The sequence below is a fragment of the Staphylococcus sp. 8AQ genome (genome assembly GCF_902506595.1).
Classification (GTDB): domain Bacteria; phylum Bacillota; class Bacilli; order Staphylococcales; family Staphylococcaceae; genus Staphylococcus; species Staphylococcus pasteuri.
Window position 1 is genome coordinate 807,403 of sequence record NZ_LR733871.1, and the last position, 461,373, is coordinate 1,268,775.

Consider the following 461,373-nt stretch of genomic DNA (forward strand, 5'->3'; position numbering starts at 1 on the left):
TTATATTAAAATGGTATTTATTTGATTAGGTAAAGTGAAAATACTATTTAATGTGTATATATTTGAAAATGTCAAAAAGAGTTTATAAATATCAAAAAGAATTAGAAAAATTTTAAAAATATATAGAAAGGCGGACGTATAATAACGTTTGTATTTAGGTGGAAATTGTGAAAGTAACTGTAAATGTAAGAAAAACCACAAAAACAGAAAAATTAGATTTCTTAGTTGGATCACTTGTGGTTGTTAGTATCATTCTATTAATTAAATATCTAAACTAAAGATTTAACTAGACGTGTCATCAGATGATGCGTCTTTTTTAATTTCCAAATATTGGCTAGAACGTGCTAAAAACGTCATGGACGCTGAATCTTTAATTGATGCACAAGCAATCATTGAAATTGAACGTATCATTCTATTGATGTATGCCGAAATTACAAAAGAATTATTAGCTTTTTATGCAAAATATGCCAAAGATACTGGACTGAGTATTCAAGAAGTTAAGAAAATGGCTGATTCATTTGATGTACTAGCATTTAGTAACAAAGCGAAACAATTTGTTGAGCGTAAAGATTTCAGTGAAGAGGCGAATCAATCGCTCAAACAATACAACTTAACGATGAAAATCTCTAGAGAAAAACTGTTAAAGCAGCAGCTAGATTTGATTGTGAAAGATTCTAGTTTAAATCTTCAAAATAAAATTGAGGATAAGCTAAGTGACGCAGTTAATAGAGAAGTAAAGAGACAAGCACATATTCTAGGTGAACATGTTCAAATTGATGACACTGAAGTGAAAGCAGTCGTTAATAGTAATTTCAAAGGTGTTAAATGGTCTACTAGATTATGGAATGATATGGAACTTGTTCAAAAGGAAGTTGAGAGGGTAACAAGTCATGTCGTTATTCGAGGTCGACATCCTAATGAATTTGTTTCTGAGTTTAAAAAGCAAACCAATTCTACTTCTTATAACGCCAGTAGATTATTAGTAACCGAATCAGCACGTGTACAAACAGAATCACAAAAGATAGCTTATCTTAAAGATTTAGTTGAAGATGGCGAATATAAATATGTTGCCAAAATAGATAGTAAAACATCTAAATTATGTCATTCACTCAATGGTAAAACATTTAAAGTTAAAGATATGGTTCCAGGTGTGAATGCGCCACCTATGCATCCTTGGTGTAGAAGTACAACAGTGCCACATGTCGGCAGTTGGCGAGACAAGTTCTTTAAAGAACGTGAAGGTAAATATCAAGTAGAGAATAAAGAGTCCGAAAAAGAAAAATTACAAGAAAAAGCTAAAAAAGAAATGCTTGAAATGATTGAAAGTGGTAAAATAAAAATAGAAATAAATCCTGAAAAACAGAATAGACATAACAAAAATCATCAATTGTTTAAAAATAGTAAAAGACAAGCAATAATAAATAATTATTTATTACCAAGTTATACTACTGTATCAATTCAAAAACTTAATGAATTATTAACAGACAAAGTAGGGACAGGTGAAATTTTATTATTAAGAGATAAGTTTAATCAAAAAGAGATAATAGATTTTGAATTTGTAATTGGAAAATCATTTGTAGGAGGTAATTATATAGATACAACTTTTGGAAAAGTACATTATTCTAGAACAGGAACACATGTAGTTCCATATGTTAAAAAGGAGGTTGAATAATGAGAATAGCAAGGGCCTATGGTCATAAAGTTAAAGTAATTTTAAAAGATAATAATAATATAATTGGAAATGTCATTAATTTTGAAAACCCAATCGAAAGTGATACTGGAAATTTCGTAATGGACTTAGATACCTCAATGGGTATATATTCTATAGATGACTCTGAAATTAAGGACATACAAATAATTACAAAATAGCATCCTTTCTACACAAATATATAGAAAGTGGTGCTATTTTTATATATTATTTTAACCTTCCAATGTGAAGGTTATTTTTTATTGTCCAAAACGTGCTGATGACATTTTAGTATCCAATTAACTTTAGAAATTGTAATTGAATACCACAACTAAAAAAATAACTATTGTAGTTATTATATATATTTATAATATAATATTTTTATAAAATTTTCAGTATTCAAAGGTGTTTAAATAGTTTTTATATAACTAGATGGAAATATAATAATGAAAGAATTACGTGAAATTTTGGACAACGAAATTAAGATAGATAAAAAAGAGAAAGAAAAAGAACAATGATTTTCAAAACAAAATTCAAAATGAGCTGATTATATGAAGAAGCCTATATTAAGGTTAGATGGTGAGATGACAAAAGAAGAACTATTTGATTTTTTAAATATAGATATCGAAGAATATTCGGTCGAAAAGAAACAAGAAAACGAAATGAAAGAATTGACTGATGAAGACTCAATTAAAACTATAGATGAATGAGTAATTTTTAAAATTAATAGTAGGTTAATAGGTAATGTTATTAGTTTTGTTGATCAGAGGTGAAAGTGATTGCTAACTTTAAAAATTAAAGAAATAAATGATAAAAGTGTTACATATAAATATTATCCAAATGATGATGAAAATATTAAACCTGGTGTTATTCAAATGGATATAGATAGTCTTCAAATTCTCAATGCCAAAAAATCTGGTATTGAGAATAATACAATAGATAATTATTTCATACATGCAATTGATAGAATACACACGAATACTAATAAGCGATTATTTCCTGATTCTGAACTTGTAGCATGGGGATAAAACACTTATACAGTGATTTAGCTTATTTTTTAATTATTTAAAGGAGTAAAAATTATGGTAGAATTATACAAAGTCAAAGAAAGTGACAATCAAATTGAATATAAATATTTGCCTGAAAATAAAATAAGCAATGGATATGGCCAAGTAATAGTAAATAAAAATAATAATAGAGTTGATAGTTATACTTTGTCGAAATTAGAAATAGATAATGATATTTTGATATATAGAAATCATGTGTATCATGCTATTAAAAAATTTAATATGAATGGTTATTTTCCAGAAAAATATACTGTTGCTTGGTATTAAAATATATATGTGGGTGATATAAATGGTAATACTACAATTAGATGGTAATATACCTATAGAGGATTTAATAGAAGACTTGCAAGAGGATTTGAAAAAATTAAATGAAGAAAATGAATAGTAACAACAATCAGAATTAAGATATGATTTATATTCTTATAAAAATGTAGGTGAGAATATTGCATATAAGAGATGCTTATGGTCATAATGTAAAGGTAATTTTAACAAATGGAGATGAATTAAAAGGTAGAGTAATTGATTATGAAAACCCATTAGAAACAGACACTGGCAATTATGATATGGATCTTAAGACAGATTTGTGTACATACTCTATTGATGAATCCGATATAAAACAAATTGAAATTATAGAAAAGTAAATTTTATTAGGAAGTGGTTATTATGCATTTTGCACAGTTAGATGGTGAAATAACCAATAAATAGTCGCAAGAATTATTGGAAAAAGAATATAAGAAAGCGATAGAATTAGAAAAACAAAAAATCAAAAGATTAGTAGCATCCTTTCAGCATAGATAAAGAGAAAGTGATGCTATTTATATATTCTTTTAACTTTCCAATGTAAAGGTTATTTTTTATTACCCAAAACATACTGATGACAATAAAATACAAAATAGATATCAACTTTCTCAAACATATATACTTACTAAACTTCCTAACCATTAATTCAAATAAAAAAGCATCACTCCACAATAGAATGATGCCCTCTTTAATACCTATATGTATCTACTATATCAACGCTAACAATTGATCTACATTTTCTTCAGTTGTTGCCCAGCTTGTCGCAAATCTTACAACTCGATGTTGATCATCGTATTTTTCCCAAATTGCGAATTTCACTTTTTGCTCTAGTTCTGAAATTTTCTCATTACTTAATATAAAGAATTGTTGATTTGTAGGTGAATCAAAATATAATTGATAACCTTTTTCTAGGAATCCGGCTTTCATTTTATTTGCCATTTCAATTGCATGACGGCTAATTTTGAAATACAAATCATCATTAAATAACTCAAGAAATTGAATTCCTGTTAATCTTCCTTTAGCTAATAAAGCACCGTGATGCTTAATACGTGTTGTAAATTGTTTTGGTTCATTTTGTTTTGTAAATACTATTGCTTCTCCGCAAAGTGCACCAATTTTTGTACCACCAATATAAAATATATCGCAATACTTAGCTACGTCTTCAATAGTTAAGTCTGATTGATCGCTCATTAATCCATATCCTAATCTTGCGCCATCCATAAATAGAGGGAGATTGTGTTTTTGACATACTTTAGATAAAGATTCTAATTCTGGTTTTGTATATAAAGTACCATACTCGGTTGGATGTGAAATATAGACCATTCCTGGAAATACCATGTGATCACGTTTGAAATCACTATTGAAAGTGTCTAAATAGTCCTCAACACCTTTTGCAGTTATTTTTCCTTCAGACGAAGGTATAGCTAAAACTTTATGCCCACTATATTCGATAGCGCCACCTTCATGTACAGCAACATGTCCTGTGTCCGCTGAAATTACACCTTCATAACTTTCTAGTACTGAATTAATGACAACTTGATTTGTTTGTGTCCCACCGACAAGAAATCGAACAGTTGCTTCAGGACAATTGATTCTATTTTTAATTTGTTGGATTGCTTGTTCTGTAAAATGATCGAATCCATATCCTGCTGCTTGGACTCTATTTGTTTCTACTAAACGATTTAATACTTTTTCATGTGCACCTTCTAAATAATCATTTTCAAAAGATAGCATTTACTTTCCCTCCAATAAATCAGTGAAATACTTTTTCAAATAAGCGATATTTTTCTTATTACTTACACGAATGAATATATTATATCTTATTTTAAATTTATTTCAAATATATTCCGAACAATATAATTTTAATGCGAATCGTATTGACCTGGTTAAACTTCAATATTAATTGAATTATTAATGAAAAAGACTTATCATTTAATCATCAAAGTGAAAAGGGGAATTGAATATGGAACAAATTAAATTTAAAACTTTTATAGAAAGTAGCTTAGATAAATTAGAAAATAGTGTGAATCAATATTTACAATCAGATGAAGGTGCAAGTTATAAGTTATTAAATATTACGATTAAAGAGACTGAAGAACACAGATTTCCAAATATTGAAGAAGATTTTAATGCGGTTGTGACTTTAGTTAAAAATGATAAAAATTAAAAGATAAAATGTTGTTAGGAGATTATGTTTATGGAACTAAGGTTTTCTCATGATTTGGGTATGCTATTTACAATATTATTAGTTATAGGTTTTGTAATTAATATTATTTTAGCGTTTATAATTATATTTTTAGAAAGAAATCGTCGTAGTGCTAGTTCAACTTGGGCATGGCTATTTGTATTATTTGTATTACCATTAATTGGTTTTATTCTATATTTATTCTTCGGACGCACAGTGTCTAAAAGAAAATTAGATAAAAATAATGGTAATGAATTAGATGCATTTAATGAGCTCATAGACAAACAAATCAAAGAATTTGATGAAAAAACTTATGATACCGACAATCAATTAGTAAAGAAACATCATGATTTAGTTCGAATGTTATTAATGAACCAAGATGGTTTTATTACTGAAAATAACCATCTAGATTTATTTACTGATGGACATGAACTTTATGATCAAATGATTGAAGATATTCGCAATGCGAAAGATTACATACATTTAGAATATTTTGGATTTGAGTTAGATGGTTTAGGTCAACGTATTATCAAAGCCTTGGAAGAAAAACTTAAAGAAGGATTAGAAGTTAAGCTACTATATGATGATGTTGGATCTAAAAAAATAAGTAGAGCTAATTTTAAACATTTCAATGAGCTAGGTGGAGAAGTGGAAGCATTCTTTGCCTCTAAATTACCTATCATTAACTTTAGAATGAATAACCGTAATCACCGTAAAATTGTTGTTATCGATGGCCAAGTTGGTTATATTGGTGGGTTTAATGTAGGTGATGACTATTTAGGTTTAGGTAAATTAGGTTACTGGAGAGATACTCATTTTAGAATTAAAGGGAATGCTGTAGATGGATTGCAAACACGATTTATGATGGATTGGAATTCTCAAGCACATAGACCTCAATTTGAATATAATGATAAGTATTTTCCGAAGAAACAAGTACAAGATGGACATGTACCAATGCAAATTGTGGCAAGTAGTCCAGCGGAAGATTGGCATCAAATTGAATTTGGTTATACTAAAATGATTATGAGTGCTAAGAAATCTATTTATATTCAAACACCTTATTTTATACCAGATAATTCTTATATTAATGCCATCAAAATGGCTGCAGCTACTGGTATCGAAGTACATATGATGATTCCTAGTAAGCCTGACCATCCATTCGTATACTGGGCTACATTTGCTAATGCAGCACAGTTATTAGAAAGTGGAGTACATATCTACACTTACGAAAATGGATTCTTACATTCTAAAGTATGTTTAATTGATGATGAAGTTGTTTCTGTAGGGTCTGCTAATATGGACTATAGAAGTTTCGAACTTAACTTTGAAGTTAATGCATTTGTTTATGATGAAAAAATGGCTAAAAAGATCAAGCATGCATATAAAGAAGACATTAAAAAGTCAAATGAACTTACACTAGAAGGATATAAAAATCGTTCTCTAAAAATTAAGATTAAAGAAGATTTGGCGAAATTAATTTCACCAATATTATAACCTTAGAATCTGTCACATAAAGTGGCAGATTTTTTTATTTTACGGTATTAATATTATGTAAACTTGATGACAAATGTCATATAAAGTAGTGACATTAACCACTATTTATATAATTATTTAATTGTTAATCTTAATTTATTAATTGAGAGAGGTGAAAACAATGATTGAAGCTGAACATATTGTAAAGTACTTCCATGAGACAATGGCACTTAATGATGTCAGTTTAACAATTGAAGAAGCAAAATGTACCGCACTTATAGGTAAAAATGGAGCTGGAAAATCAACATTAATAGATATTATTATTGGTAATAAAAATTACAAGTCTGGTGAAATCATAGATCATTATAATTTAATAAATAAAAAAGACATGGCCGTATTATTTCAAAAATCTCAATTTCCTAAAATGATTAAAGTAAAAGAGTTGTTTGATTTATATTGTGCTATATATGATGATCATTTAACTAAAGAAGAATTTATGAATGTAACTAATTTTCAAGAAAATCAATTAAACCAATATGCATCTAAGCTATCAGGTGGACAGCAAAGAATATTGGATTTTGCTTTAACAGTAATAGGAAAACCTAAGTTTTTAATTTTAGATGAACCGACATCTGCCATGGATATTGAAACTAGAGAACACTTTTGGAGAATCATAACTAATTTTAAGCATAAAGGTTTAACTATTTTATATACTACACATTATATTGAAGAAGTTGAAAGAATGGCTGACAATATTGCAATTTTAGATGATGGGTCTATTAGAATGACTGGCGATTTAAATAACATTAAATCAACAGAGAAAAGTTCTAGTATATTGATACCGACAAAATATAAAAACATCGTGTCAGATTTAGATAACTGTACTAAATTAGAACATAAATTTGTGATTAAAACTGAACATGTTAATGATACCATCATGAAATTAGTAAAAAGAGGACTTGATTTAAATGAAGTTGAGATACATAAAGTATCCTTATTAGAAATTTTATTTTCAAATTCAGAAGACAATGAGGGGGTATACTAATGTTACTTACTTATTTTAAAACCGAAATCATAATTTTACTTAGAAAAAAATTATATTTAATGGTATCGATATTGTTACCTTTATTTTTTTATTTACTATTTACTTCAATTTTAGATTTACCAGAACATGCAAAAGAAGTATTTTATAAAGAATATATGTACAGTATGGTAGTATTTAGTTGTATGAATTTTTGTTTAATTTCATTTCCAATAGATATGATTGAGGAGAGAAACAATGGCTGGTTTAAACATCTCATGACGACGCCTCTAAATCCATTAAATTATTATTTAGTTAAATTAGCACGAACAATAATACAATTTTTATTATCAATTATTATTATATTTACAGTTGCACATTTTTATAATACAGTGAACATGCATTTTACAGAGTGGATTACATCTGCGTTCATATTATGGCTTGGAGCAAGTCTGTTTTTAACATTGGGGCTTGTCATAGCGCAATCTAATGATGCTCAAAAAGCTAGTAGTATTGCCAATTTAATTAATTTAGGATTAGCAATATTAGGTGGATTATGGTTTCCTACTCATACATTTCCTGATTGGTTACAAAAAATTTCTAAATTAACACCTACATATCACCTGAAAAATATAGCTTATAGTTTAAGTAAGGGGCAGGGATTGGATTATGGTTCTTTAATTATTATGGTCATTTACAGTATGATATTTTTGCTTATAGCTTTACAGATTAATAAAAAGAAAGATGTTGAATAACATGACAAATTCATCAATTTGGGTAAAAATAGGTAGTCGAATAGCACCACTTATTTATTTAGTATTTCCTATTATTAATATTTTCAATTACAATATTGATCGTCCATTTTTGGAATATATACTTGTTGTCATCATTTTTGTTATTGATTATGTATGTATTATATTTTATTACAATCGCTTAAATGAAGAAATGTTATATGCACTTTTCATTGTGCATTATATTTTGATTGATTATTTTGTGTTTTGTAACCAACCAATGAATTCTTTATTTTATTTTTTTAGTGCATTCGCAATTCCATTCATGTTAGGTAAAGGGTTTAAATCAAAATTCTTTATGACCTTTGTGGTATCTATGATGATTACAATTATCCTAACATTAGTAATAGACAGAGACGCAGTAACCCCGTTAATAATATATTTTGTAGTGATATTACTTATGTGCGTAGGTAATATTTATTCATTAGAAGAACGTAAGTTGAGAGAAAAGCTTACTGAACAAAATAAATATATTAACATATTAATTGCTGAACAAGAACGGTCACGCATCGGTCAAGATTTACATGATACTTTAGGTCATGTATTTGCAAGTTTAACATTAAAATCTGAATTAGCATTAAAACTTATAGATCAACAACCCGAGACAGCCAAAAAAGAAATTGAATCAATTAATGAATTGTCACAAGATACTTTAAAGAAAGTTAGAAATATTATTGAAAATCTTCAAACATTATCATTTCAAGAAGAAGTAAATAATGTTTCTTCAATATTAAAAGATACAGAAATACACTTCAGCTTTTCTAATATACAATTAGCAGAATCTTTAAATTTGCCTAAGCAATCTTTGCTATCTATGGTCTTAAAAGAAGCAATTAATAATGTAATTAAATATTCTAAGGCATCTGAAGTGAATATTAACTTGAGAAATCATGATGGAGGTATAATTTTATCTATTCATGACAATGGTATTGGTATTAAAGATGTTGATATCGATCAATTGCATAGTATTAAAAGTAGGGTAGCGTATTTAAATGGCAAACTAAATGTTTATAATAAAAAGGGAACTGAACTAGAAATTTATGTACCTCGAGGTGAAATTGAATGATTTCAATAATTATTGCAGAAGACCAACAAATGCTTAGAAAAGCAATGGTACAACTAATAGAATTAAATGACGATGTAAATATACTAGGTGATGTAGGTAATGGAAAAGATGCCTTAGATTTAATTAAACTATATGAACCTGATGTTGCAATTTTAGATATTGAAATGCCTGGTATGACAGGAATTGAAGTATTATCTGAAGTTAAAAATTTAAAATTTAAAACCAAAATCATTATAGTCACAACATTTAAAAGACCAGGATATTTTGAAAAAGCTGTCGCTAATGATGTTGATGCTTACGTTTTAAAAGAGCGTTCTATTGATGAATTAATGGAAACAGCACATAAAGTAGTTAATGGAGAGAAAATATATAGCTCAAGTTTAATGACGTCATTAATTACTTCTACTAATCCATTAACTCATAAAGAACAAGTGGTTTTAAGAGAAATAGGGAACGGGCTAAGTAGTAAAGATATTGCCAATAAACTCTATTTATCTAATGGAACTATTAGGAATTATACTTCTATAATTATTGATAAACTTTCTGCAGAAAATAGATTTGATGCATGGAAAATTGCTACGAGTAAAGGATGGCTTTAGATGATCCATTTTTCTTATCTACGTGTGTAGATAGCAATTTTAATATTTCAATGGCTCTGTAAGTAGGTGTTTCTATACTTAAAGTATGTTCAAAGGTGTGGTTTTGAGCAGTTTTAACGCGATAGGTTACTTGGTGGCTATCAATGATACAATCAATAATTTCCATTTTTCCTCCTTTTAAAGTCTTAAGAATTGGAATTAAGCGGTTTATTAATGTATATATACCACTAAAATTTAAAATTATTCACTAATTCTTTATTTAAATATTAAATTTGTACAGTTAAATAAATTAAAAACAGACAATTGAATTAAACATCAATTGTCTGCTTTAAAATACGTGTGTTATAAGGTTCTTTCATTACTATTAGGTTATCTTTTTCTTTTGTTCATAAAATTAGTTATTAAATAAACAATAAACCCTACAAAGATACCTAAAAAGATTGAAACTACTGCAGATACAATAGTTGGAAATTTAAATGCAACTTGCATCACAATACCTACAATCACTGCTACAATAACAGCTATAAGTGTAACTCTATTTTCACTAGACATACGGGTTATTCACTCCTAACATACAGTATTATATCACGGTAATCATTAATTAAAAATTCATAATTAATATTGACGCTATGTTTATTTTTCATTATGATTAGTCAGGATAAAAAAGTAAGAATGGGTGACATCAATGAAATCAAAAAAATCTCTATCAACACTCGCGTTGGTAATTATAGCTATCTTTGTATTATTGTTTCAATATATTAATCATTCAGGACCATTTAGTGGTAATCAATCTGAAGTTTCTAGTACGGATTTAAAAGGAAAAGAAAAAGTTCATGTAGAAAGAGTCGTTGACGGAGATACCTTTGTCGCCAAACAAGGTAATAAAAGTATTAAAGTGAGATTAATCGGTGTAGATACACCTGAAACTGTCAAACCTAATACGCCAGTTCAACCTTATGGAAAAGAAGCGTCTAATTATAGTAAGAAAACATTATCTGATAAAGATGTATATCTAGAATATGATAAAGAAAAGAATGATAGATACGGTAGAACCTTAGCATACGTATGGTTAGATAAAGACCATATGTTTAACAAGGAGTTAGTTGATAAAGGATTAGCAAGAGAGAAATACTTTGCACCGAATGGTAAGTATAGAGATATGTTTATTAAAGCTCAAAATGAAGCTAAGAAAAAGAAAGTTAATCTTTGGAGTTAAATAGATAAAATAATAAATAAAAGACCAGTTCAAAATGATTAAATGTTTTGAACTGGTCTTTTGGTATGTCCACTTTAATTGAATTGTTCGGTAATTTGATTCACTTGATCTTCGGTCAATGGATGTTTTGATAAATGAACTGCATCTTTGATTACTTTTTCTAAAGAAGATTTTGTTGATACAGTGTCTACGTATTTATCGCTTTCTCCAGAACCTTCGATAATATTTACTGATCCATCGTTAAAGTAGATGACACCAATACTTTGAATCTTAAAGTTAAATTGTCCTTCAATTTGGTCTTTAAGCGCTTTAGCGTTATTAGCAGCTTGTTGATATGGATCATAATCATAAAATTCAAAAATAACACGGTTATCTTGAAGGGTTTCGATAAATGTATATACGCCTTCACGAGTTGTATTAAATTGTTCATGATATTGTTCACTAATGTAATGACCTACTATTTTGTCTCTATCTAAAGGTTGTTGATCCTTATCGATATGTTTATCTGGAACATCGAAATGATAGAACGTTTTTTGGTTCCAATGTTTAACATCGACATTGATTAAACCAACGTCTGTTACAATAATGAAATCGAAAGATCTCACATATTCAAATAAAGGATGTTTTGTTGCCAAATTACTTGTAGTAATGATGTTATAGAATTTTAGTTGATCATCCTCGATAAATTTGTCCAAAATACCTCTTAAATCACGTTTAGCATTTTTTAAAGCGTGAGGACTAATGTCTTTGTTAGTACTAAGCATTTGATTTTTTAAAGAAAGATTTTCTTCACTTAAAGCTGAATTTTTTGCAACGATTTGATTTTTAGCGTATTCTTCTGTTTCAACTCTACTTTTTAAATACTGTTGATTCAAGAAAAATACAATAATCAAAACAATGATGATAATTATTAGAATTATCGATAATGTTGACATAATTTTCACCCGAATCTCTTTAATTTTTAAATAAAAAATACAAATGAATGATTACGATAAATATATTTAATTTTAAAGTAACGCAAACATAAATATTATCGTAATTACACACTTGATAACACAATATAAATTATAAACTTCCGGTTAATGATGTTCAATCTATAGCAGGTGAAATTAAGAATATTGTATGAACTTTTAATCTAAAACTTCCTATAATTTAATATGATGGGTGTAATATTTTACGACACTCAATTAAAACTGTGGATATAATAAAATTTTATAACATTAAATATAGATTTTACTAATTGTTCACAAATAACCAATTGAAAAATTTTAAGTATATAGGTATAATCAATCTTATGAAAGCGTTTACTAAGAAGGTGGTGTGCTTATACATGGAAGAACATTTAAACACTAAAACATTAGTTGAAGAATTAATTCAAACTTCATCTCAATCATTCAAATTTCATGGTGTAGTTGCCATGCAATTGTTTTTAAGTGATGATTTTGAACTACCTTCAAAAGTAGATATTTGTGTAGAACGTAAAAAATTAATAGAAATTGTAAAAGCAATTCCTAAGACATTCACAGTTTGTTTATATAATAAAGCAGGGGAATGTTTTAAAAATCGTAACATAGCTTTAAAGGATATTACCCATGTAAATGTATATGATGACCAACAACATATCATGGAAATTTTTGTTTATGATGTTGTAAATGATGAATGGGTATTTAGATTAGATAATAAAATTCGTTTACCAAAGGATAATATATATTTCCACTCATTAAATAATGGTGTGGATTATATTAAACCCGAAATTGTTCTAATGTATGATTTATTAGACAATCAAAATTACCATCAATTTTCAAACTATAAACGAGTGATTGATTCATTAAGTTATTACCAATTCTTTATTCTCAAACTTGTAGTAGGCGAGAAAAGGATAAAAGAGGCAATTATTAATAATAAAAAGATATTAGAATCATAAAAAGCAACTTTCTATTTGGAATCTTATCCATTCCATAATAGAAAGTTGCTTTATTTTTAGCTATTCTTTAATACACACGCCATGGTAACAGAATTCATAAGTTGATCTAACCGCTTTTTCTGCATCTTCCACTTTAATTCCAAACATCATAGATATTTCTGAAGCACCTTGGTTTATCATTTTTAAATTAATATTAGATTCAGCTAGAGCATGTGTAATCTTGCTAGCTGTACCTACAACTCTGTTCATACCCTCTCCAACAATCATAAGGATAGCTAGATCATGGTCGATACTTAATTCATCGACATCACAATGTTTTTGAATATCGTTTAATACCCGACTTTCAATATTTTTAATTTGATTGGAACGCATAACTATACTGATATTATCAATTCCAGAAGGCATATGATCGAATGAAATATTGTAATCTTCAAATACACCTAGAACCTTTCTAGTAAAACCTACTTGTCTATTCATTAAATATTTTTTGATATTGATTACTGTAAAGTCCTTATCACAACTAATACCACTAATGACATTTTTAGAATTAATTTCTCGGTCATGTAATATATATGTCCCTTTATCTTCTGGTCGATTAGTATTTTTTATAACTACAGGAATACGATCTTTATGTAATGGTTGAAGCGCTTCATCATGAAATACACTGAAACCAGCATAAGATAACTCACGCATTTCTCTATAAGTAATTTCTTCAATAATTTCAGGATCTTTGATGATATTTGGGTTAGCTTTATAAATACCAGAAACATCAGTAAAGTTCTCATAAAGTGAGGCTCTAACACCACGTGCAATAATAGCGCCGGTTATGTCTGAACCACCTCTTGGGAAAGTAACTATAAAATTATGTTTTGAAACGCCAAAGAAGCCAGGAATAATTAATTTTTCCTTATAGTCATTTAATTTATAAATCTGTTCATATGAAGAATCCAATATTTGAGCTTGTTTTGGTAAATCTGTTACCCAAATACCTGCTTCTTTAGGTGAAATATACCTTGTTGGGATACCTTGACTATTATTATATGTGGCAATGAGTTGAGCGTTAAAGTCTTCACCACATGACACAATCGCATCGTATAGTCGAGAGGGTTTATCTTTAAGTTCATGAATATAATGTTCAAGAGTATGATCGATTGTATCGAGAATATCACGATCCATATCGAGCTCATCAACGATATCAGCGTATCTTTGAATAATTTCTTGTTTTTTATGTTGATAATCAATGTTATTTATCGCTTTTTCATACAAGCGAATTAATAAATCTGTCGTTTTAATATCGTTTTTTGATCTTTTACCTGGTGCAGAAACGATAATAATTTTTCTTTCTGGATCTTCATTAACTATCTTTAATACTTTTTTAATTTGTTTGGCGTTGGAAACAGAACTGCCTCCAAATTTAGCTACTTTCATAAATAAAACAACCTTTCTAAAAAATCAGAAAATTTCATTCAGTTTTTGTCTAGAGAATGGTAATATAAAATTATATTTCTATTATTGCGAACTTTACAAAAATTAAGAATAATTCTATACTATACCATCATATAGTATTTTTCAAAGATACATTTGTTTTTCTCAAGTGAACAAGGAGGTACAGCTAAATGAAAGAATTAAATATAGCATTACTTGGTTTAGGTACGGTCGGATCAGGTGTTGTTAAAATTATCGAAGAGAATAGGCAACAAATTAAGGATACACTTAATAAAGATATTGTTATCAAACATATACTTGTTAGGGATAAGTCAAAAAAGCGACCGCTAAATATTAGCCAATATCACTTAACTGACGATGTTAATGAAATTTTAGAAGATGATTCTATTGATATTGTCGTTGAAGTAATGGGTGGTATCGAACCAACAGTTGATTGGCTTCGTACTGCATTGAAAAATAAAAGGCATGTTATTACGGCAAATAAAGATTTATTGGCTGTACATTTAAAATTGTTGGAAGATTTAGCCGAAACTAATGGCGTTGCATTAAAATTCGAAGCAAGTGTAGCAGGTGGAATTCCGATTGTGAATGCAATCAATAATGGATTAAATGCTAATAACATTTCAAAATTTATGGGTATTCTGAATGGAACATCAAATTTCATTCTTTCAAAAATGACTCAAGACCAAACATCATTTGAAGATGCTCTTGAAGAAGCAAAGCGTCTCGGTTTTGCAGAAGCGGATCCTACTGATGACGTTGATGGTATTGATGCCGCTAGAAAAGTTGTTATTACATCTTATTTATCATTTAATCAGGTAATTAAGTTAAATGAGGTTAAATTAAAAGGTATTAGAGAAACAACATTATCTGATATTAATGCAGCTAAATCTTTAGGATATAAAATCAAATTAATTGGTAAAGGTACATATAGTAATGGAAAGGTTAATGCATCAGTCGAACCGACGTTAATCGATGAAAATCATCAACTTGCTGCAGTTGAAAATGAATATAATGCAATATACGTTATCGGTGATGCTGTAGGGGACACAATGTTTTATGGTAAAGGTGCAGGAAGTTTAGCTACAGGTAGCGCAGTTGTTAGTGATTTACTAAATGTAGCATTATTCTTTGAGTCGAATTTACATACACTACCGCCTCATTTTGAATTGAAAACAGAAGAAACTAGAGAAATGATGGATAATGATAAAGCAGTGTTAAAACAAGAAAAACTTAACTTCTATGTTGTTCTTAAAGCACAACACAATTCTGAAGAAAAGTTAGAAAATGAGCTCAAAGCACATTTACCGTTCCATAAATCATTGAAAATAACTAAAAGAGACGGAGATACATTTGCAACGGTTATTATAGGGTTAGATCAATCACCAGAACAACTATTAAATGACGCAGGATTTGAAGTAAGTAAAATTTATCCTGTAGAAGGGGTTTAATTTTTATGAAAAGATGGCAAGGATTAGTTAAAGAATTCGATACGTATTTACCGGTAAATGAAAACACACCTCATTTAACATTGAACGAAGGAAACACACCTTTAATTTATTGTGAAAACATGTCTGAAATGTTAGGTATAGAATTATATGTAAAATATGAAGGTGCAAATCCTACTGGTTCTTTTAAAGATAGAGGAATGGTAATGGCTGTAACTAAAGCCAAAGAACAAGGTAAAAAAATCGTGATTTGTGCTTCAACAGGTAATACATCTGCATCTGCAGCGGCTTATGCAGCAAGAGCTGGTTTAAAAGCAATTGTTGTAATTCCAGAAGGTAAAATTGCTTTAGGGAAATTATCTCAAGCTGTTATGTATGGTGCAGAAATTGTTTCTATAGAAGGCAACTTTGATGAAGCCTTAGAAATTGTTAAAGAAATCGCTAAAAATGGAGATATTGAACTAGTTAATTCTGTGAATCCATTCAGAATTGAAGGTCAAAAAACAGGTGCCTTTGAATTAGTAGAACAATTAGACGGTCAAGCACCAGATATTTTAGCCATTCCAGTAGGTAATGCAGGAAATATTACAGCTTATTGGAAAGGTTTCAAAGAATATCATGATAAAAAGGGCAGTCAACTTCCACAATTATTTGGTTTCCAAGCTGAAGGTGCATCACCAATTGTTCAAAATAAAGTGATTAAAAATCCAGAAACAGTAGCGACTGCCATTCGTATCGGTAACCCTGCTAGTTGGGATAAAGCTACTAATGCATTACAAGAATCTCAAGGTTTAATTGACAGTGTTACAGATGAAGAGATATTAGAGGCATATCAAATGATGACTTCTAAAGAAGGTGTGTTTAGTGAACCAGCAAGTAATGCATCTATAGCAGGACTTATTAAACTTCACCGTGCTGGACGGTTGCCTAAAGGTAAAAAAGTAGTCGCTGTTCTAACTGGAAATGGATTAAAAGATCCTGATACTGCCATTTCTTTATTAGATAATCCTATTCAACCACTTCCAAACGATAAAGAAAGTATCATTAAATATATTAAAGGGGCACTTTAAAATGGAAGCAATATTAAAGTTGAAAATTCCCGCTTCAACAGCAAATTTAGGCGTTGGTTTTGACTCAATTGGTATGGCTTTAGATAAGTATCTGTATATGGATATAAAAGAGACTCAAGGTGATCAATGGGAATTTAACTACTTTAATGAAGAATTAGAGACTTTACCTAAAGATAATTCAAATTACATCTATAAAGTTGCACAATTAGTTGCTAAAAAATATCAAGTTGAATTGCCAGCTTTAAATATTGATATGAGAAGTGATATACCTTTAGCAAGAGGTTTAGGTTCTTCAGCTTCAGCATTAGTAGGTGCGCTATATATTGCTAATCATTTTGGTAATATTCAACTATCACAATATGAATTACTTCAATTAGCGACTGAAATAGAAGGTCATCCTGATAATGTTGCACCTACAATTTATGGAGGTTTAATATCTGGTTATTACAACTCAGAATCAAAAGTAACAGATGTTGCTCGAATAGATGTACCTAAGGTAGATGTTATATTAACGATTCCTCCTTATGAACTCAAAACTGAAGAATCACGTAAAGCATTACCAGAAACATTTTCTCATGCTAATGCTGTCAAAAATAGCGCGATAAGTAATACAATGATTTGTGCGTTGATACAACACAAATATGATTTAGCTGGAAAAATGATGGAACAAGATGGTTTTCATGAACCATATAGACAGCATTTAATTCCAGAATTTGAAAAGATTAGAAATATTTCTAAAGCACACCATGCATATGCAACCGTAATTAGTGGAGCTGGACCGACTGTACTAACTTTGAGCCCTATGGAACATAGTGGTGAAATAGTAAGAACGTTAAAGAATGAAATGTCGCATTGTATTTCAGAGTTAGTAACGATAAATGAGGTTGGTGTAATTGAAGAAGTAGTGTACCAATAAGCTCGTTTTGATGTAAAATATAGATAAGTCATTGAAAGGAGATTCGGAATAATATGAGCAAATATAGAGTAGTTGTTATGGATATGGATGACACACTAATGAATAGTGAGAATAAGGTATCTCCAGAAACACAATCTTATCTTATCGACATTCAAGACAAAGGTTACAAAGTTGTATTAGCATCCGGACGACCAACAGAAGGTATGATTCCCGTTGCGAGAACTTTAAAATTAAATGAACATGAAAGTTATATTATTAGTTATAATGGTGGTAAAACAATTAACATGATTTCTGAAAAGGTAGAAGTAAGTAAAACCGTTTCGAAAGAGAACTTCGATGAAATTGTCGATTACTGTAGAGAAAAAGGGTTTTTAGTATTAACTTATGATGATGGACATATTATTTATGATGGTGAACATGAATATATGAATATTGAATCTGAACTTACTGGACTGCCTATGAAACGTGTTGATGATATTAAATCATATATTACACATGGTGTACCAAAAGTAATGGGTGTTGATTATGTTGGTAATATTACTGAAGCACGTATTGATTTAAATGGTTATTTCAATGAAGAAATTGACGTTACGACTAGTAAACCATTCTTCTTAGAATTTATGGCAAGAGACGTTTCAAAAGGGAACGCAATTACTGCTTTATGTGAAAAATTAGATATACCACTTGAGGAAGTTATCGCATTTGGCGACAGTCTAAATGACCAATCTATGTTAGATGTTGTAGGATATGCTGTTGCAATGGGTAATGCAAGTGACGAGTTAAAAGAAAAAGCGGATGAAGTCACATTAAATAATGATTCGAATGGTATACCACATACTCTAAAAAAACTATTATAATGTAAATAAATAGACTTAGGTATTTTTAAGGATAATTAAATAGCATTAAATAATGAATGCTATCAACCTAATACAAGTAAAGATACCTAAGTCTATTTTTGTCTATTGAATTTATTTAGCTGTGTGAGTCCAATCTTTTTTTCCTCTATAGCGCTTAACATGTGCATAAACTTGATCTGCTGCATAGTCAAGGTTAGTATATACAGTTATAGTAAAAGCTGATTGGTTATCTTGAAATTTTTCCTCTAAATATACTTCTTTAAGATGTGTGAACAAGTTACTCATTTGGTCATGATTTAAACTTGGGTATTCTCTTAATGTATTTTTTACTAATTGACCATTCTTTTCCTCTAAAGCTTGAACAACAATTACGAAACGTTCATCACTTTTAATCACATCATCGAACAAATTTGTTTGACCAATCATTTTAACCACCTCTAAGCCTTATTTCTTAATTTTATTATACATGATTACGAGCGCTCAGAAAATAAAGATTAACTAGGAATTAATTGTAATTTATTGATTATTGTATAGAAAATTTAAATAAAAATACCTTCCAATTAAAAACCTATAAATCGGCTTGAATTGAAAGGTATAAAATATTTAAACTATAGATATATTAACTATTCATTTTTAAAGATATGAGAACTTAAATCCATATTTTCAAGTTTTACAAATTTAGTTTTCTTAATGAGTTTATGGACAATGAAAATAATTGCCAAAATAATGAGTGGTGTAAAGTTTCGAATAACACTTATCCAATCTCCTGAAACAATACTTCCAAATGAACTACCAAATAATAAAAATAGTAAAGTTGCTATAACTATAATTGGGCCAAATGGATAAAATGGAGCTTTATAAGGTAACAACTCATTAATGTTTTTACCTTGCTTTTTAATTGCACTGCGTACTCTAATTTGTGCCCAGATACTTGATCCCCAAACGACGATGACCATTGAGCCAATAATATTTAATAAATTGAATACCGCATTCGAATTAAAATTAGCATATATAACTACTGCTACAACTAAAATATAAGTAGTTAAAATGGCTCTAATTGGTAATTTCGTTGTTTTATTTAATGTTTTAAAGAATTGAGGTGCTTGTTTATCTACACTTAACGAATAAAGCATTCGACTTGTAGTATAAATACCTGAATTTGCTGCTGATAGTAGTGACGTTAGTATTACAGCATTAATAACTGAAGCTGCAAAGGCGATACCAATTTTATCAAATACAATCGTAAATGGACTTTGTGTTACAGATTGGCTTTCGTTTAATAGCAATGGATCAGTATATGGGATTATAGCGGCAATAACTGCTATAGATAATACATAGAATAATAAAATTCTCCAAAATACTTGCTTAATTGCTTTAGGCATGGATTTACTAGGATCACTAGATTCTCCAGCAGTAACTGCGACCACTTCAGTCCCACCAACAGAAAAGCCAGCAACTAATAAAACACTTAAAATACCAGAAATACCACCAACAAAAGGTGCTTGTCCTTTAGTATAATTTTCAAAGCCATATGTATGGCCGCCTAAAATACCAAAAATCATTAATAATCCCAATATAATAAATACAATAATAGTAACTACTTTGATGAGAGATAACCAAAATTCAGTTTCACCAAAAGCTTTTACTGAAAAGATATTTAAAAGTAAGAGTAGCGTTATAAAAATTAGGCTCCAAGTTAATGGGCTAAAGAAATTGAAAACATCCCAAAATTTTAAAACATTAGAAGCTACAATAACATCTACACTAGTTACGAGTGTCCACATTCCCCAGTATAACCATCCCATGGTAAAACCTAGTGACGGATCAATAAATCTAGATGAATAAGAACTAAAAGAACCAGATACCGGGTAGAAGGTAGCTAATTCTCCAATTGATGACATTAAGAAATAAAGCATAATCCCAATTAATAAGTAGGCTAGTATAGCACCACCAGGTCCTGCTTCAGAAATGACACTACCAGTAGCGACGAATAATCCTGTTCCAATGGCGCCACCGATAGCAATCATGGTTATGTGTCTGGAGGTTAAACCTCTTTTCATATTATTATCTTCCATATACTGTCTCCCATCTATTTTAAATATATCCATCATTTTAAGTCTTTTGAACCTAGTATTCAATACTAATTAGCACTTTAAAGTGAAAAAACAACAAATTTTCTGATAATTCTAAATAAAATGAGTAGTTTTAGTTTCTTTTTTTGAGGGAATACTTTATAATAGATATTAAATTATAATTATTCTAATTTATGTGGAGGGGATATACACATGTCCAAACAAGATGGAAAATTAACAGGTTTATTTGGAGCACCTGTATCAGATAGAGAAAATAGCATGACAGCTGGCCCACGTGGACCATTAATGATGCAAGATATATACTTTTTAGAACAAATGTCTCACTTTGATCGTGAAGTTATTCCAGAAAGACGTATGCATGCAAAAGGATCAGGCGCATTTGGTACTTTTACTGTAACGAATGATATTACTAAATACACAAGTGCTAAAATCTTCTCAGAAGTAGGTAAACAAACTGAAATGTTCGCAAGATTTTCTACAGTTTCAGGAGAAAGAGGCGCAGCAGATGCTGAACGTGATATTCGTGGATTTGCTTTAAAATTCTACACTGAAGAAGGTAACTGGGATCTAGTAGGGAACAATACACCTGTATTCTTCTTTAGAGATCCTAAATTATTTGTAAGTTTAAACAGAGCAGTTAAAAGAGATCCTAGAACAAATATGAGAAGTGCACAAAATAACTGGGACTTTTGGACAGGATTACCTGAATCATTACATCAAGTTACAATTTTAATGTCTGATAGAGGTATTCCAAAAGATTTACGTCATATGCATGGTTTCGGTTCTCATACTTATTCAATGTATAACGATAAAGGCGAACGTGTATGGGTTAAATATCACTTCAGAAGTCAACAAGGTATTGAAAACTTATCTGATGATGAAGCGGCTAACATAATTGCTACAGATCGTGATTCATCTCAACGTGATTTATTTAATGCCATTGAAAATGGAGACTATCCAAAATGGAAAATGTATATCCAAGTGATGACTGAAGAACAAGCTAAAAATCATAAAGATAATCCATTCGATTTAACTAAAGTTTGGTACCACGGCGATTATCCTTTAATCGAAGTTGGAGAATTTGAACTTAACCGTAATCCTAATAACTATTTCCAAGATGTAGAACAAGCTGCATTTGCGCCAACTAACATTGTACCTGGTTTAGACTTCTCGCCAGATAAAATGTTACAAGGACGTTTATTCTCTTATGGAGATGCTCAACGCTATAGATTAGGCGTAAACCATTGGCAAATTCCTGTTAACCAACCTAAAGGTGTAGGCATTGAAAACTTATGTCCATTTAGTCGTGACGGTCAGATGCGTATTTTAGACGATAACCAAGGTGGAGGACCTCACTATTATCCAAATAATCAAGGCGTATATGATTCTCAACCAGAATTCAAAAAACCAGCTTTCCCTGTAGATGGTGATGGTTACGAATATAATCAAAGACAAGATGATGATAATTACTTCGAACAACCTGGTAAATTATTTAGATTACAATCTGATGAAGCGAAAGAACGTATTTTTACAAATACAGCGAACGCTATGGATGGTGTTACTGAAGATGTAAAACGTCGTCATATCCGTCATTGTTATAAAGCTGATCCTGATTATGGTAAAGGTGTAGCGAAAGCATTAGGTATTGATATTAATACAGTTGATTTAGAAGGCGAACAAGACGAAACTTACGAAAATTTTAATAAATAAAATTGAAGATTGCGCACATAACAAATTTATGATAAAATTTTAAATCGTAAGTATTCCTAATTAGAAAGGGTGTTTAACGTGCGCGTAAATATCACATTAGCATGCACAGAGTGTGGCGATCGTAACTATATCACTACAAAAAACAAAAGAAATAATCCTGAGCGTATTGAAATGAAAAAATACTGCCCTAGATTAAATAAATATACGTTACATCGTGAAACAAAATAAATCTTATCTTTCAAATACGACAATTTGAAATGGCTTAAGGGACCTTTTTCTTTAGGAAAAGGTCTCTTTTTTTTACGAGTAAATGTCATTTTTAAACAGAAATATGTTTGCTATAGAACTTTTAGATTTGCAAATTGAGATAATCGTGTTAATATATATAAAACGTAATTATTACGATTTGTAAAAAGAGAGGTAATGGAAATGGCTAAAAAATCTAAGATTGCAAAAGAACAAAAAAGACAAGAACTAGTAGATAAATATTTTGAATTAAGAAAAGAATTGAAAGCTAAAGGTGATTATGAAGCATTAAAAAAATTACCACGTGATTCTTCACCAACACGTTTAACTCGCAGATGTAAAGTGACAGGAAGACCAAGAGGCGTATTACGAAAATTTGAAATGTCACGTATTGCTTTTAGAGAACATGCACATAAAGGTCAAATACCAGGTGTTAAAAAATCTAGTTGGTAAAACTAGTCCTAAAGTCCATTTACAAGAACAATAAAACAATGTACAGTTAATAAGGATAATGAATTTCTGGATAAAACAACTGATAAAACTATGATTATTCGGATTTTAGCTATTTATCCTAATATTATTGTTTTTAAAAAGGGGCTATTTAATTAATATGAAAATATTTGATTATGAAGACATACAACTAATACCAAACAAATGTATTGTTGAAAGTAGATCAGAATGCGATACATCGATAAAATTTGGTCCTCGTACCTTTAAACTTCCAGTAGTACCAGCTAATATGCAAACAGTAATGAATGAAGAATTAGCTCAATGGTTTGCTGAAAATGATTATTTTTATATCATGCACCGTTTTAATGAAGCAGCTAGAATTCCGTTTATCAATAAAATGCAACAAAATAATCTATTTGCATCCATATCAGTTGGCGTAAAGAAATCAGAATTTGACTTTATTGAGCAGTTATCAAATGAAAATTTAACACCCGAGTATATTACTATTGATATCGCTCATGGTCATTCAGATTCAGTAATTAATATGATTAAACAAATCAAAACGAACCTACCTAATTCTTTTGTTATAGCAGGAAACGTAGGAACACCTGAAGGCGTAAGAGAATTAGAAAATGCTGGTGCTGACGCTACAAAAGTTGGTATCGGTCCAGGACGTGTATGTATTACTAAAATAAAAACTGGGTTTGGTACAGGTGGTTGGCAATTATCTGCACTTAATTTATGTAGTAAAGCAGCTAGAAAACCCATCATAGCAGATGGCGGATTACGTACACACGGTGATATCGCTAAGTCTATTCGATTTGGTGCTTCTATGGTAATGATAGGATCACTATTTGCAGCACATGAAGAATCTCCTGGAGAAACTGTTGAATTAGAAGGTAAGCGATATAAAGAATATTTTGGTAGTGCGTCAGAATTCCAAAAAGGTGAACATAAAAATGTTGAAGGTAAAAAAATGTTTGTTGAACATAAAGGTTCATTAAAAGACACTTTAAAAGAGATGCAACAAGATTTACAAAGTTCTATTTCTTATGCAGGTGGCAAAGATTTGAAATCTCTTCGAACAGTGGATTATGTCATTGTTAGAAATTCAATTTTTAATGGGGATAGAGATTAATATCATACGGTAGGTGGCTAAAATTAAAAGATTTCTAGTATTTTTTATATTCTTCTTGTGTCTCGTTATTTTCTTACCATTAAATGAGTTCAAATTTACAGAGCATTTACAACAAGAAGTTAGAGAGCAAGTTGATCAATGGGCATATGGTAATTCAAATGAAGAAGACTTAAGCTTAGATGTTCCTGACAAACAAGAATTTGCGATTAATAATATTCAAATGAATATGACAAAAAAAGACGTTGAGGATAAATTAGGTAAAGAAAAACGCATAACTACCAATGAATACGGTACACATTGGTATACGTATTATGATAATGATTATAATCAATTCATAATGATTAGTTATATTAAAAATCGTGTCAATGGCATGTATACGAATCAAAATTTAATATCTTCACAGTCTAAAATTAAATATGCTACACCTAAAAAGGCAGTTCGAGATCGTTTAGGTAAACCTATAGAAGAAATAAGTAAAGGTAACAAACGTTTTGAAGTTAAAAATGACGAGTACGATATTTTCCATAAAAATCACATTTACACAACAGTATTTTACGATAAACATGAAAAAAATGGCGTAACAGCTTTATATCAAGTGAGTGAAGCTATGGAAAATAGATTACAAGAACAATATGGTGCACCTTCCAAATCATTAGAAAAGAGTTTTGAATTACAAAATTTTGACATCGTAAATGCTGAACGTAAACAACATCAATTACCAACTTTAAAATATTCAGCTTCAGTTTCTAATACTGCTAGAAAGCATAGTCAAGATATGGCGGACAATAACTACTTTGATCATACAGATTTAAAAGGGAAATCACCTTTTGATCGTTTGAAAGATGATCATCATGATTTTAGTTCTGCTGGTGAAAATTTAGCGTATGGACAACAAAGTAGTATATTTGCACATGAAGGATTAATGAATTCATTAGGTCATCGAAAAAATATTTTAAATGATAGCTTTTCTACTTTAGGCGTAGGTGTTGATTTTAATGATCGTCGACAACCGTATTGGACAGAAAATTATACTGGTTAATCGTTTAGAGTTAATCATCTTTGGGTAATAATTAGTTGTAAGGAAGTAGATAGAATGTCAACTAAATCAAAACAACAACCTGATATCTTAGATAAAGTAAAAGAAGTTTTAAAAAAGAATCAAAATAAAAAGGATTAGGCAATCGCCTAATCCTTTTATTATTTATAGGGGGTTATGAGCATAAAATATGATTACATTTCTCTATATAAACCGATAACTTTACCAACTACTATGACATTGTCTAAATAAATTGGATCCATTGTGCTATTTTCAGGTTGCAATCTATAACGATTTTTTTCTTTGTAGAATCGTTTAACTGTAGCCTCATCATCTTCTGTCATAGCAACAATAATATCTCCATTTTCAGCAATTGTTTGACTACGAACAATTACTTTATCTCCATCTAGAATACCTGCTTCAATCATACTATCACCTACAACATTTAATATGAAAATATCACTGTTATGTGTAGATGTTAAATGTTCGGGTAGTGGGAAATACTCTTCAATATTTTCGACTGCTGTAATTGGAATTCCGGCCGTTACTTTACCTATAACAGGAACGTGAATCGTTTCTTCCATATTAATATTGTCGCCTAATTGTTCGCTAACAATTTCAATTGCTCTTGGTTTAGTAGGGTCTCGTCTAATGTAACCTTTTTCTTCTAATCTTGATAAATGACCATGAACAGTCGAACTCGAAGCTAATCCTACAGCCTCTCCGATTTCTCGAACACTCGGTGGATACCCTTTTGATTGAACAATATGTTTAATGTAATCATATATTTCACTTTGTCTTTTCGTTAACTCTCTCATATATAGGCACTCCCTAATTTTATTTGATTATATTATAGCATCTACATAAACAAAAAACAAACGTTTGTTCGTTAAAGTGTTGACATGGAACATATGTTCTGTTAAATTAATAATACAAACAAACGTTCTAGGAGTGAGATGCAATGTTAACAAAACAAACAAAAACATTTTTAACTTATATATCAGTATTTTTAATATCTTGTCTTATTTTTCTAGTATTTTTCTTAAGCGTTAACCAAAATGAGCATTCAGAACAAACGTACGAAATGACAGACCATGAAATACATCAAAACGTTAATCATAATACTAATCAATCTTTAAATAAACAAGATGATAGCGAACAAAATTCAGGATCAGTGTTCGCATCAATTAACTAATATCATATTTAATAGTTTATGTGAGCGTAACGATTTGGTTACGCTCCTTTTTTTGTTATATTTTACAAAAGGTATATACACAGAATAAATCCATTTTACTTATTGAAATAATATGTAGTAGGTTATTTTCTAACAAATTATCAATTTAAACGATTAACAAACGAAAGTAGGAGCTAAAATGTCTAATAATTTAAATATTGATAGAATTAATGAATTAGCTAAAAAGAAAAAAGAAAAAGGTTTGACCAATGAAGAAGCAAAAGAACAATCTAAATTAAGAAAACAGTATCTTGATTCATTTAGAAAAGGGTTCAAACAACAACTTGAAAGTACTAAGGTCATTGATCCTAAGGGAAATGATGTTACTCCTGAGAAATTAAAACAAATTCAACGACAAAATAAAGAAAAATAGAATGCTAATTACTGAATTTTAAATATAGATTAATATGGAAAATTAAAAATTTTTCAGATTTTTCTTTATGAATTTATATTAAAATAAGTTATAATTGGCATTAAGTATTATTATTAGAAGGGAAGAATATATAATGTTCAATAAAGAAGATCAATTAGCAATCGATACAATTCGTGCATTAAGTATCGATACAATAGAAAAGGCCAATTCAGGTCACCCAGGTTTACCAATGGGAGCAGCACCAATGGCTTACACACTATGGACAAGACACCTAAATTTCAACCCACAATCTAAAGACTATTTCAATAGAGACAGATTTGTATTATCTGCAGGTCATGGTTCTGCTTTATTATATAGTTTATTACACGTTTCTGGTAGTTTAGAAATGGATGAACTAAAACAATTTAGACAATGGGATTCTAAAACTCCAGGTCACCCTGAATTCAGACACACTGATGGTGTAGAAGTGACAACAGGACCTCTTGGTCAAGGATTTGCAATGTCAGTCGGAATGGCTTTAGCTGAAAGTCATTTAGCTGGTAAATTTAACAAAGATAACTATAATGTTGTAGATCATTATACTTATGTTCTAGCTTCTGATGGGGATTTAATGGAAGGTATTTCTCATGAGGCTGCATCATTTGCAGGTCATAATCAATTAGATAAATTAATCGTATTATATGATTCAAATGATATTTCATTAGATGGAGATTTAGATAAAGCATTCTCTGAAAATACTAAATCTCGTTTCGAATCATATGGTTGGAACTACATTTTTGTTAAAGATGGTAATGATTTAGAAGAAATTGATAATGCAATTAATAAAGCTAAATCTCAGCAAGGTCCAACAATCATTGAAGTTAAAACTGTAATTGGTTATGGCGCGCCTAATAAATCAGGTACAAATGGCGTTCATGGTGCTCCTCTAGGCGACGAAGAACGTAAATTAACTTTAGAAGCTTATGGATTAGATCCTGAAAAGAGATTTAATGTACCACAAGAAGTTTACGACATTTTCAATTCAACAATGTTAAAACGTGCTAATGAAAATGAAGAAAATTGGAAAAATAAAGTTGAAGAGTATAGTAAAGCTTATCCTGAATTAGCGGAAGAATTTAAATTAGCTGTAAGTGGTAAATTACCTCAAGATTACAGAGAAGCTTTACCTAAATTTGATGCAGATCATAATGCAGCTTCACGTGCAGATTCTGGTGAAGTTATTCAAGCGTTAAGTAAACATGTACCTTCATTCTTTGGTGGTTCAGCTGACTTAGCTGGTTCAAATAAATCAAATGTTAAAGAAGCTAAAGATTATGATAAAAATAATCGTGACGGTAAAAATATTTGGTTTGGTGTTCGTGAATTTGGAATGGGCGCTGCTGTTAATGGTATGGCTGCACATGGAGGTTTACATCCATATGGTGCAACATTCTTCGTATTCAGTGACTACCTAAAACCAGCTTTACGTTTATCTGCAATTATGGGATTAAATTCAACATTTGTATTTACACATGATTCCATCGCAGTTGGTGAAGATGGTCCAACACACGAACCAATTGAACAATTAGCTGGATTACGTGCAATTCCAAATATGAATGTGATTCGTCCTGCTGATGGTAATGAAACTAGAGTGGCTTGGGAAGTTGCTTTAGAATCAGAAGGCACTCCAACATCATTAGTACTTACACGTCAAAATTTACCTACTTTAGATGTTTCTGAAGAAACTGTAGAAGAAGGTGTACGTAAAGGTGCATATATTGTATATGAATCTAAAGAAACTCCTGAATATCTATTATTAGCAACTGGTTCTGAAGTAAGCTTAGCAGTAGAGGCTGCAAAAGACTTAGATGCTCAAGGTAAAGGTGTTAGAGTTGTTTCTATGCCAAACTGGTTCGCATTCGAACAACAATCTGAAGAATATAAAGAATCTGTTATTCCTTCAAATATTACTAAACGTGTTGCTATTGAAATGGCTTCAACACTTGGTTGGCATAAATATGTTGGAACACAAGGTAAAGTTATTGGTATCGATGGCTTTGGTGCAAGTGCTCCTGGCGATTTAGTAGTTGAAAAATATGGATTTACTAAAGAAAATGTTTTAAACCAAATTCGTGAATTTTAGTTAATCAATAATTTAAACTCAAATAAACTGCTAGTTAAGCTTATGCGAAACTAGCAGTTTTTAAATGTTAACTTTAATATTCAAAAGTACATTTAATATATATTGAAAATTTGTTATTATTTTTGATGTGCGTTATTTTAAGATACAAATTTGTCTTGAAATAAATATTTGAATCTAGTAAAATTCATTAGGATAAAGAAAGTGGGTGAAACAATGGCAATTTGGTTAGCAATTATTTTAATTATAATAGCATTAATCGCAGGTTTAGCTGGTGGTTTCTTCTTAGCAAGAAAATATATGATGGATTATTTGAAAAAAAACCCACCTATTAATGAAGAAATGCTACGTATGATGATGATGCAAATGGGTCAAAAACCTTCTCAAAAGAAAATCAATCAAATGATGACTATGATGAACAAAAATATGGACCAAGGCATGAAAGGTCAAAAAAAATAAGATAAATATTAGTGGGGATTAAGTCAATGTTAACGTTGATTTAATCCCTTTTTTTATGGAGAATGAGAAAACAAGTTAATTTATAAAATAGCTAGAATTTATTAATTTAAAAACTATGAAAATGACTTGATTTAATGATATACTAACACGTGATTAAAAAGAGTATTAAAGTTTAGAATATATGAGAAGGTGTAAGCGTGGCATATTTAGTATTTTCTATAGTAGTTGCATTCTTTATGGGTGCAATTGTTATTGTGATTCGAATGAAGGCACAAAAATTCCCAGTTAATGAAAAGAAAATTATATTGCCTCCATTTTTTATGGCAACAGGTGCTCTAATGTATGTAGTACCATATTTTAGATTGACTAGTACCGAGATTTTAGAGTCACTTATTTTAGGTGTACTTTTCTCAACAGTGTTAATTTGGACATCTAGATTTGAAGTTAAAGGTAGCGAAATTTATATGAAACGATCAAAAGCGTTTCCGATTATCTTAATTTCTCTATTAGTTATCCGTACTGTTCTAAAAATCTTTATTAGTAACGAAATCGATCCAGGTGAGATAGCGGGTATGTTTTTCTTATTAGCATTTTGTATGATAGTACCATGGAGATTAGCAATGTATTATCAGTATAAAAAAGTAAAAAAATCAATTGTTCATTAAATATATTATAGCCACTTATCTTTAGAGATGAGTGGTTTTTTACTTGATATATAGATTAAAAAATTATAAAATAGTTACGAACAAACGTTCTATTTGGAGGTAAAAAATGAAAATAATTCATACAGCAGATTGGCATTTAGGGCGAATTTTGAATGGTAAGCAATTGTTAGAGGACCAAAGGTATGTATTAGAACAGTTTATAAAGAAAATGAAAGATGAAGAACCTGATGTCATCGTTATTGCAGGAGATTTATATGATACTACTTATCCAGGTAAAGAAACGATAAAACTATTTGAAGAAACAATTTCACAACTTAATATTGAAATGAAAATACCAGTAGTTATGATAAGTGGAAACCATGATGGAAAAGAACGTTTGAATTACGGGGCAAATTGGTTTGAACATAGTAACTTATATATTAGAACAAAATTAGAAAGTATGATTGAGCCTATAAATATTAAAGGAGTTAATTTTTATACATTACCATTTGCGACAGTAACAGAAGTGCAACACTTTTTTAAAGATGAAACAATTCAAACACATCAACAAGCACTTGATAAATGTATAATGTATATGTCAAAAACGCTAGATAAGAGTAGCATTAATGTTTTAATTGGTCATTTAACTGTCCAAGGTGGCAAAACATCAGATTCTGAAAGACCATTAACTATTGGAACTGTAGAGACAGTGGAAAAAAGATCGTTTGATATATTTGATTTTGTACTATTAGGTCACCTACATCATCCATTTAGTATTAATGAAGATAGAATTAAATACAGTGGTTCACTTTTGCAATATTCATTTTCTGAAGTTGGACAACCTAAAGGTTATCGTGTTGTTAAATTTAATAATAAAGAAAATATAAATGATTATTTCGTTCCAATAGAACCAACGAGAAAGTTAGAAATAGTAGTTGGAGATTACGAAGACGTCATTCAAGAAAAGGTAGATATTACTAATAAAAATAATTACATACATTTTAAATTGAAAAATATGTCTCATATATCAGATCCAATTATCAATTTGAAACAAATTTATCCCAATACACTGGCATTAACTAATGAGACATTTGAATATTATGATGCGATCGAACAAATTGAAATAAAACAGGAAAGTGACATTTCGATTATAAATAAATTTTATGAAAACATAACCAATGAGCAACTAAGTGATATTCAAGAAAAGAAAATTAATCAAATTATTAATAATTTGATGAGAAAGGAAGATTAATTAAATTGAAACCTGCTAAGTTAACTTTAACTAATTTTGGACCTTTCTTAAATGAAACAATAGATTTTCATAAAATAGATCAAAATCAATTATTTTTGATAAGTGGTAAGACCGGTTCTGGTAAAACAATGATATTTGATGCCATAGTATATGCGTTATATGGGGAAGCTTCAACTAAAAATAGAAAAGAAAGTGATTTAAGAAGTCATTTTGCTGATGGTAATTCAGCCATGCAAGTTACTTTTGAATTTGAACTAAATAACAAAATCTTTAAAATAGTTCGAACAGGACCTTATATTAAAGAAGGAAATACAACTAAAACACCAGCAAAGCTAAATGTTTTTGAATACAATGATAATGAATTTGATTTACGTGAAAGTATGGTGAGTGCTGGAAATCAATTTATTATTGATTTAATTGGCGTTAACGCTGAACAATTTAGACAATTATTTATATTACCACAAGGTGAATTTAAAAAATTCTTATTATCTAATAGTAAAGAAAAGCAAGGTATATTAAGAACTCTTTTTAATAGTGAAAGATTTGAACAAATTGAAAAAGCTTTGAGTGAAGATGTTAAAAATGAAAAGAAACAAATTGAAGATAGATATAAGAATATTGAAAGATTATGGAATGATATCAACACCTTTGACAGTGAAAGCCTTGAAGAATTAAAAACGATTAATGTTCAGCAAACTGAAAAATTAATAGATGCATTGCCAAAATTCAATGAATTCGGTAAAAAATTGGCTCAAAGTAAATATGAAGATAAAAATATTTTAGAGAACAAGATTTCAAAGATTGAACATAATTTGAATGAAAATAAAGAGCTGGAATCAAATTTAAAAGAATTAGAGAAAAACAAAAATCAATTTAATCAATTAAAAGAACAAGAAGAAAGCATCAATAAACAAAAGGAAAAGCTAAATAAAATCAACGAAATTAAACCTTTATCACAATTGCTTGATAGAAAAAATGAAACAAACAAAAAATTAAAACAAATAGAAAATTCTGTTGAAACATCTAAACAATCAATTAAACAGTTAAATCAAGAACAAGAGGACTATCAATACCAATTAAAAAAATTAACTGAAAGTGAAGCATCAATAAACAAAGAAAAAGCATATTTAGAAAAAACACATACTTTCTATGTTAATTTATCTAAATATGATTCAAGTTATAAAGATAAGGAAAAACTTTCATCTAAATTGGAAAAATTAAAAGAAAAGAAAGAGCAAGTTGAAAAAGAATTCTATCAATTAAAAGATTCTATTGATTCGAAAGACGTTGACTACGATGTAGTTGAACAATTATCTCAAGATATTTTCAAAATAGAAAAAAATATTCAAACAACTGAAAAGCAATTGGAAGAAGTAAAAACCAAAGAAAATCTAAATTCCAGAATTAATGAAATAAAAGATTCTAATGAGAAAACGGACAATGAAATTGAAAAATTAACCAATGCGATAGCTGATATCAATCAAAATGAAATTAATTTAAACAATAAAGAAACGTTAGTAGAACAATTACAGCAAGTTGTTTCAATAGGAGATACTTGCCCAGTTTGTGGTAATGAAATCACTTCTTTAGATCAACATATTGACTTCGAAAGCATTAATGAAAAGCAAAGGTTATTAAAGTCGTTACAAGAAGAATTAAATGAGCATAAAATAAACAAAGCTAAATTTGAAAATTCAATTAATCACCTTACTGAACAATTAAAAAATATTAATGTAGATGAAAAATCAATTCTCAATATAGATAAACTTAATACTCAACTTAGAGAAAAACAGGAAGAAAAAGTAAGACATCAAAAAGAAAATGACCGTATCTTATCAACAAATAAAAAAATTGAACAAAAAAAACAAGAAATATATGAAATAGAAAATGAAATAAAAGATACAAATGCAAAAATTGAACAATGTGAAATTAGAATTAATGATTTTGAAACGACATCTCAATTTACTAACATTAAAGAGTTTAAATTGTACTATGAACAATTAAAAAATAATGTTACTGAATATGAACAACTAACCGAGAAGTATAAACATGCCATGAGTGATACTTCTCAAAAACTAAGTATTGAAGAAAACAATGTTAAGCATCATACCACTTCATTAAATGAAAGCCAAGATGAACTTAAACGAACTCAAAAAGAAATTGAAAATGAAATGAATAGATTAAGTTTATCTTCAATAGAACAAATCCAAAGCATTATAGAAATCGTTAATGAAAAGGAATCAATCGAGAAAGAAATTAATGATTTTAATAAACAATTGCATATGTATGAAGTAGAAATAAATAGGCTAACGAAGCTAGTTTCAGATAGAAATTTGGAAGATATCGATAAAATACAAGAAAATCTATCAAAGACAAAAGAACAATTGAATCAATTAAATAATGAGATAGCAACGCTAGAGTATCAAATCAAATTAAATGAACAAAAAGGAAATGAAGTTGAATCTAATATAAATTACTTGAATAAAGAGTTAAAAGAACAACAAGATATCTTTAATCTGTCTGAAATTTTGTCAGGTAAAAATAGTCAAAAGTTAACCTTAGAAAATTACGTTCTTGTATATTATTTAGAAAAAATAATCGCTCAAGCTAATATTCGTCTTGCAACTATGAGCGGTCAAAGATATCAGTTACAAAGAAGAGCAGCTTTATCACAAGGGTTTAGTGGTCTTGAAATTGACGTATTTGATTTTTACTCAAATAAATCTAGACATATAAGTTCGTTATCAGGAGGGGAAACGTTCCAAGCGTCATTAGCTTTAGCATTAGGTTTAAGTGAGATTGTACAACAAGAATCTGGAGGAATTTCATTACAATCTATGTTTATTGATGAAGGATTCGGTACTTTAGATCAAGAAACACTTGAAACAGCACTAGATACATTAGTTAATTTGAAATTTACAGGTAGAATGGTAGGAATCATATCTCATGTAAGTGAATTGAAACAACGAATACCACTCATTTTAGAAGTGACATCTAATCAATACCAAAGCACAACACAATTTAAATGGAATTAATAATCATAAAGTTATAAAAAAACGATTTATCAACTTCTATAAATTAGGTTGATAAATCGTTTTAATTAATAATTATTAATTTTTTTCTCGTAATAAATCTCTGATTTCTGTTAAAAGAACAGTGTTTGCTTCTAATTCTTCTTCTGGTTCTTCTTTTCTCATTAATGTATTTGCGATTTTCACAAAGATAAATAATGCAAAAGCTATGATTATAAAATCAATTATTGATTGTATGAATAAACCATATTTAATTCCCCAGAAAGCCCAGTCTTCTGCGAAATTGACAGAACCAAATATTTTACCAATTAATGGCATAATAATGTATTGAACTAATGCAGTGATAATTTTATTAAATGCAGCGCCCATAACTACGGCTACAGCTAAATCTAATACATTGCCTTTTAATGCAAACTCTTTAAACTCTTTAAGCATATAAAAAAATCCTTTCATAACAATATATTCGTCATTATACATCATATAATTAATTTAGAAAATAGTAATTTTAATCAAATTTGATTCTAATATGGAGCTTTGTTATCCTATAGTAGTGTTTTAGTAAAGTTAATTGTTTTAAGATAAAAAAATAATAATTTAATTTTACTAGTTTGAAAATTTAATAATAAGAAGGGAGTAATTAATTATGAATTCTTCTTCTGAAGAAAAAAATGGTAAGAAGATTTCTCCGGTGTTTATCTACAGTGCCATTGTCGCAGCAATTGTTGTGTTAATTGGTGCCATTTTCCCATCTCAATTTGACACGGTTACTAATGAAGTCAAAATGTGGATTACTGATAAACTAGGTTGGTATTACCTAATATTAACTACAGTTATTGTTTTCTTCTGTATTTTCCTAATCTTTAGCCCTATAGGGAAACTTAAGTTAGGTAAACCAAATGATAAACCAGAATTTAATACAATTTCTTGGTTTGCAATGTTATTCAGTGCAGGAATGGGTATTGGTTTAGTTTTCTATGGTGCAGCTGAACCTATGTCACACTTTGCTTCACCACCTGATGCTGATCCAAAGACTACTGAAGCATATACAGAAGCGTTACGTTCTACATTCTTCCATTGGGGATTCCACGCATGGGCAGTATATGGTGTAGTAGCATTAGCACTTGCATATTCTCAATTCCGTAAAGGTGAACCTGGTTTACTTTCAAGAACGCTAAGACCACTTTTAGGAGATAAAGTAGAAGGACCTATTGGAACATTTATTGATGTTTTATCTGTATTTGCTACTTTAGTAGGTGTAGCTGTATCACTAGGTATGGGTGCATTACAAATTAATGGTGGTTTAAGTTACTTATTCGGAATTCCAAATACAACTTGGGTTCAAGCAATTATTATCGTTGTTGTAACGATATTATTTATCGCTAGTGCTTGGTCAGGTTTAAGTAAAGGTATTCAGTATTTAAGTAATTTAAATATTGGTTTAGGTGCCATATTAATGATTATTACATTAATCATTGGACCAACTGTATTAATCCTTAATATGATGACAAGTTCAACAGGTAGCTTGTTAAATACATTCTTATTCAATAGCTTTGACACTGCAGCATTAAATGGTCAAAAACGTGAATGGATGTCAACATGGACATTATACTATTGGGGCTGGTGGTTAAGTTGGAGCCCATTCGTTGGTGTATTTATTGCCAGAGTTTCAAAAGGACGCTCAATCAGAGAATTTATTTCAGGTGTACTATTAGTACCAGCAATTGTAAGTTTCATCTGGTTTAGTGTATTCGGTGTTCTTGGTATTGAAACAGGTAAAAAACATCCAAAATTATTTGATATGACTCCAGAAACACAATTATTTGGTGTATTCCACCACGTTCCGTTAGGTATAGTGTTATCATTCATAGCACTTATTTTAATTGCTTCATTCTTTATCACATCAGCTGACTCTGCAACATTCGTTTTAGGTATGCAGACAACATTTGGTTCATTAAATCCAAACAGTGCAGTTAAAGTAACTTGGGGAATTGCTCAAGCACTTATTGCATTCGTTCTATTATTAGCTGGTGGCGGAGATGGAACAAAAGCACTCAACGCGATTCAGAGTGCCGCCATTATTAGTGCGTTCCCATTCTCCTTTGTCGTCATACTGATGATGATAAGCTTTTACAAAGATGCCAACAAAGAACGTAAATTCTTAGGCTTAACATTAACGCCTAATAAACACAGATTAGAAGAGTACGTTAAATATCAACAAGAAGATTATGAATCTGATATTTTAGAAAAACGTGAATCAAGAAGAAACCGTGAAAGAGAAGAATAATTCAATAATTAATTCTTTTAGAAATGAGTGAAGATACTACCGGCTCTATATAGGGCTGGTAGTATTTTTTTATCTATAAAAAATGAAAACTAATACTTGCGATTGATAACCATTCTCAATTAATAAAATTTACTTATTGCACTAACGTCTTATGATAAGTTTTGCTTATACTACCTGATTAAAAATGCGAAATGAAAATCGACGTCTTTCTACTCTTATATAGTTGTTTTCGAAAACATATAATAATACAATTTAAATAAGGCATATAAAATATAAAGATTTTCAAGGGGGATATCAAATGGCTTCTAATTTTAAAGAAACAGCAAAGAAACAATTTGATTTAAATGGCCAATCATACACATACTATGATTTGAAATCATTAGAAGAACAAGGTTTAACTAAAATTTCTAAATTACCTTATTCAATTCGTGTATTATTAGAATCTGTATTACGTCAGGAAGATGATTTTGTAATCACTGACGATCACATTAAAAAGTTAGCAGAATTCGGTAAAAAAGATAATGAAGGTGAAGTACCTTTCAAACCATCTCGTGTTATTTTACAAGACTTCACTGGTGTACCAGCAGTAGTTGACTTAGCGTCTTTACGTAAAGCAATGAATGATGTTGGTGGAGATATTAACAAAATCAACCCAGAAGTACCAGTAGATTTAGTTATTGACCACTCTGTACAAGTAGATAGCTACGCTAACCCAGACGCATTAGAACGTAATATGAAATTAGAATTCGAAAGAAACTATGAACGTTATCAATTCTTAAACTGGGCAACTAAAGCATTTGACAATTATAATGCTGTACCACCTGCAACTGGTATCGTTCACCAAGTAAACTTAGAATATTTAGCAAATATTGTTCATGTCCGTGACGTTGAAGGTGAACAAACTGCTTTCCCTGATACATTAGTTGGTACTGACTCTCATACAACAATGATTAACGGTATTGGTGTATTAGGTTGGGGTGTCGGCGGTATTGAAGCCGAAGCAGGTATGTTAGGACAACCTTCTTACTTCCCAATTCCAGAAGTAATTGGTGTTAGATTAAGTAATGAATTACCTCAAGGTTCTACTGCAACTGACTTAGCTTTACGTGTAACTGAAGAGTTGCGTAAACGCGGTGTAGTAGGTAAATTCGTAGAGTTCTTCGGTCCTGGTGTAACAAACTTACCATTAGCTGACCGTGCTACAATCGCTAACATGGCGCCAGAATACGGTGCAACATGTGGTTTCTTCCCAGTTGACGAAGAATCACTTAAATATATGAAATTAACTGGCCGTAAAGCTGATCATATTGAACTTGTTAAAGAATATTTACAACAAAATAATATGTTCTTCCAAGTTGAAAATGAAGACCCAGAATATACTGAAGTAATTGACTTAGACTTATCTACAGTACAAGCTTCATTATCTGGTCCAAAACGTCCACAAGATTTAATTTTCTTAAGTGACATGAAAACTGAATTTGAAAAATCAGTTACAGCACCAGCTGGCAACCAAGGTCATGGTCTAGATGAAAGTGAATTTGATAAACAAGCTAATATCAGTTTCAACGATGGTAGAACAGCTACTATGAAAACTGGTGATATAGCAATTGCAGCTATCACTTCATGTACAAACACTTCAAACCCTTACGTTATGTTAGGTGCAGGTCTTGTAGCTAAAAAAGCTATCGAAAAAGGCTTAAAAGTACCTGAATATGTTAAAACATCATTAGCTCCAGGTTCTAAAGTTGTTACAGGTTATTTAAGAGATTCTGGATTACAAGAATATCTTGATGATTTAGGTTTCAACTTAGTTGGTTATGGTTGTACAACATGTATCGGTAACTCTGGTCCATTATTACCAGAAATCGAAAAAGCTGTTGCTGACGAAGATTTATTAGTAACATCTGTACTTTCAGGTAACCGTAACTTTGAAGGTCGTATCCATCCATTAGTTAAAGCTAACTACTTAGCTTCACCACAATTGGTTGTTGCTTATGCTTTAGCTGGAACTGTAGATATTGACTTAGAAAATGAAGCTATTGGTAAAGGTAAAGATGGCGAAGATGTTTACCTTAAAGATATCTGGCCAAGTATTAAAGAAGTTGCTGACACAGTTGATAGTGTAGTAACACCAGAATTATTCTTAGAAGAATATGCAAATGTTTATGAAAATAATGAAATGTGGAATGAAATCGATGTAACAGATGCACCACTATATGATTTCGATCCAAATTCAACATATATTCAAAATCCATCATTCTTCCAAGGATTATCTAAAGAACCAGGAACAATTGAACCATTAAAAGACTTACGTATTATGGGTAAATTTGGAGATTCAGTAACAACTGACCATATTTCTCCAGCAGGTGCAATCGGTAAAGATACACCAGCAGGTAAGTATTTAATTGACCACAATGTTCCAATTAGAGAATTCAACTCATATGGTTCTAGACGTGGTAACCACGAAGTAATGGTACGTGGTACATTCGCTAATATCCGTATTAAAAACCAATTAGCTCCAGGTACTGAAGGTGGCTTTACAACTTATTGGCCTACAGACGAAGTTATGCCTATTTATGATGCTGCTATGAAATATAAAGAAAATGGCACTGGCTTAGCTGTATTAGCTGGTAACGACTATGGTATGGGATCTTCACGTGACTGGGCTGCTAAAGGTACAAACTTATTAGGAGTTAAAACAGTTATCGCTCAAAGTTATGAACGTATTCACCGTTCAAACTTAGTTATGATGGGTGTACTTCCATTACAATTTAAACAAGGTGAATCAGCTGATTCTCTTGGTTTAGAAGGTAAAGAAGAAATTTCAGTAGATATCGATGAAAATGTAAAACCTCATGATTTAGTTACAGTTCATGCTAAAAAAGAAAACGGAGAAGTTGTTGATTTCGAAGCAATGGTTCGTTTTGATTCATTAGTTGAATTAGACTACTATCGTCATGGTGGTATCTTACAAATGGTATTAAGAAATAAATTAGCTCAATAATAAAAATCAACTGTGCTAACGTTTAGGTTAGCACAGTTTTTTTATGCTAAAATACATATGTAATGTATAAGTTAAGGAAGGATTGGAATTCAATGATTTATAGTTTGACTGAAATTGAACCAAGATATCAAGAAACAGATAAAATGGGTGTGATTTATCACGGTAATTACGCAACATGGTTTGAAGTTGCCCGTACAGATTATATTGGGAAATTAGGATTTAATTATGCTGATATGGAAAAGCAAGGAATCATTTCTCCAGTTACCGACTTAAATATTAAATATAAAAAATCTATTTTTTATCCTGAAAAAGTAACGATTAAGACATGGGTAGAAAAGTACTCAAGGTTACGTTCAATATATCGTTATGAATTATTTAACGAACAAGGTGAACTAGCTACAACAGGTTACACTGAATTGATTTGTATGAAAGCTGATACATTTAAACCTATTAGATTGGATCGTTATTTTGCTGATTGGCACGAAGTATATAGTAAAGTTGAAGCTTTAAATAAAGAAGGTATAGATGAAGAAGTAACAAATGGTATCGATCATTTGTAATTAAATTAGCATCAGAAAATGAAAATAGCCTAACATTGCTCACTTTAGTGGCATTGTTAGGCTGTTTTTAAATTACTTTTTACTGTAAGAAATTTCATCTTCATGATCAACTGCATCTACTACAATATGATCATCTTCAAAATACCATAAATCTTTCTCAGCGATGACTAAAGTGAGTCCGTCAAATTCTTCTTCATATGCCACTTCTACATCGGCTTTATTTTCAACATTAAATGCAGGGCTAAACCCTTGTTTTAATTGGAATTCTCCACCATAACGTACAAAAAAGTGTAATACTTTGTCATCTTGAGGTAAGTCAAACTCATCTTTAAACCACTGAACTGCTGGTTGGGTAAGCTCGATTTTCATAAATAGTTCCTCCATATTAATTATCCATATTTTTTAGGGGTTAAATTGTGAATTTTATTGATAGTAGAATTATAGCATAGCTTAATATCCTAATATAATTATTTTAACTTAATGAGTTATAAGCCACTATCAAAGACTAAAGGTATATCAAACTATATAAAACTCACCAATAACATCATCATAAATCAAAACATTTAACAAAATAAAAAGCACTCAGTGTGATATAAATTTCATATATCATACTAAATGCTTTGTATTAATTATTAAGTTTTAGATTTTTTATTTACATCCACGTTATCTTAGGTTCTTCACCTTTAAAGATTCTAACAATATTTGTTTTATGACGTATGATTAATATAATGGCAACGATTGCGCCTACTGCTAGTAATATATAGTCCTGAATAATGAGCGAACCAATAACACAACAAATAGCTGCTATGATGCTTGATAAGGACACATATTTAAATAATTTTAATACAGCGAAGAAAATAACTGCTAAAATTAATAAAAGAATAGGATTAACGCCTAAAACTACCCCAGCACTTGTTGCAACAGCTTTACCACCTTTGAATCCTAAATAAATTGGATATACATGACCCACAATAGCAAATAATCCTACGATCAGGCCATGGGTAAAGAATGTACTTATAGGTCCATCTGCATGTACAGGTAACCATATAGGGAAGAAAACAGTTATGAATCCTTTAAAGATATCTAAGAATGTAACTACAAAACCTGCTGGTCTTCCTAATACTCTGAAACTGTTTGTTGCTCCAGTGTTGCCACTACCAAATTGTCTTATATCCTTTTTAAAGAATAACTTTCCAATAACTAAACCACTTGGAAAAGCTCCTATAAGATAACTTAGTATTAACATGACGACAATCATCATAAAATACACATCCTTTAATAACTTAGCACTATTTTACCATATCCATCTCATATTAGAACAATAAAAATTACATTTTGAATATGAATAATCAGTAAAATAAACTGTTTTATCAAGATGACACTTGCAATTTATTCTGATTTATATAAGAATAACTATTGTATAGTTTTAAAAACGAACGTACGTTTGTAGGAGGGCGAAATCATTGGCAATGAATAAACAAAATCATTATTCAGATGATTCTATTCAAGTTTTAGAAGGTCTTGAAGCAGTTAGAAAAAGACCGGGGATGTATATAGGATCAACTGATAAACGTGGATTGCATCATCTAGTATATGAAGTTGTCGATAACTCCGTCGATGAAGTATTAAATGGTTATGGGGATGAAATAACAGTTATCCTTAACCAAGATGATAGTATTTCTATAGAAGATAACGGTCGTGGAATGCCTACTGGTATCCATGCATCAGGAAAACCAACTGTGCAAGTTATTTTTACGATTTTACATGCTGGAGGTAAGTTCGGCCAAGGTGGCTATAAAACATCTGGTGGATTACATGGTGTTGGTGCCTCAGTAGTAAATGCACTTAGTGAATGGTTAGAAGTTGAGATTCATAGAGACGGAAATATTTATAAACAAAGATTTAAAGATGGCGGTGTGCCAGCAACAGGTTTACTAAAAGAAGGAAAGACAAAGAAAACAGGTACTAAGGTTACATTTAAACCAGATCCTGAAATTTTCAAAGCAACAACATCATTTAATTTTGACGTTCTAAGTGAGCGATTACAAGAATCTGCTTTTCTATTAAAGAACTTAAAGATTAAATTAATCGATTTACGTCGTGGTAAAGAAAGAGAAGAATTTTACCACTATGAAGAAGGGATCAAAGAATTTGTAAGTTATGTCAATGAAGGTAAAGAAGTACTTCATGATGTTACGACTTTTACGGGAACATCTAACGGTATAGAAGTAGATGTTGCATTTCAATATAATGACCAATATTCAGAAAGTATATTAAGTTTTGTAAATAATGTACGTACTAAAGATGGTGGTACACATGAAGTTGGTTTTAAAACAGCGATGACACGTGTGTTCAATGATTACGCTAGACGCATTAATGAATTAAAAGAAAAAGATAAAAACTTAGACGGTAATGACATACGTGAAGGATTAACAGCTATAGTATCTGTAAGAATTCCTGAAGAGTTACTACAGTTTGAAGGTCAAACTAAATCTAAATTAGGAACGTCAGAAGCTAGAAGTGCTGTAGATTCAGTTGTATCCGAGAAATTACCATTTTACCTTGAAGAAAAAGGTCAATTATCTAAGTCACTTGTTAAAAAAGCAATTAAAGCACAACAGGCTAGAGAAGCAGCTCGTAAAGCACGAGAAGATGCACGTTCTGGTAAAAAGAATAAACGAAAAGATACACTTTTATCTGGTAAATTAACACCTGCTCAAAGTAAAAACACAGAAAAAAATGAACTTTATCTTGTTGAGGGTGATTCAGCAGGTGGTTCAGCTAAACTTGGACGTGATCGTAAGTTCCAAGCGATTCTGCCATTACGAGGTAAAGTTATTAATACTGAAAAGGCTCGTTTAGAAGACATTTTCAAAAACGAAGAAATTAATACGATTATTCATACTATAGGTGCAGGTGTCGGTAATGAATTTAAAATTGAAGACAGTAATTATAGTCGAATTATTATTATGACCGATGCTGATACAGATGGTGCACATATTCAAGTACTGTTACTAACTTTCTTCTTTAAATATATGAAACCATTAGTACAAGCAGGTCGAGTATTTATCGCATTACCACCACTTTACAAATTAGAAAAAGGTAAAGGTAAATCTAAAAAAGTGGAATATGCTTGGACAGATGATGAATTAGATAAATTACAAAAGCAACTTGGTAAAGGTTTCACATTACAAAGATATAAAGGTTTAGGTGAAATGAATCCTGAACAATTATGGGAAACAACTATGAATCCTGATACTCGTACTTTAATACGTGTTCAAGTTGAAGATGAAGTGCGTTCTTCAAAACGTGTTACAACGTTAATGGGTGATAAAGTAGCACCACGTAGAGAATGGATTGAAAGTCATGTTGAGTTTGGTATGCAGGAAGATTCAAGCATTTTAGATAATACAGAAGTTCAGATATTAGAAAGTGAAAACTATGAGGAGGATGAAACGATTTGAGTGAGATAATTCAAGATCTATCACTTGAAGATGTAATTGGAGACCGTTTTGGAAGATATAGTAAATATATTATCCAGGAACGTGCTTTGCCTGATGTTCGAGACGGACTAAAACCAGTACAGCGTCGTATTTTATATGCGATGTATTCAAGTGGTAATACATTCGATAAAAATTTCCGTAAAAGTGCCAAAACTGTCGGGGATGTCATCGGACAGTATCATCCTCATGGTGATTCTTCAGTATATGATGCCATGGTTCGTTTAAGCCAAGATTGGAAATTAAGACATGTTTTAATAGAAATGCATGGTAATAACGGTAGTATCGATAATGACCCTCCTGCAGCAATGCGTTATACAGAAGCAAAATTAAGTCAATTATCTGAAGAACTATTAAGAGATATTAATAAAGAAACAGTTTCTTTTATACCAAACTATGATGATACAACACTTGAACCTATGGTATTACCTGCAAGATTTCCTAATTTATTAATTAACGGTTCTACAGGTATTTCAGCAGGTTATGCTACTGATATTCCACCACATAATTTAGGTGAAGTGATTCAAGCAACATTAAAATATATTGATAATCCTGATATTACAGTGAGTCAATTGATGAAATACATGAAGGGTCCAGACTTCCCAACTGGTGGTATTATTCAAGGTATTGATGGTATTAAAAAAGCATACGAAACTGGTAAAGGTAAAGTTGTTGTACGTTCCAAAGTAGATGAAGAAACATTACGTAATGGACGTAAAGAACTTATCGTGACTGAAATACCATATGAGGTGAATAAAAGTAATCTCGTTAAACGTATTGATGAATTACGTGCTGATAAAAAAGTTGATGGTATTGTTGAAGTTAGAGATGAGACTGATAGAACTGGTTTACGTATTGCAATAGAACTTAAAAAAGACGTGAATAGTGAAGCAATTAAAAATTTCCTATTCAAAAATTCAGACCTTCAAATATCTTATAACTTTAATATGGTTGCAATCAGTGATGGTAGACCTAAATTAATGGGTATTAAACAAATCATTGATAGTTATATTAACCATCAAATAGAAGTCGTGGCTAACAGAACTAAGTTTGATTTAGAACATGCTGAAAAACGTATGCATATCGTTGAAGGTTTAATGAAAGCTTTATCTATTTTAGATGAAGTGATTGCCTTAATTCGTAATTCTAAAAATAAAAAAGATGCTAAAGATAATTTAGTTGCTGAATATGACTTTACTGAAGCTCAGGCAGAAGCCATCGTTATGTTACAACTTTATCGTTTAACTAACACAGATATCGTTGCTTTAGAACAAGAGCACGATGAGTTATCTAATTTAATTAAAGATTTACGTCATATTTTAGATGATCACGATGCATTATTGAACGTTATCAAAAATGAATTAACAGAAATTAGAAAGAATTTTAAAACGGATCGTTTATCAACAATTGAAGCGGAAATTTCTGAAATTAAAATTGATAAAGAAGTGATGGTGCCTAGTGAAGATGTAGTATTAAGTTTAACTAGACATGGTTATATTAAACGTACATCTACACGTAGCTTTAATGCTAGCGGCGTTTCTGAAGTCGGTTTGAAAGATGGCGATAGTTTATTAAAATACCTTGATGTAAATACACAAGATACAGCACTTGTATTTACGAATAAAGGTAGATACTTGTTTATTCCAGTTCATAAACTAGCTGATATCCGATGGAAAGAATTAGGTCAACACGTATCTCAAATTGTTTCTATTGATGAAGATGAACAAGTTATTGACGTATTTAATGAAAAAGACTTCAAAGAACAACAAGCATTCTATATTATGGCTACTCGTAACGGTATGATTAAGAAAAGTACTGTTCCGTTGTTTAAAACAACACGATATAATAAACCATTAATTGCCATGAAAGTAAAAGATCAAGATGAGGTAATTAATGTATTACGTGTTGAAGAAGATCAACTCATTACTGTTATTACACATAAAGGAATGTCATTAACTTACTCTACAAATGAATTATCTGATACAGGCTTACGTGCGGCTGGTGTGAAATCTATTAACTTAAAAGATGAAGACTACGTTATTATGACGCAAACAATCACTAATAAAGAATCTATCCTTATGGCTACACAACGTGGTGCTGTTAAACATATTGGATTTAAAGTATTACAAGAAGCGAAACGAGCGCAACGAGGTATTACCTTACTTAAAGAATTGAAAAAAGCACCACATCGTATCGTGGCAGCAGATGTTGTTCGTTCTGACAATACAACATATACTTTATATTCAGCTAAAGACCAAGAAACAGGAGATATTGCTTCAATTCATAAATCAGAACAATATACTAATGGTTCATTTATAGTAGATGTAGATGATTTCGGAGAAGTTGAAGGAATGTACTTACAATAAAAGTATATGCAACACATGCATAAGATGATAAAATAAAATATAATAATCACAATTAAATCATTCAAGAGGTTTATATTCTCAATTGAACTGTCTATTTTAGTATTTGTTATTTGATACATTGCTTAATTAGACTTTCATATGCCAATATGAATCTCTTGATATTTTTAAGATATGAATTTTATTTATAGATGAGAGGGATTTATTTGAAAGATTTTGATAGTTTAATTCCTGGTTGGTTTAAAGATTTTGTACAAGTAGGTAACGACTTAATTTGGTCTCAGTATCTAATTGGATTGTTACTTACAGCAGGATTCTTTTTCACTATCAGTTCTAAGTTTGTACAACTACGAATGTTACCAGAAATGTTTAGAGCGTTGGTCGAGAAACCAGAAACATTAGAAAGTGGTAAAAAAGGTATTTCACCGTTCCAAGCATTTGCGATTAGTGCAGGTTCAAGAGTAGGTACTGGAAATATTGCCGGTGTTGCTACAGCAATTGTACTTGGTGGTCCTGGTGCGGTATTTTGGATGTGGATTATTGCATTTATAGGTGCGGCAAGTGCTTTTATGGAAGCTACTTTAGCTCAGGTTTATAAAGTTCATGATAAAGATGGTGGTTTCCGTGGTGGACCAGCTTATTACATAACTAAAGGTTTAAACCAAAAATGGCTTGGTATTGTGTTTGCGATATTAATTACAGTTACCTTCGCATTTGTATTTAATACAGTGCAATCTAATACGATTGCGGAATCATTAAATACTCAATATCATATTAGTCCAGTGATTACAGGAATAGTATTAGCAGTTGTAACAGCCATTATTATTTTTGGTGGGGTTAGAAGTATTGCTACTTTATCATCATTAATTGTTCCAATTATGGCTATCATATATATTGGTATGGTTTTAGTTATCTTGTTATTAAACTTAGACCAAATTGTTCCAATGATTGGTACAATTATTAAAAGTGCTTTTGGTTTTGAACAAGTAACTGGTGGTGCAGTTGGTGCTGCTATTTTACAAGGGATTAAACGTGGTTTATTCTCAAACGAAGCAGGTATGGGTTCAGCACCTAACGCAGCTGCAACAGCAGCAGTCCCTCATCCAGTAAAACAAGGTTTAATTCAATCATTAGGTGTTTTCTTTGATACAATGCTAGTATGTACAGCTACAGCAATAATGATTTTATTATATTCAGGTTTAAAATTTGGAGAAAACGCTCCTCAAGGTGTTGCAGTTACTCAATCAGCTTTAAATGAACATTTAGGTTCAGCTGGTGGTATTTTCTTAACAGTGGCAATAACATTATTCGCATTTTCTTCAGTTGTAGGTAACTACTATTATGGACAATCTAACATTGAGTATTTATCTAATAACAAAACAATTATTTTCATCTTTAGATGTTTAGTAGTTGTGCTTGTATTTATTGGTGCGGTTGCTAAAACTGAAACAGTTTGGAGTACAGCCGATTTATTCATGGGCTTAATGGCCATAGTGAATATTGTCTCCATTATTGGACTTTCCAATATTGCATTTGCAGTAATGAAAGATTACCAAGTACAACGTAAAGCAGGTAAAAAGCCTGTATTCAAACCAGAGAATCTTGAAATTAATTTATTTGGTATTGAATCTTGGGGAATTAATGCAAACAAATCAAATAAAGATTTAAAATAAATGATTAGCTTGAGTGTCGTAAGGATACTCAAGCTTTTTAATTTGAAATTTATAATTATATCTATTATTTATTATAAAGAGGTAGAAAATTGTTTAATATACTAAAAATTAATTTTACTCATGAAAGTATTTAATAAGTTATTTTCTTTTCATTTATATCATTAAGCCTTATAATTTTAATAATGGAGTAAGAAAGGTGATAATGATGGGGAAGTATAAAATTAGTAAAATTCTCAATAATAACGTTATCATATGCACGAATAAAAACCAGGAAGTTGTTTTAATTGGAAAAGGTATAGGTTTTAATAAAAAGCAAGGCTATACGTTAGATGAATCAGCTTCCATTGAAAAAGTTTATAAACTTGATCTAGATAAGCATAAAGAACACTATAAGACATTAGTTGAGATGGCTGATGACCATGTTCTACAAGCAGTGATTGAAGCTGTTAATTTAATTACAAATACGACTCTAGATGTTAATGATGAAAATCTAGTTGTTGCGCTAACAGATCATATTATTTTTGCGTATAAACGTTTAAAACAAAATCAAATAATTAGCAACCCTTTTGCCATGGAAACAAAATACTTATATCGAGATGCTTATCAAATAGCTGAAAAAGTAATTGATAGACTAAATGAACAGTTAGATGTTGATTTTCCAGAAGATGAAATTGGTTTTATCGCATTACATATTGCTTCGAACTCTGAAGAATTATCTATGAGAGAAATGGCGTTAATTAATCAATTAATCAATAAAAGTATCACTATTATTGAAACGGATTTACAACATCAAGTTGATCAATCCTCAATACAATATCAACGTTTTATTAGACATGTACAATTTCTCATTCGTCGTTTAAGAAATAATGAAACATTACATGCTCAAAATGATTTTGTTGATATGGTTAAAAATCAATATCCTAGTTGCTATTCTACAGCTTTTAAAATATTAAAAATGATTCAGATGGAATTTGATATTACTGTTAATGATGTTGAAATCATTTATTTAACATTACATATCCATCATTTTGAAGCCCAAATGAAGTTGGATTAAAAGTACTTATGCGCTCTCATAAGTACTTTTAATTTTTATATAGACTAGTTTTTAATATTCCTTAGTTTTGTAAAATTATGTTATGATTAGTGTTAGAAATTTTTAGTAACTCATTTTTATGATTTTTATAAAGCGAGGTAACATGAAAGTATGGTGATGTCGAATGTCGAATGAAATGAAATCTTCCGAAAAGAAGACATCTAGAAAGTTTAAAACGATTTTCAGTATGTCTGAAACAAGATTCATGAAATTTTTAGGCGGCAATGATTTAATTTATGCTTTGTTAGCACTTGTGCTTTTAGGGATAGTTATATTTATCTTTGATAAAGTATCATACGTGTTTCAACCATTTATTATAGTATTCAATACTATTGCTGCACCAATTATAGTTTCATTGATTATATTTTATTTATTTAACCCTCTTGTTAATTTGATGGAACGTTATCGAATTCCAAGATTAGTAGGGGTTTTGATTATTTATGTTGCGATTGTAGGCATAATCGTGTTGATTGTTAATTTATTAATTCCTCTAATTAGTTCACAATTAGGAAGTTTCATTAATAACTCTCCTCAATATTTTAAAAAGTTAACTAATACAATTAATAAAGTAACAAGTAATTCAATTTTTGCTGGTTATTATGATCAAATTAATGATCAATTGAACTCATTAACTAAAAAGATACCATCTATGCTTTCAGATTATTTTGATGGCTTTGGTTCAAAATTAGCATCATTCGTTGAAGCAGTAGCTAATGTTGGAGTAGTTATTGTGACTACACCATTTGTTTTATTCTTTATGTTAAAAGATGGTCATAAGTTCAAAGATTTCACTACTAATATTATGCCACCTAAATTTAGAAAAGATTTTCATGATTTACTTGAAAAAATGAGTGTTCAAGTAGGTTCTTACATACAAGGACAAATCATTGTGTCATTCTGTATAGGTGTTTTACTATTTATTGGTTATTCTATTATTGGATTGAAATATAGTTTAATATTAGCTTGTATAGCTGCTGTAACAAGTGTGGTACCTTATTTAGGACCTACAATAGCGATTTCACCAGCTATCATTATTGCTTTAATTACGTCTCCAATAATGTTACTCAAATTAGCGATTGTATGGACTTTAGTTCAATTCTTTGAAGGACACTTCATTTCTCCAAATATCATGGGTAAAACATTACAAATTCACCCGCTAACAATTATCTTTATCTTACTAAGTGCAGGTAATTTGTTAGGTATAGTCGGGGTTATATTAGGTATTCCTGGTTATGCAGTGTTGAAAGTTTTAGTTTCTCATATGTTCTTATTATTCAAGCGTAGATATAATAGATATTATGGAGAAGATGCAGGAAATTATAAGTTAAATAAAGAACAAGAATAATCTATCTTTGTACAAGGATATCTTTAGAAATTATTTCAAGTAGCTTTTATGCCATCAATTTGTGGCATATGGATACTTAATTTCTAAGATATCCTTTTTTGTTTTTAAAGAAGTACAATCCTTTTATCTACAAAAGATTTGCACCTTACATTGAGTATGACAATAATGTTATGCATAATTGACTTTATTTATATTCTATTTATCTTATTCTTATGATATATTTTTCTAGATAGAAGAATTAAATAGAATTGAAGTGAAAAAATGACCCAGGAAAATAAAAGTAAATTATTATCTATATTAAAATTTGTGTTTGCTGCTGCACTATTTACGTTTGTAGTTTTCACGTTATATCGAGAATTATCTTCCATTAATTTCAAAAATACTTTAATGCAATTTGGTAAAATCAATCGTTTATGGATTGTATTATTGTTTATTAGCGGGGGAGCGTCTTTATTAATTTTATCTTTATATGATGTCATTCTTGTTAAATCACTTAAGTTAAAAATTCCTTTAATAAAAGTATTAAGAGTGAGTTATATTATTAATGCTTTAAATGCCATTGTAGGCTTTGGTGGGTTTATCGGAGCAGGTTTAAGAGCATTTATTTATAAAAATTATACCCAAGATAATAAGAAACTCGTTCACTATATATCTATCATACTCATTTCGATGTTAACAGGTTTGAGCTTGTTATCGATTTTAGTTGTTCTTCATGTGTTTAACGCATCTGATATGTTAGATAAAATATCATGGGTACGTTGGGTTTTATATATTGTTGCTTTATTTTTACCAGTATTTATTATTTATACGATTGTGAAACCTGCGGATACAAATAACCGATATATGGGCGTATATTGTACGTTAGTTTCTTGTGTTGAATGGTTAGCTGCTGCAGTTGTTTTATATTTTTCTGCATTAATTGTAGGTATTGATATTTCCTTTATGAATTTTATTGGTATTTTCATTATTGCAGCATTGTCTGGATTAGTTAGTTTTATTCCAGGAGGCTTTGGTGCATTTGATTTAGTAGTACTACTCGGTCTTAAATCACTTGGTATAAATGAGGAAAACATTTTATTAGCTTTATTACTATATCGTTTTGCTTATTATTTCGTACCTGTAGCCATTGCATTAGTATTATCTACATTTGAATTTGGTAATACAGCTAGAAAATATATCGAAGAATCTAAATATTTTGTTCCTGCAAAAGATGTTGCGTCATTTTTAATGTCATATCAAAAGGATATTTTATCTAAAATTCCATCTTTTTCATTAGCGATTTTAGTATTTTTAACAAGTGTTATTTTCTTTATTAATAATTTAACAATCATATATGACGGATTATATGACGATAATCATTTGGCTTACTATTTAACATTATCTATTCATACAAGTGCTTGTTTATTATTAATGTTAAATGTAAAAGGAATATTTAAGCAAAGTCGACGTGCAATTATTTTTGCGATTATTTCGATTTTATTAATTTTTGCAGCAACAGTTTATACGTATGCGTCATTCATACTTTTAACATGGCTTTTGGTTATGTTAGTACTCTTGTTTATTGCTTATCGTCAATCAAAAGTGCTTAAGAGACCATTAAGATTAAAAAATGCCTTCTTATTTATATTAATAAGTATCATCGTACTTTATATTAATCATGTTATTATCTCTAGCACGTTATATGCACTCGATGTTTATAATATTGAAGTAGATACGACAGTGCTTAGATATTATTTCTGGATAACGATAGCTCTAATTACTATTATTGTTGCACTTATTGCATGGCTATTTGATTATCGATTTATTAAATCAAGTCAAAATAAAAATTTAGCTGTTTGTGAACAAATTATTCAACAATATGGTGGTAATTATTTAACACATCTTATTTATAGTGGGGATAAAAATTATTTTATTCATGAAAACGAATCAGCCTTTTTGATGTATCGATATAAATCTAATGCTTTAGTAGTATTAGGTGATCCAGTTGGAGATACTGCAGCGTTCGAATCTTTATTAGAAGCATTTTATGAATACGCTGAATATTATGGCTATGATATTATTTTTTATCAAGTAAGTGATAGATTCATGCCACTTTATCATAATTTTGGTAATCAATTCTTTAAACTTGGGGAAGAAGCAATTATTGATTTAACTACATTTACTACTTCTGGTAAAAAGCGTCGTGGTTTTAGAGCAACTTTAAATAAATTTGAAGATTTAAATATCAAATTTGAAATAATTGAGCCGCCATTTTCACAAGATATGTTCGAAACATTAAAAAATGTGAGTGATCAATGGTTAGAAGGTAGAAGTGAAATGCATTTTTCAGTAGGTCAATTTAGTGAAGATTATTTATCTAAAGCGCCGATTGGTATTATGCGAAATGAAGAAGGAAAAATTATAGCGTTCTGTACTCTAATGCCAACATATTTTAATGATGCTATTTCGGTTGATTTAATTCGTTGGTTGCCGGAATTAGATTTACCATTAATGGATGGATTGTATTTACACATGCTATCGTGGAGTAAAGAAAAAGGATATCAATCATTTAACTTAGGTATGGCGACGCTATCTAATGTAGGACAACTACATTATTCATATCTTAGAGAACGATTAGCTGGAAGAGTATTTGAACATTTTAATGGATTATATCGTTTCCAAGGTTTAAGACGTTATAAAGAAAAGTATGGTCCACAATGGGAGCCAAGATTTTTAGTTTATAGAAAAGATGCCTCGTTATGGCAATCTATGATTAAAGTAATGAGAGTTATACGTCACAAATAATATAATAAAAGCGATTGATGAAAATAAATGATTTCATCAATCGCTATTTTTGTATGTTTATACAACTTTCTCTGAATTAACAGTTAGTCTTTTTTATAATTTTTACGATCTTGTTCTTCTTTAGCATATCTTTCAGGTTGTTTCTTATAAAAATCTTGATGATATGCTTCTGCTTCATAAAACGTCGTTGCAGGTAAAATTTTAGTAGCAATCGCTTTATCAGCGTTGATTGTATTTTGCATTGTCTTGATATAGTCTTCGGCTAATTTCTTTTGATGTTCATTGGAATAGAAAATCGCCGTTTGATATTGAGAACCTCTATCTTGAAATTGTCCTTCATCATCTAAAGGATCAATAACAGAAAAAAAGATTTCTAATAATTTATTGTATGAGAATAATGCGACATCATATTCTACTTTTACAGTTTCATAGTGTCCAGTAGTGCCACTTTTAACCTGCTCGTATGTAGGATTAGCAATGTCTCCACCCATATATCCTGATGTAACTTTTTCTATTCCATCAAATGTATCAAAAGGTTTCGTCATACACCAAAAGCACCCACCCGCAAAATATGCAGTATTTATATTCATTTATGACACCCTTTCATTGGACCTTAGTACCATTTATTAAAAAAACCCTTGCTTTTTGAATACTTTTTCTATAACGTTAATACATATTAATTATAGATGATAGTATTATAATTTTAAAGGTATAAGGTAGGTAAATATGAGAGACGAGAAGGATAACAGAGAAGAAACTGAGTATAAACGACAAGCAGGTACATCAACTACACCTTCTAGGCGACGAAAGAAAAAAAGAGTGCGCAAATTACCTTTTATTATTTTATTAATTTTAATTATCTTCATCATTATTATTGCTTATATTGTTCATGGATATAATAGTGGTGTGAAGTATGCTGAAAAGCATGCTAAAGACATTAAAGTACATCAATTTAACGGTCCAGTGAAAAACGACGGTAAAATTTCTGTATTGGTTTTAGGCGCAGATAAAGCTCAGGGTGGTAAATCACGTACAGACTCCATTATGGTTGTACAATATGATTACATTCATAAAAAAATGAAAATGATGTCAGTTATGCGTGATATATATGCAGACATACCTGGATATGATAAATATAAAATTAATGCTGCTTATTCTCTTGGTGGTCCAGAATTACTAAGAAAAACATTAAATAAAAATTTAGGAATTAATCCTGAATATTACGCAGTGGTTGATTTTACTGGTTTTGAAAAAATGATAGATGAATTAGAACCTAATGGTGTTCCTATAGATGTAGAAAAAGATATGTCTGAAAATATTGGAGTATCATTGAAAAAAGGTCATCATCGTTTAAATGGTAAAGAGTTACTTGGTTACGCAAGATTTCGTCATGATGCAGAAGGCGATTTCGGACGTGTACGTCGTCAGCAACAGGTGATGCAAACACTTAAATCTGAATTAGTGAATTTTGGTACAGTTGCTAAGCTACCTAAAGTAGCTGGTATTCTTCGAGGATATGTGAATACAGATATGCCTGATTCAGCTATGTTCCAAACTGGAATAAGCTTTGGTATTCGAGGAGACAAAAATGTTGATTCATTAACTGTTCCTATTAAAAATTCTTATCAAGATATTACTACTAATAACGATGGTAGTGCATTGCAAATTGATAAAGCAAAAAACAAAAAAGCAATTCAAGACTTTTTTGATGACAAAAATGACAAAAAATAATACGAATAAAGCCACGCACAAGTTGTTAAGTGCGTGGCTTTATTTTATTTATCAACTTATTGATCTGATTTTCTAACTCCTGCAACACCATAATGATTTTTCTTCATTTCTTCAATGACTACATGGATAGCCTCTCTATTAGCACCTGTTGTTCTTTCTACCGCTGATGTTACTTCTGTAACTAAGTCTTTAAGTTGTTCATCTGAACGACCTTCTAATAATTTAACGTTTACGATTGGCATATGTCATTCCTCCAATGATATTTATTACACTCTTAGTATAGCATGAATAGTTAATAAAAAAACATTTTCCTTTTAGAACATTTGTTCGTTATATACTTGAATAAGAACATTTGTTCGTATATAATGAAAATGTATTAGGGAGGGGTAATGATGTATGACTATCATTTATTAGAAGATAGAGATGTACTATGTATTGATCAAAAGAGCTTTTTCGCAAGTGTGTCATGTATAGAAAAGGGATTGGATCCCTTAACAACAAAATTAGCAGTAGTTGCTGATACTAAAAGACAAGGCTCAGTCGTATTAGCTGCGACACCTAAACTTAAAGAATTAGGTGTTAAAACGGGATCAAGGTTATTTGAAATACCACATCGCAACGATATATATATTATTAATCCAAGTATGCGAAAGTACCTTAATGTTTCAGTAACTATATCTAAGATTGCTTTACGTTATGTGCCACCAGAAGATTTACATCAGTATAGTATTGACGAATTTTTTATGGATGTGACTGATAGTTATCATAGATTTAATTCAACTGTTGAAGCATTTTGCGAAAGGTTACAGAAAGAAATTCATGAAGAAACAGGTATTAGATGTACTATTGGTATAGGTTCCAATATGTTACTAAGTAAGGTAGCAATGGATATTGAAGCCAAGCATACAAAAAACGGTATTGCTGAATGGCGTTATCAGCATGTACCTGAAAAGTTATGGCCAATTCAACCATTAAGAGAATTTTGGGGAATAAATAGAAAGACAGAAGCTAAATTAAATAAAAGAGGAATTTTTACTATAGGTGATTTAGCTCAATATCCGTATCAATATTTAAAAAGGGATTTTGGGATATTAGGTGTGGATATGCATCTTCATGCTAATGGTATTGATCAAAGTAAAATGAGAGAAAAATATAAAGTCAATAATCCATCAATATGTAAAAGTCAGATATTGATGAGAGATTATGAATTTGAAGAAGCCAAAGTTGTTATGCAAGAGTTAATTGAGGATGTAGCAAGTAGGGTTCGAGCAAGAAAACAATTGGCACGTACCATACACTTCTCATTTGGTTATAGTGATGAAGGTGGCGTACATAAGCAATATACCTTGGAAGAAGGAACTAATTTAGAAAAAGATATTTTCAAAGTAGTTAACTATTTTGCGAACAAATTGTGTGATAAACAAGCATTATACCGGACATTAAGTGTGTCACTAACTCAATTTATAAATGAAAATGAAAGACAAATGAACTTGTTTATTGACGAATATGAACGGAAACGAGACGAAAAATTAGCAAAAACGATTGACCATTTACATTTGAAATATGGAAAAGGTATTGTTTCCAAGGCAACATCGTATACAGAAGCTGGTACGAAACATGGACGACTAGGACTTATGGCAGGTCATAAAATGTAATAAAACGCTAATAGAAATATTATTTTTAAAACGTAATAAGCATATTTTAACCTGAGACGTATTAATTAAAGTCTCAGGTTAAAATCATTGAATCATAAATATTATTCAATATAAGTATCAAATTGACTTAGTGCTTGAATAGCACTTTCCCGATCTTCAGGAGTTTTAAAACTAATTTGTAAGGCACCATAAATATCTTCACGGACTTCTAAAATTTTAAGGTTGCTTATAGAAATATTATGTAAACTTAGAATGTGAGTAACTTTGCTAATCATACCCGGTTTATCCGGAATATCAACAAATAGATCATACGCCGTAGATAGCGCGCCTCGTTGTTTAGCGGGTAGTTGATCTCTGTAATCCTTAGCATTAGCAAAAAATTGATAAATATCTTCAGATTTTGAAGATGAAATCATTGTCATAACAGAACTAATTTGATTTTGTAAATCTTCTAAAATATCTAGAATGAAAGTTTTATTATTTAATGTGATATCTTTCCACATCTCTGCATTACTACTAGCAATTCGAGTTATGTCACGGAATCCTCCTGCAGCTAATTGTTGTACTAAATGATGTTTTTCTACGTGGTCGGCACTTAAGTGAACTAGACTGGACGCGACTATATGTGGTACGTGACTAACAATACCAGTAACAAAGTCATGCTCATTAGCGTCAGTGAATATAAATTTAGCTAACGTTGATTTTAATAATTCTTGGATTTTCTCAGCAGCTTTCTTATTTTCCTTTTGATTAAAGACAAGTAAATAATAGGCATTTTCGAAAAGATGTTTTTTTGCATTTAATACGCCAGATTTATGACTACCAGCCATTGGATGACCACCAACTAGATGGATATCATGTTCTAACAACTCATTTTCAAAAGATTGAATTGTTGATTTAGTACTACCAGTATCTGTAACAATTAAATGGGGTTTAGTATTTAATTTAGTTAAATGTTTAAGATAGTAGACAGTTTGTTCAACAGGGGTAGCATAAATGATCATATCAGCATTTTCAACAGCTTGGGTATAATGAATAGCTTTGTTATCGATAATACCAATTGATAGTGCTTTATCTAACTGTGATTCGTCTGCATCGAAAGCTGTAATAGTAATGTCTTGATGATAATATTTTAAATTACTTGCTAAACTCCCACCAATCAAACCAAGTCCTACGAATAATATGTTTTTCATGAATGACCACCTATTTCGAAATTTTCAGAATACTAATATTGTAAAAGACGAGAGCAACGGAATCAATAGAAATATATATTAGAATATATTAGTTAAATAGTCTAAACTGAAACTAAACATATTATGCAGGAAAGGGTAAATAAGATGAGTAATATTTTACAAACTATAAAGACATTAACAGAAATTAATAGTCCATCAGGCAATGCTGAAAAAGCAATAAATTTTGTAAAGGATATAGCAGAAGATTTAGGTTATCAAACCGAACTCACTAACAAAGGTGCTTTGATTATAACAGTAGATGGAGACAATCAAAGTCAACAGCGATGTATTACAGCTCATGTTGATACATTAGGTGCAATGGTTAAAGAAATAAAAGAAAATGGAAGATTAGCTATAGATTTAATTGGAGGATTTCATTTTAATGCTATAGAAGGTGAGTATTGTGAAATCCAAACAGAATCTGGTGATGTCTATACAGGAACGATATGTTTACACGAAACGAGTGTACACGTATATAAAGATAATCATGAAATACCGAGAGATTTAGAACATATGGAAATAAGAATAGATGAAAAGACAAATTCAGTTCAAGAAACTAAAGATTTAGGTATTGAAGTAGGGGACTTTGTTAGCTTTGATCCTAGAACACAAATTACAACATCTGGTTTCATTAAGTCACGCCATCTTGATGATAAAGCAAGTGTAGCAATGATTATTGAGTTATTGAAAAAAATTAAGCAAGATAATATTAATTTACCTCATACTACACAGTTTTATATTTCTAATAATGAAGAAATTGGCTATGGTGCAAATGCGTCACTTTCAAATAACATTGTGGATTTTATTGCGTTAGATATGGGCGCTTTAGGTGATGGACAATCATCTGATGAATATACAGTTTCAATATGTGCAAAAGATAGCTCAGGCCCATACCATAAAGGATTGAGATCTCAATTAGTACAATTATGCAAATTAAATGCCATACCATATAAAGTAGATATTTATCCTTATTATACTTCTGATGCTACAACAGCACTGAAAGCAGGAGCTGATATTCGCCACGGGTTATTTGGAGCTGGAATAGAATCTTCACATGCATTAGAAAGAACACATATTGAATCTATTGAAGCAACACAGAATCTTTTGTATGCGTATTGTATGTCGCAAATTTCAAAATAAATTTTGATTTTACGTTGACAAATATTAGAGTGGAATGTATTATACTAAATAATTAGAATTGTTAAACAATTCGGAAGATAAAGTAGCGAATGTGATTTGTAGCAAATAGAAAGCTAATGGTTAATGTAAATTAGCACAACATATTCAGTGAATTGGGCTTTCGAATATAAAATTAAATAGTATAAAAGTGAGCAATAATAATTTGTTAACTAAGGTGGCACCACGGTAACGCGTCCTTATTGATTTTACGCGTTTCGTGGTGCTTTTTTCATTGGTGCAAAATGTAGTAGTTTGTAGCAAGGTAGTGACAGAAAGTTAGTGTGTGATGAGAACTAACACCTCTATAAATGAAATTGGGTTTTGCAAATAAAGACAAATAATTAAATAAAGAAAATGAGTGAACGTTTAATATTCTGAATGTTAATAATATTACGTTAATTAAGGTGGTACCACGCGTCAGCGTCCTTTTATAGGAGGCTGATTTTTATTTGCATAAAAATCATTCTTCAGAAATAAGCAATCTAATAAAACAAACTAAAAGATAAACATGAGTAAGAAAGCAATATTAATCATAAAGGAGTATTCAAAAGTGGAAATATATTATGAAAAGCTACAAGCCAATATAACACCAGAAACTTTAGCTCAACTCAAAAACCGAAAAATCATTTTAGAAAGTTCGAGTCAGAATAAACTTAAGGGAAGGTATTCCATTGTTGTATTTGATAGTTATGGACAAATCACGCTAGATAACAATCAAGTTCATATTAGTACTCAACACAAAAACGAATCTATAACAGAGAAACCATATCAATATTTAAAACAATTTGTTAATCAGTACTATGAAGATATAGAAGATAAAAGTTTACAAGAATTACCTTTTATCTCAGGTTTTATTGGAACATGCAGTTTTGATTTAGTAAGACATGAATTTCCTATATTACAAAACATAAATTTAGATGATCATCCACAACATGATGTTAATTTTCACATGATAGAAGACGTTTATATATTTGATCATTACAAAGAAGAATTATATGTCATTAGTACAAATCTATTCTCTCAAGTAGCTCGAGAAAAATTAATTACACGTGTAAAGGAAAGAATCAATCAACTCAAAACGATTCAAGTATATCAACCAAGTATTCAATTTAAACCTAAGGACAAACAAATAGAAACCAACATAAGTGAACAACATTTCATGGAAATTGTCAGTGATTTTAAAAAGAAAATAACTGAAGGGGACATGTTTCAAGTGGTACCTTCAAGGATTTATCGCTATAAACATCATTTTGAAAATCAACGTCAATCATTATCATTTCAGTTATATCAAAATTTAAAAAGACAAAATCCAAGTCCATACATGTATTACATCAATATGAGTGAACCAATTATTGTAGGTAGTTCGCCTGAAAGTTTTGTAAAAGTGCATGATGGTTTAGTTGAAACTAACCCAATTGCTGGAACTATCAAAAGAGGACGCACACTAGAAGAAGATGAAGCTAATGCACATCAGCTCATTAATGACGAAAAAGAACGCAGCGAACATAGTATGTTAGTAGACTTAGGTAGAAATGATATTCACAGGATATGCCGAAATGGAACGTCTCATATTAAGAAATTGATGGAGATAGAGAAATATGAACACGTAATGCATATAGTAAGCGAAATCACAGGGCAAATTAAAAAAGATATTTCACCAATGTCTGTGATAGCAAGTTTATTACCAACCGGAACAGTTTCTGGTGCACCAAAACTAAGAGCAATACAAAGAATTTATGAAGTTATGCCCAACAAACGTGGTGTGTACAGTGGTGGCATTGGTTATATCAATTGTAATCATAACTTAGGCTTTGCACTTGCAATACGAACAATGATGATTGATGACACATATATCAATGTAGAAGCAGGTTGTGGCGTTGTTTATGATTCTGAACCACAGAAGGAATTAGAAGAAACCAAATTAAAAGCTAAAAGTTTATTGGAGGTGTCACCATGATATTAATTGTCGATAATTATGACTCATTTACTTATAACCTAGTTGACATCGTAATGCAGCATATGCCAAAAGAAGATGTCACTGTACTATATCCAGATGATGAAAAGGTAATGAATCAAGACGTAGATGGTGTCATTATTTCACCTGGACCAGGGCACCCATTGGATAATCAATTATTAATTAACATTATTGAATGTTATAAAGATAAACCCATACTTGGCGTTTGTTTAGGAGCGCAAGCACTCACGTGTTTTTACGATGGAAAAGTAATACAAGGTGAAACTGTGATGCATGGAAAAGTAGATGAAATAAAGCAAAATGGCAACTCCATACTATATAGAGACTTACCTCTAAACTTTAATGTCATGCGATACCACTCATTAGTTAGTGACGCAAAACATTTTCCTAAGTCACTAATTATAACTGGAACAACAAATGATTGTATCCAGTCATTTGAACACGAAAATCAATTGCATTTTGGAATTCAATATCATCCAGAATCTTTTGCAACAGAACACGGAGAAGATATTATTAAAAACTTTATTAATTTAGCAGTAAAGGGTGATTAGATGGAAATTTTACAACAACTAGAAAAGCAACAACACTTAAATGAAGAAGATATGAAATCATTTATAAATTTAATGATTAATCCAGAAGTTGAAAATCAAGTTAAATATAAGGCATTAAAAACATATACTGATAAAGAAATGCAGCAAACGGAGTTAACATTTTTAGCTAAAAGTTTAATTAAAACAATGTATAAAGAACAACCTTATTATGAAGGCGCAATGTGTGTATGTGGTACGGGAGGGGACAAGTCAGGAAGTTTTAATATTTCGACGACCGCTTCATTTATAGTTGCTAGTGCAGGAGCTTTAATTGTGAAGCACGGAAACAAGAGTATCACTTCTAATTCTGGAAGCACAGATTTACTCAATCAATTAAATATAAATACTACAAAAGTTAACGATGTGATTAACACATTACAACAATATAACTTAGCATTTGTCAGCGCTACAGAATCCTATCCAATTATGAAATATATTCAACCTATTAGAAAAATGATGTCAAAGCCAACTATTTTCAATCTAGTGGGACCGTTAATTAATCCATTTAAATTAACATACCAAGTAATGGGTATTTATGATCCCAATCAATTAGGTAATGTTGCACAAACAGTAAAAGACTTAGGTCGTAAGAAAGCAATCGTACTTCACGGGGCAGGAGGTATGGATGAAGCAAGTTTATCAGGAGAAAACTTAATTTATGAAGTAACCACAGGTAAAGATATAGAAACATATACTATTAATGCAAAAGACTTCGGATTACGCAATGCTTCTAACAATACTTTAAAAGGCGGCACACCTGAGGAAAATAAAGCAATTACAGTAAATATATTGAATGGACAAGATCATACAAGTAAACGAGATGTTGTTGTGTTGAATGCAGGTATAGCTTTATATGTTGCAGAAAAAGTTAATGATATCCAGACAGGTATCAATCTTGCTCAATACTTAATAGATAGTGGCTTAGCAATGAAACAATATTTAAGAATGGTGGGAAATTAAATGACAATTTTAGATGAAATTGTAAGTTATAAAAAGAAATTATTATCGTCTCATTATTATCAAGAAAAATTAATATCACTCAAATCATACAACAATGATCACACGCCACACCTAAAGAAAAAAACATTAAAAGAAAGTTTAGCTAATGATAACCAACTTTCTATCATTGCAGAAATAAAATCTAAAAGTCCTTCTGTAAATCAATTACCAGAACGAGATTTATCACAGCAAATTAAAGACTATGAAAAGTATGGGGCAAATGCAATATCAATTCTAACTGATGAACAATATTTTGGTGGAAGCTTTGAAAGGTTACAAAAGTTAGCACCACAAACAACATTACCCATTTTATGTAAGGATTTTATCATAGATGAAATTCAAATAGATGTAGCAAAAACTGCAGGAGCATCGATTATTTTACTTATTGTTAATATTTTATCTGATGAACAGCTTCAACGATTATACCAATATGCGACACAACTTAATTTAGAAGTGTTAGTAGAAGTTCATGACAAAGATGAACTTAATAGAGCATATCAAATACAGCCAGAAATAATAGGAATTAATAATAGAGACTTAAAGCAATTTGTAACTGATGTTAATCATACAAATGACATTTTAGCAGATAGGGAAGATGGATTTTATTATATTTCTGAGAGTGGCATTCATAATAAGTCTGATGTTGAACAAATTATAAACTCAGGTATCGATGGATTACTTATTGGAGAAGCTTTAATGAAATGTGATGATTTAAGTCAATTTCTACCAACACTTAAGTTAAACAAGGTGAAATCATGTATTTAAAATTTTGTGGATTCAGATATGAAGATGATGTGAAAAAGGCAATTGAGAGTGATATCGATGCGATAGGATTTATCCATTTTTCCAAAAGTCGACGTCATCTAGACATTAATCAAATTCAGCATTTGTCAGCGCTTGTTCCTAAGACTATACAACGTGTAGTTGTTGTAGTGAATCCAGATAAGAATCAAATCCAACAACTAGTTACGCTTACTAATATTGATACAATCCAATTTCATGGTAACGAAAATATTGAACTTATCAAATGGGTTAAACACCAATATCCAAATATTAAAATTTTTAAAGCGTTACCCGCTACTCAAGACCTCAATAGTCAACTTGATTTATATAAACCGTATGTTGATTTATTTATTATAGATACACCATCTATTGAATATGGTGGTACAGGTCAAACTTTTGATTGGAATTTAATAAAACATATTGAAGATACACCATTTTTAATAGCAGGTGGTCTCAATGATGAACATATTAAGACGATTCAACATATGCCTTTAAAACATTTAGGTTATGATATCGCCTCTGGTATTGAAACAAATGAACGAAAAGATAAACGCAAAATGAAAACAATCTTTAATATAGTGAAAGGGGAATGAGTTATGATTAAACAAATACAAACGGAAGCAGATGAATTAGGGTTCTTTGGAGAATATGGTGGACAATATGTACCGGAGACATTAATGCCAGCAATCATAGAACTAAAACAAGCATACCAAAAAGCTAAAAATGATCAAAAATTTCAAGATGAACTTCAATATTATTTAAAAGAATATGTGGGTAGAGAAACACCCTTAACTTATGCCAAAGCATATACAGAGCAATTAGGTGGAGCAAAAATTTATTTAAAAAGAGAAGACCTTAACCACACTGGTGCGCATAAAATTAATAATGCACTTGGACAAGCACTGTTAGCAAAACGTATGGGTAAACGTAAACTAGTAGCTGAAACAGGTGCTGGACAACATGGTGTGGCTAGTGCAACAGTTGCTGCATTATTCGATATGGAACTCATTGTCTTTATGGGAAAAGAAGATATTCAAAGACAACAATTAAATGTCTTTAGAATGGAATTGTTAGGCGCTAAAGTTGTTTCGGTTGAAGAAGGTCAAGGCACTTTATCAGATGCAGTAAACAAAGCATTGCAATATTGGGTTAGTCATGTTGAAGATACACATTATCTTTTAGGATCTGCATTAGGGCCAGATCCATTTCCAACAATAGTTAGAGATTTACAAAGCGTAATAGGAAAAGAAATTAAATCTCAAATATTGAACAAAGAAAATCGATTACCGGATGCAATCGTTGCTTGTATTGGTGGTGGCTCTAATGCTATCGGCACATTTTATCCATTTATTCAAGATGAAGTGAAACTATATGGTGTTGAAGCAGCAGGTAAAGGCAAAAATACTGATAAACATGCACTTGCAATTGGTAAAGGGAATCCTGGAGTTTTACATGGTGCCAAAATGTATTTAATTCAAGATAAGCATGGACAAGTGCAATTAGCACATTCCATTTCAGCTGGTTTAGATTATCCAGGTATTGGTCCTGAGCATTCTTATTATAACGACATTGGACGTGTAACTTATACCGAAGCTAGTGATGAACAGGCTATGGAAGCTTTAATACGTTTCACTAAAGCTGAAGGAATTATTCCAGCCATTGAAAGTGCGCATGCATTAAGTTATGTAGAAAGACTAGCACCAACTATGAATAAAGATGACATCATTGTTGTCACACTTTCTGGTCGTGGTGATAAAGATATGAATACGATACGTCAATACACACAACAAAGAGGTGACACAAATGAGTAAACTATTTATTCCATATATAATGGGTGATTCTAAAATGATAGAACATATGAAAGTGTTGAGTCAGTGTGGCGCAGATATTATTGAAGTTGGTGTACCATTTTCAGATCCAGTGGCAGATGGACCGACAATAATGGAAGCTGGTGGAAAAGCTATAGAAGAAGGTATTACAATTGAATACATTTTCGATCAACTAGAATTACATCAATTAGAAATTAAAAGTCAGTATGTGTTAATGACTTACTATAATATTATTTGTAATTATGGTGAAAAAGCATTTTTTGAAGCTTGTCAACGAGCAGGTGTTTATGGAGTGATTATACCTGATTTACCATTTGAACTTGCTCAAAAATTAAAACAACAAACACATGAAAGTAATGTGAAAATAATTCCATTAATTGCTATGACAACGACTGAAGAACGAATGAAATTAATAGCTGAAAAAGCTGAAGGTTTTATTTACACTGTTACAATGAATGCAACTACTGGAAAAAATGGTGAGTTCCATCCAGAGTTAAAATCCAAACTTAATTTAATTAAACGAACTGCTCAGGTTCCGGTCGTAGCTGGTTTTGGAATTAGAAATGTGCAACACGTTAAAGATATTTCACAAATTGCAGATGGTGTAGTCATAGGTAGTGAAATAGTAAGACGATTCGATAATGATTCGACTGAAGAAAATATTAAATATTTCAACTCGATACGACATGCACTAAATCAATAATTTAAATGTATGGATTTTAATTCATAGCATGATAAATCAGAAAAATGTAAATATAAAGGATATATGTAATTTAATACACGTATTATGATAGAACTTAATCAAATTGCATAAATTTTACAATGTTTTAAGGGAAGTCATTGGCAATAGGTTTGTAAATGCATTAAAATAATAGATGATAATACATTAATAGTATGGGTTTATATATTTAACTCATACTATTATTTATTACATTTAGTCAAAATAAGTTGAAAAGGTTATGAAAAACATCCCTAAGTAATATTAAAATTATTAATTTTTAAGGGGTATCAGTAATAACTTATATAGACAACATAGATAGCAATATTTATATTGCATATATTTAAGTATTATTAGATATTATATACATAGAAAGTAACATCATTTGAACATAGTATAATTTGAACTTAAATCGAATTCTTAACAGAGATAAAAATAGAGATAAAAACAATAGGAGTTATGATAATGAAGTTTACAAACTTAACAGCGAAGGAATTTGGCGATTTTACAGACCAAATGCCTTACACCCATTTCACACAAATGATAGGTAACTATGAATTGAAACTTGCTGAAGGTACAGAGTCGCATTTAGTTGGTATCAAGAATAACGACAATGAAGTCATTGCAGCATGTTTACTAACAGCAGTACCAGTGTTGAAATTCTTCAAGTATTTCTATACTAATAGAGGTCCAGTCATTGATTATGATAATAAAGAATTAGTTCATTACTTTTTTAATGAATTAACTAAATATGTTAAAAAGCATAACTGTCTTTATTTAAGAGTAGATCCATATGTACCGTATCAATATTTAAATCATGATGGGGAAGTCCTTGGAAATGCCGGCCATGATTGGATATTTGATAAAATGAAATCACTAGGGTTTAAACATGAAGGTTTTCATAAAGGCTTTCATCCAGTATTACAAGTTAGATATCATTCAGTATTAGACTTAAAAGACAAGACCGCTAAAGATGTTTTAGACGGAATGGATAATTTACGTAAACGTAATACTAAAAAGGTACAAAAAAATGGTGTGAAAGTTAAATTCTTATCCGAAGAAGAATTACCAATATTTAGATCATTTATGGAAGATACATCAGAAACTAAAGAATTCCAAGATAGAGACGATAATTATTATTATGATCGTTTTAAACATTTCAAAGATCAAGTTTTAGTGCCATTAGCATATATTAATTTTGATGAATATATTGAAGAGTTAAATAATGAAAAAGAGACACTAAACAAAGATTTAAATAAAGCCATCAAAGATATTGAAAAGCGCCCAGATAATAAAAAATCACATAATAAAAAGGCTAACTTAGAGCAACAAATAGCTGCTAATCAACAGAAATTAGATGAAGCACAACGACTTCAAGCAGAACATGGTAATGAATTACCAATTTCTGCAGGTTACTTCTTTATTAATCTTTTCGAAGTTGTTTACTATGCAGGCGGTACGTCAAACAAATATCGACACTTCGCAGGTAGTTATGCTGTACAATGGACAATGATTAATTATGCACTAGAACATGGCATCAATCGTTATAATTTTTATGGAATCAGTGGGGACTTCACAGAAGATGCAGAAGATGCTGGTGTAATTAAATTTAAAAAAGGCTATAATGCTGATGTCATTGAATATGTAGGAGATTTTCTTAAACCAATAAATAAACCTATGTACACTGTTTATACTACATTAAAGAAATTACTTAAAAAATAAACATAAATAATAAATTTTTATTAGGAAGGGAATTATCTAAATATGAAATTTACAGAGTTGACAGTTAAAGAATTTGAGAACTTTGTACAAAATCCATCTTTAGAAAGTCATTATTTTCAAGTAAAAGAAAATATTGCTACTCGTGAAACAGATGGTTTTCAGGTTGTATTATTAGGTATAAAAGATGAAAGTAATAAGGTCATTGCAGCAAGTCTATTTTCTAAAATTCCAACAATGGGTAGTTACGTTTATTATTCAAACCGCGGCCCTGTTATGGATTATTCTGACTTAGGACTAGTTGACTTTTATTTGAGAGAGTTAGAAAAATACTTACAACAACATCAATGTTTATATGTCAAAATGGATCCATATTGGATTTATCAAATTTATGATAAAGATATTAAACCTCTAGATAATCATGAAAAAAATGATGCACTCGTTAATTTATTTAAATCACATGGCTATGAGCATCATGGATTTACAACAACATATGATAATTTCAGTCAAGTAAGATGGATGGGTGTATTAAATTTAGAGGGGAAAACACCTGCATCATTGAAAAAAGAATTTGATAGTCAACGTAAAAGAAATATTAATAAAGCGATAAACTACGGAGTTAAAGTAAGATTTTTAAGTAGGGACGAATTTGATCTCTTCTTAGAACTTTATCGTGAAACTGAAGAAAGAACTGGTTTTGCTTCTAAAACGGATCAATACTTTTATAATTTTATAGACCATTATGGAGATAAAGTATTAGTTCCTTTAGCATATATTGATTTAGATGAATATATTGAATCATTACAGCATTCACTAAATGATAAAGAAAGCCGCCGCGATCAAATGATGGCTAACGAAAATAAAAGTGATAAGCAACTTAAGAAAATTAGTGAGTTAGACAAACAAATTGAGCATGACAAAAAAGAAATGCTTCAAGCGAGTGAAATTCGTCAAACTGATGGTTCAATATTGAATCTTGCTTCAGGTGTATACTTTGCTAATGCTTATGAAGTTAACTATTTCTCAGGTGGTTCATCAGAAAAATTCAATCAATACATGGGTCCATACATGATGCATTGGTTCATGATTAATTATTGCTTCGATAATGGCTATGATCGTTACAATTTTTATGGCTTATCTGGTGATTTTACTGAAAATAGTGAGGACTACGGTGTTTATCGCTTTAAACGAGGCTTTAATGTTCAAATTGAAGAGTTAATAGGAGATTTTTATAAGCCAATTAACAAAGTGAAATATTGGTTATTCACTACATTAGATCGTATTCGTAGAAAAGTGAAAAAGTAAGTTAAATAGAATAATTTATTGTATTTAAGAGGTTGGGGCCAGTGTCTCAATCTCTTTTAATATTTATCTACTTTATTCAAAAGTTAAAATCTACAAATAAATATTATAAAAATTCTAATTTTTATAATCATATTGTACCCTACTAAAATAATCATAGCATAATAGAATCGCTTAACAACAATAGTTATAGCGAAATTTTTAATAAATTAATTATAAGTAGAATATCACTAATATTAGCGGAAATATAACAAATTACGTACAGGAATGTTTAAAACTATTATTTAATTTACAAATATGTATAAATAGATTTGTGTTAATAATCGTGTACCGAAGTTTAGAGTTATATGATTTTATATGTTAAATTTCATTAATAATATATGTGTAAAAAGAATTCATATAGATGATTAATTGATAATATCAATAGATATGTCAGTTATGCGATATGACATAAGCTGAAGTTTGTAGCATTTATTGGTATATCACATAATAGTCTTAGTTTCTGTGAGATTATAACAGTTAGCATTTAATAGAAATTATTTGATAGTCTGTATCAAAGTAATAATTTATCTTATATTGAGATTAACAAGATAATGGATATTATTAACTACAGACTTATAAAAATCAATACAGGATAAATTAAGGTTTAATAGTTATAAGTCATACAAAAACAAAACTACTTAAAAATATAACGAATTGTAAAATATAAAATACGGTAATGAAATTTAGAATTTAAGAATAATCCAAGGAGACTAAGTTATTTTTTGATTTTAGTTTACATAATATATATTATAGGAAGTTATAGATATTCGATACAGGGGACCCTATTTTCTGTTTATTACAAATGAATTTCGTTTATTAACGCTAACTTACACCATGCTATAATAAGTTCATCATTTTAGTTTAGGAGTTTTGTTTTATGAATTTTGTTTTTGATATTGATGGTACGATTTCATTTGATGGTCTACATGTAGATCAACGTATTATCGATCGTATATTTAAACTACATGCTAACGGTCATCAAGTTATATTTGCATCAGCACGTCCAATTAGAGATTTATTACCAGTAATTCCAGAATTTGAAGATTTTACACTTATTGGTGGCAATGGCTCAATTATTTCTCAAAATGGTCGTATTGAAGTTATTAAATCAATCCCACTCGATGATTTGCAATTAATTAAAGATATTGTAAATGCATACCAACTAAAATACATATTTGATGATAAATACAACTATTCAACGAACTTAGATACTACAAATGAATTATTTCAACGAATTGACCCTAATAATACTGCAAAGGCTTTAGATATGAATGACATTTCTCAACCAATTAAAGCCATTATATTAGAAATTCGTAAAGATGATTTTGAAGAAATTGCTACGATTTTAGCTGAAAAATCTAAATCAGTTGAACTTATACATCATCTTAATGAACGATATATTGATATTACAGCTCAAGGTATTGATAAACATACTACTATCCAAAAACTCATTGGTAATGCCACTGAATATATAGCTTTTGGTAACGATCATAACGATATTCAAATGCTAGAACATGCTACACAAGGCTACTTTGTCACAAATGAACATATGGACCATACAACATTCATCAATAATACTAATATTACATTAATTGAAAATACTAATGAAGCCGTATGTGAAGTAATAGATAAATGGTTGTAAAATAAGTAAAATCCCTATTGATAATGATTCTCATTTTCAATTATAATATTGATAAGGAGGATTATTATGAAAAATACATGTAAATTATTATTTATTTTAATGATAGGATTAATTTTAGTAGCTTGTAGTCAAGGTTCTCATAAATCAAAGGAACAAAATAAAGACACAGTTACTATAAAGAATACATATGAATTTAAAGATAAAAACAATACCCACTCTAAAGGAGATAAGAAAACTGAGACAGTCAAGGTACCTAAAAATGCTAAAAATGTCGCAGTTATGGACTACGGTGCTTTAGATATTATGCAACAAATGGGTCTTCAAAGTCATATTAAAGCAATTGCTAAAGGTCAAGGTAATAGCTTTTTACCCCACTCTTTATCTGAATTTAAAGATAAAAAATACATTAATTTAGGAAATCCTGGGCGGCCTAATTATGATAACTTAGCTAAAGCAAAACCAGACTTAATACTTGCTTCTTTCAGACAAGCACATACGAAAACTGTTGATGAAATGAAGAAGGCTGCACCTAATGCTAAAATTTTATTTGTAAGCCCAGATAACGATAACTACATTTCTTCAATTGAAAATACGACAAATCAACTTGGTAAAATATTTGATAAAAAGCAAAAAGCCAAATCTTTAAATAAACAATTGAAAGATAAAGTTAAAGAAACACAACGTGTAATTACTAAAGACAAAGTATTATTATTGTTGGTTGATGATAAAGGTATGAAAGCATTTGCTAATACTGGTCGTTTTGGTGGCTTTTTAAATAAAGATCTAGGTATTCAACATGCTGATGACAATATGAAAGCAAATTCAGCGGGAAATCAAGTGAGTTATGAATACTTAAATAAAATTAATCCTGATAAAATATTCGTAATTAACCGTACTAAAGATGGTAATGACAAAACTATACCTAAAGAATTAAATAATAAAGTCATTAAGAATGTTAAAGCAATTAAAAATGATGAAGTATATCAATTTGAATCAAATGCATGGTACTTTGGTGAAGGTGGACATCAACTTACAATTGATCAACTTGACCATATACAAGATGCCTTTAAAAATAAAAAGTAACATTCAATAAAACAATAAAAAAGTGAGTGAGGTTGGCAATGTAATGCCTTCCCCACTCACTTTTTAACTTATTTATTCAAATGCTTGAACAAGTTGTTTAGTATAAGGATGTCGGTCCTCATTAAATAACAATCCAGTTTCAAAATCATCAACAATTTCGCCATTTTGTAATACAATCATACGTTGACACATCCGCTGAATGACAGACAAATCGTGTGAAATCATAATTAAAGTTTGTATATGTTTTTGATAATTTTCTTTTAAAATATCTAACATGTGTTGTTCTGCGATAACATCTAAATTGGATGTAATTTCATCGCAAATTAATATTTGTGGTTTTGCGAGTAACGTACGCATCAAGTTAAAACGTTGTAGCTGACCACCACTTAATTCATTTGGATATTTTGTTAGTAAAGATAACGGTAAATTAAATGATTGTGTTGTATCGTTGATGATTTTATCAATATCATTATCATTATACTTTTTATAGTAGATCAAAGGTTCAGACAATGACTGTTGGATAGTCATATTAGGATTAAAACTTTCTGAAGCATGTTGAAATACAGGTAGTATGTCTTGAGTATCTGACTTAATAAATCCCTCTGATGGGCTGTGTTCATTCATTAATAATGAGGCAAGTGTACTCTTCCCTGACCCACTTTCCCCAACAATACCAACGATTTCATTATCTTGTATTGTTAAATTAATATGTTTCAACACAGGTAGATTTTTATGGTAATTGAAAGAAACATTGTCTAATTTAATCATGTTCATCCCTCTTTAAATGACTTCTAGAATGTAATAATTGTTGAGAATAAGGATTGATATGGTGACTTTGAAAATAGTTAAGGTCGCCATAATCTATGATTTGTCCAAATTTCATAACATTAATATAATCTGCATATTTTAAAACATGACTCATGTTATGAGTAACAATTAAAAGGGTTTGATGATGATCTTTAACAATATGTTGTAATAAATCCATAATTTGTTGTCCATTTACAACGTCCAAAGATGCAACCGGTTCATCAGCAATAATGAGTTTCGGGTCAAGCATAAGTACGCTAGCGATATATACACGTTCTAACTGCCCTCCTGATAATTGAAAGCTATAACGTTGTAATATAAATTCACCTTCTAAGTTCACCCATCCTAATGCTTTATTTACTTTAGAAATAGCCTCTTGTTTTGTTACATCGTAATGGGTGCGATAAATAGCAACAAGTTGTTTGCCTAGTTTAGAGTGGTCATTGAAACTTTGTGTATAATTTTGAGAAATATACCCGATATCTTTACCTAATTGGTATTGAATAGTGCCATGAGAGTGATCATTAAAATGAAAATGATCACAATTAACTCGAAAATGCGACGGTAGTTGATTTAATATAAAACGCATCAATAGCGTTTTTCCTGCCCCACTTTCACCAATGATGGCATTTACTTGTTTATCATATATAGTAAAATCGACATTTGTTATTAGTTGGTTTCTATGTTCGTCTTCAATTGAGAGATTTTTAATGTCTATAGTATTCAATTATCGATTTCCCCTTTCTAATAAACGATCACGTAAAGCATCACCGGTTAAATTAAATATTAAGATTGTAATAGCAATAGTCGTTGCAGGTGCAATCATCATAATAGGATGAGAAGTTATAAAATCACGTCCTGCTTGCAACATCGCGCCCCATTCTGGTGAAGGTGGTTGAGCACCAAGACCTAAAAATGATAACGAACTAATATATAAAATAATTTTCCCAAAGTCTACAATGACTAATACTAATATTGATGGTAATACTTTAGGCAATAAATGTTTAAAAAGAATCTTCGATGTAGGTACTTTGAAAAGTTGTGCCATACGTATATAAGATTGATGCATCTCGCTGTTAACTATTCCTCTTGTGACTCTTGTATAATTCATCCATTTTATAACTGTAATAGCTATAACTAAATTCCAAATACTTGGATGAAAGAAACTTGCTAAAGCAATCATAATAACAAATTCTGGAATACTTAATCCGATATCGATTGCACGCATAATAATATTGTCTGTCCAACCTTTTTTATAACCTGCTAATAAACCAAGTGGAACGCCAATAATGACTGTAATGATAAGTGTTAATACTGTTACCAACAAAGTTGAACGTGCACCAACAACTAAACGTGTAAATAAATCTCTTCCGTAATCATCAGTTCCTAAAAAGTGTTTTCCACTCATTGGCTCAAATGTTTGAGATAAATTAACTTTTATAGCAGTTTCATCATTTACAAAAAATTGCATCAGAATAATGATTAAAATATAAATGAAAAATACATAAAATATCCAGTTTTTCTTGTTGAATTTAATTTTCATGAGGTGTCGCCTCCTTTTGTTCATATCCTTGAGACGATTTCTTTGTATTACGGTGTGAAGCCAAACGTTGTTTTGGGTCTAACATTACACTTAATAAATCAGCTAAGGTATTAATAATAATGACTAAAGTGCCGATAAATAAAACAACGCCTTGGATAACGGGATAATCTCTAGAACGAATACTATCGACTAAAAAAGCACCTAAACCAGGTATTTCAAATAGATTTTCAATAACCACCGTACCTCCGACTAAACTACCTACTGATAACCCAATCAATGGAATGGTTGGTAAAAGTGCAGGTTTTAATAAATCATGAAATAGAATATAGTGTTCAGACATACCTCGTAATCGAGAAACTTGTACGATCGGACTTTGATATAAATCTAACAAATTAGATCTAATTAATCTAATGAGGTATGCGCACATACCAATACTCATTGTTAAAATTGGAAGTATATATGAAACAAATTGACCATCACTAGCTGGTGGTAAGATGTTTAATTTCAAATCAAATATATATAATAAAAGTATACCTATAAAAAATGCAGGTAAACTGACCAATAATGAAGTACCTATTCTTATTATTTTATCAATTGGGCGATGATAATGGATTGCTGCTAAGATACCTAATGGTAATGAAATAATAATAGAAACAACAAGTGTACCTAAAGTTATAATTAAAGTTGGGGGTGCATAGTTAGTGATTTCTTGAGTAACTGGCTCATTTGTTTGATAACTAACACCTAAATCCAAATGTAAAATTTGATTGATCCAATGCCACCATTGAATAAATATGGAATCATTTAGTCCAAGTTTGTCCTCTGTTGCTTTAATTTGTGTATTTGAAACTTGTGCAGTATCTAAATGTAAAATCTTATCAACTGGATTACCCGGTGATAATTTCATCAATAAAAAAGTAATCGTTGATAAAACTAACAGCACAACAATCATTTGTATGCACTTTGCAGTGATTATTTTAAAAATATTCATTGATATCTCTCCATAAAAATGATGATATTAAATTAATAACGCCAAAGTTTATAGACGCTAATATTTATATTGTAAAAATGTTTAGTTACATCAAAATTAAAAACCCAACTCTGTTAGTTATATTCAGAATCGGGTTATGAAAATTATATTTAACGACGACGATATTTATCGAAATCATCATTATAGTCATGTTCAAATTGTTCATATCTACGCATATCTTTTTCGAGTCGTTTTTTCTTTCTTTCACGTCTCCAATTACGAGTGAAATACCATAATAAGAAACTAATAATTAAACTGATTATTGCCATAAAAGCAGCAAATCCTAATAACGGTTGATATGTAATATCTTGAAAGTTAGGGATTAAGAATGCCAACACACCTAAAACCACAAATGAAATTACTGCCGCAATAAACCATCTATGTAATACTAAAGTGCAAAACACTGTTAGTATGATGACCGCTAATATAGTAATCCATAGGAAATTGGGCATATCAAAAATTGTCATATACGAATTCTCCTTATTTAAAATAACACTATTTTATTATACTATTTTCTAAGTTATAACTAAACCTACTATAGTAGTATATATTATTAATGACGCTTTTATTATAAGTTTGTTTTTATTATCTCAATCAACTGCGTATGTAAAATAACTGATGTATAATATAGCATATATTAATAAACAGGGAGTGAAACATATTGTCTCAAGGCTTACCTAATAGAAAAGATGTATCAAGTTTAGAAACCTGGGATTTAAAAGACTTATTCCAAAATGATGATGCCTTTTACGAAACGTTAGAAGAAATAATGGCTTCAACTATAGATTTTAATAAACGATTTGCGGGTCAACTAACAAACTATCAAATTGCTGAAAAAGCATTAGATGAGTATGAGTCTCTTTTAATACAATTAGATCGTCTTGGAAACTATTCAGAATTACGTCTAAGTGTAGATACTAGTGATGAAACAGCACAACAATTAAATGCGAAATTAAATACTTCATATGGTAAAATCGCAAGTCAGCTATCATTTTTAGAATCAGAAATATTAGATTTAGATGATGATGAATTACAACAATTACTAGCTGAAACACAATATCCACACTATATTCAGCAACTCATTCAACGTAAACCATATCAACTAGATTCTAAAGTAGAGCAAACTTTAGCTAGTTTATCCCCTACTATTAATCAACCTTATGATTTATATGGTACGACAAAAATGCTAGATATCGCATTTGAATCGTTCGAGCATGAAAATGTAGATTATCCAATGGATTACGCAACATTTGAAAATGAATATGAAGATCATGCTGATGCAGAATTCAGAAAGAAAAGTTTCAAATCATTTAGTGATGCTATTAAACGATATCAACATACAACTGCAGCAACTTATAATATGCAAGTTCAACAAGAAAAAATTGAAGCAGATTTAAGAGGCTATGATTCAGTTATTGATTATCTTTTACAAGAACAAGAAGTGACACGAGACATGTTTGATAGACAAATTGATGTAATTATGAGTGATTTAGCACCAGTAATGCAAAAATATGCCAAATTATTACAACGTGTTCATGGTTTAGATAAAATGCGATTTGAAGATTTGAAAATTTCAATAGATCCTACATATGAACCAGATATTTCAATAGAAGAATCTAAAAAATATATTTATGGTGCATTAAATGTGTTGGGTGATGATTATACTTCAATGCTTGAATCTGCTTATCAGAATCGATGGATAGATTTTGCTCAAAATAAAGGAAAAGATACTGGCGCATTTTGTGCTAGTCCATATTTTACACATTCATATGTCTTTATTTCTTGGACGGGTAAAATGGCTGAAACATTTGTATTAGCACATGAATTAGGTCACGCTGGACATTTTACATTAGCACAAACACATCAAAATTTCTTGGAATCTGAAGCATCTATGTATTTTGTAGAGGCCCCGTCTACTATGAATGAAATGTTGATGGCCAATTATTTATTTAACCATAGTGATGACCCTCGTTTTAAACGTTGGGTGATTGGCTCAATTTTATCACGTACTTATTATCATAATATGGTGACACACTTACTTGAAGCGGCATATCAACGGGAAGTTTATAAAAAAGTAGATAATGGAGAATCTTTAACTGCGCCAGTACTTAATGATATTATGTTAAACGTTTACCAAACATTTTTCGGTGACGCAGTTGAAATGACTGATGGTGCCGAGTTAACTTGGATGAGACAACCACACTATTATATGGGATTATATTCATATACTTATTCTGCAGGTTTAACAATCGGTACGGTTGTTTCTCAAAAAATTAAAAATGAAGGTCAACCAGCAGTCGATGCTTGGTTAAATACGTTAAAATCAGGTGGCAGTTTATCTCCTGTTGAATTAGCTAATCAAGCAGGTGTAGATATTACAACTGAAGCGCCATTAAAAGATACTATTCGATATATTTCTGAATTAGTAGATGAAGCAATTGCATTAACTGATAAGATTGAAGGTCAATCAAAATAATTATAATAATAGCCCCTCAAATGAAATAATCATCATTCATTTGAGGGGCTATTACATGTTTATTTGTTAATTTGGATTATATAGGTAGATTAATGTGATGTTTCATAACGGTTACCAGTTAAGAAGTAATATACACTTTCAGCAATATTACTAATATGGTCCCCTACACGTTCTAAGTTTCTAGCGGCTAAATGAGCTTGTCCAGCAACGAAAGGATCATTATCAATTAAGTAAGTAGTATTAACGATATTGATATATAAGTCATCAATATCTTGATCGCGTTCGATAATTTCTTTAATCAAAGTAATATCTTCATTTTTAACGGCTGTATTTAAATCTTCAAGCATTAACATAGCAAGTTTACCCATTGTTTTTAATCTAGTTAATACATAATGGTCAGTAATTTTGACTCGAAGTCTAATATGAGCGATATTAGCTGCATTGTCTCCCATTCGCTCTAAATCTGTAGAAATTTTTAATGCTGACATCATCATTCTCAAATCTGTAGCTATTGGTTGCTGTTTTGTAATCAACATAATCACTTTTTCATTAATTTCATGATCTAGATGATTGATTTCTTTATCTTTTTGAATAGTTTCTCTGGCAAATGTTCTCTTCTCTTCACTTAACGACACTAAGGCATTCTCAATATTAAAATAAACACGAAGACCTAGTCGGCGTAAATCTTTGATTAAGCCTTCTAGTTGATCTTCGTATTTTTGTCTAATAACTGCCATCTATTATCCGAATCGTCCTGAAATATAATCTTCAGTTTGCTTATCAGCAGGATTTGAGAAAATTTTGTCAGTGTCGTCATATTCATTAATATAACCATTTAAGAAGAAAGCAGTTTTATCAGAAACACGCGCCGCTTGTTGCATGTTATGTGTAACCATAATAATTGAATAATTTTCTTTTAATTCTTGAACTAATTCTTCTATTTTTAAAGTAGAGATTGGGTCTAATGCTGATGTAGGTTCGTCCATTAAAATAACATCAGGTTCAATCGCTAAACATCTAGCTATACAAACACGTTGTTGTTGTCCACCAGATAAACCATACGCATTCATGTGTAATCTGTCTTTTAATTCATCCCAAATAGCAGCACCACGTAGTGATTTTTCAACAATTTCATCTAATACTTTTTTGTTTTTGATACCATGTGTTTTTGGACCGTAAGTAATATTGTCGTAAATTGATTTTGGAAATGGATTTGGTTGTTGGAATACCATACCTACATTAGTTCTTAATTTCTCTTTTGAATATTTAGCATCAAATATGTTTTGATCGCGGTATAAAATTTTACCAGCTGTTTTTACAGAAGGTACAAGTTCTACCATACGGTTTAATGCTTTAATATAAGTTGATTTACCACAACCTGATGGTCCAATAATAGCAGTGACGTTATTTTCAAGAATATCTAAATTGATATTTTGAAGTGCATGGTTATCGCCATACCATAAATCTAAATTTTGAGTAGAATATACTACTTTTCTTTCGCTATCTGAAATTGAATCTTTTTTATCATCTGTAGTTACAATTGTAGAAACGCTTTGCCCTGAATTGCTTTTAAGTTCATTTAATTTCTTGTTTTCTTCGACTTGTTTGTTAGCCATAGTATAAAACTCCTTCTAAATAATTAAGTTGAAATAAGTCTACTTAATAATCAATATCGCTTTCCCAATATTAAGATTTCGTTTGTTTTTAAAATTTCTTACTAAATTTGTTACGGAAGTATATTGCTAAACCGTTCATTAATAATAAGATAACTAATAATACGATAATGCCTGCTGACGCAACATTTTGGAATTCTTCTTGAGGCATTTTAGCCCAGTTATAAATTTGTATTGGCAATGCTTGGAATTGATCCATGATGCCGCTTGGTAAACGTAATAGAATTGTTGGAATACCAATCAAAATTAAAGGCGCTGTTTCGCCTAATGCACGAGATAAAGCTAAGATAAATCCAGTTAAAATACCTGGTAATGCAGCCGGTAAAACGACTTTGTAAATCGTTTGCCATTTATTTGCACCTAAACCATATGACGCTTCTCGTACTGAATTGGGTACCGCGCGAATAGCTTCTTGTGATGCTACGATAATGACAGGTAAGATTAATAAAGACATTGTTAATGCACCAGCTAAAATTGATTTGCCAAGAGATAATGACTCGATTCCCATACCACGTACGAATAATGTAAGTCCTAATAAACCGAATACTACTGAAGGTACCCCGGCTAAGTTAGAAATACAAACTTTCACAAAGTCTGTAAATGGATTTTTACGAGCATATTCTTCAAGATAAATTGCTGTACCGACACCTAAAATAATTGAAATTGGAATGATAGTAATCATTAACCATAATGTTCCCACTAAAGCACCTTTAACACCGGCCATAGATGGTGTAGATGAAGAAAAGTTAGTGAAGAATGAAGGTGTTAAATGACCAGCACCTTTGATTAATGTATCTATTAATAATGCTGCTAATACGATTAATCCTATTAATGTACAAGCTAAGAATATACCTTTAAATACTTTATTCTTCGTCATACGACTAGAAATATTTTTTTCGACTTTATTTTGATCGACTAATGTTTTGTTATGATTTGCTACGTTAGTAGTTGTTGTAGACATTTTAATACTCCTCTCTGAAACGTTTAGAAATCCATTGTGATAGTAAGTTCATAGCTAATGTGAAAATAAATAGCGTGAATCCTACCGCATAGATACTGTAGTAAACGTCTGATCCGAAAGTAGCATCTCCTGTAGCAACTTGAACAATATAACCAGTCATTGTTTGGATTGACCCAGTTAGGTTTAATGAAGCTGTAGGTGTACTACCAGCTGCTAGAGATACGATCATTGTTTCTCCAATTGCTCTTGAAATAGCTAAGACAATTGATGCTAAAATACCTGAAGCTGCTGCAGGTAAAACAACTTTTATTGCAACTTCTAATTTTGTAGCACCTAACCCTAATGCACCTTCACGAATTTTGTTTGGAACTGATGCCATTGCATCTTCACTCATACTTGTAATAAGTGGGATGATCATTACCCCTACTACTAATCCAGGACTAATTGAGTTAAAACTACCTAAGTCAGGAAATATAGATCTTAAAATCGGTGTAACAAATGTTAATGCGAAGAAACCGAACACGATAGTTGGTATACCTGCTAACACCTCAAGTACTGGTTTAATAATGCGTCTAGCTCTATCTGAAGCATATTCACTTAAATAAATAGCTGCGCCTAATCCAATTGGAACTGCGAATAAAGCTGCAATAATTGTGATTTTAAGTGTTCCAATGATTAATGCCCAAATACCATATGAAGGTTTAGCTGAGAACGGGTTCCAATCTGTAGAAAATAAAAATTCTGTGATTGATACACGTGTAAAGAAAGTGATTGTTTCAGTTAGTAATGTAAATAAAATCCCTAAAGTTACTAAAATTGAAATTGCTGAAATGATAGCTAAAATGATTGGCACTATTTTATCGCTCATGCCACCCTTTTTGGCATTGTTTTTAGCAATCATTTCTCTAATGTTTGTATTTGAAACCATATGAAAACCTCTCTTCTTAAATCTCCCAATTATAAAAAAAGAGTGGGAATATTTCAGGTTGATAAGAGTAAAGACTCATGATATTTATGTGCTAACCTGAAAAGAAAATCATACAAAGTGGCTGAATTACCCCACTTTGTATTGATTTTCGTTGTATTCCCAAACTCTATTGTTAATTATTTATCTTCTTTTTTATCAGAGTCTTTGCTGTTTTTCTTAATGTAATCTTTTAATTCTTTAAGTTCATCTTTGTAATCTTTCTTAGGAAGTGCTACATAACCAGCATCTTCTGCAGATTTACCTTCATCTTTAAGTGTGAATTTCATGAATTCCTGGAAAGCTTTGTTATCTTTTAATGATTTCTCTTTAGCGTAGATGAATAATGGTCTACTTAAAGCATAAGAGTTATCTTGGATTGTTTTCTTAGTTGGTTTAGTATCTTTGCCCTTATCATCTTTGACTTTAACTTCTTTTAATTTGTCTTTATTTTGTTGATAGAAGTTATAACCAAAGTAACCAATACCTTGTTCGTTCTTTTGAACTGATTGTACGATGACGTTAGTATCAGCATTTTTCTCAGCTTTGATATCGCCTTTATCCATTACTTCTTCAGTAAAGAAGTCGAATGTACCATGTGATTGGTCAGGAGAGAACGCTTTGATTTTTTTATCAGGCCATTTAGAGTTAACGTCTTTCCAAGTTTTAGCTTTTCCAGAATAGATCTCTTTAAGTTGGTCTTTAGATAATGATTTTACGAAGTCATTATCTTTGTTTACTGTTACTGTTACACCATCTTGAGCAATTTTATATTCTTTGTATTTAATACCTTTGTCTTCTAATTTTTTCTTTTCTTCATCTTTAATAGGTCTTGAAGCATTTGAGAAATCTGTTTCTCCAGAAATGAATTTCTCGAATCCGCCACCTGTTCCTGAAGTACCTGATGATACTGTAGCGTCTGGATAATCTTTAGCGAATTTTTCGTTTAATTTTTCAATGATAGGACCGACTGTTGAAGATCCGTCACCTTTTACTTCACCACTTACATCTTTACCTTCGCCTGAACCGCCGTTACCGCCGCCACATGCGCCTAAAAGTACTGAAGCTCCTAATACAGTCGTACCGACTAATTGCCACTTTTTCATTGAAACATCCTCCTAATATAAATAACCCAAATGTTATATGTATTTCTTACAGTTCTAATATTAACGAATCATTGTTAATTAAAAACTATGTTAATGTAAATGTTTTGTTAAGTTTAGATTTAGTTATGTTAAGTTATTAGAAATTCTTATATATATCAGTTTTTAGACTTTAATCGTATTGAGATTATTTCAAGATTTTGGGGGAATTCAGTAGAAGAGAAAATATTAAAGTAAGTATCGTTAACATAAAAATAGCGTCGATTGAAATATAAGTTTCAATCAACGCAATACATAGTTGTTATTAAATTATTTTTACCTTTTTAATAGAAGAAATAAGATTTTGTATTAATTATCTTGGTTGTTTTCAGTGCGAGACCAACCTTTTTTAGTTAAACTAATTTTACCTGTTTCAATATTGATGATTTTTTGTTTATATAAATGTCCGATAGCACGTTTAAATGAACCTTTACTCATGTTAAACACTTCTTTAATGGCTTCTGGACTTGATTTATCCCAAAATGGTAATTCACCGTCGTATTCAACTAATAAATCAAAAATGACTTGTCCATCATCGTCTAGTCGTTCATGTGCTAATGGCAAGAATGAACCATTTAGCTCACCTTGTTCATTATGGCCAATGATACGTACTTTAACTAACTCACCTAGTCTAGGTTCAGCTTTACGTTCTGATTCATGTACGAAGACTTTGTAGCCTTCCGTACTTAATAAGAAACTACCTACACGTAAGACACGATAAGGTCTAGCTTCTAACATTTCATTTTGCTTACTATCATCATGAACTGGCGTGTACATATTATCTACAATACCTTCACTTGCTAAACGAGCAAACATTTGATTTTCTCTATCGATTCTTAGAGTAACAAGTAGTTTGTCACCAGCTTCTGGCCATAGTGTTTTAACTTTTGGTAAATCTTCCCATGGTATCAATACTTCTCTTGGTAAACCTACATCAACACGTGCACCATCACGGTCTACTTTTAATACTTTTGCAAAATCGTATTTATCTTTAGTGATATCAGGCATATTTTGTGTTGCAAATAATTCTCCTGATCTATTTGGATAGATAAAGAAACTATATTCTTCACCTACTTGTAATTCATCTTCTTCATTTACTTCTGATTGATTCAGTTTAACTTGTTCTCCGTTTGGTCCTTTTAACATATAAGTCGAACCTTGTAAGCCGGTAACTTCAAGAAATTCAATTGAACCTACGATATCTTTTTCTAGTGCCATTATATTCTCCTTCGAGTCATTTATTCTTTTATAGTATAACATGAGCGGAGTAATCTATCATTACAAGTTGTAGGTGGTCGAAAGTATCTTAATAATATGATATAATTCTTCCGTTAGAATAACGATATAAAAAGGAGCAAATGCATGTTACAAGTAACTGATGTAAGTTTACGTTTTGGCGATCGTAAACTATTTGAAGATGTAAATATTAAATTTACTGATGGTAATTGCTATGGATTAATTGGAGCGAATGGTGCAGGTAAATCTACTTTCTTAAAAATATTATCTGGTGAGTTAGATTCACAAACTGGTCATGTATCACTAGGTAAAGATGAAAGATTAGCAATTTTAAAACAGGACCACTTTGCATATGAAGACGAACGTGTACTTGATGTAGTTATTAAAGGTCACGAACGTTTATATGAAGTAATGAAAGAAAAAGATGAAATTTATATGAAACCAGATTTCAGTGATGAAGATGGAATTCGTGCTGCTGAACTTGAAGGCGAATTTGCTGAGATGAATGGTTGGAACGCAGAAGCAGATGCTGCAAACTTACTATCTGGTTTAGGTATTGACGCATCTTTACAAGACAAAAAGATGTCTGAACTTGAAAATAATCAAAAAGTAAAAGTATTATTAGCGCAAAGTTTATTTGGCGATCCAGATGTACTATTACTAGATGAGCCTACCAATGGTTTAGATATTCCAGCTATTAGTTGGTTAGAAGATTTCTTAATTAATTTTGAAAATACAGTCATCGTAGTATCACATGACCGTCACTTCTTAAATAATGTATGTACACATATTGCAGATTTAGACTTTGGTAAAATTAAAGTTTATGTTGGTAACTATGATTTCTGGTATCAATCAAGTCAATTAGCTCAAAAAATGGCACAAGAACAAAATAAGAAAAAAGAAGAAAAAATTAAAGAACTTCAAGATTTCGTGGCACGTTTCTCTGCAAATGCTTCTAAATCCAAACAAGCAACAAGTCGTAAAAAACAATTAGAAAAAATTGAATTAGATGATATTCAACCATCATCTAGACGTTATCCATATGTGAAATTCACTCCAGAAAGAGAAATTGGTAATGACTTGTTAAGTGTTCAAAATCTTTCTAAAACAATTGACGGTGAAAAAGTATTAGATAATATTTCATTTACGATGAACCCTAACGATAAAGCTATTTTAATTGGAGATAGTGAAATTGCTAAAACTACCCTACTTAAAATTTTAGCTGGTGAAATGGAACCAGACGAAGGTTCATATAAATGGGGTGTTACAACTTCATTAAGTTACTTCCCTAAAGATAACTCTGAATACTTTGATGGTGTAAACATGAATCTTGTTGATTGGTTACGTCAATATGCACCAGAAGATGAACAGACTGAAACGTTCTTACGTGGTTTCTTAGGGCGTATGTTGTTTAGTGGTGAAGAAGTTAAGAAAAAAGCAAGCGTGTTATCAGGTGGAGAGAAAGTACGTTGTATGTTAAGTAAAATGATGCTTTCAAGTGCGAATGTATTATTATTAGATGAACCAACTAACCATTTAGACTTAGAAAGTATTACTGCAGTCAATGATGGATTAAAATCATTTAAAGGTTCACTTATTTTTACGTCATATGACTTTGAATTCATTAACACTATTGCTAACCGTGTGATTGATTTAAATCCACAGGGTTCTGTTTCAAAAGAAATTCCTTATGAAGAGTACTTACAAGAAATTGGAGTATTACAATAGAATAAATGATTATTTTTCCTTAAGTGAATGTTGATGTCACTTAAGGGTTTTTTATGGGATTTTAGTCCCCTATTTTATTAAGATCTTAAACAAACTTTTGCATAAAAGCCACTAATCTTTGCTAAAAGAAAGTGGCTTTAAAATTTTCTGTTTATTTGAAAAAATCGCAATTATCGGTTTACAGTCACATGTCAGATATGTATAATAAAAACATATCAATTGAATAAGATTTTGATGAGGCGCATTAAACATGAGTAAATATTAGATTACTGTCTGCTAACAGCTAATATTGAAAGGGGGCAATGCCGAAACGAATGATAATAGCAGATATCATTTGTTGGACTTTTTGGTTAAGAGCTAAGAGTTTGTCATTATTTGATAATAATGGAGTGCATCACTTGTACATAAATGTAGAACAAGTCGCATTCCAGACTTGTTCTTTTTTTATTGAATAGGTGGGCCTACCTACTAACTGAGGAGGACAAATTTTGAATAGAAGTGTTTTGAAATTTGGCGGATCTTCCGTCAGCGATTTTACAAAGATTAAAAATATAGCAAACATGTTAAAAGATCGAGTTGAACAAGATGAACAACTGATTGTTGTAGTGAGTGCTATGGGTAAAACTACAGATCAATTGATGGAAAATGTATCATCCTTAACGTCAACTCCAAAAGAGCAAGAACTTGCCCTACTTTTAACAACTGGAGAGCAACAAACAGTTTCGTATTTGTCTATGGTGCTAAACGATATTGGTGTTAGTGCTAAAGCTATGACTGGATACCAAGCTGGAATTAAAACAATTGGACATCACTTAAAAAGTAAAATTGCTGAAATTAACCCTTCAACCTTCACTGATGCATTTGAGCAACATAATGTACTTGTGATTGCTGGTTTTCAAGGAATTAATGAGAACCATGAATTAACTACATTAGGTCGAGGTGGCTCTGATACTACAGCAGTGGCATTAGCAGCTAGCAATAACATACCTTGCGAAATCTATACAGATGTAGATGGTGTATATGCCACAGATCCTCGAATTTTAAGTCATGCTAAACGTTTAGAGTATGTATCTTATGAAGAGATGATGGAAATGAGTGCACTTGGTGCTGGCGTGCTTGAGACGCGCAGTGTTGAATTGGCTAAAAATTACAATATTCCACTATATTTAGGAAGAACTTTATCAAATGTGAAAGGAACATGGATTATGTCTAGAAGTGATTTATTAGAGAAAAAAGCAGTAACTGGGGTCGCATTAGATAAACACATGATGCATGTTACAATCACATATCCCCTACCAGATAATCGTTTATTAACACAATTATTCACTGAATTAGAAGAAGGCTCAGTTAACGTGGATATGATTTCCCAAATCGTTAACCATGAAGGATTACAATTATCATTTAGTATTAAAGACACAGATGTACATCAAATCTCACAAATTTTAGAACAGTTAGCAGTTAATTTTGAAGCTCTTGATTATAAAATTAACGAAGCTTATGTCAAAATTTCTTTAATTGGTTCTGGTATGAGAGATATGTCAGGTGTTGCATCTAAAGCATTTATAACTTTAATTAATGCTAAAATCCCCTTCTACCAAACAACCACATCAGAAATTAGTATTTCTTATGTCATTGATGCTGAAAATGGTGAAAAAGCTGTCGAAGAACTATACGGTGCTTTTGATATATAATTGATTTAACTTAATTTTTCACAATATTAATAATATTGAAAACGGAGTGACTTACACATGACAAAATTAGCAGTAGTTGGCGCAACAGGATTAGTAGGAACAAAAATGTTAGAAACATTAGATAGAAAAGCAATTCCCTTTGACGAATTAGTGTTATTTTCTTCAGCACGTTCTGCTGGTCAAAATATAGATTTTCAAGGACAAACATATACAGTACAAGAATTAACTGAAGAAGCAGCAAGTGAACATTTTGACTATGTATTAATGAGTGCAGGTGGTGGTACAAGTGAACATTTCGCCCCACTGTTTGAACAAGCTGGTGCTATAGTGATTGATAATTCTAGTCAATGGCGTATGGCAGAAGATGTAGATTTAGTAGTTCCAGAAGTTAATGAACCTAAGTTCACTAGAGGAATCATTGCAAATCCAAACTGTTCTACAATTCAATCAGTTGTACCTTTAAAAGTATTACAAGAAGCATTTGGTTTAAAACGTGTTGCTTATACAACATATCAAGCGGTTTCAGGATCTGGTATTAAGGGTAAGAGAGATTTATCTGAGGGCGCCAATGGTAAAGAACCTGTAGCTTATCCTCACCCTATTTATAATAATGTGTTACCACACATTGATGTATTTTTAGAAAATGGTTATACAAAAGAAGAGCAAAAAATGATTGATGAAACACGTAAGATTTTAAATGATAAAGATTTAAAAGTAACTGCTACATGTGTTCGTGTACCTGTTCAAGATAGTCATAGCGTGGAAATGGATGTCACATTCGATCAAGATACAACTGTAGAAGAAATTCAAGCTCTATTTGACAAAGATGATCGAGTAGTTCTTGTAGATAATCCAGCTAATAATGAATATCCACTTGCAATACATTCTACTGGTAAAGACGAAGTGTTTGTAGGTCGTATTCGTAGAGACGATTCTTTAGACAATACATTCCATGTATGGTGTACATCAGATAATTTATTGAAAGGTGCAGCATTAAACGCAGTTCAAGTTTTAGAACAAGTTTTAAAATTGAAAGGAGTTCTTTAATATGACACACATGTTTAAAGGCGTAGGTGTAGCATTAACTACACCATTCGTAAATAACGAGGTAGATTATGATGCTTTAAGAAGTCACGTTTCATTTTTATTAGAAAATAATGCTCAAGCAATTATTGTAAATGGTACTACGGCTGAAAGCCCTACTTTAAATGACGATGAAAAGGAACATGTATTAGAAACTGTAGTAAATTTAGTGAATAAACAAGTACCTGTAATTGCAGGTACTGGCACAAATAATACTGAAAAATCAATTCAAGCATCTGTTCGAGCTAGACAATTAGGCGCTGATGCAGTCATGTTAATTACACCTTATTATAATAAAACGAATCAACGCGGTTTAGTACAACATTTTGAAACAATTGCAAATGCGGTTGAATTACCAGTTGTATTATATAATGTGCCTTCTCGTACAAATATGACGATTGAACCAGAGACAGTTGAAACGTTAAGTAAAAATCAATATATTGTTGCACTTAAAGATGCTACAAATGATTTTGATTACTTTGAAGAAGTTAAAAAACGAGTTAATCAAGACGAATTTGCAATTTATAGTGGTAACGATGACAATGTAGTTGATTTCTATGAACGTGGTGGTAATGGCGTTATATCAGTAATTGCTAATGTTATTCCAAAAGAATTCCAACATTTATATGATGCTAAACAAAACGGGGACGATATCACTAAAGCGTTCGAGCCAATTGGACAATTGTTAGATGTTCTATCTGTAGATGTTAATCCTATACCAATCAAAGCATTAACTGCTCATGAAGGCTTTGGAAGCTATGAACTACGCTTACCTCTTCTACCATTAGAAGAAAATGATCGTAAAAAATTAGTACAAGCTTATGAAACATTTAAAGCAGGTGAAAAATAATGAAAATTCTTTTAATTGGTTATGGGGCTATGAACCAACGAGTTGCTAGATTAGCTGAAGAAAAAGGCCATGAAATTGTAGGCGTTATCGAACACACACCGAAAGATTCAACACCTTATCAACAATACGAACACATTGCTGACGCAAAAGATGCCGATGTTGCGATAGATTTTTCTAATCCTAATTTATTATTCCCATTATTAGAAGAATCGTTCAAATTACCATTAGTTATCGCAACTACTGGTGAAAAAGAAAAATTAGTTGAAAAACTAGAAGATTTAGGGAAAAACATGCCAGTATTTTTCAGTGCGAATATGAGTTATGGCATACACGCGCTTACCAAAATTCTAGAAGCGGCTGTTCCCCTATTACAAGATTTTGATATTGAACTTACCGAGGCGCATCACAATAAAAAAGTCGATGCCCCTAGTGGTACGTTAGTTAAACTATATGATGTCATTGAAGGATTACGTGAAAAAACAACGCCTGTATATGATCGTCATGATAAATCAGAAAAACGAACACCTGATGAAATAGGTATTCATGCAGTTCGTGGAGGTACAATTGTCGGAGAACATGATGTATTATTCGCTGGTACTGATGAAACAATTACTATTTCACATAAAGCACAATCAAAAGATATCTTTGCCAATGGAGCAATTGGCGCTGCTGAAAAATTAATTCACAAAGACAAAGGTTTTTATACTTTCGATAATTTATAATTCAACTGAAGGAGCGAAATTATGGTACAACATTTATCAGCCCAAGAAATAATTCAATATATTAGTGATGCAAAAAAATCAACACCATTAAAAGTTTATGTTAACGGTAATTTTGACAATGTAACTTTCCCTGAATCGTTTAAAGTATTTGGTTCAGATAATTCTAAAGTGATTTTTGTAGAAGCAGACGAATGGAAACCATTCTATGAACAACATCAAGGTCAATTTGAAGATGTTGAGATTGAAATGGACCGTCGTAATTCTGCGATTCCCTTAAAAGATTTAACTAATACGAATGCTAGAATTGAACCCGGTGCCTTTATTCGTGAACAAGCGATTATTGAAGATGGTGCTGTCGTAATGATGGGCGCTACGATTAATATCGGTGCAGTTGTTGGCGAAGGTACTATGGTAGATATGAATGCAACTTTAGGGGGGCGTGCTACTACAGGTAAAAATGTACATGTTGGTGCAGGTGCAGTATTAGCAGGTGTTATTGAACCACCTAGCGCATCACCAGTTGTCATCGAAGATAATGTTTTAATCGGAGCAAATGCAGTTATTTTAGAAGGTGTACGTGTCGGTGAAGGTGCAATTGTTGCAGCTGGCGCTATTGTGACACAAGATGTTCCTGCAGGTGCAGTTGTTGCAGGTACACCTGCTAAAGTGATTAAACAGACTTCTGAAGTTGAAGATTCTAAACGTGAGATTGTGTCTGCATTAAGAAAATTAAACGATTAATATATCGTAAATGAAAGTAAGTTGAAACGAAGACGTGGTTGAGCAGTTTAAAGAAGTAGATTTCAAACTTCTTGAGAACAGATAGCTCCCCACCCTTTCGTTTCGACTTTTTATTATCATTAAATATGATAACGTCATTAGGGAATTTTTAGAGAAAGGAATGATTTTGATGAATGAATTAGAATTTGTAACTACTCATAGAAGACATTTACATCAACATCCTGAATTAAGTTTACATGAATACGAAACAACTGAATATATCACTCAATTTTTAAATGAACTAGGTGTAACATATGAACGCCCACTAGAAACAGGTGCTATCGCCTATTTAAAAGGTAATAGTAATCATACGATTGCATATAGAGCAGATATTGATGCTTTACCGATTTTTGAAGAAAATGATGTAGACTATCGAAGTCAAAATGATAATGTGATGCATGCTTGTGGACACGATGGACATACAACTGCCCTGATGTTGTTTGTACAACGTTGTAAAGCAATGGCTGATCAAGGTACCCTTCCTCATAATGTTGTGTTTATTTTCCAACCTGCTGAAGAAACAGGTGGCGGTGCACATCGTCTTATTAATGCCAAAGCCTTTGATCAATATCCTATTGAAGCAGTATTTGGTATCCATGTAAATCCATTCTCAGATGAAGGCACAGTAGTAATCAGAGATGAAGAAATTACTGCTAGTGCGACTGAATATCGCTTTTATTTAAAAGGTTTATCTAGCCATGTTGCAGATAAAGAACAAGGCTATTCTTGTGGTGAAGCATTACATCACGTGTTAACGCAAGTTGGTCAAATTCAACAATATCATTTAAATGGTTTAAAACGTAATATCGTACATATGGGACATTTTGAAGCTGGTGAAGCGATTAATACAGTACCAAGTCATGGTTATCTAGAAGGAACTATTCGTACATATGATGCTGATGATTTAACTATTGTTAAAAATCAAATGCAAAAAATAGCTGACAGTGTCAAATTGTTATTTAACGTAGATTGTGAAGTGAAATTTGAAGAAGGATACCCTGCTACGATTAATAATCCTAAATTACGTAAACCTGTAGAACAAGCACTTAAAGATGCTCATTTAGAAGTGATTGAAAAGCCTACTCCATTTTTATTTGGCGAAGATTTTAGTTTTTATGGTCAATTATTAGCACCAGCATATTTTGTTTTTGTAGGTACACGAAATACAGATAAAGGCTATGTAACAGGATTACATACATCTCATTTAAATTTTGATGAAAAGGTATTAATTGATGTAGCCAATTATTATGAACATTTATTACTAAATTACAAAGAGGTGTAACTATTGACAGCAATTTGGTCAGTCGATTCAGAAGCATTTTTGGATAATGCAAAGAAAGTTAAAAATCAACAACCTATTATGGCTGTTGTTAAAAATAATGCCTATCATTATGGTTTAGAATTTGCAGTAAAGCAGTTTTTAAGTGCAGGTATTGATACATTTAGTACGACTTCTTTAAAAGAAGCTGTAAGAGTACGTGAATTAGCTCCAAATGCAACGGTATTTCTTATGAATGCAGTATATGATTTTGATACAGTGCGTGATAATCAAATTCATATGACGTTACCTTCTTTGAAATATTATTATGAGCATAAAGAAGATTTGCATGATATTCATATACATTTAGAATTTGAAAATTTGCTACATCGTTCCGGTTTTAAAACATTAACTGAAATTCAAGAAGTGTTACATGATCACCAACAAAATTCAAATCAAGATAAAATGATTATTTCAGGATTATGGACTCATTTTGGTTATGCTGATGAATTCGGTGTACCTGAATATGACCGTGAACGTGCTGCATGGTTAGAAGTATTAAATACTTTATTAAATGAAGGCTATCAGTTTGATTTCATTCACGCTCAAAATAGTGCAAGTTATTATCGTGAAGGTCAAGTCGTACTTCCCCACCATACGCACGCAAGAGTTGGTATTGCATTATATGGTTCTCGCCCATATAGTGGTTTAGGTGAAGAAGTGATTCAGCAATCATTAACTGTAAAAGCAAATGTCATACAAGTGCGTGATGTTCAGCAAGGAGACTATTGTGGCTACAGTTGGGCATTTGAAACACAGAATGATAATACGAAACTTGCGGTAGTAGATGTTGGTTATGGTGATGGTATTTTAAGAACGAGAGCACAACATGAAGCACTTATTAATGGAAAGCGCTACCCTATTCGTGCTTTAATGATGAGTCATATGTTCGTGGAAGTTGATGATAACGTACATGCACAAGATCAAGTTGTATTATATAATGAAAATATGCGCATAGACGAATACACATTTAAGGGTGTGGGAGCAAATTCTGAACAACTTAGCGCAATGAATCACGATTCTCTTATAAAGGAGTATAGATAAATATGACAGTAGAATATAACGAATACGGCGAATTAACATTAGGAGGTACAAGTCTTAAAACTGTGGCTCAAAGCTTTGGTACCCCTACCATTGTTTATGATGAAGATCAAATTCGTAATCAAATGCGTCGTTATCATCAAGCATTTCAACAAAGCGGGTTAAAATATAATATTTCATATGCTTCTAAAGCATTTACATGTATACAAATGGTTAAATTGGTTCAAGAAGAAGATTTACATTTAGATGTGGTTTCTGAAGGAGAATTATATACAGCACTTGAAGCAGGCTTTGACCCAAGTCGTATTCACTTCCATGGTAATAATAAAACAAAGCATGAAATCCGATATGCTTTAGAAAATAACATTGGCTATTTTGTTATAGATTCTTTAGAAGAAATTGATTTAATTGATCGCTATGCAAATGATACAGTACAAGTCGTATTAAGAGTCAATCCTGGTGTAGAAGCACATACACATGAATTTATCCAAACAGGTCAAGAAGATAGTAAATTTGGCCTTTCAATCCGTTATGGATTAGCTAATGAAGCGGTAGATAAAATTAAACAAACAAAACATCTTCATTTAAAAGGGTTTCACTTCCATATTGGTTCACAAATTGAAGGCACTGAAGCAATGATTGAAACAGCTAAAATTGTGTTGAACTGGTTAAATGACAACAATATTGATGTTGAACTGCTTAACCTTGGTGGTGGTTTTGGTATTAAGTATGTTGAAGGCGGCGTTAGCTTCCCTATTGAAACTGGCATTGCTGAAATTACAGATGCTATTAAAGAAGAGGTTAACAAGTTAAATATGGATACACCTGAAATCGGCATTGAGCCAGGACGTTCAATCGTTGGTGAAGCTGGTATAACATTATATGAAGTAGGCACAACGAAAGTCATTCCAGGAGTTAATAAATATGTATCTATAGATGGCGGTATGAGTGATCATATTAGAACATCATTATATGATGCCGAGTATCAAGCGTTACTTGTTAATCGTCATGAAGAAGCGGATGATACTATGACAATTGCAGGTAAATTGTGCGAATCGGGAGATATTATTATTAAAAATGCTAAGCTTCCAAGTTCAGTACAACGTGGAGATTACTTAGCGATATTATCCACTGGTGCTTATCACTATTCTATGGCTTCAAATTATAACCAAATGCAAAAGCCATCAGTGTTCTTTATTAAAGATGGCAAAGCACGTGAAGTCATTAAACGTCAATCATTAAGACAACTGATTATTAATGATACAAAATAGAAAAAATTAAGGTTCAATATAAGACAACCAATTAATGATTATCTTGTATTGAACCTTTAATTTTGTATTAATACTGTAATTTTTTAAATAATGTACGAGCGATGACGTAAAAAATAATAATGTAGAGGAATGTTAGCCCTATCATCATACCTAACTGAAAATTAAAATCTTGAACATGTTCTAGTTTTATAAAAGAAACTGGTAGAACTTTAAATTTAGGTAGCATTTCTACGATTTTAGTTAATATGTATCCAATTACCATAATCATAATTGTATAAGCTGAATTAAATTTAATTGATGATAAAATTCCTAAAAATAACAAAATAATAATCGTACTGAAAATACCTACTAATGATAATATAAAGCTTTTATTCACTAATGTATCATTTAAGAATAATGAGTGTGAAGAATAGTCGTGTTTATTAACAAAGAATAGATATACGATAATGCTAGAAATGATTAATATTATTCGTGAGATAATAACTAATAATAAAATAGATAAAAATTTATAGTTAAATATCTTATCCCTATTTTGATCTTTAAATAAGATTAAGCGGCCTGATTTAATATCATCATTAAAATTTTGACCAATCATCATACCTATTAATACAATGGGTAATAAAAATTTAAGTTCTGTATCAGAAATAGCAATCAGTAATTCTGCAAACGAGACACTATTTTTTTCAGTTGATGATAATGAAACAAAATCACTATGTGTTAGTTCTGCTATAAAAATAAGTAATGGATATAAACTGATTAATAATAAGACCCAAAATGACTTTAACTTTACTGTAAATTTAAAAATTTCGTTTAACATTGTTTAATCCCCTAACTATTTAAATAATGATATATAATCTGCTTCAATATTTTTGATGTTGAGTAAAGTATTATCATTACCTATGTAATTTTGAATTAATTTCAGATTATCTTCTTGGTCAATAATTTCTATAGTATTGCCATCTATATGCGTAATAAAATCAAATTGTTGTTTGATTGATTGCATATCTTTTATTGGATTTGTATATGTAAGTAATTGTCGATTTTCAAATTGTGTAGATTTTAATTCTTTGATTTCACCATTGTTAAGGAACAAATAACGATTACATATTTGTTTTAATTCATTAATCTGATGACTAGAAATTAAAAATATAGATTGATATTTTGCAGCATATTGTTGTAAAAGTTGAATTAATTGATCAATACCTACTGGATCTAAACCAACAAACGGTTCATCTAGAACTGCTATTTTAGGTTCTGTAATTAAGCACATTGCTAAACATAGTCTTTGCTTCATACCAAATGAATAGTCTTTAACCTTCTTTTTATTGTCTTCTAAAGCAACAAAAGTTAAAATATCACTTATTTTATCGAGATATTGATTTTGATTGTTTACTTTTAAATAAAATTCTAAATTTTGACGCGCGCTATAATTAGGAAAATATACTTGATTAATCATAAAACCAAAGTCAGTAAGTATATTTTCATTTATATGTATATCTTGGTTATTGTATGAAATAGTCCCTTCAGAAGGTCGTTGCATTTTAGCAATTAATTTCATTAGAGTGGTTTTACCCGCACCATTTTTACCAATTAAACCAATAATATCGCCATTATTCATATCAAAATTAATATTATTTAAGATAGTTGTAGAACCATAAGTTTTTTTAATATTCTGTAATTTTAGCATTTAAAACCCCTCCTTTTTTTGATAAGTATTAATAAAAATAAAACGGAAGTCATAAATAAAAATATAAAAATTAATTGAGGTATAGCTATCATATTCTCATCAATAGAAATTTCAAATTGATCATTCGTTTTTTTAGAATTTAAAATATAAGAATCATAATTAGGTAAATTCATTATATAAAGACTGTATAAGATATAACATAATAAATTAAACAGACTATTTGTAATCATAAATTGATAGTGTTTGTTACAGTAAAAAATAAAAACACCCGTAATAATAGTAGGAATTAAAAGCGTTAATATTGATGCAAGGTAAACATTAATATTGAATTGAAAATAACACATTATCCCGTAAAATATTGAAATTAAAATAAAAGTAGAAAAATAATATTTCATTAATTCACCCCAAATAAGTTAATAGTAAATTATAAATCCAATGTGTAATTATACTAAAAATTAAATTTATATTATAACGAATAAAATATAATATTATACTGCTTGGAAACCTATTAATCAAATTAATTAAAAAAGGTTCATTTAGATGTAATAAAAAAGCAAATAAAATTGAACCAATTATCGATATAAGTACTATATTAAATTCCTTACTAAGTATTTTGTATATTATATGTCTAAATAAATATTCCTCTCCAATAGCTACACATAGGAAATAAAATGTTATTAAATAGTCTTTAGTAATAAATGACATAATAATAAAACATAAAAATATTAACAGACATTTGTTCACATTAATAGATAAACCTTCAACACTATTTAACTTAAAAAGTTTAATAAAAAGAATTGGTATTATTATAAAACTTATTATAAATGATAGTAGTGTACATAGTTGAAGTACAAATTCATTTTTTATTAATATAGAAAAAATGCCTATGGAAATACTTAATGAAGCAGAGGAAAATATTACTAATAAAATAGAGAATAAGATGATTTTTATCTTATTCTCTAAAGTAGGTGTATTAATTACCATTTAACACGTCTGCCTCTATAGCCAATATGAAAGCGTCCAATTGATACATGTAATAATTTGAATAAACTTTCCATTTTAATCCCTCTCTTTAGTTGTTATAATTATTGTATAATATTTATATAAAATTGTCTACATTATTATTCTTTAATATACTTCTATTCCTCAAATAAAAAACGGTTAGTGACCCTATGATCACTAACCGCTAATTTTATATAAAAACTCCAATAAAAAACACCTTACATCTTGGTAAGGTGTTAGTTAATAAAGTCAATTTTTACAATCTATTTATTATAGTTTTACAACGTTCGCAGCTTGTGGTCCGCGGTCGCCTTCAACTACTTCAAATTCAACTGATTGACCTTCTTCTAATGATTTGTAACCATCTTGGTTAATTGCTGAGAAATGTACGAATACGTCGTTTTCTCCTTCAACTTCGATGAAGCCGAATCCTTTTTCAGCGTTAAACCATTTAACTGTACCTTGTTTCATAATCTGAAACCTCCAAGACTAAAATTCATTCAATATGCGTTATTCGCATATTACAAAAAATACATGGTCTAATTAGTCATAACGATAATAGCAAATACTTTTTGCAATATGGAATAAAACTATTGCTTAATTAATATTATAGTTTAAAAATAGCAAAATTGCAATACAATTATAGGAAATTATCATTTAAACTATTTTTGGAAGATTATAATATACTTCATTATTTTTTAAAACAATAAAACTATAAAATATTTGTAAATCTTCATCACAATCTTCGCAGAAATTTAAATCACAATTATTGTAAAATGCGTACATATTATATTTTCCCATTACACAGTTATCATAATAGGCTTGGCAAGCTTTAATTAAATCTTGATATTCTTCTAACATCTCATCATATGATGAAAACTCAGATTGCTTTACGATTTTTTCTGGCCAATCTTCAAATAACCACCAACCCTCGTAGTCAGCTCTAATTTTTGCAACTGTCCACATATGTATCCCCTTCTTTGTATAATTCTATATGCTAATTTTAACTTGTTGTATAACAAAATCAAGTTTGAAGACTCATACTTTTGGCCGATACGTAGTGTAGTTATTATTAGTTTTTTTAACGTTTTATCCTTATAATGATATTAAGAGGTGATTATGGTGGAACGCAAACATATACAAGTATTCGGCACAGTTCAAGGTGTCGGTTTTAGATTTTATACACAGAAAATAGCAAATCAACATGATATTAAAGGAACAGTACAAAATGTTGATGATTATGTAGATATATATGCACAAGGAGATACAGAAAGTTTAGATCAATTTATTAATAGTGTTGTTTCAGGTGCTTCTCCTGCCTCAAATGTAACCAATTATGATATTGAAACACTTGATGTTGATGAATCATTGAAAGATTTTAAAACGATTTAAACTAATTTAAAAAGGAAGATGGCAGTTGAGATATAATATTTCAAGAATATTTGGAATGATGGTAGGTATTCCTGTAGCGATTATTGCTTGGATGATTAGTATCTTTGGATTAGATCTGTCATTTATCATAGATGCTGTTATTGGTTTGGGTGGGTTTATAGTGTCATACTTCCCTACCCAACGGCTAACATCACGGAAGTATTTAAATGAAATAGGTTTAACTAGAAGAGAATATAGATATGTTAGAGGTCAATTGAATCAAGCGCAGGCTAAAATTCGAATGATTTTAAAATCATTTATTAATATTCGATCTATTAAAGACTTCAGACAAGTAAATGATATCTATAGAATATCTCGCTCTATTTATATGAGTGTGAAACAACGTCCAGGTATGTTTTTTAAAGTAGAAGGATTTTTCTATTCGCATATAGATAATGCTTTGAATTTAGTGGATTCGTATACTAGATTAACGAAAATGCCTAAGAAATCACATGAAGAAAAGCAAAAGTTAGAACAAACGCGTATTACTCTTGATGAGGTTAAACGCACATTAGTAGCAGACTTAAAACAATTAAATGAAGAAGATTATGAACGATTAGATGTTGAAATGGAATTAAACAAATTAGAGCAACAACGTAGACAAAAATAATATAGAAAGGAGCATTAATGGCTATGTCAAATGAACTAGAACGTGAGGCCTCACATCCTCTTGATCAGTATATTAATAATCAAACTGGGCAATCAAATACTGTTGTTGAAGATTTTGAACATCAATTTACTGAGGCAGATCAACAAAAAATCAATCAAATTAGCGAGCAAATTAAACCACTAGATCATGATGGCTTATTATCATTTGGTACTAATTTACAACAAAATATGTCTCAATTCTCTCATCAAATGTTAGATGATGTTCAATCCAAAGACATGGGACCTGTCGGTGACTCATTAAATCAATTGATGAGTAAATTAAAATCAGTTAATCCAAATGATTTAGACCCAAGCAAACAATCTAAATTAAAACGTATCTTTAGAAGAACTCAAGCCTCAATTAATGAAATATTTTCCAAAATGCAATCTGTTAGTTCTCAAATTGATCGTATAACAATTCAGTTGGAAAAGCATAAAGGTAATTTAACAAAAGATATCGATTTATTAGATGGATTATATGACCAAAACAAACAATATTTTGATGAAGTAACGGTATATATTGCAGCTGCTCAACGTAAAAAACAAGAGATACGACAAACAACGATTCCCAATTTACAACATAAAGCAGAACAATCAGGTAATCAAATGGATATACAAGCAGTTGCAGATATGGAACAATTTGTAGATAGATTAGAAAAAAGAATTTATGATTTACAACTTTCAAGACAAATTGCAATACAAACTGCCCCACAAATCCGTATGATTCAAAATGTTAATCAGGCCTTAGCTGAAAAAATTCAAAGTTCGATTTTAACAAGTATTCCACTTTGGAAAAATCAAATGGCTATTGCCCTAACGCTCATGCGACAAAGAAATGCAGTATCTGCACAACGCGCAGTCACAGATACTACGAACGATCTACTAACTCAAAATGCAGCGATGTTAAAACAAAATGCTATTGAAACAGCCACAGAAAATGAACGTGGTGTTGTAGATATTGAAACATTAAAACAAACTCAAAGTGATATTATTGATACAATCGAGCAAACATTGCAAATTCAGCATGATGGTCGACAAAAACGACAAGCTGCCGAAAAAGAACTATCAGGCTTAGAAAATGATTTAAAACAACATCTATTATCAATGAGAAAAGAATAGCACAAAGCATGATAAATAAAGAAGCCAGTAAAATGAGTTTTAAAATGACTCATTTTACTGGCTATTTTTCTATGATTTATTCTTTTTGATACACGATAGGTTGTTGTTTAATAAATGCACCGATAATATATGCAATAATTGTTGTAATAACAGCAATTGGGAACCATTCTAATGAATAATCTTTTAACCAAAGATAATCCATAAAGTTAAGTTTTAACCACCCTTGTGTGTGAATTACACTTAAAATCGATACGATTGCAACTACTATAACAGTAATTTGTTGTGTAATTGGCTTTGTTGGAATAAATCTAGCTAATAATATTAATAAAACTACTGTAATCGCTACTGGATAGATAACACTAAGAACGGGTTGTGACATTGTAATCACTGCATTTAAACCTTGATTAGCAATAATGAAGCTAACAATTGTAAAGAACACAACATATGTCTTATAAGATATTTTAGGAATAATTCGATGGAAATATTCACTAACAGCTACAATTAATCCACATGCCGTTGTTAAGCAAGCTAATGCAACAATAATACCTAATAAATACTTACCAAATGTTCCGAAACCTGTTGATGCCATAGTAGTTAATAAATATGTACCTACATTTTGGTCTTTCGCGGCTAATGCTTTTAATTTTGCATCTGAGACATCGATATGATTTCCGATAAATCCAAGTGATATATAAATAAAAACTAATGCTACAGCTGCTATTAATCCAGCAATTAACGTTTGTTTGAAAATTTTATCTGCGTGATTAACACCAGTGGCTTTTATCGCATTAACTACAATCATAGAAAATGCTATTGCAGCAATAGCATCCATAGTTAAGTAACCTTGTGTAAAGCCTTGTGAAAAACTACCGATATTATTGTTAAACAGTTCTGTTTTCCCATGACTTGAAGAATGACTACTAAAATCAATAAACCCTTTAATAATCATAGCTAATATAGTAATTAATAATAAAGGTGTTAATAATGAACCTATACGATCAACCATTTTATTAGGATTGATACATAAATATAATACGATAATGAAATATATTAACGTAAAAATAAATAATGTTAGATTACCATGTGAATGTGCAATTGGAGTTATTGTCATCTCAAATGATGTTGATGCCGTACGAGGTATGGCAAACAAAGGTCCAATAGTTAAGTAAATAACAATTAAAAAAATAATTGAAAATATAGGTGAAATTTTATTAAATGCGCCAATATAACCTTGTTTATCAAGTGCACCAACCACGACGCCAAGTAAAGGCAATCCTATCCCAGTTAATGCAAAAGCGAGAATCGCCGGCCAGAAAAAGTGTCCACTATCTAAACCTAAATTCGTTGGGAAGATTAAATTACCTGCACCAAAGAACATAGCAAATAGCATGAACCCTACAATCCATGTATTCTTATTCATAATGCTGCTCCTTTATAATTAAATATGCAACATTAAATATTCTAGCATAAATATAATTTGTAAGTCTATATAATTTCAGAAAATTTAAACACTTACTTCATTTAAATTTCATAATTAGACAAATTTTTAAAAAGATTTAAGTAAGAGTTTTTTCAATAATGGAGATAATAAACTAGGAAGATGTTCTACACCTTCAACAAATATAGAATACTGACCATAGATATTATGAATCGTTTGTTCTATATCTTCTGTTATTGGCTCCTGACTTAAAAATACATTAAAGACTTCAATACCGTATTTTCTTGCATTTTCCACTGCTTCATAAGTATCTATAATACCATCTTGACTGTAATTATATGCAGAAGGTTCCCCATCTGAAAAGACAATTAAAAATCGTTGGTTATGACTGCGTCGAATCAGTCTATCGCTAGCAACGCGTATGGCTACACCATCACGATTATCATCTTGTGGTTCTAGTGCCATAATACGAGGACCATCTTTTTTCATTGTAGAATAGTCATAATGAATGATTTCATCAAAAATATTGGGTTGCTTAGAATCATCAGAGTCGAAAGCATCCTCATTAAATGCAAGTATCTCATGTTTAACATTTAATTCTCGTAATGTTTCATGGAAAAGTACAACGCCTTTTATCGTTTCATCCATTTTGTCATGCATGCTTGCAGAAGCATCAATTAATAAAGTGAACGTTGCATCAAACGATTGACTTAAGTCCTGTTTTTTATAAAATAATTTGTATTGATCATCTATAAACCAATTAATTAAGTCTTTTTGTAGTCGACCTTTAGTTAAATTATGACGTTCATCTTGATGTTCTCTTTCGATTGTCTTTTTAATAATTTTAATTAAATCTTTAATTTCAAATTGAACATCATGTTTAACGTCTTCATATAATTGAAGATATTCAGGTAAAATATCAGGGACTTTCCACTCAATTTCGACATTTTGATTGATACCTTCTAATGCGAATGCACTATTTTGTCCAATAAACCCGCCTTCTTCACGGTCTAATGTATTTTGTGATCCTTTCCCTTTTTTGGTCATCATGTCTGTCATATCATCAGACGAGTCGCCTTCTCTAGCAGTATCATTATCTGCCATAACATCACTATTTTCACCTTCATGAAGTTCCATTTCTAAATAAGCGCCACCTTCAGATTGACTGTCTGCAGATTTAGTTTCAGCTTCTGCCGTAACTGCATCAGTATCTTCTTGTGTTTGATCATGACCATCAGTATTTGCTGCATCTGTACGTTTCAAATCTTCGAATGTTTCAGCTTGAATATCTTCGTATAAATTTTTAGGAATATAATAATATTCGTTTAACATATCTTCTTTCAATAAATCGTCAACTTGATATAATATACGTTCTGCTAAATACATATTGTCTTCTGAAGATTCGTTTTGGAAAAAATTAGGTAAATATTGATACATATTTACTAATACATCATCGAATTTAGGGTGAATTGATGGAATATCAAAGAAGTTTTGATTTATAAAAGCATGTTCTAAATATAAAAATAATAAGTCTGTATATAGTGTTTTTGTTTTGTATACATTAATTTGTGATTCAGTAAATGTGAGTCTAGTTTTCAAGCGTAAATCAATATATTTTGCTGTGCTTGGTCGCATAGTTTTGATTTCATTAAAAATACGCATATCTTCCAATAATTTGAATAATTGTTGGAAAAATTTAGGATGATTAAATTCATCGTTATGAAGTACTTCATTAGTAATATCTACATCCATCATATAATATCCATAAGCAGCTAACATAACATCCGTTTTTAGACCTGCTTCTTCAACGGGTTTTGAGCGATGAGACCAAAACCAACTAGTAATTAATGTATTGTTAAATGGATTATAAAAAGGGAATTTTTGAATTTTGACTTGCGTTTGTTCATTTTTTAAAAGTAAACGTGCTAAGTCTTGCAACATCATAACTTGTTTAGCATCTAATTGTTCATCGTTAAATTTTATGAAACGGTCGCTCATAATAATCCCTCTCTAAAAGTTAAGTTCTATTGCGTTAATAATTGCTTGTTGTTCTCTTTCATCTTCAAGTTTATCGATGATTGTACGTTTGATGGCACGTTCAATTGGCATTACTGTAATTAAATCACTTAAGTCAATGAGGGCACGAATACTTGCTGCTTCTTCAGAGATTTGACCTTGTTTTGACATTGTGCGTAGATCTTCATTGAACTTAATAATTTGTTTGATGATGGCATCATCTTGTAAACGACTTTGCTCTTTAATAACGTTGCTAAGAATGTCTCCATCAATATAATCAACTTGGATAACTACGAAACGGTTTTTAAGTGCTTCGTTCATCGGTAATGTACCGACATAGCCTTCATTAATTGCTGCAATAACGTTGAATCCAGGTTTAGCTTGAATCACTTCACCTGTAAATGGATTCGTAATTCGACGACGATAGTCTAATACACCATTAAGAATTGGTAATGTTTCAGGTTTAGCCATGTTAATTTCATCAATATATAGAATACGGCCTTCTTTCATTGCTTTGATTACTGGTCCATCTATAAATACGATTTCTTGATGACCTTGTTCGTTAGTTTTAATTGTTTTAAAGCCTAATAAACTTTCAGCATCTAAATCAACTGAACAGTTAACTTGATACATCGGTGTATCTACAACTTCACTTAATGTTTCGGCAAGTTTAGTTTTACCAGAACCTGTAGGCCCTTTTAATAATATATTTTTATTTAAATCAAATAGTGCTTTCGCATCGTTAAATACGGAAACATCTGAGTTTTTATATTGTGATTGTGCCATTATTTGCATGCTCCTTTTTAATATGAAAAAGACTAAGACATGTGGGTTGTACTTTCCAATTGTCTTAGTCTTGTTGACTATTGTTTTATCTACTTTTAGTAAAGTTAATTTTAAAATATTATGAAATTAAACTTCTTTAAAGTAAGTTTTATAATAGCCACCAACTAAACCAGAATTATCGATGATTTGATAATATTCTTCTGTTTCATTTATTACATCGTACTGTTTACCAACAGTTAACATATCAGATACAGTGAATTTTTTAGCATCTGTATTTGTAACCTCAACTTTTTTAATAGGTGTGCGTTCTTTCCATGTTTCATGTAACATTTATTGTTCCCTACCTTTATGAATATTTAAGTTATTTATCTAGTGTGTATATAAATGAAATACCACTATTTTCAGTGATTCTTAATGATTCGGAATCATCTTGTTGTAATGTCTGATATGGAATGCCAATATCTTCTAAAGTTTGTTTCGCATTTTCAAAATCAGATTTACTATTTGTTGAAAATTCAACCTGTTCTATCATTTCATTTTCTTGATTAGTAATTTCGTTCTCTGCTTCATACAAATGAAGCTCGCCTCCAAGTCCACCTTCACCTATTTTAAATACTTGAATGACTTGAGTAGCTTCTTCAGAAGGAAGATATTCAGCAAATATATGTAAACCAAATACTTTATTAAGAATTGAAGCTGTAATAGATAATTCATTCACTTTAAGAATAACAGGTCCTAAACCTTGAATTTGATGTAATGGATTTACAGTACTTTCAAATGATGGCATACCTAAAGGGACACCTGTATTATGTTCGTTAGAATAGATATCAAACAATTGTTGGTTATGATCCTCAAAGTTAAAATGCATATTACCATTGAGTTCAGTAATTGAGCTAAAAGATATTTGATGTTGATTTAATATATCTTGATATTCATCCAAACCAGAATCTGACGGTGTTCTTAATCCTACACTATCTATATGTGAATTTTGATAGTCATTGTTTGGAACTTCAACAAAATGTATACGTGTTCCTGGATTTAAATCAGCATCGCCAAATCTTAATGCGTTGTCGCCTTTCTCAGATGAATTTAAACCTAATATATTTTCGAATAATTCTTTCGTTTTAGATAAGTCACTTGTACCTAACGTGACGCTTCTAATTCCGCTCATCTACTGACACCCCTAATCATTTATCTTTACTCTATTATTATAACGTATTTTAACCATGATTTATATGATGAACTCTATTAGAAAATAACTTGAAACGTATATAAAATTCAAAATATTCACCAAGTGTAAAGTTGTTTGTAATTAATTTTTCATATTTGAACAAAAATTCATTTTGGTATTATCGAGAAAGTATATTAAAATGTAAATATAGAGATTAGTGAAGGAGGCATATCATATGTCCAGTATGTGGATTATATTTGCAATTACTGTATTAATTGCTGTTTATTCAGGTATACAAGTTTTTACAAATTTACAAAATAAACAAAAACCAAGTTTTAAATATTTCCTAATTGCTTTTGTTGTGTTTCTTATTTTAGCAATTATTGAAATCTTCATGCTTTATTAAAATATAATGATAAAACGTCCTAATCTTTGAATGATGTTAATAGCGACATAGTAAGCTATGCTTTTAACAGTTAAATTCAAACAGTATTAGGACGTTCTTTTATAGATACTCGGTTTTAGAGAAAATATAATAAAGTAAGGTAGAGCTTAAAATAATATATATCACAAACCATATATTTAATAATAAAAAATCAGTTGATAAAATTTCAGTTAAGGATAGTTGATAATATTGTATAACATCACCAATTGGTGGGATTATCCATAAAATGAATTTTGATATTGGATAATGTTGAATTACTGTTTGTCTTAATATTGATAATAAAACAATCAATATTAAAAGTAACCAACTATATCTTTTTGATAATATGTTTTGAGTATTAATAACGGCTCCAATGATCATTCCTATAATTATGACAAGTATATGTAGATAAAGACCTAAAAATAATTTGGATATTGTTAGATGTTCAGAAAAACTGTGCAATATTATTGGATATATTATAGAAAACAAAATCAGTGGAATCATAATAATAAAACTGAATATCAATTTGTTAGTTAGATACTTTAATTTAGATTGATTTTGAATAAATAGTAATTGTCTTTCAGTATTTGACTCTAATTTAAAATTATTAATAGTTAACCAAGCGGCAACTGGTAACAATATGATAGTGGCTGAAGCGTATGCTGAAAGTACAGGTTGCCCACTATATACATATAACAGAATAATCCAAACGATAAATAATGCATAAGGAGGAATATAGGTATAAGATCGTATCAATTTCTTAAATTGATAATTGAACATTGTCATTAAATGTCACTCTCCTCTTTTACCTTTTTAATTGGAAAGCCAGCTTTGATTAATTCCAAAAGTATTGCATTCATTTGTTTATCTTCAATTTTAATATTGAAAATATCATCTTTATCATTTTCTAGTGTTGTTAATTTGAATTGTTGAGCGATTTCACTATAGAATTGCTTGAATTTTAATTCATCACTTGCTTGAACAGTTATAATTTTATAATGATATTGTTTGTCACTAAGCTTTGTTAATTGATTGGTCTCGATATTGTAAATATGAGTGATAATATTGTTATGAATATGCGCTTCGTGTGAAGTTAAAATAATTGTTGCAGTATGTTTTAATTTATTCAATATATGAATTAAATAGTTTAGAGAACTATCATCTAGTCCATTAAAAGGCTCATCTAAAATGTATACATCTGCTTCCGCTAATAAACATTGTAATATATTAACCTTTTGTTGAGTTCCCTTTGAACAATCTTTAATTTTTTGATTTAAAAATGGAGTTAATTGAAATTTATCTAATGCAGTATTAAGAAATGAGTCATTTTTGTTTGAGTTATATGTATGAATCAGATATTTAATATATTCAGCTATCGTTAAATTAAGATAAGGAGGAAATGCATCTGGAACATAACTCACAGTACCATTAACATTAATTGATCCAGTTGAAGGTTTTAAAAGTTGGGCAATCATTTTCAAAGTAATACTTTTGCCTGTTCCATTATGTCCTTGTATAAGCGTAATCGTATGTTGAGGGATAGACATAGATATCCCCTTTATTATTTCTTTATGATTTATCGTTTTATATATTTTATCCGCAACAATAGCATCTGTATTCATCATTTTCACCTTATCATTCATTACTTAATTTCATTATTAAAATCATATTATCATTCAACATTTAAAAGTGATATACAACTATAGTATTAATTATAAAAAAACAACGGAGAAACGAATCCCCGTTATTTTTATTTTATTCAATTTACGAATATAAAATTAAGATTCTAATAATAAATCTTCAGGATTTTCAATTAATTCTTTAATTGTTTTTAGGAATCCTACTGCTTCTTTACCATCGATGATTCTGTGGTCATAACTTAAAGCAATGTACATCATTGGACGATTTTCAATTGTATCTTTATCGATTGCAATTGGACGTGTAATGATTGAGTGCATACCTAAAATTGCAGCTTGGCTACCATTAATAATTGGTGTACTCATCATTGAACCGAAGATACCACCATTAGTAATAGTAAATGAACCGTTAACCATATCGTCTAAGCCTAATTTTTTGTCGCGTGCTTTAACAGCTAAGTTTGCGATTTCTTCTTCGATTTCAGCGAAGTTTTTCTTATCACAATCTCTTACGAATGGTACTAGTAATCCATCTTCAGTAGAAACGGCAATACCAATATCATAGTATTGTTTAGTAATCATGTCTTCGCCATCAATTTCAGCGTTAACTTCAGGATATTTTTTAAGTGCAGCTACTGCAGCTTTAGTGAAGAATGACATGAAACCTAATTTAGTACCATCGTGATCTTTAATGAATTGTTCTTTCTTACGTTTACGTAAATCCATAACGTTAGTCATATCAACTTCATTGAAAGTTGTTAACATTGCTGTGTTATTAGATACTTCTAATAATTTTTTAGCAGCTGTTTTCTTTCTACGTGACATTTTTTCACGAATAACTGGTTTAGATGGTTTGTCGCTTGATTTTTTAGCTTCATTACCAGAAGGTTTGTTATCACTTTGTGATGATTGTTGTTGGTTTTGATTGTTATTAATATCTTCTTTTCTTACAACGTCGTTTGATTTTCCAACCACTTCGTTTAAGTCAACGCCATTTGCACGTGCATGACGACGCGCTGAAGGTGTTGCTTTAACAAATTGGTTATTAGATGAATCATCTTGTGATTGATCAGATGATTGATTATTATCATTTGATTGTTGAGTTGTTTCTTTAGCTTGTTGATCGTCTTTATTAGTTTCATCATTATTTTGTGGAGTTTGATTGTCTGATGAACCACTTGAAGCATTACCACTTCCTTCACCAACAACTGCGATAGCTTGACCTACTTCAACTGTGTCGCCTTCGTTAGCAAGTTGTTCTGATAATACACCTGCTTCTTCTGATACAACTTCTACGTTAACTTTATCTGTTTCTAATTCAAGAATAGCTTCACCTTTATCTACGCTATCTCCAACAATTTTTAACCATTCTGCAATGGTACCTTCTGTAATTGATTCTGCTAATTCTGGAACTTTAACCTCTGGCATTTTATTTTTCCCCCTATTTATTTAGTAATGCTACTTTCAATAATATTATTTTGAACAAGTTTGTGGATTTCACCGTCACCTTCAGCTGGTGCTGCCCTTTGGATTCTTCCATGATAACTTAAATTATATTTATCGCCAACAAGTGATTTAAGGTATGGATAAACGAATAACCATGCACCTTGGTTTTTAGGTTCTTCTTGTACCCAAGACACTGTCTCAAGGTTTGGTAATTCATCGAAAATAGCTTTAATTTCATCTTCTGGGAATGGATATAATCTTTCGACAGCTACAAGTAATACAGACTCATCTGGATTTTTAGCTAAATATTCTTTTAAGTCTATAAATACTTTACCTGACGCTAAAATAACTTTTTTCACTTTATTTGCATCATATTCTTCAGCAAGAACTGGTTGGAAACCACCAGATGTAAACTCATTAATTGGTTTAGCCACTGTTTTATTACGTAATAAACTTTTAGGTGACATTACAATCAATGGTCTCATTTCTTCAGAATCTAAACTTGCTGCTTGTGCACGTAATAAATGGAAGTAGTTACTTGCACTAGATAAATTAACTACAGTACTGTTATTTTCAGCTGCAAGTTGTAAAAATCTTTCAAGACGTGCTGATGAATGTTCTGGACCTTGTCCTTCATAAGAATGTGGTAAGAACAATGTTAAACCTGAACGTTCGCCCCATTTTGCACGTGCGCTTGATAAGAAGTTATCAAACATCATTTGAGCCATGTTTGAGAAGTCCCCGTATTGTGCTTCCCAAATATTAAAGCTACCTTTATTTTCAACATTATAACCATATTCGAAACCTACAACTGCTGCTTCTGATAATGGTGAATTATGAATGTCGAATGTCGCTTTTTGGTCAGGTACATGATGTAACGGAGTATATGTGTCCCCATTTTCTTCATCGTGTAGTACCGCATGACGGTGACTGAATGTACCTCTTTCACTATCTTGACCAGTTAATCGAATTGACGTTCCATCTTGTAAAATTGTAGCAAAAGCAAGTTGTTCAGCTTGAGCCCAATCAACTAAGCCATCTTCTTTTTCAAATGGTTCTCTACGTTTTTCAAGAACTTTATTTAGTTTTTTCAGAACGTTGAAACCTTCAGGATAAGTTAACATTGCATCATTGATTTCTTTTAAGTGATCGAATGAGAATTCTTTATCATCACTTTGCAATGGTTGTTGTAATGCCTCAGGTTTTTCCATATCTGGATTATCCATTTTATCTGATTTGTCGATTTTGTCATGCGCTGCACGCATTTCTTTTTGAACGTTATCAATGATTTGATTCATTTCGTCTTCACTGATAATGCCTTCTTCGACTAATTTCTTACCATAAACAAGTTCTACAGAATCATGCTTGCGGATATTGTGATATGGTAATGGATTTGTGATAGATGGTTCATCCATTTCATTATGTCCATAACGTCTGTAGCCAACTAAATCAATTACGACATCTTTGTGGAATTCTTTACGGAATTCCATTGCAATATCAATCGCTTCGATTGTTGCTTCTACGTCATCAGCATTAACATGTAAAATTGGCACGTCATAGCCTTTTGCAACGTCAGTAGAATATGTTGTTGAGCGACCATCTGTTGGTTCAGTAGTGAAACCAATTCTATTATTTGTAACGATGTGCAATGAACCACCTGTAGAATAACCTTCAAGATCTCCTAAGTTCATTGTTTCAAAGTTAATACCTTGACCTGGATATGCAGCATCACCATGAATAATAATTGGCATCGCTCTATGGAAGTCAGTTTGTGGTGCACCAGCTTGTTGAGTATTATCTTGGGCAGCACGCGTACGACCTTCAACAACGGGTGCTACAATTTCCAAATGACTTGGATTATTTGCTAGAGCAATTCGTTGTTCAATACCGTATGAGTCAGTTGTTTTAATACCGCCTAAGTGATATTTAACATCGCCTGTCCAACCAGCTGTTAGTTCTAAACTACCGTCTTCTGGTAAGAACTTCATTGGATCAGTATGCATGAATTCTGAAATCATCATTTCATAAGGTTTTTCTAAAACGTGAGTCAATACATTTAATCGACCACGGTGTGCCATACCAATTTGAATATTAGTAATACCTTCTTCACCAGCACGAGTGATTGTTTGTTGTAACATTGGAACTAACGTATCAACACCTTCGATTGAAAAACGTTTAGCACCTACAAAGTTTTTGTGTAAATATTTTTCGAATCCTTCTACATGAGCTAATTTGTTAAATAATTCTGTTTTTTGTTGATTATTTAATGTAGCTTTGTAAGGTGTTTCGATACGGCGTTTTAACCATACACGCTCTTTATTATTATTAATGTGCGTGTATTCAAACGCAATTGGTCCTTTGTATCTTTTTTCCATACGAACAATGGCTTCATAAGCATTATCGTAAATATCAGTAAAATGTTCTGATACGATTCCAGCTGAAATGTTTTCCAAAGTGGCTTGGTCTAAATCGAAATCTTCTATTTCTAATTTAGGAATATGTTTACGCTCTGGAGGATTGACTGGATAAATATCTGCTTTTAAATGTCCGTATTGTCTAATATTATCGATTAATCTCATGACACGTTTAATTGTGCTGTCACCAGATTGTGAACCACCGCCATTTGCGGCTGGTTTAGCCTCGATATGAGCTTCCCCTGTTTGAATTGTACTAAATAGGACTTGTAAATCTTCGGGTACTGATGAAGGATCTTGTAGATAATCATCATATAAATCTAGCATTAACCCTAGATTTGCGCCGAAGTTTACAGGTGCCTCTGTAACTTCTCTCTTGTCCTTTGTCATATTACACCCTCCACAAAAATGTTGAAACGCTTACAACACAATAATAGCATTATTTCAAATTTTGTTAAAGTGGATTTACCTATTATTGTAAAAAAACAGAACCAAGATAATTTTGGTTCTGAATTAATTGAAATATATGAATTGATCGGGTGAACGGTAGCTTAATATACATTTTGAATTTAAATAGTTAAATATAAGGATCAATGATATAAAGTCAACGTTTAATGATTTGTTTTTTAGAAGATAATTCTAAAGGTTGTAAATTGATTGACTTCACTTTCGACTTGAATGAATCCACCATTTAATTGAACAATTTTATCAGCAATTGATAAGCCTAAGCCATTACCACCTTGACTACGTGCACGCGATTTATCAACACGGTAGAAACGGTCGAATATAAATTCTAAATCTTGTTTTGGAATACCAAGACCATGGTCAGTGATTTCAATACTCGTTTGTTTATTTTTTAATTGAGTGCGGATTTGGATATATTTATTTTCATTATCATATTTCATCGCATTATCAATAAAAATTAAAATGAGTTGTTCAAATTGATGTCGATTCATTTGAAGTTTAATCGGCTTTTCATCTAAATCGATATCGAAAGTATAATCAGGATGTAATTGTTTTAAAGATTTAACTCTAGATAATATTTCAGAATTAATATCTACAAGTTCTTCTTGAGATTGTCCGCTATTTACATTATCTTTTGTTAATAAAAGTAATTCTTCTACAAGTTTAGTAATACGATTCATTTCTTCAAGTGAAATATTAAGAGATTCTTCTAATACTGCAGGATCTTTTTTCCCCCATCTTTGAATCAAGTTTAAATGACCTTGGATAATTTGTAGTGGCGTTCTAAGTTCATGAGACGCATCTTCCACAAATTGACGTTGCTGATTAAAAGATTCTTCAATATGAAACATCATTTCATTAAATGTGCATATTAGATTATCTGTTTCTTCGTAATTGGTAGTTAGTTCTAGTTTGTTTTGGAAGCCATCACGTCGAATTTGATTCATCTTATTAGACATTGTGACAATTGGTTTTGTAATTTGAGATGAGAAAATGTAACTCACCATAGCTGTGACAAATGTCGCAATTAAACCAAATGCTATTGCAACAATATATAAAGATTGAACAAGATGTTCATAACTTTCTAATGAATGAACTAATATGCTATAACCATCGAACTTTTTGGAATGAATACGTTCAGTGATCACTAAGTAGTCAACGCCTTTATAATTAACGACTTTTACACGTTCTGGGTGTGATAGTCCTACATTTGAAGGTATTGTAGGTAAATTTTCACTAGTTGTTTGAAGTAATTTTTTACCTTTATCATCAAATATAGATACTTCTTGAAAATTCTCTAATGACGCATTTAAGTCTAATGCAGATATATCTTCTGGTGGCTTAGAGTGTAATAAATTGATAATGTCATTGGAACTTTTCTCTGCTTCATCTAACTCACTATTATGTAGTGCTTCTTTCAGAAAAAAGATGATGATTAAACAAAATAGAACAATTGTGACAAACGTAATTAAAGTTGTAATTAACATCCATTTGTATTTGAGTTTTCGTTGTTTCATCATCGTATCACGTACCCAACACCGCGAACGGTTTCAATCACTTTATCTTTACCAAAAGGTTTGAGTTTATTTCTTAAATACCTGATATAAACATCTACTACATTGGTTTCAACTTCAGAATTATAACCCCAAACATGATCTAATATTTGTTCACGTTGTAATACGTGATTTCTATTTTCTGCCAGGATATAAAATAAATCATATTCAGTTTTAGTTAAGTCGAGTTGTGTACCATCAACTGTTACTTCGAATGCTTCTTTATCTAAAACAATACCATTAATATTAATAGTATCCTTTTGAGGTTGGCGTCGCAGAATTGCTCTAATACGAGCAAGTAATTCTTCAATATCAAATGGTTTAACAATATAATCATCGGCGCCATAATCCAGTCCAGCGACTTTATCATAAGTATCACTTTTAGCTGTAATAATAATTATAGGTATGGTTTGTTCTTGACGAATTTGTCTACATATCTCAAGTCCATTAATGTTTGGTAACATCAAATCTAAGATAATAAGATCATATGTTTTATTTAGTGCTTTTTCGAGACCAGTGGCACCATCATTTTCAATATCAACTTGATAATTTTCATGTGTTAATTCAAGTTCGATAAACCGAGCTAAATTTTGTTCATCTTCTACTAGTAAAATATTTGTCATTTTTGCACCTCTTAATATGACTATATATGTTTGAAATAAATATTTTGTATGTTATAAATATGTATCATAAATTAATAAATATGTAAAAGTTAATGTGATTATTTTTGTTTATGTCAAAGTGGCCTCATTTCAATGTCTTTTGTTATTAAGTAAAATATAAAAGTATTGTTTATACATCCTACTTTAAAACGTAATAATCTTAGGTAAATTGAAAGAGTTCAACGCATTATTATGTATTGTCATAACGAGTTATGTTGTTAACTAAATTTTATCATACTTTCAATGGTGTTATTATCAGTATTGAGAACTATTTTTGTAGGGATATTTAAGCAAAAATGCTTTGGTTGAGGATTTCTTAATCCTTTTAATAATAAATCATAAAATTTTCAGGATTCTAATTGACAATGATTCTCAGTCGTGTATAATAATAATTCAAAATGATTATCAATACCAAAAAGAACTTTCCCCCCACATATATTTCGTTCTTATGTATTGGTCATTTTCATAATCCCCTTTTATATGCCCGTAAAAGACTAACGTTGGAGACGACGTTCAAATAAAGTAGTAAACCTTTAGACACTTGAGGTTTACTACTTTTTTTACTCCCTCTTACGAATTGATTCGTTAGAGGGAGTTATGCATGAGTAAGGCTCATGCGAACCTAGAAACCTTACGAATTGATTCGTTAGAGGGAGTTATGCATGAGTAAGGCTCATGCGAACCTAGAAACCTTACGAATTGATTCGTTAGAGGGAGTTATGCATGAGTAAGGCTCATGCGAACCTAGAAACCTTACGAATTGATTCGTTAGAGGGAGTTATGCATGAGTAAGGCTCATGCGAACCTAGAAACCTTACGAATTGATTCGTTAGAGGGAGTTATGCATGAGTAAGGCTCATGCGAACCTAGAAACCTTACGAATTGATTCGTTAGAGGGAGTTATGCATGAGGAAAGCTTATACGAACCGAAGAGTTATTAGAATTCAATCGTTAGAGAATTCTGTATAAGTTGATTATAATTGATAATGTATTTCAATTAATTGATACGATAAATCTATTGGAGGGATTTTTAAATGTTTATTGCACAAGTTACTTTTTCTACATCAGATGAATCTGCAAAAGAAGTTTTATTAAAAAAAGCCGAAAATGCGAAATCTGATTTTGAAGGATTCGAAGGTTTAATTGATGCTGAAGTATGGAAAAATGAAACAAAATCAAAAATAGAATATTCTATTGTATCAAAATGGGATGAGAAAAAATCATTCCAAAATTGGGTGTCCAGACCAAGTCATGTCGAGGAACATAAAAAAATGAGAAAAGAAGAAAAAGAACAACAAGACAGTCTCAAAAATAAAATAGAAAAAACTCTAAAACAGTATGAACTTTTTGATTAAAATCTATAGTGAATGATATTAAAAAAAAGAGCATTAAGATGACTTTAATTCCAATCATCTTAATGCTCTATTCTTTATGATATTAATATATTACATTGAAAAGTTAGCTAATGTAGTTATCCATTTCTGATGTCCATTAATCATAGGATAAGTGTTGTCACTAGCCATGTCTTTCGCTGGTTTACCAATTTGTGATTCTTGAGTTAAAATTCTTAGTCTATTATGGGATAATTTTTCAATAAGCCAAGCATGATAAACATCTAAGAATTCATCACCTGTTGCATTATTCCAGCCATGCCATGCGATTCTTGCAATATTATCTTCAACCATACATTCTTCAACTTCAGCTTCTATATCAAAACCGAATGTTTTAAATTTAAAACGTGTATTTTGTTTTAAAACTGGAGAATCTTGATTATACATATAAATATCGCTACTATTTGAATAGTAATTTTCCCATTTAGAAGTGTTTAATAAACTCTCTATAACATTATCAAATGATAAATCTTTAACGATGATTTCATTTGAAGCAAAATTATCTGTTGTACCTGGTAACCATTTTTCTGGCCATTTAATTTCATTTAACATTTAAGTCATTCCTTCCCAATTGATTTTAATTAATAGTAGCATTACATATTTAACTTGAGAAGAACGCACTTTAATGTAAGATAGTATCCAAAAGGTAAGTATGGATTAATAGATACTAACTATCTGTTGGCTTAACAATATAATCTCCCATAAACTCCTCTCCCCAATTACACATTTCATTTAAAATATGTTCCAATGTTTTTCCGTAGTCTGTCATATAATATTCTGTTTTAGGAGGTACTTCTGGGTAAATGACCTTTTCAATGAACCCTTCTTTTTGTAGTTCTTTAAGCTGTTGACTTAACATTTTTGGAGAAGCTTGAGGTAGTAATCGTTGGATTTCATTAAAACGTAAAGTATTATTTAGGAGGTACCACAATATAATAGGTTTATATTTTCCACCAATTAAACTAATTACTGCTTCTACTGGACAGTTATATGTTTTATGTGTCATCTTTTCGCTCCTTTCTTAGTTATATACATATATAGAAAAATGAGAGGAATATATCTAATGTTAATTTAGATATATGCCCCTCTAAGTAAAATAGTATCTCTTCAAATTTAAGTGCTTTGTAATTTATTGTTTAAGATCAATGTTGATAAAACAATACTAAAGGCTCCGCCTATAATACCAGCGATAATGTCTGTTGGATAATGTACGCCTAAGTATACACGAGATGTTGACACCATTAATATTAGTGAGGCTGCTAAGCCAATAAGTACGCCTTTAGATAAACCTGAATCAGTTCTATTAAGAATATAAATGATACTACCAAAATAAGAAGTAGATCCCATTGCATGACCGCTTGGGAAACTAAAACCAGTAATATCGATTAAACGTAATAACGTTGGTCTTTCTCTATCAAAGATGTTTTTTAATACAGGGTTTAAAATACTAGATAAACTCATCACAATTACAAAAAAGAGTGTTTCTATTCTTAAACGTTTTAACATTAAATAAGCGATTAGTATTAAAGATAAACATACCATTGCCCAAACTTCACCGAGTTTTGTTGCACCTAACATAATAGATGTAGTGATGAAGCTTTCTGAGGCATAAATGAACTCATATACTTCATTATCAATCCACTTACCTAATCGAGATTCGTGAAAGAATGCAATGATACCGAATATCAAAGTAAAAATGATAAGTAATGAAATTCGTTTTAATCGACTCATTGCAATATTCCCCCTATTGATTCAAAGCATCTTTGATAATTTTATCGTATATATCTTCTTTAGTGTAACTTTCTTTGTAAGTTTGCATTTGTTTAATGATGTCATCACGGTTAGATTCGATATGGTTAAGTTCTTGTATCAATCTTACTTGTGTAAGTTCATCTTCAGGAATAGCACGACCATAACCTTTAGATTCGAAGTTTTTCGCATTATCTATTTGATCACCACGGGATTGATCTAATCCTAAAGGAATTAATAACATTGGTATTCTTAATGTTAAAAATTCATATATTGCATTTGAACCTGCACGACTGACAACAGTATCAGTAATAGCTAATAAATCAGTTAAATCATCTTTAACAAATTCAAACTGTATATATCCCTCTTTATTTATTGAATTATCTACTAATCCTTTACCTGTAAGATGAATAACTTGATATAGTTGTAATAAAGCTTCTAAATTTTCTCTTATAGCGTCATTTAATTTTTTACTTCCTAAACTACCACCCATAACAAGTAACACTTTTTTGTCTTGTTTAAAATCAGTTAATTGGTAACCACGTTGTTTATCACCTTGTTTTAAATCTTCACGTACTGTTGCGCCAACAAAGTCTGCTTTGTCTTTAGGTAAGTAATTTAATGTATCTTCAAATGTTGTATAGATTTTTTTAGCAAATTTCAATGCAATTTTATTGGCTAAACCTGGTGTTAAATCTGACTCATGAATGATTGTAGGAATTTTTAAAGAACGAGCTGCAATCACTACTGGTACAGAAACAAACCCACCTTTAGAAAATAATAAATCTGGCTTTTGTTTTTTTAGAATTTTGCGAGCATCTAAAACACCTTTTAAAACTTTAAAGATGTCTTTAGCATTATCAAATGATAAATAGCGTCGTAATTTACCACTAGAAATTGGATAATATGGAATATTTGGTAATTGAGATTCAATCATTTCCCTTTCTATTCCAGATTTTGATCCAATATAAAAAGCTTCATCGCCTTTGTCTGTTGCAGTTGGAATCAGACTTAAGTTAACTGAAACGTGTCCAACTGTTCCTCCACCTGTAAATGCGATTTTAGTCATAAATATAACCTCTATTCTTATATGTTTTTATAATATGCGTAAAATGGTGCACCGCGATCGAAAGGATGATAATCAATTTCGGCTTCGCCCACTTTTGTAAAGCCAAATTTTTCGAATAATCCTTGAGCTGGTTTATTAAGTGCAAATGTATCAGTCAAAATGACATGAACACCGTGCTCTTCTGTCATATCTACTGCAAATTGGAATAATTCAGTAGCAGCACCTTTATAAGACTGAGAACCAGCTAAACGGTGTATCACATATGCCCCTTTACGATCAATAGGCCATTCTAGTTCATCATACCATTCTGATTGATTTTGGTCGATGACAATAAAACCATAAATTTCATTATCAACATCTAATACATAAAGTGTTTCAGATTCGATATCTTCTTCAAAATGTTCAGTGACAGGGTATTTGTCATCCCACTGATTATTGTTGAATTTCTCCATAATTTCTTTTGCTTCTTCTACTAAATTCTCAATACTTGAAAGATCATTTTTTGTTGCTAATCTAATCATAATCTAAAACACCTCTTTGTATTTATAGTTATAGGTTAAAAAGCTTTCATCATTTAATTCACATATTTTAATCTTTTTAAACTTATTTCAACTTCTTGATTAATTTATCTAAAACTGTGTCATTTTTATTAGATTTTTCGACTAATTTTAGAGTGAATTTATCATTTGTTTCTTTATCAAATTCACCTGTTACTTTTAAATTGTTGTCTTCTTGGAATTTCTTAATAGCCGATTCTAAGCTTGAATCAAATGTTTTAGATTCGTTATCAACTTTGAATCCTAATGCAGTTAACCCAATTTTCATTGTTTTAACATGCTTGCTTTCATCACCGATTTTATATGTTTTCTTATTAGGTATGACATTTAGAGATTGATATTTTGGAGTTTCTATTTTTACATCTGGTTGAATACCTTTACCATGAATATAATGGCCATCAGGTGTTAACCATTTCATTTCTGTATATTTCAATAGTGAACCATCATCAAATTCACGTGTTGTTTGAACAATACCTTTACCAAATGATTTAGAACCATAGACTTTAGCTTTGTGATAATCTTTGAGTGCGCCAGTGAATACTTCTGATGCACTTGCTGAACCTTCATTAATTAGGATTGAAACTTTCATGTCTTTAGCTTCTTTTAATGGGTCATTTTCTGTTTTAAGTTGTTGTTTGTCATCACCTTTTTGAAGTTGGACAACAGTTTTGTCTTTATCTATGAAAATATTTGCCATTTTCACAGCTTCATCTAATAATCCACCTGGATTGTTACGTAAATCTAAAACAATATCTCGTACACCTTGTTTGTGTGCTTTCTTGACAGCATTTTTAAGTTCGCCAGAAGTATTGTTTTGGAATTTATTAATTGTGATTATGCCAACATTATCTTTCTTCTCATATTCAACACTTTTAACATGAATAGTATCACGTTTAATTGAAATATCTTTTTCTACTGAGCCTCGTTTAATCGTTAAGACTACTTTTGTTCCTTTTTTACCTCTAACCATTTTGACGACTTCATCTAGTGGCTTATTCTTTATTGATTTATGATTAACTTTTGTAACAACATCTTTCGGTTTGATCCCTGCTTTTTCCGCTGGGGAGCCTTTCATAGGGCTAGTAATACTAATTTGATCGTTTTTCTTTTGCATTTCAGCGCCTATACCGACAAAATCACCGGACACACCTTCATTGAATGATTTCGTTTGTTCTTTAGTCATATATTCTGAATAAGGATCTTTTAATTCTTTAACCATACCGTCTATAGCTGCTTGTGATAGTTTGTCAGATTTTTGTTTTTTATAGTAATCTTTATTTAAAGTTTTATAAACATATTCAATCTTATGTAAATTTGCACGTTGTTCCTTATTTAAACCACTCATGTGATGACTGATTAGTATTGTTGCTGCAACGGTAATAGCCGCAGTTATAACGATAATACCTATTAGTAAAGTAATCAGTTGCCATAATTTAAGATGAATTGGTTTCTTTGGTTTATCTTTCTTCTTATCTTGTATTGAATTTTGTTGCTCATCTGGCGTTTGATCCTCTTTATAATTAGTCACATAATCACTCCTTTTAAAAATGGTGACAATTCAATTTGATGTCTTTGAGTGAAACATCTTTATGATAACTTTATCTTTATTTTAAATTCAATTTAATACATTTAATCATTTGCTTTCAAAATGATACTTACAGTATGTATGGATTATTCTTCAAAATCAACTGAAATATAACATGATAAAGTTAAAAAGAATTTAAAATAAGCCTGTAACAAAATTCTATTGTCACAGGCGATAAATACATAATTATTAAAATTTAAGCCATTCAGTATATTCTTCATATAAATCATCGAAGACTGACATAGATAGAGTAAAATCACCATGAGTTTCGATATATTCAGATAGTTCGTTGAAATCATTCTCATGACGTGGGAATGCTAAATCTTCAAATATTTGTTCAGCTAATTTCCCTTTATCATCTTTTCTACCTCTAACTGTCATAGCGAATTGATAAAATGAATAATTTTTCATTAGTTCATTGTCACATCAATGACTTTTGTTTCACCTTTAACTGCTGCTTGAACATCATCAAAATGAATTGATGCTGCTTGATCAGAATTAGTAATAATTACAGGAGAAATAACTGATTTTGCATTATTTTTAATGTATTCAACATCGAATTTGATAATTGGATCTCCAACTTTAACATTGTCACCACTATCCACTAATACTTCAAAACCTTCACCGTCTAATTGAACAGTATCTAATCCGATATGAACTAATAATTCAAGTCCATTTTCAGCTTTTAGACCAATAGCATGTTTTGTAGGGAAAACATTATCTACTGTACCTTCGATTGGTGATACCACAGTACCCTCTGTTGGGTTAATACCAAATCCTTCGCCCATCATTTTCTGAGCAAATACTGGGTCTGGAATGTCTTCGATTTTAACGTATTCACCTGATAATGGTGAATAAACTTGAATATTTTTATCTACTTCTTTACTTTTACCGAATAATTTTTTAAACATTTTGTTCCACTCCTATTTCTCAAAGTGTTGTATTAAGTCACCGTAACCTAATTCTTCTAATTTGTCATATGGTATAAATTGAATTGATGCTGAATTGATACAATATCTTAAACCGCCTTTATCTTTAGGACCATCGTTAAATACATGTCCTAAATGACTATTTGCATCTTCAGAACGTACTTCAGTTCTAACCATACCAAACGTTTTATCTACTAGCTCGATAATTTCTTCATCGTCGATTGCTTTCGAAAAGCTAGGCCAACCACAATCAGATTCGAATTTCTCTTCTGAAGTGAATAATGGTTTGCCAGACAATTTATCGACATATATACCTTTTTCAAAATGATTCCAATATTCATTTTGAAATGGAGGTTCTGTTCCATTTTCTTGTGTAACAAGATACTCCATATCATTTAATTCATCTTTATTCTTCTTAATCATGTTGAGACCCCCAATGTGATTCTATAAATGCTTTTCTGCCTGAACCTCGTTGATATTGTTCGTAATGTTCAGGATTTTTCTTATAGTAATCTTGATGATAGTCTTCTGCAGGATAGAAGTTTTTATATGGTTTAACTGGAGTAATAACAGGTTTCTTAAAAATACCTTGTTCATCAATTTGTTGTTTCTTAAGTATTGCAGCTTTACGTTGTTCTTCGTCATGGTAAAAAATGATAGGTTGATAACTTTCACCACGGTCGAAAAACTGACCCCCATCGTCTGTAGGGTCAAATGTTTTAAAGTAAACATCTAAAATATTTTCAAATGAAGTTATTTCAGGATCATAGGTAATTTGCACAGTTTCTACATGACCAGTTTGATTAGTACATACTTGCTCATAAGTAGGATTTTCTACATGCCCACCACTATATCCAGAAACAACTGATTTAATACCAGGATATGATGTGAATGGTTTTACCATACACCAAAAACAACCTCCAGCTAACGTTGCATAAGCCATTTGATTGCCTCCTTCCTATTTTGTTAATAATTTACGATATTATATTAAAGAAATAAAGATAAACGCTCAAAAGTTTATAAATATCTATATATTGGATTAGTTTTCGCGAACAACAACCAATCCAATAGCGCCTTTACCTGTATGTGTTGAAATGACAGGTGTTGTAACATTTACATCATAATTATGGAAATTAAAAGCTTCTGTAAATGTATTTTTAACTTTATCTACAAAATCCATGGCATTTGCGTGAGTAATACCTACTGATTTAAGTTTATGATTTTCAATGAATTCAGAAATTTCTTTTTTTAAATAATTGATACTAGTGTTTTGTGTTCGAGCGTTGTGAACGAGTTCCAATTTACCATCATTGAGCGTACCTATAGGTTTGATTTTCATGATATTACCTATAAGTCCTTTAGTTTTACTTATACGTCCACCTTTAATTAATTGATTTAATTGGCCAATTACTACAAATAACTTAGTGTTGTCTTGCAACTTTTTAACACTATCAACAATATCAGATGTTGACGTACCTTCTTCGATAAGTTCAACGATATGTTTAATTTGATAAGCTAGACCGTTAGAAATAGATTTGGAATCAATTACAGTGACATTAGCATCTACCATTTGACTAGCTTGGTAAGCTGTATTATACATACCGCTTAAACCAGAAGATAAATGTATGCTAATAATTTCTACATCATCTTTCCCAAGTTTTTCATAAACGTTAATTATTTCTCCGATAGAAGCCTGACTTGTTTTAACATCAGCATCTTGTTCTAAATAGTCAATATATTCCGAAGATGTAATGTCAACTTGGTCAACATAAGATTTACCATTAATTGTAAGATTTAATGGGATTACATGGATTGCGTTTTCTTTTAAATAACTTTGAGGTAAATCTGAAGTAGAATCTGTAACGATAACTTGCTTAACCATAAATAGTCCCCCTATGATTTTTTCCTTATTAAATGTAAAAATGTATGTGGAATAGTATTTTTTTCGTCTAGTTCGCCTTCAACTGAGGACTCAACTTCCCAATCTTCAAAAGTATAACGAGGAAAGAAAGTATCTCCTTGAAACTTACCATTAACCACAGTTATATACATATCGTCTACTTTATCAATCATTTCTTCAAACAAAGTTTGGCCACCGAATATAAACACATGACCTGTTAAATCTTTTATTTCTTCAAAAGAGTGAATAACGTCCACACCTTCAGGATGAAATGACTTATTATTAGTCAAAACAACGTTACGTCTATTAGGTAAAGGTTTGCCTATAGATTCATATGTTTTTCTTCCCATAACTAATGTATGACCTGTAGATAATTGTTTAACATGTTTAAGATCATTAGGAAGATGCCATGGTAATTGATTTTGATAACCTATGACTCTTTGTTGATCATGTGCGACTAAAATAGATAATGTCATTTCATTGTCCTCCTTGATATGTGGGCATTAGTGTATCGATTTCATAAATTAAATGTAACATAAATTGGATACAATTCGTTACTATTAGGTAGTAATTAAGGAAGTTTTCTAAAGATAAATTTGAAAATTTGTAAAATACTTATCAATATTAAGATTAATTTAAAAATTATACTGCAATTGGTGCCTTGATAGCTGGATGAGACTCATAGTTAATTAATTCTATGTCTTCATAGTCGATATCAAAAATAGATTTATCTGAGTTAATTTTGATTTGAGGTGGATTGAAACTATCACGAGAAAGTTGTTCTTGTACAGCATCCATATGATTTGAATAAATATGTGCATCACCAAAAGTATGGACAAATTCCCCAACCTCTAAACCGCATTCTTTAGCTATTAAATGAGTAAGTAAGGCATAGCTTGCAATATTAAATGGAACACCTAAAAAGATATCTGCACTACGTTGATATAATTGACAACTTAATTTTCCATCTTGTACATAGAATTGGAACATCGTATGACACGGAGGTAATGCCATTGTATCGATTTCAGTTGGGTTCCAAGCTGAAACGATATGACGGCGTGAATTAGGATTTTGTTTAATTTGCTCGATAACAGTTTTAAGTTGATCAAAATGGTTGCCATCTTTATCTTCCCAATCTCTCCATTGTTTACCGTATACATTTCCTAAATCACCATATTTTTGTGCGAACGTATCATCAGTTAAAATTTTCTCTTTGAATTTCTTCATTTCAACTTTATATAATTCGTTAAAATCACTATCTTGTAATGAACGATGGCCAAAATTTGTCATATCTGGACCATGATAATCATTAGAATTAACATAATTTTCAAAAGCCCATTCATTCCAAATATTATTATTGTATTTTAATAAATATTGGATATTTGTATCCCCTTTGATAAACCATAATAATTCTGTAGCTACAAGTTTAAACGAAACTTTCTTAGTCGTTAATAAAGGAAAGCCTTTGGATAAATCAAATCTTAGTTGATGACCAAATTTTGAAATTGTGCCTGTATGTGTACGATCATCTCGTTGATTTCCAATGTCTAAGATTTCTTCACAAAGACCGTGATATGCTGCGTCGAATGAATTGAACATGGTTGTATACATCCTTTCTATATTTTATGTAATGAAGTGGAATCCTATTATCTTTCAATAGTCACATTAATATTATTATACTTGTAATTAGACGCATAAAAAAGTATGAAACAAGATATTTGATAAAATTAATGAAGGGTCAATTTTTCTTATTAATAAAAAAGCGATACAGGACACTCAAATTAATATGAGCCTCCCGTATCACTCTAATCAGCATTATTTTGTTTCACAATAATCGTCGAATGCATCTTTTAAATCCATTGCGATATCGTTAATATCTCTACCTTCGATATGTTCTCTAGGCATGAAATGAACGAGATTTTGTCCTTTAAATAATGCGAATGAAGGACTTGAAGGTACTTGTTGAATATATTCACGCATTGTTTCAGTAGCTTCTTTATCTTGTCCTGCAAAGACAGTTACTTTATGAGTTGGTTTAGCTTCATTTTGTTCAGCAACTGCTACTGCTGCTGGGCGTGCTAAACCTGCTGCACAACCACAAGTAGAATTAATAACAACAAATGTTGTATCGTCTTCATTTACATTATTCATATATTGATTTACTGATTCGCTAGATTCTAAACTTTCAAACTCATGATCTGTAAGTTCAGAGCGCATTTGTTGTGCAAGTTCTTTCATATATTGATCATAGGCATTCATAATTTTATGCTCCTTTTAGTAATTATTAGGATTTATTTCTATTAGCGATTTGTTTCCAAACTGAACCTAGGGCTTCATCCCCATTTTCTATTCTAGAAATGGCCATTTCAATTTGTAATTTAACTTCATACGCTGAATCATTAGCATGTGCTTTTAAGCTATTTAGCTGTTGCTCGTTTCCTTCATCAAAAATAAACATAGCAGCTCTCCAACGAACGATTTTTTGAGGATCATCTAATGCTTTTTCCATTTCTGGAAGTGCTTCTTTATAACCTAAGTCACTTAAACAATCCCCTGCAGTTCGTCGTACGGCAGGACTCTTATCGTGTAACCCTTTATAAATATAAGGTAAAATGTCTTTATCCTCAACCATACCTAGTAAAACTACAGCCTCACGACGAAGCGGAATCTTTTCCTCATTTAATGCATAATCTAATAAAGGAATATCGTCAAAAGTCGGCGTTGGAAATGCTTTAAGCATACGTAATTTTTCTTTCCAATCAGAAGCTTGTTGAAATTCAGCTAATGTTACATGTTTATAATGACTTTCGGGGATAACAATATCTGTTTCTAGTGCTTCGTTAACTAATTGTTCTATTCTTGACGCTGGGTATAACGCTAATATTTCTTCATAAACGTCATCCATGACTTCATCTATGTCGCCATATCGTATGCCTAAATTTTCCCATTTTCTTAGAAAAACGACATTATCATTATCTTTTTGAGCTTTTAGCATATTGTCTACATAAAACTCTGGCAATTGTTTACGTTTTTCATCTTGCTGAGTTGATAATTTAATTTGATATGGTATACCCTTAAACATTAATGCTTCTGCCTTAATCTCGCCATAATGTTCATCTGGTTGATATTCTTGATTCTCATTTTCTTCATTATTTAGAGTAGATGTAATTAATGGCAAAACATTCTCCCAATCGGCTTTTGGTTGTTTATCTATAGCTAGAAAATCCATAACATGGAAAATAGACTTAACACCTTCAAGATTTAATAAATCATTAATATATTGAGGTTGTTGTTCGTTTACCTCAGTATAAGTATTTGATTTATTGTCTTGCCTCTTTTCAGATAGAACAATTTTCATAGTATTAGGACTCGGTGTAGGTTCTACACGTAAAATTTCCATAAATGTGTCCCTCCATGAAATTAAATTTGATTATTGGTTGAATTTATCTTCAATTTGAGGAATAAGTGTATTCCAATCAGCTTGATCCTCTTTATCTACAGAGATGAAATCCATAACGTAAAAAATAGATTTCACACCGTCGATATCGAATAATGCATTGATAAATTCAGGTTGTCCTTCTTGAGCTTCTGTATAAGTATTTGATTTCATATCTTCACGTGATTCATTTAAAGTGATTTTCATAGTGTTGTGGTTTGGTGTTTCTGAAATTGAAACAATTTCCATATTAACTACCTCCTATTGAAGTTCGTTTCCAATTTGTTTGATTTGTTTACCAATTGAACATTCATTGATACAAAAATGATGTGCCTGCGTCTTATTTTCAGTCTTTCTTATATGCGACTTTAATGGACATTGATGACAATACGTAGTCAATAATTGATCAATTCGATTTATAGCTTGTTGTTCGGAATAAGTAAGTATATTCTCAACTCCCTTTAGCTATAGCGTTTATTATGTCGCAAATAAAGAGATACATTTAGTTTTTAATACTACCTCAATCATTCACATGTAAACATTATAGCATTTATTATGGATGGATTAACAATAATCAATTTGCTATTAAGAACCACAAATTTAATTAACGTTACATATTGCATTAGTAACATTTTTCAAGTAAAATGGTTAAGTTATTTTAGCGGTTTCTAAACACCCGCATTAACAAAATTTAGGAGGAAAAGTTTATGTATAATGAAATTTTTGGAATAGCTACGTTTTTAGTAACGTTTATTTTAATGGTAGTGATGTATCGATTGTTTGGTAAACATGGTTTAATAGCTTGGGTAGCAATTGGAACAATTATTGCTAATATTCAAGTCATCAAAACTGTAGAAATATTTGGTATTTCAGCTACTTTAGGTAATGTCATGTTTGCGTCTATTTATTTGGCTACTGATATATTGAATGATATTTATGGAAGAAAGGTAGCTAAACGCGCAGTGTGGTTAGGATTTTCTTCAACATTAGTTATGATTATTGTCATGCAAATGTCATTACATTTCATCCCTGCTCCAGAAGACACAGCTCAAAGCGCATTTCATGCCATTTTTGATGTCGTACCACGAATTGCATTAGGTTCAATCGTTGCATATATTATCGGACAACATATAGATGTATTTATCTTCTCACTAATTAAAAAAATATTTAGTTCTGATAAAACGTTTATTATAAGAGCATATGGTAGTACTGTAATTAGTTCTATCATTGATACTGCCCTTTTCGTATCTATCGCATTTATCGGAAGTTTACCTGGTATGGCAGTATTTGAAATATTCATTACAACATATGTATTAAAACTTGTATCTACTATTTTCAATGTGCCATTTGGTTATATTGCGAAATCATTTTATCGTAAAGGTAAAATTAGTAAATTGGACGAAGGTTATTAATATATAGTGGCCACACGCTTTACTTAATTTATAATTGAGTTGAAGCGTGTTTTTTATTTATATAAATCCATAATTTGATGTTTTTAATTGAAGTATTTTTAAATTACTGTTCTTTTGATTAAAATAGATATTATGATTTAGATTGTAAGGAATTTTGATATAAGCAGGTGTGAAAATGGCAAAAATTAATTTTGACGCAGCGACAAAAGGTAATCCTGGAATGAGTACTTGTGCTATCGTCATTAAAGAAGATAATCAACATCATATTTTCACTCATGAATTAGGTGAAATGGATAATCATAGTGCTGAATGGGCAGCGTGTATTCATGCATTGGAACATGCAAGAGAACTAAAAGTAAGTAATGCCCTTCTATACACAGATTCGAAGTTGATAGCGGATAGTGTTGATGCGGGATATATTAAAAATGCAAAATTTAAACCCTATTTTGAACAATTAGAATTATTGGAAAGAGATTTTGAGTTATTGTTTGTAAAATGGGTTCCTAGAGAACAAAATAAAGAAGCTAATCAACATGCACAACAGGCTTTATTTAAATTGTTAAAGCGTAAATAGTAAAAAGAAGATGCTGGAATATAAGTCTTAAAATAATAGCACTAAGATGATTTATTTTAATCATCTTAGTGCTTTCTTTATATCCAATACTTCGTATTGCATGGCTTCGCTATGCCCAACTTGCTTTGCTTGTAGAAACTGATTTAATCAGTTTCTCTGTGTTGGGTCCCTTCCCATGGTACAGTTTCAGCCAGAAATACTACACAGATAAATCTGTGAGAATTTCTAAGGTCTTCAACTAGTACTGTTCCCTCAGGAGTCTTGCCATAAATACTACGTATTTATATGTAATTTTTCATTAAAATACTTATAGATAATGAAAAAGGCAATTTCTATATTATTTCAATAGAAATTACCTTTTTTCATTTGTCTTAGAATTTTATATTCCGTACACCTTTATTTTGAAGAATTAGGATAAATTTATTGTGTTTTATTTTTTACGTTTTGAAGATTTTTTATTATTCTTTTTCTTCTTTTTTGAGTTTGTGACTTTCTTGTTATTAGATGTTGATTTACCTTTTACTTTATTTTCATTATCTTTACGATTTTGTTTCTTTTTAGCAATTAATATAGGTGCATCTTTATCATTACCTTTAAGCTTTTTCTCTTTTGATGAATTTGAAGATTGTTTGTTAGTTTCTGTTTCATCTTTTTTCTGTTTAGCTAATAACAATGGTTCATGGTCATTATCACTCAATAAATGTTTTTTTTTCATCTTTAATAGTATCTTTATGATTCAACATTTCATCTTCTTCTTCTTTTCTACGGCGTTTTGCCATTACAAACCAGAAACTAGCTAATAATCCAGAAATACCTACAAATCCTAGTGTCTTTTTAAGTACATTAGCAATTGAATCTGTCACACTATGTGTATTTTGATGATTGTTATTTTTATCTTTGTTTTGTTTAGATTTATCGCTAGGTATGCTGCCATTTAATTTTTCTTTAGTTCCATTTCCGAAGATAGTAGTAGCATTAGTTTGATTAGCTCTAACTACTCTAGTTAAATCGAAAGGTCTATTTAAAGTATTGTTGAATTGATTTCTGTTTCTGCCAATATTTGTATTGATTTGAACAGCTAAGATACGATTAATACCATCTCTCAATGCATCATCCACTTCTTGTGGTGTGTGAGCATTTTTGATTCTTCTAATCGTGTCATTAACTATGCTATTAATTCTATTTAAAGCATCTTGTTTTTGACTTGCAGTACCAAATCTACTGTTTCTTATGTCATTAGCTTTTTGTGTAGATATTTTATTGATATTTTTAATAGCATCGTCTTTACGTTTCACTAAATCTTTAATTGGATTTACAGAAATAATCTGAGATATAAACTTATGTTGTTGTTTAGTTATATCTTCAAGTGATTTTGAATTATCAATATCTTTAAGCGCTTGATCTTTTAGACGATTCACTTCGTCTTTAGCAGCAGCTTTTTGTTCTGGCGTTAAGTCAGGATTATTATCAATTTCTTTAAGTTTGTTATTAGCTGCGTCTTCGATAGCTTGTTTGGCTTTATCTTTCGCTTGATCAATCGTAAATTGATTTGGATCAAACTGATTGATTGTATCTTGTGCTTTAGACTTAGTTTCATCAATGCCGTTTATATCTTTCGCATTATCAATATCTTTAAGCGCTTGATCTTTTAGACGATTCACTTCGTCTTTAGCAGCAGCTTTTTGTTCTGGCGTTAAGTCAGGATTATTATCAATTTCTTTAAGTTTATTGTTAGCTGCTTCTTCGATAGCTTGTTTCGCTTTGTCTTTCGCTTGATCAATCGTAAATTGATTTGGATCAAACTGATTGATAGTATCTTGAGCTTGAGATTTCGCTTCATCAATACCGTTTAAGTCTTTCGCGTTGTCAATATCTTTCAATGCTTGTTCTTTAAGGCGATTGACTTCGTCTTTAGCGGCAGTTTTTTGTTCTGGCGTTAAGTCAGGGTTATTATCAATTTCTTTAAGTTTGTTGTTAGCTGCGTCTTCGATAGCTTGTTTCGCTTTGTCTTTCGCTTGATCAATCGTAAATTGATTTGGATCAAATTGGTTGATTGTATCTTGTGCTTTAGACTTAGCTTCATCAATGCCGTTTAAATCTTTCGCATTATCGATATCTTTCAATGCCTGTTCTTTAAGGCGATTGACTTCGTCTTTAGCGGCAGCTTTTTGTTCTGGCGTTAAGTCAGGGTTATTATCAATATCTTTAAGTTTATTGTTGGCTGCATCTTCGATAGCTTGTTTCGCTTTATCTTTGGCTTGATCAATCGTAAATTGATTTGGATCAAATTGATTGATTGTATCTTGCGCATTAGATTTAGCTTCATCAATACCGTTTAAGTCTGTCGCGTTATCAATATCTTTCAATGCTTGTTCTTTAAGGCGATTGACTTCGACTTTAGCGGCAGCTTTTTGTTCTGGTGTTAAATCAGGATTATTATCAATTTCTTTGATTTTAGCTGCAGCAGCATCTTTGATTTCGTTTTTAGCATCAACTTTAGCTTTGACATAGTTAGAAATATTATTAACAGCATCTTCTAGTTTTTGCTTAATTCGATCAATATCTTCTTTAGTTGTTGCATTATCAATATCATTATTACTTTGTTGTTTTAACTGATTCAATTGATTAATTAACTGTTGTTTTTCTGTATCAGTTAAATCAGGGTTATTTGTAATCTTAGTAATAAGGTCATTGATTTTTTGTTCAATATCATTTTTAGCATCTATTTTAGCTTTAGGTATTTCATTTGCATGAATCTCATCGATTGCTTTGTTGCCTGATTGTTGAACTTTATTGACTTGATCGTTACTAGTCGAATTATTAATATCATTAATAATTTGGTTAGCAAGTTCTTTGGCTTTATTAATAGCGTCAGTCTTATCTTGCTCAGTAGCGTTTGATGCATTAATTTCTTTCAATTTATCTGCTAAAGCTTTATTAACTTCTTGGATGGCATCATTTTTCGCTTCTTGTAATCTTTCTTCACCATTTAATTGGTTAATTGCTTCTTTAATTGATTCTATCATTCCACGAACATCGTTAACATCTGTATCATTATTGTTGTTTCCATCTAGCATTTGTTGTGCATTTGATTTAACTTCATTTAAATTATCTTTTGCACTTTGATCGGCATTTTGGAAGTCGATGCTATTTTCACTGTTTGGAATAGTATTTTCAACGAGATCTCTAAGTTCAGCCATTGCATCATTTAATTCTATTTGATCATTGATAATGTCATTTATAGTATCTAAATCATTAGCTTTCTTGATTGCTTCATGTGCTGCCACTTTTTGTGGTTGGTTAAGTTGATCTAAACTATCTATAAATTTATCAGCTTTTGATTTAGCATTTGAAACTTTAAGATCACCATTTAATGCATTTTCTGCATCTATGATAGCTTGTTTTAATGCTCCCACTTCAGTATTTGTTAATGCATTTCCACTATCTTTATTTAATACATTTTGTGCATTAGAGATAGCTTTATTGAATTGGGCTTTTAAATCATCATCGGCATTAATAAAGTTTGAGCTAGATTTTATTGGTAGTTCATTATTTTGAACGTATTGTTTTAAAGCATTCATCGCTTGGTCTACTGCTGTTGCTTTATTAATAGCTCGAGTCACTTTATTTAATGTATCAGCATTATCGATTTGTAATGTAGCTAATTGCTTTTGAGCGTTATTAATGTTAGTTAATTGGTCTAATGTTTCTAACGCTTTAGTTTTCGCATCACTAAGTCTTTGATCACCATTTAAAGCATCTTTTGTAGTTGAAATAGCATCAATTAATTGTTGAATTTGCTCTTTAGGTAAGTTTAGACCATTTGCTTTATCAACTGCATCTTGAGCGTTAGTAATTGCTTGGTCGAAGTCTCGTTTCAATTGAGCTTCAGCGTTAATGTAATTACCACTATTTTTAGTTGATGCTTCATTATCATTGATAGTCTGTTGAAGTTGATTCATGACTGTATTTAATGATGTAGCTTCATCAACAATTTGTTGAATTTCATTTAAGTCATTTGATTGATTAACTCTTTCAACTAAAGATTGATGTTGTGAATCATTAATAGCATTGAGTTGATCGATAGCTTGGTTAGCTTGAGTTTTCGCTTCAGCTACTCTTTCATCACCGTTTAATGCTTGTTTAGTTTTTGTATGTCCTGATAAGCTTGTTCAACTTGTTGTTGCGATGCATTTTCTGTAAGTAATTGTTGAGCATGTGTTATTGCTTGTTGATATGCTTGTTGTTTATCGTTATCTGCTTGGTTATAATCAACCGAATTTTCAACATTAGTATGATCATTAACTGCATCTTGTAATTGTTGCATTGCTGTATTTAATTGAGTTGCTTGTTCAACTATTTGAGCAATTGGTTGAAGTTGAGTAGCGTTATCAATATTTTGTTTAATAGCAGTTTGCTGTTCGTTATTAAGATGTGTTAATTGATCGATATCTGTTTTAGCTTGTGCTTTTGCATCAGCAACACGTTGATTACCATTTAAATCATTTGCAGTTTCTTGAAGTTGTGTTAAAGCTTGTTCAACTTCAGTTTGATTAGCATTTGTACCTTGTGCTGGGTTAACGATATTTTCAGCATTACTTATTACTTGATTTAATGCATCTTGTTTATCTGTTGATGCTTCAGTGTAATTAGGCTCAGCTTTATCAGTATTAATTTGATTCAATTGATCTTTTAATGATTTCATCACTTGATCAAGTTGAGTTGCTGTTTGAACCAATTGTGCTACTTCTGTTCTTGTTGTAGCACCAGCAATTGCATCTTTAGTAGCTTGTTGTTGCGCATGATTTAAATGATCTAAACTATCAATAGTAGTTGTTGCTTGCTGTTGGTCTTGTTCAAGTTTTTGATCACCATGAAGATTATCTTTAGCATTGATAACGTCTTGGATTTTTTGTTCAATTTGGCTTGTATCCATTGTTGGATTTGAAGTTTGATTGATTAAATCTTTGGCATTAGTTACTGCTTCAGTATAAGCATCTTTTTGTTCAGGATCTTCATTAATAAATTTACTACTTGCTTCAACTTGTGCTTGGTCATTAATGCTTGCTTTTAAATTGCCCATTGCTGTATTAAGGTCAGCAGCATTCACTAAGATTTGATTAATATCATCTCTAGTTGTTGCTTGATTGATTTGTGTTTCAAGCGTTTGACGTTGTGGATGATTTAGGTCAGTTGAGTTATTTAAGCTCTCTAAAGCTCTTTGTTTCGCTTGCTCAAGTTTTTGGTCACCATGTAAATTATCTTTGGCATTATTCACTGCTTGAGTTAGTTGGTCGACTTTAGTGATATCTAATGTAGGATTAGACGTTTGGTCAATCAATTCTTGAGCATGTTGTACTGCTTGTGTATATGCATCTTTTTGTGCAGGATCTTCATTAATAAATTTGCTACTCGCTTCAGTTTGAGCTTGGTCTTTAATACTTTCTTTTAGATTTTCCATTGCTAAATCAAGTGCTTGAGCATGATTGATAATTTGTGCAACTTCATCTCTAGTTGATGCGCCATTAATTTGATTTTGTAGCGTATCACGTTGAGCAGTATTAAGATTATTTAATTGATTTAGAGTTTCATTAGCATGTTGTTTATCATCAGCTAATTTTTGATCACCATGTAAATTATCTTTAGCATTATTTACTGCTTGAGTTGCTTGTTCAATCGCAGACTTATCTAGTGTTGGATTTGAATCATTATTGATAATGTCTAAAGCATTGTTAACTGCATCAGTGTAAGCACCTTTTTGAGTAGGATCTTCGTTAATAAATTTACTGCTAGCTTCAACTTGTGCATGATCTTGAATACTATCTTTTAAAGCTTGCATTGCATTATTAAGTGCTTGCGCTTCTGCAAGTTTTTGTGCAACTTCATCACGAGTGGAAGCGTTGTTGATAGCATTTTCTAAAGCTTGCTGCTGAGCAGGTGTTAAATGATCAAATTGATTTAATGATGTACCTGCATTTTGTTTATCTTCTTCTAATCTTTGAACTCCGTCTAATGCTTGTTTCGCATTATCGACAGCTTGAGTTGCTTGAGACACATCACCCTTATTAATTGTTGGGTTATTAGTTCCAGCAATGATATTTTCAGCGTTTTGTAAAGCAGTGTCAAAATCTTGTTGTTTGTTAGGTTCAGCATTAATATATTGACTGTTTGCATGAATTTCATCTTTGTCAGCAATGCTTTGACGTAATATATCCATTAATTGATCAAGGGCTTGTGCTTCGTTTAAGTCATTATTAACAGCTGTTCTTGTAGACTCACTATCTATTAATGCATCTTCCATATGTTTTTGAGCATCATTTAAATGAGATAACTGACTAACTATTTGTTTAGCATGGTCTTTGTCGTTTTGTAATTTCAAATCACCATGTAATGATTGCTTAGCATTGTTAACTGCTTCAGTAGCTTGATTAATAGTATTTTCATCTAACGTAGCAGTTTGTTCATTGATGATATCTTGTGCATGTTGAACTGCTTGATCATAGTTTTGTTGTTCTGTTGGATCTTCATTAATGTAAATACTATTCGTTTTGACTGTTGCGTTATCTTGTATGCTTTCTCGTAAACCATGCATTGCTTGATTTAGTGTATTAGCATTTTGTTCAATTTGGTGAACATCAGTCACTAATGGTGCACCATTCACTTGTTGTATTAAAGCTTGTTTTTGTGGGTCGTTTAAATTAACTAGTGCATTAATTGCTTGTTCAGCATTGACTTTTGCATCTTGTAAGTTTTGATCACCATTTAATGCTTGTAACGCATCTTGAACACGAGTAATTGCTTGTTCAACTTCTGTTTGTGATGCATTTTGACCCGTTTGTGGATTAATGATACTTTCTGCATTCGCAATTGCATCAGTGTATGCTGTCTGTTTATCATTATCCGCATTTGTATAGTTGCCTTGTTGTTCAATGTCATTATGGTTAGCAATAGCCTGAATTAAATTACCCATTGCACTGTTTAAATCTTGTGCAGTTTGTAAGTGTTGATTCACTGTAGCAATGTCTGACGATTGAGTAATTTGAGCTTCTAAAGCTTGGACTTGAGCTTGATTTAAATGGCTCAATTGTCTAATTGTTTCAGTAGCTTGTTGTTTAGTGTTTGCAAGATTTTCGTCACCATCTAAAGCTACTTTAGTTGTGTTCACTTGAGATGTAGCTGAATTGATATCATTTGGATTCATGATTGGTGAAGTAGCTTCGTTAATGATATTATTTGCTGCATTTACTGCATTGTTATAGTCATTTTGACGTTCATTTGTTGCATCATGATAGTCTTCAGAAGCTAATGTGTCTTGGTTATCTGCAATACTATTTCTCAATTGTTCCATCGCTTGGTCAAGCGCTTGAGCGTTTTGTTTTATTGTTGAAACATCTGTAACTAATGGTGCTTGGTTAATTTGAGTATTGTAATTTTGCTTTTGAGCATCGTTAAGATGTTGTAATTGATTAACAAACTGAGTAGCTTCTTGTTGAGCTTGAGCTAAGTTTGTATTACCATTCAACGCTTGTTTCGCATTATTAACTGTATTTGTTAAACGTTCAACTGCATCTTGAAGTTCATTTGTGCCAGCATGTTGGTTTAATACATTTTCAGCATTAGCAACTGCTTGGCTATACGCTTCTTGATTTTGTTGATCAGCATTTAAATAATTACCATCAGTTAATGTTTGTGCATTGTCATTAATTGATTGAGCTAATTGATTCATTGCTTGATCAAGATTTTGAGCAGTTTGCTTAACTTGATTTACTGTTGCAATATCTGGTGCTTGTTCAATTTGAGTTGTGAGTGCTTGTTTTTGAGCATCGTTTAAATGAGACATTGCATTAATTTCTGTATTGTCATTTTGCTTTTCAGTAGCAAGTTTTGCATCACCGTTTAACTCGTTATGTGTGTTATTAACTTGGTTCATCGTGTTCTCGATGTCACTAGCATTTAACGTCGGATTAGATGATTGATTAATAATAGCTTCTGCTTGGTTCACTGCATTCGTGTATGCTGTTTGTTTGTCTGCATCAGCATCGTGATAATTTTCACTACCTAATACTTGATCTTTATTAGCAATGCTTTGTTTTAATTGATTCATTGCATTGTTAACTTCTTGTGCAGTTTGTTTAATTTGGTTAACAGCATCAATTGATTGTGCTTGGTTAATTTGTTCAGCAAGAGCATCATGTTGTGGTTGATTTAAATCTTGTAAAGTACCAAGTTGAGTTGTTGCTTCTTGCTTAGCTTGAGCTAAGTTTTCATTACCGTTAAGGTCATCTTTAGTTTGATTAACACTTGTTAGTGCTTGATTAACTTCTTCAACGTTTAATACAGCTGTTGATGTGCCATCTACGATTTGTTGAGCTAGATTTGTAGCGTTGTCATAAGCAACTTGCTTGCTGTTATCTGCTTGAGTGTAATCGATTGATTGCGGCACTTGACTGTTAGCTTGAAGTTTTTGTTTCAAATTACCCATTGCAGTATTTAAATCATTAGCAGTTTGTTTTACACGATTAACATCTGGAACTAAACCTGCTTGAGTTACTTGTTGTTTAAGCGCCTCTTTTTGAGGTGTGTTTAAATTAGATAATTGATCAATCATTGTTGTCGCATTTTGTTGTGCGGTTTGAAGATTTTGATCACCATTTAATTCGCCTTTAGTTTGAGTCACTTGTTGTAATGCTTGAGTTACTTCTTGTGGATTAACTATAGCATTTGGAGTTCCATTGATAATTTGTTGAGCATGATTTACTGCATCAGAATATGCTAATTGTTTATCTTGATCTGCATTTAAGTAATTACCATTTGTAATCACTTGGTCATGATTTGCAATACCTTGTTTTAAATCAGTCATTGCTTGATTTAAATCTTGCGTTGTTTGTTTAATACCATTGACTTTATCAACTGTAGTAGCTAAATCTACTTGTTGTTTTAACGCTTCTTTTTGAGCTTGGTTTAACTCACTTGCATTTTCAATAGCTTGAATTGCTTCATTTTTGGCATTATGAACATTGTTATTACCATTTAATGCTTGTTTCGCATCAGTTAATTGTTGTAATGCTTGTTCAACTTCAGTTTGAGGTACATTGCCACCATTAGCTTTATCTAAGATATTTTCAGCATGTGCAATAGCAGCATTATATGCATCTTTCTTATCTTGATCAGCATCTGTGTAATTGATGTTGCCTAATGTTTCTGTCTTATCTTGTAATCCATTAGATAAGGCTGTCATAGCATTATTTAAGTTTTCCGCTACTTGTTTGATTTGGTTAACATGTTCGATATCTGGTGCTTGATCAATTTGATCAGTAAGAGCATGTTGTTGTGCACTATTTAAATGATCAAGTGTAGTTATCGTTGCTTTTGCATTTTGCTTTTCAGTTTCAAGTTTTTCATTACCATTTAAGGCTTGAGTTGTTTCTTGAACTTTCGTTAAAGCATTAGTCACTTGAGTTGGATCCATTGTTGGACTAGCTGTTTGATTTAATAAATCTTGTGCAGCAGAGATAGCATCGTTAAATGCTGCTTGTTTATCTTGATCTGCATCGTGATAGTCTTCGTCTGCTAAAATATCGTCTTTGTTAGCGATACCTTGTTTCAAGTTTGTCATAGCTTCGTTAAGCTTTTCAGCAGCTGTTTGAATCGCATTTACATCTGGAACTGCTGTAGCTTGTGTGATTTGTTTATTATATTCATCACGTTGAGCTTGATTTAAGTTTGGTAATTGATCAATTGCATTTGTAACTGTTTGTTTAGCATTAGCTAAGTTTGTATTACCGTTTAATTCGTCTTTAGTTTGATTAACATGGTTAAGCGCATCAGTAATTTCACTTGGTGTTACAACTACATTTGGAGCTCCGTCAATTAACTGTTGAGCTTGAGTGACAGCATTGTTGTATGCAGTTTGTTTATTAGTATCAGCATTTGTAAAGTTACCATCAGCTTTAGTTTGATCTTTATCTGCAATACTTTGTTTCAATTGTGTCATTGCATTATTTAAGTCTTGAGCAGTTTGTTTAATACCATTTGTTTCAGTAACAGTTGTAGCATTATTCACTTGACCTTTTAAAGCATCTTTTTGAGCTTGGTTTAAGTCACTCGCATTATTGATGAATTCAGTTGCTTCGTCTTTAGCTTGTTGAACGTTTGCATCACCGTTTAATGCTTGTTTAGCATTGTTGACTTGTTGAATGGCTTGTTCAACTTCAGTTTGAGATACGTTACCGCCACTAGCTTTATCTAATATATTTTCAGCATGCGCGATAGCTTCATTATAGGCAGTTTGTTTCTCTGGGTCAGCATCAGTGAAGTTAACTTTTGATGTTGTTAAATCTTTGTCGGCAATTGCTTGTTTTAAACCTGCCATAGCGTTGTTTAAGTTTTGAGCATTGTTTTTAATTTGATTTACTTCATCAACTGATGTTGCATGACTAATTTGCTCATTTAAAGCATGTTGTTGTGCATTATTTAAGTTATCAAGTCCACCTACTGTTTGATTAGCCTCTTGTTTTGCTTGGTTCAGATTTTCATTACCATTCAATTCATTTTTAGCGTTTGTCACGTTAGTTGCGGCTTGATTAATAACAGTCGGATCTAATGAAGGATTAGATGTGTTATCTATAATACCTTTTGCACTATTAACTGCATTGTTATATGTCTCTTGTTTATTTGGTGACGCATCTAAGTAGTTTTGATCATTCTTAGTTGCTGTATTATCTGCAATACTTTGTTTTAAATGATTCATCGCTTGGTCAACGTCTTGTGCTTTTTGTAAATTAGCTTGAACTTCTGCTACATTCGATGAATTTCCAACTAATTGTTTAAGTGCTTCTTTTTGAGCATCAGTAACATTAGTTAATCCATCGATATTTGTTGTAGCTTGTTGTTTAGCGTTATTTAAGTTTTGATTACCATTTAAATCATTCTTAGCTGAATTAACTTGGTTAGTTGCAGCTTCAACTTGCTCTTTAGTTAGATTTGTACCTTGTGTAGGGTTTAAAATATTTTCAGCATTTGTCACTGCATTTGTATAATCAGTTTTCTTATTATTATCAGCATCTAAATAATTTTGACTATCTAACGTATTGTCTTTGTCAGCCAAGCTTTCTTTTAATTTAGTCATAGCTGTGTTTAAATCTTGAGCATCTTGTTTAATTTTTTCTACTTCAGCAACTGTTTGAGCTTGATTAATTTTTTGAGCTACATTTTCTCTTTGAGCATTATTTAAATTATCTAAACCATTTAATTCTTGCGATGCATTATTTTTAGCTTCGTTGACTTTTTGCGTACCATTTAAAGCTTGTTTAGCAGTATTAATTGCTGACAAAGCTGTTTCAACTTGTGCTTGGTTTGCATTTGAACCAGTAGTTGGGTTTGTAATACTTTCAGCACTTGTTATTGCGTTATTATAATCCTGTTGTTTAGATGGTTCTGCATCAGTGTAATTGACGCTTTGTTTAACATCTGTTTGGTCATTAACAGCATCAATCAATTGTCCCATTGCTTGATTAAGTGATGATGCAATAGAAGTAACTTGATTTACTGTTGCAATATTTTGAGCATCATTAATTTGGTTAGTAAAGTCTGTACGTTGTGCTTGATTTAAATGAGTAAGTTGATTTAAATCTTGTAATGCATTTTCTTTAGCACGTGTTAAGTTAGCGGCACCATTTAAACCAGTTTCTGCTGTTTTAATTTGTTGCATTGCTTGTGAAACGTTTGAAGGATTAAGTTCTGGTTGAGTAGTTTCACTAACAATACTTTCAGCATGGTTAATCGCATCGTTGTAAGCAGTTTGTCTATCGTTATCAGCATCGGCAAATGGTTGACTTGATTTAACTGCTTGTTGATGACTTATTTCTTGTCTTAAATCAGTCATCGCATTGTTAAGTGCATTTGCATTTGACTTGATATTAGCAACTTCATCAAGTTGTGTAGCACCGTTAATTTGGTTTGTAATACTTTGACGTTGTGCATCAGTGAGATCTGTTAGATGATTTAATGCTTCTGTTGCTTCTTGTTTCGCATTTGAAAGATTAGTATTACCATTTAATTCATTTTCAGCGCTGTTTACATTTTGTGTAGCAGTATTGATGTCTGCTGGATTTGTAACAACATCTGGCGAACCGTTAATTAAGTTTTGTGCGTGTTGGTAAGCATCAGTATAGTTACCTTGTTTCTCAGCACTTGCATTAGTGTAATTACCATCAGTAATTATTGCATTGTGGTCAGCTACAGTTTGTTGTAATTGATCCATTGCAGTGTCTAATGCATTAGCATTATTTTGAAGGTCAGTAACAGCTGCTACATTTTGAGCTTGGTTAACTTGCTCTTTTAGTGCATTTTTCTGTGGTGTATTCAAATGTGCTAAGTTTTCAATTGCTTGTGTTGCATCATTTTTAGCTGTTTGTAAGTTTTGAATACCATTTAATTCACTAGCAGTTTGAGTAACGTTTTGAATTGCTTGTTCAATTGCGTTTTGATCAGCATTTGTGCCACTCGTTTTGTCTAAAATACTTTCGGCATTTGCTACTGCTCCAGTATATGCATTTTTCTTATCTGTATTAGCATCTAAGTAGTTTTGATTGTTTAAAGTTTCATCTTTATTCGCGATAGCTTGTTGTAATTGTTGCATAGCTGAATTTAAGTTTTGTGCAGTTGTTTTAACTTGGTTAACGCCATCAACTGTAGAGGCACTATTAATTTCTTTAGTTAAATGTGCCTTTTGTGCATCGTTTAATTGATTTAGTGTACCTAAGTTATTCAGTGCATCAGCTTTCGCTTCACGAACTTTAGCATCACCATTTAAATTGTCTTTAGCTGTAGACACTTTATTAGTTACCGCTTCAACTTGTTCTTTATTTAAGTTACCACCGTGTGCATTATCTAAAATACTTTGCGCTTCAGTAACTGCATTTGTATAAGCATCTTGCTTAGTTTGATCAGCATCAGTAAAGTTAACACTATTTTTCACTGTAGTTTGATCATTAATACTATTTTGTAATTCGCCCATCGCAGTATTTAATTCATGAGCTGTATTTTGTGCTTGAGCGACTTGTGCAAGTGTAGTTGCATTAGTAATTTGTTCAGTTGCTACATTTGTTTGTGCAGTGTTCAAGTGATTATATGTTGCTAATGCTTGTTTAGCAGCTTCTTTAGCTTGAGCAACTTTTTCTTCACCGTTTAATGCATTTTTAGCAGTTGTAACTTGATTTAATGCTGCTTGAACTTGAGTAATATCTGCATTTGTACCTTGATCTTTACTTAAAATTGCATTAGCTTGAGTAACTGCATTTGTATACGCTTGTTGGTTAGTTGGGTCAGCATCAGTATAATCAACGCTTTGTAATACATCATTATTATCGTTAATACCTTGCTGTAACTCAGCCATAGCTTGGTTTAAATGTGTTGCAGTATTAGATACTTGCTCGACGTTAGCAACTGTTGGTGCATTGTCGATTTGAGTCGTTAACGCTGCTTTTTGAGCATTGTTAAGTGATGTAAGTTGTTCTAATGCATTTTTAGCATTTGTCTTAGCTATTTCAACATTTCGGTCACCATTTAATGCTTGTTTAGTACTTTGAACATTTTGAATTGCTGTTTGAACATCAGCATGTGATGTATTCGCGCCATGTTCTTTATCTAAAATACGTTCTGCTTCAGCTACTGCATTATTGTATGCTTCTTGATTAGCTTGGTCAGCATTAGTGTAGTTAACCTGTTGTTTAGTAGATTCTTGATCTTGAATCGATTGAGCTAATTCATTCATAGCATTATTCAGTTGAGTCGCATCATTTTGAATAGTAGTTACATCATTCACATGAGTTGCACTATTAATTTGATTAGTAATACTTTCTTTTTGCTCATTTGTTAAATGAGATAATGTATTTAAGTTTGCTTTCGCATTGTTTTGGGCATTAACAAGATTTTGAGCACCATTTAATGCACCTTCTGCAGTTGTCACTTGTGTTGTTGCTTGAGTAATTGTATTTGGATTCATTGTTGGCGTGCCAGTTTCATTAATAATGTTATTCGCATTATTAACTTGAGCATCGTATGCCTGTTGCAAGTCTTGGTTTGCATCAGTATAGTTTTGACTTGATTTTACTGTTTGTTCATTAGCAACACTATCTCTTAATGTTCTCATTGCATCATTCAGTGTTTGTGTATTAGTTTTAACTGTTTGAACGTCAGGTAATGTTTGAGCATTTTGAACTTGTTCTTTTAGATTTGCTTTTTGAACGTTATTCAATTGTGCTAATCCGTCAATCGTGTTGTTAGCATTTTCTTTTGCAACACGTAAATTATTATCACCATTTAACGCATTATAAGCACTTGTTACTGAAGTTGTAGCATTATCGATATCTGTTGGTACAAGAACAACATTATTTGTACCATTGATAATAGATTCTGCATTAGCAACTTGAATGTCATATGCATTACGTTTATCGTTATCTGCATTGATATAATTTCCGTTTGTTAAAGTTTCTGCTTTGTTAGCAATCGATTGTCTTAAGTTACCCATTGATGTATTAAGTGTTGTTGCTAATTGCTTAACGCCATTTACATCAGCAACACGATTACCACTAGTAACTTGAGCTTTTAAAGCGTCTTTTTGAGCAGTATTTAAGTTAGTGCTTTGATCAATTGTATTGATTGCACTTTGTTTAGCTTGATCTAAGTTTTGTTGACCATTTAATGCTTGTTGTGCTTGGTTAATTTGGTTAACTAAAGTATCTACATCTGATTTAGAAGTATTAGGTCCAGTCGCTTTGTTTACAGTTGATTCAGCAGTTACAAGATACATATCATAATTTGATTGATTTTGTGAATCTGCATCTAAATAGTTTTGACTATTTTGAACATTATTTTTATCATCAACTAATGTTTGTAATTGTCCCATTGATGTATTTAATGCATCAGCATTTTGTTTTACTTGTTCAACGCCAGCAAGATTAGTTGCTTGGTTGATATCATTTTCTAATGCGTTATGTTGAGCAGTAGTTAAATGATTTAATGTACCTAAATGTTGAATAGCTGCTGTTTTAGCATCATTAATTTTATGATCACCATTCAATTCATTTTGTGCATTAGTAATTCTTTGTAATGCTGTTTCTACATCATTTTGTGGTGTGTTAGGACCTGCATCTTTATTTAAAATCGCTTTGGCAGCTGCAATCGCTTCATCGTATGCTGTTTGTTTATTAGTATCTGCATCAGTGTAATTTTCTGTTGCTTTTACTTGATTTTCATTATTAACAGCATCTTGTAAGTTATTCATTGTAGTGTCTAAACTTTGAGCAACTTGTTTTGCTTGTTCAACTTGGCTAATATTTTGAGCATTAGTGATTTGAGTATTTAAGTTATCTTTTTGTTGGTTAGTAATATGAGATAACGTATCTAAATACTGTTGTGCATTTTGTTTAGCAGCTGATAAGTTTTCGTCACCGTTTAAATCGCCTTTAGCATGAAGCACTTGTTGAGCTTTCGCATTAATTGTATCAGCACTCATCTCTGGATTAGTTGAAGCATTGATGATGTCTTCAGCTGAAGTTACTGCGTTATTATATGAATTTTGATTATCAGGTGATGCATCGTTATAATCTTCACTATTTCTTACAGTATTTTGGTCAGCAATGCTTTGTCTTAATGTATCCATCGCGTGGTCTAACGTATTCGCATTACCTTGGATACTTTGAACATCTGCCACTGTTGTACTGTTATTAATTTGAGTTGTTAAATGATCTTTTTGAGCATCAGTTAAATGCGTTAATTGTGATAATGCTTGTTTAGCAGTTTGTTGTGCTTGTTCTAAATTACGGTTACCGTTTAATTCGCTCTTAGCTGTATTCACTTTAGCAATAGCTGCGTTAACTTGGTCTTGAGTTTTATTAGGACCGTTTTGAGCTAGGATTGCTTTAGCTTCATTAACTGCTGTTGTGTAGTTAGTTTGTTTATCAGATGATGCATCTTGATAATTTTGACTATTTAACGTGTCATTTTCGCTGTTAATTGCATCTTGTAAGTTACTCATTGCAGTATTTAAATCATTGGCAGATTGTTTCACTGAATTAACGTTAGCAATATTAGTTGCATCATTAATTTTAGAAGTGATGTCTGCTTTTTGAGCATTATTTAAATGAGATAGTGTATTCAACTCATTGTTAGCTTGTTGTTTTGCTTGTTCAAGCTTTTCTTCACCATTTAATGCATCTTTTGTTGAAGTAACTTGATTTATCGCTTGGTTAATTGCATCAACAGTCATTGTTGGTTGCGTAGTTTCACTAATGATTTGTTTAGCATTTGAAACTGCTTGATTGTAGTTATTTTGCTTTTCATTATCTGCATCTAAGTAATCTTCGCCACGTTTTACTGCTTCGTTATTAGCAATAGCATTTTGTAAGTTATTCATTGCCGTGTCTAAGTTAGATGCGAGTTCTTTCGCTGCGTTAACAGTATCAACTTGATGTGCGTCGTTGATTTGTGACTGTAACTGTTGACGTTGAGCGTCATTTAAATGCGTTAATTGACCAAGTGCTGTTTGAGCTTCTTGTTTAGCATTGTTAAGGTTATCAGAACCGTTTAATGCAGTTTCAGCCTGAGACACTTGTTGTAATGCGTTAGTTACATCATTAGGTATTAACGTTGGATTTTGAGCGTTGCCATTAATGATTGTATTTGCTTGATTATAAGCAGTGTCATAAGCATTTTTCTTATTAGTATCTGCATTGACATAGTTGTCACTTTGAACTAATTGATCGTGGTTAGCGACACCTTGTTTTAAATTGGCCATAGCTGTATCTAGAGCAGTCGCATTTTGTTTAATATCATTTGCTGCTTGTACATTTTGAGCTTGCGTTACTTGTTGTGTTAAAGCGTTCTTTTGCGCTTGATTTAAATCATTAGCATTAGTAATAGTATCAATTGCTTCTTGTTTAGCACGTTGTAAGTTTTGCTCTCCGTCTAAGGCAGCTTTAGTTGAATTAACGGTATTAGCTTTTTGATTAACTGCGTCAGGAGACATTGTTGGACTATTTTGTTCTCCAATAATGTCTTTAGCTGCATTTACTGCATTATCATAATTTGTTCTGTTAGATGATGTTGCATCAGTATAGTTAATACCAGTTTTAATTGAATCATTATCATTAATGCTGTCTCGTAATGATGTCATAGCAGTATTTAATGCATTAATACTATTTTGAATTGTTTCAAGACTAGCATGATTTGATGCAGCATTAATTTGCTCTCTAAAGTTATCTTTTTGAGCTTGGTTAAGACTTGTTACATTTTGTAATGCTTCCAAAGTTGGTTGACGATCTAATGTTAAACCAGCTCTTGCTTGATCTAACTCAGCTTGAGCGTTAGTTGCTAGAGTCACTTTATCATTGATAGTTTGAACTGATGGTTGGCCAGCAAGTTCTTGATTCACTGCATTTAAAGTTTGACGTGCTGCTTCTAATTTTTCGTTATATGCATTTAGTGAAGCGGTTGTCATACCAACAGTATCTGTTGGTTGATTAATACTTTGCTCTAACGCTTGTTTAGCCGCTTCTAGTGGTGCTTTATCTGGCGTTAGATTTGTTCTAGCTTGATCTAATTCAGATTTAACACTGTTAGTTTGGGTTGTATTTGTATTGATGTCGTCAACTGAAGGATTGCCATCTAATACTTGAGTAATAGCATTTAGTTTTTCTTTCGCTGCAGAAAGATTTGTATTAAATGCACTCACCGAATCTTGAGTCATACCTGTTGTACTAGTATTTTCAGCTTGAGTGATGCTTTGTTGTAACTCATTTTTCGCATTTTCTAATGGTGCTCTGTCTACAGTTAAATTATCGCGTGCAGTATCAAGAGCAGATTTAGCGTTATTAGCTTTAGTAATGTTGTCTCTAATTGTAGCGACATCTGGATTACCTTGAAGTACTTGAGTAATAGCTTCTAAAGCTTGTTGTGCAGCATTTCGTTTTTCATTAAAGTTAGCGACAGAATCTGCAGTCATACCAGTTGTGCTTGGCGAACGGTTAATATCATTTTCTAAATCATTTTTCGCTGCTTCTAACGGTGCTTGGTCTGGCGTTAAGTTAGTAATAGCTTGTTTTAAGTTATTGTATTGAGTTTCAACTTTAGCTTTTTCAGCTGCGATGTCTTGGTCAGTTGCATCTCCATTATCAATGACTTGTTGTGCGTTATTTGATTCAGCTTGAGCCGTTTGTTTAGCTGTTTGGTAAGCATTGATTGATTCTTGAGTCATACCATCTGTTGATACAGATTTATTTATTTCCTCATCAAGTTTAGCTTTCGCTGCTTTTAATTCACTGTTATCTGCTAAAGGTTGTAATTGATCGATAGCTTGAGTGATTTGTTCATTGACTCTATTTACTGCAGTCATCGCATCTTGTACTTCTTGTACAGTGCGAATTGGTTTATTAATGACGGCATTCGCATTGTTACGAGCACTAATTAAATCACTATTAAGTGCTTGCATTGCTTGGTTGTAAGCTGAAATACTAGCTGGTTTCTTATCAGTAGTTGAACCAGTTCTATCAAGTTGTTGTACTGCTTGTTGTAATGCAGTAGTATCAGCAGTTAAATTAGCTTTTGCTTCGTTAAGTTCAGTTAATGCAAGTTCTACGCTTGCTTTTTCATCAGCAATTTCTTGTTCAGTCGCATCACCATTATCAATCACTTGTTGTGCATTAGTAATAGTTACTTGAGCCACTTGTTGTTTCGTATTGTAATTATCAATACTTTGTTGAGTCATACCGTCTGTTGAAGGTACTTGATCAATAGCTGCTTGTAAGTTGTTTTTCGCTGTTACTAGTTCACTATTATCAGCTTTATCTTGTAATAATGCTTTTGCTTGATCAATTTTCGTTTGAGCTACTTGTACTTTTGTTAAAGCAGCACTAACTTGTTGAGGTGACGCAAATTGATCTTGAATGACTTGATTTGCCTCAGCTTTAGCAGCATTGATTTGTTGCTCGGCAGCTGTCATTGCTTGGTTATATTGATTAATACTGGATGGTGTTTTACCGTCAGTACTAATTGCATCATCTAAATGAGTATTAGCAGCAATTAATTCACGTTTGTCAGATTTAGTAAAGATTGTTTCTGTAACTTCTTCAGTACTACCATCGTTATAAGTAATGATGACAGGAATTGTTGTTGTGCTACCGCCAGCTAAATTTGTAGGCATATTTGTACCTTGTTTGATAGCAGCATTTTGTTTGTTATTAACATGTACAGCATTGTTAATTTCGTCAGCAGTAACATTGTCGCCGAATTCTTTAATAATTTGATCCGTTGTTACTGTGTGCTCTGCTGGTGATGTTAATGTTCTAGAATTAGAACTTGCTGCATTACCAGAACCTGCTTTAGCAACTGCTGTTACTTCTGAATTTGGCTTAATTGTATTAGCATTAAACGTTACTTTACCAGTTGTACTGTCTAATGTAATGTAACTTGGTTGATCAGCTATAGACCACTTGCCGTTTGCCCCTTTAACAACATGTAATGTTTTATTTTGTTCAGTACCATTAGCAAGTTTTTCAGTGTAAGTAATATCAACAGCATTTGTTGGGTTAACTAAATTGCCTGTTGGGTTATTAGGTGTAATGTCTAATTGACCATTGTCCCATGCAGTAGATAAAACTTGATTCGGTTGTGGTGCTATAACTGTGAATTCATCACTTGGTTGTTCAGCACTTGTTAATTCTCCACTACCTTGAGTTGCGATAACTTGAATTGTATCAGCTGGGTTAAATGTTCCTGCTGCAACGGTAATTCCATTACCAGTACCTACGAGTCCTGCTACAGTATGAGCAGATTGCTCCTTAGTCCAAGGGCTTCTATTATTATTTCTATTAAATGAAGTAATTACATTTCCATTACGTTTAATTACTAATCTATCGGCATAAGTTGTAACATTTCCAGAACTTGTATTAATACGTTGATCATTACCTGGTGCAATTGTAATTTCACCTTGAGCCGTTTCACTGATAGTTGGTTTAGTTGGTTGAACATTTTTAACAATAAATTTAGCTGGTTGAGATGTCGCAAATGTTCGACCATTGTATAAAACATCATATGTAGCATTTACTACTTTAGCTGCATTTGGTTTGTTCATAGCTGACCAGCTTGCATTATTAGTACCAGTTGCAGTTTTGTTCCAACGATATGTGAATCCGTCAGTAGGTAGGCCATCACCATTTTCATTATGAGCATATTGAGAAGCATCAATGCCTGACGCAAATGTTGTACCTATTGTTGTTGTATATTCACTTTGAGGGAAATCAAATTGATATACATACACTTTTACAGGTACTTGCACTGGTGTAGGTATACCAGGATAATTTACGTTAATTGTTAAGTTTTGTACGCCTGCAGTATTAGAAGTTGGTGCAGAATTATTAGCCCATTCAGCAGTAATTCCTGTTGTATTTTGATTTGGTTCAAAAGTTATATAATTAATAGCTTGAGTGCCGTGAGTAAGATTTGTACCCTTTTTATCACGAGCAGGACTAATTGCGACTGCTGATGGATAAATTTTGACTGGTATATCAACAGTTCTAGTGCCTTGATCGTTTGGTAATGTGACTGTAACTGTTTTAGTAAATGAGCCTACAGTATTTTTCCAATTATCAGGATTATCTTGCCATGTAGCTGTTGCGCCACTTGGTACATTCTTAATAAAACGTTCTGCATGATCAAAATCAAAGTTATTTCCACCTTTAACTAATACTGCTCCTTCATCAATAGCTTGTAATTGTGGTGTTACTCGAACACTATCACTATCTAAAGAATCTACAGTTTCAGAGTGTCTTTCATTTGTAACTTGGCCACGATCATTTATAGATGTGTAAGAAAGATTACCTTCTGACAACGTTGCAGTAGCTTTAATTTCACCATCAGGTAATGCATCAGTGACAGTAACAACTAGTGTACGATTGTCACCAATTTGTGGGTTTGTAATTGTTAATGGTGTGCCATCTGCTTTAAATAATTGGACTGTTGAATTTGGTAATACATTAGATAACTTAACCTCTTGATTTGTTAATCCAGCTTTGTAACTTACAGAATTTGCATCAATAATTGGTGGGTCTGGACGTACTTTAGATAAGAATCTAACGTTTTCAGTTTGACCATTAGCATAAGTTACACGTACTAGTCTAGTTTGGAATCCTATTTGACGTGTATTTGGTCCTAAGCCATTATTGCCAATAAACTCAAATCTCATATTTTCAGGTTGGTTAGACCATGAGTTATTAATAGGTTTTAAAAATTCTTTAGGGTTGTTGACGTCAGTAATACCAGGGAATGTTCCCAATTTAGGTGCAACAAATACTTGTTTAGGCACAGTCTTTACAACCATATACGATGATTCTTTTTCAATTGGTGAAGTTTCACCATCAAATAAAATATTAGCTCTAACTGTGATGCTTTCACCTATTTGAGCATTATTTTTATTAGGTGTATTATTTGGTAACCATGTGATTGTCGCATCAGGTACAGGGTCTCCATTATCTAATGTGAAGAAATCACTTGGAGCTGATCCATTACCACTAACAAAATTTTGACCTTGTATTGTAAATTTTGGTGAAGCAATCACATTATAAAGAATGTGCTTAACTGGTACAGTTACAGTTGATGAAGTTCCATCTGTATAAGTTACTGTAACAGTTACATCAGCATTATTACCGCGTCTACGAACATTACTTACAGTTTTACTTTGAACTTCATTTGTTGATGCTGTGGCATAACTTCTATTAGGTACTATTTCTGTCAAAGTAACTGAGTTTGTAATAGCTTCTTGGTCCTCTTGTGAAATGCTCGCATTATTGCTAATGTTAGCGATTCTGACAGGATTTTGAGCTGTAGAAGTTGTTGAAACACGATATTTATCTTTTAATGGTTTGATTGCTATATTGAATGAATGTTCAGTACTATTTCCGCTTGTGTCTGTTGCAATTAAGTTAATTGCTTTAGATGTTGAACTAGTTACATTCGGTATTGTAAATGACACTTGTTGATTATTATTAGATACATTACCCGTTAATTGCGAAGTAGGTGCTACTGTAACATCTTGCAATGCATAATTATCATTAGCAGTAATATGATTTGTATATGTTTCCCCAGAATAAACTTGCTGATTAGTTGAATTTTCAACTGAAATTGTTGGATTAACTTTATCACTTGGAACAAAGTACACATTGATTGTGTCAGTTGTACGATCCATGTTTGAACGTAAATATTCAATATAAGGTTTTGGACCTGTAGGTGATAAATATAATTGAGCTCGATAAATCGAATGATGTGCATTGCTAATTGTATTGTTTTTAATAACTTTATCAATAGTAAATGCACCTGCACCATTAATAGCTGGCTTGTCTACATTCACTAATGTTGAGTTTTGACTATTGTTACTCAAATTAGAATAAGTAATTGTTTGACCACCTATGCCGGTATTAGTTGTTACAATATCAAGTACTTGAATAACTTGACCATCGAGTGTATATAAACTTTGACCGTCTGTCTTTGGTGAAGATAAAGAATATCCTGTTGTATTAGATGCTCTTCTACCAGCTTCTGCAGCTTCTTTTTCAGTACCGACGATGTTAGTTCTTAAACCTGGAATATTAGTATTAGCAACTAATAAGTTTAATACTTCATTTGTATTAAAATCTTGGCCTAAAGTAGCGTCATATCTATAAATTAAAGATTTATGATCAGGTGTCCATTCAAGTCCCCCATCAGTTGGTCTATTTGCTATCTTAGGATTAGTCCAACTGACTTGGTAATCATTTGGAAAGTCAACCCAACGAAGGAATGACATATTATTCAAATTAGATGTAAATGTCTTAACTAATCTATCTTTAGATACTGTCACAGTTACAGTACTTACCCCTTGTCTAGCATCAGGGTTATTTACAGTGATGTCATTTTCTGTTAGTGGAAGTTCTTGACTATTAGCATTAATAAACGCTTGTTTAACGCGAGTAACTTCTTCATCAGTTAATTGATAATTTGATACTCTATATACCCTTTGATCATCTGTTGGTTGTTGAACATCTATAACTTTTAAAGTTAAAGTTAACGGTGCTTGAGTTTGATGATACGCATTAGCAGCTAGAACTTGATAGTCATATGTTCCTGCATCAAGACGTGAAATTTGTGATGCAGTAGGTAATGTATTATCCCCTGAAATATTGTAAAATGAATCATTTGGTAACGCAGATCCATCTTCTAGCGCAAAATATTGTTTTAAATCACCAATATTATATGATTGCCCTTTAGCGATAACAATTGTAGCTTGTTTTAAATTATCTCCACTAGCAAATGCTGTATTTCTAATAGGATTGTAAGTGATTATATCTGAAGCAGGCATGTTATCTGTAGACCCATCTAAATAAGTAAATCTAGCAGAACCATTTGAATTAACAACAATCTGATTTCTTTGAGCTAATTTATCTATTATAGTTGCATTTTTGCTTCGAAGCGCTTGTAATATTTTAAGTATATTTTCAAGATCTGTTACCGATCTTGGATCTGATACTTTTATCTTTTCAGCATTATCTAGACCTATAGGTTGAAAATCTTGACTCATTTCTCCAACATCTATTGATATTTGCTTACCTTGGCTTATGTTGTTTGCGTTATCAGTTGCTGTAATCGTAAAAGTGATGTGACTATTAAAAGCCTGATTATTAGGTATAGTACCTGATATACTTAAAACTCCTGTTCGTCCATCTGAATTTTTAACAAAGTTAGATGTCCATCCACTAGGTAAATTTGTAATATTAGTACTTTTAAGACCAGAACCATATTGTTCATCTGACACATTCACAGTAAAACTAACATTATCTCCTCTATAATATTTATTTTCCTTATTTATTGGGTTACTAATTGTTGGTGATGTAACATCTGGTAATATTTCTACTTCATTGCCCCAATTAGATTGAACATTTTTATTATAAAAGACTATTGCTTTAATATTACCGCTTTTTGGTAAAGGTAGTATATTGTAACTATCTTTGGAAATAGTTATAGTACTATGTTCTCCGTCAGCATTACCTGTTGCCAAAATATTATAATTAATAGGAACAGTATTTGGATCATTTGTACCATTACGTCCTAACGGTCCAGTATTGATTAAATATACAATTGCTTTAGGATCTAGTGGTACGTTTGAGACTACTATATCTTGTTTTGTGCCACCTTTACCACGCAATTCCTCAGCTGTTGTATCGATATGAGGTGGCTCTGGTTTTACTCTTATTTCAAAAGTTTGTTCTTTTTTACCAAATCTAACTGTTCCAAAATAATCACCAGGTGCAAGCGTTCCAACTAATTCAATATTCTTTTCATAATTTGTATTCACACGATCTACAGAATTTTCAATTCTAAGTGTACTTGGGAAACCGCTTATAGTCCAATCATTATCAGTAAAAGGTTCATTACTAACCAAATTAATTCGTAATGGTTGATTATGTACAGTTTTATTTCCTACTTGTGAAGTACTATTTTGCATTTCACCAGGATTTACTGCAAATACTGGGTGATTAGCTGCTTTAGATATAGGTTGTTCTCCTCTGTCTAAAGTTTCATCATTTGTAAAGAAATTGATAATATTACGAACAGCGGGTTTGACAGTTAATTGGGCAGGTACAATTGTTTCTTCATTTCCTGCTCCGTCTTGAATATCAAAACCAATCATAAATTTAATAGGTCTACCAGTTCTTGCAGCTTCTTCTAGTGTACTATCGTTAAACATTTGATGTACTTGGAACGAATTTAATGGTGATATAGAGCCTGGTGTTCTTTTATGACTATAATCGACACCTGCTGGGAAAAACCCTAAAACACGATTGTTCGGTGAAGCTACATAACTAAGTGGATCAGTAACAAAATCATTACTATTTTTTGTACCATCTAAAACGTATCTCGTTACATCCATTCTTCTATCTGGATCATATGCAGTTACTGTGTTGCCTAAATGATAAGTACGATTGATAGTTTGGTATAGGGATTCTGTACGTTTTGTTAATTCAGATCTTGGTTCAACATATAATTGGTTGTACATAAACAGTTGGTTGTATTCATATGCACGTCCCCCTGCTGCATAATAAAGTCTGTCTGCTGTTGGACCTGTTGTTTTAAATTGGATAGTATAACTATTTTCACCATGTCCAATAAAAGCGTATATTTTATTTAGTCCTGGTATTTCACTTGGCTTTTCTTTATTTAATAACTTAAAGTTTTCTAACCCAAAGCTTTTAGCGGTTTCGCTTGCCCCATTCTGATTAAAGTAATCACCTGCTCTAGAAAAATCAGTAAAACTTCTTATTTGAAAAGTTGGTTCATCATAAAATGTATGATTTTGAATTGGGCCTTGAACAAAACTGTCGGCTGCTCCATTGTCAAGAGATCTGGTATTTTTCCAAAATTCTGGGAGAGACTTATCTTCAAAACTACTGAAAGAATGTGTGCCTTCTTTGTTTAAAATACTAAAAATTGTTCTCCCGACTGGAGTTTGTCCTTCAGGTAAACCAAACCAAAATACCATATGTTCGTGATTCCAATGACTTTTATTGAACTTAATAGTCCATTCATAGCCGTCTTTTACTTGTTTTGTATAAACTAATGCAATTTCTTTTGTATCAGCTGCACGTAAGGTATTCCATCTTGGATTAGGTAGATGGATAGGTGGTACACGATTTGATGCACTTATGTATGTACCTACAGAATACCCTGAGCCATCGTTGTTATTAGTTACATAATATGCAGAATTAGCATTTTGATAATCTGAGCCAGATTTTGTTTCTACTGCACGTTCTTCAATACGGTGATTACGTCGTACTTGGGCCTGTCTTTTAGGTAGTGTTTTAATAGTTGCAACAGCTTGTTCCAATTCTTTATATGCTAATTGCAATGTTTTATTGTCTAATTCATCATTACTTCCTAATAATAAATTAATTTTATCGAATGCTGCTTTTACTTGATTGAAAGCCGTTTTATCAGCTTTCTCTCTATCAACAAAGCGATAATCATGGTAATTTGCATCAAAAAATGCTTGTAAAGCATTTTTATCAATTTGTGAAGGTTGAGCATTGTCATTGTTATTATTTAGGTCAATTTGACGTGAGCTATCTTCAACATGTGCAGTTAATTTATTCTCAGCATGATTAAGTTGTTCATTTTGTAATGTGTTACCCTGCTCTAAATCAGATGAATTTGTAACTTCTTGATTCTTATTTACAGTATTTTCTGAATTTTGAAGCGGTGCTTTAGAACTATTTTGTTCTGATTGATTAGATTTCTTTGAATTTGCTACTTTTGTAGACTCTTGACTTGAGTTATCGATAGAAGTTTCTACATTAGTATTTGCTTTATCGGTTGTCTGTGAAATTGTATTTGTTTCTTGTTTAGCTAAATCAGATGTGTTTGACTGTTGTCCATCTTGATGCTGATAAGTTTGATTTTTAGGTTGCACATTAGAACTTGTTTCTTCAGCTTGTGCATTAGATGCGTTAAATCCTAAAAATACTAATGTTGCGATTACAGTTGAAAATGTACCAACTGTGTATTTACGAATACTAAACTTCTGTAATTTCTCACGATTGTTCACTTTTATTGTTCACTCCTTGTCTTGATGTTGTTTCGTAGATGTAATGTTATGTATATATAAATAATTACAATAACGCTATTTATCAAACAATGAATTCTAAATATTCCTCGAAATCGCTTGTAAAATTATATACATACACAATATGGTATTGAACAATTTATTTATGCTCAAAATTATAATAGCATAAAACATTATGATTTTGTATTAAAATTTATTTATTATTCTAAATATAATGATTCTAAGTCACAAAATTTTAAAAAAGACCCCATATGGATATTCTTATCAATAAGATTATCCATATGGAGTTTAGATTGCTTTGTCTTATAAATGACTTGAAATATATTTTCCTGAAACGTATAGTTCGTGTTCATTACAAATAGATAGAATATGATTTAATGTTGTGGCAAAAGCCATATCCATAAATAATTGTTCGCTATCTAAAGGAACTTCTGTATGAATTTCAGCTAATCGTTTAGATAAATGTAATTCATTCATATTGTCATTAATTTTCTTTCTTTGTCCTGGTGTTAAAGCTTCAATTTGATTTATGACTTCTTCTACACTGCCATATTGTTGAATTAATTTAATAGCCGTTTTCTCGCCTATCCCTTTTACTCCAGCATAACCATCTGCAGTATCACCCATAAACGCTTTAATATCAATTAATTGTTGAGGTTCTAATTGATATTCTTCGTTGAATCGATTTAATGTGTAACGATTATAAATATTAAATCCTTTTTTAATTAGCCATACTTCCACATTTTCATTAATACATTGAAGTAAATCTCTGTCGCCAGTAATAATATAAACATCATTATCTGTTGAATATGATTTTGCTAATGTTCCTATCACATCATCTGCTTCGTAATTAGTAACACCAATATTAACGAAGCCAAATTGTTCAGAGATTTCTTTTACATAATCAAATTGAGGTATCAATTCCTCTGGAGGTGCTGATCGATTTTGTTTGTAACCATCAAACATATCATTCCTAAATGTTGATTGTCCCATATCCCAACAAACAGCCACGTGAGTTGGTTGAATTTCTTTGATAGCAGAGAAGATATGGCGAACGAATCCTTGAATGCCATTAGTAGGCACGCCTTTTGAATTATACATGAATTGACTGTGTAGACTAGTTGCAAAAAAGTGTCTAAACAATAATGCCATGCCATCAACGAGTAAAACTTTGTTAGGCATTTTGGTAATCCTTCTTTCTTAATAAATGATTGCTTCTAATTGTTGGTGTTTATCTTTGAGTTGTGTAATTAATGATTCATCCAAGTTAAATGATAACAGTTCGTTAATCTGACTTTGAATGTTTTCTTCGATACTGTTAAATTGTTCTTCTGCTTCTGAAGACATTTGATTAACATATGATTCCAATTGTTGTCTTAACTGATTGAAATTTGATTGAAGCAATTCTAATGTACTTTGACAAATATATTCGTGAATTTCTTTCTGTGAATTTGGATTAAGGATTTTACGTTTTGTTAATTGTTTAGGTAATTCACTCATCATATCGTTAAGTTCAATATGAAGTAACGGTTTATCAATGACATCTGGTTGTAAATTGAAACGTGGATTAACTATGATATGCAATTGACTTAATTGTTGTAACACAGGTGCCACTTGTTCATCTAATTGTTGATTAAAGTATCTTTTAATTCTTTCAGTAATTAATGATTGTTCTAAGAACAGTCTTTGATGAATTTGATCTAAATAAATTTTAGTCGAATTTTTCTTTTCTTCATTAAAATCACTATTTTGAGTCATTTGACTGTTATATACAGATTTAATATCGTCCATTAATTGAAGTTTTAGTCGTGAATTTAAATGATAAACTTGTTCTTCAACTTCATTATTCGTATATTGTGATGTTGTATCTATCAGTTGATGACCGAGTCTTTGTTGGTCTTTATATGTTTCTAATTTTTGTTGACGCTTAGCAATGTCGTCTTTATTAGATTCAAATTCTTCTATCATTTCAACATATGACTTGTCGATTTGTTGTAGTTGATGAATCATTTGTTGTTCTAGAATTGTCTTAGATTCAATGTCGACAAAGTGTTGAATGCTTTCTTTCAATTGATTGATACCTTCATCGTTAGATTTTAATGCTTCTCGACTAGATACACCAAAAACGTCTGATTGTAACTGTACTTGATTAAGTGCATCAGCAACATAATCTTTAACAGCATCTAAATCTTGTTCACTCTCAGCTAAATCAACCGCGTTGATAATCATTTTGAAAGCTTGATTTTCGTTTAGCTGATTCATATCTTTCATATGTTCAATGAAGGCTTTGTCATTGTCAGTAAATGAATGATTGAAGTAACTAACATATAAAATTAAATCTGAAGAAGTAAGTATTTGTTCTGTTTCATTTGTATGTCGTTGGTTATTTGAATGTAAACCAAGTGAATCGACAATAATTTTTCCTTTAAGCCATTCAACAGGTACTTGTAAATGAACTGTTTTAACAAATGTTGCATATTCATCTTCTGCAGACCATTTTTTAACATCATCTTGGTCGATTTGATGTACTTCTCCATCATTTAACATATTGATATACATGTCATAATGTTTTTCTACAGCAGAAATAAACGCAAGTTGATTTTTTTCTAATTTTGATTTTAATTGCGTTATATCACTATTAATAAATTCATCAAGTGAATCGAATGACTGATTGAAGTATTCAAGCATTTGGTTAATTTCTTGAAGTAATTGCTTTGATGATTTTAAAGTAATACTGCTATTTTCACCGTAAGTCAATTCGGTTGTCGCCGCTGTTGTTGGGTTTGGTGAACTTACTAAATATTGACCACCTAATAAGGCATTAATTAAGCTACTCTTTCCTGCGCTGAATGTACCAAATACGCCAATTTTTGTGATTTTTTGATCTAGACGAGTTAATGTTTGCTTTATGTCCATTTGAGTTCGCTCAAATAACGGTATATCTTCGATTACATTTAATGCCTTTTCAATATCAATTTGTGAACTTGAGACATCATCGCTTTCTGATTGAATTGAATCTCTATTTTGATGATGTGTTGTATCATTTTGTTGTTTAATCGTGAAGTTAGCTTCAGTACGTCCTGTTAATTTATCTAAAGAATCTTCTAAATGTATATAGTAATGTTGATAATTGCGTGTTGTTAGAGATTCTTTCAAATTATTTAATTTCATATATCGTTGATATTCTTCTGATGCTTCACTATCTTCAGTTTCTATTTCGTTAGCTTGAACATGTTGAATGGCCTTTTCAAATAATGGATTTGATTGGCGTTCAACAAATTGATTAATTGCTTTAACCACTTCATCAGAAAATGTTAATACATACGTATTACTTATAGTTGTTTGTGGTTGATATAAAGAAGAAACTAAATCGTTTGGTATATCATAAGACTGATTTAAAATATGTTCATTAATATTTTTCTGATTAATAAATCGTGTTAAAAATGACATATCTTCTCTCATAGGTTGGCGAATTTGGGTGTTTATCTTTTCTTGAAGCATATCAACTGCTTTGTTTAAACGTTCTGTTTGTGCTTCTTCCTTCTTCTTAGATTTATTGAAAAATCCACCTACTTTAAAATCTGTAGCCTTACTTTCTAAATACGATCTTAATTGTTCTCGCATATCATGAGTCATAATATAAGCATTTTCTAAAATGTCTTTACGTTTTTGTTTGAGATAAGACTTTAGTTTATCTTTATCATTTAGTAATTGTGCTTCTTCTGATACAGATTGTGTTTGTTGGAAATTTAAATATGCTTGTTCAAATTCTTCTTCAATATTTAAGTATTCTAAAATACTTTGCATTTCATTTTGGATATATGATAATTGTGCATCAGTAATAAATGATACTGTGCGTTCAATATAATCTTCCATTGATTCTCTATTTTCGTCTAAATATAAGAGATAATCAGATAATTGCTTGATTTGATTTTCAGGATGGTCAAATTTAGATACATAATAAATATGTTCTAATTTAATTTCCCATTCGTTAATTGATTTTTCAACTCTAGATTTAAACGTATCAAATGAAAGTTCGTCTTCATTATGTTTGTCTATTTGATTAATGATGAACACAACAGGGATACCTACTTCATTAATTCGTTTCATAAATTGAAAATTGAGCGCTGATTGAACATGGTTATAGTCGACAGTATAAAATAACACGTTACTCGTATACATAAATTGTTCAGTTGTAGTTTGGTGAGTGGCTACGTTAGAGTCAACGCCGGGTGTATCCTGAAATGTAAAGCCATTATCAAATTTATCAGACTTAAAGTTGATTTCTACAGACTCTACGTCTATATTTTGGCGATTCATCTGTTTTACTTCGTCGTAGGTTTTTAATTTTGTATATTGTTGATCCGGTAAATTCGCAATAATGTCTTCTGAATCAGAAACTGAGACGATTGCTGTATTACTTGTTGTCGGTACTGGAGAGCTAGGTAAAATATCTTGTTCTAATAACAAATTAATTAGTGTTGATTTACCTGCTGAAAAGTGACCAACAAATGAAGTAGTAAATTGATTTTTGTATACCTTTTTAATAACTTGATTAATTGTGTTTAATAAAGCAGTGTTGTTTGATTTTTCGACTTCTTTTTTTAGTTTATATAAAATGTCTAATTGTTCAGTGTGTGTCATACGTTTTAATCCCCTTTAGTTCTTTCGATAAAAAAAGAAGAGGTCAAGACAAAACGACTTAAAATCCAAAACGCAATTTTAATGTAAGATACTTTGTCATAACCTCTTTTGAGTAAGCCAATAATCATAGATTATGATATTACTTAAAATATTATCATATATATTACTCAAAACCTATGAATTTAGGGAAGGATTATTCAAACCAAGCTGGTTTGTCGCCTTCAGTGCCTGGCTTGAATACACCAATATTCTCTTTTGAATGTAAATCAGGGTGTTTTGCTATTTGTACTGCTAAGTTTGCGACACTTTTTCTAGATACTTCAGTACCTTCGAATTGGCCATCTTTTGTAGTGATTTCATAAATGTTTTCATTTTTATCAGTTAACCAACCTGGTCTAATAATTGTATAATCTAAATCTGATTGTTCAATTGTATCTGCAGCTTGACGATATAAATTAAGTTTCTCGCCAAATTGTTGTTTGTTCCATTCATTAAATGGTTCAGGTAATTCATCATAGATTCCTGGGGCAGCAATTAAAATTAAACGTTTAATTCCTTTTGCATCCATGGCTTTTACAATCGTTTCAGCATGACGATTAAGTGAACCAGATGTTCCAGTGAATACGATATCGATATTATCTAATGCTTTCTCTAAATCGCTTTGATTTTTAGCGTCACCTTCAAATACAGTTACTCTGTTTGAACCATAATCTGGAATACGGTGTGCATTTCTTAAAAATAGATTTACATTAAAATTTGAGTTTTCTAAGAAAATTTTGGTTGCTTCAATGGCCACTCTACCATTAGCTCCAATAATTAAAACATTCTTCATATATATTACTCCTCTCATCTATTGATTATATTATTTATTAATTTCATCAGTAATTTAAATTTAAACACTCTCAAAACAACTTTACTATAGTTGCAATGAGAGTGCTAATGAACTGTTTGATTAATTTAATCTTTCGTTTGAGGTTTCTTACCCCAATATTGATAATAAGTACATTCAATATAACCGTTAAATAACTTACGACGTTTTGTTGCTTTTTTATTTACTAAAAACTCATATTCTTTATTACTTGTTAAGATATAAGTAGATAGATATGGGTGTTGTTTCATCAATGTACCCATATAACGATACATTTCTTCTACTTCTTCTCTATCGCCGATACGTTCACCATATGGTGGGTTACCAATTAAAGCGATAGGTTCTTCACTATCAATCGTTAATGTATTGACGTCTTTAACGTTGAATTGAATGATATCTGATAAGCCAACTTCTTCAGCGTTACGTTTAGCGATTTCAACCATTTCTGGATCAATATCAGAAGCGTAAACTTGAATCTCTCTATCGTAATCAGCTTGCTTATCAGCTTCATCTCGCATCTCATCATAAATATTTGGTGGCATGATATTCCATTCTTCAGATACAAAGTCTCTATTAAACCCAGGTGCAATGTTTTGTGCAATTAGACATGCTTCGATAGCAATAGTCCCTGAACCGCAGAACGGATCAATTAATGGTGTATCGCCAGTCCAATTGGCTAATTTAATTAAACTTGCAGCTAGCGTTTCTTTAATTGGCGCTTCACCTTGAGCTAAACGATAACCTCTTCTGTTTAATCCAGAGCCAGATGTATCAATTGTAAGTAATACATTATCTTTTAAAATAGAAACTTCTACTGGGTACTTAGCCCCTGTTTCATTTAACCAGCCTTTTTCATTATATGCATGTTTTAGACATTCAACGATGGCTTTTTTAGTGATAGCTTGGCAATCTGGCACACTATAAAGTGTTGATTTTACACTGCGTCCTTGCACTGGAAAACTCCCTTGTTGGTCAATAATTGTTTCCCATGGTAATGATTTAGTTTTTTCAAAAAGTTCATCAAATGTTGTGGCTTTAAATTGCCCCATAACGATTTTGACACGGTCTGCTGTACGTAACCATAAGTTACATTTAACAATAGCACTTTCGTCACCTTCAAAAAAGATACGACCGTTTTCTACTTGTGTTTCATAGCCTAATTCTTGTATTTCTTTAGCTACTACTGATTCCAATCCCATTGGACATACTGCTAATAATTGAAACATGCATTGTTCTCCTTTAGATTCATTTGATTTATGTTTATTTTAACAAAGATACTTTTAAAGTTTAATCATACATAGTCATTTATTTTTATAAAGTGAATTAAAATATTTTTGGTAAAATTGATTTAAGTAAATATATCATTAAAAAAAGCTCTCCGTTTGATGGGAGAGCTAAACTAGTTGTGATATTTCTGTAAGCCATGTTCTGTTCCATTGTACTCTAAACGTGCACTAGCCACACTGGTACGTTGGTGGTAACCATCTGTCTACCATAACATTTAAAATGTTAGTGTCTCGTTTATACGTTGAATTCCGCTAAACAAGTGCTCCTACCTAATTTGGATTGCTCACTCGAGGGGTTTACCGCGTTCCACCTTTTATATTTCTATAAAAGCTACGTCACTGTGGCACTTTCAAACTATTCTAACCCTATTCAAAGAACGTAGGTTATTTCGTTGCCGTCAAATTAATGCCTTGATTTATTGTTTCATCAAGCACGAACACTACAATCATCTCAGACTGTGTGAGCATGGACTTTCCTCTATATCACTATAGCGATTACCCAAAATATCACCTTTGAGAGTATAACATAAAAAAGGGTCTAGACAAAGCCTTTTAAAATTTAAGTCCCCATCTAAATGGAAACAAAGTGTTACGCTCACACTAATAGAAAGCTTTGTCTAAACCAATTCAAATATTATTTACCAAATACTGCTTTTTCTAAGTTAGAGATACGTTTTAAAATATCTACATTGTTTGATGATGCGTTGTTGTTAGAACCATTTGAAGAAAAGTTTTTATTCTCTTGTGGTCTAGTTGTCGCAACACGTAATCTTAATTCTTCAAGTTCTTTTTTTAATTTGTGGTTTTCTTCTGAAAGTTTTACAACTTCATTATTCATGTCTGCCATTTTTTGATAATCTGTAATGATATCATCTAAAAAAGCATCTACTTCTTCTCTTCTATAGCCACGAGCCATAGTTTTTTCAAAATCTTTCTCATAAATATCTTTTGCTGATAATTTTAATGAAACATCTGACATTTTTTCCACCTCATTCGAAACTTTGATCTTGAGACCACTGCAAGTCGTTGATGAAGTCAGTGAGTTCATCAAACGTCACAATATCACAAGTATAGTTTGTTTTTTCCATAAAATCAACTAACATAGATTTAAAAAATTTAGGACTTGCTTCTTGTTCTTCATCGTATATTAATAAAGTTTGATCAGTATGGTCTAGCATAAATTGGTCGGTTTGTTTAAATTGAAACGGCCCCTGATACTCAGAATGAAAAACACTTTCAGTAAAATCAGCGTTATTAATAATATTCATGTACTTAGCTTGATTTTGTTCATTCCATTTAGATGTATGTCCCTCGAAAGGCGTTATCACACCTAGTTTAAGTTCGGGGTATATTTCTTTTAATTCAATAACAACATCTGCAGTCCATAATTCAATGCCCATCTGACCTTGTATTAATACCCATTCCAAACCTTCATCTAATAACTGTTCAATTTTATGTTTAATAAATTGCTTTAGATAGTAAACTTCTGGAGCATCATCTTTAAATATATTTAATTCATAAGATTTATATCCAGTGATATAAACAGTTTTAACCATAATTTCCCTCTTTAAACATTATATTTTAAAATATTATTCAAATCATATTGTACAGCTTTAATTTTTTCTGTAAAAAGCTTTCGACTTGTTCGTTTAAAATGGCATTCTACGGAAAGTTCTTCAATATTTTTAAATAATAAATCAACTTTCTTCTTGTTCATATATGTAGTATTAACGAGTGATTGTTCATAGTTTCTCAGTTGATTGAGCTGTGTATCTATATTTCGAACATATGGTTCTACAACTTTATGAAAATCTTCGTCTTCCTCTTTTTCTCTAACTCGTTCATATTTTTGGCCCATATGATTGACTTCTAATATTAAATTTTTAATGATATCTAACATCTAGTAGCCTCCTACATTATTAATCTATCATATTGTTTATCCCCCGTCATACGTGACGTATTGTTTTTATAGTTATAAATTGCACGTTAAATAAAAAAACTACCTGTTTACTATGCTTTATATAAAAATAAACGTGTTAAATAAGCATACAAAGGAAATAAATGTGTCTATTTTTATTGTTTATTTAATGAAAGCACGTTAAAATAAGGTTTGATGTATTTTAGGTTAGTGAAAAATGCATTAATTTTATAAAAGTTTGGTTAATTGTAAAATCTTGTGTATAATAATCGCAGTTTACTACCAGACTTGTGTGGTGAAATATATGAATTATCCTAATGGTCAACCATACAAAGAAAATAAGACTTTGGACGGACGCAAATCGTCATCATACTCAAGTAATATTGAATATGGTGGACGAGGTATGTCACTGGAAAAAGATATTGAGCATTCTAATGCTTACTATTTAAAAAGTGGCATCGCAGTCATTCACAAGAAACCTACTCCTGTACAGATAGTCAATGTTCACTATCCAAAACGGAGTAAAGCTGTGATAAATGAAGCTTATTTTCGTACGCCTTCAACAACAGATTATAATGGTGTCTATAATGGCTATTATATCGATTTTGAAGCAAAGGAAACGAAGAATAAAACTTCTTTCCCCTTGAATAATATCCATGATCATCAAGTTGATCATATGAAGAACACATACCAACAACGAGGTATTGTTTTTTTAATGATAAGATTTAAATCACTTGATGAAGTTTATCTATTACCCTATTCTAAATTTGAATTCTTTTGGGATAGATACAAAAAAGATATTAAAAAATCGATAACAGTTGAAGAAATACGAAAAAATGGTTACCATATTCCTTATCAGTATCAACCTAGATTGAATTACCTCAAAGCAGTTGATAAGTTGATATTAGATGAAAGTGAGGACCGCGTATGACGGAAAACAAAGGGTCTTCTCAGCCTAAAAATAAAGGCAATAATGGGAAGTCCGACGAAAAAAAGAATAGAAATGTGAAGAGAACGATTATTAAGATTATTGGCTTTATGTTTATTGCCTTTATTGTTCTATTGTTACTCGGTATCTTACTATTTGCATATTACGCATGGAAAGCACCTGCATTCACTGAATCTAAGTTAGAGGATCCTATCCCTGCTAAGATTTATGATAAAAACGGTGACTTAGTTAAGACGTTAGATTATGGTCAACGTCATGAACATGTGAATATCAAAGATGTACCACAAAGTATGAAAGATGCCGTCTTAGCTACAGAAGATAATCGCTTCTATGATCACGGTGCTTTGGACTATAAACGTCTATTCGGTGCAATAGGTAAAAACTTAACTGGTGGATTTGGGGCTCAAGGTGCTTCTACCTTAACTCAACAAGTTGTTAAAGATTCATTCTTATCACAACAAAAATCTATCGGTCGTAAAGCTCAAGAAGCTTACCTTTCATACCGATTAGAACAAGAGTACAGTAAAGATGAAATATTCCAAGTTTACTTGAATAAAATTTACTACTCTGATGGTGTAACTGGTGTTAAAGCTGCTGCTAAGTATTACTTTAATAAAGACCTTAAAGATTTAAACTTAGCTGAAGAAGCTTACCTAGCCGGCTTACCTCAAGTACCAAATAATTACAATATTTACGATCATCCTAAACAAGCTGAAGATCGTAAAGACACTGTATTATACTTAATGCATTATCATCATAGAATAAGCGATAAAGAATATGAGAAAGCTAAGAAAATCGATGTTAAAGCTAACTTAGTTCAAAGAAGTGATAAAGAACGTCAAAATACTACAGAAGATAAAAACCCAGAGTTAGCATCTTATGTGAATTTTGTTAAATCAGAATTAATGAATAACAAACACTTCAAGAAAGAAAACTTAGGTAACGTTCTTCAAAGTGGTATTAAGATCTATACAAATATGGATAAAGATGTTCAACAAACGCTTCAAGATAAGATTAACAATGGTAGCTTCTACAAAAACGATGACCAACAAGTTGGTGCTACTATCTTAGATAGTAAAACTGGTGGTTTAGTAGCCATTTCTGGTGGACGTAATTATAAAGACGTCGTTGACAGAAACCAAGCTACAGATCCACATCCTACTGGTTCATCATTAAAACCATTCTTAGCTTATGGTCCAGCTATTGAAAACATGAATTGGGCAACTAATCATGCTATTCAAGACGAATCTTCATATCAAGTAGACGGTTCAACATTCCGAAACTATGATACGAAGAGTCACGGAACTGTCTCTGCATATGATGCATTAAGACAAAGTTTCAACATCCCTGCCCTTAAAACTTGGCAACAAACTAAATCTAGCGCAGGTAACGATGCACCTAAGAAATTCGCATCTAAAGTTGGTTTAGATTACGATGGTAAAATTGGACCATCTGAAGTACTTGGTGGTTCTTCATCAGAATTCTCACCAACTCAATTAGCATCTGCATTTGCTTCATTAGCAAATGGTGGTACTTATAACAATGCTCATTCAATTCAAAAAGTTGTTACTCACGATGGTGACACTATTGAATATGATCATACTAGCCATAAAGCAATGAAAGATTCTACAGCCTATATGTTAGCTGAAATGCTTAAAGGTACATTTAAAGCCTATGGTTCAGCTTATGGTCACGGCGTATCTGGTGTTAATATGGGTGCTAAAACAGGTACTGGTACTTACGGTGCTGAAGTTTATAGTCAATATAACTTACCTGATAATGCAGCCAAAGATGTTTGGATCAACGGATTCTCACCTCAATACACTATGTCAGTGTGGATGGGCTTCAACAAAGTTAAAGAATACGGAACTAACTCTTTCGTAGGACATTCTGAACAAGAATATCCACAATATCTATTTGAAGAAGTCATGTCAGACATTTCTTCAAGAGATGGTAAAGACTTTAAAAAACCAAGCTCAGTTGAAGGTAGTGACCCTGATTCATTATCAGTAAAAGGACATTCAGATAGTAATACAATTAATAAGAGCACACATGGTGATAGTGATTCATCAACATCTTCTAATAGCGGTAACAGCAATGGAAGTAATGGATCATCATCAAATGGTTCATCAAGCTCTAACAGCTCAAATAGTTCAAATAGCAGTTCCCAACAAAGCGGAAATGCCCTAACTAGTCTATTCAGCTTTAATTCAATATTTAATAATAAAGCTTCATAATATAGACGAAACGCCCAAATCCTAAAATAGGATTTGGGCGTTTTTTTGTTTTTATATAAATTAAAAAGTACCTACTAGATTTAACCAGTGGGTACTTCAACTTTATTATAAGTATGAAATGATTAGTGAATCACAATACATTTATTGGTTTCTTTTTTTACGAATTTGGTACGAAGCATTCATTTTTATTAACTCGGATTTTAATGTTTTCATTTGTCTATAACCCATAAAATGATATTTTCTTGCTAACATGTATTGATAGCGCTCACCAAAATTCATAGGAACAACTGGATAGTTATCAAGCTCATTTAGATTTAACTCATTGATTTCATTTATTTGTTTAAAATAACTTATAATCATTTCGAAATAAGCATCTATAACTGGTTTTGCTTCTGCTGATTTTAATTGTTTTTGGCTTGCGAATTGATCGAGTTGTTGTTCTAACTCTTCAAAGTCTTGTTTAGTTATCAAATGTTTCACGCTTCTTTCAAACTTGCTTTGTATCTTTTCTGACCTTCTCTACAATCTTTAAACAATGGACAAATATCACATTTTGGCTTACGAGCGAGACAATGATATCGACCAAAGAAAATAAGTTGATGATGGCTTTTATTCCAACGGTCTTTTGGTATGACAGAACAAAGTCTATCTTCAACTTGTCTTACATTATCTTTCCAGCGATTAATACCTAAACGTTTAGAAACACGTTCTACATGTGTGTCTACAGCGAGTGAAGGTTCGTTAAAAGCGACACTCATTACGACATTTGCAGTTTTACGTCCAACACCAGCTAAACTTTCTAGTTCTTGATGTGTTTGAGGAATCTTTCCATCAAATTGATCAAGTAAAGATTGGCAAAGTTTTTTGATATTTTTAGCTTTATTTCTATATAATCCAATAGAACGAATATCCTGTTGTAATTCTTCATCACTTACATTTAAATAATCTTCTGGTGTTTTATATTTGGCAAATAATGAACGAGTAACTTTATTAACTAATATATCGGTACATTGCGCTGATAAAAGTACTGCAATTGTTAATTCGAATGCGTTATCATGTTTTAGTTCACATTCTGCATCTGGAAACATATCGGCAATTACATCAATCATTTCAAGTGCTTTTTTCTTACTAATCATCTGATTTCTCTCCATTTAACCAATCAAATTTTGGTACTTTCTTAACAGTGTGTTTCATTTTTGGTTTATTAAATTGCTTTCTAATTTCTTTTGAGTCATCAATTGTTTTGACATTATTTTTCTTCCAATTTAACAATATTCTATCCATATATTTAAAACTTAATTTATTTTGGCTATTTGCTTCATCAAGAGCAGCTTGAATAATTGATATATCATGTTTATCAACATCAATCCATTGGTTCAACGTTTCAATTTCATAAGGTGACAATGGTCTAGCAAATGTTTGTTCTATCATTTGGAATAATGTTTTAAACTTTTCTTTATCACTTTGTTCATTGGTATCAATTGTTTGCTTTTTAAGCAATTGACTTAGTTTTTCATAAAAAGGATCTAAATTCATATATTCTGTAAAGCGACCTTCTTCATCTTTATTAACGTTTAATTCTAATAATTCTCGTTGAATTAAATTTTGAATGACTGCAGTAACTTCACGTGGTTGCATCGTAGATCCCTGTTGAAGTGATTCAATGGATGGTTGTTTATTTGATGTTTCTGATGCATAAATTAGTTTGATTAAAATGATTAAATCTTGTTCATCTATACCTAGTTCACTGTAATGGTCTAACAATTCACGACGAATCACAACTGGTCGTGTTTTTAATTGAAACTTGTCCATTGTACCCCCTCCTATCATTAAAATTTAGACCTTCATTATATTTGATTAAATAGAAGGATTTTTATGGATGCCCTTAATAAAATGCAATGCTTTATTATAAGTTAGTATAAGATAAAAATGAACGCCCAGTCTATTTAAATGACTGGACGACATGTAATATAATAACTTAAATTTAACTGAATGATACTTATGGGTATAAACGATTTAATAAACGTGGGAATGGTGCAGTTTCACGTACATGTTCTACGCCTGAAATCCAAGCAACTGTACGTTCTAATCCTAAACCGAAGCCACTGTGAGGTACACTACCATAGCGACGTAAATCTAAGTAATAGCTATAAGCTTCTGAATCTAATTCATGTTCATTAATACGTTGTTCAAGTAACTCTAAATCATTGATACGTTCTGATCCACCGATAATTTCACCATAACCTTCTGGAGCAATTAAATCAGCACACAATACAGTGTCTTCGTTTTCAGGGTTAGGTTCCATATAGAATGGTTTAATTTTTGTAGGATAATTAGTGATAAATACTGGTAAATCGTAATGATTAGCGATAGCAGTTTCGTGTGGTGCACCGAAATCTTCGCCCCATTCAATATCATCAAATCCTTCTTCTTTTAAGAATTTAATTGCATCGTCATAAGAAATTCTAGGGAATGGCGTAGCAACCTTTTCAAGTTTTGATGTGTCTCTATCTAATGTTTTTAATTCTAATTTACAGTTTTTAAGTACTGATTGTACGACGTGTGCAACAAATTGTTCTTGAATTTCTAAACTTCTTGCATGTTCAGTAAATGCCATTTCTGCTTCAATCATCCAAAACTCAATTAAATGACGTCTTGTTTTTGATTTTTCTGCACGGAAAGTTGGTCCGAAAGAAAATACATATCCGTGAGCCATAGCTGCAGCTTCTAGGTATAGTTGCCCACTTTGTGATAAGAATGCATCTTCATCAAAGTATTTAGTATGGAATAATTCACTTGTGCCTTCTGGAGCACTTGCAGTTAAAATTGGTGAATCAATTTTTGTATAACCATTGTCATTAAAGAATTCATAAGTTGCTCTAATAATTTCATTTCTAATTTTCATAACAGCATGTTGTTTCTTAGAACGTAACCATAAATGACGGTGATCCATAAGGAATTCAGTACCGTGATTTTTTGGTGTAATTGGGTAATCATGAGCCTCATGGGTAACCTCGATAGATTTAACTTGCATTTCGTAGCCTAAATCTGAGCGGTTATCTTCAGTGATTGTACCAGTTACATATAAAGAAGACTCTTGTGTAATTTCTTTAGATAAATTAAAAACATCTTCGTCTACTTCTGATTTCACTACTACACCTTGCATAAATCCAGTGCCATCACGTAATTGTAAGAACGCAATTTTACCACTAGAACGTTTGTTAGTTAACCAAGCGCCAATTGTCACTTCTTGGTTAAGATGTTGTTTTGCTTGTTTAATCGTTGTATTCATAACCAGTCTCCTATTATTTTATCTTTTTTCAATACTTATTTATTTTAACAAAATATATTACCAACTTCTACAAGTTGAATTAAAAGTATGTGTATCCTATCACACAACTTTTATTTATCCACTGATTTTTGGATTTGTGATAATAATTTACTAAATTGATTAATGTCACCTTTTTTCTGGCGGTAATGTTCTAATGTTTGTTCAAAGAAACTTTTGTAATTACTATTGATGAGACGATCATCGAATGACACAATTAATCCTTTATCATTTTCATGTCGTATTAAGCGCCCTAAACCTTGTCTGAAACGTGTCACAGCATCAGGTAATACATAATCTTTAAAAGTTGATGTAAATTCAGAATTCATTAACCAATATTTAGCATTGTTTTTATTCATAAACGGTAATTTCGCAATCATGACGCATTTAATACCATTAGCTTGAAAATCAAAACCTTCAAAGAATGTTGAAGTACCTAAAAGAATAGACTTATCAAAGTGGTTAAACTGTTGAACAATTTTATAATTTTGATTTTGTTGTTGCGTTAATATAACATAATCCTCAAATTCAGGCAGTTCATTAAGCATATCTTGAACCATATGCATCATTTTATAACTTGTAAAAAGGATTAAACATTTAGATTCTGTTGTCGTTGTATATTCAATAACATAATTAACAATTGATGCTACATAATCGTCGACATTCTTATAGTTGTATGGTGCGACATCCGACGGAATAAATACATTAGTGTTTTTAGTATTTTGTAATGCTGATGCCACTTCGTACGTATTAAATTTAACATCTTTGTTAAACCAATTTTTAAAGGAGTCAAACGACTGATTAAACGTTAATGTTCCTGAAATAAATGTTAAGGATTTGAATTTATCTAAGACTTGTTGTGTCAAAATATCTTTAACAGCATAATCTTTTACAAGTAAACGAATCGTTGATTTTTGGCTTAAATTTTTAATTGAAATAAAGCTTGTATGATTATCTTTCAAACTTTGTTCTGTTTGTCTAAAACGCTCTTTTAGGTATAATAATTGCTTTCTCATAGTCTTTATAGTTTTGTGACTCATGCCATTAAACACTTCTAATGTTTTGTTTAATTTGTGTATTAAACGATGTAAATCTTTGATAATCTGATCATTGTCAAATTCGTAAACATAATGATATTTGTGTATGTCATCGTCATATACGTCTGCGTTTTGTACAATATCGTAAATATTATTGAACAACTGTTCATTAAGTTCATGAATATCGTTAATATTTGATTTCAGACCAAACACATCTATTGGAGCTATATCTAATTTCTCTAAAATACGTTGTTGTTCTAAATGATCTATGGCTTTTAATAATTTTTCATTTTCATTTTTACCGATAAGCCCTAACTGATATTTAATATCTGCATAGTTTAATTCATTTGTAACTTGATTAAGTGCATAATCAGGTAAGCGATGTGCTTCATCAATAATACAATCGTCAAATAGCTGGTAAATTGAATTTTCAGCATCAGAATGAATTAAATGAGCGTGGTTCGTAACGCCAATTTGGATATTTTGAGCATTGCGTTTGAGGTAATTATAGTAATGAATATCATGACGAACTGGAACATAAGTTTCAATCTTCTGATCGAAATACATTTTTTGTCCGCCTTTTAAGTTCAATTCTTGAATATCACCTGTATCCGTTTCTGTAATCCAAATCAATAATTGCATTTTAAGTATACTAACTTCGTAATTGTTAGTTTCTTCTTTTAAAATTTGGCTTATAAGTCCAAGTGAAATATAGTCATTTTTACTTTTAATAAGTGTTGCGTTGACTTTGAAATTGAGTGCGTTATTTAAAGCCGGTATATCTTTTTCTAATAATTGACTTTGTAATAACTTTGTATTTGTTGAAATCATAACATGTCGACCAGTTTCGATATTATACATTAACGCAGCTAAAAGGTATGCTAGAGACTTGCCACTTCCAAGTGGTGCTTCTATCATGGCTTTTTCACCATGCATAAGTTGTTCTAAAATAATTTCTGATAAATAAAGTTGTTGTGGTCGATATGTTAGATCTAATTGTTTAGTTGCTTTTTTATATAGCGTCTTTAATGTGCCATTAAATTCAGTCACAGGTCCTTTTAAATCTACTTGCTTTTTATAAATAATTTGCTCAAATTGACCAAATTGTTGATCTAATGTTGCGGATTTATGTTGTCTTACCATTTCGAATAAAATGTGATATAAATCATATTTTAAGTCTTTACTTAAATAATATAATTGTTTCAATGTATCAAGCGGTAATTGTTCAAACTTTTCAAAGGCTTTAATCATTAAGTGAGCTGTGGTTGTAGCATCTTCATCCGCTCTATGTGCGTTTGTTAGAGGAATATTATGTGCTTCGGCTAGTTCACTTAATTGATAGCTTTTATCTGTTGGGAAGGCAACTTTAAATAATTCTAACGTATCCATAACACGTTTAGGTCGGTATTTGATATTGCAATTTTTAAATGCTTTTTTAATGAAGTTTAAATCAAACGCGACATTATGAGCAACGAATACACAGTCTTTAAGTTGTTGATAAATATCATTAGCAATATCTTTGAAATACGGTGCTTGTTCAAGCATTGTCTCTTCAATTGAAGTAAGTGCTTGAATAAACGGAGGTATTTCTAAATCAGTTCGAATCATTGAATGATATGTGCCTATTATTTTGTTTTGTCGAACGAAAGTAATGCCGATTTGAATAATATCATCGTAATCAAGTTGATTACCTGTAGTTTCTAAATCAACAACTGCATATGTTGCTATTCCCATAGCTATCTCTCCTAGTTTACATTGTTATAATTCTATATCTGCACTAATTAACCTTCTAAGTTGTCCTTGATTGTCCTTAACCATTAAGAAACCATCATGATCAATATCAATGGCTTCACCGATAAATTGTTCATTATTTTCTGTGAAACGTAATGGTCTTTGCCACATGTTTGTAGCTGCAATATATTCCTCACGAATCTCTTCAAATGGTACTTTTAAGAATTGATTATATCGCTTTTCAATTTCTTTAATTAATATATCTAAAAATTCATAACGATTAAAATCGTATTCTGAATGTATACGCATACTTGTTGCTCTATGCCTTATCTCTTCATCAAAATCAGTTTCTTGATGATTCATATTAATACCGATACCACAAATAATTGCTTCAATCGCATCGTAATTGGCAACCATTTCTGTTAGGAAACCACACACTTTTTTGCCATCTATGTATATATCATTAGGCCATTTAATCGTAACATCATCAGTTGAAAATTGTTGAATCGCATCTTTAATTCCTAATGCCATAAATAAATTGAATTTCGGAATCATTGCGTACGGTACATCAGGACGAAGTACTAGTGACATCCAAAGACCTTTGCCTTTACTAGAAGCCCAATTTCGATTAAAGCGACCTCGCCCTTTTGTTTGTTCATCACTCAATATTAAAAAGGTATCATGATTACCTACTAGTGCTTGTTTCGCTTTTAATTGTGTTGAATCTACTGTACTCATCACTTCTATTTGATCAAATAAATCACGTTGCTCGATAATCGGATTAACAATACCACTATACCAATGATCTGGGAGTGTTTTTAGTAAATGCCCTTTATGATTAATAGATTCAATATCACAACCGTCTAGTTTTAATTGATCAATGACTTTTTTAACAGCTGCTCTTGAAATATTAAGTTGATCTGCTATGTATTGACCTGAAATATATTCAGGTTGATGTTCATATAGCATTCTTACAACATCTTGACTATATTTTGACATGACTATCCACCCATTTCATTATTTCATTATACGTATTGCTTACTTTATTAGTTACGACGGCAATTTCTACTTTTCTTAAGACATCTTTGACCCAAGGACCACCTTGTTGATTTAAATGTTGCATCAAATCATTCCCGTTTATAGCTAGTTGTTGTCGTTGATTAATAGGTAATTGTTGATATGAATCTTTAATTGTCTGTTGATTTATAATCAGTGGACTTGCAGTTTTAATGTGATTTTTAGAAAGAGTTGGCGTATGCTCAATAATAGTTAAAATATCATTAATATCATAATCATACACCATCATTGTTAAATCTGATTTTGAATTGACTTCCGGTAATTGATTGATGATTGAAACCAGATGCTTAATATGTGATTGTTCTTTATTACTTATTTTAAGTTTTGATAATGGTTCTTCATTATTCATTTTCGCATTAAGTATAGCAATCCATACATCAAACTGCATAGGTTCATCAATTATTAAACGTTGCATGTCTAATTTTTCAAAATATGGAATATATTTAAAAGCATCTAATTGAATTAAATGATGATAGCTAGTAGCAACATTTTGACCACTGATTAATTTCTTGAGTTCAACGATAATACGTTCAATGGATAAATATTTGATATCTTCAATTTGATTTACCATAGCTTGGAACGTGTTATCTTCTATTGAAAAGTTAAGCTGAGATTGAAAACGTAAACCTCTTAATATACGAAGTGCATCTTCGGCAAATCTTTCAGAAGGATTACCCACTGTTCTTATAATGGCTTGATGAATATCACTTTCACCATTAAAATAGTCAAATGTCTTATACTCAGTGTCCATTGCAATTGCATTTATTGTAAAATCACGTCTTTGAACATCTTCGTATAAATCTCTTACGAAATGAACATCACTTGGGCGACGGTGATCAATATATTCCTCTTCAGCACGAAATGTTGTTACTTCATAATTTTCATGATTGAATACTACATTAATCGTACCATGTTCTTTTCCTACTGGGATAGTATGGCTGAAAATGGATTCAATCTCATCTGGTGTTGCGCTTGTAGTAATATCTATATCGTGAATTTCTCTATGCATGAGATAATCTCTTACAGAGCCACCTACAAAATAAGCTTGAAATCCTTGTTGTTGTATTTGAGTTAATATGGGTTTGGCTTTTTCAAATAGTTCATTACTCATGCAAGTTCTCACCTTTATTTAACATTTGACGGTAATAATGTTCATATTGATCTGTAATCAATTCTGAGCCAAATCGTTGTTCTATATCTAATAACATTTGTGATTGTAATTGTTGATAAAGCTCATTGTCTTGTAATAGTTTAAGTGCATAGTCAGCCGCTTGGTCGCTGTCACCTACATCGACAATATATCCAGTTTCACCGTGTTTAATGACTTCTTTAATTCCCCCTGCATTTGAACCAATAGGAACGACACCTGTTTTCATAGCTTCTAAAAGCGTTAATCCAAAGCTCTCTTTTTCACTTAATAATAAAACTAAGTCTGACAGTTGATAGAATGCACTAACGTTATCTTGCTTGCCTAAAAAGAGAACATTCTCTTCTACACCAAGGTCTCGTGTTTTTTGACGCATATCAATGAGTTCTGGGCCATCGCCTAGTAAAATTAATTTACTTGGGATTTGTTGATGTACTTTAGCAAATGTTTCAATGACTGTATCAATTCGTTTTACTGATCTAAAGTTAGAAACATGAATCAATACCTTTTCATGTGGTTCAATACCGTAATCAGATTTGAAGCTTTCATCATGACGAGTTGGAAACTCATTTTCTCTAACGAAGTTATATATAGGTATGATTTCTTTTTCAGTATGAATAATTTCTTTAGTTTGTTCTGCTAATGAATGACTGACACTTGTAACGATATCACTCTCTTCAATACCGAATTTAATAGCACCTTTAAGTGAATGGTCATAGCCAAGAACTGTTATATCAGTACCATGAAGTGTCGTCATAATTTTAATATCTTTACCTGACATTTGTTTTGCTAAAATACCACAATTCGCATGTGGCACAGCATAATGCATATGTAAAATATCTAAGTCATACTCTTTTATCACTTCTGAAATTTTAGTACTTAACGTAATATCATATGGTGGATATTGGAAAACGGCATATTGGTTTACTTCAACTTGATGGAAAATGATATTAGGTAATGGTTTGCGGATTCTAAATGGTATGTTTGATGTAATAAAATGAACTTCATGACCTCGCTCAGCCATTTTAATACCTAATTCTGTGGCAATGATACCTGAGCCACCCATGGACGGGTAACACGTTATTCCTATCTTCATTTATGTCCCATCCTTTCTATTATCAATTTATAAAATAGTTACTTTCTCTCGAATCGATTATAATCACGTGTATTGAATTTTTGCATAGTTTCATCAAAACTTTCAGTCATATCGATTCCTAATGAATTGGCAATACATAGTAATACAAATAAGTTATCGCCTAACTCTGCTTTAATCGTATTATCTTCTTCAGTATCTTTCTTTTTCTTCTCACCGTAATGATGATTAATTTCTCGAGAAAGTTCTCCAACTTCTTCTGTTAGTCTAGCGAGATTAGCTAAGGGAGAAAAATAACCTGCTTTAAATTGACTAATATAATCATCTACTTCTTTTTGCATTTGAGTCATTGATTTCAATTAAATTCTCTCCTTTGAATGCATTTCTAATATAGTATATATCAAAATAAAGTGATATGCATTCTTAGTGCAATTTAAGGTTGGTAATTTATTTTTATTACTGATTGGGATGGTGAATAATGATGATTAATATGAAAAAGCATAAAAAAACTGGTTAATAATGTCTGTATGACAATATCAACCAGTGGATGTGTCTAAATTTAAATCATATAGTTATTAATCACTTGATCTAGCGATTAAAATAATACGTGCTAATTCAGCTAATGCAACTGCTGTTGATGCAACGTAAGTCATTGCTGCAGCTGATAATACTTTTTTAGCGTGTTTGTACTCTTTCTCATTTACGATATTCAATGCTGTAATTTGTTTCATTGCACGTGAACTGGCATCAAATTCAACGGGTAATGTCACGATTGAGAATAAAACTGCTAGTGACATTAATCCAGCACCAATCCATAATGCAGTAGATCCGAAAGCACTACCTAATGCAGTTAACACAATACCTAACATAATAACAATGTAACTTAATGAACTACCTAAGTTAGCTACAGGTACTAATGCTGATCTGAATCTCAAGAATACATAACCTTGTTGGTGTTGAATTGCGTGACCAACTTCGTGGGCTGCAATGGCTGTACCAGCAACAGAAGGTCTATCGTAGTTTGCAGGAGATAAACAAACAACTTTTTTATTTGGGTCATAGTGGTCTGTTAAGAAACCATCACCTTTAACTACATCGACATCATAAATGCCGTTTGCATGTAGGATTTCTTCAGCTACTTCACGACCAGTCTTACCACTTGTGGATCTAACTTGTGAGTATTTTTCATAGTTAGATTTAACTTTATGTTGAGCCCACATTGGAATGACCATTAATATTACAAAATAAATAATCATTGATATTAAAGACAATAAACTCACTCTCCTTTAATCATATTTTACTGTCAAAATGCACTTTAATCAAATGATTTAACTTTCAATACTTGTTTAAGAAATAAATATAAAAATAGCGAAATGATACTTAGACAAATAGATAATACCCCAATTTCAATAACATGGGAAGCAATAAACTTATAATAAGGAAATTGCATTTTAACATAGTCCATATAATCGTTTAAAAACACCCAAATTAATGAAATTACAAAACCCAAAATAGTTATTTTAAAGCGAGGATAAAAGTAAAATGCTTGTAATGCCATAATGCCATGTGATATCAAAAGCATTAATCCATTAATAGTTACCTCTCCATCTATTACAAACATAATCAAGTTCATAATCACTGCCCAAACACCATATTTTATTAAAGTTACAAATGCTAGAGCTTCAATTATGGATGATGATTTATTTAATAACAATAATGCAATGGCTATAGTTAAAAATAAGGAAGCGGTTGGGCTATCTGGAACAAAAGGAACAAAATAAGATGGTGTTATATACAACTGACCACTATACCAGTCATAGCCATATATTGTACCTATCGCATTACATACAAGTAAAAATATTAAAAACGGTCGATAATATAATGAAACTTCCCAGTATTGTTTAATAGTCATTATTGTTATCTCCGATATCATGTTTAGTTTTCTTAGCTTTTAAAATATTAAGTATTTGTGTAAGTTGGTAAAATCTTTCTTGTTCTTTCATCTGTAGACTTAAATCTATATTATCTTGAAGTGTTTCAATTAAGGTTGTTTGTTTACGATCACTCATAGAGATTGAATACAAATCTTGAACATACGATGTATAATGTGGCGAATGGATTAATTGCGCTAAAATTAAATCGTCTAATCGACTTTCACGTTGATGTTCAGAAGAAAAATGCAATTGGATATCAAAAGTCATATCGTTATTTGCAATGACTTCGAAAATTTCATTTGTGTTAACGAGTGCTTGTTGATGGTCGTTAAATTGAATTGCAGAAGCAACTGAATCTACTTCTGCAATTTGTAATGTCATATGTTGTTGTATTTTTTCCTCGACGAAATGTATACGTTGTAGTTTTTTTGGACTAGCTTTTAAATAATTTAATACCCATACTGAAATACGAGATTTAAATTCATAATGGAATAGCAAATATTCGATAAAACTTTGTTTCATTTTTGTAAGGGAGCTATTCATTTCGTACCATTCCTTTTAAGATTGTAAACGCATTGCTTCATCATGCCATGTTTCATTGCTTGGATCCATTTCAAGTAGTTGATCAAGAATAGATTTAGCTTGTTCTTTTTGCCCTATTTCTAAGAGATAGAAATAGTAGTCGCTTAAGAATTCAGATTGTGTTTTTAAAGTTGGATAAGCTAATTCAAAGAAATGTTGTGCTTCTTTGTCACGTTCTTCTTGTCCGTAGGCATATGCTAAATGCCACATAAACACTGGGTCTAAATCTTCTTCATCTACATATGTGAGCAAGTCGATAAGTGCTTCATAATCTTCTTCACTTCTATATAAATCACTTAAAATCAATAATGGCTCATGATATGCATTATCTACTTCTAGTGCTTGTTTTAATAAAGTGACACCTTCATTTGCATCGCCATGTTCAATTTCTATACTACCTGTTGAAACCATTAATTCTTTATAAAATTGACTTAAACGTAATCCTTCTTTACCAATTTCAATAGCATCCGGATAATTTTTTTCGTTTTCGTATAATGATTGTAAATAGAAATAACCTTGTAAGAAATCAGGGTCTTTCGTTAATAACGTTTTCATTATTTTAATGGCTTCTTGTGTTATGTCATTTTTTTCATAAGCAATTGCTTTTTTGAAATAATCTTCAGAATTCATCTCAGTTTCATTAATTTCATCATATAGGCGAATAGCATCACTATAATTTCCGCTTTGTAAGCTACAATCTGCTTGTCTAGAGAATAAGTTAATACCATTGACTTCATATTCACCAGTTTCAAGTACTGTTTCATATTCAGTGCTAGCACGTAAATATTGCCCATCGAAATATAGTAATTCTGCTAAAGCGAAATGTAGAATTGGATCATTAGGTTCTAATTGAATCGCGGCTTGAATTTTATCGATAGCGACTTCAAGCATATTAATTTGTTGATATAAATCTGCTTCGAGCATTAATTTTTCTGTAGATTCTTCAACTTGACTTAAATACTCTAACGCTTCGTCAGTTTGGTTCTCTGACATTAGCCCTTCAATAAAGTAAATAAGTAATTCACTTTCGTCTGGATATCTGTGATAAAGCGTTCGGAATACTTCTAAACCTTGTGGTGTTAAACCAAAGTTGTAAAGTGTTTCACCTAAAATGAATAATGCATCATCGTTATTTGAACTCAGCACTTCATTTACACGAGTATCTAAATTTGTTAATTTTTGTAAATTGATATCGTCTATTAATTTGTAGATATCTTCCATTACTATTTTCCCTCATTTTCTAAAAGCTTGAATTTTGGTAAGAAACCTGGAAATGAAACATTAACTGCATCAAATTGTTCTATGGATAAAGGTTCTGAGCTGAGTAGTGATGCAACAGCTAACATCATTCCTATACGGTGATCGGTTTGACTATCAACTGTGACACTAGTTTTAAATTCAGAAGGATGGATTATAAGACCATCATTTGTTGGTTGCAATTCAAAACCTAATTGAGTTAGCATATCTGCTGTTGTATCAATTCTGTTTGTTTCTTTAACCTTTAATTCTTCTGCATCTTTAATCACACTCGTACCTGAAGCTTGTGTACAAAGTAATGCAATGACGGGTAATTCATCAATTGCTCTCGGTACAAGTTCTCCATGTATTTGAATGGGTTTTAAATTTGGTGTATAACGCACACGTATAGATGCAGTCGGTTCCGATTCTTCTGTAATGTCACTAAGTTCAATATGACCACCCATTTGTTTAACGATGTCTATGATACCTGAACGAGTTGGGTTAATGCCAACATTATGAATTGTAACATCACTGCCAGGTGTGATTAAGGCTGCAACGATGAAAAATGCAGCAGAAGAAATATCGCCTGGAACATGAAAATCACGTGGTTGTATATGTTGTACTGCTAATGGTTTGGTAGTAATCGTTTTATCATTAACTGAAATAGGAATATTAAAATGTTCAAACATAGTCTCTGTATGGTTACGGCTAACATCTATTTCTGTGATGCTAGAAGATTCTTTAGAAAAGATACTAGCAAATAATATAGCGCTTTTTACTTGGGCACTAGCTACTTCCATAGTATATTGCATGCCTTTAATATTTGAAGGCTTAATAATTAAGGGTGTGTAATTACCATCCACGCCACTAATTTGTGCGTTCATTTTTAGTAATGGTTTTAATACTCTATCCATTGGACGTTTACCGATTGAAACATCTCCCGATAATACACTTTCCAGACCAACACCACTTAACAATCCGGCTAATAAACGTGTTGTTGTGCCTGAATTACCTGTATACAGAACTTGATGTGGCGTTTTAAAATTTTGATAACCAGGTGAATCAACAATAATACGATCTTCTTCTTCGGTGATTGTTACACCTAAAAGTTCAAAGATGGCCATCGTTCTTTTACAATCTTCACCTAATAATGGTTTATATATTGTTGTTTGTCCTGTTGCTAATGATGCGAGCATAATTGCTCTGTGTGTGATGGATTTGTCACCAGGCACCTCTATGCTCCCTATTAAAGGACCATTAATATCAATTGTTTGTGTAGTCGACATCATTTATTCACCTACTTTATTTTTGATTGAAGTTCGTTAAATGCAGCTAAGTGTGTAGATTTGTCTACATGTTCTACAACTGCATGACCTAATGATTTCATTAGTACCATTTGAATGCCATCTTGATTATTCTTTTTATCTAAAAGCATATATTGATAAATATCATCGAATTCCAATTCTTTTATAATATTAATTGGATATCCTAGTGATTCTAAATAATTAAGATAATGATCAATATCAAATGTGGTTTGTAATATTTGATTAGACACGATAAATTGATAAACAATACCTATCATCACAGCATGACCATGTGGAATTTTATATTTATATTCAATAGCATGGCCAAATGTATGCCCTAAATTTAAAAACTTACGCATACCTTGCTCTTTTTCATCATTCACAACGATATTTAACTTTGTTTCGATACCTTTATAAATATACGTTTCAATATCATCTAATGACGCTAATACTTCTTTATTAGGAAAATGTTGTTCGATATTGCTAGTGTCTTCTTGACCATTCAGTAATGCGTGTTTATAGACTTCTGCATAACCACTAAGTACTTCACTATATGGTAATGTTGTTAAGAAATCTAAATCATAAATAACAGCTTTAGGTCGATAAAATGCACCGATTAAGTTTTTACCATGTTGAGAATTAATTCCAACTTTACCACCAATACTTGAATCATGGGCTAAGATAGTTGTTGGGACTTGTATAAATGACACGCCTCTTAATACACTTGCAGCTATAAATCCTGCAAAGTCACCTGTTGCGCCTCCACCAATAGCGATAATTGCTGTATTTCTCGTAATTTGAAAGCTTAAAATATGTTCGACAATTTCATGGAAGTAATTAAAAGATTTCGTTTGTTCACCCGATGGAATGATTATTTTATGAGCGTGATTCACACTAATAAAGTGATCTATTTTATCTTTGAAATGTTGATACACTGTTTCATCAATGATAAAAAATGACTGATCATAAGATTGAGTGAAATCTTGTAGTTGATTAATAGCACCATGCTCAACAATAATTGGATAATTATTATCTTGATAAGTTGTATTTAATTTCATATTTATTCACCTGATTTATGAGGATTAGAATTCGATATTTAACTGTCGACGTTCTGCGATTTGTGCTTTTAGTTGATCAATGTGATTAGCTTGGAATTCTTCTAATAATGCTTTAGCTAATTCGAAAGCGACTGCATGTTCGCAAACAACGCTTGCTGCTGGAACAGCACAACTATCAGAGCGTTCAATCGTTGCTTTGAAATCTTCTTTTGTGTTGATATCTACTGAGTTTAATGGTTTGTATAATGTAGGAATAGGTTTCATTACACCATTAACAATGATAGGCATTCCGTTTGACATACCACCTTCAAATCCACCTAAGTGGTTTGAAGCTCTATAGTATCCTTGAGTTTCGTTATACATAATTTCGTCTTGAATTTCGCTACCAGGCTTTTCAGCGGCTTTAAATCCTTCGCCAAAGCTAACTCCTTTAAAGGCATTAATACTTACTACACCTTGAGCTATACGACCATCTAATTTTCGATCATAATGAACATAGCTTCCGATTCCTACAGGCATATTTTCTGCCATTACTTGAACCACGCCACCAATTGAGTCGCCTTCTTTTTTAGCTGCATCAATTTTATCTCTCATTTGTTGAGCAATATCTTCATTAATAACTCGAACGTCATTTTTATCGATATTAGATTTAAATGTCTCAGCATCGTATAGACCTTCATCTTTTATGCCGCCGATTTCTACAACACGACTATATATATGAATATCTAATTGAGCTAATAATATTTTAGAAACAGCACCCACTGCTACACGAGCAGCTGTTTCTCTAGCTGAAGAACGTTCTAAGACGTTTCGTAAATCTCTGTGGTTATATTTCATTCCGCCAACAAGATCAGCATGTCCTGGTCTTGGTTTAGAAATAGTACGTTTCATATTTTTTCGTTCTTCTTCACTAATTGGTTCAATACCCATGATATTTCTCCAATGAGTAAAATCATCGTTTGTTACGACTAGTGTAATCGGGCTTCCTAGTGTATAGCCATTTCTTACACCTGAAACAATCTCGATAGCGTCTTTTTCAATTTGCATACGACGGCCTCTACCATATCCGCCTTGTCGTTTAAACATTTCTTTATTAATATCTTCAGCTTTAATTTCTAAATTAGCTGGAACACCTTCAATTATTACTGTTAGTTGTGGGCCATGTGATTCTCCTGAAGTTAAATATCTCACTAAAGCACACTCCTTTCCTTTTAGTTCTTTTATGAATTATTATATGTGTTTAATAATATCACAATCAATAAATCAATATAAGTTTATCGAGCTAACGTCATTTTTATTACAAATCAAAAATATGAGTTTAAGATTTATTTCTAAATGAAATTAATTGATTGATAACAGATGATATTATTTTGTACAAGTTTTGATTGAATTATAATTACTTGCATATTATTTTGTTAAAGAACCAAATAAAAAAATGATAAAGACCACTTCCTAAATTGGGTTAGTGATATTTACGCATTAGTTTTAGCTAAGGTGCTAAATAAGTTATAACTAATGCAACAACTGCCAATATATAATTGAAGCCTGAGACATTGATTTATGTCTCAGGCTCTAAGGATAAAATGAATTACTTATTTAAATTTTATTTTTTTATTCGTATAACCAAGCATCTCTAGGAGATTCATAAGTATTTACTTCTTCATCATTAAACCATAAACTAATTTCTCTTTGAGCAGATTCCACTGAATCAGAACCATGAATGATATTTCTACCAACTGTTAAACCTAAATCTCCTCTAATAGATCCAGGAGTAGCATCAGATGGGTTTGTGCTTCCGATGATATGACGAGAAACCGCTACAGCATCTTCACCTTCAACAACCATTGCAAAAACTGGTGCAGAAGTAATGAAAGAAATTAAATTGTTGTAGAAAGGTTTACCTTCATGTTCGCTATAATGCTTTTCAGCTAATTCTTGTGGTACTTGCATTAATTTGCCACCTACAAGTTTTAATCCTTTGTTCTCAATACGAGAAATTATTTCTCCGATAAGATTTCTTTGTACTGCATCTGGTTTAATCATTAAAAATGTACGTTCCACTTTGTGTTGTCCCCCTGTAATTTAAAATAACAAGCTTCTGAAGTATGTATAAATTAACTTGTCCGCTAATTATAAAGTAGCTAACTTATATACTACCAATTAATTAAAGCGCTTTCAAGCTGATTTACATGATTTACACATTTCTAGAACCCATTTTTTTAATTAACTTTTTAAATAAGTTTCGGGCTTGATTATCATCTAATTCATCAATTAGATTGAGCGCTTTATTCAAGTATTTTTCACTTATATCTTTTGAAACTTGAATATTATTTGAATTGCGTATAATATCTATACATTTTTCAAATTCTTCTTTATTACTGTCTCTATCTAAGTGAGCAATCATATCTTTGAAAGATGCATTATCTCTCATTTCAAGCAAAACTGGCAATGTGATGTGACCATTCATCAAATCGCTACCTACAGGCTTACCTAATTTCTTTTCAGTGCTAGTAAAATCGAGTATATCGTCGACAATTTGAAAACTCATTCCGATGTAATGACCAATCATTTTTAACTTTCTAATTGTTTCTTTGTCAGATTGAGACGTAATAGCACCTACTTCTGTAGCTAACTGAATTAGTAAAGCAGTTTTACGGTTAATTCTTCTTAAATAGTTAGTAATCGTTTGTTCGCTATTGAATTGATCTTGGAATTGGAATAATTCACCACGACATACGTCCACGATAGATTCAGATAAAATTTCATGAACACGTTGGTCTTTAATTTCTGATAAATGTTGTAAACCTAACGCAAGTAAGAAGTTCCCTGTGATAATCGCTGTTGTTTGGTCCCATTTCTTAGAAATTGTAAGTCTTCCACGTCGTTTATCACTTTTATCGATAACATCATCATGGACTAATGTTGCCATATGAATGAGTTCTAATGCTACAGCCACTTTATACGTATCTTCTGAAACGCCTTCTTCTTTACCGAACTGGCTACTAAGAATGACGAAAGCTGGTCTAACACGTTTTCCACCTGAAGAAAGTAAATGAAAAGCGGCTTCTTCAAGTACTTTATCATTACTATGAATTGATTGTTCTAGACGCTTTTCAACTTTTTTTATTTCATTGTTCATGTTTAACTTTGCCACGTTAATCACCTTTGGTCGTATCATTTTTGTTTATAGCCAAGGTGCATTGCAGCAACGCCACCTGTGAAGCTACGTACTTTTATGTTATTAAATCCTGCTTGTTGAAATAATCGTTTTAATTTTTCTTTACCTGGAAAATCAAAAGTAGATTGTTGTAACCATTCATATTCTTCTTTTGATTTAGCGAATAATTTACCAAAGATTGGCATCACAAATTTAAAATATAAACGATATACTTGTTTGAATACAGGTAATGTTGGTTGACTCGTTTCTAAGCATACAACCATACCGCCTGGTTTAAGTACACGATTCATTTCTTTTAATGCGCCTAAATAGTCTGGCACATTTCGTAAGCCAAATCCAATTGTGACATAATCAAATGAATTATCATCAAATGGTAAGTTCATGGCATCTCCATGGACTAAATTAATATTATCCATATTTGATGTTTTTTCTTTGCCTACTTCTAACATGTTTTCACTGAAATCAATACCAGTTACTTCTCCTTCAGGACCTACAGCTTTACTTAAAGCGATTGTCCAATCAGCAGTACCACAACATACATCAAGGGCTTTGCTCCCTTTTTTAACTGACATTTCTTTCATAACATGTTTTCTCCACACTTTGTGTTGCTCGAAACTAATAATGTTATTAAGTCTATCGTATTTTTTTGAAATATTTTGGAATACCGTATGAACTTGTTCTTTTTTTGCGTTATTTTCAGCCATCTTTAATTACCTCTTCTTTTATCTAGCGTTTGTTTGATGTCTTTCATAATTAGATTAACACGTTCTTTATTATAATTTTTTAAATATGATGGATAGTAGTCATGTACTTCGTCATATAAAAAGTCATATATCTGAGTTGCATTTCCTTCATTATTAAAATGAGTTAACGTAATATATGGGAATAATGTTTCAATTTTAAAAATTGCGTCACTCGCTTCTTCATCAGTTAATACATGTTGATGTAGTGAAGATTTAAGCTCGCTCACTTCAACAATAGCTTTACTCATTGCTAGTTGATATTCAGGATCATTTATTTCAGCTAGTATAGTATAGAAATGTGCACTTAATAAATCTCCAACTAAAATAGAATGCTTTGATAAACGATTGTTAGATATGTCATCTAGATGTTTCATCGAAGTGTCGATTGTGAGGCAAGCTAACTTTGCTTTTTCAGGTAGTGAGCATGTGTCTAAAAATTGACCCAACTTTTCATTGATTTGTATGGTTTCATAATCAACTATACCCTTAAGCCTTTGCTTAATATCTATATTTAATTTGCTTACAGTATTTTCCATGTTCACACCTCACGATATTATCACTATTTATATTAACATTATATATCAAAAAATTAAATATTAGAGTCCCTTCTCATCTTTATTAGATTACAGAATTTATACTTATGTAAAAAGTAACGCTTTTTATGTATTATATGATTATGTATTTGGAGTTATGTTAAATAGTTAATTAATTTTTCTCTTTTTGATAGAGAACTAAATTTTTATTTTATACAAAAAGAAAAAAGCCCTCGAAGGGCTTTTTTAAGTAAAATTATTTTACTGCATCTTTTAATGCTTTACCAGCTTTGAATGCTGGAACTTTACTTGCAGGAATGTCGATTTCTTTACCTGTTTGAGGGTTACGGCCTTTACGAGCAGCACGCTCACGTACTTCAAAATTACCGAAACCGATTAATTGTACCTTTTCACCTTTAGCAAGTGAGTTTTGGATAGATTCAAAAACAGCGTCTACTGCTGAACCAGCTTCTTTTTTAGTTAAATCAGCTTGTTCTGCAACTGCATTGATTAAATCAGTTTTATTCATTATGAATTCACCTCCTGAGGTTTGATAATGATATCATTATATCATTATGGTTAGACTTTAACACACTGATTACTGTCACCGCAACGATTTATATATTAAAAACCTTAAAATAATACGATTAGAATTAATTTTTTTGGAAAACACATCAATAAAGTGTAAAATGACACTTTATTATTCTGATTTTTTGTCTCTACCCATTAATTCTTTAATACTTTCTTTAACAGGAACATCCTCGAATAACACTTTGTATAATGCTGTAGTGATTGGCATATCAACATTAACTTCTTGTGCTAAATAATAAACAGATTTAGTTGTATAAATTCCTTCAACTACCATTTTCATTTCTTCAAGTGCTTCATCTGTTGTTTTACCTTGGCCTAATTTATAACCTAATGTAAAGTTACGAGAATGAGTTGATGTACAAGTTACAATTAAGTCACCTATGCCACCTAAACCTAAGAATGTCATAGGATCGGCACCTAATTTTTCTCCTAAGCGACTAATTTCAGCTAAACCACGTGTCATAAGAGCTGCTTTTGCATTATCACCAAATCCCATTCCAGCTACGATACCACTTGCTACTGCAATGATGTTTTTCAATGCGCCACCTAGCTCAACACCGACTAAATCATTATTTGTATATACTCTTAAATAATCATTCATAAATAAATCTTGAATCAATTGGCTTACTGCTTCGTCTTTTGATGATGCCGCCACAGTTGTAGGTTGTTTGATAACAACTTCTTCAGCGTGACTTGGTCCTGATAATACACCAATACCTGCATTGTGTTCAGGAGAGATTGAATCTTCCAACATTTCAGATACACATTTGAATGTACCATTTTCAATACCTTTTGCAACATGAATAAAAGTCTTTTTAGTAGTTAGTAATCCATCGATTTTACTAGCAACTTCTCTCATTGCTTTAGTAGGTAAAGCCATTAAATATATATCTGCAAAATCTACAACTTTGCTTAAATCTGTACTGGCTTTAATAGATGGATCTAGTTTTGCTTCTTTTAAATAATTTTTATTCATATGATGTGTATTTAATTCTTCGACGTTTTCGTCATTTTTACCCCACATTAGTACATCATGGCCATTTTGTGCTAATACATTGGCTAATGCTGTACCAAAACTTCCCATACCAAAAACTGATATTTTAGTCATATTAATATTCCCCTCCGTTTTAATTTCTTTTTCTTGGAATGATATGAACAGGTGTACCTTCAAATCCAAAGGCATGTCTAATTTGATTTTCAAGATAACGTTTATAAGAAAAATGCATTAATTCAACGTCATTAACAAATACAACAAATGTTGGCGGTTCAATCGCAACTTGTGTTGTATAAAAGACATTTAGTCTTCTACCTTTATCTGTTGGAGTAGGATTCATTGAAATTGCATCAGTCACTACTTCGTTTAATGTTGAACTTTGTACACGTTTTTTATGATTTTCACTTGCCTCTTTAATATAAGGGAATAACGTTTTCAATCTTAATTGTTCTTTAGCTGAGACAAAGGCAATTTGTGCGTAGTCTAAGAATTGGAATTCTTTTCTAACGTCTTCTGTAAATTTCTTCATCGTTTTACTGTCTTTTTCTACTGTATCCCATTTATTAACAACAATGACGATTGCTTTACCTTCTTCATGTGCATATCCAGCGACACGTTTATCTTGTTCAATAATACCTTGTTCTGCATCGATAACAACTAAGACGACATTTGAACGTTCAATTGCTTTTAATGCTCTTAAGACTGAATATTTTTCAGTAGATTCATATACTTTACCTTTTTTACGCATTCCAGCTGTATCTATTAACACATAATCTTGACCGTCGAATGAATATTCTGTATCGACAGCATCTCTTGTAGTACCAGCAACATTAGAAACAATGACACGTTCTTCACCTAAAATGGCATTGACTAAACTAGATTTCCCTACATTTGGGCGACCAATAATTGATAAACGAATTGTATCATCATCGTATGGGTCTTCTTGTTCTTCACCAAAGTTTTCAACGACGGCATCTAATAGATCACCTAAACCTAAACCGTGCGAACCTGAAATTGGATAAGGTTCTCCAAATCCTAAAGAATAAAAATCATAGATGTCGTTACGCATTTCTAAGTTATCTACTTTGTTTACTGCGAGAACGACAGGTTTCTTACTTTTATAGAGCATTTGTGCTACCATTTCATCGCTTTGTGTTAATCCTTCTCTAACATTAACCATAAATACGATAACGTCCGCTTCGTCGATGGCTATTTCTGCTTGTGCTCTAATTTGTGTTTGGAATGGTGCATCTCCTATTTCAATACCACCTGTATCTATAATATTGAATTCATGAGTTAACCATTCACCTGATGAATAGATTCGGTCTCTGGTTACACCAGGCGTGTCTTCAACGATAGAAACACGTTCGCCGACTACTCTATTAAAAATTGTAGATTTCCCTACATTAGGCTTGCCTACAATTGCTACTATAGGTTTAGTCATTTGTTAACTTCCTCTCTTTCTTAATCTCTATAATTTTATCACATGCAAGCACTGATTCAAAATACGTTTGTAACAAACGACTAAATATATTAAATAATACTTGAGAAGATGTAAAAAAACACTCCAATTAAAGAGATAACTCTAATTGGAGTGTAAATATAATTTATTGTTTATTAAAATTTAAGGTCTTTAAATTTATCACCAAAGACATCACCTAAAGTAGGGTTATCTTCCTCAGTATCTTTATTTAAATAAGATTGTGTTGTAGAAGCATCGCTTTCAACTACATCTTCGTTTGGTAAAGTAGCTTTGATAGATAATGATACACGTTCATTGTCTTCATCAATACCTAAGATTTTAACACTAACTTGTTGACCTGGTTCTAATACTTCACCTGGTGTACCAATGTGCTTATGATCAATTTCTGAGATATGAACTAAGCCTTGTACTCCAGGAGCAATTTCAACGAATGCACCGAAGTTAGCTAATCTTACAACTGTACCTTCGATAACGTCATTTTCGTGGAATTGACCTTTAATTTGTTCGAATGGTGTTGGTAAAGTATCTTTGATTGATAATGAAATACGTTCAGTATCTTTATCAACTGATTTTACTTTTACTTTCACTTTTTCGCCAACTGAAACAACCTCTTCTGGAGATTGAACATGTTGATGTGATAATTCAGAAACGTGAACTAATCCATCTACACCACCAATATCAACAAAAGCACCAAAGTTTGTTAAGCGAGCAACTGTACCTTCAATCACGTCTCCATCATTAAGTGATTCTAATAATGATGCTTTTTTAACGTCATTTTCAGCTTGTTCAACAGCTTTACGGCTTAAGATTACACGGTTATTTTCAGGATCTAATTCTTCAACTTTAATTTTGATTGTTTGTCCTTCAAAGTCAGAGAAATCTTCGATAAAGTCTGTTGAAATTAATGAAGCAGGTACGAAACCACGTTGTCCTACATCGACAACTAATCCACCTTTCACAACTTCTGTTACTTTAGCTTCAATTATTTCATTGTTATCAAGTTTTTCTTGTAAATAGTCATATGATTTTTCAGTTTCAAGTTGTCTTTTAGATAAAATATATGCACCTGAATCATTTTCTTCATCAAATTCAATTTTCGTTACATAGGCTTCTATTTCATCGCCTTCTTTAACTACTTCATTAGGTTTTTCAATATGATGTGTGGATAATTGGCTAATAGGGATTATACCATTGTATTTTCCACCATTAATATGCACAACTACTTGTTTATCTTCAACCTGTTGTACTTCTCCAGTGACTTTGTCACCTTCTTTAATATCTTTAATCATTGATTCGTTGAATTCTTCAGTCATCTTGTCTGCCTCCTTATACACTACATAAGTATAACATCTTACAAACTGACTGAATTGTCAAGAAATTCCCCTTTTACACTTTAAGAAACTTTATGTTGATTTCATAGATGCAATTAAAAAGTGAATTTTTTAAATAAATTTCAATTTAAAGTTGAAGATGTATATTTATAGTGTTTATTAATATTAAGATTCAATCTAATTCTATTATAAGGGATAATAAAAGCTATATAAACGTTTCTGCTTATAACGTTTACATAGCTTTCAGTTAATTATTTAATTTGATCAACCATTTTTAAAATTTCGTTAGTTACTGTTTCAATAGATTTACCTGTTGTATCTAATGTAACGGCATCATCAGCTTTTCTTAGTGGTGAAATCTCTCTATTCATGTCATAGTTATCTCGTTGTTCAATTTCAGTTTTTAATTGTTCCAAGTTTGACTCGATGCCACGTAATTCATTTTCTTTTTGACGACGTTCAGCGCGTTCCTCAACAGAAGCAATCATATATACTTTTAGTTCGGCATTTGGAAGTACAACTGTACCGATATCTCTTCCATCCATAACTATACCTTTTTTAGCAGCTAAGTCTTTTTGCTTTTTAACTGCAAATGATCTAACTGGTTCTTTTGAAGCGACATATGAAACGTTGTTAGTAACATCATTTTCTCTTAAATAATCTGTTACATCTTCATTATCAAGCATCACACGTTGGCCTTTTGTTTCGTCATAAGTTAATTCTAATGTTGTATTTTTAATCAGTGCTTCAAAATCTTCTGTTTGGTTAGTACGTATATATTTGTATGTAATTGCTCTATACATAGCACCAGTATCTACATAAATCATAGAAAGCTTACTAGCAACTTGTTTAGCAATTGTACTTTTACCTGCAGCTGCAGGACCATCTAAAGCAATATTAATTAAACTCATTATCGAAATACCTACCTTGTTGTTTGATGAATAATATTTTATCATAAATATGTATTTTATTAATAGGAGGAAAAGTATGAAACGTCTACTTGTTATTCATACCGGTGGCACAATCAGCATGTCACAGGATAGTTCTAATAGAGTTATTACAAATAAAGAAAATCCAATTTCACAAAATCAAGATATCATTAAACAATATGCACAAGTAGATGAGATTCATCCTATGAATGTACCATCTCCACATATGTCTATACAACATGTGAAGCAATTAAGAGATATCATTGTAGAAGCTCATCATGATAAAGACAATTCATATGACGGATTTGTCATTACTCATGGAACAGATACTCTTGAAGAAACTGCATACCTTTTAGATTTATTATTAGATATAGAGGAACCAGTTGTCATTACAGGTGCTATGAGATCTTCCAATGAAATAGGTTCTGATGGTCTATACAATTTTATTTCAGCGATTAGAGTGGCCTCTTCTGCAAAATCTCGTCGTATGAGTGTTATGGTCGTATTTAACGATGAAATACATACAGCACGCAATGTGACTAAGACACATACATCTAATACAAATACATTCCAAAGCCCTAACCATGGCCCATTAGGTGTACTAACAAAAGATAATGTACAATATCACCATCATCCTTTAAGTCATACAAGTTATCATAATATAAATCCTGGCTTAAATGTCCCACTCGTTAAATCATACATGGATATGCCAAGTGATATATTTAAATTTTATGCATCACAAGAAATCGATGGTTTAGTAATCGAAGCTATGGGACAAGGTAATCTTCCACCTACTTGTTTAGATGGACTAAATTCCTGCATAGATAAGAATATTCCTATCGTCATGGTATCTCGCTCATTTAATGGCATTGTAAGTCCAGTTTATGCCTATGAAGGTGGCGGGTATCAACTTGCTGACAAAGGGTTAATATTTTCTAATGGGTTGAATGGACCTAAAGCACGGTTGAAATTATTAGTGAGTTTAAGTAATGAACTTGAACGACACGATATTAGACAATATTTTGAAGAGTAAAATAAAAAATAATGGCGTAGAATTGATTTGATACTATCAATCTACGCCATTTATTTATGATTCTAAAGGTGTTTGCTTTTTAGCAAGAATACTTTGTGTTATTAAACCACCATGATATTTACCATTTTCTATAAAGATAGTATTGGCATCGTTGCCTGCTGCAATTACTCCGGCAATATAACAGTTTTCAACATTTGTTTCGTATGTTTCGCGGTTATATACGGGTGCAGTGCCGAATTCATTCGTATTAATATCTATTCCGATAGATTTTAAGAATTCATAGTCAGGGTGATAACCTATCATAGCAAATACATAATCATTAGGTATTTCAATAGTGTTACCATCTTTTTCGTAAACTACTTTATCCTCTGTAATTTGAGTTACATTGGCATTAAATTCCATTGTAATTTTTTCATGATTGACTAGTGATTCAAAATTAGGAAGAATCCACGGTTTAATTGCTTTAGGATAACGATCTCCTCGATATATTACAGTGACATTTGCGCCAGCTTTTTCCAATTCTAAGGCTGCATCTACAGCAGAATTTTTACCGCCTATAATGACTACATTTTGGTCGAAATAAGGGTGTGCTTCTTTAAAATAATGACTTACTTTTGGTAAATTAGCACCTTCAACTTCTAATGTATTATGCTGACCATAATATCCTGTCGCTACAGTTAAAAATTTACATTCGTACACATCTTTAGTAGTTGTAATTGTAAATCGGTTATTCATCTTTTTAACAGTTAATACTTCTTCAAATGGATTAATATTTAATTGATGATGTTTAACTACTTCACGATAGTATACTAATGCTTGGTTTCTATGTGGTTTACTTTGTTCAACGATGAATGGTACATCGCCAATTGATAATTTATCGCTTGAAGAAAAGAATGTTTGATGTGTTGGATAATTGTAAATAGCTTCAACAACATTACCTTTTTCAATAACTAATGTTTCAATACCTTTTTTCTTTTGTTCAATGGCTGCACTTAAGCCACAAGGTCCACCACCAATGATGATACTTTCTATTTTTTGCATGTCATACGGCCTCCTTTAATCACCAAACTATTATATCAGTTATGATCTATTTACGCGAAGTCCTTGATTAAGAAAAATTTATAATTTTAGTGACGTTTTAAGAAATGGAAAATAAATGATTTTGGATAAATAAAAAAACTGTGAGCAATGATTTAACATTACTCACAGTCTATAAATGGTTATAAATAAAACCTATGGTATTACTAATGTTTGACCATCATGGATATCATTACCACTTATACCATTTGCTTGTCTAATTTTTTGAACATTGGCTGGTGAACCACTGCCATAATATTGAATTGCAATTCTGTATAAGTTTTCTTTACCATTAACAGTATGTGTTTGTTTACCTTGTTGGCTATTACTGCTTTGACTATTATTTGATTGTTGACCGTTTTGTTGAGAATTTTGACTTTGGCCATTTTGGTTATTGCTGCTATTTTGACTATTTGTAGCTTGAGAATTAGCACTATTACTATCATCATTTGAGCTATTACTACTTGAGCCATTGTCGTCTGAATCTGAATCAGATGCTGAATTACTATTTGAAGAATCATTTGATGTTGCTTTATCTTTATCAGAATCACTTGATTTATCTTTGTCTTTAGAGCTATCTTTATCTTTTTTGCTATCTTTGTCTTTGCTTGTATCATTATTTTTCATGCCGTCTTTGCTGTCTTCATTAGCTACTTTATTATCATTATTTCCACTATTGTTGTGGTTATTTAAAGCCATACCAGCAAAAATAGCTATAGCACCTAAAATTAATACAGCAGCGATAATTGGTAAGATGATCTTCATGAAGCCGCCCTTTTTCTTACCATGATTATTATCATCATGGTCATGATCATCATTATGATTGTTATCATGGTCATGATCTTTTGCTTCATTTTTATCATGATGATGTTTAGCTAACCCAGCGGCACCTGCAGCCCCAGCAGCACCTGCTCCTACTGCAGCCGCTTTTTTACCTTTGCCTGATTTTTCGTTATCTTTTTTAGGTTCGTTGTTATCATCTTTATGATCGTGTTTGTCATCATGCTTATCATCGTGTTTTGAATCATGTTTGTCAGCATGCTTATCATTTTTATCGTGATGATGTTTAGCTAATCCGGCTGCACCTGCAGCTCCAGCAACTCCTGAGCCTGTAGCGGCAGCTTTTTTACCTTTGTTATCTTTCTTATCTTGACGGTCAGCATCTTCATGACGAGTATCTTCATCTTTGTGACCACGTTGATCATTGTCATGATCTTTTAAGTTATCGTCATGTTGTTTATCATTTGTTGTATCATGGCTATCACTATTTAGATGCTTATCATCGTGTTTTGAATCGTGTTTGTCAGTATGCTTATCATTTTTATCGTGATGATGTTTAGCTAGTCCGGCAGCACCTGCAGCGCCAGCAACCCCAGCGCCTGTTGCAGCAGCTTTTTTACCTTTATTATCTTTTTTATCTTGATGGTCAACATCTTCATGACGAGTGTCTTCATCTTTATGACTACGTTTTAATGTTTCGTCTTGTCGAGAGTCTTTGTCAGATTCGTGGTTTGAAGTATTGTCATGTGTTGTTTCTTGTCTGTGATCATTATTTACTGTTTGATGCTCTTGTGATTTGCTTGAAACATCCTTAGATGAAGCATCATAGTTTTTGTTGTCTCCGTTATGTAATGATGTATCATCGAATCTATCATCTAATGAGCCATCTTGGTTAGAACTAGTTTGTGATTCAGATTGACGATTATTATTTGTAGCGACATCTCTACAACGTTTACGTCTCTGCGCATTTCTTGGTGGGAATTGTTGATTCGCTTTTTCTTCTACTTTGTCTGTAGGTTTGTCTTCATGATGTTCGTTTGAAGATGTCTGTTCTTTATGATCTTCTGAGTCTATAGATTGACGATTCTTTTCAAAATCATCTTTGAAGTTATTATTAGACACATTCATCATCCTCTCTATTTTAATTTTGTTTTGATACATAAACTATACCCACAAAATAAATGATTATGTATGTTAATCAAGAATTTTTAAAGGTATTAAAGAATTGTTCATAGATTAATTATAGCTTGAATATTTCGTTAAGCAAAATGAAATCTATAGCTCTAATAAATTTTGAAGCTTTTCTTTATAATTTAGCTTACGTTTTACCTTTTTACGGTTAATGACTTTAATTTCAGATAGTTCTGTATCATTATCACAACATTGATTTGGGATTTCTGGTTGTTCATTAAAAAATTCTAATAAATATTTACGACGACATTGATCTAATTGTTTATAACCTAACATTCTACTATATCCTAATTTCTTTCGTTTATAAGATTGATCAAAAATATAATGAAGTTTAGCAATAGTATATTGATTGTACAATATGGACAAAATAGTTTCTTTCTCCGGAGGTATAAATTGACCTAGTTCAAATTGATTAATATCTTCGGGCGTAATTCTATCTGCAAATAAAATAGTTTCTAATATATATGCATCGTCAGGTTGATATAGACTTATAGCTTGGCTTTGACGACCATCTCGACCCGCTCGTCCAATTTCTTGTAGATAATTAGATGGACTTGAAGATAAATGGAAATGTATCACTGTTCTTATGTCTTTTTTATTTATACCCATGCCAAATGCGCTTGTTGCGACAATAACGGGTATATCATTATTTAAAAATTGTTGTTGAACAGTATGTCTCTCTTGATAACTTAAATCTCCATGATAAATACCAGTTAAAAAACCAGAATCATATATTAGATTAGCTAAAGTTAAGCACATTTTTTTAGATGACACATATATGATTGTGGGTCCGGTAGACGTAAGTTGTGGTAAAAGCCAATTTATTTTTTCTTCGTCAGATGCAAAATTCATATGTCTTAAAGAGATGTTTAGACGATTCATACTTGTTTTAACTGTATGAAGATTAACATGTAATATTTCTTTTAAATCATTTTCTAAATGTGGTGGTGCTGTGGCTGTTAAAGCTAGAATTGTTGATGATTTAAAATGAGAAGTGATTTTTCCAATTAGAGCATAATGTGGTCTGAAATCATAGCCCCATTCTGATAAACAATGGGCTTCATCGAGAACGATTAAACCAAAATCAATATTTGCAATCAGTTTGAAGTTTTGAGGTTGTAAAATAAATTCCGGACTAAGGTATATAAATTTACTTTGATTAATCTTTTTAAAATTTTGTCGTTTTTCATTTTCATCCATACCTGAGTGTATACAACTAACGGCATGTTCTCCATTTAATTTCATTTGCATAACTTGATCATCCATTAATGAAATTAGAGGTGAAATAACAAGTGTAGGTTTTTCTAAAATATATGTAGGTAGTTGATAACATAAGCTTTTACCGCTGCCTGTTGGCAATATGCCAAGTGTATGTTGTTGATTTAAAACACTAGTTATTATTTCTTCTTGTCCGGGTTTAAATGAATCAAATCCAAACCATTGTTTAAGCTTCTCTTGTAGCAACTATGTCACCTCTTTCTATACCAACAATCATCAATTTAATTTGAAAGTACGATAGTTTAGAGAATTGTTGTTTATATTCTCGAAGTTTCAATCCTATATTTGAGCTATAGTAATTTATAAAAATGTCTTTTTCGGATAAATCAATAAATGTTTCATAATCGTGCATATATCCTTTTATAAATAATTCTAATAAGTGGTCTTCTATAGTGTTAATTTTAACGTTTTGAATAGTTGCAATTTCTTGGGGTGATTGACCTTGTTGTATTTGTCTGTATGTCATTTTTGTTTTGTTTAGTAATGTAGGTAAAATAATTGTCTGATGTAGTGTGGGATAATCGTTATTATTTTCTAGTTCATACATCAGGTCTACTAATTGATTCATTTCCAATTCAAATAATTCTTCTTGGCTTATGGATTCTATTAAACTTACTTGTTGTCTAGTATACATAGGCTCTTCATAGCCTTGTAAATAATAATGCAAATAAATATGGTCATTTTTACTTGCTAATTTATCAAATAGTTGATGAATTTCGTTATAAACTTGTGTTTCTAGCTGCTGTTCTCTGATTAGTTTGTATATATCTTTAACACGTTGTTGTATGTATGTTTGTTGAGCAACAGGGACAAATTTATATGCTTGATGTTGACTTTGGGAAACTGTTTGAATCAGTAACTGTATACAATTAAATGTCTTAATAAGACTGTCATAAGTAAATCTAGGATGCATTTTAATTTCGTATAAAGCATCATAATTATCTAGTTCATTTAAATATCGCTCAAAAGACGGATATTTTAATCGGGGTAAACTATGATATAATGACAAAAGTTGTTGACTACAAGCGTCGAAAAATGTTTGATGAGATTTCTTTCCCATCAAAATATTATATATACTTTTATTTGTTTTGTAGTTGAATGCATGTTGATAAGCATGTTTGATAATTTGATACAAAATGAACCCTCACTCTATAAAACGAATATATTGAAAATTAGACTATCGATGTCTACAATAGTAGTATTGTAATTACTAGTGTAGCATTTTTTTCAAAGGAGGCGAATGAAATTGGCTAAATATACAATCGTTGATATGGATACTTGTATTGCATGTGGTGCATGTGGTGCAGCAGCTCCAGATATCTATGATTATGATGACGAAGGTATAGCATACGTAATCCTTGATGATAACCAAGGTACTGCAGAAGTGCCTGAAGAGTTATATGAAGATATGGAAGATGCACTAGAAGGTTGTCCTACTGACTCTATTAAAATTGAAGAAGAGCCGTTCGATGGTGACGCGCTTAAATTTGAATAATAAATATTTAAATCTCCCTATCACATTTTGTGAAGGGAGATTTTTTAGATCGTCGACAAAGTTATTGACTTTGCAGGCAGCTTTATATGTATATATTTTCCCAAGGTACAGTTTCGGCCTAAAATTCTATACAGATAAATCTGTAAGAATTTATTTAGTCTTCAACTAGTACTGTTCCTTTGGGATTCAGCACATAAATACTGACCTATATTTTTATATTATAAATGTATATTATTTTTAACTCTGTTATATATGAAGAAGAATATCAGTGAAATAACAATTCCTTTAATAATATTGAAAGGAATAACACCAGATACGATAATTACTTTTAGGTTATGGACAATGTCTGTTAAGTTAAATATCATACCGTAAAGTGGTAGTAAAACGAAATAATTTAAGATACTTAACACGATTGTCATAACAATTGTACCGACAATAAGTCCCATTGTTAAAGATTGATTACTACGTTTATTTTTATAAATATAGTAAGCAGTTAATAGGAAACTTGTAATTGCAAGGAAGTTGGCAACTGGCCCAACTGGATCTCCCATGTTAAAGAAAAAGTTAAGTAAGTTCTTAATAAAAGCGACAATTATACCAGCTACTGGCCCTAATAAAAATGTAGCTAGCAATGTAGGTACATCACTAAAATCTAAAGTTAAGTATGGTGGTAAAAATGGCAATGGAAATTTAATGAAAGTTAGTACAAATGCCACAGCACTTAACATACTTATTGTAATTAAACGTTTGTTTTGGTTTTGTTGCATATTAAATTTTCTCCTTTCATTCATCTTGCTAGAAAAGGAGGAAATTTGCACAACAAAAAACCTCCATCTTCTCCCATCCAGACTATACTGTCGGCTTCAGAATCTCACTGAATCAAGCAAGAAAAACGCATATATTTATACATAGTGTTCTTCTAGCGTCGCAGGCTTTATTTACTGCCGGTTGGGAATTACACCCGACCCCGAAGATGAATTGAATATTATTTTTTTATTTAAATATATCATACATGATAACTCTGTAATGCACAATGCGTTTGCTTGTTAGAGTGTTGATATCATTCCTAATAGTGACACTAAATAAATTGATATGGATTTCTAATAGTTTGTATTAGTAATTTAAGTTTGAAATCCAAGTTATACATTTTTAATATCGCACTCAAAAAAGCACTAAGATGATTTCATGTTAATCACCTTAGTGCTTTTAGCTTGTTAATTATATTTTGGACTGATCAATTTTAGGTAATTTAATAATAAATGTAGTACCTTCTCCTAGTTGGCTTTCTACTTCAATAGAACCACCATGCTCCTCAATGATCATTTTACATATAAATAGTCCTAAACCAGTACCTTGTTTACCTCTTTTTCTTGAGGCGTCTACTTTATAAAAGCGGTCAAATACTTGTTGTAAATGTTCTGGAGCTATACCAGTACCTGTATCTTGAATGCGTAAAATATCTTGATTGTCATTTACATCTGTAGTAACTGATATAGTGTCGCCAGGTTGAGTATATCTTGACGCATTATCTATCAAGTTAGTTAATACTTGATCCATTCTATCCATATCATAGCTCCATAAATTATCATTGTTCACATCGAAATACATGTTTAATTCTAAATCAGTAGCTTGTTGGCGGTATTTCATATTCATCTTATTTAATAAATCTGAAATAGGTTGTATTTCTTTTTCTACTGATAAGCCTTCTGCATCCATACGTGCAACATTTAATAATTCATTAACTAATCGATTTAATCGTTTAGATTCATCTAGAACAATAGCTAAGGATTCATGAATCTCGTCAGGTTCTGTCACTATACCGTCTACAATAGATTCAGTATATCCTTGTAATAGCGCTATTGGAGTACGTAACTCGTGAGATACATTAGCTATGAAATCTTTTTTCATTTGATCTAAATTATGTTCATTTGTCATATCACGAATAATCGCTACAATACCGCTTCTTCCATCATTTTGGATTCTATCAATATAGCTCATAATAACGACGTAGTATCTTGTATTAGCTTCCAATTCTTGGAATTGTGTTTCTTTTGTATTAAAGGTTTGTTCAATTTGTTGTTCTATTGATTCAACAGCACATTCATCTAAGTTATGGAAGACTTGGTCTGCCATTTTATTAGATATAATGATTTCTTTTTGCTCATTAATACCTATTACACCTTCAACCATTGAATTAATTAAACTATCACGTATATTCTTAGATGTTGATAATGCTTCAACATGCTCTTGAATTTCAAAACTCATGTTATTAAATGCACGAGACAATTCACCAATTTCGTCTTTTGTAGTAACAGATGTAATTTGTGAATAATCACCTTGCGATACTTTTTGAGCTTGATTTCTAAGTTGACGTAAAGGTTTTGTGATTCGTGATGATAAGAAAAATGCAAAAACAGTACTAACAGCTAAGAATATAATTGCTGTTATTAATATAATGATAGTAATCGCATTATTTGTATCCTCAATAGATTTTAAATCTTTAAAAATGAATACACCACTATAGTTTGAATCACTATCATCTTGAGCTTTCATTGGATAACCAACAAGTATATAAGGATGAGATTTCCCATTTTCATTAATAGTGACATTACGTGTTAATGGTTCACCATGTTCAAATACATTATTAAATTCTTTATTATTTTTAATTTCTTTAAGCATGGATTGCTTTGATGATGACGTTGTTTGTTGATAGGCAGTGTTATTATTTTTCATAATAATTAAACCACCTGGATTATCTATTAGCGTTTGACTATTTTTAATGGCTATATTTTGATTTTGAGAGCTTTCTACTAAATGACTAATTCGTTTGGCGTCTTCTTTAATTGAGTCTTCAGCTTCTTGAGTATAATAATATTGAATAAACGTAATGAGCGCGGCACTTAATAAAATTAAAACTGTCGTTACTATAAAGATTATAGTTAACCACAGTTTTATTACTACACTATTTAGCCGGTTCATCGTTAGCATTAACCTCAAATTTGTAGCCGACTCCCCAAACCGTTTGTATCATATGAGCTGCGTCACTTGATACTTTGTTAAGTTTTTCTCTCAATCTTTTAACATGCGTATCTACTGTACGCAAATCGCCATAGAATTCATAATGCCAAACTTCTTTTAATAATTGTTCTCTTTCAAAAACTTTGTTAGGTGTTTTTGCTAAATAAATTAAAAGTTCGTATTCTTTTGGCGTTAAATTTACCTGTTCATTATCAGCTAATACTCTATGTGCATCGTTATCTATAATTAAATGATTAAATTCAATTACATCTCTTGCATGAGGTTCACTTTTCTCAGGTGTTGTTGATTGTGTTCTTCTTAATAACGCTTTGACTCTTAATACCACTTCTCTTGGTGAGAATGGTTTTACAATATAGTCGTCGGCACCTGACTCAAATCCTTCAACACGATTTGTTTCTTCACCTTTAGCAGTAAGCATTATGATAGGAGTATCTTTATGCTCACGTAATTGAGTGGCTACTTCGATACCGTCCAATTCCGGTAACATTAAATCTAGAAGAATGCACGCATAATCATTTTCCATTGCAAGTTGTAAAGCTTCTTTACCATTACTTGCTTCATGTGTTTCAAAAGATTCTCTTTCTAAATAAAGCTTTAGTAATCTTCTGATTCTGTCTTCGTCGTCAACGATAAGTATTTCATTCGTCATAATACTAATTTACCTCCCACACATGCTGTTCATTTCATTTGTTATTATAGCATATGAAATAATATTTAAGTTAGTATTTAAAATAACTTTGTGAAAAAAATCTCAAACATTACTCTCTACTATCTTATACATTACCATTTTCAGCTAAATGTCTAATAGTTTTAACTTCATGTGGTGTAAGTACTCGCCCTTCACCAGCATTTAACCCTTTTAAATCTAACGGTCCAAACTGGATACGAGTTAATTTACTAACTTGATGGCCGAAATGTTCAAACATACGACGTACTTGTCTATTTCTACCTTCACTTATTGTTATTTCCACTAATGTAGTATTCTTGTCTTTATCTTGATTTTTAACTTTAACTTGAGCTGGTTGTGTAAACCCATCTTCAAGTTCAATACCTTTTTCTAAAGCTTTCACTTCTTCACGCATCAAATAACCTTTAAGTTTAGCTACATATTTCTTTTTAATATGGTATCTAGGGTGTGTCATTAAATTAGTAAATTCACCATCATTAGTTAACAATAATACACCTGATGTATCGTAATCTAATCTACCAACTGGGTATATACGTGTTTCGATATCTTTAAAGTAATCAGTAACAACTTTACGACCACGATCGTCAGATACACTCGTAATAACTTGAGCTGGTTTATTAAATAAAATATAAAGTTTATCTTCTTGTTCTAATTTAATTCCTTCAACTTCTACAGTGTCAGAACTTGAGACTTTAGTTCCTAATTCAGTAACTACTTGACCGTTTACTTTAACCTTGCCATCTGTAATTAGTGTTTCTGCTTTACGGCGTGACGTATAACCACTACTTGCAATTCTTTTTTGTAATCTTTCTAATTCTTTACTCATTTGTATCTCCTTTTTGATTTATCAAGTTACTAAAGAATGCGTCCATTTCTTCGTCATCTTCTTGAGTGGTTGGTAAATCTTCTAATTTTTCTATACCAAATACATTTAAAAATAGATTTGTTGTAATTAATTGTTGACTACGTGAATTTTGGACTTCTTTTGCTTCAACTAGACCTCTTGCAATAAGTGTTTTAACAGCGCCGTCAGAATTGATACCTCTAATCATTTCAATATCGCTTCTAGTTAGTGGTTGATTATAAGCAATGATAGATAAAGTTTCCATCGCTGCTTGAGATAATTTCATTTTAGACTTCTGCTCTATGAGGGCTTCGATATAATTTGCCGCTTCTTTCTTAGTAGTAAGAACACAAGTTGTTCCAAATTGTTGAATGATGAGACCATTTGACTCATAAGTTTCGATTAACTTTTTTAATTCATCTTCATTTACTTGTAATATTTCGAGCAACTGTTTAACTTCTAGTCCTTCATCACCAGAGGTATATAACAAAGCTTCTAATATGCCGTGCTTATTCAACGCTGTAATTCACTCCTCTTAAAATGTTAATATCATCAAAATTATGGTGTTGTTCAATATTAATGATACCTGATTTAGACATTTCTAAAATTGCTAAAAAGTGTGTGACCACTTGTTCGATTGGTTCTGTAAATGTAAATAGACTAAAGAAATTAAATGATGCATTGTTCTTTAATCTATCAGTTACTTGATGTGTAGCTTGTTGAATTGTAAATGTTTCTTTTCTGATTTCTACTGAATGAGGTTTATTAATTTCAACACGATTTTTAACACGTTGATAAGCGACTATTAATTCGGTTAAGTCAATTGTATTAGATGGATCCCATGATTCATCTGTTTCCAAATGTGATAAATCAGTTGGATGTTTTGTATAATAATAATCACGTTCTGCTTTCATGTCATTTAGAATTTCAGTGTATTCTTTATAATTTTGGTATTCAATTAACCTACCTACTAAATCTTCACGAGGGTCTTCATCTAAGTCTAAATTTTCTTCTGATTGTGGTAATAATAATTTACTTTTTATCATTAATAATTCAGAAGCCATAACCAAGTATTCGCTAGCAACGTTAATTTCTAATTGATTCATAGCGTGAACATACTGCATGTATTGTTCTGTTAAAGATTTCATAGGTATATCATAAATATCTATTTCAAATTTTTGAATTAAATGTAATAACAAATCTAGAGGACCATTAAATGCGTCCAGTTTTACTTCATACATAGTATCTACCTCATATTGCAACTTATGTGCATATTTCACTAAAATATTATAGCATGAATTTATATAACTTTTAAAATTAAGGTGAAAATCAGATGGAACAAGCATTAATTCAGTTTTACTATCAGTTTCATAAAAATCAACATTATTTTTTATGCCATGATATTTTGGAAGAAGCGTGGAAAGAAAATAATGATTACAGTAAACAAGATGCTGTTGTAAGTTTAATCTTATGTGCAACAGCATGCTATCACTATAGAAGACGTAATTTCAAAGGCGCAATAAAATCTTTTAATAAAGCAAAGCAAGTGATTACTCATGCTTCACGAAAAGATCAAATGACACTTCATTTAGACATTGCCATGTATATTCAATTGCTTGAAATGCAAATAGATAGAGTTGAACATCAATTACCATTTATACCTATCCAGTTACCAATAAATATTCAAATGTTAAATCAATTAGAATTAACATTTCCAGATTATTACTTTATGTCCACACCTGTAAAAAATGAAAACATTGTTCATCATCATTTGTTGAGAGACCGTAGCGAAGTAGAATTAGCTAGACAAGCGGCATTAGAAGAAAGACATTATAAAATAAAAGATATTGATAATAAGAAAGACCAGTAATATAGGTGTATTTACCCTATTATTACTGGCCTTTTATAATATAATAACTATGCTCTAGGATGATATTGATTATATATTTTTCTGACTTGAGATTTTGATACATGTGTATATAACTGAGTTGTTGAAATATCTGAATGTCCTAGCATCTCTTGTACTGCACGTAAATCAGCACCATTTTCAAGTAAATGAGTAGCAAATGAATGTCTTAGTGTATGTGGTGTTAATGTTTTGTTGATATTAGCTTTAAGACCATTTTGTTTAATCATTTTCCAAATACCTTGTCTTGATAATGGTTTCCCATGCATATTTAAAAATAAAACATTCGTTACAGTTTGTTTTAATAATTGAGGTCTAACTGTTTCGATATAAGTCGTTAAATAATCTATAACTGTATCACCTAAAGGAACAATACGCTCTTTATCCCCTTTACCAAATACTCTTACAAAGCCCATCATTAAATTAACGTCTTCAATTTCAATTTGTATCACTTCAGATACCCGCATACCAGTTGCATAAAGTAGTTCTAACATTGTGCGATCACGGTAGCCATTATTTTTATTTAAATCTGGTGCATTTAATAATTGAATAACTTCGTCGACTTCTAATACGTCTGGTAATTTTTTCTCATATTTGGGCGTTTCGATTAATACTGTAGGATCTTTTGCAGCATATTTTTCGCGTAATGCAAATTGGTGAAAACTGCGTATTGTTGAGATGAAACGTGCAATAGATTTTGAAGATTGACCTTGATCTATTAAATAACCTAAGCATTCTTGAATTATTTGTCGGTCTACAAAGTCAATATTCGCTATTTTTTGTAGTTCTAAAAACTCTTTGTATTTATTTAAATCTCTTCGATAAGCACCAATTGTATTTACGCTTAATCCTTTTTCAATTTGTATAAATTTTAAATACTCTTCTATGATTGTATCTATCATAAAGCACCTCTTTTGAAGCGGTGGCTTCTTAATTAAATTACTTCACCATTAGAGATATAAAGACTTTCTCAGTTAATAATGCAATATGATTGTATTATTGGCTGTGTAATTATCTATAGTGAGAATAATCTTTATTATTTCTGTTCGGATTGCTTTTTAGCTTGGCAATCTGAACATACACCGTGGAAAGTTAAGCGGTGATCTAAAATTTTGAAGTTAAATTCTTTTTCAACACGATTTTCAACTTCTGGTAATAGGTCTTCTTCAATTTCTTCTACTTTACCGCATTCCATACAAACTAAATGGTGATGGAAATGTTTAGCGCCCTCTTTACGTAGATCAAAACGTGCAACCCCATCACCAAAATTGATTTTATCTAAAACTTTTAATTCTGCTAATAATTCTAAGGTACGATATACAGTTGCTAAACCTATTTCTGGAGATTTATCTTTAACTTTTAAATATACATCTTCGGCACTTAAATGGTCTTTCTCATTTTCTATTAGAACTCTTACAGTAGCCTCACGTTGTGGAGTTAATTTATATGAAGACTGTTGTAATTGTTGCTTCACGCGATTTAATCGTTCTTCCACGGAAGCCTCACTCCTCTACTAAGAATTATAATCATTTTAATCTAAAGTATGATTCACAATATAAATTACCAGTATTCTCAATAAAACGCAAGGATATTCCTTTATTATTTAGAATGATTATAATTTAATAATAGATGCTGAAGTGCGATAATTGTTTTCGCATCTTCAATTTCAGCGTTTTGCAAGGCTTTTCTCACTTCTTCAATTGAGAATTTATGAACTTCAACGAATTCATCGTCATCTAGATTCATTTCGCCTACTTCTAAATTATCAGCAAAATAAATCGTTAATTTCTCATTTGAAAAGCCAGGAGAACCATACATATCAGTAACATACTGTAAATCTTTAGCAATGTATCCTGTTTCTTCTTCAAGTTCTCTTTTTGCTGCTTCTTCACGTTCTTCATCTTTTTCTAATTTACCCGCAGGTATTTCAAGTAGTGGTTTTTCTACTGGTTTTCTAAATTGTTTTACAAGTAATACTTCATTTTCAGGAGTAACTGCACATATTGCAACTGCGCCGTTATGATAAATCAATTCACGTTTAGATGTTTGTCCATCGGGTAATTCAACATCGTGGATTTCTAAATCTATAATTTTACCATTATAAATCACAGTTCTATCTATCGTTTTTTCGTTAAATTCCATTTATAATCACGGTCCTTTTAAATGTTTTAATAAATTGATAAACTTAATGCGTTAGTTAAAGTGTATCGAAAGGAGAAACTACATGCAAAAGAATATTTTGAAAAGTGGTTTAGAAATTTCTGAGTTAGGTTTAGGTTGTATGAGTTTAGGTACTGATTTTAAAAATGCCCAACCTATTATTGAAAGTGCAATCGAAAACGGTATTACTTATTTTGATACTGCAGATATGTATGATCAAGGTATAAATGAGGAAATCGTTGGCAAAGCATTGAAACAATATCAAAATCGAGATGATATTGTCATCGGTACAAAAGTTGGAAATCGACTCACTGAGGATGGTAATATCACTTGGGACCCATCTAAAAAGCATATTAAAGAAGGCGTAAAAGGTTCATTACAACGTCTTGGATTAGATCATTTAGATTTATATCAATTACATGGTGGTACTATAGACGATCCATTAGATGAGACAATCAGTGCATTTGATGAATTAAAACAAGAAGGTGTCATTCGAGCATATGGTATATCTTCTATTCGCCCTAACGTTATAGACTACTACTTAAAACATAGTCAAATTGAAACATTGATGTCTCAATTTAATCTAATCGATAATCGTCCCGAAAGTCTATTAGATGATGTTCACGAAAAGCAAGTTAAAGTATTAGCTAGAGGTCCTGTATTTAAAGGATTACTAACATCTAATAGTAATAATGCATTGGATAAAAAGTTTGCTGATGGTATTTTCGATTATACAAATGATGAGTTAGGAGAAACAATTGCATCTATTAAAGAAATTGAAAGTAACCTTACTGCCCTTTCATTTAATTACTTAACTTCTCATGATGCATTAGGTTCAATCATTGTTGGTGCAAGTAGTGTTGAACAATTAGAAGAAAATGTTAAGAACTACTATAAAGATGTTAGCTTAGATCAAATTAAAGCTGCAAGAGAACGTGTGAAAGACTTACAGTATACACAACATTTAAAATAAATTAATTATAGTTTGAGCCATTAATTGATGTCATATAACATTGATTAATGGCTCTTTTTCTTTTATGAATTATATTCTATTTACTTAGTGATTCGTTTTATTCTTAAACAATGAAGAAAAATGTTTCTCTAAAAATCTTGGAGCTAATTGATATAGTTTTAACATATTGTGCATCCATGATGGTTGGTTAATTTCTTCTTTCTCTAAAATGATACCTTCTACTATTCTAGAAGCTAGTTGTTTCGAATTAATCATGATTGAGCGATATTGATTAAAATAAGATAATGACGGATCAGCTTTTTGATGAAAAGGTGTATCGATTGGACCTGGGTTAACAGTCATCACATGGAGATGTGGTTCTTCTAATCGTAAAGCATTAAGAATTTGGTTAAAAGCAGCCTTAGATGCACCGTAATGTGCTGCATGCGCTTGTGTGACAAAAGCAGCTTGGCTTGAAATGCCTATAATATGTGCGTGTTCTACTAGATGAGGTTTTAGTATTTTAAAAAGTAAATTGAAGCTAATGATATTTATATTATACGTTTCTATGATTTCATCGGTTGTATGAGCCGATAAAGATTTAAAATATCCTAAACCAGAACTATACACTAGTCCATGAATTGGAGATTTAATTTTATTCGATAAAGCCCTAATATCATTTTGATTTTGTAAATCACATTTTAAGACATCAACCAAATAGGATTGAGAACCAAAATTGATTTGCTGAAATTTTTCAATATTACGTGCAAGAATTGTTACTTTAGCACCTCTTTTAATAAGTTGATGTACAATTTCTAATCCCAGTCCACTTGTTCCTCCTGTAACTATATAATGTTGTCCTATCATGTTTAATCCCTCCTTCGTATATACCGTTTACAATTTATGTTACTATATATTTATATTCTTAAAGTATCATTATTTTATAATTAAAATGAAGGTGATGTGAAGTATATGAAACTTGTATTTTATGGTGCTGGTAATATGGCACAAGCGATTTTTACAGGTATAATAAACTCTAGTAATTTAGATCCTAATGACATTTATTTAACTAATAAGTCTAACGAGAAAGCTTTAAAAGATTTTGCTGAAAAATTAGGTGTCAATTATAGTTATGATGATGAAGCATTACTTAAAGATGCAGATTACGTATTTTTAGGCACTAAACCCCATGATTTTGAAGCTTTAGCTGAGAGAATTAAAGATTCAATTACAGAAAATAACCGTTTTATTTCTATTATGGCTGGATTATCAATTGATTATATTAGAGAACAATTGAATACTAATAATCCTTTAGCACGTATTATGCCTAATACTAATGCCCAAGTAGGTCATTCTGTAACAGGTATAAGTTACTCTAACAATTTCGGTCCTAAATCTAAAGATGAAGTTAATGAATTAGTTAACGCATTTGGTTCAGTTATTGAAGTTTCAGAAAACCATTTACATCAGGTAACAGCTATAACTGGAAGCGGACCTGCATTTTTATATCATGTATTTGAACAATATGTTAAAGCAGGTACTGAATTAGGTTTGGAAAAAGATCAAGTTGAAGAGTCTATACGTAATTTAATTATAGGTACGAGTAAGATGATTGAACGTTCAGATTTAAGTATGGAACAATTAAGAAAGAATATTACTTCTAAAGGTGGTACAACACAAGCTGGTTTAGATGCCTTATCTCAATATGACTTAGTAGCTATTTTCGAGGATTGTTTAAGTGCAGCTGTTGATCGCAGTGTTGAATTATCTAAAACTGAAGATTAATTTATTATATACTAAAACGCCGCAGAATTTGTCTCTGTGGCGTTTTAAATTTAAATTTTGAATGAGTCAAAATCATTAACGAATGTAAAGTTAGGTGTGTCTGTGGTATTTTTCAACTCATTATAAACTTCATCAATATATTCTTTTGTATATCTATTGCTCATATGTGTTATCAAACTTTGTTTAACATTTGCTTGGCGCATCAGTTCAAAGACATCATCTATATGACTATGATGATAGCTATTTGCGAGCGTCTTTTCCCCTTCAATATATGTTGCCTCATGTACCATAACATCTGCATCTTTCGCTATAATATGTTCGTTATGACATGGCTTGGTATCCCCAAAAATAGCAACGATTGGTCCAGATTTAGCATTTCCTTTAAACTGATCAGATTGGTATATCTTCCCATTAAATTCAAAAGTATCATTCATTTTAACTTCTTGATATTTAGGGCCAGGCTCGAGACCAATTGATTTAAGTGATTCTACGTCTATAGTTCCAGGTGTTGTAGGTGTTTCTAATCGATAACCGTATGACGTTATCCCATGATTTAAAATTTCAGCATGTACTGTAAAACCGTCATGATGATAATCTAAACGTTCATCGATTTCTATGTATGTAATTGGATAATTGAGATGTGATTCTGACAACGATAATGTTGTTTCTACATACTGTTGTATTCCTTTAGGTCCAATTAATGTAAGAGGTTTATTTTCTCCACCTTGAAAGGACCTACTCGTTAGTAATCCTGGAAGCCCAAAAATGTGATCTCCATGCATATGAGTAATAAAAATATGATCAACTTTACCTAATTTTATTGAATGATGAAGAATTTGATGTTGGGTACCTTCTCCTACATCAAACAACCAAATTGAATTGGAATAGGGTTCTAGATTTAAAGCAATTGCTTGCGTATTTCTCTCTTTAGTTGGTAGTCCGGCACTAGTACCGAAAAATGTGACTTCCATGCTCACACCTCCCTCTCTTCGATTCATTCTATCATATATAATGACAATTTTTATAATAAGAAATAAAATATAATTATCAATATTCCATTTGAGTACAACGTATTAGTTTTAATTTCATATCATAGTTTTACACATGTTTGTGAGTCGTATAATTTGGTAAATATGTATGATATCGATTATCATTTATTTAAATGATAAATTGCTTATGAACTTTAATAAAGCATATTATATGACCATAAGTTTTCTTTATCATATAATATAATAATCATATATCTTTTATAGAATTGAGGTTTTATTCTTGAGTACAAAACAAAAACACATACCTTGTTTAATTACAATTTTCGGAGCAACTGGTGATTTAAGTCATAGAAAGTTATTCCCTTCCATTTTCCATCTTTTCCAACAAGACAACTTAGATGAACATATAGCTATTATAGGGATTGGACGTCGTGATATTAGTAACGATACATTCCGTGAACAAGTTAAAGCGTCAATCCAAAATCACGTTAAAGAAACACAACGAATTGATGAATTCATGGAACATGTGTTTTATCATAAACATGATGTGAGTGATGAAGAAAGTTATCAATCATTACTAGAGTTTAGTAATCAATTAGATACTCAATTCAGTTTAAAAGGTAATCGTCTGTTTTATCTTGCTATGGCGCCACAGTTTTTCGGAGTCATTTCAGATTATTTAAAATCATCTGGATTAACTAATACTAGTGGTTTCAAACGTTTAGTTATTGAAAAACCATTCGGTAGTGATTTAAAATCAGCAGAATCACTAAACAATCAAATTCGTCGTTCATTTAAAGAAGAAGAAATTTATCGTATAGACCATTACTTAGGTAAAGATATGGTTCAAAATATTGAGGTATTACGCTTTGCTAATGCAATGTTTGAGCCTCTTTGGAATAATAAATATATTTCTAATATTCAAGTAACATCTTCAGAAATTTTAGGTGTAGAAGATCGTGGCGGCTATTATGAATCTAGTGGCGCTTTAAAAGATATGGTTCAAAACCATATGTTACAAATGGTTGCTTTATTAGCTATGGAAGCCCCTATTAGTTTGAATAGTGAGGATATACGAGCTGAAAAAGTTAAAGTATTAAAATCATTGCGTCAATTACGTCCACAAGATGTTAGAAAGAATTTCGTTCGTGGACAATATGGCGAAGGAGTAATTGATGGTAAACAAGTTAAAGCTTATCGCGATGAAGATCGTGTTGCAGAAGACTCTATTACACCTACATTTGTATCTGGTAAATTAACTATCGACAACTTTAGATGGGCAGGCGTACCGTTCTATATTAGAACTGGTAAACGCATGAAATCTAAAACGATTCAAGTCGTTGTAGAATTTAAAGAAGTTCCAATGAACTTATATTATCAAACTGACAAATTATTAGATTCAAACTTATTAGTTATTAATATTCAACCAAATGAAGGTGTATCACTACATTTAAATGCTAAGAAAAACATTCAAGGCATTGATACAGAACCTGTACAACTTTCTTATGCTATGGGTGCACAAGATAAAATGAATACAGTTGATGCATATGAAAATTTACTTTTCGATTGTCTTAAAGGCGATCCAACTAACTTTACTCATTGGGAAGAACTTAAATCAACTTGGAAATTTGTTGATGCTATTCAAGAACAATGGTCAATGGTGGAACCAGAATTCCCTAACTATGAATCTGGTACGAACGGTCCATTAGAAAGTGACTTACTACTAAGTAGAGATGGTAATCATTGGTGGGACGATATTCAATAAAAAGTTTAAATTGAAAATGTGACTAAATAAATCAAATAGTGAATGATTATAGTATAACTGTGATGTTTGATATCTTATCTCCAAACAAGTGAGTTGAGTTCATCAACATTTCAGTTTCTATAGTCGTTCACTTTTTTATTAATTTGATTTATTGATAGGCTTTCAGGTGTATATTTAGTCAAAATAATGTAGAATAAAAGTTAATGATTGAAAATAATTGGAGTGAATATATTGGACGTTATCAAGCAAATACAACAGGCAATTGTTTATATCGAAGACCGTCTACTTGAGCCGTTTAATTTGCAAGAATTAAGTGATTACGTTGGTCTCTCCCCCTTTCACCTTGAACAATCTTTTAAAATGATTGTAGGGTTATCACCAGAGGCGTATGCACGGGCAAGAAAACTCACATTAGCTGCTATAGATGTTAAACATAGTGCGAGTCGCTTGGTAGATGTTGCTAAAAAGTATAGATATGCAAATTCAAATGATTTTGCAAATGACTTTAGTGATTTTCATGGCGTTTCACCAATTCAAGCATCAACTAAAAAAGATGAACTCAAAATGCAAGAACGAATTTATATAAAATTGACAACTACAGAAAGAGCACCTTATCCATATAGACATGAAAAGACTGATGATATTTCGTTAGTTGGATATGCACGTTATATTGACGCTAAGGATTTATCAAATCCTTTTAATGTTCCTGATTTTTTAGAAGATTTGTTGTTAGATGGTCAATTAAAAGAGTTACAGCGTTATAATGATGTAAGTCCATTTGAATTATTCGTCATAAGTTGCCCTCTTGATTCTGGTTTAGAAATTTTTGTAGGTGTACCAAGTGAACGATACCCTGCTCATTTAGAAAGTAGATTCCTACCTGGTAGGCATTATGCTAAGTTTAATTTACAAGGTGAAATTGATTATACGGTGAATGAAGCTTGGTATTATATTGAAACAAGTTTGCAATTAACTTTACCTTATCAAAGAGATAGTTTATATGTGGAGGTATACCCATTAGATATATCATTTGATGATCCTTTTACAAAAATACAACTGTGGTTACCTGTAGAACAAGAAAATTATGATTATGACAATTGAAAATGTATAAAAAAGCATGCCCTTAATAATGACTATATGTCAGTATTAAAGGCATGTTTTTCATTAAATATAATTAAATTTTAAGCACAAAAGCTTCATAAGGTTGAATCTTATCAAAATTAACATCAGTATCATAATTGTGAAGTAATATATCGAATACTTTGATGTCGTCATCTAAATTAAGTTTACTTTCTTTATCAGTTAAGTTACCAACAATTAATACTTTTTCGTTATCAAGCGTTCTAGTATAAGCAAATATATTTGGATTATCAGCATCAATTAAATCAAATTGACCGTATGTGTAAATATCAGCTGATTTTTTTAATTGAATTAATGATTTATAAAAATTTAGAACAGAATTTTCATCTTCTAATTGGTCAGCAACGTTGATTTCTTTATAATTTGGATTGACTGGAAACCATGGTTCTACATTGGTAAATCCGGCATAATTATTGCTATTCCATTGCATAGGCGTACGTGAATTATCTCTGTTTTCCATTTTATACTTATCTAATAATTGATTAACATCTCCACCATTTTCTTTAACGATTTGGTATTCGTTTTTAACTGCAACATCATTAAAGGTTTCTATACTTTCGAATGGATAATTTGTCATACCAATTTCTTGACCTTGATAAATAAACGGCGTGCCTTGTTGAAGGAAATAGACAACAGCATGGCTAGTGGCAGATTCGTACCAATATTGACTATCATTACCCCATGTGGACACACGACGAGGTTGGTCATGATTTTCAATAAAGAGCGCGTTCCAACCTTTACCTTCTAGTTGCTTTTGCCAACGATTTAATACATTTTTATAAGCAGTAACATCAAATTGTGAATCTCCTGTACTCCATAAACCTAGATGTTCAAATTGGAAAATCATATTAAATTTACCATTAGTTTCGCCAACCCATTCATCGGCATTATCTGGTGTTACACCATTTGCTTCTCCAACAGTCATAATATCGTATTGAGATAATGATTCATCTTTCATTTCTTGTAACCAATCTTGAATACCAGGTTGGTTCATATCTACATCAAATGCCGGCGCATATGTTTTACCTTCTGGTACTGGTAAATCACCTGCTTCAAAAGTTTTCTTAATATGCGTAATAGCATCAACTCTAAAGCCGTCGATACCTTTTTCAAACCACCAATTCATCATATCGAATACAGCTTGTCTTACTTCTTTATTATTCCAATTTAAATCTGGTTGTTTTTTACTAAATAGATGGAAATAGTATTGCCCAGTATGCTCATCATATTCCCAAGTTGACCCGTTAAAAATGCTTTCCCAGTTATTTGGTTCGGAGCCATCTTCTTTCGGGTCCTCCCAAATGTACCAATCACGTTTAGGATTGTCCTTACTTGATTTAGATTCGATAAACCATGGATGCTCATCAGAAGTATGATTAACAACTAAATCAAGTATTAATTTCATACCTCTTTGATGAACGCCTTCCAATAAACGATTAAAATCATCCATTGTACCAAATTCATCCATTATATCTTGATAGTTACTAATATCGTACCCATTATCATCATTAGGAGATTTATACATTGGGCTTAACCAAATGACATCAATGCCTAGGTCTTTTAAGTAATCTAATTTCTCAATAACACCTGGTAAATCCCCGATACCATCATTATTACTATCTTTGAAACTTCTTGGATATACTTGATATGCTACTGCCTCTTTCCACCAATTTTTTGTCATTTGAAAACACACCTCTATTAATATTTTGTAATGAAACCGGTTTCTTTAGTAATTATTTTATCTTTAAAATGAAACGTCGTCAAAATATTTATTTTATATAGTAAATCAGTTACTTATATCTTTGGGAGTAATAAAAAGATTATAAAAAACGCCTTACATATGTATGTAAGACGTTAAAATAATTTATTTATTCTTCTTCAACCCATTGTGTATGGAATACACCTTGACGATCTTTACGTTCATAAGTGTGAGCACCGAAGTAGTCACGTTGTGCTTGGATAAGGTTAGCAGGTAAATCTTCTGAACGATAACTATCGTAATAGTTTACACTTGCAGAGAAACCTGGTGTTGGAACACCATTTTTAACTCCTGTTGCAACAACGTCTCTTAAAGCGTCTTGATAATCTGTTACGATATTTTTGAAGTAAGGATCTAATAATAAGTTTTCAAGGTTTGGATTGTTATCATAGGCATCTTTAATTTTTTGTAAGAATTGAGCACGAATAATGCAACCTTCTCTCCAAATCATTGCAAGCTCGCCTAATTTTAAATTCCATTCATGATCTTCACTTGCTTTTCTCATTTGAGCAAAACCTTGTGCGTATGAACAAATCTTACTCATGTATAAAGCTTTTCTAATTTTTTCTAAGAATTCTTGTTTATCGCCATCAAATGAAGCAGTTGGTCCATTTAGTGATTTTGATGCATTTACACGTTCTTCTTTGATAGATGAAATGAAACGAGCAAATACTGATTCAGTAATAATTGTTAAAGGAATTCCTAATTCTAATGCGTTAATAGAAGTCCATTTACCAGTACCTTTTTGACCAGCTGTGTCTAGAATCTTTTCAACTAAAGGTTCGTTATCTTCATCTAATTTAGTGAAAATATCACCAGTAATTTCAATTAAGTAACTTTCAAGTTCTCCTGCATTCCAATCTTTGAAAGTTTGAGAAATTTCTGTATGACTCATACCTAATAAGTCTTTCATCATTGCATAACTTTCAGCAATTAATTGCATATCTGCATATTCAATACCATTATGAACCATTTTTACATAGTGTCCAGCACCATTTGGTCCAATATAAGTTACGCAAGAAGCACCATCTTGAGCTTTCGCTGCAATAGCATCAAGGATATCACTAACTTTATTATATGCATCTTCTTGTCCACCTGGCATTAATGAAGGACCAGTTAAGGCACCAACTTCTCCACCAGATACACCCATACCAATAAAGTTAACACCACTTTCAGCTAAAGCTTTATTACGACGGATTGTATCTTGATAATTAGTATTACCGCCATCAATAAGAATATCATCGTCATCTAATAAAGGTAATAAACCATCTATTGTTGCATCAGTAGCAGGTCCGGCTTTAACCATTAATAAAATTTTACGGGGTTTTTCTAAAGAATTAACAAATTCTTCTAATGAATATGTTGGGTGGATACTTTTTCCTTTTGATTCTTCTACCATTTCATCTGTTTTTTGTCTTGAACGGTTATAAACAGATACACTGTAACCACGTGATTCGATGTTCCATGCAAGGTTTTTACCCATTACGGCTAAACCTACTACACCTATTTGTTGTGTCATATTACTTACCTCTCTTATTCGAATATTTCAATAGTATTGTATCACAAATTAAGTATTTACTTCACTAAATTGACCGTGCTATTCTGCTACGAGTTCAATTATTTTTAGAACTTGATTTGTTAATAAATTAAGGTCTTTTACTGCTATTCTTTCACTAGTAGTATGGATATTTTCATAACCAACACCTAAAATGACAGACGGTATTCCATAAGTATTGATAATACTACCATCTGATCCACCACCAGAAATAACAGTATCACCTTTAAGACCTAAACTAATTGCACTTGCTTTAGCAAATTTGGTTACTTCGGCATCATCACTAATTTTGAAACCAGGATAACTTTTCTCGATTTCTACTTGAGCTTGACCTCCAAGTTCACTTGCAGTTTGTTCAAAAGTATCTTTCATGTGTTGAGCTTGTTGTTCAATACTTTGTTCATTATGTGAACGTGCTTCTGCCTCTATAACAACTTCATCAGCCACTATATTAGTAGCAGAACCACCATGAAACTTACCTATATTAGCAGTTGTTAAGTCATCAATTTGACCAAGTTTCATTTTACTAATCGCTTTAGCTGCAATATTTATAGCGCTTATACCTTCTGTTGGCGTACTAGCATGTGCGGTTTTCCCTTTTATCGTTGTGTTGATTTTCATTTGTGTTGGCGCACCAACAACTGTAGTTCCAACGTCAACACTCGCATCAATTGCATAGCCAAAATCAGCATCTAATAAAGAAGTATCTAGTGCTTGGGCACCAAGTAATCCTGATTCTTCACCTACAGTAATAACGAATTGGATTTGTCCATGTGATAAATTTTGTTCGTTAATTGTAGTGATTGCCTCTATGATAGCGGCTAAACCTGCTTTATCATCAGCCCCCAAAACTGTTGTTCCATCTGAGTATACATAGCCATCATCCGCTACATTAGGTTGAACTTTAATTCCTGGCACAACTGTGTCCATATGGCTTGTAAAATACAACTTCGGAACATCTTTATCTGATAAATTGCTTCTTAATGTACAAACAAGATTGTTAGAACCTAATCCTTCTGTTTCACTTGCTTGATCTTCCTTAACTTCTAAACCAAGTGATTCAAATTTCTCTTTTAAAATGGGTTGGATGACTTGTTCATGTCCAGTTTCTGAGTCAATTTTTACTAATTCTAAAAATGTATTTAAGAGACGTTCTTTATTCATCTTTAATATTCCCCCTTAATCATATAACTATAGTTTAACTGAATTCTGAATATATCAAAAATAAATTGATTGCATTCTCGATTTAAATCATATAATGTTATCTTATAATTAGATTTCGTATTAAATTAAGACGCAATTTAATATGTATTAGGCAATTGGAGGAACACCTTATGATGAATAAAGTTTTACGTATTATTATTATTGTTATGTTGGTTGCTGTAGTTTTAGCACTACTACTTACAAGTTTAGTTCCTATGATGAATTAATCTGATATTAAAAGATGTTCTTAATAGAAGTAGCCAGTGGCATATATGCCACTGGCTATTTTTTAATATACTTATTAGTTTTTTATGCGAAGTTCTTAATTTCACTATGCATTTTTAATGAACCAAAGTGAGATTTAATATTCAAATATTCTTCTAATTCATTTAACAACTGAATGATATTAGCACGTGAATTGAGTGCTTGATGTGATGTTGGTAAAGGTAATTCATCTAATGATAGTCGTATTTCATATAAGGAATGTAATCTTAAAGCAGTATAATCATTACTATTGACGTTATGACCAATTTCACAAAGCAATTGTGAAATATGCTCTAAAATAGGATCTTTAGTTTGAATATTTTCTATTAAAAATTTCATTCGTTTTAATAATTCAACTTGTTCTTCTCGCATATCAAAATAATGATAATATGAGTTTTCATTTCTCACGAAGTGGTTTTTAACATCTCTAAAAGCTAAAGATTTTGCTTTTTTAATATTTAAAACCAGTGGTTCGAACGTTATATTTAGGTCATGGTTTTGTTGTTTGCAAGCTTTGTCAAATGCAATAAATACATCAGTAATTTGGTGTTCAATGTCATTTTTATAGCGTTTTAATGTTTTATCTAAACTTGGCATCATTAAGTTCATAATAAATGCTATACCTAGCCCAACAATGAGTAATAGTATTTCATTTATTATAAGATGTCCATCGATTGTTTTAGCATTAAAAACGTGTAATAAAATAACACAACTTGTAATGACACCTTCTTGTGCATTCAATACAACTGTTAACGGTATAAATAGCAATACTATTAAACCTAACACAATTGCGTGTTGTCCAAGTATGGAAAATATTGCAGAACCTAAAAATAATATTAATAAACAAGATACTAAACGTGAAATAATAGCAGTTAAAGAATGCATTTTTGTATGTTTTATACAAAGAACTACTAGGATCGCACTTGAAGCATAATTATCAAGGCCTAGTAGTTTACAAATAATAACGCCTAGAGTCATACCAACAGCTGTCTTGAGTGTTCTAAATCCAATCTTATAAGGATTTAACTTGAGCATCTAATTATGACCTCTTATCTTTCTTCACAATATTGATCAAATAATCCTTGTAATTGACTAATGACATTCATTACATCATGTCCTTCGATTTGATGACGTTCAATCATTTCAGTGATTTTACCATCTTTAATAAGTGCGAAAGAAGGACTTGATGGTGCATAACCTTCAAAATAATCTCTTGCTTGTTGTGTTGCTTCTTTATCTTGACCAGCAAACACTGTTACGAGTCTATCAGGTAATTTATCATAATGAAGTGCATGTGTAGCCGCAGGACGAGCAATACCACCCGCACAACCACATACAGAATTAACCATAACTAATGTTGTGCCATCTTGTTTTAAAACTTTATCTACTTCGTCTGCTGTAGTTAATTGTTCATAACCAGCTTCTTCAATTTCATTTCTAGCTTGATCTACGACTCCATTCATATATAAATCAAAATTTAAATCCATAAATTAGAATCACCTTTCATTTTTTTAATTTACTGTCTTTATTTTACTAATTATAGTTACATACTTCAACATGCTTGATTAACCTATATGATAATAGGCATAAATACTTCCTAACATATGAAAGCATTTATGCCTAATCTTATAGTTGAATTTACTCTTGCTTTATAAATCTAAATATCTTTTAATCATTCTGACCTTATGAACGGTAATGTTATTGTATAGAGTTAACTATATAGTAAGTTTAATAAATATTTGTATTTTCTACAGTATATTGTTCAACACGTTGCTTAATATGATTCATAAATTGACCAGTTTGTAAGCCATCTAAAATTCTATGATCAATAGAAATACATAAATTAACCATGCTTCTAATTGCAATCATATCATCGATAACAACAGGTTTCTTAACGATTGATTCAACTTGTAATATAGCAGCTTGAGGATGATTAATAATACCCATAGAAGATACTGAGCCGAATGAGCCAGTATTATTCACTGTAAATGTTCCACCTTGCATATCTTCTTGAGTTAATTTGTTATTTCTAGCTTTTTGAGCAAGTTCATTAATTTCTCTTGCTATACCTTTAATTGATTTTTCGTCAGCATGTTTAATGACTGGAACGAATAATTTATTTTCATGAGCTACTGCTATAGAAATATTAATATCTTTATGAATTTTAATTTCGTTACCATTCCAACTACTGTTTAACATTGGATAAGCTTTTAATGCATCCGCTACTGCTTTTACAAAGAAAGCAAAGAATGTAAGATTATAACCTTCATTTTTCTTAAAGCTATTTTTAAAGTGATTTCTAGTTTTCACTAGGTTAGTTGCATCAGCTTCAATCATCATCCAACCGTGTGGAATTTCAGTAGCACTTGTAACCATATTTTGAGCAATCGCTTTACGCACACCATTCACTGGCATTGCATTTTGAGTAGATTCGATTTGATCTTGTGAATGATTAGGTATAGTAGTTGATTTTGGTTCATTTTGTGGTTGTGCATGATTGTTATTAGTTTGATTTTCAGTTGGATTATTAATATAAGCTAATACATCTTTTTTTGTAACTCTACCTTCAAAACCTGTACCCGTAACCTGTGATAAATCGATTTGATTTTCAGAAGCTAATTTAAATACTACTGGTGAAAATCGTCCATTATTTTTAGGTTTGTCTGAGTTTTCTTTTGATGTCGAGTTTTGTTGGACACTAGATTGTGTATCTTGATGATTTACTTGAGTGTTTTCAGTTTTCTCTTGTTGTTTATTATCATTAGAAGTATTTTCTACATTATTTTCATTAGGTGAATCGATTTTACAAATAACAGTATTAATTTCTACTGTTTCACCTTCGCTAATAACTATTTCAGTAATTGTACCTGCAACAGTAGAAGGCACTTCAGCAGTTACTTTGTCAGTAATTACTTCACATAACGGTTCATATTCTTCAACATAATCGCCAACAGATACTAGCCATTGTTCTATAGTACCTTCATGTACACTCTCGCCTAGTTTTGGCATTTTGATATCCATTATTAAGCCTCCTTAAAATTCTGCGAGTTCTCGCATTTTCGCTTGTATTTTTTCTGGATTCATCATTAACTCGTTTTCTAATACTGGAGAGAATGGCATTGATGGTACATCAGAACCTGCTAAACGCATGATTGGTGCATCTAATTCGAATAAGCAATTTTCAGCAATAATAGCTGAAACCTCTGACATTACGCTACCTTCCAAGTTATCTTCAGTTACTAGTAGTACTTTTCCTGTTTTCTTAGCACGATCAATGATTGTTTCTTTATCTAATGGATAAACAGTTCTTAAATCAACAACTTCTACATTGATACCATCTTCTGCAAGAATATCGGCAACTTGTAAGCAATAATTAACCATTAAACCATAACAAAATACAGTGATATCATCACCTTCACGTTTTACATCAGCTTTACCTAAAGGAACTGTATAATATTCTTCTGGTACTTCTTCTTTTAAGAAACGATATGCTTTTTTATGTTCAAAGAAAAGTACTGGATCATTTGATTCAATTGAAGACAATAATAATCCTTTAGCATCATATGGAGATGAAGGGATAACGATTGTTAAACCTGGTGTTGATGCAAAAATACTTTCAATACTTTGTGAATGGTATAAACCACCATGCACGCCACCACCAAAAGGCGCTCTTATAGTAATTGGACATTGCCAATCATTATTTGAACGATAACGCATTTTTGCAGCTTCACTAATAATTTGGTTTGTTGCAGGTAAAATAAAGTCGGCAAATTGAATCTCTGCAATAGGACGTTTACCTAACATTGCAGCACCAATAGCTGTACCAACTATATTAGATTCTGCTAAAGGTGTATCAATGACGCGTTCTTTACCATATTTACTTTGTAGACCAAGAGTAGCACCGAATACGCCACCTTTTTTACCAACATCTTCTCCAAGAATAAAAGTATTTTGGTCTTTTTCCATAGCTACATCTTGAGCTTGGCGAATCGCGTCTAAATAAGTCATCTTAGTCATGATTGATACTCCCTTCTTCTTCATAAACATAGGCATAAGCTTCTTCTACAGAAGGATATGGTGCTTCTTCAGCAGCTTTAGTAGCATGATTAATGATTTGTTTATGCTCCTCTTCAATTTCTGCTAACCAAGCGTCATCAATAATTCCTAAATCTAATAAATGGTTTTTAAAATGAATATTACAATCTGCTTCTTTTAATCCATCACGTTCTTCTTGTGTTCTATATTTATCATCATCATCAGATGAATGAGCAGTCATTCGAGAAGTTACGGCTTCGATTAGTGTAGCACCTTCTCCGTTAAGTGCGCGATCACGCGATTCTTTCATCGCTTTATATACAGCTATTGGATCATTACCATCAACTTGTTCTCCATGCATACCATAACCTATTGCTCTATCTGATAGATTTTTAGCAGCATATTGTAAAGAATCTGGAACAGAAATAGCATATTTGTTATTAATAATGACACAAACAAAAGGTAATTTATGTACACCTGCAAAATTTAAACCTTCATGAAAATCACCTTGGTTTGAACTACCTTCACCAACTGTTGCAGTTGCTATGTTTTGTTTGTTGTCCATTTTTAAAGCTAAAGCTGCACCAACTGAATGTGGTATTTGAGTAGCCACGGGTGAACTTTGTGATAAAATCCCCTTTTCTCTGTGACTATAGTGGGATGGCATTTGTTTACCACCTGAATTAACATCATCTCTTTTACCGAAAGAAGCTAACATCGTATCTAAAGGTGTAATACCCATATATGTTACGAAAGCTAAATCTCTATAATAAGGAGAAGATATATCACCTTGTTTCATAGCGTAAGCCATTCCTATTTGAGTTGCTTCTTGTCCTTGACCACTAACAACGAAAGGAATTTTCCCAGCTCTATTGAGTAACCAAAGTCTTTCGTCCAGTTTTCTGCCAAGATCCATCCATTTATACATATTTTTTAGGTCTTCTTCTGTAAGGCCTGCTGACTTATAGTCAATCATGTCATTTCCTCCCTAATTATACGTGAATTGCTCTGTCTTCAACTTTTAGTCCAAGTTCCATCAATACTTCAGAAAGTGATGGATGGGCATGTGTAGTTAATCCGAGTTCTAATGAAGACCCATTCATAAATTGTAGTAATGATACTTCATTAATTAACTCAGTTACATGTGGACCTATCATATTTAGTCCAATAATTTCATCTTGTTCTTGATCAATAATGATTTCACAAAAACCATTTTGATTATCAATTGAATCAATCATGGCTTTCCCAATTGCTTTAAAAGATACTTTAAAATTCTTGGCTTTAATATTATCATTTTTAGCTTGTTCTAAATTTTTACCAATTGATGCAATTTCAGGATAAGTGTAAATGCATTTTGGCATTAAATCATAATTAACTGGAAGTGGAGCATTATCAAACATATGTTCAACTGCCACTATACCTTCTTTAGAACCAACATGAGCAAGCTGAAGTTTACCAATACAATCACCTGCTGCATATATATGTTTATCTTCAGTTTGTTGATATTGGTTCGTAATAATGTGACCAGATTCTGTTGATTTAATTTTAGTATTATTAAGTCCAATATCAGTTGTATTAGGCTTTCTACCAACTGATAATAGGATACGTTCAACAGTGATTTGTTCATCATTAATTTTAATTGTTGCTTCATTAGTTTCATCATTAATAGAAACACTTTGATTATCTAAGGCAACATTTTCAAAAAACTTAGTTCCTCGATTTTCGAGCTCATTCTTAATTGTTTTAGCAATTTGTTTACTTTCATTCGGTAAAATACGCTCATTAGCCTCAATTACGGTAACTGAAACACCTAAATCAGTTAAATATGAGGCAAATTCTAATCCAATTACGCCCCCACCTATAATAGCTATACTATTAGGTAATTGATCCATTTTTAAGATATCATCGCTAGATAAAATAACTTGATGATCAAATTGTAAAAATGGCAATTCTGAAGGAGTTGAACCGGTAGCTATTAATACAAATTGATTAGGAATCATTTCATTTTCGCCATCTTCAAATTCTACTGAGATAGTTCCACTTTGTGGTGAAAAGATAGACTCACCTAATATGCGTCCAGTTCCATTATAAATGTCGATATGGTTTTGTTTCATCAAATGTTGTACACCTTGATACATTTGATTGACAATTTCGTCTTTTCTTTCTAATATTCGTTCATAGTTAAGGCTATATTCAGGAACTTCGATCCCAAATTGCTTAGCGTGTTTCACTGTATGGAAGACTTCTGCAGATTTTAGTAATGATTTTGTAGGGATACAACCTTTATGTAAGCATGTACCACCTAAAAGAGACTTTTCTACAATTGCAACTTTCTTACCAAGTTGTGATGCACGAATTGCTGCCACATAACCAGCAGTTCCTCCACCGAGTACTACTAAATCATATTGTTTTTCAGACATTTGCTTACTCCTAACTCTATGTATAGAGAAATTCAATATACATGTGTTATTGAATATTCTCATATAAATTGTTATTAACTATCTAACGTTCTCTCAAATAAAACAATACTTTAATATTTTACATCAGTTAAAACATTTTAGAAATTCTAAAATGTTCATTTTTTTGAATAAAAAGTGACTAAACACATTATTTGTTTAAAAGAAATTTCAAAGTTTATGATTTTCTTTGATTTTGAGCAATCATTTCTTTTGCATTTTCTCGGGTAAGATCAGTTACGCTAGCTCCCGAAATCATACGTGCAACTTCATCAATTCTATCATCATCTTCTAATTCTTTTACTTGAGTCGTCGTACGATCTTCTGTTGTCTGTTTAGAAATAAGTAAATGATGATCACTCATTGTTGCAACTTGTGGTAAGTGAGAAATACATATAACTTGAATATATTCAGCAATATCACGCATTTTTTCTGCCATTTTTTGGGCTGCCTGACCAGATACTCCAGAATCAACTTCATCAAATAAAATAGCAGTTTGTCCTCTAGATTGAACAAATATACTTTTTAACGCTAACATAATTCTAGATAATTCGCCTCCTGAAGCTATTTTATTTAAGCTTTTTAGAGGTTCGCCTTTGTTAGGACTGATTAAAAATTCTACAAATTCTATACCTTCGATATTAGGTTCATCTAAGGGCTTGAATGATATTTCAAGATTAGCGTCTTTCATTTGGAGATTTTGAATTTCAGCGACGATGTGGTCTCTTAATTCTCTTGCAACTTTTCGTCTTTCTCCTGATAATGATTTACCTATTTTAATCACTTGTTTATATAAATCGTTAATTTCCTCGCGTAATTGTGAAGTACTTTCTTCATAATTTTCAATTTTACTTATTTCATTTTCTAACTTACCTTGGTATGCGATGAGTTCAGAAATATCTTTACCATATTTTCTTTTTAGATTATTAAGTAAATTCATACGTGATTCTAGTTCATTTAACATTTGCTCATCAAATTCTGTATTTGTCATTTCATCGTATAGTTCATGTTTTGCATCTTCTAAAGTATAGTAAAATTGATCCACTTCTTCTTTTAATTTTACATATTTATCTGGAACAATATCATTAATTTCATTTAGAAAATTACTTAATTCGTATAATCGATCAGTGATAGCATTTTCATCAGTTAGTGTTAAATGTGCATTATTTAAAGCAAGACTTAATTTTTCTGAGTTTTGAATTCTTTTTATATCTGTTTCTAACTGCTCAACTTCACCTTCTTTTAATGAAGCTTCAGTTATCTCTTCTAATTGGAATTTCATTAAATCTAATCTTTGTAATAATGCTTGGTCGGCTGATTCTAATTCCTCAAGCTCTTTACGTTTTGCTTTATATTGATTAAATACATTATGATATTCTGAAAGTAACTGACTATATTGGTCGCCAGCATAATCATCGAGTAACTGTAAGTGATACTTCTGCTTTAATAAAGATTGTGTTTCATGTTGACCATGAATATCTAATAATTCTTGCATCACTTTTCTTAAATCTTGTAAAGTGATTGTCTGATTATTAATTCTACAAATACTTTTACCTGAGCTAAAAATTTCTCTCTTTACTAATAAAAAATCTTCATCAATATCAATATTTAGATTTTGTAAGACATGAATTGCATCTTTACTGTTATCGATATCAAAGATACCTTCAATTATAGCTTTCTTTTCACCGTGTCTAACATAATCTGATGAAGCTCGCATACCAATGAGTTGACCAATTGCATCGATAATGATTGATTTACCTGCACCAGTTTCACCACTTAAAACAGTTAAACCATCTGAAAATTGAATTTCTAATTCATCGATGATTGCAAATTGTTTTATTGATAAGGTTTGTAACATAAATTCATCGCATCCTTATAATAAATTGAAAATTCTAGTTTTAATTTCTTCACTTGCTTCTTCATTACGACAAATAATAAGGCAAGTATCATCACCACAAATTGTTCCTAATACTTCTTCCCAATCGATTTGATCTAAAATTGCGCCTATAGATTGGGCGTTACCTGGTAATGTTTTGAGAACAAGAAGATTTCCAGTTCCTTCTATATTTACAAATGAATCCATTAAATATCTTCCTAATTTTTCTAAAGGATGATATTTACGATCATTTGGTAAACTATATACGTATTGACCTGAAGCAGCAGGAACTTTGATCAATTGTAGTTCTTTAATATCTCGTGAAACAGTTGCTTGTGTTACATTAAGTTCGTATTCATTTAAACGTTTTACTAATTCATCTTGTGTTTCAATTTGTTCATTCGAAATAATTTCTCTAATCTTTATATGTCTTACAGATTTCTTTGGCAAAATTAACACCTCTAGTTACGAATATTTATACAATTATTTTAACATATGCATTTCATATCTACTACTCATCACCATTCGAAATACTACTATAAATTAAGTTCAATAGGCATGATGATAATGATGTAATAACAACTGAAGATAAATTAATTAATAGTTAATTATATGCATTTTAGAAATATAGTGAATATTTATTGTATAACGACAGTGAGATTCTAATTAAAACATAAAATAAGGTTAACAAAAATTGAATGTAATTTCTGTTAACCTCTTATTGAAAAATTATTATAAGTACTAAATGGTTTAGTGATCTCGATTGTAAAATAATTCTACGATTTGTTTTAAGTTAGAAGTATCATATTTATCATTAATATTTTCTAAAGATTTAAGTGCTTCATTTTTATGATAATTTAACTTTTCTTCTGCACCGTCTTTATTTAATAGTGATACATACGTACTTTTATCATTTTCTAAATCACTACCAACTTTTTTACCTAATTTTTGTTCGTCACCATAGATATCTAATAAATCATCTTTAATTTGGAACATTAATCCTAAATGATCACTAAATTCGTTTAACATTTCTGAAGTTTGTTCGTCAGTATGAGCAATATCTACTGCACTCATAATTGCAAAAGTTAATAGTGCGCCTGTTTTTGTTCGGTGAATTGCTTCTAAAGTTGATAAATCTATTGCTTTGTCTTCACTTTGCATATCAAGAGTTTGTCCACCGACCATGCCTAAATGTCCGCTAGCATATGCTAAACGTTGGATGACTTTGATTTTAGTTGTATCGTTTATATTTGTGTCATTCGATACTAGATCAAAAGCTTTTGTTAAAAGTGCGTCACCTGCTAAAATTGCTTTCCATTCGCCATATACTTTATGATTTGTTAGTTTACCTCTACGGTAATCATCATTATCCATCGCTGGAAGATCATCATGAATAAGCGAATATGTATGAATCATTTCTAATGCTAAAGCAGTTTGCATTCCTTTTTGGTAATCTACCTCTAACATATCTAATGTAAGAAGTAAGAGAACTGGACGGAGTCTTTTGCCGCCTGCATTAAGTGAATAAAGCATACTTTCCTCTAAATCAGTATTTAAATTCGACTGTGGAATAGTTTCTTTTAGAGCGATATTAATCTCATTAATTAAATCATTCATTTGTAGATTCTTCATTATCTTGCTCCTCGTTTTCCTCTTGCATTAATTTGTTTACCTTTTTCTCGGCATCTTTTAATGTTGAGTCACACGCTGTAGATAGTTTCATTCCTCTTTGATATAAATCTAAAGATTCCTCTAATGAGACGGTTTCATTATCTAATTTTTGTACGATACTTTCTAATTCTTGCATCATTTCTTCAAAGCTTTGTTTTTCTTTACTCATCATTACACCTTACTTTCTTAACAATGGCGTCGACTTGACCATCTTTCATAGTTAATACTATGTCATCATTTTCAGACATATCTTTAGTACTAGTTATAACATTGTCATCTTTATTAACAATAGCGTAACCACGTAACATCGTATTTGTTGGACTTAACTGATTAAGTTGTTCTAGCTTAGATTTAAGTTCTTTTTTATATTGAGTTAAATCATAATTCATCTTTTGTGACAGACGAGATTTGAATTGATCATTTTGTTGCTGATTTCTAATAATAGATGTTTGTAAGTGTTTAGGATTAAATCGTTGCTTTAATAAATTGAGTTGATGTTGTTGTTGTTCTAATTTAATCGTTAATTTTTGTTTTAATTGCTTTTCTAAATCGTCTCTTTTTTGAATTTGTTGATCATATAATAAAGATGGTTGTTTGAATTTATAATATGATGACAAATGCTCAAGATGTTTCTTTTGCTGTTCGACATATTGTTTAATGTGTCTAGTTAATGTGAATTGATATTGTTTGATTTGTTGCAATAATTCATACTGGTCTGGCGTTGCCATGACAGCAGCTTGAGTTGGCGTTGCAGCGCGTACATCCGCTACAAAATCACTTAATGTAAAATCTGTTTCGTGTCCAACTGCAGAAATAATAGGTGTTTCACATTCGAAGATTGCTTTAACAACTTCTTCTTCATTGAAGTTCCATAAATCTTCAATGGAACCACCGCCACGACCAACTATAATTGTATCAACATCAAGACTATCAGCATATTTAATTTTCTCTATAATGTCTTCTTTTGCTTGTTGTCCCTGTACGAGTGTACTTATTTGTACTTGTTCAACTAAAGGATATCTACTATTAATTGTTGAATGTATATCTCTAATAGCTGCTCCTGTACTTGCTGTTAATACCGCAATTTTCTTAGGGAATTTAGGAATAGCTTTTTTATTATTATTATCAAAATAACCTTCTTTTGAAAGTTTCTTTTTGAGTTCTTCTAATTTTTGATATAAATTGCCTATTCCATCCAACTGCATCTTATTAACATAAATTTGATAGTTACCTCTACGCTCATAAACAGAGACTCGTGCTTCTAATAAAACTTCGTCGCCTTCTTTAGGTTCGAAGTTAAGTTTTGACGCACTACCTTTAAACATCATTGCACTTATGACACTTTCTTTATCTTTCACATTAAAATATAAGTGGCCGCTAGAATGTTTTTTGAAATTGGATAACTCGCCTTTGATTAGAACTGATTGTAAATGTGGATCTTGATCAAATTTGTATTTAATATATTTGGTTAATGTTGAAACTGTTAAGTAATCAGTCATAATTATCACTCAATTTTATTAGTTTATATTACTTAATACACCATTGATAAATTTATAATGGTCGTCATCACTAAATTGCTTAGCTAGTTCTACGGCTTCGTTAATGACTACTTTTGCTGGAGTTTCACTATGCAAAATTTCAAATGTTGCCATACGTAAGATGATACGATCTGTTTTTAGTAATCTTTCAAGTGACCAATCTTTAAGGTATGGTTTTATTTTTTCATCTAAAACAGGTTCATGATCCTTAACTCCAGTTACAAGCCAATGAATAAAATCGAAATCTAAATCTGGATAATCATCTTTGATAAAGTTTATAGCTTCATTAATTGTTAAATCTGTATCTTTTATCTCTAATTGAAATAAAGTTTGGAAAGCTTGGACTCTTGATTCTTTACGACTCATAAATTACTCCTTCAAACGTATTTATAAAAGACAAGGTACTGTTGAGAAATATTATTTTAATTTTAAAATCTCTGAACAAGTACCTATCTTAAGTTAATATTTATTTTTCTATTACTATTTGAGTAATATGAACATTAATTTGTTGTGGTTCAATGGCTGCCATTGTTGATATTTGATTAAAAATAGCAGTTTGAATTTGATTTGCGGTTTTGGAGATATTGATACCATGCTTAAGTGCACAATAAACATCAATATAAATACCGTCTTCTCTTGCATCTATTTTTAAATCTCTATTTAAATTTTTACGACTAATTTTTTCTAAGTTAGTATTTTTAAGTTCTGCAAAATGTCCTGTAATGCCATCTACTTCTGATGTGGCAATACTTGCAATAACAGATAAAACTTCTGGAGCAATTTCGATTTTGCCTAAATTTGTATGAGAATAATCTGCAACATTGACCATTGTTTTAACCTCCTATTGTTTGTCATCAGCCATAATATTATATTTTTCAAGGAATTTCGTATTAAATTCACCACTTCTGAATACATCATTATTCAATAATCTTAGGTGGAAAGGTATTGTCGTATCTATTCCTAAAACTAAATACTCACTTAAAGCTCTAATACCTGTCATGATAGCTTCATCGCGCGTTGATTCATGAACGATTAATTTCGCTACCATAGAATCATAATAAGGTGGAATTGTATAATTAGTATAACATGCAGACTCTATTCTTACTCCGAATCCACCCGGTGCTAAATACTGAGTAATTTTACCTGGAGAAGGCATAAAATCTTTATATGGATTTTCAGCATTTATTCTAAATTCAATAGCATGACCATTAATTTTGATGTCTTTTTGTTTGAATGGTAATGCTTCACCCATTGCAACTTTTAATTGTAATTTAACTAAATCAACACCTGTTACCATTTCAGTTACTGGGTGTTCAACTTGGATACGTGTATTCATTTCCATAAAGTAGAATTTATCATCATTTAAGTCATATATAAATTCGATTGTACCTGCGTTTTCATAGTTTACAGCTTTAGCTGCTCTAATAGCTGCATTACCCATTTCTTGGCGTGTTTCTTCAGATAATATAGGTGATGGTGCTTCTTCAACTAATTTTTGCATACGACGTTGAATTGTACAGTCTCTTTCACCTAAATGGATAACATTTCCGAAACTATCACCAATAATTTGGATTTCAATATGACGGAAGTTTTCGATGAACTTTTCTAAGTATAAACCGCCATTACCAAATGCAGTTTCCGCTTCTTGTTGTGTCATTCTATATCCAGTTTCAAGTTCTTTCTCATCACGAGCAACACGGATACCTTTACCGCCGCCACCTGCAGTAGCTTTAATAATGACTGGGTAACCAATTTTCTTAGCGACTTTCTTTGCATCATCGATATTATGAACTAAGCCTTCACTACCAGGTACAACAGGTACATTAGCTTTTATCATTTCTGCTTTCGCAACGTCTTTGATACCCATTTTTTGGATTGATTCATAGCTAGGTCCGATAAATTTTAGCTGACATGCTTCACATAATTCTGCAAAGTCAGCATTTTCAGCTAAAAATCCATAGCCAGGATGTACGCCATCACAACCAGTTGATGTTGCAATTGATAGGATATTGGGAATGTTTAAATATGAGTCTTTAGACAGGGTTGGACCGACGCAGTATGCTTCATCAGCAATTTGAGTATGTAAAGCGTCTTTGTCTCCTTCTGAATAGACTGCAACTGTTTGAATACCTAACTCATGGCATGCTCTTATAATTCTTACAGCAATTTCACCACGATTAGCGATGAGTATTTTCTTCATTATTTCACCTTGAATAACGGTTGGCCATACTCTACCATTTGTCCGTCTTCTACTAATATTTCTACTATTTCTCCTGAAATTTCAGCTTGAATTTCATTGAATAACTTCATTGCTTCTAAGATACAAACAGTTGTATCGTTGGAAACTTTATCTCCAACTTGTACATATGCACCCTCTTCTGGTGAAGGTGATTTATAAAACGTTCCAACCATTGGTGCGTTAATTGTTTCGTAATTGTCTGAAGCTGTTTCTTGAGTTTGATTATCTTCACTAGGTTGTTGCACAGGTTGAGTAGCATGTTGAGGTTGTGCTATTGATTGCGCTGGCGCTTGTGCTACTTGTGGCGTTATAATTTCAGTTTCTTTTTGTTTTTTTAAGTTAACTACGCTACCTTTGTTATCTTCAATGTTAATTTCAGTTAAGTTTGATTGATCAAGAATCTCAATTAATTCTTTTATTTCTTTAAAGTTCATAATTATTACTGACTCCTTCAGTTTGTTTTCATCTACCCGTCTATTTTACTTGAGTAAACCGCTCAATTCAAGCATGAGAAGATATCCTCTAATTTCATTTTAAATTGAGAGCGATATATCAACGATTAAATTGATAAGTAATATAAATAGATTAATCGTATATAGTCATTTGTAAAACATAAAAAACGTGAAAGATCGTATGTTGATTGCTTTCACGTTATTGTGTTAGTTTAATATTTTTTATTGAAAATTTGATTTAAAATGCTTATTGCTTTATCAATTTGTTGTGAAGTAATAGTAAGTGGAGGTAGTAATCGAATAACATTTTGGCCTGTTGGTAAAACAATTAATCCTCGGCGACGAGCTTCGTTAAATAATTGTTCTATATTTAATGTTGTTTCAATACCAATCATTAACCCTTTACCACGGATGTCTATAATATTTGGATTATCATTTAATTGTTTTTTTAATTTAGCAAGTAAAGTTTTACCTTTTAAACTAATTTGATTTAAAAATTCTTTATCTTTTACTATTGAGAGGGTTTCTTTAGCCACTGTCATTGCTAATTTATTTCCGCCAAATGTAGATCCATGACTACCATAATCAAAGGCATGGCTCAAACGACGATGTCCTATCATAGCACCACACGGTATACCATTTGCTAGCCCTTTAGCAGATGTAATAATATCAGGTTGAATACCATACTGTTCATATGCAAATAACGTTCCAGTGCGACCTATTCCAGTTTGAATTTCATCTATTATCAATAATATGTTGTTGTCTTTGCATAACTGATTTAATTGATTAATAAATGTTGATTGCGCCAGATGTATACCTGATTCACCTTGAATTAATTCGAGCATAATTGCTGCAGTATCACTAGAAATTAATGATTTAACACTTTCAATATCATTGAATTTGGCAAACGAAAAATGTGGAACACCATCACCAAATCCATATTTAATTTTAGATTGTCCTGTCGCTGACATTGCACCATAAGTCCTACCGTGAAATGATTGTTCAAAGCAAATTATAGATTGTTTACTAGTGAATTTTCGTGCTAATTTAATGGCTGCTTCATTTGCTTCGGCACCACTATTACAAAAGTAAACACAATAGTCTTGATCATCTACTAACGATTTTGCAACTTCTTCTTGTAATGTATTTATGTATAAATTAGGCGTGTGCCAAATAAGGTTAATTTGCTGTTGTAATGCATCAATAAGTTGTGGATGAAATCCTAAGTTTGTAACACCAATTCCTGATGAAAAATCGAGATATTTATTACCATTTTCATCGATTAGTTCATTGCCCTGTGCTTTTACGAATTCAATATTTGATCGTTTATAATTTTGAAATAAATAACTCATTAGATGTTCCCCTCTATGACTGTCCCTGTTAACAAGTTGTCACCTATGATAACTTTCTTGACCCCTGATTTTACTGTATCAACAGCACTTTCAATCTTAGGTATCATTCCACCAGTAATAATGTTTTCTTTTATTTTAGTTTGTACCTCACTTATATGTAATCGATTGATAAGTTTTCCGTTTTCTAAGACACCTTTTACATCTGTCATTAGAATCAATTTTTGTGCTTTTAGTGAAATAGCTATGGCAGTTGCTAAATGGTCCGCATTAATGTTGATTAATTCACCATTTATATGAGTACCTAATGATGCTAATACTGGGATATTATTTTTATTTAAAAGAGCATTAATATAATTTGGATTAATTTGTATAGATGTACCTACAGAACCATATATTTTATAATTCAAATACTCTGCTTTTATAAATGAGAGTTGCTTATCTTTTAAGTGATTGACTGTTATGTTTTGCTTCTTTAAATATGCAGTTAATTGTGCACCTACATGATTGAAAAGTGCTTCTTTTATTATAGGAAGATCTGATTTTGATGTTATTCTAAGACCATCCTTTTTTATTGTAGTATGGCCTGCATTGATTAATAATTCTTCGATCACTTTTCCTCCACCATGTATGATAATAATTTGATATCGTTGTTTAATCCAAATTTTTAACTGTTGTATTGTTTCAGGTGTAATGTTTTTTGTTGCAATACCGCCCATTTTTATTACTATAATTTTATTCATATTATTACCTCTAAGTTGTATATAATGCGTTTATTTTTACATAGTCATAAGTTAGATCGCATCCCCAGGCAGTTCCATTTTGATTTCCTTGATGCATATTGATAGAAATTTTAATATGATCTTTTTTTAATAGATGCTGCATTTGTTGTTTATCAAAAGGTTCAGGAGTTGAATGAGTCATAACAAGTATATCTTCAATAGCAATGTCTATATTTGTTACATCAAAGTTTGTCTCTGTATAGCCTATAGCGGCGAGAATACGTCCCCAATTCGGGTCTTCTCCAAAAATTGCTGATTTAACCAAACTAGACCCCACTACTGTTTTAGCAATCATTCTAGCAGATGTTTCTGTAGGCATTCCCATTACTTTGACTTCTATTAGTTTGGTTGCACCTTCTCCATCTTTAGCGATTTTCATAGCAAGGTTTCGCATGACGTGCTCTAACATATTGCAAAACGTTATGTATTCCTCCGTGTTCGGTAAAATTTCTTGATTACGTGCTAAGCCATTTGATAATACAAGTACTAAATCATTAGTTGATGTATCTCCATCTATTGTGATTTGATTGAACGTTTTATTAACATTAGTTTGTAATGCTAGCTGTAATGTTTCAGTTGATATATTTGCATCACAAGTGATAAACGCTAACATCGTAGCCATATTTGGATGTATCATACCTGATCCTTTTGCGACACCTGCCATAGTTATTTTTTGTTGATAAATTGTTTCAGTGATTACACAGGTTTTAGTAGTTAAATCAGTAGTTAATATAGCTTTTGCAAAGTGATGAGCGTTACCATTTTTATTTAACCGTCTAATCCCATTGTCGATGATATCCATTGGCAAGTGTTTACCAATGACACCTGTAGATGCGACAGTTACTAGATTTTGATTAATGTTCAGTGCATTAGCAGTGAGTTGTTGCATTGAGACAGCATCTTCCATACCTTGAGAGCCAGTACATGCATTTGCAATACCAGAATTAACAATAATAGCTTGTACTTTACCATTTTCCTGAATAATTTCATTATTTAAAATTAAGGGAGCGGCTTTAACTTTATTAGTTGTTTGTACATATGCAACACTTGCGGGTATTTCAGACACAATCCATCCTAAATCTAAGTTTTTCTTTTTTATGCCTGAATGAATACCATCTGCGGTATAACCAATAGGACTTGCTATGTTTCCTATGATTTCTATCATGTTGTTACTCCTTACTATACTATTGATGGTAAAGTGCGAAGGCCTTCTGTTTCATCAAAACCATACATAAGATTAATATTTTGAAGGGCTTGTCCAGAAGCGCCTTTGATTAAATTATCTAACGCTACCATAATTGTTAAAATATTCATAGATTTATTATATTTAAAACCAATATTTACAAAATTTGAACCAATCACATCTGTCAATTGAGGCATGTTATTCACTATACGTATAAAATACTTATCTTTATATGCTGAGTCATAACTAAGTTTAATTTTACTTGGATGAATGTCACTATTTAACTTGCAATATATAGTAGAAATAATTCCTCTATTAACAGGTATTAATGATGTAGAAAATTGAATATTCTGTAAATTTTTATCGTACTTTTTTAGCATTTGTAGAATTTCTGGTATATGCTGATGTTCATTCAATTTATATGTAATATAATTATTGTTTATATTTACAAAATGACTAGTAGTGGTTGGGTTTTTACCTGCACCAGATAACCCACTCTTTGCGTCAATGATGATTGAATCTAACTGAATTAATTTATCTTTTACTAGAGGTATAAGTGCAAGTTCTACTGCTGTTGCGTAACAACCTGGGTTTGAAATGAATTTTTGGTTTTTTATATTAGAAAATTCAGGAAGACTATATGTAAATTGTTCTTGTATATCTAATGAAACTGCTTCTTTCTTGTACCATAATTGGTAATCATCAGGAGGCAGTCTATGATCTCCGGATATATCAACGACTGGAAATTGATAATTAATAAAGTATGAAGATAATTGACTTGCTATTCCGCTAGGTGTGGCAAATACTACTAAATCTGCATGTTTCATTATGTAACGAGCATCAAATGGTTTAATTACTAAGTCACAGATACCTTTTAAATGTGGATAGATTTCAGATAGTTTAGTGCCAGTAGATTGAGTCGCATGTATAGAAACAACTTCTAAGTGGTTATGCGAATGGATAAGTCGCACTAATTCTAATCCAGAATAACCAGTAATCCCCACAATACTAATACGCATACTTAAACCTCTTTTCGTATTTTTATACAATTATATTGTATACTTATAAAATTATCAAGCCTACAATATAATATTTTAGTTAATTAAAATGCAAAAAAACACTCACAACTATCATTTCTGACAGTTATGAGTGTTGAAGAACATCAATTTGATGACTATCCTCTTGAAATGTAACTTCCGTCTCCAGTATTAATTACTAGAATGTCACCTTCGTTAACGAATAAAGGTACGTTCAATGTATAACCAGTTTCAACTGTAGCTGATTTTGTAGCACCAGTTGCAGTATCACCTTTAATACCTGGTTCAGTTTCAGTAACTTCTAATTCAACAGTTTTTGGTAATTCAAGTCCAATTACTTCTCCATCATAAGATTGAATTTGAACTTCCATATTAGCTTTTAAATAATTTAATTCATCTTTTAGATAATCGCCTGGTAATTCTGTTTGATCGAATGTTTCATTATCCATGAATACATGATTATCACCATCTGCATATAGGTATTGCATACGACGATTTTCAATCATAGCTTGTTCAACTTTTTCGCCTGCTCTAAATGTTTTTTCTTGAATAGCACCAGTTCTTAAATTACGTAATTTAGAACGAACGAATGCAGATCCTTTTCCTGGTTTTACATGTTGGAAATCAATTACTTTCCAAATACCATTATCTACTGATATTGTTAAACCTGTTTTAAAATCATTTACTGAAATCATTCAGTTTCCTCCTCAATATACACGCTTATTCTAAAATAATAAGGTCTTTTGTGCATTTAGTAAAGACTTCACAACCATTTTCTGTAATTAAAATATCATCTTCAATTCTAACGCCACCTAATCCATCAACATAAATACCTGGTTCAATCGTAACGCAATTATTAACTTGAAGATGTCCAGATGCTTTTTGTGAAAGCAATGGTCCTTCGTGTATGTCTAAACCAATACCGTGACCTAATGAATGGCCAAAATGCTCACCATATCCTTTTGCTTCAATGTAATTACGGGATAATGCATCTGCTTCTTTAACAGTTAAGCCCGGTTTAATTTCATCGATAGCTTTTATTTGTGCTTTTAATACTATATCATAAATTTCTTTCATTTTTGGATCTGGTTCACCTATCGCAAATGTTCTTGTTATATCAGAACAATAACCTTTGTAATATGCGCCAAAATCCAATGTGATCATATCGCCTTGCTCAATAATTTTATCACTTGCCACACCATGAGGTAAAGCGCCTCGATAACCTGATGCTACAATCGTATCAAAAGAAGGACCATCTGCTCCTAATTGTAACATTTTACTTTCTAAGGCAGCTTTGACTTCACGTTCTGACATACCAGCTTTTACAACTGTTAATATATAGTCATATGTTTCGTCAACGATTTGTGCAGCTTTTTTAATTATATCAATTTCTTCTTCTGATTTTACTTCTCTAATTTTTTCAATTGCATCAGAAATACTGATTAATGTAATCATACCTTTATTTAATTCGAGGTACGTATCATAACTCACCTCATGACCTTCAAAACCTACATTTTCTAATTTTTCTTTTTCAAGAATAGATTTGATTTCGGAAATCATATCATTTTTTCTATTTACAATTTCAAACTCAGTAGCTTGTTTTTTAGCTTGTTCTGTATATCTAAAATCTGTAACTAAATATTTGTGGTTTGATGAAATAATCAATGCCCCACTTGTACCAGTAAATTCTGATAAATATCTTCTGTTGTAATCTGAAAGGATGACAATTGCATCTAGTTTTTTAGATTTTAATAATTGTTGAACTTGCTCTAATTTATTCATATAATACCTCCATAATTAGTATAACGTTTGTACATTTTATTTGAATACATTAAAATGATAGCATAATCAATAAATAATATAATAGTTTTTAGTTTAGGGAGATAATCATGAAGAAATATATAATCGTGATTGGCGCATCTTGCTTATTAGCTGGTTGTGGTAGTCAAAATCTTGCACCACTAGAAGATAAAACTACAAAACTTAGAGATGACAATCATCAATTAAAATTAGATATTCAGCAATTAAATCAAGATATTAGCGATCAAAAATCTAAAATTGCAGGATTACAAAAAGATAAAGAAAATAGTAAGCAAACAGCTACTAATAAGAAAAAAGAAAAGAATTTAAATGCAAGCTCTTCTTATTATAATAAAGTTGCAAAATCTATAGAGAAGTATAATGACATAGATGCGGATGTGACTAAAAATAAAGGAAGTAACTCTATCCAAAAGAAATTATCAACAATTACATCTGATTTAAACGATGCTTATAGTACATATAAATCTGATATAGATGAAGACTCAATGACAAGTGAAGATAAATCAACGAAAAAAAGTATTAATAAGATAAATAAAAATATAACTTCAGCCTTTAGTGACATCGAACAAGGTTATCAAGAAAAAAATAAAAAGAAAATTAATAAAGGACAGAAAAAATTAGCTAGTGTACAAAGTGAAGTTAATTAGAATTAGGTGGATTTAAATGAAAAATATAATGTTTTATATCGTTATAGCGATTGCAGCATTTGGTTTGATAATGAATTTAGACGTATTTTTGTTTTCAATCGTTAAAATGTTAATTAGTTTCGCAGTTTTAGTGTTAATTATTTATCTAATATACTACTTTTTCTTTTTAACAGAAGATCAAAGAAAGTATAAACGAGCTGCAAGAAAATATCGTAAAAGAAATAAATAGTAATAAAAATAAGCAGTAGTCATTGATATCATTAATTTGATGATGACTACTGCTTTATTATTGATTATATTACTTTCTATATGTCCATTCATCTGAACGGAATTTTTCTTCTAGTTCTTTAACTTCGTTCATTTGTTCATCTGTAAGTGTTAATGGTTTAAATTCAATTTGTAAACCTTCTTTAAAACCTTCTTTAAATGCATCTTCCATTTCATTTAGGGTTATGTGCTTTTCTGAGATGTCGTTAATCGCTACCGCTTTATCTACAAATGCTTCTTTCATTTTGTTTTTTAATCGATCATGTTTAAAAATAAATAAGTCAAAAAGTTCGTCTACATCAATGTCTTGTAAAATAGATCCATGTTGTAGAATCACGCCTTTTTGTCGTGTTTGTGCACTTCCAGCAATTTTACGACCTTCAACAACGAGTTCATACCAACTAGGTGCATCGAAGCAAACTGAACTACGTGGTTGTTTTAATTTTTCTCTTTCTTCTTTGGAACGAGGAACAGCAAAATAAGTTTCAAAACCTAAATTTTTAAATCCTTCTAATAATCCTTGAGAAATAACTCTATAGGCTTCAGTTACAGTTGTAGGCATTTTAGGATGTGATTCAGGAACAATAACACTGTAAGTTAGTTCTTTGTCGTGTAACACACCTCTTCCTCCAGTTTGTCGTCTCACTAGTCCATAGCCTTTTTCTTTTACCTTTTCAATATCTATTTCTTTTTTTAATCGTTGGAAGTAACCTATTGATAGTGTCGCAGGATTCCATGTATAAAACCGTATGACCGGATCAATTTCCCCCCTAGAAACGAAATTAAGTAGTGCTTCATCCATTGCCATATTGTAATATGGATCTTTACTACCAGTGTTAATAAAATTCCATGTTTCTGTCATGATTAAATCCCCCATTAATAATTGCTTTAGTAACAAATTTGATTATAGCCCTATAATTACGAATAAATTATTAAAACATCTGTAAATGTATAAAAATATTTTGATAATTTGTTCTAACAGTCTTATAATTATAATATCGGTAAATTAGGGAGGATGCAACATGAGTATCTCTTTGTATATTGCAATTATTATTTTAATAATAATAATTGGTTATATGGTCGTTCAACAAATTCTTAATAAACGAGCTGTTAAAGAATTAGACCAAAATGAATTTCATAAAGGTTTACGTAAAGCACAAGTAGTTGATGTGAGAGAAAAAGTTGATTATGATTATGGTCACATTAACGGTGCTCGAAATATTCCAATTACTATGTTTAAACAAAGATTCCAAGGTTTAAGAAAAGATCAACCTATATATCTTTGTGATGCGAACGGTATAGCAAGCTATCGTGCTGCTCGTATGTTAAGAAAAAATGGCTATAATGATATTTATATGCTTAAAGGCGGCTATAAAAAATGGACTGGTAAAATTAAGTCCAAAAAATAGTCATTTGATATTTTTATGAAAATATTAAATGATTTCGGAGTAAAGATAATGTGACTTATATAAAGTCGCATTATCTTTACTCTTTTTTATGTAAAAAGAGCCCGTTAGTGTACTGGAATGATACACTAACGGGCTCTATAAAAATTATTATTTTTCAGCATGTAGATTTTCAAATTTAAGAATTGGTTTTCTTGCAGCTGTTGTTTCATCTAATCTGTCTATTATTGTAGTATGAGGGGCTTCAAGAACTTTATCTGGATCGTCTTTAGCTTCATTAGCAATTTGGATTAAAGTATCTGCAAAATGATCTAATGTCTCTTTAGATTCAGTTTCTGTAGGTTCAATCATCATACCTTCTTCCACATTTAATGGGAAGTAAATTGTTGGCGGATGTACACCGAAGTCTAATAATCTTTTAGCCATATCTAATGTTCTAACACCATATTGTTTTTGTTTAATACCACTTAACACAAATTCGTGTTTACAATATTGTTGATATGGAATCTCAAAATGATCATTTAAGCGTGCTTTTAAGTAGTTAGCATTTAATACCGCAGCTTCTGAAACTTCTTTAAGGCCTTTTGCACCCATTGTTCTAATATAAGTATAAGCTCTTAGATAAATACCAAAGTTACCGTAGAATGGTTTAACTCGTCCAATAGAGTTTTTGATATCATTATCATATTTATAATAGTCATTTTCTTTAATTACCATTGGTTTTGGTAAATAACTTGCTAATTCTTTTACAACTCCCACAGGTCCAGAACCAGGGCCACCGCCACCATGTGGACCAGTAAATGTTTTATGAAGATTTAAATGAACTGCATCAAATCCCATGTCTCCTGGGCGAACTTTATCCATAATAGCATTTAAGTTAGCGCCATCATAGTATAATAAACCACCAGCTTCATGGACAATTTCTCTAATTTCCATAATATTTTTTTCAAAAATACCTAATGTATTAGGATTCGTTAACATGATCGCTGCTGTATTTTCATTTACAACACGTTTTAAGTCTTCAATATCGACTTCTCCACGTTCGTTTGATTTTACGGTAACTGATTTGAACCCAGCAAATGATGCTGACGCAGGGTTTGTTCCGTGAGCTGAGTCAGGAACGATAACTTCATCACGATGACCTTCACCATTATTTTGGTGGTAAGCTTTGAAAATCATTAATGCAGTCCACTCACCATGTGCCCCTGCAGCTGGTTGAAGCGTAACTTCATCCATACCTGTAATTTCTTTAAGTTCTTCTTGTAAACTATAAATAATTTCAAGAGATCCTTGGATTTGGTTTTCATCTTGAAGTGGGTGTGCTTCACTGAAACCAGGAATTCTTGCTACCTTTTCATTAATTTTAGGATTGTATTTCATTGTACATGAGCCTAACGGATAAAAACCAGTGTCGACACCGAAGTTTTTGTTAGATAACTCTGTATAGTGACGTACTAAATCTAATTCAGCTACTTCAGGGAATTCAGCTTTATCTTTTCTAATAAATTTATCATCTAAAATCGATTCAAATGAATTGTTGTTAATTTCGCTTTGCGGTAAAGAATAGGCATATCTACCCTCTTTAGATCTTTCAAAAATAAGTGGACTTGATTTACTTACCATTAATTTCACCAGCTTTCTTAACAAATGTATCGATTTCTTCTTTAGTTCTTAATTCAGTAACTGCAATAAGCATATGGTTATTGAATTCACTTGAAACTACACTCAAGTCAAAGCCACCAATAATATCTTCCTCAGCTAAAGCTTTATTAACTTCAATAATTGGTTTATTAAATTCTACTACGAATTCATTGAACGAAGTACCTTCTAAAACATTAAATCCAGCGTCTTTAAATGATTGTTTAGCATAGTTAGCATGTTCAAAGTTTTGTACAGCTATATCATATATACCTTGTTTACCTAAAGCTGACATTGCAATAGATGAAGCTAGAGCATTTAACGCTTGGTTAGAACAAATATTTGAAGTTGCTTTATCACGACGAATATGTTGTTCACGTGCTTGTAAAGTTAATACAAAACCTCTGTTTCCTTCATCATCTTGGGTTTGACCAACTAATCTACCTGGTACTTTACGCATTAGCTTTTTAGTAGTAGCGAAGTAACCACAATGTGGTCCACCGAATTGAGATGGAATACCAAATGGTTGTGTATCTCCAACTACTATATCAGCACCGAATGATCCAGGAGGTGTTAATAAACCTAATGCTAAAGGATTAGCATAAACAATGAATAATGCTTTTTTATCTTCTATAAAGCTTTGAATTTTCTCTAAGTCTTCTATTGAACCAAAGAAATTTGGATATTGTACAGCTACTGCTGCAGTATCATCGTCAACTGCTTGTTCTAGTTTTTCTAAATCAGTTATAGTACCATCTAAATCTACTTCTACGACTTCAAATTCTTGACGTGTTTTAGCATACGTATTTAATACTTGTAATGCTTGATAATGTAATCCTTTTGATACAACAATTTTATTCTTTTTAGTGTGACTATAAGCTAAAATACATGCTTCAGCAAAACTAGTCATACCATCATACATAGAAGAGTTTGCTACATCCATATTAGTTAATTCACAAATTAATGTTTGGAATTCGAAAATAGCTTGTAGTTCGCCTTGTGAAATTTCTGGTTGATATGGTGTGTAAGCAGTAAAGAATTCTGATCTAGAAATCATTGCATCTACAACAGAAGGTGCATAGTGGTCGTACACGCCAGCACCAAGATAAGATGTGTGAGTTTCTTTTGTAACGTTTTTACTAGCAACTTTATTTAAACGTTTTAATAAAGTTGTTTCAGATTCACTCTCTCCAATGCCTAAATCTCTATTTAATAAAATATCTGAAGGAACGTCTCCAAATAATTCATCAATTGATTTTGCACCTATAGTGTCTAACATTTCTTGCTTATCTTGATCAGTTAATGGTATATAACGATGACTCAATTCGTCCACCCCTTTGTTCTATTTTTCAATTTGGTTCTTCTTAACAATTTTTGCTTTTACTTGTCTTTTTCTAATTTGAACAAGTACTTCTTTACCCATTTCAAACTCATCTCTATTGATAATAGCTAATGCGATTGATTTATCAGAAGAAGGAGATTTTGTTCCTGAAGTTACTTCTCCAATTTGATTACCATCTAAATCTAATACTTCGTATCCAGTTCTAGCAATACCTTTATCTAAAATTTCTAATCCAACAGTACGTCTTGTTGAACCATTTTCTTTTTGGTCTTTTAATACAGATTTACCGATAAAATCTTCTTCAATTAAAGGTTTAGCAGCAAATGCAATTCCACCTTCATATGGAGTAATTGATTCAGTTAAATCTTGACCATGTAATGGTAAACCAGCTTCTAATCTTAAAGTATCTCTAGCTCCTAAACCACAAGGAACTACGTCGTATTCTAATAAACCATTCCAGATATCTACAGTATCTTTAGCATCACAATAAATTTCAAAACCGTCTTCACCTGTATAACCTGATTGAGAAAGAATAACGTTTTTATTTAAAAGTTGAACATCTTTTTTAAATTCAAACATACCCATTTCAGAAATATCTATGTCTACTAATTTTTGAATTAAGTCTCTAGCTTTTGGTCCTTGCAATGCTAATTGACCATAATCTTTAGAAACATTTTTTACTTCAACATCAAATTTTTTAGATTGTTTTTCAATCCATTGGAAGTCTTTATCGGTATTTCCGGCATTAACAACTAATAAATAGTCATTATCTGCTAATTTATATGTAACCAAGTCGTCAATAATGCCGCCTTCTTCATTACATAAAGCAGTGTATAGTGCTTTTGAATCAGTTAGATTGTTAGTATCATTCGATAAAATATATTGTACAAATGCTTTTGCCTCTGCACCTTGGATTTGAACTTCTCCCATATGACTTACATCGAATAAACCAGTTTCATAACGAACTGCATTGTGCTCTTCTTTAATACTTGAAAATTGAACAGGCATTGCCCATCCACCAAATTCTACTATCTTAGCACCACTGTCTACATAATTTTGATATAATGGCGTCTTTTTTAACTCGCTTGTCATGTCAAAACCCCCTATATTTATTTAAAAACAGAGTAGCAAAACAATTGCTACCCTGTTTAAAGTTATTCTCCAGGAACGCGTAACAGTATTATCCTTTTGCCTGAGAGTTTCGTAGTATTGCTACTTGCACCTTCGGCGATAAAAGCTATCTTTTATTCTCTCTAATACTGATCAATCGCTATTTAATGAAGTTGTAATTTCTTGATAAATATCTGATACATTTTGATTACTATTCACTTTCATGAATGCGATTTCATTATATCTTGAAATCCTTGATGAATACAAGTTTTTTAGTTGATTTAGTGACTTATTATTAGCATTTGGTCTATGAGGATCATTAACAATCCTTTCAAATACAATTTCAATGTCACAATCTAACCAAATTACATTTTTTTGTAATTTTAATAAATCAAGAGAAGCTTGATTTTCAATTATTCCACCACCTGTAGAAATAATATCAAACTTATTTAAAGTGTCTTTTAAATATTTATACTCTAAATCTCTAAAGTGTGTTTCACCTTTTTCATCAAAGATTTGAGGTATTGTCATATGTTCTTTTAGTTCAATATATTGATCTAAATCCACATAACTTAGTTTTAATTGATTTCTCATGTAACTTCCTACTGTAGTTTTACCAGTACCCATGAAGCCTATTAATATAATTGGTGTTTTATTTAATTGCAACAACATCTACCTCTTTAAGCTTATTAACTATAACTTCTTGATATGTTTTTTCTAAGTTATGTGTTGTCTTTAATTTTAAACTATATTGGCTTACATAAAAAGATATAATGGTTAAATAAATGAAAAAAATAATCATTAAAAAAGGACTTATAAATGCTTTTTGCTTATAAATAGAGGGTTTTGATTTGTTTATAATTCGGATTTCCTACCTTCAGTATAATTTTGATTATGTTATCATTCGACTTTATTATTTTTTCTACAATAACTTGATTTAATAAAGTAACATTCCCCTTGCCGTTAATTTGTTTGTACACTTTATTGTTTTTAAATGTATATTCTACGCCACTTTCATTATTCCTTAAAATGAATGTATGATTGTTTTTTACAAATAATTTAAGATTATTTTGATTTATGTCTCTTATTAAATCTCTATGAAAGAATTCAAATTCTATCGAGCTGTTTTCGTTAGCTAACGCTTTATAATGACTCACTAGTTTTATAGTTAAGGGTAGTGAAGTAAGAATTACTATGGTAATAAGTAGAGCAAAAATCATTTCAATAAAAGTAAACCCTTGTATCCTATTTCTTAATACAATAGTTTTTCTTTTTTGGCCAATTTGAAACACAAATTGTTTGTTTAGACATTTTAACTTGAAATTGATCAATAAATACTCCTTGCTTTATTTGTTTTATATCGAATTTATTTAAGGCTACTATAATGACTTTTTGCATTTCTAATAAATCTAATTGATTTTGATACGTTTTAATAAGATGATTAATTGAACTCATGAACACAAGAGTAATCATACTCATGATTAAAAAGGCCAATAAACTATCTAATAGAACACTCCCCTTAATTTTATATTTTAATATACCTTATGCGCCCCTTTTCTATGTGAAATATTAATTTATAATTCCCATGTTTCATTTTTAAGTTTATTGAACCAAAATTATTAATATGTCCATCTTTATTAAATGTTAATAATTGTATCTTAGCTATATTGACTATTTTTCCGCCTTTAATTTTCAACTGATATTTTGAACCATGTTCTTCTTTTACTTTTATAGAATTTGTTTGGTTAGTAAATATTAATGAAATTGATTGTTTCTCATTGATAGCTTTAGATTTTAAATAATTCATTTGAGTTATCAGATGATTAATGTTTAATTCTTCGTTAGAAGCTGATACTGATAATAGTGTTTTACCAATAAGTGTACATGCAGTTAGTATAGCTAGAATAAACATAACCATTAACATCTCTAGATAAGTAAATGATGGTAAATATTTAATTTGCAACCGCTTCGCCATTATTAATACTAATAGTTTCTCCTGATTTGCAATTTTTTTGGTTTTCTTTAATAAATCCTTCAGAAATTAAATCTTGGATGGTATTAGGATTTCTATTGTGTTTTAAAGTATATGCTTCAATTTGACTATTAACCATTTTCACTTGAGCGTCACAACCAGTAGTTTGTATATGAGCGGTTTGTTTAGCTATATTGGGAATAATTAGAATAAGCAATAAGCTAATTATTAATAAAACTAGTAACATTTCAATTAATGTAAATGCCTTTTTGTTAAACAGTGTTTTGAATATCTTCAATTTATAAGTCCTCCTTACTATTTAATTGACTGCAACATGTCAAATATAGGTAGCATAATAGTTAAATAAAGTGCAACGATAAATAATCCTAATATTAAAAAGATAACTGGTTGAATGAATTTAATGTGTCTTTTAGCCATAGCTTCGAATTGTTGTATAAGTATCTGACTATATAGCGTTAATTCGATATCAAGTTTTCCACTTTTTTCTCCTTGTTCTATAAATTTAATCAAGTCATTTTCATAGCAATTTAATTTTTTTAATATATCAGGTAGATTTTCTCCTTGATAAGATTGGTTGAGTAACCTGTCTCCTAAAAATTGATGAAATTGATTATTCTCTGATTGTTTATAAATTCTAACGATTATCTGTAAATTAACTCCATTTCTATAAAAATGGGCAAACTCATTTGATAATTGATACGTTTTTAAAATTTTATAATAATGTTTAATAATTGGAATGTGACACATTAATTGAATTTGATTTTCTATAGTCATCTTATTAAAACGATATTTAAATATGATAGATAATATACATATTACACTGGATAAAATTATGATGAATAAAGGGAAAGTTGTAATAAAATAAGAAAGAATAGATTGTAATGGAGAAAGTTCTATATTCATAGATTGGTATAATTCTTTAAATTGAGGTATAACTGTAAAATTGAGTAACGTTAATATTAATATAAAAGTAATTATTAATACAATAGGATACTGTATCGTCTTTAAAACATTTTGAGTAACTTGTATTTGCTTTTTTAAATATCTTGTAGCTTCTAATAGAGAAAGTTCTAAATTTCCAAATCTTTCAGCTAAATATGTTTGTGTAACAATGTCACTTGAATAATCTAAGTATTTAAATACTTCCCAGCAAGTTGCACCTTGTTCTATTTTATTTAACACTTCATCATGTGATTTATCTCCTCTATATTTAAAATGTAGATTTAAAAATTTAAATGATTCGTAAAGAGTAAATCCATGTTTAAGTAATTGATGTAATCTATACACTAAATCTAATTGTTCAGATTTAGTTAGGCATTTGGCTTGTCTGAATTTAAATATATTTATCAGCAATAGTTTCACATATAATACCTTCTTTTGTCATATCATCTAATTTTGATGCTAATCGTTTAAAAGATTTTGGCATCGTTTGGTTATGTTCAAAAAAGTAATTAATTTGATTTTTAAACATTAGTTCACACACTAATTGTCTATGATTATGTGATGTTGTAATTAATCGTTGATTGGAAATTAAATTTATAGCTTGAGATAATTCTTGAACTGTTACTCCCATTTCTAATAATCTAAGTAAAGCCCCTCTACAATCATTGGCGTGTAATGTACTTAATACCAAATGACCACTTAGACTAGCTTGAAAGACATATTTAGCGATTTCGGCATCACGAATTTCTCCGATTAAAATAACGTCTGGATCACATCTTAAAATTGCTTTAAATGAACTAGCGTAAGTAATACCTGCTTTGTTATTAACAGAAATTTGAGTAATACCTTTTAAAATTTGTTCAACTGGATCTTCAATAGAAATAACATTTAGGTTTAACTCTTTTTGTGCATACATAACCATTTGATACATTAATGTACTCTTACCCGAACCTGTAGGACCAGTAAAAAGCAATAAACCTTGCTTCTTATTCATAAAATGTTTAAAATCTTTAAACTCGTATGTTTCCTTTTTACTTTGAAAATATTGAGGCACAATTCTTATAACACAACTTTCACATCCAATTGATAAAGGAAGGGTTGAAATACGTAAGTAATAAACTGACCTTAATTTATATGTATAGCGGCCACTTTGAGCGATTTGTTGTGTAGAAACATCTAAACCAGCTTGGAATTTCATAAACACCAATAACTTACGATATATATTAATATCAAGTGTTTCATAAGGTGTTAATGTATCATTTACTCTAAATTTAATATGAACATAATGCTCCATAGGAATAAAGTGTATATCACTCGCTTTATATGCAATTCCTTTATTAATTATTTCTTGAAATAGAATCTTCATAAAAACACCTCCTACATATATTAACGTAGGAGGTGTTAGTTTTACTTTAACCATTTAAAAATGGATTTAATTGTTCATCATCAACAGTTGTATAAGTACCGTGGCCTGGGAATAATGGTAAATCTCCATCTAATTCGAATAATTTATCTTTAATAGAATCTACTAAAGTTTCATAATCGCCTTTGTATAAATCTGTTCTACCAATACCATTATTAAATAATGTGTCACCGACTACTGCGAATTCTTTGAAAACAAAAGATAAACTTCCTGGTGAGTGTCCAGGTGTATGCAATACATCAAATGTAAAATCACCAATTTGAGCTGGTCCCTCATCAAGTGATTTTGGTTTGGCCTGACTTATAACTTGAGGCATACCATATTGTTTGAATTTTGATGCACCATTTTTTTCTGGATCATTTAAGAAGTCGAATTCTTCTTTATGCATATAAACTGGTACATTATATTTTTCTATAATATCGTCTAATGCCCCAATATGATCGTAATGGGCATGTGTCAATATAATAGCTTCTAAAGGTTTATTAATTTGATTTAATTTTTTTATAATTTTATCAGATTCACTAGATGGATCTACGAGTAATACTTTGTTTTCATTTTCAATAAAATAGGTATTAGTATCTACTAAACCTAAAGTTAAACTAGAAATTCTCATGATTTATTCCCCACTATTATCTAAATGTTTTTGTACAGATTTTAATTTATCATTCATCTTTCTAGATTTATCTCTGCGATCATCAATTCTTATATTTGTACAAACTCTATCTAATCCTTTATCAAATGGTAATTCATGTATTGCTTGTACAACTTCGAATAAATCCTTTAAATCACCTTCAATAAGTGTATTCATAGGTGTTAATTGATAATCGATTTTACCTTGATCTTTAAATTCTTTTAACTTTGTTTGAATTTCAGCGATGTATTTACTAACGCTTGGCCCTTCAGTACCTACTGGAATAACTACTACGTCAACAATTGCCATTATTTTACACCTTCCTTATCTAAAATATATGTTTTGATAAGTCCTGCTGCACCTGTAATACCTGCATCATTACCTAATTCTGCTTGTACAATTTCTGTTTCATGTTGAGCTGGATTAAACGTTAAATTACGATATTCAGTTTTAATATTTTCAACTAAAATTAAACCAGCTGTAGACATTCCACCACCTAGTACAATGTATTTAGGATTACTAGTAACACTAATAATACTACATAAATAAGCGATATAATTTGCTACTTTTTCAGTGATAAAGATACAGAATTGGTCACCTTCTTTAGCTGCATCAAACACAGCTTTAGCTGTAACTTCATTATCTTTTATAAGTTGTAAAATTGAAGATTTAAACGTTAATTTTGGATAATAAAAGTTAACTAAATTGACAACACCTGTAGCAGAGGCAACCGTTTCAATACAGCCTGATTTGCCACAGTTACATTTGAAACGTTGGTCGAAATCAGCTCTAAAATGGCCAATTTCAGCACCTGAACCATTATGACCATGTACTAACTCACCATTTGAGATAATACCTCCACCAAGGCCAGTACCTAATGTGATAGTTACAACATCGTCAGCACCATTACCAGCACCTTTATGTTTCTCGCCTAATGCAGCAACATTGGCATCATTATCAACATACACTGGACAATCGATGAAATTTTGATAGATTTCAGTGACATTAACATTGTTGTCCCAATGTAAGTTAACAGCTCCGTTAACGATGCCTGTTTCAAAATCTACAGGTCCAGGAACTCCAATACCAACACCGATTACATCAGACATGTTGTAATTTAATTCTGCAATTTTTGCTTCAAATGATTCATGTATATTTTTTAAAAGTAGTTTTCCTGTATGATCAGTAGTGTCTGTATGAATTGACCATTTTTCAATTCTATCTAGATTAGTATTAAAAATACCTAATTTACAAGTAGTCCCACCAATATCAGCAGCTAAAATAATTTTTGTCATTTATGTTCATTCCTTCTTTGGTTTATTATCAATATACATTTAAGATATTCATCTTTAGTTAATAATTCATAACTGTATAAAGATTTGATTTCTTGTAACATCATTTCATACATATCTTCTGGATCTTTGAAATAGATGATATATCCATATTTTTTTAATAATTGCAAAACATCATAGAAATTATTAATTTTACGAGTCACTTTTCTCACTCAACTCTTTTTCTAAATTTTTATATTGAGCATTTTGAGGATTAGCTTTTCTAGCTTTTTTAATATATTTTAAAGCTTTACTTTTATCTTTTAGTGAACGATTAGCAATTGCCATTTCATAATTCAATGCACCGGAATTAGGAAACAGCCTTAATCCACGTTCCCATTCCGCCATTGCTTCAGCTTTAGAACTTTTAGCAGCTGTAATTAAACCGCTTAGGTAATATGTTTGATCATCAGCGTAATCTTTTTTAATAGATTTATTTACAATTTTTCTAGCTTCATCATAATTACCGGATAACATTTGATCCCGAATTAATTTATCATAAATATTATCTTCTTTAATACTAAAAATTCTTATCTGCATTGCCACAAACAATACTAATAAAATAATCAGTAGTATCCAGAAAATATTACGGTTAACAGTAAAATAATAACCAATTAAGGTAATTAAGAGACCACCAATAAATCCGCCTAAATGTGCCATAACATTAATATTAGACATGAATATTGATAATCCGATTAAAATAACTAAAGCTATTAATAATTGGCCAATTACTTTTTTATCAAAGCTTTTACTTAAATATAAAATTGCAAAAATTGAACCAATAAGCCCAAAAATAGCACCACTGGCACCGACAGAAATCGTTGTGGTATTAAATGATAAAGAAACAAAATTTCCAAATATGCCTGCAAATAAATAGATGGCTAACATCCGCCATGAACCTAATACTGATTCAACTATTTTACCAAAAATAAATAGTGAAAGCATATTCATGAGTATATGTTCAAAATTAAAATGTAAAAACATTGAGGTAACTAAACGATACCATTCACCATGTACAACATTGAAATGTACTAATCCACCTACATCAAGTAATTTTACATCAGAAAATCGATTAAAATAAAGTATCATGCATAGCCATAAGACTATATTAATTATTATTAAGGAATATGTAACTGGTGAAAAGCGTTGCATATGTTTATCTAAGAGATTAGATGAAAGAACTTTGTTTCTATAAAAGATAGATGTCTTTTTAGAATCCTCTCGATTTATCATTTTAGATAAAATAACATTGGGCATTGCAAGTTCTAATTCCCTCTCATCACTAATCCTTCTAAATTTTATCTTCTGAGGATAGGTTTCATCTAATGATTCTGACGATAATGATTTATCAGTAAAATAATAAAATAGAATTGTTTGAGGTTGAAAACCAGCTAGTTGTTCTATATTTTCCTTATTTTCAATGACTCTGCTTTTATCAAACCGAATTTCCTGAGTCGTAGTGATATGATTCGAAAAAATTACAATTGTTTTCTTTCTTTTGTTACTTAACCAAATTTCTTGGTCATCTTTTTCTCTATTAATTACATCGTAGTTTAAATACCTAATCCAGTAATAAATGGTTTTCCAAAATTGCTTTTTAATGTTCATGTATGCCTCCATTGGTGGCTATTATAAATAATTAATTGATCGACCGGTTGATCGTGTGTATCGGGTTGAAAATCAGTTAATTGAAAATCATATAGCAAACTTATTGTATTGGTCTTGAAATTTGATAGAAAGCGATCATAGTAACCCCCTCCATATCCTATTCGATAGCCATCTTTTCTAAAGCCAACACCAGGTACGACGATTAAATCTAAATGATTGGAAGTATTTGATTCAGAAACTGAATGATTAATACCTTTTTCATCTTTTTCTATGTCATTAATATTTAATAATTGTTTAAAAGTCATAACTTTAGTCTGATAATTAACTTCAGGTACATATACTTCTTTATTAACGTTTAAAGCTTGTTGAATCATTTGATATGTATTTACTTCATGTGACAATGACAACACAAATCCTATAGAAGATGCATTTTGATATGCTTGAGAATTAATAAGTTCTGTGGCTAACCAATTGTCTGCCTCATTTTTCTGCATGCTATTATGCTGTTTCATTTTAGTTAAAATATTAGCTCTTATATTTTTTTTGCTCAAATTTTCACCTACTTTTACTACCCCATATTATAACGTTTATCTAATTTTATGTCATTATGTTGACTAAGATATTAACTTTTTAATGATATTAAAATAAGCGATTGTACAAATTTTGTTAAAAGCTTTGAATAAAATGAGGTTTTGTAAACATAAAATATTTGACTATAAAATTTAAAAAGACGAAATTCCGTCTGAGGAATTTCGTCTTTTGGTATTGAATATTTGTTAAATAAATTAATTATTTAGTTTCACGGTGTAAAGTTTGTTTATTATCACGTGCACAGTATTTTTTCATTTCAATACGTTCAGGGTTAGTTCTTTTGTTTTTTGTAGTGATGTAGTTTCTTTCACCACATTCAGTACAAGCTAATGTAACGTTAACGCGCATGATTATTCCTCCTTACCTTTTCTAAATACGACCTTTACATTATACCAATTACTTTATTAATTGCAAAGTAAATTTTAAGAATCTGTATCAATAGTTTGTAATTTATTTAAATTTTAATTATTTATCACTACTATTTTCAGTGCTATCTCCATTTTTATCTTTATCTTTGAAATAATAATTGATAACATCTCTTCCTAAGTCTCCACCGTTTAACCAAGGTGGTGGAACTGGTTGATTGGTATAGACAATAGAAAATGCTAGTTTTGGATCTTTAATTGGTGCATAACCAATATAAGTTGAGTTTACTCTAGATTCCCCATCTTGGAATACTTCTGCTGTTCCTGTTTTACCTGCTGAAGGTACAACTGTGTTTTTAAAGCTAGCATAACCGGTACCATCTTTTTCATTAAATGCCATTTTGAATCCGTCTTGAACTTCATTTATTTCTCTTTGAGAATTATTTACTTTATTCAATACATTACCTTTAATTTTTCGTTTTACCGGTCCTAGTTCATCTTTATTAGTTGAATCGTGTATAGACAGTCCAATATGCGGTTGAATTCTATAACCATCATTTGCGATTGTTGATACATATTGAGAAAGTTGCAATGGTGTATAAGTATCGTATTGACCAATAGATAAGTCTAAGTAATTACCTGGATTATTAGTTAATGGTTCAATTTGACCATTTGTTTCATTTGGTAAATCTATACCTGTTTTAACACCAAGACCAACTTGATTTAAACCTTTTCGAAGCTTTTGACCAGCTAATGTAATATCGTTTGGTAATGGCATACCAGAATAATATGGATCTCCAGCTAATTTTAAGGCTGTTTTAAACATATAAACGTTTGATGAATGCATAAGTGCTTCTTTATCATTTATTGTCACTCGACCATCTTTATTAAAGTATGAACGTTTAGTTAAACCGCCCTGGAATTTTAATGGTTCATCGACCATTTTTTCTCCTACTTTAATGGCATGATTTTGATAACCGGCAAGTAAAGTTCCGCCTTTTACCGATGAACCTACTGCAAATTGAGCAGTAAAGTTACCAATATCATAATCTGTTAATTTACCGCTTTTACTTATTTGTTTACCAGCCATAGCTAAAATGTCACCATTTTTCGGATCTTGAACAACTATCATGGCATTGTCCATATCTTTAGCACCTTGACTACGTAATTTTTCAATTTGTTTATCTAATAATGATTCCACTTTTTTCTGTAAATCAATGTCTATTGTTAATTGTAAATCATGTCCTCTAGAACCTGGATTAATAACTTCAGATTTTATTACTTTACCAGATTTATCTGTCGTATATTTCATTTGTTTCTTCTTACCACGAAGTACATCTTCATATTGATATTCTAAATATGATTTACCGACACGATCATTGCGTGAATAACCTTTAGATAAATATTGTTCAGTTAGTTCTTTAGGCAAACCTTCTGTAGATGTTGAAACTTCGCCAAATATACCTCTAAGCGTATCTTTATATGGATACTTTCTATCCCAATCCATAGATGTATTTACACCAGGTAACTTAGATAATTGTTGAGATACTGCAGCGTATTCTTTTTCTGTTACATCCTCATTTTTAATAGTTTGCGGATCTAGTGTACTACCTGCATTCATCTCACGGTATATAGCTAAAATTTGTAAATCTTTGTCAGATAAGTCATCTAATTGTTTTTTACCAATTTTCTTTCTTTGTTGTTCATCATATTGTTCTTGTGTAATGCTACCGTTTTCTAATAGAGATTGTTCTTTTTTCATTAAAACTTTAGCTTTTTCAGGGTGTAAAGTGACCCAGAAGTCTTTCTCGTCTCTATCAGTAATTTTGTCAGTATCCATTTTGATTAATGATGATAATTTTTTAGCTGTATCTAACATTTCTTTTTGTGAGGTTTTACGACCTCTAGTATATGTAATCGCCATTTTAGAGGCATTATCAACTAATACTTTACCATTACGGTCTACGATACGACCTCTAGGCACAGATTCGTTCACAGTGATATTCTCATCGCTTTTGATTAATTGCTTATAATGAGAACCCTGGGCAATCTGTAGGTAACCGAGTCTGAGTACTATAATTGCAAATATAAACACAACCAAACCAAAAATGAAATTAATTCTCCGGTTCATCGTGTTTCTTACTTTTTCATCATTTGATTTTTCCTTTAATCTTTTAAGCAAAACAACCTACCTCTATTCAAAGTATCTCTTTAAAATGATATATGAAAAACAAAAATTTTTCTATCATTTTGATAAAAAAGTGAACAGACATTAATTAAAACACTATCGTTTTTTATTTATGACGACCTTTTTGTAATCCTTATTTATAATTAATTTTACATTCAAATCATTTTCATTAATAGACATAATATCATATTAATCATAGAAAAAAGAGCCTAGAACATTATAACAATGTTCTAGACTCTAACATCAAAATATAAATTATTTTGCAGCGTTATATAATTCGTCAACTTTATTCCAGTTAACTACATTCCAGAAAGCGCTGATATAATCTGGACGTTTGTTTTGATATTTAAGGTAATAAGCGTGTTCCCAAACATCTAAACCTAAGATAGGTGTTTTACCTTCAGTTAATGGATTATCTTGGTTTGGAGTTGTAACGATTTCTAATTGCCCGTTATTTACTACTAACCAAGCCCAACCTGAACCAAAACGAGCTGCTGCTTTGTCAGCAAATTCTTTTTTGAATTCATCTAAAGAACCCCATTGTTCTTTAATTTTATCTACTACTTCACCTTTTTCTTCTGAGTTAGGTGTTAGTAATTCCCAGAATAATGAGTGGTTTAAGTGTCCGCCACCATTATTTCTAACAGCAGTTTGGATATCAGAAGGTACACTGTCTAAATTAGCTACAATTTCTTCGATTGATTTAGCTTCTAAATCAGTACCTTCAACTGCAGCGTTTAATTTTGTTACATAAGTGTTATGGTGTTTATCATGGTGAATCTCCATAGTTTCTTTATCGATGTGTGGTTCTAATGCGTCAAATGCATATGGTAATTTTGGTAATTCAAATGCCATAAATAATCATCCTCCTAAAATGTCTGTATCTTAATCATAACAAGCAGTCACAATTTCGACAATAAATGTGCTTAATATATAACTGCTAATTATTGTTACATGTATTATATATCTCAAAACGATGATATTTAAACATTTATTTACTATAATTAGTGAATTCGTACTAATGGAGTATGTTTTTTTAGTATTTATGTGTATTTTCGCTTTCTAATATAAAAACTAGCCATAGTCTTCTTGTCGATAGACTATGGCTAGTAAGATTAATGATTTACTTTTTGACATTTTTCACAAGTACCGTAAACTTCGAGTTTGTGAGTATGAATATCAACATTTGGTAAATATTGTTTAACTTGGTCAATTGGACAAAAATCAATAACTTTAGTATCACCACAATTTTCACATATAAAATGATGGTGATGATGATTAGTACAAGCGATTCTAAATTTCATTTCTCCATCTAGTTCAGTACTTTCAATAATTGCTAAGTCTTTAAATAAATGAAGGTTTCTATAGATGGTATCAAAAGATATACCTGGATAATCTTTATCCATAACTTGTTGAATATGTTTAGCATTAATGTATTTATCTTCTTTAACAAATATATTAAGCATATCGTTACGTTTATCTGTATATTTTAAACCATTATCTTTTAATATTTTAATAGCATCACTAGTGTTCATATTTACGATCCCCTTTTTGTGACTTTAATTTTAACTTTTGATAAGTCATTGTAATCATTAGCATAATGACTAATAGTACTACAATCACGCCACCAGGTGAAATATTAATGTAAAATGCGAGAACTAATCCAAGTATCACTGATAATTCACCTATGATGATACTAAGGATAATTAATTGTTTGAATCCTTTTGTCCAACGCATCGCTATTGCTACAGGTAAAGTGATTAACGCACTAACTAACAATATACCTACTACTCTCATAGAAGCAGAAATAACCATTGCAACAACTACAATAAATAAAAACTGAATCCATTTTGGTATTCCTATAACTTTACTATACTCTTCGTCAAAAGATAAAATAAATAACTCTTTATAAAATAAAGTTATGAATAATAAAACTAGTATTGTAATGAAGATAATTGTAGTTAAATCACTGAAATTAACTGCACTAATTGAACCAAATAATAGACCAACTATCTCTTGATTAAAACCATCTGCTAATGAAATAAATATAGCACTTAAGGCAATACCTGCACTCATAATAATTGGAATGGCAATTTCTTGATAATTAGTATATGAGGTACGCAATTTTTCAATTAATAATGCACCAATAATGGCGAATAATATTCCAAACCACATAGGATTAATGAAAGTTAGTGCTGGCAATACTGTTATAATAAACATGCCAAATGATATACCGCCCAATGTTACATGGCTTAGTGCATCAGCAATAAGTGACAACCTTCGTACTACTATAAAAGCTCCAATTAATGGTGCTATAAATCCTATTAAGATACCACTGATCAAGGAGTATCTCATAAAATCAAAGTTTAATAATGCATCTATCACGAGTTACACTCCTCAAATTTATTTCTATGAATCGATTCTAATTTAGGTACAACATTCTCTATCATGTTGATGATCAACGAATTGAACTGGGTGTCCATATATTTTGGAAATTTCAACCTCATCAAGAGATTTAAAATCTTCAGTCGTACCATGAAAATGAAGATGTTTATTTAAGCATGCAACTTCTGTTGCTGTATCTGCTACTACACCAATATCATGTGTAACTAATATAATGGTTATGCCTTCCTTTTTTAATCGATCAAGCGTTTCATAAAATTCATTTACATGTTTAGCATCAATACCATTAGTAGGTTCATCTAATACAAGCACGCTAGGATTAGAAATCAAAGCACGTGCAATAAGCACACGTTGTTGTTGGCCACCTGATAATTCTGCAATGTTTTTATCAATTAAATGTTCTATATTTAATCTTTCTAAAACATGTTCTACTTTCTTGATGTCTTTATTATTAAAACGTTGAAAAAGTTTTTTTGTTTTAGTTAAACCACTTAAAACTACTTCTTTAACACTTGCTGGAAAACCAGCTGTAAACGAAGAGGCCTTTTGTGAAACATAACTTATTTTTAGAGCTGATTTATTATTTTTAATAGGATGACCATCTATAAAAATGTCGCCGGATTGTAATGGCAGCAAACCAAGTATGATTTTTAAAAGTGTTGATTTGCCGGCTCCATTAGGACCAACAATTGCTAAAAATTCACCTTTGTTAATTTTAATATTTATATTTTCTAAGACTTGTTTATGATCAAAATAGTAATCTATATTTTTAAGTTCAAATACTGGTGTAGTCATTTTTTCACCTCATTGTATACTATACATGTTGATGAACTTAATGTAAATAGTAATGCTTACGACTAATAAAAGACGATACAGAAATATCTGTAACGCCTACTTTTAATATTATTAGTTTAAAATTTTATCTTTTAAATCTGGATCAAATGTCTGAGATTTTAACATTTCAATTTCATGTTTATAAGGTGGTTTCTTATTCTTTTTATCTTCACCAACATAAGGTGTTTCCAAAATTTTTGGAATGTCTTTGAAAGTATCGTGATGAACAACGTAATTTAATGCATCAAAGCCTATATGACCAAATCCAATATTTTCGTGTCTATCTTTATGTGCACCTTGTTCATTTTTACTGTCATTTACGTGTACGACTTTAATTCTGTCTACACCTATAATTTTATCAAATTCATTTAAAACACCATCAAAATCTTCTTTGATATTGTATCCAGCATCATGCGTATGACATGTATCAAAACAAATGGATAAGCGTTCATTATGTTTCACGCCATCAATGATACGAGCAATTTCTTCAAAGTTACGACCTATTTCAGAACCTTTACCTGCCATTGTTTCTAAAGCGATACGAACATTGTTATCATTTGTTAATACTTCATTCAGACCATCGATGATCTTTTGTATACCTACATCTGCACCAGCGCCAACATGAGAACCGGGATGTAATACAATATCTTTAGCCCCAATTGCTTGTGTACGCTCAATTTCGTTCTGTAAGAAATTGACACCTAATTCAAATACTTCTGGTTTAGTTGTGTTAGCAATATTAATGATATATGGAGCATGTACTACAATATTAGATAGACCATATTGTTCCATCACTTCATGACCTTTTGTAATATTTAAATCTTCAATACTTTTACGACGTGTATTTTGTGGCGCTCCTGTGTATATCATAAATGTTGATTCGCCAAATTTATGTGCTTCTTCAGCAGACCCTTCTAACATTTTTTTACCACTCATAGATATATGTGAACCTAATAACATCTTTTTCACCTATCCTTTTCTATTCTTTCTATCTTGACGATTTTGACGTTTACTGTATTGTTTACGCTCTTGTCGTTTCATTTTCTCAACTTCCTGCTTAAATTTCTTTTTATAACCAGGTTTAACTTTACGTTTGGTTTTACTACGTACTTTATTTTTAACTTCATTTGTTAAATGATCATCTTTACGTTGTCTAGTACGTCGAGTGTTATGCGCCTTGATAGGAGTAAGTTCATCATTTTTGATATCAACATTTTCGAAAACGTATCCTCTATCTTCGATTGCTGAAATATTTTCTTCTTCATCAGGACTATATAACGTAATAGCAACACCGTGATAATTACCACGACCAGTACGTCCAACACGATGAGTAAAGAAATCTATATCATTTGGTACATCGAAATTAATAACATGACTAACACCTTCAATATCAATACCTCTTGAAGCTAAATCACTCGCAATTACAAATTGGAAATCAAGATTACGTATGCGTTTCATTTGTTGTTTACGTTCACGAGGTGTTAATCCACCATGAATCATACCAACTTTGATACCTGCTTCATTTAATGAACGTGCTAATTCATCGGCATTGTCTCTACTATTACAGAATATAATACATAGGTATGGATTTAGAATATCTATTAATTTAAGTGTTTTTTCAACTTTGGCTGCACCTTTTGTAGGAATTAAATAAAATTCTATATTTTTCTTATTTTGAGACTGACTATCAACTTCTACAAAATCTGGTTGTTCTAAATATTTATTTAAAAATGGTTGTAGAGATTTAGGAATTGTTGCACTAAATACTGCAATATTTGAACTATCTTCTAGGCGAGATGCTATAAGGTCTACATCTTCAATTAAACCTAAATCAATCATTAAATCAGCTTCATCAATAATTAAATAAGAAGCTAAATGTGTGTGTAAATGACCACTTTTAGCTAAGTCATTAATTCTAGTTGGTGTACCAATAACTAATTGTGGTTGTTGATTACATCTTTGCTTGTCCTTTTCAATATCAGTACCACCAATAAATAGTTTTACGCTTACGCCTTCTTTAAAACTACTTAAATGATTAGCGGCTTGATATAGTTGTTGTGCAAGTTCTCTAGTTGGTGCTACAACAATAGCTTGTGGTTCTTGAATATTTATATCTATTAAACTAATTAAAGGTAATAAAAAGGCATGTGATTTTCCTGTACCTGTTTGTGACTGTCCAATAATATTAGTTTTCTTTAAAATTCTTGGAATAATTCGATTTTGAATTCCTGTCGGTTTTTCAAAATTTAAATCTTTAACTGCTTCAATCATACTATCTTCAAGACCGAAGTATTCGAATGGATGTTTTGCCATGTTATGACCTCCTTATAAGTTCAACTTTACTATTATAATGTAATTGATGAAGATTTTAAATATATGTGAAAGGATCTGTATTAATATTAGAAGCAACAACTTTGATATCATTTGAATTTTCTTCTAATAACCATTCCTGTAGTAAAAGTTTTAATCCTTCTTTCATCACATATTCACTATAGTGGTTGATATCTAATAAATTTATTCCTTCTATTTTCGCATCTAATGCATCATGGTGTTTGATGTCACCGGTAATAAATATATCGGCACCTAATTGAGCAGCTTTATATTCAAAACCTATTCCAGAACCACCAATCATAGCAACTTTACTAATCATAGCATTTGAATTACCTACGTATCGAACACTTGGAATTTGAAGTTGTCTTTTCACTTGTTCTACAAAGTCCTCAATTTTCATTGGTTCTTTTAATTCTCCCATTATTCCTAAACCGTAATTACCTTCTTTATTCAATTCAATAAAGTCATAAACTGGTGTTTCATAAGGGTGATAGTGATGGATAGCTCGCTCAGTTAACTGACGTTGTTGATAAGATATCATAAATTCTAATTTCACTTCATCAACGTATTCTATTTCATCAATTGAACCAATATACGGATCTGCATCACCAACAGGTTTAAATTGACCTCTCCCTTTACTTTCGAAGAAACAATATTCATAATCGCCTTCTTTAGCAAGACCAATATCATTGAGCTGTTGTTTAAATGTTTCTAGATGATCTTCAGGTATAAATGTTTGAACTTTATAGTATTGAATTGGTTCTTTATTAATTAACTGTGTATGTTGTAAACCAATTTTGGAAGCTAACATTGCATTTACACCATTAGGATTAACATCTAAATTCGTATGCATAGCTATTAAATTAATATTATTTTGAATAAGTAATCTGATTATTTCGCCATATCCTTGATTAGTAATTGATTGAATGCCTTTAAAAATAAGTGGATGATGACTAATAATGGTATTAACATTTTCATTAATTGCTTGTTGAACAACATCAATAGTACAATCTAATGCTGTTAATATTCCATTCACTTCTTGAGATTCATCGCCTATTAATAAACCTACATTATCCCATGATTCAGCAGTATTAAACGGAACATGCTCATCTAACATAGCCATTAATTCATTAACTTTCACTATTTAACACCTCTTTAATCAATTTTATTTCTGATTCTATTTCATTATATCGATGTAAGTGTAATTCTGGATTGAGTTGTTGCTTAATCTTTTCTAATGCCTTCAATTCTCTTTCCCATTTATTATAAAAATGTTTATTTTTATTTTCTAGTAAAATAGGACCGAATTTGAGTTCATATTCATTATATTCAAAAGGTGAAGTTTGGTATTCGGCTATAACTATTTCATAGATATGGCCTTTTTCTTCTAAAATGATTTCATCTAAAATTTTGTATTGAATACTTTGTAATAATGTTCTTACATTCTGAGTTTGAATATTACTTTGTAGTATTAATCTAGGATGAGAATGTAATTTATGTTGGCCTTCTTCTAATATTTTAGCTATTAAAGGCCCTCCCATGCCACATATCGTTATGTTATCTATTTGTTCGTTGTCACGAATTACGCTAAGACCATCACCTAGTCGCACTTCAATTTCATTATCCAGTTCATTGGCGTTAACATTTTTTTGGGCAGCTTCAAAAGGTCCTTCGATAACTTCACCAGCAATTGCTTTAGTACTTAGATTAGACTGAATAGCAAAAATAGGTAGATATGCATGATCGGACCCAATATCGGCAAGTGTACCTTGTTTAATAAATTCTGACACTTTTAATAATCTTTGGTTTAATGTGATCACTAAGGTATTCTCCTTTATTTTATTAAAATCATAAATGCCTCTATATGTATTAAAATAATAAATCATCGGTTTATAAAAAATAAAGACTGGGATAAGCTTTATGCCCCAGTCCAAAACTATTTAATCCATAAAGTCTTTAAGACGTTTACTTCTACTTGGATGTCTTAACTTTCTTAATGCTTTAGCTTCAATTTGACGGATACGTTCTCTAGTTACGCCAAACACTTTACCAACTTCTTCAAGTGTTCTAGTTCTTCCATCATCAAGACCAAATCTTAAACGTAAGACATTTTCTTCTCGGTCTGTTAAAGTATCTAAAACATCTTCAAGCTGTTCTTTAAGTAACTCGTATGCAGCATGGTCTGAAGGACTTTGTGCTTCTTGGTCTTCAATGAAATCACCTAAATGACTATCATCTTCTTCACCAATAGGTGTTTCTAATGATACAGGTTCTTGAGCAATCTTAAGGATTTCTCTAACTTTTTCAGGTGGTAAATCCATTTCTTCACCAATTTCTTCAGGTGCAGGGTCACGTCCTAAATCTTGTAATAATTGACGTTGAACACGAATTAATTTGTTAATTGTTTCAACCATATGCACTGGTATACGAATAGTACGTGCTTGGTCAGCAATAGCACGAGTAATTGCTTGACGAATCCACCAAGTTGCATAAGTAGAGAATTTAAATCCTTTATTGAAGTCGAATTTTTCAACTGCTTTAATTAGACCCATATTACCTTCTTGAATTAAATCAAGGAATAACATACCTCTACCTACATATCTTTTAGCAATACTTACTACTAAACGTAAGTTTGCTTCAGCTAATCTAGATTTAGCTATTTCGTCACCTTGTTCAATTCTTTTAGCAAGCTCAATTTCCTCTTGTGCACTTAATAAGTTAACACGTCCGATTTCTTTTAAATACATACGTACTGGATCGTTAATCTTAACGCCTGGAGGTGCACTTAAATCATTAGGATTTAATTTAGCATCTGTATCTGAATTGTCTTTTTCATTTACTAATGTGATATCATTGTCATTTAATTGATCAAAGAAATCATCCATCATATCAGAATCCATTTCGAAATTCTGTAATTTTTCAGCAATTTCTTCGTGACTTAAATGACCTTCTTTTTTACCTTTTTCAATTAATTGTTTTTTAACATCTTCCATTGTTAAAGTCGGATCAATTGTTTGTTTTTTAATTTTAACTTTATCAGACATGAAACGGCCTCCCGGTATTAATATAAACTTTCAATTTATTCATTTTTATTATTAGTAATTTGATTATAATGATGGTAATGCTAATAAAATATAGACTAAATTTCATATTTTCGTTTAGTTAAAAGCAATGTATTTTCAATGTTGCGTTAAATAAGCCAGTAGATTAATCATCTTCTGAAAAATATTACTTTCTTATGAAATATCAGTCAAAATAACTCCCTTTAAAATACATATAATTATTCTGAATAGTCATTTTTAGATATTATTTGTTTACCCAATGTAAATACATGGTAACCATTCATAAATCTCTAAAATACAACGATATCATAAATTTTTGTAAGATTACATTCTACTTTTGTTTTTATTAACAATTAATTGAAGATAATATTTTTGTAGTTCTGTATCTCCTATACGAGTTGCTTCTCGCAATTTATGATTTAAAACTTCTAAAGATTCGCCATCTTTATTCTCGTTCATGATATTAATATAATCTTCTAATTCTTGTTCAAATGGTTCTTCATTTAAGTTATATGAATCAAGTGATATCAACGCTTCTCTTAAGTCATTATTTTCTATATATTGAATCATTGTACTTAATTGGTAAACATCATTATTAGAAAAATAATCATGCAAAGTATTAAATATACGCTTGAAATACTCATTTGTAAAGTCGTCAGAATTGACTTTTTGATAGTAATTTAAAAATGTATCTTTATCTTGCATAAAGTGTTTTAACAAGGAACGTTCTGCCTTTTCATGACGATTCAATTGATTGAATTGTATCGTTTGTTGCGGTGGCTCGTTATAAAAATAAGATTGATCTGGGTAAGAAGACTGAACATTTTGTGTTTGCTGTTGATGAGCCACTTCATAGTCCAAAGTCTCAAAACTAACTTTAAACAATTCTGAAACGTCTTGCAATACCTTTTTCTGAAGTATGGATGAACGCATTAAAGCTATATCCTGAGTTACTTCTTTTAAATATCTTTCATAAGCCAAATCATTATTTTGAATTTCATCTTTATGTGTTTGAACTTTAAACAAGACGAAAGATTTTTTATCTTTTTGAACAAATTCTAGAAATGCTTCATTTCCATACTTTCTAATATATTCATCTGGGTCCATATCAGAAGGCAATTGAACGACAAATACATTTAAACCTTGCTCTAAAAGCGCTTGTCCAGTTTTTAATGTTGCTTCTTTACCTGCAAAATCTCCATCAAACATTAAAGTAATATTGGATGTTAATTTTTTTATGAATGTGATATGTTCATTTGAAAGTTGAGTCCCCATACTTGCTACAACAGATTTTAAACCAGCATGGTCTGACTTAATAACATCCATAAAGCCTTCAAGTAATATAATTTCATCATTTTTTCTTATATTTTTTCTAGCTTTATCGAGATTATATAATAACTTTCTTTTCTGGAAAATAGGTGTTTCTGGACTGTTTAAATATTTAGGCTCTTGATTAGTATAGGTTCTTGCTGAATATCCAACAATTCTTCCTTGAGCATTTTTAAGAGGAAAAATAATTCTATCTCTAAATCGATCATAATAGCTAAAGTTTTCCTCATTTCGAGATAAAAGTCCCGCTTCATACGCTAATTCGATATCATAACCTTTTTTCTCTAAAAAATCATGACAAAAATGAGACGAATTAGGCGCATAACCAATGCCTCTTTCTTTAATTAGTTGTTCTGGAAAATCACGTTCTTTCAAATAATTAAGCGCCTGTTCACCTTCAACTGTTTTCATAAGTGCATAATGGTAATATTCTTGCATGAGTTCATGCATTTCTATCATTTGTAAATCATCAGTTGCGATTTGTGTGTTTGTATTTTGATATTGGCTATTACCCACATCAACTGATATATTGACACGTTCGCCTAACTCTTTTACAGCTTCTGTAAAGGAAATATCTTTTATTTCTTGTGTGAATTGAAAAACATTGCCACCCTTTTTACAACCGAAACAATGACAGATTTGTTTATCTTCTGACACAGTAAAAGAAGGGGTCTTTTCATCATGAAAAGGACACAAACCGATATAATTGCGTCCTCTTTTTTCAAGTTTTACATATTCACTTACTAAATCAAGTATATCTGTCTTATCTTTGATTTCATTAATGACCGATTGTTCTATACGCAAAATAAATCACCTATTAAATATTAGTCTTAATATTATACCTTTTTTATGCATTAAATGAAATTATTTTGTTTTATTATTTTCAATATAATAGATGATGTCATTAGCTGTCTCTTCAATTGCTTTATCTGTTACATCTATAACTGGACAACCAACTTTCTCCACTAGTTCTTCAAAATAATTTAATTCTTCTTTTATTCGTGCTTCAGTAGCATATCTTGCTGTGTCACCAAGACCAAGTTGTTTTAATCTTTCTTTTCGTATTCTATTTAATTTTTCTTCACTAATTTTTAAAGCAATACATTTTGATGAATCAATATTAAATAGTGCATCAGGAGGTGTAACTTCTGGCACAATTGGTATGTTCATGACTTTATAACTTTTATGAGCTAAATATTGTGATAGTGGTGTCTTTGATGTTCGAGAGATACCTAAAAGGACGATATCTGCTTTTGGTAAACCTTTAGGATCTTTCCCGTCATCATATTTAACAGCAAACTCAATTGCATCAATCTTTTTAAAATAGGCATCGTCTAATCTATGGACAATACCTGGTTCATAGTAAGGTGTTTCTTCAATTGAACCAGATAATAAATCCATTAAAGGTCCCATAATATCAACTGATTTTAAATTATGTTCTTTTACTTTAGCTACCATATATTTTTTGATTTCTGGTTTAACCAAAGTATATACGATGATAGCATCTGTATCTTCGGCTACTTGAACCACTTCATCTACGTTTTCAAATGATTCTATGTATGGGTAACGTAAAAATTCATGTTTACATTGCTTAGGATTAAATTGTGAAACACCTGCACGAGCAACTAACTCTGCAGTTTCTCCAATTGAATCTGAAGCAACAATTATGTTTATATTATCCATCTATTAACCACCTATTCTTTAAATAATGATACAAATAATTTTGTAATTGTCGTTTTAGATACTCTTCCAACGACTTCATATTTTTGATTATCTTTTAATCTTACAATGGGAATAGCATCTATTTCTTTATCTATCATTTGATTAGCAGCATAGATAATTAGTTCACTTTCTTCTAAATAAGTAAGATTAGGCATACGAGTCATATTAACGCTAATCGGCATTGTATGAATATCATTTCCAATCATTGAAGCTCTCAATAAATCTTTTCGTGAACAAACTCCAATAAAATCATTATCCTTATTTGTGATAAACAAAGTACCAGCATCTTCTAAAAATATAGTACAAATGGCATCGTAAACCGACATATCTTCTTTTACCACTACCGGTTGTGACATATAATCCTTTACAACATACTGGCGTAGTTGTTCATGGATGATTTTATTTTTAGATTTGCCTGAATAATAATAACCTACTCTAGGTCTTGCTTCTAAAAATCCTGACATCGTAAGAATAGCTAAATCTGGTCTTAATGTTGCGCGTGTTAAATTTAATTGATCGGCGATATGCTCACCTGTTATTGGTCCATGTTGCTTGACGATTTCAACTATTTGTTCTTGTCTTTGATTCAGTTCTATAGGTCTTCACCCCTCTTATATACATTATATATTATAACCGTTATTTTTATTTGCCACAAATACATATAAACGCTTGCTATTAAATATTTAATCAATTAGAATAATTATAAAGCGAGCTAAGGATGGTGTAAGCTTAGCATATAAATATTGGCATAAAATTAAATTTATTTTAAAGCGAGTGGCTACACTAATTTGGGTGGAACCGCGGGTTAAATGATATTTTAATGTATATGAATTATACTAAATAAAAATTAACTCGTCCCAAGATGATTAAGCATATTTAATTGTGTTTTATTGTCTTGGGGCGTTTTTATGTGTAAGGAGAGAATTATTAATGGCAAATGATATGGAACAAATCGTACAACTTGCAAAGCACAGAGGATTCGTATTCCCTGGTAGTGACATCTATGGTGGCTTATCTAATACTTGGGATTACGGTCCACTAGGTGTTGAATTAAAAAATAATGTTAAAAAAGCATGGTGGCAAAAATTCATTACACAATCACCATATAATGTTGGTTTAGATGCAGCTATTTTAATGAACCCTAAAACATGGGAAGCATCAGGACATTTAGGTAACTTTAATGACCCTATGATTGATAACAAAGATAGTAAAATTCGTTATCGTGCAGACAAACTAATTGAAGATTACATGCAACAAGAAAAAGGCGATGAATACTTTATTGCTGATGGCTTAAGCTTTGATGAAATGAAAAAAATCATTGATGATGAAGGTATTGTGTGTCCAGTAAGTGGTACTGCTAATTGGACTGATATCCGTCAATTCAATTTAATGTTTAAAACATTCCAAGGTGTAACTGAAGATTCAACTAACGAATTATTCTTACGCCCAGAAACAGCACAAGGTATTTTCGTAAATTATAAAAACGTTCAACGTTCTATGCGTAAAAAATTACCATTTGGTATTGGACAAATTGGTAAATCTTTCCGTAATGAAATTACTCCAGGTAACTTCATTTTCAGAACACGTGAATTTGAACAAATGGAACTTGAATTCTTCTGTAAACCTGGTGAAGAAATTGAATGGCAAAATTATTGGAAAACATTTGCTAGTCAATGGTTAAAAGATCTAAATATTAATGAAGACAATATAAAATTACGTGATCATGATGCTGATGAATTATCTCACTATTCAAATGCTACAACTGATATCGAATACAAATTCCCATTTGGTTGGGGAGAACTATGGGGTATCGCAAGTCGTACTGACTTTGACTTGAAAAAGCATAGTGAACATTCAGGTGAAGATTTCAAATATCATGATCCAGAAACAAATGAAAAATATATCCCATATTGTATTGAACCTTCTTTAGGTGCTGATCGTGTAACATTAGCATTCTTATGTGATGCTTACGCTCAAGAAGGAGTAGAAGGAAGTAAAGATGAACGTACAGTCTTAAAATTCCACCCTGCTTTAGCACCTTATAAAGCTGCAATCTTACCATTGAGTAAAAAATTATCAAGTGAAGCAATTAAAATCTTTGAACAATTAAGTCAAACATTCTCAATAGATTTTGATGAATCACAATCTATTGGTAAACGTTACCGTCGTCAAGATGAGATTGGTACACCATATTGTATTACATTTGACTTTGATTCATTAGAAGATAATCAAGTTACAGTACGTGACAGAGATTCTATGGAACAAGTTCGTATGCCTATTTCAGAACTAGAGACATTCTTAGCAGAAAAAATTAAATTTTAATTATGTTGAGATAATTTCTCATTGATTAATACTAAAGACCGCAATCACAAGAGCTTTGTGATTGCGGTCTTTTATCTAGATTTTAAACTAATTATTTATCTAAATCATTTAATTCTAATCTTTTCAATTGATTGATTAACTTTTGACTTTTAAAAAACATGCCTGCATATTCTCTATAAAGCATTATCATTAATTCTGACATTTCATCTAAAATGTCTTGATGTATTTTTAGTTCATTCATCTTATCAATTGGTAATTTTAATAATATATCTAATAGATACAATGTTCTATTTGATAATTGTAATGCATGAGGGTCTTGATATGCTTCACTTTTTGAAATGGCACCATCAAATTTAAAACTATACCCTATTAATTGAGATTGGTCTGTATTGCCGCTAACAGCACATATATTAAACGAGGCAGAAAAACCATATTTATTCATACATTTGAGTAAGACTATGATAGACATTAATTGTGCAGATTGTCCTGAAGAAATTTTATTTAAAACAAACTGTAATAAGTCAAAATTAAATTTTGATATTTCTTCTTCTTCCATTGAACGGTCAATTGTTTCAGCACACAATGTCGCAAAGCTACTTTCATACAAATCAAGTTGTAATTCATAATGTTGATCAATGACATCTACAGAATTAAGTGTCCCCATACCTCGCCACTTATTATAAATAAATAAGCCATACACAAACATTTGTGTATGTGCTTGTAAACCTGTTTTAACTTTTTTAGCTCTTCTAGCCATCAGCGGTACTTTAGCGCCATGTTCGTTTAAAATCGTAATGATTTTATCTGATTCGCCGTATTCTACAGATTTTAAAATAATCCCTTTTTGTTTCATTAACATACTAACTCACCATCTTTTGAGTTAATCTTGATCTTCTATATATCCAATTTGGCGAATAAAATTAACTTTATTTCTCCAATCTTTCTGAACCTTAACCCATAGTTCTAAATAAACTTTAGAACCTAAAAGCATTTCTATATCATGTCTTGCACGTTTACCTACTTCTTTAAGTTTTTTGCCACCTTTACCGATAACAATCCCTTTTTGAGAATCACGTTCTACATAGATAGTAGCTTCAATACGTACACGATCTTCATCTTCTTTAATCATACGGTCAACATTTACACCAATAGCATGCGGAATTTCTTCGCTTGTTAAATGTAAAATTTTCTCACGAATGATTTCACCTACTACAAATTGTTCTGGGTGATCGGAAATTTGATCATCAGGATAATATTTTGGTCCCTCTGGTAAATAAGATTTTAAAACATCAATAAAATGATCAACATTTAAACCTTCTAACGCAGAAATTGGAATAATTTCAGTAAAGTCCATATATTTTTGATACTTTTCAATTTGTGGCATTAGCGCATCTGGATGAACTAAATCAATTTTGTTTAATACTAAAAATACAGGTGTCTTTAAATCTTTTAGCATATTCATGATATATTCATCGCCACGACCGATATCTTCATTAACGTTGACCATAAACATAATTGCGTCTATTTCAGAAAGCGTATTTGTTGCCACTTTCATCATATAATCACCTAATTTATGTTTAGGTTTATGAATCCCAGGTGTATCAATAAAAATAATTTGAGCATCATCTCTAGTCATTACACCCTGAATTTTATTACGTGTAGTTTGAGCTTTGTCAGACATAATTGCAATTTTATGACCTATAACTCTATTTACAAATGTAGATTTACCTACATTAGGTCTTCCTATAATTGAAACAAATCCTGATTTATGTTCTGTCATTTATTTAAATCCTTTCCAGAAAATCCGTATGGTAATAATTCTTTAACTGATGATTCTATCATATCACCTTTGTGATTAGTCATATATACTGGCATATCATCGTCGCATAATTCTTTCAATACTTGACGACATTCCCCACAAGGTGAAGATGGTTGATCAGCGTCTACAGTGACAGTAATTGATTCAAAATCACCGGGCTGATAACCAGCAGATATCGCAGAAACTAAACTAGCTCTTTCAGCACAAATTGACATTGAATATGCTGCATTTTCAACATTCGTTCCGTAAAATGTACGTCCATCCTTAGCTTTTAAATAGGCGCCTACTTTAAAATGACTATATGGTGAATAAGATCTTTGTTGTGCTTCTCTGACTTCTTTAAAATAATGAGATTGATAGCTCATGTTGCCCTCCTATAATAAGTTAATAAAATATGGAATAAAAACAATTAAACCAATTAATAAAGCTAAAATTGACACAATCATTACACTAAATGCGGCAATGTCTTTTGCATATTTGGCATAATCATGATATTCAGATGTAACAAGGTCTACGACGTATTCTACTGCAGTATTAATCGCTTCAAAAGCTAGGACTAAACTTATTGCTAATAGAATAAATAACCACTCTAAGCGATTGATATGAAAAATGAAGCCAAAAACAATTGCAATAATACTAGCATAAATGTGAAGAGAAAATTTTTGGTCTTTAATTAATAGTGTTTTCAAGCCATTGAGTGCATAGCTAAATCTTTTCACGATTAATCTCTCGTCAATCCATAAGCATTTAATATAGCATCTTGACGACCAAACATTTCTTTTTCATCTTCTTCATTCATATGATCATATCCTAATAAGTGAAGAAAACCATGTAACGCTAAAAACCCTAATTCACGTTCAAAAGAGTGACCATAAGACTCTGCTTGTTCTTGTGCAACATCCGTACATATTATAATGTCTCCCAATACTCTTGGAATATCAAATTCGCTTGTATCAATTTCTGGCTCATCTTCTTCTAAAGCAAATGATATTACATCTGTCACTTTATCTTTATCTCTGTACATTTTATTAATTTCTTGAATTTCAGTTTTATCAACGAAGGTTATGGATAATTCAGCATTTTCATTAATTTGCTCTTCTTGTTTAGCGAAGTTCAATAAATTTTCTATTTGTTCATACCAATCATCATTCACTAATTCTGTGTGATCACTAAAATCTATTGTAAACATTTAGTCCTCTCCTTCGTATCTATCTATGATTTTACTTACAAGTGGATGTCTTACTACATCGTCTTGCTCTAGTTTCATGATACTAATTCCTTTAACGCCATGTAGTTTTTTTACTGCTTCTTTCAAACCACTATTAACACCTTTTGGTAAATCTATTTGTGTTTGGTCACCAGTTACTACCATTTTTGAACCAAAACCTAAGCGCGTTAAGAACATTTTCATTTGTGCATGTGTTGTATTCTGTGCTTCGTCTAATATTACGAATGCATCATCTAATGTTCGACCACGCATATATGCTAAAGGCGCGATTTCAATAATACCTCTTTCAATGAATCGAGCTGTTTGTTCTCTACCTAATACAGTATTCAATCCATCATAAAGTGGTCTTAAATATGGATCAACTTTTTCTTTTAAATCACCTGGTAAGAAACCTAGTGATTCACCTGCTTCAACAGCTGGACGTGTTAACACAATACGTTTAACATTCCCTTTACGCAATTGTTTAGCAGCATATACAACAGCTAAAAATGTTTTACCTGTACCAGCAGGTCCAATACCAAATACTAAGTCATTTCTATTCATAGCATTGACATACATACGTTGTCCCATTGTTTTAGCGCGGATAGTTTTGCCGAACGCATCTTTTGTTATTTCTTCTTCATATAAATCTAAAAGTTGTTGAATGGTTCCATTTTCTGCCATCTTAATAGCAGCTTCAACATCTTTAAGCGTAATATTATTTCCCAATTCAATCACTTTTAATAAATTGGTTAGAACTAATTCGGCTTTTTCTACATGCTCAATTTTTTCACCTTTAACAGCGATTTCTTGTCCACGAGCATGAATTACGACATCAAAACTATCTTCAATAGCTTTTAAATGTTCATCATTATTTCCAATTAAAGCTTGGGATTGATTAATGTCGTCGATTTGAATTATTCCAGGCATAAACGCGCTCCTTTTCAAATTACAGTTTTATAATTCAATACACCCATTTTAAGGGCTAACATACTTATATTATACCATTCTTGAACATATATTAATTAAGATTCGTTTCAATTTAAATAACAATTTACTATAAAACTAGCTTTTTCAATAACGAAGTGAGCTATCATAGACTTAACCTTTTAAAACAAGAAGTGGTAATACAACTAAATTTTACTAAATTCTAAATATCTACTCAAATTTTATTAATATAAGTAATAAAAAAGATACTTCTAAATAGTATATTTAAACGTAGTATTTAATGTCTAAAAAAGCCCGAGACATTTCTGTCCCGAGCTATTACAAATTAAAGTTGTTTAGGTTTATTTAAAATTTCATTCCAAATAATACCATTCACTATTTCATCATTATCAAATTGAAAAGCTGACTTACTCATATTACGTTCTACATTTTGTGAATTGAGTAATTGTTTTAATCTGACTCTTTTCGTACGTTCTGAAAGATATTTATCATTAATAATATCTTGCGCCTTTTTCTCAATTAAAGCGAGCTGTTTTTCTTTTTCCCTATCTATCTCACTTCTTACATTCTTTAAATCTTGATGTAAATTTGATTCAAGATCTTTACGTAAATTTTCAGCGCTTTCATCTCTAGATGTTGATTGTTTTACAGGTTCACGCACTTCTTTTTCATTATGATAAGGTGTTGGGTCTGGTTTAGGAATGGAATCATCATAGTCAGTAGGTCTACGATGTAATTCTTCAGATGTAGGTTTACTGTTCTCTATTTCTTGATTCAATGGAGGAAGATTATCGTCAAATGTTCTTTTCTTTTCACTTGATGTTTCTCCATTAATTTCATCACTAAGTTCTTTAAATGTCTTTTCAAATTCTTCGAAAAAACCACCTTTTTTTGGTTGTTGGTTTTCTTTAGGTGTGGACGGTGGTTTTTGATTTTGTCTTTCTTCATGACTCTTATCACGTATGGTACTAATTATTGTTGCTATGATCGATATGACAAAAATAATTATCCCAATATTCATTTAATCACCCCACAATTATTGTTCTGGTGATTCGTCATCATTTTGATCAGTACGTTTATTAATGGCATTTCTCATGCCTGTGTCAGCTTCAATATTTTTTAGATTATAATAATCTTTTACACCAATGTTTCCAGAACGTAAAGCCTCAGCCATTGCTAATGGAACTTCTGATTCTGCTTCTACAACTTTAGCACGCATTTCTTGAACTCTTGCTTTCATTTCTTGTTCTGATGCTACTGCCATTGCACGACGTTCTTCAGCTTTCGCTTGTGCAATATTTTTATCTGCAAGTGCTTGCTCAGTTTGTAGATCGGCACCGATGTTTTTACTAATATCTACATCGGCAATATCAATTGATAAAATTTCAAATGCAGTTCCTGAATCTAAACCTTTACTTAGCACTGTTTTTGAAATATTATCCGGATTTTCAAGAACCTCAGTGTGGTGTTGACTTGAACCAATAGTAGAAACAATACCTTCACCTACACGTGCTATAATTGTTTCTTCACCAGCACCACCGACTAAACGGGCAATATTCGCGCGTACAGTGATACGTGCTTTAGCTTTAACTTCAATACCATTCATAGCTACACCAGCGATAAAAGGTGTTTCAATTACTTTAGGATTTACAGACATTTGAACTGCTTCTAAAACATCTCTACCTGCTAAGTCAATCGCTGCACCACGTTCAAATGGTAAATCTATGTCTGCACGTTGAGCAGCAATGTTTGCATCAACGACTCTATCTACATTACCGCCTGCTAAATAATGAGATTCAAGTTGATTTGTTTTTAAATTTAAACCAGCTTTATGTGCTTTAATTAAAGGACCAATTACTTTTCTTGGTGATACTCTTCTTAAACGCATACCTACTAAAGTACCGATACCAACATGAACACCAGCTGCTAAAGCTGAAATCCATAGGCCTACCGGTACAAATGAAAATAGTATTAATAAAGCTACAACAATAATGACTGCAATTATTATAAATCCAATACTAATCATTTTAACTCTCCTTTATAACTATTCTATTTCTCTTACTACGACACGTGTGCCTTCAACTTCAAGTATCTTTACTTGTCTGTTTCTTAATATGAATGTGCCATCAGAAACTGCATCAATACGTTCATCATCTAACTTAATGATACCAGCAGGTCTAAGGTCCGTGACGGTTTGAGCCGTTTTACCGACTAAATGAGAGCGATCATCGTGAGAAGTGAACCCTGATTCAGCATTAGTTGAATCTTTCAAAATAACTTTATCTAAAAATGGAATATTTTTCTTAAATATTTTCACTAATACCACCCATTCAATTATTGATAATATTAGAGCTACAATCACATTACCTAACATAAGTAGCAGGTTATTGCCTAACATCACAATACTAATTGATATGAGTATTATGCCAATAATACCTATGACTGCACCAACAATAAATAATTCGATAATAACGAATAAAACGCCAATAGCAAAAAGTATTACAGATAATATGTTGACATCACCTTTAATAAGAAAACCTAGAAACAAAATTAATAACGATAATGATGCTAAGATACCAATCATATTTATTTTTTTAGAATATAATTGATATAAAAACCCTAGAAAAATAATACATGTTAGAACAAGTGATACCAACGGATGGACAATAACGTTAGTTATATCTTTAACCCAACTATTTTCAGTTGAAAATTGAGTTAACAGTAAAGTATGTATTACATTTGAATATGTCACTATTTCACCTCACTCTCACCATAATTATACATGAAAACGCAGACATATTATAGTGATTTAGTAATATATAAAAATATTTATTAAATTAAATTTAAACTCAATTTATAAAAGTTAGTTTTCTATAGATAACAAAAAACACCTCAGTTATTACAACTAAGGTGTTTCATATTTATAATTAACATTCTTGTTGAGGGAGTCAACAGTGTTATTAATTATTTGAATTTACGTTTACGTGCAGCTTCTGATTTCTTTTTACGTTTAACACTAGGTTTTTCGTAAAATTCACGTTTACGTACTTCTTGGATAGTACCACTTTTTGAAACTGAACGCTTAAATCGACGTAAAGCATCTTCAAGTGATTCATTTTTACGTACTACTGTTTTAGACATCTGTATTTCCCTCCCTCCAAATATCAACGGAACTTTATATTCAATCGCATAGTAAAACTATGCTTTTATTAGTATAATATATCTGTAATATCCGGTCAATTACTAATATTTATATTTTTAAAATAATTAAACAAGTACTTCTTGTTCAGATTTGTTTGTAGCATGATCAACAATACGAATAGCTTTACCTTTATTTATAGGATAATTGGCTTTTTGAATTTTAACTTTCACAATTTGACCTATTAAATCTTCATTGCCTTCAAATTCAACTTTCATGTAATTATCAGCATATCCAACTAAAGTGTTTGGTGTTTCTCCACTTTCCTCAGGAATGACTTCAAGTACTTCATCTTCAAATTTAGATGCATATTCTTTAGCTAATTGATTACTTAATTCAATTAATTTATGCACACGTTCATTTTTGATTTCTTCATCGATTTGGTCGTCCATTCTTGCAGCTGGAGTACCAATACGAGATGAATATGGGAAAACATGTAATTCTGAGAATTTATGCTTCACAATAAAGTCGTATGTTTCTTGGAATTCTTCTTCTGTTTCGCCAGGGAAACCAACTATAACGTCACTAGTAATAGCTACATCTGGTAAAGCTTGATGTAATTTAGTAATTCTTTCTGAGAAGTGTTCCATTGTATATTTACGTCTCATACGTTTTAACACTGTATCTGATCCAGATTGTAAAGGTACATGTAAATGTCTTACAATCTTATTTGAGCTTTCAAGAACACTGATTACTTCATCAGTTAATTGACTTGCTTCAATTGATGAAATACGAATACGCTCTAAACCATCAACTTGATCTAAATCTCTTAATAATTGAGCTAAATTATAATTTTTTAAATCTTGTCCATATCCGCCTGTGTGAATACCAGTTAATACGATTTCTTTATAACCAGAGTTAACTAAAGTAGTCGCTTGTTCCACTACTTTTTCAGGATCTCTAGATCTCATTAATCCACGAGCCCATGGAATAATACAGAATGTACAGAAATTATTACATCCCTCTTGAATTTTTAATGATGCTCTTGTTCTATCTGTAAAGTATGGCACATCTAACTCTTCATATTTACGATTTTTCATAATATTACCAACACCATTAATTGGTTGACGTTCTTTTTGGAATTCATCAATGTAATCAAGTAATTTATGACGGTCTTGTGTACCTACGACTACATCTACACCTGGAATTTCCATAATTTCAGCAGAAGATGTTTGTGCATAACAACCAGTTACACATACTACAGCATCAGGATTTTTTCTGATTGCTCTTCTTATAATTTGTCTACTTTTTTTATCTCCGGTATTCGTTACAGTACAAGTATTAATAACAAATACATCTGCATTTGTTTCAAAATCTACTCTTTCGTAATCTGCTTCTTTAAATAATTGCCAAATTGCTTCAGTTTCATAGTGGTTAACTTTACAACCTAAAGTGTGAAACGCAACTGTTGACATATTGTTCACCCCATTAATTCTTTTTCATAACTTAACGCGCTCAATGCATATAGTGGCGCTGTTTCTGCCCGTAAAATTCTTGGTCCTAAACCAACTAACTGTGAATTTGATTTTAACATTGACACTTCTTCATCAGAAAGTCCGCCTTCTGGACCAAATATAAGTAATACACGATCTTGTGGCTTAAATTGTTTTAACATGTGTTTGAAATGACTATTTTCGTTATGTTTGGCTTGTTCTTCATAAGCAACAAGAACATAATCATACTGAATTATGATATCACAAATTGCCTTTGAATTCGATAGATAATTAATTTGAGGAATTGTTAATCTATAGCTTTGTTCTGCAGCTTCCTTGATTATTTTTTGCCATCGTTCTAGTTTTTTAGAGATTTTTGCATTGTTTAATTTAACAATAGATCGGTCCATTTCTACTGCCAAAAATTCACTGGCACCTAGTTCAGTTGCTTTTTGAATCATCCATTCATATTTATCAGCCTTAATCAAACCACTGCAAATAGTAATATGTTGCGGTAACTCAGTATTAATTTCTTGCTTTTCGATTAATTCTAACTCTATATTTTGATCAGATATATTAGTTATTTTACACGTATAAACATTTTTATCATTAAATGTGATTACTATTTTATGTCCTTCAGAATGGCGCATTACATTTTTAATATGATGCATATCTTCTTTATCTGTAATAAAAAAACGCTGACTTTCATCAGCGTTTTGATTAATAAAATATCTTTGCAAATTAGTCACTCACTTTCTGACCAACGATACATACCCAACCGTTGTCATGTTGAACTGAAATAATTTTAAAACCTACACGCTTCATATGTTCTTCAATTTCTTCATATTTTTCTTCAATTATACCTGAAGTTATAAAGTAACCTTCTTCATTGACTGTATTATAAGCGTCTTCAATCATTTCATCAATAATATGAGCTAAAATATTTGCAATGACAATATCAAATTTTTCATTTTCATCTTTTAATAAATTACCAGGAACAGCTTCAATCTCATTTAGACAATGGTTTTTTTCAAAGTTTTCTTTGGCTACATTAACAGCCATTTGATCAATATCTAATGCCTTTATCCTTTTAACACCTATCAAATGACTAGCTATACTTAATATTCCAGAACCTGTACCAACATCGATGACACTGTGTTGTGGAGTCACATATGTTTCAATAGCTTTTAAACACATACTCGTCGTTGGATGGTCTCCCGTTCCGAAAGCCATACCTGGATCTAATTCTATAAGTAACTCTTCATCTGATTCTTTATTGTAAGTTTCCCAACTAGGAACGATAGTAAATTTATTAGATGCTCGGAAAGGATGAAAATAATTTTTCCATTCATTTTCCCAATCTTCTTCTGCAATTGTAGTTTCACTTATATTAAAAATAGATTTATCTATATCTTTTAATGCTAGAATTTCTTCTTCAATACTAGTACGTAAATTCTCATTAAAATTCACTTCATTGAAATAAGCTTTTAAACGTACTCCCTTTTCTGGATAGTCCTCAGGTTTAAGTTCATAAATTTCACCGAACTTATCTTCTGGGGGATTGATTAAATCATTTGAGTCTTCTACTACTACTCCGTTAGACCCGTAGTTCTCAAGTATATCAGTAACCAAGAATTCAACCTCATGATTAACTACGATCGAAAGTTCCGTCCAATTCATTTTTGTTATTCTCCTTTGAAGAATCTTCTAGCTTTATCTTTAAAATTTGAATGCTGTTCATTTAGTTCTTCACCATTAATATCAGCAAATTCTTTCATAATTTCTTTTTGTCGTTCAGTCATTTTAGTTGGTGTAAGCACTTTAATGTTTACAAATAAATCACCGTGTCCATAACCATGAACATTTTTAATACCTTTATCTTTAAGGCGGAATTGTTTACCTGTTTGAGTTCCAGAAGGAATAGTTAATACAACGTTACTATTTAAAGTTGGTATTTTCACTTCGTCACCTAGTGCTGCTTGAGGGAAACTAATATTTAAATCATAGTAAATGTCGTCTCCATCACGTTTAAACACTTCAGAAGGTTTAACTCTGAATACAACATATAAGTCTCCACTTGGTCCTCCGTTTACACCTGGTGAACCTTCGCCAGCTAAACGAATTTGTTGTTCATTATCGACACCTTCTGGAATAGTAACTTCTAATTTAACTGTTTTATTTTCAGTACCTTTACCGTGACAAGTTGGACATGGCTCTTCAAATTCTTGTCCACTACCTTCACATTTAGGGCAAACTTGTTCAGTTCTAACTCTTCCTAAGATCGTATTTTGTTCAACTGAAACAGAACCTGCTCCGTTACAATAGCTACATGTTTTTTTCTTAGTACCAGGTTTAGCACCCTCACCATCACATGTATGACAAGTTACATCTTTACGAATTGAAATCTCTTTCTTACCACCGAAAACTGCTTCATCAAATGTGATCGTCATAGTATATTGCAAGTCGTCACCTTTGCGTGGTGCATTTGGATCTCTTTGTCTAGAGGCACCTCCGAAGAATGAACTAAATATATCTTCGAAACCGCCGCCACTGAATCCACCAAAGTCACCGCCGCCAAATCCTTGGCTGCCGAAACCACCTTGTGGACCATCATGTCCAAATTGATCGTAATTTGCTCGTTTGTTATCATCACTTAAAACTTCGTAGGCTTCAGATATTTCTTTGAATTTTTCATCTGCGCCTTCTTCTTTATTTATATCAGGGTGATATTTTTTTGATAATTTTCTGTAAGCTTTTTTAATTTCGTCTTTAGAAGCACTTTTACTTACCCCTAAGACTTCATAATAATCTCTTTTGGCCACAGTAACCTCTCCTTTTTTACTAACAAGATAAGTTTAACTAATTCATAACAACTATCCAAATAAAAAGCCAAAGCCAATGTACAATTGACTTTGACTTTTTTAAAATAGCTTTAATTGAAGTTGATTAGTTCGACTTAAATATTATTTTTTATCTTCGTCGTCTTTAACTTCTTTAAATTCAGCATCTTCTACAGTGCTATCTTGATTTTGTTCACCAGATTCACCTTGAGCTTGTTGTTGTGCTTGTTGAGCTTGTTGGTAAACTTTTGCTGATAAGTCTTGAACAACTTTTTCAAGTTCTTCTTTTTTAGCTTTAATGTCTTCAACATCTTCGCCTTCAAGAGCAGATTTTAATGCTTCTTTTTTGTCTTCAGCATTTTTCTTATCTTCTTCACCGATATTTTCACCTAAGTCGTTAATAGTTTTTTCAACTTGGAATACTAGGCTATCTGCTTCGTTTCTTAAGTCTACTTCTTCACGACGTTTTTTATCAGCTTCAGCATTTTCTTCAGCGTCTTTTACCATACGATCGATTTCATCGTCTGATAATGAAGAGCTTGATTGGATAGTAATATTTTGTTCTTTATTAGTACCAAGGTCTTTTGCAGTAACATTTACAATACCATTTTTATCAATATCGAATGTTACTTCAATTTGAGGTACACCACGTGGAGCTGGTGGAATGTCTGTTAATTGGAAACGACCTAATGTTTTGTTATCTGAAGCCATAGGACGTTCACCTTGTAATACATGAATATCTACTGCTGGTTGATTATCAGCTGCTGTAGAGTATACTTGTGATTTTGAAGTTGGGATAGTAGTATTACGTTCGATTAACGTATTCATACGTCCACCCATGATTTCAATACCTAATGATAATGGTGTTACGTCTAATAGTACAACGTCTTTAACATCACCAGTGATTACGCCACCTTGAATTGCTGCACCCATTGCTACTACTTCGTCTGGGTTTACACCTTTATGTGGATCTTTACCGATTTCTTTTTTAACAGCATCTTGAACTGCTGGAATACGTGTTGAACCACCAACTAAGATGACTTCATCAATATCTGAGTTTGATAATCCAGCATCTTTCATTGCTTGACGAGTTGGTTCCATTGTACGTTTGATTAATGAATCTGCTAACTCTTCAAATTTAGAACGAGTTAAGTTGATTTCTAAGTGTAATGGACCACTTTCACCAGCAGAGATGAATGGTAATGAGATTTGAGTTTGAGATACACCAGATAAGTCTTTTTTAGCTTTTTCAGCAGCGTCTTTAAGACGTTGTAAAGCCATTTTATCTTGTGATAAATCTACACCGTTTTCTTTTTTGAATTCTGATACTAAGTGGTCAATGATTACTTGGTCAAAGTCATCCCCACCTAATTTGTTGTCACCTGCAGTTGAAAGTACTTCAAATACGCCGTCACCTAATTCTAAGATTGAAACGTCGAAAGTACCGCCACCTAAGTCGAATACTAATACTTTTTGATCTTGTTCAGTTTTATCTAAACCATAAGCTAATGCAGCAGCTGTTGGTTCATTGATAATACGTTCTACTTCTAAACCAGCAATTTTACCAGCATCTTTAGTTGCTTGACGTTCAGCGTCATTGAAGTATGCAGGTACTGTGATAACAGCTTTATCTACTTTATCACCTAAATAGCTTTCAGCAGTGTTTTTTAAGTTTTGTAATACCATTGCTGAAATTTCTTGTGGTGTGTATGATTTACCTTCTATATCTACTTTGTAATCTGTACCCATATGACGTTTGATAGATTGTACAGTATTTGGATTAGTAATAGCTTGTCGTTTAGCTACTTCGCCGACTTGTGTTTCACCATTTTTAAAAGCCACAACAGATGGTGTTGTACGAGCACCTTCAGGGTTTTGAATAACTTTTGGTTCGTCACCTTCTAATACTGCTACACAAGAGTTTGTTGTTCCTAAGTCAATACCGATTACTTTACTCATAATAAAATTCCTCCAATTGTTATATTTATGTTTTCAATGTTTTTTCGCCAATATTATTGGTTTACTTTAACCATTGATGGTCTTAATACTCTATCTTTTAATTTGTACCCTTTTTGTAGTTCTTGAGTGATAATACCTGAACCATATTCAGGATTGTCATCTTGAACTACTGCCTGGTGTACATTAGGGTCAAATTCTTGCCCTTCAGATTCAATTTCTTCAAGACCATTGTCTTTTAAGGCTCTTAACAGACTTTCATGAACCATTTGAACGCCTTTTTGAAGTGATTTAAATGATTCATCTTCACCTTCAATTTGTAGTGCACGTTCAATATTGTCGATAGTTGGTAAAATATCTGTTAGTACACCTTGAGATTGATACATTTTATTGATTTTATTTTCGTTCTGAATTCTACGTTTATAGTTTTCAAATTCAGCATATAATCTTAAATATTTCTCTTCGTTGTCATTTGCTAACTTTTGTAAGTCATTAATTTCTTGATCTTTTGGATCAATGCTTTCATTATCAGTTTCTTCAGAAGAAACTGTTTCATTGTTTGATTCTTCTTGCGTTTCTACATCTTGCGTATTATTAGATTCAGTGTTATCAACTGAAGTCGCTGTTTCTTCAGATTGTGTATCTGTTGTTTGGTTGTCTGTTTCTGTTTCAGTATTTTGTTTCACTGATTCATCTTTTTCTGTCATTTTGTGCCCTCCAATACAATTCTAATTACGTTACCAAATTCGGTTAAGTAATTGAATTACATTTTGATAATGCATCGCAGTTGGTCCAATAACCGCAATTTGACCTTTGAGTTTCTCATCAAAGTGATACTGTGTTGATACTATTGATATATCACTTAAATTTTCATCTATTTCTTTACCAATTTTTACATTGATTTGAGAATTGGATATATCATCTAATAATTCAATAATTCTATTTGATTCGATATACTGCAAAATTGGTTGAATAGAAGATACATTAGATTCATTCAATGCATCAATCAGTTTAACCTTTCCACCCATGTAAATGCTATTACTTTGATTGGAAATGTGTAAATTCATCATTTTAACTAATTCTTTAATGAATTGTGCTTCATTTTGAGTTTGTGCGAATCTTTCTATTTCATCAATTTGACCTTTAATTAACTTATTATATTGATTTGATAGGAAATTGGATATCTTATTCAATTCATCATTAGTTAAAGGTAATTCAGATGTAAGATGCACATTTTCAACATAGCCTGATGAAAATACTAAAATCATTATTATTAAATGATTATTTGCTCGAATCAAATGAATATTATTAATAATGTCTTGATTATGGTTGGGACGAACAACCAACGTTGCATATTGAGACATCATAGATAGTTCATTTGCAAAATACGTTAATGCAGAAGAAGTATCATAATGATTCTCAATCATTAACTGATTTAAACGTTGAATTTTGTTTGAGTTTTGATGAGATGTTTGTTCTAATAATTGATTTACATAGTATCTAAAACCTAATTCGGATGGTGACCTTCCTGAAGATGTATGAACCTTTTCAATGAAATCCATATCTTCCAGTTGTTTCATTTCATTCCGAATTGTCGCTGGACTTACATTTAAGTCGTGACGATCAATTAAAGTTTTAGAACCAATGGGTTGTCCATAATCAACATAATCTTCAACAATTGCATTAAGAATGCTTAATTGTCTATCTGTTATCATGTTTTCACCTCATTAGCACTCTTTTCTCTTAAGTGCTAATTATAATTTATCAAATTGGTCAAAGTAAGTCAACGTTAAAGCATTAGAAATTTAAATTTATTTTAGATATTTAATAAAAATGCTTCAAAAACCTCGTTACCAATGACTTTACCTCTCTCCGTAAGATAAATATAATCTGATTTTTCCTCAATCAACTTTCTATTTTTTAAATCATTAATAGTTTGACCAAATACATTTTCAATTGATGTATTAAACTTCTCATTGAATTTAGTCATACTAACGCCTTGATTTAATCTTAGTCCTAAAAACATCTCTTCTTCCATTTGCTCATTTATAGTTGGTTCAGTTTGAGTAAGAAGAGGTACTTCTTCATTTTTAATAGCTTTAATATAATGATTAACAGGGTTAACATTTGTATAACGTACTCCATTTGTATATCCACTTGCGCCCGCACCGAAACCATAATATTCCTCATTTAACCAATAAACTTTATTGTGTTCAGATTCGTGTCCTTCAATAGCAAAATTTGAAATCTCATATTGATGGAATCTTGAATTTTCAATTTTATGCATTAATAATTGATACATTTCTGCACCTAAATCTTCGTTAGGTAGTTTGAGATGACCTTTCCTATACATATTATAAAATTGGGTTTTGGGTTCTAGTATGAGTCCATAACTAGATATATGATCAATATCCATTTGCATTGCTAAATCTAAACTATTTTCAAAATCTTGAAGAGTTTGTTGTGGTAAATGATACATTAAATCTAAACTAATAGATTCTATACCAGCATCTCTAGCATTTTTAACTGCATTATAAATATCTTCGGTTTTATGTGTTCTTCCTAAAATATTTAGTAGTTCTGGTTTGAACGTTTGTACACCCATTGATATGCGATTTACACCATAAGATTTTAGTAATTTCACTTTCTCAAATGTAAGTTCATCTGGATTTGCCTCAAAGCTGAATTCGCCTTCAATATTAAATAGATTATTGATTCCTGATAATAATTTTGTAAGTTGATCTATATTCAATGCAGTTGGCGTACCTCCACCAACATACATCGTTTTTAAATTGGTATTTGAATGTTTAGTACGTCTTTCCATTTCTAATAGTAATGAATCCAAATAGTCATCAACTGGTTGCTTATCAATAAAATATTTATTGAAATCACAATAAGTACATATTCTGACACAAAACGGTATATGAATATAAGCACTTTGTATGGTCAATTTAATTCCTCCACAAGATATGACTTTATTTTTATTAAAAAATTAGAGGCGGGATAGAATTAAGTTAAAAATCAATTCTGGTCCCACCTCGTATCAAATGTAAATATTTAAATCTTAATTAAAAAGTGTTTTTAAATACAAAATCACACTTAATAACGTCATTATTATTCTTCATCCATTTTAAGTACTGCTAAGAATGCATCTTGAGGAATCTCTACATTACCAACAGCTTTCATTTTAGCTTTACCAGCTTTTTGTTTTTCTAAAAGTTTACGTTTACGACTAATGTCCCCACCATAACATTTAGATAATACGTTTTTACCCATAGATTTAATGTTTGTACGTGCTACTATTTTTTGACCAATTGCAGCTTGTACAGGTACTTCGAATTGTTGTCTAGGGATTAATGTTTTTAATTTTTCAACTAGTGATTTACCACGTTCATATGCAAATTCTTTGTGGACTATAAAGCTAAGCGCATCTACTTTTTCACCATTAAGTAGGATGTCCATTTTAACTAAATCACTTTCTTTATTTTCAATAAATTCGTAATCAAATGATGCATAACCTTTAGTATTAGATTTAAGTTGATCAAAGAAATCAAATACAACTTCTGATAAAGGAATTTCATAAACGATGTTAACTCGAATGTCATCTAAGTAATCCATATTAACAAATTGGCCACGCTTACGTTGACATAGTTCCATGACTGCACCCACATAATCATTAGGTACCATCATTGTTGCTCTAACATATGGTTCATAAATTTTTTCTATACGATCACGTTCAGGCATTTGTGCTGGGTTATCAACTGTGACTTCAGATCCATCTTTTAGTATACATTGATAAATTACTGATGGAGCAGTTGCAATCAATTCAATTCCAAATTCACGTTCGATTCTTTCTTGAATGATTTCCATGTGTAACATACCTAAGAATCCAGTTCTATAACCAAAACCTAAGGCTTGTGATGATTCTGGTTCGAATTCTAATGAAGCATCGTTTAATTGTAGTTTTTCAAGCGCTTCACGTAAATCATTATAATTTTTATTATCAATTGGGAATAAACCACAATAAACCATTGGATTCATTTTTTTATAACCTTGTAATGGTTTCTCAGCAGGTCTATTCGCTAAAGTAATAGTATCACCGACACGTGAATCATCAACATTTTTAATACTTGCAATGATATAACCAACATCACCGACAGTTAATTCGTCCACAGGTAGTTGTTTGGGAGTATTAATACCTACTTCAGTCACTTCAAATTCTTTACCTGTTGCCATCATTTTAATCTTATCTCCAGCTTTTACTACGCCATCAATAATTCTAATTGATGAAATAACACCGCGGTACGGATCATATTCTGAATCAAAAATTAATGCTTTTAATGGAGCTTCTGGGTCTCCTTCAGGTGGTGGGACAACTTCTACAATTTTTTCAAGAATTTCTTCAATACCAATATTAGATTTTGCACTTGCAAGAACTACATCATCTTGGTCAAGACCAATAACATCTTCAAGTTCTTGCTTAACTCTTTCAGGTTCAGCTGCTGGAAGATCAATTTTATTAACTACTGGTAATAGTTCTAAGTTATTATCTAAAGCTAGGTATACATTAGCTAGTGTTTGTGCTTCTATACCTTGTGCAGCGTCGACTACTAAAATAGCACCTTCACATGCAGCCAATGATCTTGAAACTTCATATGTAAAATCGACATGTCCAGGTGTATCGATTAAATGGAATGTATATGTTTCTCCATCTTTAGCTTCGTATTTTAATCTAACAGCATTTAATTTAATTGTGATACCACGTTCTCTTTCTAAATCCATTGAATCTAACAATTGATCTTGCATATCTCTAGTTTCTACTGATTTCGTATTTTCAAGAATTCTATCAGCTAAGGTAGATTTACCGTGGTCTATATGAGCTATAATAGAGAAATTTCTAATCTTATCTCGTCTATTGTATCGTTCTTGCTTATCCATTATATCCTTCTCACTTTCATATTTATAACCCGTATTTGTACATCTTTGATATGATAACGTTTTTAAATTGTAAATGCAAACATCTAATTAATCGTTTAAATAAACCATTTACTTTGATAAACTAATACTTATATTGGTTTAAGTTTAACATTGCATACTTTATTATAAAGTGTAATGAACTTAATTCCAATACTATAATGTGATATTCATTTATTAGCATAGCCATTAAATAAATGATTGCACAAAGATAGTACATTTGATAAAATATTTCTTGTTGTAATCAAATATAATTTAATTTGATAAGTTAGTTCACTTTTAGGAGGTGACAGTAATGCCAAACATTAAATCTGCAGTTAAACGTGTTAAAACAACTCAAACTGCTGAAGAACGTAATATTTCTAAGAAAAATACTATGCGTACAGCAGTTAAACGTGCGAAATCAGCTATTGAGACAAATGCCGATAACAAAAATGAATTAGTAAGCTTTGCTATTAAGCAATTAGATAAAGCTGCTCAAAGCAACTTAATCCACTCAAACAAAGCTGACCGCGTAAAATCACAATTGATGAGCGCTAACAAATAATTATAAATAAAAGCTAGTTCACCTATTAGGTCGAACTAGCTTTTATTTTTTTATGTAACAACAAATCAATCTTATAATGATAAAATAAACAATTCTAAAATCAATTGTTTATCCATGTAAGACGATTTCAATTTATAATCAGTTTCTGCACAAGAATTTATAATATTTAAAAGATCTTCTAACTGATAATGTCTTACCTGCCCCAATGCTAATTTCACTCTATATGGATGGACATTGACTGTTTTAGCTATTTGTTGCCCACTATATCCTTTTTGACTTAAAATCTTACATTGGTAATATAACCTATAATTACTAGTTATCAATGCTAATAATTTAATTGGTTCTTCCTTCATATTAATTAAATCTTTGACCAATTGTATCGCTTTATTTTTTTGACGTTTTTGAATATATTCCGTTAGTAGAAACACATTTTGTTCTAAACTACGATTAATGATTAGATTCACATCATCTTTATTTATAGTTGGTCTATCACCTAAAAATAGCATTAATTTATCTAATTCTTGTGAGATAATATTAAAATTAATACCAGTTAACTCAATCATATTATTAAGTGCGTCTTGTTTTATATCCTTAAAATTGTCATTTAATTTTGATTGAATCCATTTTTTTATTTCTTCTTCAGACATTTGTTCAACTTTTTTTAATTGTCCATTTTTCTTGAGTGTTTTGGTTAATTTTTTTCGTTCATCTAATTTATTTTGAAATACTTCAAAAACTATAAGGTTTGCACCATCATATTTTTCAATAAATTCAAGTAATTGATCGGTATTTTGATTCAATTCTTTGGTAACCTTTTCACCCGTAAAGACATATGCATTCTGAACTAAAATTGCTTTTTTATCTGAAAAAAATGGCATTGTTAATGCTTCTTCAATGATTGGTGTAATTTCAGTTTCATATAAATTATATTTCACATAGTTGAAGTCATCTTTTTCTGCTTGTAAATATTTATTTATCATTTCTGAACTCTTTTTCTCAACTAAGTCTGGTACCTCTCCATATACCATAATGATATTGTCAGACATGCATTACACCCTTTCCATATAGTTCACATTAAGAAATTATATCACGTAATAAACTCTAACCTCTACCAATTTATTTTTGTTGCTTAGTTGATATTGATAAATCTGTATCTAGTTTAACAGTTATCTCCCCGTTTATTTGGGTATCTAAAACTTTACTTCCAGATTGACGTAAACGTGTAATTACTTCTTGATTTGGCAAATGATATTTATTACCTTTACCGCTTGATATAAGACTTATTTTTGGAGTTATGTGTTGTATTAAATTTGCAGAATTACTTGTTTTACTGCCATGATGCGCAACTTTCAAAATATCTATTTTAGGTAATTGATATCGATTTAACAGTAGTTCCTCATTATTAATAGTCATATCACCAGTAAGTAAAATAGTTTTATTTTTATATTTTAATAATGTAACAATTGAGTGTTCATTTTTATCGTCGCTTTCTTGAATATAAGTATCTAAAAATTCAAGTTTCCCATCTTTAATAGATAAAGAGTTGAGTAAGTTAATATCCATGAAATTGATACCATTTAACTGACAAATACTTTTAATATTTTTTAGGACATTTTTAGGATAACTTGATGGCTCTATAATAATATTTTTGATGTTTATATGATTACTTAAATATGATAATTCACCCATGTGGTCTAAATGAGGATGTGTAATAATTAAATAATCAATTGTAGATATCCCCTTGGCTTTTAAACTTGGTAAAATCTTATATTTGGTTATATTATTATTAGATTTAGTGTGACTGTCAGTTAGTTTTCCACCAGTGTTAATCATAATATTTAGATTGTACTCAGTATGAAATAAAATGCTGTCTCCCTGACCAACATCTAACATTGTTAACTCTGTTTCTGAAGGCCTCGATGTATATATAATTATTATAATGCTAAGAAAAATTATCGAAACAGACGTTAAAATATTTCTTTTAACGAATAAAAATAATGAAATGAACACAGAAATTATTAAAAACACTATTGCGAAAGTGTTTAACTCAGGAACAAAAATTCTAATGTACTTTAATGAAAGAAATAAAGAAAGAAATAGATCATGTATACGGTAACTATAATTTATTACTGTATTTAAAATTAATAAGTGGGTTGTGAAGTGGCTAAGAAAGAAAAATATAATCGCTAGCGGAAAGATAATAAGGCTATATAAAGGAACGAAAATTAAATTTGAAACTAATCCTATCCATTGAATTTGATTAAAATAGTAGACAGTAATTACTGACGCTCCTAATTGAGCTATAATTGTCACTGACATTAATAATTTTAGTCCAGTAAGTTCCTTTAATAATGGTGTAGAAATTATAAGGAAGAATGAAATAAAAAAGCTAAACTGAAAACCAATATCAAAAACTATTAGTGGATTGATAAAATACATTAATATAAAAATAAAAGAGATTATATTTAATGGTTTGCTTTTAAACTGTCTAGGAAGAATGAGTATAATAATGCCGACTAATATAGATCTAACTGCGCTAGGAGCAAAATCAGTATAAAAAGCATATAGAGGTAATATAAGTAGAAGTAAAAGCTTAATTAATAAATATGGTGTGTTCAATCTCACAAAAGCGGAATGTACTAAATAAATAATTGCAGCAACATGTGAACCACTTACTGCAAGTAAATGATAAATTCCTATTTCTTTAACATCGTCAATAAATGATTGATTTAATGTTGATGTGTCACCAGTAATCAAAGCTAGTAACCTATCGTGATAAACATTTTTTGTTTTACTCATTTGATTCTGAATATAACTTTGATGTTTGGCTATAGGATTAATTTTCTTGTTTTGTGTACAACTATTTAAATCTATCTGTTTAATAAATATTATAGACTGATTCGAATTTAATAACTGTAAATCTCCATTTATAGCACATCTATAATTATCAATATTCAATCGATTATAATCACCTTGATGTCTGTAATAAAACTTTACATTGTGGTCATGCCATTCAAGGAGTCCTTTATAGATATTACTTTCTTTGTTTAATTTAATAAAAGTTACTGCTTCATTAATATGTTTACTATTCTTAATATTTAGCATTTCTTGTTTATGTTTAGCAAGTGCTAAATTTAACATTAAAACACTAAGTAATACTGAGATACATACCAAGAATAGATATTGCTTAATTACTTTTTTCCTTATTAATAGAAACATTAGCAGACAAAGTATAAAAGTAGAGAGCACTTTGTTAAATAACCAAAGTATCCCTACTAGAAATGATATTGCAATATAAAACAATAAACTTAACCTTGAGTTAAATACTTTGCAACATAATCTGGTGAAAATGGAATTTTTTTGTATTCTATTCCAGATTGATCCAGTAACTTCATTGCATATTCGTGATTATGGTAATCTTCTGCGTAATAAATTGTCTTTATTCCTGCTTGAATGATTGATTTTGTACAATTAAGACATGGGAAATGTGTGACATAAATTGTTGCACCTTCAGTCGATACACCTTGCTTTGCACATTGTAATAACGCATTCATCTCAGCATGAATAGTTCTTATACAATGGCCATCTTCAATCAAACAACCCTCATCAATACAATGTACTTCACCAGCTACGGATCCATTATAACCGCCTGCAATAATACGGTTGTCTTTAACTATCGTCGCGCCAACCGATAATCTTTGACAAGTTGATCTTAATGCTAATAAGTGGCTTTGTGCCATAAAATATTCTTCCCATTTTATTCTTTCCATGATGATCTATGCCTCCATCGTACTTAATTAAAATAATAATTATAGCTTACTCATTTTAAAATCATAATGCAAATGCAACTCTTATTACACAGTAAAATAAGCCTTTAATTTTTCAAATGTTTTTGGTCCAAATCCTTTTATGTTTTTTAAATCTTCTATACTATTAAAAGCACCATTTTTATTTTTATAATCTATAATTTCTTTGGCTTTAGAAGGACCTATACCAGGAACTTTCAATAATTGCTCTTCTGTCGCTACATTCAAATTAATAGTTGATTGTGTACTATCAACCGTATTACTTGTAATTTGTTCTTGTATATTTTGAGAAGTCTTTTCTCCCTTTTCAGGTATGTAAATTAACTTTTGGTCTATTAATTTTTCTGATAAATTAATTTGTTTAGTATCAGCATTATTACTTAATTGGGCTTTCTTTAACAAGTCAATGATTCTATCAGAAATGTTCATTTTATATACATTGGGATGCTTTACTGCCCCCTTTATATCAACGTATATAACTTTATTTTCCTTTTTTGCATCAGAATCTTTAGTTTCGCCTTGATGACGTTTAGATAAAGTTTCTTTTTTATCTGTTTTATTACTATAACTATCTGTATTTGATTCAACATATGTTTGTTGACTTTTGTCTTCATTATGATTCATAGAATAAGATAAAACTGCTATAAAAATAATTGCTATTCCAATTCCAATATATAGTTGATACGGTGTCAAAATCTTTATTAATTGTTTTAATTTAGAAAGCAAAAAATCACCCCTTCATACTAATTAACGTATGTCAGCGTGATTTTACTTTATATTTAATGTTTTTGAGCTACAAAAAATAATCGATCTGCCTGTTCATCATCTTGATTCATATTGAAATCTGTAAACGTTTTGACTAAAGTTAATCCACATTTTTCCAATAATTGAGTATATACATCTTTTTCAAATGTACGTTGATAATGTTCTTCGTCAAATCTTTGATATAAACCATTTTCTCTTTCAATAAAAAATGACATTTGATGAATAACGCTTAATGGTTCCGCGCCTTTTAGAGCATCCCATCCTAAAAATAAATGTTCTGCTTCATCTATATAACTTTGGTCACTAAATAATGTAGTCATTTTAGCAACGGTATGTACATCAAATATTAACAAACCGTTATCTTTCAAATGGTTATAAACACATTTAAAAGTATCTTCAACATTGTCTAATGTAGGTAAATAGTTTAATGAATCACAAAAAATAGTAACAATATCAAATTGATGATCTAATTGAAAATTCGTCATGTCTCCTTCTAACCAATTGATTTGATTAGATTTTTGAGAGGCAATGGAAAGCATATCCGGACTAATATCCATGCCACTAACATTTCCTAAATCATTTAACATACATGTTAATGTACCTGTACCACATCCAATATCAAGGATATCGGCATGATGATTAGCATAAAATTGAACTATATCAAACCATGATTCATAAGGTTGATCTTGTGTGAGTTGATCATAAACCAAACTCATTTCTTCATATTGAGACATACTTAGTAAACAACCTGTCCGTATGATTCGATTGGAGCATCTTGATATAATTTCTCAATATTATAATAAGATCGTTCATCTTTATGGAAGATATGAACAACTACATTGGCAAGGTCAATTAGAACCCATCTTGCATCTTGATAACCTTCCATTCGTTTAACATCGATATCATGTTCATGAACTGCTTCTTTTACAGCTCTAGCAATTGACTGAACTTGACGATTATTATTACCATGACATAGAACAAAATAATCTGTCATATCACTGATACCTTGCATATTAAGAGAAATAATATCTTCTGCTTTTTTGTTCTCTGCTGCATCAACAGCAATGTTTAACAATTTGTCTGAATTCATTTAATCATCCTTTATTCTTTCATCACTATAGTTATAATAATTTAGACAAGCAATCGTAGCACCGTAAACTGTAATATCTTTTTGAATTAAAAATAGTACTGTACGCTTAGAAATTTCATAAATTGTTTTATCTAAGCTACCTTGATTGTATGCCATATCTCTGATTTCTTCAACTCCTGGAGTCTTACGACCAGGCTCTATATAGTCAGCTATAAATACTAGTTTTTCTGTTTTTGTCATTTGTTGACGACCAGTTGTATGATATTTAATAGCTAACAAAACTTCTTCATCTTTGACATCAAAGTCATTTTCCATTATTGCTGAACAAACCGGTCCATGCAAAATTTCTCCACCGTAACTCAATAAATCAGATTCTAAATCATACTGTCTCACTGTTTGATACATAGTACTTAAATCATCATATTTACAATAATCATGAAGTACACCAGCTAGTTCAGCTTTATCTTTATCGCCATCATAGATTTCTGCTAATTTTACAGCTGTCTCTGCTACTCTAAGTGAATGTTTAAATCGCTTTTCTGGCAATTTCTCTTTGACTAACTCTATAGCATTTTCAATTTTCATATAATCCTTCCTCTCGAATATAATGTTCAACGCTTTGAGGAACTAATATTTGAATAGACTGTTTCGCTTTAACACGTTCACGTATCATTGAAGAACTAATATCCATTCTAGGAATAGTGATAGATATCATACCTTCTTCAACAGACTGTACATCTTTCTCTCTATTAACCACTATAAATGTAATCAATTTCTTTAATTCATCAATATTGTACCATTTATCTAATTGATCGTATTGATCAGTGCCTATAATGAAGTAGAATTCACTATTAGGATGTGACTTTATTAATGATGATAACGTATCATAAGTATAGCTTTGCCCTTTTCTTTCTATTTCTTCTTCACTAATTTTACCAAAACCTAAAGTAGCAATTGCTAACTCTATCATTTTAATGCGTTGTGGTGCTTCTAGGAAATCAGAATGTTCTTTTAAAGGAGACATATAACTTGGTAAAAAATAAAATTCATCTGGCTTGATGACATGATACACTTCACTAGCTACCATCATATGAGCGATATGAATCGGGTTAAATTGTCCACCATATAAAATAATTTTCTTTTTCATTATGGTAACGTAATTTCTTTATTATCCTTTGATTCTCTGTATAAAACAATCATAGACCCTATGATTTGAACAACTTCACTATTCGTAGCATCACTTAATGCAGTAGCAAGTTCTGATTTATCATCAAAATTATTTTGTAATACGTGTATCTTAATTAATTCGCGATTCTCTAAAGTATCGTCAATTTGGTTAATCATATTTTCATTTATACCACCCTTACCAATTTGGAAGGTTGGATCAGTATTATGTGCTAAACTACGTAAATATCTTTTTTGTTTTCCAGTTAACATAATTAAACTCCTTTTAATTTATCTATTACTGATTGTTTCATCATTTTAATATCGGCTTGGTATCCAGTCCATATTTTGAAACTTTCAGCGCCTTGATATACAAACATGTCTAATCCATTATAAATCGGATTACCTTTATTTTCCGCTTCTAGTAAAATTGGTGTTTTATACGGAATATATACGATATCACTTACTAAGGTGTCTGTGTTTAAATTCTTGAGACTGATGGGTAATTCTTGATTATTATCCATACCAGCAGGTGTTGTATTAATAATAATATCGAACTCATCTAAGTGAGATTCAGCCTGTTCTAGAGTTATCTGATTAACATTTAAATGCCATGACTCAAATCGTTTCTTCGAACGGTTAGCAATCGTTAATTTCGGTTGAACAAATTTAGTTAATTCATTTGCTATACCCTTACTAGCTCCACCAGCGCCTAAAATTAATATATATGCATTTTCTAAATCATTATAAACTTGACGTAACCCAGTAACATAACCTATCCCATCTGTATTGTATCCAATCCATTTACCGTCACGTATCATTACAGTATTAACAGCACCAACAGTTGTAGATTGTGAATCTATTTCATCTAAATATGGAATAATACGTTCTTTATGTGGGATCGTAACATTAAATCCATCTAATTTTCTTTCTTTAATTATTTCTTTAATGTTATGAAATTGATCTTCAGGTATATCAATTGCTTCATAAGTATAATCCAAACCCAAAGATGCAAAATTATCAGTATGCATAAGTGGTGATAAAGAGTGTGAAATTGGATGACCAATTACTGCAAATTTCACGTTTATCCCTCCTTATAATATCGAATTTCTTAAAATGACATCTACATTTTTAGGTACTCTAACTATAACTTTTGCACCAGCATCAATTGTAATAAATCCTAGTCCAGAAATCATTACGTCTCGTTTATCTTTGCCTGTTTCTAATCGAACAGCTTTCATTTCACTCATATTAAATCGATTTGGATCATGAGGTGGTGTTAACAAATCTCCAATATGATTTTTCCATAAATCATTGGCTTTTTCTGTTTTAGTTCTATGAATATTTAATTCATTTGAAAAGAAACATATCAATGGTCTTTTTCCACCTGAAACATAATCAATTCGAGCTAAACCACCAAAGAATAACGTTTGTCCTTCATTTAGTTGATATACTCTTTGTTTGATTTCCTTTTTAGGTATAATTAATTTTAATTCTTTTTCTGTGACAAAGTGAGTCATTTGATGTGATTGAATAATACCAGGTGTATCAAACATAAATGATTTTTCATCTAATGGAATATCTATCATATCTAATGTAGTTCCTGGGAATCTAGACGTTGTGACAACATCTTTTTCACCTACACTAAGCTCTATCAATTTATTAATTAATGTTGATTTACCTACGTTAGTTGTACCTACAATATAGACATCTTCCTGTTGACGATGTTTATTGATTGAATATAATAGCTCTTCAATACCCTGTCCTTTTTCAGCTGAAATGAGTACAACGTCTTCAGACTCAAGACCGTATTTCTTAGCAGAACGTTTCAACCATTCTTTTACACGACGTTTGTTAATTTGTTTTGGAAGTAAGTCCATCTTGTTAGCTACTAAAATAACTTTTTTATTACCAACAATGCGTTTAACTGCATTGATAAATGAACCTTCAAAATCAAATACATCTACGACATTAACAACGATACCGCTTTTATCTGATAATCCAGAAAGTAAATTTAAAAAATCTTCGCTATCAAGTCCTACATCTTGTACTTCATTATAATTTTTTAATCGAAAACATCTTCTACAAATGACATCTTCTCTAAACATATTATGCTCCGGTACATAACCTGGTGCGTTTTTATCTTCTGATTGCAATGGTGCACCGCAACCTATACATTTCAATTCATCACTCAATCAATTTTCCTCCCATTTAATATAACCTTTTTTCCTGAAGTGATTTAATAATCTTCTTTCAATTAAGCGATTAAACTTGGTAATAAACCCGTCAGTACGTTTAACAGGTACAACCATAATCGTATATAAACCATTACGATTACCACCAAAAACATCTGTTAACATTTGGTCACCGACTACCACTGTTTCACTAGGTTTGATGTTCATTTGTTTAATCGCTTTTTTAAATGCTTTACCCATCGGTTTTCGAGCTTTACAAATAAAATCTACATTCAAATCTTTTGAAAATTCACCTACACGTTGTTCATTGTTGTTTGACACAATTGTGATTTGTATGCCTTTTTCTCTTGCTTCTTTAAACCATTGTTTAATTTGTTCAGTTGGCGCGACAACATCCCAACCTACTAGTGTGTTATCTAAATCTGTGATAATACCTTTTACACCAGTTTCAGCCAATTTATCAACATTGATTTCGAATACTGACTTTACATATGCATTAGGCATAAAATAATGTTTAATAATACCCATTGAATTGTCACCTTTACTCTTTAATTATAATTTTCCGACTAATAATTCTACCATTTCACTAGATGAAACAGCTGCTTTTCCTAAAAATTCCTCGAATGTCATATCTGCTTCGCCATTAGCTAAATCAGAGACAGCTCTCGTAATGATGAATGGAACTTTAAATTGATAACATGTTTGAGCGATAGCAGTTGCTTCCATTTCAACAGCCATTGCGTCGCTAAATTGAGTTTTTATCGTTTTTCTTTGTTCTGCACTTCCTATGAAACTATCACCACTTACAATAAGCCCAACTTTAGCATTTAAATTTTGTTGTTTTACAACTTCACTTGTTTCATTTATTAAATTTTGATTTGCTTCATATTTTTCTGGCATTTGTGGGATTTGACCCAATGCATAGCCAAATGCTGTAGCATCTGCATCATGGTAAGCTACATTATCACTGATTAATACGTCTCCTATAGATAAGTTTTCATCTAGTGCTCCGGCTGAACCTGTATTTAGGATGTATTTTGGATTGAATTTTTCGATTAGTAATGTTGTAGAAATAGCTGCATTAACTTTACCAATACCACTTTGAGTAATGACTACTTCTTTTTGATTAAGTTCACCTTTATAGAATTTAACATGCGCTACATTAATTTCGCTTAAATTCACTAATTTATCTTTTAAAATGGCAACTTCTTCTTCCATTGCACCAATAATACCTATCATTATTGTCCCACCTTATCTTATTATACTAGCATTTGTTATTCTATCACATTTTATAGCTTTCAACGACAATAGGTTAGTATTTAACTAATATATAATCGTATGTTTTAAGTTATAAAAAAAAGCGTTAATACTACACATTTATTAACTAAATGAATAATATTAACGCATATTTATTATCTTAATTTAATATTACAATCTTAGCCTTTCCACAAACTAGCTAAATCTTGCAATGAGAAGATGCCAGTTAAGATAGTTACTAATACTGCAATAATTCCGAACACTAACATCCAAGTAGGGTGTTTATAATCACCAACAATCGATTTCTTTCTACTCGCTATTAAAATTACACTTAATGTAATCGGTAAAATCCAACCGTTTATAACGCCTGCTATGATTAATAAGCTAACTGGTTTACCAATAAACAAGAAGATTAAAGTTGAAATAACGATAAATGAAATAACGATTAAATTATTTTTATTGAACAAAGATTTATGCATTGTCTTTAAGAACGTTGCGCTTGTATAAGCTGATCCAATAACAGAGGACATTGCTGCTGCAAAAATAACGAGTCCAAAAATGTTCTTACCAATTGGTCCAATCGCATGTTCGAACACTGAAGCTGGTGGATTCTCAGAACTTAATGTAACACCAGTTACAACAACACCTAAAACTGCCAAGAATAGTAAGGTACGCATCACACCAGTAGTTAAAATACCTGCAATAGCTGAATGATTCACAAACGGCAAAAAGTCTTTACCTTTTATGCCAGAATCTAAAATTCTATGGGCACCAGCAAAAGTTATGTAACCACCAACAGTACCACCTACAAGTGTGATAATTGGTAAAATCAACTTAATTGGATGTTCAGGAGCAAATGTATGTACTAGTGCATCACCATAAGGTGGATTGGACACTACCATGACATAGGCTACAACAAGAATCATAACAACTCCTAAAATCATAGACACAACATCCATAATTTTTTGACCACTTTTACTAACAAATATTAAGATAGCAAAAATAGCCGTTATCGCAGCACCCCATTTTACATCTAAACCAAACATCGCATTTAGTCCAAGACCTGCTCCGGCTATATTACCTATATTAAATGCTAAGCCCCCAAATGCAATTAAAATCGAGACAACTGTTCCAAGACCAGGCAGTATTTTATTAGATACTTCTTGGCCTCTTAAACCAGTTACAACAAGTACACGCCAAATATTTATTTGAGCTCCAATATCAATAATTATAGAAATGAGAATAGCAAATGCAAAACTAGCATAAAATTGTGCAGTAAATACTGCTGTTTGTGTTAAAAATGCTGGACCGATAGCTGATGTAGCCATCAAAAATACAGACCCTAATAACAACCTTTTATGATTTCTAGTAAATTGAGCTTTCCCATTATGATTTGATGATAGTTTTTCTCCCATCTAAAAACCCCCTATAAAGTTTGGATATCAATGCCTTCTTTCGTTAATTTTTCTCTTATTTTTGTTACGAATTCAAGCGCATGTGCGCCATCTCCATGAACACATATTGTGTCTGCTTGAAGAGTGATTTCCTTATTATTTTTTGAAATGACTTTATTCTCAGTTACCATTTTTACAACTTGTTCCAATGCTTCTTCAGAATCAGTAATCACTGCATCCGCTTCTTTACGACTTACAAGTTGACCATCATCTTCGTATCGACGATCAGCAAATACTTCTGAAGCTGTCTTTAATCCAACTTTTTCTGCTTCTGAAATAAGTAATGTATTAGCTAAACCAACAAATACAAGACTTGAGTCAAAATCATAAACTGCTTTAGCAATAGCATTTGCTATAGCTTCATCTTTAGCACCCATTTGGTACAATGCTCCATGAGGCTTAACATGATTCATTTTAACGTCGTGTATTTGACAAAAGCCATTTAATGCGCCTAATTGGTATACTACAATGTTATATATTTCATCAGGTGTCATATCTAATTTACGTCTACCAAAACCTTGTAAATCAGGTAAACCAGGATGTGCACCTATACCAATGTTATTTTTTTTAGCTAATTGAATTGTTTCATTCATTACATTCGCATCACCAGCATGAAAACCACAAGCAATGTTTGCTGATGTAATTAGAGGAAGAATATCTTTATCTCCACCAAAAGAATAATTACCAAATGCTTCGCCTAAATCGCAATTTAAATCAATTTGCATTATAATTCCACTCCTTTACTTATTTGATGTTTTTCAAGGAATTTAATATCAACATCTTTTGCGTCTCCATCTGAATATGCAGGATAGTTTAATACTGCATAAAGGAAATCTGCTGTTGTTGTAAAACCATCGATAACCATTTCATCTAAAGTTACTTTTAACTTTTGAATTGCGCTAGCTCTATCTGCACCTTTTACAATTACTTTTGCTACTAAAGAATCATAATAAGGAGATACTTTATATCCTGGATATAGAAGCGAATCTACTCTAACGTTAAAACCTTGTGGTAAGTGTAATGCATTTACTTTACCTGGTGTTGGTTGGAAATGCTTTTCAGGATTTTCAGCATTGATTCTTGCCTCAATTACATGACCATTAAACTTAATGTCTTCTTGTTTAAAAGGAAGCTCATCATGTTGTAGTAGATAAAGTTGTGCAAGTAATAAATCTCTGTCAGCACGCATTTCTGTAACAGTATGTTCTACTTGAATTCTTGCATTCATTTCAATGAAATAATGTGCATCTTCAGTAACTAAAAACTCAATCGTACCTGCACTTCTGTAATTTGAAGCTTGAGCAACTTTAACTGCATCATCACAAATACGTTGGCGTCTTTCCTCAGTTAGTGCAGCACATGGAGATTCTTCAATTAATTTTTGATTTTTTCTTTGTACTGAACAATCACGTTCTCCTAAATGAACAAAATTATCTTTTCCATCTCCAATAATTTGAACCTCAACATGTTTAGCAACAGGAATAAAGGCTTCTACATATACTCGGTCATCATTAAAGTATTTTTGTCCTTCACTTTTAGCTTCTTTTAACGCTTTTTCAAGATGGTCAGGTTCTTTAACAATACGTATTCCTTTACCACCGCCACCACTTGCAGCTTTTAAAACAACAGGATAACCAATGTCTTCTGCCAGTGTTTTTATTTCTTCTACAGTTTTAACTTCATCTGTTGAACCAGGTATAACAGGAACTCCAGCACCATCAACAGTTTGTCTAGCTGTAATTTTATCTCCCATCATTTCCATAGTTGTTTTATTAGGTCCGATAAAATTGATATTATTATCTTCTACAGCTTTAGCGAATGTTGTTGACTCAGATAAAAATCCATATCCCGGATGAATAGCATTCGCACCAGTTACCTCTGCAGCACCTATGATTCTAGGAATATTTAAATAACTATCTAGTGGATTTGCTTCACCAATACAAACTGCTTGATCAGCTAATCCTACATGTAAGCTATCTTCATCTCCTTTAGCATATACTGCTACAGTTTCAATGCCCATCTCTCTACAGGCACGAATAATTCTAACAGCAATTTCCCCTCTGTTTGCAATTAAACATCGATACATTTACTTGTACCCCCTTACTTCAACGTTACTAAAACTTGGTCATATTCAACATTAGTTCCATGATCGACAACAATTTCAGCTACTTCACCAGCAATATCACTAGTAACTTCATTCATTACTTTCATAGCTTCAATGTAACCAATAACATCGCCTTTTTCTACTTTATCGCCGACTTTAATTTGAGGTTCTGTTAATTCTTTACTATCTTGTAAAAAGAATGTTCCGACCATTGGTGATTTGATCGCATTTTCTTCAGATTGAACATCAGTTTTTTGAGAATCTTGTTGATTTACACCATTTGATGTCGCACCATTTTGAGCTTGAGGTACATTGGTAGGCTGTGCTAATACTTGTCCTTCTGTAAAATCTAATTCAATTTCACTTTCAAAATCTTTATATTTAAATTTTTTCACATCATTAGCTTTGACTAGTTTAATGATTTCTTCTATTTTTTTAGTATTCATTGATTAAATATCTCCTTTAAGTAGATTCGCTAATTTTTTTGATGTTTGTCTTAACATAGATAGTTCGTATAGCGGTTGTTTTTGTATATTTGATAATTCGTCTTCAAATTGCTCGTTAAATGTTGCAGATTCATTTATAGCATCTTCAATTGATATCCATTTAAATTGCACAGCTTCTCCTGGTTGTAATTGAACTAATTTATTTAATCCTAGTTGTGTTACTGTTGCAATTTTTGTATAGCCCCCAACAGTTTGTTTATCATTTAATAATACAATAGGGTTTCCATCATTTGGAACTTGGATACTGCCTAAGGCTACTGGTTCAGAAATAATATCTGCAGATTCTTCGGGTGGGATACTTTCACCTTTTAAGCGAAATCCCATTCTATCTGACATATCTGAGATAATAAATTCATTTTCAACTAATTTTGCTTTAGCCTCTTCTGAAAAAGCTTCAATTTGTGGCCCTTTGACAATATGAATCACATTGTCTTCATAGTTTAAATTTATTTCTGCAGCTTGACCTACATATTTCTTATATTTAGGTAATGATACTGTATCTATGACATCATCTTTCTTTAATGCACGACCTTTAAAGCCACCCATTTTACTTCTAGTATGCGTTGCATAACTATTTGCAACTTTTGGTATATCCAATGGTTGACCAAATGTAATGTAACCTCGAGCGCCTTTAATAGCATTACCGATTTCCAAAATATCACCTTGATGAACTTCATAGATGACTTGTGTCTGTATAGGGTTCCCGTTTAATTTTGCATTAAACTGTCCACCAGTAATGGTAAATGAATTATCACTTAAAAATTGTATAGATGGGCCTACAATTGTATATTCAAGTGAAGGGCCTTCATTACCGATTAGATGCTTAGCAATCAAATAGCTAAATTTATCAAGTGCGCCAGCTTCCGAAAAACCTAAATTCATATAGCCTTTTCTTCCTTCATCTTGAACGGTTGTGAACAAGCCTGGCTTTATAATTTTAATACTCATTGTCGTAAGTCACCCACTTATCTAATTCAAAATTTCCAGCATTAATATCTGCTTGAATTTGTTCAAATTCATCTTGTGTAATCGCTTTAAATTGAATATAGTCACCAGCTTCATAGATTGTCATTGGCTCTCTATCTAAATCAAATACTTTTAGCGGCGTACGTCCAATAATTTGCCAACCACCTGGTGAATCTAAAGGATATAAACCAGTTTGGTTATTCGCAATACCAACTGATCCTGCTTCAATTTTTACTCTTGGCTCTGAACGACGAGGTGTATGTATACGTTCGTCTAGACCACCTAAGTATGGAAATCCTGGCATAAAACCTAACATATATATTAAGTAGGGTTGTTGTGTATGTATCTGGATTACTTCGTCAGTTGTTAATTGATTACTAGAGGCAACTTCTTCCAAATCAGGTCCAAATTCTTCACCATAAACTACGGGTATTGTTACTACTTTTCGTTGTTGTAATTGATTTGATTCTGAGTCATTAAATTGATTAAGTTCTAAATTTTCAATTAATTTAGTGCCATCAATACTTGTGTTATCAAACGAAATCAAAATAGCTCTATATGAAGGTACTATATCTATGATTTCTTTATGATTTTGTTCCTTAATATATTGAACTAATTTATTTACTTTATTATATGTATCTTTAGTAATTTCATTATCAAAATAAATCATTAAAGATTGTTCATTTATCAATCTAGTTTCCAACTTACCAATTCCTCCCCTTTTATAGGACTAGTTTGTTGTGCTATATTATTGTATCATTTTATTTGCGTGATTGTTTAATAAATTATTCTAATTATTAGTAATAACCAATTTCTCAATTCATTCTAAGATTTACATTTACTAATAATAATTACTAACTATTCAAAAAATTCTTTATTATATTTAATCATAATAATTTTAATTTGTCACTGTAATCGTTATCACCAAATAAGTTTTCCTTATTAAAATGATTGCATTAAATTAAAAGATTTTTCAAATGTCTCACTTAAATATTAAACATTCCAAAAAATCGCAAGGGAGTGGGACAGAAATATAAAGCACTACTCCTAATTTTATTAGGTTAGTAGTACTTACACATTAGCTTTAGCTAAGGTGTACATTAATGGAACACATGAGTTGAACTCATGCGTAAGAAATACTAATTTCTAAAGAAAAAGTATTTCTTTATCGTTGTCCCACCCCGGCAAGGTTGACTAGATTTGAAAAATAAAGTGTCACTACTATTTTAATAGTTTAGTGATACTTACACACTAGCTTTAGCTAATGTGTTCCACTAAGGATTACATGAGTTAACACTCATGCATAAGTAATTCTAATTTCTAAAGAAAAAAGAATTACTTTATCAGTCAACTACTGCCTATATATAATTGTAGCCTGAGACACTGATTTTTGTCCCAGGCTGTTGCGACTATTTTTAGAATAGTTAATTATTTTATATCTACAATTTTAACGTTGATTTCTCCACCGTTTGGTAGTGGTACACGAACTTCATCGTCTAATTCTTTACCAATTAATGCTGACGCCATTGGTGATTCGTTTGAGATTTTACCTTTAAATGCATCCGCTTCAGCTGAACCTACGATTTGGTAACTTTCTTCTTCGTCTCCTGGTAGTTCGATAAACGTAACAGTTTTACCAATTTGTACTGTATTATTATCGCCTGTATCTTCAATGATTAAAGCGTTTCTAATCATATGTTCAATACGTTGGATATCTTGTTCAATAAAACCTTGTTCATCTTTAGCTGCATCATACTCTGAGTTCTCAGATAAATCGCCGAAAGAACGTGCAACTTTAATTTTTTCAACTACTTCAGGTCTTTTAACTGTTTTTAATTCTTCTAATTCTTGCTCTAATTTTTCGTACCCTTCTTGAGTCATTGGATATTGTTTTTGATTTTCCATTATGTCATCTTCCTTTACTTTTAAATACTATTGTTTACTAACTAAAGATTGAATCTTAGTAGTCATAATATCTATGGCTACTTTGTTACTACCACCTTCTGGGATGATGATGTCAGCATGTTTCTTAGTTGGTTCAATAAATTGCACGTGCATAGGTCGCACCACATTTAAGTATTGATTGATAACCGAATCCATAGAACGTCCTCGCTCATGAGTGTCTCTTTTAAGACGACGTAAAATTCTTAAGTCTGCATCAGTGTCGACATATATTTTAACATCCATCATATCACGTAACGTTTTATTCTCTAAAGCGAAGATACCTTCTACGATGATAACATCTTTCGGTTCAAATGCAATCGTTTGATCGCTTCTTGTATGATTAGCATAATCGTATGTTGGTACTTTAACTGCTTTGCCATTTCGTAAATCTCTTAGATTTTGAATTAACAAATCGTTATCAAATGCAAATGGATGATCATAGTTTGTCTCCAAACGTTCTTCAAAAGTTAAATGTGATTGGTCTTTATAATAATAGTCTTGCGCTAATAATGCAATACTATGACCTTCAAGATTTTTCATAATTTCATTTGTGACTGTCGTTTTACCAGAGCCAGAGCCTCCAGCAATTCCTATAATCGTCGTTTGTGTCATTAACCGATTTCCTTTCTCATCAAGTTGTTTGCATAGATTGGACGATCAACTTTAATTTGTACAATTTGTAATGGATGGCGCGCAGCATCAAGCTCATTACCTTCTTCATCATAAATGGTATCAACAACTTGTTTAAAACTTTCAATTTCCGGACCAAAAAATTCAATTTCTTGTCCAGGTTTAAAGTGATTTCTTTGTTGAATTGTAGCAATTTTTGTATCCTGATCATAATCTAAAACTAAGCCACAAAAATCATAAGGAGACTTTTTCGATTGTTGTTCTCCAAACATTTGTTCCTCATATCCTGGAGTACCTTCAAAGAATGCTGGTGCTGTATCTCTATTAGCACATTTATCTAATTCCATTAACCATTCAGGTTGAATTTTAAAATTGTCTGGGTCTTCAGCATATGCATCAATTACTTTACGATATACTGACACAACAGTAGCTATATAATGAATTGATTTCATTCTGCCTTCTATTTTTAACGAATCAATACCTAAATCCATCATTTGTGGGATTGATTCGATTAATTTTAAGTCTTTCGGACTCATTGCAAATGGGACGATTTGTCCATCTTCATAAAATAAATCAAGTTCACCATCTTCATCTACTTGTAGTAAATCATAATCCCAACGACAACTTTGACAACAGCCACCTCTATTGGAATCACGTGCTGTCATGTGGTTACTTAATGTACATCTACCAGAGTAAGCAATACACATAGCACCATGAATGAAGGCTTCTATTTCAATATCAACTTTTTCTTTCATTTCTTTCATTTCCATAGCTCCTGTTTCTCGAGCTAGAACTACACGATCTAATCCTTCTTCTTTCCAAAATTCAACTGCTTTATAATTAGATAAAGATTGTTGTGTGGATAAATGAATTTCTAATTTTGGTGCTACCTTTTTGCAAGTTTCAATAATAAGGGGGTCAGCAACAATAATACCTGTTGCACCTGTCGCTTCAAGATTAATAAGATAATCGTCTAACCCTTCCATATTATCGTCATGCGCAATAATATTAGTCGTAACATAAATTTTTGCACCATAACGGTTTGCAAACTCAACACCTTCAGCAATTTCTTCCATTGTGAAGTTATCAGCATTTGATCTTAAACCATATTCTTGTCCGCCTAAAAAAACTGCATCTGCGCCATAATGTACAGCAATTTTTAACTTTTCTAAGTTACCAGCTGGAGCAAGTAATTCTGGCTTCTTCATTTTAGTATTTGAAGTTTGTTTAACTTCTTCTAATGTCTTCATGATTCAGCCTCCTAATATACCGTATGCTTAAATAAGAAACCTTCATCAAATGGTCGATGTTCTGGTTGAATGTCTTCGATAGGATCTACAAGCATAAATTTTTCATCTTCATAAGTTTCAGGATCTTCATTATATAAATCTATTGCTTCTCTGTATTGTTGTGTAACAACATTGATATATTCTTCTGTCTGTAATATGCCGTCAATTTTAAATGAATCAATACCTGCTTCAAAAAACGGTTCTAATTCTTCTATAAGGCACATATCATTTGGTGACATAATATGTGTACCATTATAATCTTCAAAAACAGGATATTTATTTTCGCGTTCTTCATCATATAATAATAAATCATTTTGATTTTCATTACGTTGAATTTTCATTTGTCTATCTTGGAATGTATAATAGTTGCCTAATAACATTCTTTTAGATTGAAACATACATGTCATGCCATGAACTTGAACTTCTATTTCCACGTCAGCATATTCTTTTATATTTATAATTTCTTCCAGACTTAATTCTCTCGCTAATACTGCTCTTGTAGCACCTTTTTGTCCCCAATAGTTACACTGAAAATAGTTAGTAACAAGTGTTTCTGCATCCCAATGTAATGGAATAGGATTATTTTGTTGTTTAACATACATCACAACAGCTGGGTCACCAAAAATAATTCTATCCACACCAATTTGATGTAAAAATTGAATATAATCTTCTACTGCTGCTAAATGATAATTATGAAACAAACCATTAACTGCAGCATACACTTTCTTATCATTCTCATGGGCTAATGTTACTGCTTTTTCCATGTCTTCTCGATTAAATTCTCCTGGAAGTCGTAAACCAAATTTTTGCTCACCAATAACAAATGCATCTGCACCTATTTCTATTAGTGTTTCCATATGTGTTATTGACTTAGGAGTAACTAGTAATTCTGTCATAGTCATTCTCCTTTAATAGATATTGCTAAACCATCGTCCATATTTAAAAAGTTAGTTGTATATTGTTCATTTTGCATTAACCATTCATTAAATTGTTGTACTTTTTTAACCATTTGACGTACGTTACGTGAACGAACTATATCGATATTTGAGACAAAACCATGATATAAAACGTTATCTGTCACAACAATGCCACCCTTTTTAAGTAAAGGCGTATATAGTTCAAAAAATTTCTTCGATTGTGCTTTCGCAGCATCAATAAATAACATGTCAAACGTTTGAGATTTAACTTTATCAAATTGTTCTAATGCATCACCTTCAATTAACTCAATTTGATTAGTAAATTGATTAGAAGTGATATTATGTTTCGCTTGGTCTATCATTTCTGGGTCTCTTTCTATTGTAGTTACATGTATATCTTTAGACACTGAAGCAAATTGCATTGAACTGTATCCTATAGCCGTACCAATTTCTATAATCCGTTTAGTTTGATGAATACGTATAATTTGTTTGATTATTTCTAGTGTATTACGATCCACGATCGGCACTTGATTTGTATTTGCATATTCTCTTAAAAGTTCAATGTCATTATCATTAGTTTTATGTAAATTGAGAATATAACTTTCATTATTATCCATTATACAACGACTTCCTTTGTGTAAAATAACTACAATTTAAAAAGGCAATAAAATAAATCAGTCACAATATTGATTAGTAAAGTAACCAATGGCTTTGACTGATTGTAACTACGTACAAGTATTTTAAACGTTATGTTACATAACGATATATAAAATATTTAACTCCAAATATTTTACCATAAATTCTTTGTGAATATAAGTATAAATCTAAATGATAAGCATGTATGTAAACAAACTTTGAACAAATCATATATAGAAAAACTCCTTATGTCAGATATTCAATAGATATCGTTACATAAGGAGTAAAATTTAAATATTTATTCTAAGATTATTCATCAATTTCAGTATTAACTACTTCTTCAATCATATCCCATTCTTCATCTGTTTCGATTGGGACTAATTTACCACCGTCACCTGATTCATCAGGTTCATTTATCATTGGTACTAATTCAATCATGTCGTCTTCATCAGATTGTGCGCCTTCTTCAGCAAGTACTACATATTCTTTTTTGAATTCAGGATGATAGAATTCAAGCATTTTACGATAAAGAACTTCATTTCCATCTTCATCATATAATGTCAATAATTCTTCTTCATTGTTAATTTTTAATTCTGCATCGTGATTATGTTCAGTCATTTTATTTCTCCTTTTATTAAATAGAGTCTAGGTAGCCTTGTAATATAAATACGGCTGCCATTTTATCTATTACTTTTTTTCTTTTTTGTCTTGAAACATCTGCTTCTAGTAATGACTTTTCAGCTGCCATCGTGCTAAGTCTTTCATCCCACATGACAATCTCAATAGATGGTAATGCTTCTTGAAGTTTCTCTTTGTATTGTAACGAAGCCTCTCCACGAAATCCAATAGAATTGTTCATGTTTTTGGGCAAACCGATTACAACTGTACCGACATCATTTTTCTTGATGATTTCAACTAATTGTTCGATGCCTAATTCATTATTTTGTTCATCGATATGGAGTGTGTCTAAACCTTGAGCAGTCCAACCCATTAAATCACTAATCGCTATTCCTACTGTTTTACTACCTACGTCTAAACCAAGTATTTTATGCTTTAACATTGATACTATTCTTTAGACTCAGCTAAATAATTAGATACGAGTTCTTCCATAATCACATCTCTATCAATGTGACGAATTTGATTTCTAGCTTCATTTTGACGTGGAATGTAAGCAGGATCACCTGATAATAAATATCCTACGATTTGATTTACTGCATTGTATCCGCGTTCTTCTAGTGTTCGGTGGACATTCTCTAATACTGATTTGACATCTTCTTCTGGAATATCTTCATATTTAAATTTCATTGTTTTATCAAAGTTTTCCATTTCGTCACTCCTTCAATTCATAAATTGATTCCATTTTATTCTACACGAACTGTAACTAAAATTACATATTTTTAATGTAATCTTTAATAAAGCGTAATGATTCTGTGATATTTTCAGGTTGAGTACCGCCACCTTGAGCCATATCTGGACGGCCACCACCTTTACCACCAACGATTGGTGCCATATTTTTAATGATGTCACCTGCTTTAATTTGATCTGTATGAGTTTTAGGAACTGTAGCTATAATAGAAACTTTACCATCTACATTACTTGCTAAGACGATAATAGTGTCTTGTAATTTTGATTTAAAGTCGTCCATAGTTGAGCGAATTGCTTTAGCATTAGGTACTTCAACTTCTGTTGCCAATACTTTAAAACCATTTATTGTTTCTACTTGATCTTCGATATTACCCATTTTAAGATTTGTAATTTCTTTATCACGTTGTTCTAAACGTTTTAATAAGTTCTTTTCTTCTTCTTGTAATTGAGTAATTTTGTCTACAACTTGATCATCTGTTTTCACTTTAACTTGATCTTTAATAATATTGAATTGAGTTTGGATATGTTCTAAATATAAGAACGCTGATTTTCCTGTTAATGCTTCGATACGTCTAACACCTGCACCAGTACCAGATTCACTAACAATTTTGAATAAACCAATTTCAGCAGTATTGTCTACGTGAATACCACCACATAATTCTATTGAAAATGGTGCCATATTAACGACTCTTACAATATCACCATATTTTTCACCAAACAGTGCCATTGCACCCATTTCTTTAGCTTCATTAATTCCCATTTCTTGAATATGAACAGAAATACCTCTCCAGATTTCTTCATTGACACGTCTTTCAACCTGATCAATTTCATCTTGAGTCATTTGTCCAAAATGAGAGAAGTCGAATCTTAAACGGTCTGGTGCTACTAATGAACCTGCTTGGTTAACATGGTCACCTAAAACTTCTTTTAAAGCAGCGTGCAATAAGTGTGTGGCACTATGGTTTTTTTGGATAGAACGACGTTCATCTTTGTTCACACTAGCATCAACTTGTGCACCTTTTGTTACTTGACCAAATTGAATTTCACCTTTGTGTAAATTTTGACCATTAGGTGCCTTAGTAACTTCAGTCACTAAAATTTCAAAATGCTCATTACTAACAGTACCATTATCAGCTACTTGTCCACCACTCACTGCATAAAATGGTGTGTCTTTTAACATGAAGTAAATTGTTTCACCAGCATCTGCTTTTTCAACTTCTTCTCCATTTTCAATAAGGTGAATCAATTCTGTTTGATAATCTGTAGTATCATAACCAACAAAGTGACTTTCAGTAGTAATATTTTTTAATACTTCACTTTGAACTTGCATAGATTGTGAATTTTGGCGAGCTTGACGTGCTCTATCACGTTGTTGTTGCATTTCTGCTTCAAATGTAGCCATATCAACAGTTAAACCTTCTTGAATTGCTAACTCTTCAGTAAGTTCAATTGGGAAGCCATACGTATCATATAATTTAAAAGCATCTTTACCATTAATTTCATTATTAGTTTCTTTGGCTTTACTAATAAATCCATTTAAAATTGAAAGACCTTCTTCAAGTGTTTCATGGAATCTTTCTTCTTCTGATTTGATAACGCGTTTAATAAAATCACTTTTATCTTTGACATTTGGATAATAAGGTTCCATGATATCCGCAACAATATCAACTAATTTATACATAAATGGCTCATTGATATCTAATGTTTGGCTAAATCTTACTGCTCTACGCAATAATCTACGTAATACATAGCCACGTCCTTCATTTGCTGGTAAAGCACCATCAGCAATTGCAAATGAAATAGTTCTAATATGGTCAGCTATAACTTTAAACGCTACATCTTGCTCATCTTTTTGAAGGTATTTTTTACCTGACACTTCTTCGACTTCATTAATTATTGGCATAAATAAATCTGTTTCATAATTTGTACGTACATTTTGTGAGATAGAAGTCATACGTTCTAATCCCATGCCGGTATCAATATTTTTATTTGGAAGTGGTGTATAAGTATGATCTTTATTATGATTAAATTCACTAAACACTAAATTCCACACTTCTAAATAGCGTTCGTTTTCTCCACCTGGATACATTTCCTCTTCTGGATCATCTTGGCCAAAATCATTACCGCGATCATAGAAAATTTCAGTATTAGGTCCAGAAGGTCCTTCACCAATATCCCAAAAGTTACCTTCTATACGAATAATTCGACTTTCTTCTAAGCCAATTTGTTCGTTCCAAATTTTATAAGCTTCTGTATCTTCTGGATGTATTGTGACGTATAATTTTTCTGGCTCCATACCCATCCATTTATCGCTTGTTAAAAATTCCCATGCAAATTCTATAGCTTCTTTCTTAAAATAGTCACCAATTGAGAAATTACCTAGCATTTCAAAGAAAGTATGGTGTCTTGCTGTGAAACCTACATTTTCAATATCATTCGTACGAATAGCCTTTTGTGAGTTAACAATTCTTGGTTTCTTAGGTGTTTCTCGACCATCGAAATATTTTTTTAAAGTTGCAACTCCAGAGTTAATCCAAAGTAAACTATCATCATCGATAGGTACTAATGGTGCAGATGGTTCAACCATATGACCTTTTTCAACAAAGAAGTCTAAATATTTTTGTCTAATTTCGCTTGCTTTTAAATTTTTCATCCACGTACACTCCCTATATTTAGTTCATACACATTTTTATTAAGTTTATATTGGACACTAGTGTTATAAGGTAAACAAAAAACGTTCATCCACAAAAGGGACGAACGTTGTCGCGGTACCACCCTAGTTATAAGTTATTACGGTTAGGATTAATACTGCATTTATTAGAATATGAATTTTAATCAATTATTCCATGCTAACCTTTACTTATCACTTTAGTCACATATTTAAATTGACACAAAGTAGCGTTCAACAATTTTAATTGTGCTTTCCACCAACCAGCACATCTCTTAAAATTCAAAATTGTTTACTCGTCTTTATGCGAACTTAAGTTTATTTTAATTTTATTGTTTTCAAATGTCAACGATTAGCGAAATCATACGGTGAAGTTTCTCCCATATTAATCATAGGATCAATTTGATATATTGTTTCTTCAGTTAATTCTATAGTCATAGCCTTGTCTGAATCATTTTCATCATTTTCATCTGAAACATCATCTTCATAATGTATACCTTGTGAATCATTTGACTCATTATTCTCTTCAGTTAAAGATAAATCATAGGATTTTTCTTCAGTAAAGTATTGTTTTAATAAAGTAAATAATTGCGTTAATCTTTTCTGACCGTTTGTGTTAAGACCGATATCAAACGCTTGGGGATCACCTAATAATACTAATGATTGTTTCGCTCTTGTTAAACCAGTATATAAAATAGGTCTTTGTAGCATTCTAAAATATTGTTTAACTATAGGCATAATCACGATTGGAAATTCTGAACCTTGAGATTTATGGATAGATGTACAGTATGCATGGGTTAATTCGAGCATATCCTGTCTTGTAAAAGTAATTTCATTTCCTTCAAAGTCTACGACTAGTACATCCTTGTTTAAAGCATTTTCTTTTGCCCAGAAAATACCAACAATTACGCCAATGTCCCCGTTAAAGATATTATCATTAGGACGATTAACTAATTGTAGAACTTTATCTCCTTTTCTAAAGACAACATCGCCAAATTCGATTTCTCTAGTATCTTTTTCTTTTGGATTTAGAATAGATTGTAATATTTGATTTAACCTTTTAATACCTGCATTACCTTTATACATTGGTGCTAGTACTTGAATATCACTCATGTCATATCCTTTATTTACCGCACTGTTTACGACTTTCTCAACTACATTAGGTATTTGTTCTGTACCACAATTAATAAAACTTCTGTCATGGAATCGTTGTGTAATATCAATTGGTTGTCCTAACTTCATGCGATGTGCCAATTCTATAATACTAGATCCATCTTGTTGTCTATATACCTCAGTTAAATTAACCCTTGGAATCGTATTTGAGTCTATTAAATCTTTAAAGACTTGTCCAGGTCCAACAGAAGGAAGTTGGTCTTCATCTCCTACAAGAATAATTTGAGCATCTAATGGCACTGCACTTAAGAATTGATGGAATAGCCAAGTATCAACCATTGACATTTCATCAATTATAATCAAACGCGCATTAATTTCATTATCCAAAATATCTTCAGGTTGGGTATCTTGATTCCATCCAATCAATCTATGAATCGTCATGGCTTCTAATCCAGTAGATTCTTGTAATCTTTTTGAAGCTCTACCTGTTGGTGCTGCTAGTACAACTGGATAATCATCTTCTTGATAGTCATCGTAGTCTAAAGATATTCCGTGCACCTCTGCATATAATTCCACTATTCCTTTTATAACTGTTGTCTTCCCTGTTCCCGGTCCACCAGTTAGTAACATAATTTTAGAATTTATAGCCGTTTGTAATGCATCTTTTTGTGAAGCAGCATAGCTCACTTCATTATTTGTTTCGATATCACCTATATGTAATTGTAAATCAGATTGTTCTATTTCTTTTAATTTTGTAGTATGAGTTTTAATTCTATATAAGTTTTGAACACTTTTTAATTCTGAATAGTAAAGACTTGGAATCGATATTTTTTCTTTATCTACAATTAATCTTTTTTCTTCATTCAGTTGTAATAACATTGTTTGTAAATGTTCATGATTAATTTGGTTATCATCATTATTATTATTTTGTGTTAAAACATTAAAAGTTGCTGCAATAATTTGATCATTAGGTATATAAGTATGTCCTTGTTTAATACATTCTTCCTCTAACGTAAATAATAAACCTGCTTTTAAACGTTCAGGGTCATCAAATTTAATTCCTATTTTTTGTGCTAATTGATCAGCTTTACTAAAACCAATGCCTTTAATATCATAGACAAGTTGATATGGATTTTTGTCTAATACACTTAACGTTTCTGCACCGTAATATTGATAAATAGAACTAGCTAATTTTGGACCAAAACCTAAATCATGTAATCTAATCATGACTTTTTCAGATTCTTGATTAGAAGCAATTTGTTCAGCAATTTGCTTTTGCTTTTTCTTAGGCAAGCTAGGTACTTTTTCAAGAACACTAGCGTCGTTTAAAATGTCATTAATCGCATTTTCACCTAAAGTATTTACGATGTTTTGTGCTGTTTTTTTACCTATTCCTTTAAATAAATCACTTGATAAGTAACTGATGATTGCATCTTTAGTTTGTGGTAATTCTTTTTCGAATGTTTCGGCTTTTAATTGTTTACCATATCTTGGATGCTCAACCGTTTGTCCTTTAAATGTATATACATCACCTTCAACAACATTAGGAAGAAACCCTACCACTGTTGGCATTGTATCAAATGATTCGTTTGTCTCAATGGCATCCACCTTCAAAACTGTATAGTAATTATCACTATTTTGAAACAAAATCGCTTCTACAGTGCCTTTTATCATTGAATAATCAAATAGTGTAGGGTCAGTCATATTACTCCTCCTCTTCTTGCATAGTTGAAAATGTTTTTAAAGCATGTTGACTTAGTAAATGTTCTGGATCAATCTCAACTGCTTGCTTAAAATATGCTATCGCTTCATTTATAACTTCATTCTTCATGTAAGTAGCCAGTCCTAGATTGTAAATCGCATCTACATGTGATGAATCCAATGACAACACATAGTTTAATTGTGTTATTGCAGCATCAAACATTTCTAGCTGACACAATACTAATCCATACTGAAACTGTACTTCTGTATCGTGTTGTTGATCTTTTTCGGCTGCTGTCATTAAAAATGGTAGTGCCTCTTTATGAGCATTTAATTGATTAAAAGCCATTCCAATCATATAGTTACAATCTACAGGTTCCACATCATATTTCATAGCTTGTTGGTATAACTTAATCGCTTCATTATATCTACCTTGATTGTAATATACGTTACCTAAATTATAATATATTGCTCCATTTTCTGAATCAATCGTTATTGCTTTTTGAAAAAATCGCTCAGATTTCTCAATTTCACCAACATCTGCCAATACAATACCAGCATTAATATAATTTTCAGTAATTGATGGATCTTCTTCTATATTATCAAACAAAGCTTTTAATGCTTCTTCTAATTGGCCTTCTTTGATAAATTGATATATCGTTTTTTGATCTATCATATTTAAAATTACATCTCCTTAATTCTTAAATAATGATATAGGTATTATAAGATTTCATTTCAAGTTCAAACTTTTATTTTAATCATATTTTACCACTTTATGTATTTTTATATAAATGAATAGTCATGTTCTCAAATGGTCGAACACTACCATAATCATTCATATTAAAAAGCCACTAATTCAAAGAAACATTTCTATGAATTAATGGCTGATTTTTACACAACATAACTTAATTGACCTGATGTTTTATATACATCATCAATTGTTGCACCACCAAGACAAACTTCTTCATTATAAAATACAACTGCTTGACCAGGTGTGATAGCTCTAACTGGTTCATTGAAAGTTACTCTAATGGCTTCGTCATTTTCACGTTGTACAAATACTTTTGTATCTTTTTGACGGTATCTAAATTTAGCAGTACAGTAAAATCCTTGCTCTAAATCAATTTCATTTTCATTAACAAATGAAACATCTGAAGCAATTAAATAGTCACTGTATAATGCCTCATGATGGAATCCTTGTTCTACATAAAGGACATTATCTTCTAAATTTTTACCTACTACAAACCAAGGATCACCGTCTCCACCGATACCTAAACCATGTCGTTGACCGATAGTGTAGTACATTAATCCACTATGTGTACCCATTTTTTTACCATCTAATGTCACCATATCACCTGATTGAGCTGGTAAATATTGTGATAAGAATGTTTTGAAGTTTCTTTCACCTATAAAACAAATTCCTGTAGAATCTTTCTTTTTAGCTGTAGCTAAGTTTTGTTCTTCAGCAATTTCACGCACGCGTTTTTTCTCAATATCACCTATTGGGAACATCACTTTTGAAAGCTGTTGCTGTGAAAGTTGATTTAAGAAATAAGTTTGATCTTTATTATTATCAACGCCTCTTAACATTTCAACATGTCCATCGCCATGTCTTCTTATTCTTGCATAATGACCTGTTGCTACATAATCTGCACCTAATTTCAGTGCATGTTCTAGAAAGGCTTTGAATTTAATTTCTTTATTACACATAACGTCAGGATTTGGTGTACGCCCTTTTTTATATTCATCTAAAAAGTAGGTGAACACTTTATCCCAATACTCTTGTTCAAAGTTAACTGCATAATATGGAATGCCAATTTGGTTACAAACTTCAATGACATCATTATAATCTTCTGTTGCAGTACATACACCATTTTCATCGGTATCGTCCCAATTTTTCATGAAAATACCTATAACATCATAGCCTTGTTCTTTTAACAGATATGCTGTTACTGAACTATCTACGCCACCAGACATACCAACGACTACGCGAGTATCTTTATTTGTCACTACTATTCCTCCTTAAATTTATGGTATATTTTATGAATTTCTGCAACTATATATTTGACTTCTTGTTCGGTAGTCATTTCGTTAAAGCTAAATCTTACAGAATGTTTAGCACGTTCTTCATCTTCGTACATTGCAGCTAATACATGTGACGGAGTAGTTGAACCTGCTGTACAAGCTGAGCCAGATGATACATAAATCTGACTTAAGTCTAATAAAGTTAACATTGTTTCAACATCAATAAATGGAAAATATAAATTTATAATATGACCCGTTGTATCTACCATTGAACCATTAAGTTCAAATGGAATAGCACGTTCTTGTAAGCTAACTAAAAATAATTCTTTTAAATTCATTAAATGAATATTATTTTCATCTCTATGTTGTTCAGCAAGTTCAATTGCTTTTGCAAAGCCGACAATTTGCGCTAAGTTTTCTGTACCAGCACGACGTTTAGTTTCTTGTTCTCCTCCAAGTTGACTATACTGTATCGGAGTATTCTCTCTAACTAATAGCGCACCAACACCTTTAGGTCCACCAAATTTATGACCCGTGACACTCATTGTATCAAATTTAAAATCGTCAAAATTAATATCTAAATGACCGATTGCTTGAACTGCATCTACATGGAATAATGCATTTGTAGCTGTAACAATATCTTCTATATCATACATTTGTTGAACAGTACCTACTTCGTTGTTAACAAACATGATAGACACTAGAATTGTCTTATCTGTAATCACTTCTTCTAATTGATCTAAATCTATTGCACCAGTATCATCAACGTCTAAATATGTTACGTCATATCCTTCTCGTTCTAATTGTTCAAATACATTTAGTACGGAGTGATGCTCAATTTTTGTTGTAATTAAATGATTACCAATGTGCTCATTAGCTTTTACTAGCCCTTTTATTGCAGTATTATTAGATTCCGTTGCACCACTAGTAAAAATCACTTCGTTAGCTTTTGCACCTAAACATTGTGCTACTGTTCGGCGAGACTCATCTAAATATTTACGGGCATCTCTACCAATTGAATGAATAGAAGATGGATTCCCATAATGAGTTTGATATATGTTCATCATAGAATCTACTACTTCAGGTTTAACTGGGGTTGTTGCAGCATAATCTGCATATACTTCCATGTTTTGACACTCCTCACAAAATTATCAATGTTCCTATAATAGCACCTAGAAAACTATTTTTCTACCTATCTGTTTGATTAATAGTTACTTTAATTTTAACATTATCCATAATTAGTTGAAATTATTATTACGTATACTACCCATGATATTTATGAATCATTAATATTCTATTTTTCAATCAAAATCAAGAGACTAAAATACATATGAGCAGTTTATTATTTTAATCAAATAAACATTGTTATACTTCATATACTATTTTTACTATGGAGGCATGATCAATTTGAATAACTTAAAGGTTTCCGCATTAAACCTTGTCCCTATCAGAGAAGGACAAGAAGATAGAGAAGCTTTAAATGATATGATTTCATTGGCACAACAATTGGAAGATTTTGGTTATGAACGCTATTGGATAGCAGAACATCATAACGCACCAAATTTAGTAAGTTCTGCCACAGCATTATTAATCCAACATACTTTAGAGCATACTCAATCTATAAAAGTTGGTTCTGGTGGCATTATGTTACCTAACCATGCACCACTCATAGTCGCAGAACAATTTGGTACGATGGCTACTTTATTTCCAAATCGAGTTGATTTAGGTTTAGGTAGAGCGCCGGGTACTGATATGATGACAGCAAGCGCGCTACGTCGAGACCAACATAATGGCGTATATCAATTTCCAGAAGAAGTAGATCAATTACAAACATATTTTGGTCCAGCAAATCAACAAGCATATGTACGTGCTTATCCAGCAGTTAATAAAAATGTCCCTCTTTATATACTTGGATCATCTACTGATTCTGCACATGTTGCAGCTAGAAGAGGATTACCTTATGTATTTGCAGGTCATTTTGCACCACAACAGATGAAAGAAGCTATTGAAATTTATAAAGAATTGTTTGAACCATCTGATGTATTAAGTGAACCTTATGTCATTATAGGATTAAACGTAATTATAGGTGATACTGATGAAGAAGCTGAGTATCTAGCTACTTCAATGGCTCAGGTTATGGTTAGTATTACGAGAGGTAAAATGCAACCTGTTCAACCACCAACAAATGAATTAGATCAAATTTTAACACCAAGAGAATTAGAAATGGCCAAACAAAGAATTAAATCCTCTTTAATTGGGTCTGAAAGCACAGTTAAACAAAAACTTAAAGATTTCATTGATTACTATGGAGATATTGATGAAATTATGGGTGTAAGTTATATTTACGATCAACAAAAACAATATGATTCATATCAAAAATTCAAACATATTATTGATGCAATGTAATATAAATTCATAAGGAGTAAGGCATTTTAGATTTGCCTTACTCCTTTTTTCTATAAAAAAAGAGATAGCATTGAATGCTATCTCTAAAAAATATTTTAAACGATTATTTATCGTCTTTGTCTTCTTTTTTATCTTTGTCACCTTTACCAGTATCAGTATACTCGTTAATAGTGTCTTTCGCTTTGTTTACTTGCTCATTATCACTGTTTTTGAATTTTTCTGCTGCGTCTTTTGCTTTATCCATGAATCCCATAAATAAAAGCTCCTTTCGATTTTGAACAAATTTGTATTTTGTTAAAAGTTTAATTTTAACTTAAATACATCTTATATGTTGTTAATTTAATTAATTCAACAACTTATGTGATGTATATTCCATAAATACCACTTGTCTATAGAACTAAACATATAAAACCAAAAAATTTATATTTTTTTAGATTTTGGTTCGAAAGATAAGACTTATTATATAAGAAACTCAGATTATACATTTTGTTTCTTATAAGTAACATTCGGATTATAGAGTATAGGTAATCACTGTTTCATGTATGTTTTTGAAAAATTCTTTGGTGGGTCCCTTGCCCTTCTTGCTTTGCTCGTTGAAATTGGTTTTACCAATTTCTTTGTGAAGGGTCCCTTGCCCAGCTGGCTTTGCTTGTTGAAACTGACACGTCAGTTTCTCTCTGCTGGGTCCCTATATATAAAACATATAACCGTCGAGGTTTTGGTCGGTTTCTTTGTATTCCGCTAGGTATTGAAGTGTTGTATTATCTAATACGTCACGAACTGCATCTCTCATTCTGATCCATAATTGTTTTTGTGCTGGTGGTTCTGATTCAATACTTTCCACAAAAGTAATAGGCCCTTCTAGCAATCTGATTATATCACCAGCTGTAATTTCTTCTGATGGTAGTCTTAATTGATAACCACCTTTAGCACCACGAACGCTTCGAATTAATCCAGCATTTCTTAAGGGTCCCACAAGTTGTTCTAAATATAAATCACTTAAATTATTTTCTTCCGCAATGGTTTTTAATGATACACACCCTTGTCCTTCTCTTTTAGCAAGAGAAATCATTAAAGTTAAACCATATCTCCCTTTTGTTGATATTTTCATTGTATAACCTCACTTAATTCGAATTATTTATTCCCATTTTACCATTTTTTACGTTAAGATTATATTAGAAAGGTGTGACAAATGTGAATACTGAACCTTTAGCGTCTAGGATGAGACCTACTAATATAGATGAAATTATATCACAACAACATTTAGTTGGACCAACAGGTATCATAAGAAGGATGGTTGATACTAAACGACTTTCTTCAATGATTTTTTATGGTCCTCCTGGAATAGGAAAAACAAGTATTGCTAAAGCTATTGCCGGTAGTACTCAATATAAATTTAGACAATTAAATGCTGTAACAAACACTAAAAAAGATATGCAAATGGTTGTTGATGAAGCAAAAATGTCTGGACAAGTGATTTTGTTATTAGATGAAATCCATCGTTTAGATAAAGCAAAACAAGATTTTCTATTACCTCATTTAGAAAATGGGAAAATTGTCTTGATTGGTGCTACAACTTCAAATCCATATCATGCCATCAATCCAGCAATACGTTCTAGAGCTCAAATTTTTGAACTTTATCCATTGAACGATGATGATGTTCATATCGCTTTGAATAGAGCGTTAGAAGATAAAGAGAGAGGCCTTAAGTCTTATTCTCCTATTGTAGATGAGGATGCAATGACATACTTTTCAACTCAGAGTCAAGGCGATGTTAGAAGTGCATTAAATGCATTAGAATTAGCGGTTTTAAGTGCTTCTGAAAAAGACGGATCACGTCATATAACTTTGCAAGATGCTAAAGATTGTTTACAAAAAGGTGCATTTGTAAGTGATAAAGATGGCGATATGCACTATGATGTTATGAGTGCATTTCAAAAATCTATTCGGGGTAGTGATGTCAATGCGGCATTACATTATCTAGCACGTCTTATTGAAGCTGGTGATTTACCAACAATTGTAAGACGACTTTTAGTTATAAGTTATGAAGATGTAGGACTTGCTTCACCTAATGCGGGTCACCGAACATTAGCTGCAATTCAATCAGCTGAACGTTTAGGTTTTCCTGAAGCAAGAATACCATTAAGCCAAGCTGTGATTGAATTATGTTTATCACCTAAATCTAACTCAGGTATATCTGCAATTGATAAAGCATTAAGTGATATTAGACAAGGTAAAGTAGGTCAAATCCCCGATTACTTAAAAGATGGTCATTATGCTGGTGCAAAAGAATTAGGACGTGCAACTGGATACAAATATCCGCACAATTATGAAAACGGTCATGTTGTACAACAGTATTTACCTGATATACTTAAAAATCGAATTTATTATGAACCTAAAACTACCTCTAAAAGCGAACAACAATTTAAAGCCATTTATGAAAATTTATTGAATCAGTCAAAATAAACAAAAAAGATAGCTCTTCTTCAACGTATTAATTACGTATGAATGAGCTATCTTTTTATTTTATACCTAATACGATTATTAGTATTGTCCTTTATCTTTAATACGTCTCAATGGAATATCTTTTAAAATATCGTTAATAACGTAGCTTGAACATATTAACCCAACGACACTAGGTACATATGCATTTGATGATGGTGGCATTTGCCCTTTTCTATTAATTGCATTTTTATCGCCAACTGTTTCTTTTACATCTTCACGTATAACTATCGGACTTTCATCTGAAAAGACGACTTTAATTCCACTACGAATCCCAAGTCGTTTTAATCTATTTCTAATTACCTTTGCCATTGGATCAGTATGTGTCTTAGAAATATCTGCTATTTGGAAACGAGTTGGATCAATTTTATTAGCCGCACCCATGCTGGAAATCATGTCGATACCTCTTTCAAGGCACTCTTTCATTAAATGTACTTTATAAATAATTGTATCACTCGCATCAATAAAGTAATCTATATCATAATTATTAAAAATCTCTTCATAAGTTTCTTCAGTGTAGAACATATGTAGTGAAGTTACCTTACAGTCTGGATTAATTTGCTTAATTCGTTCTTCCATAAGTGTTACTTTACTTTGTCCAATTGTAGATGTAAGTGCATGAATTTGACGATTGACATTTGTAATATCAACATCATCTTTATCAATTAAAATGATATGACCAATATTTGTTCTGGCTAATGCTTCAGCAGCGAAAGACCCTACTCCACCAACGCCTAATACGGCTACTGTTTTACTTTTTAATAATTCAAGTCCTTCTTGTCCTACAGCTAATTCATTTCTAGAAAATTGATGTTTCATTTTAATCTCCTTTAACTAAACAATCTACTTTTATGTTATGTATATATTATTTTAATTTAAAAATAAAAATACGCAAGACCTAAGTCTTGCGTACCGATAGAGTCCGTAGATGTCGTAGTTATAAATAGCTTGATCATTCGGCCTGTTTTATACAGGTGGGTGCCCTGTTTCATGTTTTGCAAGTCCTCCAAATGAGGCGTGTGCGCTGCATGAAAACCTATTGGGCTCCCTGATCAAAGAGTGTTAGGCCCAAATAAAAAGCAAACTTACGAACATCACAGATGACTATCTTATGTCATTATATTACCACAAATCTCATGATAAAGGAATTAATCAACTTCGTATTTTTTTAATCATTTTTGTTAAGTCAATAATTAGACATAAACGATAAATGATAAATCTTAATAGTTTATCAATTAATGTCTAATACGTAGTGATAATTCTTCTAATTGTTTATCTGACACTTCTCCCGGAGCATCTGTTAATAAACAAGTAGCTGACGCTGTTTTAGGGAAAGCAATTGTATCTCTAAGATTAGTTCTATTAGTTAATAGCATAACTAATCTATCTAAACCTAACGCAATACCGCCATGTGGTGGTGCACCATATTTGAATGCATCAAGTAAGAAACCAAATTGTTCTTGCGCTTGTTCTTTGGTAAATCCTAATACTTCAAACATTTTTTCTTGTAATTCACCGTTGTGAATTCTAATAGAACCTCCGCCTAATTCATATCCATTTAATACAATATCATATGCATTAGCTTGGGCATTTTCAGGTTCAGAATCTAATTTATCAATATCTTCTTTCTTAGGTGATGTGAATGGATGATGCGCTGCTACATAACGTTTGCTTTCATCATCATATTCTAATAATGGCCAATCAGTTACCCATAAGAAGTTTAATTTCGTTTCATCAATCAAGCCTAATTCTTTTGCAAGTTTAATACGTAATGCACCTAAACTTTGTGCTACCACTTCAGGTTTGTCAGCTACAAACATAACTAGGTCTCCAGCTTCTGCATCAGTAAGTGATTTTAATAATTCAGCATCTTTGTCTTCAAAGAAACGTGCAATAGGTCCTGTTAAACCTTCTTCCGTTACTTTAACCCAAGCTAATCCTTTAGCACCGTATATGTTAACAAACTCTGTTAATGCATCCATATCTTTACGAGTATATTGTTCTGCAGCACCTTTAGCTACAATAGATTTTATTTCTCCATTGTTTTCAACTGTATCTTTAAATACTTTAAAGTCCATTTCATGACCTAATTGTGAAACATTAATTAATTCCATATCAAAACGTGTATCAGGTTTATCTGATCCATAACGATTCATCGCTTCTTCATAAGTCATGCGTGGGAATGGGCCTTCAACATCAATACCTTTAACATCTTTTACGACTTTACGTAACATTTCTTCACCCATAGCCATAACATCTTCTTGATCAACAAAACTCATTTCTATATCGACTTGAGTGAACTCAGGTTGACGGTCAGCACGTAAATCTTCATCACGGAAACATTTTACGATTTGATAATATTTGTCAAAACCACTAATCATTAATAATTGTTTAAATAGCTGTGGTGATTGTGGTAATGCATAAAATTCACCATCATGTACACGAGAAGGTACTAAATAGTCTCTTGCACCTTCTGGCGTTGATTTTGTTAAAACTGGTGTTTCAATATCATAGAATCCACTTTCATCTAGGTATTGACGAATTGAACGTGTTGTTTGATGTCTCATTTTAAAAGTTTGTGCTAGTTCTTGTCGACGTAAATCTAAATATCTATATTTTAATCTTATATTTTCATCTACATTTGTATTTTCTTCATTAATTGAAAATGGTGGTGTTTCAGATTTATTGATAATTTCAATATTTTCAACCTGCACTTCCACTTGACCTGTTTTTATTTTAGGGTTTACTGTTTCAGCATCACGTTTAGTAACTACACCTTGTACTTCTACGATATATTCTGATCTAACAGTTTCTGCAATATTTAATGCTTCTTGAGAAAAGTCTGGATTAAACACAATTTGTACTATACCTTCTCTATCTCTTAAATCAATAAAAATTAATCCACCTAAGTCACGTCTGTTATGAACCCATCCCTTTAAAGTTACTTTTTCGTTTAATAAGTTCTCTGTAACTAATCCACAATATGTTGTTCGCTTACTCATTTTAAAACTCCCTTTCTATTTATGAAAATAATCAACAATTTGATCTAATTGTATTGATTCAGATTCACCGGTTTCCATATTTTTAATATCAATTTGATTGTTTTCTAATTCTTGATCACCAATTACAATAGTATATTTCGCATTTAATCGGTCAGCTTGTTTCATTTGTCCTTTAATTTTTCTGTTCATATAATCTTTATCTGCTTTAACACCATTTTTACGTAGCTGATTAAGTAACTTAACTGCATATCGATCTGCAGCTTCTCCCATAGTTACTACAAATAAATCAAATTCATTTTCAACATCTAGTTCAATGCATTCTTCTTCCAATGCTAGAAGTAATCTTTCAATACTTAATGCAAAGCCAATACCTGTTTGACTTGGTCCACCTAATAATTCAAGAAGACCATTATAACGTCCGCCACCACAAAGCGTTGTAATTGCACCGTCATAATTAGGGTTATCCATCATCAATTCAAATGCTGTATGAGTATAATAATCTAATCCACGTACTAAATTAGGATCTTCTACGTAAGGAATACCTAAATCATCTAAATGTTTTTTTACTTGCTCATAATATGCTTTAGAATCCTCGTTTAAAAAATCAGTAATACGTGGAGCATTTTTAACTGCCTCTTTGTCTCTATCAACTTTACAATCCAATATTCTCATTGGATTAGAGTGTAATCGTGATTGACAATCTTGACAAAAGTCACCGATAACTGGTTCGAAATGTTTTACTAACGCTTCGTTATATTCTTTACGAGAATCACTATCACCAATACTATTAATCGCTAACTTCAAATGTTTTAAACCAAAAGATTCATATATATGCATAACCATCGCTAATACTTCAGCATCAATACTTGGATTTTCTGAACCAATTGCCTCAACACCAAATTGGTTAAATTGACGATAACGACCTTTTTGTTTACGTTCATATCGGAACATTGGACCATTATAATATAACTTCACAGGTTGATTTGGGTTACCTTGCATTTTATGTTCAATATAAGAACGAACTACACCAGCTGTCCCTTCAGGTCTTAATGTAATGCTACGGTCACCTTTATCTTTAAATGTGTACATTTCTTTTTGAACGACGTCAGTAGAATCTCCCACACCTCTAGCAAAAAGTTCAGTGCTTTCAAAAATAGGCGTTCTAATTTCTTGATAGTTGTATAGTTCCATTAATTGATCAAGTTTGTTCTCAATATAACGCCATTTGATTGAATCTTCAGGTAATATATCTTGTGTTCCTCTTGGAATTTTAATCATATTTTATCTCCTTTACTAATACTGAGCACGTTTATTTCGTTATAAATTTAAAAAATTAAATAAAAAAGCCCTTGCATAGTATTTAATACTACACAAGGGACGAATATCCGTGTTGCCACCCTAATTGATTTAGACATAATTGTCTCAAATCCACTCAAAACGTTTAACGTACGTTACCCGGCTTTACTTTGGAATAAAGCACCTCTTCTTGTGTTCAAAGTCATAAACTACTCAGTGTAACCTTTCAGCCTTATGGGTTACATTTCTACGTATATATTTATATACTACCTCTTTTGTTTATTCTTTCAAGAATACAATCGGTTTATTATTTATAATTCAATTATTATGATAACGAGTTTTCTAATGATTTGCAAGTTCTATGATGAGAAATATTGTTTTAGACCGTCAACAACTGCTTCTTCAACAATTTGTCTATGTAACTTATCTCTAACCATAACTTCATCTGTTGGATTGCTAATATAACCTAATTCTAACAATACTGCAGGAATATTCGTTTGTCTTAATACTTGATAGTTTTGTTGCCTTGCTTCTTTATTTGTAAGGAGGGATTTCTTTTGGATGCTACTACTAAGTGTTTGGGCTAGTGATTCTTGGTTATCTTGTAACCAATATACAGTTACACCGTTAGCGTTTGGGGAATCTAGCGAGTCATTATGTATGCTTATAAAAGCGTCTCCTTTGATATTCCTATCATCCAAAGACACATATGTATCATCAGAACGTGTCATTTTTACATGAGCACCTTCTTTTTCAAGTAATGCTTTTAACTCTTTTGCAGTTTTTAATGTATATACTTTTTCTAAACTTTTTGAGGAAGTATTACTTGAAGCTCCCTGATCACGTCCACCGTGACCAGGGTCAAGTACAATCGTTTTCCCTTTTAATGGATTAGATTTTTTAGAATTATCGGCATGGATATTTAAGTTAGTATGCCAACCAGCAACCCAACCTTTTTTGTCTCCAGCTTTATTCTTCACTTCAATCCATTTCCCAGATTTACCTATCTTTTCAAAGGTATCGCCTTTTTCAATTTTATAGATAACAGGATAAGCAGCATTTGGTCCTGTTCTCAACTCTGCGCTTTCAGTAATAGATATTGTGCCATTATCTTCATCATTATAATTTAAGAACATAAATAATAATATTAGAAACAACACAAAACAAATGACAACAATAAATGTAAGGCGATTATTTTGCCAACTTTTAGTTAACCATTTACTCAAGTTGTTCATATTACTTTGCCATCCTGACTCTCATAAATGATTGTAACAGGACCATCATTATGAATTTCTACATTCATATGTGTTCCAAATTCACCTGTTTTCACATTTAATCCATATGATCTTAATGCCTCATTGAACGATTCATATAATTCATTTGCTTCATCAGGTGATTTAGAATTTGAAAAGCCAGGACGATTACCTTTTTTCACATCAGCATATAAAGTGAATTGTGAAATAGATAATATTTCTCCTTCAATTTGTTGAATATTAAAATTCAGTTTGTCATTTTCATCTTCAAATAATCTAGCATTCGCAATCTTCTTGGCAACTGCTTGCACATCAGCTTCTGTTGATGATTTACCAACACCTACTAATAAGCAATAACCCTTTTTAATAGAATTGTGAATGTTGTCATTTGATACAGAAGCTTCTGAAACTCTTTGTACAACTACTCTCATTTTTCTTTGCACCTCTTAAGTTCTAGTTCCATACTCTTGTAACAGTATATACATCACCTAACTGTTTAATCTTTTCAACTACACGGTAAACATCATTTACATTTTTAACCATGACACTAATATTAATAACTGCATTTTTATCAATATCGGAACGGCCAGAAACCTTTATTAAACTACCTGCAGTTGAATTGACTGCTTGTAACACTTCATTTAATAGACCATTACGATCATATGCAGTAACTTCAAGATCAACTTGATAACGTTGGGTCGAATCTTTTGATTTAACCCATTCAACCGAAATTAATCTTTCTGTTTCATTTTTTATATTAGGACAATCTGTTCTATGCACTTTAATACCGTGACCTTTGGTGATATAACCTACAATATCATCACCTGGTATAGGATTACAACATTTTGATAGTTTAATTAGAACATTTTCTAGTCCTTCAACATAAACACCACTATCAGTGATAATATCTTCTTTTATTGGTACAGATTTAGTTACCTCTTGTGCTTCGTTTAGTGCTTTTTGTTTATCTAATATTCTTTGACGTTCAGTCAATTTATTAACAATTTGAACTGCAGTTACACCACCAAAACCAACTGCAGCATACAAGTCATCTTCATTTGCAAAATGATATTTTTCATTTACTACTTCTATATTTTTTTCAGTAAGAATATCATCAACTCTAAATCCTTGTTCTTTAATTTCCGCTTCAACCATGAATTTGCCCTTTTCAATATTTGAAGAACGGTCTTGCTTTTTAAAGAAACTTTTAATTTTACTCTTAGCGCTTGATGATTTAACAATTTTTAGCCAGTCTCTACTTGGTCCATAAGAATGTTTACTGGTTCTAATTTCAATGATATCACCAGTTTGAAGAATATAATCAATTGGTACGATTTTTCCATTTACTTTAGCACCAATCATTTTATTTCCTACTTCACTATGAATCGCATATGCAAAATCAATTGGTACCGCACCATATGGCAATTCTATAACATCACTTGCAGGTGTAAATGCATAGACTTTATCACTTTGTAAATCGTATTTTAAAGATTCCATAAATTCTTGTGCGTCAGATGACGTATGGTCTGTTTCAGCTAAGTCTTTTAACCAATTTAATTTATTTTGGAAATCCTGTGTTTTCTCATTTACAGTTTTACCTTCTTTGTATGCCCAATGTGCTGCTACACCATGTTCAGCAATTTCATGCATTTCGTAAGTACGAATTTGTATTTCTAGCGGATCGCCATTAGGACCAACTACAGTTGTATGTAATGATTGGTACATATTTTGTTTAGGCATTGCTATATAATCTTTAAAACGTCCTGGCATAGGTTTCCATAACGTATGTACAAGACCTAAAATTGCATAACAATCATTAATAGTATTAACAATGATTCGTACAGCAAGTAAATCAAATATTTGATCGAATTGCTTTTTCTGTTTCATCATTTTTCTATAAATACTATATATATGCTTTGGTCGACCATTGATTTCACCAACAATACTCATTTTATCCATTTCACCTTGAATTTGACCAATAGCATTTTCAATATATGCTTCACGTTCACTACGTTTTTTCTTCATTAAATTAACGATGCGGAAATATTGCACGCTATCAATGTATCTTAAGGCAGTATCTTCTAATTCCCATTTAATTGTATTAATACCTAGTCTATGAGCTAATGGGGCATAAATTTCTAGGGTTTCTTTAGAAATTCTAATTTGTTTTTCTCTAGGCATTGCTTTAAGCGTTCTCATATTATGTAATCTATCTGCTAATTTAACTAGAATAACACGCACATCTTTGGCAATGGCTATAAACAATTTACGGTGATTTTCTGCTTGTTGTTCTTCCTTAGAACGATATTTTACTTTTTTTAATTTTGTAACACCGTCTACAATTCTTGCAACTTCTTCATTAAACATATTTTTGACGTCATCAAATGTATACGGCGTATCTTCAATGACATCATGTAAGAAACCTGCAACTATCGTGGGTCCGTCTAATCTCATTTCAGTAAGAATTCCCGCTACTTGTATAGGATGCATGATATATGGCAGGCCATTTTTTCTGAATTGCCCTTGATGTGCTTCATAAGCAATATGATAACTTTTTAAAACATATTGATATTCACTTTCACTTAAATAGGACTTTGCCTTGTAAAGCACTTCGTCAGCACTATAAGGATACTCGTTATTCAATATAGACACCCCACTTATTGATTATATTTCTATCTCTGAACTTTATTATCGATTGTTATGTATTATGCCCTAAAATTAAAAATGATGATAAGAATTTATGCAAATTAAATTTAACTAACTCATTTAGTAAAGGCTTATCTAAAAAACATTTAAATGACTTTAAATAATAAATAATCATTAAATGTGACTAATGACTCAAATTTAAAAAGAAACAAAATAGCCATGTGACTCAACAATTTTGAATTGCTTTTATTTTATCAAAATTTATAGGTACTGATAAGCTATCTATCATGAATTAAAATATAATATTAGCTATATGATACTACAATTTTTTGAATAAATAAATGAATCTCAATTATATTGTAAAGCAACCCTACATTAATTTTATCTTCACTGTTTATATAAATACATTTGACTGGTCCGTTAATTCCTTAAATGCAAAAAACTAGTTCTCATATATCATATTATTAACGATAATATGTTAATAAGTGTGAGAACTAGCTTATATTCTTTAGTTTACAAGTTTTAAATTAATACTATTCATCGTAAGAAATTAAACTCATTACATCATAATCTTTAATTTTTTCAATACCGTTTAAATATTTTAATTCTATAATAAATGCAATGCCGACTACTATGCCGCCTAATTTTTCAACAAGTTTAATAGCAGCTTCGATAGTACCACCAGTGGCTAATAAATCGTCAGTGATTAATACTCTTTGGCCTGGTCTAATAGCATCTTTATGCATTGTTAAGACATTTGTTCCATATTCTAAGTTATACTCATATTTGATAACTTCGCGAGGTAACTTTCCTTCTTTACGAACTGGTGCAAATCCAATATCCATAGAATATGCTACAGGACAACCAATAATAAATCCGCGAGCCTCTGGTCCAACTACTACGTCCACGTCTTTTTCTCTTGCATACTCTACAATTTGGTCTGTGGCATAACCATAAGCTTTACCATTATCCATAATTGTTGTAATATCTTTAAAACTAACTCCCGGTTTCGGCCAATCTGGAACTTCAGATACATATTGTTTTAAATCCATTTTAAAATTTCCTCCTAATAATTATCTCCCAAATGTGATTTTATCCATTGATTTAAATGCGTAAAATCATCGTATAATAATAATTTTTCAACTTCTATTCTAGACAACCTACTTTGATACATCTGACTTGATTCTATGTCCTGTTTACTAGGTTGAGTCGCAATCGTTATTATACCATCATCTTCGTTAATAAATCCTAATTCTAAAAATACTTTTAACATAAATTTTAGTATATTTGCTTTAATATTGAGAAATTCGCATAACATCATACCTTCATTTGCTAAATTCATTTCTTTTTTATTAATTAAAGCTTTATAACATTTTTTAAATAATTCTTTGCTAGGCATACCTTCAAAATAAATTGAAGCTTTATGTTGGAATACGATATAAACTTGAGAGATTTGCGTTTGTTGTAAAGTAAGTTTTAGCTCATCAAGCGTCATTGGTAAATCTCTTAATACCATTTTCTCAAAATGATCAGGTACAGTTTCACCATAATAAAATTCATTTTCATTTAATTTTTGTGCTTTAGATTGAATCATAAAAGCAGTGGTTTCATCATTATTTAAGAAATCTGTATTTTTACTTTTACTTCGGTAGTCCAATATTTGCAATGTATCCATAGCAATATCTTGAACCATAAATTGAGGTGTTTGATTACCGTTCCACTCATTAATTTGAAGATTACCAATTAAATTTACAGGTTGATCAATTTCTAATTGAGATGCATATGCACCATTTTGCCAAAACAATGAAACTAAATTTGATTCACCTAATGTCATTTTTAAATGATTCTGTTCTTTTCCTATTGCTTTAAGAGATTTAATAGCAATATCTCTTATTTCAAATAACGGAGAAGTGAAATCCGTACCAAAAGGTCTTAATTTTTGAATATCTCTAATATTTTTAATTGTAATATCAGATTCATCTAGTAATACATCAACATTCTTACTTGGCTCTAGCGATGTTGTTTCACTTAAACGCGCCATCCAATCATTTAAGCCAGTGCGTAACTCATCTATATTATTAATGTCCATCGTCATTCCTGCAGCCATATGATGGCCACCAAACTTGCTAATTAAATCTTGGTGCGCACTTAATATTTCGAACATTGATACTTGTTCAATTGATCTTGCTGACCCTTTAGCATGATTCTGTTCATAATCAATATTTAATATTAACGTTGGCAAACTATATGTTTCTACAATTTTAGAAGCAACGATACCTAATACACCTTCGTGCCAATCTTCTTTAGCTAACAATAGAAATTGGTGACCTTGCTTAACATAGTCTTCTGCCATTGCAAGTGCTTCTTCTGTTATAGAAGCGACAATATCTTTACGTTCTTGATTAAAATGCTCTACTTGTTCTGCCAAGAATTCCGCTTCTTCTGGACTATCTGACATCAATAGCTCAGCAGCTAAAGATGCATCTTCCAATCTTCCTACTGCGTTTAATCTTGGACCAATAATAAATCCTATTGTTTCTTCTGAAATTTCATCATTGAAACTTGCTTGATTCAATAACGCTTTTATTGCTATAGGACAACTTTCATTCATTACTCGCAACCCATTTTGAACAATCGAACGATTCTCATCTGTTAAAGATACTAAATCCGCAATTGTTCCAATCGCAGCGTACGCTTTAAAATAATTTGGTACATTATCTAACAATGTTTGTGCTAGTTTGTATGCTACTCCTGCACCACATAAATATTTAAATGGATAATCAAATTCTGGATGCATTGGGTGTACGATAGCATATGCTTCAGGTAAGGTACGACCTATTTCATGATGATCGGTCACAATCAAATCTACACCTAAATCTTGTACCATTTTAATTTCATTATGACCTTGTATACCATTATCCACTGTAATAATTAGTGATACGCCTTCATCATAGGCATTTTGGAAGGCCATTTCATTAGGTCCATATCCTTCTGTAAAACGGTTTGGAATATACCATCCTACTTGAGCTCCTAACTTTTGAAGTGTATGTACTAATATTGTTGTAGAAGTAACGCCATCAGCATCATAATCTCCATACACAAGAATGCGTTCATTTTTATCGATGGCTTGATTAATTCGTTCAACTGTTTTGTCGATATCACTTAAAAGAGAGGTGTCATGATCTATTTCCACACCATTTAGTGTTTGTTGAATGCCTTCTTCGTCAACAATATGTTTACTTTCTAAAATTTTCTTAATAATAGGTGATAGTTTTAATCGTTTAACAATATCAGCAGTTATATATTCAGTTGGGTTATTTAAATTCCAATTATATTTAGATTTAATCATAAGTAACCTTCCTCATTTCCAAATGTCATTATATCTAAAATTGAAGAAAATAAAAAGGTTGAGCCTTTGTTGGGAAAATCTATTGCAGATTATATCCAACATTTATGCTCAACCTTTAGTTAATTATACTACTATTTTTTCATCATTTGATTTTTTCTCTTTATAAACAACTAGTTTATGATTAGATGATTTTTTCAATTGACGTTTTTTCATAATTCCCCATAGAGGAACAGCAATGAATACAGATGAGAATACACCTGAAATTAATCCAATTAATAATGCTAATGAGAAATTAAATATTGTTGGTGCTCCTAATAAAAGGATTGCCACAACAACAACGACTACTGTTAATACGGTATTAATTGAACGTGTCATTGTTTGTCTAATTGATCTATTAACAATATCATCGATTTGTTCTGATGTAGTGATGACCTTAATTTTATGAAGGTTTTCACGTACACGGTCAAACGTAACAATTGTATCGTTAATTGAATAACCAACTATCGTTAAAATTGCTGCGATAAACGTTAAGTCAACTTCTAAACGTAATAAACTAAATACAGCAACTATGATAAATACGTCATGTAATAATGCTAAAACAGAAGATAATCCCATTCTCCATTCAAATCGCAGTGACACATAGATAATAATACCTAATGCAGCATAAACTAATGCAAGCATTGCATTTTTGGCTAATTCTTGTCCAATCAGTGGTGAAACTGTATTGATTTGTGGTGTATCACCAAATTCAGATTTCATCTTGTCACTTAACTGATTATCTTTTGCTTGAGATAAATCTTGTTTGAACTGAATTGTCGCATTTTTACTACCAGATCCATTAATTTGAATTTGGTCTGCTTCTAATCCAACTTCTTTCACTACTTTTTCAACTTTCGATTGTGTTAGCGGTTCTTTTGATTGTAAATCAACACGCGTACCTGCAGAGAAATCAATTCCTAAATTCAATTTGAAAATGTACAGAATAACCAAACCTACAACAACGATTAAAATACTTAAACTAATGAGTGGTTTAGCTAATTTAACAAAATTCCATTTTTCAAATGAAGTTTTTAAATCATGCACATCTTTACCTTCACTAATATCATGTCTATCTTGCTTCTTAACACCGAATAACCAGAATTTTTTCTTAAATAGATTTGAATAAACAAGTAATGATAATAGTAATCTAGATAAGAATACTGCAGTTACGAAGATCATCAATATACCAAGTAACAGCATTGTCGCGAAACCTTTAACTGAGCTTTCACCGAAGAAGAATAATACTGCTGCGGCAATTACAGTTGTTAAGTTTGAATCGAAGATAGTTAAGAATGAACTTTTATTTGCTTTGGAATATGCTTGTTTAAGCGTCCTACCTATTCTCAACTCATCTTTAATCCGCTCGTACATGATGATATTAGCATCTACTGCCATTCCGACACCTAATACTAACGCTGCTAGACCAGGTAATGTAAGGACACCTGATATAAAGTTAAATGCTACTAGAGTTAGATAAATATATGTTGTTAATGCAATAATTGCCACTAAACCTGGTAATCTATAGAAACCTAACATAAATAGGTAAATTAGTGCTACCCCAACTACTGAAGCAAAGATTGTTTTATCTAAAGCGTCTTGACCAAATTCCGCACCTACTGAGTTAGAATAAATTTCTTTAAGATCAACTGGTAAAGAACCGGCATTTAATAGCTCTGAAATTTGCTTAGCTTTTTTAACGCCTTCTTGACCATGGAATCCACCAGAAATTTCTACACTGTCGTAATTAATTGGTTGATCAACATTTGCAGCTGATACGAATTTAGGATCTTTTTTGTTAGCTTCTTTTTTATAGCTATCGCCTTTTTTGAAGTCTAACCAAACAACCATCACATTATTTTGCTTTTTAGATATTTCTTCAGTTACTTTCTTAAATTTGTTTTTATCTTTGACTTTAAAAGTAACTGTTGGGTCATTTGTATTTTGTTTAAATTCTTGCTTAGCAGACCCTTGTTTAATATCTGCACCGCTTAATTTAACTTTATCATCTGCATCACGAATCGTTAAATTAGCTTGAGATGATAAAATCTTTCTTGCTTCTTTCTGATCTTTAACCCCTGCAAGTTGTACTCTTATCCTATTAGGATCTTCAACTTGGATTTTAGGTTCAGAAACACCTAATACGTTAACACGGTTTTCTAGGGTTTGCGCTGTTGATTGCAACGCATTTTTATCAATTTTATCACCCTTATGTAATGGATCAACTTGATAAAGTACCTCGAAGCCACCTTGTAAATCAAGGCCTAAGTTAACATTCTTAATTACATTCTTGTATGTAAGACCCATACCTGCGAACAGAAGGACTACCAGTAGTAAGAATGCAATCAGTCTACTACTTTTCTTCACATGAACACCTCATTATTTACTTATGATACTAGAATACTCGAAAAATCCTAATATTTGCAAGTCGGAATCAAAAGATTAACTTTTTACGACCTATTCATATTAACATACTACACTTTAGAGCGAAATTATTGGATACTTTCTTATTAGGAATTGATTTGTAAATCTAAAGAAAGTAAGCTATTTAGTTCACTATAAAATTCGCTTAATGAATTAAAATATATATAATTTTGGATAAAAATAAAAATACTGATACTACCTAAATTGATAGCACCAGTATTTATAATTAATAACAATTAAACTAACAAATTTTTTTACTTTATGAAGGATCAACTTGTTTAATAGCTGGTTTTTCAAAAGTCATTTCAGTACCGTGTCCATTTACTGTTACGACTACTGTTGTTTCGTCAACTGCTTTAACTGTACCTTTAATTCCACCGATTGTAGTAATTCTTTGGCCAGCTTCAACACGACTGATCATTTCACGATGCTCTTTAGCACGTTTTTGTTGTGGTCTAATTAAGAAGAAATACATTAGAGCCAATAATAAGATCGGTAATATCAATGATGTAAATTGCATGTTACATTCTCCTCTTTAAAAGTTTTTAGGGTTATCTACATTTAATCCATACTGTTCGAAGAATTCTGCTTTAAAATCTAAAAGTCTATCTTCTCGAATGGCTTGTCTAATATCTTCCATTAATTTTAGCAGAAAATGTAAATTATGAATAGTAGTAAGACGTATACCAAAAGTTTCTTCTGCTTTGATTAAGTGTCTTATATATGCTCTAGAATAATTTTTACATGTATAACAATCACAATTTTCATCTAATGGTCTTAAATCATCTGCAAATTTAGCATTCTTAATAACTAAACGTCCATTTGAAGTCATACATGTACCATTTCTAGCTATACGAGTTGGTAGTACGCAGTCAAACATATCCATTCCACGAATACTACATTCAATCAATGCGTCTGGTGATCCCACACCCATTAAATATCTAGGTTTATCTTTAGGCATGAATTGTTCTGTATGTTCAACCATCTCGTACATAACTGGCTTAGGTTCTCCTACTGAAAGGCCACCAATTGCATATCCAGGAAAATCTAATTCGACAAGCTCTTTAGCGCTTTGTTCACGTAAATCCTTATATTCACCACCTTGGATAATTCCAAAAAGTGATTGTTCTTCAGGACGAGCATGTGCTTTTAAACATCTTTCTGCCCAACGTGTAGTTCTTTCAATAGAATTTTTTACATATTCATATTCAGAAGGCATAGGTGGACATTCATCAAACGCCATCATGATGTCTGAACCTAAATCATTTTGAATTTGCATTGATTTTTCAGGACTTAAAAATAATTTAGAACCATTTGTATGATGTCTAAATTCAACGCCTTCTTCTGAAATTTTACGTAAATTACTTAAACTAAAAACTTGGAATCCTCCAGAATCAGTTAAAATAGGACCATTCCAATTCATGAATTTATGGAGTCCCCCAGCGTGTTTGATGATATCATTTCCAGGTTGCAACCACAAATGATACGTATTTCCTAAAATAATCTGAGCCTCTATTTGACGCAATTCTTCTGGACTCATAGTTTTAACGGTAGCTTTAGTACCAACTGGCATAAACATAGGTGTTTCAAATGAGCCATGTGGCGTATGTACAATACCTAATCTTGCACCTGATTGTTTACAAGTTTTTATATGTTCATATGTTACTGCAGGCATAAAATATATCCTCACATTCTTTTATATAATTAACATTGCATCTCCAAAACTAAAGAATCTATATTCCATTTCTACTGCTTTTTTGTATGCATTCAAAATGTACTGTCTACTACTAAACGCTGACACTAACATGACTAGCGTTGATTTTGGTAAATGGAAGTTAGTGATCAGACCATCTATAGCTTTGTATTCAAATCCAGGATAGATAAAGATATCTGTCCAACCACTTTTTTCTACAAATTCAGAGTGATCTCTACGTATTGTTTCTAGTGTTCTGGTTGAAGTCGTTCCAACAGAAATGATTCGATGACCTTTTGCTTTTGTCTCATTTAATAAATCTGCAGTTTGCTGTGTCATTTGATAATATTCACTATGCATTTCGTGATCATCGATATTATCTACACTAACTGGTCTAAATGTTCCAAGTCCAACATGCAAAGTGATAAATGCTATATTCACACCTTTTTCTTTGATAGCTTCTAATAAACTATCAGTAAAGTGTAACCCGGCAGTTGGCGCTGCAGCAGAACCGCTTTCTTTAGCATAAACAGTTTGATATCTGTTTGGATCATCTAAGCGTTCCTTAATATAAGGTGGTAAAGGCATCTCACCTAGTTCATCCAATCGTTCTTGTAAAATGCCATCATAATGCAAGCGCATAATTCTGCCACCTTGTTCTAACTCTTCAATACACTCAGCTATAATTTTGCCTTCTCCAAAGTTAAGTTTATTACCAACTTTGATACGCTTAGCTGGTTTTAATAGAACTTCCCAATCATTATCTTCAATTTGCGTTAACATAAGCATTTCAACTTTGGCACCAGTTTCTTCTTTCAAACCAAAAAGTCTGGCTGGCATTACTCTAGTATCGTTTAATACTAACGTATCTCCTGGTTCAAAATAATTGATTACATCTCTGAAGTGAAGATGTTCCATGTCACCGGTATTTCTATCTAAAACTAATAATCTACTTTGGTCTCTATTTTTTAAAGGTGTTTGCGCAATTAGAGATTCAGGTAAATCATAGTCGAAATCTTCAATATTCAACTTACTCCCTCATTTCATTATTATGACTAAAATGTTCATGCGCTAAAGGTGTTGCTTTTCTACCGCGTGGTGTACGTTCTAAAAATCCTTTTTGAATTAAGAAAGGTTCATATACATCTTCTATAGTAATACGTTCTTCTCCAATTGAGACAGCAATCGTATCTAAGCCCACTGGTCCACCTTTATATTGATTTAAAATACAGTTCATCATCTTATGATCAATATAATCTAAGCCATAATCATCTACTTGTAATAATTTTAATGCGCGTTTTGTAGTTTCAATATATATTTGATCATCTTCATTAACTTGTTGGAAATCTCTTACTCTTTTTAATAAACGGTTTGCTACACGAGGTGTACCTCTAGAACGCTTAGCTAATTCAATGGCACTTTCATTATCAATGTCTGTTCCTAGTACCTCAGCTGTTCTTATAATGATTTCCTTCAAATCTGCTTCATTATAGTATTCTAATCTTAAATGTACTCCAAATCGATCTCTTAGCGGACCTGTTAAACTACCTGCTCTTGTAGTCGCACCTACGAGTGTAAACGGCGGTAAATCGATACGTATACTACGTGCTTCATCACCTTTTCCTATAATAATATCTAGGAAAAAATCTTCCATGGCCGGATACAATACTTCTTCAACTACACTACTTAAACGATGTATTTCGTCTATAAAAAGTACATCTCCTGGTTGTAAACCAGAAAGAATAGCAGCCAGATCCCCTGGACGTTCTAAAGAAGGTCCAGAAACCGTTCTAATATTAACTTCCATTTCATTAGCAATAATATTAGATAACGTAGTTTTACCTAATCCTGGGGGACCATATAATAGAACATGATCTAAAGGTTCTTCTCTTAATTTAGCTGCTTTTATAAATACCTCTAAATTACTTTTGATAGAAGATTGACCAATATATTGTTTTAATTTCGTAGGTCGTAAAGATAATTCGAAGTCAGATTCTTCACTATGTACAGATTGATCGACCATTCTTTCATCCATATCATTTCCCCCTTTCATTTATTATATTAGGTAATTAAGATACCAACGTTTGTAAACCAATTTTAACTGCTTCATCAACAGAATTGATATTAGATTGTTTTAAAACCTTTTCTACTTTAGACAATTCACGTTTTGAGTAACCTAATGCTTCTAAAGCCAACATTGCTTCCTTAATCATAGGTTCATTATCTGTAGAATTAGAAGTAATATTCAATAATGTTTCACTATTTTCTTCAGTGATTTGAACTTTACCTTTTAAATCTAACACGATTTGTCGAGCAGTTTTTTTACCAATGCCTGGAAACTTAGTTAAATACGTATCATTTTCGTTTTCAATTGCTTGTTTTACTTCATTAGGCGTACTAGTAGCAAGTATAGCTAATGCTGACTTAGGACCAATACCAGTCACCTTAATTAAACTTAAGAACATATCTTTCTCTTCTTCATTAATGAAACCATAAAGTAATTGAGCGTCTTCTCTAACAATTAATGACGTATATATTTGAACTTCATTATCTAAATATTTTTGAAAACGGTATGAATTAGGTGTCTGAATCTCATAACCTACTCCGTTTACATCAACAACAACATGTGTTGGGAACAACTGTGTTAACTGCCCTTTAATATACGCGTACATTTTAGCACTTCCTTATTTACATACTCATGCTTATCAATTCAACTTTGGAAACATGTTCGATTTCTCTTAATGCTTTTATTACATCATCAATCATAAGTTCAGATGAAGACGCATTTAATGATAGAGTAATCGTCGCTTTATCTTCCATAGGTACACTTTGGTGAATTGTAAGTACTGATAATTCTAATTGAGAAATTGTATTTAATACTTGAGCCAACATTCCAACAATATCATTAACATATAAAATTAATGTAAATTCTCGATGATCTAATAATTTTTCATCAACTGGAAATATAGTTTCTCTATACTTATAGAAAGCACTTCTTGATAAACCGTATTGTTTTACAGCATCATAGATGGACAACTCAGAATTATTTTTCAAAGCATCTTTAATTTTCAGCGTTTTGATTACTGATTCTGGTAAAACGTCTTCGCGAATAAGATAAAATTTCTTATATTCTTTATTGTCCATCTTTCGCACTCCTATTCTATAAATTCAAATTCTCCACCAAGAATTCTTACAATATCTCCATTACTACAACCTCTTGCTCTAAGTGCATCATCAATACCCATAGAACGCATTTGTCTAGCAAATCTACGTACGGCTGGATCACTATTAAAGTCTGTCATCTTGAATGTTCTTTCAATAGCATTGCCACTAACAACATAAGCACCATCATCATCTCTAGTAATAGTGAATGTATCTTGAGAAGGAGTATGTTTATATACAACTCTGTTAACACCGACATTGTCATCTTCTTCAACTGAGAAATCAATATCTTTCACTTTATCTAATTGATCAGCAATTGTATAAAGTAATTGATCGATGTTATTTCTAGAAACAGCTGAAAGTGGGATAATCGTGTGTTCAGTACCTACTTCTTCTTTAAATAACTCTAAATTATCTTCAGCATCTGGCATATCCATTTTATTAGCAACAATAATTTGTGGTCTATCTTCTAAACGCTGTTTATATGCAACTAATTCTTTGTTTATCACATGGTAGTCTTCAACAGGATCTCTGCCTTCCGAACCACTCATATCAATCATATGAACGATAACTTTAGTTCGTTCAACATGACGTAAAAATTGATGACCTAATCCAACTCCGTCTGACGCACCTTCTATTAAACCAGGTAAATCTGCCATAACGAAACTTCTGTTATCTGGTGTTGATACAACACCTAAGTTAGGTTTAATTGTTGTAAAATGATACGCGCCAATTTTAGGTTTAGCTTTAGATACAATTGATAGCAATGTTGATTTTCCTACACTAGGAAAACCGACTAGACCAACGTCTGCTAGTAACTTCAGTTCTAAAGTTACATCAATTTCTTCACCGGGTTCACCTTTTTCACTGAAGTCTGGTGCTGGGTTTCTAGGTGTAGCAAATCGCGAATTCCCACGTCCACCACGACCACCTTTAGCTACAATTGCTCTTTGACCATCTTCTACAAGGTCTGCAAGTACTTCTTCAGTTTCTACGCTTTTAACAATAGTGCCAGGTGGTACTTTTAAAACCAAATCTTCAGCATTTCTACCGTGCATATTACTGCTTTGACCATTTTCACCTTTTTTTGCTTTAAAGTGTGTTTGATATCTAAAGTCTAATAAAGTTCTTAAACCTTCATCTACTTCAAATATTACTGAAGCACCTTTGCCGCCGTCTCCACCTGCTGGTCCACCAAATGGTACGTATTTTTCTCTTCTATATGCAGTAATACCATTACCGCCATCTCCTGCTTTAAGAGATATTTTGACCTGATCGACAAACATATATCTCACCTCTTTTACTTAAATTAGTTTTCATTATCTTTTTAATTATATCATTAAGTGTATTTGTAGAAAAATTTTAGTTCTACCAAAAATTGACTTTTTAAACAAAATAAAACACCAGAAGTATTCACTTCTGGTGTTATCTAGACAAAATTATTCAGCTACTGTATATACAGAAACTTGTTTTTTGTCGCGACCTTTGCGTTCAAATTTAACAACGCCGTCGATTTTAGCGAATAATGTATCATCGCCACCACGACCTACATTTTCACCAGGGTAAATTTTAGTACCACGTTGGCGATAAAGAATTGAACCACCTGTAACGTATTGACCGTCAGCACGTTTAGCACCTAAACGTTTTGATTCAGAGTCACGTCCGTTTTTTGTAGAACTTACCCCTTTTTTAGATGCGAAGAACTGTAAGTTTAATTTTAACATCGGGATACACCTCACTTATAATTTAATCTGATATTTTCATTATATTCTTCTTCAATTGTTTGTAAAGATACAAGCATTGCTTTAAGAATTAATTGTGTTTCATCGTTATCTGTATCAACACTTCTTATATGAAAATGACCACCATCATCGTCATAATCGATATCTGGCTTTTCAGTAGTCAATCCCATAATAGCATTAACACTACCAAATAATACTGCTGAAGCTCCAGCACAGACGATGTCATGACCATATTCACCATGATCAGCATGGCCATCCATAACGACATCTGTTACTTTGCCTTCATCATTAACTGTAATATCAACAGTAATCATAATTACGCGTTAATTTTATCGATAGTTAATTTAGTATATGGTTGACGATGGCCTTTTTTACGTTTAGAGTCTTTACGACGTTTGTAAGTGAATACAGTGATTTTTTTACCGCGACCGTTTTTATTAACAGTAGCTGTAACAGTAGCACCTTCAACAGTTGGCGCACCAACTTCAACTGAATCTCCACCTACAAATAATACTTTATCAAATGTGAAAGAATCACCTTCGTTTACGTCTAATTTTTCAACGTAAATTTCTTGTCCTTCTTCTACTTTGATTTGTTTTCCACCTGTTTCAATAATAGCAAACATACTTTGCACCTCCTATATTATAAGTCACGCCATATATAGGTGACATTGTCATTAAGTAAAGCGTTCGCACTCTTCGTTGTTTCATTCGTGATTCGAATCATTTATCTAAATAAACTCATCTCTCGCTTATTTCAACGCCTCGATTGTCAATCGCTTTCTTTCTAATGACTTTTAACTTGAGTAAAGCGTTCACTTCACTTCAAATCAATTTGTACTTAAACCTATATTTGAGCGGTTGTATGTAGCTTGAAACTACTCAACTACTGCATCTTACCATTAGTTATATTCTACTGTCAATCTTGTTTTGAATTTTTCTCATAAACTTTAACATAATAGGATACAAAATAATTAACAATATTAAATTAAGAATGAATGTTGGTAGTAATCTTAATAATAAGAACTCCAATAGGTTAAATTGGATAAACCCTATTACACCATAAATAATGGCAACATAAATTTCTAAAAATATAGTACTTAATAGAATTACAATGAACAACATCACTGTGTCTCTGTAAAATATTTTAAAGAGTCTATCCATAATTACTACTGCTAAAATGTAACCAAACATATACAATCCGTAAATGCTTCCTAAATACAAGTCAGTAATAAGTCCGAAGAATATCGCAAGTATAACAGCTACACCAAAACCTCGGTATATCGTTAAAATTAATAAATACATTAAAGTTAAGTGTGGCACAAATATCACGTCAATTTTACCGAAATGTATTGGGATTACTATTCCTATCACTGTATCTATATAGAATAAAATAATCCCAATTAAGAAATAATAAATTCCCCGCATTAGTTATCCCCGCTTTCGTCATCGGGAATTGTTGAAACATCACGTTTTGCAACATATACATGATTTAAATCAGATAAATCTGCACCTGTTTTCACTCTTACTTCTTTTGCTAAACCATATTGGTCATTTTCAACACTTGTAACTTCTCCTATGTATAAACTGCTTGGAAGTTGATCGGCTAAACCACTAGTGACTACTTTATCTCCCTTAGAGATACTATCTTTATTATTGATATCACTAATAACTAGCTCTTCGTTTTTTGCATCATAGTGATCGATTAATCCAAATACATTTTTAGATTTATGTTGAATATTCACAGATAGTTTACCAGCACGTGTATTTGTTGATATTAAATCTACTTGTGAAGAAAATTGGTTAACTTTAGTTGTTCTACCAACAAGTCCTTCTGAAGTCATAACTGCCATGTTATTTTTAATTCCAGCTTTTGATCCTTTATCAATTACAATCGTATTCATCCATTGATCCGGATTTCTAGAAATAACTGTTGTAGATATCGGATCATATTTAGATATATCTTTCATATCTAGTTCTTTTTTAAACTTCTTATTTTCAGCCTCTAATTGTTGATTTTTGGCTTCTAATTGTTTAATTTTATTCTTCGTTTCCTTTGATTCACCCTGATTAAAAAAATTACCAATAGCTCCAGTAACAAAATTCACAGGATAACTTATCAGTCGTTGCCCGAAAGATACAGAATCCCCTACATATTGCTCGGGAGGTGATTGAGATTGAGAGCGAATAGACAAACCAATTAATGCAATAAAAACAATTATTGCACATAAAACAACAATGAGTTTGTTATTTTTGAAAAATTTAAGCACCCATAACACCTCTTATAATACTTTAAAAATTTATTCTTCTTTACTATTCTATATTACTGCTGAAATGAAATAAAGCACTAACTCTCATTAAAAAGTAATTTTATTAATGCGTAAGATTAAAAAAATAAAATAAATCTCTCAAGATGCGTTTTGCTCTAGCTTTAGTCTTTTTAATGTTTGTTAACATTGATTAGTTTGTATATAAAACGGTATGTAACTCATTTTTCTTCTATACATAATATTTCAAGCCAATTATTAGTTAAAAATAATAAAAAAGCTACTAACTTAATTAAAGTCAGCAGCTTAAAAGCAAATTATTTCTAATTAATTACTCATTATTTTTTTGTTGTTTTGCTTGTTTTTCTTGTTCTTTACGTTCTTTTTTCTCATCTTCACTATATAATGTTTCTTCTTTTCTCCAACGAGCAAATAGATTTTGAGCTTTAGTTTGTTCGTTGGCACGTTGTTCTTTAGATTTTTCGACCATTGTCCACACCAACCTTTTTATTACTCTATATATAAAGGCTAACTCATTTGGAGCATGATTTCAAACATACACTACAATTAATGTTAATAAGCTTGATTATTTTTCAATTCAATATTTTGACCTAATTCATGTAAATCTTGTTGCATTTCAAATTCATTATTATAAACTCTGATAGAATCAGATCCAAATTTATATATAATAAATTCGTCTCCTCTTTGGCCTGCTAAATATTCATCATTGTAGCCCATTCTACCTATACCTGATACTGACATAAATTCTTTTTTATCTATCATATTAAATACATTCTTTATTTGACTTGTCGGTACGTTTTTAATAATATCATTATCTTCGAGTGAATAACGCTTACCATGTTGTGGTTGTTTAGAATTATTAACAGGGTTATCCATATTTCTTTCTGTTTGATTTGGAGGATTACTTATAGGGTTCCATTCTTGATCTCTTAAAAATGGCGCATACTTTAATGCGATATAAATAATGATTAAAATGGCAATGACTGCTATAATGTTTTTTATTATGCTAAATATGAATCTCATTATATATCCTCCCTTTCCATTTAAACTATTATATATAATCACAACGTAAAAATATATAGGGCTAGGGTTGTATCATAGATATATCTATAGACTGATGTCTTATTTATTAAAATTTATTATGATATAAATATGAGTTTCATGCTGTTAGGAGGTTTCCTTTATGAGTTTATTATCAATCATACTGATTGTATTACTTGTTATCTTACTCTTTAGAGTAGGTGTATCAATATTAAGATTTTTAATATCAGCTGGTATTATCATTTTATGTTTGTATCTTGTTTATCAAGGTATTGTATGGCTTATGGATAATTATGATAATTTAATCGCTTATATTCAATAATATAAAAGCTATGAAAATGAACAGTTTTATTGTGATGTTCAATCTTCATAGCTTATTTTTTTAAGTTATTTTTTAAACGTATTTGATAAAAAATTAAAGAAAATATAACTTAATGCAAGTAATACTCCCCAAATTACACCAACTATAATAGATCCAATAATGACAAGTAAAATGGAATTGTGGGATTTCGTTACCATTGTTCCGATAGTTGTTGTAATTACTATTCCGACTACAGAATAACCAATTGTGTGTAAAAATAATTTCAAATTCATAGCTTGGTTTTTAGCATTTAATCGCATAATAAATATAATTGGAATCAATACACCAATTATAAGAAATATAGTCATTTAAATGACCTCCTGGCTTATCTTTTCTCTTATTATACTATTCATTAAAAATTAATTCTAGAAACAGTTTATTCTTCTTCAAAATACCCTAACTCTACTAAACTTGTGAACTGGTTATCACCAATAATAATATGGTCTAATAAATGTATTCCTAAAATCACACCACATTCCCTTAATCTAAACGTAGTATTAATATCTTCTTCTGAAGGTGTCACATCACCTGACGGATGATTATGAACAACTATCATAGCATTGCACGATTCTTTAATTGCAACATTAAATATTTCTCTAGGATGTATGATAGAACTGTTCAAAGTTCCTATAAAAACACATTTTTGCTTAATAACCACGTTTTTTGAATTTAACAATAAAACATAAAAATGTTCCTGTTCTAAATCCTTTAATTTAGACATCATTAAATCTGCTACATCACTTGGACAAGTTATTTTTACGGATTCATGATGAGATAAACGATTCATTCTTTCACCTAATTCAAATGCTGCTTTCAAAGTAATCGCTTTATAATAACCTATCCCCTTCACTTTAATTAAGTCTTTAATAGAAAGTTTTTTTAAATCTTTAAGTGACGATGTATGACTTAATAATTCATTTGCTATATCAATACTTGAAAATCCTTTTCTACCAGTATTAATTAATATAGCTAACAATTCAGAATTTGATAGAGTGTCAGTACCATAAGTAAGTAAACGTTCTCTAGGTTTCTCTGATGTTGCCATTTCTTTGATTTTCATATAAATATTCCTCCTAAAAAATCATTCAATAGTGGAAAGTAACTAGATACAAAAATAAATTATAAAAATATAAATGGAATAAGCGGAATGCGAGTGATATTGGGATTCAAGAAGATTTTAATGAAGATTGAAATGAATCCTCCAATTATGAAAGTGAAAAGTACAATGTAAAATATATATTCAATAGGTAAAAATAAAGAGAGTATATTAAAGAGAAGAATGTCACCATATCCAATATATTGATGGATAATTAAATAGCAAATATGACTAATGATAAAAGTTAAAAAGAATGAATGTGGAAAAGTGTGATTTGTGAAGAACAATATAAGTAAGAACGTAATCAAAAAATGAATATTAATAGAGAAATAATCTATATCATTGAGAGACATAATTAATAAAAATAGATAGATTGTTAAATATATTTGGGGATTAGTATGGATTACATTGTAATAAATCAATGGTATGGGAAGCAGTGCTAGGATCTCACCAATTATATAATTATATTTCAAACGTTTATGGCAGCACCTTGAAGTACCTCTAAGTATGAGGAAACTAAAAATTGGAATTAAATCAATATATTTAATAGTTGTTTTGCAATAATCACATGTTGATCTTGATATTAAATATTGTAATTTTACTTTATCTATCGTCGAGAACTGATATAAAAAACTAAATAGTATCGAAGAGAAAAAAGCATAAACTAACATTAAGCACCCCTTTCAAATACATTATATCACAACAATAAAATAAGTAAATATTATTTAATTGTTATATAATACATAACCAACCTATATGAAACTAATATACAAAAAACTGCCGATACAATTTTTAATTTGTATCGACAGTTTAATAAAGCCTCTTAAAATATAAGGATAATACTGCAACTTACTTATTTATTCAAAATTTAATCTAGCTTTAACTTCACTTATAAAATATAAACTACCAGTAATGACGAGACCATGTCCATTATAATTTTCAATAAACTTCGTATAATCATCAACTAATTCAACATTTTCAATGTTTTTATTCTCGATGATTTCTTCTTTTGCTAAAGCTTTAGGAAAATTAAAATCAGTCACGTAAAATTTAGAAGCAATTTCTTCCAATTTATCTAACATGTCACTAATAGGTTTACCTTTAATTGCTGAAAATAATATATCAATTTGATCTCTGCCATAATAATATTTAATAGTATCAATTAATGCTTCTACACTTTCATTATTATGGGCACCATCAATAATCATTAAAGGTTGATCTTTAACTTGTTCAATTCTGCCTACCCAGTTTACATTTTCGATGCCATCTATCATTTTGTTAAAGTCTAATTCAATAATGTCTGCTTCATTTAATTCAATTAGTGCAGTTATTGCTAATGCAGCATTTTCTTTCTGATGATCACCTAGCATATTTAAAATGATAGTTTCTAATTCATAATCTTTATATCTATAAGTAAATTCATCGTCTTGAGAAACTACAACAATTTCTCTATCCAGTTCAATAGGTGTTGCATTTTGTTCAACTGCATAGTCACGAATATATTTCAAAGCATCTTCGTTTTTCACAGAATATATTATCGGTGTATTAGGTTTAATGATATCACCTTTATCTTTAGCTATATCTAAATAACTATTTCCTAAAATATCAGTATGATCTAAACCTATACTCGTTAAAATAGAAATAATTGGATTAAATACATTCGTTGAATCATTTTTTATACCTAAGCCCGCTTCGATAATAACAAAATCAACAGGGTGTATTTCTCCAAAATATAAAAACATCATTGTTGTAATAATTTCAAATTCTGTTGCATTACCAAGCTCAGTTTCTAGTTCTAAAGTTTCACTTACAGGTTTTACACGAGAGACAAGTTCAACAATCTCGTCATTTGTAATTGGTTGGCCATTTAAACTTATACGCTCATTAAATGTTTCGATATAAGGAGAAGTAAAAGTCCCTACTTCATAATTATTCTCAACCAATGCTGATCTTAAATAAGCCACAGTTGAACCTTTGCCATTCGTACCACCAACATGTATTCCTTTTATATTATCTTGAGGATTATTTAGTTTTTCTAACATCCATTCCATACGTTTCACGCCTGGTTTGATGCCAAACTTCGTTCTTTCATGTATCCAATAAAGGCTTTCAAGGTAATTCATGACACATACTCCTATGATTTTAATTGTTCAATTCTTGCTTTAACACCATCATATTTTTCTTTATAATGCTTTTGCTTTTCTTTTTCTTCATTAATAATTTTTTCGGGTGCTTTATTTACAAAGTTTTCGTTGGCTAATTTCTTATCTACTCGGTCAAGTTCACTTTGCAATTTATCTAATTCTTTTTCTAAACGAGCAATTTCTTTATCCATATCAATTAATCCTTCTAAAGGTAAAATGACTTTGCCTGCTAATACTACAGAAGTCATAGCTTTTTCAGGAATTTCGATATTCACATCTATATTTAATTCACTAGGATGACAGAATCGTTCAATGTAATCAGCATTTTCAGTAAGTGTTGATTTAATATTTTCATCTTTAGCTTGAATCATAATTGGTATCGCTTTAGATAAAGGTGTATTAACTTCAACTCGTGATTGTCTTACTGATTTAATAATCTCAACTAGTTGTTGCATCGTTTGTTTACTATCATCAAACATTAATTCTTGGTTTACTGTAGGCCATGCTGCATTAACAATTGTTTCTCCTTCATGAGGCAAGCTTTGCCAAATTTTTTCAGTAACAAATGGCATAAATGGATGCAACATTCTCATAATACGATCTAATACATAACTTAGTACAGAACGTGTTGTTTGTTTTTGTTCTTCATCTTCACCATTCATTGGTATTTTACTCATTTCAATATACCAATCACAGAACTCATCCCAAATGAAGTTATATAACGCACGACCTACTTCACCGAATTCATATTTATCACTTAAATCAGTCACTGTCGCAATCGTTTCATTTAATCTAGTTAAAATCCATTTATCTGCTAAAGATAAGTTACCAGATAAATCGATATCTTCAACATTAAATTCTTCCCCAATATTCATTAAACTAAATCGTGCTGCATTCCAAATTTTATTAATAAAATTCCATACAGATTCAACTTTTTCTGTTGAATAACGCAAATCTTGTCCTGGTGCTGAACCAGTAGCTAGGAAGTATCTTAAACTGTCTGCCCCATATTCATCGATAACATCCATTGGGTCTACACCATTACCAAGAGACTTACTCATTTTGCGTCCATCTTCTGCTCTAACTAAACCATGTAATAGAACATCATTAAAAGGTCTACGATCTGTGAATTCAAGACCTTGGAAAATCATACGAGCTACCCAGAAGAAAATAATATCATAACCAGTTACAAGCGCATTGGTAGGGAAATAACGTTTAAAATCATCAGCATCAGTATCTGGCCAACCTAAAGTTGAAAACGGCCATAGCGCACTTGAGAACCATGTATCTAAAACATCTTCATCTTGAGTCCAGTTCTCAATATCTTCTGGCGCACTTTCACCTACAAAAATTTCACCTGTTTCTTTATGATACCAAGCAGGAATTTGGTGGCCCCACCATAATTGTCTTGAAATAGTCCAATCACGAATTTCTTCCATCCAACGATTAAAAGTATTTTCAAATCTAGGAGGATAAAAATCGATACGATCATCAGTTTTTTGATTATCTAACGCACGTTGTGCTAATGGCTTCATTTTTACAAACCATTGTGTTGATAAATATGGTTCGACTACAGCACCAGATCTTTCAGAATGTCCTACTGAATGTTCGTGCTCTTCAATTTTAATAACTAAATCTTGCTCTTTTAAATCTTCAACTAGTTGTTTACGACATTCGAATCTTTCAAGTCCTTCATATTTTCCAGCTTTATCATTCATATGACCTTTTTCATCCATAACGATGATGTTTTCTAAATCATGACGTTGACCAATTTCGAAGTCATTAGGATCATGTGCAGGTGTTACTTTCATTGCACCAGAACCAAATTCAATATCGACATATTCATCTGCTAAAATAGGTAGTTCTCTTCCCACAATTGGTAATATAACTTTTTTCCCTATAACATCTTTATATCTTTCATCATTAGGGTTAACAACAATCGCTGTATCACCTAACATTGTTTCTGGTCGAGTCGTTGCAATTTCAATATATCCATCGCCGTCTGCATACGGATATTTAAAATGATAAAACGCACCTTGAACATCTTCATGAATAACTTCAATATCAGATAATGCAGTACGCGCTTGAGGATCCCAGTTAATAATACGTTCTCCTCTATAGATAATACCTTTATTATAAAGATCTACGAATACTTTTTTAACAGCTTTACTTAAGCCATCATCTAAAGTAAAACGTTCTCTACTATAATCAAGTCCAAGTCCTAATTTAGACCATTGTTGGCGAATAAATGAAGCGTATTCTTCTTTCCAATCCCAAGCTTGTTCTAAAAATTTCTCACGACCGATATCATGACGAGAAATACCTTGTTCATTAAGTTTAGCTTCAACTTTAGCTTGAGTAGCAATTCCGGCATGGTCCATACCTGGTAAATATAACGTGTCATATCCTTGCATACGTTTCATACGTGTAATAATATCTTGTAATGTAGTATCCCAAGCATGACCTAAATGTAATTTACCTGTCACATTAGGTGGTGGAATTACTATTGTGTAAGTTTCTTTATTTGTATCTTCTGATGGTTTAAAGTAACCATTTTTCACCCATTCATCATATCTTCCCGCTTCTACTTCGCGTGGATTATATTTTGGTTTCATTTCCATATTGTTGTTTCCTCCTCAAAAAATAAAAAAGAACACCCTTCCTATTATCATAGGACGGATGTTCCGTGGTACCACCTATATTCAAGAAAGTATTTTAGATTAAGATTTTATCTTATCCTATACTTTCGAGCACTCTAGAATTGATTAACGCTCAAACACGCTTTTGCCTACTATCGATACATCTATTCAGCAAAAGAACTTAGTGGGCTACCTTCAGTAACAATTATCTATGTATTTTCACCAACCATACACTCTCTAATAAATAATTAAAACCTACTCTTCCCAAACATTATATTCATTTACTTAATTATAGTATAATGGAAATTCACATAAGTCAATCTATTAGGAGGAATTTTATGAACCCTTGTGCCTTTGGTACTAAAGATCCTATTTATATTGAATATCATGATCAAGTATGGGGACAACCCATGTATGATAGCAAAGATTTATTTAAATTATTAGCCTTAGAATCTCAACATGCTGGACTGTCCTGGCTTACTATATTAAAAAAGAAAGCGTCGTATGAGGAAGCTTTTTATCAATTTGAACCTAAAAAAGTTGCATCAATGACTGAAGATGATGTCGATAGATTAATGGATTTTCCTAATATTATTCATAACCGTAAAAAAATAGAAGCTATTATTGGCCAAGCTAAAGGTTATTTAAAAATTGAACAAGATTATGGTAGCTTTAGTGACTATTTATGGTCATATGTTGATGGTAAACCTATAGATTTGGGATATGAAGTACCTGAAGATCGAATTACCGTTGATGAACGTGCAACTCAACTTTCTAAAGATTTAAAGAAATACGGATTTAAATTTCTAGGTCCAGTCACAGTATTTTCATTTTTAGAAGCTGCAGGTCTATATGATGCACATTTAAAAGACTGCCCTCAAAAACCTAAGCATTAACTGGCTATAATATAAGCGCATATAATTGGTATACAATCACACCATTTATATGCGCTTATTATAATTTATTGCTGTCTAGCTCTATATTTTAGGAAATAATTGATTAAAGGCGCTATTAAAAATAATATAAAAAAGATTCTAAATATATGATAACTTGAAATCATAGCTACATCTGCACCAGTTTCAATAGCAACCAACACTATTTGACTCATACCTCCTGGGGCAGCCCCTAGGAATAATTCATTAATAGAATCATGCGTGAATAGATGTAATACACATACCATTATAAATGCAGCTATAATGAGCATTATATTTTGAAATGCAATAGCAACCGCAATTCTTCCCTTTAAATCTGAAAGTAGTCTTGCAATTTGTAATCCTATTCTAATCATATAGATTACTTGTGCAGAAACGAGTAACCAGTTGTCTAATGCAAAAGTAATATCAGTAGATATATTCCATATAATTAATACAACAATTGGTGCTAATAACTGTTTTGTAGGAAAATTAATTTTTGTCATTAGCCAATATACTAAAATAATGGAGACAATTAATATACAAACTTTCCAAAAATTTAGTACATGAGTTAGCGGTTGCGCTTTAACTATATGTCCTTCAATACTTTGATCGTTTTTAAAGAAATATGAAATTAATGGGACTAAGATGACTACAAATATAATACGTGATGTTTGCGTTAAACTCACTACTAGTATATTCGCTTTTTTATCTTCTTCAGCCATGACTAACATTTGGCTCAATGCTCCTGGAATCACACTCAATATAGCCGTTTCAGTATTAACTTTAGCTATTTTTTTAAAGAAATAAGCAATTAATAATGCTAAAACTAATAATAATACTGACACTAATACAATTGAAAACCAGCTTGCTTGAATATCTTTTATTACAGTTCTAGTAAAAGTAGAACCAATTTGTACACCTAAACAAATCAATCCGATTTGGCTTAACCAAAATGGCCATTTTATATCTAATTTAAATACTTTAATACATAAAATGGCGGCTATGATAGGACCGAACATAAATGGCAATAAGATATGTGATACTTTTAGAAGCAAACTTATCAACACAGATAATACCAATATTATCAGGTTATTTATATATATTGTTTTCATTCACACACTACCTTTATTAAAGTATCAGGATTTATTATAATTACGTTATTTTATTATACCAATACTAGCTATATATTAAACGAGCCATACTCATTTGCTTAGCAAAAAGTATGGCTCTTTTAATATAATTCAAAACATCAATTTCTATTTTAAATAATTAGTTATTTTACAATTCGACTTAATGAATTATCAAAGGCTTGAATTGTTTTTTCAATATCTTCTTTAGTGTGTGCAGTTGATAAAAATGTACCTTCAAATTGAGATGGTGGTAAGAATACGCCTTCTTTTGCCATTTCTCTATACATCTCACTAAATAATTTTAAATCACTTTTATTTGCTTGTTCAAAGTTTGTAACTGGACCTTCATTTAGGAAGTATCCAATCATTGAACCAGCACGGTTAACAGTAATTGGAACATTATGTTTTGCAAACACTTCTTTTAATCCTTTTTCAAGCAAGTCACCTAATTCATTGAAATAATCATATGATTCTGGTGTTAATTGACTTAAAGTTTCGTAGCCACTTGTCATTGCTAAAGGATTACCTGATAAAGTACCCGCTTGATAAATATTTCCTACAGGAGCTATTTGGTCCATAATTTCTTTTTTACCACCAAATGCGCCTACTGGTAAACCTCCACCAATAACTTTACCTAAACATGTTAAATCAGGTGTTACACCAAAATATCCTTGAGCACAGTTATAACCTACTCTAAAACCAGTCATAACTTCATCAAATATCAACAGAGAACCATATTCATTAGTTATATCTCTTAGACCTTGTAAAAATCCTTCAACTGGAGGAACAACACCCATATTACCTGCTACTGGTTCAACGATGATACCCGCAATGTCATCACCATATTTTTCAAAAGCAAGACGTAAAGATTCAAGATCATTATAAGGAACTGTGATAGTATTTTTAGCGATACCTTCTGGTACACCAGGTGAATCTGGTAAACCTAATGTAGCAACACCTGACCCTGCTTTAATTAATAATGAATCACTATGTCCATGATAGCACCCTTCAAATTTAACTATTTTATTACGTCCTGTATAACCACGTGCTAATCTTAACGTATCTAATGTTGCTTCAGTTCCTGATGATACCATTCTAACTTTTTCAATTGATGGAACTCGATCAATTACTAATTGCGCTAATTTATTTTCTTGTAATGTTGAAGCGCCGAAGCTTGTACCATTATCTACAGCTTTGTGAAGATTTTCGATAACTTGTTTATTTTTATGACCTAAAATAAGTGGCCCCCAACTAAGTACATAGTCGATATATTCATTACCATCTATATCGTAAATTTTTGAACCTTCTGCATGATCCATAAAAATAGCTGGTGTATCTACTGATTTAAAAGCACGAACCGGGCTATTAACACCACCTGGCATTAAGTCTTCAGCAACTTCCATTGCTTTAATTGATTTTTCATATCCCATTGTATTTGCCTCCTCTTTATTAATCATTTGGTTATTTATCTAAATACTGGCAAATATCTTTAGCAAAGTAAGTAATAATCATATCTGCACCAGCACGTTTCATTGAAACCATTTGTTCCATAACTACTTTTTCTTCATCAATCCAACCATTTAAAGCAGCTGCTTTAGTCATACTATATTCCCCACTTACATTATATGCAACAACAGGAATATTAGTATTATTTCTAACATCGCGAACAATATCTAAGTAACTTAAAGCTGGTTTAACAATCATCATGTCACAACCTTCTTTTAAATCACTTTCTAATTCTCTAAGCGCTTCTAAACGATTGGCAGGATCCATTTGATATGTCTTACGATCTCCAAATGAAGGAGCAGAATCAGCTGCATCTCTAAACGGTCCGAAGAAACTTGATGCATATTTAATACCATAACTCATAATTGGTACATTTTGATATCCTGCATCATCTAATCCTTGTCTAATTTCTGTTACAAAGCCATCCATCATATTACTTGGTGCTATGATGTCTGCACCTGCTTCTACTTGAGAAATAGCAGTTTTAACTAATAAAGGTAAAGATTTATCATTATCAACATCATGAGTATGATCATCAATGACACCACAATGACCATGGTCTGTATATTCACATAAACATGTGTCTGCTACGATTAATAAATCACTGTACATTTTTTTAGCTATTCTAGTTGCTTCTTGAATGACACCATTATGATCATATGCACCAGAACCAACATCATCTTTTTCATTAGGTACACCGAAGAACATAATTGCTCTAATACCTAAATCATAAGCTTCTTTTATTTCTTCATGTAATAAATTCAAGCTAATTTGATATATACCTGGTAGTGATTTAATTTCACTTTTCACATCATCTTTTTCAACTACAAATATAGGATAAATTAAATCTTCTTTTCTAACATGTGTTTCTCGCACCATATCTCGCATTGTTCGAGAAGAACGTAATCTTCTATGTCTATCAAATTTCATTTTTGTCCCTACTTTCTAATATTTTATCTATTATCGACGCTAATGTTTGTTTATTTGCAACCTTTACTGTTTGATTAAAAGAATGAAGTGTTTCAGCCGTTTGCTTACCAATTGCAAAGTAATGATCAAACTTAGGTATCGGGTCTTCATTAAAATAATAACGCACTGAAGACGAACTTGAAAATGTTAAAGCATCAATTTTTTGATTATTGATTAGTGATTTCACTTCATTTATATGTTGATAATTAGGTATAGGTTCATACAAGTCAATTTTAACTACATCATTTGTTTTTGATAACTCATCATATAAATACGGTCTAGCTTGTTTACTAGAAGGTAAAAGTATCTTTTGATTATATTCTGAGAATTGATTTATAAATCCTTCTTGTGAATAATCTTTTGGAATAAAATCTACTGATATATCTAATGATTGACAATATTCAGCAGTTTTTTTACCTATTGCAGCTACCTTATGATAATTTACCAAATTCATATATTTTAAAAAATATTTGACTGCATTTTTAGACGAAAAAATAAGCCAGTCATAGTTATTTTTTAACAAGTTTTCATCAAAATAAAGTGATTGTATGTCTATAAATGGTTTATGAATAATCTCAACCAAATCACTTTGAAATTTACTTGTTTGTGTCATAACTATAACTGGTCTCATTTTTAAGTGTCACCTCGAAGATTATTGTTCTTCATTTAATTTTCTAATAATTTCATAAGCACCTTGTTCTTTTAAAACACGACTAACTTCTCTACCAAGTTCTACTGGAGAAGTACCTATAGCAGTATGTTCATATCGTTCAGTACCATCAGGTGTCATGATTAATCCTGTAAATTCTATTTCTTTACTGCCATTAATCGTAGCATAACCACCGATAGGAACTTGACAACTACCATCCATCTCAGCTAAAAATGTTCTTTCAGCAGTCACGCATTTTTCTACATCTTCGTTATGAACTTCTTTTAAAAGTTCTAACAATTCAGTATCATCGCTTCTACATTCAATACCTAATGCACCTTGACCAATGGCTGGAAGTAAAATATCTTTATCTAAATAAGTTGTCACTATATCATCTGACCAACCCATACGTTTTAAACCAGCAGCGGCAAGAATAATTGCATCATAATCTTCAGTTTCTAATTTTTTTAGACGTGTATCAATATTACCTCTAATCCATTTAATTTCTAAATGTGGATATTTAGCTAAAATTTGAGCGCCTCTTCTTAACGAACTTGTTCCAACAATGCTTCCTTCTGGCAACTCTCTTAGAGGAGTATGATTTTTAGAAATATATGCATCAAATGGAATTTCTCTATCAGGAATACATCCTAATGTCAGTCCTTCTGGAATAATACTTGGGACGTCTTTTAAAGAATGTATAGCCATATCTATTTCTTTATTGAATAATTCGTTTTGGATTTCTTTAACAAATAAACCTTTGCCACCAACTTTAGATAACTGTTTATCAACAATACGGTCACCTTTAGTTACTATTTCTTTAATTTCTATATCTAAGTCAGGTCGTACTTGTTTCAATTTATCTATAAATTGTTGACTTTGTGTTAAGGCTAGTTTACTTCTTCGAGATCCAACCACTAATTTACGCATTTTGCTGCCTCCTAAACAATCACTCAATCTTATTATATATTTCAATGCTATTAATTTTAACTACTATTAATTATGAGAAATGAGTAGTAAAAAACAAATTAATCATGCATAAACAGAATAAAATAATATTAAAGTATATAAGATATCTTTGAATGAAAACTTTTCTCACTCTAAATATTAAATAAATACCATACAATATTGTAATGATAGTTGAAAAGATAACTTTAGGATCAATAAAGATTCGTTCTCCTACAGAGAAAACACCCCATTGAGCGCCTAAAATAATACTAATTATGAGTATAATCCAACCTGCTAAAGTTGTAAAAAATACAATAGATTCAAGTGTGGCTACACTTCCGATTCTAAAGTATTTTTGATCAAAATTCTTTTCTTTTAAATTACGATATTGAATGATATAAAGTAAACAATTTACAAATGCTAGTGCAAAAAAGGCATAACTCAATATAGCTAAACCTATATGAACAAGTAATAATTCATTGATTACTGCAATTTGCTGAACTTGGCTATGATATCTATTAGGTTCAAACGTAATCATTGCCATAAGGATAAAACCAATTAAATTTAAAAAGAAAACAGAAAAATTTAATGTTTTTATTAAATTCAAAATCAGTGATATTGAAATAATAATCCACGTCAACGAGAAAAATACGTCGAATAAAGAACCTAATGGCACATGTTTTGTTTGTATAATAAAAACAGATAAAGAGATTGTTTGTAAAACCCAAACAATCCCTAATGTATACATGCCAAATACTCTAATCTTATGACTTTTACGTACAAAATCTAGAAAATAGCAAACAATGCTTATCAAATATATAATTAATATTATTTCATGAAATCTAATAAACAGGTTTTCTTGCATATCATCACCATATTAATATGCTTATTCAAAACTAAAAATTCGACGAGCCGAAATTTCTTTAGCCTTACTTTCTTTGTGCTGTCTTGCTTGTTCATAAGGATTTTCAGCTTCTATGTCAAAAATGCTTTGAAAGAGCTCTAATTTTTCGTTACTTTTCTTATCACTACTTAATTCTTTAGCCTGCTTAATAGGATCTTTTAACATTTGGTTAATAATACTTTTCGTATGTTTAGAAATGATTTTTCTTTCTCTTTCTGATAAATCAGGTAACTTTCTATCAATACTATCCATAGTCTCAGATTGAATATTCATTGCTTTTTCACGTAATGCTCTAATAACTGGTACCACACCTAACATATTTACCCAATCATTATGAGTTTCAATCTCACTAGGTATTTGCTCAACAATAGTTTTTGCAGCTAACTGACGTTCTCTTAAGTTCGCATCTACGAGTCCTTTTAAATCATCTACGTCGTAGTTGAAAATATTGTTAATGGCATCAATACCTGGTTCTATGTCTCGTGGAACTGCAATATCAACGAGTAATAAAGAATCTAATTTACGATGATTAGCAATAGATTCAATCATATCATTGGTAATGATATATGATTCTGAGCTTGTAGAACTGATAACAATATCAGCATGTTGTAATAAAGTTGGTAATTCATCTAAAGATTGATAGTTAACTTGATGTTTTTCAGCTAAAGTTTTAGCTTTACTCAAAGTTCTATTAACAATAGTTATATCTGTAATTCCTGATCCTAAAAGATTTAAGAGTGATAGTTCACTCATTTCCCCTGCACCAACAATGACAGCTTGTTTATGTTTTAGTTTTCCGAATACCTTTTTAGCTAATTCAACAGCTGCATATGAAACACTAACAGCATTATCTGCAATATCAGTTTCACTATGCGCTTTTTTAGCAAAAGTAATTGCCTGTTTAAATAAATGATTAAAAATTGTTCCTGTTGTACCTGTTTCTTGAGCTAAGAAAAATGCATCTCGCATTTGACCAAGAATTTGTGTTTCACCAAGTACAATAGAATCTAATCCAGAAGTAACTCGCAATAGATGTTCTACTGCTTCGTCCCCCACTTTAACTTCTGACATATCTTTAATATCATCTACTTCAAATCCAAATTTACGTGCTAAAAATCTTTGGACGTAATAACGACCTGTATGGATTTGATCAACAACGGCGTATACTTCAGTACGATTGCATGTAGATAAAATAACATCTTCTAAGATGGATTTAGTTTCATATAAATCTTCATGGGCTAATCGTAAGGCATCATCTCTAAAAGCAACCTGCTCTCTTAGTGCTACATCAGCAGTTCGATGATTAATGCTTATTGCTATAAAATGCATTTATAACGCCCTCCATATACTTACAATAACACAAGTATAACACATTTGAATCTTTTATTAAGTCGATTGCTCAAATAAATTAGAAAGATTCTAATCTACATTCAATTTTTTGTCAAAATTGTTACTAATTTCTTTAAATCTCATAAAAATATTGTATATATTGAAATGTTTCTGTGAATATTTAAAGTAATTATAAATAAGACTCGATAAGATCCCAAATTTGTTGTTGTTTATTATTTTTGACAGAAGAATAACTTACAATCGTATCGCCATCTTCTAAATCTAATTTATGTTTAATATTAATTAAATGCTTTTGTACTTTCCCTTTAGGAATTTTATCTTCTTTAGTACATATAATTAGCGTCGGTATATCAAAGTGTTTTAAATAATTATACATGAGCACGTCATCTTCAGTTGGATTATGTCTCAAATCAACAAGTTGGATAACGAGTTGTAATTTTTGACGTGTTGTTAAATATTCTTCAATCATTTTGCCGAATTTTTCACGTTGTACTTTACTTACTTTCGCATATCCGTAACCGGGCACATCTACAAACACAAGCTGGTCATCGATATTAAAGAAATTTAATGTTTGAGTTTTACCAGGTTGTTGTGAAGTTCTTGCCATGTTTTTACGACCTATCATACTATTAATAAATGATGATTTCCCCACATTTGAACGTCCGCTTAATGCAACTTCTGGTACTTCTGTTTCTGGGTACTGTTCTTCTTTGACAGCACTTATAATTAAATCTATATTATTAGGATTAATTTTCATTGGTGATCCTCTCTTTACTTATTTCTCACATTAACACTTTACCATTACTCCTATATTAATGTCATCCTACATTTTCAAATAGAAGTAAATCACTCATTTTCTAAACAAAAAAATAGAGCCACAAACATGTGACTCTATTTAAACGTTATTTATGCTGATGTTTTACTATCATTAATTAGATTACCTTCTGAATCATATAATTCAGGTTCAACTTCATCATTGATTGTTTTTTCGGTAATGACGACTTTAGTAACATCTTCTGATGATGGTACATCGTACATAATATCAATTAGTGCTTCTTCAATTATTGAACGAAGACCACGTGCCCCTGTTTTACGTGCAATAGCTTTTTCACTAATAGCAGATAAAGATTCATCGCTAAATACTAATTCAACGTTATCTAATTCAAGCATTTTAGTATATTGTTTAACTAATGCATTTTTAGGTTGAGTTAATATATTTTTAAGTGCATCTACATCTAGCGTTTCTAAATTAGCTACAATTGGAACACGACCGATAAATTCTGGAATTAAACCATAAGACTGTAAATCTTCTGGTCTAATTTGTTCTAGTAATGCTTCTTCATCATATTTGTCTGCTTCATTACTAGCAAATCCAATTACTTTTTCACCTAAACGACGTTTAATTACTTCATCGATACCATCAAATGCACCACCAAGGATGAATAAGATATTTGTAGTATCAATTTGAATCAATTCTTGGTTCGGATGCTTACGTCCACCTTGAGGAGGTACACTAGCAGTCGTACCTTCTAAGATTTTTAATAGTGCTTGTTGAACACCTTCACCGGAAACATCTCGTGTAATTGATGTGTTTTCAGATTTTCTTGCAATTTTGTCAATTTCATCAACGTATATAATACCTTTTTCAGCTTTGTCTATATCAAAGTCTGCTGCTTGAATTAAGCGTAATAAGATATTTTCAACGTCGTCACCAACATAGCCAGCTTCAGTTAAACTAGTAGCATCTGCAATTGCAAATGGAACATTTAATGTTTTAGCTAATGTTTGTGCTAATAATGTTTTACCACTACCTGTTGGTCCGATTAATGCGATATTACTTTTTTGTAATTCAACATCATCTTCATTAGGGCCTAGTTGTTGAATACGTTTATAGTGATTATATACAGCTACAGATAAAGCTTTTTTAGCCTTTTCTTGACCGATTACATATTCATTTAAATGGTCCATAATCTCTTTAGGAGTTGGTAATTCTGTTAATTCTTCTGAAGAATTTTGTGCTAATTCTTCTTCAACGATTTCTGAGCATAGTTCAATACACTCATTACAAATATACACGCCACTTCCTGCAACTAATTTCTTAACTTGATCTTGATCTTTACCGCAGAAAGAGCATTTTAAATTTTCTTCATCTTCATTGAATTTGAACATTCTTTTCTACACCCCTATTCCATAAAGACTATACTAGATAGCATTCTATAATGCAACATAATAACATTCAATTTATTTGCTTAAAAAATAGGAAAGAGTGGGACTGAATTCAAACTGTTATAGATTGAACTCATGGCCCCACCCCACAAGATAGATTATCTTATTAAACCTTCCAATTATTAATATAAGAATAATAATATTAAATGTTTGTTGCTGTAGAGGATATCTATAAATTAGTCTTCTTTACTACCTTCAACTAATTTTGCATTATCTTTTAATAAGTCAATTACTTTTTGAATACGAACATCGTTTTTCACGATATCAGTATTACCTAATGTGTTTTTAATATCTTCTACAGAGATATTAAATTGTTCGCTCATTTTTTCTAATTCTTTATCGATATCTTCGTCAGTAACTTCGATATTTTCAGCATCAGCAATTGCAGTTAATGTTAAGTTTGTTTTAACACGTTGTTCTGCATCGTCTTTCATTTGTTCTCTTAATTGAGATTCATTTTGACCTGAAATTTGGAAGTAAGTTTGTAAGTCTAGACCTTGTTGTTGAATTCTTTGGCCAAATTCTTGAACCATACGATCTAATTCTGTATCGATCATTGCTTGAGGAATGTCGATAGTAGCATTTTCAGTTGCTTTGTTAATAGCTTCTTCTTTTTCAGTGTTTTCAGCTTCTGTTGCTTTTTGTTCAGCTAAACGTTTACGTAAATTTTCTTTGTATTCATCAACTGAATTTGCTTCAGAATCTAATTCATTAGCTACTTCATCGTCTAATTCAGGTACTTCTTTATATTTGATTTCATTTACTTTTGTTTTGAATGTAGCTTCTTTACCAGCTAATTCTTCAGCATGGTATTCTTCTGGGAAAGTAACTACTACATCTTTCTCTTCTCCAGTTTTCATGCCTTCTAATTGTTCTTCGAAACCTGGGATAAATGAACCTGAACCAACTTCTAAGTCGTAACCTTCAGCTTGTCCACCTTCAAATTCTTCACCATCAACTGAACCGCTGAAATCAATATTAACAGTGTCGCCATTTTCAACAGCGCCATCTTCTTTAACAACCATTTCAGCCATATGACTTAAACTATGGTTAATTGATTCATCTAATTCTTCATCAGTTAATTCAGTTTCTTGTTTTTCGATTTCTAAACCTTTGTAGTCACCTAATTTAACTTCTGGTTCAACAGTTACAGTAGCTTCAAAAATGAAATCTTTACCTTTTTCAATTTGAGTTACATTAACTTCAGGTTGAGCAACAGGTTTAATATCTGTTTCATCAATTGCTTCACCATAAGCTTCAGGTAATAAGATGTCTACTGCGTCTTGATATAACGCTTCAACGCCAAAACGTTGTTCGAAAATTGGACGAGGCACTTTACCTTTACGGAATCCAGGTACATTAATTTGTTTAACTACTTTTTTAAATGCTTGATCTAATGCTTTATCTACTTTTTCTGCTGGAACAGTAACTGTTAATAATCCTTCGTTACCTTCCTTTTTTTCCCAAGTTGCTGTCATGTATAAATACCTCCATGAATAACTATTTTATTTTTTCAACTTCCCTATTATAGCATAGGTCAATTACGTACACAAACATTGAAATTGCAACGTTTGTGAAATTATTTACTACTTATTTCAATTAAATTTCACGTTAAATGATTTATTTCTCTTTTGCAAGAAATTAAATTCGAATTCAACTTTCTAATTGTTTTATAAAAGTTAATGCCTCTTCTTTCACCACATTCTTTTCTATACCAATCATTCCTTTAAAATAAACATCATATGCGTTTGTCCATTCATCAATGGTAAATATTTCTTCTATATTAAGAGGATATAATAATATAGAATGATTGTTCATAATGTGGTTCGCCTCGTCTACAATATGTAAAGCACCGTCTTCTAATTGATTAATCACTTCAGGTATAATTCGAGTTTTCATAGTTGTATGTTCAAGACCTTTTAAATCTTTTGGTTTAATTTCTGATGTATAACCGTATTTATCAATTCTTATAGGCTCCTCTGATTGAGCGAATCTTAAATACTCTATCATTAAACTTATAATATTATTTTCAAAGGAATAATTGTTTAATAAATAATTTATCGATTCTTTAAAGTCAAAATGTCCATTATCTATTAATTGAAGTAAGATATGAGTTTGTTCTCTGGTACTTAAGTGATTAAATTCAGTTAAAGATTGTGAAAGTTGTTGTTTATTAGATTGTAACTGAGCTTGTGCATATTCTTTTAAAGGAAATAACTCCATTCTTGTCTTATGATCACGCACTTCATCTATAATTTGATTTATGACTTCAACAGCTTCATAGTATTGTTCTAATCCATTTAAACTTTTAACGTAATAAATCATTAAATCATCATATCTGTTTAAACCTTTTTTTAATAAGATGATTGCTTCTTCTCTCAATTCTAAAAATGCATTCATTTGATATAACATGTTGCATTTTGTCATAGCCAAATTTTCATCTAAATCGAATTGACTTTCATATTGTTCAAATAGATTATACATTTCATCAAAATTTTGCGTTAACTCAGCTTGTTTGATTTCTTTTTTTAATTTTCCCTCTGATAATGGAAACGGAATGATATCTGACATTCATTTTGCACCTCAATTATTATAAATCTTGAAGAATTAATGCACTCCATGTCTCAAAGTCATCATAAGATTCAATTTTTCCTTTTTCAATCCATTTAATTCTTAAAGTGTCTGTTTCTTTAGCTTCTACATCGTTAGAATTCACAGTGATTTTAAAAACAACACCCATGTGAACTTTACCAACGTCGTTATTATCGTCATTTATGAATCCAATATATTCCATATTTTGAGAATCTTCTGTAGATAGACCTACTTCTTCTTCTAATTCTCTTTGAGCGTTGACTCGTAATACTTCATTGATTGAATCTGCTCCGACAACATCATTCATGTGTCCACCTACACCTATAGATGATTGTCCATGTAAACGTTCTTCTCCTCCACCAGATAGGCGTTCATAAACGAGAATTTCGCCATTTTGGTTTTCTAAAAGACAATATGAGATAAGTTGTTTATAGTCTGGGTTTTCTTCCATATCTCCTCTACGTTTAACTTCATAATGACTTAATGAATTAAAAATATTATCGCCTTTTACATCACTTTTCGATAGAAAGCCATTAAACGCATTTGTTTCATTATCAAAAAGAGTTGTTCTTGGTACTACAATAATTTGCTCATCAAATTTAGACATACTTTTCTCCTTTATACTTACTTTTATGAATTCATTCTATCAAACTTATTTTCAAATCGCGATTTATAACTTTTCATTGTTTTATAAAATTATAGTTAAATATAATATTTGGTCGAAGAAATATAAATAAAAGCTGGGACATCATAAAATGTCTCAGCTTTTATAATTTGATAAAGATTAGAAAGGTTTTCCTATCTTATCAAAGATTAATTTATTTTAAAGCGTCTTTAGCTTTTGATACTAATTCACCGAAAGCTTTGTCGTCTGAAATAGCAATTTCAGATAACATTTTACGGTTAATATCGATGTCAGCTTTTTTCAAGCCGTTCATTAATTTTGAATAGCTCATGTCATGTTTACGAGCTGCTGCATTGATACGTGTAATCCATAATTTACGGAAATCACGTTTACGTTGACGACGGTCACGGAATGCATATTGACCTGATTTCATGACTTGTTGTTTAGCTACTTTATATAATGTATGTTTTGAACCGAAGTAACCTTTAGCTAATTTAATCGTTTTTTTACGACGTGCTCTTGTTACTGTTCCACCTTTTACTCGTGGCATATTAAATTCCTCCTTAGATTCTATCTACGTTATTAATCGATAATCGTTAATTTCATTATTTTTTATAAGATAATAATTGTTTTACGCGTTTCATATCACTTTTAGAAACTAATCTACTTTTACGTAATTGACGTTTCTGTTTAGTGTTTTTGTTTGCGAATAAGTGAGATGTGAAAGCTCTTGAACGTTTTAATTGACCTGAACCAGTTCTTTTAACACGTTTTGCTGCTCCACGGTGAGTTTTCATTTTAGGCATGATTCATTTCCTCCTAGAAATTAATTTAATTATTTTTCATTAATTGGTGCTAACATAAGGAACATTTGACGGCCTTCCATTTTAGGCTTCTGTTCTACAGTAGCAAGGTCTTTACATTCTTCAGCAAATTTTTCTAATTGGCGTTGACCAATTTCTTTATGCGTAATTGCACGACCTCTGAAACGAATTGAAACTTTACATTTATCGCCTTTAGAAAGGAATTTACGTCCATTTTTCAATTTTGTTTGGAAATCGTGTTCCTCAATTGTTGGACTTAAACGAATTTCTTTAACGTTAATTGTTTTTTGTTTCTTCTTCATTTCTTTTTCTTTTTTCTGTTGTTCGAATTTGAATTTACCGTAATCCATAATTCTAGCAACAGGTGGTTTAGCATTTGGTGCTACGATTACTAAATCTAAATCAACACGTTCAGCCATTTCTAAAGCTTCTTGTTTTGATTTGACACCAATTTGTTCACCATCTTGACCTACTAAACGAAGTTCTTTCGCGCGAATTTTCTCATTAATTTGAGTTTGATCTTTTGCTATGGTTGACACCTCCCAGTATTTTACGAAATTGTCCCAAGCAAAAAGAAGAGCGAGTATCACTACCCGCTCTTCTTCACACATTAATTGTGTAACATGATTAACCTGCCAACTGCTTACAGCGTCGCTACAGGTGAGAAGCGGGAGCTTCTACTTGGTTCGTTTCGTATTCAACGTTACTAATCATACCAACTATTAATGTATTCGTCAACTATTTTTTTATTTAATCATGATGTCTTACTTCTTCCATAGACACATCTTGACGTAAATCCACTTTTTCTAATGGAATTTTTTTAGTTTTATATCTTACTTTATGATAAATAAAGAATGCTAAAAATACTGGGATACCCATATAAGTAATGATAAATCTATTGATATCAAAATCACCAGTCTTAATGAAATCAACATCTTGACCTAAAATAACAATAACACATAAGAATCCAGCAAATATTGGACCAAATGGGAATAATTTAGCTTTATATTTCAATTTAGACTTATCATAATTTTGTTTATCAAATGCGCGTCTAAATCTATAATGACTGACTGCAATACCTACCCACGCGATAAAGCCAGTCATACCACTAGCAGCTACAATATAGTCATAAGCATCACCACTTAAATGTTGTAATAAAAAGATAATAATTACAATTATTCCAGTGATTGCTAGAGAAATATAAGGTACACCATTTCTATTAGTTTTTGAGAATGATGCATATGCTAATTTATCTTTACTCATAGAATATAACATTCTTGTAGAAGCGTACATACCTGAGTTACCTGCGGATAATACGGAAGTTAATATAACAGCATTCATAAATGATGCTGCAAATGCTAAGCCTGCATTTTGGAATACTAATGTAAATGGAGACGTTGATACGCTGCTATCTCCTCCCATTAATGCATTGCTATCATAAGGAATTAACATACCTATAATAAATATCGCTAGAATGTAAAATAGTAATATTCTCCAAAACACTTGTTTAATTGCTTTAGGTACAGCTCTTTCTGGATTTTCAGATTCTCCTGCTGTGATTCCTATTAACTCAGTACCTTGGAAAGAGAACCCTGCAACTAAGAATACACCTAAAATTGATAATAAACTACCGCCTAAATTACCACCTAATATTGGGCCTTCGCCTTTTGTAAATGTTTCAAAGCCTACAAATTTACCGCCCATGATTCCGACAATAGTTAATAAACCTATAATGATAAATATGATAACAGTTACAACTTTAATTAATGCAAACCAGTATTCGCTTTCTCCGTATACTCTAACCGATAGTGAATTCAATGCAAAGATAATAACAAGGAATATACAACTCCAAATCCATGCTGGTACACCTTGCATTGGTGACCAATATTGAATCACTTGTGCTGCAATTGTAACGTCTGCAGCTACTGTAATAACCCAGTTAAACCAGTAATTCCAACCTAATGCGAATCCTAATGATGGATCAACAAAACGTGTTGCATATGTACTAAATGAACCAGAAACTGGTAAATATGTTGCCATTTCTCCTAATGATGTCATTAAGAAAAAGACCATGGCACCAATAATGGCGTATGCTAATAGTGCACCTAACGCACCAGCACTATGAATAGCACCACCAGAAGTCATAAATAGTCCAGTACCGATACACCCTCCTATTGCTATCATGGAAAGATGTCGATCTTTTAAACCTCGTTGAACGCCTTCATTCTGATTTTGATTTTTACTCATAGAAGAATCCTTTCCTTGTATTTAGAGGCTTCAATGTTACTTTTTCAAAGCAAAACTAAATGCATGACTTTCGTTAAAATTGCTAGTTTCATTCAATAATTAACTTTATCATTGCAAATAAAAAAGTGGCTACATACCTTTAAGATATGCAACCACTTTGCTTTTATCTATATTAGGTAGCACATCACATTAAGTGACAGTACAGTTTCTTTCGAAAACTGTCCCAACAAACGTCTATTATGGTTAACGTTTGTTTCGGCAATATTACCTTTGACTTGTTCAACATTCGTTCCATACAACTTCTGACAAGCTACTATTTAATATTGCAACCTCTAACTCAACTTTTATTTTAACTACCTTGTAATATACATGAACTGACTGTTAATTTCAAGTTTATCTATGTTTTTTCAAACGAATTTCATCAACTAAATTCCAAATGAATTCATCTTTTTCTAAAGTTTCTTGATCTTGTGAACCATATTGGCGCACATTTACTTCTTTATTTTCTACTTCTTTATCTCCCACTACTATTTGGTAAGGGATTTTTTGCATTTGTGCTTCACGAATTTTATATCCCATTTTTTCATTACGGTCATCGATTTCTACACGTACACCTTGAGATTTTAATTCGTCTTGAATTAATCTAGCATAGTCATAATGTAAATCAACATTTACTGGAATGATTTCTACTTGTTTAGGTGCTAACCATGTTGGGAACGCCCCTTTTGTTTCTTCTGTTAAGAATGCTACAAATCTTTCCATTGTAGATACAACACCACGGTGAATAACCACTGGTCTATGTTGTTCTCCATCTTGGCCAATATAAGTTAATTCAAAGCGTTCTGGCAATAAGAAGTCTAATTGTGCAGTTGATAAAGTTTCTTCTTTACCCATAGCTGTTTTAACTTGAACGTCTAATTTAGGACCATAGAATGCCGCTTCGCCAATTGCTTCTTCATAAGTAAGTCCTAACTCATCAGAAGCTTCTTTAATCATTTTTTCAGCTTTTACCCACATTTCGTCATCATCGAAATATTTTTCTTTATCTTCTGGATCACGATAACTTAATCTGAAAGTATAATCTTCAAATCCAAAATCTTTGTATACATCTTGAATTAAATTAACAACACGTTTAAATTCTTCTTTAATTTGGTCAGGTCTTACGAAAATATGAGCGTCATTTAATGTCATACCTCTTACACGTTGTAATCCAGATACTGCACCACTAGCTTCATATCTATGCATAGTACCTAATTCAGCAATACGAATTGGTAATTCACGATAAGAATGTGGTTTGTTATTATAAACCATCATATGGTGTGGGCAGTTCATAGGACGTAGTACCATTTCTTCTGTCTCATCTAATTTCATTGTTGGGAACATATCCTCTTGATAATGATCCCAGTGACCTGATGTTTTATATAAATCTACGTTAGCGATAACTGGTGTATAAACATGGTCATAGCCCATACTTACTTCTTTATCAACGATATATCTCTCGATTTCACGGCGAATTGTAGCACCATTTGGTAACCATAATGGTAAACCCGCACCTACAAGTTGATTATTTGCGAATAAATCTAATTCTTTACCAATTTTACGGTGATCACGTTCGCGACGTTCTTCTAACATTTGAAGATGAGCTTTTAGATCTTTTTTATCGAAAAATGCTGTACCGTAGATACGTTGTAACATTTTATTGTTACTATCGCCACGCCAATATGCACCAGCTGTAGAAAGTAATTTGAATTCTTTAATTTTTGAAGTAGAAGGTACATGTACACCTCTACATAAATCAGTAAACTCGCCTTGAGAATATAATGTTACATTTTCATCCTCTGGAATCGCATCAATTAATTCTAACTTGTATGGATCGTCTTTGAAGAAATCTTTAGCTTCATCTCTTGATACAACTTTACGTTCTATTTTATGATTTTCATCCACTATTTGTTTCATTGTTTTTTCAATTTTTTCAAAATCGTCAGATGAGATTTTTTCTTCAGTATCAAAATCATAGTAGAATCCACCTTCAATAACTGGACCTACGCCAAATTTAACGTCACCATATAATCTTTTTAAAGCTTGTGCCATTAAATGAGCAGTTGAATGACGTAAAACTTCTAAAGCTTCTTCGCTACCTGGTGTTACAATTTCAATCTCACCATCTGTTTCTAATGGACGTGTTAAATCTACCATTTGCCCATTAAATTTTCCTGCTACTGCTTTTTTACGTAATCCAGGACTTATTGATTGCGCTATATCTTCTGTAGTAGTGCCTTTATCAAATGCTTTTGAATTGCCATCTGGGAATTGAATATTAATTTGATCCATACTATAACCTCCTAAAATATGAAAATCATATCGTTGACTTATTGAATAAATATCAAGTTGTAACGAATGTGAGAAAATAAAAAAATCCCGCCCCTAATACAGGGACGAGATCGTCGTGGTACCACCCTAGTTGAACGTCAAAATATAACCAAAAGATTACATTCAACGTCTTCTCTACATAAGATAACGGTCTTGAGCCGAGCATTCATTACAAATGCCATACATTAAAGTAGTAATAATTTAATATATTAACCATATTCTCATCAAGTAATGGCTTTCTGTGTAATAGTGATTAAATTATCTTATCTTCAACAGTTTCAACGATTTAGATTTAATTCCATTATACAATATTATTTAAAAATATCAATTGTTTCTAAAGTTTTCTCCCTTTAAGAAATATGGTGTTGATAATGTTTTAATTCTTTCAATAATTCTAGCAGCCTTAGTTTTTTCAGCGCCTTCACGTGTCATTGATAAATGATGCTCTAATTCTTCATAACTTAAGTTTGAAGTGAAAAATGTAGGTAATTCATGAACCATTCTATAATGTAACAATGGTCCTATCACTTCATCTCTAACCCATGGCGTAACTTCTTCTGCTCCGATATCGTCTAACATTAAAATATTAGCTTCACGTATTCTTTGTAATTTTCTTTCATAACTACCATCTTTGAAACCACCTTTTAATGTTCTAATATATTCTGGCAGATAGACAATAGTAGATGGTACTTTTTTAGCCTTAAGTTGGTTAGCTATAGCACCTAGAATAAATGATTTTCCAGTACCAAAAGGACCATATAAATATAAACCTTTAACATCTTCGTTATTAATCAATTTTTTACAAATATCATTAACTTGCATTGCTAAGTCTAATCGATTACGTCCAGTCGTATAAATGTCTTTTATTTTAGCGTTTAATGTATCACGTTGCATATGATGTGATGTAATTAATTGAGAATTAAGACGTTCTTCATCATATTTAATTTTACAAGGACAAGGTAAATAACGAATTTTTATACGTTCATTTTCTACATATAATTCTGGTACATGACCTTTAACAAAATTTGGGCATTCGTTATAACTATGACCGTCATAATGTTTTTGTTGATCTTTATATTCTTGTAAAACATTTAAATCCTCATCAATAATAGCATTTGTTATCTCTGATTGATGTTCATTTAAAAATGTCTTAACGTCAGGATCATTAACTACTTGTTGACGTATTTTTGCAATTCTTTTTCCGAAATCTTTATTTGACCCAACAATTTGCTTAAAACTTTCCATCTAATCCTCCTCCCAATCTTTATTTAATTGTTCTAGAAATGCTTGTCGATCTTTTTCAAATTGATCATCAGTTTCATCTTTTGAATGTTCTGCAGCATTTGGATTGTCTCTTTCTTCTAACCATTTAGGTGTTTTTTCTCTAGAGACTAATTTACTTTTTCTATTATATCCTTGATAGGAATTAGATTTTGATTCATATGTTGGTTTAGGTTGGTTTACCTTCAAGGCATATTCATAAGCCTGTTTGGCTGTAGTAATCCCTTTTTTCTTCCAATTAGAAGCAATCTCAAAAATATACGATTTAGGTAATTTCATATCTTCTTTAAGCATTACGAATTGTAGCAAGATATTAATCACACCAAAATTCATTTTCTCTCTATGAATTAATTCTTCAATCATATTTTTTTGTGACAAAGTTGGTTCAGATTCTGACCAAGAAGCTAACATATCAATAGGACTTGTTTGTTCTAATAAATCTAACCAAGCATCTGTATCATTTTCAGGATCTTTATCTTCTTTATTTTGTGTTGCCGTATTGTTTTGTTTAATATTCTGATTTAGTTCTAATTTAGGTAATTGATTATCATGTTCTATTAAATAATATGAACGAGCTTGTTTACGCATTTCTTCAAATGATAATTGTTGTGCACTAGTAATCGAATTTAAAATAATATGTTTCATTGCATCTACTGTTAATCCATAAAGTGTTGCAAGTTGCATGATTAAAGCTTTAGCATCTTTAGTCACTATTTCACTTGAAATAAAATGATTATGCAACATGGATTTTAACATTTCAAAATCAAATGATTCATTCGATAAATCGATACCAGCATATTCTCCTGATTGAGGTATATTTTGAGTATCGACATCTATTATTTTATTAGGAACATGAAATACATCTGTAAATTTTCTTGTCGTTTGTTGATAATTCGATAAATCTTTATTTTCTTGTTCAAAATGCTTTTTTAAAATTTGATATCTTTTTTTATCAACCTCACTGTAAAGAAATACTGATAACATAGGATCATTAAAAAATTGATATGCAGAAGGAGGTTGGACAAGTTGATAAACAAAATGAGTTTGTTGTTCTTCATGCTTAACAAATGATTTCATTAATCCGATCGCTTCTAGTAAATCCATTTGATTTCTAAATTCTAATAAATTTTCTTTTAATTCGTTCATAATTACATAGTGAGTTAAAGCTTGTTCATTATCATTGGAAAATTGGTGCATAAAATGATATAAACCAATGGCTTGTTGTCCAATTAACGGTGTAAAAAGACGATTAAGTATCTCTAGATGTTGTGAATTTAAATGGAAATTTTGTATAACTTCAAAACTGTCTTGTGGTCTTAATCCAAATTCAAAGGATTGTAATCCCATTTATAAATCACTCCGTTTATTATCATTCAAAATCCCTTGCATTGAAGCTAATAATTGATCTATATCTTTAAATTCTTTATATACTGAAGCAAATCGAACATATGATACTTGATCAACATGCATAAGTAAATTCATAACATGTTCCCCTATTTCTCTTGATGATATTTCTGTGTGACCTTCATCTCTAAGTTGCCATTCAACTTTATTAGTTATATCTTCAAGTTGTTGATATCTTACAGGGCGTTTTTCACATGATCTAACCAAACCGTTTAATATTTTTTCCCTTAAAAATTGTTCTCTTGTTCCGTCTTTTTTTACTACAATTAAAGGACTTACCTCTATATGTTCAAATGTTGTGAATCTTGTACCACAATTTTCGCATTCTCTTCTTCGACGAATTGCATTTGCGTCGTCTGCGTGACGAGAATCGACTACTCTAGAATGCGTTGAATTACATTTTGGGCATTTCATAATTGTCACCCTTTTCTATTTTAATTATTCTCAATTATACTATAAAATCATACGTTAAAAAAGAAAGCGCATTTGAGATAAATGGTTCAAAATGTGTAACCTATTTTTAAAAAGTGGCTATATTAACTTAAAAATGAAAACAAATATACTTAAATTTCTCTTCATTTAACAATTTGTCTAATGAAAATAGAAACATCTAAATTATTATTCTAAAGCTTTCTATAAAAAATTAAAACTGCCAACCTAATCCTTATGTTTGGATTTGATTGACAGCTTCAATATATTTATTTTTACCAATTTTAAACTGCTTCTACTGCACTTTGTGAATCAATTAATTTACCAATTTGTTCAGCTACTTCAACAACTCTATTTGAGTAACCCCATTCATTATCATACCAAGCAATTACTTTAACTTTATTATCTCCCATAACCATTGTTGATTGTGCATCAATAACAGCAGAGTTTGGATTAGTATTGAAATCTACTGAAACAAGTGGTTCAGTTTCTACATCTAACACACCATCTAGATTAGCATTTTTGAAAGCTTGATTTACTTCATCAACAGTAACATTTTTTTCTAAATCTACAACTAAATCCACAAGTGATACGTTTTTAGTTGGTACTCTTAAAGCCATACCATGTAATTTACCTTCAACTTCAGGTAGCACTTCTTTTAATGCTTTTGCTGCACCAGTTGAAGTCGGAATGATACTTTCATTACATGAACGCGCTCTGCGTAAATCTTTATGTGGGTTATCAATATTTTTTTGATCATTCGTAATAGCGTGAACTGTAGTCATTAGACCATTTACTATACCAAATTCATCATTTAAAACTTTGGCAACTGGTCCGATACAATTTGTTGTACAAGATGCATTACTAAAGATGTCAAATTCATTTACGTCTAATTTATCGTCGTTGACACCTTTAACTATCATTTGTACATGTCCACCTTTAGAAGGTCCAGTTAATAATACTTTTTTAGCACCTGCATTAATGTGTGCGATTGCTTTATCACCATGATTAAATTTACCAGTCGCTTCGATGACAACATCTATATCTAAGTCTTTCCATGGTAAATTTTCAGGATTTCTATCTGAAACTAATTTAATGTCTTGGTCCTTATATCTAATACCATCCTCAATAGCTTCTACTTTTTCATTATATTTACCATGTGTTGTATCATAATTGATAAGATGTGCAATTGTTTCAGGTGGGTAACTAGCATTAATTGCCTTTACATTTAAGTTATCATTTTGTAAAGCAATTCTTAACACCATTCTACCAATTCTACCCATTCCATTAATTGCAATATTTGTCGCCATTTAAAGCACCCCTTGATCATTTATTTATATGTTATACTTTATGGCATTAGTATAACATAATAACATCATTTTGAAAGCGTTTACTTAAACTTTACAAAATATTTTTATAATCATATGTAATAAGCAAACATTATCAAAATAAAAACTCAATGCCCTTAAAAGACATTGAGTTTAAAATGATAATTTACTTTTCTATGAAACCTTGTTCGCTAAGTAATTTCTCTAGATTTTGCTTTAATTCTAATTTATCTCCTAAATTATCAATGACATGGTCAGCCATTCTACTTTTTTTATCTATAGAAATTTGACTATAAACACGTGCTTTTGCTTCTTCTTGGGTTAAGTCATTTCGCTCCATTAAACGATCAATTTGAATACTTTCAGAAGTATAAACAAGCCATACTTCGTCTACAGTATCTTGTAATTCATTTTCAAATAGAAGCGGGATATCCATTATGACATTATGGCCTTCTTCAATATATTGTTGTTTCTTTTCATCCATAATTTCTCTAACAATCGGATGTACAATTTCATTTAGCACTAATCGTTGATCAGGATTATTAAAGACTAAGTCTCCCATATACTTCCGATCCATTTCACCATTTTCATCGATAGCTTCTTCTCCGAATGTTTCTCTTACCTTTTCTAAACCTGTTGTACCTTTAGCAACTGCTTCTCTTGCAGCTGTATCTGCATCAATCACTTTAAATCCAAATGCAGTTAATAATTCAGATACAGTAGATTTGCCTGATGCAATACCACCAGTAAGTCCTATTACTTTTGACATATTTTCACGCTTCCTTTATTTCTGACAAGTCGGGCAATAGTGACTATTTCTTGATGCAATGACTTCAGTTTCGATTGGATGCCCACATACCTTGCAATATTTTTGTTTGTATACATTAAGATGTAGCTGCATTTCACCTGTTTTTCCATCAGCATGTCGATAATCCGAAATGCTGGTACCACCGTATTTTATACCCTCATTTAGTACTGAACGAACATGATAAAATACCATTTCTTTTTCTTGGTCAGTTAAACTTTGAGTTAGTCGATGTGGTTTTATACCTGCTCTAAATAAAGCCTCACAAGCATAAATATTTCCACAACCAGAAATGACTTTATGATCTAGAATAACCTGTTTAATCGGTTTTTTAATATAACTTTTTTTATTTGTACAATCTAAAAAATGTTGTAATGCATCATCATCAAATGGTTCTGGAGCTATTTTTAAAAATGATGGATAGGACTCAAAACTGCTAACATTTCTTATCTCTCCAAAACGTCTTATATCTGAATAAACTAATTTTTTGCCATTGTTTAGTTCAAATATCACTTGCCAATGTTTTCGATAATTAGGTGCAGTAATTTGTTCTAAATCATCTACAATGAAGAATCCACCAGCCATACCTAAATGACTAATTAAAATACGATTCTCATCATTTTGTTGAATATAAAAGACGATGTATTTACTTCTTCTGTCGATTTTTATAATTTTATATCCTTCAGTTAAACGTTTAAAACTATCAAGTTCGATTCCCTTGATTATGGTTTCTCTACCATTCTTTTTTCCATTAATAACACTTTCTGAGAATTTTACTTTATCAATAATTGTATTAATGGCGTATGGTTCAATACCTCGTTTAACATGTTCTACCTCAGGTAATTCTGGCATATTAATACCTTCCTTTATTTTGCGTCATACCAAGTTTCACCATAACTAGAATCTACCTTTAAAGGCACATCTAAATCAAGTGCTGATTCCATAATATCTTCAACAAATTGACTAAATGAATCTACTTCTTCTTTTGGTACTTCAAATATCAATTCATCGTGTACTTGCAATAATAATTTTGCGTGATAATTGGTTGACTGTACTTCTTCATCAAATTTAACCATTGCAAGTTTAATAATATCAGCAGCACTACCTTGGATTGGCGTATTCATAGCAGTTCTTTCCGCAAAACTTCTTAAATTGAAGTTACGGCTTGTAATATCTGGAATATATCTACGGCGATGTAATAGTGTTTCTACATAGCCTTGTGCTTTAGCATCTTTAACAATATCTGACATATATTGTTTCACACCAGGAAAACTATCTAAATAATCATCGATAAAGATTTTTGCTTTTTTACGAGTTATACCTAAACTTTGACTCAATCCGTAATCACTAATACCATAAACGATTCCGAAATTAACAGCTTTTGCTTGTCTTCTCATCAGACTGTCTACTTCGTCCGCTTCTACATCAAACACTTTCATAGCAGTCGCTGTATGAATATCATGTCCATTTATAAATGCTTCTTTCATACTTTCATCTTGAGTAATATGAGCTAGTACTCTTAATTCAATTTGTGAATAGTCGGCAGATAAAATAACACTATCAGATGACGTAGGTTTGAATGCTTTTCTAATTTTTCTACCTTCTTCTAGACGGACTGGTATATTTTGTAAATTAGGATCAATACTAGATAATCTTCCAGTTTGAGCTAATGTTTGATTAAAACGTGTATGAATACGTTTGTCATCACTGATTACTTTTTGTAACCCTTCAACATAAGTCGATTGTAACTTAGATAACTGGCGATAATCTAAAATATAATCGATTATTGGATGTTGCCCTTGTAATTGTTCTAAAACATCAACTGCAGTTGAATAGCCTGTTTTAGTTTTTTTAATTACTGGTAATTGAAGTGTCTCGAATAATACTACACCTAACTGTTTTGGTGAATTGATATTAAACTCTTCTCCAGCAGCTTCATGTATGTTTTTAATTAGTATATCTAATTTTTCTTGAATTTCTTTTTCCATTTGTTGTAAATCTTTTGCATCAGTATAAATACCTATTTCTTCCATTTGGCTTAAAATACGGGCTAAAGGTAATTCTATATCTGCTAAAAGAGATACTTGGTTGTATTCTTTTAACTGACTTTCCATTTCAGTTTTAGAGGCAAAAATAGCTTCTGTAATCGATGCCACATGCTTATTAAGAATAGCATTGTCAGGAACATGATGCTTTTTACCTTTACCATAAATCGTTATATTATCTTGAACATAATGTTGACCGTAATGTGTAACTACTGAGTTCACATCGTCAATTGTTCTAGATGGATCTATAATATAACTCGCTAGCATTACGTCAAATTCAATATTTTGTATGTCAATGTTTAATCTATGAGCAACAACATAAGTTTTCTTAGCATCGTATACTATTTTCTTTGTATTAGGATTTTCCAACCATTGTACTAAATTTTTATATTGTGAAATTTCATTTGCATCAATAACAACATGTAAATCTCCAGTATGGAAACCAAACTTAAGGATATTATCTCTTAAGTAGTTACTATTTTCTAATTCAAAATGAATGGTTGCTTCTTCTAAATTTGAAAAATCAACATGTTCAAAATTTGGTTCAATATCAAATTCCTTATCTTTCTGTTCCTCAGTAGCCTCTACATCTCCAATATCTGCAAGTAGTTGCTTAAATTCTAGCTTTTTAAAGAGCTCAATTTTATCTGATTCATCTACTTCAGAATCCATTTTAGTATCTGCTAATTTAACTTCAATTGGACTTTCAATATTAATTGTAGCTAAATCTTTACTCATTAAAGCGTCTTCTTTACTATTTTCGAGCTTTTCTTTTAATTTTTTACCTGATACATCATCTAAATGATCGTATACACCTTCTACAGTATTAAATTGATTAAGTAGCTTAATCGCTGTCTTTTCACCAACACCTGCCACGCCTGGTATATTATCAGATGTATCACCCATTAAACCTTTCATATCAATAATTTGGTTAGGTGTTAAACCATTATATTTTTCTGCAATAAACTCTGGAGTATAATGATCAACATCTGTAACACCTTTTTTTGTATAGTAAATAGTTACATGATCAGTAGCAAGTTGAGTTAAATCTCGATCGCCGGTAATAATTATCGTTTCAAAGCCAGCTTCATCAGCTTCGCGGCTCAATGTTCCTATAATATCATCGGCTTCATAATTTTCTAACTCATATCTTTTAATATGGTAAGCGTCCAATAATTGACGGATGTATGGGAATTGCTCACTTAGTTCTGGTGGCGTTTTTTGTCTTCCACCTTTATATTCACTATATTTAGAATGTCTGAAAGTTGTCTTTCCTGCGTCAAACGCCACTAAAAAGTGATTGGGTTGTTCTTCTTTTAGAATTTTCTCTAGTAACATTGCAAAGCCATATACTGCATTTGTATGTATGCCTGCCTTATTTGAAAGTAATGGCAAAGCATAGAATGCTCTAAAACTTAAACTATTACCATCAATTAATACTAATTTATTCACTATCTAAACCTCCAGCACATATTTAAATATATTTTATCATAAACAAGGTACTGTCAATAAATATTAAGTACCGTTATTCAGTTTCTGCTATTTCTACATATTAAAAAACATCCTAATATGAGCGTTAACCCACATTAGGATGTTTCATTATAATTGATTTAATCTTCATCAATAAAAGATACTTTAAATGTAGACCCTTTATTTAATTGACTATCAACACTAATTCTACCATTATGTGCTTCGACAATGTGTTTAGTTATAGATAAACCTAAACCAGTGCCTCCAGAATCTCTACTTCGAGCTTTATCTACTCTATAAAATCTTTCGAAAATATGCTTTTGTTCTTCCTGAGTAATTCCTATACCAAAATCTTGAATTTGTAAATTTACTTTCTTACCTTGACGATATACCTTTACAATTACTTCACTATCATTTGTTGAATAGTTAATTGCATTAGATAATAAATTAGTTATAACTTGAGCTATTTTATCTTCATTCGCTTTAAAAATAACATCATTTTCTATTTCTGGTATGATGTCGATATTTTTACTTTGTGCTTGATTTTGTAAATGTTCAATTGTTGTATAAGCTAGTTCAGAAAGATTTAAATAACTCGTTGCGATATCTGTTTGTTGCTCAATATGCGATAAGTCTAGTAAATCCATCACAAGTGACTCAATTCTATTTGATTCTTTTAAAATGATATTTAGGAACATATTTAATGATTCTTCATCATTTTTAGCGCCTTCTATTAGCGTTTCTGCAAACCCTTTAATTGAAGTGATAGGCGTTTTAAGTTCATGTGACACATTAGCAACAAATTCACGACGCAAATTCTCCAATTTTTGGATATTAGTAATATCATGTAATACAACTACCATACCTTGAAGTTTCTTTTTAGATTTTGAGAGTATCGGTACACAAGAAACATCAAAATACTTTGTATGTACGTTATTGATATCAACTTCAATTTGTTCATAAATAACTTTCTCTGTTCTAAAACTTTCTAGTATTAATTTCTCAATTGGATCGTTAATAAAACCAATATAACTTTTATTTTCAACACTTTGTTCAGGACTAAACACTTCATAATAAGCTGAATTAGCTACAACTATATCTCCATGTTTATCTATCATAAGTACAGAACTAGGAATGTTTTCTAAAGTTGTTTTCAGTCTATTAGATTGTATTTTTTGTCTGTTATTCAATTTTTGTAAACGTCTTGCGAGTTCATTTGTTGTAACAAATAATGCTTTTGTTTCTTTAACGTTACTTTCTGGTACACGTACATGATAATGACCATCAGCTAAAAGAGAAGTTGCATAGGTTACTTCATTAATAGGTCTTATATATGTACGATGAATACTTCTACTTGCTAGATATTCAGTGATTAATACTATAATCCCTACAATTGATAGATACTTCCACATTTCTTTTTGTAAATCTAGTATTTCATCATTAATACCACTTATGTATACTGTTTTATCTCCAATTTGACTTTTAAATGTATACTTTAACCCTAATTTAGTATTTTTATGAATCAAATTGGAAGGATTTGCTTCGTTATCTATCCGTCCATCTAATGAACTATTTTTATCAGTTGTAAAAATAGTTTTGTCATTTTTCTTAATGACTATTAAATTTTCTTGATTGTTTGCAATATTTTTAATTTCATTCTGTTTACCATTATTATACATACTAATATAGTTGCGTGATTCTTTTTTAAGTTCTTTAGTCTGACTTTGTGTTAATGTTTGATAAATCATGTTGTGGACAATAGCACCCAAACCTATAAAGCTAATGATTGTGATAGTACTAATCAAAAGTAATATGCGATGATAAAACTTTAACATTATCTTTTAGGACGCTCCAATTTATATCCTAATCCACGTACAGTTTTAATTAATTTGGGTTGTTTAGGGTTTTCTTCTAATTTGTCTCTTAAATGACTAATGTGAACATCAACGATACGTGAATCGCCAGCAAACTCATAATTCCACACAGAATTTAACATATGCTCTCTAGTGATCACTCGTCCTTGTCGTTCAATCAGATAAAGTAATAACTCAAATTCTTTAGGCGTTAATTCTAATAATTCATCATCTTTATAAACTTCAAAAAATTCTGGTCTAATTCGAATAGAGTCGATAATGATATCTTCCTCATCGCCTTCACTCTGTTCTATTTCATTTACAAATTGAGAGCGTCTTAAAATAGCCTTCACTCTTGCCACTACCTCTCTTGGTGAGAAAGGTTTAGTCATATAATCATCAGCACCAAGTTCTAAACCTAACACTCTATCAAATTCATCATCTTTAGCTGTTAGCATAAGAATAGGTACTAAATTTTTATCAGATCTAATCGTTTTACAAACCTCAATACCATCTTTTTTAGGTAACATAACATCTAATACAATTAAATCCGGTTGAGATGATTCAACTTTTTGTAATGCTTCTTCACCGTCATAGGCTACTTCTACTATGTATCCGGCTGTTTCTAAATTATATTTGAGTAAAGTAACGATTGATTGTTCATCGTCAACGACTAATACTTTTTGTGACATGGTGTGCCTCCCCGTTTAAATTACATGTTTATTATAACTGATGTTTAAATAGAAATAATATACCTATACATCAAATTTACATAAACTTAACAATTAAATTAATACAAAGCTTTTATTAAGCTAATATATGAAAAATATTGTCTTTTCATTAATTAAGCTATCATTTTTTTATAAGAAATGATATTAAAAACTAATAATTTACAAAATCTTAATAAAAAGACGAATTGGTTTCCCAATCCGTCTTTTCTTGTATCTTATTATTTTAAGTTTTTAATTAATTCATCAGCAAATTCTGAAGTTGAAACTTCTTTTGCACCATCCATTAAACGTGCAAAGTCATAAGTAACAATTTTAGAAGCAATTGTTGCTTCGATAGATTCTGTAATCTTATCAGCAGCTTCTTGCCAACCTAAATGTTCTAACATTAATACTGAACTTAATAATTCAGATGATGGATTTACTTTATTTAATCCAGCATATTTAGGAGCAGTACCATGTGTTGCTTCGAAAATAGCATGACCAGTTTCATAGTTAATGTTAGCGCCTGGTGCGATACCAATACCACCAACTTGTGCAGCTAATGCATCTGAAATATAGTCACCGTTTAAGTTCATTGTTGCAACTACTTCATGTTCTGAAGGACGAGTTAAAATTTGTTGTAAGAAGATATCAGCGATTGAATCTTTAACAATAATTTTACCTTCTTGTTCCGCTTTTGATTGTGCTTCATTAGCAGCGTCTTTACCTTCTTTTTCAACAATTTCATCATATTGTTGCCAAGTAAATACTTGATCACCAAATTCGTTATGAGCTAAATCATAACCCCATTGTTTGAATGAACCTTCAGTGAATTTCATGATATTACCTTTATGAACTAAAGTTACTGCTTTACGATTATTATCGATAGCGTATTGAATCGCAGCTCTTACTAATCTTTCAGTACCTTCTTTTGAAACTGGTTTAATACCAATACCTGAAGTTTCAGGGAAACGAATATTTGTTGCACCCATTTCGTCTTGTAAGAAATCAATTACTTTTTTAACTTCTGGAGTACCTTCTTTAAATTCAATACCAGCATAAATATCTTCTGTATTTTCACGGAAAATAACCATATCAACATCTTGTGGACGTTTAACTGGTGATGGTACACCTTGGAACCAACGTACAGGACGTAAGCATGTAAATAAATCTAACTCTTGTCTTAAAGCAACGTTTAATGAACGAATACCTCCGCCGATTGGAGTTGTTAAAGGACCTTTAACAGCAATTAAATATTCTTTAATTGTATCTAAAGTTTCTTTAGGTAACCATTCTCCAGTATTGTCATATGCTTTTTGTCCAGCTAGTACTTCTTTCCACTCAATACGTTTTTCACCGTTATAAGCTTTTTCAACTGCTGCGTCAATCACGCGGCTAGCTGCGTTCCAAATATCTGGTCCGATTCCGTCACCAATAATAAATGGAATAATTGGTTCGTTAGGTACATTTAAACCGTCGTTAGTTTTAGTAATTTTTTCTGCTGTCATACATTTGACCTCCAAGTAATTTTAATAAAATTCATTTTACAATATAAATGATTAATTATCTTTCTTCAATAGGTAGATATTTGCGATCAGTTTCACCAATATAATTAGCTCTTGGACGCATAATTCTATTATCTCTATATTGTTCTAAGATATGCGCAATCCAGCCTGATGTACGACTTACTGCGAAAATTGGTGTGAATAAGTCATGTGGAATATCCATACTGTGATATACAGTAGCACTAAAGAAGTCAACATTTGGAATTAATCCTTTTTCTTCTTTAATACGTTTTTCAATAGCTAATGACATTTCATATAATTCACTTTTACCAGTTTCTTTAGTGATTTTTCTACTCATTTCGCGTAAATATTTGGCACGTGGATCTCCTTCTTTATATACACGGTGACCAAATCCCATAATTTTTTCTTTGTTAGCAAATTTTTCATCTAAATACTTGTCTACATTATCTAAAGAACCTACTTCTTGTAACATTGCCATTACACGTTCATTAGCACCACCATGTAAAGGTCCTTTTAATGAACCTACAGCAGCAACAATACCAGAATACATATCTGATAATGAAGATACTGCACAACGAGCAGTAAATGCAGATGCGTTTAACTCATGATCAGCATGTAAGATTAATGCTTTATTAAATGCTTCTTCTTCGATATCTGTAGGTAGTTCACCTTTAAGCATATATAAGAAGTTCGCTGCATAACTTAAATCAGAATTTGGTTTAAGTGGTTCTTTACCTTCACGTACTCGTGAAAATGCAGTTACTAATGAAGCTACTTTTGCTTGAATACGAATAGCTCTTTCATATTTCTTATCATCAGATTCATCTTCAGCATCTGGATCAAAATGAGCAATGTATGAAACTGAAGTACGTAAAGCTGTCATTGGATGTACTTTATCAGTTACATATTCTTCAAAGTGTTTGTATACTCTTGGATTTAGAGTCATATACTCATATAATTTAGACTTAAGTTCTTGTAGTTCTTCTTTATTTGGAAGTCTATAATTCCATAATAAAAAAATAATTTCTTCGAATTGGGCATTTTCAGCAAGATCATCAATATCATATCCTGCATAAGTTAATTGGCTATCTATAATTGAACTGATTTTAGTTTCAGCTGCAATTACCCCTTCCAAACCTCTTTGTAATTCTGCCATGATAAATTTCCCCTTTACTATTTCTTTATGAAATGGCTTTCAAATAGTATTATAGCTAATTATTAAGATTTTGTGAAACAAATAAATCTCTTAAATCATGAATAATTACTATTGCCCAATGGTTTCACTATGGTCGAATAGCTCTTGAAATGGCTTTATATCAGTATTTCAAAACATAAATTTGTATGAGATTCTAAATAGATAAGAAAGTTTTTATTTGGTTATCGTGTATGATTACAAATTTCTAATTATAAGGCAGTGTATTTCGACACTTTTTTATTAAATGAATTGTATAAAAACCAATATAAGTGCATAATATAATTATATAAAAAGTAAGGGAGAGGTCTTATGGCTGAAAATCTACAAAGAGAATTGAGCAATCGTCATGTGCAATTAATTGCCATCGGTGGCGCTATTGGGACAGGATTATTCCTGGGTGCTGGACAAACGATTGCTATGACGGGTCCCTCAATATTACTCACGTATATCTTTATAGGATTCATGCTTTTCATGTTTATGCGTGGGTTAGGCGAAATTATAATTCAAAATACTAATTTTAAATCTTTTGCAGACGTAACTAACAAATACATTGGACCATTTGCTGGATTTGTTACAGGTTGGACTTATTGGCTATGTTGGATTATAACAGGTATGGCAGAAGTAACTGCTGTAGCTAAATATGTTAGTTTTTGGTTCCCTGCAGTTCCCAATTGGATAAGCGCATTATTTTGCGTTTTAGTTCTAATGTCATTTAACTTGCTTAGTGCTAAATTATTTGGAGAATTAGAATTTTGGTTCTCTATCATTAAAATCGTCACTATTTTAGGTTTAATTGTTGTAGGTGCCGTCATGATTTTATTTGCATACAAAACTCAGTTTGGTCATGCAAGTTTAACTAATTTATATAGTCATGGAATATTCCCTAAAGGTGCATCAGGCTTCTTTATGTCATTCCAAATGGCAGTATTCTCTTTCGTTGGTATAGAAATGATAGGTGTAACTGCTGGTGAAACAAAAGATCCTGAATCAACAATTCCTAAGGCAATAAATAGTGTACCTATTCGTATTCTAGTATTTTACGTAGGTGCCCTAGCTGTTATTATGTCAATTATTCCTTGGGATAAGGTTGATCCTGATAACAGTCCATTCGTTAAGTTATTTACTTTAATTGGTATTCCATTTGCAGCTGGATTAATCAACTTTGTAGTATTAACTGCAGCAGCGTCATCTTGTAATAGTGGTATATTCTCAAATAGTAGAATGTTATTTGGTTTATCAGATAAAAAGCAAGCGCCACCTGCTTTTAGTAAAACTAATAAAAATGGTGTGCCTCATGTAGCAATCATTGGTTCATCAGCATTATTACTAATTGCAGCATTATTAAATTATATCTTCCCAGATGCAACATTAGTATTTACTTATGTTACTACTTTATCGACTGTATTATTCTTAATCGTATGGGCATTAATTATTGTCGCTTATATTAATTACAGTAGAAAGAATCCAAAATTACATAAAGAATCTATATATAAATTACCTGGTGGTAAATATATGGGCTATGTGATTTTAATATTCTTCATCTTAGTATTTGGGTTATTATTTGTTAATGAAACAACTAGACGTGCAATTTACTTAACGCCTTTATGGTTCATACTGTTAGGTTTCATGTATTGGAGATATAAAAAAGAATCTCAAAAACTGAATGATTAATTTATCATTGAGTTGAGTTTTAAACTTAAAAGAGTCAGTAAATGAGTTTTATAAATTCATTTACTGACTTTTTTGTATAATTATTTTATTTTAATTTACCTATACATATTAAAAAGGATCGTAACTACCAAGTTAAAATACTTAGTTGTTACAATCCTTTTTGCATTTTCAATTATCTAGACGATAATTTTATATATTATAGTACGTTAGCATAACCTTCGAATACTTTACCGTTTGCAGCATCTACAGTAACTAACATATCATTTTTAATTTCTTTAGTAGCATTTTCAACACCTACAACTGTTGGAATACCTTTTTCAAGGCCAACGATTGCACTAGGTGATGTAATACCATTTTCTTCTGTAATTAAACCGATAGCTTGGTCTACATATGGTACTAATGTTTCATCTACAGAGTTTGTAACGATGATTTTGTCGCTTAAATCAACATCTTTTAAATCACTTGCTGAATCAGCAACAATAGCAGTACCTACAACTGATCCACGGCCAACACCTTGCCCTTTAGCAATTTCGTCACCAACTAAATGGATTTTCATCATATTTGTTGTACCTTTTTCACCTGTTGGAACACCTGCAGTAATAATGATTAAGTCACCATTTTGTACTCTTTCTGTTTCAACAGCAGTTGCTACTGCATTATTTAATAATGCATCTGTGTTCTTACGTCCTTCTTTAACTACAGGATAAACACCCCATACAATCGCACATTGACGAGCTGTTTTTTCACTAGGAGTAACAGCAATAATATCTGAATGTGGACGATATTTAGAAATAGTACGTGCAGTTGAACCACTTTCTGTTGCAGCTACAATTGCTTTAACATTTAAGTTTAGAGCTGTATGAGCTACTGAAATACCAATAGCATTTACTAGTGAAGTTTCAACTAATTTAGTTCTATCAGATAATAATTTTTTATAATCTTGTGCTGCTTCTGCAGATACTGCAATGTTTCTCATAGTTTTAACTGCTTCTTCAGGATATAAACCTGCAGCTGTTTCACCAGATAACATTACTGCGTCTGTACCATCATAAATAGCATTTGCAACGTCACTAGCTTCTGCACGTGTTGCACGTGGGTTACGTTGCATTGAATCTAACATTTGTGTTGCAGTAATAACTGGTTTACCTAATTTGTTACATTTTCTAATTAAATCCTTTTGAACCATAGGTACTTTTTCAGGTGGAATTTCAACACCCATGTCACCACGAGCAACCATTAAACCATCAGATACTTCAAGAATTTCTTCAATATTGTCAATACCTTCTTGGTTTTCAATTTTAGGGAAGATTGTAATATTAGCTTTTTCTTGTTCTAAGATTTCACGGATATCTAATACGTCACTTGGACGACGAACAAAGCTTGCTGCGATAAAGTCTACATCTTCTTTGATACCGAATCTAATATCATCAGCATCTTTATCAGTGATACCTGGTAAATTTACTTTAACACCTGGTAAGTTAACACCTTTTTTATTTTTTAGTTCACCAGTGTTTAAAATGTCACATTTTACTTCACCATTATCATGATCAATATCTTTAACTTGTAATTCTACTAAACCATCGTCTAATAAAATGTATGATCCTACTTGTACATCATTAATTAAGTTGTCGTAAGTTACAGAGAACTTTTCAGGTGTACCTTCTACTTCACTCATACTTACAATAACTTCTTTACCTTTTTCTAATTCGATAACGCCATCTTTCATGTTATGAGTACGAATTTCTGGTCCTTTAGTATCTAAAAGAATAGCTACAGTTTTATTTAAACGTTTAGCCACTTTACGAATTGTATCAATTCTACCTTTATGTTCTTCATGACTACCATGTGAAAAGTTTAAACGTGCCACGTTCATACCAGCGTTAATTAATTTTTCAATCATTTCTTCTGATTCAGATGCTGGTCCAATAGTACATACAATTTTAGTTTTTCTCATTTTATAATCCTCCTGAAATTTATATAGATAACTCTTTAGCTAGTTGGTAAATTTGTTTATCAAATTTATGATCAGAATGACCAAAGATTTCATCAAATGGTGTCGCAGTTAATTGGTTATGTTTAATACCAACACCTTTAGCTGTTTCACCACTCATTAATAATTCAACCGCATGTCCACCTAATCGTGATGCTAATACACGATCAGCACCAGATGGGCTACCGCCACGTTGAATGTGACCCAATACTGACACTCTAGTATCAATATTTATATATTTACTTAATTCTTCAGCACATTCTTGTCCGCTCATACAACCTTCAGCAACCATAACGATTGAATGTTTTTTACCTCGTTTAATTCCTTGTTCAATCTTCTCAGCCACTTCTTTAATTTCTGTATTAACTTCTGGTACAACAATTGTTTCTGCACCAACAGATAAGCCAGCCCAAAGTGCTAAGTCACCACAATCACGTCCCATTACTTCAACGATAAATGTTCTAGCATGACTTGAAGCTGTATCTCTAATTTTATCGACTGAATCAATAATTGTATTAAGCGCAGTATCAAATCCAATAGTAAAGTCAGTACCGTTAATATCATTATCAATCGTTCCAGGAATACCGATTGTTTGTATTTCTTTACACTCTTCGCTAATGCGTTGAGCACCACGGTAACTTCCGTCTCCACCGATTACTACTAAACCTTCAATTTCTCTTTTACGTAGATTCTCGATTGCTACTTTACGTACATCTTCTTCTTTGAATTCTGGACATCTTGCTGAGAATAAGAATGTCCCACCACGTTGAATTGTATCTCCAACTGAGCCTAATTCAAGTTTATGAATATCGTCTTCAACTAAACCTTGATAACCATGATATACACCATAAACTTCAATATTATTGTAAATTGCTGTACGTACAACTGCTCTAACAGCAGCATTCATCCCCGGTGAATCTCCACCGCTAGTCAAAACTGCAATTTTCTTCATGACGACATACCTTCCTATATCTAGTTTTATCTTCAACTCTAAATTACCATAAATTTTTTACTTCTTCCATCAAAAGAAAGTACTTATGTAGATGTAAACGTTTTTAATTATGAATTTTATATTAACAATAATAAAAATAGAGCAATAGTCTTCATTTTAACTATCACTCTATCTAATATTTATTCTACATAAGATCCAATATTTCTAAATTTATTAAAACGATCTTCTGCTAATTCATCTTTATTAAGTTTTTCTAATTCATCTAAATGTGCCACAAAAGCCTCTTTAATAGTTTGAGCTTGTTCTTCAACTTCTTTGTGCGCACCGCCTAAAGGTTCTTTAATTACGTCATCTATAACATCAAGTTGGTGTAAATCATTCGCCGTAATTTTCATTGTTTCTGCAGCTATTTTGGCTAAATTGCTATCTTTCCATAATAATGCAGCAGCTCCTTCAGGAGATATAACAGAGTATGTACTATTTTCAAGCATTAATACTCTATTAGCAATACCGATACCTAGCGCACCACCACTACCACCTTCACCGATGACTATTGCAATGACAGGCACTTTGAGTGAGGCCATCTCAATCAAATTGGTAGCAATTGATTCACTTTGTCCTCTTTCTTCTGCTGCTTTACCAGGATACGCTCCTTTAGTATCAATAAATGTAAAAATAGGTCTGTTAAATTTTTCTGCTTGTTTCATCAAGCGTAATGCTTTTCGATAGCCTTCTGGATGTGCCATACCAAAATTACGATAAATATTATCTTTGGTATCTTTACCTCTTTGCTGTCCAACTACAGTAACAGCTTTACCATTTAAATAACCAATACCACCAATCATTGCTGGGTCATCTCTAAAATTACGATCGCCATGTAATTCTATAAATGAATCAAAAATCTTTGGTATATAATCTAATGACGTAGGTCTTTCTTGCAACCTTGCAATTTGAACTCTATCCCACGGTTTCAAATTTGTATACACTTTTTTAGTTTCGCGTTCTAAAGAAGCTTCTAACATATCGATTTCTTCTTGCAAATCAACATCGTTTTTTTCTTGAGATTCTTTTAATGAATCAATTTTCTTTCTTATTTCAAAAAGTGGCTTTTCAAAATCAAGCATTAGCTTCTCACCTCTTGATGTAGATTTAAAATATTAGCAAGTGTAGTTCTCATATCTTTTCGATGTATCACTTTATCTAGTTGACCATGCTCTAATAAAAATTCTGCTGTTTGGAAATCTTCAGGTAATTTTTCATTAATTGTTTGTTCAATTACTCGACGTCCTGCAAAGCCTATTAGTGCTTTTGGTTCACTTAGATTGATATCACCAACTGATGCAAAACTAGCAGATACACCACCTGTAGTAGGATTAGTGATATAAGAAATATAAAGTAAACCTGCATCTGAATGTTTCTTTAGTGAAACACTTGTTTTACCCATTTGCATTAAAGAAATAATACCCTCTTGCATACGGGCACCACCACTGGCAGAGAATAAAATAAATGGTAAACATTGTTCTGTGCAATAATCAATAATTCGACAAATCTTCTCACCAACAACTGACCCCATACTTCCCATTCTAAAACGAGCATCCATAACTGCCACACCATACTTAACACCATCTAATTCGGCAGTACCTGTTACTACAGCTTCATTTAAGTCAGTTTTTTTCTGATCTTTTTCAATTTTTTCAATGTATCCAGGGAAATCTAATGGATTTGCAGAAGTCATCCCTTTATCAAATTCATTAAATGTACCTTCATCAGAAATCGCTTCAATGCGTTTATATGCAGATAAAGAAATATGATGGTCACAATTAAAGCATACATTTAGGTTTTCATCTAATTCTTTGGTATACATAATTTTTTTACATTTTGGACATTTAGTCATGATTCCTGCTGGTACGTCATTTTGTTTTGAGTCTTGAACCGTTAAATATTTCTTTTTCTTTGTTCGATTAAAAAAATCTTTAAACATAGGGAAACCTCCAAAAACCTTTGACCCTTATTAGGCTTAATTTTTTCATGTAGATTATATTGTTATGTATAAAATGAATAAATTATAACAAAAGTGAGAGAGAAAAATATAAAACTACTTTTGAATATGATTAGGTATATTATCATCTTTAACCTAGTTAAAACGATACCGTTTTACATTTTTCTTAAAACATATACAACTATTTTTTTAGTATGACATGTTTATTAATCTCCCACTCTCATTACAACTATAATTATTTTAAGTCTGTTAATTTCATTGTTTTATCATACACATCTTGTGGGTCAACTTCAATTCTAGCAACACCTGATTCCATAGCCGCTTTAGCAACTTCTCTAGCTACAGATGGCGCTACACGTTTATCAAATGGACCAGGAATACAATAATTTGGCTCTAATTCATCACTTTGAATTAAGTCTGCAATAGCTTCTACGGCAGCTTTTTTCATTTCTTCATTAATATGTGTTGCCTCAGTATCTAAAGCACCTCTAAAAATACCAGGGAATGCTAATACGTTATTGATTTGGTTAGGATAATCTGAGCGACCTGTTCCAACTACTTTAGCTCCAGCTTCTTTAGCATCATTAGGATTGATTTCTGGGTTAGGGTTAGCCATTGCAAAGATTATTGGATCTTTAGCCATACTTTCTACCATTTCTTTAGATAATAAATCTGCAATAGAAACACCAATGAAGACATCTGCATCTTGAATAACTTCACTCAATTCGCCTTCTATTTTGTCTTTATTAGTCCACTTAGCTACATATTCTTTAGTATCATTCATACCATAACTTCTGCCTTCAAATATGGCACCTCTAGAATCACACATAACCATATTTCTCACACCGTATGAATATAACAGTTTTACAATTGCAATACCTGCTGCACCAGCTCCGTTGAGGACAACTTTAATGTCGGCTAAATCTTTATCTACAATTCTTAAGGCATTAATTAAGCCTGCTGTAGTTACAATAGCTGTACCGTGTTGATCGTCGTGAAAAACAGGAATATTAGTTTCTTTTTTTAATCTTTCCTCAATTTCAAAACAACGCGGCGCTGAAATATCCTCTAAATTGATTCCTCCATAGTTAGGTTGAAGTAATTTTACAGTATTAATAATCTCATCAGTATCTGTTATATTAAGCGCAATTGGAACACCATTAACACCAGCAAAACTTTTGAATAATACTGCTTTACCTTCCATAACTGGAATACTTGCTTCCGGACCGATATTCCCTAATCCTAAAACAGCAGTACCATCTGTTACTACAGCAACTGTATTACCTTTTATAGTATAGTCATAAACTTTTCTTTTATCTTCATGTATTTCTTTACAAGGTTCGGCTACACCAGGTGAATAAGCTAAACTTAATTCATCTTTGTTTGTAACTTTGACATTAGGTGTTACTTCTAATTTACCTTGATTCTTTTTATGCATTTCTAATGCTTCATCTCTTAAAGACATGCTATTCAACCCCTATTTATTTTTTTAGAATTAACTGAGTAAACAATTATCAATCATTTTTAACTGTAAACAGATTGCATTAACAATGTACTTTTAAAATGTATTTAAAAATGTCAAAAATTTAGCAACTAGCTAAACTTTGAATCAACATTTCTTCGTTACTTTTATAATTATTTTTTCTGCTGATCATTCATATTTTATCATTATTTTATGTATAAGATAATGACAATTACAAACAAATAGTACAAAAAACAATTACAAAATAAACTGATGATTAAAATATAAATCATCAGTTTACTATATCATAATTTAATAGTAGTTAAAAGTTATATAAATCGGATATCACTAGGTTTGAATAACTGTATTAGTTCCCTCATATTTTCAGAATTTTTATTAATAAATCCTATACGTGACATTCGCTTAGATTCATCATCATATGCTTGTACTTCAATAGTTTGTTTTGTCTTTTCTTGGTCAATATATTGTTCAAATCCTTTTGCTTGTTCAATATGTCTTACGATAATTTGATTTGAATGTGTGAGTTTATGTGTCTCAAACGCTTCTTCACTGTATATGTCATTAATAATAAGCTGATTCTTACCATTTCTTTTATCAAATTTCCCTTGTATGACATAAATGTGTTCTTCTGACAACTCAAGTTCATATTTTTTAAATTGATCTGGGAAGATAACTCCATCCATCAAATGTAGACCATCATTTAATGTCACAAAAGCCATATTTTGCCCATTTTTTGTTCTGATACGCTTAATTTGATCAAATTGCACTAATATAGGATGGTAATTTTGAGCGTTATTCAATCTGTAAATAGTTAAATATTGCTTTTTATTAAATTCTTTTTCTACTGGATGTTTCGAAATATAAAAACCTAAATATTCTTTCTCATATTCGCTGATTAATTTGTCTGGTAATTCATCTTTTTCTTCATAATCTTGTTTAGGCGTGAAGAAATCAAATAACATATCATCTTGTTCAATATCAGTAACTTGATCAATAACTTGGTCAATGGACTGTAATAACGTAGCACGGTTTTTACCAAATGTGTCAAACGCACCTACTAAAATCAATGACTCTAATAATTTCCTAGTTTTGACTCGTTTAGGTAATCTTCTGGCAAAATCAAAGAAATCTTTAAATTCACCGTTTTGATATCGTTCGTCAACAATAAGTTTAACGCTTTGATATCCAACACCTTTAATAGCACCTAACGATAAATAAATTCCGTCAGATGTTGCTTTATAGAACCAATGACTTTCATTGATATTAGGAGGCAATATCTTAATATTTTGATGCTTCGCTTCATCAATCATTGCTGACGTTTTTTTCTCACTACCAATAACATTACTCAATATATTAGCGTAAAAGTAATTTGGATAATGAACTTTTAGATAACTCATAATATATGCAATTTTAGAGTAACTAACGGCATGTGCTCTTGGGAAACCATAGTCAGCAAATTTCAATATTAAATCGAATATTTGTTTACTCATATATTCGTCATACCCATTTTGTAACGCACCGTCAACAAAGTGTTGTCTTTCACTTTCTAGCACTGCTCTATTTTTCTTACTCATAGCACGTCTTAAAATATCTGCTTCGCCATAACTGAAGTTTGCGAACTTACTTGCTATTTGCATTATTTGTTCTTGATAAATGATTACGCCATAAGTATTTTTTAAAATGGGTGCTAAATCTTCATGTAGATACTGAACTTTAGAAGGATCATGTCTGCGTGTAATGTATGTAGGGATCTCTTCCATCGGCCCAGGTCTATATAATGATGTGACGGCAACGATGTCTTCGAAATGTTCGGGCTTCAATTTTTTCAATACACTTCTAACACCATCAGATTCTAATTGGAAAATACCTGTCGTATCACCTTGGGATAATAATTCAAACACTTTATTATCATCAAATGGAATTTGTTCAATATCTATATCAATGTTCAAATCTTTTTTCACTTGGTTCACAATTTGATGTATAATTGATAGATTTCTAAGTCCTAAAAAGTCGATTTTCAATAGACCAATACGTTCAGCCTCAGTCATTGTCCATTGTGTAAGCAATCCAGTATCTCCTAATGTCAATGGCGCATATTCATAAAGTGCGTGATCATTAATAATAATACCTGCTGCATGAGTTGAGGTATGACGTGGGAGTCCTTCTAATTTTTTACACAAATCAAACCAACGTTCATGTCGATAATTTCTATGAACGAATTGTTTAAAATCGTCATTTTGATATGCTTCATCTAAAGTTATCCCTAATTTATGTGGAATGAGTTTAGAAATTTCATTTAATGTTATTTCATCAAATCCCATAATACGACCTACATCTCTAGCTACAGCTCTAGCTAGTAAATGTCCAAATGTCACTATTCCAGAAACATGAAGTTGACCATATTTTTCTTGGACGTATTGAATAACTTTTTCACGTCTTGTATCTTCAAAGTCAATATCAATATCAGGCATTGTTACACGTTCAGGATTTAAAAATCTTTCAAAAAGTAAATTGAATTTTATTGGGTCAATTGTAGTAATTCCTAATAAATAACTTACTAGTGAACCAGCAGATGAACCACGACCAGGTCCAACCATGACATTATGTGTTTTAGCATAATGAATTAAGTCACTTACAATGAGGAAGTAATCTTCAAATCCCATATTCGTAATAATGGCATATTCGTGTTTTAATCTGTCTATATAATGAGGAAGATTAAGATTCCACTTTTTTAGTTGTTCTTCTAACTTCATCCATAGATATTTTTTTGAAGTTTCACCATTAGGTGTTTCAAATTGCGGTAGTAGTGATTGGTGATAATTGAGTTCTGCAGTACATAATTGAGCTATTTCATCAGTTTTTCTAAAAATGGATGTATCTAAACCAAGATTATGTATTTCTTCCGAAGTGTAAAAATGCTCGTCAAAATCTTCCTGTTCCCCTACTAAATCAAGCTTACTATTATCTTTAATTGCTTGTAATGCAGTTATTGTATCTGCATCTTCTTTATTTAAATAACGTGCAGTATTTAACCATACACACTCTCTATTGTTTATTTGGACTGAATTTTGATTTATGTAAACATGTTGCTTAAAATCAAAAGACTCAATTAATTGTTGATGTTGTTCTTCTGCATTTTTAAAAATAATAATTAAATTTGCTTCGTATCGTTTTAACCAATCAATTGAAATATCTACTTTCTCTTTCATTTTTATCGCTGAAGATAATTGATATAAATCTTTTAAACCATCATTATTTTGAGCTAATAATACTGTTTCTATTTGATATAAACCATCAGTTAATAATACAGTCATCCCAAATACAGGATGAATACCCGCTTCGATACAAGCATCATAAAACTTAGGATAGCCATACAAAACATTTGTATCTGTAATTGCAAGTGTATCTACACCTTCTCTTTTGGCCTTTTCAACTGCGTCTGTAATTTTCAAACTGGAGTTTAATAAATCATAGGCCGTATGAATATTTAAATATGCAACCATGTTTGTATGACTCCTTTCTTTAAGTGATTGTACTTATAATTTTTGACGTAAAGCTTTGGCTAGCAAATCAAATTCTTCCCAACTATAAACAGAAACGCCAGAAGCATTAGGATGGCCTCCACCGCCAAAATCACTGGCAACATCATTTATGACAAATTGTCCTTTAGAACGTAGACGACAACGAATTTGATCTCCTTCATCTACACCGAACATCCAGATTTTAAGACCACGGATATCAGCAATGGTATTGACGAACTGTGACGCTTCATTAGATTTAATATTAAACTGTTCTAAAACATCTTTAGTTATACGAACTTGACAATAGCCATCTTCAAATAACTCAAAGTTTTGTAAAACATAACCTTGGAATGGCATTAATCTAGGGTCTTTTTCAGACATTTTATTAAGCTCAGCATTATGATCAAATGGGAATCCAATTAGTCTTCCAGCAATTTCCATTGTGTGTTGTGTCGTATTATTAAATAAGAATCTTCCTGTATCCCCTACAATACCTAAATAAAGCACACGTGCAACGTCCGCATTGATGATGCTTTCGTCATTAAAGTGCAGGATCATATCATAAATAATCTCACTTGTAGAAGACGCATTAGTATTTACTAAATTAATTTCTCCATATTGATCAACAGCAGGGTGATGATCAATTTTTAACACTCTCGCACCTAATGCATATCGTTGATCATCAATACGAGGCGCATTGGCTGTATCACAAACAATTACAAGTGCATCTTGATAAGTTTCATCTTCAACTTGATCAAATGTTCCAATAAAATTAAGTGACTCTTCTGCTTCACCTACTGCATAAATTTCTTTATCAGGAAATTTAAGTTTTAAATAATATTTCAAACCTAATTGAGAACCGTATGCGTCTGGATCTGGTCTCACATGTCTGTGTATGATAACTTTGTCTGTTGATTCTATTTCTTTCATAATATCATTCATTAGTATTTCCATTTATATTGACCCCTCTTTTATATCATTGATTAATATCCTTCAAACATTTGACAAATGACTGATGCATTAGCAACTTTTTCATTTTGACAAAACATTGTAACTTCTAATTTAGCAAAATATCTTCCCACATCTAGCATTTCGTACTCAACATCGATACCAGTTTCAATTGGCACAGTTTTTAAATAAATAATATTCAAACTTTCAATCATGACATTGCCTTTTTTATACTTTCTCATTTCATGACGTAAAGTTTCTTCTATAATACCGACAAATACGGCTTTACTTAGTGTGCCATAATGATTAGTTAATAGCGGCGACACATCCGTCTGAATACTGTCATGGTTAATTGTAATATGTTTCGCAATTTGATCGTTAATCGTCTCACCAATTTGAGGTTGTCGTCCTAATAATTGCATAGATTTTAAAACATCTTGCCTATTTATAACACCAACTGCTTTTTTATTATTATCTGTAACTGGTAAGAGTTCAATACCTTCCCAAATTAATAAGTGTGCACAACTAGCCACAGTATTTGATAACTTAACACTAATTGGATTTTTAGTCATAACGTCTTCAATTAAATCATTTTCATTCATATTTATCATTTCTCTACTAGTGACAATACCAACTAGTTTATAATCATTATTCACAACTGGAAAACGTGTATGTCCTGTTTCATTTGCAATTTGTTTATAGTCTTGTAAAGTCATAGAGTTCATTAAAACTGAAAGCTCATTAATAGGCTTAACAATATCTTCAACTACTAAGATTTCTTTACGAATTTTTTGATTAAACATCGCACGGTTAATAATATTTGCAACTAAAAATGTATCGTAGCTAGAAGAAAGAATAGGTAAATCATGTTCGTCAGCATATTTTATCACTTCTTTACTGGGATAAAATCCACCAGTAATTAATATTGCTGTTCCTCTTTTCATCACTTCAAGCTGAACTTGTTCACGGTTTCCAATAATGAGTAATGTTTGTGGACCAATATATCTTAATATGTCCTTTAACTCCATAGCACCAATTGCAAAATTTGAGACTGTTTTATTAACACCGTTTTTACCTGCAATAATTTGACCTTCAATAATATTAGCAATTTCATTAAATGTTAAATTATCAATTTCATCACGATTTCGCTTTTCAATTCTAACTGTACCAACTCTATCTATTGTTGTTACTAAACCAAGTTGGCCCGCATCTTTAATAGCTCTATAAGCTGTACCCTCTGAAACAGTTAAATCTTTCGCTATTTTTCTTACTGAAATTTTCGAACCGATCGCTAGCGATTCAATGTGTTTTAAAATTTGTTCATGTTTAGTCATAACGTTACCTCTTCTTAGAACAATGTTATGCTTATTATAACTTTTTAACGAGAAAAAATCATTGAAGCGCACTTTCGAATTTATAAAACTTCTATTATAAATTAACATCTTTTGTGAAAAGATAATTTTATTAAAATTACTTTTAATTTAAATGGAAATATTCCCCTATTTTTATTAGAATGGAGATAAGGAGGGATAGACTTATGTATAAAAATATATTATTAGGTGTAGATACTCATATTAAAAATGAAAAAGCTTTAGAAGCTGTTTCTAAACTTGCAGGTGATGATACTGTTGTAACTATTTTAAATGCCATCAATGAACAAGATGCTCAAGCGTCAATTAAAGCTGGTGTGCATTTGGATAAAATCACTGAAGAACGTAGCAAACGTTTAGAAAAAACACGTCACATTTTAGAAGATTATGGTATTGATTATGATCAAATCATTGTGCGTGGTAATGCAAAAGAAGAACTAGTAAAACATGCTAACAGTGGTAAGTATGACATTGTTGTCGTTAGTAACCGCAAAGCAGAAGAAAAGAAAAAATTTGTACTTGGTAGCGTAAGTCACAAAGTTGCTAAACGTGCAACTGTCCCAGTACTTATCGTTAAATAACATGTATTAATTTGCTAATATTTATTTCAATATAAATGCGTAGTTAATAACGTCATACTATAAAACATCCTTGGCATTCATACCAAGGATGTTTTTATATCTATAATTAAAATTGAACTTCTTGACCAGGTTCTAATATTTGAACTTCACCAACATTTACAGCGTCTTTAAATTGTTGAGGATCTTGTTCAATTAATGGGAAAGTATTGTAGTGTACAGGAACTGAGATACTTGGTTTAATAAATTCATTAACTGCATATGCTGCATCATCTATACCCATAGTAAAGTTGTCACCGATTGGAACGAAACATACATCAACTGGATGACGTTTAGCTATTAATTCCATATCGCTGAATAATCCTGTGTCACCAGTATGATAAATTGTTTTACCTTCTGCTTCAATAACAATACCCATTGGCATACCAAGATATACTGGAATACCATTTTCATGTGTATAACTAGAACTATGGAATGCTTGAACATATTTAACGCTACCGAAATCTAATTCAGCTTTACCGCCAATGTTCATTCCACGTACATTTTCGACACCATAATAAGTAGATAAATATCCAGCTATTTCTGCACTACCTATCACTGTAGCGTGATTTCTATTAGCTAATTCTACAACATCGCCAAAATGATCTTCGTGACCATGCGTTAAAATAATATAATCAACTGCTAATCTTTGTTCATCTAAATCACATTTATCATTACCTGAGATAAATGGATCTACGATTACTTTCTTACCGTTGCCTTCAAAATAAATTGTTGATTGACCATGAAATGATAGTTTCATTATTATAGCCCTCCTAAATAATTATGTATTTATTATACCCTAGCTCACCATTTTTATAACACGTTTGGTATTTAATAATATGAAACTTTGAAATATATGATTATTTGGAATAAAATTAACTTAATCTTGTATAGGAGGTCAATTTCATGTCAAAAATTAATGATATCGTCAATTATTTACAAAAAGAAAATGTAGATGCTGCATGGATTACTACACCCTTAAATATATATTACTTTACTGGTTACCGTAGTGAACCACATGAAAGATTATTTGCACTGTTAATTCAATCAAATGGTGAAACTGTTTTATTTTGCCCTAAAATGGAAGTTGAAGAAGTTAAACAGTCACCTTATGAAGGAAAAATTATAGGATATTTAGATACAGAAAATCCGTTTGATTTATACCAACAATCATTTAAACAAATACTTATAGAAAGTGAACATTTAACAGTAAAACGTCAACGTGAATTGACGAATGCATTTCAAATAGAGCATTATGGCGATATAGATCAAGTTATTAAAGATTTAAGAAATATTAAATCTATTGATGAAATTAAGAAAATAAAACATGCTGCTAATCTTGCGGACAAATGTATTGAAATAGGCGTTGCTTATTTAAAAGAAGGCATTAGCGAAAGAGAAGTCGTTAACCATATTGAAAACGAAATTAAGAAATATGGCGTAAATGAAATGAGTTTCGATACTATGGTTTTATTTGGTGATCATGCCGCATCTCCTCATGGTGTACCTGGTAATCGTAAACTGCAAAATAATGAACTTGTTCTTTTCGATTTAGGCGTTATTTATGAGCATTATTGTAGTGATATGACTAGAACGGTACAATTTGGAACACCTTCTAAAGAAGCTTTAGATATATACAACATTGTATTAGATGCAGAGGAATCTGCGATAGCTGCAATTCGTCCAGGCGTTAAATTAAAAGATATAGATAAAATCGCTAGAGATATTATTGATAATGCAGGTTATGGACAGTACTTCCCTCATCGTCTTGGACATGGTTTAGGACTTGAAGAACATGAATATCAAGATGTTTCTAGTACTAATGATAATATTTTAGAAGCGGGTATGGTGATTACTATTGAACCTGGTATTTATGTTCCGGGTGTAGCCGGTGTGCGTATCGAAGATGATATTTTAGTTACTGAAAATGGTTGTGAAATTTTAACGCATTACACAAAATAATTATTGTTCACAATAACAATAATAATCCCTCAAATGATTCTCCATTTGAGGGATTATTTATATATCATTTTTATTTAATTATAAATTATGATTTTAATGCATCTTCTACAGAAGTATAAGGCATATCAAATGCTTCTGCTACACCTTGATGTGTAACATGACCTTTATATGTGTTTAAACCTAATGATAATGCATGATTTGATTTAAATGCTTCTTTATAGCCTTTATTAGCTAATGTTTGAGCAAACGGTAATGTTGCATTATTAAGTGCTAAAGTTGATGTTCGAGGTACTGCCCCTGGCATATTGGCAACAGCATAGTGAACAACACCATGTTTAATATAAGTCGGATCATCGTGAGTTGAGATTTTATCAGTTGTTTCAAAAATTCCGCCTTGGTCGATTGCAATATCAACGATCACTGAACCATTTTTCATTTCTTTAATCATATCTTCAGTTACAAGATTAGGTGCTTTAGCTCCTGGAATTAATACTGCACCAATCACTAAATCACTTTCCTTAACATATGTTTCAATATTTAAAGGATTAGACATAATAGTATGAATTCTACCATTAAATTGATCGTCTAATTCTTGTAATCTTTTAGGATTCACATCTAAAACAGTGACATCTGCACCTAAACCTAATGCTATTTTAGCAGCATTTGTGCCAGCTTGACCGCCACCGATAATTGTTACTTTTCCTTTAGGAACACCTGGTACGCCACCAAGTAAAATTCCCATACCACCATTAAATTTTTGTAAGAATTCAGCGCCAATTTGAGTTGCCATTCTTCCTGCAACTTCACTCATTGGACTTAATAAAGGTAATGAGCGATCAGGTAATTGTACTGTTTCATACGCAATACCAATCACTTTGTTATCTACAAGCGCTTGTGTTAATTTTTCTTCATTAGCCAAGTGTAGATAAGTGAATAAAATGAGTCCTTCTTTGAAATATTGATATTCTTCTTCTAATGGTTCTTTTACTTTAACAACCATATCAACATCCCAAACTTGAGAAGCCTCTGAAACGATGTCAGCCCCTGCTTCTTTGTAATCTATGTCTTCAAAGTAAGAGCCCATTCCAGCATTTGTTTCAACTAATACAGTGTGTCCTTGTTCAACCAATGCATGTACACCACTTGGTGATAGACTCACTCTGTTTTCATTATTTTTTATCTCTTTAGGAATACCTATTTTCATTCCTCACACCTCCACTATCATATTAACCCTAAACACTACTAAAACTCAAATGAAAGCGCCTACAAAAATACACAAAATTGTTAATTTTTCGAGTTAAAAATTCTGAAAAGTATGTTAAAATAAAATTAAGAAAAGACGAAAGGGGTACTGACTATGATTACTTACAAAAATATTTTAATCGCAGTCGACGGTTCACACGAAGCAGAATGGGCCTTTAACAAAGCAGTTGGGGTTGCTAAACGTAACGACGCAAAACTTACAATTGTTAATGTTATTGACTCTAGAACATATTCTTCTTATGAGGTATATGATGCTCAATTTACTGAAAAATCTAAACACTTCTCTGAAGAATTATTAAAAGGTTACAAAGAAGTTGCAGCAAATGCTGGTGTTACAAACGTTGAAACGCGTTTAGAATTTGGTTCACCTAAAGCGATTATCCCTAAAAAAATTGCACCAGAAGTTGGTGCTGACTTAATTATGAGTGGTACTTCAGGTCTTAATGCAGTTGAACGATTCATCGTTGGTTCTGTTTCTGAAGCTATCGTTAGACACGCACCTTGTGATGTTTTAGTTGTAAGAACAGAAGAAATTCCAAATGACTTCCAACCACAAGTTGCAACTCCACAATTACGTGAAAGATATTCTAATTAATATTAGTTTAGGTTATATAGACTCACCTTTTAATTAAGGTGAGTTTTTTATTTGTTTTATAGTTAAATACGCTGAAAAAGAACATTAGTTAGAAAAAATACCACTATCTAACTTTAGATAGTGGTATTTTTAGTTACACTTAATTTTTTTATTTTGACTCAGCATTTTCTGATGATTCTTCTTCTACAGATAAGCCACCATATTTAACTACGTCTCTTGAAATCATAACTTCTTCATCTGTTGGTACAACGAGTACTTTAACAGGTGAATGTGGGTAATTGATTTCGCCTTCTTCACCATGAAGATTTTCATTTTTCTTAGGATCCCAATAAACGCCCATAAACTCTAGTCCTTCTAACACTTTACCACGAATGATATGTGAGTTTTCACCTATACCAGCAGTAAACACAATTACATCTACGCCATGCATTCTTGCTGCATAAGAACCGATATATTTATGGATTTTTGAAGCGAATAAATCTAATGCAACACGTGATCTATGACGTCCATGTTTAGCTTCTTCTGTTAAATCACGTAAGTCACTTGAAGTACCTGTTAATCCTAATAATCCAGACTCTTTATTAAGAATATTTAACACTTCATCAGCATTTTTACCAGTTTTCTCCATAATATATGGAATTAACGCTGGGTCAAGGTTACCTGAACGTGTACCCATAGTTACTCCTGCTAATGGAGTGAATCCCATTGAAGTATCAATTGATTCTCCTCCATCTATCGCAGCAACTGATGCACCATTACCAATATGACATGAAATAATGCGTAAATCTTCAATTGGTTTACCTAAGATTTCTGCTGCACGACGTGAAACATATTTATGACTAGTACCATGGAAACCATATTTACGAATTCCGTAATCTTCATAATAACGATAAGGTAAACTATATAAATAAGCCTGTTCAGGCATAGTTTGGTGGAATGATGTATCGAAAACCGCTACATGTGGTATTTCTGGTAAAAGCTTTCTAAATGCTCTAATACCCATCAAGTTAGCTGGGTTATGCAATGGTGCTAGCTCACTCAATGCCTCAATTTGTTCTTCAACTTCGTCAGTTACTACAGCTGATGAAGGAAATGTTTCGCCACCGTGTACAACTCGATGTCCTGTCCCTTGAATTTCATAGATATCTTGAATAATATTATGTTCTTTGAATTTCGCCAACATAATATCTACCGCTTCTTCATGGTCTTTGATATCTTTGACTTCGGTTAGTTTTTCCCCTTCAACTAAGATTGTAAAAATTGAATCTTTCATACCAATTCTTTCAACAACGCCTTTGGTAACTGTTTTTTCTTCAGGCATTCTAATAAGCTGGAACTTCAAAGAAGAGCTACCAGCATTAATCGCCAAAATTAATTTTGACATAATATTTTGTCCTCCATCGTTTGTTTAATTATATTTTTCATAGTTTATTTTATCATTAACACAGTTTGAATTCTATACTGTTACAGATTATTTTTTTGTATGATTTGTGTCCATCCACTGATTTAATTCAGACATAAAACCTTGGAATTGTTGTGGATTTTTGAAATCAGGAATATTAGCTAAAAATACTTCAACTGGTTTTGTAACACCATTTTCTTTCTTTTGTAAAATCAATATAGATTTACGAGCTTTCTCATTTTTAAATAATGTTGATGGTAAATTAAGAAATGCTTGCATCTCTGTTTCTGTAGTAATGAATTTTTCTAACTGTTTCACATGTTCTCCTGAAAATAATTCACTTGGAACAACTAAAAATGCATATCCTGCCCCTTTTAATGCATTTACAGCTTGTTCAATAAGTAAATAGTGTGAGTAACTATGTCCCTCTTCGAAACCTAATTTCATTTCTTTACTACGTTCGTCAACTGGATAATACCCAATTGGTAAGTCACCAATAATGATATCTGCTTCTTCTAGTGGTAATGGCATAATAGCGTCTTGTGGGTAAACATCAAACGGGATTTCAAGATAATTTGCTAAATGCACACTAACTCTTGATAATACAGGATCCACTTCTATAAGATGATGCATAATTGTTTTATCGGTTAATACTTCTTTAACAGCCGCACTTAAATGTCCAGCACCACTAGCAATATCGACAACATGCATCTCTTCTTTATTTTGCTTAAATCGTTGCACCAAGAATCCTAAAATAAGTCCAATAGAATCTGGTGTGATTTGATGGTTCGCTTGAATATTTTCCTCTTGCATTAAACTTAAATATGCAAATTGGAAAGCTTTTCTTCGATCTTGCAATGTTGCTTGTTCCAACATTTCTCGTTGGCTTGTATAAACGTCTTCCATAGCTAAACCTAGATTTTCTATAAAACTTTGCCCATTTTCTTGATTTAAAGTTTTAGCTTTTTCATCTAAGTGCTGGAATAACTTTTCCATAATCGTATTTTCTTCAGTCATTTTAATTCCCTCTCTATAAAAAGTGCCCATCATTTCGATAGTGAAAATCAATATTTTATCATTTTATCACTTTTAAAAAGATGGGCACTTACTATTCAAATCGGTATCTAAAATTTAATTCTTATAAATTTTTATATGCTTCTAAAGCTTTATCAAAATCTGGGAAGTTTGTTCCTTCATTCACAATTTCTTTATAAACCACTTTATTATCTTGATCTAGTACGAATACAGAACGAGCTAATAATCTCATTCCTTCCATTACTACACCAAAGTTCTCACCAAATGATAAGTCTCTATGGTCGCTTAATGTAACAACATTTTCTAAACCATTAGAAGCGCACCATCTTTTTTGTGCAAATGGTAGGTCAACTGAAATTGTTAATACAACACCATCTTCTTGTGAAGCTTCTTCGTTGAATTTACGCGTTTGTTGGTCACATACACCTGTATCAATTGATGGTACAACACTAATTAATTTTTTCTTATTAGCATAGTCATCTAATGATTTTTGATTTAAATCATTATCTAATACTGTAAAATCAGGTGCAATATCTCCTACATTCACTTGTTGTCCTGATAATGTTACTGGATTGTTACTAAAAGTAATTTCAGTCATCGTTATGACCTCCTATAAATAATTTTCATACATTTATATCATACGATAACAGTAAGACTAAATTCAATTTTAAACTTTTATATTTTAAAAATTTATCCGTGTCATTACGTGTGTTAATCATGAATATCTTATCCACACTTATTTTATTGAAAATAAAAAAGCAAATCAAAAGATATTTTAATACAATGTGCATTAATACCATTCTTGATTTGCTTTATTATAGTTATTTAATTTGTAAGCAGATGTATAATATAATCATATGCATTTTTAACAATTAAAACTGCTGTAACGATTATAAATAATACTTTTACGTAACCTACGCCTTTACTTATTGCAAATTGGGCTCCAACATATGAACCTACTATCATACTTATCGCCATAATCATTCCATAAAAATAATTTACTTGTCCTAATGACATAAATAATATAAGTGCACCTATGTTCGATGCAAAATTAAGTACTTTAGCATTACCTGCAGCACTTAAAAAATCAAAACCAAACATTAGTAATACAAATAACATAAAAGAACCTGTGCCACCACCAATAAATCCATCATAAAAACCAATGATGAGATAAGCTATAACAAACATAGTTGCTTTTATAGGTGTAAAAGAAGTAAAGGTACGTACTGATCCCCAGTCCTTTTTAACAAGCGTATATATAAATACCAATGACAAAGCGACTATGATTAATGGTTTTAGCAATTGTGCAGGAAGCATTGTTGCTAAATATGCCCCGCCCACTGAAGCCACAAGTACAAAAGGAAATAATTTCGCTACAATCTTTAAATCTACATTGCCTGACCTAACGAATTTAATTGTACTCGTTAATGTTCCAATAGAACTAGCTAATTTATTTGTACCTAATGCAACTGCAGGTGGCAGCCCTATTGCTAATAGTGCAGGGGTTGAAATTAAACCTCCACCGCCTACAACCGAATCAATAAATGCAGCTAAAAAGCCAAATAAAACTATGATTAATATAACGTATACATCCCATCCCATGACATGACCCCTTTACGCTAATCTATTAAAATAAATCTTCAATTAAAGCATCAGTTGTTTTATCTTTTTCAGATTTATAATTTTTATCTATAGTTATCGTTTCAATATTTTCAACTGCTTCGTCAACCATATCATCGAAATTAAATACACTTTCATATTCTACAACTTTATCAAAATCAGGTTCTGTAACAGGATTTTTAGGTGTGAAAATCGTACAACAATCTTCATATGGTTGTATAGACACCTCAAACGTACCAATGTCTTTTGCTTTTTTAACAATGTCTTCTTTATCAAGTGTTAACAATGGTCGTAACACCGGTGTTGACGTAACATGGTTTATGGCATACATACTATTTAATGTTTGACTAGCCACTTGACCTAAGTTTTCACCGTTTACAATACCCAACGCACCAATTTTATGAACTAATTGATCAGCCACTCTCATCATCAAACGTCTTGTAGATGTCATTGTATATCTTGGATGAACTGATTTATTAATTTGCTTCTGTAATTCAGTAAAAGGTACAATATGCAACTTAATTGGACCCACACGTTCTGATAAAATACGTGTTAATTCAATGACTTTTTCCTTAGCCTTTTCACTTGTGAATGGTGGACTATGGAAATGTATGGCTTCAATAGTTACGCCACGTTTCATAACTTCCATACCAGCAACAGGTGAATCTATACCTCCTGATAGCATCAATAACGTCTTACCACCAGTACCTACAGGTAAACCACCTGATCCTTGTATAACATCTACATATAAATAAATTGCATCTAATCGAACTTCTACTCGAATTTCATGTTGTGGACGTTTAACATCTACTGTTAAACCTTCAACATTTTTTAATACTTCGCCACCAATTTCACGTTGTAATTCATAAGTGTCTTTGTGGTACGATTTATCAGATCTTTTGACGTCAATTTTAAATGTAGAACCTTTTTCAAATGATTGTGCTAAACGCACAGCTACTTCAGCAATTGCTTGATCATTTTTTTCTGCTTTTAATACTGGACTGATTGATTTGATACCATATACTTTTGATAAACGGTCAATGATTTCATCAATATCAGCTTCATCTGATAATTCAATATACATACGGTCTCTTTTACCTTTGATATGAAATCCTTCTAGAGGTTTTAACGCTCTAGTCACATTGGTTTTTAATTGGTTAACAAACTTTTTACGGTTAGAACCTTTAAGCGTTAACTCACCATATCTTACGATTAAATGGTCGTATTTCATTATTTCAACAACTCCTTGATTTCTTTATATATTAGTTCAAATTTTTCTTTAAATGTATCAATATCAGCTTGTGTGGTAGTTTGACCCATTGATAATCGGATACTGCCTTCGATTTGCTTTTCCGGTATTCCCATAGCTAATAATACTTCATTCAGTTTTCCTCTTTTAGAGGAACATGCACTCGTAGTAGAAACCATTATATCTTGTTTAGAAAATGCATTAACTAATACTTCGCCTTTTACACCAGGGAAACCTATATTAATGATTTGTGGCGCTGCATCTTCTGGAGAGTTTATTTTCACACCAGGATAAGTTTCAACCATTTCTCTTATTTGTTGTTGATAAGAAGATAATGTTTGGTTTAATTGTTCAGTTTGTTGAACAGCTTGATTGATTGCTTTAACCATTGATACCGCCATCGGTAAATTGACTGTGCCGCTACGAACACCAAATTCTTGTCCACCACCATGAATAATTGGTTCGAGATTATGAGCTGTTCTAGTAATTAATAAACCTTGCCCTTTAAGTCCGTTAAATTTGTGCCCACTTAAACTTAAACTATCAATTCCGTCTAATTTTAACGGGATTTTTCCTAGTGCTTGTACGGCGTCAATGTGAAAATGTGCTTTTGGATATTCTTTTAATATGTTTACGATTTGTTGAATGGGTTGAATTTGTCCCATAATATTATTCACATACATACATGTTACAAGCCCTACACGATCATTCATCAATGCTTTGAAATGTTCAATATCTATTTGTCCATTAGGTTTAACATTGACATATTTTAATATGAATCCTTCTTTTTCAGCTAAATATCTTACAACTTCTAATACAGAAGGATGCTCTAATACTGACGTGATAATTTCATTAGCAGTATCTTTTTTACGATAAGCTATACCTTTCAAAGCCATATTGTTCGATTCAGTTGCACCACTTGTGAAAATAATATCATATAAATGATTTAATTTAAGTGCTTGATTGATTTGCTCTTTTGCTTGTTGTAATAGTTTTTCAGCTTGAAGACCTGCTTGATGAGGACTATTGGGATTGAAATAAAGTGATTCATTAACTTTCACAAAAGAATTCATTACACTTGAATCAACTTTTGTAGTAGCTGCATTATCTAAATAAATCATTGATAACACTTCTCTTTCTTGAAAATTTTTAAGTTTAATCTAAACATTTAGGATAATCATTTCTATTTTTTATAGCGTTTTATCTCGTTTATTTATATTAATAATTATTATGTATTATTGAGGTATTTTACCATTTAATATTCTAAATAAGCATACTCAAGCATTATACTATTTTTTTATAAAAATAAAAGACATGACTTCCAATTATATGGAAATCATGTCTCTATTAATTAATATCAATTATTCTTTAATTACTTGTTCTTCAATATGCTTAGTAATTCCTGGTTCTACACTTTCAAGTGCTTGTTCTGAAATTTCGATTGAACGTTTGTAACGGTTGTTTTTAAATAAACGTTCCGCTTCGTTTAAGCTTTTATCAATGCTTTGGTAATCTTTACGATATCTATTACCGTATTGGATTAGTTTTTCAGCGTAAACTGCATTAACTAATACATCATTAGCTTCATCTTCAAATGTGTTCATCTGAATAACAATTTTAGCAACTTTGTCTTTTAATTGTTTTACATGTATTGGTCTATCACTAAATTGTTCATCTACTTCACGAACTTCATAATCTATTTCATTTTTCATAATAATGAATCTTTCCGGAACACTTGGCAAGTTAGAAGCAAGTAATCGGCGATAAACTTCTTCTTTTTTAGATTGTACGCGAATTAAATTATCTTCAGCTTCTGCTTCATCTTCACGTAATTGAATTAAATGATTTTGTAGTTTATCTTGTTTTTCATTAATAACGCTCACGTGATCTTCTAGATATTGTAAATTATCTTGTACTTCACTATAGCGAACTGCAGATTTAGACATTTCTTTAAGAATTTCATCATATACAGAGATAAGATTTTGAATTTCATTTTCAAATTGTCTTACGCTTTGAACATCTGATTCATTAATATAATAATTTTCACGAACATATTCAATTTCTGTTTTCAATGTATAATTCATGTCTTTGGCTTTAAATAAATCATCAGTGATAACATCTTTAGTTTCTTCTACTTCATTTTTAGCCTTAACTTCATGTTCAATTAAATCATACATTTCATCTAATTTATCATTGATATATTCAAGTTTATCATTTGCTTCGTTTAATTCTAATCTACTAATCATAGGTTCAACAAAACTTAATTCTGTTTTCAAGCTTTGAACTGTTCCATCAACTTTGACATGGTCTAAATCGTATCCTTCTACTTTTAGATCTCTGCAACCATATTTCAAGTCTTGGAATTGACCAGGTAATTCTTTTTGTGCTTCACGGATTAATTCTGGAATTTCTTCCATATATTCTTTTAAACTTTGCATCTCTTCATGTAATGCTGAAATATGATTGTGTGCTTGCACATAATTGCCATCAGCTTTTAATACTTCATATTGAGATAATTTAGGTTCAAAATTTTCAATTTCTGTTTCCAATGGATTTGCAGCTTCACCATATTGATGACGATTAGCTAAAATATCCCTTTTCATTTCACGATGATCAACTTTGCACTTTTCATATAACGATTCATTATCTTTATGTAGTGCTAAAATCTCATCTACTTGTGAAACTTGGTTATTATAACTAGCTTCATATTGATCCATTAATTCGTGAGCATCATCGATTTCAGCTTGAGCACCTGAAAAATTAAACTTATCTAATAACTCCTCAGCATTGTGAATTTTTTCCTCAACAGGAGCTAAGTAATTATTAGTATTTTCTAAGTTGTCTTTTTTCATTGCGTCGTATTTAGTTTTAGTTTCACCTTTCAAGTTTAAGCTTGATAATTTTTTAATGTTTTGGTCAAAAGGTAGAGTTTCAATTTCAACTTTACGTTCTTCAGCCTTTTCAATGAGCTGTCGTTTGTTCGAGCGCAAATAAAACATTATACCTACAGCAATCAGTATAATAACAATTATTGCTAAAATGATATATAACACCATATGTACTTCTCCTCCTATGTTATCATTCATTATTATAACGTAATTTATCGTTTCATTAAATCAGAAAATGTATTTATTGATAGAATATTTTAAACACCTTATACTATTGTAAAATATTATTTAAGGGGACAGGTTATGATAGACATTAAAAATACAAATTATGACTTATTACAAAAACAGCTCTCTAGTCTAATAGAAGATGAATCTAATTTAATTGCTATATTAAGTAATGCCTCTGCGCTTATTAATGACAATATGGATAAAGTTAATTGGGTCGGCTTCTATTTAATAGAGGAAAACGAACTTATCTTAGGTCCTTTTCAAGGTCATCCTGCTTGTGTCCACATTCAAATCGGAAAAGGTGTATGCGGAACTGCAGTCTCTACTAATGAAACACAAGTTGTGAAAGATGTCCATCAATTTCCAGGTCACATTGCTTGTGATGCAAATAGTAATTCAGAAATTGTTGTACCAATTCATAAGGATGGTAAAATTATAGGCGTTTTAGATATTGATGCGCCAATAAAAAATAGATTTAATGATCAAGATAGAATAGGATTGGAAAAAATCGTTTCGATTATAGAAAATCAAATATAACTAATTTAGTATAAAAGTATTGACTCTTCTATATAAACTGGTACAATGAAATTTGTGTGAATTAACGAAAATAGCAGTTGTATATTATTGAGCGCTATGTTGTTCCCAATGTGGACGTGTCGTGTAACTGTCGCTATAAGGTGAAGACACATAAAACAACATATCTTAATAAGCATATAACACTCTTTTTTGTTTATTCATAACAACAAAAAAGAAAAAGGAGGAGTCTTATTATGGCTCGATTCAGAGGTTCAAACTGGAAAAAATCTCGTCGCTTAGGTATTTCATTAAGCGGTACAGGTAAAGAATTAGAAAAACGTCCTTACGCACCAGGACAACATGGTCCAAACCAACGTAAAAAATTATCAGAATATGGTTTACAATTACGTGAAAAACAAAAATTGCGTTATTTATATGGAATGACAGAACGTCAATTCCGTAACACTTTTGACATCGCTGCTAAACAATACGGTGTACACGGTGAAAACTTCATGATTTTACTTGCAAGTCGTTTAGACGCAGTAGTTTATTCATTAGGTTTAGCACGTACTCGTCGTCAAGCACGTCAATTAGTTAACCATGGTCACATTGAAGTTGATGGCCGTCGCGTAGACATCCCATCATATTCATTAAAACCTGGTCAAGAAATCAGCGTTCGTGAAAAATCACAAAAATTAGATATCATTACTGAGTCTGTTGAAATCAACAACTTCGTACCTGAATATTTAAACTTTGATGCTGACAACTTAAAAGGAACTTTCGTTCGTTTCCCTGAACGTAGCGAGTTACCAGCTGAAATCAATGAACAATTAATCGTTGAGTACTACTCAAGATAATTGGTTTATATTTTCCACCCAATTTCCTTTTGGAGATTGGGTGTTTTTTATATCTTTTAATCTTTAAAAAAGGAGAAACTAACGTTATGTTTGTTTCCCCTCTTCTATTTACAATTTATCTGGTATATCTGTTATAAGGCCATCCACTTTTAAGTTGATAAGATGATTTGCATCTTTCGTCTCATTAACTGTATAAGGCATAACCTTTAAATATTCGCTATGTGCTTTGTCCATAAAATGTTTATTTACGAGACTAAAGTTAGGATTTACATAATTGGCTACTTGAGCGATTTCTTTAAAGTTAGGTAACTTATACCAATATTTTTTCTTACTAATTAATACTCCTAATTCATATTCTATTTTCATATCTGAAAGTTTTTTCACACTATTAAAATCAAATGATTGTAAAATCACTTTTTTAGTTGGAACTTTATATTCTTTAAGTTTGTCTACAATCATTGTTTCAATACCTGGGTATTGACTTGGCTTTTTAATTTCAATAAGTAATGTTTTAGAACTATTTGAATGTAATTGTAACACTTCATCAAATGTGGGAATGGGTATATGATTCGGTTGACCATCATGATTTGATCCGAAATCAAATTGTCTTAACTCAGCTAGTGTATAATCTTTTACTTTTCCCTTTCCATTAGAAGTACGATCAATTGTATCATCATGAATTACAACTAGTTTTTTATCTTTAGTATAATGCAAATCAATTTCTAACATATCAATCGGTAAATCTAACGCATGTTGATACCCAATCAATGTATTTTCTGGATAATCTTTAGGTAATCCTCTATGCGCGATTAACTTGAATGATTGGTTTGGTCGTTCAATTGTCATGAAAGTCACCTTTCTTTTAATTTGTTTAGATATATTCTAAACTTAAATTACCATAATGACACAGGAGGTCAATTTAAATGGTTCAACATGATTTTAAAGTTCAAACAAAATGGCATGGTGGTAGAAATGAAGTTGGCAACGTTACAGGTGATATTATTAATGAGCAAATATCTATACCTAGTACACTTGGCGGAAATGGTGTCGGTACGAATCCAGACGAATTATTAGTTAGTGCTGCCTCTTCATGTTACATTATTTCATTAGCAGCTACACTTGAAAGAGCAGGTTACGATGATATTTCTATAACACAATCATCTATAGGCACTGCTATATTTGAAAATGTTAAATTCAGAATGGATTCCATTACGCATTATCCTGAAATCGAAGTTGCACCACATAATAGAGAAAGTCTTGAAAATCGATTACCTAAATTGTTAAAAATTGCTGACAATAACTGTATGATCTCTAACTCAATTCGCAATAACGTTGCTGTACATATTAAACCAACAATTAAATAATACATTCTAGCTATCAGTTCTTTTGTGATTAATAGTAATCGGACTGGTAGCTTTTAATTTTATCTTTTAAATTTTCAGAATATTTGTTAAAATAATTAAATCTTACAGTTGGAGGAATATTTTATGCATTATTATCAACCCCTTTTACTTACACCTGGACCAACCCCTGTACCTGATGAAATTATGGCTCAAATTCAATTACCTATGGTAGGTCATCGTTCTCCCGATTTTGAGACGATTGCTTAAGAAGCATTTAGCGGCTTAAAACCGATATTTGGCGCACAAAACGATATTATAATATTAACTTCAAGTGGTACAAGCGTACTTGAAGCAAGTATGTTAAATATCGCTAACCCTGACGATCATATTGTCATTATAGTTTCAGGTGCATTTGGTAATCGGTTCAAACAAATAGCTGAAACGTATTATAGCAATGTGCACGTCTTTGAGGTTACTTGGGGAAAATCAGTTAATGTTGACCAGTTTATAGACTATATCAAATCACTAAATGTAAAAATAACAGCTGTGTTCTCTCAATTTTGTGAAACATCAACTGGCGTTTTACACCCTATCCATAAACTAGGAAAATCACTTAAAACATATGATAAAGATATCTTTTTTGTAGTGGATGGCGTTAGCTGTATTGGAGCTGTTGAAGTAGATTTAGTCAAAGACAATATAGATGTCTTAGTTTCAGGTAGTCAGAAAGCTATTATGCTACCTCCTGGATTGGCATTTGTAGCTTATAATGATAGAGCAAAGCAAAGATTTAACGAAGTAACTACACCTAGATTCTATCTTGATTTAAATAAATATATTGATTCAGCAAATAATCACTCAACGCCTTTTACACCTAATGTTGCGCTATTTAGAGGCGTTAATGCATATGTTGATTTGGTTAAACATGAGGGCTTCAACCATGTTATTGAAAGACACTATCTTATAAGAGATGCTCTCCGTGCTGCTTTAACAGCCTTAAACCTTAAATTATTAGTTGATGATGATGATGTAGCTTCCCCTACTGTCACAGCTTTCATTCCTAATACAAAAGATGAACTATCATTAATTAAAAACCAACTTAAATCCCGATTTAATATTACAATTGCCGGAGGACAAGGACATTTAAAAGGGAAAATCCTAAGAATAGGACATATGGGTAAGATTTCTCCATTTGATATATTATCCGTCGTATCAGCTTTAGAACTAATCTTTACTGAAGCAAGAAAAACTAATTATATCGGAACAGGTATATCTAAATTCATGGAGGTGATTCATCATGAGTCATAAAATTTTAGTGTCCGACCCTATTTCAAATGAGGGTATAAAGAGTTTATTGGAAGATGAACAATTTGAAGTTGATATCAAAACCGATTTATCAGAAGATGACTTAATCAATATTATTCCCGAATATGAAGGATTAATTGTACGCAGTCAAACACAAGTTACGAATAAAATCATTCTAGCCGCTTCAAACTTAAAAGTAATTGCAAGAGCTGGCGTGGGCGTAGATAATATCGACATCGACTCAGCTACTTTAAAAGGGATTTTAGTAATCAATGCACCAGACGGTAATACAATATCTGCAACCGAACATTCAATCGCAATGATTTTAGCTATGGCTCGAAATATTCCTCAAGCGCATCAATCTTTAAAATCAGGTGAATGGAACCGTAAAGCGTTTCGTGGTACTGAATTATATAACAAAACATTAGGTGTTATTGGTGCAGGTCGTATTGGTTTAGGTGTAGCCAAACGTGCGCAAAGTTTTGGTATGAATATCTTAGCTTTTGACCCTTATTTAACCGAAGATAAAGCAAAAACATTAGACATTAAATTAGCAACAGTTGACGAAATTGCTGAAAATGCCGACTTTGTCACAGTCCATACGCCACTTACACCTAAAACGAAAGGTATTGTAGGTGAGGCATTTTTCAAAAAAGCTAAGCCAAACTTACAAATTATAAATGTTGCAAGAGGCGGTATTATTAATGAACAAGCACTTGTAAATGCATTAGATCAGTCACTTATTTCTAGGGCAGCAATTGATGTTTTTGAACATGAACCGCCTACAGATTCACCACTAATTGAACACGATAAGATTATAGTGACACCTCATTTAGGAGCTTCAACGGTAGAAGCTCAAGAAAAAGTAGCTATATCAGTTTCTAATGAAATGAAAGATATTCTTACAAATGGTACTGTCAAAAATGCCGTTAATGCACCTAAGATGGATTTGAATAACGTAGATCAAAACGTTAAAGATTATTTATCTTTAGCTACAACACTTGGAGAATTTGGAATACAATTATTAAGTGGTGCACCAAGTAAAATTACAATGACGTATGACGGTGATGTTGCAAAAGCAGATACTAGTCTAATTACAAGAACTATAGTTACTCATATATTAAAAGAAGATTTTGCAGATGAAGTTAATATTATAAATGCCCTTGCTTTATTAAATAAACAAGATGTATCATACAATATTGAAAAGAATAAAAATGATTCTGGTTTCAGTAATTATATTGAATTATCATTATCTAATGATAAAGATTCAATTAAAATCGGTGGTACAGTATTAGCCGGTTTCGGTCCTAGAATTGTTAGAATTAATAACTTCTCATTAGATTTTAAGCCTAATCAATATCAAATTGTTACATGTCATAATGACCAGCCTGGTATTGTAGGTAAAACTGGAAACTTATTAGGTTCTAAAGGTATAAATATTGCGTCAATGACTTTAGGAAGAACCGATGAAGGTGGACAGGCATTAATGATTCTCTCTATTGATCAACAAGCACCTCAACAAATTATTGAAGAGTTAAATCAAGTCGTACCATTTAATAAAATTATAAGTACCAAGCTAACGATTTGAACCTTAAAATAATTAAAGCTACAGAAATATATGAATGTTGTATCCAGTACATCACTCATGTATTCTGTAGCTTATTTTTATAATAAAATTTGTCTTAATTCACCAACATGATTAATAATATAATCCGCTTCATATGACTCTAATTCTGATTTAGCTTGCTTACCTTTTAATCCTGTTAATGTTCCTATAAAAGTAGCACCAATTTTCTTAGCACTTAATAAATCTGCTAAAGAATCCCCTACTATAAAAACATCTTCTTTATTTACAATATCATTCTGTACCGAAGCATATTTATAATATTCTTCTTCTTTATTACCATTTAATGTAGCAATATAACTAAAAGGATTAGGTTTACCTAATGGCTTATAATTAGGATATAAATTCTCTGCCTTCATCACTTCACTTGCTGTCACAATGTGATTATTGTCGAAGTATGGTAATAATTCTAATGATTCAAAAGGCACAAGCGTTTCAGTTCTAGGTCTACCTGTTGCTATTGCAATACGATAGCCTTCATTTTTCAAATCATTAAACAAATTTTGCAATTCTTCAACTGGACGAATGACAATTTCTTGATGTATAAAGCCAGTTTTATCACTATTATATGCTGGTTGACCTTCAACAGTCTCGAATAGGGTTGATCCTAAATACCATTCTTGATATATAGATTGCGTTAAATACCATAATGAACTTTTAAATTCAAATAGTGATACATTACTCACACTAAGCTCACTTTTAGCAAATTCCTGTAAAGATGCAAAAATATTCTCTTTCCCACTATCAACCGAATTTAAAAAAGTAAGTGGTAAATTATAATCAATTTGATAATCTTTGGTTATAGACTGACCTATTAATTGTAATTGCGATGGTTTTATAGACTTTGTTTGTAATACATTTTCAATCTTGTCTAATGGCAGTAGCTTTAAGATTTTAATAAAATGTAGACAAAATACAATATAGAGCATATCCCAATTAGAATTAAGACCTAATGATTTTAATTGATGCAATACTTTATCATTCACAAAGATGTTAGACCTTACATTTGAAATTATGTCATCATCAAGATGGTTTAAATTATTGTTATTATCCAAACCTAAATAATTATTATCCATTAGCAATTCATATACTGTTAATGCCGAAACATCAAAACATCTTTCTTCACTTAAAAATACACCATCAACATCAAATAAAACTGACTTCATCTATCTTACTCCCTTTCAGAAAATTCTGATACTATATAATATACATGGTGAAAATAAATAGAGCAAATTCAAAAATGAATTTGCTCTACTTTAATATTATTGTTCCATTTGTTTTTCAATTTCATCTGCTACTTGTTGAACATGTGTACCTATAATCACTTGCGTAGAATGTTGACCACTTTTAGTTACACCAACAGCTCCAGCGTTCTTGATTTTTTGTTCATCAATGTTTGAATTGTCTTTAAGTTCGAGTCTTAGTCTTGTTGCGCAATTAGTTAAGGTAGTAATATTTTGGCTACCACCTAAACCTTCCAGTATTTGTGAAGCTGACTTAGTATATTTACTTGTTTTAGTTGGTTTACCATTATCATTTTCTTTTTCAATAGCATCTTCGTCTGTTGGATCAGCTAATTCATTATCTCCACGACCAATAGTATTTAAGTTAAATACTTGAATAACAAATCTAAAGATGACGTAGTATAAGATAAAGAATACAACACCTTGTACTAGTAACATGAGTGGATGATTAGATACTGGATTAATTAATGATAATAGATAATCTATAAGACCAGCGCTAAATGAGAATCCTGCTGTCCAATGGAATAGTGCTGCAATAAATAGTGATAGACCTGTTAAGAAAGCATGAATAACATATAATACAGGTGCTACAAACATAAACGCAAATTCAATAGGTTCAGTGACACCAACGAAGAATGCAGCAATAGCACTTCCTAAAAACCAGCCATAAACTTGCTTTTGTTGTGAAGTTTTAGCAGTATGATACATCGCTAATGCCGCTGCTGGCATACCAAACATCATAATTGGGAAGAAACCAGCTTGATATCGACCTGTTATACCATGAACAGCACCTTTACCAGTTTGGAATTTACCGATATCATTAATGCCAATTGTATCAAACCAAAATACAGTGTTTAATGCATGATGTAGACCAGTTGGAATTAATAGTCGATTCGCTACACCATATATAAAGGCTCCAAATGGCCCCATACCTACAATCCATGTTCCAAATGTCATGATTGCACCATATACAACTGGCCAAACAAATAATAATATAATTGCTAAGAAAGTACAGAAAAAGGCTGTTAGTATTGGAACTAAACGTTTCCCACTAAAGAACGATAATGCAACTGGTAATTCAGTGTCACTAAATTTATTATAGGTATATGCTGCAATTAAACCAATAATAATACCTACAAAAACATTAGCATTATCCATTTTTTCAAATGATAAATCTATGGAACTTTGTTTCATATGTAAAATAGGTGCTAAATTTTTAGGTGATAGTACTTGTGTAACAACAAAGAAACCTAATGCTGCGGCAAGTGCAACGGCACCATCATTTTTCTTAGCCATACCAATTGCTACACCAATGGCAAATAGTATTCCCAATTGCCCTAAAATAGTTGTACCCACTGCTACAAAAAATAGAGCTACTTGAGGTAAAACATGTAATGCATTAAGTGCGTTACCAATCCCTACTATAATCGCTGCAGCAGGTAAGACAGCAACAGGAAGCATTAATGAACGACCTAAGTTCTGAAAAAATTTATACATTCAATTCTCCCCTTTTCGATTGAATTACAACAATTATGTATTTGATATCCAAAACTATATAATTCAACGTTATTTATAGTTAATATTTAATGAAAGCGTTCTTAAATGCCGTCACATCAATTATTATCCTTAAATATTGTATCAGAATAAGAAGATAATTAAAATTGCTAATACGCTCTAATTATGAACTTTTCAAGATATTTAATTAGTGATTTTTTGAAATCTTTCTTTTTAATTCGAAAAAAAGATATTAAATACATCTATAAATAGCTTAATATTTAACTTTATATTAATTCATTTAAAATAAATTATACAAAATGTATTATACACAACATTTTGTTTGTTTGATAAAATAAAGTCAATATTTAAGGAGGATGGTGCAACGTGAAAAAGTTTTTAGTTTTAATTTCAATTTTAAGTATATTATTAGTAGCATGTTCTAGTAGCCCTACTAAACAAGCTGAAGGAAAATGGCAAAATAGTGATGGAGATATCATTACGATTAAAGGTGAATCACTCAAAGTCACTATTGACGGTATGTCACTTGAAGGGTCTATTAAAGATGATAAAGACCATAAAAATTTAGCTAAAGCAAATTTAGGCGGAGAAACAGGATATTTAAAAGTGGGTAAAAAGGCAATATATACGATTGACTCGCCTGATGATAAACCAGACAGTGAAGATAAATTCGAGAAAATTAAACAATAAGTTAAGTTTTACAATTGTTAGTACTTATTTATTTTATTAATATCACTGAAAATTAAAAGGTTGGATAATGATTTATTCGTACTTGAATCATTATCCAACCTTTATTGTTTTACTATAAATTTTTAGCTATTTCATTTAATTCTTTTTGAAGCGCAGTTGTTCTACGTTCAATTTCTTTAGTTAAATATTCTACTTTTTCATTTCTCTTTAACTCTTTAGGAATATCACTTGTATCAATTGGCTCTCCAAATTTAAGTAAAGCTTGCCCAGTCACTAATCCATGTAATGCTTTAGGTCCTACATATGCAGCTGGTAAAATAGGTGCTTTACCTAACATAGCTATTGTAGCTGCACCTCTTTTTAATGGTGCACCTTCCATTGATGTTCTATGACCTGTTGGGAATATGCCTACAGTTTTATTTTCTTTTAGTAATTTAATTGGTCGTTTCAATGTACTTGGACCTGGGTTTTCTCTATCAACAGGAAACGCATTTAATGAGCTCAGGAATTTCCCGCCCCATTTATTACTAAATAATTCTTTCTTAGCCATATAGTTAATTTGATTTGGATAAATTGCCATACCTAACATTATAACCTCGTTATAACTTTCATGTGTACAAGTCACAACATAATTATTGTCTTTGGGAATGTTTTCTTTACCAATAACAAATAGTGATTTGCCTAATTTAACTAAAATAAAATATAAAATACTACTTATCACTTTATACATCGTTACACCTACTTATATAGTTTTCTATTTAACATATAGATTTTATCATTTACCTGCAATATGAACAAGATAACTTCTAAATAAGTCTAAAGTCTGATAGCAGAAGACTAGCGTTTTTGTGAAAAAAATTACATAATTAAGAGTAGAGATTATTAAAATTGGAGGTCAAATATGTCAGATTATACACAATCGAATCAATCTTATGATTCTCAACAACAACCATCTCGATATAATAAACCTAAGTTTCCGTGGTTTAAAACCATTTTAGTTGCATTAATTGCAGGTATTATTGGTGCCTTACTCGTTCTTGGAATTGGTAAGATACTTAATCAAACTGTATTAAATCATGATGGTGCAACGGTTAATGAAGCGTCAAATAGTAAAGGCGGTAATCAATTAGATGGAAAAAGTGATAAATATGATTCTGTCCATGAGATGATTAAAGATGTTTCTCCAGCTATTGTTGGAGTTATTAATATGCAAAAATCAAATAACCTTGATGATTTATTAAAAGGAAAAACTTCTAAACCAGAAGAAGCTGGTATAGGTTCAGGTGTTATTTATCAAATTAGTGACGGTTCTGCTTATATCGTAACAAATAACCATGTTATTGATGGTGCATCTGAGATAAAAGTACAATTACACAATTCAAAACAAGTTAAAGCTAAACTTGTCGGCAAAGATGCTGTTACAGACATTGCTGTATTAAAAATAGATAATACTAAAGGTATCAAATCAATCGATTTTGCAAATTCATCAAAAGTTCAAACAGGAGATAGCGTGTTTGCAATGGGTAACCCACTCGGTTTAGAATTTGCAAATTCAGTCACATCTGGTATTATTTCTGCAAATGAACGCACAATTGATGCTAATACGACTGGTGGCAATACAAAAGTAAATGTACTTCAAACTGATGCAGCGATCAACCCAGGTAATTCTGGTGGTGCACTTGTAGATATTAATGGTAATTTAGTTGGTATCAACTCAATGAAAATTGCATCTGAACAAGTCGAAGGAATTGGATTTGCTATTCCTAGTAATGAAGTAAAAGTTACAATTGAGCAATTAGTTAAGCATGGGAAAATCGAACGTCCATCTATTGGTATAGGATTAATCAATTTACAAGATATCCCTGAATCATACAGAAAAGAAATGAATACCGATAGTCAATCTGGTGTTTATGTTGCTAAAGTGAGTCATGATAGTAACCTTAAAAAAGGTGATATTATAACAAAAGTTGATAATAAAACTGTTAAAGAAGATACTGATCTAAGAACTTATTTATATGAACATAAGAAACCCGGAGAGCATATTAAATTAACAGTTATCCGAGATGGTAAAACTAAAAGTATTCATGTTAAATTAAAAAAACAAACACAAACATCTACACAGTCATCTTCAGAAAGACAAAGTCAATTTGCACAATGATAGTAAAACAAGGTATTGATGAAATTAAGATTCATCAATACCTTGTTTATTTTTAGTTAAAAATAACGCTGGAATTAATATAAATAAAATAGCTATCACAGAAACCACAAATCCTTCATGAAATCCTGTTAATTGCTTACTGATAACATCATGCATAGCAGATTTTGAAATGTTAGAAGCGACTACAGTAGCGATAATGGCTGTTCCAAAACTAGCACCAACATTCTCTATCATGTTGATGCCAACACCAGCCTCTGATAATTGTGATTCTGACACACCTTTATATGCATCTGCCATCAATCCAAGATTTATACCACCCACGCTACATCCTCGAATAAATAATATTAGAGATATCCACCAGATAGATGTATGTTGATCTACAAAAGCTAATGGTAAAGTGCCGATAATAGCAATCACAATACTTATCATAATAACGTATTTTGCACCTATTCTATCAATATATTTACCTATATATGGACGTGTGATCAACATCCCTACCCCTTGAGGTATTAATGCTAAAGCTGCTTCGATTGCAGAATAATGTTTAAAAGATTGAAAGAATAACGGCAGTATAACCATTGGTCCCATAATACCTATATTAGCCAAAAGTAATCCTAACATTGAAGCTGAGTAAGTTTTACTTTTAAATAAGTTAATAGGTAATATCGTATTAAATTGATTTCTTAAATTATAAATGACATAACCAACAATAAATATCACACCTACAGTTATACAAAAGACTGCTAAAGGATCCAAAAATGTACCTTTATCTCCTGCTTCGGTGATACCATATATTAAACTTGTACTAATAATTCCTAACATAGCAATTCCTATAGCGTCTAACGATTTATCTTTGTTAAATGGTTTAAAAGATGGTACGTATTTCATCATAAGTGGTACCGAAATAACAGTTACTAATATATTAATAAAAAACATCCATCTCCAAGATGCAAAGTGAATAATAAAACCACCTAACGTAGGTCCTAATATAGGTCCAAAGATCATTGGGGTGCTTACAATAGCCATTACCTTACCTATATGTTCTTGACCTGCAGTCTTAACTAATAAAGTAAACATAAGAGAAGTGATAACACCTGCACTAAAACCTTGAACAATTCTAAATAGAATAAATACGTTAACTGAATTACTAAGTCCAACCATTAATGAAGTTAAACCGAATAATGACATTGCTATTATAAATACATTTTTACTATTGAATTGATTCATTAACCAACCAGAGAATGGAATAGCAATAGCTAAAGCTAGAATATATCCTGTAATTCCCCATTGAACAATATCAATACTAGTATGAAATGTTTGGTTTAATTGTTTGATACCAATGTTGATCATCGTTGAATCTAACATTGGAGCGATAGCACCTATAGCAATAGCCCATGCTGCATGCATCGTTTCTTTTGGAATTTGTTGACTTTGTGCTTTATATTCTGACATAAATTGACTCCTTTTTGTTTCTACGTCAACAAATTTACGCCTATTTTGTTTCCTTGTCAACAATAAAAATTTGAAAAATAAAAATGAGGCATCAATAATGCCTCATTCTCGAAACTATAACTTTCTAAATTTATTTAAAGTTGTAATTCATTTTTCTTAATTTCATCATCTAAATGGTTATTATATCTTTCAATAAATTGATATATACTATCAAATTCTTCTTGTGATAAATTGTCGAATACCACTCGATCTCTTGCTTCAAACTTAGCATGTAGTTGCTGATGTGTGTTATAAACTTGTTGACCTTTTGGTGTAAGTCGAAAATATATTTCTTTTTTATTACTATCGCTTCGATAACTTTCAATCAACGATTTTGTTTGAAGACGTTTTGTCAATTTACTTATGGCACCTCTTGTCATAAATAATTGTTCAGTTAAACTTTTAACATTAGGGTTTTTTAAGTCATGTATGGCTTCAATACAATGAACTTCACTTGATTTGTATTCTTTTAGAGCTTCTTGCATTTCATCTTTATTTAGCCAAGCAATTTTATTAAACATGTTTCTCAACCCTATCATGATGACTTCTTCTTTATTCAAGTTTTAACCTCCCACACACCAATTTAGATCTTTAGGTAATTGATTCAAGATCTTAAATAAGTTATTTGTAATTAACCATAAAGTATTTCTTTTTACCTCTACGAATAATAGTAAATTCGTCTTCGATTTTGTCTTGATCTGAAAGTTCATAATTTACATCTTGTTGACGTTCACCATTAATATAAATTGCGCCATTATTAACATCTTCACGCGCTTGACGTTTTGAAGTAGCAATTCCTGTTTCAATTAATGCTTCAATAATATTTGTAGTTTCTTTAGATAATTCAACTTGAGGTACATCTTTGAAACCTTCTTTTAATTCTTTAGCTGATAATGATTTTAAATCTCCACTAAATAATGCTTGTGAAATTCTAATGGCATCGTTTAAAGCAGCCTCACCATGGATAAAACGAGTTACATTTTCAGCTAATGCTTTTTGTGCTTCACGTTTATGTGGTGCTTCCTCTTTTGATTGTTCTAATTGATCAATCTCTTCTTTACTTAAGAAAGTAAAGTATTTTAAGAATTTTATTACATCTTCATCTGATTGGTTTATCCAAAATTGATAAAACTCGTATGGGCTTGTCTTTTCTGCATCTAACCAAACAGCACCAGATTCTGATTTACCAAATTTCTTACCATCAGATTTAGTTACTAGTGGAATAGTTAAACCATATGCTTCAGTTTGTCCATACATACGTCTCATTAATTCGATACCACTTGTAATATTACCCCATTGATCTGAACCACCTACTTGGATTTTACAATTTAATTCACGGTTCAAATGACCAAAGTCAATTGCTTGTAAAATAGTATATGTGAACTCTGTATAAGAAATACCATGTTCTAATCTTGTTTGAATAGAATCTTTTCCTAGCATATAGTTAACACCGACATGTTTACCATAATCACGTAAAAAGCTAATTAACGAGATTTGACCCAACCAATCTTTATTGTTAACTAAAGTTGCACCTTTATCTGTACCGAACTCAAATAGTTTATGCATTTGTTGACTAATACCTTGTACATTAGCTTCTACTTGTTCTTCGGTTTGTAATACACGTTCTTCTGATTTACCAGATGGATCACCAATCATACCTGTACCGCCACCGATTAATACAATCGGACGATGACCATGTTCTTGGAAACGTCTTAAAGTTAGAAATGGAAGCAAATGACCAATGTGTAAACTATCTGCTGTTGGGTCTGCACCACAATATAAAGCTACTTGTTCTTTATTTAATAATTCTTCAATTCCCGCTTCATCAGTTTGTTGATATATAAGTCCACGCCATTTTAAATCTTCAATTAATGCATTTGACATTATTCAATTCCTCCTAAAAATATTCTTTTATTATCATAAGTTTAGATGTAAGTGTGATTGAAAGATAAGCCTTTTAAGTTTAAATGGTTCATATCATATTTTACTGAATATCTAAATATCAATAACTTTCAAAGTTACTATAATCAAAAGTGTATTAGATATACAATTAAACAAAAAAATGCCCCTACATCTCATCAATGTAAGGGCGCATTTGCACGGTACCACCATACTTAAATTTAGGCTTCATAAGTGAATCATCCACAATTCTAAAACTAATTCATTTGTTATAATACTCAAACGTTTAGTTATCTAAGTGTCCAAAATTGTTGGATATTCTTTAACCTAATATCTCTCTTAATGATACGTTCATTAATCAAACGTCAGACTTGTAATAAAAAGGTGTATTCACAAAATAGAAAATATTAGTTCACAGCAACCACTAACTCTCTGAAATTCTCTACAAAGCTACTTGTCCTTCATCTGAAACTTATGTATTTGAATCTAATTATAGTTAACATTATTTTAAAAGTCAACTTACCGAGTATGATATAATAAGCTAAAATAAGGAGGTTTGCTATGGATAATATGAAACAACATCGGCAACATGATAATTTGTTTCGATTTGAAAAATTATATAAACGAATTAAACACATCATTGTTTCAGTTTTTATAATCGGTGTAGTGTTTACACTTATTATCTTATTAGCTGCCCTAGTTTATTTTCACCAACTAACTAAAGAAGCATCATCAATAAGTGATAATGCATTAAAACATAAAGTCATTCACTTTGCTGGAGATGATTTAATTAATTATAAAAACAAGGACATCTTATATGAATATGATCATTCACTTAATCCATTAATAGTAGGTCCTAAACATGTGAATCCAGATGTTATTAAAGCGTTAACGTCTTCAGAAGATACTTTATTTTTCCAGCATAACGGCATTCTTCCAAAAGCCATTTTAAGAGCAATGTTTCAAGATTTATCTCAGAAAGAACATAGTTCTGGTGGCAGCACCATTACACAACAATTAGTTAAAAATCAAGTGTTAACTAATGAAAAAACATATAGTCGTAAGGCTAATGAAATTATACTAGCTCAACGACTTGAAGATATATTAAGAAAAAAAGAAATTATCTACACCTATTTAAATATTGTTCCATTTGGACGAGATTATAACGGTGCTAATATCACTGGTATTTCATCTGCATCTTATAGTTTATTCGGTGTTTCAGCGGAACATTTAAATATCGCTCAATCCGCTTATCTTATTGGGTTATTACAAAGTCCATATGGTTATACACCCTATGACGAAAATGGTAACTTAAAACCTGCAAATGAAATTGAATATAGCATACAAAGACAACATTATGTTCTAAAACGTATGCTAGTAGAAGAAAAAATTACAAAGGCAGAATATCAAAAAGCAAAACAATATAATATTAAAACTCATTTATTAACTAAACCTAAAAAATCATCAAATTAAAAATAACCCCTTGATAATATTCAATAAATTATCAAGGGGTTAACTATATATTTTAGAATAATCCTATTGCATGTCCATCATCAGTTACGTCCATGTTTAATGCAGCAGGTTTTTTAGGTAAACCTGGCATTGTCATAATTGCACCTGTCAATGCAACGATAAATCCTGCACCAGTTTTAGCTTCTAATTCACGGATTGTGATTTCGAAATCACTTGGTGCTCCTAATGCTGTTTGATCATCACTAAATGAGTATTGTGTTTTAGCCATACAAATTGGGTAATGATCCCAACCATTATCTTTAAATTGTTTTAATTGTTTTTGAGCTTTACTAGTGAATGTTACTTTTGAACCGCCATAAATTTCTTTAACAATTGTCTCAATTTTATCTTCTAGTGGTTGTTCTAATTCATAAAGTGGTTTGAAATTTTGTGGTTGATCTAGAACTTCTAGAACTTCATTAGCGAGGTCAACTCCGCCTTTGCCACCTTTTTCCCAAACTTCAGTTAGAGCAATTCTTACGCCATTTTCTTTTGCCCATGATTTAACAAATTCTACTTCAGCATCTGTATCATGAATGAATGCATTAATTGCAATAATTGGTTCTACACCAAATTTTTTAATATTATTAACGTGTCGTTCTAAGTTAACAATACCAGCTTTAACTGCATCTACATTTTCTTCTTTCAAGTTATCCTTAGTGACTCCGCCATGCATTTTTAAAGCACGAACTGTTGCCACTAAGACGACAGCTGAAGGTTCGAAACCAGCTTCACGGGCTTTGATATCCATAAATTTCTCAGCACCTAAATCTGAACCAAAGCCTGCTTCTGTGACAACAATATCAGCTAAGTCTCTCGCTGTTTCTGTAGCTAAAATAGAATTACAACCATGTGCAATGTTAGCGAATGGGCCACCATGAACTAATGCAGGTGTACCTTCAATTGTCTGTACTAAGTTAGGTTTAATTGCATCTTTTAAAATCATAGCTAATGCGCCTTCAACTTTTAAATCTGCAACGGTAACTGGTTTACGATCGCGTGTATATCCAATTGTTATTTTACTTATTTTTTCTCTTAAATCTTTAATATTACGACTTAAACATAAAATAGCCATAATTTCTGAGGCAACAGTAATATTAAATCCATCTTCACGTGGCACACCGTTAGTTGGACCACCTAAACCAACGTTTACATGACGTAGTGCACGATCATTCATGTCTAGAACACGTTTCCATTCAATTCTACGTTGATCTATGCCTAAGTCATTACCTTGGTGTATATGGTTATCTATGAAAGCAGATAAAGCATTATTTGCAGTAGTAATAGCATGGAAATCACCATTAAAATGTAAGTTAATATCTTCCATTGGTAATACTTGTGCATAACCGCCGCCTGTTGCGCCACCTTTAATACCAAAAGTAGGTCCTAAAGCAGATTCACGTAAAGCTACCATGACACTTTTCTTTAGTTCATGGAAAGCATCTGATAATCCTACTGTTACTGTTGATTTACCCTCTCCAGCTGGAGTTGGACTCATAGCAGTTACTAATACTACCTTACCTTTATTGTCTTTAGGTTTAATTTGGTTTATATCAATTTTAGCTTTATAATGTCCATATTGTTCTAAAGCTTCATCTGAAATTCCTGCCTCATTAGCAATTTCACTAATAGGTCTTAATTTTGATTGGTTTGCAATTTCTAAATCTGATAAATGTGCCAACTTATTTCAACCCCTTATAAATATTTATAAAATTATAAAAATAAGTGTAAGAATCAGTTATGTACATGATTCAGTTGCTCTTACATCTTTAATAATAACCGACTTATTTATTGATGTCGAATATTTGATAGCGTTTTCAAAAATGCTATCAAATTCTACATATAAAAGGACCTAAAAATAATTAGGCCCTTTTCGCTACTTATTTACGTTAATGTGTGAAAATAGAGTTTTGTAAATTCATTTTTCTAATGTTAATTTTTAATCTTCCATTGTACTTAAGTCACCAGCATCTAAATCTAATTCCCAAGCTTTTAATACACGTCTCATAATCTTACCTGAACGTGTTTTAGGTAGTTTATCTTTAAACTCAATTTCTCTTGGTGCAGAGTGTGCAGACAATCCTTCTTTCACAAATTGGCGAATATCATTTTTTAATTCATCAGTTGGTTCATAACCTTGTCTAAGTGCTACGAATGCTTTAATAATTTCACCACGTACAGGATCTGGTTTACCGATGACACCTGCTTCAGCCACTGCTTCATGTTCTACTAACTTAGATTCAACTTCAAATGGACCTACACGTTCACCAGCAGTCATAATCACATCATCTACACGACCTTGGAACCAATAATATCCGTCTTCATCTTTATATGCAGAATCCCCTGAAACGTACCAATCTCCGATAAAGTAAGAATCATATTTTTCTGGATTTTTCCAGATAGAATGCATCATAGAAGGCCATCCTTTTTTGATTGCTAAGTTACCCATTCTATTAGGTGGCAATTCTTTACCTTCATCATCTACTATAGCTGCTTCAATTCCAGGTAATGGTTTACCCATTGAACCTAATTTAATGTCCATAGCAGGATAGTTAACAATCATATGTCCACCAGTTTCAGTCATCCACCAAGTATCTAAGACACGTTTGTGGAATACGTCTTTAGACCATTTGATAACTTCTGGATTGAGTGGCTCACCAACAGACAAGATTGAACGTAATGATGACAAATCATATTTTTCTACAATATCGTCACCAGCACTCATTAACATACGTAAAGCCGTTGGTGCAGTGTACCAAACTGTTACTTTAAAATCTTGAATCATTTTGTACCATTGTTCTGGCGAGAATCGACCACCAACAATACAGTTTGTAACACCATTTAACCATGGAGCAAAGACACCATATGACGTTCCAGTTACCCAACCTGGATCTGCTGTACACCAATAAACATCATCCTCTTGTAAATCTAATACATATTTTCCAGAAATATAGTGAACTAACATTGCTTTTTGAACATGTAGCACACCTTTAGGTTGACCGGTAGAGCCAGATGTATAATGTAAAATTAAGCCATCGTCTTCATTTAACCATTCAATATCAAACTCATCACTAGCTTTTTTAAATTCAGTATTAAAGTCAACATATGCCTCATCCACTTCGTCATCTACTACAACAATTGTTTCCAAGTTAGGTAATTTATCTTTTGGAATTCGTGGTAATAATGCTTTATTTGTAACAATGACTTTAGCATCACTATTTTCAAGTCTGTCTGCCACAGCTTTTTCCATAAATGCTTCAAATAGTGGTCCAACAATTGCACCAATTTTTAAAATACCTAAGAAAGCGAAATACAATTCTGGTGTTCTTGACATGAAAATAAATACTCTATCCCCTTTTTGAACATTAGCTTTATTTTTTAAAACATTGGCTGCTTTATTTGAGTATTTTTTCATCTCTTCAAATGTGTATGATTCATGACGACGTTCGTCTTTATAGTTTAATGCTATCTTTTCTCCCTTACCCTCATCAACATGTCTATCTATACATTCATACGCCATGTTGATTTTTCCTGTCTTATTCCAAGAGAATGCCTTTTCAACATCTTTCCAATCAAAGTTATTATACGTTTGTTCATAATCTTGCAAATTATAATTTCCAGGTTCACTTTTATATACTTCAACTTTCATAAGAAAATCCCCCTTCGATTTATGAAATCGCTTTCTTTATAGTGAATTATACATATAATTGTCACATTATTCAAAACATTTAATTATAATTGACATCATTTTTGTCATTTTACATCAAGAAAAGTATAATAAGTATAAAGAACAAGGAGGTTTTAATTAGGAGGTGAAGATATGCAACATATAAAATCTTATATTAAAGAGAATATATACTTAGAAGATCAGCATTTTATAATAGAAGGCCCTGTTTCATATTCTTTTTTGAAAACGCTTACTTTCGACGATGGATTAAATGCATTTAGATCCTACAATGAACAATTTGAAGCTTTATTAGAAATTACTACGTTACCTGAAGGTAGAGTTTATATTATTCGGAGAGACAAACATATTATAGGTTATGTTACGTATCATTATCCAGATGAATTAGAAAGATGGTCTACTGGCCAACTCCCCTATTTAATTGAGCTTGGTGCAATCGAGTTAAGCAAAGGTTACCGTCATTTACATTTAGGTGGGAGATTAATTCAAATCAGTTTATCAGCTGATGAATTTGAAGATTATATTGTCTTAACAACTGAATATTATTGGCATTGGGACTTAAAACATGCCCAACTAGATGTATTTGAATATAAACGGTTAATGCAAAAATTAATGCAAAAAGGCGGTTTAGAAGTCTTTGCTACAGATGATCCAGAAATTACAAGTCATCCAGCAAATTGTTTAATGGCTAGAATTGGTAAAAGAATTAGTTTAGATCAACAACATGCTTTCGACGATATTAGATTTCAAAACCGCTTCTTTTATTAGCAGATTGAAAGGAATGAGCTTATGAGTAATAAAAATAAAACAGGTTATGTATACTCAGATGATATTTTAAAATATAGATTTAATAATGAGCATCCTTTTAATCAAATGCGTTTAAAATTAACAACTGAACTTTTAATAGATGCACAGTTTTTATCTAATGAAAATATTTTAACACCTCGAATTGCTACAGAAGATGAACTCGCTTTGATACATCGTTATGATTATATACAAGCGATTAAACATGCATCACATGGCATCTAAAGTTCTGAAGAAGCTAAAAAATATGGTTTTAATGATGATACAGTTCCATTTAGACATATGCATCGTCATTGTTCTCGTATTGTAGGTGGTGCTTTAAACTTAGCAGATAAGATTATGGACGGTACTTATACAAATGGTTGTCATTTAGGTGGTGGCTTGCATCATGCTTTACCAGGTCGTGCAAATGGCTTTTGTATTTATAATGATGTAGCTATAACAGCTCAATATTTAGTTAATCATTATAATCAAAGAGTAATGATTATTGATACAGACGCACATCATGGAGATGGTACTCAGTGGAGTTTTTATACGAGCAATGATGTATTAACCTATTCTATCCATGAAACTGGTAAGTTTTTATTTCCTGGTTCTGGACATTATACTGAACGTGGTGAAGATATCGGTTATGGTTATTCAGTCAATGTACCATTAGAACCATATACAGAAGATGAATCATTCTTGCGCTCATTTAAATCTACAGTTGAACCTGTCATTGCAGCATTTAAACCAGATATCATTTTAAGCGTCAATGGAGTGGATATTCATTACAGAGATCCGCTAACACATATAAGTTGTACTTTAAATTCTTTATATCAACTACCTTATATAATTAAAGCACTTGCTGAAAAATATACTCATAATAAAATAATTATGTTTGGTGGCGGAGGTTATAATTTATGGAGAGTTGTGCCTCGTGCCTGGAGTCATTTATATTTAAGTTTAATTAATGAGCCTATTCAAAAAGGTTATTTACCATTAACTTGGATTAATAAATGGAAACATTATAGCTCAGTGACACTTCCAAAAAGATGGGAAGACCGTTTGAATGATTATACGTATATACCTAGAACTGATGAAATTTCAGAAAAAAATGCACGTGTAGCAGATTTAATAGCAAGTTGGTATGATTTTACATCCAAATAATTTCACCCCATAAATTAGTTATCAGTCTAATTTATGGGGTGTTTATCACATAGTACGTATATTATTTAATTATTTTGTCGTACCACGATATTCAATTCTATGAGGTAAAATCACATTAGGTTCTTCAATTTCCTCTTCATTCATATACTTAGTTAATAATCTCATTCCAACAGCACCAATATCATATAATGGTTGTATTACACTTGAAAGTTGTGGTCTAACCATTTCTACTAAACGCGTATTATTAAAACTAACGATTTGTAAATCTTCAGGAACTTTTATACCTGAATCTAATGCGCCGTGTAACACACCGATCGCTTGTTCATCACTGATTGATAATACAGCATCAGGTAAGTTATCTTTCATTTCATCAAAAACTTTCATGCCTTCTTTGTAACTTTCAGCCCCTGTTAAATGAAGCGCATCTTCTAATATTAGATTATTATCAGATAGCACTGTATTTAAACCATCTAAAACATCTTCTTGGGCTTTCTTAGAATAATCACCACCAACTAATGCAAATTTCTTAGCACCTTGGTCAATTAAATGTTGTGTTACTTCTTGAGCAGCTTTTTCAAAATCAATGTTAACAGAAGCAACATGATCATCTTTACCATTCGTACCTGATACAACGACTGGTACTGATGATTGGTTGATTAATTCTTTGATTTCTTCTGAAATTGTACCTCCTAAGAATATAATACCATCTACTTGTTTACTTAAAAGATTGTTAAAAATTTCTTTTTCTTTTTCAGGATCATTATCTGAATTTGAAATGATTGAATGATATTTATACATTGTAGCAATATCTTCTAAACCACGTGCAAGTTGTGAATAATAAACATTTGAAATATCAGGAATAATCACACCTACAGTCGTAGTTCGTTTACTAGCAAGCCCACGTGCAACTGCATTTGGACGATAGTTTAATTTTTTAATTACTTCATTCACTTTATTTCGAGTTTCAGGCTTTACGTTTTGGTTACCATTAACAACACGAGAAACAGTTGCCATCGACACTCTGGCTTCTCTTGCCACATCATAAATTGTTACTGTCATAATTTCCTCCTTGCAAGCGTTTTATACGCTATTATACCGTGTTTTCATATTATTTTCAAAGTTTACCATATTTAAAGATGCAGTGAAATAAATTTGTTTTGTTGTTCACATTTCTGTCAGAAAAATTGTAGATTTAAATTATATTCACTTTAAAACAAAATTTCTAATGATGCATATTAAAAGATATATTTTGTACAAATAAATTAAATTCAAACCAAAAATAGCTACTTCATTACAAAATACCTTTTGTTCAATGAAGTAGCTTTAATTTCATTATCGATTATTTTAATTTCTTTTGGTTATATAAGTCTGCTAGTGGTTTTAATTCATTATAAAATTTATTAAATTCTTTTAAATCCATTTGTTGTCCTGCATCACTTAATGCTACTGAAGGATCTGGATGTACTTCTGCCATAACGCCATCTGCTCCTACAGCAAGTGCAGCTTTTGCAGTCGGTAACATAATGTCTTTTCTACCAGTACTGTGTGTTACATCGACCATCACAGGTAAATGTGTACCTTGTTTTAATATTGGTACAGCAGAAATATCTAATGTGTTTCTAGTTGCTTTTTCATATGTTCTAATTCCACGCTCACATAAGATAATATTTCTATTACCTTGAGATGCGATATATTCTGCAGCATATGTGAATTCTTCAATTGTTGCTGATAATCCACGTTTTAATAAAATTGGTTTATTTGTACGACCAGCTTCTTTTAAAAGTTCAAAGTTTTGCATATTACGTGCACCAATTTGGAAAACATCAAGATATTCATCTGCAACTTCAAAATCATTTGGATTTACGATTTCACTAATGACATTTAAATTATATTTATCTTTAACATTTTTTAAGATTTTAAGACCTTCAACACCTAAACCTTGGAAATCATATGGGGACGTACGTGGTTTAAACGCTCCACCACGTATAAATTTCTCACCTTTTGCTTGTAAATCAGCAGCAACTGTATCTACTTGTTCTTGCGATTCTACTGAACATGGACCAAAAACAAATGATTTATAACCTTCTCCAAATTTACCTCCATTATCAAAATGAACAATTGTATCTTCAGGTTTTAATTTTCTAGATACGTATAAATGTTTTTCATTCTCTGATTTTTGTAAATCTGTAGAGGCTTTAAAAATTTCTTTAAATAATTGTTTAATCACATTATCATTGAACGGACCATTATTCTTATCTAAAAGATCGTTAATCATTTCCTTTTCACGTTGAGGGTCATATACACGTGTACCCTGTTTAATTTTTTCTTCTCCAATTTTTTGAGCTAGTTCACCACGTCGAGATAATAACTCTAAAATCTGATCGTTTAATGAGACAATTTCTTGTCTGTAGCTATCTAATTTATTACCCATAGTCATTCCACCTCTATACTATTAGTTGCACATTATATGTATCACTTTAAAGCGATAAAATAAATGTATTTACGAATCATTCTAACAATTAACATTTTATTGTTCAAGTTATAATTGTCGGAATTGATTAAATTTTCTAAAAATATGATAGTATTATCATATTCCCATTTATGAACACATATTTTAAAAAAGAAAAAGAGCAGAACGTCATACATCCTACTGTAAATGAATGATGGGTTCCACTCTAATATGTTATACATTTAATTTTAACCACTAAAATCAAATACTAACCAATGAGTGCTTATATTAATATCATAATATTAACTTATATTAAATACAAACTAATTAGTCATTAAAAGTACGTTTTTCGATTTTACTAGTTGTTTTTTCTACTTTTTGTTGAGTAGATTTTGTTTTATCTTGTTGTGCTTTATTTTGATTAGATGATTTTGTTGTTTTCTTAGTTGATTTTGTTTGTGCTGTTGTTTGATTACTATTTTTTTTAGTTGATTTTGTTGTTGCTTTAGCTTGACTATTAGATTTTTTAGTTGATTGATTATTATTTTGTCTTGTTACGACACCTTTATCAAACTGTGCTTTACTTTGTTTTTTTGTTGGTTGCTTAGTACTAGATTGTTTAGATGATGATTGTGCTGATTTATTATTTTGGTTAGATTTTGTTGTTGTTTTAGTAACTAAATTAGGTACTTTAGTCATCGTTGATTTTGCAATTGGTGCTTCTTCAAGTAATGCTTTAGTTAATTGAGATTCTTTAGAACCTTTAGTTAATTTACTTTTTTTAGTTTTAGCTGCACTTGCTAGTCTATTAGCAAATGAACCATCATTATTTTTTGTTGATTGTTCTTCAGTTTTAGTTACTAAATTTGGTGTAGATTGTTTATTATTTTTGGCTACACCCTGTTCTTTTGTTAAAGCTTTAGTATTAGCTGATACATTAGCATCATTATCTAATTTTGTTTTCTTCGTTTTAGCTGCACTTGCTAATTTATCTGCATTAGATTGTGTTGATTTGCTAGCTTTTTCTTTTGATGGATCAGATAGTGAAGATTCTTCTTTAATAGCAGATTTTGCCATTACAACTTCTTCAGATGATACGTGTTGATTACTATTTATATGAGATTGTTGTTCCTCATTCTGACTTTCTTCCTTAGCTTCTTGAATTTTACGTGCTTGTGGTGATTGGTCTGCTAAGCTATCTTTATTTGTTTCAGCTTGAATTGCATTTTGTTGTGCTGCTAACTCTGTAGCTGATGGCGTTGTACTAGATTGTTGTTCTTTATTTTGCGCTTCTTGTTTGGCTTGTTGTATTTCACGTGCTTGTGGTGACTGATCTGCTAAACTATCTTTATTTGTTTCAGCTTGAATTGCATTTTGTTGTGCTGCTAATTCTGTAGCTGATGGCGTTGCATTAGATTGTTGCTCTTCATTTTGCGCTTCTTGTTTGGCTTGTTGTATTTCACGTGCTTGTGGTGACTGATCTGCTAAACTATCTTTATTTGTTTCAGCTTGAATTGCGTTTTGTTGTGCTGCTAATTCTGTAGCTGAAGCATCTGATCCAGAATTTCCTTCTGCTTCTAATTTTGCTTCTTGAATATCTCTAGCTTCTGGTGATTGATCTGCTAAATTATTGTCGCTTACTTCTCTTTGGATTGCGACTTTTTGTGCTGATAATTCATCAGATGAGATACCATCTTTTGATTTATTTCTGAAGTTTTCAACTTGGTTTTTAACAGATTCAAAACGTTGTTCTGCTTGAGATTTGTAATTTAATGCTTTTTCACGTAGTTCTTTTTCTTTAGCAATCGCTTGATCAGCTTTTTCGAAAACTTTCAATTTGTAATATAACCCTAAAGCTGAACCTACTAAAGCACCGGTAATAAAGCTTACAACAAAATCTTTACGTTGTGGTGTTTGATTATTTATACGAGTATGACGGCTGTATAAATCATTTCCAGTATTATTTCTTTCAAAATCATCACGATTATAGTGTTCCATGATTTATTCCTCCCTATAACAAATGCACTTAAACAAGTAACAACCTCATTTAAGTGCATTTAGTTCATTCTTATTAATTATTTGTCAACACGTGTAGTATAGCTATGATCTGTATCATTTGCTACTGTGTTTGCTTTGTAATTTGCACTTCCTCGACGGTAGTGTCTATTTTGCCATTTGTCAGCAATTTCCATTGCCACATTTGACCATTGTACTACTTGAGAAATTTTATCTTCATTTTGAGATACGTTGTGTGTAATAGAATTAGTTACACGGTCAACTGAACCATTTAATGTTTGAACTGAGTCACCAATACCTTTAACAGCATCAACTACAGAATTCAAACGATCAACTTTACCTTGAATATCTTCAGTTAAACGGTTAACTTTATGAAGTAAATCAGTAGATTCTCTTGTAATACCTTGTACTTGACCTTCAACACCATCAAGTGTTTTAGCCACGTGATCTAAATTTTTCTTAACAGAAATTAACACTACAACGATACCGATACATAAAATTAAGAACGCTATCGCAGCGATAATTCCAGCAATTGGTAAAATCCAATCCATTAAAAACGCCTCCTAAATACCTAATTATAAAATTCATTAATATTTAATACCCTTGAGAAATCATTATAAACATATTAGAAATCTTTTTTTATACCTAATTTATTTAAGTACGCTTTTTGGATTTTTTGTATATCTCCAGCGCCCATAAATAATATTACAGCATTATCAAATTTCTCTAATACATCTATACTATTTTCATCAATTAATGCTGATCCATCAATACGATCAATCAAGTCTTGAATCGTCAATTCACCAGTGTTTTCTCTAATTGAACCAAAAATTTCACATAAGAAAACATGGTCAGCTGCGCTTAAACTTGTTGCAAATTCTTCTAAGAATGCTTGAGTTCTTGAGAATGTATGTGGTTGGAATACAGCAATAACTTCTTTTTGTGGATATTTTTTTCTAGCTGTTTCAATTGTAGCATTAATTTCTCTTGGATGGTGAGCATAATCGTCTACTAATACTTGATTTGATACTTTTGTTTCATTAAATCGACGTTTTACACCACCAAATGTTTCTAATGCTTCTTTTATATTATCAACATTCATTTTTTCTAAATAACTAATAGTTACAACAGCTAATGTATTTAGAATATTATGGTCACCATATTGTGGTGATAGGAATTGATCATAAAATTCACCATTAATATAAACATCAAATTGTGTACCTTGTTCAGTGATTTGTATATTTTTAGCATATACGTCATCAGTTTCTTTTAAACCATAATAATAAATTGGTACATCCGCTTCTAATTTTCTAAGATATTCATCGTCGCCCCATGCAATGATAGCTTTTTTAACATTTTGAGCCATTTCTTGGAATGCATCAAAAACGTCATCAACATCTCTGAAATAATCAGGATGGTCAAAGTCAATATTTGTCATAATTGCATAGTCAGGATCATAACTTAAAAAGTGACGTCGATATTCGCAAGCTTCGAATGCAAAATAGTCACTGCCAGGTAAACCCATTCCTGTACCGTCACCTATAAGGAATGAAGTCTTTTTATCTCCATTCATCACATGAGATAACAATCCAGTTGTTGATGTTTTACCATGTGCACCGGTAACTGCTACCGAAGTATATTGGTTAATTACATGGCCAAGAAAATCATGATATCTAATCACATCTAATTTAAGTTGATGTGCTTTGACTATCTCTTCATGTGTATCAGGGAAAGCATTACCCTGTATAATTACCATATCTTCTTTAATATTGTTACTATCAAACGGTAAGATAGTTATACCTTTATTTCTTAGAGCAACTTCTGTAAAAACATAAGTTTCAATATCTGAGCCTTGCACTTCATGCCCAAGATCATGCATGATTTGTGCTAATGAACTCATGCCAGAACCCTTAATTCCGACAAAATGATAGTGTGTCATTATAAAACTCCTTACTAATTTTTAATCTTGATTCAAATCCGCCTCAGTAATATAAACATCTCTAGGTTTAGAACCGTTCGCTCCAGATATATAACCTAGTTGTTCTAATTGATCTATGATTCTCGCTGCTCTATTATACCCAATTTGGAAATGTCTTTGTACTAACGAAGTAGAAATATGTCCTTCATTAATCATGAACTCACACACATCATCAAATAAATCATCTTGTGCTTGAGTTTGTGTTTTCTTTAATAATTCTTTTTCTTCAAATAAATAATCAGGTTCACGTTGCTGTTTAATGAAATCTACAACGTCGTCAATTTCTTCATCTGAAACAAATGTACCTTGAACACGGATAGGTTTATTCATACCGCCACCAAGATATAACATGTCGCCATATCCTAATAGTCGTTCTGCTCCTCCGCTATCAAGAATAGTTCTAGAATCTACACTTGATGATACCATAAATGCAATTCTAGTTGGGATATTAGCTTTAATTAAACCGGTAATAACATTAACTGATGGTCTTTGTGTGGCAACAAGCATATGAATACCACATGCACGCGCTTTTTGAGCTATTCTCGCGATGGATTGTTCTACTTCTTGTGGCGCCATCATCATTAAATCGGCTAATTCATCTATTACTATAACAATTTTTGGCATTCTTTGTTCATAAGGAGCTTTCTTATTGAATGCTGTAATATTTCTAACGTGATATTGAGCAAATAATTTATATCGACGTTCCATTTCTTCAACAGCCCATTTTAAACTTTGTGTGGCTGCTTTAACATCTGTAATTACTGGTGACACAAGATGTGGCAAATCATTATATGGTGCTAATTCAACCATTTTTGGATCAATTAATAATAATCTTAATTCTTCCGGGTGATTTTTATACAATAGCGACATTAAAATACTATTAATACACACTGATTTACCTGAACCTGTTGCACCTGCAATTAAAGCATGAGGTGTTTTAGCAATGTCCATAAGTAATGGTTCATTGTTGATGCGATAACCCATTGCAACTGTCAATTTAGATTCAGCATTTTTAAATTGATCTGAATCTACAATTGATCTCAAATTGACTTTGGCAGGGTTTTGATTAGGTACCTCGATACCTACTAAACTTGTACCTGGTATCGGCGCTTCGATACGTATATCTTTGGCTGCTAACGCCATTTTAATATCGTCTTGTAAAGCAGTAATTCTTGATACTTTAACACCTTTTTCAACTGATAATTCAAAACGGGTCACACTTGGACCTTCAGTAACATTTTGAACTTCTGCAGGAACATTGAAATAATATAATGCATCATTTAATTCTTGCTTTTTATCATCAATCCACTCTTCATTTACTTCATGTGGTTCTGGTGATTCAAGCAATTCCATACTAGGTAAATTAATATTTGGACCTTTTCTTATAGTGGGCTTTTGAACTTTAATATTTTCATTATTATTATCCACTTCTCCAGATGTAACCTTAGATGTAGATGCATGAGTATTCTCTCGTTTGTCTTCATTGCGATTATCTGAATCATTTTCATTAACATCATTGGAAGCATGTTGCATAGACGAACTATCATCTTCCATATTTTGATTAATTCCAACATTATAATCGCTCTGAGCCATTTGCACATTCTCATTATTGACAACGTCATTTGCACTTAGGCTATGTTCACTTGCAGTTGAATTTGAGTCACTTTCATATGTTGTTTGATTTAGTTCATTTGTACGATCAGCTGAAGGCGCTTCACTTTCACTTATATTGTTTGATTGTTGATTTGATTCAGAGTGTTCTGATGTATTGTATTGCTCTGACGATGCTTGCTTAATATTATTTGATTGTGTCGAATTTGATTGACGTTCAGGCGTTAGATTTGGAACATGAACTGTGCGAGATTTTTTCTTATCTATCATACGTTTTTTATCTGAAGGCGTCATAACAACATTAAATGGCTTACTACCTTTTAATGGCTTGCTAGTTTGTTCAGAATGTAGATGCTGATTAGTTTCTACGCCTTTATTTTCACTATTAACTTTATCAAAATTCTGATCAGAACTTTCTGATTGATTATCATTTATAGATTCAGAATAGCTATTTTCTGAACTACTTAAGTTTTGAGTATTATCATAAGATGAAGCGACAAATTCAGATGTTTCATTACTATTATTAGAGATGAAACTATCACTTAATGATTCATCACTTTCTAATACTGATTCTGATGTTGACATTGTTTTATCACTATTACCTAAATTGCTATCTTGAATATGTGGATTTCGCTTTTTAGCATATTCCGTTTCATGATCGACGCTTTGAGTAACTGCATTATGACCACTTCTTCTATTCAAGTGCTTATGATCATTAAGTTGTGATGTCTCACTATCATATAGAGATGAAGATGTATGTTCTGAAGTAGAATATGTTGTTGGTTGCTCACTATCATCTAATTCTCGATAATCTGCATCATCTATATTATTATCTTCATTTTCTGATATTGATGTTTTATCACTGTAATGATGTTTTGCATTTTCTGAACTAATTGTAGAGTCACTTTGACTAGATTCAGAGTCTTTCTGGACGGTAGTTGTTCGATCATCATATATGGATTGAGATGAAACATAGTTAGTATCAGTTGTTTCTGAGCCATTATCTTGTTCTGTTACATCAGTCACAGTAACATCGTCATCATTTACTTGATGTCTTGGTTTAATATCAGATAAATCGATTTCTTCATAATTGTAATGAGATGTTTCTTGTTGATCTAGGTCTGAATTTTCAATTGCATCTGTTTGATTTATTGTTTCATTATTGTCATGCTCGTTAATCATAGCATTGCTATCATCTTGAGATTCCATATCTAATGAACTTTCACCAACATATTGTTGTGCTTGTTTGGCATACATTTCATCAATTGCTTTTTGTATACTATCTTCATTGGTCTCTTTATTTTGTTGTCTCTTTTCTTGCAATGCTTTTTTAAATCTACGCTTTTGAAGCACTTTTCGTTCACGTTCTCTTCGAATTTCTTCAACAATTTGAGATGCATAGATATTGTTAATATTAATAGTATTATCTTTAGTTGAATGGTTAGGAGTTGAGTTAATTGCTTTTTCATCTCCCACTGACGATGTTTGTTGATTTATATTCTCATCATGTTTTGAATTACTATTTGCACTAGTTTCTTTTACATCATTCGATTGTTGATTACTTGTAAAGTTGCTTTGGGATGTTTCTGCAGTGTATCCATCGTTGTCACTAGAATGATTAACATTTGAACTCATTTTATTATTAGTTTCTTCTTCATTGTCTTTAGGAGGTATCATGCCGTTTTCAATTGGTCGTCTTTTCATCGTACCAAAAATGGCTGATGGTACTTCTGAAGCTTTAAAATCACTTTTGTGATATGTATACTCCGGTTGCGTTTTATAATTTGATTTAAAACGTTCGGATTGTAATTTCATTCTTGGTTGTGATTTTGAAGATGTAGCACCATTATTAGATTTGTTATCTCCTAATGAAGTAGGAGAAATTTGGCGGTGAGTTGATTTAGTGACATAAGGATTTGTTACTTGTTTTCTTCTAGTTTTATTTGAATTAGATTGTCGAGACGAGTTCACATACTCATCGTCATTGGCATGATTCCTTCTACGACGATGTCTCTTACTTTCTTGAGAAGTTAAAGTTTCATTATCATCATTTTTCACATAAGATTGTTCCCCATCATTCATAGATGTATATTCAGACCCCACATTTTCTGATTCAAAACCATTAATAGGAAATCGGAATTTACCTTTTGGTCGATGATAGATATCATTATTTTGTGGCAGTAATGAGTCATGATTAGAATCATTCGATTGAGTTGCCTGGCGTCTTTTATTTTTATTTCTTAATATATCTTCATTTGAATCATTATCTTCGCCAAATAATTTATCAAACCAGCTCATACTTTCACGACCTTCCTTTGTTATTCAAAAAATGCTTGTCCAATATCATAGCTATCATCTAGCACCATAATACCTTTTTCTTTAGGAGCATTTGGTAAATCTAATTCTTTCATTGAACAAATCATACCGCTAGATGCAACGCCTCTAAGTTCTGCATCTTTGATTACCATACCACTTGGCATTACTGCGCCCACTTTTGCTACAACTACTTTTTGTCCTTGTTCGACATTTGGTGCGCCACAAACTATTTGTAATGTATCATTACCTACATTGACATTGAGTACACTTAATTTATCAGCGTCAGGATGTTTTTCTTTTGTTTCTACATAACCTACAACAAATTTTGGAGATAAATCAGCATTCAATTCATATGTGAAACCATTATTTTTAATCATTTGTTGTAATTGATTAACGATTTCTTCAGTTAATTTAATGTGTCCATTACCTTCTAATTGTATATGAGTAGATATATTAAAGAAATTATACCCAACTACTTCGTTATCTTCGTTAGTTATTTCTACTACGTCGTTATTCTTTTTATAATTGAATTCGCCTTCTGTAGGGTCGATTTGTAAGAATGCAACATCTCCTACACCATTTGGATTAAAGAATAAATTCATTGTATATATCTCCTTTATCATTATTTATTTTTATTATTATTTATTTTTATCATTAAATTTTTTACGATTAGCTTCTAATCTTTGTATGACGTTAGGGTCTCTTTTTTGTTTATTGTTTTTCCCTAATATGAATATTGGTTCAAGATGACCTTTGTCGTATCCAAAAGATAAAGAAGTAATAGGGACAAGTCCTTTTGTGAAAAACTCCATAGTTAAATGAGCCATCACATCATAGCCTGTTTTGTTGCGTATATCAGCAATGACTAAAACATCTTGATGAGGCACTGTTACTAACATTTCGCCTTCACAATGATCTTGTATATCATTTAAAAATGATGTATTAAGTATGCGACTTGCATCATAACCATCATTAGAATTAATAAAATAGAATATATTACCTTTCACTTCATCGGTACTATATTTATTGTCAAGCTTTCTTACATTAAAAAGTGACATTTCTTTAATCTGTTGTTCTGTCATTTTCAATGTTTCTAACATACTTGCATCAATAAGTCTATATGACTTTCCTAAATCTAATGCGTAATAGATATTAGTTTCAGCAGTATGATTTTCATAAATGAATGCATGGCCTTCTTTAGTCTTTTTATCAAAACTTGTAGCACGAATCACCGGCATAATTTTAATTTCATCAAGTTGTTCTATACCTTGATCAGCCATTTGAGCAATTGCTTCATCTATATAATATATAATTTCATCTACAATTTTTTCTTCTTTTTCTTCATATTTTGCGACAATAGCGTTTAATTTAATTGTGACACCTTTATGATTGTCTTTTCTATAAATTCTTAATGTTTCGTCTTCACGATCGAATTTATAATTTACATCTAAATGATTCAAACGCTGTTTAATTTTATCTCTCATTTGAAAGACATTCATTCATATCACTCCTATTTCGCACCTTTTAATAGTTTACAATAAATCAAAGAATAGTAACAGAAAAAAACAAGTTTTTAAATATATTTTTCAACTATTCAATTAAATATATTGTGCTAAAAATTGATCTATTTGTTCAATGGATTTTCTTTCTTTACCAATATAACTTCCTAGTAATTCTCCGTCTCTATAAACTAAGAAACTTGGGATACCCATAATACCATTTTCTATACAAATATCTAAAAATTGATCTCTATCTACTGATACAAATTTAAAAGATTGATATTTCTCTTCTAATTGTGGCAATTCTGGTTCTATTATCTTACAATCAGGACACCATCCTGCTGTAAATTCAAAAACTGTATTTCCTTGCTTTAATTCTTCAAATTGTTGTTCTGTTTCAAGTTGTATCATGTTTTTCACTCCTATATTACTGATATTGTAATCGTTGTATTTGTTCTTCATTTAAATTCGTAATTGATGCTTTTAATAATTGACGAGCGGCATAATAATCACGGATATCAAAAACAGCATCTGTACTATGAATATAACGTGCACATACTCCTATTACTGCTGTAGGAATACCATCATTTGCTTTATGGATTTCACCGCCATCTGTTCCTCCTGGTGACATATAATATTGATGCGGAATATCATATTGTTTTACTAAATTTAATAAATAATCTCTAAAAGTAGGTCTGAGTATCATCGTACCATCTTTGATACGAATTAATGTCCCCTCCCCTAACGCACCAGATAATTGTTGCTTGCCTTTTATATCATTTGCAGGAGAACAGTCTACTACAAATGCAATATCCGGTTGAATTAATTCTGCTGATGCTTTAGCGCCTCTTAAACCTACTTCCTCTTGTACATTGGCACCAACATATAAATCAACATCTAATTCTGTATCTTTCAGTAATTCTAATATTTCGATAGCAATGAGACAACCATATCGATTATCCCACGCTTTTGCACTATATCTATATTCTGATAACTGAGTAAATGGCGTAGCAGGTACAATTGTGTCGCCAATTTCAATACCTTTTTGTCTAACTTCTTCACTCGAACTTGCACCTATATCTAACATTAAATCTTTAATTTGAGGTGCTGCTTCATTACCAGTTCTAAAATGTTTTGGAATATTGGCAACGACACCAATAATTTCTTCGTTTTTTCTATTTTTTACTTTTAATCTTTGTCCCTGCCATATATCATTTGCTACGCCGCCTAAATTAGTAAATTGGATCATACCATTATCTGTGATATGTGTAATCATAAATCCAATCTCATCCATATGAGCTGCTATCATTACACGTTTAGCATTAGCTTTAGTTGATTTTTTCACACCATAAAACCCACCCATTTTATTATCTACAAAATGATCTACATAAGGTGTCATTTGTTCTTTCATATATGTTTTAACATCATCTTCAAATCCTGGTGCACCATGTAATTCTGTCAGATGTTCCATGCGTTCTAATGTTTTACTCTCTTCAATAGTCATTTGATGTTTCACTCCTTATAATTTATTATATCATCTTCATTATGGTAAACTAATAATATGAATCATGGAAAAGGGAGATACATTAATGAAATGTTTAAATTGTAAAAATATATTAATTGTAGGTGCTTGTACGGTAGTCATTTTATCAGCTGGCGTAATTGTTTACCTAAATAAGAAAAAATTTTATAATCCCGATAAGTTATTAGAAGAAGTCAAAACATACTTTATGGATGTCAAAGGTTCATATATTGTACAACAACCTCTTAACGATCCTAATATTAATGCTAATAAACCTATTTATCTTGGCGGTATCTCCGCAACTAAAAATGGTAAATTAGTAGATTATGATTTTTATGCTGATGCATATACTGGTGAAGTTTTAAATATTATCGAATTATAAAATTAAAATTTACATAAAAAATGATAGGTTATAGTTTATTCATTATAGTATCACTTTTCTTAATGAACTAAACTATAACCTTTTTTCAACTTAATACTGACGATATGAACGTTTGATAGATGATGTAATTGAATGATCCTTGTGATTATATTTAACTGCGAAATAGTTTTCGTCATGATAATAGAGGAACCAGTAATCATTTAAAACATAATAAGGTATGAGTCTTTCTTTTTCACGAATTGAAGTCATTGGGTAATCATCGTACGCGGTAACCCATAATGGATTTTGGTGTGCTACTGTTGGGAAGATGTCAGCCATATGCACAGCTTTTTCTCCTTCACTTTCAATAGTAACTATAGAGTGACCAAAGCTATGACCACCAGTGTGTATCATTTTAATTCCTGATACCGGTTCAATCTCTTTATCAAATAAAATAATATTGTCCTGATAATCACCTTGATTCTTTTCCCAATACGTCGCTTTACTACGTATATTAGGCGCTAAGAATTCATGCCATTCGTCTTGTTGAATATAATGAGTAGCATTTTTGAATCGTGCATTTCCATTTGAATCAGTTAGTCCAGCAGCATGATCATAGTGTAAATGTGTCATTAACACAATATCAATATCATCAAGCGTTAAACCAAAATATTGTAATTCTTCTTTTATAAAGCCTTCTTGAGTTACGCCATAATTTCTTTTTTGTTTGTCAGTTAATTTACCATTACCTACACCTGCATCGATTAAAATATTATATTGAGGATGTTGAATAAGAATTGGATGTGTTGGTGTATGAACTTGATTCTTATCATTCACACTATACTTTCTAGTCCATAATGGTTTAGGTACAACGCCAAATATGGCACCTCCATCAATATGAGTATTACCCCCATTAATATCGTTAATAGTTAATGCTCCTAATTTCATAAAAAGACACCCTCCCACTCATTTACTAAATTTACTCTTATTAACAAACTTAATACAATAACGTATATATAGCAATTAATGTTAAAGTTCTTATTGTACATTTTAAAGCAATTAAATATATGGAGGACAATAATGCAATTTAAACGTAATAAGATTATTCTGTTGTTTACGACAATTTTTATTATTATTGAACTCATTCTTATTTATTCAACGTCAATTGTTTCATCAAATTTAGGTTATAACATCATCATCTTGTCCAATTTAATACCATTCATAAGTATGATGTTCTTAAAAAGTAAAAAATAAGACAAGACCCTTTTGATGGGTTTTGTCTTATTTTAATGATTTCTTTAACCTTACATCTTTATCTATGTTAAGGTTATCAATCGTTTTAATTTTAACTATTTTTTAATAGCGTGAACAATATAATTCATATTTGATTTATGTTTGCGCATTGTTTTAAACATAGTTATAAACATATGACGGTTTTCTTTTTTTAATGCATTTTTTAAAATTTTTAAAGTTCCTAGTAAACCTTCATCTCTTAACATGCCAACTGGTGACATCAATGATAATGGTCCTATTTTTGATTCAACTTGTGAAAATCCTGCATCTTTAAATAAACTATACCAAATTTCTAACGTTAAAGGCGTCACTTTCATATTGATTGCTTTACTCAATTCATTAACTATAACGTCCTCATTATCTCGATTTATAATAGCAATATCGTGTGTAAGTACAATTCCATTAGGTTTAAGTACACGATAATATTCTTTTAATACTTTTTCTTTAACCTTATAAGGTAACATTGTTAGCATTGCTTCGTTTAAAATAATATCGAAACTTTCATCTTCAAAAGGTAAATCCATCGCATTTGCTTGTGTTAGATGAATATAGTCATTTAGATCGTTTTTATCTACGTTTTGTTGACCAACTTGTAATGCTGCTTTATTTAAGTCAACTGCTTCAATTTGGCATTGGTATTTTTGAGCTAATTCAATAGACGTTGTACACATATTACATGCAACTTCTAAAACACGTTTATCATTTGAAAAACAACCTTTATCAATTAACCAATTGGTAGCTAAAATTCCACCTGGACGTAAACGTTTTTTCCCGAGTTGAGCTAAAAATGTGTGACCTGCAACTTTTTTACCATATATTAAACACCCTTTCATTAATTAAAATTTATTAAATAAGACATGGTTTTCAAGATGAACATGTTCATGTGTTTCACGCTCTAAATTTTCAAGACGATTATATACGAGTCTCCAAGTTTGGCACGCTTCACTAGGTGCTTGATATTGATTAGTTAGTTCTCTCATATCCTCTAATAATTGTCCAGTTTGTGTATGGTCATTAACTAGGCTTTCTATAATTTTCGAAGCATCATCAACGTGTTCCCCTCGTGAAATTTTGATTAATGCTGGAAAGTCGTGATTATCTTCTTCATCCATATGCTCAAGCATTCCATCTCTATATTGACGATATAAATTTTGCAATTCAATTAAAAATGGATGGTTAGGTCCATGTACCTTAGCTACTTTTGTAACGTATGGAGATAGATTTTTAAATTCCTCACGCATCGTTTCATGATAACGAGACTGTATATATTGAATTAATGATGGCACATCAAGATATTTAACATTGATATTACCTTGTGATTCATTAGGTAACTGGTTAATTTCATCTAAGATAGTTTGTACATCAACTTTTTTATTTTCAACGGCTTGCTCAATTGAAATATTGCCTCCACAACAAAAATCAATACCATATTTTCTGAAAATATCGGAACTTAATGGCATGTCGGTTACGACGTCAGCAACAATTGTATCTTTATTAATCATTTTTATTCCTCCCTTGATCACTTTTAATTATACTAAATAATATTCATTATCAATTACGTTTGTGAAATTATTCACTTATTTGTCGAAAAGATATTACAAAATTTTGAAAGTCAATTTTTTTAAAAAGTTAAAATAATATTAATGAAATTAATCCTAATAACTAAAATAATGTCGCTAGTTTTAATTTAAATCATTAAACTTGGACAAAATAAAACCTGAGACATCAATAAATGTCTCAGGCTTATAATCATATATTATCAGTATTTGGCTGAATATTATTATGAAATTTTGCTTCCATTCGATATATTCTAGAACCCTTATCCGAAAACTTCTGTTCGTATTCGGTAAGGATATTATCCTCATCGTCTTCTTCGTGAAGGTTTAAATTCATCTTTGTAAAATACATTCCGAATTGAGACATACTTTCTAAACTAAAGGCAAAAAGACCTCTATTATCAGTTTTAAAGTGAATTTCACCATCATCAATTAAAATTTGTTTATAAAGCGCTAGATATGTATGATAAGTCAATCTACGTTTAGCATGACGTCTTTTTGGCCAAGGATCAGAAAAGTTTAGATATATTCTAGAAACTTCCCCATCTTTAAAATATTCATTAAGTTCTATCGCATCATTACAAATCATTTTGAGATTTGTTAAGTTTTGCTCTTTTACTTTATCAAGCACTTTATACATAACACTCTTTTCACGTTCCATTGAAATAAAGTTAATCTCTGGATGTTGTGCGGCAAGTGTAGTGATAAATTGTCCCATACCGGAGCCAATTTCTATATAAATAGGTTGCTTCTTATCAAACCATTCTTCTATATGTCCAGCATGTGAACCATCCATATCTACTAAATCTGGATGGTCCTTTAAATAATCTTCCGCCCATGGTTTGTAGCGAACTCTCATAATCAAATCTCCTTAAATAAATAAGTTACTATTCATAACTTCATTTAAAAATTCAAGCCATGTATTCATATCTTTAAAACGTTTCTGTTCTTCATACCATTGAACCATACCAATTGATTGAATCACAGTGTACCATTTCATACGTTTATTCAAGTTCAAACTTTCTTGTACGCCGTAAGTTTCGAACCATTTAGACCATTTCTTCTCGGGAACGTAATTGTAAAGCAGCATTCCGATATCAATAGCTGGATCTGCAATCATTGCACCTTCCCAGTCCACTAAAAATAGTTCGTCTCTATCAGATAACAACCAATTATTATGATTAACATCACCATGTACGACAGTAAAGAAACGAGAATCTAAATTTGGTATATGCTCTTCTAAATATGTTAATGCTTTTCTAACAACATGATGTGTTAACACTTCTCTAGATAAAGAGGCATTAATTTTATTAAGCATAATCTCTGGCGTAATAGGTTCCATTTCCATTCTTTTTAACATTGTAAGTAATGGTTTAGAATTGTGGATTTTTTTTAATATTTTGGCTACTCTAGGTTGATGCATTTCGTTCGCACTTAATTCGCGACCGTTTTTCCAATGCTGCGCCGTAACTACTTCGCCGGTTTCTATTCTTTTTGTCCAAACAAGTTTAGGTACAATACCCTCTGCAGATAAAGCTGCAATAAAAGGATTCGTATTTCGTTTTAAAAACAACTTTTGTCCATCTTGTTCAGCCATATAGGCCTCTCCAGAAGCGCCTCCAGCTGAATCTAATGTCCACCCTAACTGATAAAACTGCTCCAACACGTTCACCTCACTTTCAATTAGAAAATGGCTCCAGAAATATGTTTTCAAGAGCCATATATTCTAATTTATATAAACCGTATAGTCGCTCTACACGCTTGTTAAAATTTATTTTACAGTTTTTGTGAGTTGGCTATTTCGTATATTTTTGTCCCTAAAAATACGCTTGAAAATTGCGTCCTCATTTAATATCACTCATAGAAGATTTTATAATTTTTACCATCATATTTCAACTAAAAATGAGAAACTAAAAGACACATTTTACTAGTCCGCTCATTAAATATTTATAAAACTACTTTGAATTAGATTATAACATATTTAGAGTGAGATAGTTGTGGAAATTTTGATAAATGTTCAACTTATATACTATGTGTTTCTATATACTGATTGAATCCTTCTTGTAATTGTCGCGTAACAGTGCCTACTTTACCATCTCCGACATCTTCCCCATCAATTTTAACTACTGGCATAACTTCAGCAGACGTACTTGAAATAATAACTTCATCTGCATTTTTTAAGAAATCAACAGTAAACGTTTCTTCAATAAATGGAATATTTTTATCTTCAGAAATCCATTTAATGACTCTTCTCGTAATTCCGTTTAAAATAAAATTATTTATAGGATGTGTATATATTTTTCCATCTTTAATGGCGTATACGTTACTTGAAGCACCTTCTGTTACAGTTTCTCCACGATGTTGAATCGCTTCACTAGCATTGTATTTAACAGCAAATTCTTTAGCTAAAACATTACCTAATAGGTTTAAACTTTTAATATCACAACGTAACCAACGAATATCTTCTGTTGTCATAGTATAAATACCATTTTCTAAATCTTCATATGGTCTATCATAACTTTTCGTAAATGCCATGATAACCGGTTTTACTGGTGGTGTTGGGAATGAATGTTCACGAGGTGCAACACCACGTGTAGCTTGAATATAAATACCGCCATTTTTAACATCATTTACTTCTAAGAGTTTACGAACTAATTCAATTAATTCATCAACTGTATAAGTAAGATCTAATCCAATTTCGTTAGCACTTCTTAAAAATCTCTCGAAATGTTCTTTTACAGTAAATAGTTTACCTTCGTAAGCACGAATATATTCGTAAATTCCGTCACCAAAAACATATCCTCTATCTTCGTATGATACTTTAGCTTCATCTTGATTTAAAAATTCACCATTAATAAAAACTTTTGTCATAAATTATCCCTCCACACATAATGAGTATAACGCTTCAAGGTATATACTCGTTGCATTAAATAGTTGTTTTTTCGTGATGTATTCATTTTTCTGATGCATTAAGTCTTCTGAATCATTAAACATTGCCCCAAAAGCGACACCTTTGTCTAGGTTTCTGGCGTATGTGCCTCCCCCTATTGTGTATGGCTCTGTCATATCTCCAGTTTGGTTTCTATATGCAGTTACTAATTTTTGAACAAAAGGATCATTTTTATCTACATAGTGTGGTTTTTGAACTTTACCCATTTCTACTCTAAATCCTAATGGTTTAATTTCATTAGTAAAACGTTCTATAGCTTCTTCAAATTCAAAACCTTGCGGATATCTTAAATTTATTCCAAATCGGCCAGCATTTTCATTATCATAATTGATAACACCTATATTAGTAGTAACTTCGCCCATAATATCAGTATGGAATTTCATACCCATTTTTTCACCAAAATGAGAAACATGTAAATATTGATTACTAAAGTTTACAAAGTCTTTAGCACTTTTATTTAAGTTTAATGTAGCTAAAAATTCTAATAGATATAAGCCAGCATTTACACCTAATGAAGGATCCATACCATGAACAGCTTTACCTTCAATAGTTAAAATAAGAATTCCACTGTCAACTGTGCTTTCACCTTGTAATTGATTTGATTCTATAAAATATTCAAAGTTTTGAATAACATCAGTCATGTTTTCTTTAACTAAAACTTTAGCTTCAGCATGATCTGGAACCATGTTATAACGTTGTCCAGAATTAAATGAAATTAATTCATAATCTGGTTCATCTACATCTTCAGCCATTTCATTTTGAACTAAATCAAATGTAGTGATACCTTTCTCACCATGAATAGCAGGAAATTCAGCATCTGGTGCAAATCCTAGTGCAGGCATTTCCTCCGTTTGGAAATAACGGTCTGTACATTTCCAATCTGATTCTTCATCAGTTCCAATAATAATATGAATTCGTTTCTTCCAGTCGACCTTCATATCATTTAAAATCTTAACTGCATAATAAGCTGCTATTGTAGGTCCTTTATCATCTAGTGTACCCCTTGCTATGATTGACTGGTCTGTAACAACTGGGTCAAATGGATTTGAATCCCAACCGTCACCAGCAGGTACTACGTCGACGTGGCAAAGAATACCTAAGAGATCGTCACCGTTACCCGCTTCTATACGTCCGGCAATATGCTCTACGTCATGAGTAGAAAATCCATCTCTTTCAGCCAATTTATACATATAGTCTAATGCTTCTCTAGGTCCAGGTCCTACAGGCGCATCATCACTAGCTTTACTGTCATCTCTTACACTTTCAATCGACAACAAACCTTTTAAATCTTCAATTATTTGGTTTTCGTATTCTTGAACTTTTTCTTTCCACATTCGAATTCGACTTCCTTTTTTATAAGTTATTTACTATTTTACATGAAGTTACAAGGAAACTACAGTAAGACGTCAGAAATATTACGAAATTTTCTAAATTTTTATAACTAAATAAAACCCTATGTACTATCTCTTATTGGAAATAGTACATAGGGTTTCAAGTTAACCAATATTATTTGTTATCATCTAACGCATTTTTATTATTTTTTAAGTCATCTTCTGAAACGACACGTAAATTATTATTTACTGTTGCGCCACCTTCATCATCAAACTTACCTTCGTCTAGGTCGTCTTCTTTTTTATCATCTAAGTTTGTGAATTTAGTTTTTTCTTCTTCTAAGAAAGCTTTAGGGTCATTTTTTAATCTTTCTGCATAACCTTTAGGATCGTTTTTCACGTCTTGAATTGTTTCATTAGCTTTCGTACTTAATTGATTAGCTAAATCTTTAGCATTTGCTTTGTATGATTCTGGATCTTCTTTATATTGATTATACTGTTCTTTTAATTTATCTCTACTTTCTTTACGAGATAATAATACTGCTGCTGCAGCGCCGCCTAAACCTAGAACTACTCTAAATAAATTTGTACCTTTTGCCATAAATTACACCTTCTCTTTCTTTAGTTTAACAATAATTTAAAATCATTTTCTATTAATAAACGATATTCTCCTAATTCGAGTGTTTCATCTAACTCTAAATTAGCTATTTTAATACGTTTTAATTTTAATACCTCATTTTCTATCTCATGAAACATTCTTTTTACTTGGTGGTATTTACCTTCATATATGGTAACACGTGAGAGCTTGTTTTCAATTATTTCTAATTGAGCTGGCTTCACCTTTCCATCAGAAAGTTCTATACCTTTTTCGAATAATTTAATATCATTTTCCGATATGGAATTTTGAGACACAACTTCATAAGTTTTAGGAACGTGTTTATGAGGACTCATCAAATCATGATTAAATTGCCCATCATTAGTAATAAGCAATAAACCTTCTGTATCTTTATCTAATCTACCGACAGGGAAAATCCCCAAGTGTTGATACTCAGGGATTAAATCAATGACGGTTTTATCTTTGTCATCTTCAGTGGCAGAAATGACACCACTTGGTTTATTTAACATAATATAAATTTTATCAATATATTTAATAACTTCCTCATTAACTTTAACTATATCTACTTCAGGATTGATATGGGTTTTTGATGATTTAGTCACGCTATCATTAACTTTCACATGACCTTTTTTCAAGTTTTGTTTAACTTCGTTACGTGTGCCAATCCCCATATTAGCTAAAAATTTATCAATTCTCATCGTAAGAACCCAACTTTACGTCTAATTTTTTCAGGTATTTCTCCTAAAAATTCATCAGCAAATTTAGTTTTTATTGTAATTCCACCATAAATTGCAGCACCTACGATAACACCAGCAATAATTATAATTAGATATCCTACTTTACTTGGTGCTAAGAATAGCTTACCAATAAAGAAGACAAGTTCTACACCTATCATCATAATGAATGAATACAAGAATATTTTTCCAAAATGAATCCAACTATAGCTGAACTTAAATTTGGCATATTTCTTTAAGATAAAGAAGTTGCAACCAATTGCGAATAATAATGCAATTGACGTACTAAGTACTGCACCTGGTGTACGTAATAACATAATTAGAGGATAGTTTAATATCAACTTAATAGCCACTGCACCCAAGATCACATATACAGTTAACTTCTGTTTATCAATACCTTGTAACATTGAAGCCGTCACACTTAATAATGAAATTAAAATTGCTACTGGAGCATATATGAATAACAATCTACTACCATCAAAGTTAGGGTCATGACCTTGAACAACTGGATCGTAGCCATAGAAAACTGTAAATAATGGTTGAGCTAATGCCATAATTCCTATACTAGCAGGAACAGTAATAAACATAAGCACTCCAATAGATGTTCTTATCTGTCTATGCATTTCATGCAATCGACCTTCTTCGTATGTCTTAGTAATATAAGGTATTAAACTTACTGCAAAACCAGCACTTAAAGATGTAGGAATCATTACTATTTTATTTGTTGACATATTCAACATATTAAAGAAAATATCTTGTAATTGTGAAGATACGCCTACAATAGATAAAGCTCCGTTATGAGTAAATTGATCGACTAAATTAAATAACGGGAAGTTTAAACTCACAATTACAAATGGAATACTATATTTTATAATTTCTTTATACATATTTCCGTAAGATACATTTATATCTGTGTTATCTGATAAAACCATTTTATCAATATGTTTCTTACGTTTTCTCCAGTAATACCATAATGTGAAAATACCTGTTATCGCACCAATAGCTGCTGCAAACGTAGCTATACCATTAGCCATTAATACAGTACCATTAAAGACATTTAATACTAAGTAACTTCCGACTAAAATGAAAATCACACGTGCAATCTGTTCTGTAACTTCAGATACTGCTGTTGGTCCCATAGATTTATAACCTTGGAATATACCTCTCCAAGTTGCTAGTACTGGTATAAATATAACAACCATACTTATAATTCTAATAATCCATGTAATATCAGCAACTGACCAACCATTTTTATCTGATGCATTACGTGATAGTGTTAATTCTGAAATATATGGTGCTAGGAAGTATAATAGTAAAAATCCTAGAATACCAGTTATACTCATCACTATAAAACTTGATTTATAAAACTTCTGACTTACTTTGTATGCACCTAAAGCATTGTATTTAGCAACATATTTTGAAGCTGCTAACGGTACGCCAGCTGTTGCTACAGCTATTGCAATATTATATGGCGCATAGGCATAAGTAAACGGTGCCATATTTTCTTGTCCACCAATTAAATGGTTAAACGGAATAATAAATAGAACACCTAGAACTTTCGTAATTAATATACTAAATGTAATTAAGAAGGTCCCACGAACCATTTCTTTACTTTCGCTCATTAACTATCTTCCTATCTTTAAAAGTTTATTAAAGTTATTTAACTTCATATCTTATTCATTATCATTAGCTTACATTAATATAAAATATATCACAAAAACTATTTGTGTTAATTGATTTTATCATATTTTTATTAGTAAACACGCTTTTGATAAAATAAAAAGCAATCTCAAATCTTAGCTAGTCGATTTTTATGTATGATACTTCAAGTTTCCTATTATAATTCTCATTTTATTCATTGTCATCTAATTATACAACTTCTATAGCATATATTTTTCTATTCAGATACAATAGTGATGAATATTTATTGGAGGCAGTTAAAATGTATCAAACAATCATCATCGGTGGTGGCCCCAGCGGACTAATGGCTGCTGTTGCCGCTAGCTCTAGTAGTAACCAAGTTCTCTTGTTAGAAAAAAAGAAAGGACTTGGTAGAAAATTAAAAATTTCAGGTGGTGGTCGTTGCAATGTAACCAATCGCTTACCTTATGAAGAAATTATTAAAAACATTCCTGGAAATGGAAAATTTTTATATAGTCCCTTCTCTGTTTTTGATAATGAATCTATTATTCATTTTTTTGAGAGTCGTGGCGTAAA

At 31.2% G+C, this 461,373-nt stretch carries 421 protein-coding genes, 2 other RNA genes, 5 pseudogenes, 4 riboswitches and 2 other annotated features (1 of these 434 only partly in view); of the genes and pseudogenes, 106 read left to right on the forward strand and 322 right to left on the reverse strand.

What is annotated here, in order from left to right; genetic code table 11:
• The first annotated feature begins 355 nt into the window (after positions 1 to 355).
• From GVY01_RS04045 to GVY01_RS04070, 6 genes are all read left to right on the forward strand, one after another.
• Entirely contained in the window at positions 356 to 1,672 is a 1,317-nt protein-coding gene (locus GVY01_RS04045; protein ID WP_051009458.1) for a minor capsid protein, read from the forward strand.
• Positions 1,672 to 1,869 carry a hypothetical protein gene (locus tag GVY01_RS04050; RefSeq protein ID WP_046466630.1) on the forward strand — a complete coding sequence of 66 codons (198 nt, stop codon included), beginning with the start codon at positions 1,672 to 1,674 and terminating at the stop codon, positions 1,867 to 1,869. The genes GVY01_RS04045 and GVY01_RS04050 overlap by 1 nt, the downstream gene beginning before the upstream one ends.
• A 369-nt stretch (positions 1,870 to 2,238) precedes the next feature.
• The gene (locus GVY01_RS04055) at positions 2,239 to 2,397 is read left to right on the forward strand and encodes a hypothetical protein (protein WP_155979877.1); all 159 of its coding nucleotides are present in this window, start codon (positions 2,239 to 2,241) and stop codon (positions 2,395 to 2,397) included.
• A gap of 69 nt (positions 2,398 to 2,466) precedes the next feature.
• Complete coding sequence (locus GVY01_RS04060) at positions 2,467 to 2,715, forward strand: hypothetical protein (RefSeq protein ID WP_029055418.1); 249 nt, start codon at positions 2,467 to 2,469, stop codon at positions 2,713 to 2,715.
• Between the two features lie 54 nt (positions 2,716 to 2,769).
• The gene (locus tag GVY01_RS04065; RefSeq protein WP_029055417.1) at positions 2,770 to 3,021 is read left to right on the forward strand and encodes a hypothetical protein; all 252 of its coding nucleotides are present in this window, start codon (positions 2,770 to 2,772) and stop codon (positions 3,019 to 3,021) included.
• 176 nt (positions 3,022 to 3,197) lie between these two features.
• Positions 3,198 to 3,395, forward strand: a complete 198-nt coding sequence (locus tag GVY01_RS04070) for a hypothetical protein (protein WP_017637898.1) — start codon at positions 3,198 to 3,200, stop codon at positions 3,393 to 3,395.
• A gap of 367 nt (positions 3,396 to 3,762) precedes the next feature.
• On the opposite strand, the gene GVY01_RS04075 is transcribed toward GVY01_RS04070, so the two are convergent.
• A complete protein-coding gene (locus tag GVY01_RS04075) occupies positions 3,763 to 4,788 on the reverse strand; it encodes a threonine aldolase family protein (protein ID WP_017637899.1) in 1,026 nt (341 codons plus the stop codon).
• Positions 4,789 to 5,017: 229 nt separating this feature from the next.
• Here GVY01_RS04075 and GVY01_RS04080 point away from each other — a divergent pair, with 229 nt between their 5' ends.
• The 6 genes from GVY01_RS04080 to GVY01_RS04105 all read left to right on the forward strand — a co-directional run bounded on the left by GVY01_RS04080 (position 5,018) and on the right by GVY01_RS04105 (position 10,189).
• Complete coding sequence (locus tag GVY01_RS04080) at positions 5,018 to 5,221, forward strand: hypothetical protein (RefSeq protein ID WP_017637900.1); 204 nt, start codon at positions 5,018 to 5,020, stop codon at positions 5,219 to 5,221.
• Between the two features lie 30 nt (positions 5,222 to 5,251).
• Complete coding sequence (gene cls, locus GVY01_RS04085; protein WP_017637901.1) at positions 5,252 to 6,733, forward strand: cardiolipin synthase; 1,482 nt, start codon at positions 5,252 to 5,254, stop codon at positions 6,731 to 6,733.
• Between the two features lie 160 nt (positions 6,734 to 6,893).
• Positions 6,894 to 7,757 carry an ABC transporter ATP-binding protein gene (locus tag GVY01_RS04090; protein ID WP_017637902.1) on the forward strand — a complete coding sequence of 288 codons (864 nt, stop codon included), beginning with the start codon at positions 6,894 to 6,896 and terminating at the stop codon, positions 7,755 to 7,757.
• Positions 7,757 to 8,488 carry an ABC transporter permease gene (locus GVY01_RS04095; RefSeq protein ID WP_017637903.1) on the forward strand — a complete coding sequence of 244 codons (732 nt, stop codon included), beginning with the start codon at positions 7,757 to 7,759 and terminating at the stop codon, positions 8,486 to 8,488. Before GVY01_RS04090 ends, GVY01_RS04095 begins: the two co-directional genes overlap by 1 nt.
• Position 8,489: 1 nt before the next feature.
• Positions 8,490 to 9,590: a sensor histidine kinase gene (locus tag GVY01_RS04100; RefSeq protein WP_108017028.1), complete on the forward strand. Its 1,101-nt coding sequence runs from the start codon at positions 8,490 to 8,492 to the stop codon at positions 9,588 to 9,590.
• Positions 9,587 to 10,189: a response regulator transcription factor gene (locus GVY01_RS04105; protein WP_017636442.1), complete on the forward strand. Its 603-nt coding sequence runs from the start codon at positions 9,587 to 9,589 to the stop codon at positions 10,187 to 10,189. Before GVY01_RS04100 ends, GVY01_RS04105 begins: the two co-directional genes overlap by 4 nt.
• Here the strand turns inward: GVY01_RS04105 and GVY01_RS04110 are convergent.
• Together GVY01_RS04110 and GVY01_RS04115 are read right to left on the reverse strand one after the other, a co-directional pair.
• Positions 10,167 to 10,355: a hypothetical protein gene (locus tag GVY01_RS04110; protein WP_017636441.1), complete on the reverse strand. Its 189-nt coding sequence runs from the start codon at positions 10,353 to 10,355 to the stop codon at positions 10,167 to 10,169. The two genes, GVY01_RS04105 and GVY01_RS04110, sit on opposite strands and share 23 nt — an antisense overlap.
• Before the next feature lie 203 nt (positions 10,356 to 10,558).
• Entirely contained in the window at positions 10,559 to 10,741 is a 183-nt protein-coding gene (locus GVY01_RS04115; RefSeq protein ID WP_017636440.1) for a hypothetical protein, read from the reverse strand.
• A 133-nt stretch (positions 10,742 to 10,874) separates the two neighbouring features.
• Here GVY01_RS04115 and nucI point away from each other — a divergent pair, with 133 nt between their 5' ends.
• Positions 10,875 to 11,405 carry a thermonuclease NucI gene (gene nucI, locus GVY01_RS04120; RefSeq protein ID WP_017636439.1) on the forward strand — a complete coding sequence of 177 codons (531 nt, stop codon included), beginning with the start codon at positions 10,875 to 10,877 and terminating at the stop codon, positions 11,403 to 11,405.
• A 74-nt stretch (positions 11,406 to 11,479) separates the two neighbouring features.
• On the opposite strand, the gene GVY01_RS04125 is transcribed toward nucI, so the two are convergent.
• Positions 11,480 to 12,340 carry a hypothetical protein gene (locus GVY01_RS04125; RefSeq protein ID WP_037555472.1) on the reverse strand — a complete coding sequence of 287 codons (861 nt, stop codon included), beginning with the start codon at positions 12,338 to 12,340 and terminating at the stop codon, positions 11,480 to 11,482.
• A 395-nt stretch (positions 12,341 to 12,735) separates the two neighbouring features.
• Between GVY01_RS04125 and GVY01_RS04130 the strand changes: the two genes are divergently transcribed.
• On the forward strand, positions 12,736 to 13,329 hold the full coding sequence (locus GVY01_RS04130) for a hypothetical protein (protein WP_029055411.1): 594 nt from the start codon (positions 12,736 to 12,738) through the stop codon (positions 13,327 to 13,329).
• Between the two features lie 60 nt (positions 13,330 to 13,389).
• On the opposite strand, the gene GVY01_RS04135 is transcribed toward GVY01_RS04130, so the two are convergent.
• Complete coding sequence (locus GVY01_RS04135; RefSeq protein WP_017637347.1) at positions 13,390 to 14,757, reverse strand: aspartate kinase; 1,368 nt, start codon at positions 14,755 to 14,757, stop codon at positions 13,390 to 13,392.
• A gap of 188 nt (positions 14,758 to 14,945) precedes the next feature.
• On the opposite strand from GVY01_RS04135, the gene GVY01_RS04140 reads away from it, so the two are divergent.
• From GVY01_RS04140 to GVY01_RS04155, 4 genes are read left to right on the forward strand one after another with little or no spacing between them, the layout of a single operon-like run.
• Positions 14,946 to 16,226 carry a homoserine dehydrogenase gene (locus GVY01_RS04140; protein ID WP_017637348.1) on the forward strand — a complete coding sequence of 427 codons (1,281 nt, stop codon included), beginning with the start codon at positions 14,946 to 14,948 and terminating at the stop codon, positions 16,224 to 16,226.
• A gap of 5 nt (positions 16,227 to 16,231) precedes the next feature.
• Positions 16,232 to 17,293: a threonine synthase gene (gene thrC, locus GVY01_RS04145; protein WP_017637349.1), complete on the forward strand. Its 1,062-nt coding sequence runs from the start codon at positions 16,232 to 16,234 to the stop codon at positions 17,291 to 17,293.
• 1 nt (position 17,294) lies between these two features.
• The gene (thrB, locus tag GVY01_RS04150) at positions 17,295 to 18,209 is read left to right on the forward strand and encodes a homoserine kinase (RefSeq protein ID WP_017637350.1); all 915 of its coding nucleotides are present in this window, start codon (positions 17,295 to 17,297) and stop codon (positions 18,207 to 18,209) included.
• Between the two features lie 53 nt (positions 18,210 to 18,262).
• Complete coding sequence (locus GVY01_RS04155) at positions 18,263 to 19,066, forward strand: Cof-type HAD-IIB family hydrolase (protein ID WP_017637351.1); 804 nt, start codon at positions 18,263 to 18,265, stop codon at positions 19,064 to 19,066.
• A gap of 111 nt (positions 19,067 to 19,177) precedes the next feature.
• Here GVY01_RS04155 and GVY01_RS04160 read toward each other — a convergent pair whose 3' ends face one another.
• Positions 19,178 to 19,492 (reverse strand): hypothetical protein, encoded by a 315-nt coding sequence (locus GVY01_RS04160; protein WP_017637352.1) that lies wholly within the window; start codon positions 19,490 to 19,492, stop codon positions 19,178 to 19,180.
• Between the two features lie 197 nt (positions 19,493 to 19,689).
• Positions 19,690 to 21,141 (reverse strand): amino acid permease, encoded by a 1,452-nt coding sequence (locus GVY01_RS04165; RefSeq protein WP_017637353.1) that lies wholly within the window; start codon positions 21,139 to 21,141, stop codon positions 19,690 to 19,692.
• Between the two features lie 210 nt (positions 21,142 to 21,351).
• Here GVY01_RS04165 and GVY01_RS04170 point away from each other — a divergent pair, with 210 nt between their 5' ends.
• From GVY01_RS04170 to GVY01_RS04190, 5 genes are all read left to right on the forward strand, one after another.
• A complete protein-coding gene (locus GVY01_RS04170; RefSeq protein WP_017637354.1) occupies positions 21,352 to 22,869 on the forward strand; it encodes a catalase in 1,518 nt (505 codons plus the stop codon).
• A gap of 78 nt (positions 22,870 to 22,947) precedes the next feature.
• A complete protein-coding gene (rpmG, locus tag GVY01_RS04175; protein ID WP_001831295.1) occupies positions 22,948 to 23,097 on the forward strand; it encodes a 50S ribosomal protein L33 in 150 nt (49 codons plus the stop codon).
• 201 nt (positions 23,098 to 23,298) lie between these two features.
• Positions 23,299 to 23,568 (forward strand): 30S ribosomal protein S14, encoded by a 270-nt coding sequence (gene rpsN / locus GVY01_RS04180; protein ID WP_017637355.1) that lies wholly within the window; start codon positions 23,299 to 23,301, stop codon positions 23,566 to 23,568.
• Positions 23,569 to 23,725: 157 nt separating this feature from the next.
• Entirely contained in the window at positions 23,726 to 24,703 is a 978-nt protein-coding gene (gene guaC, locus GVY01_RS04185) for a GMP reductase (protein ID WP_159333651.1), read from the forward strand.
• Between the two features lie 13 nt (positions 24,704 to 24,716).
• Positions 24,717 to 25,742 carry a CAP domain-containing protein gene (locus GVY01_RS04190; RefSeq protein WP_108168347.1) on the forward strand — a complete coding sequence of 342 codons (1,026 nt, stop codon included), beginning with the start codon at positions 24,717 to 24,719 and terminating at the stop codon, positions 25,740 to 25,742.
• A gap of 191 nt (positions 25,743 to 25,933) precedes the next feature.
• Here the strand turns inward: GVY01_RS04190 and lexA are convergent, their stop codons facing one another.
• Positions 25,934 to 26,557, reverse strand: coding sequence for a transcriptional repressor LexA (gene lexA, locus GVY01_RS04195; RefSeq protein ID WP_017637358.1), 624 nt, complete (start codon positions 26,555 to 26,557; stop codon positions 25,934 to 25,936).
• A gap of 143 nt (positions 26,558 to 26,700) precedes the next feature.
• Here lexA and sosA point away from each other — a divergent pair, with 143 nt between their 5' ends.
• From sosA to sbcC, 7 genes are all read left to right on the forward strand, one after another.
• The gene (gene sosA, locus GVY01_RS04200) at positions 26,701 to 26,934 is read left to right on the forward strand and encodes a DNA damage-induced cell division inhibitor SosA (RefSeq protein ID WP_017637359.1); all 234 of its coding nucleotides are present in this window, start codon (positions 26,701 to 26,703) and stop codon (positions 26,932 to 26,934) included.
• A 178-nt stretch (positions 26,935 to 27,112) separates the two neighbouring features.
• A complete protein-coding gene (locus GVY01_RS04205; RefSeq protein ID WP_017637360.1) occupies positions 27,113 to 27,346 on the forward strand; it encodes a DUF896 domain-containing protein in 234 nt (77 codons plus the stop codon).
• Between the two features lie 133 nt (positions 27,347 to 27,479).
• Positions 27,480 to 29,468, forward strand: a complete 1,989-nt coding sequence (gene tkt, locus GVY01_RS04210; protein ID WP_017637361.1) for a transketolase — start codon at positions 27,480 to 27,482, stop codon at positions 29,466 to 29,468.
• A 213-nt stretch (positions 29,469 to 29,681) separates the two neighbouring features.
• On the forward strand, positions 29,682 to 29,924 hold the full coding sequence (locus tag GVY01_RS04215) for a YneF family protein (RefSeq protein ID WP_029055399.1): 243 nt from the start codon (positions 29,682 to 29,684) through the stop codon (positions 29,922 to 29,924).
• Positions 29,925 to 30,121: 197 nt separating this feature from the next.
• A complete protein-coding gene (locus GVY01_RS04220) occupies positions 30,122 to 30,589 on the forward strand; it encodes a CcdC family protein (RefSeq protein WP_017637363.1) in 468 nt (155 codons plus the stop codon).
• A gap of 106 nt (positions 30,590 to 30,695) precedes the next feature.
• Positions 30,696 to 31,820, forward strand: a complete 1,125-nt coding sequence (sbcD, locus tag GVY01_RS04225) for an exonuclease subunit SbcD (protein WP_159333652.1) — start codon at positions 30,696 to 30,698, stop codon at positions 31,818 to 31,820.
• A gap of 5 nt (positions 31,821 to 31,825) precedes the next feature.
• Complete coding sequence (gene sbcC, locus GVY01_RS04230; RefSeq protein WP_108017032.1) at positions 31,826 to 34,855, forward strand: exonuclease subunit SbcC; 3,030 nt, start codon at positions 31,826 to 31,828, stop codon at positions 34,853 to 34,855.
• A gap of 75 nt (positions 34,856 to 34,930) precedes the next feature.
• On the opposite strand, the gene mscL is transcribed toward sbcC, so the two are convergent.
• Complete coding sequence (gene mscL, locus GVY01_RS04235; RefSeq protein ID WP_017638422.1) at positions 34,931 to 35,287, reverse strand: large conductance mechanosensitive channel protein MscL; 357 nt, start codon at positions 35,285 to 35,287, stop codon at positions 34,931 to 34,933.
• A gap of 208 nt (positions 35,288 to 35,495) precedes the next feature.
• Here mscL and GVY01_RS04240 point away from each other — a divergent pair, with 208 nt between their 5' ends.
• The 3 genes from GVY01_RS04240 to menI all read left to right on the forward strand — a co-directional run bounded on the left by GVY01_RS04240 (position 35,496) and on the right by menI (position 40,700).
• Positions 35,496 to 37,136 carry a BCCT family transporter gene (locus tag GVY01_RS04240; protein ID WP_029055395.1) on the forward strand — a complete coding sequence of 547 codons (1,641 nt, stop codon included), beginning with the start codon at positions 35,496 to 35,498 and terminating at the stop codon, positions 37,134 to 37,136.
• A 298-nt stretch (positions 37,137 to 37,434) separates the two neighbouring features.
• A complete protein-coding gene (acnA, locus tag GVY01_RS04245; protein ID WP_017638424.1) occupies positions 37,435 to 40,140 on the forward strand; it encodes an aconitate hydratase AcnA in 2,706 nt (901 codons plus the stop codon).
• Positions 40,141 to 40,232: 92 nt separating this feature from the next.
• Entirely contained in the window at positions 40,233 to 40,700 is a 468-nt protein-coding gene (gene menI, locus GVY01_RS04250; RefSeq protein ID WP_017638425.1) for a 1,4-dihydroxy-2-naphthoyl-CoA hydrolase MenI, read from the forward strand.
• Positions 40,701 to 40,772: 72 nt separating this feature from the next.
• On the opposite strand, the gene GVY01_RS04255 is transcribed toward menI, so the two are convergent.
• Together GVY01_RS04255 and plsY are read right to left on the reverse strand one after the other, a co-directional pair.
• Positions 40,773 to 41,069: a HesB/YadR/YfhF family protein gene (locus GVY01_RS04255; RefSeq protein WP_017638426.1), complete on the reverse strand. Its 297-nt coding sequence runs from the start codon at positions 41,067 to 41,069 to the stop codon at positions 40,773 to 40,775.
• A 283-nt stretch (positions 41,070 to 41,352) separates the two neighbouring features.
• Positions 41,353 to 41,961, reverse strand: coding sequence for a glycerol-3-phosphate 1-O-acyltransferase PlsY (gene plsY / locus GVY01_RS04260; RefSeq protein ID WP_017638427.1), 609 nt, complete (start codon positions 41,959 to 41,961; stop codon positions 41,353 to 41,355).
• Between the two features lie 208 nt (positions 41,962 to 42,169).
• Between plsY and parE the strand changes: the two genes are divergently transcribed.
• From parE to mprF, 6 genes are all read left to right on the forward strand, one after another.
• Positions 42,170 to 44,164 (forward strand): DNA topoisomerase IV subunit B, encoded by a 1,995-nt coding sequence (gene parE / locus GVY01_RS04265; RefSeq protein ID WP_070451427.1) that lies wholly within the window; start codon positions 42,170 to 42,172, stop codon positions 44,162 to 44,164.
• Positions 44,161 to 46,566 carry a DNA topoisomerase IV subunit A gene (gene parC, locus GVY01_RS04270; RefSeq protein ID WP_017638429.1) on the forward strand — a complete coding sequence of 802 codons (2,406 nt, stop codon included), beginning with the start codon at positions 44,161 to 44,163 and terminating at the stop codon, positions 46,564 to 46,566. The genes parE and parC overlap by 4 nt, the downstream gene beginning before the upstream one ends.
• 203 nt (positions 46,567 to 46,769) lie before the next feature.
• On the forward strand, positions 46,770 to 48,236 hold the full coding sequence (locus GVY01_RS04275; RefSeq protein ID WP_017638430.1) for an alanine/glycine:cation symporter family protein: 1,467 nt from the start codon (positions 46,770 to 46,772) through the stop codon (positions 48,234 to 48,236).
• Between the two features lie 205 nt (positions 48,237 to 48,441).
• The gene (gene glcT, locus GVY01_RS04280) at positions 48,442 to 49,290 is read left to right on the forward strand and encodes a glucose PTS transporter transcription antiterminator GlcT (RefSeq protein ID WP_017638431.1); all 849 of its coding nucleotides are present in this window, start codon (positions 48,442 to 48,444) and stop codon (positions 49,288 to 49,290) included.
• 175 nt (positions 49,291 to 49,465) lie between these two features.
• Positions 49,466 to 50,674, forward strand: coding sequence for an AI-2E family transporter (locus GVY01_RS04285; protein ID WP_176745265.1), 1,209 nt, complete (start codon positions 49,466 to 49,468; stop codon positions 50,672 to 50,674).
• Between the two features lie 261 nt (positions 50,675 to 50,935).
• Positions 50,936 to 53,458: a bifunctional lysylphosphatidylglycerol flippase/synthetase MprF gene (mprF, locus tag GVY01_RS04290; RefSeq protein ID WP_159333653.1), complete on the forward strand. Its 2,523-nt coding sequence runs from the start codon at positions 50,936 to 50,938 to the stop codon at positions 53,456 to 53,458.
• Between the two features lie 83 nt (positions 53,459 to 53,541).
• On the opposite strand, the gene msrA (GVY01_RS04295) is transcribed toward mprF, so the two are convergent.
• Positions 53,542 to 54,048: a peptide-methionine (S)-S-oxide reductase MsrA gene (gene msrA, locus GVY01_RS04295; protein WP_026083432.1), complete on the reverse strand. Its 507-nt coding sequence runs from the start codon at positions 54,046 to 54,048 to the stop codon at positions 53,542 to 53,544.
• A gap of 136 nt (positions 54,049 to 54,184) precedes the next feature.
• Here msrA (GVY01_RS04295) and GVY01_RS04300 point away from each other — a divergent pair, with 136 nt between their 5' ends.
• Positions 54,185 to 55,189, forward strand: a complete 1,005-nt coding sequence (locus GVY01_RS04300; protein ID WP_017636419.1) for an LCP family protein — start codon at positions 54,185 to 54,187, stop codon at positions 55,187 to 55,189.
• Positions 55,190 to 55,245: 56 nt separating this feature from the next.
• Here GVY01_RS04300 and GVY01_RS04305 read toward each other — a convergent pair whose 3' ends face one another.
• Positions 55,246 to 55,431, reverse strand: a complete 186-nt coding sequence (locus tag GVY01_RS04305) for a 2-hydroxymuconate tautomerase (protein ID WP_017636418.1) — start codon at positions 55,429 to 55,431, stop codon at positions 55,246 to 55,248.
• 150 nt (positions 55,432 to 55,581) lie between these two features.
• Between GVY01_RS04305 and GVY01_RS04310 the strand changes: the two genes are divergently transcribed.
• The gene (locus tag GVY01_RS04310; protein ID WP_017636417.1) at positions 55,582 to 56,844 is read left to right on the forward strand and encodes a Y-family DNA polymerase; all 1,263 of its coding nucleotides are present in this window, start codon (positions 55,582 to 55,584) and stop codon (positions 56,842 to 56,844) included.
• A 101-nt stretch (positions 56,845 to 56,945) separates the two neighbouring features.
• Here GVY01_RS04310 and GVY01_RS04315 read toward each other — a convergent pair whose 3' ends face one another.
• Complete coding sequence (locus GVY01_RS04315) at positions 56,946 to 58,037, reverse strand: prephenate dehydrogenase (RefSeq protein WP_017636416.1); 1,092 nt, start codon at positions 58,035 to 58,037, stop codon at positions 56,946 to 56,948.
• 144 nt (positions 58,038 to 58,181) lie between these two features.
• Here GVY01_RS04315 and GVY01_RS04320 point away from each other — a divergent pair, with 144 nt between their 5' ends.
• The 12 genes from GVY01_RS04320 (at position 58,182) to GVY01_RS04375 (ending at position 71,937) form a co-directional block, all read left to right on the forward strand.
• Positions 58,182 to 59,216 carry a M42 family metallopeptidase gene (locus GVY01_RS04320; RefSeq protein ID WP_017636415.1) on the forward strand — a complete coding sequence of 345 codons (1,035 nt, stop codon included), beginning with the start codon at positions 58,182 to 58,184 and terminating at the stop codon, positions 59,214 to 59,216.
• Positions 59,217 to 59,805: 589 nt separating this feature from the next.
• A complete protein-coding gene (locus tag GVY01_RS04325) occupies positions 59,806 to 61,212 on the forward strand; it encodes an anthranilate synthase component I (RefSeq protein WP_017636414.1) in 1,407 nt (468 codons plus the stop codon).
• On the forward strand, positions 61,209 to 61,781 hold the full coding sequence (locus GVY01_RS04330; protein WP_017636413.1) for an anthranilate synthase component II: 573 nt from the start codon (positions 61,209 to 61,211) through the stop codon (positions 61,779 to 61,781). Before GVY01_RS04325 ends, GVY01_RS04330 begins: the two co-directional genes overlap by 4 nt.
• Complete coding sequence (gene trpD / locus GVY01_RS04335) at positions 61,782 to 62,780, forward strand: anthranilate phosphoribosyltransferase (protein WP_017636412.1); 999 nt, start codon at positions 61,782 to 61,784, stop codon at positions 62,778 to 62,780.
• Positions 62,781 to 63,584, forward strand: coding sequence for an indole-3-glycerol phosphate synthase TrpC (trpC, locus tag GVY01_RS04340; protein WP_108017022.1), 804 nt, complete (start codon positions 62,781 to 62,783; stop codon positions 63,582 to 63,584).
• On the forward strand, positions 63,575 to 64,195 hold the full coding sequence (locus tag GVY01_RS04345; RefSeq protein WP_108000418.1) for a phosphoribosylanthranilate isomerase: 621 nt from the start codon (positions 63,575 to 63,577) through the stop codon (positions 64,193 to 64,195). The genes trpC and GVY01_RS04345 overlap by 10 nt, the downstream gene beginning before the upstream one ends.
• Before the next feature lie 3 nt (positions 64,196 to 64,198).
• Positions 64,199 to 65,413, forward strand: coding sequence for a tryptophan synthase subunit beta (trpB, locus tag GVY01_RS04350; protein WP_017636409.1), 1,215 nt, complete (start codon positions 64,199 to 64,201; stop codon positions 65,411 to 65,413).
• Positions 65,406 to 66,134: a tryptophan synthase subunit alpha gene (gene trpA, locus GVY01_RS04355; protein WP_017636408.1), complete on the forward strand. Its 729-nt coding sequence runs from the start codon at positions 65,406 to 65,408 to the stop codon at positions 66,132 to 66,134. Before trpB ends, trpA begins: the two co-directional genes overlap by 8 nt.
• Positions 66,135 to 66,614: 480 nt before the next feature.
• Positions 66,615 to 67,871: an aminoacyltransferase gene (locus tag GVY01_RS04360; protein ID WP_017636407.1), complete on the forward strand. Its 1,257-nt coding sequence runs from the start codon at positions 66,615 to 66,617 to the stop codon at positions 67,869 to 67,871.
• Between the two features lie 42 nt (positions 67,872 to 67,913).
• Positions 67,914 to 69,173, forward strand: a complete 1,260-nt coding sequence (locus GVY01_RS04365) for an aminoacyltransferase (protein ID WP_017636406.1) — start codon at positions 67,914 to 67,916, stop codon at positions 69,171 to 69,173.
• A 916-nt stretch (positions 69,174 to 70,089) separates the two neighbouring features.
• Positions 70,090 to 70,854 carry an HAD-IIB family hydrolase gene (locus GVY01_RS04370; protein WP_017636987.1) on the forward strand — a complete coding sequence of 255 codons (765 nt, stop codon included), beginning with the start codon at positions 70,090 to 70,092 and terminating at the stop codon, positions 70,852 to 70,854.
• Positions 70,855 to 70,920: 66 nt separating this feature from the next.
• The gene (locus tag GVY01_RS04375) at positions 70,921 to 71,937 is read left to right on the forward strand and encodes a siderophore ABC transporter substrate-binding protein (RefSeq protein WP_017636986.1); all 1,017 of its coding nucleotides are present in this window, start codon (positions 70,921 to 70,923) and stop codon (positions 71,935 to 71,937) included.
• A gap of 72 nt (positions 71,938 to 72,009) precedes the next feature.
• Here GVY01_RS04375 and GVY01_RS04380 read toward each other — a convergent pair whose 3' ends face one another.
• The 5 genes from GVY01_RS04380 to GVY01_RS04400 all read right to left on the reverse strand — a co-directional run bounded on the left by GVY01_RS04380 (position 72,010) and on the right by GVY01_RS04400 (position 75,784).
• Positions 72,010 to 72,705, reverse strand: coding sequence for an ABC transporter ATP-binding protein (locus tag GVY01_RS04380; protein ID WP_017636985.1), 696 nt, complete (start codon positions 72,703 to 72,705; stop codon positions 72,010 to 72,012).
• Positions 72,698 to 73,471 (reverse strand): ATP-binding cassette domain-containing protein, encoded by a 774-nt coding sequence (locus GVY01_RS04385; RefSeq protein WP_017636984.1) that lies wholly within the window; start codon positions 73,469 to 73,471, stop codon positions 72,698 to 72,700. The genes GVY01_RS04380 and GVY01_RS04385 overlap by 8 nt, the downstream gene beginning before the upstream one ends.
• On the reverse strand, positions 73,472 to 74,287 hold the full coding sequence (gene nikC, locus GVY01_RS04390) for a nickel transporter permease (RefSeq protein ID WP_017636983.1): 816 nt from the start codon (positions 74,285 to 74,287) through the stop codon (positions 73,472 to 73,474).
• Complete coding sequence (nikB, locus tag GVY01_RS04395) at positions 74,277 to 75,278, reverse strand: nickel ABC transporter permease (protein ID WP_017636982.1); 1,002 nt, start codon at positions 75,276 to 75,278, stop codon at positions 74,277 to 74,279. Before nikB ends, nikC begins: the two co-directional genes overlap by 11 nt.
• 149 nt (positions 75,279 to 75,427) lie before the next feature.
• Positions 75,428 to 75,784 carry a hypothetical protein gene (locus GVY01_RS04400; RefSeq protein ID WP_029055375.1) on the reverse strand — a complete coding sequence of 119 codons (357 nt, stop codon included), beginning with the start codon at positions 75,782 to 75,784 and terminating at the stop codon, positions 75,428 to 75,430.
• Positions 75,785 to 75,978: 194 nt separating this feature from the next.
• On the opposite strand from GVY01_RS04400, the gene pepF reads away from it, so the two are divergent.
• Positions 75,979 to 77,793, forward strand: a complete 1,815-nt coding sequence (gene pepF / locus GVY01_RS04405; RefSeq protein ID WP_017636980.1) for an oligoendopeptidase F — start codon at positions 75,979 to 75,981, stop codon at positions 77,791 to 77,793.
• 89 nt (positions 77,794 to 77,882) lie between these two features.
• Here the strand turns inward: pepF and phoU are convergent, their stop codons facing one another.
• The 6 genes from phoU to cvfB form a co-directional block, all read right to left on the reverse strand.
• Positions 77,883 to 78,530, reverse strand: a complete 648-nt coding sequence (phoU, locus tag GVY01_RS04410; RefSeq protein WP_017636979.1) for a phosphate signaling complex protein PhoU — start codon at positions 78,528 to 78,530, stop codon at positions 77,883 to 77,885.
• A 3-nt stretch (positions 78,531 to 78,533) separates the two neighbouring features.
• Positions 78,534 to 79,409 (reverse strand): phosphate ABC transporter ATP-binding protein PstB, encoded by an 876-nt coding sequence (gene pstB, locus GVY01_RS04415; protein WP_017636978.1) that lies wholly within the window; start codon positions 79,407 to 79,409, stop codon positions 78,534 to 78,536.
• Between the two features lie 88 nt (positions 79,410 to 79,497).
• Entirely contained in the window at positions 79,498 to 80,427 is a 930-nt protein-coding gene (gene pstA, locus GVY01_RS04420; protein ID WP_017636977.1) for a phosphate ABC transporter permease PstA, read from the reverse strand.
• Position 80,428: 1 nt separating this feature from the next.
• Positions 80,429 to 81,355: a phosphate ABC transporter permease subunit PstC gene (gene pstC / locus GVY01_RS04425; RefSeq protein ID WP_017636976.1), complete on the reverse strand. Its 927-nt coding sequence runs from the start codon at positions 81,353 to 81,355 to the stop codon at positions 80,429 to 80,431.
• A gap of 176 nt (positions 81,356 to 81,531) precedes the next feature.
• Positions 81,532 to 82,497: a PstS family phosphate ABC transporter substrate-binding protein gene (locus tag GVY01_RS04430; RefSeq protein WP_017636975.1), complete on the reverse strand. Its 966-nt coding sequence runs from the start codon at positions 82,495 to 82,497 to the stop codon at positions 81,532 to 81,534.
• 345 nt (positions 82,498 to 82,842) lie between these two features.
• The gene (gene cvfB / locus GVY01_RS04435) at positions 82,843 to 83,751 is read right to left on the reverse strand and encodes an RNA-binding virulence regulatory protein CvfB (protein ID WP_017636974.1); all 909 of its coding nucleotides are present in this window, start codon (positions 83,749 to 83,751) and stop codon (positions 82,843 to 82,845) included.
• Positions 83,752 to 83,895: 144 nt separating this feature from the next.
• Between cvfB and GVY01_RS04440 the strand changes: the two genes are divergently transcribed.
• The 9 genes from GVY01_RS04440 to lysA all read left to right on the forward strand — a co-directional run bounded on the left by GVY01_RS04440 (position 83,896) and on the right by lysA (position 94,253).
• A complete protein-coding gene (locus GVY01_RS04440; RefSeq protein ID WP_017636973.1) occupies positions 83,896 to 85,497 on the forward strand; it encodes an ABC-F family ATP-binding cassette domain-containing protein in 1,602 nt (533 codons plus the stop codon).
• Positions 85,498 to 85,723: 226 nt separating this feature from the next.
• Positions 85,724 to 85,900: riboswitch (Lysine riboswitch) on the forward strand.
• 82 nt (positions 85,901 to 85,982) lie between these two features.
• Positions 85,983 to 87,188, forward strand: a complete 1,206-nt coding sequence (locus tag GVY01_RS04445; protein WP_026083466.1) for an aspartate kinase — start codon at positions 85,983 to 85,985, stop codon at positions 87,186 to 87,188.
• A gap of 57 nt (positions 87,189 to 87,245) precedes the next feature.
• Positions 87,246 to 88,235 (forward strand): aspartate-semialdehyde dehydrogenase, encoded by a 990-nt coding sequence (locus GVY01_RS04450; protein ID WP_029055369.1) that lies wholly within the window; start codon positions 87,246 to 87,248, stop codon positions 88,233 to 88,235.
• Between the two features lies 1 nt (position 88,236).
• Positions 88,237 to 89,121, forward strand: coding sequence for a 4-hydroxy-tetrahydrodipicolinate synthase (gene dapA / locus GVY01_RS04455; protein ID WP_017636970.1), 885 nt, complete (start codon positions 88,237 to 88,239; stop codon positions 89,119 to 89,121).
• Positions 89,121 to 89,843, forward strand: a complete 723-nt coding sequence (gene dapB / locus GVY01_RS04460) for a 4-hydroxy-tetrahydrodipicolinate reductase (RefSeq protein ID WP_017636969.1) — start codon at positions 89,121 to 89,123, stop codon at positions 89,841 to 89,843. The genes dapA and dapB overlap by 1 nt, the downstream gene beginning before the upstream one ends.
• A gap of 21 nt (positions 89,844 to 89,864) precedes the next feature.
• The gene (gene dapD, locus GVY01_RS04465) at positions 89,865 to 90,584 is read left to right on the forward strand and encodes a 2,3,4,5-tetrahydropyridine-2,6-dicarboxylate N-acetyltransferase (protein WP_017636968.1); all 720 of its coding nucleotides are present in this window, start codon (positions 89,865 to 89,867) and stop codon (positions 90,582 to 90,584) included.
• A 169-nt stretch (positions 90,585 to 90,753) separates the two neighbouring features.
• Positions 90,754 to 91,905 (forward strand): amidohydrolase, encoded by a 1,152-nt coding sequence (locus GVY01_RS04470; protein WP_017636967.1) that lies wholly within the window; start codon positions 90,754 to 90,756, stop codon positions 91,903 to 91,905.
• Between the two features lie 3 nt (positions 91,906 to 91,908).
• Entirely contained in the window at positions 91,909 to 92,985 is a 1,077-nt protein-coding gene (locus GVY01_RS04475) for an alanine racemase (RefSeq protein WP_017636966.1), read from the forward strand.
• 2 nt (positions 92,986 to 92,987) lie between these two features.
• Positions 92,988 to 94,253, forward strand: a complete 1,266-nt coding sequence (gene lysA, locus GVY01_RS04480; protein ID WP_017636965.1) for a diaminopimelate decarboxylase — start codon at positions 92,988 to 92,990, stop codon at positions 94,251 to 94,253.
• 67 nt (positions 94,254 to 94,320) lie between these two features.
• Here lysA and GVY01_RS04485 read toward each other — a convergent pair whose 3' ends face one another.
• From GVY01_RS04485 to msaA, 6 genes are all read right to left on the reverse strand, one after another.
• Positions 94,321 to 95,070: a hypothetical protein gene (locus GVY01_RS04485; protein WP_051522831.1), complete on the reverse strand. Its 750-nt coding sequence runs from the start codon at positions 95,068 to 95,070 to the stop codon at positions 94,321 to 94,323.
• 15 nt (positions 95,071 to 95,085) lie between these two features.
• Complete coding sequence (locus tag GVY01_RS04490) at positions 95,086 to 95,940, reverse strand: ABC transporter ATP-binding protein (protein ID WP_029055364.1); 855 nt, start codon at positions 95,938 to 95,940, stop codon at positions 95,086 to 95,088.
• A complete protein-coding gene (locus tag GVY01_RS12780) occupies positions 95,934 to 96,335 on the reverse strand; it encodes an Msa family membrane protein (RefSeq protein WP_046466669.1) in 402 nt (133 codons plus the stop codon). Before GVY01_RS12780 ends, GVY01_RS04490 begins: the two co-directional genes overlap by 7 nt.
• A gap of 4 nt (positions 96,336 to 96,339) precedes the next feature.
• Positions 96,340 to 96,924, reverse strand: a complete 585-nt coding sequence (locus tag GVY01_RS12785; RefSeq protein ID WP_117239048.1) for a CPBP family intramembrane glutamic endopeptidase — start codon at positions 96,922 to 96,924, stop codon at positions 96,340 to 96,342.
• Between the two features lie 288 nt (positions 96,925 to 97,212).
• On the reverse strand, positions 97,213 to 97,413 hold the full coding sequence (cspA, locus tag GVY01_RS04500; protein ID WP_002433901.1) for a cold shock protein CspA: 201 nt from the start codon (positions 97,411 to 97,413) through the stop codon (positions 97,213 to 97,215).
• A gap of 186 nt (positions 97,414 to 97,599) precedes the next feature.
• Entirely contained in the window at positions 97,600 to 97,908 is a 309-nt protein-coding gene (msaA, locus tag GVY01_RS04505; protein WP_017636529.1) for a regulatory protein MsaA, read from the reverse strand.
• A gap of 156 nt (positions 97,909 to 98,064) precedes the next feature.
• Here msaA and GVY01_RS04510 point away from each other — a divergent pair, with 156 nt between their 5' ends.
• Genes GVY01_RS04510 through GVY01_RS04520 form a run of 3 tightly spaced genes read left to right on the forward strand, consistent with a single transcriptional unit; the run spans position 98,065 to position 100,140 of the window.
• Positions 98,065 to 98,334, forward strand: coding sequence for an acylphosphatase (locus GVY01_RS04510; protein ID WP_026083438.1), 270 nt, complete (start codon positions 98,065 to 98,067; stop codon positions 98,332 to 98,334).
• 25 nt (positions 98,335 to 98,359) lie between these two features.
• Positions 98,360 to 98,983, forward strand: coding sequence for a 5-bromo-4-chloroindolyl phosphate hydrolysis family protein (locus GVY01_RS04515; protein ID WP_017636527.1), 624 nt, complete (start codon positions 98,360 to 98,362; stop codon positions 98,981 to 98,983).
• Between the two features lie 23 nt (positions 98,984 to 99,006).
• Positions 99,007 to 100,140: a toxic anion resistance protein gene (locus tag GVY01_RS04520; protein ID WP_026083437.1), complete on the forward strand. Its 1,134-nt coding sequence runs from the start codon at positions 99,007 to 99,009 to the stop codon at positions 100,138 to 100,140.
• A gap of 76 nt (positions 100,141 to 100,216) precedes the next feature.
• Here GVY01_RS04520 and brnQ3 read toward each other — a convergent pair whose 3' ends face one another.
• The 5 genes from brnQ3 to GVY01_RS04545 form a co-directional block, all read right to left on the reverse strand.
• Positions 100,217 to 101,560, reverse strand: a complete 1,344-nt coding sequence (brnQ3, locus tag GVY01_RS04525; protein WP_017636525.1) for a branched-chain amino acid-like transporter carrier protein BrnQ3 — start codon at positions 101,558 to 101,560, stop codon at positions 100,217 to 100,219.
• Between the two features lie 126 nt (positions 101,561 to 101,686).
• A complete protein-coding gene (locus GVY01_RS04530; protein ID WP_017636524.1) occupies positions 101,687 to 103,576 on the reverse strand; it encodes a vWA domain-containing protein in 1,890 nt (629 codons plus the stop codon).
• A gap of 12 nt (positions 103,577 to 103,588) precedes the next feature.
• Positions 103,589 to 104,380: an ATP-binding protein gene (locus GVY01_RS04535; protein ID WP_159333654.1), complete on the reverse strand. Its 792-nt coding sequence runs from the start codon at positions 104,378 to 104,380 to the stop codon at positions 103,589 to 103,591.
• A 126-nt stretch (positions 104,381 to 104,506) separates the two neighbouring features.
• The gene (locus GVY01_RS04540; RefSeq protein WP_002451189.1) at positions 104,507 to 104,710 is read right to left on the reverse strand and encodes a DUF6501 family protein; all 204 of its coding nucleotides are present in this window, start codon (positions 104,708 to 104,710) and stop codon (positions 104,507 to 104,509) included.
• Positions 104,711 to 104,741: 31 nt separating this feature from the next.
• Positions 104,742 to 105,551, reverse strand: a complete 810-nt coding sequence (locus GVY01_RS04545; protein ID WP_017636522.1) for a VOC family protein — start codon at positions 105,549 to 105,551, stop codon at positions 104,742 to 104,744.
• Between the two features lie 235 nt (positions 105,552 to 105,786).
• On the opposite strand from GVY01_RS04545, the gene GVY01_RS04550 reads away from it, so the two are divergent.
• Positions 105,787 to 105,957: a hypothetical protein gene (locus GVY01_RS04550; RefSeq protein WP_046466674.1), complete on the forward strand. Its 171-nt coding sequence runs from the start codon at positions 105,787 to 105,789 to the stop codon at positions 105,955 to 105,957.
• A gap of 99 nt (positions 105,958 to 106,056) precedes the next feature.
• Here GVY01_RS04550 and GVY01_RS04555 read toward each other — a convergent pair whose 3' ends face one another.
• The 7 genes and pseudogenes from GVY01_RS04555 to GVY01_RS12600 all read right to left on the reverse strand — a co-directional run.
• On the reverse strand, positions 106,057 to 106,761 hold the full coding sequence (locus GVY01_RS04555) for a hypothetical protein (RefSeq protein WP_046466675.1): 705 nt from the start codon (positions 106,759 to 106,761) through the stop codon (positions 106,057 to 106,059).
• The gene (locus tag GVY01_RS04560; RefSeq protein WP_159333655.1) at positions 106,761 to 107,600 is read right to left on the reverse strand and encodes an ATP-binding cassette domain-containing protein; all 840 of its coding nucleotides are present in this window, start codon (positions 107,598 to 107,600) and stop codon (positions 106,761 to 106,763) included. Before GVY01_RS04560 ends, GVY01_RS04555 begins: the two co-directional genes overlap by 1 nt.
• Before the next feature lie 153 nt (positions 107,601 to 107,753).
• Entirely contained in the window at positions 107,754 to 109,040 is a 1,287-nt protein-coding gene (sucB, locus tag GVY01_RS04565; RefSeq protein WP_159333656.1) for a dihydrolipoyllysine-residue succinyltransferase, read from the reverse strand.
• Between the two features lie 17 nt (positions 109,041 to 109,057).
• The gene (locus GVY01_RS04570) at positions 109,058 to 111,862 is read right to left on the reverse strand and encodes a 2-oxoglutarate dehydrogenase E1 component (protein ID WP_017638000.1); all 2,805 of its coding nucleotides are present in this window, start codon (positions 111,860 to 111,862) and stop codon (positions 109,058 to 109,060) included.
• Positions 111,863 to 112,098: 236 nt separating this feature from the next.
• The gene (locus tag GVY01_RS04575) at positions 112,099 to 113,457 is read right to left on the reverse strand and encodes a HAMP domain-containing sensor histidine kinase (protein ID WP_017638001.1); all 1,359 of its coding nucleotides are present in this window, start codon (positions 113,455 to 113,457) and stop codon (positions 112,099 to 112,101) included.
• The gene (locus tag GVY01_RS04580; protein ID WP_017638002.1) at positions 113,454 to 114,113 is read right to left on the reverse strand and encodes a response regulator transcription factor; all 660 of its coding nucleotides are present in this window, start codon (positions 114,111 to 114,113) and stop codon (positions 113,454 to 113,456) included. Before GVY01_RS04580 ends, GVY01_RS04575 begins: the two co-directional genes overlap by 4 nt.
• 389 nt (positions 114,114 to 114,502) lie before the next feature.
• Positions 114,503 to 114,589 (reverse strand): annotated as a pseudogene (locus tag GVY01_RS12600) (hypothetical protein); the annotation flags it as partial.
• A gap of 597 nt (positions 114,590 to 115,186) precedes the next feature.
• Between GVY01_RS12600 and GVY01_RS04585 the strand changes: the two are divergent.
• Entirely contained in the window at positions 115,187 to 115,507 is a 321-nt protein-coding gene (locus GVY01_RS04585) for an antibiotic biosynthesis monooxygenase family protein (protein WP_017638004.1), read from the forward strand.
• A gap of 90 nt (positions 115,508 to 115,597) precedes the next feature.
• Here the strand turns inward: GVY01_RS04585 and GVY01_RS04590 are convergent, their stop codons facing one another.
• The 17 genes from GVY01_RS04590 to GVY01_RS04670 form a co-directional block, all read right to left on the reverse strand.
• Complete coding sequence (locus GVY01_RS04590) at positions 115,598 to 116,095, reverse strand: hypothetical protein (protein WP_017638005.1); 498 nt, start codon at positions 116,093 to 116,095, stop codon at positions 115,598 to 115,600.
• 115 nt (positions 116,096 to 116,210) lie between these two features.
• A complete protein-coding gene (locus GVY01_RS04595) occupies positions 116,211 to 116,549 on the reverse strand; it encodes a winged helix-turn-helix transcriptional regulator (RefSeq protein WP_029055352.1) in 339 nt (112 codons plus the stop codon).
• Between the two features lie 107 nt (positions 116,550 to 116,656).
• Positions 116,657 to 117,274 carry a phosphatase PAP2 family protein gene (locus GVY01_RS04600; protein ID WP_046466678.1) on the reverse strand — a complete coding sequence of 206 codons (618 nt, stop codon included), beginning with the start codon at positions 117,272 to 117,274 and terminating at the stop codon, positions 116,657 to 116,659.
• Positions 117,275 to 117,287: 13 nt separating this feature from the next.
• Entirely contained in the window at positions 117,288 to 118,361 is a 1,074-nt protein-coding gene (locus GVY01_RS04605; protein ID WP_017638008.1) for an undecaprenyldiphospho-muramoylpentapeptide beta-N-acetylglucosaminyltransferase, read from the reverse strand.
• 17 nt (positions 118,362 to 118,378) lie between these two features.
• Positions 118,379 to 118,882 (reverse strand): GNAT family N-acetyltransferase, encoded by a 504-nt coding sequence (locus tag GVY01_RS04610; RefSeq protein ID WP_017638009.1) that lies wholly within the window; start codon positions 118,880 to 118,882, stop codon positions 118,379 to 118,381.
• 82 nt (positions 118,883 to 118,964) lie between these two features.
• Positions 118,965 to 120,398 (reverse strand): S41 family peptidase, encoded by a 1,434-nt coding sequence (locus tag GVY01_RS04615; RefSeq protein WP_375543605.1) that lies wholly within the window; start codon positions 120,396 to 120,398, stop codon positions 118,965 to 118,967.
• A 294-nt stretch (positions 120,399 to 120,692) separates the two neighbouring features.
• Entirely contained in the window at positions 120,693 to 120,914 is a 222-nt protein-coding gene (locus GVY01_RS04620; protein WP_017638011.1) for a YozE family protein, read from the reverse strand.
• On the reverse strand, positions 120,914 to 121,414 hold the full coding sequence (locus GVY01_RS04625) for a PTS sugar transporter subunit IIA (RefSeq protein WP_017638012.1): 501 nt from the start codon (positions 121,412 to 121,414) through the stop codon (positions 120,914 to 120,916). Before GVY01_RS04625 ends, GVY01_RS04620 begins: the two co-directional genes overlap by 1 nt.
• A gap of 12 nt (positions 121,415 to 121,426) precedes the next feature.
• Entirely contained in the window at positions 121,427 to 121,855 is a 429-nt protein-coding gene (gene msrB / locus GVY01_RS04630) for a peptide-methionine (R)-S-oxide reductase MsrB (protein ID WP_017638013.1), read from the reverse strand.
• Positions 121,848 to 122,375, reverse strand: coding sequence for a peptide-methionine (S)-S-oxide reductase MsrA (gene msrA / locus GVY01_RS04635; protein ID WP_159333658.1), 528 nt, complete (start codon positions 122,373 to 122,375; stop codon positions 121,848 to 121,850). The genes msrB and msrA (GVY01_RS04635) overlap by 8 nt, the downstream gene beginning before the upstream one ends.
• Before the next feature lie 96 nt (positions 122,376 to 122,471).
• Positions 122,472 to 123,314: a DegV family protein gene (locus GVY01_RS04640; RefSeq protein ID WP_017638015.1), complete on the reverse strand. Its 843-nt coding sequence runs from the start codon at positions 123,312 to 123,314 to the stop codon at positions 122,472 to 122,474.
• Positions 123,315 to 123,325: 11 nt separating this feature from the next.
• Positions 123,326 to 123,808: a dihydrofolate reductase gene (locus GVY01_RS04645; protein WP_017638016.1), complete on the reverse strand. Its 483-nt coding sequence runs from the start codon at positions 123,806 to 123,808 to the stop codon at positions 123,326 to 123,328.
• Between the two features lie 166 nt (positions 123,809 to 123,974).
• Positions 123,975 to 124,931: a thymidylate synthase gene (locus tag GVY01_RS04650; RefSeq protein ID WP_017638017.1), complete on the reverse strand. Its 957-nt coding sequence runs from the start codon at positions 124,929 to 124,931 to the stop codon at positions 123,975 to 123,977.
• 216 nt (positions 124,932 to 125,147) lie between these two features.
• Positions 125,148 to 125,591, reverse strand: a complete 444-nt coding sequence (gene brxA / locus GVY01_RS04655) for a bacilliredoxin BrxA (protein WP_017638018.1) — start codon at positions 125,589 to 125,591, stop codon at positions 125,148 to 125,150.
• 25 nt (positions 125,592 to 125,616) lie between these two features.
• Positions 125,617 to 126,732 carry a conserved virulence factor C family protein gene (locus GVY01_RS04660; RefSeq protein ID WP_017638019.1) on the reverse strand — a complete coding sequence of 372 codons (1,116 nt, stop codon included), beginning with the start codon at positions 126,730 to 126,732 and terminating at the stop codon, positions 125,617 to 125,619.
• Between the two features lie 30 nt (positions 126,733 to 126,762).
• Complete coding sequence (locus GVY01_RS04665; RefSeq protein WP_017638020.1) at positions 126,763 to 127,017, reverse strand: NifU N-terminal domain-containing protein; 255 nt, start codon at positions 127,015 to 127,017, stop codon at positions 126,763 to 126,765.
• Between the two features lie 12 nt (positions 127,018 to 127,029).
• Positions 127,030 to 127,215, reverse strand: coding sequence for a zinc-finger domain-containing protein (locus GVY01_RS04670; protein WP_081581220.1), 186 nt, complete (start codon positions 127,213 to 127,215; stop codon positions 127,030 to 127,032).
• Between the two features lie 260 nt (positions 127,216 to 127,475).
• Here GVY01_RS04670 and GVY01_RS04675 point away from each other — a divergent pair, with 260 nt between their 5' ends.
• A complete protein-coding gene (locus tag GVY01_RS04675) occupies positions 127,476 to 128,180 on the forward strand; it encodes a queuosine precursor transporter (protein ID WP_017638021.1) in 705 nt (234 codons plus the stop codon).
• A 175-nt stretch (positions 128,181 to 128,355) separates the two neighbouring features.
• Positions 128,356 to 128,754, forward strand: coding sequence for a ribonuclease HI family protein (locus GVY01_RS04680; protein WP_108016990.1), 399 nt, complete (start codon positions 128,356 to 128,358; stop codon positions 128,752 to 128,754).
• A gap of 430 nt (positions 128,755 to 129,184) precedes the next feature.
• Here the strand turns inward: GVY01_RS04680 and GVY01_RS12790 are convergent, their stop codons facing one another.
• The 12 genes and pseudogenes from GVY01_RS12790 to GVY01_RS04725 all read right to left on the reverse strand — a co-directional run bounded on the left by GVY01_RS12790 (position 129,185) and on the right by GVY01_RS04725 (position 164,099).
• Complete coding sequence (locus GVY01_RS12790) at positions 129,185 to 129,469, reverse strand: hypothetical protein (protein WP_368431127.1); 285 nt, start codon at positions 129,467 to 129,469, stop codon at positions 129,185 to 129,187.
• Positions 129,444 to 132,716: a DUF1542 domain-containing protein gene (locus GVY01_RS12795; protein WP_414075552.1), complete on the reverse strand. Its 3,273-nt coding sequence runs from the start codon at positions 132,714 to 132,716 to the stop codon at positions 129,444 to 129,446. The genes GVY01_RS12790 and GVY01_RS12795 overlap by 26 nt, the downstream gene beginning before the upstream one ends.
• Before the next feature lie 63 nt (positions 132,717 to 132,779).
• Positions 132,780 to 132,839: pseudogene (locus tag GVY01_RS12800) on the reverse strand (hypothetical protein); the annotation flags it as partial.
• A gap of 47 nt (positions 132,840 to 132,886) precedes the next feature.
• Positions 132,887 to 155,383, reverse strand: coding sequence for a hyperosmolarity resistance protein Ebh (gene ebh / locus GVY01_RS04685; protein ID WP_443028791.1), 22,497 nt, complete (start codon positions 155,381 to 155,383; stop codon positions 132,887 to 132,889).
• Positions 155,384 to 155,704: 321 nt separating this feature from the next.
• The gene (locus tag GVY01_RS04690) at positions 155,705 to 156,583 is read right to left on the reverse strand and encodes a 5'-3' exonuclease (RefSeq protein ID WP_017637989.1); all 879 of its coding nucleotides are present in this window, start codon (positions 156,581 to 156,583) and stop codon (positions 155,705 to 155,707) included.
• A gap of 18 nt (positions 156,584 to 156,601) precedes the next feature.
• Complete coding sequence (locus GVY01_RS04695; RefSeq protein ID WP_017637988.1) at positions 156,602 to 160,045, reverse strand: dynamin family protein; 3,444 nt, start codon at positions 160,043 to 160,045, stop codon at positions 156,602 to 156,604.
• 193 nt (positions 160,046 to 160,238) lie between these two features.
• Positions 160,239 to 160,877 (reverse strand): SDR family oxidoreductase, encoded by a 639-nt coding sequence (locus GVY01_RS04700; protein WP_017637987.1) that lies wholly within the window; start codon positions 160,875 to 160,877, stop codon positions 160,239 to 160,241.
• A 125-nt stretch (positions 160,878 to 161,002) separates the two neighbouring features.
• Positions 161,003 to 162,139, reverse strand: coding sequence for a THUMP domain-containing class I SAM-dependent RNA methyltransferase (locus GVY01_RS04705; RefSeq protein WP_017637986.1), 1,137 nt, complete (start codon positions 162,137 to 162,139; stop codon positions 161,003 to 161,005).
• Positions 162,140 to 162,325: 186 nt separating this feature from the next.
• Positions 162,326 to 162,706, reverse strand: an RNA gene (gene rnpB, locus GVY01_RS04710) — RNase P RNA component class B.
• A gap of 127 nt (positions 162,707 to 162,833) precedes the next feature.
• Positions 162,834 to 163,178, reverse strand: coding sequence for a cell division regulator GpsB (gpsB, locus tag GVY01_RS04715; RefSeq protein WP_017637985.1), 345 nt, complete (start codon positions 163,176 to 163,178; stop codon positions 162,834 to 162,836).
• Positions 163,179 to 163,188: 10 nt separating this feature from the next.
• Positions 163,189 to 163,755, reverse strand: a complete 567-nt coding sequence (locus GVY01_RS04720; RefSeq protein WP_017637984.1) for a DUF1273 domain-containing protein — start codon at positions 163,753 to 163,755, stop codon at positions 163,189 to 163,191.
• 11 nt (positions 163,756 to 163,766) lie between these two features.
• Positions 163,767 to 164,099 carry a DUF1798 family protein gene (locus tag GVY01_RS04725; RefSeq protein ID WP_017637983.1) on the reverse strand — a complete coding sequence of 111 codons (333 nt, stop codon included), beginning with the start codon at positions 164,097 to 164,099 and terminating at the stop codon, positions 163,767 to 163,769.
• Positions 164,100 to 164,421: 322 nt separating this feature from the next.
• Here GVY01_RS04725 and recU point away from each other — a divergent pair, with 322 nt between their 5' ends.
• Complete coding sequence (gene recU / locus GVY01_RS04730) at positions 164,422 to 165,048, forward strand: Holliday junction resolvase RecU (RefSeq protein WP_017637982.1); 627 nt, start codon at positions 164,422 to 164,424, stop codon at positions 165,046 to 165,048.
• On the forward strand, positions 165,045 to 167,303 hold the full coding sequence (locus tag GVY01_RS04735) for a transglycosylase domain-containing protein (RefSeq protein WP_017637981.1): 2,259 nt from the start codon (positions 165,045 to 165,047) through the stop codon (positions 167,301 to 167,303). The genes recU and GVY01_RS04735 overlap by 4 nt, the downstream gene beginning before the upstream one ends.
• Before the next feature lie 141 nt (positions 167,304 to 167,444).
• Here the strand turns inward: GVY01_RS04735 and GVY01_RS04740 are convergent, their stop codons facing one another.
• The 25 genes from GVY01_RS04740 to cmk all read right to left on the reverse strand — a co-directional run bounded on the left by GVY01_RS04740 (position 167,445) and on the right by cmk (position 192,597).
• Positions 167,445 to 167,774 carry a YpoC family protein gene (locus GVY01_RS04740; RefSeq protein ID WP_026083522.1) on the reverse strand — a complete coding sequence of 110 codons (330 nt, stop codon included), beginning with the start codon at positions 167,772 to 167,774 and terminating at the stop codon, positions 167,445 to 167,447.
• Positions 167,775 to 167,779: 5 nt separating this feature from the next.
• Complete coding sequence (nth, locus tag GVY01_RS04745) at positions 167,780 to 168,439, reverse strand: endonuclease III (protein WP_017637979.1); 660 nt, start codon at positions 168,437 to 168,439, stop codon at positions 167,780 to 167,782.
• Positions 168,432 to 169,115 (reverse strand): DnaD domain-containing protein, encoded by a 684-nt coding sequence (locus tag GVY01_RS04750; protein WP_017637978.1) that lies wholly within the window; start codon positions 169,113 to 169,115, stop codon positions 168,432 to 168,434. The genes nth and GVY01_RS04750 overlap by 8 nt, the downstream gene beginning before the upstream one ends.
• A 187-nt stretch (positions 169,116 to 169,302) precedes the next feature.
• On the reverse strand, positions 169,303 to 170,595 hold the full coding sequence (gene asnS, locus GVY01_RS04755; protein ID WP_017637977.1) for an asparagine--tRNA ligase: 1,293 nt from the start codon (positions 170,593 to 170,595) through the stop codon (positions 169,303 to 169,305).
• Between the two features lie 110 nt (positions 170,596 to 170,705).
• Positions 170,706 to 173,402: a helicase C-terminal domain-containing protein gene (locus tag GVY01_RS04760; protein ID WP_108016933.1), complete on the reverse strand. Its 2,697-nt coding sequence runs from the start codon at positions 173,400 to 173,402 to the stop codon at positions 170,706 to 170,708.
• 24 nt (positions 173,403 to 173,426) lie between these two features.
• Positions 173,427 to 174,398 (reverse strand): biotin--[acetyl-CoA-carboxylase] ligase, encoded by a 972-nt coding sequence (locus GVY01_RS04765; RefSeq protein ID WP_017637975.1) that lies wholly within the window; start codon positions 174,396 to 174,398, stop codon positions 173,427 to 173,429.
• Complete coding sequence (locus tag GVY01_RS04770; protein ID WP_017637974.1) at positions 174,385 to 175,587, reverse strand: CCA tRNA nucleotidyltransferase; 1,203 nt, start codon at positions 175,585 to 175,587, stop codon at positions 174,385 to 174,387. The genes GVY01_RS04765 and GVY01_RS04770 overlap by 14 nt, the downstream gene beginning before the upstream one ends.
• Positions 175,580 to 176,719: an N-acetyl-alpha-D-glucosaminyl L-malate synthase BshA gene (gene bshA, locus GVY01_RS04775; RefSeq protein WP_159333659.1), complete on the reverse strand. Its 1,140-nt coding sequence runs from the start codon at positions 176,717 to 176,719 to the stop codon at positions 175,580 to 175,582. The genes GVY01_RS04770 and bshA overlap by 8 nt, the downstream gene beginning before the upstream one ends.
• Positions 176,720 to 176,757: 38 nt before the next feature.
• Entirely contained in the window at positions 176,758 to 177,075 is a 318-nt protein-coding gene (locus tag GVY01_RS04780; protein ID WP_017637972.1) for a nucleotide pyrophosphohydrolase, read from the reverse strand.
• A gap of 216 nt (positions 177,076 to 177,291) precedes the next feature.
• Positions 177,292 to 177,987, reverse strand: coding sequence for a zinc metallopeptidase (locus tag GVY01_RS04785; protein ID WP_017637971.1), 696 nt, complete (start codon positions 177,985 to 177,987; stop codon positions 177,292 to 177,294).
• 44 nt (positions 177,988 to 178,031) lie between these two features.
• Complete coding sequence (locus tag GVY01_RS04790) at positions 178,032 to 178,628, reverse strand: DUF1405 domain-containing protein (protein ID WP_017637970.1); 597 nt, start codon at positions 178,626 to 178,628, stop codon at positions 178,032 to 178,034.
• The gene (locus GVY01_RS04795) at positions 178,618 to 179,193 is read right to left on the reverse strand and encodes a YpiB family protein (protein WP_017637969.1); all 576 of its coding nucleotides are present in this window, start codon (positions 179,191 to 179,193) and stop codon (positions 178,618 to 178,620) included. Before GVY01_RS04795 ends, GVY01_RS04790 begins: the two co-directional genes overlap by 11 nt.
• A gap of 15 nt (positions 179,194 to 179,208) precedes the next feature.
• Positions 179,209 to 180,453 (reverse strand): tetratricopeptide repeat protein, encoded by a 1,245-nt coding sequence (locus tag GVY01_RS04800; RefSeq protein WP_070453792.1) that lies wholly within the window; start codon positions 180,451 to 180,453, stop codon positions 179,209 to 179,211.
• A gap of 2 nt (positions 180,454 to 180,455) precedes the next feature.
• A complete protein-coding gene (gene aroA / locus GVY01_RS04805; RefSeq protein ID WP_108016935.1) occupies positions 180,456 to 181,757 on the reverse strand; it encodes a 3-phosphoshikimate 1-carboxyvinyltransferase in 1,302 nt (433 codons plus the stop codon).
• A gap of 11 nt (positions 181,758 to 181,768) precedes the next feature.
• Positions 181,769 to 182,833 carry a 3-dehydroquinate synthase gene (gene aroB, locus GVY01_RS04810; RefSeq protein WP_017637967.1) on the reverse strand — a complete coding sequence of 355 codons (1,065 nt, stop codon included), beginning with the start codon at positions 182,831 to 182,833 and terminating at the stop codon, positions 181,769 to 181,771.
• A 24-nt stretch (positions 182,834 to 182,857) separates the two neighbouring features.
• Positions 182,858 to 184,024 (reverse strand): chorismate synthase, encoded by a 1,167-nt coding sequence (aroC, locus tag GVY01_RS04815; protein WP_017637966.1) that lies wholly within the window; start codon positions 184,022 to 184,024, stop codon positions 182,858 to 182,860.
• Positions 184,025 to 184,444: 420 nt separating this feature from the next.
• Positions 184,445 to 184,894, reverse strand: a complete 450-nt coding sequence (gene ndk, locus GVY01_RS04820; protein ID WP_017637965.1) for a nucleoside-diphosphate kinase — start codon at positions 184,892 to 184,894, stop codon at positions 184,445 to 184,447.
• 133 nt (positions 184,895 to 185,027) lie between these two features.
• Positions 185,028 to 185,987 carry a polyprenyl synthetase family protein gene (locus GVY01_RS04825; RefSeq protein ID WP_037536644.1) on the reverse strand — a complete coding sequence of 320 codons (960 nt, stop codon included), beginning with the start codon at positions 185,985 to 185,987 and terminating at the stop codon, positions 185,028 to 185,030.
• A gap of 20 nt (positions 185,988 to 186,007) precedes the next feature.
• Positions 186,008 to 186,715: a demethylmenaquinone methyltransferase gene (locus tag GVY01_RS04830; RefSeq protein ID WP_017637963.1), complete on the reverse strand. Its 708-nt coding sequence runs from the start codon at positions 186,713 to 186,715 to the stop codon at positions 186,008 to 186,010.
• A gap of 2 nt (positions 186,716 to 186,717) precedes the next feature.
• Positions 186,718 to 187,290: a heptaprenyl pyrophosphate synthase subunit A gene (locus GVY01_RS04835; protein WP_159333660.1), complete on the reverse strand. Its 573-nt coding sequence runs from the start codon at positions 187,288 to 187,290 to the stop codon at positions 186,718 to 186,720.
• A 253-nt stretch (positions 187,291 to 187,543) separates the two neighbouring features.
• Entirely contained in the window at positions 187,544 to 187,816 is a 273-nt protein-coding gene (locus tag GVY01_RS04840) for an HU family DNA-binding protein (RefSeq protein ID WP_001043863.1), read from the reverse strand.
• 171 nt (positions 187,817 to 187,987) lie between these two features.
• Complete coding sequence (locus tag GVY01_RS04845) at positions 187,988 to 188,986, reverse strand: NAD(P)H-dependent glycerol-3-phosphate dehydrogenase (RefSeq protein WP_159333661.1); 999 nt, start codon at positions 188,984 to 188,986, stop codon at positions 187,988 to 187,990.
• Between the two features lie 19 nt (positions 188,987 to 189,005).
• Entirely contained in the window at positions 189,006 to 190,316 is a 1,311-nt protein-coding gene (gene der / locus GVY01_RS04850; RefSeq protein WP_017637960.1) for a ribosome biogenesis GTPase Der, read from the reverse strand.
• A gap of 173 nt (positions 190,317 to 190,489) precedes the next feature.
• On the reverse strand, positions 190,490 to 191,668 hold the full coding sequence (rpsA, locus tag GVY01_RS04855; protein ID WP_029055324.1) for a 30S ribosomal protein S1: 1,179 nt from the start codon (positions 191,666 to 191,668) through the stop codon (positions 190,490 to 190,492).
• Between the two features lie 269 nt (positions 191,669 to 191,937).
• Positions 191,938 to 192,597, reverse strand: a complete 660-nt coding sequence (gene cmk / locus GVY01_RS04860; protein WP_017637958.1) for a (d)CMP kinase — start codon at positions 192,595 to 192,597, stop codon at positions 191,938 to 191,940.
• A gap of 76 nt (positions 192,598 to 192,673) precedes the next feature.
• Between cmk and GVY01_RS04865 the strand changes: the two genes are divergently transcribed.
• The gene (locus GVY01_RS04865) at positions 192,674 to 193,648 is read left to right on the forward strand and encodes an asparaginase (protein WP_017637957.1); all 975 of its coding nucleotides are present in this window, start codon (positions 192,674 to 192,676) and stop codon (positions 193,646 to 193,648) included.
• Between the two features lie 54 nt (positions 193,649 to 193,702).
• Here GVY01_RS04865 and ypdA read toward each other — a convergent pair whose 3' ends face one another.
• The 4 genes from ypdA to GVY01_RS04885 form a co-directional block, all read right to left on the reverse strand.
• Positions 193,703 to 194,689 (reverse strand): bacillithiol disulfide reductase YpdA, encoded by a 987-nt coding sequence (gene ypdA, locus GVY01_RS04870; RefSeq protein ID WP_017637956.1) that lies wholly within the window; start codon positions 194,687 to 194,689, stop codon positions 193,703 to 193,705.
• Positions 194,690 to 194,881: 192 nt separating this feature from the next.
• Positions 194,882 to 196,627, reverse strand: a complete 1,746-nt coding sequence (gene ebpS / locus GVY01_RS04875) for an elastin-binding protein EbpS (protein ID WP_159333662.1) — start codon at positions 196,625 to 196,627, stop codon at positions 194,882 to 194,884.
• 153 nt (positions 196,628 to 196,780) lie between these two features.
• Positions 196,781 to 198,160 carry a RecQ family ATP-dependent DNA helicase gene (locus GVY01_RS04880; RefSeq protein WP_017637954.1) on the reverse strand — a complete coding sequence of 460 codons (1,380 nt, stop codon included), beginning with the start codon at positions 198,158 to 198,160 and terminating at the stop codon, positions 196,781 to 196,783.
• Positions 198,141 to 199,109, reverse strand: coding sequence for a helix-turn-helix domain-containing protein (locus GVY01_RS04885; protein ID WP_017637953.1), 969 nt, complete (start codon positions 199,107 to 199,109; stop codon positions 198,141 to 198,143). Before GVY01_RS04885 ends, GVY01_RS04880 begins: the two co-directional genes overlap by 20 nt.
• A gap of 111 nt (positions 199,110 to 199,220) precedes the next feature.
• Between GVY01_RS04885 and GVY01_RS04890 the strand changes: the two genes are divergently transcribed.
• Positions 199,221 to 199,469, forward strand: coding sequence for a ferredoxin (locus GVY01_RS04890; protein ID WP_017637952.1), 249 nt, complete (start codon positions 199,221 to 199,223; stop codon positions 199,467 to 199,469).
• Positions 199,470 to 199,687: 218 nt separating this feature from the next.
• Here GVY01_RS04890 and GVY01_RS04895 read toward each other — a convergent pair whose 3' ends face one another.
• The 6 genes from GVY01_RS04895 to GVY01_RS04920 all read right to left on the reverse strand — a co-directional run bounded on the left by GVY01_RS04895 (position 199,688) and on the right by GVY01_RS04920 (position 205,281).
• Positions 199,688 to 200,236: an ECF transporter S component gene (locus GVY01_RS04895; protein ID WP_017637951.1), complete on the reverse strand. Its 549-nt coding sequence runs from the start codon at positions 200,234 to 200,236 to the stop codon at positions 199,688 to 199,690.
• Between the two features lie 61 nt (positions 200,237 to 200,297).
• Positions 200,298 to 200,448: riboswitch (FMN riboswitch) on the reverse strand.
• A 239-nt stretch (positions 200,449 to 200,687) separates the two neighbouring features.
• Positions 200,688 to 202,448 (reverse strand): ATP-binding protein, encoded by a 1,761-nt coding sequence (locus GVY01_RS04900; protein WP_017637950.1) that lies wholly within the window; start codon positions 202,446 to 202,448, stop codon positions 200,688 to 200,690.
• The gene (locus GVY01_RS04905; RefSeq protein WP_017637949.1) at positions 202,432 to 203,157 is read right to left on the reverse strand and encodes a response regulator; all 726 of its coding nucleotides are present in this window, start codon (positions 203,155 to 203,157) and stop codon (positions 202,432 to 202,434) included. Before GVY01_RS04905 ends, GVY01_RS04900 begins: the two co-directional genes overlap by 17 nt.
• 124 nt (positions 203,158 to 203,281) lie before the next feature.
• Positions 203,282 to 204,022 (reverse strand): pseudouridine synthase, encoded by a 741-nt coding sequence (locus tag GVY01_RS04910; RefSeq protein ID WP_017637948.1) that lies wholly within the window; start codon positions 204,020 to 204,022, stop codon positions 203,282 to 203,284.
• Entirely contained in the window at positions 204,015 to 204,557 is a 543-nt protein-coding gene (gene scpB / locus GVY01_RS04915) for an SMC-Scp complex subunit ScpB (protein WP_159333663.1), read from the reverse strand. Before scpB ends, GVY01_RS04910 begins: the two co-directional genes overlap by 8 nt.
• A complete protein-coding gene (locus tag GVY01_RS04920) occupies positions 204,550 to 205,281 on the reverse strand; it encodes a segregation and condensation protein A (protein WP_017637946.1) in 732 nt (243 codons plus the stop codon). The genes scpB and GVY01_RS04920 overlap by 8 nt, the downstream gene beginning before the upstream one ends.
• Before the next feature lie 92 nt (positions 205,282 to 205,373).
• Here GVY01_RS04920 and GVY01_RS04925 point away from each other — a divergent pair, with 92 nt between their 5' ends.
• A complete protein-coding gene (locus GVY01_RS04925; protein WP_017637945.1) occupies positions 205,374 to 205,910 on the forward strand; it encodes a DUF309 domain-containing protein in 537 nt (178 codons plus the stop codon).
• Positions 205,911 to 205,957: 47 nt separating this feature from the next.
• Here the strand turns inward: GVY01_RS04925 and xerD are convergent, their stop codons facing one another.
• From xerD to GVY01_RS04940, 3 genes are all read right to left on the reverse strand, one after another.
• Entirely contained in the window at positions 205,958 to 206,845 is an 888-nt protein-coding gene (gene xerD / locus GVY01_RS04930) for a site-specific tyrosine recombinase XerD (protein ID WP_026083518.1), read from the reverse strand.
• Between the two features lie 137 nt (positions 206,846 to 206,982).
• Entirely contained in the window at positions 206,983 to 207,441 is a 459-nt protein-coding gene (gene fur / locus GVY01_RS04935) for a ferric iron uptake transcriptional regulator (RefSeq protein ID WP_017637943.1), read from the reverse strand.
• Positions 207,442 to 207,545: 104 nt separating this feature from the next.
• Positions 207,546 to 208,088 (reverse strand): NUDIX domain-containing protein, encoded by a 543-nt coding sequence (locus GVY01_RS04940; protein WP_017637942.1) that lies wholly within the window; start codon positions 208,086 to 208,088, stop codon positions 207,546 to 207,548.
• An 82-nt stretch (positions 208,089 to 208,170) separates the two neighbouring features.
• On the opposite strand from GVY01_RS04940, the gene GVY01_RS04945 reads away from it, so the two are divergent.
• Positions 208,171 to 209,079 carry an aldo/keto reductase gene (locus GVY01_RS04945; protein WP_017637941.1) on the forward strand — a complete coding sequence of 303 codons (909 nt, stop codon included), beginning with the start codon at positions 208,171 to 208,173 and terminating at the stop codon, positions 209,077 to 209,079.
• Between the two features lie 84 nt (positions 209,080 to 209,163).
• Here GVY01_RS04945 and GVY01_RS04950 read toward each other — a convergent pair whose 3' ends face one another.
• Entirely contained in the window at positions 209,164 to 209,925 is a 762-nt protein-coding gene (locus GVY01_RS04950) for an SDR family NAD(P)-dependent oxidoreductase (RefSeq protein ID WP_017637940.1), read from the reverse strand.
• Positions 209,926 to 210,030: 105 nt separating this feature from the next.
• Here GVY01_RS04950 and proC point away from each other — a divergent pair, with 105 nt between their 5' ends.
• Complete coding sequence (proC, locus tag GVY01_RS04955; RefSeq protein WP_017637939.1) at positions 210,031 to 210,843, forward strand: pyrroline-5-carboxylate reductase; 813 nt, start codon at positions 210,031 to 210,033, stop codon at positions 210,841 to 210,843.
• Positions 210,844 to 210,893: 50 nt separating this feature from the next.
• Here the strand turns inward: proC and rnz are convergent, their stop codons facing one another.
• Positions 210,894 to 211,814, reverse strand: a complete 921-nt coding sequence (gene rnz / locus GVY01_RS04960; protein WP_017637938.1) for a ribonuclease Z — start codon at positions 211,812 to 211,814, stop codon at positions 210,894 to 210,896.
• 298 nt (positions 211,815 to 212,112) lie between these two features.
• Here rnz and zwf point away from each other — a divergent pair, with 298 nt between their 5' ends.
• Both zwf and GVY01_RS04970 read left to right on the forward strand, forming a co-directional pair.
• A complete protein-coding gene (gene zwf, locus GVY01_RS04965) occupies positions 212,113 to 213,597 on the forward strand; it encodes a glucose-6-phosphate dehydrogenase (protein ID WP_017637937.1) in 1,485 nt (494 codons plus the stop codon).
• A 231-nt stretch (positions 213,598 to 213,828) separates the two neighbouring features.
• On the forward strand, positions 213,829 to 214,698 hold the full coding sequence (locus GVY01_RS04970; RefSeq protein WP_017637936.1) for an AraC family transcriptional regulator: 870 nt from the start codon (positions 213,829 to 213,831) through the stop codon (positions 214,696 to 214,698).
• 73 nt (positions 214,699 to 214,771) lie between these two features.
• Here the strand turns inward: GVY01_RS04970 and GVY01_RS04975 are convergent, their stop codons facing one another.
• From GVY01_RS04975 to GVY01_RS04985, 3 genes are all read right to left on the reverse strand, one after another.
• Positions 214,772 to 216,418 (reverse strand): glycoside hydrolase family 13 protein, encoded by a 1,647-nt coding sequence (locus GVY01_RS04975; protein ID WP_017637935.1) that lies wholly within the window; start codon positions 216,416 to 216,418, stop codon positions 214,772 to 214,774.
• 187 nt (positions 216,419 to 216,605) lie between these two features.
• On the reverse strand, positions 216,606 to 218,015 hold the full coding sequence (gndA, locus tag GVY01_RS04980) for an NADP-dependent phosphogluconate dehydrogenase (RefSeq protein ID WP_017637934.1): 1,410 nt from the start codon (positions 218,013 to 218,015) through the stop codon (positions 216,606 to 216,608).
• A 78-nt stretch (positions 218,016 to 218,093) separates the two neighbouring features.
• Complete coding sequence (locus tag GVY01_RS04985) at positions 218,094 to 219,215, reverse strand: M20/M25/M40 family metallo-hydrolase (protein WP_017637933.1); 1,122 nt, start codon at positions 219,213 to 219,215, stop codon at positions 218,094 to 218,096.
• A 155-nt stretch (positions 219,216 to 219,370) separates the two neighbouring features.
• On the opposite strand from GVY01_RS04985, the pseudogene GVY01_RS12605 reads away from it, so the two are divergent.
• Positions 219,371 to 219,481 (forward strand): annotated as a pseudogene (locus GVY01_RS12605) (hypothetical protein); the annotation flags it as partial.
• 82 nt (positions 219,482 to 219,563) lie between these two features.
• On the opposite strand, the gene GVY01_RS04990 reads toward GVY01_RS12605, so the two are convergent.
• The 21 genes from GVY01_RS04990 to GVY01_RS05090 form a co-directional block, all read right to left on the reverse strand.
• On the reverse strand, positions 219,564 to 220,553 hold the full coding sequence (locus tag GVY01_RS04990) for an aromatic acid exporter family protein (protein WP_029055306.1): 990 nt from the start codon (positions 220,551 to 220,553) through the stop codon (positions 219,564 to 219,566).
• A 14-nt stretch (positions 220,554 to 220,567) separates the two neighbouring features.
• Positions 220,568 to 221,005 (reverse strand): bacilliredoxin BrxB, encoded by a 438-nt coding sequence (gene brxB / locus GVY01_RS04995; protein ID WP_017637930.1) that lies wholly within the window; start codon positions 221,003 to 221,005, stop codon positions 220,568 to 220,570.
• 241 nt (positions 221,006 to 221,246) lie between these two features.
• The gene (locus GVY01_RS05000; protein ID WP_017637929.1) at positions 221,247 to 222,539 is read right to left on the reverse strand and encodes a dihydrolipoamide acetyltransferase family protein; all 1,293 of its coding nucleotides are present in this window, start codon (positions 222,537 to 222,539) and stop codon (positions 221,247 to 221,249) included.
• Positions 222,540 to 222,551: 12 nt separating this feature from the next.
• Positions 222,552 to 223,535 (reverse strand): alpha-ketoacid dehydrogenase subunit beta, encoded by a 984-nt coding sequence (locus GVY01_RS05005; RefSeq protein ID WP_017637928.1) that lies wholly within the window; start codon positions 223,533 to 223,535, stop codon positions 222,552 to 222,554.
• A complete protein-coding gene (locus GVY01_RS05010; RefSeq protein WP_017637927.1) occupies positions 223,528 to 224,529 on the reverse strand; it encodes a thiamine pyrophosphate-dependent dehydrogenase E1 component subunit alpha in 1,002 nt (333 codons plus the stop codon). Before GVY01_RS05010 ends, GVY01_RS05005 begins: the two co-directional genes overlap by 8 nt.
• Positions 224,530 to 224,545: 16 nt before the next feature.
• Positions 224,546 to 225,973 (reverse strand): dihydrolipoyl dehydrogenase, encoded by a 1,428-nt coding sequence (lpdA, locus tag GVY01_RS05015; protein ID WP_017637926.1) that lies wholly within the window; start codon positions 225,971 to 225,973, stop codon positions 224,546 to 224,548.
• A 214-nt stretch (positions 225,974 to 226,187) separates the two neighbouring features.
• Positions 226,188 to 227,867 (reverse strand): DNA repair protein RecN, encoded by a 1,680-nt coding sequence (recN, locus tag GVY01_RS05020; protein ID WP_017637925.1) that lies wholly within the window; start codon positions 227,865 to 227,867, stop codon positions 226,188 to 226,190.
• A gap of 15 nt (positions 227,868 to 227,882) precedes the next feature.
• Positions 227,883 to 228,335 (reverse strand): transcriptional regulator AhrC/ArgR, encoded by a 453-nt coding sequence (gene ahrC / locus GVY01_RS05025; RefSeq protein ID WP_017637924.1) that lies wholly within the window; start codon positions 228,333 to 228,335, stop codon positions 227,883 to 227,885.
• Positions 228,336 to 228,635: 300 nt separating this feature from the next.
• A complete protein-coding gene (locus tag GVY01_RS05030; protein ID WP_017637923.1) occupies positions 228,636 to 229,517 on the reverse strand; it encodes a polyprenyl synthetase family protein in 882 nt (293 codons plus the stop codon).
• On the reverse strand, positions 229,495 to 229,725 hold the full coding sequence (locus GVY01_RS05035) for an exodeoxyribonuclease VII small subunit (protein ID WP_017637922.1): 231 nt from the start codon (positions 229,723 to 229,725) through the stop codon (positions 229,495 to 229,497). The genes GVY01_RS05030 and GVY01_RS05035 overlap by 23 nt, the downstream gene beginning before the upstream one ends.
• Positions 229,718 to 231,055 carry an exodeoxyribonuclease VII large subunit gene (gene xseA / locus GVY01_RS05040; RefSeq protein ID WP_017637921.1) on the reverse strand — a complete coding sequence of 446 codons (1,338 nt, stop codon included), beginning with the start codon at positions 231,053 to 231,055 and terminating at the stop codon, positions 229,718 to 229,720. The genes GVY01_RS05035 and xseA overlap by 8 nt, the downstream gene beginning before the upstream one ends.
• An 18-nt stretch (positions 231,056 to 231,073) precedes the next feature.
• A complete protein-coding gene (gene nusB, locus GVY01_RS05045; RefSeq protein WP_017637920.1) occupies positions 231,074 to 231,460 on the reverse strand; it encodes a transcription antitermination factor NusB in 387 nt (128 codons plus the stop codon).
• A gap of 100 nt (positions 231,461 to 231,560) precedes the next feature.
• Positions 231,561 to 231,923: an Asp23/Gls24 family envelope stress response protein gene (locus GVY01_RS05050; protein ID WP_017637919.1), complete on the reverse strand. Its 363-nt coding sequence runs from the start codon at positions 231,921 to 231,923 to the stop codon at positions 231,561 to 231,563.
• Positions 231,924 to 231,935: 12 nt separating this feature from the next.
• On the reverse strand, positions 231,936 to 233,294 hold the full coding sequence (gene accC, locus GVY01_RS05055; RefSeq protein ID WP_017637918.1) for an acetyl-CoA carboxylase biotin carboxylase subunit: 1,359 nt from the start codon (positions 233,292 to 233,294) through the stop codon (positions 231,936 to 231,938).
• On the reverse strand, positions 233,294 to 233,767 hold the full coding sequence (gene accB, locus GVY01_RS05060) for an acetyl-CoA carboxylase biotin carboxyl carrier protein (RefSeq protein WP_017637917.1): 474 nt from the start codon (positions 233,765 to 233,767) through the stop codon (positions 233,294 to 233,296). Before accB ends, accC begins: the two co-directional genes overlap by 1 nt.
• A 230-nt stretch (positions 233,768 to 233,997) precedes the next feature.
• On the reverse strand, positions 233,998 to 235,137 hold the full coding sequence (locus GVY01_RS05065; RefSeq protein ID WP_159333664.1) for an acetylornithine transaminase: 1,140 nt from the start codon (positions 235,135 to 235,137) through the stop codon (positions 233,998 to 234,000).
• Positions 235,137 to 235,877 (reverse strand): acetylglutamate kinase, encoded by a 741-nt coding sequence (argB, locus tag GVY01_RS05070; RefSeq protein ID WP_029055298.1) that lies wholly within the window; start codon positions 235,875 to 235,877, stop codon positions 235,137 to 235,139. The genes GVY01_RS05065 and argB overlap by 1 nt, the downstream gene beginning before the upstream one ends.
• A 10-nt stretch (positions 235,878 to 235,887) precedes the next feature.
• Positions 235,888 to 237,081 (reverse strand): bifunctional glutamate N-acetyltransferase/amino-acid acetyltransferase ArgJ, encoded by a 1,194-nt coding sequence (gene argJ / locus GVY01_RS05075; protein ID WP_159333665.1) that lies wholly within the window; start codon positions 237,079 to 237,081, stop codon positions 235,888 to 235,890.
• A gap of 14 nt (positions 237,082 to 237,095) precedes the next feature.
• Positions 237,096 to 238,118 (reverse strand): N-acetyl-gamma-glutamyl-phosphate reductase, encoded by a 1,023-nt coding sequence (gene argC, locus GVY01_RS05080; RefSeq protein WP_017637913.1) that lies wholly within the window; start codon positions 238,116 to 238,118, stop codon positions 237,096 to 237,098.
• 155 nt (positions 238,119 to 238,273) lie between these two features.
• Positions 238,274 to 238,831: an elongation factor P gene (gene efp, locus GVY01_RS05085; RefSeq protein ID WP_017637912.1), complete on the reverse strand. Its 558-nt coding sequence runs from the start codon at positions 238,829 to 238,831 to the stop codon at positions 238,274 to 238,276.
• Positions 238,832 to 238,856: 25 nt separating this feature from the next.
• Entirely contained in the window at positions 238,857 to 239,918 is a 1,062-nt protein-coding gene (locus tag GVY01_RS05090) for a M24 family metallopeptidase (protein WP_017637911.1), read from the reverse strand.
• 107 nt (positions 239,919 to 240,025) lie between these two features.
• On the opposite strand from GVY01_RS05090, the gene GVY01_RS05095 reads away from it, so the two are divergent.
• Together GVY01_RS05095 and GVY01_RS05100 are read left to right on the forward strand one after the other, a co-directional pair.
• A complete protein-coding gene (locus GVY01_RS05095; RefSeq protein WP_029055295.1) occupies positions 240,026 to 240,604 on the forward strand; it encodes a hypothetical protein in 579 nt (192 codons plus the stop codon).
• A gap of 16 nt (positions 240,605 to 240,620) precedes the next feature.
• Positions 240,621 to 240,833 carry an SA1362 family protein gene (locus GVY01_RS05100; protein ID WP_029055294.1) on the forward strand — a complete coding sequence of 71 codons (213 nt, stop codon included), beginning with the start codon at positions 240,621 to 240,623 and terminating at the stop codon, positions 240,831 to 240,833.
• A gap of 69 nt (positions 240,834 to 240,902) precedes the next feature.
• Here GVY01_RS05100 and GVY01_RS05105 read toward each other — a convergent pair whose 3' ends face one another.
• Positions 240,903 to 241,733 (reverse strand): lipoate--protein ligase family protein, encoded by an 831-nt coding sequence (locus GVY01_RS05105; RefSeq protein WP_029055293.1) that lies wholly within the window; start codon positions 241,731 to 241,733, stop codon positions 240,903 to 240,905.
• Between the two features lie 160 nt (positions 241,734 to 241,893).
• Between GVY01_RS05105 and GVY01_RS05110 the strand changes: the two genes are divergently transcribed.
• On the forward strand, positions 241,894 to 242,280 hold the full coding sequence (locus GVY01_RS05110; RefSeq protein ID WP_017636957.1) for a rhodanese-like domain-containing protein: 387 nt from the start codon (positions 241,894 to 241,896) through the stop codon (positions 242,278 to 242,280).
• 147 nt (positions 242,281 to 242,427) lie between these two features.
• Here GVY01_RS05110 and gcvPB read toward each other — a convergent pair whose 3' ends face one another.
• The 29 genes from gcvPB to GVY01_RS05255 all read right to left on the reverse strand — a co-directional run bounded on the left by gcvPB (position 242,428) and on the right by GVY01_RS05255 (position 269,716).
• The gene (gene gcvPB, locus GVY01_RS05115) at positions 242,428 to 243,900 is read right to left on the reverse strand and encodes an aminomethyl-transferring glycine dehydrogenase subunit GcvPB (RefSeq protein ID WP_017636956.1); all 1,473 of its coding nucleotides are present in this window, start codon (positions 243,898 to 243,900) and stop codon (positions 242,428 to 242,430) included.
• Positions 243,890 to 245,239, reverse strand: coding sequence for an aminomethyl-transferring glycine dehydrogenase subunit GcvPA (gene gcvPA / locus GVY01_RS05120; protein ID WP_017636955.1), 1,350 nt, complete (start codon positions 245,237 to 245,239; stop codon positions 243,890 to 243,892). The genes gcvPB and gcvPA overlap by 11 nt, the downstream gene beginning before the upstream one ends.
• An 18-nt stretch (positions 245,240 to 245,257) precedes the next feature.
• On the reverse strand, positions 245,258 to 246,349 hold the full coding sequence (gene gcvT / locus GVY01_RS05125) for a glycine cleavage system aminomethyltransferase GcvT (RefSeq protein WP_017636954.1): 1,092 nt from the start codon (positions 246,347 to 246,349) through the stop codon (positions 245,258 to 245,260).
• A gap of 78 nt (positions 246,350 to 246,427) precedes the next feature.
• Positions 246,428 to 246,524, reverse strand: a riboswitch (glycine riboswitch).
• Positions 246,521 to 247,039, reverse strand: a complete 519-nt coding sequence (locus GVY01_RS05130; protein ID WP_181299894.1) for a shikimate kinase — start codon at positions 247,037 to 247,039, stop codon at positions 246,521 to 246,523. (Overlaps the previous riboswitch by 4 nt.)
• Before the next feature lie 573 nt (positions 247,040 to 247,612).
• Positions 247,613 to 247,822 carry a hypothetical protein gene (locus GVY01_RS05135; protein ID WP_159333666.1) on the reverse strand — a complete coding sequence of 70 codons (210 nt, stop codon included), beginning with the start codon at positions 247,820 to 247,822 and terminating at the stop codon, positions 247,613 to 247,615.
• A gap of 70 nt (positions 247,823 to 247,892) precedes the next feature.
• On the reverse strand, positions 247,893 to 248,330 hold the full coding sequence (comGD, locus tag GVY01_RS12525) for a competence type IV pilus minor pilin ComGD (RefSeq protein WP_046466732.1): 438 nt from the start codon (positions 248,328 to 248,330) through the stop codon (positions 247,893 to 247,895).
• On the reverse strand, positions 248,320 to 248,631 hold the full coding sequence (gene comGC, locus GVY01_RS05145; RefSeq protein WP_029055749.1) for a competence type IV pilus major pilin ComGC: 312 nt from the start codon (positions 248,629 to 248,631) through the stop codon (positions 248,320 to 248,322). Before comGC ends, comGD begins: the two co-directional genes overlap by 11 nt.
• A gap of 23 nt (positions 248,632 to 248,654) precedes the next feature.
• A complete protein-coding gene (gene comGB, locus GVY01_RS05150; protein ID WP_029055748.1) occupies positions 248,655 to 249,722 on the reverse strand; it encodes a competence type IV pilus assembly protein ComGB in 1,068 nt (355 codons plus the stop codon).
• A complete protein-coding gene (gene comGA / locus GVY01_RS05155) occupies positions 249,694 to 250,668 on the reverse strand; it encodes a competence type IV pilus ATPase ComGA (protein WP_070453859.1) in 975 nt (324 codons plus the stop codon). Before comGA ends, comGB begins: the two co-directional genes overlap by 29 nt.
• Before the next feature lie 46 nt (positions 250,669 to 250,714).
• A complete protein-coding gene (locus GVY01_RS05160) occupies positions 250,715 to 251,338 on the reverse strand; it encodes an MBL fold metallo-hydrolase (protein WP_017636253.1) in 624 nt (207 codons plus the stop codon).
• A 3-nt stretch (positions 251,339 to 251,341) separates the two neighbouring features.
• Positions 251,342 to 251,665, reverse strand: a complete 324-nt coding sequence (locus GVY01_RS05165; RefSeq protein ID WP_017636254.1) for an MTH1187 family thiamine-binding protein — start codon at positions 251,663 to 251,665, stop codon at positions 251,342 to 251,344.
• Complete coding sequence (locus tag GVY01_RS05170) at positions 251,665 to 252,651, reverse strand: ROK family glucokinase (protein ID WP_017636255.1); 987 nt, start codon at positions 252,649 to 252,651, stop codon at positions 251,665 to 251,667. Before GVY01_RS05170 ends, GVY01_RS05165 begins: the two co-directional genes overlap by 1 nt.
• Complete coding sequence (locus tag GVY01_RS05175) at positions 252,648 to 252,851, reverse strand: YqgQ family protein (RefSeq protein ID WP_017636256.1); 204 nt, start codon at positions 252,849 to 252,851, stop codon at positions 252,648 to 252,650. The genes GVY01_RS05170 and GVY01_RS05175 overlap by 4 nt, the downstream gene beginning before the upstream one ends.
• On the reverse strand, positions 252,841 to 254,295 hold the full coding sequence (locus GVY01_RS05180; RefSeq protein ID WP_017636257.1) for a rhomboid family protein: 1,455 nt from the start codon (positions 254,293 to 254,295) through the stop codon (positions 252,841 to 252,843). The genes GVY01_RS05175 and GVY01_RS05180 overlap by 11 nt, the downstream gene beginning before the upstream one ends.
• Positions 254,292 to 254,846 carry a 5-formyltetrahydrofolate cyclo-ligase gene (locus GVY01_RS05185; protein ID WP_017636258.1) on the reverse strand — a complete coding sequence of 185 codons (555 nt, stop codon included), beginning with the start codon at positions 254,844 to 254,846 and terminating at the stop codon, positions 254,292 to 254,294. The genes GVY01_RS05180 and GVY01_RS05185 overlap by 4 nt, the downstream gene beginning before the upstream one ends.
• 238 nt (positions 254,847 to 255,084) lie before the next feature.
• Positions 255,085 to 255,234 (reverse strand): 50S ribosomal protein L33, encoded by a 150-nt coding sequence (gene rpmG, locus GVY01_RS05190; RefSeq protein WP_017636259.1) that lies wholly within the window; start codon positions 255,232 to 255,234, stop codon positions 255,085 to 255,087.
• A gap of 117 nt (positions 255,235 to 255,351) precedes the next feature.
• Positions 255,352 to 257,433, reverse strand: a complete 2,082-nt coding sequence (locus tag GVY01_RS05195) for a peptidoglycan D,D-transpeptidase FtsI family protein (RefSeq protein ID WP_117239005.1) — start codon at positions 257,431 to 257,433, stop codon at positions 255,352 to 255,354.
• Positions 257,434 to 257,694: 261 nt separating this feature from the next.
• Complete coding sequence (locus GVY01_RS05200; RefSeq protein ID WP_017636261.1) at positions 257,695 to 258,294, reverse strand: superoxide dismutase; 600 nt, start codon at positions 258,292 to 258,294, stop codon at positions 257,695 to 257,697.
• A 260-nt stretch (positions 258,295 to 258,554) separates the two neighbouring features.
• Entirely contained in the window at positions 258,555 to 258,974 is a 420-nt protein-coding gene (locus GVY01_RS05205; RefSeq protein WP_017636262.1) for a Fur family transcriptional regulator, read from the reverse strand.
• The gene (locus GVY01_RS05210) at positions 258,964 to 259,824 is read right to left on the reverse strand and encodes a metal ABC transporter permease (RefSeq protein WP_017636263.1); all 861 of its coding nucleotides are present in this window, start codon (positions 259,822 to 259,824) and stop codon (positions 258,964 to 258,966) included. Before GVY01_RS05210 ends, GVY01_RS05205 begins: the two co-directional genes overlap by 11 nt.
• 42 nt (positions 259,825 to 259,866) lie before the next feature.
• Positions 259,867 to 260,637: a metal ABC transporter ATP-binding protein gene (locus GVY01_RS05215; RefSeq protein ID WP_017636264.1), complete on the reverse strand. Its 771-nt coding sequence runs from the start codon at positions 260,635 to 260,637 to the stop codon at positions 259,867 to 259,869.
• Positions 260,638 to 260,748: 111 nt separating this feature from the next.
• The gene (locus GVY01_RS05220; RefSeq protein ID WP_017636265.1) at positions 260,749 to 261,636 is read right to left on the reverse strand and encodes a deoxyribonuclease IV; all 888 of its coding nucleotides are present in this window, start codon (positions 261,634 to 261,636) and stop codon (positions 260,749 to 260,751) included.
• Positions 261,637 to 261,645: 9 nt separating this feature from the next.
• Positions 261,646 to 262,989: a DEAD/DEAH box helicase gene (locus tag GVY01_RS05225; protein ID WP_017636266.1), complete on the reverse strand. Its 1,344-nt coding sequence runs from the start codon at positions 262,987 to 262,989 to the stop codon at positions 261,646 to 261,648.
• Positions 262,990 to 263,044: 55 nt separating this feature from the next.
• The gene (locus GVY01_RS05230; protein WP_017636267.1) at positions 263,045 to 264,148 is read right to left on the reverse strand and encodes a Nif3-like dinuclear metal center hexameric protein; all 1,104 of its coding nucleotides are present in this window, start codon (positions 264,146 to 264,148) and stop codon (positions 263,045 to 263,047) included.
• Positions 264,138 to 264,827, reverse strand: coding sequence for a tRNA (adenine(22)-N(1))-methyltransferase (locus GVY01_RS05235; RefSeq protein WP_017636268.1), 690 nt, complete (start codon positions 264,825 to 264,827; stop codon positions 264,138 to 264,140). The genes GVY01_RS05230 and GVY01_RS05235 overlap by 11 nt, the downstream gene beginning before the upstream one ends.
• A 120-nt stretch (positions 264,828 to 264,947) precedes the next feature.
• Positions 264,948 to 266,051 (reverse strand): RNA polymerase sigma factor RpoD, encoded by a 1,104-nt coding sequence (rpoD, locus tag GVY01_RS05240; RefSeq protein ID WP_029055739.1) that lies wholly within the window; start codon positions 266,049 to 266,051, stop codon positions 264,948 to 264,950.
• A gap of 342 nt (positions 266,052 to 266,393) precedes the next feature.
• Positions 266,394 to 268,202 (reverse strand): DNA primase, encoded by a 1,809-nt coding sequence (dnaG, locus tag GVY01_RS05245; protein ID WP_017636270.1) that lies wholly within the window; start codon positions 268,200 to 268,202, stop codon positions 266,394 to 266,396.
• A 60-nt stretch (positions 268,203 to 268,262) separates the two neighbouring features.
• Positions 268,263 to 269,081 carry a pyruvate, water dikinase regulatory protein gene (locus GVY01_RS05250; protein ID WP_017636271.1) on the reverse strand — a complete coding sequence of 273 codons (819 nt, stop codon included), beginning with the start codon at positions 269,079 to 269,081 and terminating at the stop codon, positions 268,263 to 268,265.
• 11 nt (positions 269,082 to 269,092) lie between these two features.
• Positions 269,093 to 269,716 (reverse strand): helix-turn-helix transcriptional regulator, encoded by a 624-nt coding sequence (locus GVY01_RS05255; RefSeq protein ID WP_081581202.1) that lies wholly within the window; start codon positions 269,714 to 269,716, stop codon positions 269,093 to 269,095.
• A gap of 334 nt (positions 269,717 to 270,050) precedes the next feature.
• Between GVY01_RS05255 and GVY01_RS05260 the strand changes: the two genes are divergently transcribed.
• Complete coding sequence (locus GVY01_RS05260; protein ID WP_017636273.1) at positions 270,051 to 271,442, forward strand: glycine--tRNA ligase; 1,392 nt, start codon at positions 270,051 to 270,053, stop codon at positions 271,440 to 271,442.
• A 91-nt stretch (positions 271,443 to 271,533) separates the two neighbouring features.
• Here GVY01_RS05260 and recO read toward each other — a convergent pair whose 3' ends face one another.
• From recO to lepA, 19 genes are all read right to left on the reverse strand, one after another.
• Positions 271,534 to 272,295 (reverse strand): DNA repair protein RecO, encoded by a 762-nt coding sequence (gene recO / locus GVY01_RS05265; RefSeq protein WP_176745296.1) that lies wholly within the window; start codon positions 272,293 to 272,295, stop codon positions 271,534 to 271,536.
• 27 nt (positions 272,296 to 272,322) lie between these two features.
• Positions 272,323 to 273,222, reverse strand: a complete 900-nt coding sequence (gene era, locus GVY01_RS05270) for a GTPase Era (protein ID WP_017636275.1) — start codon at positions 273,220 to 273,222, stop codon at positions 272,323 to 272,325.
• Positions 273,219 to 273,626: a cytidine deaminase gene (gene cdd, locus GVY01_RS05275; protein ID WP_017636276.1), complete on the reverse strand. Its 408-nt coding sequence runs from the start codon at positions 273,624 to 273,626 to the stop codon at positions 273,219 to 273,221. The genes era and cdd overlap by 4 nt, the downstream gene beginning before the upstream one ends.
• A 9-nt stretch (positions 273,627 to 273,635) precedes the next feature.
• On the reverse strand, positions 273,636 to 273,980 hold the full coding sequence (locus tag GVY01_RS05280; RefSeq protein WP_017636277.1) for a diacylglycerol kinase family protein: 345 nt from the start codon (positions 273,978 to 273,980) through the stop codon (positions 273,636 to 273,638).
• 2 nt (positions 273,981 to 273,982) lie between these two features.
• Entirely contained in the window at positions 273,983 to 274,450 is a 468-nt protein-coding gene (gene ybeY / locus GVY01_RS05285; RefSeq protein WP_017636278.1) for an rRNA maturation RNase YbeY, read from the reverse strand.
• Positions 274,451 to 275,398, reverse strand: a complete 948-nt coding sequence (locus tag GVY01_RS05290) for a PhoH family protein (protein WP_017636279.1) — start codon at positions 275,396 to 275,398, stop codon at positions 274,451 to 274,453. It lies immediately after the preceding gene.
• Between the two features lie 343 nt (positions 275,399 to 275,741).
• Entirely contained in the window at positions 275,742 to 276,437 is a 696-nt protein-coding gene (locus GVY01_RS05295) for a hypothetical protein (RefSeq protein WP_017636280.1), read from the reverse strand.
• Positions 276,438 to 276,452: 15 nt separating this feature from the next.
• Positions 276,453 to 277,442, reverse strand: a complete 990-nt coding sequence (gene floA, locus GVY01_RS05300) for a flotillin-like protein FloA (RefSeq protein WP_017636281.1) — start codon at positions 277,440 to 277,442, stop codon at positions 276,453 to 276,455.
• Between the two features lie 18 nt (positions 277,443 to 277,460).
• Complete coding sequence (locus GVY01_RS05305; RefSeq protein WP_249663683.1) at positions 277,461 to 278,138, reverse strand: NfeD family protein; 678 nt, start codon at positions 278,136 to 278,138, stop codon at positions 277,461 to 277,463.
• 242 nt (positions 278,139 to 278,380) lie between these two features.
• A complete protein-coding gene (gene rpsU, locus GVY01_RS05310; RefSeq protein ID WP_000048060.1) occupies positions 278,381 to 278,557 on the reverse strand; it encodes a 30S ribosomal protein S21 in 177 nt (58 codons plus the stop codon).
• Positions 278,558 to 278,683: 126 nt separating this feature from the next.
• On the reverse strand, positions 278,684 to 280,030 hold the full coding sequence (gene mtaB, locus GVY01_RS05315) for a tRNA (N(6)-L-threonylcarbamoyladenosine(37)-C(2))-methylthiotransferase MtaB (RefSeq protein WP_017636283.1): 1,347 nt from the start codon (positions 280,028 to 280,030) through the stop codon (positions 278,684 to 278,686).
• A 5-nt stretch (positions 280,031 to 280,035) separates the two neighbouring features.
• The gene (locus GVY01_RS05320) at positions 280,036 to 280,788 is read right to left on the reverse strand and encodes a 16S rRNA (uracil(1498)-N(3))-methyltransferase (protein ID WP_017636284.1); all 753 of its coding nucleotides are present in this window, start codon (positions 280,786 to 280,788) and stop codon (positions 280,036 to 280,038) included.
• Between the two features lies 1 nt (position 280,789).
• A complete protein-coding gene (gene prmA, locus GVY01_RS05325) occupies positions 280,790 to 281,728 on the reverse strand; it encodes a 50S ribosomal protein L11 methyltransferase (RefSeq protein ID WP_017636285.1) in 939 nt (312 codons plus the stop codon).
• Positions 281,729 to 281,733: 5 nt separating this feature from the next.
• On the reverse strand, positions 281,734 to 282,870 hold the full coding sequence (dnaJ, locus tag GVY01_RS05330; RefSeq protein WP_017636286.1) for a molecular chaperone DnaJ: 1,137 nt from the start codon (positions 282,868 to 282,870) through the stop codon (positions 281,734 to 281,736).
• 141 nt (positions 282,871 to 283,011) lie between these two features.
• Entirely contained in the window at positions 283,012 to 284,847 is a 1,836-nt protein-coding gene (dnaK, locus tag GVY01_RS05335) for a molecular chaperone DnaK (protein WP_017636287.1), read from the reverse strand.
• Positions 284,848 to 284,900: 53 nt separating this feature from the next.
• A complete protein-coding gene (gene grpE / locus GVY01_RS05340) occupies positions 284,901 to 285,551 on the reverse strand; it encodes a nucleotide exchange factor GrpE (RefSeq protein WP_017636288.1) in 651 nt (216 codons plus the stop codon).
• A gap of 30 nt (positions 285,552 to 285,581) precedes the next feature.
• Positions 285,582 to 286,559, reverse strand: a complete 978-nt coding sequence (gene hrcA, locus GVY01_RS05345; protein ID WP_017636289.1) for a heat-inducible transcriptional repressor HrcA — start codon at positions 286,557 to 286,559, stop codon at positions 285,582 to 285,584.
• Between the two features lie 101 nt (positions 286,560 to 286,660).
• Complete coding sequence (gene hemW / locus GVY01_RS05350; RefSeq protein ID WP_017636290.1) at positions 286,661 to 287,794, reverse strand: radical SAM family heme chaperone HemW; 1,134 nt, start codon at positions 287,792 to 287,794, stop codon at positions 286,661 to 286,663.
• Between the two features lie 164 nt (positions 287,795 to 287,958).
• Positions 287,959 to 289,782: a translation elongation factor 4 gene (gene lepA / locus GVY01_RS05355; RefSeq protein ID WP_046466746.1), complete on the reverse strand. Its 1,824-nt coding sequence runs from the start codon at positions 289,780 to 289,782 to the stop codon at positions 287,959 to 287,961.
• Between the two features lie 331 nt (positions 289,783 to 290,113).
• Here lepA and rpsT point away from each other — a divergent pair, with 331 nt between their 5' ends.
• Positions 290,114 to 290,365 (forward strand): 30S ribosomal protein S20, encoded by a 252-nt coding sequence (rpsT, locus tag GVY01_RS05360; protein WP_002451849.1) that lies wholly within the window; start codon positions 290,114 to 290,116, stop codon positions 290,363 to 290,365.
• Between the two features lie 71 nt (positions 290,366 to 290,436).
• On the opposite strand, the gene holA is transcribed toward rpsT, so the two are convergent.
• The 32 genes from holA to GVY01_RS05520 form a co-directional block, all read right to left on the reverse strand.
• A complete protein-coding gene (gene holA / locus GVY01_RS05365; protein ID WP_108017224.1) occupies positions 290,437 to 291,411 on the reverse strand; it encodes a DNA polymerase III subunit delta in 975 nt (324 codons plus the stop codon).
• Positions 291,412 to 291,481: 70 nt separating this feature from the next.
• Entirely contained in the window at positions 291,482 to 293,506 is a 2,025-nt protein-coding gene (locus GVY01_RS05370) for a DNA internalization-related competence protein ComEC/Rec2 (RefSeq protein WP_236549865.1), read from the reverse strand.
• A 167-nt stretch (positions 293,507 to 293,673) separates the two neighbouring features.
• Complete coding sequence (locus tag GVY01_RS05375; protein ID WP_017637104.1) at positions 293,674 to 294,135, reverse strand: ComE operon protein 2; 462 nt, start codon at positions 294,133 to 294,135, stop codon at positions 293,674 to 293,676.
• Positions 294,136 to 294,219: 84 nt separating this feature from the next.
• Positions 294,220 to 294,897, reverse strand: coding sequence for a helix-hairpin-helix domain-containing protein (locus GVY01_RS05380; RefSeq protein WP_159333668.1), 678 nt, complete (start codon positions 294,895 to 294,897; stop codon positions 294,220 to 294,222).
• 53 nt (positions 294,898 to 294,950) lie between these two features.
• Positions 294,951 to 295,670, reverse strand: a complete 720-nt coding sequence (locus GVY01_RS05385; RefSeq protein WP_017637102.1) for a class I SAM-dependent DNA methyltransferase — start codon at positions 295,668 to 295,670, stop codon at positions 294,951 to 294,953.
• A gap of 2 nt (positions 295,671 to 295,672) precedes the next feature.
• Positions 295,673 to 296,026, reverse strand: a complete 354-nt coding sequence (gene rsfS / locus GVY01_RS05390) for a ribosome silencing factor (RefSeq protein WP_159333669.1) — start codon at positions 296,024 to 296,026, stop codon at positions 295,673 to 295,675.
• The gene (yqeK, locus tag GVY01_RS05395) at positions 296,027 to 296,611 is read right to left on the reverse strand and encodes a bis(5'-nucleosyl)-tetraphosphatase (symmetrical) YqeK (RefSeq protein ID WP_017637100.1); all 585 of its coding nucleotides are present in this window, start codon (positions 296,609 to 296,611) and stop codon (positions 296,027 to 296,029) included.
• Positions 296,601 to 297,173, reverse strand: coding sequence for a nicotinate-nucleotide adenylyltransferase (locus GVY01_RS05400; protein WP_017637099.1), 573 nt, complete (start codon positions 297,171 to 297,173; stop codon positions 296,601 to 296,603). Before GVY01_RS05400 ends, yqeK begins: the two co-directional genes overlap by 11 nt.
• Entirely contained in the window at positions 297,173 to 297,463 is a 291-nt protein-coding gene (yhbY, locus tag GVY01_RS05405) for a ribosome assembly RNA-binding protein YhbY (RefSeq protein WP_017637098.1), read from the reverse strand. The genes GVY01_RS05400 and yhbY overlap by 1 nt, the downstream gene beginning before the upstream one ends.
• Positions 297,464 to 297,465: 2 nt before the next feature.
• On the reverse strand, positions 297,466 to 298,272 hold the full coding sequence (aroE, locus tag GVY01_RS05410) for a shikimate dehydrogenase (protein WP_017637097.1): 807 nt from the start codon (positions 298,270 to 298,272) through the stop codon (positions 297,466 to 297,468).
• Positions 298,273 to 298,284: 12 nt separating this feature from the next.
• Positions 298,285 to 299,385, reverse strand: a complete 1,101-nt coding sequence (yqeH, locus tag GVY01_RS05415; RefSeq protein ID WP_017637096.1) for a ribosome biogenesis GTPase YqeH — start codon at positions 299,383 to 299,385, stop codon at positions 298,285 to 298,287.
• Positions 299,386 to 299,913, reverse strand: a complete 528-nt coding sequence (locus GVY01_RS05420; protein ID WP_017637095.1) for a YqeG family HAD IIIA-type phosphatase — start codon at positions 299,911 to 299,913, stop codon at positions 299,386 to 299,388.
• A gap of 24 nt (positions 299,914 to 299,937) precedes the next feature.
• A complete protein-coding gene (locus GVY01_RS05425; protein WP_017637094.1) occupies positions 299,938 to 300,624 on the reverse strand; it encodes a 5'-methylthioadenosine/adenosylhomocysteine nucleosidase in 687 nt (228 codons plus the stop codon).
• 197 nt (positions 300,625 to 300,821) lie between these two features.
• Entirely contained in the window at positions 300,822 to 302,057 is a 1,236-nt protein-coding gene (locus GVY01_RS05430; RefSeq protein WP_070453901.1) for an NRAMP family divalent metal transporter, read from the reverse strand.
• An 11-nt stretch (positions 302,058 to 302,068) separates the two neighbouring features.
• Positions 302,069 to 302,821: a 5-oxoprolinase subunit PxpA gene (gene pxpA, locus GVY01_RS05435; protein ID WP_017637092.1), complete on the reverse strand. Its 753-nt coding sequence runs from the start codon at positions 302,819 to 302,821 to the stop codon at positions 302,069 to 302,071.
• On the reverse strand, positions 302,821 to 304,182 hold the full coding sequence (locus GVY01_RS05440) for an acetyl-CoA carboxylase biotin carboxylase subunit (RefSeq protein WP_017637091.1): 1,362 nt from the start codon (positions 304,180 to 304,182) through the stop codon (positions 302,821 to 302,823). Before GVY01_RS05440 ends, pxpA begins: the two co-directional genes overlap by 1 nt.
• Positions 304,183 to 304,196: 14 nt before the next feature.
• Positions 304,197 to 304,646 (reverse strand): acetyl-CoA carboxylase biotin carboxyl carrier protein, encoded by a 450-nt coding sequence (locus GVY01_RS05445; RefSeq protein ID WP_029055716.1) that lies wholly within the window; start codon positions 304,644 to 304,646, stop codon positions 304,197 to 304,199.
• Between the two features lie 3 nt (positions 304,647 to 304,649).
• Positions 304,650 to 305,654 (reverse strand): biotin-dependent carboxyltransferase family protein, encoded by a 1,005-nt coding sequence (locus GVY01_RS05450; protein WP_017637089.1) that lies wholly within the window; start codon positions 305,652 to 305,654, stop codon positions 304,650 to 304,652.
• Entirely contained in the window at positions 305,644 to 306,375 is a 732-nt protein-coding gene (gene pxpB, locus GVY01_RS05455) for a 5-oxoprolinase subunit PxpB (protein ID WP_017637088.1), read from the reverse strand. Before pxpB ends, GVY01_RS05450 begins: the two co-directional genes overlap by 11 nt.
• 725 nt (positions 306,376 to 307,100) lie before the next feature.
• Entirely contained in the window at positions 307,101 to 307,577 is a 477-nt protein-coding gene (gene greA / locus GVY01_RS05460; protein WP_017637087.1) for a transcription elongation factor GreA, read from the reverse strand.
• 27 nt (positions 307,578 to 307,604) lie between these two features.
• Complete coding sequence (gene udk / locus GVY01_RS05465) at positions 307,605 to 308,228, reverse strand: uridine kinase (RefSeq protein ID WP_017637086.1); 624 nt, start codon at positions 308,226 to 308,228, stop codon at positions 307,605 to 307,607.
• Positions 308,228 to 309,496: a peptidase U32 family protein gene (locus tag GVY01_RS05470; protein WP_017637085.1), complete on the reverse strand. Its 1,269-nt coding sequence runs from the start codon at positions 309,494 to 309,496 to the stop codon at positions 308,228 to 308,230. The genes udk and GVY01_RS05470 overlap by 1 nt, the downstream gene beginning before the upstream one ends.
• A gap of 11 nt (positions 309,497 to 309,507) precedes the next feature.
• Positions 309,508 to 310,431 (reverse strand): peptidase U32 family protein, encoded by a 924-nt coding sequence (locus GVY01_RS05475; RefSeq protein WP_017637084.1) that lies wholly within the window; start codon positions 310,429 to 310,431, stop codon positions 309,508 to 309,510.
• Between the two features lie 2 nt (positions 310,432 to 310,433).
• On the reverse strand, positions 310,434 to 311,069 hold the full coding sequence (locus tag GVY01_RS05480; RefSeq protein WP_017637083.1) for an O-methyltransferase: 636 nt from the start codon (positions 311,067 to 311,069) through the stop codon (positions 310,434 to 310,436).
• Positions 311,070 to 311,397: 328 nt separating this feature from the next.
• Complete coding sequence (locus tag GVY01_RS05485) at positions 311,398 to 311,706, reverse strand: DUF1292 domain-containing protein (RefSeq protein ID WP_017637082.1); 309 nt, start codon at positions 311,704 to 311,706, stop codon at positions 311,398 to 311,400.
• 16 nt (positions 311,707 to 311,722) lie between these two features.
• Complete coding sequence (gene ruvX, locus GVY01_RS05490) at positions 311,723 to 312,148, reverse strand: Holliday junction resolvase RuvX (RefSeq protein ID WP_046466759.1); 426 nt, start codon at positions 312,146 to 312,148, stop codon at positions 311,723 to 311,725.
• A gap of 5 nt (positions 312,149 to 312,153) precedes the next feature.
• Positions 312,154 to 312,414: an IreB family regulatory phosphoprotein gene (locus tag GVY01_RS05495; RefSeq protein ID WP_017637080.1), complete on the reverse strand. Its 261-nt coding sequence runs from the start codon at positions 312,412 to 312,414 to the stop codon at positions 312,154 to 312,156.
• A 61-nt stretch (positions 312,415 to 312,475) separates the two neighbouring features.
• Complete coding sequence (gene alaS, locus GVY01_RS05500; protein WP_017637079.1) at positions 312,476 to 315,106, reverse strand: alanine--tRNA ligase; 2,631 nt, start codon at positions 315,104 to 315,106, stop codon at positions 312,476 to 312,478.
• A 360-nt stretch (positions 315,107 to 315,466) separates the two neighbouring features.
• Positions 315,467 to 317,938, reverse strand: a complete 2,472-nt coding sequence (gene recD2 / locus GVY01_RS05505; protein ID WP_159333670.1) for an SF1B family DNA helicase RecD2 — start codon at positions 317,936 to 317,938, stop codon at positions 315,467 to 315,469.
• A 1-nt stretch (position 317,939) separates the two neighbouring features.
• On the reverse strand, positions 317,940 to 318,611 hold the full coding sequence (locus GVY01_RS05510) for a tetratricopeptide repeat protein (protein WP_017637077.1): 672 nt from the start codon (positions 318,609 to 318,611) through the stop codon (positions 317,940 to 317,942).
• 215 nt (positions 318,612 to 318,826) lie between these two features.
• Positions 318,827 to 319,945, reverse strand: a complete 1,119-nt coding sequence (mnmA, locus tag GVY01_RS05515) for a tRNA 2-thiouridine(34) synthase MnmA (protein ID WP_046466762.1) — start codon at positions 319,943 to 319,945, stop codon at positions 318,827 to 318,829.
• A 2-nt stretch (positions 319,946 to 319,947) separates the two neighbouring features.
• The gene (locus GVY01_RS05520) at positions 319,948 to 321,087 is read right to left on the reverse strand and encodes a cysteine desulfurase family protein (protein WP_017637075.1); all 1,140 of its coding nucleotides are present in this window, start codon (positions 321,085 to 321,087) and stop codon (positions 319,948 to 319,950) included.
• A 271-nt stretch (positions 321,088 to 321,358) separates the two neighbouring features.
• Between GVY01_RS05520 and GVY01_RS05525 the strand changes: the two genes are divergently transcribed.
• Positions 321,359 to 322,366, forward strand: a complete 1,008-nt coding sequence (locus GVY01_RS05525; RefSeq protein WP_177244143.1) for an LLM class flavin-dependent oxidoreductase — start codon at positions 321,359 to 321,361, stop codon at positions 322,364 to 322,366.
• Between the two features lie 103 nt (positions 322,367 to 322,469).
• Here GVY01_RS05525 and GVY01_RS05530 read toward each other — a convergent pair whose 3' ends face one another.
• Together GVY01_RS05530 and cymR are read right to left on the reverse strand one after the other, a co-directional pair.
• Complete coding sequence (locus GVY01_RS05530; protein ID WP_002451815.1) at positions 322,470 to 322,619, reverse strand: SAS049 family protein; 150 nt, start codon at positions 322,617 to 322,619, stop codon at positions 322,470 to 322,472.
• A 435-nt stretch (positions 322,620 to 323,054) separates the two neighbouring features.
• A complete protein-coding gene (gene cymR / locus GVY01_RS05535) occupies positions 323,055 to 323,477 on the reverse strand; it encodes a cysteine metabolism transcriptional regulator CymR (protein WP_017637073.1) in 423 nt (140 codons plus the stop codon).
• Between the two features lie 83 nt (positions 323,478 to 323,560).
• Between cymR and GVY01_RS05540 the strand changes: the two genes are divergently transcribed.
• Complete coding sequence (locus GVY01_RS05540; protein WP_017637072.1) at positions 323,561 to 324,832, forward strand: replication-associated recombination protein A; 1,272 nt, start codon at positions 323,561 to 323,563, stop codon at positions 324,830 to 324,832.
• 78 nt (positions 324,833 to 324,910) lie between these two features.
• Here the strand turns inward: GVY01_RS05540 and GVY01_RS05545 are convergent, their stop codons facing one another.
• The 24 genes from GVY01_RS05545 to GVY01_RS05655 all read right to left on the reverse strand — a co-directional run bounded on the left by GVY01_RS05545 (position 324,911) and on the right by GVY01_RS05655 (position 348,781).
• A complete protein-coding gene (locus GVY01_RS05545; RefSeq protein ID WP_017637071.1) occupies positions 324,911 to 325,687 on the reverse strand; it encodes a tRNA threonylcarbamoyladenosine dehydratase in 777 nt (258 codons plus the stop codon).
• 96 nt (positions 325,688 to 325,783) lie between these two features.
• Positions 325,784 to 325,974, reverse strand: a non-coding RNA gene (ssrS, locus tag GVY01_RS05550) — 6S RNA.
• 129 nt (positions 325,975 to 326,103) lie between these two features.
• Positions 326,104 to 327,870, reverse strand: a complete 1,767-nt coding sequence (aspS, locus tag GVY01_RS05555; protein ID WP_017637070.1) for an aspartate--tRNA ligase — start codon at positions 327,868 to 327,870, stop codon at positions 326,104 to 326,106.
• 15 nt (positions 327,871 to 327,885) lie between these two features.
• A complete protein-coding gene (gene hisS, locus GVY01_RS05560; RefSeq protein WP_017637069.1) occupies positions 327,886 to 329,148 on the reverse strand; it encodes a histidine--tRNA ligase in 1,263 nt (420 codons plus the stop codon).
• Between the two features lie 377 nt (positions 329,149 to 329,525).
• The gene (locus GVY01_RS05565; RefSeq protein ID WP_017637068.1) at positions 329,526 to 330,401 is read right to left on the reverse strand and encodes an N-acetylmuramoyl-L-alanine amidase; all 876 of its coding nucleotides are present in this window, start codon (positions 330,399 to 330,401) and stop codon (positions 329,526 to 329,528) included.
• The gene (gene dtd, locus GVY01_RS05570) at positions 330,398 to 330,850 is read right to left on the reverse strand and encodes a D-aminoacyl-tRNA deacylase (RefSeq protein ID WP_017637067.1); all 453 of its coding nucleotides are present in this window, start codon (positions 330,848 to 330,850) and stop codon (positions 330,398 to 330,400) included. Before dtd ends, GVY01_RS05565 begins: the two co-directional genes overlap by 4 nt.
• A gap of 22 nt (positions 330,851 to 330,872) precedes the next feature.
• Positions 330,873 to 333,062 (reverse strand): RelA/SpoT family protein, encoded by a 2,190-nt coding sequence (locus GVY01_RS05575; protein ID WP_017637066.1) that lies wholly within the window; start codon positions 333,060 to 333,062, stop codon positions 330,873 to 330,875.
• 536 nt (positions 333,063 to 333,598) lie between these two features.
• Positions 333,599 to 334,117 carry an adenine phosphoribosyltransferase gene (locus GVY01_RS05580; RefSeq protein ID WP_017637065.1) on the reverse strand — a complete coding sequence of 173 codons (519 nt, stop codon included), beginning with the start codon at positions 334,115 to 334,117 and terminating at the stop codon, positions 333,599 to 333,601.
• Between the two features lie 14 nt (positions 334,118 to 334,131).
• The gene (gene recJ / locus GVY01_RS05585) at positions 334,132 to 336,414 is read right to left on the reverse strand and encodes a single-stranded-DNA-specific exonuclease RecJ (RefSeq protein ID WP_159333671.1); all 2,283 of its coding nucleotides are present in this window, start codon (positions 336,412 to 336,414) and stop codon (positions 334,132 to 334,134) included.
• A 123-nt stretch (positions 336,415 to 336,537) separates the two neighbouring features.
• Complete coding sequence (gene secDF, locus GVY01_RS05590; protein ID WP_159333672.1) at positions 336,538 to 338,817, reverse strand: protein translocase subunit SecDF; 2,280 nt, start codon at positions 338,815 to 338,817, stop codon at positions 336,538 to 336,540.
• Between the two features lie 316 nt (positions 338,818 to 339,133).
• On the reverse strand, positions 339,134 to 339,394 hold the full coding sequence (yajC, locus tag GVY01_RS05595) for a preprotein translocase subunit YajC (protein WP_017637062.1): 261 nt from the start codon (positions 339,392 to 339,394) through the stop codon (positions 339,134 to 339,136).
• A gap of 15 nt (positions 339,395 to 339,409) precedes the next feature.
• On the reverse strand, positions 339,410 to 340,549 hold the full coding sequence (gene tgt, locus GVY01_RS05600; protein WP_017637061.1) for a tRNA guanosine(34) transglycosylase Tgt: 1,140 nt from the start codon (positions 340,547 to 340,549) through the stop codon (positions 339,410 to 339,412).
• Between the two features lie 21 nt (positions 340,550 to 340,570).
• Positions 340,571 to 341,596 (reverse strand): tRNA preQ1(34) S-adenosylmethionine ribosyltransferase-isomerase QueA, encoded by a 1,026-nt coding sequence (gene queA, locus GVY01_RS05605; RefSeq protein ID WP_017637060.1) that lies wholly within the window; start codon positions 341,594 to 341,596, stop codon positions 340,571 to 340,573.
• A gap of 1 nt (position 341,597) precedes the next feature.
• Positions 341,598 to 342,602, reverse strand: coding sequence for a Holliday junction branch migration DNA helicase RuvB (gene ruvB, locus GVY01_RS05610; protein WP_017637059.1), 1,005 nt, complete (start codon positions 342,600 to 342,602; stop codon positions 341,598 to 341,600).
• Positions 342,603 to 342,636: 34 nt separating this feature from the next.
• Complete coding sequence (ruvA, locus tag GVY01_RS05615) at positions 342,637 to 343,239, reverse strand: Holliday junction branch migration protein RuvA (RefSeq protein WP_017637058.1); 603 nt, start codon at positions 343,237 to 343,239, stop codon at positions 342,637 to 342,639.
• Positions 343,240 to 343,255: 16 nt separating this feature from the next.
• Entirely contained in the window at positions 343,256 to 343,711 is a 456-nt protein-coding gene (locus tag GVY01_RS05620; protein WP_017637057.1) for an ACT domain-containing protein, read from the reverse strand.
• Between the two features lie 11 nt (positions 343,712 to 343,722).
• On the reverse strand, positions 343,723 to 345,015 hold the full coding sequence (gene obgE / locus GVY01_RS05625; protein WP_017637056.1) for a GTPase ObgE: 1,293 nt from the start codon (positions 345,013 to 345,015) through the stop codon (positions 343,723 to 343,725).
• 153 nt (positions 345,016 to 345,168) lie between these two features.
• A complete protein-coding gene (rpmA, locus tag GVY01_RS05630; protein ID WP_017637055.1) occupies positions 345,169 to 345,453 on the reverse strand; it encodes a 50S ribosomal protein L27 in 285 nt (94 codons plus the stop codon).
• Between the two features lie 11 nt (positions 345,454 to 345,464).
• Positions 345,465 to 345,785: a ribosomal-processing cysteine protease Prp gene (locus GVY01_RS05635; protein WP_017637054.1), complete on the reverse strand. Its 321-nt coding sequence runs from the start codon at positions 345,783 to 345,785 to the stop codon at positions 345,465 to 345,467.
• 2 nt (positions 345,786 to 345,787) lie between these two features.
• The gene (gene rplU / locus GVY01_RS05640) at positions 345,788 to 346,096 is read right to left on the reverse strand and encodes a 50S ribosomal protein L21 (protein WP_017637053.1); all 309 of its coding nucleotides are present in this window, start codon (positions 346,094 to 346,096) and stop codon (positions 345,788 to 345,790) included.
• Between the two features lie 280 nt (positions 346,097 to 346,376).
• Entirely contained in the window at positions 346,377 to 346,898 is a 522-nt protein-coding gene (mreD, locus tag GVY01_RS05645) for a rod shape-determining protein MreD (protein WP_017637052.1), read from the reverse strand.
• Positions 346,898 to 347,740 (reverse strand): rod shape-determining protein MreC, encoded by an 843-nt coding sequence (gene mreC, locus GVY01_RS05650; RefSeq protein ID WP_017637051.1) that lies wholly within the window; start codon positions 347,738 to 347,740, stop codon positions 346,898 to 346,900. The genes mreD and mreC overlap by 1 nt, the downstream gene beginning before the upstream one ends.
• Positions 347,741 to 348,068: 328 nt before the next feature.
• Complete coding sequence (locus GVY01_RS12530; protein WP_017637050.1) at positions 348,069 to 348,227, reverse strand: hypothetical protein; 159 nt, start codon at positions 348,225 to 348,227, stop codon at positions 348,069 to 348,071.
• Between the two features lie 83 nt (positions 348,228 to 348,310).
• A complete protein-coding gene (locus GVY01_RS05655) occupies positions 348,311 to 348,781 on the reverse strand; it encodes a DUF4930 family protein (protein ID WP_017637049.1) in 471 nt (156 codons plus the stop codon).
• Between the two features lie 160 nt (positions 348,782 to 348,941).
• On the opposite strand from GVY01_RS05655, the gene GVY01_RS05660 reads away from it, so the two are divergent.
• The gene (locus tag GVY01_RS05660; RefSeq protein ID WP_029055694.1) at positions 348,942 to 349,121 is read left to right on the forward strand and encodes a hypothetical protein; all 180 of its coding nucleotides are present in this window, start codon (positions 348,942 to 348,944) and stop codon (positions 349,119 to 349,121) included.
• Positions 349,122 to 349,186: 65 nt separating this feature from the next.
• Here GVY01_RS05660 and GVY01_RS05665 read toward each other — a convergent pair whose 3' ends face one another.
• From GVY01_RS05665 to GVY01_RS05685, 5 genes are all read right to left on the reverse strand, one after another.
• Entirely contained in the window at positions 349,187 to 349,468 is a 282-nt protein-coding gene (locus GVY01_RS05665; protein WP_070453924.1) for a hypothetical protein, read from the reverse strand.
• 68 nt (positions 349,469 to 349,536) lie between these two features.
• Positions 349,537 to 350,220, reverse strand: coding sequence for a RadC family protein (radC, locus tag GVY01_RS05670; RefSeq protein ID WP_017637600.1), 684 nt, complete (start codon positions 350,218 to 350,220; stop codon positions 349,537 to 349,539).
• Positions 350,221 to 350,279: 59 nt separating this feature from the next.
• Positions 350,280 to 350,927: a prepilin peptidase gene (locus GVY01_RS05675; RefSeq protein ID WP_159333673.1), complete on the reverse strand. Its 648-nt coding sequence runs from the start codon at positions 350,925 to 350,927 to the stop codon at positions 350,280 to 350,282.
• Between the two features lie 186 nt (positions 350,928 to 351,113).
• On the reverse strand, positions 351,114 to 352,379 hold the full coding sequence (locus tag GVY01_RS05680) for a bifunctional folylpolyglutamate synthase/dihydrofolate synthase (RefSeq protein ID WP_046466778.1): 1,266 nt from the start codon (positions 352,377 to 352,379) through the stop codon (positions 351,114 to 351,116).
• Between the two features lie 11 nt (positions 352,380 to 352,390).
• The gene (locus GVY01_RS05685) at positions 352,391 to 355,021 is read right to left on the reverse strand and encodes a valine--tRNA ligase (RefSeq protein ID WP_017638188.1); all 2,631 of its coding nucleotides are present in this window, start codon (positions 355,019 to 355,021) and stop codon (positions 352,391 to 352,393) included.
• Between the two features lie 47 nt (positions 355,022 to 355,068).
• Positions 355,069 to 355,320, reverse strand: a binding site (T-box leader).
• A 57-nt stretch (positions 355,321 to 355,377) separates the two neighbouring features.
• Here GVY01_RS05685 and GVY01_RS05690 point away from each other — a divergent pair.
• Positions 355,378 to 355,935: a DNA-3-methyladenine glycosylase I gene (locus tag GVY01_RS05690; RefSeq protein ID WP_017638189.1), complete on the forward strand. Its 558-nt coding sequence runs from the start codon at positions 355,378 to 355,380 to the stop codon at positions 355,933 to 355,935.
• Positions 355,936 to 356,000: 65 nt separating this feature from the next.
• Here the strand turns inward: GVY01_RS05690 and GVY01_RS05695 are convergent, their stop codons facing one another.
• The 28 genes from GVY01_RS05695 to GVY01_RS05830 all read right to left on the reverse strand — a co-directional run bounded on the left by GVY01_RS05695 (position 356,001) and on the right by GVY01_RS05830 (position 388,300).
• Positions 356,001 to 357,065: an AbrB family transcriptional regulator gene (locus tag GVY01_RS05695; RefSeq protein WP_159333674.1), complete on the reverse strand. Its 1,065-nt coding sequence runs from the start codon at positions 357,063 to 357,065 to the stop codon at positions 356,001 to 356,003.
• 161 nt (positions 357,066 to 357,226) lie between these two features.
• Positions 357,227 to 358,513: a glutamate-1-semialdehyde 2,1-aminomutase gene (hemL, locus tag GVY01_RS05700; protein WP_017638191.1), complete on the reverse strand. Its 1,287-nt coding sequence runs from the start codon at positions 358,511 to 358,513 to the stop codon at positions 357,227 to 357,229.
• Between the two features lie 31 nt (positions 358,514 to 358,544).
• Positions 358,545 to 359,519, reverse strand: a complete 975-nt coding sequence (hemB, locus tag GVY01_RS05705; protein ID WP_017638192.1) for a porphobilinogen synthase — start codon at positions 359,517 to 359,519, stop codon at positions 358,545 to 358,547.
• The gene (locus GVY01_RS05710) at positions 359,509 to 360,189 is read right to left on the reverse strand and encodes a uroporphyrinogen-III synthase (protein ID WP_017638193.1); all 681 of its coding nucleotides are present in this window, start codon (positions 360,187 to 360,189) and stop codon (positions 359,509 to 359,511) included. The genes hemB and GVY01_RS05710 overlap by 11 nt, the downstream gene beginning before the upstream one ends.
• 21 nt (positions 360,190 to 360,210) lie before the next feature.
• Positions 360,211 to 361,137, reverse strand: a complete 927-nt coding sequence (gene hemC, locus GVY01_RS05715) for a hydroxymethylbilane synthase (protein WP_017638194.1) — start codon at positions 361,135 to 361,137, stop codon at positions 360,211 to 360,213.
• Between the two features lie 70 nt (positions 361,138 to 361,207).
• Positions 361,208 to 362,020, reverse strand: coding sequence for a cytochrome c biogenesis protein (gene ccsA, locus GVY01_RS05720; protein WP_026083527.1), 813 nt, complete (start codon positions 362,018 to 362,020; stop codon positions 361,208 to 361,210).
• Between the two features lie 21 nt (positions 362,021 to 362,041).
• On the reverse strand, positions 362,042 to 363,388 hold the full coding sequence (gene hemA, locus GVY01_RS05725; protein ID WP_159333675.1) for a glutamyl-tRNA reductase: 1,347 nt from the start codon (positions 363,386 to 363,388) through the stop codon (positions 362,042 to 362,044).
• A 190-nt stretch (positions 363,389 to 363,578) separates the two neighbouring features.
• Entirely contained in the window at positions 363,579 to 364,166 is a 588-nt protein-coding gene (gene yihA, locus GVY01_RS05730) for a ribosome biogenesis GTP-binding protein YihA/YsxC (RefSeq protein WP_017638197.1), read from the reverse strand.
• Positions 364,167 to 364,315: 149 nt separating this feature from the next.
• Positions 364,316 to 365,578 (reverse strand): ATP-dependent Clp protease ATP-binding subunit ClpX, encoded by a 1,263-nt coding sequence (gene clpX, locus GVY01_RS05735; RefSeq protein ID WP_017638198.1) that lies wholly within the window; start codon positions 365,576 to 365,578, stop codon positions 364,316 to 364,318.
• A 233-nt stretch (positions 365,579 to 365,811) separates the two neighbouring features.
• Entirely contained in the window at positions 365,812 to 367,113 is a 1,302-nt protein-coding gene (tig, locus tag GVY01_RS05740; protein ID WP_017638199.1) for a trigger factor, read from the reverse strand.
• A 175-nt stretch (positions 367,114 to 367,288) separates the two neighbouring features.
• On the reverse strand, positions 367,289 to 368,206 hold the full coding sequence (locus GVY01_RS05745) for a hypothetical protein (RefSeq protein ID WP_029055678.1): 918 nt from the start codon (positions 368,204 to 368,206) through the stop codon (positions 367,289 to 367,291).
• 19 nt (positions 368,207 to 368,225) lie between these two features.
• On the reverse strand, positions 368,226 to 368,834 hold the full coding sequence (locus tag GVY01_RS05750) for an NUDIX domain-containing protein (RefSeq protein WP_017638200.1): 609 nt from the start codon (positions 368,832 to 368,834) through the stop codon (positions 368,226 to 368,228).
• Positions 368,835 to 369,045: 211 nt separating this feature from the next.
• On the reverse strand, positions 369,046 to 369,402 hold the full coding sequence (rplT, locus tag GVY01_RS05755; RefSeq protein ID WP_017638201.1) for a 50S ribosomal protein L20: 357 nt from the start codon (positions 369,400 to 369,402) through the stop codon (positions 369,046 to 369,048).
• 55 nt (positions 369,403 to 369,457) lie between these two features.
• Positions 369,458 to 369,658: a 50S ribosomal protein L35 gene (gene rpmI / locus GVY01_RS05760; RefSeq protein WP_002451769.1), complete on the reverse strand. Its 201-nt coding sequence runs from the start codon at positions 369,656 to 369,658 to the stop codon at positions 369,458 to 369,460.
• Between the two features lie 29 nt (positions 369,659 to 369,687).
• The gene (gene infC / locus GVY01_RS05765) at positions 369,688 to 370,215 is read right to left on the reverse strand and encodes a translation initiation factor IF-3 (RefSeq protein WP_026083528.1); all 528 of its coding nucleotides are present in this window, start codon (positions 370,213 to 370,215) and stop codon (positions 369,688 to 369,690) included.
• A gap of 26 nt (positions 370,216 to 370,241) precedes the next feature.
• Positions 370,242 to 370,365: a sequence feature (ribosomal protein L20 leader region), on the reverse strand.
• Between the two features lie 61 nt (positions 370,366 to 370,426).
• Positions 370,427 to 371,923 carry an amino acid permease gene (locus tag GVY01_RS05770; RefSeq protein WP_046466789.1) on the reverse strand — a complete coding sequence of 499 codons (1,497 nt, stop codon included), beginning with the start codon at positions 371,921 to 371,923 and terminating at the stop codon, positions 370,427 to 370,429.
• A 169-nt stretch (positions 371,924 to 372,092) separates the two neighbouring features.
• Positions 372,093 to 372,266: riboswitch (Lysine riboswitch) on the reverse strand.
• A gap of 50 nt (positions 372,267 to 372,316) precedes the next feature.
• Entirely contained in the window at positions 372,317 to 374,254 is a 1,938-nt protein-coding gene (gene thrS / locus GVY01_RS05775) for a threonine--tRNA ligase (protein ID WP_017638204.1), read from the reverse strand.
• A 363-nt stretch (positions 374,255 to 374,617) separates the two neighbouring features.
• The gene (dnaI, locus tag GVY01_RS05780; protein ID WP_017638205.1) at positions 374,618 to 375,538 is read right to left on the reverse strand and encodes a primosomal protein DnaI; all 921 of its coding nucleotides are present in this window, start codon (positions 375,536 to 375,538) and stop codon (positions 374,618 to 374,620) included.
• On the reverse strand, positions 375,539 to 376,921 hold the full coding sequence (locus tag GVY01_RS05785) for a replication initiation and membrane attachment family protein (RefSeq protein WP_017638206.1): 1,383 nt from the start codon (positions 376,919 to 376,921) through the stop codon (positions 375,539 to 375,541).
• The gene (gene nrdR, locus GVY01_RS05790) at positions 376,922 to 377,392 is read right to left on the reverse strand and encodes a transcriptional regulator NrdR (RefSeq protein ID WP_017638207.1); all 471 of its coding nucleotides are present in this window, start codon (positions 377,390 to 377,392) and stop codon (positions 376,922 to 376,924) included. It abuts the gene before it with no gap.
• A gap of 299 nt (positions 377,393 to 377,691) precedes the next feature.
• Positions 377,692 to 378,717 (reverse strand): type I glyceraldehyde-3-phosphate dehydrogenase, encoded by a 1,026-nt coding sequence (gene gap, locus GVY01_RS05795; protein WP_017638208.1) that lies wholly within the window; start codon positions 378,715 to 378,717, stop codon positions 377,692 to 377,694.
• A gap of 184 nt (positions 378,718 to 378,901) precedes the next feature.
• Positions 378,902 to 379,504 (reverse strand): dephospho-CoA kinase, encoded by a 603-nt coding sequence (coaE, locus tag GVY01_RS05800; RefSeq protein ID WP_017638209.1) that lies wholly within the window; start codon positions 379,502 to 379,504, stop codon positions 378,902 to 378,904.
• Between the two features lie 15 nt (positions 379,505 to 379,519).
• Positions 379,520 to 380,392: a bifunctional DNA-formamidopyrimidine glycosylase/DNA-(apurinic or apyrimidinic site) lyase gene (gene mutM / locus GVY01_RS05805; protein WP_017638210.1), complete on the reverse strand. Its 873-nt coding sequence runs from the start codon at positions 380,390 to 380,392 to the stop codon at positions 379,520 to 379,522.
• Between the two features lie 14 nt (positions 380,393 to 380,406).
• A complete protein-coding gene (gene polA, locus GVY01_RS05810; RefSeq protein ID WP_017638211.1) occupies positions 380,407 to 383,037 on the reverse strand; it encodes a DNA polymerase I in 2,631 nt (876 codons plus the stop codon).
• Positions 383,038 to 383,195: 158 nt separating this feature from the next.
• On the reverse strand, positions 383,196 to 384,890 hold the full coding sequence (gene pnpS, locus GVY01_RS05815) for a two-component system histidine kinase PnpS (RefSeq protein ID WP_017638212.1): 1,695 nt from the start codon (positions 384,888 to 384,890) through the stop codon (positions 383,196 to 383,198).
• On the reverse strand, positions 384,890 to 385,600 hold the full coding sequence (locus GVY01_RS05820) for a response regulator transcription factor (protein WP_017638213.1): 711 nt from the start codon (positions 385,598 to 385,600) through the stop codon (positions 384,890 to 384,892). Before GVY01_RS05820 ends, pnpS begins: the two co-directional genes overlap by 1 nt.
• A gap of 257 nt (positions 385,601 to 385,857) precedes the next feature.
• Entirely contained in the window at positions 385,858 to 387,126 is a 1,269-nt protein-coding gene (gene icd, locus GVY01_RS05825) for an NADP-dependent isocitrate dehydrogenase (RefSeq protein WP_017638214.1), read from the reverse strand.
• A 55-nt stretch (positions 387,127 to 387,181) separates the two neighbouring features.
• Positions 387,182 to 388,300, reverse strand: a complete 1,119-nt coding sequence (locus GVY01_RS05830; RefSeq protein ID WP_159333676.1) for a citrate synthase — start codon at positions 388,298 to 388,300, stop codon at positions 387,182 to 387,184.
• Positions 388,301 to 388,648: 348 nt separating this feature from the next.
• Between GVY01_RS05830 and GVY01_RS05835 the strand changes: the two genes are divergently transcribed.
• Complete coding sequence (locus GVY01_RS05835; protein ID WP_017638216.1) at positions 388,649 to 390,010, forward strand: amino acid permease; 1,362 nt, start codon at positions 388,649 to 388,651, stop codon at positions 390,008 to 390,010.
• A 196-nt stretch (positions 390,011 to 390,206) separates the two neighbouring features.
• Here the strand turns inward: GVY01_RS05835 and pyk are convergent, their stop codons facing one another.
• The 8 genes from pyk to GVY01_RS05875 form a co-directional block, all read right to left on the reverse strand.
• Positions 390,207 to 391,964 (reverse strand): pyruvate kinase, encoded by a 1,758-nt coding sequence (pyk, locus tag GVY01_RS05840; protein ID WP_017638217.1) that lies wholly within the window; start codon positions 391,962 to 391,964, stop codon positions 390,207 to 390,209.
• A gap of 19 nt (positions 391,965 to 391,983) precedes the next feature.
• Positions 391,984 to 392,952 (reverse strand): 6-phosphofructokinase, encoded by a 969-nt coding sequence (pfkA, locus tag GVY01_RS05845; RefSeq protein WP_017638218.1) that lies wholly within the window; start codon positions 392,950 to 392,952, stop codon positions 391,984 to 391,986.
• A gap of 179 nt (positions 392,953 to 393,131) precedes the next feature.
• Positions 393,132 to 394,076, reverse strand: a complete 945-nt coding sequence (locus tag GVY01_RS05850; protein ID WP_017638219.1) for an acetyl-CoA carboxylase carboxyltransferase subunit alpha — start codon at positions 394,074 to 394,076, stop codon at positions 393,132 to 393,134.
• Positions 394,076 to 394,933, reverse strand: a complete 858-nt coding sequence (accD, locus tag GVY01_RS05855; protein WP_017638220.1) for an acetyl-CoA carboxylase, carboxyltransferase subunit beta — start codon at positions 394,931 to 394,933, stop codon at positions 394,076 to 394,078. The genes GVY01_RS05850 and accD overlap by 1 nt, the downstream gene beginning before the upstream one ends.
• Positions 394,934 to 395,186: 253 nt before the next feature.
• Complete coding sequence (locus GVY01_RS05860; RefSeq protein WP_017638221.1) at positions 395,187 to 396,416, reverse strand: NAD(P)-dependent malic enzyme; 1,230 nt, start codon at positions 396,414 to 396,416, stop codon at positions 395,187 to 395,189.
• A gap of 326 nt (positions 396,417 to 396,742) precedes the next feature.
• A complete protein-coding gene (locus tag GVY01_RS05865; protein ID WP_017638222.1) occupies positions 396,743 to 399,937 on the reverse strand; it encodes a DNA polymerase III subunit alpha in 3,195 nt (1,064 codons plus the stop codon).
• A 33-nt stretch (positions 399,938 to 399,970) separates the two neighbouring features.
• Positions 399,971 to 400,909 carry a DHH family phosphoesterase gene (locus GVY01_RS05870; RefSeq protein WP_017638223.1) on the reverse strand — a complete coding sequence of 313 codons (939 nt, stop codon included), beginning with the start codon at positions 400,907 to 400,909 and terminating at the stop codon, positions 399,971 to 399,973.
• Between the two features lie 29 nt (positions 400,910 to 400,938).
• On the reverse strand, positions 400,939 to 402,237 hold the full coding sequence (locus tag GVY01_RS05875; protein WP_017638224.1) for a DRTGG domain-containing protein: 1,299 nt from the start codon (positions 402,235 to 402,237) through the stop codon (positions 400,939 to 400,941).
• A 203-nt stretch (positions 402,238 to 402,440) separates the two neighbouring features.
• Between GVY01_RS05875 and GVY01_RS05880 the strand changes: the two genes are divergently transcribed.
• Entirely contained in the window at positions 402,441 to 402,854 is a 414-nt protein-coding gene (locus tag GVY01_RS05880) for a universal stress protein (protein WP_017638225.1), read from the forward strand.
• Positions 402,855 to 402,960: 106 nt separating this feature from the next.
• On the opposite strand, the gene GVY01_RS05885 is transcribed toward GVY01_RS05880, so the two are convergent.
• Positions 402,961 to 403,650, reverse strand: coding sequence for a metal-dependent hydrolase (locus GVY01_RS05885; RefSeq protein WP_017638226.1), 690 nt, complete (start codon positions 403,648 to 403,650; stop codon positions 402,961 to 402,963).
• 146 nt (positions 403,651 to 403,796) lie between these two features.
• On the opposite strand from GVY01_RS05885, the gene GVY01_RS05890 reads away from it, so the two are divergent.
• Positions 403,797 to 404,852, forward strand: coding sequence for a M24 family metallopeptidase (locus GVY01_RS05890; protein ID WP_017638227.1), 1,056 nt, complete (start codon positions 403,797 to 403,799; stop codon positions 404,850 to 404,852).
• Between the two features lie 85 nt (positions 404,853 to 404,937).
• On the opposite strand, the gene ald is transcribed toward GVY01_RS05890, so the two are convergent.
• A complete protein-coding gene (ald, locus tag GVY01_RS05895; RefSeq protein WP_017638228.1) occupies positions 404,938 to 406,056 on the reverse strand; it encodes an alanine dehydrogenase in 1,119 nt (372 codons plus the stop codon).
• Between the two features lie 153 nt (positions 406,057 to 406,209).
• Here ald and GVY01_RS05900 point away from each other — a divergent pair, with 153 nt between their 5' ends.
• On the forward strand, positions 406,210 to 406,710 hold the full coding sequence (locus GVY01_RS05900; RefSeq protein ID WP_017638229.1) for a universal stress protein: 501 nt from the start codon (positions 406,210 to 406,212) through the stop codon (positions 406,708 to 406,710).
• A 148-nt stretch (positions 406,711 to 406,858) separates the two neighbouring features.
• Here GVY01_RS05900 and GVY01_RS05905 read toward each other — a convergent pair whose 3' ends face one another.
• The 7 genes from GVY01_RS05905 to ezrA all read right to left on the reverse strand — a co-directional run bounded on the left by GVY01_RS05905 (position 406,859) and on the right by ezrA (position 415,072).
• Positions 406,859 to 408,094: an acetate kinase gene (locus GVY01_RS05905; protein WP_017638230.1), complete on the reverse strand. Its 1,236-nt coding sequence runs from the start codon at positions 408,092 to 408,094 to the stop codon at positions 406,859 to 406,861.
• 87 nt (positions 408,095 to 408,181) lie between these two features.
• Positions 408,182 to 409,129: a class I SAM-dependent methyltransferase gene (locus GVY01_RS05910; RefSeq protein ID WP_017638231.1), complete on the reverse strand. Its 948-nt coding sequence runs from the start codon at positions 409,127 to 409,129 to the stop codon at positions 408,182 to 408,184.
• A 121-nt stretch (positions 409,130 to 409,250) separates the two neighbouring features.
• Positions 409,251 to 409,745, reverse strand: a complete 495-nt coding sequence (gene tpx, locus GVY01_RS05915; protein ID WP_017638232.1) for a thiol peroxidase — start codon at positions 409,743 to 409,745, stop codon at positions 409,251 to 409,253.
• Between the two features lie 227 nt (positions 409,746 to 409,972).
• Positions 409,973 to 410,749 (reverse strand): TSUP family transporter, encoded by a 777-nt coding sequence (locus GVY01_RS05920; RefSeq protein WP_159333677.1) that lies wholly within the window; start codon positions 410,747 to 410,749, stop codon positions 409,973 to 409,975.
• Between the two features lie 25 nt (positions 410,750 to 410,774).
• The gene (gene thiI / locus GVY01_RS05925; RefSeq protein ID WP_017638234.1) at positions 410,775 to 411,998 is read right to left on the reverse strand and encodes a tRNA uracil 4-sulfurtransferase ThiI; all 1,224 of its coding nucleotides are present in this window, start codon (positions 411,996 to 411,998) and stop codon (positions 410,775 to 410,777) included.
• A complete protein-coding gene (locus GVY01_RS05930; RefSeq protein ID WP_017638235.1) occupies positions 411,998 to 413,137 on the reverse strand; it encodes a cysteine desulfurase family protein in 1,140 nt (379 codons plus the stop codon). The genes thiI and GVY01_RS05930 overlap by 1 nt, the downstream gene beginning before the upstream one ends.
• 240 nt (positions 413,138 to 413,377) lie before the next feature.
• The gene (gene ezrA / locus GVY01_RS05935) at positions 413,378 to 415,072 is read right to left on the reverse strand and encodes a septation ring formation regulator EzrA (protein ID WP_017638236.1); all 1,695 of its coding nucleotides are present in this window, start codon (positions 415,070 to 415,072) and stop codon (positions 413,378 to 413,380) included.
• 135 nt (positions 415,073 to 415,207) lie between these two features.
• Between ezrA and GVY01_RS05940 the strand changes: the two genes are divergently transcribed.
• Entirely contained in the window at positions 415,208 to 415,669 is a 462-nt protein-coding gene (locus GVY01_RS05940) for a GAF domain-containing protein (protein ID WP_017638237.1), read from the forward strand.
• Between the two features lie 233 nt (positions 415,670 to 415,902).
• Entirely contained in the window at positions 415,903 to 416,505 is a 603-nt protein-coding gene (rpsD, locus tag GVY01_RS05950) for a 30S ribosomal protein S4 (protein ID WP_017638238.1), read from the forward strand.
• Positions 416,506 to 416,613: 108 nt separating this feature from the next.
• Here rpsD and GVY01_RS05955 read toward each other — a convergent pair whose 3' ends face one another.
• Positions 416,614 to 417,351 (reverse strand): glycerophosphodiester phosphodiesterase, encoded by a 738-nt coding sequence (locus tag GVY01_RS05955; protein WP_017638239.1) that lies wholly within the window; start codon positions 417,349 to 417,351, stop codon positions 416,614 to 416,616.
• Between the two features lie 77 nt (positions 417,352 to 417,428).
• Here GVY01_RS05955 and GVY01_RS05960 point away from each other — a divergent pair, with 77 nt between their 5' ends.
• From GVY01_RS05960 to serA, 3 genes and pseudogenes are all read left to right on the forward strand, one after another.
• Complete coding sequence (locus GVY01_RS05960) at positions 417,429 to 417,869, forward strand: OsmC family protein (RefSeq protein ID WP_017638240.1); 441 nt, start codon at positions 417,429 to 417,431, stop codon at positions 417,867 to 417,869.
• Positions 417,870 to 417,992: 123 nt separating this feature from the next.
• Positions 417,993 to 419,156, forward strand: a pseudogene (locus GVY01_RS05965) (pyridoxal-phosphate-dependent aminotransferase family protein).
• On the forward strand, positions 419,146 to 420,741 hold the full coding sequence (gene serA / locus GVY01_RS05970; protein ID WP_017638242.1) for a phosphoglycerate dehydrogenase: 1,596 nt from the start codon (positions 419,146 to 419,148) through the stop codon (positions 420,739 to 420,741). Before GVY01_RS05965 ends, serA begins: the two are co-directional and overlap by 11 nt.
• A 77-nt stretch (positions 420,742 to 420,818) precedes the next feature.
• Here serA and GVY01_RS05975 read toward each other — a convergent pair whose 3' ends face one another.
• Positions 420,819 to 421,943, reverse strand: a complete 1,125-nt coding sequence (locus tag GVY01_RS05975) for an HAD family hydrolase (protein ID WP_017638243.1) — start codon at positions 421,941 to 421,943, stop codon at positions 420,819 to 420,821.
• Between the two features lie 96 nt (positions 421,944 to 422,039).
• Complete coding sequence (gene nagE, locus GVY01_RS05980) at positions 422,040 to 423,518, reverse strand: N-acetylglucosamine-specific PTS transporter subunit IIBC (protein WP_017638244.1); 1,479 nt, start codon at positions 423,516 to 423,518, stop codon at positions 422,040 to 422,042.
• 384 nt (positions 423,519 to 423,902) lie between these two features.
• Between nagE and GVY01_RS05985 the strand changes: the two genes are divergently transcribed.
• The gene (locus GVY01_RS05985) at positions 423,903 to 424,226 is read left to right on the forward strand and encodes a hypothetical protein (protein WP_017638245.1); all 324 of its coding nucleotides are present in this window, start codon (positions 423,903 to 423,905) and stop codon (positions 424,224 to 424,226) included.
• 112 nt (positions 424,227 to 424,338) lie between these two features.
• Here the strand turns inward: GVY01_RS05985 and GVY01_RS05990 are convergent, their stop codons facing one another.
• The gene (locus GVY01_RS05990; RefSeq protein WP_017638246.1) at positions 424,339 to 424,956 is read right to left on the reverse strand and encodes a lysophospholipid acyltransferase family protein; all 618 of its coding nucleotides are present in this window, start codon (positions 424,954 to 424,956) and stop codon (positions 424,339 to 424,341) included.
• A 171-nt stretch (positions 424,957 to 425,127) separates the two neighbouring features.
• Between GVY01_RS05990 and GVY01_RS05995 the strand changes: the two genes are divergently transcribed.
• Complete coding sequence (locus GVY01_RS05995) at positions 425,128 to 426,384, forward strand: S1C family serine protease (RefSeq protein ID WP_159333678.1); 1,257 nt, start codon at positions 425,128 to 425,130, stop codon at positions 426,382 to 426,384.
• A gap of 24 nt (positions 426,385 to 426,408) precedes the next feature.
• Here GVY01_RS05995 and GVY01_RS06000 read toward each other — a convergent pair whose 3' ends face one another.
• From GVY01_RS06000 to tyrS, 3 genes are all read right to left on the reverse strand, one after another.
• Positions 426,409 to 427,836, reverse strand: a complete 1,428-nt coding sequence (locus GVY01_RS06000; RefSeq protein WP_017638248.1) for an MDR family MFS transporter — start codon at positions 427,834 to 427,836, stop codon at positions 426,409 to 426,411.
• Positions 427,837 to 427,970: 134 nt separating this feature from the next.
• Positions 427,971 to 428,435, reverse strand: coding sequence for a MarR family transcriptional regulator (locus GVY01_RS06005; protein WP_017638249.1), 465 nt, complete (start codon positions 428,433 to 428,435; stop codon positions 427,971 to 427,973).
• A gap of 61 nt (positions 428,436 to 428,496) precedes the next feature.
• Positions 428,497 to 429,759 carry a tyrosine--tRNA ligase gene (tyrS, locus tag GVY01_RS06010; RefSeq protein WP_017638250.1) on the reverse strand — a complete coding sequence of 421 codons (1,263 nt, stop codon included), beginning with the start codon at positions 429,757 to 429,759 and terminating at the stop codon, positions 428,497 to 428,499.
• A 576-nt stretch (positions 429,760 to 430,335) separates the two neighbouring features.
• Between tyrS and GVY01_RS06015 the strand changes: the two genes are divergently transcribed.
• Positions 430,336 to 431,247 carry a transglycosylase domain-containing protein gene (locus tag GVY01_RS06015; RefSeq protein WP_017638251.1) on the forward strand — a complete coding sequence of 304 codons (912 nt, stop codon included), beginning with the start codon at positions 430,336 to 430,338 and terminating at the stop codon, positions 431,245 to 431,247.
• Between the two features lie 52 nt (positions 431,248 to 431,299).
• On the opposite strand, the gene GVY01_RS06020 is transcribed toward GVY01_RS06015, so the two are convergent.
• Entirely contained in the window at positions 431,300 to 432,967 is a 1,668-nt protein-coding gene (locus GVY01_RS06020; RefSeq protein ID WP_159333679.1) for a formate--tetrahydrofolate ligase, read from the reverse strand.
• Between the two features lie 258 nt (positions 432,968 to 433,225).
• Positions 433,226 to 434,935: an acetate--CoA ligase gene (gene acsA, locus GVY01_RS06025; RefSeq protein ID WP_159333680.1), complete on the reverse strand. Its 1,710-nt coding sequence runs from the start codon at positions 434,933 to 434,935 to the stop codon at positions 433,226 to 433,228.
• A gap of 171 nt (positions 434,936 to 435,106) precedes the next feature.
• Here acsA and GVY01_RS06030 point away from each other — a divergent pair, with 171 nt between their 5' ends.
• Positions 435,107 to 435,739: a GNAT family N-acetyltransferase gene (locus GVY01_RS06030; protein ID WP_017638254.1), complete on the forward strand. Its 633-nt coding sequence runs from the start codon at positions 435,107 to 435,109 to the stop codon at positions 435,737 to 435,739.
• A gap of 21 nt (positions 435,740 to 435,760) precedes the next feature.
• Positions 435,761 to 436,924, forward strand: a pseudogene (locus tag GVY01_RS06035) (acetoin utilization protein AcuC).
• A gap of 69 nt (positions 436,925 to 436,993) precedes the next feature.
• Here the strand turns inward: GVY01_RS06035 and ccpA are convergent.
• From ccpA to GVY01_RS06085, 10 genes are all read right to left on the reverse strand, one after another.
• Positions 436,994 to 437,983: a catabolite control protein A gene (ccpA, locus tag GVY01_RS06040; protein WP_017638256.1), complete on the reverse strand. Its 990-nt coding sequence runs from the start codon at positions 437,981 to 437,983 to the stop codon at positions 436,994 to 436,996.
• A gap of 280 nt (positions 437,984 to 438,263) precedes the next feature.
• Positions 438,264 to 439,355 (reverse strand): bifunctional 3-deoxy-7-phosphoheptulonate synthase/chorismate mutase, encoded by a 1,092-nt coding sequence (locus GVY01_RS06045; RefSeq protein WP_017638257.1) that lies wholly within the window; start codon positions 439,353 to 439,355, stop codon positions 438,264 to 438,266.
• A gap of 345 nt (positions 439,356 to 439,700) precedes the next feature.
• Positions 439,701 to 441,371, reverse strand: a complete 1,671-nt coding sequence (locus GVY01_RS06050) for a hypothetical protein (protein WP_017638258.1) — start codon at positions 441,369 to 441,371, stop codon at positions 439,701 to 439,703.
• 77 nt (positions 441,372 to 441,448) lie between these two features.
• The gene (locus GVY01_RS06055; RefSeq protein WP_002467416.1) at positions 441,449 to 441,940 is read right to left on the reverse strand and encodes a DUF948 domain-containing protein; all 492 of its coding nucleotides are present in this window, start codon (positions 441,938 to 441,940) and stop codon (positions 441,449 to 441,451) included.
• Between the two features lie 74 nt (positions 441,941 to 442,014).
• Positions 442,015 to 443,328, reverse strand: coding sequence for a UDP-N-acetylmuramate--L-alanine ligase (gene murC, locus GVY01_RS06060; RefSeq protein WP_017638259.1), 1,314 nt, complete (start codon positions 443,326 to 443,328; stop codon positions 442,015 to 442,017).
• A 21-nt stretch (positions 443,329 to 443,349) separates the two neighbouring features.
• Complete coding sequence (locus GVY01_RS06065; protein ID WP_159333681.1) at positions 443,350 to 447,276, reverse strand: DNA translocase FtsK; 3,927 nt, start codon at positions 447,274 to 447,276, stop codon at positions 443,350 to 443,352.
• A gap of 20 nt (positions 447,277 to 447,296) precedes the next feature.
• A complete protein-coding gene (ytpR, locus tag GVY01_RS06070; protein WP_017638261.1) occupies positions 447,297 to 447,896 on the reverse strand; it encodes a YtpR family tRNA-binding protein in 600 nt (199 codons plus the stop codon).
• A 36-nt stretch (positions 447,897 to 447,932) separates the two neighbouring features.
• A complete protein-coding gene (locus GVY01_RS06075) occupies positions 447,933 to 448,793 on the reverse strand; it encodes a DUF1444 domain-containing protein (RefSeq protein ID WP_159333682.1) in 861 nt (286 codons plus the stop codon).
• A gap of 99 nt (positions 448,794 to 448,892) precedes the next feature.
• The gene (locus GVY01_RS06080; RefSeq protein WP_017638263.1) at positions 448,893 to 449,204 is read right to left on the reverse strand and encodes a thioredoxin family protein; all 312 of its coding nucleotides are present in this window, start codon (positions 449,202 to 449,204) and stop codon (positions 448,893 to 448,895) included.
• A 16-nt stretch (positions 449,205 to 449,220) separates the two neighbouring features.
• Entirely contained in the window at positions 449,221 to 450,297 is a 1,077-nt protein-coding gene (locus GVY01_RS06085; protein WP_017638264.1) for a M42 family metallopeptidase, read from the reverse strand.
• A gap of 85 nt (positions 450,298 to 450,382) precedes the next feature.
• Here GVY01_RS06085 and GVY01_RS06090 point away from each other — a divergent pair, with 85 nt between their 5' ends.
• Positions 450,383 to 450,697, forward strand: a complete 315-nt coding sequence (locus GVY01_RS06090; protein ID WP_017638265.1) for a PepSY domain-containing protein — start codon at positions 450,383 to 450,385, stop codon at positions 450,695 to 450,697.
• A gap of 90 nt (positions 450,698 to 450,787) precedes the next feature.
• Here GVY01_RS06090 and GVY01_RS06095 read toward each other — a convergent pair whose 3' ends face one another.
• Complete coding sequence (locus GVY01_RS06095; protein ID WP_017638266.1) at positions 450,788 to 451,624, reverse strand: YtnP family quorum-quenching lactonase; 837 nt, start codon at positions 451,622 to 451,624, stop codon at positions 450,788 to 450,790.
• Between the two features lie 132 nt (positions 451,625 to 451,756).
• Here GVY01_RS06095 and GVY01_RS06100 point away from each other — a divergent pair, with 132 nt between their 5' ends.
• Complete coding sequence (locus tag GVY01_RS06100; protein WP_159333683.1) at positions 451,757 to 451,930, forward strand: hypothetical protein; 174 nt, start codon at positions 451,757 to 451,759, stop codon at positions 451,928 to 451,930.
• Between the two features lie 95 nt (positions 451,931 to 452,025).
• Here GVY01_RS06100 and GVY01_RS06105 read toward each other — a convergent pair whose 3' ends face one another.
• The 9 genes from GVY01_RS06105 to GVY01_RS06145 all read right to left on the reverse strand — a co-directional run bounded on the left by GVY01_RS06105 (position 452,026) and on the right by GVY01_RS06145 (position 460,778).
• The gene (locus GVY01_RS06105) at positions 452,026 to 452,802 is read right to left on the reverse strand and encodes a class I SAM-dependent methyltransferase (protein ID WP_017638267.1); all 777 of its coding nucleotides are present in this window, start codon (positions 452,800 to 452,802) and stop codon (positions 452,026 to 452,028) included.
• Positions 452,803 to 452,805: 3 nt separating this feature from the next.
• Positions 452,806 to 453,471 carry an iron-sulfur cluster repair di-iron protein ScdA gene (scdA, locus tag GVY01_RS06110; RefSeq protein WP_017638268.1) on the reverse strand — a complete coding sequence of 222 codons (666 nt, stop codon included), beginning with the start codon at positions 453,469 to 453,471 and terminating at the stop codon, positions 452,806 to 452,808.
• A gap of 247 nt (positions 453,472 to 453,718) precedes the next feature.
• A complete protein-coding gene (trmB, locus tag GVY01_RS06115; protein ID WP_017638269.1) occupies positions 453,719 to 454,384 on the reverse strand; it encodes a tRNA (guanosine(46)-N7)-methyltransferase TrmB in 666 nt (221 codons plus the stop codon).
• Between the two features lie 12 nt (positions 454,385 to 454,396).
• A complete protein-coding gene (locus GVY01_RS06120; protein WP_017638270.1) occupies positions 454,397 to 455,188 on the reverse strand; it encodes a phosphotransferase family protein in 792 nt (263 codons plus the stop codon).
• A gap of 359 nt (positions 455,189 to 455,547) precedes the next feature.
• Positions 455,548 to 456,396, reverse strand: coding sequence for a D-amino-acid transaminase (gene dat / locus GVY01_RS06125; RefSeq protein WP_017638271.1), 849 nt, complete (start codon positions 456,394 to 456,396; stop codon positions 455,548 to 455,550).
• A 3-nt stretch (positions 456,397 to 456,399) separates the two neighbouring features.
• The gene (gene pepV / locus GVY01_RS06130) at positions 456,400 to 457,809 is read right to left on the reverse strand and encodes a dipeptidase PepV (protein WP_017638272.1); all 1,410 of its coding nucleotides are present in this window, start codon (positions 457,807 to 457,809) and stop codon (positions 456,400 to 456,402) included.
• A 172-nt stretch (positions 457,810 to 457,981) separates the two neighbouring features.
• The gene (locus GVY01_RS06135) at positions 457,982 to 458,407 is read right to left on the reverse strand and encodes a YtxH domain-containing protein (protein ID WP_017638273.1); all 426 of its coding nucleotides are present in this window, start codon (positions 458,405 to 458,407) and stop codon (positions 457,982 to 457,984) included.
• Between the two features lie 20 nt (positions 458,408 to 458,427).
• The gene (locus GVY01_RS06140) at positions 458,428 to 459,120 is read right to left on the reverse strand and encodes a pseudouridine synthase (protein ID WP_017638274.1); all 693 of its coding nucleotides are present in this window, start codon (positions 459,118 to 459,120) and stop codon (positions 458,428 to 458,430) included.
• Positions 459,117 to 460,778 (reverse strand): putative polysaccharide biosynthesis protein, encoded by a 1,662-nt coding sequence (locus tag GVY01_RS06145; protein ID WP_017638275.1) that lies wholly within the window; start codon positions 460,776 to 460,778, stop codon positions 459,117 to 459,119. Before GVY01_RS06145 ends, GVY01_RS06140 begins: the two co-directional genes overlap by 4 nt.
• Positions 460,779 to 461,098: 320 nt before the next feature.
• On the opposite strand from GVY01_RS06145, the gene GVY01_RS06150 reads away from it, so the two are divergent.
• Positions 461,099 to 461,373, forward strand: the 5' portion of a protein-coding gene (locus tag GVY01_RS06150; RefSeq protein ID WP_017638276.1) for an NAD(P)/FAD-dependent oxidoreductase. It continues 988 nt past the right edge of the window; only the first 275 of its 1,263 coding nucleotides appear in the window; its start codon is at positions 461,099 to 461,101; its stop codon lies beyond the right edge, outside the window.

Excerpts from the sequence above, each read along its gene's own strand:
- GVY01_RS04045 (WP_051009458.1), top strand. The coding sequence starts at position 356 with ATGGACGCTGAATCTTTAATTGATGCACAAGCAATCATTGAAATTGAA.
- GVY01_RS04050 (WP_046466630.1), top strand. The coding sequence starts at position 1,672 with ATGAGAATAGCAAGGGCCTATGGTCATAAAGTTAAAGTAATTTTAAAA.
- GVY01_RS04055 (WP_155979877.1), top strand. The coding sequence starts at position 2,239 with ATGAAGAAGCCTATATTAAGGTTAGATGGTGAGATGACAAAAGAAGAA.
- GVY01_RS04065 (WP_029055417.1), top strand. The coding sequence starts at position 2,770 with ATGGTAGAATTATACAAAGTCAAAGAAAGTGACAATCAAATTGAATAT.
- GVY01_RS04075 (WP_017637899.1), bottom strand. The coding sequence starts at position 4,788 with ATGCTATCTTTTGAAAATGATTATTTAGAAGGTGCACATGAAAAAGTA.
- GVY01_RS04080 (WP_017637900.1), top strand. The coding sequence starts at position 5,018 with ATGGAACAAATTAAATTTAAAACTTTTATAGAAAGTAGCTTAGATAAA.
- cls (WP_017637901.1), top strand. The coding sequence starts at position 5,252 with ATGGAACTAAGGTTTTCTCATGATTTGGGTATGCTATTTACAATATTA.
- GVY01_RS04090 (WP_017637902.1), top strand. The coding sequence starts at position 6,894 with ATGATTGAAGCTGAACATATTGTAAAGTACTTCCATGAGACAATGGCA.
- GVY01_RS04095 (WP_017637903.1), top strand. The coding sequence starts at position 7,757 with ATGTTACTTACTTATTTTAAAACCGAAATCATAATTTTACTTAGAAAA.
- GVY01_RS04100 (WP_108017028.1), top strand. The coding sequence starts at position 8,490 with ATGACAAATTCATCAATTTGGGTAAAAATAGGTAGTCGAATAGCACCA.
- GVY01_RS04105 (WP_017636442.1), top strand. The coding sequence starts at position 9,587 with ATGATTTCAATAATTATTGCAGAAGACCAACAAATGCTTAGAAAAGCA.
- GVY01_RS04110 (WP_017636441.1), bottom strand. The coding sequence starts at position 10,355 with ATGGAAATTATTGATTGTATCATTGATAGCCACCAAGTAACCTATCGC.
- GVY01_RS04115 (WP_017636440.1), bottom strand. The coding sequence starts at position 10,741 with ATGTCTAGTGAAAATAGAGTTACACTTATAGCTGTTATTGTAGCAGTG.
- nucI (WP_017636439.1), top strand. The coding sequence starts at position 10,875 with ATGAAATCAAAAAAATCTCTATCAACACTCGCGTTGGTAATTATAGCT.
- GVY01_RS04125 (WP_037555472.1), bottom strand. The coding sequence starts at position 12,340 with ATGTCAACATTATCGATAATTCTAATAATTATCATCATTGTTTTGATT.
- GVY01_RS04130 (WP_029055411.1), top strand. The coding sequence starts at position 12,736 with ATGGAAGAACATTTAAACACTAAAACATTAGTTGAAGAATTAATTCAA.
- GVY01_RS04135 (WP_017637347.1), bottom strand. The coding sequence starts at position 14,757 with ATGAAAGTAGCTAAATTTGGAGGCAGTTCTGTTTCCAACGCCAAACAA.
- GVY01_RS04140 (WP_017637348.1), top strand. The coding sequence starts at position 14,946 with ATGAAAGAATTAAATATAGCATTACTTGGTTTAGGTACGGTCGGATCA.
- thrC (WP_017637349.1), top strand. The coding sequence starts at position 16,232 with ATGAAAAGATGGCAAGGATTAGTTAAAGAATTCGATACGTATTTACCG.
- thrB (WP_017637350.1), top strand. The coding sequence starts at position 17,295 with ATGGAAGCAATATTAAAGTTGAAAATTCCCGCTTCAACAGCAAATTTA.
- GVY01_RS04155 (WP_017637351.1), top strand. The coding sequence starts at position 18,263 with ATGAGCAAATATAGAGTAGTTGTTATGGATATGGATGACACACTAATG.
- GVY01_RS04160 (WP_017637352.1), bottom strand. The coding sequence starts at position 19,492 with ATGATTGGTCAAACAAATTTGTTCGATGATGTGATTAAAAGTGATGAA.
- GVY01_RS04165 (WP_017637353.1), bottom strand. The coding sequence starts at position 21,141 with ATGGAAGATAATAATATGAAAAGAGGTTTAACCTCCAGACACATAACC.
- GVY01_RS04170 (WP_017637354.1), top strand. The coding sequence starts at position 21,352 with ATGTCCAAACAAGATGGAAAATTAACAGGTTTATTTGGAGCACCTGTA.
- rpsN (WP_017637355.1), top strand. The coding sequence starts at position 23,299 with ATGGCTAAAAAATCTAAGATTGCAAAAGAACAAAAAAGACAAGAACTA.
- guaC (WP_159333651.1), top strand. The coding sequence starts at position 23,726 with ATGAAAATATTTGATTATGAAGACATACAACTAATACCAAACAAATGT.
- lexA (WP_017637358.1), bottom strand. The coding sequence starts at position 26,557 with ATGAGAGAGTTAACGAAAAGACAAAGTGAAATATATGATTACATTAAA.
- sosA (WP_017637359.1), top strand. The coding sequence starts at position 26,701 with ATGTTAACAAAACAAACAAAAACATTTTTAACTTATATATCAGTATTT.
- GVY01_RS04205 (WP_017637360.1), top strand. The coding sequence starts at position 27,113 with ATGTCTAATAATTTAAATATTGATAGAATTAATGAATTAGCTAAAAAG.
- tkt (WP_017637361.1), top strand. The coding sequence starts at position 27,480 with ATGTTCAATAAAGAAGATCAATTAGCAATCGATACAATTCGTGCATTA.
- GVY01_RS04215 (WP_029055399.1), top strand. The coding sequence starts at position 29,682 with ATGGCAATTTGGTTAGCAATTATTTTAATTATAATAGCATTAATCGCA.
- sbcD (WP_159333652.1), top strand. The coding sequence starts at position 30,696 with ATGAAAATAATTCATACAGCAGATTGGCATTTAGGGCGAATTTTGAAT.
- mscL (WP_017638422.1), bottom strand. The coding sequence starts at position 35,287 with ATGCTTAAAGAGTTTAAAGAGTTTGCATTAAAAGGCAATGTATTAGAT.
- GVY01_RS04240 (WP_029055395.1), top strand. The coding sequence starts at position 35,496 with ATGAATTCTTCTTCTGAAGAAAAAAATGGTAAGAAGATTTCTCCGGTG.
- acnA (WP_017638424.1), top strand. The coding sequence starts at position 37,435 with ATGGCTTCTAATTTTAAAGAAACAGCAAAGAAACAATTTGATTTAAAT.
- menI (WP_017638425.1), top strand. The coding sequence starts at position 40,233 with ATGATTTATAGTTTGACTGAAATTGAACCAAGATATCAAGAAACAGAT.
- GVY01_RS04255 (WP_017638426.1), bottom strand. The coding sequence starts at position 41,069 with ATGAAAATCGAGCTTACCCAACCAGCAGTTCAGTGGTTTAAAGATGAG.
- plsY (WP_017638427.1), bottom strand. The coding sequence starts at position 41,961 with ATGATGATTGTCGTCATGTTAATACTAAGTTATCTTATAGGAGCTTTT.
- parE (WP_070451427.1), top strand. The coding sequence starts at position 42,170 with ATGAATAAACAAAATCATTATTCAGATGATTCTATTCAAGTTTTAGAA.
- glcT (WP_017638431.1), top strand. The coding sequence starts at position 48,442 with ATGGGGAAGTATAAAATTAGTAAAATTCTCAATAATAACGTTATCATA.
- GVY01_RS04285 (WP_176745265.1), top strand. The coding sequence starts at position 49,466 with ATGAAATCTTCCGAAAAGAAGACATCTAGAAAGTTTAAAACGATTTTC.
- mprF (WP_159333653.1), top strand. The coding sequence starts at position 50,936 with ATGACCCAGGAAAATAAAAGTAAATTATTATCTATATTAAAATTTGTG.
- msrA (WP_026083432.1), bottom strand. The coding sequence starts at position 54,048 with ATGAATATAAATACTGCATATTTTGCGGGTGGGTGCTTTTGGTGTATG.
- GVY01_RS04300 (WP_017636419.1), top strand. The coding sequence starts at position 54,185 with ATGAGAGACGAGAAGGATAACAGAGAAGAAACTGAGTATAAACGACAA.
- GVY01_RS04305 (WP_017636418.1), bottom strand. The coding sequence starts at position 55,431 with ATGCCAATCGTAAACGTTAAATTATTAGAAGGTCGTTCAGATGAACAA.
- GVY01_RS04310 (WP_017636417.1), top strand. The coding sequence starts at position 55,582 with ATGTATGACTATCATTTATTAGAAGATAGAGATGTACTATGTATTGAT.
- GVY01_RS04315 (WP_017636416.1), bottom strand. The coding sequence starts at position 58,037 with ATGAAAAACATATTATTCGTAGGACTTGGTTTGATTGGTGGGAGTTTA.
- GVY01_RS04320 (WP_017636415.1), top strand. The coding sequence starts at position 58,182 with ATGAGTAATATTTTACAAACTATAAAGACATTAACAGAAATTAATAGT.
- GVY01_RS04330 (WP_017636413.1), top strand. The coding sequence starts at position 61,209 with ATGATATTAATTGTCGATAATTATGACTCATTTACTTATAACCTAGTT.
- trpD (WP_017636412.1), top strand. The coding sequence starts at position 61,782 with ATGGAAATTTTACAACAACTAGAAAAGCAACAACACTTAAATGAAGAA.
- trpC (WP_108017022.1), top strand. The coding sequence starts at position 62,781 with ATGACAATTTTAGATGAAATTGTAAGTTATAAAAAGAAATTATTATCG.
- GVY01_RS04345 (WP_108000418.1), top strand. The coding sequence starts at position 63,575 with ATGTATTTAAAATTTTGTGGATTCAGATATGAAGATGATGTGAAAAAG.
- trpB (WP_017636409.1), top strand. The coding sequence starts at position 64,199 with ATGATTAAACAAATACAAACGGAAGCAGATGAATTAGGGTTCTTTGGA.
- trpA (WP_017636408.1), top strand. The coding sequence starts at position 65,406 with ATGAGTAAACTATTTATTCCATATATAATGGGTGATTCTAAAATGATA.
- GVY01_RS04360 (WP_017636407.1), top strand. The coding sequence starts at position 66,615 with ATGAAGTTTACAAACTTAACAGCGAAGGAATTTGGCGATTTTACAGAC.
- GVY01_RS04365 (WP_017636406.1), top strand. The coding sequence starts at position 67,914 with ATGAAATTTACAGAGTTGACAGTTAAAGAATTTGAGAACTTTGTACAA.
- GVY01_RS04370 (WP_017636987.1), top strand. The coding sequence starts at position 70,090 with ATGAATTTTGTTTTTGATATTGATGGTACGATTTCATTTGATGGTCTA.
- GVY01_RS04375 (WP_017636986.1), top strand. The coding sequence starts at position 70,921 with ATGAAAAATACATGTAAATTATTATTTATTTTAATGATAGGATTAATT.
- GVY01_RS04380 (WP_017636985.1), bottom strand. The coding sequence starts at position 72,705 with ATGATTAAATTAGACAATGTTTCTTTCAATTACCATAAAAATCTACCT.
- nikC (WP_017636983.1), bottom strand. The coding sequence starts at position 74,287 with ATGAAAATTAAATTCAACAAGAAAAACTGGATATTTTATGTATTTTTC.
- nikB (WP_017636982.1), bottom strand. The coding sequence starts at position 75,278 with ATGAATATTTTTAAAATAATCACTGCAAAGTGCATACAAATGATTGTT.
- GVY01_RS04400 (WP_029055375.1), bottom strand. The coding sequence starts at position 75,784 with ATGACAATTTTTGATATGCCCAATTTCCTATGGATTACTATATTAGCG.
- phoU (WP_017636979.1), bottom strand. The coding sequence starts at position 78,530 with ATGGCAGTTATTAGACAAAAATACGAAGATCAACTAGAAGGCTTAATC.
- pstB (WP_017636978.1), bottom strand. The coding sequence starts at position 79,409 with ATGGCTAACAAACAAGTCGAAGAAAACAAGAAATTAAATGAACTTAAA.
- pstA (WP_017636977.1), bottom strand. The coding sequence starts at position 80,427 with ATGTCTACAACAACTACTAACGTAGCAAATCATAACAAAACATTAGTC.
- pstC (WP_017636976.1), bottom strand. The coding sequence starts at position 81,355 with ATGGTTTCAAATACAAACATTAGAGAAATGATTGCTAAAAACAATGCC.
- GVY01_RS04430 (WP_017636975.1), bottom strand. The coding sequence starts at position 82,497 with ATGAAAAAGTGGCAATTAGTCGGTACGACTGTATTAGGAGCTTCAGTA.
- cvfB (WP_017636974.1), bottom strand. The coding sequence starts at position 83,751 with ATGGCACTAGAAAAAGATATCGTAGGTTCAATTGAATTTCTTGAAGTT.
- GVY01_RS04440 (WP_017636973.1), top strand. The coding sequence starts at position 83,896 with ATGTTACAAGTAACTGATGTAAGTTTACGTTTTGGCGATCGTAAACTA.
- GVY01_RS04450 (WP_029055369.1), top strand. The coding sequence starts at position 87,246 with ATGACAAAATTAGCAGTAGTTGGCGCAACAGGATTAGTAGGAACAAAA.
- dapA (WP_017636970.1), top strand. The coding sequence starts at position 88,237 with ATGACACACATGTTTAAAGGCGTAGGTGTAGCATTAACTACACCATTC.
- dapB (WP_017636969.1), top strand. The coding sequence starts at position 89,121 with ATGAAAATTCTTTTAATTGGTTATGGGGCTATGAACCAACGAGTTGCT.
- dapD (WP_017636968.1), top strand. The coding sequence starts at position 89,865 with ATGGTACAACATTTATCAGCCCAAGAAATAATTCAATATATTAGTGAT.
- GVY01_RS04470 (WP_017636967.1), top strand. The coding sequence starts at position 90,754 with ATGAATGAATTAGAATTTGTAACTACTCATAGAAGACATTTACATCAA.
- lysA (WP_017636965.1), top strand. The coding sequence starts at position 92,988 with ATGACAGTAGAATATAACGAATACGGCGAATTAACATTAGGAGGTACA.
- GVY01_RS04485 (WP_051522831.1), bottom strand. The coding sequence starts at position 95,070 with ATGTTAAACGAAATTTTTAAATTTACAGTAAAGTTAAAGTCATTTTGG.
- GVY01_RS04490 (WP_029055364.1), bottom strand. The coding sequence starts at position 95,940 with ATGCTAAAATTACAGAATATTAAAAAAACTTATGGTTCTACAACTATC.
- GVY01_RS12780 (WP_046466669.1), bottom strand. The coding sequence starts at position 96,335 with ATGAAATATTATTTTTCTACTTTTATTTTAATTTCAATATTTTACGGG.
- GVY01_RS12785 (WP_117239048.1), bottom strand. The coding sequence starts at position 96,924 with ATGGTAATTAATACACCTACTTTAGAGAATAAGATAAAAATCATCTTA.
- cspA (WP_002433901.1), bottom strand. The coding sequence starts at position 97,413 with ATGAAACAAGGTACAGTTAAATGGTTTAACGCTGAAAAAGGATTCGGC.
- msaA (WP_017636529.1), bottom strand. The coding sequence starts at position 97,908 with ATGTGGACAGTTGCAAAAATTAGAGCTGACTACGAGGGTTGGTGGTTA.
- GVY01_RS04520 (WP_026083437.1), top strand. The coding sequence starts at position 99,007 with ATGTCAAATGAACTAGAACGTGAGGCCTCACATCCTCTTGATCAGTAT.
- brnQ3 (WP_017636525.1), bottom strand. The coding sequence starts at position 101,560 with ATGAATAAGAATACATGGATTGTAGGGTTCATGCTATTTGCTATGTTC.
- GVY01_RS04530 (WP_017636524.1), bottom strand. The coding sequence starts at position 103,576 with ATGAGCGACCGTTTCATAAAATTTAACGATGAACAATTAGATGCTAAA.
- GVY01_RS04535 (WP_159333654.1), bottom strand. The coding sequence starts at position 104,380 with ATGGCACAATCACAATATAAAAACTCAGATGTTTCCGTATTTAACGAT.
- GVY01_RS04540 (WP_002451189.1), bottom strand. The coding sequence starts at position 104,710 with ATGTTACATGAAACATGGAAAGAACGCACACCTATTAAAAAAGTTGAG.
- GVY01_RS04545 (WP_017636522.1), bottom strand. The coding sequence starts at position 105,551 with ATGAGCGGAATTAGAAGCGTCACGTTAGGTACAAGTGACTTATCTAAA.
- GVY01_RS04550 (WP_046466674.1), top strand. The coding sequence starts at position 105,787 with ATGTCCAGTATGTGGATTATATTTGCAATTACTGTATTAATTGCTGTT.
- GVY01_RS04555 (WP_046466675.1), bottom strand. The coding sequence starts at position 106,761 with ATGACAATGTTCAATTATCAATTTAAGAAATTGATACGATCTTATACC.
- GVY01_RS04560 (WP_159333655.1), bottom strand. The coding sequence starts at position 107,600 with ATGATGAATACAGATGCTATTGTTGCGGATAAAATATATAAAACGATA.
- sucB (WP_159333656.1), bottom strand. The coding sequence starts at position 109,040 with ATGCCAGAGGTTAAAGTTCCAGAATTAGCAGAATCAATTACAGAAGGT.
- GVY01_RS04570 (WP_017638000.1), bottom strand. The coding sequence starts at position 111,862 with ATGACAAAGGACAAGAGAGAAGTTACAGAGGCACCTGTAAACTTCGGC.
- GVY01_RS04575 (WP_017638001.1), bottom strand. The coding sequence starts at position 113,457 with ATGATGAAACAACGAAAACTCAAATACAAATGGATGTTAATTACAACT.
- GVY01_RS04580 (WP_017638002.1), bottom strand. The coding sequence starts at position 114,113 with ATGACAAATATTTTACTAGTAGAAGATGAACAAAATTTAGCTCGGTTT.
- GVY01_RS04585 (WP_017638004.1), top strand. The coding sequence starts at position 115,187 with ATGTTTATTGCACAAGTTACTTTTTCTACATCAGATGAATCTGCAAAA.
- GVY01_RS04590 (WP_017638005.1), bottom strand. The coding sequence starts at position 116,095 with ATGTTAAATGAAATTAAATGGCCAGAAAAATGGTTACCAGGTACAACA.
- GVY01_RS04595 (WP_029055352.1), bottom strand. The coding sequence starts at position 116,549 with ATGACACATAAAACATATAACTGTCCAGTAGAAGCAGTAATTAGTTTA.
- GVY01_RS04600 (WP_046466678.1), bottom strand. The coding sequence starts at position 117,274 with ATGAGTCGATTAAAACGAATTTCATTACTTATCATTTTTACTTTGATA.
- GVY01_RS04605 (WP_017638008.1), bottom strand. The coding sequence starts at position 118,361 with ATGACTAAAATCGCATTTACAGGTGGAGGAACAGTTGGACACGTTTCA.
- GVY01_RS04610 (WP_017638009.1), bottom strand. The coding sequence starts at position 118,882 with ATGATTAGATTAGCAACAAAAAATGATCTTTCAAGTATTGAGAATTTA.
- GVY01_RS04620 (WP_017638011.1), bottom strand. The coding sequence starts at position 120,914 with ATGAAAAATTATTCATTTTATCAATTCGCTATGACAGTTAGAGGTAGA.
- GVY01_RS04625 (WP_017638012.1), bottom strand. The coding sequence starts at position 121,414 with ATGTTTAAAAAATTATTCGGTAAAAGTAAAGAAGTAGATAAAAATATT.
- msrB (WP_017638013.1), bottom strand. The coding sequence starts at position 121,855 with ATGATTAAGAAGAATAAAGATGAATTAAATGATATGGAGTATCTTGTT.
- msrA (WP_159333658.1), bottom strand. The coding sequence starts at position 122,375 with ATGGCTTATGCAACGTTAGCTGGAGGTTGTTTTTGGTGTATGGTAAAA.
- GVY01_RS04640 (WP_017638015.1), bottom strand. The coding sequence starts at position 123,314 with ATGGTTAAGCAAGTTATCGTTACAGATTCTACTTCAGATTTACCTCAA.
- GVY01_RS04645 (WP_017638016.1), bottom strand. The coding sequence starts at position 123,808 with ATGACATTATCTATTTTAGTCGCACATGATCAACAAAGAGTCATAGGT.
- GVY01_RS04650 (WP_017638017.1), bottom strand. The coding sequence starts at position 124,931 with ATGTTCAATTCATTCGACGCAGCATATCACGGTCTTTGTGAAGAAATC.
- brxA (WP_017638018.1), bottom strand. The coding sequence starts at position 125,591 with ATGAATGCCTATGATCAATATATGAAAGAACTTGCACAACAAATGCGC.
- GVY01_RS04660 (WP_017638019.1), bottom strand. The coding sequence starts at position 126,732 with ATGGAAATTTTACGTGTAGAACCTACACCGAGTCCTAATACTATGAAA.
- GVY01_RS04665 (WP_017638020.1), bottom strand. The coding sequence starts at position 127,017 with ATGGAAATTGTTTCAATTTCAGAAACACCAAACCACAACACTATGAAA.
- GVY01_RS04675 (WP_017638021.1), top strand. The coding sequence starts at position 127,476 with ATGTATAATGAAATTTTTGGAATAGCTACGTTTTTAGTAACGTTTATT.
- GVY01_RS04680 (WP_108016990.1), top strand. The coding sequence starts at position 128,356 with ATGGCAAAAATTAATTTTGACGCAGCGACAAAAGGTAATCCTGGAATG.
- GVY01_RS12790 (WP_368431127.1), bottom strand. The coding sequence starts at position 129,469 with ATGAAAAAAAAACATTTATTGAGTGATAATGACCATGAACCATTGTTA.
- GVY01_RS12795 (WP_414075552.1), bottom strand. The coding sequence starts at position 132,716 with ATGAATCAACTTCAACAGACTATCAATGATAATGAAGCATCAACTAAA.
- GVY01_RS04690 (WP_017637989.1), bottom strand. The coding sequence starts at position 156,583 with ATGCCTAACAAAGTTTTACTCGTTGATGGCATGGCATTATTGTTTAGA.
- GVY01_RS04695 (WP_017637988.1), bottom strand. The coding sequence starts at position 160,045 with ATGACACACACTGAACAATTAGACATTTTATATAAACTAAAAAAAGAA.
- GVY01_RS04700 (WP_017637987.1), bottom strand. The coding sequence starts at position 160,877 with ATGAAGAATGTTTTAATTATTGGAGCTAATGGTAGAGTGGCCATTGAA.
- GVY01_RS04705 (WP_017637986.1), bottom strand. The coding sequence starts at position 162,139 with ATGTTTCAATTATTAGCAGTATGTCCAATGGGATTGGAATCAGTAGTA.
- gpsB (WP_017637985.1), bottom strand. The coding sequence starts at position 163,178 with ATGTCAGATGTTTCATTAAAATTATCAGCAAAAGATATTTATGAGAAA.
- GVY01_RS04720 (WP_017637984.1), bottom strand. The coding sequence starts at position 163,755 with ATGGTTAAAACTGTTTATATCACTGGATATAAATCTTATGAATTAAAT.
- GVY01_RS04725 (WP_017637983.1), bottom strand. The coding sequence starts at position 164,099 with ATGTTAGATATCATTAAAAATTTAATATTAGAAGTCAATCATATGGGC.
- recU (WP_017637982.1), top strand. The coding sequence starts at position 164,422 with ATGAATTATCCTAATGGTCAACCATACAAAGAAAATAAGACTTTGGAC.
- GVY01_RS04735 (WP_017637981.1), top strand. The coding sequence starts at position 165,045 with ATGACGGAAAACAAAGGGTCTTCTCAGCCTAAAAATAAAGGCAATAAT.
- nth (WP_017637979.1), bottom strand. The coding sequence starts at position 168,439 with ATGATTAGTAAGAAAAAAGCACTTGAAATGATTGATGTAATTGCCGAT.
- GVY01_RS04750 (WP_017637978.1), bottom strand. The coding sequence starts at position 169,115 with ATGGACAAGTTTCAATTAAAAACACGACCAGTTGTGATTCGTCGTGAA.
- asnS (WP_017637977.1), bottom strand. The coding sequence starts at position 170,595 with ATGAATACAACGATTAAACAAGCAAAACAACATCTTAACCAAGAAGTG.
- GVY01_RS04760 (WP_108016933.1), bottom strand. The coding sequence starts at position 173,402 with ATGGGAATAGCAACATATGCAGTTGTTGATTTAGAAACTACAGGTAAT.
- GVY01_RS04765 (WP_017637975.1), bottom strand. The coding sequence starts at position 174,398 with ATGTCAAAATATAGTCAAGATGTTGTAAGAATGCTATATGAACATCAA.
- GVY01_RS04770 (WP_017637974.1), bottom strand. The coding sequence starts at position 175,587 with ATGAGTAATGAACTATTTGAAAAAGCCAAACCCATATTAACTCAAATA.
- bshA (WP_159333659.1), bottom strand. The coding sequence starts at position 176,719 with ATGAAGATAGGAATAACGTGTTACCCGTCCATGGGTGGCTCAGGTATC.
- GVY01_RS04790 (WP_017637970.1), bottom strand. The coding sequence starts at position 178,628 with ATGACTATTAAACAATACTGGGAAGTTTCATTATATTATCGACCGTTT.
- GVY01_RS04795 (WP_017637969.1), bottom strand. The coding sequence starts at position 179,193 with ATGAATAGCTCCCTTACAAAAATGAAACAAAGTTTTATCGAATATTTG.
- GVY01_RS04800 (WP_070453792.1), bottom strand. The coding sequence starts at position 180,453 with ATGGAAGATATCTACAAATTAATAGACGATATCAATTTACAAAAATTA.
- aroA (WP_108016935.1), bottom strand. The coding sequence starts at position 181,757 with ATGTCGACTACACAAACAATTGATATTAATGGTCCTTTAATAGGGAGC.
- aroB (WP_017637967.1), bottom strand. The coding sequence starts at position 182,833 with ATGAAATTAAATACAACTTATCAAGATAATAATTATCCAATTATTGTT.
- GVY01_RS04830 (WP_017637963.1), bottom strand. The coding sequence starts at position 186,715 with ATGGCTGAAAATAACGCAAAAAAAGAACAAGTTCATACGGTATTCCAA.
- GVY01_RS04835 (WP_159333660.1), bottom strand. The coding sequence starts at position 187,290 with ATGGAAAATACTGTAAGCAAATTAAATATAGATATTAAGCAAAGGCTT.
- GVY01_RS04840 (WP_001043863.1), bottom strand. The coding sequence starts at position 187,816 with ATGAATAAAACTGATTTAATCAATGCAGTTGCAGAACAAGCTGATTTA.
- GVY01_RS04845 (WP_159333661.1), bottom strand. The coding sequence starts at position 188,986 with ATGACTAAAATATCAGTTTTTGGTATGGGAAGTTTTGGTACAGCATTA.
- der (WP_017637960.1), bottom strand. The coding sequence starts at position 190,316 with ATGACTAAACCTATAGTAGCAATTGTAGGCAAGCCTAATGTAGGGAAA.
- rpsA (WP_029055324.1), bottom strand. The coding sequence starts at position 191,668 with ATGACTGAAGAATTCAACGAATCAATGATTAAAGATATTAAAGAAGGT.
- cmk (WP_017637958.1), bottom strand. The coding sequence starts at position 192,597 with ATGAGTTTAATTAATATTGCTTTAGATGGTCCTGCAGCTGCAGGTAAA.
- GVY01_RS04865 (WP_017637957.1), top strand. The coding sequence starts at position 192,674 with ATGAAACGTCTACTTGTTATTCATACCGGTGGCACAATCAGCATGTCA.
- ypdA (WP_017637956.1), bottom strand. The coding sequence starts at position 194,689 with ATGCAAAAAATAGAAAGTATCATCATTGGTGGTGGACCTTGTGGCTTA.
- GVY01_RS04895 (WP_017637951.1), bottom strand. The coding sequence starts at position 200,236 with ATGCAACAAAACCAAAACAAACGTTTAATTACAATAAGTATGTTAAGT.
- GVY01_RS04900 (WP_017637950.1), bottom strand. The coding sequence starts at position 202,448 with ATGAACCGGCTAAATAGTGTAGTAATAAAACTGTGGTTAACTATAATC.
- GVY01_RS04905 (WP_017637949.1), bottom strand. The coding sequence starts at position 203,157 with ATGACGAATGAAATACTTATCGTTGACGACGAAGACAGAATCAGAAGA.
- GVY01_RS04910 (WP_017637948.1), bottom strand. The coding sequence starts at position 204,022 with ATGAGTAAAGAATTAGAAAGATTACAAAAAAGAATTGCAAGTAGTGGT.
- GVY01_RS04920 (WP_017637946.1), bottom strand. The coding sequence starts at position 205,281 with ATGTATGAAGTAAAACTGGACGCATTTAATGGTCCTCTAGATTTGTTA.
- GVY01_RS04925 (WP_017637945.1), top strand. The coding sequence starts at position 205,374 with ATGGAACAAGCATTAATTCAGTTTTACTATCAGTTTCATAAAAATCAA.
- GVY01_RS04940 (WP_017637942.1), bottom strand. The coding sequence starts at position 208,088 with ATGGAATTTAACGAAAAAACGATAGATAGAACTGTGATTTATAATGGT.
- GVY01_RS04945 (WP_017637941.1), top strand. The coding sequence starts at position 208,171 with ATGCAAAAGAATATTTTGAAAAGTGGTTTAGAAATTTCTGAGTTAGGT.
- GVY01_RS04950 (WP_017637940.1), bottom strand. The coding sequence starts at position 209,925 with ATGATAGGACAACATTATATAGTTACAGGAGGAACAAGTGGACTGGGA.
- proC (WP_017637939.1), top strand. The coding sequence starts at position 210,031 with ATGAAACTTGTATTTTATGGTGCTGGTAATATGGCACAAGCGATTTTT.
- rnz (WP_017637938.1), bottom strand. The coding sequence starts at position 211,814 with ATGGAAGTCACATTTTTCGGTACTAGTGCCGGACTACCAACTAAAGAG.
- GVY01_RS04975 (WP_017637935.1), bottom strand. The coding sequence starts at position 216,418 with ATGACAAAAAATTGGTGGAAAGAGGCAGTAGCATATCAAGTATATCCA.
- gndA (WP_017637934.1), bottom strand. The coding sequence starts at position 218,015 with ATGACACAACAAATAGGTGTAGTAGGTTTAGCCGTAATGGGTAAAAAC.
- GVY01_RS04985 (WP_017637933.1), bottom strand. The coding sequence starts at position 219,215 with ATGAATAAAGAACGTCTCTTAAATACATTTTTAGAATTAGTAAAAATT.
- GVY01_RS04990 (WP_029055306.1), bottom strand. The coding sequence starts at position 220,553 with ATGCTCAAGTTAAATCCTTATAAGATTGGATTTAGAACACTCAAGACA.
- brxB (WP_017637930.1), bottom strand. The coding sequence starts at position 221,005 with ATGGATTTAAATTTTGATTTATATATGAATGGAGTCGTAGATCAAGCT.
- GVY01_RS05000 (WP_017637929.1), bottom strand. The coding sequence starts at position 222,539 with ATGGATATCAAAATGCCAAAACTAGGCGAGAGTGTACATGAAGGTACT.
- GVY01_RS05005 (WP_017637928.1), bottom strand. The coding sequence starts at position 223,535 with ATGACTAAGATGACTTATTTAGACGCGATTCGCCAAGCTCAAGATGTA.
- GVY01_RS05010 (WP_017637927.1), bottom strand. The coding sequence starts at position 224,529 with ATGATTGACTATAAGTCAGCAGGCCTTACAGAAGAAGACCTAAAAAAT.
- lpdA (WP_017637926.1), bottom strand. The coding sequence starts at position 225,973 with ATGTCTGAAAAACAATATGATTTAGTAGTACTCGGTGGAGGAACTGCT.
- recN (WP_017637925.1), bottom strand. The coding sequence starts at position 227,867 with ATGTTACAAACCTTATCAATAAAACAATTTGCAATCATCGATGAATTA.
- GVY01_RS05030 (WP_017637923.1), bottom strand. The coding sequence starts at position 229,517 with ATGAAGAATCTACAAATGAATGATTTAATTAATGAGATTAATATCGCT.
- GVY01_RS05035 (WP_017637922.1), bottom strand. The coding sequence starts at position 229,725 with ATGAGTAAAGAAAAACAAAGCTTTGAAGAAATGATGCAAGAATTAGAA.
- xseA (WP_017637921.1), bottom strand. The coding sequence starts at position 231,055 with ATGACTGATTACTTAACAGTTTCAACATTAACCAAATATATTAAATAC.
- nusB (WP_017637920.1), bottom strand. The coding sequence starts at position 231,460 with ATGAGTCGTAAAGAATCAAGAGTCCAAGCTTTCCAAACTTTATTTCAA.
- GVY01_RS05050 (WP_017637919.1), bottom strand. The coding sequence starts at position 231,923 with ATGGTCAATGTTGCAGATTATTCTCATACAAATTTAGGCAAAATCGAA.
- accC (WP_017637918.1), bottom strand. The coding sequence starts at position 233,294 with ATGAAGAAAATACTCATCGCTAATCGTGGTGAAATTGCTGTAAGAATT.
- accB (WP_017637917.1), bottom strand. The coding sequence starts at position 233,767 with ATGAACTTTAAAGAAATAAAAGAATTAATTGAGATTCTTGATCAATCA.
- GVY01_RS05065 (WP_159333664.1), bottom strand. The coding sequence starts at position 235,137 with ATGAGTTATTTATTTCAAAATTATAAACGATCAAATATTGAATTCGTA.
- argB (WP_029055298.1), bottom strand. The coding sequence starts at position 235,877 with ATGAATAAAATTATAGTAATAAAAATGGGCGGTATTGCAACAAAAAAC.
- argJ (WP_159333665.1), bottom strand. The coding sequence starts at position 237,081 with ATGATAGAAATCATAGGAAACATAGCAAGTCCTATTGGTTATACCGCA.
- argC (WP_017637913.1), bottom strand. The coding sequence starts at position 238,118 with ATGCGTATTAGTATTGTGGGGATTACTGGTTATTCTGGATTAGAATTA.
- efp (WP_017637912.1), bottom strand. The coding sequence starts at position 238,831 with ATGATTTCAGTAAATGATTTTAAAACAGGTTTAACAATATCAGTAGAT.
- GVY01_RS05090 (WP_017637911.1), bottom strand. The coding sequence starts at position 239,918 with ATGAATAAATTAGAGCAAGTTCAACAATTATTAAAATCTAAAAAACTA.
- GVY01_RS05095 (WP_029055295.1), top strand. The coding sequence starts at position 240,026 with ATGAAGAAATATATAATCGTGATTGGCGCATCTTGCTTATTAGCTGGT.
- GVY01_RS05100 (WP_029055294.1), top strand. The coding sequence starts at position 240,621 with ATGAAAAATATAATGTTTTATATCGTTATAGCGATTGCAGCATTTGGT.
- GVY01_RS05105 (WP_029055293.1), bottom strand. The coding sequence starts at position 241,733 with ATGACAGAAACATGGAATTTTATTAACACTGGTAGTAAAGATCCATAT.
- GVY01_RS05110 (WP_017636957.1), top strand. The coding sequence starts at position 241,894 with ATGAGTATCTCTTTGTATATTGCAATTATTATTTTAATAATAATAATT.
- gcvPB (WP_017636956.1), bottom strand. The coding sequence starts at position 243,900 with ATGGTAAGTAAATCAAGTCCACTTATTTTTGAAAGATCTAAAGAGGGT.
- gcvT (WP_017636954.1), bottom strand. The coding sequence starts at position 246,349 with ATGACAAGCGAGTTAAAAAAGACGCCATTATATCAAAATTATGTAGAC.
- GVY01_RS05130 (WP_181299894.1), bottom strand. The coding sequence starts at position 247,039 with ATGTTGTTGCAATTAAATAAAACACCAATTATATTAATAGGCTTCATG.
- GVY01_RS05135 (WP_159333666.1), bottom strand. The coding sequence starts at position 247,822 with ATGAGTTCAATTAATCATCTTATTAAAACGTATCAAAATCAATTAGAT.
- comGA (WP_070453859.1), bottom strand. The coding sequence starts at position 250,668 with ATGAAGATTCTATTTCAAGAAATAATTAATAAAGGAATTGCATATAAA.
- GVY01_RS05160 (WP_017636253.1), bottom strand. The coding sequence starts at position 251,338 with ATGAGAATTTCTAGTTTAACTTTAGGTTTAGTAGATACTAATACCTAT.
- GVY01_RS05165 (WP_017636254.1), bottom strand. The coding sequence starts at position 251,665 with ATGGCAATTGTTGACGTAGTAGTTATTCCAGTAGGTACTGAAGGGCCA.
- GVY01_RS05170 (WP_017636255.1), bottom strand. The coding sequence starts at position 252,651 with ATGACAAAAATTATTTTAGCTGCTGATATTGGTGGGACTACTTGTAAA.
- GVY01_RS05180 (WP_017636257.1), bottom strand. The coding sequence starts at position 254,295 with ATGAACATTAAAAAGCAATTTTGGAAAACCATTTATTACTGGATTAGG.
- rpmG (WP_017636259.1), bottom strand. The coding sequence starts at position 255,234 with ATGCGCGTTAACGTTACATTAGCTTGTACTGAATGTGGTGAAAGAAAC.
- GVY01_RS05200 (WP_017636261.1), bottom strand. The coding sequence starts at position 258,294 with ATGGCATTTGAATTACCAAAATTACCATATGCATTTGACGCATTAGAA.
- GVY01_RS05205 (WP_017636262.1), bottom strand. The coding sequence starts at position 258,974 with ATGAACACTAGTGATGCTATTAAAATATTAAAAGATAATGGTTTAAAA.
- GVY01_RS05215 (WP_017636264.1), bottom strand. The coding sequence starts at position 260,637 with ATGACTACACCAGTATTTGAACTTAAAAATATAGATTACTATTTTGAT.
- GVY01_RS05220 (WP_017636265.1), bottom strand. The coding sequence starts at position 261,636 with ATGTTATTAGGTTCACATATATCTATGAGTGGTAAAAAAATGTTAGAA.
- GVY01_RS05225 (WP_017636266.1), bottom strand. The coding sequence starts at position 262,989 with ATGGCAAAACATCCATTCGAATACTTCGGTCTTGAAGATAGTATGATT.
- rpoD (WP_029055739.1), bottom strand. The coding sequence starts at position 266,051 with ATGTCTGATAAAGTTAAAATTAAAAAACAAACAATTGATCCGACTTTA.
- GVY01_RS05250 (WP_017636271.1), bottom strand. The coding sequence starts at position 269,081 with ATGGATAATATAAACATAATTGTTGCTTCAGATTCAATTGGAGAAACT.
- GVY01_RS05260 (WP_017636273.1), top strand. The coding sequence starts at position 270,051 with ATGGCAAATGATATGGAACAAATCGTACAACTTGCAAAGCACAGAGGA.
- recO (WP_176745296.1), bottom strand. The coding sequence starts at position 272,295 with ATGAAACAAAAAGGGATTATTTTAAAATCTGTAGAATACGGCGAATCA.
- era (WP_017636275.1), bottom strand. The coding sequence starts at position 273,222 with ATGACAGAACATAAATCAGGATTTGTTTCAATTATAGGAAGACCTAAT.
- cdd (WP_017636276.1), bottom strand. The coding sequence starts at position 273,626 with ATGAGCTATCAATCTCATTATTTTAAAGAAGTCAGAGAAGCACAACAA.
- ybeY (WP_017636278.1), bottom strand. The coding sequence starts at position 274,450 with ATGTTTACAATAGATTTTAGTGATCACACAGAATTAGTGAATGATGAT.
- GVY01_RS05290 (WP_017636279.1), bottom strand. The coding sequence starts at position 275,398 with ATGCCTGGAATAATTCAAATCGACGACATTAATCAATCCCAAGCTTTA.
- GVY01_RS05295 (WP_017636280.1), bottom strand. The coding sequence starts at position 276,437 with ATGAATATTGGGATAATTATTTTTGTCATATCGATCATAGCAACAATA.
- floA (WP_017636281.1), bottom strand. The coding sequence starts at position 277,442 with ATGATTAGTATTGGATTTATAATAATTGCAGTCATTATTGTTGTAGCT.
- rpsU (WP_000048060.1), bottom strand. The coding sequence starts at position 278,557 with ATGTCTAAAACAGTAGTACGTAAAAATGAATCACTTGAAGATGCTTTA.
- mtaB (WP_017636283.1), bottom strand. The coding sequence starts at position 280,030 with ATGTCAACAGTTGCGTTTCACACTTTAGGTTGTAAAGTTAACCACTAT.
- prmA (WP_017636285.1), bottom strand. The coding sequence starts at position 281,728 with ATGAATTGGACGGAACTTTCGATCGTAGTTAATCATGAGGTTGAATTC.
- dnaK (WP_017636287.1), bottom strand. The coding sequence starts at position 284,847 with ATGAGTAAAGTAATCGGTATTGACTTAGGAACAACAAACTCTTGTGTA.
- grpE (WP_017636288.1), bottom strand. The coding sequence starts at position 285,551 with ATGACAGAAAAAGATGAATCAGTGAAACAAAATACTGAAACAGAAACA.
- hrcA (WP_017636289.1), bottom strand. The coding sequence starts at position 286,559 with ATGATAACAGATAGACAATTAAGCATTCTTAATGCAATTGTTGAAGAT.
- lepA (WP_046466746.1), bottom strand. The coding sequence starts at position 289,782 with ATGGATAAGCAAGAACGATACAATAGACGAGATAAGATTAGAAATTTC.
- rpsT (WP_002451849.1), top strand. The coding sequence starts at position 290,114 with ATGCCAAACATTAAATCTGCAGTTAAACGTGTTAAAACAACTCAAACT.
- holA (WP_108017224.1), bottom strand. The coding sequence starts at position 291,411 with ATGTCTGACAATATCATTATGGTATATGGAGAGGTACCAGACTTAGTT.
- GVY01_RS05370 (WP_236549865.1), bottom strand. The coding sequence starts at position 293,506 with ATGTTAAATTTAGCACTTGCTAAACATAAACAAGAAATGCTAAATATT.
- GVY01_RS05375 (WP_017637104.1), bottom strand. The coding sequence starts at position 294,135 with ATGGAAAGAATAAAATGGGAAGAATATTTTATGGCACAAAGCCACTTA.
- GVY01_RS05385 (WP_017637102.1), bottom strand. The coding sequence starts at position 295,670 with ATGTCTCAATATGAAGAAATGAGTTTGGTTTATGATCAACTCACACAA.
- rsfS (WP_159333669.1), bottom strand. The coding sequence starts at position 296,026 with ATGAATTCAGACAAATTGTTAAACATTGCTGTTGATGCAGCAGAGAAC.
- yqeK (WP_017637100.1), bottom strand. The coding sequence starts at position 296,611 with ATGAAAATTGAAAATGCTATAGAGTTAGTCAAAGAGAAATTGCCAGAA.
- GVY01_RS05400 (WP_017637099.1), bottom strand. The coding sequence starts at position 297,173 with ATGAAAAAGAAAATTATTTTATATGGTGGACAATTTAACCCGATTCAT.
- yhbY (WP_017637098.1), bottom strand. The coding sequence starts at position 297,463 with ATGTTAACTGGAAAACAAAAAAGATATTTACGTAGTTTAGCACATAAT.
- GVY01_RS05420 (WP_017637095.1), bottom strand. The coding sequence starts at position 299,913 with ATGGGTATTATTAAACATTATTTTATGCCTAATGCATATGTAAAGTCA.
- GVY01_RS05425 (WP_017637094.1), bottom strand. The coding sequence starts at position 300,624 with ATGATAGGTATTATTGGTGCAATGGAAGAAGAAGTTGCCATTTTAAAA.
- GVY01_RS05430 (WP_070453901.1), bottom strand. The coding sequence starts at position 302,057 with ATGGGAGAAAAACTATCATCAAATCATAATGGGAAAGCTCAATTTACT.
- pxpA (WP_017637092.1), bottom strand. The coding sequence starts at position 302,821 with ATGCAAATTGATTTAAATTGCGATTTAGGCGAAGCATTTGGTAATTAT.
- GVY01_RS05440 (WP_017637091.1), bottom strand. The coding sequence starts at position 304,182 with ATGTATCGATGTTTAATTGCAAACAGAGGGGAAATTGCTGTTAGAATT.
- GVY01_RS05445 (WP_029055716.1), bottom strand. The coding sequence starts at position 304,646 with ATGAATACTAAAAAAATAGAAGAAATCATTAAACTAGTCAAAGCTAAT.
- GVY01_RS05450 (WP_017637089.1), bottom strand. The coding sequence starts at position 305,654 with ATGAGTATTAAAATTATAAAGCCAGGCTTGTTCACAACCGTTCAAGAT.
- greA (WP_017637087.1), bottom strand. The coding sequence starts at position 307,577 with ATGGAAAATCAAAAACAATATCCAATGACTCAAGAAGGGTACGAAAAA.
- udk (WP_017637086.1), bottom strand. The coding sequence starts at position 308,228 with ATGACACAAACGACGATTATAGGAATTGCTGGAGGCTCTGGCTCTGGT.
- GVY01_RS05470 (WP_017637085.1), bottom strand. The coding sequence starts at position 309,496 with ATGAAGACATTAGAAGAAGTTAAACAAACTTCAAATACTAAAATGAAG.
- GVY01_RS05475 (WP_017637084.1), bottom strand. The coding sequence starts at position 310,431 with ATGACAGAATTACTAGTTACTCCTAAGTCAATAACACATATGGAAACA.
- GVY01_RS05480 (WP_017637083.1), bottom strand. The coding sequence starts at position 311,069 with ATGGATAATAATGAAAGTTATATTCTCAATTTACATAAAACTAATGAT.
- GVY01_RS05485 (WP_017637082.1), bottom strand. The coding sequence starts at position 311,706 with ATGACTGAACATAATCACGATGCAGAATTAAAAATTAACAATGAAGAA.
- ruvX (WP_046466759.1), bottom strand. The coding sequence starts at position 312,148 with ATGTTAAAGCATAAAATACTTGGTTTAGACGTAGGTAGTAAAACAGTA.
- GVY01_RS05495 (WP_017637080.1), bottom strand. The coding sequence starts at position 312,414 with ATGGAAAACTTTGATAAAACAATGAAATTTAAATATGAAGATATTCCA.
- alaS (WP_017637079.1), bottom strand. The coding sequence starts at position 315,106 with ATGAAAAATTTAAAAGCAAGCGAAATTAGACAAAAATATTTAGACTTC.
- recD2 (WP_159333670.1), bottom strand. The coding sequence starts at position 317,938 with ATGACTGACCCTACACTATTTGATTATTCAATGATAAAAGGCACTGTA.
- GVY01_RS05510 (WP_017637077.1), bottom strand. The coding sequence starts at position 318,611 with ATGATAGATCAAAAAACGATATATCAATTTATCAAAGAAGGCCAATTA.
- GVY01_RS05520 (WP_017637075.1), bottom strand. The coding sequence starts at position 321,087 with ATGGAAGTATATGCAGATTATGCTGCAACAACCCCAGTTAAACCTGAA.
- GVY01_RS05525 (WP_177244143.1), top strand. The coding sequence starts at position 321,359 with ATGATCAATTTGAATAACTTAAAGGTTTCCGCATTAAACCTTGTCCCT.
- GVY01_RS05530 (WP_002451815.1), bottom strand. The coding sequence starts at position 322,619 with ATGGGATTCATGGATAAAGCAAAAGACGCAGCAGAAAAATTCAAAAAC.
- cymR (WP_017637073.1), bottom strand. The coding sequence starts at position 323,477 with ATGAAAATATCAACAAAAGGGAGATATGGTTTAACTTTAATGATTTCT.
- GVY01_RS05545 (WP_017637071.1), bottom strand. The coding sequence starts at position 325,687 with ATGAAACATCAATTTTCTAGAAATGAATTAGCTGTAGGACAAGAAGGA.
- aspS (WP_017637070.1), bottom strand. The coding sequence starts at position 327,870 with ATGAGTAAGCGAACAACATATTGTGGATTAGTTACAGAGAACTTATTA.
- hisS (WP_017637069.1), bottom strand. The coding sequence starts at position 329,148 with ATGATTAAAATTCCAAGAGGAACACAAGATATATTACCTGAAGATTCA.
- GVY01_RS05565 (WP_017637068.1), bottom strand. The coding sequence starts at position 330,401 with ATGAACAACTTGAGTAAATGGTTAACTAAAAGTTGGCAAAATAATCGC.
- dtd (WP_017637067.1), bottom strand. The coding sequence starts at position 330,850 with ATGAGAGTAGTTGTACAAAGAGTTTCAGAAGCTTCTGTATCAAATGAC.
- GVY01_RS05580 (WP_017637065.1), bottom strand. The coding sequence starts at position 334,117 with ATGGATTTAAAACAATATGTATCTGAAGTTCCAGATTGGCCGAAACCG.
- recJ (WP_159333671.1), bottom strand. The coding sequence starts at position 336,414 with ATGATTAAATCTAAATATAATTGGAATTTAAATAACCCAACTGAATAT.
- yajC (WP_017637062.1), bottom strand. The coding sequence starts at position 339,394 with ATGCAATTTACATCATTGATATTACCGATCTTATTATTGGCTCTAATG.
- tgt (WP_017637061.1), bottom strand. The coding sequence starts at position 340,549 with ATGCCTGCAGTAACATATGAACATATAAAAACTTGTAAACAATCAGGT.
- ruvB (WP_017637059.1), bottom strand. The coding sequence starts at position 342,602 with ATGGATGAAAGAATGGTCGATCAATCTGTACATAGTGAAGAATCTGAC.
- ruvA (WP_017637058.1), bottom strand. The coding sequence starts at position 343,239 with ATGTACGCGTATATTAAAGGGCAGTTAACACAGTTGTTCCCAACACAT.
- GVY01_RS05620 (WP_017637057.1), bottom strand. The coding sequence starts at position 343,711 with ATGGACAATAAAGAATATAAGAAATTTTATCTTATTCGCGAAGACGTT.
- obgE (WP_017637056.1), bottom strand. The coding sequence starts at position 345,015 with ATGTTTGTCGATCAGGTCAAAATATCTCTTAAAGCAGGAGATGGCGGT.
- rpmA (WP_017637055.1), bottom strand. The coding sequence starts at position 345,453 with ATGTTAAAATTAAACTTACAGTTCTTCGCATCTAAAAAAGGGGTAAGT.
- GVY01_RS05635 (WP_017637054.1), bottom strand. The coding sequence starts at position 345,785 with ATGATTACTGTTGATATTACAGTTAATGATGAAGGCAAAGTAACAGAT.
- rplU (WP_017637053.1), bottom strand. The coding sequence starts at position 346,096 with ATGTTTGCTATTATTGAAACAGGTGGAAAACAAATCAAAGTAGAAGAA.
- mreD (WP_017637052.1), bottom strand. The coding sequence starts at position 346,898 with ATGCGGGGAATTTATTATTTCTTAATTGGGATTATTTTATTCTATATA.
- GVY01_RS12530 (WP_017637050.1), bottom strand. The coding sequence starts at position 348,227 with ATGGTCGAAAAATCTAAAGAACAACGTGCCAACGAACAAACTAAAGCT.
- GVY01_RS05655 (WP_017637049.1), bottom strand. The coding sequence starts at position 348,781 with ATGAGATTCATATTTAGCATAATAAAAAACATTATAGCAGTCATTGCC.
- GVY01_RS05660 (WP_029055694.1), top strand. The coding sequence starts at position 348,942 with ATGAGTTTATTATCAATCATACTGATTGTATTACTTGTTATCTTACTC.
- GVY01_RS05665 (WP_070453924.1), bottom strand. The coding sequence starts at position 349,468 with ATGACTATATTTCTTATAATTGGTGTATTGATTCCAATTATATTTATT.
- radC (WP_017637600.1), bottom strand. The coding sequence starts at position 350,220 with ATGAAAATCAAAGAAATGGCAACATCAGAGAAACCTAGAGAACGTTTA.
- GVY01_RS05675 (WP_159333673.1), bottom strand. The coding sequence starts at position 350,927 with ATGTTAGTTTATGCTTTTTTCTCTTCGATACTATTTAGTTTTTTATAT.
- GVY01_RS05680 (WP_046466778.1), bottom strand. The coding sequence starts at position 352,379 with ATGAATTACCTTGAAAGCCTTTATTGGATACATGAAAGAACGAAGTTT.
- GVY01_RS05685 (WP_017638188.1), bottom strand. The coding sequence starts at position 355,021 with ATGGAAATGAAACCAAAATATAATCCACGCGAAGTAGAAGCGGGAAGA.
- GVY01_RS05690 (WP_017638189.1), top strand. The coding sequence starts at position 355,378 with ATGAACCCTTGTGCCTTTGGTACTAAAGATCCTATTTATATTGAATAT.
- GVY01_RS05695 (WP_159333674.1), bottom strand. The coding sequence starts at position 357,065 with ATGAAAACAATATATATAAATAACCTGATAATATTGGTATTATCTGTG.
- hemL (WP_017638191.1), bottom strand. The coding sequence starts at position 358,513 with ATGGGATATGAAAAATCAATTAAAGCAATGGAAGTTGCTGAAGACTTA.
- hemB (WP_017638192.1), bottom strand. The coding sequence starts at position 359,519 with ATGAAATTTGATAGACATAGAAGATTACGTTCTTCTCGAACAATGCGA.
- GVY01_RS05710 (WP_017638193.1), bottom strand. The coding sequence starts at position 360,189 with ATGAGACCAGTTATAGTTATGACACAAACAAGTAAATTTCAAAGTGAT.
- hemC (WP_017638194.1), bottom strand. The coding sequence starts at position 361,137 with ATGCGTAAATTAGTGGTTGGATCTCGAAGAAGTAAACTAGCCTTAACA.
- ccsA (WP_026083527.1), bottom strand. The coding sequence starts at position 362,020 with ATGCAAGAAAACCTGTTTATTAGATTTCATGAAATAATATTAATTATA.
- hemA (WP_159333675.1), bottom strand. The coding sequence starts at position 363,388 with ATGCATTTTATAGCAATAAGCATTAATCATCGAACTGCTGATGTAGCA.
- yihA (WP_017638197.1), bottom strand. The coding sequence starts at position 364,166 with ATGAAAATTAATCCTAATAATATAGATTTAATTATAAGTGCTGTCAAA.
- clpX (WP_017638198.1), bottom strand. The coding sequence starts at position 365,578 with ATGTTCAAATTCAATGAAGATGAAGAAAATTTAAAATGCTCTTTCTGC.
- tig (WP_017638199.1), bottom strand. The coding sequence starts at position 367,113 with ATGACAGCAACTTGGGAAAAAAAGGAAGGTAACGAAGGATTATTAACA.
- GVY01_RS05745 (WP_029055678.1), bottom strand. The coding sequence starts at position 368,206 with ATGTCAGATATCATTCCGTTTCCATTATCAGAGGGAAAATTAAAAAAA.
- GVY01_RS05750 (WP_017638200.1), bottom strand. The coding sequence starts at position 368,834 with ATGTCTAAATTTGATGAGCAAATTATTGTAGTACCAAGAACAACTCTT.
- rplT (WP_017638201.1), bottom strand. The coding sequence starts at position 369,402 with ATGCCACGAGTAAAAGGTGGAACAGTAACAAGAGCACGTCGTAAAAAA.
- rpmI (WP_002451769.1), bottom strand. The coding sequence starts at position 369,658 with ATGCCTAAAATGAAAACTCACCGTGGAGCAGCAAAACGTGTTAAAAGA.
- GVY01_RS05770 (WP_046466789.1), bottom strand. The coding sequence starts at position 371,923 with ATGAGTAAAAATCAAAATCAGAATGAAGGCGTTCAACGAGGTTTAAAA.
- thrS (WP_017638204.1), bottom strand. The coding sequence starts at position 374,254 with ATGGATCAAATTAATATTCAATTCCCAGATGGCAATTCAAAAGCATTT.
- dnaI (WP_017638205.1), bottom strand. The coding sequence starts at position 375,538 with ATGGAAAGTTTTAAGCAAATTGTTGGGTCAAATAAAGATTTCGGAAAA.
- GVY01_RS05785 (WP_017638206.1), bottom strand. The coding sequence starts at position 376,921 with ATGGGATTACAATCCTTTGAATTTGGATTAAGACCACAAGACAGTTTT.
- nrdR (WP_017638207.1), bottom strand. The coding sequence starts at position 377,392 with ATGAAATGCCCAAAATGTAATTCAACGCATTCTAGAGTAGTCGATTCT.
- gap (WP_017638208.1), bottom strand. The coding sequence starts at position 378,717 with ATGGCGACAAATATTGCAATTAATGGAATGGGTAGAATTGGTAGAATG.
- coaE (WP_017638209.1), bottom strand. The coding sequence starts at position 379,504 with ATGTCAAAAGTAATAGGACTTACTGGTGGTATTGCATCAGGCAAATCT.
- mutM (WP_017638210.1), bottom strand. The coding sequence starts at position 380,392 with ATGCCAGAATTACCTGAGGTAGAACATGTTAAACGAGGTATTGAACCA.
- pnpS (WP_017638212.1), bottom strand. The coding sequence starts at position 384,890 with ATGTTAAAGTTTTATCATCGCATATTACTTTTGATTAGTACTATCACA.
- GVY01_RS05820 (WP_017638213.1), bottom strand. The coding sequence starts at position 385,600 with ATGTCACAAAAAGTATTAGTCGTTGACGATGAACAATCAATCGTTACT.
- icd (WP_017638214.1), bottom strand. The coding sequence starts at position 387,126 with ATGACAGCAGAAAAAATTACTAAAACTAACGACGGTTTAAATGTACCT.
- GVY01_RS05830 (WP_159333676.1), bottom strand. The coding sequence starts at position 388,300 with ATGGCAGAATTACAAAGAGGTTTGGAAGGGGTAATTGCAGCTGAAACT.
- GVY01_RS05835 (WP_017638216.1), top strand. The coding sequence starts at position 388,649 with ATGGCTGAAAATCTACAAAGAGAATTGAGCAATCGTCATGTGCAATTA.
- pyk (WP_017638217.1), bottom strand. The coding sequence starts at position 391,964 with ATGAGAAAAACTAAAATTGTATGTACTATTGGACCAGCATCTGAATCA.
- pfkA (WP_017638218.1), bottom strand. The coding sequence starts at position 392,952 with ATGAAGAAAATTGCAGTTTTGACTAGCGGTGGAGATTCACCGGGGATG.
- GVY01_RS05850 (WP_017638219.1), bottom strand. The coding sequence starts at position 394,076 with ATGCTTGATTTTGAAAAGCCACTTTTTGAAATAAGAAAGAAAATTGAT.
- accD (WP_017638220.1), bottom strand. The coding sequence starts at position 394,933 with ATGTTTAAAGATTTTTTTAATCGAACAAAGAAAAAGAAATATTTAACG.
- GVY01_RS05860 (WP_017638221.1), bottom strand. The coding sequence starts at position 396,416 with ATGTCTTTAAGAGATGAAGCATTAGAAATGCATAAAAAGAATCAAGGT.
- GVY01_RS05865 (WP_017638222.1), bottom strand. The coding sequence starts at position 399,937 with ATGGTTGCATATTTAAATATTCATACGGCCTATGATTTATTAAACTCC.
- GVY01_RS05870 (WP_017638223.1), bottom strand. The coding sequence starts at position 400,909 with ATGGAAATACTAATGAATGATATTATGAAAGAAATAGAATCAACAGAC.
- GVY01_RS05875 (WP_017638224.1), bottom strand. The coding sequence starts at position 402,237 with ATGACTAAACATGAACAAATTTTAAAACACATTGAATCGCTAGCGATC.
- GVY01_RS05880 (WP_017638225.1), top strand. The coding sequence starts at position 402,441 with ATGTATAAAAATATATTATTAGGTGTAGATACTCATATTAAAAATGAA.
- GVY01_RS05885 (WP_017638226.1), bottom strand. The coding sequence starts at position 403,650 with ATGAAACTATCATTTCATGGTCAATCAACAATTTATTTTGAAGGCAAC.
- GVY01_RS05890 (WP_017638227.1), top strand. The coding sequence starts at position 403,797 with ATGTCAAAAATTAATGATATCGTCAATTATTTACAAAAAGAAAATGTA.
- ald (WP_017638228.1), bottom strand. The coding sequence starts at position 406,056 with ATGAAAATAGGTATTCCTAAAGAGATAAAAAATAATGAAAACAGAGTG.
- GVY01_RS05900 (WP_017638229.1), top strand. The coding sequence starts at position 406,210 with ATGATTACTTACAAAAATATTTTAATCGCAGTCGACGGTTCACACGAA.
- GVY01_RS05905 (WP_017638230.1), bottom strand. The coding sequence starts at position 408,094 with ATGTCAAAATTAATTTTGGCGATTAATGCTGGTAGCTCTTCTTTGAAG.
- GVY01_RS05910 (WP_017638231.1), bottom strand. The coding sequence starts at position 409,129 with ATGACTGAAGAAAATACGATTATGGAAAAGTTATTCCAGCACTTAGAT.
- tpx (WP_017638232.1), bottom strand. The coding sequence starts at position 409,745 with ATGACTGAAATTACTTTTAGTAACAATCCAGTAACATTATCAGGACAA.
- GVY01_RS05920 (WP_159333677.1), bottom strand. The coding sequence starts at position 410,749 with ATGGGATGGGATGTATACGTTATATTAATCATAGTTTTATTTGGCTTT.
- thiI (WP_017638234.1), bottom strand. The coding sequence starts at position 411,998 with ATGAAATACGACCATTTAATCGTAAGATATGGTGAGTTAACGCTTAAA.
- GVY01_RS05930 (WP_017638235.1), bottom strand. The coding sequence starts at position 413,137 with ATGATTTATTTAGATAATGCAGCTACTACAAAAGTTGATTCAAGTGTA.
- ezrA (WP_017638236.1), bottom strand. The coding sequence starts at position 415,072 with ATGGTGTTATATATCATTTTAGCAATAATTGTTATTATACTGATTGCT.
- GVY01_RS05940 (WP_017638237.1), top strand. The coding sequence starts at position 415,208 with ATGATAGACATTAAAAATACAAATTATGACTTATTACAAAAACAGCTC.
- rpsD (WP_017638238.1), top strand. The coding sequence starts at position 415,903 with ATGGCTCGATTCAGAGGTTCAAACTGGAAAAAATCTCGTCGCTTAGGT.
- GVY01_RS05955 (WP_017638239.1), bottom strand. The coding sequence starts at position 417,351 with ATGACAATTGAACGACCAAACCAATCATTCAAGTTAATCGCGCATAGA.
- GVY01_RS05960 (WP_017638240.1), top strand. The coding sequence starts at position 417,429 with ATGGTTCAACATGATTTTAAAGTTCAAACAAAATGGCATGGTGGTAGA.
- serA (WP_017638242.1), top strand. The coding sequence starts at position 419,146 with ATGAGTCATAAAATTTTAGTGTCCGACCCTATTTCAAATGAGGGTATA.
- GVY01_RS05975 (WP_017638243.1), bottom strand. The coding sequence starts at position 421,943 with ATGAAGTCAGTTTTATTTGATGTTGATGGTGTATTTTTAAGTGAAGAA.
- nagE (WP_017638244.1), bottom strand. The coding sequence starts at position 423,518 with ATGTATAAATTTTTTCAGAACTTAGGTCGTTCATTAATGCTTCCTGTT.
- GVY01_RS05990 (WP_017638246.1), bottom strand. The coding sequence starts at position 424,956 with ATGTATAAAGTGATAAGTAGTATTTTATATTTTATTTTAGTTAAATTA.
- GVY01_RS05995 (WP_159333678.1), top strand. The coding sequence starts at position 425,128 with ATGTCAGATTATACACAATCGAATCAATCTTATGATTCTCAACAACAA.
- GVY01_RS06000 (WP_017638248.1), bottom strand. The coding sequence starts at position 427,836 with ATGTCAGAATATAAAGCACAAAGTCAACAAATTCCAAAAGAAACGATG.
- tyrS (WP_017638250.1), bottom strand. The coding sequence starts at position 429,759 with ATGTCAAATGCATTAATTGAAGATTTAAAATGGCGTGGACTTATATAT.
- GVY01_RS06015 (WP_017638251.1), top strand. The coding sequence starts at position 430,336 with ATGGATAATATGAAACAACATCGGCAACATGATAATTTGTTTCGATTT.
- acsA (WP_159333680.1), bottom strand. The coding sequence starts at position 434,935 with ATGAAAGTTGAAGTATATAAAAGTGAACCTGGAAATTATAATTTGCAA.
- GVY01_RS06030 (WP_017638254.1), top strand. The coding sequence starts at position 435,107 with ATGCAACATATAAAATCTTATATTAAAGAGAATATATACTTAGAAGAT.
- ccpA (WP_017638256.1), bottom strand. The coding sequence starts at position 437,983 with ATGACAGTAACAATTTATGATGTGGCAAGAGAAGCCAGAGTGTCGATG.
- GVY01_RS06045 (WP_017638257.1), bottom strand. The coding sequence starts at position 439,355 with ATGGGTAATAAATTAGATAGCTACAGACAAGAAATTGTCTCATTAAAC.
- GVY01_RS06050 (WP_017638258.1), bottom strand. The coding sequence starts at position 441,371 with ATGGAACACTATAATCGTGATGATTTTGAAAGAAATAATACTGGAAAT.
- GVY01_RS06055 (WP_002467416.1), bottom strand. The coding sequence starts at position 441,940 with ATGGATTGGATTTTACCAATTGCTGGAATTATCGCTGCGATAGCGTTC.
- murC (WP_017638259.1), bottom strand. The coding sequence starts at position 443,328 with ATGACACACTATCATTTTGTCGGAATTAAGGGTTCTGGCATGAGTTCA.
- GVY01_RS06065 (WP_159333681.1), bottom strand. The coding sequence starts at position 447,276 with ATGAGCTGGTTTGATAAATTATTTGGCGAAGATAATGATTCAAATGAA.
- ytpR (WP_017638261.1), bottom strand. The coding sequence starts at position 447,896 with ATGAATTTATTCTTTAATCCAAATGGTGTAGGAGATGTTGCATTCTTA.
- GVY01_RS06075 (WP_159333682.1), bottom strand. The coding sequence starts at position 448,793 with ATGAATGTCTTTCAAATGAGAGATAAAATTAAACAGCGTTTGAATCAT.
- GVY01_RS06080 (WP_017638263.1), bottom strand. The coding sequence starts at position 449,204 with ATGATACAACTTGAAACAGAACAACAATTTGAAGAATTAAAGCAAGGA.
- GVY01_RS06085 (WP_017638264.1), bottom strand. The coding sequence starts at position 450,297 with ATGACTATTGAAGAGAGTAAAACATTAGAACGCATGGAACATCTGACA.
- GVY01_RS06090 (WP_017638265.1), top strand. The coding sequence starts at position 450,383 with ATGAAATGTTTAAATTGTAAAAATATATTAATTGTAGGTGCTTGTACG.
- GVY01_RS06095 (WP_017638266.1), bottom strand. The coding sequence starts at position 451,624 with ATGAAATTAGGAGCATTAACTATTAACGATATTAATGGGGGTAATACT.
- GVY01_RS06100 (WP_159333683.1), top strand. The coding sequence starts at position 451,757 with ATGCAATTTAAACGTAATAAGATTATTCTGTTGTTTACGACAATTTTT.
- GVY01_RS06105 (WP_017638267.1), bottom strand. The coding sequence starts at position 452,802 with ATGAAAGGGTGTTTAATATATGGTAAAAAAGTTGCAGGTCACACATTT.
- scdA (WP_017638268.1), bottom strand. The coding sequence starts at position 453,471 with ATGATTAATAAAGATACAATTGTTGCTGACGTCGTAACCGACATGCCA.
- trmB (WP_017638269.1), bottom strand. The coding sequence starts at position 454,384 with ATGAGAGTTCGCTACAAACCATGGGCGGAAGATTATTTAAAGGACCAT.
- dat (WP_017638271.1), bottom strand. The coding sequence starts at position 456,396 with ATGACAAAAGTTTTTATTAATGGTGAATTTTTAAATCAAGATGAAGCT.
- pepV (WP_017638272.1), bottom strand. The coding sequence starts at position 457,809 with ATGTGGAAAGAAAAAGTTCAAGAATACGAAAACCAAATAATTGAAGAT.
- GVY01_RS06135 (WP_017638273.1), bottom strand. The coding sequence starts at position 458,407 with ATGGCAAAAGGTACAAATTTATTTAGAGTAGTTCTAGGTTTAGGCGGC.
- GVY01_RS06140 (WP_017638274.1), bottom strand. The coding sequence starts at position 459,120 with ATGAGAATTGATAAATTTTTAGCTAATATGGGGATTGGCACACGTAAC.
- GVY01_RS06145 (WP_017638275.1), bottom strand. The coding sequence starts at position 460,778 with ATGAGCGAAAGTAAAGAAATGGTTCGTGGGACCTTCTTAATTACATTT.